The following is a 452,862-nucleotide window of genomic DNA, read 5'->3' on the forward strand; positions in this document are numbered from 1 at the left end:
AAACGGATGCGCCCGGCGATGTCCTTGTCGAGGTCGCCGAGCATCACCAACGGTTCTACCAGGAACACCGGTTTGGTGGATTTGTTCGGGCCGATCCGCAGGTTCTGCTTGATCCACTGGGCCGGGCTGTAGCCCTTGTCGGCCAGACGCCGATCCGCCGCGCGGTCTTCGTTGTTGAATTCGTTGAGGTAGAACTTGCGCGCGTTGTACACCAGCTCCGCGACGTCGAGGGCAATGTTCGAGCCGCAGCGACCGAGGCCGATCAGGCACACCGAAGGGAATTCCTGGTCGTTGTGCTGTTCGTTGTCGCCTTCCAGGTGCGGTGGGCGCGGGAACACCAGGTCGCGCAAGCCGTCGAGGTTGTCGAGGATGCGGTCGGTGTTGGTTTCGGTGAAGTACAGGTATTGCTGGGTCGACAGCGGGCGCGACGGGACCGCTGGCTTTGACGATGACGGGCTGTTGGCAGCGTGGCTCAACGTCAGATCGGAGACCGCAGTGGCAGGATTGTTTTTAGAAGTCATTGGGCGCCATATACCTGGACTGGTTTGGCCCGCTGACCGATGTCAGCGGGCCTCACGGAATAAGATCTCGCGTCTTTTGTGCGCGAATTGAGCCCGAGCGTCAGGCTTCTGGCCTGACTGTCGCTGGGGGGAATCCTTTCCTGATCGTTGATGAATCGGCCATTATTCGGCGATCTTTAATCGAAAAGAGGCAAAGTGATGTCAATGCTACCTTCGTTGGGGGTCGCCGGAATCGGTCTGATGGGGCTGCCCATGTGTCGGCGTCTGTTGGCGGCGGGTTACCCGCTGACCGTGTGGAATCGCAACCCGGACAAGTGCGCGCCATTGGTTGAAGCCGGTGCGCGACAGGTAGCGAGCCCCGCTGAACTGTGCGAACACGCCGACGTGGTGATGCTGTGTCTGGCGGATACGGCGGTGGTTCGCGCAGTGGTGTTTGGCCCGGCGGGTGTCGCCGAAGGCGCGAAAAAAGGCCAGTTGCTGGTGGACTTTTCCAGCCTTGAACCGACCGCCACGCGCGAGATGGCGGCAGAGCTGGTGGAGAAAACCGGCATGAGCTGGCTGGACTCACCGGTGTCCGGCGGCGTGGTCGGTGCCGAGGCGGGCAGCCTGGCGATCATGGTCGGTGGCGCTGCGGCCGATCTTCAGCGCGTACGCCCGGTGTTGCTCAACCTCGGTCAGCGGGTTACGCACATGGGTGGCATCGGTGCCGGGCAGGTGACCAAGGCCTGCAACCAGATGATTGTTGCCTGCAACGCGCTGGTGATTGCCGAAGTGGTGGCGCTCGCCGAACACGCGGGCGTCGATGCGAGCCTGATCGCTGAAGCGCTGGCCGGCGGTTTTGCCGATTCGAAACCGTTGCAGATCCTCGCCCCGCAAATGGCGGAAAGCCGTTTCGAACCGATCAAATGGCACGTGCGCACGCTGCTCAAGGATCTTGATACCGCCGTCAAATTCTCCCGCGAACAGGGTTCGGCGACGCCAATCAGCGGATTGGCCGCACAACTGATGCGCCTGCATGGGGCGCAAGGCTATTTGGCGCAGGATCCAGCGACACTGGTGCAAATGTACCGCGCGCCAGAATCAGCGGATTGACCGCGTGGGGCGGCGTGCGTTGATTGATTTCCTCGAGCACCGGACGTAATTCGTCCAGCGGCACCGGGCGGCTGAGCAGGTAACCCTGAATGAAATCGCAGCCCGAGCGTTCAAGGAATTCGTACTGCTCCAGGCTTTCCACGCCCTCGGTCACCACCTGCAAATGCAGGGTGTGCGCCATGACAATGATCGCCTGGACGATCTCCATGTCGGCGGTCGCCGTGGGAATGTCGAGGATGAACGAGCGGTCGATCTTCAGCGTGTTGAGCGGCAGGCGCTTGAGGTAGGCCAGCGAGGAGTAGCCGGTGCCGAAGTCGTCAATCGACAGTGAGACGCCAAGCGCGCGGATCTGCCTCAGCAATACCAGGGTGTTGGCAATGTTGCCCATCAGGGCGTTTTCGGTGACTTCCAGTTCCAGCCGTTCCGGCGCCACCCCGGCGGTGCGTAATGCACTTTCGATTTCCATGGCCAGTTCTTCACGGGCGAGGTTGAGCGGTGAGCAGTTCCAGGCAATTTTCAGTTCTTCGCAGCCATGCCGCGACAATTCACCCAGGTCCTTGCAGGCCCGGCGCAGCACCCAATTATCCAGCTCGGCAATCAGGCCGTTATTTTCAGCGATGGAGATAAAGCGATCCGGGGTCAGCAAGCCGTGCAGAGGATGTTGCCAGCGGATCAGCGCTTCCAGTTTGGTGACACGGCCGGTTTTCAGTTCGAAGATCGGTTGGTAATAGAGCGTCAGACCGTTTTCTTCGCGCAGGGCATGGCGCAGTTCTTCTTCCAGTTGCAGCTCGAAACTGGCGCGGGTCTTGAGGTTGGAACTGAAAAAGTGCAGGCCATTACGTCCCGCGCCTTTGGATTGATACAACGCCAGATCGGCGTGCTTGAGCAGTTCCTCGCAGGTGGTGCCATCCTCCGGAAACAGACTGATGCCAATGCTGGTGGTCATCACCATGCGGCGTCCAGCCAGTTCGATCGGCTCTTTCATCTTGAGCATGATGCGCTGGGCCATATTGCGGGCTTCTTCGCGATCACGAAGGCCGATCAGGATGCAGAACTCGTCGCCGCCAAAACGCGCGACCACGTCTTCATGGCTGCGCACCGAGCCTTTGATGTGCTGGGCGATAACCTTGAGCAGTTCGTCACCGGCGTCATGGCCGAGGCTGTCGTTGATCCGTTTGAAGTGGTCGATGTCGAGAAACATCACCGCGAGCATGCCGCCCTCAGTGGTTTTCTGGCAGAGCTTTTCGGCAAAGATCTGGTTGAAACCGCGACGGTTGATCAGGTTGGTCAGGGCATCGTAGTTGGCCGCTTGCTGCAGCGACATGCGCGCCTGATCGAGCTGGCTGAGCAGGGCGTTGAGCCGGCGCAGGTCCTCTTCCTTGTTCTGCAGTTTCTTGTCGGCCAGCGCCGCACTGATCGCACTGCCAAGGATCAGCAAGGTAATCAGCGCGACGGTGAGGCCCAGCTGCAGATGGTTGGTTTGGGCTGCCGGTATCGGCTGGCCGCTTTCGGGCAAGACCAGATTCAGCGCCGCCATGGCGGTGAAATGCATGCTGAAAATGCCGGCGCCGAGGAGCAGCGCGGCGCTGTACCTGAGCATCTGATGGAACAGGCCACTGCCTTCACGCAAATAACCGGCGACCCACAATGCGGCGAAACTGGCGCCGATGGCGATGGCGATCGACAACACGAACAGCGTCGGTTGGTAGTAGGCGGTGGCGTTCGATTTCATCGCCGCCATGCCGACGTAATGCATGCCGGCCATGCCCAGACCGATGAGGATGGCGGTTTTCAGATACCGCACCAGACTGGTCTGCGCTTCGCTCAACGTGTACATGGCCAGCCACGAGGCGAGCAGGGCGATCAGCAAGGAAAACAGGGTAATCGGCAGGTCGTAATGGATTTCGATCGGTGCCTGAAACGCCAGCATGCCGATGAAGTGCATGGCCCAGATGCCGCCGGCCAGGCACGTCGCGCCGATCCAGCGCCAAAGGCGTTGCGAGCGTGGATCTTCGGCATGGACGACGCGCTCGGCCATGTCGAGGGTGGCAAAACTCGCGGCGCTGGCGACCAGATAGGCCACCAGCACCAGCAGGGGATTATGTGTGCAATCGAGGATGACCTGCCCGCGATCCGGCAGCTCGGTAACAAACTGCAAACCAAGCCACTCCATAGCATGCCCCGTCTCTGAAGTCGTCCCGAGTAAGCGTTGAACGCAGCTGAATGTCAGGAGTATAGAGGCCGATTTCGGGGTGCAAGCGGTAGTGGCACATTGGCGCTAATGATTTTGGCATTAGCGTCATAGCGATTAGCGCTAAAAGCTTAAGCGATCTGTTCGAAAGGGATTTGCGCCCAGTCGGGTTGCAGGGGCGGCAAGCCGAAACGCGCGCGGGCCTTATCGCAATCGACATTCTGCTCGCCATTTTCCCATGACGACTCAAATTCGCGGCAGGGGCTGGAGCGCAGTTCATAAATCGAGCACTTCACCTCGCTGCCGACTTCACCGACCAACGCCGTGCAGCGCGGCGATTTGCAGTCGGTGCCGTTCATCGCCACCCGACTGGGGCTGATCTGTGTGACCAGCTCATCAGGCACCGTGCCACCTGAAGATGAGCACTCACCCCAAAAGAACGACACGCGAAAATGGGAACAGCAGGCACCGCAATTCAGACACGGACTGACTTCAGACATGGGCGAGGGTATCAAAGGGATTGATCGGGAGATCCGGACGGATCCGGCGGCCATTCTAGGCTTTGCCACAAACTTGGGAAGGGGGGTGCGAAAGTATTTTTTTGTGCCAGGATTTTGCCGCAAAAGCCCCGGTTTTCGGGGGATTGCAGGCTTATCAAGGGCTTACGTTTCGTTACAGTGCCATGGCCCGATATCAGGCAGACGAATGATCACAGACAGGCCAGTCCGCGCTGACTAGATTGCAGGTTCCGGGCTCGGATGCGGTGGCAGTGAAGCCCTATAACAATAAAGAGACGGACCCATGCAGAACTCGACCCAAGCGGCGAATGCCTGGCGCATTCTGTTCCTGCTGTTCCTGGCCAACCTGTTCAATTTCTTCGACCGCACCATTCCGGCGATCATCATCGAACCGATCCGCATGGAATGGCACCTCAGTGACTTTCAACTGGGCATTGTCGGTACCGCATTCACCATTGTTTACGCGATTGCCGGGCTGCCACTGGGGCGCATGGCGGACACCGGTTCGCGCAGCAAACTGATGGGCTGGGGCCTGGCGACCTGGAGCGCGCTGACCGCGGTCAACGGTCTGGTCGGCAGTTTCTGGAGTTTTCTGATCGTGCGCATGGGCATCGGCATTGGCGAGGCCAGTTATGCGCCGGCGGCCAACTCGCTGATCGGTGACCTGTTTCCGGCCCATCGTCGGGCGCGGGCGATGGGCATTTTCATGCTCGGTCTGCCGCTCGGCTTGCTCTTGGCGTTCTTCACCATCGGCGCGATGGTCAAGGCGTTCGACAGTTGGCGCGCGCCGTTCTTTATTGCCGCCGTACCGGGGCTGATCCTGGCGATTTTCATGTTCTTCATTAAAGAGCCGAAGCGCGGTGCGGCGGAAACCGTGCAAGTCTCGCAGGAGAAAGTCGACAAGCCGATCCGCCGGATTCTGGCGGTGCCGACTTTTCTCTGGCTGGTCATGGCCGGGTTGTGCTTCAACTTCGCGACGTACGCCTGCAACTCGTTTCTGGTGCCGATGCTGCAGCGCTATTTCCTCATGCCGTTGCAGGAAGCGGCGGTGGCCACCGGGATGATCGTTGGCGTCACCGGGTTAGTGGGGTTGACGCTGGGCGGCTGGATTGCCGACAAGATTCACCAGCGCGTGGCCAACGGGCGGCTGCTGTTTGCGGCGTTCAGCCTGATCATCTCGACCCTGTGCACGGCGTGGGCGCTGCATGCCGGGCGGATCGAGATTGGTGTGTTTGTCGCGGTGTTCAGTGTCGGTTGGCTGTTTGCCTACAACTTCTACACCTGCGTTTACACGGCGATTCAGGATGTGGTCGAGCCACGTCTGCGGGCGACGGCGATGGCATTGTTCTTTGCCGGGTTGTATCTGCTCGGCGGTGGTCTGGGGCCGGTGGTGGTCGGCGGGTTGTCGGATCATTTTGCGCATACCGCGATGTTGTCGGCGGGGGCGGAGCAGATGACCGAAGCGTTCAAGGCAGTCGGCCTGCATGATGCGATGTACCTGATTCCGGTGGCGCTGTTCTTGACCATGGTGTTTCTGTTTCTGGCGGCGCGGTGTTTTGTGCGGGATGCGAAGCGGATGAAGGAGGGGTTGGTGGCGGTGGTTGAGCCAGAGGTTGCAGCAGCGACTGCCTGACCGCTATCGCTGGCAAGCCAGCTCCCACAGGTTTTGTGGTGTTTACAGATTATGTGAACGACCCGATCACTGTGGGAGCTGGCTTGCCAGCGATGAAGCCATCAGCATCACCGGATAAATAACAGGCAAACAAAAAGGCCCGCATCGCTGCGGGCCTTCTTGTTTTCAGCAAGGAGGAGGGATTAACCCGCCACCAACACTCGGATCGCTTCCAGGCGCAACGCCGCTTTATCGAGCATCGCCAGACCCTGTTCACGCTGCTTGCGCAACGCATCCAGTTCGCTATCGCGCACGGACGGGTTGACCGCTTGCAACGCGGTCAGGCGCGCCAGTTCTTCATCGGTGTCGGCCGCCAGGCGGCGGCGGGCCTCGGCCACACGCTCGGCGTGACGCGGGGCGATCTTGTCTTCACCGGCGTTGATCCGTGGCGTCAGCTGATCGCGCTGGGCCTGGATGAACTTGTTGGCGCTGGCGCGTGGCACGCTTTCCAGCTGATCGTTCAGGGTTTCGAACGAGACCCGTGGCGACAGGTCGTTGCCGTTGGCGTCGAGCAGGCAGCGCAGGGCCGCTGGTGGCAGATAGCGGCCCAGTTGCAGCGAACGCGGGGCAACCACTTCGCTGACGTAAAGCAGCTCCAACAATACGGTGCCCGGTTTCAGCGCCTTGTTCTTGATCAGCGCGACGGCGGTATTGCCCATCGAACCGGACAGCACCAGGTCCATGCCGCCCTGCACCATCGGGTGTTCCCAGGTGATGAACTGCATGTCTTCACGCGACAGCGCCTGGTTGCGGTCGTAGGTGATGGTCACGCCTTCGTCGTCACCCAGCGGGAAACTGGCGTCGAGCATCTTTTCGCTCGGCTTGAGGATCAGGGCGTTTTCCGAATGGTCTTCGCTGTCGATGCCAAAGGCGTCGAACAGGGTTTCCATGTAGATCGGCAGGGCGAACTGATCGTCTTGCTCGAGGATCGCTTCGACCAGCGCATCACCTTCGCCAGCGCCACCGGAATTCAGCTCCAGCAGGCGGTCGCGACCGGTGTGCAGCTCTTCTTCCAGACGCTCGCGCTCGCTGCGCGCTTCGTCGATCAGCGCTTGCCACTCGCCGTCGTCGGCTTCTTCGAGCAGCGGCAGCAGGCGCGGGCCGAACTGATGCTGCAAGGCGTTGCCGGTCGGGCAGGTGTTGAGGAACGCGTTCAGCGCCTCGTTGTACCACTGGAACAGGCGCTCTTGCGGGCTGGTTTCCAGGTACGGCACGTGCAGTTCGATGATGTGCTTCTGGCCGATCCGGTCGAGACGACCGATCCGCTGCTCAAGCAGGTCCGGGTGCGACGGCAGATCGAACAGCACCAGGTGGTGCGCGAACTGGAAGTTGCGGCCTTCACTGCCGATTTCCGAACAGATCAGCACTTGCGCGCCAAACTCTTCGTCGGCGAAGTAGGCGGCGGCGCGGTCACGCTCGAGGATGTTCATGCCTTCATGGAACACCGTGGCCGGGATGCCGGAGCGCACGCGCAGGGCGTCTTCCAGGTCCATCGCGGTTTCGGCGTGGGCGCAGATCACCAGGACTTTGGTGCGCTTGAGCATTTTCAACTGATCGATCAGCCATTCGACGCGCGGGTCGAATTTCCACCAGCGTTCTTCTTCGCTGGCGTCCGGCTGGGCCTGGAAGCTGACTTCCGGGTACAGCTCGGCGTGATCGCCCAGCGGCAGTTCGAGGTATTCATCCGGGCATGGCAGCGGGTACGGGTGCAGTTTGCGCTCCGGGAACCCTTGCACGGCGGCGCGGGTGTTACGGAACAGCACGCGGCCGGTGCCGTGGCGGTCGAGCAATTCGCGCACGAGGCGGGCGCTGGCTTCGGTGTCGCCATCGTTGACGGCGGTCAGCAGGGCTTCACCCTCGTTGCCGAGGAAACCATGAATGGTCTTGTGCGCTTCTGGCGACAGGCGGCCCTTGTCGAGCAGTTCCTGGACGGCTTCGGCCACCGGGCGATAGTTGTCGCTCTCGGCGCGGAACGCGGCCAGGTCATGGAAACGGTTCGGGTCGAGCAGACGCAGGCGAGCGAAGTGGCTGTCCTGACCGAGCTGTTCCGGGGTTGCGGTCAACAGCAGCACGCCCGGAATGGTTTCTGCCAGTTGCTCGACCAGGGTGTATTCCGGGCTGGCCTTGTCTTCGTGCCAGACCAGGTGGTGGGCTTCGTCGACCACCAGCAGGTCCCAGCCGGCGGCGAACAGCGCGTCCTGGGCTTTCTCGTCTTCGACCAGCCACTCCAGCGCCACCAGCGCCAGTTGCGTGTCTTCGAACGGGTTGGAGGCATCGCTTTCGATGAAGCGCTCTTCGTCGAACAGCGCGACCTGCAGATTGAAGCGGCGGCGCATTTCCACCAGCCATTGGTGCTGGAGGTTTTCCGGCACCAGGATCAGTACACGGTTGGCACGGCCCGAGAGCAGTTGGCGATGGATCACCAGACCGGCTTCGATGGTTTTACCCAGGCCCACTTCGTCCGCCAGCAGAACGCGCGGGGCGATACGGTCGGCGACTTCACGGGCGATGTGCAACTGGTGCGCGATTGGCTGAGCACGAACGCCACCCAGGCCCCAGAGCGAGGACTGCAACTGGCGGCTGGTGTGTTCGAGGGTGTTGTAACGCAGGGAGAACCACGCCAACGGGTCGATCTGCCCGGCGAACAGACGGTCGCTGGCCAGACGGAACTGAATGAAGTTCGACAGCTGGGTTTCCGGCAGGGTAACTGCTTCGTTTTGCCCGTTGAGACCGTGATAGACCATCAACCCGTCGACGTCGTCGACTTGCTGTACGGTCATCTTCCAGCCTTCGAAGTGGGTGATGCTGTCACCCGGCGAGAACCGCACGCGGGTCAGGGGCGCATTCCGTAGCGCGTACTGGCGGGTTTCGCCAGTGGCCGGGTAAAGCACGGTCAACAAGCGGCCGTCCTGTGCCAGAACGGTGCCTAAACCAAGCTCTGCTTCGCTGTCACTGATCCAGCGTTGCCCCGGTTGATACTGCTGCGCCATGCTGCCTGACTCCCACCTTGAAAAAGCGGGCTATCTTAACGGAATGCGGGCTTAAGGGCCAAAGATTACTGGGTAGGCGCTGTGGCGGACGGCGATTTTTTAATCGTTGGGAACACTTGAGTTTTGTGGTGTCCGATTAAAAGATCGCAGCCTTCGGCAGCTCCTGCAGGTGCCAAGCGCGTCACAGATTTACGACGAGTGGCTCAAGGCGCCTTTGCCACAGCCGATAGCCTGCTGACAGGAGACCCTTTATATGTTGCCACCGATGCTCCCCCTGAGCGCCGTGCCGATCACTTCCCAGCAGGATCCGATCCGCCAGCGACCGGACATTCCGCCAGTGGTACCGGTGCAGGAAAGCTCCAACGAAAGCACGATTGATCTGCAAAAACGCGATCCGGAAGAGGATGGCTTGCTGTTGCGCGAAGAACAGCGCCGTCAGCAGGAGCGTGATCGCCGTCGTCGCGAGGCCGACGAAGATCCGGAAGCACATCTTGCGGTGCCAGGCACCGAACTCAATGCCGACAACACCGTACCGGTGGTGCCGCTGATGGAAGACCAGCCGCGTCAGGGTTTGTGGGTCGATATCGAGATCTGAATCCGTCCATTTACATGAAATGTCTTAGAGCGGTGGCTGGTCAGCGCTGGCGTCAGGCGGCATGATTGGCGCAGTCCTGCCGGCGATGCGGCAGTTGTGATTTCTTCAAGCGATGCGCCGAACGCCATGAGCCAAGACGATAAACTGATTGACCTCAGCACCGAGCGCGCCAAGCGCGTGCATGACCTCAACGAGAAGCGCCTGAATGAAGTGCGCAAGGCCTTCGAGCAGGCCATGCCGTTGGGAAAAACCCAGAAAAAGCCGAAAAAGAAACCGAAAAAGCGTTGATCTCCCTCCGCATCCTTTGATGCAGGTCAGTTATTTTCCCGCCTTTGCCCTCTGTGTTGACCGGACTTGATCCTGGTCAATTTCTGCGCCTGCGTGATTGGTTAACTTAGCTCCATCGCAGCAAAGCAGGGGCCGGGAGGCCACAGTCATGTTTTTCGATAACGTGGTGTTTGCCGGGGTTCTGACCGTTGGGCTCATGGTTCTGTTTTTTGCAGGGTTTGGATTTTTTATCTGGAAGGATGCGAATAAGCGCAAGAAGTAGGTCTTTCTGGGTTTGATGAGCACGCAAGGCATTTTGGGCAACTTCGGTTGCCCTTTTTTTTGTGCCGTGGCGGCCTTTGGGCCGACCAGGCTCTTGGGGTTCTGGTTGGATATCCGTTTTTGCGGGTGTTGCTGATTACGGTTCCGCCCTTACGGCGGGTCACCTTTTTCAAACGCCAAAAAGGTAACCGAAAAGGCTTGCTCCTACGTTCGGCCCTCGCAGGCTCGGGTTCCTTCGCTACGGGATCAATCCGGGCGCAGCGGCTCCGGTTTGCTTCGCTGCACCTCCTTCCGCTGTGTACGACTGCGTCGTACGGTCGCTGCGCTCCCACGCCCGAATCAATCCCTCCACTCAGCCTTCCGACGTCGCCTTACAGATCAAGATCAAAAGCAGGCGAGCTGACACTCGGCCTATTGAGTGGTGAAAAGCGGGTGTTCGGCTTTGGGTTTGTGCTGCTCTTGCCCCTCATCGGAACGCCGCCCGCCCAGCCCTCTCCAGAGGGAGAGGGAGCCGATGGTGGGCCTGTGAAATTTTGCGTTCAACTCGGACTTTCACGTCGGCGTAACTCTACCAAACACCTCGGTCAGTCCCCTCTCCCTCCGGGAGAGGGCTAGGGTGAGGGGCTTTTGATCTGGCTTCGGCTTTTGATCTTTTGCCCCATCGGCAGGCCGAGTGAAGGTGTTCATCAGGGGGTAGGCGCGCAGCGCCATGCGGCGCAGCCGCAAACATCGAGAGGAGGTGCAGCGAAGCAAACCGCAGGCGATGCCCCTTGATGGACACCGTAGCCAGGGAACACTGAGCCTCAGCGAAGTGCCGTACGCCGGGGCAAAGCCTTTTGGGTTATTTTTTCGCTGGGCCGGCATTCCGGCGTTTGGAAAAAGTGACTCGCTGTAAGCGCGAAACCGCCAGCAGCAACACCCACAGCAACGGATATGCTCACAAAACCAGACCCAAAAAAAAGACGCGATCCTCAAGAATCGCGTCTTTTCATCAAAGCTTGAAGCAGCCTATCAACTACCCAACGCCTTCGACGCCAGCCAGAACAAACCAGCCGACAGCGCCACCGTCGCCGGCAGGGTCAGGACCCAAGCCAGCAGGATGGTGCGAACCGTGCCACCTTGCAGGCCGCTTTTGTTGGCGACCATGGTGCCCGCCACGCCCGAGGACAGAACGTGAGTGGTGGATACCGGCAGGCTGAAGATGTTGGCCAGGCCGATCATGCTCGCGGCGGTGATCTGCGCCGACATGCCCTGGGCATAGGTCATGCCTTGCTTGCCGATTTTCTCGCCGATGGTCAGTACCACGCGTTTCCAGCCGATCATGGTGCCCAGACCCAGGGCCAGCGCGACCGCCAGAATTACCCAGAACGGGGCGTATTCGGTGGTGGTGGTCAGGTCTTTGCGCAACTTGTCGAGGTCAGCCTTTTCGCGGGCTTCAAGGCCTGGCAGCTTGGCGACTTTCTTCGCGGTGTCGTCCAGGCACAGCAGGTAGCGACGCACTTCGATGCGGCTTTCGGCCGGCAGCGAGTGGTAGTCCGCTACACCTTTGAGGGTGTGCAGCAGGGCGGAAATGGTCGGTTCGGTCTGCTGCGGGTTGCAGCGGAATTTCTCCGGCAGGTCGCCTTCCACGCTTTTGCCCAGGGCCAGGAACTCACCGAGGGTGGCGGAGTTGCGCTGGTAGAACTGGCTCAGGTGCAGGGTCGCGTCGCGGGTGCGTTCGATCTGGTAAGTGGTGCTGTTCAGGTCGAGCACGAACTGCGCCGGCACGATACCGATCAGCACCAGCATGATCAGGCCGATGCCTTTCTGACCGTCGTTGGAACCGTGCACGAAACTCATGGCCATCGCCGACATCACCAGCACCAGACGATTCCAGAATGGCGGGTGTTTCTTGTCGTCGATCTTGCGGCGCTGTTCCGGCGTCTTGTGCATCTTCGACAGTGGGCGCCACCATTTGAGGCCAATCAGCACCAGCGCCGCGACAAGGAAACCGGCCATTGGCGAGAACACCAGCGAGGCACCGATGTCGATCGCTTTCTGCCAGTTCACGCCGTCAGCCAGCGGAATGTCGTTGATCAGGGCGTTGGCCAGGCCGACACCGAGGATCGAACCGATCAGGGTGTGCGAGCTGGAGGCCGGGATACCGAAGTACCAGGTGCCCAGGTTCCAGGCGATTGCCGCGGCGAGCAACGAGAACACCATTGCCAGGCCATGGCCGGTGTTCACATTGATCAGCAGCTCTACCGGCAGCAGGTGGACAATGGCATACGCCACGCCAACGCCGCCCAGCAGCACGCCGAGGAAATTGAACACACCGGAGAAGAACACCGCCAGGTGAGGCGGCATGGCTTTGGTGTAGATAACAGTGGCTACCGCGTTAGCGGTGTCATGAAATCCATTGATGAACTCGAAGGCGAGGACAAACGTCAGGGCGAGCAAGAGGCTCACAAGCACCCAAGCATCCAGTCCGCTGAATAAATCGATCATGAAGGTTTTCTGACCCGGTCGTAAGGGGGCGCGATTATGCCAGAAAAGACTGGGAATCGATCCCCTACCTGCTCATTGGTAACAATGTTCTTCGATTTAATTTGTTGCAGCAGGTTAAAACCAAGCGCGGCGCAGGGTTTTTCAAGTCATTGATTTTGTTGCTAAAAGCTTTGCCTGGAAGGGGTTTTTCCAGGCGTGACAAAGCATCAAACGCTTGTCTGAAATATCTCTGAAACGTGTAGGAAGCTTCCTTCAGTCGGTCTGACTGAAAGAGAGCCGCTGCCCGCGGGTAGCGGGCGCGCAAGGCATCGTCGATACACCGCGTTGGTAACCGGTGCGCACGTTGACCTTCGAAATCGTCAAAACCCGTGGCTCATGGCTCTTCGGCTTTGAGTTCCTTTTCGATCTTTTCGATTTCCTGCTTGAAGACCTGATCCTGAACGGTAGGGCGTTTGCGCCATGCCTTGCGTTCCGGCTCGGGTTGAGCGGCGTAGGTGGTGACTTCCCCGCCGTAAACTTCCTTGTAACGTTGTTCCTGGCGCTCAAGTTCCGCGCGCAGTTCGTCTTTCGTCACAGTGCTACCTGTTTGAGTTGAGTTGAATGTCTGGTGAACACACTGCAACGAGTCGCTTGATCGGTCCCGTCGAGTGCTCAACGCCTGAACGGACATTGATATAAGAGCAGGGCGGGTCAAGGACTTCCATGTTACAGGCGGCTACGACACCAGATTAAAACTGACGCAGCATCAGTTTCCTGTTTCAGCGAGCGCTGGCGTTGCATGAGGCATTGGTGTCAGGCGCAGGCCGGGGCGTCGGCGATGGACATCGCATCAGCCAGTGGCGACCCCGGTGATTAAAAACGCGGTGCCACTGAGGTGCATTATAGCGGTCGATTCGGGAATGACTATCTTTGCCAAGTTAAAAACGGTTCTGGATGTGTGATCGTTTTGTTGCTCGCAACTTTATTGCTAGTTAACGTCTGGAAAATACGTTATTGGCCTGGCGATCTGTTTTTGGCGTCATTTAGTCGAACAACTAAAGCGCTGTTCAGTGCGCAGGCGAAGTTGAGGCCTGAGCAAAAAAGCACCGAACGAGGCCGCGCAGGTCGATTGCGATTATCGGTCGACGGTTCGATAATCGCCCAATGTTGGCAGTTCGACGCTTGTGCATCGGTTGCCAAGTCGTTTGTATAGCCGCTGAGCCGAGCACAAAAACAAGGACCCGACATGAACGATCAAATGCGCAACTCCTTTACCTCCGTGGCGCCGCCGATCGTTGCCTCGCCGGCCAAGCGCATTCAGGCCCTGACCGGCGATCCGGACTTCATGACCTCGCTGGCCCGGGGCCTGGCGGTGGTGCAGGCATTTCAGGAGCGCAAGCGGCACCTGACCATCGCCCAGATCAGCCACCGCACGGAAATTCCCCGCGCTGCCGTGCGTCGTTGCCTGCACACCCTGATCAAGCTCGGCTACGCCACCACCGACGGCCGTACCTATTCGCTGCTGCCCAAAGTGCTGACCCTCGGTCACGCCTATCTGTCTTCGACTCCGTTGGCGGTTTCGGCCCAGCCGTACCTCGACCGCATGAGCGAGCAATTGCACGAAGCCTGCAACATGGCCACGCTCGAAGGGGACGACATTCTCTACATCGCCCGCTCGGCGACCACGCAACGGCTGATTTCGGTGGACCTGTCGGTGGGCGGGCGCCTGCCGGCGTATTGCACGTCGATGGGGCGGATTCTGCTGGCGGCGCTGGACGACACATCCCTCGGTGAATACCTCGATCATGCCGAACTCGTGGCCAAGACCAGTCGCACGCTTCACACCCCGGAAGCCTTGCTCGAGTGTCTGCAAGAAGTGCGGCAGCAGGGCTGGTGCATTGTCGATCAGGAGCTGGAACAAGGCCTGCGCTCGATTGCCGTGCCGGTCTACGACGCTTCGGGGCAAGTGGTCGCTGCGCTCAACGTCAGCACCCACGCTGGCCGTGTCAGCCGTACCGAGCTGGAGCAACGCTTCCTGCCGGGCCTGCTCAGCGCCAGCCGCGACCTCAGTGCGCAACTGTTTGCCTGAGGAAGCTGTTCGATAAACGCACAGTGTTGCGTTTATCGAATTGACGCTAAAACCCTCGGATCATTAATGTCGCGGCAGCGTCATCCGGCGCTGATGTGAATGAGCTCGCCGGACTGCCGACTCCCATAATAATGACAAGAGGCAACTCCCCATGCGCACGTTCCCCGACTGTCGCCGCCGCTCCCCGTGTTGCCGGTTTCAACGCAACGCCTGATCCACACCTTCTATTCTTGTGACCGTGCCGCTCTCTGGCCGGTCGCCGTTCGACTGCGTTTTTTGCGTGGAATAAAAATAATGAACCAGCCTCAGTCCGCTGTGGGTAACTGCCTCGACGTGCAGACCTTCATCAATGCCCAACCGATCTCGCGCTATCAGTGGCGGGTGGTGATCCTGTGTTTCCTGATTGTGTTCCTCGATGGTCTTGATACCGCCGCGATGGGCTTCATTGCCCCGGCGCTGTCTCAGGACTGGGGCATCGACCGCGCCAGCCTCGGCCCGGTGATGAGCGCCGCGTTGATCGGCATGGTTTTCGGTGCTCTGGGTTCCGGCCCCCTGGCTGACCGCTTCGGGCGCAAAGTCGTGCTGGTCGGCGCAGTGGTGTTGTTTGGTGCCTTCAGCCTGGCGTCGGCGTACAGCACCAATGTCGAACAACTGCTGGTGCTGCGCTTTCTCACCGGCCTCGGTCTGGGCGCCGGCATGCCCAACGCCACTACGCTGCTGTCGGAATACACCCCGGAGCGCAAGAAGTCGCTGCTGGTGACCAGCATGTTCTGCGGCTTCAACCTCGGCATGGCCGGCGGCGGTTTCATTTCCGCCAAATTGATTCCTGCGTTCGGCTGGCACAGCCTGCTGCTGATTGGCGGGATTCTGCCGTTGATCCTCGCGGTGGTATTGCTGGTCTGGCTGCCGGAATCGGCGCGGTACCTGGTGGTGCGTAACCGCGGCACCGACAAGGTGCGCAAGACCTTGGCACCGATCGACCCGGTCACCGTTGCCCAGGCGTCGAGTTTCAGTGTGCCGGAACAGAAAACCGTCAAGGCGCGCAATGTGTTCGCGGTGATCTTCTCCGGCACCTACAGCACCGGCACTTTGCTGTTGTGGCTGACCTATTTCATGGGGCTGGTGATCGTGTACCTGCTGACCAGCTGGTTGCCGACGCTGATGCGTGACAGCGGCGCGAGCATGGAGCAGGCCGCGTTCATCGGTGCGCTGTTCCAGTTCGGCGGTGTGCTGAGCGCGGTCGCGGTGGGCTGGGCGATGGACCGCTTCAATCCGCACAAGGTCATCGGCACGTTCTATCTGTTGGCCGGGGTGTTTGCCTATGCGGTGGGGCAGAGCCTGGGCAACATTACCTTGCTTGCGACCTTGGTGCTGGTGGCGGGGATGTGCGTGAACGGTGCGCAATCGGCGATGCCGTCGCTGGCGGCGCGGTTTTATCCGACTCAGGGCCGGGCGACCGGTGTTTCCTGGATGCTGGGGATTGGTCGCTTCGGCGCGATTCTCGGAGCTTGGATGGGCGCGACGCTGTTGGGCCTGGGCTGGAACTTCGAACAGGTGTTGACGGCGCTGGTGATTCCGGCGGCGTTGGCGACGACGGCGGTGGTGATCAAAGGCATGGTGAGTCATGCGGATGCGACCTGAGTTTCACTTTCAGCATCGTCGGTGAATGTGATGGCCGCATCGCGAGCAGGCTCACTCCGACATTTGAGAATGCATTTCTCCTTTAGGAGTGAGCCTGCTCGCGATGCCTTTGGTTTTGATTGTTAGGGTGATAACAATCCGTTCGATAAACGAACACTCAGTCGATTATCGGATTGTTTGGTGATTTTCAGCGGCTTAATCTGCAGTGACTCCGGCGCTGAACCTCGCGCCTTTTTATCACTGGCGATTCATTACAAAAACGGGAGCCCGCTCCATGGCTGAGATCCTTTCGCTGCACGACGCGGTGAAGCAATTCGTCAACGACGGCGATACCGTCGCGCTCGAAGGCTTCACTCACCTGATCCCTACGGCAGCGGGTCATGAAATCATTCGGCAGGGCAAGAAAGACCTGACCCTGGTGCGGATGACGCCTGACCTGATCTACGACCAACTGATCGGTGCCGGTTGTGCCCGCAAGCTGATTTTCTCCTGGGGCGGCAACCCGGGCGTCGGTTCGCTGCACCGTCTGCGCGATGCGGTCGAGAAGCAATGGCCGCACGCTTTGGAAATCGAAGAACACAGCCACGCCGACCTGGCCAATGCCTATGTTGCCGGCGCTTCCGGCCTGCCGTTCGCCGTGTTGCGGGCTTACGCCGGTTCCGACCTGCCGAAGGTCAACCCGCTGATCAAATCGGTCACCTGCCCGTTCACCGGTGAAGTGCTGGCGGCGGTGCCGTCGGTGCGCCCCGACGTGACCGTGATCCACGCGCAGAAAGCCGACCGCCAGGGCAACGTGCTGCTGTGGGGCATTCTCGGTGTGCAGAAAGAAGCCGCACTGGCGGCCAAGCGCTGCATCGTCACCGTCGAGGAAATCGTCGACAACCTCAACGCCCCGATGAACGCCTGCGTGCTGCCGACCTGGGCCTTGAGCGCGGTCTGCCACGTACCCGGTGGCGCGCACCCGTCCTACGCCCACGGTTACACCGAACGCGACAACCGTTTCTATCAGGCGTGGGACCCGATCGCTCGCGACCGGGCGACGTTTACCGCGTGGATCAACGAATACATCCATGGCTGCGCTGACTTCAGCGAGTTCCAGGCCAAGTTGGCCGCTGCTTCGGAGGCCAAGTAATGACGTACACCACCAATGAAATGATGACCGTTGCCGCAGCCCGTCGCCTGAAAAACGGCTCGGTGTGCTTCGTCGGTATCGGCCTGCCGTCGAAAGCCGCGAACCTTGCGCGCCTGACCTCGTCACCGGACGTGGTACTGATCTACGAGTCGGGCCCGATTGGCGCCAAGCCAAGCGTGTTGCCGCTGTCGATCGGTGACGGCGAGCTGGCGGAAACCGCCGACACCGTGGTCCCGACCGGTGAGATTTTTCGCTACTGGCTGCAGGGCGGGCGCATCGACGTCGGATTCCTGGGCGCGGCGCAGGTCGACCGTTTCGGCAACATCAACACCACCGTGGTCGGTGATTACCATGCGCCGAAAGTGCGTCTGCCGGGTGCCGGTGGCGCGCCGGAAATCGCCGGTTCGGCGAAAAGCGTGCTGATCATCCTCAAGCAGTCGGCGCGTTCGTTCGTCGACAAGCTCGACTTCATCACCTCGGTCGGTCATGGCGAGGGCGGCGATTCGCGCAAGCGTCTGGGCCTGCCGGGTGCCGGCCCGGTCGGGATCATCACCGACCTGTGCATCATGGAGCCGGAAGCGGGCACTCATGAGTTCGTGGTCACCGCGCTGCACCCCGGTGTGACCCGCGAGCAAGTGGTCGCGGCCACCGGATGGGCGATTCGTTTTGCCGACCATGTCGCCATTACCGCCGAGCCGACCGACGTCGAACTGACTGCGCTGCGCGATCTCGAAGCACGCACCGCCGCCGCCCACGGCCAGGCACCGGGAGAAGCATGATGCGTGACGTGTATATCTGCGATGCGATTCGTACCCCCATCGGCCGTTTCGGCGGTGGTCTGGCCGGCGTGCGCGCCGACGATCTGGCCGCCGTGCCGATCAAGGCGCTGATGGAGCGCAATCCGTCGGTGGACTGGAACGCCATCGACGAAGTGTTCCTCGGTTGCGCCAACCAGGCCGGCGAAGACAACCGCAACGTCGCGCGCATGGCGCTGCTGCTGGCCGGCCTGCCGGAAACCGTGCCGGGCGTGACCCTCAACCGTCTCTGTGCATCGGGCATGGACGCGATCGGCACCGCGTTCCGCGCGATTGCCAGTGGCGAGATGGAGCTGGCGATTGCCGGTGGCGTCGAGTCGATGTCCCGTGCGCCATTCGTGATGGGCAAGGCTGACGCGGCGTTTTCGCGCAACATGAAACTGGAAGACACCACCATCGGCTGGCGCTTTATCAACCCGTTGATGAAGGCCCAGTATGGTGTCGACGCGATGCCGCAGACCGCCGACAACGTGGCCGATGACTATAAAGTCTCGCGCGCCGATCAGGACGCTTTTGCTTTGCGCAGTCAGCAACGCACCGCCGCCGCGCAGGCTGCCGGCTACTTCGCCGAGGAAATCGTCGAAGTCCGCATCGCCCACAAGAAGGGCGAAACCGTGGTCAGCCAGGACGAACATCCGCGCGCTGAGACCACCATTGAAGCGCTGAGCAAATTGAAACCGGTCAACGGCCCGGACAAAACCGTCACCGCCGGCAACGCGTCCGGCGTCAACGACGGTGCTGCAGCGCTGATTCTCGCGTCGGCTGAAGCGGTGAAGAAACACGGCCTGACCGCCCGCGCCAAAGTGCTCGGCATGGCCAGTGCCGGCGTCGCGCCACGGGTGATGGGCATCGGCCCGGTGCCAGCGGTGCGAAAATTGACCGAACGTCTCGGCGTGGCAGTCAGCGATTTCGATGTGATCGAACTCAATGAAGCCTTCGCCAGCCAGGGCCTGGCGGTGCTGCGTGAGTTGGGCCTGGCCGACGATGCGGCGCAGGTCAACCCGAACGGTGGCGCGATTGCCCTCGGTCACCCGTTGGGCATGAGCGGTGCGCGCCTGGTGCTGACCGCGCTGCATCAACTTGAAAAGACCGGCGGTCAGAAAGGTCTGGCGACCATGTGCGTCGGTGTCGGCCAGGGTCTGGCCCTGGCCATCGAACGCGTCTGACGCAGCGCGTCGACTGATAAGAACAGAGGAAAGCGAAATGACTGACAAGCCTGGCTACCGTCGTCCGCAGGAAGGCACCCAGCCCGAGTACCTGCACCCGACGTATCAATCCACCAACCTGCGCTCGCCGTCCAAGCCGTTGGTGTTTCTGCCGCATTCGTTGTCGGAGATCACCGGTCCGACCATCGGCGCCGAACGCGTCGCCGACAAGGACAACGACCTGACCGCCCAGCACGACGGCGAACCGTTGGGCGAGCGCATCATCATTCACGGTCGCGTGCTCGACGAAAACGGCCTGCCGGTGCCGGGGATTCTGGTGGAGATCTGGCAGGCCAACGCTGCCGGCCGCTACAACCACAAGCGCGATCTGCACGACGCGCCGCTGGACCCGAATTTTACCGGCACCGGCCGCACCGTGACCGATGCCGACGGCTGGTATCAGTTCCAGACTATCAAGCCCGGCGCCTATCCGTGGGGCAACCACCATAATGCGTGGCGCCCGGCGCACATCCACTTCTCGCTGTTCGGGCCGAGCATCCTCACCCGTCTGGTGACGCAAATGTACTTCCCCGGCGATCCGCTGCTGGCCTACGACCCGATCTACAACTGCGTGCCGGACACTTCTGCCAAGGAACGTCTGATCGCCGCTTTCGATCTGGAAAAAACCATTCCGTCCTACGCCCTCGGTTACCGCTGGGACATCGTGTTGCGCGGCCGTGAAGCCACGCCGATGGAGAAATAAGATGACGCTGACTGCGACCACGTCCCACACCGTCGGGCCGTACTACCACATCGGCCTGACCTGGCTGAACCGCGAGAACCTCGCGGTTGAACAAACCCTCGGCGAGCGCGTGGCGATCACCGGGCAAGTGATTGATGGCAATGGCGATGTCGTCAATGACGCCATGCTCGAAGTCTGGCAGGCCAACGCCGCCGGCAAGTACGCGCACCCGGAAGACGAGCAGGACAAACCGCTGGACCCGCATTTCGAAGGGTTCGGCCGGGTGCCGGTGGACGCCGAGGGGCGTTTCCGTTTCACCACGATCAAACCGGGCACGGTCGAAGGCCTGAAGGGCTCGACCCAGGCGCCGCACCTGGTGGTGCTGGTGTTTGCCCGTGGCCTGGTGAAGCATTTGCTGACACGGATCTACTTTGAAGGCGAGCCGGCGAACGTAGATGATCCGCTGCTGGAGTGTGTACCGGCCGAGCGTCGCGCGACGTTGCTGGCCAAGCCGGATGCGGCGGGGGTTTATCAGTGGAATGTGGTTTTGCAAGGCACTGAGGCGGAGACGGTGTTCTTCGATTACTGATCGAAATCCCATTCCAAGGGAGTGAGTTTGTGGTGAGGGGATTTATCCCCGACCGAGTGCGCAGCGCTCGCAAAACCGGTAAATGCACCAGGTCTGTTGCTTCGTGATTATCCGTTTTGGGGCTGCTTCGCAGCCCATCGGGAATAAATCCCCTCACCACATAGTTCACTCCTGCAAGGGAACTGTGTTGGATGTATCTGTGGAACGGGAGTGTTGCAAAGTGTGTCTAGACTCTCACCTGTCCCTTCAGAGTAAAAAACAATGACAACTACCACCGCTGATTACACTGGCGAGGAGCGCAGCAAGCGCATCTTCGCGATTGTCGGTGCCTCGTCCGGCAACCTCGTCGAATGGTTCGACTTCTATGTCTATGCCTTCTGTGCGATCTATTTCGCCCCGGCGTTTTTCCCCTCCGACAATCCCACGGTGCAACTGGTCAACACGGCCGGGGTGTTCGCCGCCGGGTTCCTGATGCGCCCGATTGGGGGCTGGATTTTCGGTCGGCTGGCGGACAAGAAGGGCCGCAAGACTTCGATGATGATCTCGGTGCTGATGATGTGCTTCGGCTCGTTGCTCATCGCCTGTTTGCCGACCTATTCCAGCATCGGCGTCTGGGCGCCGCTGCTGTTGCTGTTTGCCCGTCTGCTGCAAGGTTTGTCGGTGGGCGGGGAGTACGGCACCACCGCGACCTACATGAGTGAAGTCGCGCTCAAGGGCCAGCGCGGCTTCTTCGCCTCGTTCCAGTACGTGACCCTGATCGGCGGGCAATTGCTGGCGGTGTCGCTGGTGGTAATCCTGCAGCAGTTCCTCAGCGAAGACGAACTGCGTGCCTACGGCTGGCGGATTCCGTTTGTGGTCGGTGCGGTGGCGGCGGTGATTTCGTTGTTCCTGCGTCGCTCCCTGAAAGAAACCAGCAGCAAGGAAATGCGCGAGAACGAGGACGCCGGCAGCATCCGCGCACTGTTGCGCGATCACAAAGCCGCGTTCATCACTGTGCTCGGTTACACCGCCGGTGGCTCGCTGATTTTCTACACCTTCACCACCTACATGCAGAAGTACCTGGTGAATACCGCCGGTATGCATGCCAAGACCGCCAGCTACATCATGACCGGCGCGCTGTTCCTGTATATGTGCATGCAGCCGCTGTTCGGCATGCTTGCTGACAAGATCGGTCGACGTAATTCGATGCTCTGGTTCGGCGCGCTCGGTACGCTGTTCACGGTGCCGATTCTGTTGAGCCTGAAAAGCGTCAGCAGCCCGATTCTGGCGTTTGTGCTGATCACCGTGGCGCTGGCGATCGTCAGTTTCTACACCTCGATCAGCGGCCTGGTGAAAGCCGAAATGTTCCCGCCGCAAGTGCGCGCCCTCGGCGTCGGCCTGGCCTATGCCGTGGCCAACGCGGTTTTCGGCGGCTCGGCGGAATACGTTGCCCTGAGCCTGAAAGCCGGGGGCATGGAAAACGCGTTCTACTGGTACGTCACGGTGATGATGGCGGTGGCGTTTCTGTTCAGCCTGCGCTTGCCGAAACAGGCCGCGTATCTGCACCACGATCTTTAACCCGATGGGCGCGGGCCGCCACGGCCCGCGCCGGCAAGGATTTTTATGACTCAGCGACCGGGCAATCAATTGTTCGATGCCTACTTCACTGCCCGCGATATGCGTGAGGTGTTCTGCGATCAGGGCCGCGTGCAGGCGATGCTCGACTTCGAAGCTGCACTGGCGCGGGCCGAAGCACGGGTCGGGGTGATTCCGGCGTCCGCCGTTGCCCCGATTGGCGCTGCCTGTAACGCCGGTCTGTATGACTTCGCAGCACTGGGTGAGGCCATCGCCACGGCAGGGAATTCGGCGATTCCGCTGGTCAAGGCGTTGGGCAAGCAGATTGCTGCCACCGACGCTGCAGCAGAACGCTATGTGCACCTGGGTGCCACCAGTCAGGACGTGATGGATTCGGGGCTGGTGCTGCAAGTGCGTCAGGCGCTGGAGTTGATCGAAAGCGATCTGGCGCAACTGGCGGATGCGCTCGCGACCCAGGCACAGCGTTACGCCACCACGCCACTGGCCGGCCGTACCTGGTTGCAACACGCGACACCGGTGACCCTCGGCATGAAGATCGCCGGCTGGCTCGGGGCGGTGACTCGCAGCCGTCAGCGTCTGCGTGAACTCAAGCCGCGCTTGCTGGTGCTGCAATTCGGCGGTGCGTCGGGGACGCTCGCGGCGCTCGGCGAGCAAGCGTTGCCCATTGCGCAAGCCCTGGCCGAAGAACTGCAACTGACGCTGCCCGAGCAACCGTGGCACACCCAGCGTGATCGCATCGTCGAGTTTGGTGCGGTACTCGGCTTGATCGCCGGCAGCCTTGGCAAGTTCGGCCGCGACATCAGTCTGTTGATGCAGACCGAAGCGGCGGAAGTGTTCGAGCCGTCGGCGCCGGGCAAGGGCGGTTCTTCAACCATGCCGCACAAGCGCAATCCGGTGGGCGCGGCGGTGTTGATCGGCGCGGCGACCCGGGTGCCGGGGCTAGTCTCGACGCTGTTCAGCGCCATGCCTCAGGAGCACGAGCGCAGCCTCGGTCTCTGGCATGCCGAGTGGGAAACCCTGCCGGAGATCTGCTGCCTGGTGTCCGGCGCGTTACAACAAGCGCAATTGCTCGCCGCTGGCCTGGAAGTCGACGCCGCGCGCATGGCGCGCAACCTCGAATTGACCCAAGGGTTGGTGCTGGCCGAAGCGGTGAGCATCGTGCTCGCGCAACGGGTCGGTCGCGACACCGCGCACCACTTGCTCGAACAATGCTGCAAGCGGGCGGTGGCCGAACAACGGCATTTGCGTGCGGTATTGGGTGACGAACCCAAGGTGACTGCCGAGTTGAGCCACGCCGAACTCGATGATCTTTTGAATCCCGCCCATTACCTCGGCCAGGCGCAGGTCTGGGTCGAGCGTGCGGTGGCCGAACACAACGCTTTGACTGTCTGAAGGAGAGGGCTGTGGCTTTCGTTCAACTCGCCGATGGCGAACTGCACTATCAACTGGAGGGCCCGGCCGAGGCGCCGGTGCTGGTGCTGTCCAACTCACTGGGCACCGACCTGCACATGTGGGACGCGCAGATGCCGGCGTTCACCGAACACTTTCGCGTGCTGCGTTTTGATACGCGTGGCCACGGCCAGTCGCTGGTGACAGCGGGGCCTTACAGCATTGAACAACTGGGCCGCGACGTGCTGGGTCTGCTCGATGCATTGCACATCGAGCGTGCGCATTTCTGCGGGCTGTCGATGGGTGGTTTGATCGGCCAGTGGCTGGGGATCAACGCCGGGCATCGTCTGCACAAATTGATCGTGTGCAACACCGCGGCGAAAATCGGCGACCCGTCGGTGTGGAATCCGCGCATCGACACCGTGCTGCGCGACGGCCCGGCAGCGATGGTCGCCCTGCGTGATGCGTCGATTGCGCGCTGGTTTACCCCGGACTTTTCAGCGGCCGATCCGGCCGCGGCGAAGAAAATCACCGACATGCTCGCGGCCACCTCGCCTGAAGGTTACGCAGCCAACTGCGCGGCGGTGCGCGATGCCGACTTCCGTGAACAGTTGGCCTCGATCAACCTGCCGCTGCTGGTGATTGCCGGCACCGAAGATGCGGTGACACCGCCGTCCGGCGGGCATTTCATTCAGGCACATGTGCGCGGCGCCGAGTACGCCGAGTTCTATGCGGCGCATTTGTCCAACGTGCAGGCCGGTGCGGATTTCAGTGATCGCGTGCTGGCGTTTTTGCAGGCTCAGTGAGGAAGTGTTTGTGGACGAGAAACAACGTTACGACGAGGGCATGCAGGTTCGCCGTGCGGTGCTGGGCGATGCGCATGTCGATCGCAGCCTCACCACCCTGACCGAGTTCAACTCGGAGTTTCAGGAAATGATCACCCGCCACGCCTGGGGCGATATCTGGACGCGACCGGGGTTGCCGCGGCATACCCGCAGCCTGATCACCATCGCCATGCTGATTGGCATGAACCGCGAGGGCGAACTGAAACTGCACCTGCGGGCGGCGGCCAATAACGGCGTGAGCCGTAGCGAGATCAAGGAAGTGATCATGCAGAGTGCGATTTATTGCGGGATTCCGGCGGCCAATGCGACGTTCCATCTGGCCGAATCGGTTTGGGATGAGCTAGGCGTCGAATCCCGGGAATAATGGCGCCATCGCTGGCAAGCCGGCTCTCACAGGTTTTCGGGTGTACACAAAAATGGTGTTCACTGAACATTGCTGTGGGAGCTGGCTTGCCAGCGATAGCGTTAGGTGCCTTGATGAATTAAACCCTGGCCACAATGAAAATCCGCTTGAACGGAAACAGCGTATTGCCGTTTTTCTCCTGCGGATAATGCGCATGCACGCGCATCATGAAGTGGTAGATAAACCGCGCCTGTTCCTCTGAGTTCAGCGCCTGCATCACCGACCGCAGCGCCGACACCTTTACCCAGTCATAAATCGGCGACTTGCCGTCCACCACCTGCAGTTGTTCGGTTTCCCAGATATCCAGCGACGTGGTCAGTGGCGCCAGCAAGCGGTAGTAATCTTCCAGCGACAGCAACGGTCGCGCGGCCATGCGCTGGCGCAATTGCGCAGTGCCCAAGGGCGTGTGGCCTGGGCCCGAGTCCTCAAGCGTGTCGAGCATCAGGCGATACCACAACGCATCGCGCCAGTCCGGCATATGCGCCGCCAGACAGCCGCCGGGGCTGAGATGGCCCAGCAAACGGGGCAGCAACTGTTCGTGGTCACCGATCAAGTGCAACACCGCCGCCGCGAGCAGCAGGTCGGCCGGTTGTTCAGGTTGCCAGTCGAGCAGGTCGCATTGTTTCCACAGTGCGCTGATTGGCAGGCAACGCGCCTCTTCGAGCATCTGTGCGGAACTGTCGACGCCATGCAACTGCGCACTCGGCCAGCGTTCGGCCAGCAGTTGCGTGGCAATGCCGGTGCCGCAACCGAGGTCGTAAATGCATTTGGGGTCGTCCAGTTCGACACGGTCGAGCAATTCGTTGACCGGGCGTTGCCGGTGGCGGGAAAACTGCTGGTACGCCTTGGCGTCCCAGTCGGGCACGGTGTAGAAACGGGTGACCATGAGGTGGTCCTCCGATGATCAGCAGTGTCTTCCGATGACAATCTGGCCAAATCTTGAGGACCAACAACTATGGGTAGCGGAAGCGGGTGAGTGTGGCGCCTGAGTCCTTCAGGTTTTTCTTACTTTATCCGAGGCCTCGCGATGTGCCACAGATCCTGACGGATGGCACCGACCCTGTAGGAGTGAGCCTGCTCGCAAGGGCGGTAGATCAGTCACCAACAGTGTTGGCTGGTATGCCGCCTTCGTGCGCAGGTTCACTCCTGCAAGGGGTTAGAGCAGGCTGATCGGATAGCTGACGATCAGGCGATTCTCGTCGAACTCGTTGTTGCTGAAATCGCGACGCATGGTCGAGTTGCGCCACCGCACGTTCAGGTCCTTGAGCGTGCCGCTTTGCACGGTGTAACCGAGTTCCGATTCGCGCCCCCATTCCTTGCCGTCGGTGATGGTTCCGCTGTGTACGTTGTCGCCGCTGATATAGCGGTTCATCAGCGTCAGGCCGGGAATGCCCATGGCGGCGAAGTTGTAGTCATGGCGCAATTGCCAGGAGCGTTCCTGCGCGTTGTCGTAGCTGGCGTTGTAGCTGTCGTTGGCCAGGGTGCCGCCACTGGTGCCGTTGACGCGCATCCAGGCGCTGTCGCCGGTGAGTTTCTGCAGGCCGAGGTAAAAGGTGTTGCCGCCGTAGCGGGCCGAGAACATTCCGGACCAGGTTTTGTTATCGAGGTCACCGGCGCGGGCGCTGCCGTCATCCTTGCCATAGAAGAACCCGAGGTTGGCCCCCAGCGTCCAGTCGCCGAGTGGCTGGCTGTGAATCAGGTTGACGTATTGCTGGCTGTAGATGTCCTTGAGCTCGGCGTTCCACAGGCCGATCTGCGTGCGTTTGTCGTTGAAAACGTATTCACCACCCTGGAAGTTGAAGCGATCGGAAGTGAACGCCGCTTTGCCGGTCATCGACATGTCGCTCATGCTGCTGTCGTCGCGCGGACTGTTGGCGCGGAACTGCCCGCCGTAGAGGGTCAAGCCGTCGATTTCCTTCGAGGTGATCTGCCCGCCACGGAAGGTTTGCGGCAGCGAACGGCCGTCGTCGGAGCGCAGGATCGGCAGTACCGGCATCCATTCGCCGACCTTGATTTCGGTCTGCGACAGCTTGGCCTTGAACGCGACGTTGGTGCGACCGAAGTTGTCTGCCGGACGGCCGTCGTGATCCAGCGGCAGCAGTTGCGTGCCGCCGGTGCCTTTACCGCCATCGAGCTTCACCGAGTACAAACCGAGTACGTCCATGCCGAAGCCGACGGTGCCTTGGGTGAAGCCGGATTTGGCGTCGAGGATGAAGCTCTGCGTCCATTCTTCAGCCTTGCCCTGGGCCTTGGTCGGGTTGGTGAAGTTGCGGTTGATGTAGAAGTTGCGCAGGTTGAGGTTGACCTTTGCCCCTTCGATGAAACCGGCTTCTTCGGCCGCTACGGGCAGGGCCGCGCCAGCCAGTGTCAGGGCGATCAGGCCGGGAATTGCATACGGCGCAATGGGATGGGTCATCGCAGGGTCTCTTGTTATTTTTTGGGGTCGAACGAAATCCGTTGCCGCCGTTCTCGGGGCAGTTACGAAGTTGCATTTTTTTGGGGATGAAGCGGCGAGCGATCAGCCGGACGGAGCAGGGCGCGGGAGCATGGTATCGAACCTGTTGTTATTGGTTTTGTGGAGCGAATGGTGCGGGGCGCGAAGGGCGAGTTTCAATCGGGGAAAGCGGGTTTTGGGCGATTATCGAACGCAAGATTCTGCCGGGTTTTGTGGGGGTTGATAAGGCCCCATCGCTGGCAAGCCAGCTCCCACAAGGATCTTCAGTGAACACACATTTGCAGACCCCCAGATAAATCTGTGGGAGCTGGCTTGCCAGCGATGGGGCCGGGTCGGACACCACAGCGTTTTGACAGGCAACAAAAAGCCCACCAATCGGTGGGCTTCCTGTTTTCACCTGAAGATGATCAGAACAGCTTCATCTTCGGTGCTTCTTCTTTCAGCGCTTCGTTCTGCGCGGTCTGCGCATTCCAGCCGCCGCCCAAGGCCTTGTACAGGTTGACCGCACTGGTCAGCTGCGCGAGGCGGTCGGTGATCAGTGACTGTTGCGCACTGAACAGCTGACGCTGGGCATCGAGGAAGGTCAGGTTGCTGTCGACACCGATGCGGTAACGACGCTCGGCCAGGCGGTAGTAATCCTGGTTGGCCGCGACGAAGTCACGCTGCGCCTGCAACTGCTCGGTGTAGGTCTGGCGTGCCGCCAGGCCGTCGGCGACTTCCTGGAAGGCGGTCTGAATCGACTTCTCGTAGTTCGCCACGCCAATGTCCTTCTGGATCTTGGCGTAGTCGAGGCTGGCGCGCAGGCTGCCGGCGTTGAAGATCGGCAGGTTGATCTGCGGCTGGAACAGCCACGTCCCCGAACCACCCTTGAACAGACCGGACAGGTCCGGGCTCAAGCTACCCGCGTTGGCGGTCAGGCTGATGCTCGGGAAGAACGCGGCACGGGCCGCGCCGATGTTGGCGTTGGCCGCCTTCAGGTTGTACTCGGCTTGCAGGATGTCCGGACGACGTTGCAGCAAGTCCGATGGCAGACCGGCCGGTACGTCGCTGAGCAGGTCATCCGACAGCGGCTTCGCCCCTTGCAGGTTGGCCGGGATGCCGGTGCCGAGCAGCAGGGTCAGGCTGTTTTCGTCCTGCGCGACCTGGCGGGTATAACGCGCCAGTTGGGCCCGGGCGTTTTCCACGGAAGTACGCGACTGCGCCAGGTCGAGTGCCGAAGCCACGCCGACTTCGTTGCTGCGGCTGGTCAGCTTGTAGCTTTCCTCGAAGGCACCGAGGGTGTCCTGCGTCAGCTTGAGCAGTTCCTTGTCCGCTTGCCAGGTCAGGTAGGCGTTGGCCACGCTGGCCACCAGACTGATCTGGGTACTGCGCCGTGCTTCTTCGGTGGCGAAGTATTGTTGCAACGCTTGTTCGCTCAGGCTGCGAACGCGACCGAACAAGTCGAGTTCGTAGGCACTGATGCCGACGGTAGCGGAGTAGGAGCTGCTGATCGACGCTTCACCGGTCTGCGAGGCACGGGCCGGAACCCGCTGACGGCTGCCGTTGGCATTGGCCGACACCGCCGGAAACAGATCGGCACGCTGGATGCGGTATTGAGCCGCATAGGCGTCGATGTTCAGCGCCGCGACACGCAGGTCGCGGTTGTTTTCCAGGGCGACCTGGATCAGCTGTTGCAGGGCCGGGTCATGGAAAAACTGCTTCCAGCCTTGCTCGGCAGCCGCTTGCGCCGGAGCCTGGGCCGGCGAGTACGCCGGGCCCTGCGGGTACTGGCCCGCAACCGGTGCTTCAGGCTGCTGATAATCGGGGATCAGCGAGCAACCGCTCAGCACGAAGGCGGCGACTGCGATGGAGAGTAGCGACTTGCTCATTGGCCAGCCTCTTTAGGGGTTTCAGTCGTCTCGTCCTGGTCGGCGATTTTGCGCTGGCCGAGGGACGAAACCGTGACGAAGAACAGTGGGACCCAGAAGATCGCCAGGATCGTGGCGGTGATCATACCGCCGATTACCACAGTACCGATGGCATGCTGGCTACCCGAGCCGGCCCCGGTGGAGATGGCCAGTGGCACGACGCCCAGAATGAACGCCAGGGACGTCATGATGATCGGGCGAAGACGCATGCGGCACGCTTCGACTGCGGAGTCGATCAGGCTGTTACCCTGCTCGTGCAGCTCCTTGGCGAACTCGACGATCAGAATAGCGTTTTTCGCCGCCAGACCAATGGTGGTCAACAGACCCACCAAGAAGTACACGTCGTTGGACAGGCCGCGCAGGCTGGTGGCGAGCAATGCCCCGATAATCCCCAACGGCACTACGAGCACAACGGCGATCGGGATCGACCAGCTCTCGTACAGCGCCGCCAGACACAGGAATACCATCAGCAACGACAGCGCAAACAGCGCCGGAGCCTGCGAGCCTGCCAGACGTTCCTCATAGGACAGTCCGGTCCAGGAAATACCGACACCTTTAGGCAGCTTGGCAGCGATTGCCTCGACTTCAGCCATCGCTTCACCGGTGGAGTAGCCCGGTGCCGGGGCCCCGAGGATTTCCATCGCTTCCACGCCGTTGTAACGCGACAGCTTCGGCGACCCGTAGATCCACTCACCCTTGGCGAACGCCGAGAACGGAACCATGGTGCCGGAGGCATTGCGCACGTACCACTTCTTCAGGTCTTCCGGGCTCATCCGCGAATCCGGCTGGCCCTGGACATACACCTTCTTCACGCGACCGCGGTCGATGAAGTCGTTGACGTAGCTACTGCCCAGCGCAATCGACAGGGTGTTGTTGATGTCGCTGATGGTGATACCCAGTGCACTGGCCTTCTCGTCATCGATTTCGAGCTGGAACTGCGGCTCGTCGTTCAGACCGTTTGGACGCACCTGCGACAGCACTTTGCTTTGCGCTGCCATGCCGAGGAACTGGTTGCGAGCGGCCATCAGTTGATCATGGCCGATACCGGCACGGTCCTGCAGGAACACGTCGAATCCGGTGGCGTTACCCAATTCCAGAACCGCAGGCGGGGCGAAGGCAAACACCATTGCATCGCGGAAACTGAAGAAGTGCTGCTGGGCACGGGCGGCGAGTTTGAACACGCTGTTGTCGGCGTTCCGCTCGTGCCACGGCTTGAGCATGATGAACGCCATACCCGAACTCTGACCACGGCCGGCGAAGTTGAAGCCGGTGACGGTGAACACCGACGAGACCGCGTCACCTTCGCCGCCATCCTTGCTCGGACGCAGCAGGAACTCACGCATTTCATCCACGACCACCTGCGTGCGCTGGGCACTGGAACCGGCCGGTGTCTGCACCTGGGCAAACAGTACGCCTTGGTCTTCTTCCGGCAGGAAGGAGGACGGTATGCGCAGGAACAGCCAGATCATCCCTACGAAGATGATCACGTAAGCCAGCAGGTACGGGGCCTTGTGACGCAGGATATTGCCCACGCCTCGTTCGTAGCTTTTGACGCTGCGGTCGAATCCACGGTTGAACCAGCCGAAGAAGCCTTTTTTCGGTATGCCGTGCTCGCCATGGGGAATCGGCTTGAGCATGGTGGCGCACAGCGCAGGGGTAAAGATCAGGGCAACCAGTACCGACAACGCCATGGCCGAAACGATGGTGATGGAGAACTGCTTGTAGATCACCCCGGTTGAGCCGCCGAAGAACGCCATCGGCAACAGTACCGCCGACAGCACCAGGGCGATACCGACCAGGGCCCCCTGGATCTGGCCCATGGATTTTTTGGTCGCTTCCTTCGGTGACAGGCCTTCCTCGCTCATCACCCGTTCGACGTTTTCCACCACGACGATGGCGTCGTCCACCAGCAAGCCGATGGCCAGCACCATGCCGAACATGGTCAGGGTGTTGATGCTGAAACCGGCGGCGGCGAGGATGCCGAACGTACCGAGCAGTACCACCGGCACGGTCATTGTGGTGATGACCGTGGCGCGGAAATTTTGCAGGAACAGGAACATCACCAGGAACACCAGCACGATCGCTTCGACCAGGGTTTCAACCACACCCTTGATCGACTCGGTCACCACCGGCGTGGTGTCGTACGGGAACACCACTTCCATGCCTGGCGGGAAGAACGGCTTCAGGCTGTCGATGGTATTACGCAGGGCCTTGGCGGTGTCGAGGGCGTTGGCGCCGTTGGCCAGTTTGACTGCCAGGCCGGAAGCCGGGCTGCCGTTGAACTGGGCGCTGATCGCGTAGTTCTCACCACCGAGGCCGACGTCGGCGACGTCTTTGAGGCGAACCTGCGAGCCGTCCTTGTTGACCTTGAGCAGAATCTCTTTGAACTGCTCGGCCGTTTGCAGACGGGTTTTGCCGATGATCGTCGCGTTCAGTTGCTGACCCTGCACGGCAGGCAAGCCGCCGAGCTGGCCAGACGAGACCTGGACGTTCTGCGCCGCGATGGCAGTCTTCACGTCGATCGGGGTCAGGTTGAAGTTGTTCAACTTGGCCGGGTCGAGCCAGATGCGCATCGCGTACTGGGCACCGAAGACCTGGAAGTCACCGACACCGGCGGTCCGCGAGATCGGGTCCTGCATGTTCGACACGATGTAGTTGGACAAGTCGTCCTTGGTCATGCTGCCGTCACGCGACACCACGCCGATCACCAGGAGGAAGTTTTTCACTGCCTTGGTGACGCGGATACCTTGTTGCTGCACTTCCTGCGGCAGCAGCGGGGTGGCCAGGTTCAGCTTGTTCTGAACCTGAACCTGCGCGGTGTCGGAGTTGGTGCCTTGCTCGAAGGTCGCGGTGATGGTCATGCTGCCGTCGGAGTTACTTTCCGAGGACACATAACGCAGGTTGTCGATACCGTTGAGCTGCTGCTCGATCACCTGGACCACGGTGTCCTGCACGGTTTGCGCCGAAGCGCCCGGGTAGGTCACGGAGATCGCGATGGCCGGAGGCGCAATGCTCGGGTACTGGTTGATCGGCAGTTTCAGGATCGAGAGTGCCCCGACCAGCATGATCACCAGGGCGATTACCCAGGCGAAAATCGGACGGTCGATAAAAAATTTCGACATGAGTTACTCCCCTTTGCCGCCAGCGGCTTTGTCAGCTGCCTGAGCGGGGGCCGGGTTTTTGGTGCCGACGTTGGTCGCTTCGGTCGGTTTGACCTCGACGCCCGGTTTGACGAATTGCAGCCCTTCGGTGATGAGGCGATCGCCGGCCTTCAAACCGTCTTCGATCAGCCACTGGCTGCCGACAGTGCGGCTGGCCTTCAACTGACGCAACTCGACTTTGTTGTCCGGGCCGACGACCAGTGCGGTCGGCGTGCCTTTGAGGTCACGGGTCACGCCTTGCTGCGGAGCGAGGATAGCTGCGCTGTTCACACCTGCCTGCAACTGGGCGTGGACGAACATGCCTGGCAACAGGGTGTGATCCGGGTTCGGGAACACGGCGCGCAGGGTCACCGAACCGGTGGTCTGGTCGACCGACACTTCGGAGAATTCCAGCTTACCGTCGAGCTTGTATTGGCTGCCGTCTTCCAGGGTCAGTTTGACGGTGGCGGCGTTGTCGCCAGCCTTTTGCAGACGACCGCTTTCCAGTTCGCGGCGCAGCTCCAGCAGCTCCACCGAGGACTGGGTGACGTCAACGTAGATCGGGTCCAATTGCTGGATCACGGCCATGGCGTCGGTTTGACCATTGCTCACCAAGGCACCTTCGGTGACCGAAGAGCGGCCGATTCGCCCGGAGATCGGCGCGTACACCTTGGTGTAACGCACGTTGATCTGTGCGCTCTGCAACGCCGCTTCCGATTCCATACGGTTGGACACGGCGGTGTCGTATTCCTGACGGCTCACGGCCTGCTCATCGACCAGTTGCTTGTAGCGGTCGGAGATCGACTTGGTCGAACGCAGGCTGGCTTCGGCGCTTTTCAGGGTCGCTTCATAGACCGCCGGGTCAATCTGATACAGCTGCTGGCCGGCTTTGACGTCGCCGCCTTCCTTGAACAGACGCTTGAGGATGATGCCGTTGACCTGCGGTCGAACTTCAGCAATGCGGTACGCACTGGTGCGCCCCGGCAGTTCGGACGTGAGGGTGAACGCTTGTGGTTGCAGGGTGACGACGCCGACCTGAGGAGGCGGAGCGGCTGGAGCCGCTTCTTCCTTTTTACATCCGCTGAGCAGCGATGCCAGGGCGACGGCAGTGACCAGAGCGGTAACAGCTGGCTTGAATTGCATGAAAATCCTCGGGTCAGGCGCGCGAAAAACGCACAAGAAGTGTGGAAGGGTAAAAAACGGCTTCCGGGTGGATAAGTAGCTTGCTAAGGAATATACTTACGTTCATGGTTGTTTGTAAACACCTTGGCGTTGTACCCACCCTGTTACAAAACGCGTCGCAAGGTTTGAAATTGTAGGCCGGGGAGCCGATTCACGAGAGATCGCCCCCTCTTTATTCAGCGGATATTCAGCCATCCCTGAAACATCCTGTTTGAGGTTTTACTGCCATGGTCCGTCGTACCAAAGAGGAAGCTCAAGAAACCCGTAGCCAGATTCTGGAAGCGGCGGAGAAAGCTTTTTATGAAAGGGGCGTTGCGCGCACCACCCTGGCGGATATTGCGGCGTTGGCCGGCGTCACGCGCGGTGCTATTTATTGGCACTTCAGCAACAAGGCCGATCTGGTACAGGCCATGCTCGACTCCTTGCGGGAACCGCTGGATGAGCTGGCTCGGGCCAGTGAAAGTGAGGATGAGCTGGATCCGCTGGGCTGCATGCGCCAATTGCTGATTCATTTGTTTCATCAAGTTGCGCTGGACCCGAAAACCCGGCGTATCAACGAAATTCTGTTTCATAAGTGCGAGTTCACCGATGAAATGTGCGATCTGCGTCAGCAGCGCCGGGAAGTCAGTCTCGATTGCAATGAGCGCATCGCGCTGACCTTGCGTAATGCGGTCAATCGCGGCCAGTTGCCGGAAGATCTCGACACCGCCCGTGCGGCCATCAGTATTCATGGCTATATTGATGGCCTCCTGTATGGATGGCTTCTGGCGCCGGACAGCTTTGAGCTGCATGCCGAGGCCGAGCGTTGGGTCGATACAGGGTTGGATATGCTGCGCCTGAGCCCCAGCCTGCGCAAATGAAACAAAATGCGTAATTGGCACAGCCTATGTCAATTGGCCGGCTTTTATATACGTTCGCGGCAGGGAGTTTATACGTAGAGAGCTACGCATTTTGTAGGGAATTTGTGTCTTCTGTGTGAACAAGTGTTGGCTGCTGCCCTCACCCTAACCCTCTCCCAGAGGGAGAGGTGACTGACCGTGTTGTTCATTCGAGTTACACCGACCTGAGATATCAGGGCCGAACTCCAGATTTGAAAAGCACACAGATCTGCTCCCTCGCCCTTGGGAGAGGGGCGGGGGTGAGGGGCCACGTACTCAGCCACCCAATCAATCTTCAGGCGAACAAAAAAGCCCCCGGCTCTCACGAGTCGGGGGCTTTTGTCTTCCAACCTTACGGCTTACAGAGTCGGGTAGTCGATGTAGCCGATCGGGCCTTTGGCGTAGAACAGCTCTGGACGCGCCTCGTTCAACGGCGCATCCGCCTTCAGGCGTGCCGGCAGATCCGGGTTGGCGATGAACGGCACGCCGAAGGCCACGGCATCTGCCTTGCCAGCCGCCAGCCAGGCGTTGGCGCTGTCTTTGGTGAAACGTTCGTTGGCGATGTACGGGCCACCGAAGGCTTCCTTCAGTTGTGGGCCGAGGCTGTCGGCGCCTTCTTTCTCGCGGGAGCAGATGAACGCGATACCGCGTTTGCCCAGCTCACGGGCGACGTAGGTGAAGGTTTCCGCCAGGTTGTCATCGCCCATGTCGTGGGAATCGGCGCGCGGTGCCAGGTGCACACCGACGCGGCCAGCGCCCCAGACTTCGATCGCCGCGTCAGTCACTTCCAGCAGCAGACGGGCGCGGTTTTCCAGGGAGCCGCCGTAGAGGTCGGTACGCTGGTTGGTGCTGCTTTGCAGGAACTGGTCGAGCAGGTAACCGTTGGCACCGTGGATTTCCACGCCGTCGAAACCAGCAGCCTTGGCGTTTTCGGCACCGGTGCGGTAAGCGTCGACGATGTCGGCGATTTCAGCGGTTTCCAGAGCGCGCGGGGTTGGGTAGTCAGCCATTGGACGCACCAGGCTGACGTGACCTTTAGGCTGGATCGCGCTCGGCGCAACCGGGGTTTCACCGTTCAGGTACGACTCGTGGGAGATACGGCCAACGTGCCACAGTTGCAGGAAGATCTTGCCGCCGGCCGCGTGAATGGCCTTGGTCACGTTGGCCCAGCCACGCACCTGGTCATTGGACCAGATACCCGGGGTGTCCGGGTAACCGACGCCCATCGGTGTCACCGAGGTGGCTTCGGACAGGATCAGGCCGGCAGAGGCGCGTTGTACGTAGTACTCGGCCATCAGCGCGTTAGGCACACGGCCTTCGTCGGCGCGGCAGCGAGTCAGCGGGGCCATGATGATGCGGTTGGCCAGTTCGACGTCGCCGAGTTTGATCGGATCAAAAATAGTTGCCATGTCTACAACCCTCATAAGTAAAAGTTAATCAGTTGGTTGCCGGGGCCAGATCGGCGTTGCCGTTCTGACGGAAAGTAATCAGGGTCACCAGCAGGGCGAGCACTGCCAGCGCGGCGGCTGCGAGCGGCACGCTGGTCAGGCCGTAGCCGTGCGCGATGACGGTGCCGCCGACCCAGGCGCCAAGGGCATTGCCGACGTTGAACGCGCCGATGTTCAGGGTCGAAACCAGGTTCGGTGCCGCTTTGCCGAAGGTCACCACGTTGACTTGCAGTGCCGGCACGGCGGCGAAACAGGCGGTGGCCCAGAGGAACAGGGTGATTTCTGTCGGGATCAGCGCGACGCTGGTCCAGGTCAGCACGGTGGAGACCACGGCCATGGCGATGAATACGCCGATCAGCGTGGCGGCCATGCCTTTGTCGGCCAGCTTGCCGCCGATGATGTTGCCGACCGTCAGGCCCAGGCCGATCAGCATCAGCGTCCAGGTCACGCCACGGGGCGACACGCCGGTGACTTCGCCGAGCAGCGGCGCCACGTAAGTGAACAGGGTGAACACCGAGGCGGCGAACAGCGCGGTCATGCTCAGCGACAGCCAGATACCGGCGCCTTTGAGGGCGGCGAGTTCGGCGCGCATGTCGAGTTTTTCCTCGTCACGCTTGGCCGGCAGGAAGCGGATCAGGCCGATCAGTGCGATCACACCGATGACGGTCACGGCCCAGAAGGTCGAACGCCAGCCGGCTTCCTGACCCAGTGCGGTGCCCAGCGGCACGCCGAGGACGTTGGCCAGGGTCAGGCCGGTGAACATCAGGGCCACGGCCGAAGCGCGTTTGTTCGCCGGCACCAGATTGGCCGCCACCACCGAACCGATACCGAAGAAGGCACCGTGGCACAGCGCAGTGATCACGCGGGCAAACATCAGTACGTTGTAGTCACTGGCGATGGCGCAGAGCAGGTTGCCGACAATAAAGATGCCCATCAACGCGACCAGTGCAGCCTTGCGTGGCAGTTTTGCCGTGGCCAGGGCCATGAACGGTGCACCGATGGCCACGCCGAGGGCGTAGCCGGTCACCAGCCAGCCGGCGCCGGGGATCGACACACCGAGGTCGGCCGCCACATCGGGCAGCAGGCCCATGATGACGAACTCGGTGGTGCCGATGGCGAAGGCGCTCAAGGCGAGTATGAGTAGCGAGAGGGGCATGCAGGTTTCCTTGTCGGCTGGCTGACGTTAAGGGTCAGAGCTCTTTACTGAGGGTGCTGAGGAACGCCTGGATCACGTCCTCGTTACGTTTGAAAAAGTGCCATTGACCGGCCTTCTGGCTGCTGATCAGACCGGCGCGTTGCAACGTTGCCAGGTGTGCCGAGACAGTCGATTGCGACAGGCCGCAGCGCTGATCGATCTGCCCGGCGCAGATGCCGTACTCGTGGTTGTGCAACTGTTCCGGGAACTCGCCTTTCGGGTCTTTCAGCCAGTTGAGGATGTCTCGCCGTACTGGGTGCGCCAGGGCTTTTATTATTTCGTCGAGGTCAAGGTTCATGGCAGGGTGCTCGTGTGTGTACAACGCTATATCGCGATGAGGCGAACTTTAAATCGTTAGTTCGCGATACACCAATATGATTTTGATCTGAACTCAGCATAAATCGGTATATCGGGTTATAACGATACATGGGGTGTTGATTGCAGGACGCAGTGCTAAGCTGCGCCCATGAACTATCTCGCACATTTGCACCTCGGTGGCCAGCGTCCCGGCCAATTACTCGGCAGTCTCTATGGCGACTTCGTCAAAGGCCGGCTGCAAGGGCAGTTCGCTCCGGAGGTCGAGGCGGCCATTCAACTGCATCGACGGATTGACGTATTTACCGATCGTCATCCGTTGGTGGACACCGCCCTCGGGCGCTTTACCCAGACCCGCCGGCGTTATGCCGGGATCGTCCTCGATGTGTTTTTTGATCATTGCCTGGCGCGGGACTGGACGCTGTATGCCGATCAGCCGCTGGAGCACTTCACCGCAGATGTGTACCGGGTGCTGTCCCGTGAACCGCAATTGCCCGAGCGACTGGCGAAGATTGCCCCGCACATGGTCGCCAATGACTGGCTGGGCTCGTATCAGGAGTTTGAAGTGCTGGAGCAGGTATTGCGCGGGATCTCGCGGCGGTTGACTCGGCCGGAAGAACTGGCGGGGGCGATGCAGGAATTGCGGCGGTTGTATGAGCCATTGAGCGAAGACTTCCGGTTGTTCTACCCGCAACTTCAGGACTTCGCACGCTTCGACCAATAAACCTGGATCCCTGTGGGAGCGGGCAAGCCCGCTCCCACAGGGTCATTTGTCGATTTCGGGAAATGTGCTTCAGGCGGCGATCAGCTCGCCGGCACGACGTGGTTCAGCAGGTTTCGCCACCTCACCAAACAACGCCTTCTGCACCGCCTGCTGCGCTTCAAACGCCAATGCCGCACGCTCACGACCCTGGCAGGCAATCGGCTTGAGCAGGTGCACTTCTACGTCACCGCAATCGTGGCTGAACAGGCGCATCAGATGCGAGAGCAAATCGTCGTCACCAATGAACGGCGCCAGCGCGTCGATTTCGCCATCGCGCAGATAACGGATCGCCACCGGTTGCAGCATCACTTGCGAATCAATCGCCGCCGACAACAGGCGCCCATGGAAGGTCCGCAGCGAGCGGCCGTCGGTGGTGGTGCCTTCCGGGAACATCAGCAGCGCATGATCGGTTTGCAGGTGACGGGTCATCTGCTTGCGGATCAACTGGCTGTCGCCCGAACCGCGACGGATGAACAGACTGCCGGCCTTGGCCGCCAGCCAGCCGGCCACCGGCCAGGTGCGCACTTCGGCCTTGGACAGAAACGACAGCGGCGTCAGCATGCCCAGCAAGGGAATGTCGGTCCACGACACATGGTTGCTGACCCACAGCATCGGCTGCTTTGGCAGCTCGCCGTGCACGGTCACGCGAAAGGGCAGGGCATTGCTCAGACGCGCCATGAAAAAGCGCGACCAGCGCTGGCGACGCTCCATTGAATGCGCCAGGCCAATCCGTTCGAACACGCCAAAGACACTGGCCATGGTCAAGCCCAGAGCCACCACCAGCAACACTCGCGCGATTCGCGCGTACACCCGCAACCGGCTCATCACACCGCCGCCTTGAAGTGCTTGGCGTAGCGCGGGCAGAGTTCGTCGCGCTTGAGCAGGATAAACACGTCGGCAACCTGGAAGTCTTCGTCCCAGCACGGCTCGCCGCAGATCTTCGCGCCCAGACGCATATAAGCCTTGAGCAGGGGCGGCATTTCGGCGATCACGTTGGACGGGATGTCCAGCGTCGGCAGCGGGTTCTTCGGCTCGGCGCGCAGGTTTTCGGTGCACAGATAACGTTCGCGCAGGCGCTGCATGATCGCGTGGGCCTGGATACCGCCGTCCTGCATCGGAATGCTCGCGCAACCCATCAAGTAGCTGTAACCGCCCTGATTCAACACTTCCGCCAGTTCACCCCAGAGCACGGCGATGGTGCCGCCGTTGCGGTAGGCCGGGTCGACGCAGGTGCGGCCGATTTCCAGAATCGGGCCTTGCAGATGCGCCAGGCCATGCAGGCTGAATTCTTCTTCGCTGTAGAACTTGCCCAGGCTGCTGGCGGCGGTGTGATCGAGCAGGCGGGTGGTCGCGACCAAACGGCCGGTGTTCAAGTCACGCACACCGATGTGGCTGCAGTGAACATCATAGTCATCCATGTCCAGACCCAGTTCCGCGCCTTTCAGTTTGGCGTTGAACTCGCCGCTGAAGACGTTGAAGCGCAGGGCCTGGGCTTGCTGCAGAGCCTCGGCGCCGATCAGGCGTTCGGCTTGCAGGCGGCGTTCATTGCCGGTGTCGCTGATGCGGGCGATTTGAGTCATTGTGAATCTCCGTACGGGCCTTTAACCCGTCGTGGGTTGCAGCCGATCGACTTTCTTTATGCAGCCGTGTTGTGCAAAGTCAGGCTATGTAGCCCCGGTGTCATCGCCATGAACGTTCGGTGATGCTTATATGACAGCCCACAAGGAGCCTCTTATGCCCTGGCCCGCTCTGCTGCAAAACCGTGAACGATTGCCCGCCGCCCCTGACCTTGCGGAGGGTTTTGCGACGTTGTTGCATCAACTGGGCAACGTCACACCGTTTGAATTGGCGGTGGCCGGCGCACGGCGGATGGCGACGCCGGGGCTGGCGTTTCTGGTCGGTTATCAGGCGGCGCTGAGGATGTTGTGGCCGAGCGCGCCACTGAGCCTCGGTGCATTGTGTGCGACCGAACAGCGCAGCCTGCGCCCGGCAGACATGCAGACCCGGCTGACGGATTTGCGCCTGAGCGGGCGCAAGGATTTCGTCACTGCCGGCGATGCTGCCGACTGGTTGTTGATCGCGGCACGCAGTGAGGAACCCGGTGAAACGCCGCGTCTGAGTCTGGCCGTGGTCTATCCCGGTGAACCCGGCGTGAGCGTGGAAAAACTGCCGGCGCTACCGTTGATGCCCGACATCAGTCATGGCCGTTTGCAGCTGAATGGTGCGTTGTGCGAGTTGCTCGCGGGTGATGGCTGGGATGCTTACGTCAAACCGTTTCGTACCCTTGAAGATGTCTATGTCCTGAGCGCGATGACCGCGTGGCTGTACGGCGTCGGCCAGGACAGCGACTGGCCGCAGACCCTGCAATTGCGCTTGCTGGCGCTGTTGGCCGGGTGTGCCGAAGCGAGTCGGCAGCCGCCGAACAATCCCGCCGGGCATGTGTTGCTGGGCGGGTTGTTTGCGCAGTTTGATGCGCTCAAACCCGAGATCGATCAGGCGTTGGCCGAGGGCAATCCGGAGTGGGCGCAGATGTGGCAGCGCGATCAGGGGGTGATGCAATTGGCGGCGGGGGCTCGGGCCAAGCGCTTGGCCAAGGCTTTGGCGGTGTCCTGACTGGCCCCATCGCTGGCTTGCCAGCGATGGCGATCTCATGGACAGCAAAATCTCAAATTTGTCATGAGCCCCGACTAGTCTCAGCAGGTTATCCCCAAGAGCCCTCGTCATGTGCAAAGGCCTGTCGCTGTTTCTGCTGCTGATCTGCTTCACCGTTCAAGCCGAACCATGGCCCGGCGAACAATGGCCAATCGGCCCGAAGATCACCGGCCCGGCTGTCGAGGCCTTGGAGCGTTACGCCTTCCCGTCCCGCGATGACAGCACCCGCCAGGGCGTCCGCACCGATGCCTTGTTGATCGTCCGCGATGGCCAGATCATCTACGAACGCTACGCCGGCCCGACCACCGAACAAACTCCGCACCTGACCTGGTCGATCAGCAAAAGCCTGATGGCCACCGTCCTCGGCGTGGCGTACGGCGAAGGCCTGTTCAAACTCGAAAACCCGGCCGTGCAGTTTTACCCACCGCTGGAAAAACACCCGACGATCAAAATCGCCGACCTGCTGCACTGGGCCTCAGGCATCGACTGGCAGGAAGACTACGAGTACGCACCGCTGAAATCCTCGGTGGTGGCGATGCTCTACACCCGTGGTCATCAAGACATGGCGGCGTTCAGCGCCGATCACGCAGCCTATGCCGAACCGGGGCAGGCGTTCCGTTACTCCAGCGGCGACAGCAACCTGCTCGCCGCCGCCTTGAAAAACATCGTCGGCGCGCAACGTTATCCGGACTACCCGTGGACGGCGTTGTTCGAACCCCTGGACATCCGCCACGCCGTGTGGGAAACCGATGCCGCCGGCACGTTTGTCGCGTCGTCCTACGCTTATCTGACGGCGCGGGATCTGGCGCGGGTCGGTCTGTTGATGGCCCGCGATGGACGCTGGAAGGATCGGCAATTGCTGCCCAAGGATTGGCTGGCCTTCAACCGTCAACCCTTCAGCGGTTACAAGGCCCATCAGGACGAAGCCGTTCCCGGGGGCCAATGGTGGCTCAATCGCCCGGCCGATGGCGCCGCCTCGCCGTGGCCCGACGCCCCTCCCGACACCTTCGCCGCCCTCGGCCACTGGGGACAGGCGCTGTACGTGATTCCCAGTGAAAAACTGGTGATCGTGCGCTATGGCGATGATCGTGATGGCAGTTACCGCCACAACGAATTGCTCAAACGCGTGTTGAAGGCGGTGCAGCCATGAAGCGCTTGTTGCTGGTGCTGCTGATCGCGTTGCTTGGGTGGATCGGCTACGAGCGTGAAAATCTATGGGCGTTCCCGGACATCATCAGCGCCTACACCGCCAAGGAATATTGTTCGTGCCGTTATGTGATGAGCAACGACGTCGGGTATTGCCATGGCTATGTGAAACAGTGGCTGCCGACCGGCCACTTTAGCGATGACGCCGCCAGCAAAACCATCACTGTCAGCGGCCTGGGTCGCAGCAACAGCGCCCGCTGGCAGGGCGAGCGCCAGGGCTGTCGCCTCGATCCCTGAAACCCTCGATCCGCCAGGCAGTAGATAACCCTGTGGGAGCTGGCTTGCCAGCGATGACGGTGTTTCAGTCAACAGAGATATAGCCTGCCCTGGCGCTATCGCTGGCAAGCCAGCTCCCACAGGGATTTTCACCAATCGTTAGATTTGCTGCGATCAGTTTGCAATAACTGCGTGGGCGGTTAAGGTTCGTGCAGGTTTATTGCCCCCACGAGTCTTCAATGTTCAACCGCCCCCTCATTGCAACCGTGTCCAGCCTGTTGCTGGCCGCCGCCGCGTTGCCGGCGCAGGCCAATTGGTACCTGGATGGCGAGTCGTCGCGGCTCTCGTTCGTCAGCACGAAAAACGCCAGCGTCTCCGAAGTGCAGCGCTTTCTGGTGTTGCACGGCAAGGTCGATCCGGATGGCCGCGCCGAAGTCGAAGTCGAGCTGGACTCGATCAACAGCGGCGTCCCGCTGCGTGATGAACGCATGCGCAAAGAGTTGTTCCAGATCGAGCAATTCCCCGAAGCGACCATCACCACCCAGATCGACCTGCGGCCGATCAACGATCTGGCCCCCGGCGCGCAGCTGGAGTTGCGCTTGCCGCTAACCGTCAACCTGCACGGCAAACAACACGAATATCCCGCCGAACTGCTGGCAACGCGTCTCGATGACCGCCGGTTTCAAGTGGTCACGCTGGAGCCCTTGGTGATCAACGCCGAGGATTTCGATCTGGCGCCGGGGCTGGAGTCCTTGCGCAAACTGGCCGACCTGTCGGCCATCAGTCTGTCGGTGCCGGTGGGTGCGGTGCTGATCTTCACGGCGCGCTGACATGCGCGGCGGGGTGTTTCCGTGGCGTGACGGCAACCGGTTCGAGTTGTTGATCGACGGCCCGCAATTTTTCCCGCGCATGCTCGAGCAGATTGCCGGCGCTCAGGAGCAGATCGAGCTTGAGTTGTATCTGGTCGAGGCTGGTGCCTGTGCCGAAACCATCGTGCAAGCCCTGGTGCTGGCGGCCGAGCGCGGGGTGCGCGTGCGGTGCCTGTTCGATGATTACGGCAGCCTTGCGTTTACCCTGCATCTGCGTCAGCGCCTGATCCAGGCCGGCGTCGAGCTGCGTTTCTATAATCGCCTGAACTGGCGGCGCTGGGTCGGCAATTTCTACCGCGATCATCGCAAGCTGTTGCTGGTCGATCAGCGTCTGGCAGTGGTGGGGGGGACCGGTGTCACCGATGAATTCTGGACGCCGGGCCACGCCACCAGTGAATGGCATGAGGTGATGGTGGAAATCAGCGGCCCGCTGGTGATTGACTGGCAATTACTGTTCGACCGCCAATGGATCGCCAACCGCTATCGCCGCGCCTGGAGACCGGCCGCGCATTTCGGTCTGCCGCGTTTGCCACGAGTGCCGGACAAGGGCGAGGGCATGGGCCGCGTTGCGTATGCCGACGCCCGCCAGCATCGCGACATTCTGCAATCACTGTTCCGCGCCTTGAACAGCGGACAGCAACGCATCTGGATGGCCACGCCGTACTTCCTGCCCACCTGGAAAATTCGCCGCTCCCTGCGCAAAGCGGCCGCGCGTGGCGTCGATGTGCGCCTGCTGCTGACCGGCCCGCGCACCGATCACCCCTCTGTGCGCTACGCCGGGCATCGTTACTACCCGCGACTGCTCAAGGCCGGGGTGCAGATCTTCGAATACCAGCCGTGCTTTCTGCATTTGAAAATGGTGCTGGTGGACGATTGGGTGAGCATCGGCTCATGCAACTTCGATCACTGGAATTTACGCTTCAATCTGGAGGCGAACCTGGAAGCGCTGGATCCGGCGTTGACGGCAGCAGTGCAGGCGAGTTTCGTGAAGGACTTCGGGCTGAGCCAGCAGGTGAGTCTGGAAGAATGGCAGCGCCGACCGTTGTGGCGGCGGGTGAAGCAGCGGGTGTGGGGATGGGTGGATCGGGTGGTGGTCAATATCCTCGATAGACGCGGCTAGTTGCAACACCCCAAAACACTGTGGGAGCTGGCAAGCCAGCTCCCACAGGTTTTTTGTGTAGCTTCAGTTCTTACAGCAATTCGAAGCTCTGCTGCGTCACTTCCTGGGAATCCAGGCCGATCTGCACGTTGAACTTGCCAGGCTCGGCCGCGTATTTGAGCTGGGCGTTGTAGAACTTCAGGTCATCCTCGGTGATGGTGAAGTGCACGACTTTCTGTTCGCCGGCCTTGAGCATGATTTTCTGGAAGTTCTTCAGTTCTTTCACCGGGCGGATCATCGAGCCGGTGACGTCCTGAATGTACAGCTGCACCACGGTTTCGCCGTCACGTTTGCCGGTGTTCTTCAGCGTGACGCTGGCGTCGAGCTTGCCGGTGGCGTTCAGCGTTGTCGACGACAGCGCCATGTCGCTCAGGGCGAAGCTGGTGTAGCTCAGGCCATAACCGAACGGGAACAGCGGACCAGTGGTGTCATCGAAATACTGCGAGGTGTAGTTGCCCGGTTTGCCCGGTGTGAATGGCCGGCCAATGCTCAGGTGGTTGTAATAGGTCGGAATCTGGCCCACGGAGCGCGGGAAGGTCACCGGCAGTTTGCCCGACGGGTTGTAGTCGCCGAACAGCACGTCAGCGATGGCGTTGCCGCCCTCGGTGCCACTGAACCAGGTTTCCAGAATCGCGTCAGCCGACTGGTTCTCTTCGAGGATGGTCAGCGGCCGGCCGTTCATCAATACCAGCACCAGCGGCTTGCCGGTGGCTTTCAGTGCGCGGATCAGCTCGCGCTGGTTCTCCGGGATGTTCAGGTCGGTACGGCTCGAGGATTCGTGGGACATGCCACGGGACTCGCCCACCGCTGCGACGATCACGTCAGCGTCCTTGGCGGCTTTCACCGCTTCGTCGATCAGTACGTTGGCCGGACGCGGGTCATCGACCACTTCCGGCGCGTCGAAGTTGAGGAAGTTCAGGTAGTCCAGGACCTTCTTGTCGCTGGTGATGTTGGCGCCACGGGCGTAGATCAGGTTCGCCTTGTCGCCGATCACCGAACTCATGCCGTCGAACAGGGTCACCGACTGCGCAGGGCGCCCGGCGGCAGCCCAACTGCCCATCATGTCGATCGGCGCCTTGGCCAGCGGGCCGACCAGGGCGACTTTCGCGTCTTTCTTCAGCGGCAGGGTGTCGTTCTGGTTCTTCAGCAGCACCAGACTGCGGCGCGCCACGTCACGGGCCTCGGCGCGGTGCAGGCGGCTGTCGGCGTAGGTGTCGGCCGGATCATCTTCAGCCTTGCCGATGCGCAGGTACGGGTCTTTGAACAGGCCCATGTCGTACTTGGCGGCGAGCACTTCGCGCACCGCGTTGTCGATGTCTTTCTGTTCGATGTCGCCAGACTTGAGCAGCCCCGGCAGCTCTTTGCCGTACAGGGTGTCGTTCATGCTCATGTCGATGCCGGCCTTGATCGCCAGCTTCGCCGCTTCTCGACCGTCGCGTGCCACGCCGTGCTTGATCAGTTCGAAGATCGCGCCGTGGTCGCTGACCGCCAGGCCCTTGAAGCCCCAGTCCTTGCGCAGCAGATCGTTCATCAGCCAGGTGTTGGCCGTGGCCGGGATGCCGTTGATCGAGTTCAGCGCCACCATCACGCCGCCAGCGCCGGCATCAATCGCGGCGCGGTACGGTGGCAGGTAGTCCTGGTACATCTTCACCGGGCTCATGTCGACGGTGTTGTAGTCGCGACCACCCTCGACCGCACCGTAAAGGGCGAAGTGCTTGACGCTGGCCATGATGCTGTCGGCGGCGCTCGGGGTGTCGCCCTGATAGGCCTTGACCATGACTTTGGCGATGCGCGAGGTCAGGTAAGTGTCTTCACCGAAACCTTCGGAGCTGCGGCCCCAACGTGGGTCACGGGATATATCGACCATCGGCGCGAAGGTGATGTCGAGGCTGTCGGACGCGGCTTCCCTGGCGGCAACGCGCCCGGACTGGCCGATGGCGTCCATGTCCCAGCTCGAGGCGAGGGCCAGTGGAATCGGGAAAATCGTACGGTGACCGTGGATCACGTCGTACGCAAAAAACATCGGAATCTTCAGGCGACTGCGCATCGCCGCGTCCTGCATCGGACGGTTTTCCGGGCGGGTGATCGAATTGAACGTACCGCCGATGTTGCCGGCGGCGATCTCTTTGCGGATCAGCTCGCGAGGCATCTCCGGGCCGATGCTGATCAGGCGTAACTGGCCGATCTTCTCGTCGAGGGTCATTTGCTTCATCAGGTCGCTGATGAACGCGTCCTTGTTTTCCAGGGGTACCGGGGTCGTGGCGGCCAATACTTGATGACTGGCCAGGCTGACGAACAGACCCAGCAAACACAGCTTCTTCATGAATGTTTTTCTCTAGGGCCCAAACGGCAATGCAATGCCGGCCAGCCAAAATTTAGGGAGCGACTATTGTTGTTCGGGTGCAGGCTCGAAAAGTCAGAGCCGGAAAACGGCAGCCGACGGTTGGCAGCGTGAGCGCGCAGGGCACTTTTTAGCCCATTGGCCCGTCGCAATCCAGTGGCGCGGCCGATTATGCCCCAACAGCCGGCGAGAATGTTTCGCGCTCGGTTTTTAAATGAAATGTGCCAGGGAGCATCATTTTGATGAATGTCAGTCCGATCCACCGTTCGCGTTTGCAGGTTGTCACGTTACTGATATTGGCAACGCTGCTGACTGCGTGCGGCATCAACAATATTCCAACCCTCGACGAACAGGCCAAGGCCGCCTGGGGCCAGGTGCAGAACCAGTATCAGCGTCGCGCGGACCTGATTCCCAACCTGGTGGAAACCGTGAAGGGTTACGCCAAGCATGAAGAGGCAACCCTGACAGCGGTCGTCGAAGCCCGGGCCAAGGCGACGTCGATCCAGGTCGATGCCAGCACCCTCGACAATCCTGAGAAACTCAAGCAGTACCAGCAGGCGCAGGATCAACTGAGCGGCGCGTTGAGTCGCTTGATGGTGGTCTCCGAGCGTTATCCGGACCTGAAAGCCAACCAGAACTTCCTCGCCTTGCAATCGCAGCTCGAAGGCACGGAAAACCGTATTGCCGTGGCGCGGCGCGATTTCATTCTGGCGGTGCAGAAGTACAACACCGAGATCCGCACGTTTCCCGGTCGCCTCTGGCACAGCGTGATGTACAGCGATCTGCCGATTCGCGAAACCTTCGAAGCCACGACCCCCGGTGCGGAAAAGGCCCCGGAAGTGAAGTTCTGACCCGAGGTTATTCATGCGTGTGTTGAAGATAGGCCTGGTGCTGATCCTGTGGCTGTTCGCCGTCAGCGCCCGGGCCGAGTTGACGTTCCCGGCGCTGAGCGGACGCGTGGTCGACGAAGCGCAAATGATCGAGCCGTCGGTGCGTGCGCAACTGAGCCAGCAATTGCAGGCGCACGAGCAGACGACCGGCGAGCAACTGGTGGTGGTCACGGTGCCGGACCTGCAAGGCACCACCATCGAGGATTACGGCGTGCAACTGGGCCGGCACTGGGGCATCGGCCAGAAGGACAAGAACAACGGCGCGCTGCTGATCGTCGCCCGGGACGAGCGCAAGCTGCGCATCGAAGTCGGTTACGGGCTGGAGGATCGCCTGACTGACGCCCAGACATCGGTGATCATCCACCAGGTCATCACTCCGGCGTTCAAGGCCGGCAATTTCAGCAAGGGCATCAGCGACGGCGTGGCGGCGATGCTGGTGGTGCTCGGCGGCAATCCGCTGGACGAGCCGTCGACGGTGTATGAGTCGAGCGGTGACCCGCAAAACGATTTTGTCTCGCGCCATCCGCTGTTGTTCGTTTTTCTGGTGATGTTGTTCATCCTGACGGTGTTTGTCTGCCAGATGCTCGGTATCCTTCCCGCCGGCCGTGGCGGCTCCGGTGGCGGGGGCGGTTTCGGCGGCGGTGGATTTGGTGGCGGCGGCGGAGGCGGGGGCTTCAGCGGCGGCGGGGGCAGTTTCGGCGGCGGCGGTTCGTCCGGCGGCTGGTGACATTAAAAGAATAATGAGCAGGCACTTTCGACATGGCATTACTGACTGAACACGAACAGCGCAAAGTCGCCGAGGCGATCGCCCGGGTCGAACGCGACACTGACGCCGAACTGGTGACGGTGCTGGCAGCCCGCGCCGACGACTATGCGTACATCCCGTTGCTGTGGGCCAGTCTGCTGGCGTTGCTGGTGCCAGGCATCGTCCACTACCTGACGGGCTGGTTGACCATGCGCAGTCTGTTACTGGTGCAGTGGGGGCTGTTCATTGTCCTGTGCCTGCTGTTTCGCCTGCCGAAAGTCACCACTCACCTGATCCCGCGCCGCGTGCGCCACTGGCGTGCATCGAACCTGGCGCGGCGGCAATTTCTCGAACAGAACCTGCACCACACCGTCGGCAGCACCGGCATGCTGATCTTTGTCTGCGAGGCCGAGCGTTACGTGGAGATTCTGGTGGACGAGGGCATTTCCCGGCGGCTGGACAACAAGAGCTGGGACTCGATTGTTGCGGCGTTTACCGAGCAGGTCAGGCAAGGGCGCACGCTGGAGGGGTTTGTCACCTGTATCGAAGCGTGTGGGGAATTGCTGAAAGTGCATGTGCCGGTGACGCAGGTGAGGAATGAGTTGCCGAATCGGTTGATTGTGCTGGGGTGAGACAAACCCTCACCCCAGCCCTCTCCCGGAGGGAGAGGGGGCCGACCGAGGTGTCTTGCGCTCGACATCGACCTGAAAAACCGTGTCGATTATGGATTCAAGGCAAATCGTTCAAGTCGGTGTATCTCGTCAATATCCCCCAATCAGTCCCCTCTACCTCTGGGAGAGGGCTAGGGTGAGGGCCGCTTTAACCAACCGTTCGGCAAATAAGAGCGTGTCCCCAACCCCCATCCCCCCTAAAATACCCGCCATTCCCGATTTCGCCCGTCCGAGGCCGCTTTTTCATGTCTGTTACCGCCCCATCCATCAAGCCTGCGCCCGATCACCACGCCCAGTTCATCGAACTGCTGCAAACCAGCCTCGAACAGAACGGCTTCATCAAACTGGTGCTGGCCAAGTACGTGGGCGAAGAGGCGGATCTGCAGCGGATCATCATCAAAGCGGTGACGGTCAAGGCCCAGCCGAACCTGTCGTTCGTCTATCGCTACAAGACCCGTGACATCACCAAGAATCTGGCGCTGAGCGAAGGCGTGGCGGTGATTGCCGAGCTGCTGCCGGCCGCGTTCAAAAATGCGCATTTGCTGACCGTGACCGACGAAGCCCAGCTCGAATACAGCAAAAAGGGCAAGTCTTCGCTGTTCAAGAGCAAACCTCAGCAATTGCGTGAAGCGCCGTCCGCCGAGCACAACCGCGAGAAAAACCGTTTTCTGGAGCTCAGTCGACCGTTCCTCAAGGACCTCGGCGTGACCAACGCGCAACACGAGCTGATCCCGGCGATGTCGCGCAAGTGGAAGCAAATCAACAAGTTCATCGAAGTGTTCAGCCACGCCCTGACTTCGTCACCGCTGGCGCTGGACAAACCGGTGCGGGTGGCGGACTTCGGTTCGGGCAAGGGTTACCTGACGTTTGCCATCCACGATTACCTGCGCAACACGCTCAAGGCCGAAGGCGAAGTCACCGGCGTCGAATTGCGCGAGGAAATGGTCAACCTGTGTAACGCCGCCGCCGCGAAGCTGGAACACCCGGGGCTGGTGTTCAAGTGCGGTGACGTGCGCAGCGTGGCGCCGAGCGAGCTGGACGTGATGATCGCCCTGCATGCCTGCGACATCGCCACCGATTACGCGATCCACACCGGCATCCGTTCGGGGGCCTCGATCATCATGTGCTCGCCGTGCTGCCACAAGCAGATTCGTCTGCAGATCCAGAGCCCGGCACTGCTCAAACCGATGCTGCAATACGGTCTGCACCTCGGCCAGCAGGCGGAAATGGTCACTGACAGCTTGCGCGCGTTGTTCCTCGAAGCCTGTGGTTACGAGACCAAGGTGTTCGAGTTCATCTCGCTGGAACACACCAACAAGAACAAGATGATTCTGGCGGTGAAACGCGCCGAGCCGCTGGACCCGGCTCAGTTGTTGGTGAAGATTCAGGCGTTGAAAGACTTCTACAACATCAGCGAGCACTGCCTGGAAACCCTGCTGCGCGCAGACGGTTACCTGGCCTGACCTGGATCCTGTGGAAGCAAGCCTGCTCGCGACATCATTGTGACGGTCAGTCGGCCTTCGCGAGCACGCTCGCTCCCACATGGGGTTTGATGACGGTCTTGCGACCGAGCATCACCGTCGCAATTACCCCGCAGGCAAATACCCAGGTGATCGGCTCCACCTGTTCGCCAAAGAACAACGCCGAAAACGCGATGGTGAAGAAGATCTGCAGCAACTGGATCTGACTGACCCGCGCAATCCCGCCCATCGCCAGCCCGGCGTACCAGGCGAAGAACCCGAGAAACTGCGAGAACAGCGCGACGTAGCCAAAAGCCCACCAGGTCCTGGCCGACACTGCGCCATGATGTTGCAGCGCCAAGTACAGCACCGGCCCGATCAGCAGCGGCGTCGACAGCACCAGCGCCCAGCAGATCACCTGCCAGCCGCCCATCTCCTTCGCCAGTCGCCCACCCTCGGCATACCCCAGGCCACCCACGGCAATTGCGCCGAGCATCAACAGGTCCCCGGCCTGAATGCTGCCGGCACCGGTGTACAGCGCGTAACCGAGCACCAGCGCACTGCCCAGCGCGGCGCAGGCCCAGAAGGCTTTCGACGGCCGTTCATGGGACAGCCACGCCGCATACAGCGCCACGCACAGCGGCTGCAAACCATTGACCAGTGCGCCGTGGGACGCCGGCAAGGTCTGCATGGCCCACGCCGACAACACCGGGAAGCCGAGGATCACCCCGGCGATCACCAGGCTCAGGCCTTTGATCTGCTGCCAGGTCGGCCATTTTTCCCGGCGCCACAACAACAGCAACGCTGCCGGGATTGCCGCGAATAGCGCCCGCCCCAGGCCATTGAGCAATGGATGCAGTTCCTGCACCACGATCCGGGTGAAGGGCAGGGTGAGGCTGAAAATCACAACCCCGAGCAGGCCGAGGGCCATGCCGGTGTTTTCGCGCGAAGACATAGGAAGACCGAAATTGAGGGTGGCAGGGAACGAGCCTCATAAAGCCATAAACCGTGGACTTCTGGCTGTTACAGCTAGGCACAGACTTAGGCGTACAGTTCGAGTTTGCCATCGCTGGCAAGCCAGCTCCCACAGTGTCCGAGTTGAGCGCCAACAAATGCGTGATCGACACAGAGCCTGTGGGAGCTGGCTTGCCAGCGATGAAGTCAACTCGGTAGTAGCCGGTTGTTACCCGCCCGAACGGATAAGGTCTACCTTGAATACTCCCAGGCATTTCCCAGAGGAGTCCTCCCCATGGCCGCGAAAAAAATTCTGATGCTGGTCGGCGATTACGTCGAAGACTACGAAGTGATGGTGCCGTTCCAGGCCCTGCAAATGGTCGGGCATACCGTGCACGCCGTGTGCCCGGACAAAGCCGCCGGCAAAACTGTGCGCACCGCGATCCATGACTTCGAAGGCGATCAGACCTACAGCGAGAAACCCGGTCACCTGTTCGCCCTCAACTTCGACTTTGCCAAGGTCGCCGAAGCCGACTACGACGCCCTGCTGATCCCCGGCGGACGTGCGCCGGAATACCTGCGCCTGAACGAAAAAGTCCTCGAACTGGTGCGCGCCTTCGACAAGGCCGGCAAGCCGATTGCGGCGGTCTGCCACGGTGCGCAACTGCTGGCGGCGGCGGGCGTTCTCGAAGGGCGCGAGTGCAGCGCCTATCCGGCCTGTGCCCCGGAAGTGCGCCTGGCCGGTGGTACGTACATCGACATCCCGGTGACGGACGGCCACGTTCAAGGCAATCTGGCCACTGCACCGGCCTGGCCGGCGCATCCGAACTGGCTGGCCGGTTTCCTCGGCTTGCTTGGCACCAAAATTACCCTGTAACGAGGATTCGTCCATGTGCGAGCTCTACGTCAAGGCCGATCCGATTCTCTACGAATCCCGCTCGCGCTCGCTGCGCATCCGCGGCGTGGTGACGACGCTGCGCCTGGAAAACCAGTTCTGGGACATCCTCAGCGAAATCGCCGAAGTTGACGGCATGACCACCAATCAACTGATCGCCAAGCTGTATGAAGAGGTGATGGACTATCGCGGCGAAGTGGTGAATTTCGCCTCGTTCCTGCGGGTGAGTTGTACGCGGTATCTGAGTCAGCGGCGGGTGAGTGCGCCGGAGTTGTCGGTGGTGCGGGCGCTGGTGAAATAGCCCTGACCGAGTTGACCCCATCGCGGGCAAACCCCCACAGTTTTCTCTGGTGCTCACAAATTTTGTGTTCGCTGAAGAACCTTGTGGGAGCGAGCTTGCTCGCGAAGGCGCCGCTTCAGGCGACAGAAGTCTGAGGCTGGTCTTTACTTCGAAGCGCGGAACCTCTCAACCGCCAAGGAGAATCGAGCATGTCCGGATGGTACGAAGTGAGCAAAAGCAGCAACGGTCAGTTCAGGTTTGTGCTGAAGGCCGCCAACGCCGAAACCATTCTCACCAGCGAGCTCTACACCACCCGTGCGGCCGCCGATAACGGCATTGCTGCGGTGCAGGCCAACAGCCCGCTGGACGAGCGCTACGAGAAAAAGACCACCAGGGATGGCCATCCGTACTTCAACCTCAAGGCTGCCAACCATCAGATCATTGGCAGCAGCGAGTCGTACACCAATGACGCTGCGTGCGCCAAAGGCATCGCCAGCGTCAAGGCTAACGGGCCGAGCAAAACGGTCAAGGACAAGACCTTGCCGGTGCTCTGAATGCCCTCTCAAATTTCACACAGCTCCTGTGGGAGCGGGCTTGCCCGCGATGAGGGCCTATCATTCAGCATTGATGTTGACTGATACACCGCTATCGCTGGCAAGCCAGCTCCCACAGGTAATTGTGTGTGTGAGATCAACGCAGGGTCTCGAGGATCGCTTGCAGCTGACCTCGCCCAGCCTCGCTCAACGCAAACACCGGCAAGCGCGGATCGCCAACCTCCAGCCCTGTCTCGCGCAACCCGGCCTTGATCGTCGCCGGTAAACCACCCTTCAAGATGAAGTCCAGCAGCGGCAACTGGCGGTAGAACAACTCGCGTGCCCGTTCCAGATCACCGGCCAGCGACGCCGCGTATAAATCCAGATTGAGCTGGGGGATCAGGTTCGGTGCGGCGGTGCACCAGCCCTTGGCCCCAGCGGCAAACGCTTCCAGCGCCAGCGGATTGCAACCGTTGTAGAAGGGCACCTGAGCGTCGCCGAGCAGTTGCAGCTTGTGCATGCGCTGAATGTCGCCGGTGCTCTCCTTGACCATGGTTACGTTTTCCACCTCGTTGACGATGCGCAGAATCAGTTCCACCGACATGTCGGTGCCGCTGGTGGCCGGGTTGTTGTAGAGCATGATCGGCACGCCGATGCTGTCGCCGATGGCGCGGTAGTGCGCAAGGATTTCCGCTTCGCTGAGCTTCCAGTACGAGGCTGGCAGCACCATCACCACGTCGGCGCCGTGGGCTTCGGCGAAGCGTGCACGGCGTATGGCTTTGGCGGTGGTCAGGTCGGACACGCTGACGATTGTCGGCACCCGTTTGGCCACGTGTTTGATGCTGAACTCGGCAACCTGATCCCACTCGGCGTCGCTCAGGTAGGCGCCTTCGCCGGTGCTGCCCAGCGGGGCGATGGCGTGGACGCCGCTGTCGATCAGGCGATTGATAGACTGGCCGAGCGCCGGCAGGTCGAGGCCTTCACCGTTGGCGCCGAACGGGGTGATGGTGTAGCCGATGATGCCGTGAATGTTGGACATGATGAGTCTCCGGAAAAAGCTGAAATCAGTTCAGGCAATCGGCGTGCTGGCGCAGGTTCTGCCGGGCGTAGTAGTTGAAAGCGGCGGCGTGGCGTTTGGGTTTCGACACCCAGTCATGGGCCTCGCGGCCCAGCGCCGGAATGATCGGTTTGATGGTGCCGGCCGCCATCGCCAGCAGTTGCAGCCTGGCGGCGCGTTCGATCAGTTGGGCGATGACACAGGCCTCTTCGATCGTGGTGCCGGTCGACAACTGGCCGTGGTGCGAAAGCAGAATCGCGCGCTTGTCGCCCAGCGCGCCGGCAATCAGCTCACCTTCTTCATTGCCCACCGGCACGCCCGGCCAGCCTTCGAGAAACGCGCAGTCGTCGTACAGCGGGCACAGGTCCATGTGGGAAATCTGCAGCGGCACTTCCAGCATCGACAGCGCGGCAATGTGCGCCGGGTGGGTGTGGATGATGCAGTTCACGTCTGGCCGGGCGCGGTACACCCAGCTGTGGAAACGGTTGGCCGGGTTGGCCATGCCGTGCCCTTCGAGGACTTCCAGGTCTTCATTGACCAGCAGCAGATTGCTCGCGGTGATTTCATCGAACCCCAAGCCCAGTTGCTGAGTGTAATAGGTGCCGGGCTGCGGGCCACGGGCGGTGATTTGTCCGGCCAGACCGGAGTCGTGGCCATTCTCGAATAGAATCCGGCAGGTCAGTGCCAGCTTTTGCCGGTCAGTCCACGTATTATCCGCCAGGCTTTTTTGCATCTGGGTCAGCGCTTGCTTGACCAGTTGTTCTTTGGGTAGTGCTAATGTCTTGGCCATGTGTGTGTCCTTTGGGTGAGAGCAAATGACACTAAAGAGGCTATATGACACAAAGTGTCATTGGCAAGCATAAATCGTCGCTTCCTTGCTGGAATAACCGCTGCGCATGTCTATCCGTTTGAAATTATTGAGAAAAAAACTTGGGGTGACACTTGAGGCGCTGGCCGAAAAATCCGGCATGACCAAGAGTTACCTGTCAAAAGTCGAGCGCGGGTTGAACACGCCGTCGATCGCTGCCGCGCTGAAACTGGCGAAAGCGCTGAACGTGAAGGTCGAGGAATTGTTCTCCGAGGACAGCGTCAGCCTCGACAGCTACAGCCTGGTGCGCAGCCACGAACGCCAGTCCCTCGCGGCCAATGATCAGAGCCCCGGGTATGCGGTGCTGGCGCATCAGGTCAGCGAACGCAACCTGCTGCCGTTCATCATTTACCCGGCGAAGGAATTCACCGACAAGACCTTCAAGGAGCATGTGGGCGAGGAGTTTCTGTTCGTCCACGAAGGGCAGGTGGAAGTCGATTTCATGAACGAGAAGGTGCTGCTCGAGCGTGGCGATGCGCTGCACTTCAATGCACAGAAGCCACACCGGATCCGCTCGGTGGGCGAGGTGCAGGCGCAGTTGCTGGTGGTGGTGCACAGCAGCGAAGAATCAACGTGAGTTGGATGGACAGGGTAGTGGCGCATTAGTATCTTGCTTGGCAATGTGACCGCCCTACAGTTTGACGGTCATTTCTGAACCCACTGAAGGGTCGGTGAAAAACGGAAGGGACCTGGTGAAGCGGGTTGCTTATTAGACTAGACGACCAAGTAGCGTGATATGAGCAAGCAACCCATTGGCTTCATGAGTTACGTACGTTTTGACAATGAACATGATGAAGGGCAACTGACAGAGTTCTGTAAGCGTTTGGCCGGCGAAGTTCGAATCCAGACAGGCGAAAAATTCGAGATTTTTCAGGATCTGAAGGACATCACATGGGGGCAGCAATGGGCTGAGCGCTTGGATGAGTCGATCGACGGATCTACGTTCCTTATTCCGATTATCACACCTGGCCTCTTCAAGAGTGCAGCCTGCCGCAAGGAACTGGATCGCTTCCTCCTGCGGGAAAAGGCCAGAGGTCGTGCTGATTTGATCCTTCCTGTCTATTACGTCGATTGCCCTGCCATGAGTCGACCGAACAAAAAAGATCCGGATTCGCTCGCGCAAGTCATTGCCAGCCGAAATTATTATGATTGGCGAGAGCTGCGGTTCGAGCCTTTCACTAAACCGGAAATGCGCCGCGCGCTGGCCGACATGGCCAAACAGATTGTCCAGGCAATGGAGCGAGAGCCAGAGCAGTTAGAGAATGTCGTTGCACCTGCCAGCGAGATTGGTACGCAGGATCCTCCGGAGCCAAAGAATGATGCGGACGGAGCTCAAATCGTCCTGAAGAATCAAAAGCGATCATCACCTCCCAAGAGTCATGTCGTTGACTCATTCCATCGTGGTGACTTTCTGAGTATCAGCGAGGCTCTCTGCGCAGCATCACCTGGTGATCGTATCTTGGTTCGTCCTGGGCTGTATCGTGAGGGACTTGTCATTGATAAACCGATAGAGATTATCGGAGAAGGTGAGCTCGGTGAGGTTGTCATCGAGGCGGAAAACAAAAACGCCGTTCGCTTTATGGCGAGCATGGGGCGTATAGCAAATCTCACATTACGCCAAACCGGGGACAGTAGATTATTTTGTATTGATATCGGTCAAGGTCGTCTGGATATCGAGGACTGTGATATCTCAGGACATAATTTATCGTGCATTGGTATTCATGACGGTGCCGATCCTCGCCTGCGTCGCAACCGTATCCATAATAGCTTGCAAAGTGGAGTGCTTATTTATAAAAACGGCTTTGGAACGCTTGAAGACAATGAAATTTTTGATAATGCCGCCTCTGGTGTTGTTATGCGAGAGCAGGCTAATCCAACCTTGCGTCGCAACCGAATTCATGACTGTGGGCAATATGGGATTTATGGGCAGGAATGTCGTGGAGTGATCGAAGATAATGAGATTTTTTCCCACGGAAAATCGGCGTTACTCATTCGCTCGGGTGCCAATCCATTTGTCAGGCGTAATCGTATTTATGAGGCCAAGGGCAGTGGGATTTTCATCCATGACGGCGGTCTGGGTGTCATTGAAGACAATGAGATTTTCAAAAACGCTCTCGCTGGAATAGCCGTGGATAATCTCAGCAACCCGGTCGTGCGTCGTTGTAATGTACATAGCAACATAGAGGGTGGCATCATGGTTTATGACAAAGGGATAGGTGTTTACGAGGAAAATCTGATTGTTGGAAACGGTCTTGCGGGTCTCGAAGTTCGTAGTGGGGCCGCTCCATTATTTCGGCGTAATACCATCCGCGACGGGAAGCAGGGTGGTATCTATGTTCATAACCGTGGCAAGGGCCGACTGGAAGGAAATCATATTATCGGTAACGATCATTCCGGTATCCTCATCGCGGGCTTCAGTTCCCCGATCGTGTCCGGCAACGAAATTGTCAGTAATAAGATTTACGGCATAAAGGTCATGACCAAAGGACGCGGTGACTTTCAGAAAAATGATTTGCGCGGCAATGGCAAAGGCTCATGGGACATCCCTCAAGACTGCCTCGCCGCGGTGAAAAGGAAAGATAACCTTGTAGATTGATCCGCTTAGCCTAGCGCTCTACGAGGACCGATAACTTCGGATTGCCCAGTGCATGGCTCTTCGAGTCAAAAAAACGCAACGCAACCCCGGTCCCTTCAAACACCTTCGCGTAATGCCGCTTCTGATGCTGAATGAACGCCGCACTGCGCGGATAAACCGAGATCGCCACAGTCGCAGGTTTTGCCAGACGCAGGGCCCGCACGATGTGGCTGTCCTGCTCGCCCAAGGCATGGCCGAAGATGCACAGGCTGTCGCCGTGGCCCAATAACTGCGCGTAGCAGAACGACAGGTAATCGGAGCTGCGGATGGTCCTCAGTTTCTCCGCACTCGGCCCTTCGTTGATGAACAGCGGCACGTCATCCAGCGTCTTGAGCGTGTTGTTGATCGCAAAACTGCCGAGCAACGTGCCCTCGGTCGAGGTCAATTTACGCGCGGTACCGTCCTGATTACGTACCAGATGCAGGCCGCCGTGCAGGTACAGCAGACGTGGTTTGCCCGTGGCGGTTTCGCTCAAATCGAAACTAGCGTTGGGGCCATTGAACAGATCGTCGATGGCCTCGCTGCGGTGCTGGAGCGCCCAGTAGTTGAGCAAGTCGTAATTGGTGGTGAATACCGTGCGATAGCGCGCCAGTTCTTCATTCAGTGTCGTCAGCGTCGATGGCTGCACCAGTCGCCACGGAATGTGCACGGCGTGCACGGTGTTGATCAGCGCTTCCTTGATCGCGTAGTAGCGGTTGCGCGGTGCCGCCGAGCTGACGGCCAGCGCCTTGTTCACCCGACTGGTGGTTTTCAGCGCGCCGAGTACCTGCTCGAAGCTGCGCGTCTGCATCGCGTCGAACACGCTCAGTTCCGACGGGCTCAGCGGTTTCTCTTCCACGCTGCGGGCGTTTTCGAACAGCGAGTCGTAGCCGAAGTCGTCCCACACCGCGCGGCTGGCACCGTTGCCCACCAGCAAGCCTGTGAAGTCGGTCGTGGCGCGCAGGGCGTTCCAGTCTTCGAGGGTCGCGTCGACATCCAGAAAATCGCTCATTGCTTGGCACATCTCAAAACTTAGGGGCTGATGGGCGGCGACTTTATCACGAGCGGGCATTGAGCCAGATCAACATCGGCCGTGACCGATCGGTCGATCCTGTGCACATCCGCCGTATCGGAGCAGTCGATTCGGCCTCAGTCAGGAGACGCGCATGAGCAGCACATTTTTCATTCCGGCCGTAAACATCATGGGCAACGGATGCCTCGACGAGGCCATGATTGCGATTCGCAATTACGGTTTCCGCAAGGCGCTGATCGTCACTGACGCGGGGCTGGCCAAGGCCGGTGTGGCGACGATGGTCGCCGAGAAACTGGCGATGCAGGACATCGACTCGGTGATCTTCGACGGCGCCAAACCGAACCCGAGCATCGCTAACGTCGAGTCCGGGCTGGCGCTGCTCAAGGAAAGTCGCTGCGATTTCGTTGTATCGCTGGGCGGCGGTTCGCCGCACGACTGCGCCAAGGGCATTGCCCTGTGTGCGACCAACGGCGGGCAGATCCGCGACTACGAAGGCGTCGACCAATCGAGCAAGCCGCAACTGCCGCTGATCGCCATCAACACCACCGCCGGCACGGCCAGTGAGATGACCCGCTTTTGCATCATCACTGACGAATCGCGTCACGTGAAAATGGCCATCGTCGACCGTAACGTCACACCGCTGCTGTCGGTCAACGACCCTGAACTGATGGTCGCCATGCCCAAAGGCCTGACTGCCGCCACCGGCATGGACGCCTTGACCCACGCCATCGAAGCCTACGTGTCGACCGCCGCCAACCCGATCACCGACGCCTGCGCGCTGAAGGCCATGACCCTGATCAGCAACAATCTGCGCCTGGCCGTGCGCGACGGCAGTGACCTCGCCGCGCGGGAGAACATGGCGTATGCACAGTTCCTTGCCGGCATGGCCTTCAACAATGCGTCCCTCGGCTATGTGCACGCGATGGCGCATCAATTGGGCGGTTTCTACGACTTGCCTCACGGTGTGTGCAACGCCGTGCTGCTGCCCCACGTGCAGACGTTCAATGCGCTGGTGTGTGCCGATCGTCTGACCGATGTTGCCCATGCCATGGGCGCGGACATTCGCGGCTTCAGCCCGGAGGAGGGCGCGCAAGCGGCGATCAACGCGATCCGTTGCCTGGCCAGAGATGTCGATATTCCAGGTGGCCTGCGTGAGCTCGGCGCCAAACTCAACGACATTCCGGTGCTTGCCACCAATGCCTTGAAAGACGCTTGTGGCCTGACCAACCCGCGGGCGGCGGATCAGCGGCAGATCGAGGAAATTTTCCGCAACGCGTTTTGAGTCGGTGGCGTGCCGATCTTGATGAGCTGACCTGACTGCCCCCTTCGCGAGCAAGCCCGCACCCACATTGGATTTGTGTTGTTTGCAAATCCCCTGGAGAGCGGACTTGCTCGTGAAGACGGCTTCGCCAACACCACAAAATCAAGGATTCTCACATCGGCCAACAGCCACCACATTCCTCTCGCCCCCGCCAATCTGAATCAACACCCCCCTCCAGTGCAGCAACGTCTCCAACACGTGTGGCACGCGTGCGTGAGAGCGAGCGGTGGGCATGGATCCTGGTGCCGTCGCCGTTGGAGATATCGCCGTTCACGTTCGTGCTGACGTGGCACAAGCGTTGAACGGCTTGAATCGTAGGATTGAGGAGGGGATAGTGCGCGGCTGAAACATTATCAAGGAGCGGGAAGTGCCAGTGAAGTCTGGATGGATCGGCTGCTTAGCGCTGTGTGGAGGGTTGATCACGGAAGCTGCGTTGGCGGAATGTCTGCCTCCGCAGCAAGGGGATGTTGCAGGGTATTCGGTCTGTAAGGAATGGCCGGCGTATCCAGGCCAGATCCTGAACGCCGCGACGAAGCTTGAGTCGGATGGCACCGCCGGAAATGACGATACCAGCGGGACTTACGATCTTGTGGTCTCGATCAGGTCGAGTACAGATAACGAGATGCTGGCCGATTACTACAAGCGATCTGCTTTTGTCTCCGATGCCATTGCCTTGCAGGGGCTGGAACTCGACACGGCGCGCTACAAACTCAGCCCTGAGCTTCGGGCGTTTGGTGTGCGGGTCAGTTTCAAAGGTTCTTCGCGCGTCAATCCTATGGATGAAACGTGGCTGACCCTCTATGTCAAAGAGGGCAGGCATCTGCGCCCGGTGCTGGATCGGTTGGTCGTTTACGGTTTCAGTGGTGAGTGGGACGGCAACTGCGCCGGCGAGCGTGCAACCACGGTTCGCACCCTCGAAATGGCTAAAACCAGCTCTCACGGCTATGCCGACCTCATCGTCAAGTCCGTCACAACGGGCGTGGCTGGCGAGGGAACCGCCGAAACCTGCGAGCTGAAAACGACGACCAACAAGCCGGTGCTGACCACGCTTCGCTATGACGGCAAGGCTTACGTCATACCTGCAGATTTCAAGGGCATCTGACGCGCCCGCAACCCCTCTCTTTTCAAGGAAGAACCATGCTGACACCCACCAGACTTCTTATTGCCTTCAGTTTTCTGGCCGTTAGTGCTCAGGTCAACGCCGCCTGCACCACCAAGAGTTTCGACGGCACATCCATGTCGCGTTGCAACGTCTGGCCGGCCTTCCCGAGTCAGGCGATCTCGGTGAAATCCACCTACCTTGCCGATTCCGGCGGCGATGATGCCGGGGTATTCGACCTGGACCTGTCGATCGTCAATGCCAGTAACTACAACCCCATCGCCAGTTACCGTAAACCGGGCGCTTACAACTCCGATGCTGTGCGCTTGGATGATCTGCGTATCGACACCGCCCGTTATCGACTGGCGCCGCAGGTTCGGGCTTTTGGTCTGCGTTCAATGTTCGCGCACAGTTCCCGCGCCATTCCCTACGAGAAAACCGATCTGGCGCTGTACGTGCGCGAAGGCAATGAGTTGCGTCCGGTGCTGGAGGGCCTGGTGGTCGCCAAGAACAACGGCGAGTTCATCAATGATTGCGAAGGCTATACCAAGACCATTCGCCGAACCGTCGAGATCGGCCCTTCCAGCCATCATGGCCTGGCCGATTTGATCGTCACCACCAACGGCAGCAAGATGAAAAATACGCAGTCGGGTAAGGAGTGTCTTTCCAAGACCACCCGCCTGAAGCAAAAACGGATCACCCTGACCTACGACGGCCAGCAATACATCGTCCCCGAAGACCTCAGAGGTTACTGAACCGATGCTAAGCGGTCTCAACCACCTGACCCTGGCGGTCAGCGATGTGGATCGCAGCCTGGCGTTTTATCACGAGCTGCTGCAACTGCGCGTCGAAGCGACATGGGACGCTGGTGCCTACCTGTCGCTGCCGGGGCTGTGGTTGTGTCTGTCACTCGATCCGCAGCGCCTGTCAGCGCCCGCTGTCGATTACACCCATTACGCGTTCAGCCTCGGCGAGAAGGATTTTCCGCACTTCGTCCAGCGGCTAAAAGCGGCCAACGTGCAGCAATGGCGGGACAACCGCAGCGAAGGTGCATCGTTCTACTTTCTCGATCCTGATGGCCACAAGCTCGAAGTCCACGTCGGTGACCTGGCCTCGCGACTGGCAGCGTGTCGGTTCAAACCGTACTCCGGCATGCGTTTTTACGACGAGTCATGATCAGACACATTTGTCTGTTATAGACTGGCCACCACGTGTAATGGCCCCGTGCAGGTTTTCCATGACTCCATCGTTGTTACTGGCCGTGCTGGCCTCGGGTTTCATCTATGGCATCACGCCGGGTCCTGGCGTGCTGGCGGTGTTCGGCATTGGCGCGGCCCACGGACGGCGGGCCGGGGCCGGTTTTCTCTGCGGGCATCTGCTCGGCGATGTGGTCTGGTGCAGCACCGCGCTGATCGCCATTGTCGGCGCCCGGGAAATCGGCAGCACCGCGTTCGATGTGCTCGGCGTGCTCAGCGGTTTGTACCTGTTCTGGCTTGGCTGGCGTGCAGTGCGTGCTCAGCGTCGCAGCGGTGACGAACCGCAAGGCGCGGCACGCCAGCCGTTCTGGCACGGTATTGTGTTCGGTCTGACCAATCCCAAGGCGTACCCGGTGGCAGTCGCGACGTTCACCGCGCTGCTGTCGAGCCGCGCTGAATTGCTGAATTGGTCGATGCTGCCGGCGCTGATCGCCCTGAGCTTCCTCGGCGGACTGCTGGCCTACGCTATCCTGATTGGCGTGGTCGGCGCGCAGCGCGTGCGGAGGCTGTATCAGCGTCACGAATTGCTGATCACGCGGTTGTGTGGCGTGATGTTCATCGGTTTCGCCATCAACGCGCTGATGCATGCGCTGCCGGGGCTGATGCCGAACAAGGCTTGAAGGTGTGTGCAGGGATGCGCAATCAAGAGGTCACGGATGGTTGATCAGTGCTGAATTACCCGGACACCCACGCTGAACCATGGAAAGCCGAAATTCCGCGCCGTTGGCGAGTTTTATTGATTTATTGCTGGATGCCGTTTGCGCGGTCGACAAGCAGGGCCGTTTCGTTTTTGTCAGCGCTGCTTGCGAGCGTATCTTCGGTTACACGCCTGAAGAGCTGATCGGCCGGCAAATGATCGAACTGGTGCACCCGGCCGACCGTCAGCGCACCCTGGCCGCCGCCCATGAAATCATGGGTGGCGACCCCAAACACAACTTCGAAAACCGCTACGTGCGCAAGGATGGCAGCGTCGCCCATATCCTCTGGTCGGCACGCTGGTCGGAAGTCGATCAACTGCGCATTGCCGTGGCCCGCGACATCACCGAACGCAAGCAGGCCGAATCCCGGCAGGCGGCGTTGTATGCGATCTCGGAGGCGGCGCACGTGGCAGAGGATTTGCTGGCGCTGTTCAAGCGCATCCACCTGATCATTGGCGAATGGCTACCGGCGCTGAACTTCTCCGTGGCGCTGTACGACGAACATTGCGCCAAGCTGAATTTCCCTTACCACGTCGATGACCACGAATTGCAGCCCGAGCAACCGGGCACGGTCACCGGACGTCTGTGCACGCAAGTGATCCGCAGCGGTCAACCGATCCTGCTGACACCGGACAGTCCCGATGCCTCTCCCGAATTCGCCGCGCTGGTGGCCGGGCAGGATTCACCCTGCTGGCTCGGCGTGCCGTTGCACTCGAAAAACGGCACCATCGGCGCACTGATCGTAAAGAGCCTGCCCGGCGGCGAGCGCTACACCGAACAGGACAAGGAACTGCTGCAATACGTCTGTGCCCAGGTCGCGACTGCCATCGAGCGTCAGCAATTGCATGCACGGCTCAAGCGTATGGCGCAGTACGACCAACTGACGCAGTTGCCTAATCGCGAATTGCTCCGGGATCGCCTCAAATCTGCGCTGGCCAGTGCCCGGGAAGCGTCGGGCAACATGGCGCTGCTGTATGTCGATCTGGATCGCTTCAAGCAGGTCAATGACACCTTTGGTCACGCCGTTGGCGACATGCTGTTGCAAACCGTGGCCAACCGGTTGAAGGGGTGCGTGCGCGAGACTGATACCGTCGCCCGCATCGGTGGCGATGAGTTCATCGTGCTGCTGCACAGCGTTCACGTCGCGGAAGATGCCGACAGCGTGGCGCAGAAAATCCGCCAGGTGCTGGTGCAACCGATGCGTCTGGACGGTCACAACCTGCACATCGAGCCGAGCATCGGTGTCGCCCGTTACCCGGAACACGGCAGTGAAGAACAACAGCTGTTTCGCCACGCCGATCAGGCCATGTACACGGCGAAACGCTTGAACCATCGGGCGCTGGATATCTGATCGGCGGCGCGCCGTTCGTCGCGACATCGGCAACTTTTCTAAACCTTTGCCAGCCAGAAAATTCTCAATTCAGGTGGGCAGTTGCTCGCGACGATCAATACCAAGAGGTAGAGAATCATGCCTAATTCAAGAAACTCGAACTCGGGAAACTTCGCTAACGATCGAACGAAGGCGTCTGAAGCCGGTCGCAAAGGTGGGAAAACCACCACCACGACCGTCGATAAAGAGCCTGCGAAAACCGAAATGGGCCGCAAGCCCGCTCAAAAATCGAAGTAGTGAAGGTTGTTTTGATTGAGAGGCGGGGGCGTAAGCTCCCGCTTGAATTTCGAATGAAGGAGGGCGCGACCATGAGCCGGATGGCCACCCGTATACGTAACGCTGTTTTTGCACCTGTGTCGGGCCTGCTGTTGAGCGTGTGTGCCACTGGCGTTTTTGCCCAGTCGCCCACCGATTTCATCAACGATGCCTCAGCAAAAGGCATGGCCGACATCGAGGCCAGCCGTCTGGCCCACAGCAAGGCCGAATCGAAAGAGGTCAAGGACTACACCATCGTCGTCATCAACGACCGCACCACGGCCAATCAGCACCTGGCGAAAATCGCCAAGAAGCTTGATCTGCCGGTGGCGCCCCGTGAAGAACTCGCAGACAAGGCCAAGGAATTGATGCCGCAGGTGACCGACGGCGCTTCTTTCGATCAGGCCTATGCCGCCAGCCAGGTCAAAGCCACTGAAGAGGCCATCGAGCAGATTCAGCAGGAGGCACAAAACACTGACGTGCCGGAAATCAAAGCCTTCGCGGATGAAACGTTGCCCAAGCTGCAAAGCCATCTGGAAATGGCTCGCCAATTACAGGCCAGCCGTTGATCTAGATATGAAGATCGCAGCCTTCGGCAGCTCCTGCACTCTTCCTGCAGGAGCTGCCGAAGGCTGCGATCTTTTGCTTTTATCTGACCATCAGCACTCATTCAGATCCTGTTTCGACTTGCTCTTCTCGCCCAGCCCCTCAAGATTGAACACTTCCCCTTCGCCCAACGCACGGTAATGCCTGCGTAGCGCTTCCAGTTGCTTCAAATCCAGCGCCTCCAGCCCGAGCATTGCGTTCTGCGCCTCTTTGGTCACCAATAGCAATTCGTCGATCTTCAAATGCAGGATGTCGGTGTCGCGGTTTTGGGTGTTCTGGATCAGGAACACCATCAGAAAGGTGATGATGGTCGTCGAGGTATTGATGATCAGTTGCCAGGTGTCGTTGTAATGAAAAATCGGCCCACTCAAACCCCACAGTCCAATCAGGATCAGCGCCCCCATAAACGTCTTGGGGCTACCGGCCCACAGGGCGAGTTTCTGAGAGATTTTCGCGAATTTCATTGCCGTGTTCCTCATTGGGAATGCCTGAAATTCAGACAGTGACGGCGGGATGAAAATTCTACTTGCAGCCTTAGCTCTGAGATAAACGTTGTGAGTTCGTCAGCGTTTCGCTGCGCATGGAGGCGAAACTTTCATTGTGCTGGTTTGTGTCTAGTATCAAGTGGCAATCAAACTGCCATTAGCGCACAACACGGATAGACAACAACGCAAGAGGCCACTCATGGAATTCTTCGAAAAGTTAGCCAGCCTAGCCGCCAAAGTCCGGTTGCAAAGCGCTGCCATCCAGACGGAAGAAGCAACGAAAAATGCTTTTGTCATGCCTTTTATCAGCACTGTTCTGGGCTACGACGTTTTTGACCCGACTGAGGTGACCCCCGAGTTTGTCTGTGACATTGGTACGAAGAAAGGCGAAAAAATTGATTACGCCATCATGAAGGAAGGAGAGGTTCAGATTCTGATCGAGTGCAAAAAGATCGGTGAGCCACTGCATATCAATCATGCCTCTCAGCTGTTTCGCTACTTTCACGTGACCAGTGCCCGCATCTCCATCCTTACCAATGGTCAGGTCTACAAGTTTTTTACGGACTTGGATGCGCCTAACAAAATGGATGAAAAGCCATTCCTGGAGTTGGACCTTCTAGATATTGATGAATACTCGGTGCCCGAGTTGGTCAAATTGACGAAGTCGGCTTTTGATGTTGACTCAATCATCAACGCGGCTGGCGAATTGAAATATGTCAGCCAGATAAAGAAGGTGATCGCGGCGCAGGTCAGCAAGCCGGACGATGACTTCGTCAAGGTTTTCGCTTCTCGTGTGTACGACGGCGTGATTACGCAAAAGGTACGTGAACAGTTTCATGAGTTGACGAGGAAAGCCGTAGTGCAGTTTTTGAACGATCAGATAAACGATCGCCTAAAATCTGCAATGAGTGGTGCAATCCAGCCCGCGTTGGCGTCCTTGCCATCGGCTTCAACTGGAACTGACCCAGTTGATCCACGAGACGAATCAGACGATAAGGTGCTGACAACGCTGGAAGAGCTTGAGGGTTATCACATTGTCCGTGCCCTAGTCAGATCAGTGGTTGACGCCAAGCGAATTGTTCAACGTGATACTCAAAGTTATTTTGGCATCTTGCTGGATGACAATAATCGTAAGCCGATCTGTCGCTTACACTTCAATCGCTCTCAGAAATATATTGGTATCTTTGATGAAGAAAAGAACGAAACGCGACACCCGATTAGTTCGGTTGACGACATTTATGAGTATTCAGAGCATTTGAAGAAGACAGTCGGCTTTTACGATTGATTGAGAGAACCGGCCCAGGAGGCCGGTTTTTTTATAGGTCATTTTGTGATTTCTATTTTCGTCGACCAATCGAAATACCCCACGGCCTCACACTGTTGATTGACCAGCATGAAGCTCAAGTGGCAGTGGGCAGTGCCGCTGTTTTTCGGTGTGCAGATCCAGAGGTGATCATCGGCGTTCTTGCTGCCCGGTTCAGCCGGGTTGTCCGGATTGGGGGCGGGTACCGTCAGGTTGGTGTGGACCTCCAGGCGCGGATCGGACAAGGCGTCGCCATCAGCGGTCAGGGCGTACATGACAACGCTGTGTTCTGCGATCAGGCTGACGGATCTTGCGCGCACATGCAGGTCACGATCAATGTTCCCCGTAATCGTAAATTTGCTGTCATTTATGACTGTTTCTTTCGAGTTATTAGCCGTGACGAAAAAGATGAAACCGTCGGCAATGCTTGTCGGCGCAGTAGCGTCCAGACTGGGATTCGGATACCGGGAAAGCACGGATTCGGCATCGACGATCAGCAGCACATTTTGTGCGCTGGTGGCGCCGGAGGAGGGGGAAGGGATCGGTTCGCTGGTCATCATGGATTCCTTTCATGATGGTGGCTCAAGGCGACAGCCGCTTCGGTCAAGGCAACGCATCCTGTTCCGGCCGGGGCGGCGACGGATCGGCAAAGCCCCTCGTTGCCAAGGGGCTCGACGCATCATCAGTTGTGGATCGAGATGAACGGGTCCCACGAGCAGCAGCCGATGATCTGGCAGTTGCGGTCAACGATCAGGAAGTGGAAGTGATAGGTCACGCGACCGCAGTCCAGGGTCTCGGATGACCAGTAATGGTTATCGACTTTCTGGCAGCTCGGCACGGAGGGATTGCTGGTGTTCGGCACCGCCACACAGGCGCTGGCCTTGCGTGGCGAGGGTGGGGAGATCAGGTCGGCGCCGGCGTTGCCAATGAATTTGTAGAAAATCACCGCCTGTTCGAAGCTCTGCGACAGACTGGTTTCACGCCAGCGGATCAGGTCGCCGACCTGCGCCTTGAGATCCAGTTCGCCACCGGCCTGACCGCTGACGACGTTGTCCTGATTGGTAACCATGTACACATGTTTCCAATCGATCAGCGTCGGATTTTTCGGGTCCTTGCTGATGTTTGGATACTTTTTCAGAATGGTTTCGGTGTCGATGGAAACCAGAATATCCGTCACTCGAGACATGGTAATGCTCCTTTTTCATAGTGAACGCCGGCCCGCAGTCCAGGCACGACGACGCTTGCTTGCCGTATGGCATTTGCGAGCACACTACTGGGGGGAACCCACCGGTCACGAGAGGTGAGCAGGCCGTGCTCCTTGCACGAAATCGTCTGATCGGGTTCCTTCCGATTGCCGCCACTTGACTATAGGTTTGTTTTTTTAGCTGTCAAAATCGCTTTTATACGACTCGACGGACGGTCGCAGCATTCATAACGACCAATCGGTCGGCGATAAGTCGGTGCGGTGATCTGACATCGTTTGCAATCAGTCGCTGTGGAACTGCCCGCTGCGCTGCCTGTATCGTGACGAACCGCTGCCATGCCCCCGACAGGAGAACGCAATGAGTTGGTCCGCCAGACAATACGTCGCTTTCGAAGATGAACGCACCCGCCCGGCCCGCGATCTGCTGGCGGCGATTCCCACGGCACAGGCACGAACGGTGGTCGATATCGGCTGCGGTCCCGGTAACTCGACAGAACTGCTGGTGCAGCGTTTTGCGCAAGCCACGGTCAGCGGCCTGGACAGTTCCTCCGACATGATCGAGGCCGCGCGCAAGCGCTTGCCGCAGTTGCAGTTCGACGTCGCGCACATCGATAAATGGGCCGATGTCGGCCCGTACGATGTGATCTTTGCCAACGCCGTACTGCAGTGGCTGCCGGATCACGCGACATTGTTACCGGCACTCGCCGGCAAGTTGTCGGCCGGTGGCAGTCTGGCGATCCAGATGCCGGACAACCTCAACGAGCCGTCCCACCGCTTGATGCGTGAAGTCGCTGCGAATGGCCCGTGGGCGAGCAAGCTCAGCGGCGCAGCGGGGCAACGTACCGACATGGCGAGTGCGAGCGATTACTTCTCCATGCTGCGACCGCACTGTGCGCGGGTCGATGTGTGGCGCACAACCTATCACCATCAGCTGTCTGGCGGGGCGGCGGGGGTGGTGGAGTGGTTCAAGGGCAGCGGCTTGATTCCGTTTTTGAGTCCGCTGACCGAGGAGGAAAAGACGCAGTACCTGGAGCAGTATCTGGCGGAGGTTGAGCGGGCTTATCCGGCGTTGGCGGATGGCTCGGTGTTGTTGCCGTTTCCCAGGTTGTTTATCGTCGCGACCCGATAAAATCAATTCGGACTGTTGTCCGGCTTGAGATTTTGGCTGCACTTTCGGACAGGCCCCTCACCCCAGCGCTCTCCCGAGGGAGAGGGAGCCGAGTGGTGTTGTTTCCAAAACCTGGGTTCGGTTCGAAATTTCAGGTCGGCGTAATGCTAGAGAGCAACTCGGTCAGTTCCCTCTCCTAAGGAGGAGGGGGCCGACTAGTTGTTCCAAAACCTGAGTTCGCCTCGATTTCGCACGTCGGCGTAGCTCGTACTGGCACCGCGGTCAGTCCCCTCTCCCTTTGGGAGAGGGTTAGGGTGAGGGGGCTTCTCAAGTTGTAAACCCGCTCAGCGCTGCACCGCCACCAGCATCATCATCGGCCGCTCCCGCTCTTCCGCCAGCGCCGGTTGCGCCGCCACCTCCGCATCGCTCGGGCCCCATTCATTGACATGGCGAATGGCGAACCCTGCATCGATCAACGAATTCAGCAGCGTTCCTACCGTCCTATGCTGCTTGATCACTCCCTCGGCCAACCAGTTTGTCACCCGTTCACCCTCCAGCTGATAACTGTCCAGCGGCCAACGCTTGTTACCTTCAGCATCAATCAACCAGCCCGGATTACGCGGTGCCATAAAGATTGGATGCTCAATGGAAAATACAAAATGCGAACCCGGTTTCAGTGCCGCGTATAGATGCGCAAACAGCCCCGGCAAATCCTTGATGTAATGCAGCGCCAGTGAGCTGTAAGCCAGATCGAAACTGCAGGCGGGCAAGTCGAGCTGTTCCAGATCGGCGCGCTCATAGCGAATGTTCGCCGCCGCCGTGGTCGCACGCGCGCGCTCCAGCATCTTCTCCGAAACATCCAGCGCCAACACACTGGCCGCGCCATGCTCGACCGCCCAACGGCTGAACCAGCCATAGCCGCAGCCCAGATCCACCACGTTCAAACCATGCATGGAGGGCAGCAATGCCTTGAGCGCCGGCCACTCCGGCGCCGCGTCGAGGCCGCCGATGGAGCGATTCATCTGGCTGTAGCCCTGAAAGAATTCGGGATCGTCGTAAATGTTTTGCGTCATGGTGAAGTGCTCTTTTGAGTTCGATCGTCAGCGGCAAAGTGGCCGCGATTGGAATCCCTCGAAAGTGATGGCGCGTATTCGTCGATGGCCGCGCAGGGGGAGGGTGGTGGGTGATGGAGAAATGCTAGTTGGTTGGGCGGGAGGTGAAAACCGGTGGAGTGTTGTGGATCTGTAATGTGAAGCGCCAACCTCAATCCCCGGACACAAAAAATCGGTTCTTTATGCGCGTTTTTGCTGTGCCTTCATTCCCCGTCAAAAAATCACGACGTGAGACCAATGTTTGAGTGAAGCGGGTAGAGGGATGATTTCTGGCATCCAATCCATGTGCGAGTAATGGAATTTTGTCTGCTTTTGAACGGAGGGCAGGGCTACATTGAGATCAAACTAGCTAGGGGCCATCAAGCGATGTCTCAGTGGCTACCGGCTTAAATCAGAAGGCGTCGTTCATGAACGGCTGCTATCGGCCGAGGCTGTGTAAAAACGTTTTTCAGCGCGACAGGTACTCAAGCCCGGACTGAGAATCGCGCTTCTACGTAAAATCCGCACCTGCTGATGTGCCGATAAATTTCAGATTCGACGTAAACGCGCACACTCCAATTTTGGCGAAGCGTTTTTACACACTCTGGGCCGAACGCTGCCGTTCGCGAATGGTAACCAGTGGAATACGATAATCGGCAGATGAGAGATGGGGTTTTCGATGGAATGAAATAGCCCGGCAATCGGTCGGGCGTTTTTGAAATTCAATATCGTACTCAGGCCTGCTTTTCGCGCGCCGCCAACATCACTTCATTCTGTTTTTTGGAAGCTTCGGTCAGCACTTAACTGTAAACGCGCTTCTTTTCTTTCGATTTCGCATTTCGAATGAAGTCTGCGAATGGACTCCTGGAGTCCTTTGTGGATCCGAGTTTCATGGGGTTGCCTCGTCATTGATCCTAAGCATGGTCATCAGGTTGTGTCTTGCTTCTCGGGGATAGGGTGGTCAAAGCCCCTGGGTGCGGATCATTCCCTTGAACAGACTCCACTTGTTGTCATTAGAGAAACCGAAGCGTAGAGGGGACTGGCGAATCTGCAATCAACGGAGTGTTTCTGAAAGGTTCCGAACTGCCCAGTTGGCCAACCTCAAATCCCAGCCACAAAAAAACCGGCCCTGTAGGCCGGTTTTTTCTATTCCTGCATCCCTCGTCGAAAAACACAACGTGAGACCAAAATTCGAGTGGAGCGGGTAGAGGGAATCGAACCCTCGTCGGAAGCTTGGGAAGCTACTGTTCTACCATTAAACTATACCCGCTCAGAGCGGCTGACTTTGTACCAGACTCGGCCACGGATTTGAAGTTTTTCTTTTACTCATGAACGCTTTAAATCGCTGAAAACGGTCAATCGCGGGCGAGCACTGCGGTGCGCAAAGCAAAATCCCAACCCTGCAGCCTCGCTCGCGACGACGCTTTTTCAAATGGCCAGTGCATGTTGATCCTGAACAAACGAGTAACGCGTTCGGCTGCTCTGCTGCGCCGGTTTCAGAAAGCCGAGCAAGGCGTTCTGGCTATCGCGGCAGGCGGCCTTGTGTTCCATGTCGAGGAAGTGCCCGGTGGCTTGCAGCGTGGTGAAGGTGCTGTGTGCCACGTGGTTGCCGAACAGTCGAGCGTCTTCAGCGGCGGTGTATTCGTCCCATTCGCCGTTTAGAAACAGCACCGGCACGTTGATCTTTTTCGCTGCATTCAGATAGCACTGCCGGTCGCTGTGCAGCACGTCGCTGATGTGGAAGTGCATCTGTCCGTATTCGTGTTCCGCCAGGCTGCTGACGTGGCGATAGTTGAAGCGTTTGAACAGTGACGGCAGGTGTTTGCCGATGGTGTTGTTGACCAGGTGCCCGACGCGATCGCCGTCGCGCTGCCCGAGGTAATCGACGCCGCGCTCAAGGTAATCGAGCATGTGTGCGTTGATCACTGGCGAGAACGAACTGATCACCGCTCGTTCGATCCGCCGTGGCTGTTGCGCGAGGGCAACCAGCGTAGCTGCGCCGCCCCAGGAAAAAGAGAGCACGTGTTCGGCGGCGAAGTGGTCGATCAGCTCGAGCAGGATCTGCCCTTCGACTTCCTTCGTCAGATGTTTCTCGTGACGGTTGTGGGCTTTTGACCGGCCCGCGTAGGGCTGGTCGTAGCAAACCACGTTGAATTGCGGGTGCAGGTTTTTCACAGTCTGTGCAAACGACGCAGTCGTGGCCATCGAGCCGTTGACCAGGATGATGGTCTTTTCTGCGGCGTCTGCGCGATAGAACTCCGTGTAAACCCGATACTGACCCTGTATATCCAGCACAGCGATTTCTGGCCTCATGTCATAAGACTCCTGGCAAGCAAGCGGGTATGCGCGCAAATAGAGATTGCACGAGCTTTGTGACAGGTAGGCATACGCCTGGAATTTGCTTGGCCCATGTCGATCCATGACTACGGTCGACGGGTGTTGTTATTGGCGGGCAGTCTGCCGGCTGAGGCGGAGCCTTGAAGGCTCTCTACCGGCAAAAAGTTTCTTGGATGTATGTTGTGACTCATCGGTCACAATCTGGCCGACGTCCTGATTCAAGCAGGGGGATAGGGATCGCGCAAGTGCCGTTGGTAAATTGTTCGACAACTTCTGCTGAGCGGTCGCGGGCTTAGAACAAATGGATCTCTTCGGTGCGCAAAGCACGGTACTCGCCCGGTTTTAGCGCGTTATCGAGCAGTAGCGGGCCCATGGATTCGCGGTGCAGGCGCAGGACTTTGTTGTTGAAGAACCCAAACATGCGCTTCACCTGATGGTAACGACCCTCGACGATGCTTAACCGCGCCGAGCGTGGGCCGAGCCGTTCCAGATGCGCCGGTTGTGTGGTCAGGTCCTCGAAGGCGAAGTAGATGCCCTCGGCGAAGGTGATCGCGTATTCCGGCCCGATCGCCTCTTCGGTTTCGACGTAATAGACCTTCGGCAACTTGGTCTGTGGCTGGGTCAGGCGTCGCGACCAGGCGCCGTCGTTGGTGATCAGCATCAGGCCGGTGGTGTTGAAGTCCAGACGCCCGGCGATGTGCAGATCGTCTTTGTCGGGTTCGTCGATCAGGTCGAGCACGGTCGGGTGCTGCGGGTCGCGGGTGGCGCTGACGCAGCCCGGTGGTTTGTGCAGCATGAAGTAGCGCGCCGGTTTACCGACCTGCAACACCTCGTCGTCGACTTCGACTCGGCTGAAGTCGAGTACTTCGCTGTGGGGATCGCTGACGACTTTTCCGTCAATCCGCACGCGCTTTTCCACCAGCAACAGGCGAACCTGCTGACGGTTGTAGCGGGGCAGGTTGCTGAGGAAACGATCGACGCGCATGTTCAGAATTCGCAGGGTGAAAGGCCGCGCATCTTACGGGATCGACGGCCGGGTCGCTTGCAGTTGCGCCTCGACCTGCGCGCAACGCGGGCACAGGCAGGATTGGTTGCGCAGTTCTGGCGGCAGCGCTTGGAGCACGGCCGGGTCGATAGTCACGCCATAGCACCAGCATTCGCGGTCGGCGGTGCGCGGGTCGGCGAGGCTGCAGTCGTTGCGGGCGCCGCAGGCCGGGCAATGGTCGGGTTTAACGTCGGATTCAGGCATAAGTCGAGTGAGGCATTTCCACGCAGATTCGGTTGCGGCCGGTTTGTTTGGCCCGGTACATCGCATGATCGGCCCGCGACAGCAGGCTGTGCAAGGTGTCATCGCGTTGCAGGGTGGTGACACCGATGCTCACCGTCAGATTGAGGCTGTGGCCGTTGTAGGCATATTCATGCTGTTCGACATGTTGGCGGATCTTCTCGGCAATTTTCTGAGCGGTGTCGCCGTCGGTGTCCTTCAGCAAAACGATAAATTCCTCACCACCCCAACGGCAGACAATGTCGGCGTGGCGTAGGCAGCTTTGCAGATCGCGGGCAAAACCGATCAACACCTGATCGCCGGCCATGTGTCCGTAGGTGTCGTTCAACACCTTGAAGTGATCGAGGTCGAGCAGCAACGCGGTCAGTGGTTTGGTCTCGCGTTGCGCTTCGTGCAGGGCCTGTGCGGCGAGAATGTCGAAGCCCCGGCGGTTGGGCAGTTCGGTGAGGCTGTCGAGGGTGGCCTGGGCGTGGATTTTGCGCTGGAAACGTTTGATCACACGGTTGAGCAACGCCAGGACAATCAGCGTCACCAGCAGGCAGATCAGCAGATTCAAGTACAGCGACTGACGGATTTCACTCAGCGCGCCGTCCTCGCGTTTATCGACGAACAGGTACCAGTTCAACTCCGGAATAAACCGCACGTTGAGAAAATGCCCCTGACCATGGGTGGCATATTCGTAACTGCCGCTGTGCGGTTTGGGCAATTGACTGACCAGGCCTTTCAGGCTTTCGAGTTCACCGAGACGCTGGCCGATGTGCGCACCTTCCGGGCCGCCGTCGGCACCGGTCAACACCAGCCGGCCGAAGGTATCGACGAAATACACGCTGCGTTGATAGCGCTGTTGATACTTGTCGATCAGCTTGATCACCGCGTCCACGGTCAGGCCGACGCCCGCCGCGCCGATGAAGCGGTTGTGGTAGTCGTAGACCTTGTAGTTGATGAAGAACGTCAGGTTGTCCTTGTTGGCCAGATCCGGGTCGACGTTGATTTCGTACGGGTCTTTCATGTCGCGCACGCGGAAGTACCAGGTGTCGCGCGGCTCATCGACCTTGACCTGCTTGAGCACGCCTTTGGCGTGGTAATAGGTGTGGGTGCTGTCGGACACGAAAAACGCCGTGTAGGCGCCGTAATGGGTCATGACCTCGTCGAGGTAGCGGGTCATCTGCTCGGGGTTCTGTTCACCGTTGACCACCCAGTCGCGCATGAAAGTATCGCGGGACATCATCGAAGAAATCAGGATCGGCCGGACCAGGTCTTTCTGGATTTCCGAGTAGACCGTGTCGGAGGTCAGCGGCAGTTCGGTGTTGACGATGCTGTCGCGGATCGATGCGCGGGAGGCGTAGTAGCTCAGCAATGACGTGGCGAGGAACCCGGCGCCGAGGAGGGCGATCAGCGTCAGGACCAGCGAGCGTTGCGAGTACAGGGGAGAACGAAGCGGCATGGCGGTTCCGTTGGCAGTGGCCCGATGGCATGCATTCTAGTGGGATGGCCGGGAAAAGACTGCGGGATTTATGCCTGAAATGGCAGGGGATATGGCGCAGAGGGTGTGCCAGGAGGATCGCTCCCCTCACCCCAGCCCTCTCCCGGAGGGAGAGGGGGCTAAATTGTGATGATTTCAAAAGTTGTGTTCGACTCGGTATCACCGAATGGCAACCACCTCGGTCAGTCCCCCCTCTCTCCGGGAGGGCGAGGAGGCTAAATTGTGGTGATTTCAAAAGTTGTGTTCGGCTCGGCATCACCGCATGGCAAACACCTCGGTCAGTCCCCTCGCCCTCCTGAGAGGGGGCTAAATTGTGCTGAGTTCAAAACTTGAGTTCGACGGAGTATCACTGAATGACAACCCTCTTACAGACACCTCACCCTAGCCCTCTCCCTCCGGGAGAGGGCTAGGGTGAGGGTTGGTTTTTGGATCAGCTCCGAGTTTCAAGATACGCCCGCCACCCGCCCAAATGGCTGATGTCCAGCGCACCTTCCAGACCATACGGTTCGCAGATAAATCCGCTCTCCCAACGCCCATCCGCCAACTGCACCTTGCCCAGTCCAAGCGGCGCCGGAATTCCGGTCAGGAACGAGCCCAATTCGCTGCTCGGCAACTCCCACACTTCCACCGCAATCGCCACGCCGCCATGCTTGACTCGTACCATCCCCGGACGCAGTGGTGGGCCGCCGGCCAATGCGTACAGTTGATAGTCCGGCGAGCTCAATGTCGTTTCCAGCAAGCGCCCACCCCGCCGGGTCAGTTGCCAGTTCAACGCCAACCCCTGCAGATGCGCGCCACACACCACGATGCGTGCGCGATCATGGCGCGCAACGTTCACCGGTGTCGGCAGGTCGCAATCCAACTGACGCTGCAACGCATCGGCCACGCTCAGCAGGTATTGATCGGTAAACACCCGGCCAAACAACGTCACGCCCCACGGCAAACCGTTGGCCATGAACGCGCTCGGCACGGCGACGGCGGCGTAGTCGAGCAGGTTCATGAAGTTGGTGTAGTAACCCAGTTCGGAGTTGCGCAGCACCGGTTCTGCGTCCAGTTCGGCCAGTGTCACCGGGCGGCCGATGGTCGGGGTCAGTACGCAGTCGAGCCCTTCGAGTGCCTGGTCGCACAGGGCTTTCAGGGCTTGCAAGCGATACTGCGCGCGGAAGGTCTGCACGCCGGTCACCGCTGGCGCCTTGGCCAGCACGGCGCGGATCACCGGCAACACCGCTGCGGGATTCTGCTCCATCAGTTCACCGGCGACGCTGTAGCGCTCGGCGACCCACGGCCCTTCGTAGAGCAAACGTGCGGCTTCGAGGAACGGCGACAGATCCAGTTCAACCGCTTCGCCACCCAGCGCCTTGAGCCGGTCGATGGCATCGCCAAACAACAACGGGCCTTCGACGCAGCCGAAAAACTCAAGGTCCTGCGCGCGCGGCACACCGAAACGAAACGCCCGTGGCGCACCAAACGCCGAGCCGTCATTCCACGATGGATTGCGGCGGCTGTACTCATCACGCGGATCAAGTTTGGCGGTCAGCGCCAGCAATTGACTGGCCTCACGCGCAGTGGCGGTGAACGTGGTCACGCAATCCAGCGTGCGGCAAGCCGGCAGCACGCCGGCCGTGGAGATCAGCCCTTTGCTCGCCTTCAACCCGACCAGATTGTTCAGCGCCGCCGGCACCCGACCGGAGCCTGCGGTGTCGGTGCCCAGGGCAAAACTCGCCACCCCCAGCGCCACCGCCAGCGACGAACCGGCGCTGGAACCGCCGGACGGATACTCCGCCAACACGCTGTTGGGGCATGCGCCAAAAGGCGAGCGACTGCCATTGAGGCCGGTGGCGAACTGATCGAGATTGGTCTTGCCCAGCGGAATCGCCCCCAGCGCCAGCAATTGCTCGACGATGGTCGCCGAGCGCTCGGGCACGTAAGAAAAGTCCGGGCATGCGGCGGTGGTGGGAATGCCGGCCAGATCAATGTTGTCCTTGATCGCGAAGGGCACGCCGTACAGCGGCAGACTGTCGAGGTCACGACCGTCGAGGGCGGTGAGGTACGGCTCCAGTTCTTCGGCGCTGAGCAGATGAATGAACAGGTGATAATCCGGGTTCAGCGCGGCGGCTTTTTCCCGCAGCTTCGGCAGCAGCTGACGCGGTGTGGTGGCGCCGGAGCGATAGGCCTGGCGCAGAGCATCGAGTTGCAGATTCATGAGTTGATCCTTATCCAATTGGCTTCAGTCGAGTTCGAGTACCACGAGCCGTTGCCCGGCGCGCACCGCCGAACCGGGCTGCACGCGAATCTCGCGCACCACCCCGGCCATCGGCGCGAGTACCGGGATTTCCATCTTCATCGACTCGAGAATCACCAGCGCATCACCTGCCGCAACGCGGCTGCCGGCCTCGACCTGCACCTGCCAGAGGTTGCCGGCAATGTGGCTGTCGACGCTGTGTTCACCGTCGACCAACGGCGAATCCTCGCTGCACGGCGCCAGGGCTTCTTCGCTGTCGAAATGTGCCTGGCCACTGGTGATCCAGCGTTCGCGCTCGGCATTGAAGGCGCCCTGTTGCTGAGCCCGAAACGCGCTGATGCTCTCGGCTTCACGGTTGAGAAACGCCTGATAATCGGCAAGGTTGAGCTGGCTGTGTTCGATGTTGAGTTCGAAGCGCCCGAGCGGAAAATCCCGGCGGATACGCAGCAACTCGTCGGCGCTGACCGGGTAGAACCGGATCTGGTCGAAGAAGCGCAGCAGCCACGGTTTGCCATCGAACGCGGCGACTTCACGATAGCGATTCCACATCTGCAACGTGCGCCCGACAAACTGATAACCGCCGGGGCCCTCCATGCCGTACACGCACAGGTAGGCGCCGCCGATGCCCACCGAATTCTCCGCAGTCCAGGTGCGTGCCGGGTTGTATTTGGTGGTCACCAGACGATGGCGCGGGTCCAGCGGGGTCGCCACCGGGGCGCCGAGGTAAACGTCGCCAAGGCCCATCACCAGATAGCTTGCGTCGAACACTGTGCGCTGCACGTCGTCGAGGTTCGGCAGGTCGTTGATGCGGCGGATGAACTCCAGATTGCTCGGGCACCACGGCGCGTCCTTGCGCACGGTGGTCATGTATTTTTCGATGGCCAACTGGCAGGCCGGATCGTCCCAGGACAGCGGCAAATGCACGATGCGCGACGGCACTTGCAGATCGTTGGCCGCACACACCGCGTCCCATTCGCCGGCGATGATGCCGAGCAGATCGGCCAGTGGCAGTTGCTCGGGCTGGTAGTGGATTTGCAGCGAGCGAATGCCGGGCGTGAGGTCGATCACGCCGTGCAGGGTTTTGCTTTCCAGCGCTTGCATGAGCGCGTGGGCGCGGAAGCGCAGGACGAGATTGAGTTCAGGCTCGCCGATTTCCAGGAGTAAATGAGTGTCGCCAGAAACCCGCCCGACAAGCCGCCTGTCACCCTGACCCAACGTCAGCACCACAGGCGACACAATTCCCTGTGGGAGCTGGCTTGCCAGCGATGAAGTTGATGCGGTGTCTGGATGGGCCCCATCGCTGGCAAGCCAGCTCCCACAGGTATCCCACTGGCAGGCCAGGTTGCGGGCGTTTGAGAGAGAGACAGGGATGAACTGGATTTTATCGCCCGCCTTGAGCTGCCCCAGTTGCCAAAGGTCCGCCTCGATCACCGTCACCGGGCAGACAAACCCGCCAAGGCTCGGGCCGTCCGGGCCGAGGATCACCGGCATGTCACCGGTAAAGTCCACTGCACCGATTGCATACGGATTGTCGTGAATGTTCGATGGATGCAACCCGGCTTCACCGCCATCGGCGCGCACCCACTCCGGCTTCGGCCCGATCAGACGCACACCGGTGCGGCTGGAGTTGAAATGCACTTCCCACAAGGTGGTGAAGAACGTGCCGATGTAGTTTTCGGTGAAGTATTCCGGCGCGCCGTGCGGGCCGTAAATCACCCGGATCTGCCGCACCGCTGGCAACGTGGTGATGTGCTGTTCGGCCAGTTGTTGCCCGGCGCTGCGATCGGTCAGCGCAGGCAGGTGCAACACATCCCCGGCACGCAATGCCCGACCACCATGGCCACCAAACTGGCCGAGGGTGAAAGTGCTTTTGCTGCCCAGATAATCCGGCATCTGCAAGCCACCGCGCAGGCACAGGTAACTGCGTGCTCCGGCGCCGCTGATGCTGCCCAGATGCAGTGTCGCGCCCGCCGGGATCAGCAGGGCGGTATTCATTGGCGCGCTTTCCCCCTCAAGCGTCAGGCCAATCGGCGCACCGGTCACCGCGATCACCGCTTCACAGTTGAAGCGCAGCAGCGGCCCGCTCATGGTTATTTCCAGTGCAGCCGCGCCTTCAGCGTTGCCGAGCAGGCGATTGCCCAGGCGCAGGGCGCGACTGTCCATCGGCCCCGACGGCGGCACACCGACGGCCCAGTAACCGAGGCGACCGGGGTAGTCCTGCACGCTGGTTTGCGTGCCGGCGCCGAGCACTTCGAAAGTGTTGGCGCGGTAGACCAGATGCTCCAGGCAACGGGTCCACGGCTCACCGCTGGCAAACGGCGTATCGAGGAGAATCTGCCGCAGGTAATCGCGGTTGGTTTCCACGCCATACAACAGACTGTCGCCCAATGCTTGATGCAGCTCGGCACGCGCCTGTTCACGGGTCGGCGCCCAGGTGATGACTTTGGCAAGCATCGGATCGAAGTAGGGCGGGATCTCGCAGCCGGCTTCGACCCAGGTATCAATGCGCAGTTGGATGCCGTTGGCCGGCGGGAATGCCACTGCCGTCAGCAAGCCCGGACTCGGCTGGAAATCGCGCCCCGGATCTTCCGCATACAGCCGCGCCTGAATCGCATGGCCTTCGGGTTTCAGCGCGCCATACAACGTGCTCAGCGGCGGCAGATCACCGGCCGCCAGTTCGATCATCCAGCGTACCAGGTCGACGCCCCAGACCTGTTCGGTGACGCCATGCTCCACCTGCAGCCGTGTGTTCACTTCGAGAAAATAGAAGCGCTGCGCCTCGCTGTCGAAGACGAATTCCACGGTGCCGGCGCTGCGGTAGTTCACCGCTTGCGCCAGTTTGATCGCCGCCGCGCACAGCGCTTCGGCCATGCCGTCCGGCAGGTTCGGTGCCGGGGTTTCTTCAAGGACTTTCTGGTTGCGCCGTTGCACCGAGCAGTCGCGTACGCCGAGGGCGATGACCTCACCGCGACCGTCGCCGAACACCTGTACCTCCAAGTGCCGGGCGCGCTGGATGTACTTCTCGATGAACACTCCGGCGTCGCTGAAATTGTTCTGGCCGAGGCGTTTCACCGCTTCGAACGACTCGCTCAGTTCGCTGGCATTGCGACACACACGCATGCCGATGCCGCCACCGCCGGCGGTGCTTTTCAGCATCACCGGATAGCCCACCTGTTCGCCAGCGATCAGCGCGGCGTCGAGGCTGTCGAGCAGCTCGGTGCCTTCGAGCATCGGCACACCATGCTGTTTGGCCAGCGCGCGGGCGGTGTGCTTGAGACCGAACACCCGCAGTTGTTCGGCTGTAGGGCCGATGAACGCGATGCCGTGCGCTTCGCAGGCCTCGGCGAAGGCGGCGTTCTCGGACAGGAAGCCGTAACCGGGATGAATGGCAGTCGCGCCGCTGGCCGTGGCAATGGCGAGGATTTTGTCGACCGCCAGATAAGTGCCGGCGGCGGCCCCTTCACCGAGGCTGTGGGCTTCAGCGGCGTGCAGGATATGCAGGCTGGCGGCATCGGCTTCGGAATACACGGCGACGCCTTGCACTTGCAAGTCACGCAGCGTGCGCAGGATGCGGCAGGCGATGGCGCCCCGGTTGGCGATGAGGATTTTTTCGAACATGGCATAACCCCTGAAGGGGAAGCGGGCCGTCCCGCCGTTTTTCGACAGACATCCGGGCCGTCCCGGATGAAAAAAACATTTACTTCAAATCACTACAGGTCCCTGTGGGAGCTGGCTTGCCAGCGATGACGCCGGCACTACCAACATCAATGGTGACTGACACACCGCTATCGCTGGCAAGCCAGCTCCCACAAGGTTTAGGGGTGTTTGGGGGATTTCAGGCACTGCCCGGAACGCGCCTGGCACAGTGCGAAAAGCCAACGGCGCAATCGGCTCATGGTCAGTTCCATACCAGCAGCTGCGCAGGTGTCGGGTTGTAGGCGTTGCACGGGTTGTTCAATTGCGGGCAGTTGGAAATCAGCACGATCACATCCATCTCCGCACGCAAATCGACGTACTTGCCCGGTGCCGAAATCCCGTCCTCGAAGGTCAGCCCGCCATCCGCCGTCACCGGCACATTCATGAAGAAATTGATGTTCGGCCCGATGTCACCTTTGCCTAGCCGCCCGTCGTGGACGCAGGCGCGCAGGTAGTTGTCGCGGCAGCTGTGCATGTAGCGTTTTTCCAGGGCGTAGCGCACGGTGTTGCTCTCTTGTGCGCAGGCGCCGCCGAGGGTGTCGTGGCGCCCGCAGGTGTCGGCGACGATGGTCAGCATCGCGTGGCCGAGATTGGAATACAGCACGCTGCCGGTGCTCAGGTAGACGCTGTTTTGCCGACGCAAGGTGCGTTGCACGTCGTAGCGCTCCTTGGGATTGGCGAGGCTGTAGAACAAGGTGTCGATGGCCTGATTGCCTTCCAGGTCGAGGATGCGCAGGGTCTGGCCGGCCTTGACCTCCATCAGCCAGGGTTCACCGGCCGGGATCGTGGCGCGGTACACCGCTGTGTCGGGTTGTTTTTGCGAAGTGGCGATAGCAACGGACATGGCAGCGATCCTCAGGCGAACAAACGGTCGGTGTTGATAAAGCCGCGCTCGTTCTCCGGGCGCGAGGTGCGGCAGTGTTCGGCGACGCTGGCGTCGGCGTTCATCCAGCTCAGCTTCAAGGGTTTTGGCGCGTATTCCGGTGCCGGATCCATCGGGTGTTGCAGGGCGGTGAGCACCACCAGCGTGTCCATCGGCGCGTACAACTCGATGTAGTCGCCGGCCCTGGAGTTGCCCTCGACGAAGTGGAAGCGCCCGGCGTCATCGACGTTCACGCGGCTGAACAGGTTGAGGGTCATCAGCAGGTCGGACAGGCCCAGCCCCCACTTGCCCAGTTCCACCAGCAGGTTGTCGGTGCCGTTGCGGAAGAAGCCGTTGCGCAGTTCCTGGTAACGGCCCTGGCCGTATTTCTCGGCCACTTCCTCGGCGCAGAGCACGCCGCCGAGGCTGTCGCTCCAGCCGCAGGTGTCGGCGGTGATCGCGGCCAGTACGCGGCCCATGTCCGAATACAGGCAATGGCCGGCGGTCAGCTTGGCGGTGTGTTGGCATTTGAGGCTGTCGGGCAGGTTCAGCCGTTCGGTTTTTTCGTTGGCGTTAAGCAGGGTCAGGCTGACGTTGGCGCCGCCGCGCAGATCGGTCAGGCGCAGCAATTGGCCGCGCTTCAACACGAAGGAACGGTGGCCGCCACCGGGGAGCATTTCTTCGGCAAACGGTGGGAACAGTTGGGTCGAATCGGTCATCGGCTTATTCATTGAAGAAGTCCTCTCAAGCGGTGCGAAGGGCGCCTGCCAGTGGCAACGGCAGGGCGTCGACGGCGGCGCGTTGGGCGCGGCGGTCGCTGTTCAAAGGGATGTCGTAGGTGATGCGCGCGCCATAGGCGCCGGGGGCGTGCGGGTCGAGGCGAACCTTGTCGAACACCAGCAGCCGGGTGCCGAGGCTGAAACCTTCGGACAGGTCATGGGTGACCATGAACACCGTCAGTTTCGTCTCGCGCCACAACTCCAGCAGCAAGGCGTGCATGTCCTTGCGGATGCCCGGATCGAGCGCGCCAAACGGTTCGTCCAGCAGCAACACCCGCGGCTTCATGATCAGCGCCTGGGCAATTGCCAGCCGTTGCTGCATGCCGCCGGACAGCTGCGCCGGGTATTTGTCGAGCGCATGGCCGAGGCCGACTTTGTCGAGCAATGCCGCGGCCTGTTCGCGCGCCTCACGTTTGGCGCTGCCGAACAACCGACCGAACAACGGCGAGCAAGGCAGTTCAAGGCCGAGGGCGACGTTGTCGAGCACGCTCAAATGCGGGAACACCGAGTAGCGCTGGAACACCACACCACGGCTGGCATCCGGTTCGTTGGCCAGTGGCTGGCCGTCGAGCAGGATCGTGCCGCGACTGGCGGTTTCCTGCCCCAGCAGCAGGCGCAGGAAGGTCGATTTGCCGCAACCGGAGGCACCGACCAGGGTGCAGAATTCACCCTCGTTGACGCTCAGGTTCAAGCCTTCGAGCACGACCTGATCGGCGTATTGCTGCCAGACGTTTTTGACTGTGATGAAGCTCATTTGGCCGCCCCCTCATACCAAGGGAATGCGCGGCGGGTCAGGTATTTCAGGCCCCAATCCATCAGCCAGGCGAGGAGGGTGATCCACACCACGTACGGCAGGATCACGTCCATCGCCAGATAACGCCGGACCAGAAAGATCCGGTAGCCGAGACCGTCGGTGGAAGCGATCGCCTCGGCGGCAATCAGGAACAGCCACGCCGAGCCGAGCATCAGCCGCAGCGAGATCAGCAAACGCGGCAGCAGTTGCGGCAGCACCACGCGCAGCATCAGCGTCCAGGTCGAGGCGCCGAGGGTCTGCGCCTTGATCAGCAGTTCGACGGGGATTTCCCGGGCGCGCTGTTCCAGATCCCGGGCGAGGGCCGGAGTGATGCCGATCACGATCAGCATGACTTTCGACAACTCACCCAGACCGAAAACGATGAACAGGATCGGCAGGATCGCCAGCGGCGGCACCATCGACAGCACCGTCAGCAACGGCGACAACGGTGCGCCGAACAACGGCAAGGTGCCGGCAGCGATGCCCAGGCACAGCCCGGCCAGCGCAGCGATGCCGAGGCCGATGGCCAGACGCCGCAGGCTGGAGGCCGTGTCTTGCCACAACAGGTAATCACCGGTGCGGCTGTCGGCATTGAAGGCCAGACGCTTTACCGCGTCGCTCATCTGTACCGCGCTGGGCAGCAGTTTGTCGTTGGGGTTGTCGGCCAGGCGCTCGGCCGAGCCCATGAAGTAGGCGAACAGCACCAGGGCGAACGGCAGGATCACCAACAGCAGGCGACTCGGGCGATCCGGGTGGCGATTGATCAGGCGCATGGCCAAATCCTCCGTGGCTTACAGCTTGGCGTCGGCGGCCATCTGCACGTAGGTCGGATCGAAACGCAGCTTGAGGTTGCCGGTGTCGCCGCTGGTCACGCCGTTGGCGAAGGCCATGCCGACCGCGCTGGTGTCCTTCGCGCCTTCACCGAGCAGGCCGTGCTGGAACGAGAACTCGGCGACCTTGCGCATGGTTTCCGGCAGTTGTTTGCTGGTGGCGAAGCTCAGGGCTTCCTTCGGTGTGGCGAACAGTCGGGTGGTGTCCAGTTGTGCCTGGAATCCGCCCAGATCAGTGCCCGAGGCCTTGGCCATGTGCTCCAGCGCAGCCTTGCTAGCAGCGTTCTTGGCGTTCATCAACTCGACCACTTCGAACCACGCACCGGTCAGCGCTTTGCCCAGCGCCGGGTTGTCTTTGAGGGTGGCGCTATTGACCACCATCATGTCCATGATCTCGCCGGGGATCTGGCTGGAGTTGAACACTTCGGTCACGCCCGGCTTGGCCTTGATGTCCGAGAGCATCGGGTTCCAGGTGGTCACGGCTTTGACTTGCGCGGTGTTGAAGGCAGCGGAAATGTCGGCGTCGGAGGTGTTGACCACTTTCAGGTCTTTTTCGGTCAGGTCGACCGAGTCCAGCGCGCGGGCCAGCAGGTAGTGCGAGACCGACAGTTCGACCAGATTGACGTCCATGCCCTTGAGGTCGGCGACTGTCTTGCCTTCACCTTTGAGGACGATGCCGTCATTACCGTTGGAGAAGTCGCTGACGATCAGTGCGGTGCTGTCGACGCCGCCGGCGGCGGGAATGGTCAACGCATCCATGTTGGTCATGGTGCAGCCGTCGAACTGGCCGGCGGTGTACTGGTTGATCGATTCGACGTAGTCATTGAGTTGCACGACGTCGATCTTGATTCCGTATTTCTTCGCCCATTTGTCGACGATGCCCTGGCTGCCGGCGTATTCCCACGGCATCCAGCCGGCGTAGATCGTCCAGCACACGCTGAAGTGGTCTTTCTGGGCGGCGGGGGATTGCGTGCTGATGAGCGCGGCGAACGCAGCGGCGAGCAGGGCGGGCAAACGTAGTCGGGACATGGTGGGTTCTCCAGTTGATCAAGGGCGGACAGGAAGGCAACGCGGCACCGCGAACGGTGGCTTGTCTCCCGGGCTTTTGTCCCGCCGTGTAACCTCAACTGGAGGTCGCCAACTCTCGGACCAGCCACTCGCGAGTGCGAGCCGGAACCCTAGTCAGCCATTGCAAATTGTGGTGCCGCGAACCTGTGATGACTCCTGCACGGGTTTGCTAAAGCGAGAGGCGTGCCAAGTCGCGTCAGGCGCTCTGGCGCGGGCTCACGGCGTGGATCATCGCTGATGCGCAGCGGAGCGGCGCTTTGTGTTGGTGCGCGACTGCACCGTGATGCAGCGTGTCTGCCGCTGATCTGGTGCTGATGCACCGTTGGCACTCGGCCCTGATTTGTCAGTCAAACCAGATGTCAGCCGGTCTGTGCCGACTGCTGTCGCAGGTCTTTCAGGAGGCCGCCATGCTTATTCAGAAAACGTTGCGTCGGGTGCTGCTGGGAGCGGTGCTCGGTCTGGGCTTATCCGGCTGTTATTACTACGCCGGCCCTTACGATGCTTACCCTTCTACTTACTACTCTCCGGGCTATTACTCGCCTTATTACTACGGCGGTTATTACGGTCCGCGCTACTACGGCGGCGGGCGCTACTACTACGGTGGCCACGGCTATCGGGGCGGCTATGGACGGGGTTATCACGGCGGTGGGTACCACGGTGGTCACCATTGATCAGTCGCTGAATGACAGCGTTTTCCAAATGAACAGGATTTCATCAATCACTTGTTTCAACTTGTTGCAGGGACGCACCAGATGCCGAAAACGCTGTCTGATTTCTCGTCAGTCACCGAATAAACGACTGACGCCTGCCAGCGTCGCTGGCGAGGCTACCCGCGGTCCAGGAGGCCGCCATGTATAGACGAATTCTTCTGCTTGCTGCGTTGATGTTTTCCGTTGCCGGTTGCGTCCCGTACTCTTACGCGGACTCGTATTACAGCTCAGAGGTCTACACGTCACCCGCACCGGCCTACTACAACACGGGCGGCACCTATTACCGCGGTGGCAGCACGTATTACGCGCAGCCTCGCTACTACCAGCCAGCCCCGCGGTATTACCAGCAACCGCGTTATTACCAATCGGCGCCGCGCTACTACCAACCGGCACCACGTTATTACGAAAGTCGTCGCTGGCACGACAATGATCGCGGGCGCTGGGATGGCCACCGTCGCGGCGGTTGGGATAACGATCACCGCGGTCGTGGCAACTATGACCGACACAGTGGACGCGGTGACCACAACGGACGTGGCAATCGCTGGTAATCACCCGCAAATGAAAAGCGGCGCTTAAAGCGCCGCTTTTTTTGTACCCGGATTTTGTCCTGGACACTCAATACTGCGTCAGATCCGCCAACGGATGGCGCCCCTCCCAGACCTTGTGAAAGTGCGCCTCGACCACCGCATCCGGCACGCTGCTGACGTCCGGCCAATGCCAGTGCGGCTTCTGATCCTTGTCGATCAACCGCGCCCTGACGCCTTCGCTGAATTCCGGATGTCGGCAGCAATTGAGGCTCAGGGTGTATTCCATCTGAAAGACTTCCGCCAGCGACAGGTGCCGGGCGCGGCGGATCTGCTCCCAGACCAGATGCGCGGTCAGCGGTGAACCTTCGCTCAGGGTTTTCGCCGCTCGGGCGATCAGCGGATCGTGGCTGTCGCGTTGCAGGCTGATGGCTTTCCAGGCGCAGGTTACGTCGCTCACGTCCAGTAACTCATCAATCTGCTGCCGACGCGGCAACCACTGTGCTTCAGGCATTTGCGCCACGGCTTCCTGCTGCAAGGCCTTGAGCAGACTGTTGAGCTGCATGTCGGTCTGTTCCTGCCAATTCAGTTGCAGCAAGCCTTCGATCAGCTCCGGTTGCTGTTCGTCGAGCAGGAAGCGGTCGGCCAGATCCAGGTCAATCGCATCGCGGCCGTTCATCTGCGCGCCGGTCAGGCCGAGGAACAAACCGAGCTTGCCCGGCAGGCGCGCGAGAAACCAACTGGCGCCGACATCCGGATACAGACCGATGGTGATTTCCGGCATCGCCAGACGGCTGCTCGGCGTGACGATCCGCGTACTCGCGCCTTGCAGCAGGCCCATGCCGCCGCCCAGCACGTAACCGTGGCCCCAGCCGATCAACGGTTTCGGGTAGGTGTGCAGGCTGTAATCCAGGCGGTATTCCGCCGCGAAAAACTGTGCGGCCAGCGGCGGTACTTCGCCAGGGTGGGCGCGACAGGCTTCGACCAGACTGCGCACCTCGCCGCCGGCGCAGAATGCCTTTGCGCCATTGCCGCGCAGCAGTACGCAGACGATTTGCGGATCCTTGGCCCAGGCGTTCAATTTGTCGCTCAGGGCGTTGATCATCGGCAGCGACAGCGCGTTCAGGGATTTTTCAGCATCCAGGCTGGCGATACCGAGGCGGGCACCGTCGGTGCCGGTGAGTTCTTCGAAGTGCAGATTCATCGTGACCTCGATCGGGAATTTGAACGATCAGTATGATCGTTGTGTGGGAAAGTGCCGGATCTGCGTCAGATCAATTGACAAGCGTGGTCGGCTTTCCTAGGGTTCGCCCCATTGTTTTTGCCGGGTATGACCATGACTGCTGACGACCGTATCAAACTCGAACCGAGCTGGAAGGATGCACTGCGTGCTGAATTCGACCAGCCTTACATGGCAGAGTTGCGCAACTTTCTGCAGCAGGAGCGGGCGGCCGGCAAGGAGATCTATCCGCCGGGACCGCTGATTTTCAATGCGCTGAATTCGACGCCGCTGGATAAAGTCAAAGTGGTGATCCTCGGCCAGGACCCGTATCACGGCCCGGGTCAGGCCCACGGCTTGTGCTTCTCGGTGCAACCGGGCGTGCCGGCGCCACCGTCGCTGGTCAACATCTATAAAGAGTTGAAACGCGACCTGAACATCGACATCCCCAACCATGGTTACCTGCAGAGTTGGGCCGATCAGGGCGTGTTGATGCTCAATACCACCATGACCGTCGAGCGTGCCAACGCCAATGCGCACAAGGACAGGGGCTGGCAGTTTTTCACCGACCGGATCATTGAACTGGTCAGCGAGCGCCAGCCGCATCTGGTGTTCATGCTCTGGGGCGCCCATGCGCAGAGCAAGCAGAAGCTGATTGATGCAACCAAACATCTGGTACTGACGTCGGTGCATCCGTCGCCGTTGTCGGCGTATCGTGGCTTCCTGGGCTGCGGGCACTTCAGCCGGACCAACAAGTTTCTTGAGCAGAATGGCGAGACGCCGATCGAGTGGCGGCTTCCTCCGATCTGATGGCGGTCTGAAGGGCCCCATCGCTGGCAAGCCAGCTCCCACAGGTTTTTGGGGGGTGCCCATAGTCTGTGGCAGCCACAAGAACTTGTGGGAGCTGGCTTGCCAGCGATGAAGTCGACTCGGTGCTACTCGGGATTACGGTTCCAGTACTTGAACAACGGCTCCGCCAGAAACAGCACAAACAACAGCCGCATCACCTGCATTGCCGTCACCAGCGGCACCGACAATTGCAGGGTTTCCGCCGTCAGGCTCATCTCGGCAATGCCGCCGGGCATCATGCCCAGGGTCAGCGAGCGCAAATCCAGGTGGGTCAGCGCACTCAAGCCCAATGCGGCCAACGTGGCGATCAACATGGTCAGTGCCGTGCCGATCAAGGTACGGCCCATGAACGACGGTGCACGGCGGAAGAACTGCCGGTTGAAGTGGCAACCCAGACCGCTGCCGATCAGCCACTGGCCAATCTGACTGCCGCCATTGGGCAAACCGATGTGCAGGTCCCAGCCAATGCTCACCGCCGCACTCACCAGCAACGGCCCGAACAGCCACGGGTTGGGTTGACGCAGACGTTGCCAGAGCCACGCGAGCAGGGCGCCCGCCGGGAACAGAATCGCCAGCCAGCGCCAGTCGACGCTGCCGGCGTGAGCGATCGGCGTGCCATCGCCGAGCAGGTACTTGAACGCGGCCGGCACACACAGCACCACCACCAGTACCCGCAGACTCTGCCCCGCCGCGACATGGCTGAGCATCGCGCCATTGCGCGCGCCGAGGTTGACCATCTCTCCGGAACCGCCGGGCATGCTGGAGAAGAATGCCGTGGCGCGATCTTCGCCGGTGCGGCGCATCAGCCAGACGCCGACCACCGCCGACAGACTGGTGACCAGCGCACCGAAGAAGATCAGACCGAAATGACTGAGTACCTGCTCCATCACCACCGGGGTGAAGTGCAGGCCGATACCGATGCCGACGATCCATTGGCCGCATTTGCGGCCTCCGGGGATTTCCGTGAGCTGCCAGGGCGTCAGGCAGCGCACCAGGATGATCGCCAGCAACGAGCCGACCATCCAAGGTAGCGGCCAGCCGATCTGACTGGCGAGATAACCGCCGAGCAGACCGACCAGCGGGGTGCCCCACCAGGATTTGAGCGCGGAGCGATCAAACATCGGCAATGGCGCGTTGCGCAGCCGCGCGCTTGCGCCAGATACGGATGATCGGCATCAACAGCATGATCCCCGTCAACACCCAGCAGCCGACGGTGATCGGGCTCGACCAGAGGATTTCCAGCGCACCGTTGGAGATCGACAGGGCGCGACGCAGGTTCTGCTCCATCAGTTCGCCAAGGATGAACCCCAGCAGCAGCGGCGACAGCGGGAAGTCCAGCTTGCGCAGTATGTAGCCGAAGATGCCGATACCGATCATCAGGAACAGGTCGAACGTGGTGGCGTGCACCGCGTAGACGCCAATCCCGGTGATGATCGCGATGACCGGCACCAGAGCCCAGTTCGGCACGGCGAGAATGCGGGTGAAGATGCGGATCATCGGGATGTTGAGGATCACCAGCATGATGTTGGCAATGAACAGCGACGCGATCAGGCCCCAGACGATGTCCGGTTGTTGCTGGAACAGCAGCGGGCCCGGGGTGATGTTGTACAGCGACAGGGCGCCGATCATCACCGCCGTGGTACCTGAGCCGGGAACGCCGAGGGTCAGCATCGGTACCAGAGCGCCGCAGGCTGCGCCGCCGATCGCGGTTTCTGGCGCGGCGAGGCCACGGGCATCCCCTTCACCGAACTTGCCGCTGGCGCCGGCCAGACGTTTCTCGGTCATATAGGCCACGGCACTGGCGAGCGTCGCGCCGGCACCCGGCAACACGCCCATGATGAAGCCCAGTACGCCGCAACGGACGTTGACTGCGAACACCGACGCCGCTTCCTTGAAGTTGAACATCATCCGGCCGGTGGCTTTCACCGCTTCCTGGCCGTGGTGGGTTTTTTCCAGCAGCAGGAGAATTTCGCTGATCGAGAACAGGCCCAACACCAGCACCACGAACTGAATGCCGTCGGTCAGGTGAATGTTGTCGCCGGTAAAGCGGTACACACCGCTGTTGGCATCAATGCCGACCGTTGACAGGAACAGACCGATCAACGCCGCAATGAATGTTTTCAGCGGACGGTCACCGGCCATGCCGCCGAGACAGACGATCGCGAACACCATCAGCACAAAATATTCCGCCGGGCCAAAAGCAATCGCCCATTTCGCCAGCAACGGTGCGAAGAGGACCATGCCGCAGGTGGCGATGAACGCGCCAATGAACGAACTCCACGCCGACAGTGACAGCGCCACACCGGCCAGGCCTTTGCGGGCCATCGGGTAGCCGTCGAGGGTGGTCATCACGGTGGAGGCTTCGCCCGGAATGTTCAGCAGGATCGAACTGATCCGGCCGCCGTATTCGCAGCCCAGGTACACCGCCGCCAGCAGGATCAGTGCCGATTCCGGTGGCAGGCCGAGGGCAAATGCGATCGGGATCAGCAACGCCACGCCGTTGATCGGGCCCAGGCCCGGTAACAGGCCGACGACGGTGCCGATCAGCGTGCCGCACAGCGCGGTCACCAGGTTGTATGGGCTCAGCGCGACGCCGAAACCCTGACCCAAATAGCCAAGAGTATCCATATCAGTTCTCCAGAACGCTGAGCAGGCCAAGGGGCAGCGGAACGTCCATCAAACGGTCGAACAACAGGTAAAGACCGATGGCCATCAGGCTGATGATCACCACGCTCGGCAACCAGCGGCCGCCGTACAGGCGAGCCATCGGAACGCCGGTGATGATGCTGGCGATAATGAAACCCAGCGGTTCGAACGTGCCGGCGAACACCAGCAGCAGGACGACGCAGATCGCGATCTTGATCAGGGTTTCGCGATCCAGAGGCGGCTCGTCTTCACTGTGTTTGATCGGTGCCGGGCGGAACACCATGTACAGCAGCGCCAAGCCCATCAGGCCGAGCATCAGCAGAGGGAAGGCGCGCGGGCCGACCGGTTCGTAGGAAAAGGCCGCCTGGTACGGCCACGCCATCAGGGCCAGGCCGGCACAGACCAGCAACAGCACCGAGGCGAAAATGCGTTGAATAAGCATGGGAGCTCCTGTGCCGCGTCCCCGCAACAGGGAACGCAGCCGCTAGACAGAGGCGATCACTGGATCAGGCCGAACTCTTTGGCCAGCACTTTGTAGTCCGCGACCTGCTTCTTCACGTAGGTGTCCAGTTCCGGGCCGGTCATGGCGAACGGGAACAGTTCACGCTGATCGCGCAGCTTGGCGAAATCCTCGGAGGCCAGCAGTTTGTCGAACGCGTCTTTCCACCAGGCGTAGTCTTCGTCGCTGACTTTCGGCCCGAGGTAGAAACCGCGCACCACTGGCCAGACGATGTCGTAGCCTTGCTCGCGAGCGGTCGGAATGTCTTTCATTTCCGGCTCGTCGAGGCGCTTGTCGGCGAACACCGCGAGCAGGCGCATGTCGCCGCTCTGGATGTGCGGCATGGAGTCGGAGATGTCGGTACTGCCGACTTGAATGTGACCGCCGAGCAGGGCGGTGGCGATTTCGCCGCCGCCTTCGAGGGCCACGTAACGCAGGTCGCGCGGGTTGATGCCGGCAGCCTTGGCGATCAGTGCGGTTTGCATCCAGTCCTGGCTGCCGACGGTGCCGCCGGAACCGATCACCACCGAGCTTGGATCTTTCTTCAGGGCCTGAACGAGATCGTCGAGGGTCTTGTAGGGCGAATCGCTTTTGACCGCGATGGCGCCGTAGCTGGTGCCGACCGCTGCCAGCCAGCGCACGTTGGTTTCATCGAAACGACCGAACTTGCCCTGCGCCAGGTTGAGCAACGAGCCGCTGGACCACGCCACCAGTGTGCCGGCGTCGGCCGGACGCTGGGCGACCACGGCGTTGTACGCCACCGCGCCGACACCGCCGGGCATGTAGGTCACGCGCATCGGTTTGGTCAGCAGTTTTTCGTTGACCAGCGCGCTTTGCGCCAGTTTGCAGGTCAGGTCGAAACCACCGCCGGGGGAGGCCGGGGCGATGCATTCCGGACGTTTCGGTTCGGCCATGAGTTGGCCGGCGAACAGCATGACGCCAGCGGCTAGAGCAACTTTACGCAGTGATAAGTTCATCTATGTCTCCTTGGGAGTTGTTGTTATGGACGTACTGAATTACCAAAGGGCAACGCTATAGCTCACCAGCAAACGCACTTCGTCTGCATCGCGAGCGGAGTAGTTGGAGCGGTAGGTGGCATTCCTCAAACGCACGGCGACATCCTTCAAGGCGCCGCTTTGTACTACGTATTTGATCTCGGTATTGCGCTCCCACTCTTTGCCTTCTTCGCCGTTCTTGAGCTTGATGTTGTCACCGCTCAGGTAACGACTCATGAAGCTCAGGCCAGGAATGCCGAGTTTGGCGAAGTCAAAGTCGTAGCGCGCCTGCCAGGAGCGTTCTTCAGCGCCGGCGAAGTCGTTGATCTGCACGAAGTTGACCAGGTACGGGTCGCTGCCATCGACATACGGGAAAGCGCTGTCGCCGGACATGTGCTGGTAGCCGGCGCTGAGTTTGTGGCCACTCAGGGCGTAGCTGACCAGACCGTTGAGCGAGCGGTTGTCGATCTTGCCGCCACGGGCCGCGCCCTGATCATCGCTGACCGCAAAGCGCAGGTCGGTGGCAAACGTACCGGGGCCCATCGGACGCGAGGCGACCAGGCCGAAGAAGTGCTGGTTGTAGACTTCGTCGAGTTGGGCGAAATGGTAACTGCCGGTGATCTTGTCGGTGAACTTGTAATCGACGCCGCCAAAATCGAAATGCTTGCCGACCGCAGTGCCGGCGAAGCGGCTGTTCTTGTTGTTGAGGGCAATGTCCTCGAAGTCGGTGCTGTCACGGTCCTTGGCTTTTTCCAGGCGGCCACCGGTGAACGTCAGGTTCTTGATTTCTTTAGAGGTCAGCAGGCCGCCTTCAAAGGTCTGCGGCAGGATGCGCCCGTCGTTCGGCTTGAGGATCGGCAGCTCAGGAATCAGGCTGCCGACTTTCAGTTCAGTGGCAGAGATTTTCATTTTCCCGGTCAGGCCGACCTTGGAGTATTCGTTGGCGGCGCGCCCGTCATCGTGGGTCGGCAGCAGGCCGGTGCCGGTGCGGTCCGGGCTCGAATCGAGTTTGACGCCCAGCATGCCCAACACATCGACACCGAACCCCACGGTGCCGTCGGTGTAACCCGACTGCAGGTTGAGCATGAACCCTTGTGCCCATTCATCCCGCTTGCTTTGCTGGGCACTGGTGCCGTCGCGAAAGTCGCGGTTGAAGTACATGTTGCGGGTTTCGAAAGTGGCGGAACTGTCTTCGATAAAGTCGGCGTAGCTCAGCGGCGAAAAACCGGCGAGGGCGGCGGCACTGGCGAGGGTGGCGTGGCTGAAGCGGGAAGGGCGAACAGGCGTGGACGCCTGAGGCTGCACGGACTGCATGCGGGTGTACTCCGTTTATTGTTCTTATTGGTCGAAAACGCTTCGTGGCGTTTTTCTTTGCGCTGTGTGGCATCAGCGACGGCAGTCGGGACTGTCCGTAGCACGACTCTAACGGGCTAACCTTTCACTAACCTTTCAGCTGGCTTTCACGGTTTTCGGGCTTCACAGCGGCGGTGGCGGCTGTAAACTCCGCGGCAAAGCGTGGCGTCGGCCATCCCTGAACGAGGTAAAAAACCATGCGTGTTCTGCTCGTCGAAGACCATCTGCAACTGGCCGAAAGTGTCGCTCAGGCGCTCAAGAGCACCGGTCTGACCGTGGATGTGTTGCACGATGGCGTGGCCGCCGATCTGGCGCTGGGCAGCGAGGAATACGCGGTCGCGATCCTTGATGTCGGCCTGCCACGCATGGACGGTTTTGAAGTGCTGGCGCGTTTGCGGGCACGCGGGAAAAATCTCCCGGTGCTGATGCTGACGGCGCGCAGCGATGTGAAGGATCGCGTGCACGGGTTGAATCTAGGCGCTGACGATTACCTGGCCAAACCGTTCGAACTGACGGAACTGGAAGCACGGGTCAAAGCCCTGTTGCGGCGCAGTGTGCTCGGCGGCGAGCGGCAACAGCGCTGCGGTGTGCTGGCCTATGACCTCGACACCCGGCGGTTCACCCTCGGCGAAGAGTTGCTCACGCTGACCTCCCGCGAGCAGGCCGTGCTGGAGGCCCTGATCGCCCGGCCGGGCAGGGTGATGAGCAAGGAACAATTGGCCGCGCAGGTGTTTGGCCTTGATGAAGAGGCCAGCCCCGATGCCATCGAAATCTATGTGCACCGGTTGCGCAAGAAACTCGACGGCCAACCGGTGGCTATCGTGACCTTCCGTGGCCTCGGCTACTTGCTGGAAAGCCGCGATGCATAAGCCCAGCAGCCTGCGCTGGCGGTTACTGTGGAACCTCGCGTTGCTGCTGGTGGTGCTGATGCTCGCCAGCGGCTTGAGTGCTTACTGGAATGGTCGCGAAGCCGCCGACACAGCGTATGACCGCACATTGCTGGCTTCGGCGCGCACTATCGCGGCGGGCTTGTCGCAACGCGACGGCACCCTGAGTGCCGATGTGCCTTACGTGGCGCTCGACACGTTTGCTTACGACAGCGCCGGACGGATTTACTACCAGGTCAATGACATCCATCAGAAGCTGATTTCCGGTTATGAAAACCTGCCAGGCCCGCCGCCCGGCACCCCCAGAACCGATGATTATCCGGCTCTGGCGCGCTTCTATAACGCGACCTACCGCGGGCAGAACGTGCGTGTGGTCAGCCTGTTGAAAGCGGTCACCGAGCCGAACATGAATGGCATGGCGGAAATCCGCGTGGCCGAAACCGACGAAGCCCGGGTCAGCATGGCCCGCAGTCTGGCGGCCGACACTTTGTTGCGCCTGGGCATGCTGGCGATCGGTGCGTTGCTGTTGGTGTGGTTTGCGGTCAGTGCCGCGTTGCGTCCACTGGAGCGTTTGCGCACCGCGGTGGAGGAGCGCCAACCCGACGATTTGCGTCCTCTGCCATTGGTGGAAGTGCAGCATGAACTGTGGCCGCTGGTGCGCGGCCTCAATCATTTCACCGAGCGCCTGCGGGGCCAGTTCGAACGGCAGGCGCAGTTTATCGCCGATGCCGCCCACGAATTGCGCACGCCGCTGGCGGCGTTGAAGGCGCGGCTGGAACTGGGCCTGCGCTCGAATGATCCGCAAACCTGGCACAGCACGCTGGAGTCGTCAGCGCAAAGCACTGACCGTCTGACCCATCTGGCCAATCAATTGCTGTCGCTGGCGCGGGTCGAAAACGGCGCGCGGGCGATTGCCGAGGGCGGTGCGCAGTTGCTCGATCTGAGCCAGTTGGCCCGCGAGTTGGGCATGGCCATGGCACCGCTGGCGCACAAACGCGGGGTGGCGCTGGCGCTGGAGGCGGATGAACCGGTGTGGCTGCGCGGTGAGCCGACGCTGCTGAATGAATTGCTGAGCAATCTGGTGGACAACGCACTGGCCCACACGCCGCCGGGCGGTAATGTGATTTTGCGGGTGACGGCGCCAGCGGTGCTTGAGGTCGAGGATGACGGACCGGGGATCCCGCTGCAGGAGCGCGATCGAGTGTTCGAGCGCTTCTACCGGCGCAATCAGCAGGTGGCCGGTTCAGGGCTGGGGCTGGCGATTGTCGGGGAAATCTGTCGCGCGCACCTGGCGCAGATCACGCTACATGATGGCGAGCAGGCGGGGCTTAAAGTGCGGGTCAGTTTTATTGCCGGCTGAGTTGCCGTGGTTTGTCATGACTTCTTCGCGAACCAGCCGGCTCCCACAGACGAATGCTGTCTCCTGTGGGCGCGGGTTTGCTCGCGAAGGGGGCGTCTCGGTTTCGGATCAGTAAAACATCGTCCGCGATTCTTCCAGATCCGCGCACAGCGCCTCGTTCTCCGGATCAATCCCCAACTTGCGAAATGCCGGAACGCTGAGCGGATCAATCCGCCCAAACGGATGGTCGGTGTCCTTGTGGCAGTACAGGCTCGCCACTTGCACCAGATCGACATAGTCGATGGTCGTCGAATCGCGCTTGAAGTCCTGATAGCGCCCCGGCAATTCCACCAGCCGTTCCGGAAACTCCCAGACACGCAGCAACTTGTCGCCCAGCAGCGGGTGAATGTGATCAATCACATGGTTGAGGCTGACAGGATCTGACAGCAGTTCGTAATGGTCTTCGGCGTAGGTCAGAATCGGCAGTACGCCGATCTGATGCACCAGCCCGCCCAACGCGGCCTGATCGGGCTTGAGCTGGGTGTAGCGCCGACACAGCGCGTAGCTGACACCGGCGATCTCCAGACTCTTGCGCCAGACTTCACGCATCTTCTGTTCAACCACCTCAGAGCGGGCGTGGAAGATTTGCTCCATCACCAGCCCGATTGCCAGGTTGCTGCTGTAGTTGATACCCAGGCGGGTAATGGCGGTGTGCAGGTCGGTGACTTCCTGTGCAGCCCGCAGCAGGGGGCTGTTGACCACTTTGATCAGGCGCGCCGACAGCGCCGTGTCTCGGCCGATCACTTTGCTCAGGTCGCTGACGCTGATTTCCGGGTCTTCAGCGGCCTTGCGAATCTGCAGGGCCACTTCCGGCAACGTTGGCAGAACCAGGTCATCGTTATCGATGGCCTCAACCAAATCCTGTTGGACCTTTTCCGCCAGTTCGCTCATTTAAACTCTCTAGGGTGTTGCAACCAAACGCTGCGATCAGCGCTGGATTTCGCGGTCGCGATCCAGTTCGTAGGGCAAATCGAGCAAATGCAGGGCGGGCCCTTCGAGGCTGCCCACATGCAGGTCGCCCGCTTCGGCAGCTTCGGCCTGCAGCACCGCCAGTAGTTCAATGTTTTGCCCGGCGTGGGCAGCCAGCACCACTTCACCGATGGAGCTGTTGTGGCTCGGTGCGAACAGCGGGGTGCCAGGCTCTGGCAATTGGGCAGTGTCGAGGCTCAGTCGATACAGACGGCGCTTGAGTTTGCCCAGGTACTGCATGCGCGCGACGATTTCCTGGCCGGTGTAGCAGCCTTTCTTGAAACTTACGCCGCCGACGGCTTGCAGGTTGAGCATTTGCGGGATGAACAGCTCGCGGGTGGTCGACATGACCTGGCCGATACCGGCGCGGATCTGGCCCAGCAGCCATTGATTCAGCCCGGCTTCGGGCAGGGCTGCGGCCAGTCTGGCTTTGCTCGCATCGGCCTGATCGGCCGGCGCCCAGAGTTCGGCGCGCTGCGGCGAGACGCGAATGGCGATTAATCCTTCGTTGCGCACGACGCTGTCGGTTTCGGCTGGCAGATCGAGGCCGAGGCTGGTCAGGGCGGTATCGCCATGCTCCAGGCCAAAGCGCACCCAGGCCGCGCTTTCGTCGGTGAGTTTCGATTTGGAGAACACCGCGTACTTTTTCAGGTCCGCCAGTTGCGGCTCCAGCAGCTCGCTGGCCATCGCCAGCACCACGCCGTCACCCTCGAGCAGGATGCGGAAGCTCGACTGCATCCGGCCTTTCTGCGTGCAGCGGGCGCCGAGGCTGGCCCGGGTGTCGCTCAGGTAATTGATATTGCAGGTCAGTTGGCCTTGCAGGAATTTTCCGGCATCCGCGCCGCGAACCGCGAGAACGCCTTCATGAGACAGGGTGCAGAAAAAAGCAGAATCGGCCATGGGTCATCGCAGGGTAAATAGACTGGGGCACATCATAAGGGCGCGTTGTTGAAATGGGTAGTTGATAAAGGATTGGTGGTGCCCGACCAAAGCCGACTGTGCGGCCCGTGCCGGGCCTGTATACTTGCCGGCAAATTTGAGGAGGGCCCCATGGTAGAACAAGTTGAACTGAATCGCCTCTTTTGGCACAGCCGCCGCGGCATGCTTGAGCTAGACGTGTTGCTGGTGCCGTTCGTGAAAGAGGTTTATGCCGATCTGAACGAGGTCGATCGCGCATTGTACGTTCGCCTGCTGGAGTGTGAGGATCAGGACATGTTCGGCTGGTTCATGGAGCGCAGCGAGTCTGAAGATCCTGAGCTGCAGCGCATGGTTCGCATGATTCTGGACCGTGTTCAGCCCAAGTAACTCGTTCGAATGCCGCTGGCACGCCTCAAGGCAGTTGCTGGCGGTGTATCTGTTGGCCCAGGCGTTCGCACTGGGTACCTTGTTTCTGCTTTCGATTCCGCTCTGGGCAAGTGTGCTCGGGGCTTTCGCCTGTCTTGCGCACGCTTTTCGGGTACTGCCACGGCAAGTTCTGCTGAGCCATCCAAGGGCGTTTCGAGGGTTGCGTCGGGATGCCGATGGCTGGCAACTGTGGAATCAGGCCGATGGCTGGCAGGCTGTCCAACTGCGTCCGGACAGCCTGGCGCTGCCACTGATCGTGGTACTGCGCTTTCGTTTGCGTGGGGAATGGCGGGTCAGATCGGTCTGCGTACCGCGTGACTCGCAGGCGGCGGACTTGCACCGACGCCTGCGGGTCCGGCTCAAGTTCAGCCGACGTAGGTGGGCGGCACCAGAATAGTGTCGAGCGCCTCGGGCAGAAGGTCGGGATAGTCGAGGGTGTAATGCAGGCCGCGACTTTCCTTGCGCTCCATCGCTGAGCTGATCATCAGTTCGGCGACCTGGGCCAGGTTGCGCAGCTCGATCAGGTCGCGGCTGACTTTGTAATTGCTGTAGAACTCGTCGATTTCGTCCAGCAGCAGGCGCACACGGTGCTGAGCCCGTTGCAGGCGCTTGTTGGTGCGCACGATACCGACGTAGTCCCACATGAACCGCCGCAATTCGTCCCAGTTGTGCGCGATGATCACGTCCTCATCCGAATCGGTCACCTGGCTGGCGTCCCACACGGGCAGGGCGCTTGGCGCGGCGACATCATTCAGTTGCGCAACGATGTCGGCTGCAGCCGAGCGCGCATACACGAAACATTCGAGCAGCGAGTTGCTGGCCATGCGGTTGGCACCGTGCAAACCGGTGAAGCTGGTTTCGCCAATGGCGTACAGGCCCGTGACGTCGGTGCGGCCATTCTGGTCGACCATCACCCCGCCGCAGGTGTAGTGCGCGGCGGGTACGACGGGGATCGGCTGCTTCGTCATGTCGATGCCGAAGCCGAGGCAGCGCTCGTAGACGGTCGGGAAGTGGCTCTTGATGAAGGCCTCGGGCTTGTGGCTGATGTCGAGGTAGACGCAGTCGATACCCAGGCGCTTCATTTCATGGTCGATGGCCCGGGCGACGATGTCCCGTGGAGCCAGTTCGGCGCGCTTGTCGAAGCGGTGCATGAAGCGCTCGCCGTTCGGTAATTTCAAATGCGCGCCTTCGCCACGCAAGGCCTCGGTGATCAGAAAACTCTTGGCCTGCGGGTGATACAGGCAGGTGGGGTGGAACTGGTTGAATTCCAGGTTCGCCACCCGGCAGCCGGAACGCCAGGCCATGGCAATGCCATCCCCGCAGGCGCCATCGGGGTTGCTGGTATAGAGGTAGACCTTGGCGGCGCCCCCCGAGGCGAGGATCACGAAGCGGGCGCCGTAGGTATCGACCTCGCCGGTGGCCCGGTTGAGCACGTAGGCACCCAGGCAACGGTCGCCATCCAGTCCCAGACGGCGCTTGGTGATCAGATCGACGGCAACCCGCTGCTCGAGCAATTCGATGTTGGAACGTTCCCTCGCCTGGGCCAGCAGGGTTTTGAAAATGGCTGCACCGGTCGCGTCGGCCGCGTGGATGATGCGCCGATGGCTGTGGCCGCCTTCGCGGGTCAGGTGGAATTCGAATCCGCCGTCTTCGGTGCCGGACTGTTCATCGCGGGTGAACGGCACGCCTTGGTCGATCAGCCACTGGATCGCTTCACGGCTGTGCTCGACAGTGAACCGGACGGCATCTTCATGGCACAGACCGCCGCCGGCATTGAGGGTGTCATCAACGTGGGATTCGACAGTATCGGTATCGTCGAGCACGGCGGCGACGCCGCCCTGGGCCCAATAGGTTGAACCGTTGGCGAGATCGCCCTTGCTCAATACGGCAATGCGCAAATGACCCGGCAGGGTCAGCGCGAGACTCAAACCGGCAGCACCGCTGCCAATGACCAGAACATCGTGTTGGAACTGTTGGCTCATTTCAGGATTCCGCTCAAAGCGACCCGGATCGGGGTTGGCGCAAGACAGCTGGGTCGGCGAGTCAAGGCAGCCACACAGCCCACTAGTATATAGAGGGGTGGGGCGGCACAATAGCCGCGCCGATATGGCATTGTGAAACTACTGTGACGAAAAAAGCCGGGTGCTTCGTCGGAAGTTTTTTTCGCCGGGTTCGCGAAAAGACGACTGTATCGGCGTTGAAACAGGATTTTTCAGCGCAGGGTTGCCCAATGTCGGATCGGTCCGGCTATAAATAATTGGAACTTTTGCCAAAGGCCCAAGATCAATAGTCGGTGCCAGAAACAAGGGACGTGTCGGCTTCAGTGCGGAATCTGCAGTTAGATTCCTGCCGGCGAAACCGATGACAAGATTATTCGCGCAGCCGGTTTATCCCGAGCTGCGTTTTTCGTGCGTGCCAAATCAGAGCCCGCAGGAAACTTGCTTGGAGGGGGAGAACTTTTGCGAAAAGCCCGAGTCTATGTTTGCAAGTCTGGTCGTTTAGTTGTGCAAGCCTCCTCCGGGCTTATCGAGGAGTGTTCATGCTAACCCAGGAAGAGGATCAGCAGCTGGTCGAGCGCGTTCAGCGTGGCGACAAGCGAGCTTTCGATCTGCTGGTGCTGAAGTATCAGCACAAAATTCTCGGGTTGATCGTGCGTTTCGTGCACGACACCCATGAAGCCCAGGACGTGGCTCAGGAAGCCTTTATCAAGGCGTATCGAGCACTTGGAAACTTTCGCGGCGACAGTGCGTTTTATACGTGGCTGTACCGTATTGCCATTAACACGGCGAAGAATTACCTGGTTTCACGCGGCCGCCGGCCGCCGGATAGCGATGTCAGTTCCGAAGATGCAGAGTTCTACGATGGCGATCACGGCCTCAAGGATCTCGAATCACCAGAACGAGCACTGCTGCGGGATGAGATCGAAGGCACCGTCCATCGAACCATTCAGCAACTGCCAGAGGATTTGCGTACGGCTTTAACTTTACGTGAATTCGATGGTCTGAGTTACGAGGACATTGCGAGCGTCATGCAATGCCCGGTGGGTACCGTGCGCTCCCGGATTTTCCGCGCTCGGGAGGCCATCGATAAAGCCCTGCAGCCGTTGTTGCAGGAAAACTGAGACAGCGGCGACAGCCAAGAGAGGAACGCCATGAGTCGTGAAGCCCTGCAGGAATCGCTGTCCGCAGTGATGGATAACGAAGCGGACGAACTGGAATTGCGTCGAGTGCTCAATGCACTGGATGATGTGGATACCCGTGAGACCTGGGCTCGTTACCAGATCGCTCGGGCAGCCATGCATAAGGATTTGCTGCTTCCACGTCTGGATATCGCTGCGGCAGTGTCTGCTGCGCTGGAAGACGAAACGGCTCCGGCCAAAGTATCCCGCAGCCCATGGCGCAGCCTTGGTCGTCTGGCTGTTGCCGCCTCGGTGACCGTTGCCGTGCTGGCGGGTGTGCGTCTGTACAACCAGGACGAAATCGCTGGTGCCGAACTGGCTCAGCAATCCAATCAGCCAACCCTGGCCACTCCACAGGTCAAAGGCCCGGCTGTTCTGGCAGGCTACAGTGAGAGTTCCGAAGCGACTGGCCCAATGGCCAATGGCGTATTGCAAGGTCAGCCAGGCTGGCATGACCAGCGTCTGCCAGGCTATCTGCGTCAGCACGCTCAGCAGGCTGCACTGAAAGGTACTGAAAGCGCACTGCCTTATGCGCGTGCCGCAAGCCTGGAAAACCGTTAAGGAGGATCATGCGCGCCATACCTCTACTTTCGCTTCTGCTCAGTGGCTGGTTCATTGTTCCAGCCCACGCTGATGACGCCCAGGACTGGTTGACCCGGCTGGGCCAGGCCGAGCAGCGGCAAAGCTTTCACGGCACCTTCGTTTACGAGCGCAACGGTAGTTTTTCTACCCACAACATCTGGCATCGTGTCCAGAATGGCCAGGTCCGCGAGCGTTTGCTCCAGCTCGACGGTTCGGCACAGGAAGTCGTGCGCATTGATGGACATACTCAATGCGTCAGCGGCACCCTGATTGCGGGGCTGGGAGATTCTCCAAATTCTGCCGCTCGTTCTCTCGATCCCCAGAAGCTGAAAAACTGGTATGACCTTTCCGTCATTGGCAAATCGCGCGTGGCCGGGCGGGGCGCAGTGATCGTATCGCTGACGCCTCGCGATCAGCATCGCTACGGCTTCGAGCTGCATCTGGACAAACAGACCGGCCTGCCGCTCAAGTCGTTGCTGCTGAACGACAAAGGGCAGTTGCTGGAGCGATTCCAGTTCACCAGCCTCAATACCGACGAAGTTCCCTCGGACAAGGATTTGCTGGCTGACGCCGACTGCAAGCCAGTCACGCTGGACAGTGACAAGGCTTCAGCCATGAAGACCGCTCAGGTCTGGCATTCCGACTGGTTGCCACCGGGTTTCGAACTGATCAGCAGCACGTCGCACAAGGATCCGGAAACCAAGACCCAGGTCAACAGCTTGCTGTATGACGACGGTCTGGCGCGTTTCTCGGTTTTCCTCGAGCCTTTGAATGGCGCTACGGTCACCGATACCCGTACGCAATTGGGCCCGACCGTTGCCGTGTCCCGCCGCCTGACGACGCCACAAGGCGAAATGATGGTGACGGTGGTGGGCGAGATTCCTATTGGCACAGCCGAACGAATTGCGCTGTCGATGCGTAGCAATGATGGCACTGCAACCAGCAAGCAGTGAGCTGATTTCAGTCATTCCCACTTCGTCGCCGAGACGTAGAAATGTTTGCTGAGCATTTTCATTTGCAAAACACCTGAAAATTTTTTATAGGTCAGAGCCTCACGGCTCTGGCCTTGTTTGTTGTTCCCGGAACAAAAATGCCGGTCGGTGGTTTCCGGTGTTCCTTGCTCCATATCGCTTAACCCTGCTCGTCGTAACGGGAGCTGTATGTCGATACCAAGTTTGAAATCTTATCTCTCCATTTTCGCCACCGTGCTGTTGCTCGGTCAGGCTGTACCTGCTGCGCAAGCAGCCGATCTGCCTGACTTCACCCAATTGGTCGAACAAGCTTCGCCAGCTGTGGTGAACATCAGTACCACGCAGAAACTGCCGGATCGCAAGGTCAACCAGCAGATGCCAGACCTGGAAGGCTTGCCGCCGATGCTGCGCGAGTTCTTCGAACGTGGCATGCCGCCTCAACAGCGCTCGCCGCGTGGTGATCGTCAGCGTGAAGCGCAATCGTTGGGTTCGGGCTTCATCATCTCTCCGGATGGCTACATTCTGACCAACAACCACGTGATCGCCGATGCCGACGAAATCCTCGTCCGTCTCGCCGACCGCAGTGAAATGAAAGCCAAACTGATCGGCACCGACCCACGTTCCGACGTGGCGCTGCTGAAAATCGAAGGCAAGGATCTGCCAGTGCTGAAGCTTGGCAAATCCCAGGACCTGAAAGCCGGCCAGTGGGTCGTTGCTATCGGTTCGCCGTTCGGCTTTGACCACACCGTGACCCAAGGCATCGTCAGCGCCGTGGGCCGTAGCCTGCCGAACGAAAACTACGTGCCGTTCATCCAGACCGACGTGCCGATCAACCCGGGTAACTCCGGTGGTCCGCTGTTCAACCTGAATGGTGAAGTGGTCGGGATCAACTCGCAGATCTACACCCGTTCCGGTGGCTTCATGGGCGTGTCGTTCGCCATTCCGATCGACGTGGCGATGGATGTGTCCAACCAGTTGAAGAGCGGTGGCAAGGTCAGCCGCGGCTGGCTTGGTGTGGTCATTCAGGAAGTGAACAAGGATCTGGCCGAGTCGTTCGGTCTGGAAAAACCGGCCGGTGCGCTGGTGGCACAGATCCAGGATGACGGTCCGGCGGCCAAGGGCGGTCTGCAAGTCGGCGACGTGATTCTGAGCATGAACGGCCAGCCGATTGTCATGTCCGCTGACCTGCCGCATCTGGTCGGCGCACTGAAGGCGGGCGCGAAAGCCAATCTTGAAGTGATTCGTGAAGGCAAGCGCAAGAACGTCGAGCTGACGGTGGGTGCGATTCCGGACGAAGACAAGGCGCTGGACGCGCTGCCGAAGTCGGGCACTGAAAGCACCAGCAATCGCCTTGGTGTTTCGGTAGGCGAGCTGACCGCCGAGCAGAAGAAAACCTACGACCTTAAAGGTGGTGTGGTGATCAAGGAAGTGCAGGATGGTCCTGCGGCCCTGATCGGTCTGCAGCCGGGTGACGTGATCACTCACCTGAACAACCAGGCCATCGGCTCCACCAAGGAGTTCGCCGACATCGCCAAGGCACTGCCGAAGAACCGTTCGGTGTCGATGCGGGTTCTGCGTCAAGGTCGCGCGAGCTTCATCACCTTCAAGCTGGCTGAATAATCCAGCGCCGAAGGCAAAAACAAACCGCCTCGAAAGAGGCGGTTTTTTTTGCCTGAAGCTTTTTGCCGAAAGACAGAATCAGCCCATCATGTCCTTGATCATGCGCTCCTGCTCCATCAGCTCGCGCTGGCGGGCATCAATACGCGACGACAGCGGGAAGTTGCTGCCTGCCTTGCGCTTGGCAAAATCCAGTTGCTGGATCGCCTGACGGTAATCGCCGACCAGTGCAAAGTACTCGGCGCGCGCCTGATGCAAACCGATGATGTTGCCTGACAAGCCCCGGGTTTCAGCGACCTGATACCAGACGTCCGGATCATCCGGGCGCGACTTGAGCAAGCCTTCCAGGGCCTTCTCGGCATCGGCTGTGCGGTTCTGCTTGAGCAGTAGATCCACGCGCACCTGATTCAGTGGATAGTTGCCCGGATACTGCGTGAGCATCCGGTCCACCCGCGATTGCGCATCTGCCAGGCGATTATTGGTGATGTCCAGATCGACCTGCGCAAGGTTGTAGATGATTTCGTTCGGCGCCGCTGCCAGCAGTGGCTTGAGATTCTCCCGAGCCTCGTTCAACTGGCCGCCCTTGATCTGGGCGATTGCCAGACCGTAGCGTGCTACGTTGTTCTTCGGGTTCTCATCCAGTTGTGCACGGAAGCGTTTGGCACTCAGCCCCGGGGTTTCTTCGTAGATCAGTTGCACGCGCGCGCGGATCAGTTGATAGCGCAGGCTGTCTTCGATGCCGCCGGGTTTGGCCTGTTCGGCACGGTTGCGGGTGTCGGCGATACGCGATTCGGTGACCGGGTGAGTCAGCAGGAACTCCGGCGGCTTGGCGTCGAAGCGATACTGGCGCATCAGGCGTTCGAACATGGTCGGCATCGAGCGCGGGTCGTACCCGGCCTTTTCCAGATTGAGGATGCCGATGCGGTCGGCTTCCTGTTCGTTCTGACGGGAGAATGTGCGTTGTGACTGAATCGCCGCCGCCTGGGTGCCGGCGATGGTCGCGATGCCGGCGTCACCGCCGCCGGCTGCGGCGATGACGATCCCGGCCAGCAGGGCAGCCATCATCGGCACCTGCATCCGCTGGGATGCCTCGACGCCGCGGGCAAAGTGACGTTGCGACAAGTGAGCCAGTTCGTGGGCCAGTACCGAAGCGTATTCGCCTTCGGTCTGTGCATTGAGGAACAGGCCGCCGTTGACCCCGACCACGCCGCCCGGTGCCGCGAAGGCGTTGAGTTGCGGGCTGTTGATCAGAATGAATTCAAGGCGGCGGTCGGTGACCTGACTGGTTTCCACCAGCTTGTAGACGCTGGATTCGACGTAGTCCTTGAGCTGCGGATCGTTGAGCTGTGCAACCTGGCTGCGCAGCATGGCCAGCCAGGCCCGACCGAGCTGGTATTCCTGTTGCGGCGAGACAATGGCAGAACTGGCGTCGCCAAGTGACGGCAGATCGTCGGCAAAGCCCGGTGAGGCGAGCAGGCAAGCGAGCGTCAGCAGGGTAGGGCGCAGAAAAGTCATGCACAAAGCCTTAGAAGACAAAGACCTTACTGTAGCCGGACACCGGGCTTGCGACCAGATATTCTAGGCAGCTCGAATGACCTGATCCGGAGTGACGCAATGACTGACGCTGTAGCCCATGACGTGGAACTGGACGCCAGTGGCCTTAATTGTCCGTTGCCGTTACTCAAGGCAAAAATGGAACTCAACAAGCTCCCGAGCGGTGCGGTGCTCAAGGTGATCGCCACGGATGCGGGCTCGCAACGCGATTTCCGCACCTTCGCCCGCTTGGCCGGTCATGCGCTGCTGCGCGAAGAAGACGACGCCGGTGTTTACCGTTACTGGTTGAAGAAAGCCTGAAACCGACAGCGTAAAACCCCTGAGGATTATTGATGTTCAAAGTGTTACGCGACTGGATTCAGCGCTACTTTTCCGATGAAGAGGCGGTGGTGCTGGCGGTGCTGTTGATTCTCGCCTTCACGGCTGTGCTCACCCTCGGCGGAATGCTGGCCCCGGTGTTGGCCGGGATGGTGCTCGCTTATCTGATGCAGGGCCTGGTGGTGACGCTCGAGCGACTGCGGGTGCCGGGGGGTGCGGCGGTGGGGCTGGTGTTTGCGCTGTTCATGGGCGTGCTGATGCTGTTTATCGTCGTGGTGCTGCCGTTGCTCTGGCATCAGGTGATCACGCTGTTCAACGAACTGCCGGGCATGCTTGCCAAGTGGCAATCGTTGCTCCTGCTGCTGCCAGAGCGGTACCCGCATCTGGTCTCCGATGAGCAGGTGCTGCAGGCCATCGAAGCGGCGCGTGGCGAGATCGGCAAGTTCGGGCAATGGGCGCTGACGTTTTCGCTATCGAGCCTGCCGCTGCTGGTCAACATCATGATCTATCTGGTGCTGGTGCCGATCCTGGTGTTCTTCTTCCTCAAGGATCGGTCGATGATCGGTGAGTGGGTGCGCGGCTATTTGCCCCGCGAGCGCGCGCTGATCACCCGGGTCGCGCAGGAAATGAACCGGCAGATCGCCAACTACATTCGCGGCAAGGTGATCGAAATCGTGATTTGCGGTGGCGTGACTTACATCGCCTTCGTTGCGCTGGGGCTCAATTACGCGGCGCTGCTGGCGTTGTTGGTGGGTGTCTCGGTGGTGGTGCCTTATGTCGGCGCTGTGGTGGTGACGGTGCCCGTGCTGTTGATCGCCTTGTTCCAGTGGGGCTGGAGCGATCAGTTCATCTATCTGATGGCGGTCTACGGGATCATTCAGACGCTGGACGGCAACGTGCTGGTGCCGCTGCTGTTTTCGGAGGCGGTCAACCTGCATCCGGTGGCGATCATTTGTGCAGTGCTGTTGTTTGGCGGGCTGTGGGGCTTTTGGGGGGTGTTCTTTGCGATCCCGCTGGCGACGCTGTTCAAGGCTGTGCTTGATGCCTGGCCGCGCAAGGAACCGGTGGTGGCACCTTTGCTGTAATCGGGCTGAGGCTTGAGGTCTCATCGCTGGCAAGCCAGCTCCCACAGGGTTTCAGGCGCATACAAAACCTGTGGGGGCCGGCTTGCCAGCGATGGCGTCAGTGAGAGCGACGCCAAAACATCAGGCTTTATTCAAGTCCTGAGCCGCCGCCAGCACCGCATCCACATGCCCCGGCACCTTCACGCCGCGCCATTCCTGGCGCAGTACACCGTTCTTGTCGATCAGGAACGTGCTGCGATCAACGCCAAGGTATTCCTTGCCGTACAGCTTCTTCAACTTGATCACGTCGAACAGCTGGCAAACGGCTTCGTCCTTGTCGCTGATCAGCTCGAACGGAAACGCCTGCTTGCATTTGAAGTTTTCGTGGGACTTCAGGCTGTCGCGGGAGATACCGAAAATTTCCGTGTTGGCTGCCTGGAATGCCGCGTACTGATCACGAAAACCCTGGCCTTCAGTGGTGCAGCCCGGAGTGCTGTCTTTCGGGTAGAAGTAGATCACCACTTGTTTGCCTTTCAGGGCAGACAGGCTGACGGTCTGCCCGCTGGTGGCAGGGGCTTCGAAATCCGTAACCGGTTGGTCGATGACAACGGCCATGAAAGCTTCCTTACATTGGGTTTTGTGGGCGCCAGGGTTCGATCAGCGCATCCAGGTTCATCGCGTCGGCGAAGTCGAGGAACTGATCGCGCAGCCAGCTGATCTGTGTGCCGGCCGGCAGCGTCACGGTGAACGTGGCGTTGAGCATGGTACCGCCGGTCTGGGGTGCCTGATACGTGTCGCAGGTCAGGTTTTCCAGCTCGACGTTGTGATCCATGAAGAACTGGCACAGCTCATTGATGATGTCAGGGCGATACGCCGAGCTGACATAAGCCACGTACGGCAACGCTTGCGGGCGGTTTTCCAGCGCCGCACTGCGCACCACGTTGACGGTGAAAGCGTGCCGTTTGGCCAGCACCGGCAGGCTGCCTTCGAGGCGGGCCAGCGCGTCCCAGCTACCGGAAATCTCCAGCACCAGCGCACTGCATTCGCCGTGGCGGGTCAGGCGGGAGGTGACGACGGCGCAGCGATTTTCATGGCTGGCGCGGCACAGGACGTTAGTCAGCTCCATGGGGTTGGCGCCAAGGGCACTGATGACAAGGAATTGTTCGCGAACTGTGGGGGTGGACATGCAGCATTCCTAAAGCGATGAGCGGTCGGTAGGTTGACGGGCGTTGGTCGTCGGAGCGAGCCTGCGTGCCTGTTCAGGCTGTCCGTTCAAAAGGCCCGGCCAGCGCTCGCGGCTCGCTCCACTATAGCGGGAGCGCGTCGATGCGACGCAGGAACGGGGCCTGGGAGGCCGAAAAGGGAGGCTGGAACCCGGCGTACAAGCTGATCAGTACCGATCAAAGTCTGAAGGGTAGCGAAAAGCGACGCCAAGGGGAATGGCGGCAGCGCAGTACTTCGCTTGTGCAAGCATCTTGGCGCCAGTACCATTACCGCTCTCTTTTTCCGGCAGGAGCGGTTTCATGATTGCGGGCAGTATGGTGGCACTGGTCACTCCCATGGATGCACAAGGGCGTCTGGACTGGGACAGCCTCAGCAAACTCGTGGACTTCCATCTCAAGAACGGCACCCATGCCATTGTCGCGGTCGGTACTACCGGCGAGTCGGCAACCCTAGATGTAGAAGAACACATCGCCGTGATCAAAGCCGTGGTCAAACAGGTTGCCGGGCGCATTCCGGTCATCGCCGGTACTGGCGCCAACTCCACCCGCGAAGCCGTCGAACTGACCCGCAACGCCAAGGAAGCCGGCGCCGATGCCTGCCTGCTGGTTGTTCCTTACTACAACAAGCCGACTCAGGAAGGTCTGTACCAGCACTTCAAGCACATCGCTGAAGCGGTCGACATTCCGCAGATTCTCTACAACGTTCCCGGCCGCACCTCCTGCGATATGCAGGCCGAGACCGTGATTCGCCTGTCCAGCGTGCCGAACATCGTCGGCATCAAGGAAGCCACCGGCGACCTCAAGCGCGCCAAGGCCATCATCGACGGCGTGAGCAAGGACTTCATCGTGCTGTCCGGCGATGATCCGACCGCCGTCGAACTGATCCTGCTGGGCGGCAAAGGCAACATCTCGGTAACTGCCAACGTCGCTCCGCGCGAAATGGCCGACCTGTGTGAGGCCGCGCTCAAGGGCGACGCCGACACCGCACGGGCCATCAACGAAAAACTGATGCCGCTGCACAAAGACCTGTTCATCGAAGCCAACCCGATTCCGGTCAAGTGGGCTCTGGTTGAAATGGGCCTGATGCACGAAGGCATCCGCCTGCCGCTGACCTGGCTGAGCGCATCTTGTCATGAAACGCTTCGCTCGGCCCTGCGCCAGTGCGGCGTCCTGGTTTAATTGAGGAAGTACAACGCATGAAGCGAATGGCCGGACTTTCCGCACTTGCCTTGATTATCTCCAGCACCAGCGGCTGTGGATGGGTCTGGGGGCCGGAAGGTTATTTCCGCGACCGTGGAAGCGATTACCTGCAAGCGCAACAGACTGCACCGATGCAACTGCCACCGGATGTCAGCACCTCCAAACGTCTGGATCCGCTGTTGCCGATCCCGCGCAACGTCGCTGACGACACTGCCAAGGGTGAGTACATCGTTCCACGTCCTCAACCGTTGTCGGCCGTTGCCGATGCCAGCGATTACTCGCTGCAGAAGAGCGGTGACTCACGTTGGGTCGTGGCACAGCATCCGCCGGCCGAAGTCTGGCCAGTGGCTGTGCAGTTCTTCCAGGACAACGGTTTCCGTCTGGATGAACAGCGTCCGCAAACCGGTGAATTCACCACCACCTGGCAGCATTCCGATGAACTGTCCGCCTCCATGGCCAAGCGCCTGAGCGCGGCCGGTATCGCCAGCGACAGCGAAACCCGCGTTCGTGTGCGTATCGAGCCAGGTGTGCAGCGCAACACCAGTGAAATCTACGTGGTCAGCGCCGAGCGTCCTGCCGGCAGCACCGCCGACGTGGCCTTCACCAACCGTTCGGTCAACACTGGCCTGGACGCAGCGCTGGTCGACGACATGCTGGCGAGCATGAGCCGTATCTCCGAGAAGGGCGGTTCCGTGTCGATGCTTGCTTCCCGTGACTTCGATACGCCGAGCCGTGTGAGCCTCAGCGAAGACGGCAGCGGTAACCCGGTGTTGAACGTCGGTACCGATCTGGACCGTGCCTGGTCGAGCGTCGGCCGTGCACTGGAACAGGGTGAATGGCGCGTTGAAGACATCAACCGCAGCCTGGGCCTGTACTACATCAACCTGGCCGAAAAAGCCGAGAAGAAAGACGAAAAGCCTGGTTTCTTCAGCAGCCTGTTCGGCAGTGCGCCGAGCAAGGAAGAAGTGGAAGCTCGCGCCGAGCGCTATCAGGTTCGCCTGAGCAAGGTTGGCGAGAGCATTCAGGTGACCGTCGAGAAAAACATCAACACCGTCGCACCGGCTGACGTGGCGCGCAAAGTGTTGAGCGTGATTCAGGACAATCTGGGCTGATCACATGCGTTTTGCCGTTCTCGGCAGCGGTAGCCAAGGGAACGGCACGCTGATCGCCAGTGCTGATACGTATGTGCTGGTGGATTGTGGTTTTTCCCTGCGGGAAACCGAAAAACGCCTGTTGCGCCTGGGTGTGCACCCGGCGCAACTGAGCGCGATACTTGTGACCCACGAACATGCCGACCACGTGCATGGCGTGGGTTTACTGTCTCGGCGCTACAATCTGCCGGTCTACCTCAGTCGCGGCACACTGCGCGGGATGCGCAAACCGATTGAACCCGCAGGTTTTCTGGCCGGCGGCGAGCAACTGCAGATCGGTGCTCTGAACATCGGGGTCATTGCCGTGGCCCATGATGCGCAGGAACCGACCCAGTACGTCTTCAGTGATCAACAGCAGCGGCGCTTCGGCCTGCTGACCGACCTGGGTTCCTACTGCGAGCGGGTGCTGGAAGGTTATCGGGATCTCGATGCGTTGATGATCGAGTCCAATCATTGCCGCGACATGCTGGCCCGTGGTCACTATCCGTACTTTCTCAAGCAACGGGTGGGCGGCGAGCTGGGACATTTGAACAACCATCAGGCGGCATTCCTGGTGGCCGAGTTGGGCTGGCAGGGCCTGCAACACCTGGTCCTGGCCCATCTGAGCAGCAAGAACAACCTGCCGCAACTGGCCCGGCAATGTTTTGTCGACACCCTCGGGTGCGATCCGGACTGGCTGCAACTGGCCGATCAAGATTCAGGGCTCGACTGGCGCCACATCGCCTAGCCCACCTACTTAGCAAGCGGAGCCCATCATGGAAAAACGTGAAGAACTCTACCGCGGCAAAGCCAAATCGGTTTACAAAACCGACGACGCTGACCGCTTGATCCTGCTGTTTCGCAACGACACCTCGGCGTTCGACGGCAAGCGCATCGAGCAGCTCGACCGCAAAGGCATGGTGAACAACAAGTTCAACGCCTTCATCATGCAGAAACTCGAAGCGGCCGGCATTCCGACCCAATTCGACAAACTGCTGGGCGACAACGAGTGCCTGGTGAAGAAGCTCGACATGATTCCGGTCGAGTGCGTTGTGCGTAACTATGCCGCCGGCAGCCTGGTCAAGCGCCTGGGCGTTGAAGAGGGCATGAAGCTCAACCCTTACACCTTCGAACTGTTCCTGAAGGACGACGCCAAGGGCGACCCGTTCATCAACGAATCCCACGTCGTGGCATTCGGCTGGGGCACCACCGAACAACTGGCGCGCATGAAAGAACTGTCGCTCAAGGTCAACGAAGTCCTGAGCAAACTGTTCGATGACGCCGGCCTGCTGCTGGTCGACTTCAAGCTTGAATTCGGCGTGTTCAGCGACGGCTCGATCGTCCTGGGCGACGAGTTCAGCCCGGACGGCTGCCGTCTGTGGGACAAGGACACCAAGAAGAAGATGGACAAGGACCGCTTCCGTCAGGGCCTCGGTGACGTCATCGAAGCCTACGAAGAAGTCGCCAATCGTCTGGGTGTACCGCTTTAATCGACGCAAGCATCTGATAGCACGGAAAAAATTTCGTTTGGGGGGTTCGCAACCAGCGAAAGTGTTGTTATGATGCGCGCCGTTGGAGAGATGCCAGAGTGGCCGAATGGGACGGATTCGAAATCCGTTGTACCTTCACCGGTACCTAGGGTTCGAATCCCTATCTCTCCGCCATATTGAAAAAAGCCTCATAAATCAATGATTTACGAGGTAGCAAAAACGGTGATTTGTAGCAGTGCTATCTACCAAAATTTGTAGCGAATTTTGTCTAGATGCCTGATTTACAAGTCACCGTTTTTTTTCGTCTTAAATTCGGGTGTCAGCTTTCCAGCTAGGGAAGCTTTTGAGTCCCGACTGAGTTCCGTTCTGTCGTGTCTCAAAAATACTCCAGAAGCCTCAAAAGAGCCTCTCTAGGCTTATCGTAGCGACATGATGTGGGGCTACGGATTAATAGGTAGCACCTAAGGAGGGCTTCACATGGGTGATGCTGATGTGATATCACTCATGTGTATGCCATCCAGTTTGCGATGGTGAAAGTCCGAAGGACCAAGAAGCCTAACGGCATGCTAGCTATGGATGGAACGGATGAATTTTACATTCAATATAAAATTTGATACTGGCGTATCAGATTTTGACGGTTTGAATATGTATTACGGTGCTGATGCCTTGAGTGGCTTTGCTGAGGCACTGGCAATCACAACACATGCTATTGTCAATAATAACGTGGTTACTCAGACTCCAGCAGTTAAGGGGTTTAAGTTAGATTTTAAAGAAGCACACGACGGGTCGTATATTCAGAAGGTTAGTCTGGAGTTTACAGATGCCGAAGCCGTTCGGGTGGTTAATCATATAGGGGCTAGAGGTTTCATTGAGCTACTGACTTTTCACTTGGCATCTCCTCTAGGTTTAAATCCCCGAATTGAATCAGCTGCCGCGAAAAGATGGCACCGTTCTTCAATGGATGATTCAGAAAAGCTCTTAGATAGACTTGAAGGCCCGCTCAAGAGGATTCACCATCCCGTGTACGGGCAGGGTTATAAAGTAACCTTGTATAAAAGTCGAACCACAATGCTAAATTTTAATGAGGCTACATTCGATTACTTAACAGGGTCAACTGTAAGTGAGCAAGTAGAAACTATTGAGGCCGCAGTTAGTCGATTTAATGCTAGAACTTTTACGGGGCGAATTATCGAAGAGGAAGATTCAGATTCAATTAGTTTTTCACCTCTGAAAGCAGGTCTTGTCAGGCCTTCGAGAGTTATTTTGGTCAATAGCCTAAAGGACTTGACTGAAGGTAGATTTACCAAGGTCGGTTTGGAGGTTCGTCGCGTTTTGTCGCGTGATGGAAGAACTAAGCATTTGATTGTTCAGTCAGTTCATGAACTATAAACCTTTATTTGTTTCTATTGTCTTCCTTGCAGCAGTCTGGGGGGTATACTTTTGGCAGTTTAATAATGGGTTTTCTACTAGTCAGGGGGATTGGGGGACTTTTGGCGACTTTACAGGTGGAGTAGTTAACCCTCTTCTTAATTTTATTACAATATATGTACTGATTACTCAGTTTAAAACACTCAAGAGCGACCTTGATAAACAACGTTTTGATGAGGCAGTTAAAGCATTTGAAAGCTCCTTTTTTACGTTTACTACTATCGCTTTGAACGAATATAAGACCTTTGAGCTTAAGGTCGGAGACATAGTGTATAAAGGTGCAGGATCGATAGGTTATATTGAAGGCTATTTTGAACACCATTCCAAGCTGGGTGCTGATATGAATGTGAAATTCAATGAGATAGATCAATTGTCTCATGATGGAGTTTATTCGTTGGTGTCCAGTTTTTGTGTTGTGTTCAAATTAATTGATGAGACCTGTCCGGCAGAAGTGAAAGATAAATATATCAGCCTTTTCAGTATGTTGTTGCCGACAAAAATGACATATTTACTTTCTATGGCGGAGGTTTCTACTAAATGGAAGCTTTTGAAGTACCCGCGTGATCTTGGGTATTTTGATAAAGACTCTGTGTCAAAGGTTTGCACTCATTACAGAAAAATAGCTGGCATAAGCAGTTTGCAAGCTCCAGCCGATGCATCGGATGCTAGGGAATAGAATTATGTCAGTGATTCAGGTTCAGAATGCGTTGCAGCATTTCGCTAAGAACAAAGCGAGTCGGGCAGTTGTTCTGAAAGGGGAGTGGGGTACAGGCAAAACCTTTGTGTGGAATGAGGTGATAAAAAATCATCGTAAAGACTTTGCTCGTTCTAGTTATTCGTATGTTTCTTTGTTTGGTCTGTCCTCCTTAGCCGATTTGAAGCGAGCTATATTTACAAATATTGTGAAGAAAGACATTGCCGGTCATGTGGCGACGACTGAAAGCATCAAAGAAAACCTGATGCGGCTGGATTTTACAGATGCTAGAGCTTGGCTGAGAAAGGCTACAGGCCAGACTAAAGACGTGAAGCTTCCGTTGTTGGGGGGAATTGGAAGTATTGTTGATTCCATGCAGTTTGCTTCTATCTCAGATACGCTTGTCTGCATTGATGATTTTGAGCGTAAAAGCAATTCGCTGACCGCTCGGGACGTTCTGGGCTTAATATCGAATCTGGTAGAAGGGCGTCAATGCTCAGTGATCCTGATTCTGAATGATAATTCGCTGGATGAAGATGATGAGTTTTTCACCTTCAATGAAAAAGTGTTTGACTATGAGGTGGTGTACAAACCTGCGGTTGAGGAATGCGTCAATATAGTCTTCCCTGCTTGTAACTCCCAGTACGCTTTACTTTCCAAAAATATAAAAAAGCTCAAAATCAGCAATATTCGTCTGTTGAAGAAAATTGACCTCTTCTATGGACTGCTTCAGCCGCACCTGAAACACGCTCCTGATGAGATTATCGAAAAGGCTATGGTTATCCTGCCTTTGGCTATTTTTGCGTTGTATGGATCGAGTGTGTGCCCGGTGGATGTTGATTTCATCAGCCAACCTTCCGCCAGAATCGGGCTTATGCCTTTGTCCAAGGATGCGACACAAGAAGAGAGAAACGCTCAGAACGCTTTGATGGCGAAAGTTAAGTGGTTGAACGAGTATGGCTTCTATTATGCTGATGAGCTGGATTTGGCTGTCATTGCTTTGGTAAAGCGTGGCTATGCTGATGAGGAAGAGCTTGAATTGCTGCTGATAGCTCTTGAAGCTTCGATACAGCACAATAAGGATATGAAGCTACTCAGTGATGCTTGGGATGTCCTAAATGGCTCATTCAGTGACAATCAGGATGAAGTTATAGCGACGTTTGAGAAGGCGTTGGCCGTCTGCATGAGTAAGATGAATATTCGTGATGTGGATAGTGTTTGTTGGTTGTACGGGCACCTAGGACTGAATGAACGGGTAAACGAGATCATCGAGGCCCACTTTGAGGCGGCTAAGGCCAATGGTTGGTATAAGCACAAGAGGGAGGTCAGAGGATGGCCGGAAACGCCATTGCTGGCATCACGGCTTGATGCGTATTTTGATACTCAGGTTGCTGATATACCGATCAGTGAGCTGATGGACAAAGCCTACATGCATGAGGGTTTCGTACCTTCGGTGTTGCGTGAGTTCAAGAAAAAAACGCCTAATGAGTTCTACGAGTATTTCAAGACAGCCACCCACCAATACACAACGGAGTACGTCGGTAACTGCTTGGAAACTTCGAACACAACGTATAGCGATGACAACTCAAATGAGGCGAATCGTCATGTCTTTCTCTGCACCTACAGGGCTATCCAGCGGCTCGGTGCCGAAAGCACAATCAACAAAATTCGGTTCGGCCGATTCAAGAAGTATGACTCTGCATATCTCATGATACTGGAGGAGGTCAGAGACCCTGAAAAATGGTCGTGATACCAAAAGCCTGTGACGGTGGGTTTTCACGTTTTTTTGTAGCAGAGTTTTGTAGCAAAATACTCAAAACTGCCTGTGTTTGTTGGTTTTGGCGGGCTGCAGCGTTCGATTCTGAACGTCCCTATCTCTCCGCCATTACATAGAAAAAGCCCCGTAGCTGAGAAGCTGCGGGGCTTTTTTGTTTCCTGCGATCAATCTGGCAACGCGTGACCAGGTCTTGCCTGTTCCAATCTCTGCAGAGCCGGAACAAAGCCCCGCTGAATCAAACCAGCGGGGCTTTGTTGTTTTGCAGGCGTTAACTTACACCTGCATCAGACAGTCATGACCGCGAGGGCGCCTGTTCGCGTTTGATCAAGTCAGGCGTACCGTTGCGCGCTTAAATCTCCTTTATCGGTGTTTCCCCTCGCGCAGCTTTGATCAATTCGATCACATGCAAGCAATCCGCCTTGTTCACATACGACTCGCCACTGGCGATGGTCTCGTGGTTTCCCGCCCTTAGCCTCCAGCGCCATTGCCCTTTGCCGGTGCTCGGGGTGCCTCTGGATTGCCTGTAAATCTCGAAATACATTCAGTTCGCTCCATGCGATAGACGTGTGCGCCAGCCTGTGTGGCGCATCGACGCAAGCCTAGCGCAGGCGAGGTTTTTGGCTATTGGGCAATTGTTTCCAATGGTTGGCGTATGTTTCTGAAAGGTGCGACCCAGAAACCTCGAAGCGTTAGACAGTGAGCGGATCCATCGTGGCGATGGACGCCGCCCCCAAGGCCTTTCTACACTGCCGGCTATCTGGGGATCGGGGAGCAAGGGATGAATCGCAATGAACTACGCAAGGCCGACATCAACCTGATGGTGGTGTTCGAGACCCTGATGCTTGAGCGCAATGTGACGCGGGCGGCGGAGAAGCTGTTTCTCGGCCAGCCGACCATCAGTTCGGCGCTCAACCGGCTGCGTACGATGCTCAACGATCCGCTGTTCATCCGCGTGGGGCACCGCATGGAACCGACGGCCCGTGCCGAGGATATCTTTCGTCATCTGAAGCCTGCGCTGGATTCGCTGTCGGTGGCGCTGAGCCTGACGCGCAACTTCGATCCGGCCGTCAGCACCATGACCTTTCGCATCGGCCTGTCCGATGATGTCGAGTTCGGCCTGTTGCCGCCGCTGTTGCGCGCGCTGCGTCAGGAGGCGCCGAATGTGGTGTTTGTCGTGCAACATGTCGATTACTGGCGAATTCCCGATTTGCTGGCTGCCGGCGACATCACCGTCGGCATCAGTCAGACCCGTGGCCTGCCGGCCAACGCCAAGCGCAAATTGTTGCGACACATTCAGCCGAGCATTCTGCGGGCCGACGCCTCCGATACGCCGCTGACTCTCGATGAATATTGCGCCCGCCCGCACGTACTGGTGTCTCACACCGCCAACGTCAGCGGATTCGCGGACGAATGGCTGGCGGAGCTCGGGCGTACCCGGCAGGTGGTGTTGTCGGTGCCGCAGTACAGCGCTTTGCCGGCATTGCTGGCCGGCACCGACCTGATCGCCAGCCTGCCGGATTACACCGCCGAGGCCATGGCCGCGTCGGGGTTGCTGTTCAAGGAGCCGTTTCCGTTCAAGACGCCGACGCTGGACCTGTCGATGGTCTGGCTCAGTCACGTCGACAGCGACCCGGCAGAACGCTGGCTGCGCTCACGGCTGGAGGCCTTCATGAGCGAGCGGCCGCTCAGCGTGTCCTGAGGGCGAGCGCTTTTCCGCAGGAGCTGCCGAAGGCTGCAATCCTTGCCTTTTATGTTCAAAGCAAGATCAACAGATCGCGGCCTCCGGCGGCTCCTGCAAGGGTAGGGGCGACAGATTGACGAAAAGTCGCGCAGGAGAGCAGGACGCCGCTGTGGTATATGTACGACCTTTCTGTCGCCACACTGGAGTCTTGCGATGCCACACCTGCACATGGAATACACCGCCAATCTGCCGCAACTCAATGCCGACGTTGCATTGATCCGGCTCAACAATACATTGGTGGGGTCCGGTCAGTTCGCGGCGGAATTCGATATCAAGAGCCGGGCAGTCAAGGTCGAGACCTTCAAGGTCGGCACGGTCATGGGCGAGCGTGCGTTTGTGTATGTGAAACTGGCGATGCTCAGTGGCCGTTCGCCGGAGATCAAGAAACAGTTGTCCCAGAGCCTCCTGGCGGTGTTGCAGGACCTGTGCGAATGGCCGGCCGGGGTTGAGGTGCAGCTGTGTGTCGAGCTGCTCGACATTGATCGCGAGTCCTACAGCAAAACGGCCATCGGCGTGTAAGGCTCAGGCCACTTCCAGTTCGCTGCACACCTTGATCACCTGCTCGCGCAGCCAGACGTTGGCGCTGTCCTGATCGGCGTTCTGGCTCCACTGCATGTCGAGGGTGAAGCCCGGCAGACCATTCGGCGCCTCACAGTGTTTGAACACCGCGTCGTTGGTCAGCAGGCGTTGAATGCGGCGCGGCAGGGTGAGAATGAAGTCGGTGCCGGTGATCATCTTCAACGCCGCGCTATAGCTGTTCGAGCGCGCAACAATCTGACGTTTCTGCGCCTGGCGAGCGAGCCAGCCGTCGACCATGTTGGTGGTGGACGTCCACGGTGTCGGGAACACATGCCGGCGTTCGGTAAAGGCTTGCAGGCTCAGGCGTGGTTCCAGTGGCGTGGCGCGCTTGTCGAAGACACAGACCAGATCATCTTCCAGCAGCATCCGTGACTTGAGGTCGGCGTGAGAGCGATGGAAGTTGGGGCCGAAACTGATCACCAGGTCGAGGCTGCCGTCGCGTAACTCGTCGGCCGGTACGTCGGTCTCGAACTTGTGCATGTTGACCATCACCGGCAAATCATCGAAGTCGAAGCGCTTCAACAGTCGCGGCAGGATCAGTTGTTCGAAGTATTCCGGAGCGCAGATGTTGAAGGTGACCGCTTGCCGGGTCGGATCGAAGGCCGCTGCACCGGCATGGCACAGGTTGATGCTTTCGAGGATCTTCTGCACATGGCTGTACATGCTGCTGGCCTTGTAGGTCGGGCGCATGCCGGTGCGGGTATTAATGAACAGTTCGTCTTCGAAACTGGTGCGCAGTTTTTTCAGGCAGTAACTGACCGTGGACTGACTGACAAACAGCGTTTCCGAAACATCGGTGACGCTGCTTTGCTCATACACGGCGATAAACACCATGAGATCCTGCATGTCGAGCTTTCGAAGCAAGTTACTGTTCAGCATCCGTTCCGTCTCGCTGTGCTCCTTGCGCTGAATCCGCGCAAACGTGTGCGAATGATCCTAACGGAACGATGGTGCCAGGAGAAACCCCCGTGGGACAATTCACGGTCAGTTGTGGGACAGAAACTTTTAGCAATACGACGTCGTCCGGCAAACCGCGAAAAGATGGCCAGAAGCCTCTAGCTTGCTCAATGGAACTGGCGTGCGTAGTGGCGCGGATCGAAGCGCCGTGCCATCAGCCACATCTTGACCATGACTGCGGTCAGTGACCACCAACCGTGACACCACACCGAACTGGACAAGGAAGCCGGGCTGATCGCCTTCACCGATGTGCACTCCTGCGGCACGGAAACCGCCGTTTCAGTGCCATGCATGTTTTCCAACATGGGCCGCAAGGATTACGACGCCAGCAAGGCGAAGAACGAAGAAAGCCTGCTCGACTGTTCAAACATGCCGGGATCGACCTGATCTGGCACGACAACCAGTCCGGCTGTAAAGGCACTTGCGAGCGGGTCACCCTGCAAGACGTCAGCAATATGAAAGACCCTTCTTGGTGCGCCAACCGCGAATGCCGCGATGACATTCTCCTGCAAGGTCTGCAGGGTTTTATCGAACACCTGGACAAAGACACTGTGCTGGTGCTGTACCAAATGGGTAGCCACGGTCCGGAATACTTCAAGCGTTATCCGAAGGCGTACGAACACTTCACGCCGGTGTGCGAAAGTAATGCGCTGAACAATTGCAGCCGCGAAAGCATCGTCAACGGTTACGACAACACGCTGGTCTATACCGACCATGTGCTGTCTCTCTGTCAGACTATTCTTTTTCCTTGGCAGGACATTTCGTTACAGCTCTTGCCCTTCGCAGGCGCGTAAATCGCCGGTGGCGATATATACTGCGCGCCATTCTTCAAGGGAGAGCCGTGTGGCTATCGATATTCACTGGATTCGCGACAACGAAAGCCTCGCGCAGTTTTGCGCCGAGTGGCAGCAGCTGCCGTTCGTTGCCCTCGACACCGAATTCATGCGGGTCGACACCTTCTACCCGATTGCCGGTCTGTTGCAGGTCGGTGACGGCAAGCGCGCCTACCTGATTGATCCGCTGACCATCAACGCTTGGCAACCGCTGGCTGCGTTGCTGGAAAACCCGGCAGTGCTCAAGGTGCTGCACGCGTGCAGCGAAGACCTCGAAGTCCTGTTGCGCCTGACCGGCAGCCTGCCGGCACCGCTGTTCGACACCCAATTGGCTGCCGCATACCTAAACCTCGGTTTCTCGATGGGCTATTCGCGGCTGGTGCAGGAAGTGCTCGGCATCGAACTGCCCAAGGGCGAAACCCGTTCCGACTGGTTGCAGCGCCCGTTGTCCGACACGCAAATCAGCTACGCCGCCGAAGATGCCGTGCATCTGGCGGAGGTTTTCGTACAGCTGCGGCCAAAACTGTCTGACGATAAATTCGCCTGGGTGTTGGAGGACGGCGCGGAACTGGTCGCCAACCTGCGCCGCGAAACCGACCCTTACGAGGTTTATCGCGAGGCCAAACTGGCGTGGAAACTGTCCCGTGCGCAACTGGCGGTTCTGCGTGAGCTGTGTGCCTGGCGGGAAAAGGAAGCCCGCGCCCGTGATCTGCCGCGTAACCGCATCGTCCGCGAGCATTCGCTGTGGCCGCTGGCCCGCACGCAACCGGACAACCTCGCGGCGTTGGGCAAGATCGAAGACATGCACCCGCGTACCGTGCGTCAGGACGGCCAATTTCTGCTTGATCTGATCAAGCGCTCTGGCAGTGTGGGGCCTGATCAATGGCCGCCCGCCGTACCGGAGCCATTGCCGATCGAAGCCGCAGCATTGATCAAACAACTGCGCGCATTGGGCCAGGCCGAGGCCGAGCGTCTGGGCATCGCCCCGGAACTGATGCTGCGCAAGAAAACCCTCGAAGCACTGGTCAAAAGCGGCTACCCCGAGGGGCCTTACCAATTGCCTGATTCGCTGCGTGGCTGGCGCCGCGAATTGATGGGCCAGAAGCTGCTCGACAGCCTGGCCACCGCCGGAGAACAGCCTTGAAACGTATTTGCTCCATTTACCAAAGCTCCAAGCGCAGCGGCATGTACCTTTACGTGCTCAAGAGCGATGCGCTCGAGCGCGTGCCGGAAGCATTGATGCTGGCCTTCGGCAAACCGAAGCACGCCTTCGATCTGGTGCTGTCGCCCGAGCGCAAGCTGGCCAGCGAAGACATCGTCGTAGTGCTGGAAAACCTCGACAAGCAGGGCTATCACCTGCAGATGCCGCCGGCCGAGGACGAATACATCGAACACTTGCCCGAAGAGTTGCTGCGACGCAACGATCCGGTCTGATCTGCCAGGCCCTGTTCTGGGCCTCGGGTAACCCTGGAACTGTTTTTACCGCGATTGCCACCCTTACTCCGGTGGCCGTCTGCACGGTTTGCGAAAGGTTTGAAGATGCGCGTTCTGATTGCTGAACACGACCACGCGATATACGCCCGGCTGCTGCGTCAGGCAGCTCCGGAACTGGAAGTATTGACCAGCGGCGACTCCGCCGAACTGGCCCGACAGGCTGCCGATTGCCCGGTGTGGCTGGGGCAGCCGGATCTGCTCGCGACCCTGTTGCGCCAGGGGCATCAACCGCAGTGGCTGCAGTCGACCTGGGCCGGCATCACGCCGTTGCTGGCCGACGGTTTGCGCCGCGATTACCGCTTGACCCGTGCGGTGGGGATTTTCGGTCAGGTGATGGCTGAATACGTCCTGACCTACATGCTCGGTCATGAACGTGAAGTGCTGGCGCGTCTGGTCAGCCAGGTCGAGCGCAAGTGGGATAACCGCACCGGTCAGAGCCTGGTCGGGCGCAAGGTGCTGATCGTCGGCACCGGCGACATTGGCCAGAGCGTGGCGCAGTTCCTGCTGCCGTTTGGCGTCGAGTTGTACGGCATCGCCAGCAGCGCCCGCGAACAGGCGCCGTTCGTCGAAGTCGGGGCGCTGGCGGATTTGCCACGGCTGGTGGGCGAGGTGGATTACGTGGTCAATCTGCTGCCCAACACCGAGCACACCCACGATATCTACGACGCGGCACTGTTCAAGCAATTCAAGCCGACCGGGTTGTTCATCAACGTCGGGCGCGGTGTGGCTGTAGTGGATGCGGATCTGGTCGAAGCATTGAAAGAAGGCCATCTGGCCGGCGCGGTGATCGACGTCTGCCGCCAGGAACCGCTGCCACAACGCCATCCGTTCTGGACGGCCTGGGGTTTGTTGCTGACCGGCCACAGTTCGGCGCCGACTTCGCCTTCGTTGATGGTGCAGCTGTTTGTCGACAACCTGAAGGCGTATCAGGCCGGCGAGGCGTTGCGCGGCGAAGTGGATTTCAACCGCGGATATTAAATCCACCGCTCACTTGAATGATGCACAAAACCTGTGGGAGCTAGCCTGCTGGCGATCAGGGAGTGTCAGTCAACATTGATGTTGTTTGACACATCGCAATCGCTAGCAGGCGAGCTCCCACAGTGGTTTTTGCAGTATGGCTTAAAGGGTGAAGTCGCCTTCAGCCACCAACTCGCTCAGCGGACGACGCGGGCTCGGCTCTTCACGGGCCTGCAGGTACTCGGCCAGCGTTGCCTTGTCACCCAGCTTGCCAACCGCGACTGCTGCATGCAGCGCATAACCTTCCGGGATATTCAGCTCCTTGCGTGTGAGTTCCTGATCGAAACCGGCCATGCCGTGGGTGTGCCAGCCGCTGATGCTCGCTTGCAGTGCCAGATGGCCCCAGGCCGAACCGGTGTCGAACGTGCTCCACAGCGCCGGCGTCTCTTCACTGGCGCCGGGTGCGGTGAAGGTGGTTTTGGAAATCACGATCACCAGCGCCGAAGCGTGTTGCGCCCAGCTGCGGTTGAATTCATTGAGCAGACCCAGATAACGCGCCCAGTTCGGCGTATCGCGACGCGCGTAGAGAAAACGCCACGGCTGCGAGTTATAGGCCGATGGTGCCCAGCGTGCAGCCTCGAAGAAGCTCAGCAGGGTTTCTTCCGGGATCGCTTCGCCGGTAAACGCGCGCGGCGACCAGCGGTCGGTGAATTGCGGGTGAATGGCGTAATCGGCAACGCGAGGGTTGGCACTCATCAAAAGATTCCTTGCTGTGTTTGAGTCATGAATTCGTGACAGAACCCTACTGGGCGGTGATTTGCCTGACAAGCGGGATTTACCGACAGTCGCCAGCGCTTGGCCCGCAAGGCCGGGGGCACTAGACTGGCGGCCTTTTCACCACCTGATGTTGATGCTTGAGCCATGGCCGCCAAAGTCGAACCGTTCTGGAAACGCAAAACCCTCGATCAACTCGATCACGAGGAATGGGAATCGCTGTGCGACGGCTGTGGCCTGTGCTGCCTGCAAAAGCTCGAGGATGAAGAAGACAACAGCGTCTATTACACGCGCATCGCCTGCAAACTGCTGGACCTGAAAACCTGCCAGTGCAGCGATTACCCGAACCGCATCAAGTTTGTCCCGGACTGCATCCAGCTCACCCCGGGCCAGGCCGAAGAATTCAAGTGGTTACCGCCGACCTGTGGTTATCGGTTGGTCAGCGAAGGCAAGGACCTGCCGTTGTGGCACCACCTGGTGTGCGGCGATCGCGACGCGGTGCACCACGAACGGATTTCCCAGTCCGGGCGCATGCTCGCCGAAGGCAGCGTGCCGGAGGATGACTGGGAAGATCACCTGATTTTCCGGGCCGGTTGAGCGCCCGCAGATTCACCTTTCACCAAGGAGTGTGTATGGCTGGGGGATTGCGGCGGGCGCTCAGCGTGGGCTTGCTGGCGTTGAGCGCGCCAGTGTGGGCAGCGAAGAAAGTCGATCTGGACTACCACGTGCGCCTGTTGCCGCAAAGCGATCAGGCCGAAGTGCGCCTGACCCTGGCCAAAGGTGAAGCGGTGCGCAGCCTCGACTTCGACCTCGGTGATGGCAGCCATTACAGCGACTTCAAGGCCGACGGCCAGTGGCAGCTGACCCCGGGCAAACAGGCCCGGGGCGTCTGGCGTCCGACGGGCGACAAGGCCAGTCTGACCTACCGCGTCAGCGTCAGCCACGTTCGCAAGGGCGGCAGCTTCGACACGCGCATGACCCCGAGCTGGGCGCTGCTGCGCGGCGAGGATCTGGTGCCGCCGGCCAAGCTCGATCAGCAGGATGGCGTCGAGCTGGTGTCGCGTCTGCAATTCGAACTGCCCGGCGGCTGGCAAAGCGTCGAAACCGCCTGGCCGCGCATCGGCAAGTACAAATTCCGCATCGACAACCCTTCGCGCCTGTTCGACCGCCCGACGGGCTGGATGCTGGCCGGTCACCTCGGCAGCCGCCGCACGCGCCTGGGCGAAACCGAAGTTACTGTGGCCTCACCGCAAGGGCAGGGCATGCGCCGCATGGATGTACTGACCTTGCTGACGTTCGTCTGGCCGCAGGTGCAAGCGGTCTATCCCCGACATCCGAAAAAACTGTTGATCGTCGGCGCCAACGACCCGATGTGGCGCGGCAGTCTCGGCGCGCACGAATCCATCTATATGAACACGCGGCTGCCGCTGGTCAGCGAGAGCGGCAGCAGTGCACTGGTGCGTGAGTTGGCGCAGGTGTTCGGGCGGATCAACGACGCCCAGCGCAGCGACTGGATCAGTGAAGGATTGGCCGAGTATTACGCGATCGAACTGGTGCGCCGCGCGGGTGGCATGAGCGATGAGCGTTATCAGGCGTTGCAGGCGAAGTTGGCCAGGGACAGTCAGAAGGTGACGACCTTGCGCGGCGCGCAGATCAGCCCGGCGCAGCTTTCAAAAGCGGTGATGGTGCTGCAGGAGCTGGATCGCGAGATTCGCCTGAAGACGCGTAACAAGCGCTCGCTGGATGATGTACTGCGCGGGGCGATGCATCTGGGGACGGTGGATACCAAGGGTTTTGTGCAGCTGGCCGAGAGTGTTCTGGGCGAGTCCTCCAAGGTCCTCGATACCGCGTTATTGCAGTGACATCGCTATCGCTGGCAAGCCAGCTCCCACAGAATTCGGGATGTTCATCAAAATGGTGAACGACACAGAAACTGTGGGAGCTGGCTTGTCAGCGAGGAGGCCAGAAGCCTCACCGCAAATCCTTGATCAAACCCCGGCTTTCGGCGACTTCACCGAATCGTTGCCGGTCACGGTGGCGGTGCTGGTCGCCGCCTCGGCGTTGGCCTTGAGTTTGTTCAATTCTTCCCCGGCGCGCTCGATCTTGGCCCGTACATTGTTCATGTCCTGACGACTCTTCTCGATCAGGCTTTTCATCGAACTGTGCCCAGTGATCCCGCGAGCCATCGCCACGCCGCCAATTGCCACCTGAATCAGGCCGAACACGCCGCCACGGCGCAGCCCCTTGCCGACCATGATCACGCCACCGGCCAGCGAGCCGATGCGCTCCCAGCCTTCGACGTTCTGTTCGGAACGGCTCTGGAACGGGGTGGATTCGATACGTTCGACGCGTTTGAGCTCGGCCATGATCTTTCTCCAGGCAATGAGTAATGGATAAACAAGCTGACTGCCGCAGCGCTCAGCTCGTTCCATCGGATGTGCGACGTTTCAGCGGAATTTTGGTCCGGAGCGGGTATTCAGACCCTTGGCCATGCGGTCGTAGAGCACGACGTTGACCGTGGCGGCGAGGTTCATGCAGCCAGTGGTCGGGATGTACACGACGTCTTCGCACCAGTCGCGGATCTCTTTATCCAGCGAGCCGTCTTCGGGACCAAAGATGTACAGCGCGCGGTCCGGGTGGGTGTACTCCGGCAGCGGGCGGGCGCCTTCGACCAGTTCCACGGCAACGGGTACGCAGTTGAGCGGCAGGATTTTTTTCAGGTCGTCGATGCCGATCAGCGGTATGTCGTAGTGCACGCGCTTGGTGTCGGTGACGAAGTCGGCGGCGCGTTCATAACGCTTGCCGGTGTAGAACACCGATGCCACGCCGTAACAGCCTGCGGCGCGCATCACCGAACCGACGTTCTCTGGTGATTTGGGGTTATACAAACCAATGCAGCTGTAACGTTTGTCTGCCACGAGCGGGGTGCCTTCGGGAAAAAGAGGGCGATTATACGGGGATTGGGGGAGGGCGGGCAGATTCGAGATCTGCGGTGTCTGCTCTGGCCTCATCGCTGGCAAGCCAGCTCCCACAGGTATCTCGGGTGTTCACAAAATTTGTGAGCGACCAAAATCATTGTGGGAGCTGGCTTGCCAGCGATTGGGCCTGTTCAGGCGCTGAAGATCTTCAGTCTTCTTTTTTCATCAGGCCGGCCAATGCAGCAAACGGGTTGTGCGTGGCCTTGGCGATCTTCGGCGTGCTCAGCGAGCCTTCGCTGAAATACTGCTGATCGGTGTAGCGCGAGTGTTCGTTGTCGTGGCAATACAGGCACAACAATTCCCAGTTCGAACCGTCCTGCGGGTTGTTGTCGTGGTTGTGGTCGCGGTGATGCACGGTCAGTTCGCTCAGGCGCTTGCCGGAAAATTCACGGGTGCAGCGGCCACAGACGTGCGGGTACATCTTCAGGGCCTTGTCGCGGTAGCCCATTTCCTTGTCGCGCTGGTTGTCGGCAAGGATGCGATCGAGCTTCGACGTGTTGGTCGGGGTGGACGAACTCATGGGTTCACCTTTGTAAAAAGACTAATGACGGATATGTGCAGAGTTTAGCTCAGCCCTTGAGCTTCTCGGCAATCCAGATCGTGTGGCGGGTGCCCTTGTTGCCGTGGGCGAACACCTGGACTTCTTCGGCCTTGAAACCGGCCTTCTTCAATTTGTCGGAAAACTGCCGGTCGGCGCTGGCTGACCATACGGCGAGCACGCCTTTGGGGCGCAGGGCCTTGGCGCAGGCGTTAAGGCCGGCGGCGGAGTACAGCCAACTGTTGGCCTTCTGGGTCAGGCCTTCAGGACCGTTATCGACGTCGAGCATGATCGCGTCGAAGCCGTTCGGCTCGCTTTGCAGCACCTTGGCCACGTCGTCCTGACGGATCACCGTGCGCGGATCGAGCAGCGGCCGCCCGGACTTTTCCCCCAGCGGCCCACGGTTCCATTCGACGACGCCCGGCACCAGTTCGGCGACCACCACTTCGGCACTTTTGCCCAGATGCTTGAGCGCCGAGGCAAGGGTGAAGCCCATGCCCAGACCGCCGATCAACACCCGCGAGTGCGGCCGTCCGGCGACTTTGCGGCAAGGAATCTCGGCCAGCGCATCTTCGGAACCGTGCATGCGCGTGTTCATCAATTGCCCGCCGTCGCCGCCCTGGATCTTGATGACGAAATCCTCGCCATACTCGAACAGGCACAGGGCGCCACCGTTGTCAGGGATCGGCGTGGTGTCGAGCAGAACGAAACGTTTCATGGAAATCTCTACAAGGGGGAAGGCAAGCAGGCCCGTTGGGAGTAGCCTGAGCGCAGACTAGAGGCCAAACGGAGCCCTTGATGAAGCGCACCATTCTAACGGTCATTGCCCTGGCCGCGCTCTCGATTACTGCAGTGCAGGCGCAGCAGACCATTCCGGTCAGCCCGACGCCGTCACCCGGTTCGCCCGGAACTGCAACACCGACGCCGTATCCGCAAATCACCCCGATCAACATTCCCAAGTCGGGTGCCGGCAGTGGCAGCCCGCCGCTGGTACCGATCGAAATGCCCAGTCCGCCGGGCAAGGATCAACCGGTGCCGGGCATCGAACCGAGCGGCACCAAGGCGAAATCCCCTGGCGGTTAAACCTGTTGCGCCGCCAGTTGGCCGTCGGCCATGCGCAGGCGTTTCGACAGGGACACGGCGAGGGCGCGGATGATTTTTGCGGCGATCTTCGGCGCGTCGTTGAGCATTTTTTCCAGCGAGTCCTTGCCGAGGTTGAGCAATTGACAGTGGCTCGCGGCGATGCAGGTCGCCGAGCGTCGTTCACCATCGAGCACCGCCATTTCACCGAAGGCGCGGCCGCTGCGCAGGGTGGCCATGGTGATGACCTGGCCGTCGGCGCCGGTTTTCTGCACCGCGACCTGCCCGGTGTGAATGATGCACATGAAGCTGCCGGCATCGCCTTCGTGGAAAATCGCCTCGCCTTGCGCCACGGTGCTGATGCTGAAGTAGCCGGAGGCCGCGGCAAAGTCCGCCAGCTGCAATTGATCGAACAGGCCGCAGTCCATCAGCCAGTCACGGATTTCGTTGTTCAGTAGAGTGGGTTCTGACATGTCATTGCGGTCTTTTTGTTTTCACATTTCAAGGCCTCACACGGATCCCGTGTGAACACGCTTTTGTGGCGAGGGGATTTATCCCCGCTCGGCTGCGCAGCAGTCGCAAATCCTGCCAATACGGTACTTCAGGGATACCGGATTTGCAGTTCTTGGGGCTGCTTCGCAGACCAACGGGGATAAATCCCCTCGCCACAAGGGTCTGGAATTAAGACCCAAGTGACCGACGGAGTTCCTCAGGCCAACCCCAGAACCTTGAAAACAAATGCGTATTCGAGCGCTACGTCACGTAATCCCTGATAACGCCCGCTCATCCCGCCGTGCCCGGCGCCGAGTTCGGTCTTGAGCAGCAGCACGTTATCGTCGGTCTTGGTCGCCCGCAGTTTCGCCACCCATTTGGCCGCTTCCCAGTACTGCACGCGGCTGTCGTTGTAGCCGGCGATCACCAGTGTTGCCGGATAGGCCTGCGCGGTGACGTTTTCGTACGGCGCGTAGGCCTTGATCCGCTCATAGACGTCCGGCTCTTCGGGGTTACCCCATTCGTCGTATTCGGTGACGGTCAGCGGCAGCTCCGGGTCGAGCATGGTGTTGAGCACGTCGACGAACGGCACTTCGGCAATCGCCACGCCGAACAGGTCCGGGCGCTGATTGAGCACCGCGCCGATCAGCAGACCCCCGGCACTGCCGCCGCTGATCGCCAGTTTCTCGGCGGTGGTGATGCCGTTGAGGATCAGGAATTCGGCGCAGGCAATGAAATCGCTGAAGGTGTTGTGCTTGTGTTCCTGCTTGCCGGCGCGGTACCAGGCTTCGCCCAGCTCGCCGCCGCCACGCACGTGGGCGATGGCAAACGCCATGCCGCGATCAAGCAGACTCAGGCGCGCGTGGGAGAACCACGGGTCGAGGCTGGAGCCGTAGGCGCCATAACCGTAAAGGTACAGCGGCACCGCTTTGCCGACCATTTCGCGCTTCATCACTAGGCTGATCGGCACCTGCGTGCCGTCCGGCGCGGTGGCCCACAGGCGTTGGCTGACGTAGGCGTCGGCGTCGAACGGGCCGAGCACCGGGGTTTCCTTGAGGACGGTTTGCTCGCCGGTGGCCAGCAGCAACTGTCGCACCTGCGCCGGACGGTTCAACGCCTCGTAGCGCAGACGAATGCGATCGCTGTCGAACTCCAGGCTGTTTTGCACATAGAGGCTGTAGGCCGCATCCGGCAGTTGCACGCGATACGAGGGCAAACCCTGTGAGTGCACCTCGATGATCGGCAGGCCGCCTTCGCGCAGGCTCAGGGTCATGGCCTCGGCGTTGAGGGTGACGCCGTCGAGCATCACCGTGTCGCTGTGCGGGATCAGGTTCTGCCAGTCGGCTTCGCTCGGCGCGACCCCGGTGTCCGGCGCCTGATACAGGGCGAAGTTGATGCCGTCGCGGTTGGTGCGGATGAACCAGGTCCATGCGCCATCGAGCATGCCGTGGTCGACATCGTATTCGTGATCTTCGACCCGTGGCGCCAGGCAGGTGAAGGGCAGGTGCGGCTGATGCGCGTCCAGTGCCCAGACTTCAGTGGTGGTCTTGCTGCCCAAGGTCAGCAGTAATTGCTGTTCGGAGCTGGAGCGATAGCAATGCAGGAAGAAACGCCCGTCCGGCTCGTGGAACACCTCTTCGGCGGCGGTGCCGTCGAGGCGGTAGCGAAACAGTTTGTGCGGGCGGTGGGTGTCGTCGAGTACCCCGAAGAACAGGGTCAGGCTGTCGTTGGCCCAGGTCATGCTGCCGTCGCAGTCTTCGAATTCCAGTTCGCTGACCTTGTCATTGGCCAGTTCCTTGACGAACAGCGTGTAGATCTCGTCGCCCGACGCGTCGACGCTGTAGGCCAGGCGCTGGTGATCCGGGCTGATGCTGAACGCGCCGAGAGAGAAAAAGCCGCCATTGGCCAGCACGTTCGGGTCGAGCAGCAGTTGCTCGCGGCTTTCGTCGAGGGTCAGGCTGTCGTCCGCCGGACGCGGGCAGCGGTAATGCCGGGCGTATTCGTCGCCAGCGGTGGTGCGCGTGTAATACAGATACGGACCCCACGGCGAGGGCAGGGACAGGTCGGTCTCGAGAATCCGGCCCTTGATCTCTTCGAACAGGCTTTCGCGCAGTTCGGTCTGGTCGGCGGTTTGTGCTTCCTGATAAGCGTTTTCAGCCTTGAGGTAGTCGAGCACCGCGTCGGTGTCGCGCTCCTGCAGCCAGGCATACGGGTCGGCACCGGGCGCCTTGTGGGCAATCGGAGCAGTGATGGCATGGGCGGATTGGGGCATGGAAGGCTCTCGGACAATGTTCGGAAATAGGGGGCGCCGCTCTTGAGACCGCCACCGACCCCCTGTGGGAGCGAGCTTGCTCGCGAAGGCGTCGTGTCAGATGACATTTGTTTCACTGACCCACCGCTTTCGCGAGCAAGCTCGCTCCCACAGGTTGGCTGCTGGCCGTCTGGCATTGGGACAAGCCTGGCGGACGAAAAGTCGTTACTATAAGCGCCTCTTTGCCTGCCTTGCCATGGACACCATGACCGAGAACGACTATCTGATCGCCTGGGGCCTCTACGCCTTTGCCGCTGTAGGCTGCCTGTTGGTATGGATGCGCCTGACCCGCTGGATGTGGCGCTGGCTGCGCGAGCCGCTGCGGGTGCTGATGGCGGTGTTGCTGTTCAGCCCGACCATCATTGACCCGGTGAAAGCCAAGGTTGCACCGTCCATCGCCATCACTGCGCTGGATCTGGCCTTCAAGGTCGGCAACAACGCCTGGCGGGCGATTTCCGACCTGTTCATGTACGGCATGATCGCCTTTGGCATCTACCTGATTTTCGTGTTGATCCGCTTCCCGATCGAACGCGCCTCCCGCGCCCGTCGCGAGCAGGCCGAGGCCGCCAAAGCGGCGGCGCGTGCCGATGACCGTGACGACGATCAACCGTTCGGCGCTGCCGGTGATGACCGCTACGGTCGTCCGCCGGTGCCAAACAATCCGCAGCGTATGCGGGTCGAGCCGCGTCTGTAATCCCGAGAGTCCGCACATGTGTGAATTACTGGGCATGAGTGCCAACGTGCCGACCGATATCGTGTTCAGCTTCACCGGCCTGATGCAGCGCGGCGGGCGTACCGGCCCGCACCGCGACGGCTGGGGCATCGCCTTCTATGAAGGTCGCGGTTTGCGCCTGTTTCAGGACCCGGCCGCCAGCAGTGAGTCGGAAGTCGCCAATCTGGTACAGCGTTATCCGATCAAGAGCGAAGTGGTCATCGGCCATATCCGTCAGGCCAACGTGGGCAAGGTCTGCCTGTCCAACACCCACCCGTTCGTGCGTGAACTGTGGGGGCGCAACTGGTGTTTCGCGCACAACGGCCAGCTCGCCGATTTCACCCCGATCAAGAGTTTCTACCGCCCGGTGGGCGACACCGACAGCGAAGCGGCGTTCTGCGATTTGCTCAACCGCGTGCGTGCAGCCTTCCCGGAACCGGTCGATATAGAAGTGCTGTTGCCGGATCTGGTCGCCGCGTGCGCCGAATACCGCAGCAAAGGCGTGTTCAACTGCCTGCTCAGCGACGGCGACTGGCTGTTCTGCTATTGCTCGACCAAACTGGCACAGATCACCCGACGCGCGCCGTTCGGTCCGGCACGGCTCAAGGACGTCGATGTGATCGTCGATTTCCAGGCCGAAACCACGCCCAACGACGTGGTCACGGTGATCGCCACCGAACCTTTGACCGAAAATGAAACCTGGACCCGCTACGAACCGGGCCAATGGAGCCTGTGGCGACGCGGCGAATGCGTCAGCCAGGGCACGACCGAATAAGGATTGCACCCCATGTTGCTCAGTTATCTACGGCTGGTGTTGTTTGCGGCGGGCCTGTTGATCGGTGTCCAGGTGCCGGGGTTCATCAGCGATTACGCCAAACGCGTCGAGGCGCATCTGATCGAGGCGCAGACCGGTCTGCGTGGTTTCCAGGGTACTGCCGAGCAGTTCTTCAAGGGCGACTTGCAGGCGCTGGTCGCGCATTACCGTGCCAGTGAAGACCCGGTGTTTCGCAGCGATGCCGACAGCCTGAGCACCTTGCTCAACCGGCAGATCGCGCTCGACAAGCAATACCAGGCGATGCAAGGCCCGTGGTACATCCGCTTTCTGCAGGTGGTGCTGGCGGCAGATCCCGACATTCGCAAGGAAACCTGGAACGGTTACAGCTACCAGATCCTGCTGACGCCAGAGGCGATGATCTGGGGCATGAGCGGGGCGTTGTTGCTGTCGTTCGGCATCGAGTGCCTGATTCGTCTGATTGACTGGGTGGTGCTGGGCGGCCGGCGTTTGCGCCAGAGCCGGCCGATCGAAGACCGCGACGTGCGCGGCTTGTAAGTTCTGCACAATCCCTTGAGGTGAGGGGATTTTGTGGTGAGGGGATTTATCCCCGATGGGGCGCAAAGCGGCCCCCTTATGGTGTGTCAGATAAACCTGATGCTGCAGGTTTAAGGGCTGCTACGCAGCCCATCGGGGATAAATCCCCTCACCACAGGTGTGATCAGTCAGTGAGGGTGATGTAGTTCTCGCCCACCTTGCGCGCATAGTCCCCCAGCACCTGCTGACACAACGTCACGATTTCCTCGACCCACTCAACCCCCACCCGCCAAGACACCACCACCTGCAAATTTGGCGGTCGCTGATCAATGTCCAGCAAGGTCAATTCGCCCCGCGCCAACTCCTCGGCGACCAACACCGGTGGTAGCACGCCGATGCCAAATCCATCACGCAACAACCGCGTGATCGCCGACACCGAATTCACGCAATTCAAGCGTGGCGTCAGCACGCCGTTGGCCTGCATCAGCGCCAGGAGGTCCTGATGCGGCCGGGAGTTTTTCGAGTAGGTGATGATCCGTTCCTGCGCCAGTTCGGCCAGGTCGGCGTAGTCGCGGTTGTAGATTGAGTTACTGGCGACGATCCAGCCCAGCGGATGACTGGCCAGCTCCAGACTGCGCACGCTTTCATGGCGGATCAGGTCAGTTTGCAGGACGATATCGAGAAAGCCTTTTTGCAACTGATCGCAGAGGTTCAGCGACGTATCCGCCACCAGCTCGATTTCCACCCGTGGATACAGATCAGTCATCTGCGCCACCAACGGGCTGAGCCAGGTGTGGATCACCGTGTCCATCACCCCGATGCGCACCCGGCCGACCTTGCTCGAACGGGTCTCGATCGAGTGCTTCAGCGCCTGCATGGTGTCGAGCATCTGCTCGGCATAGTCCAGCACCTTCAGGCCTTCGGGCGTCAGGCTGACGCCGCGTGAATCACGCAAAAACAGCTTCACCCCCAGCTCGCCTTCGAGCACCGCGATGCGGCTGGAAATCGACGCCTGGGTGGTGAACAGCTTGTCGGCGGTCAGGCGAAAACTCTTCAGCCGGGCGACCCAGACAAAGGTCTCGAGAAACTTCAGATTCATGGCAACGGCTCGGGTGACAAATTTTTCTTATGCCTAAGGCGGGTTTTTATTCGTTGGACGCAGCCGGGCGACGCGCCCAAAAATCGGCGTATCCGGCCCCCACGATAGGCGTCGTCGGGGCTACGAACAAGACCAATAAAAAACCTGCGGAGATAAGCCATGAGTGCTCCCGACACCCTAGAAGCATCCACGGCAACGGCGCGTCCGGGGCCGTTCGACTGGTATCGCAACATCAATCAGCAAGAACGTCGCACGTTCTGGAGCTGCAAGATCGGCTATGGCCTCGACGGCATGGACACGCAGATGCTCAGCTTCGTGGTGCCGACACTGATCGCCATGTGGGGCATCAGCACCGGGCAGGCCGGGCTGATTCACACCAGCACCCTGATCGCCTCGGCCATCGGCGGCTGGGTGGCGGGGATTCTTTCCGACCGCATCGGCCGCGTGCGCACCCTGCAACTGACGGTGCTGTGGTTCGCCTTCTTCACCTTCCTCTGCGGCTTCGCCCAGAACTATGAGCAACTGCTGATCGCCCGCACCCTGATGGGCTTCGGTTTCGGCGGCGAGTGGACCGCCGGCGCGGTGCTGATCGGTGAAGTGATCCGCGCCAAGGACCGCGGCAAAGCGGTGGGCATGGTGCAATCCGGCTGGGCCCTGGGCTGGGGGCTGACGGCGATTCTGTATGCGCTGCTGTTCTCGGTATTGCCGCCGGAAGACGCCTGGCGCGCGCTGTTCATCCTCGGCATCGTGCCGGCGATTTTTGTGATTTTCGTCCGTCGCCTGGTGAAAGATCCGGAGATCTATCGCGAGGCCAAGGCTGCGCAAACCCCAGAGAATTCGGCAAAGTTCTACGAGATTTTCGCCCCCGGCATGCTCTTCACCACGTTCCGCGCTTCCCTGTTGACCACCGGCGCTTTGGGCGGCTACTACGCGATCACCTCCTGGCTACCGACATTCCTCAAGAATGAACGCGGTTTGAGCGTGCTCGGCACCGGCGGCTATCTGGCCATGGTGATCGTCGGTTCCTACGTCGGTTATGTGATCAGTGCTTATCTCACCGACCTGTTGGGGCGTAAAAAGAATTTCATCCTGTTTGCGGTCGGCTCGTTCACCATCGTCTTGCTATACACGCAGATGCCCGTCAGCAACGGCGTGATGCTGTGGCTGGGCTTTCCGCTGGGCTTTTTCGCTTCGGGAATTTTCAGCGGCATGGGCGCGTTTCTCACCGAGCTGTTTCCCACGCGGATTCGCGGTTCGGGCCAAGGGTTTTGCTACAACATCGGCCGGGCGCTGGCGGCGCTGTTTCCGCTGCTGATCGGCTTGCTCAGTCAGAAAGTCCCGCTGAGCGTGGGTATCGGCGCGTTCGCGGCGGTGTCCTACGGGGTGGTGATCCTGGCGGCGCTGAGCCTGCCGGAAACCCGCGGCAAGCAACTGGATGCGCAGTAACTGATAACCTGCGGGGGCAGTGCCCACCGGGCATTTGTCCTACGGATAGAAAGACAAAAAGCTACAGGAGTGTTGACCGTGAGCCGCCTGTTATTGAATTGCGACATTGGCGAGAGTTTCGGCAGCTGGACCATGGGTCTGGACGCCGAAGTCATGCCTTTCATTGATTGTGCCAATGTGGCCTGCGGTTTCCATGCCGGTGACCCGGGCATCATGCGCAAAACCGTCAGCCTCGCCTTGAGCCACGGCGTACAGATCGGTGCGCATCCGGCCTATCAGGATCTGGTCGGTTTCGGCCGCCGTTCGATGGCGTATTCGGCGCAAGAACTGCAAGACATCCTGCATTACCAGATCGGCGCCCTCGACGGCATTTGTCGGGCACAGGGCGGGCGAGTCAGCTACGTCAAACCCCACGGTGCGATGTACAACGACATGATGGCCAACCCGGCGCAATTGCGTGCAGTGATTCAAGCTGTCGCCGCTTACGATCGCAGCTTGCCGCTGATGCTGATGGCCACCCGCGACAACGCGTTGGCGCAACAGCTCGGTGACGAGTACGGCGTGACCCTGTGGTTCGAAGCCTTCGCCGACCGTGCCTACGACAGTGCCGGCAGACTGGTATCGCGGCAGCTGCCGGGCGCAGTGCATCACGATGCGCAAACCATCATCGAACAGGCCCTGACCATCGCCCGTGGCGGCGACCTCGTCGCCAGCGACGGCAGCGCGCTGCATCTGCAGGCCAACACCTTGTGCGTGCATGGCGACAACGCCAGTTCGGTGGCCGCCGTGCAACGCATTCGTGAGGCCCTGAACCAGCAGAGCGCGCCATGAACCCACGGATTGAAGTGGTGGCCCTGGACTGCCTGATGCTGCGCCTGTTCGATGAAATCGCCGAAGCCAACATGCCGTGGATGCTCGCCGCCAGTGAACGCCTGCGGGCCACGTTTGGCGCGCAGTTGATCGACCTGGTGCCGTCCTACACCACGTTGATGGTGCATTACGACCTGACCGCGCTGAGCCCGAATCAGGCCCGTGAATTGATCGCGCAAGCCCTGATCGAGCTGTCGCCGAATGCCCGAACGGCCGGCCAGTGTCATGTGCTGCCGGTCTGGTACGACCTCAGTGTCGGCCCCGAGTTGAGCCTGTTGGCGCAACGCAGCGGCTTGTCGGTGGAGGAGGTGATCCGGCGTCACTCTGGCCGGGAATATCAGGTCTTTGCGCTTGGGTTTGCCCCGGGGTTTGCCTTCATGGGGCTGGTGGAAGAGGTGCTGGCAGCGCCACGTCTGGACACCCCGCGCAAGAAAGTCGCCGCCGGCAGCGTCGGTATCGCCGAGCGCCAGACCGCCGCGTATCCCGTGGTGTCTCCCGGTGGCTGGAACCTGATCGGGCGCACCCCGGCCAAACTGTTCGACCGCCATCGCGACGGTTACAGCTTGATGCAGCCGGGGGACACGGTGCGATTCGAAGCGGTCAGTCACGCCGAGTTCATCAATCTTGGCGGCGACGACACCCCGCTGGAGGCGCTGACATGAGCCGACTGATGATAGAGGCGAGCACGCCCCTGTGCTTGTTGCAGGATGCCGGGCGTTTTGGCGTTCGCCATTTGGGCGTGACCCAGGGCGGCGCGGCGGATTGGTGTTCGATGAGCTGGGCTAACTGGCTACTGGGTAATCGACTGGACCTGCCGGTGATCGAAATCACCCTCGGCGGGTTTGCCGTGGTAGCGCAGGAGGATTGCTGGCTGGCCTTGGCCGGCGCTGATCTCGATGCACGAATCGACGGTCAGCCGTTGGCGCCATGGCGCAGTTTCAAACTGGGCAAAGGGCAGCAACTGCAGTTCACCCAACCGTTGCTCGGGGCCCGGGCTTATCTGGCAGCCCCCGGTGGTTTTGATGCGCCGAAGGTGCTGGGCAGCAGCGCCACCGTGGTGCGCGAAGAACTCGGTGGTCTCGAGGGGCTGGGATTGCCACTGGCCAAGGGCGCGACGCTGAGTTACCACGCAGACGTGCTGCCGGTGCGTGAAATGTCGCAGGAGCATCGGCCTGATTTGCGGCTGAATACGCCGCTGGACCTGGTGCTCGGCGCACAGATCGGCCAGTTCAGTGGGCAAAGTCTGTTTGATGTCTTCAACAGTCGTTGGACGCTCGACAGTCGCGCCGACCGCATGGGCATTCGGCTGCTGGGCAAAGCGTTGCAGTATCAGGGCCAGCCGATGATTTCCGAGGGGATTGCGTTGGGTGCGGTGCAGGTGCCGCCTGACGGGCAGCCGATTGTGCTGCTCAATGATCGGCAGACCATTGGCGGCTATCCGCGGTTGGGGGCGTTGACGCCGTTGGCGCTGGCGCGTCTGGCGCAATGTCTGCCGGGGGCGCAGGTGCGGTTGAGGCCGGTGGTGCAAGAACTCGCGCACCGGGAGCATGTCGAGTATTTGCAGCGCTTTTCGATTCGCTAAAAGCATCGCGGGCAAGCCCGGCTTCCACAGGGTTCAGCGGAGTTCACAAGATTTGTGTCCAACTCGAGAACTGTGGGAGCGGGCTTGCCCGCGATGGCGTCCGTCCAGACAGCAGCAATTATTTGGACAGAAACCGCATCCCTTCTTCCAACCCGCGCAGGGTCAGCGGATACATCTGATCCTCGATCAAATCACGCACGATATTGGTCGACGAGGTATAGCCCCACGTGTCCTTTGGATACGGATTGATCCAGATGAGCTTCTTGTACTTCTCCATGAAGCGCTGCATCCACACGTAGCCCGGCTCTTCGTTCCAGTGCTCGACGCTGCCGCCGGCCTGGGTGATTTCATACGGCGCCATCGCAGCGTCACCGATGAAGATCACTTTATAGTCGGCACCGTACTTGTGCAGCAGGTCCTGGGTCGAGGTGCGCTCAGAGGTGCGGCGCATGTTGTTCTTCCACACCGATTCATAAATGAAGTTGTGGAAGTAGAAGTACTCCAGATGCTTGAACTCGGTCTTGCAGGCCGAGAACAGTTCCTCGCAGATCTTTACGTGTGCATCCATCGAGCCGCCGATGTCGAACAGCAACAACAGCTTCACCGTGTTGCGCCGTTCCGGGCGCATCTGGATATTCAGCAGGCCGGCGTCCTTGGCGGTGTGGTCGATGGTGCCGTCGATGTCCAGCTCTTCCGCCGCGCCCTGGCGGGCGAACTTGCGCAGACGACGCAGGGCGACCTTGATGTTGCGCGTGCCCAGTTCCACCGAATCGTCGAGGTTCTTGTACTCGCGCTGATCCCAGACCTTCACCGCTTTGCCCTGACGCTTGCCGGCATCGCCGACTCGAATTCCCTCTGGGTTGAACCCACCGGAGCCGAACGGGCTGGTGCCGCCGGTGCCGATCCATTTGTTGCCGCCGGCGTGGCGTTCCTTCTGTTCTTCCAGACGCTTCTTGAACTCTTCGATCAGCTTGTCGAGGCCGCCGAGGGACTGGATCTGCGCGCGCTCTTCATCGGTCAGCGAACGCTCGAATTCCTTGCGCAACCAGTCTTCGGGAATCAGCGCCTGCAAGTGATCGTCGAGTTTTTCCAGGCCATTGAAGTAAGCGCCGAACGCGCGGTCGAACTTGTCGAAATGCCGTTCGTCCTTGACCAGGATCGCCCGCGACAAGTAGTAGAACTCGTCCATGTCGGCGAAGGTCACGCGCTGTTTCAGCGCGTTGATCAGGTCGAGCAGCTCGCGCACCGACACCGGCACCTTGGCTGCACGCATTTCATTGAACAGATTGAGCAGCATGACGATGCCCTTATCGAGAGCCGCGACGGCTCATGAACGCCAGACGCTCAAGCAGTTGCACGTCCTGCTCGTTCTTCACCAGCGCACCGGCCAGCGGCGGAATGGCTTTGGTCGGATCGCGCTCGCGCAGCACCGCTTCGCCGATGTTGTCAGCCATCAGCAGCTTCAGCCAGTCCACCAGTTCCGAGGTCGACGGCTTCTTCTTCAGGCCCGGCACCTTGCGCACGTCGAAGAACACGTCCAGCGCTTCGCTGACCAGATCCTTCTTGATGTCCGGGTAGTGCACGTCGACGATTTTCTGCAGGGTGGTGCGGTCCGGAAAGGCGATGTAATGGAAGAAGCAGCGGCGCAGGAAAGCGTCCGGCAGCTCTTTCTCGTTGTTGGAGGTAATGATGATGATCGGGCGCTTTTTGGCCTTGATCGTTTCGTCGATCTCGTAAACGTAGAACTCCATCTTGTCGAGTTCTTGCAGCAAGTCGTTAGGGAACTCGATGTCGGCCTTGTCGATTTCGTCGATCAGCAGAATGACCCGCTCTTCGGACTCGAACGCTTCCCACAGCTTGCCCTTCTTCAGGTAGTTGCGCACGTCGTGGACTTTTTCGTTGCCCAGTTGCGAGTCGCGCAGACGACTGACCGCATCGTACTCATACAGACCCTGATGGGCCTTGGTGGTGGACTTGATGTGCCAGGTGATCAGCTTGGCGCCGAACGATTCGGCCAGTTGCTCGGCGAGCATGGTCTTGCCGGTGCCCGGTTCGCCCTTGACCAGCAGCGGCCGCTCCAGGGTGATAGCGGCGTTGACCGCCAGCTTCAGGTCATCGGTGGCGACGTAGGCCTGGGTGCCTTCGAACTTCATCTGCTAATCCTCGAACGGTAACGCCGACCTGCACGGGCAGGGCGGGGGCGAATAATCGGATGCCCCGACTATAACGCGCAGCCCGGTCGACTGTGAACGCAGACGGCTTATTCAGTCTCTGAATGGGGCGTCACATGGTGACTCGGTTTCGGCGCGGGGCCAGTATTCAAGTATCGCCGATTTGGCGATAGCCGGTCGGGCATGACGACTCAATACCGATTTCGCGACAAATACCGCATTCAGTTGCGCGAGAAGGATCACCCTCCACCCCATGTCCACTTGATCGGTGGCGGGGTGGAAGTGATGCTGAGCCTTGAAACCGTTGAAGTCACGACGGGGAGGCACCACCGCTGATTATCAAGGACGCATTGGCTTGGAGTGCGGCTCAGCAAGCGCGACTGCTGGAGGACTGGAAACGATGTTATCCATGAAAAGGCCTCGTCTGTCGGCTGTGCAGGCACTGTCGGATTTTCGATTGAAGCTGACTTTTATTGATGGTCAGGATCTGACGCTTGATCTGCGCCGAGATATTCACGCTTATCCAGGTCTGCAACCATTGCTGGATCCCGAAGTGTTTGCGACTGCGACCCTGGACGACCATGGCTGGACTGTCGAATGGCTCGAGCCCGATATACAGATTGGCGCAGACACGCTTTATATGGATGCGCTGGCTCAAAACACTGCCGATGAAAACACCCGTATTTTCATCGGTTGGCGCGCACGTACCGGACTCTCTCTGAATCAGGCAGCCGAGCCGCTGGGTGTCAGTGCCCGCAGCATCAGCCGATACAGTAACGGGCGGGAGACGGTGCCAAGGTCTTTAGCCTTGGCTTGTCTCGGTTGGGACTCATTGCAGTAAAAGTCCACGCTGGCAGCTGAAGAGTCTGGTCGATATGTGGTCAATCGTAAGTCTTAGCCCGCATCCGGCTTCGGCCGTTCATACCGCGCATTGAAAGCCTGGATGAAACCATTGCGCAAAATCTGCAAGAACGCTTCGAATCCATTGATGTTTTGCTGATGCACGTTGCCACTGAGTTCGACCTTGGTGGCGAACTGGTTTTTGGCCTGGTTCTTCAGCACGGTTTCCGAGCCGCCGACGATGGCCTCCCAGACTGAGCGGAAGATGCTCTTGTCCTTGTTTTCCACGTCCTGTTGCCAGTTGAACACTTCGACGTCACGCAGCAGTGGCTTGATATAGCCGCTGACCTGAGCTTTTTTCGCCTGGGCTTCGATGACCACATCGCCGTGGCCGGCGTTGAAATCGAACTTGCCGTAGGCCGAGGCGAAGTCGTTCATGCGCTTGAGTTCGATGTCACGGGCACGCAGGCGGAACTGGAAGTCTTCGAAATTGCTCAGCGGGTCGAAGGTGGCGGTGGTTTCCAGTGGTGCATGCCCCAGCAGCAGGGCCTTGCCTTCGAAGCGGGCATCGCGCTTGCCCTGCTTGTCGACCACGTTGGTCAGGTTGTAGAGGCTGGCCTCGACCTGGGTGGCATTCATGTTCACCGGTGGGCTGGAGCTGAAGTTGCGGAAGCTGATCTTGCCGTCGTGGATCTGCACCTCGTCGAGGGTGATCGGCAGCAATTTACTGAGTTGCGCTTGCCAGTCGGTGCCTTTACCGGTCTGGGAGTTCTGCTTGTTGGCCCCGCCATCGACGAAGTTGACCTCGGGATTGAGGAACTGCACCTGCGCCACCACGGCATGGTCGTACCACAGCGAGTGCCAGCTGACCGCCAGATCAATCACGGGTGCGTTGACGAACGGCACCGGTACCTTGCCGTCGACCTTGACGATTTTCAGCCCGTTGATCGTGTATGCGCCGCGCCACAAGGCCAGATCAACGTCGGTAATCTGGCCCCGATAATCGCCCATGTCCGCCAGTTTGCCGTTCAGGTAGTCGCGCACCATGTAGGGCAGGGCGATGTGCAGCGCGATCAGCAACACAACGACGACGGCAAAAATCCCTAATGGCCAGCTGTAGCGACGCTTCATGACGGTAATTCCCAAACGATGTAAGCGATTGACTGTTGTGTGCCGCAGACGTTCGACCTGACTGGACTGCGCTGGGCAACAGGCTTACCTTGGGCGTTGAATTCAATGCTGCATAAGGACCCAGCCATGAGCCGTATTTTTGCTGACAACGCCCATTCCATCGGCAACACACCGCTGGTGCAGATCAACCGTATCGCGCCGCGCGGCGTCACCATTCTGGCCAAGATCGAGGGGCGTAACCCCGGTTATTCGGTCAAGTGCCGGATTGGCGCCAACATGATCTGGGACGCCGAAAGCAGCGGCAAACTCAAGCCGGGGATGACCATTGTCGAGCCGACTTCGGGCAACACCGGCATCGGCCTGGCCTTTGTCGCGGCCGCCCGAGGCTACAAGTTGATGCTGACCATGCCGGCCTCGATGAGCATCGAACGTCGTAAAGTACTCAAGGCGCTGGGCGCCGAGCTGGTGCTGACCGAACCGGCCAAGGGCATGAAAGGTGCGATCGAGAAGGCCGCCGAAATTGTTGCCAGTGATGCCGACAAGTACTTTATGCCGTCGCAGTTCGACAACCCGGCCAATCCGGCGATTCACGAGAAAACCACGGGGCCGGAAATCTGGAACGACACCGATGGCGCAGTCGACGTGTTGGTGGCTGGTGTCGGGACCGGCGGAACCATCACCGGCGTTTCGCGGTATATCAAGAATACCCAGGGCAAACCGATCCTGTCGGTGGCGGTGGAGCCGGTGTCCTCGCCAGTGATCAGTCAGGCGCTGGCGGGCGAAGAGATCAAGCCGAGCCCACACAAGATTCAGGGGATTGGTGCCGGTTTCGTGCCGAAAAACCTCGATTTGTCGATGGTTGATCGGGTGGAGCAGGTTACCGACGACGAGTCCAAGGCCATGGCGCTGCGATTGATGCAGGAAGAGGGGATTTTGTGCGGTATTTCGTGCGGCGCGGCCATGGCGGTAGCGGTACGCCTGGCAGAAACGCCGGAGATGCAGGGCAAGACCATCGTGGTGATTTTGCCTGACTCCGGCGAGCGCTATCTGTCGAGCATGTTGTTCAGCGATCTGTTCACCGAACAGGAGAATCAGCAGTAAACCCATTGATTCAGGTCAGCCGGGATTCAGGATCGTTATGCTAATAAATGCTTTGTTGCGCAATTCTTAACACTGAATCTTGGCTTGGGCGGGTTTTTCCCGAGGCCGGTAGTGTTTATCATGGCCGGCTGCCATGCCGAGTAAAGGGCCTTGCGCAGCGTTGTCTTTATTCAAGGAGTCGTTGATGACCTTTTCGTTAGCCGCCAAGGTGTTGGTGTTGCTGCTGTTCGTGGGCAGCATCCTCTACGTGCATTTGCGCGGTCGGGCGCGTTTGCCGGTCCTGCGTCAGTTCGTCAACCACTCGGCGCTGTTCGCTCCGTACAACGCCCTGATGTACCTGTTCTCCGGTGTGCCGTCCAAACCGTATCTGGATCGCAGCAAGTTCCCGGAGCTGGACGTGCTGCGCGACAACTGGGAAACCATTCGCGACGAAGCCATGCACCTGTTCGACGAGGGCTATATTCGTGCCGCCGAGAAGAACAACGATGCCGGTTTTGGTTCGTTCTTCAAGAAGGGCTGGAAACGTTTCTACCTCAAGTGGTACGACAAGCCGCTGCCATCGGCCGAGGCCCTGTGCCCGAAGACCGTGGCGCTGGTCAGTGCGATTCCCAATGTCAAAGGGGCAATGTTCGCGCTGTTGCCGGGTGGCAGCCACCTGAACCCGCACCGTGATCCGTTTGCCGGCTCCCTGCGGTATCACTTGGGCCTGTCGACACCAAACTCTGACGACTGCCGGATCTTCGTCGATGGTCAGGTCTACGCCTGGCGCGACGGGGAAGACGTGATGTTCGACGAGACCTATGTGCACTGGGTCAAGAACGAAACCGAGAAAACCCGAGTCATTCTGTTCTGCGACATCGAGCGTCCGTTGAGCAACCGTTTGATGACTCGCATCAACCGCTTCATCAGCGGCTGGCTGGGGCGCGCAACGGCACCGCAGAACCTTGACGACGAACGTGTCGGCGGGATCAACCAGGCTTATGCCTGGAGCAAGAGCTTCAGCGACAAGTTCAGCGGCGTGGTCAAACAGTGGAAACGACGCAATCCCAAGGCCTACCGCATCATGCGGCCGATTTTGGCGGTGGTGGTGCTGACATTGCTGGGGTATTGGCTGTTTGGTTGAGGCTGAACGCAATCACTAAAAAAACCGCTCCTTGTGAGCGGTTTTTTCATGAGGCGAAGGTGAATGAGGCGCCGGCGAGAACACCTCCCGGCTCCTCACTGGCGGGCTTTGCCAATGCTTCTGTAATTCGGCGCAACTCTTTTTCAGACAACTCCCCAGAACAGCGCTTGCTGTTGGTCGATTTGACGTCTGGCGCTTTGCTTTCTACGAGATTTTTCATGGCGCCTCCGAAATTGATCATTAAATGAGCAGTTGAGCTGATACTAGACGTAGTCGACAGGCATCACAAGCCGCCCCTCTGAGTCGAAATCGAAACCCAGTTGCCGGTAGAGAGGAATAACCCCTGCTAGAGGCTCCTGAATTTCGATCTGCTCACTGCCAATGATTCGCGCGAAGTGAGTAACAGCTGTCAGGGCAAACGTCGCGATCCGACTCTTGAGCGGGTGATCGTTGCCAGGCTTGCCTTCCAGTCGCACGATTTTCACGCGTAACCGACTCTGATTCGGGTTTGCAAAGCACAGCCCGCAGAGCTCATGGTCAAACCAGATAGCCAAATCAAAACCCATCGGTTCTCTGGATTTCCATCTGACAATTTCTTGCCATGAAAAATGAGGGTCGAGCCATTCTTCATAGGCATTCAGAGCCAGCGCATCGACAGCTTCAAATCGGACTCTGGAGTGGTCGACATCGACGATCCCCTTCTGCTGCAAATCTTTCTGTAGTTTTGCAAAAGTATTGGCCGCCTGCTTCCTCGCCTCTGACCGATACAACTGATACCGCAAATTCGTCCGTTCGCTTGGCATGTGATTTCGAGCATTCCCTGTCTCCCCATCAATGGGCCTATCCGTTGCTCATCAGCCTATGCGCCTGCCTTCGAGCTGTCCCTGCTGGCCCTTTGTCCTAATCATTGCAATCCATGTCCCGCGCTGGTTATAGTCGGCGCTCGTGAATCCCATGGCTCACGTCCAACCCTTCAAAAAAAGATCTGCCCAAATGCCTGCATCCCTCATCAACGCGGTAGTCGATTCAGCGGTCAACGCTGGCGTCGTGCCGTGCGGGAATCAGCCGCCTGTGCAGATCAGTCATTACCCTCCACCTGTCAGTAGCACGCCGGTGTGCGCAGTCGTATCACCGCCGGGCGTTGGCGTTTCGGGCTGATCGGCATTCTCTGCTGACCCCTGCGCCCGCCAGAAAAAACTACTGAACTTCAGCTTCGGCTGAGTTGGCTTCTTGCCTGACTACAGGTGGTATTCATGTTTGTCCTTTCGAAAAAAACCGCGCTCGCGGCGACGTCCACGAGCCTGTTCGTTCTGCTGTGGAGCAGCGGGGCGATCTTCTCCAAATGGGGCCTGGCCCATGCGTCACCCTTTGCCTTTCTGCTGATTCGCTTTGTGATTGCCCTGTGCGGGCTGTTACTGCTGGCGCCGTTGCTCAAGTTGAAGCTGCCCAAGGGCGGCAAGCCGATGCTCTATGCAATCGCCACCGGGGTGGTGCTGTTGGGGGCTTATCAGATTTTCTATCTGCTGGCCCTTAACACCCGAATCACTCCGGGAGTGATGGCGACCATCATGGGCGTGCAGCCGATTCTCACCGTTGTATTGATGGAGCGGCAGCGCTCGGCGAGCCGCCTGTTCGGGCTGGCGCTGGGGCTGGCAGGGCTGATCATGGTGGTGTTTCAAGGGATCGGTCTGGCCGGTATGTCCTGGGCCGGGATGCTCTTCGGTCTGCTGGCGCTGGCGAGCATGACACTGGGCTCGATCATGCAGAAAGGCATCACTGACAATCCCCTCGGCACGCTGCCGGTGCAATACCTGGCCGGGCTGTTGCTGTGCGGGATCTTCGTGCCGTTCCAGCCGTTTCATTTCGAACACAGCGCAGGGTTTATCGTGCCGGTGTTGTGGATGGGCCTGGTGGTGTCGGTGCTGGCGACGCTGTTGCTGTATCGGCTGATCGCGCGGGGCAATCTGGTGAATGTCACCAGCCTGTTTTATCTGGTGCCGGCGGTGACAGCGGTGATGGACTATCTGATCTTCGGTAATCGTCTGGCCGCGTTGAGCGTGCTGGGGATGCTGTTGATCATTGTCGGTCTGGCGTTTGTGTTCCGTAAATCCAGCTGATAGCCAGTTGAGGTGGCGGCTGTTCGGTCGCCATCGCGGGCAAGCCCGCTCCCACAGGGTTTTGTGTCGAGCCGCAGGATGTGGACGACATCAATCACTGTGGGAGCAGGCTTGCCCGCGAAGACTGAATCAGCGAGCCGCCACCTCGGCAGGCTTCACCACCGCAGGCTTCAACACCAGCCACAACGCCAAGGCAATCAACACCCCGCCATACAGATGCGCCATCGACAGCGGCTCATCCAGCAACAATGCGCCCCACAGCACGCCGAACGCCGGAATCATGAAGGTTACGGTCATCGACTTTACCGGGCCAATCGAGCTGAGCAGGCGGAAGTAAATGATGTAGGCGAATGCCGTGCAACCCAGGCCCAGGCCGAGCAGCGACAGCCAGACATTCCAGCCACCCCAGCTTGCCGGTGGCGCGGTGATGACGCTGTAGCCGAACAGCGGCAAGAGAAACAATGAGGCACCGAGCATGCTGCCCACGGCTGACAGTCGGCTGTCGAGCCCACCGGTATGGTCCAGCCAGCGACGGGTGAGGAATCCGGCAAAACCGTAGCAGGTGGTCGCGAGCAGGCAGGCGAGGGCGCCCATCAACAATTCCAGGTCGAAGGCCACGGGCCCTGCGCGGGTGAGCACGCCGACACCGAACAATCCCAGGAACACGCCCGTCAGTTTGGCGACGGTGAGCCTCTCGCTGAAGAACAAGCCGCCAATCAATACGCCCATCAGCGGCGTGGTGGCGTTGAAGATCGCCGAATAACCCGCCGGCAGCACTTGCGCCGCGACCGAATACAGGGTCGCCGGAATGCCCGAGTTGATCACCCCCAGCAACATCACGGTTTTCAGCTTGCCCTTGAAATCCCAGTTGATGCGCATCAGGCCGAGAATCACCAGCAGCCCGACAGCCGCAATCGACACCCGAAAGAATGCCGTCGGAATCGTGCCGATCACCGGCGCAATAATGCGCATGAACAGGAAGCTCGCACCCCAGATGGCGGCCAGCGACAGCATGCGGAAAATATCGACAGGGCTCACGACAACACTCCTTCCTTGATCGGGACGAGAGTGTTGCCGAGCGCCCCGGCGATGGCAACCGCTATCGGGGCATTTAATTTTTCCCTCAGATCACGAAGCGCGTGACCAGACCATTGAGGTCTACCGCAAGCCGCGACAGCTCCTGGCTGGCGGCCGACGTCTGGGTGGCGCCGGCCGCGGTTTGCGTCGAGAGATCGCGGATGCTGACCAGATTCTGGTCGACCTCGCGCGCCACCAGCGCCTGCTGCTCGGCGGCGCTGGCGATCACCAGATTGCGCTGGTTGATTTGCCCAATCGACGCGGTGATCTTCTCCAGTGCCTGCCCGGCGCTGTTGGCCCGACGCAGGGTGTGACTGGCCTGCTCGGCGCTGCTTTGCAACGCGCCGACCGTCGCGCCGGTGCCGTGCTGGATGCTGCTGATCATCAGCTCGATTTCTTCGGTGGAGTTCTGCGTACGCTGCGCCAGCGAGCGCACTTCATCGGCGACCACGGCAAAACCGCGCCCGGCCTCACCGGCCCGCGCAGCCTCGATGGCGGCGTTGAGCGCCAGCAGGTTGGTCTGCCCGGCGATCCCGCGAATCACCTCCAGCACCTTACTGATGTCCTGGGCCTGGGTGGCGAGGCCTTCGGCCTGTTCCGAGGCGCCGAGCACGGTGGTGACCAGTTCTTGAATCGAACGGATGGTTTCACTGACCTGGACGTGGCCATGCTTGCTGTCTTCGTTCGACGCTTCGGAAGCCTCGGCACTGGACACGGCGTTGGCGGCGACCTCATCCACAGCTGTGCTCATCTCGGTGACGGCGGTGGCGGCCTGTTCGATCTGGTCATTCTGCAGTTGCAGGCCGCGGGTGCTTTGTTCCATCACCGAGCTCATTTCTTCGGCGGCGGAGGCCAGTTGCTGCGCCGACTCGCTGATGCCGCGAATGGTCGAGCGCAGATTGCCCTGCATTTGCGCCAGAGCATCGAGCAATTGCGCGGCCTCATCGCGACCGCTGCTGACGATCTCGCCGCTGAGGTCGCCGGCGGCGATGCGCTGGGCCACCTTCAGCGCCTGATTGATCGGCGTGGTAATGCTGCGGGTCAGTTGCCACGCCAGCAACAGCGTGGCAATCAACGCGGTGACGATAATCGTCGCAACGATCCACAGCGCCCGCTGGTACATGTCGGCGGCGGCGTCGGCGGCGGCGTCGGCACCTTGCTGGTTGAGGCTGATCATCTGCTCCAGGGTCGTGTCGAGCACTCTGCCCTGTGGCGCCAGATCATTGTTCAAACGGGTGTAGGCCTGTTCGGTTTGCCCGGCGTCAATCTGGCTGATGATCTGGTCGAGGATGCTCATGTACTTGCCGATGTCGGCACTCAAGCCTGCGAGCATGCCCCGTTCCTGATCGCTGGTGAGCAAGGCTTCATGGTCTTTGAGACGCTTGAGCAATTCTTCGCGCTGCACCTTGATCAGGCCTTTGCTTCTGTCACGCACGGCTGGCTGGGTGCTGGTGATCAGGCGCAGGGATTCGAGGCGGATGCTGGCAATGTTCGCGGCGGCGTCATGAATGCTTTCGATGCCCGGCATCCACGACTCTTCGATGACCGCAGCGCTTTCACGCAGGGTTTTCATCTGACCCAGGCCAAACAGGCCGACGATCACCAACAGACTGGCCAGCACGGCAAAACTCAAACCGGCGCGCAAACCGATGCGCAGATTGCGGATAGACATCAATGTGCTCCTTGATCTTTGAGGGGGAGAGGTCGTCCCCGTCAGTCGAGGATCTTGTTGTGAAGAGGGTGATGGCGGCTTGTATATCAAAGTGCCACTATTTTGGTAAGACCAATCTGCGCACGTTATGCCGAGTGTTGCTGCAGCACGAGTAACAGAGGAAGAGATGCAGGCTAGAGCGCTGGGGCGGCTATTGGATCCGCAAGCCAATGAATACGCGGCTGCACATCACGCAGTGAGTGATCGCGATCGCCGACTGCCCGGTGGCTTTGCTGACCGAACGGTCGACTAAAAAAACTTTGATAAAAACTGTGTCGTTGTACAACCCTGCCGCGCATTTGGCAGAAATTGCACTTCTCCTGCCGGTGCATCCATGGCTAAGCTCAGGCACGGATTCCCACTTGCACGCCGAGGTCTCATCTATGCCGCAGCCATGGCCAGCCACCGACATCGCCCGGATGATTCTCGAAGGCTTTGACGATTACCGCGAGCATTTCCGGCGCATTACCGACGGCGCCCGGGAGCGTTTCGAACAGGCTCGCTGGCAGGAGACGCAAACCGCATCTGCGGCGCGAATCAACCTCTACGAAGAGAAAGTCGGCGAAACCATTGCCCGCCTGCGGGAGTACTTCGATGACGAAGCACTCATGAATGTCAGTTGCTGGCCACTGGTGAAAAGCGCCTACATCAGCGTCATCGACCTGCGCTTCGACGATGAATTGTCCGAGACCTGGTACAACTCGATCTTCTGCGGACTGTTCAGCCATGACCTGATCAGCGATGGCTGCATGTTCATCCACACCACGCGTCCGAGCCTGCGCCGCGCACGGGCCGCGCAGACCCGCACCTACAAGCCGCAAGGCCAGTTGAGCGCGATGCTGGCGAGCATTTTTGCCGATTACCGCTTCAGCGAAGATTACGCCGATTTGCCCGGCGACTTGCGCCGCCTCGAAGCGCAACTGCGCGAGAACCTGCCGGACTGGGTGTGCAAGGACCCGGAACTGAGCGTCGAGCTGTTTTCTTCGGTGCTCTACCGCAACAAGGGGGCCTACCTGGTCGGGCGCATCTACACCCGTGACGAACAGTGGCCGCTGGTGATTCCGCTGCTGCACCGTGAAGGACGCGGGATTCAGATTGACGCGTTGATCACCGACGAAGCCGACGTGTCGATCATCTTTTCCTTTACCCGCTCGTATTTCATGGTCGATGTGCCGGTGCCGGCGGAATTCATCGGTTTTTTGCGACGCATACTGCCGGGCAAGCACATCGCCGAGCTGTACACCTCAATCGGTTTCTACAAACACGGCAAGTCCGAGTTCTACCGCGCGTTGATCAACCACCTGGCCAATACCGATGACCAGTTCATCATGGCCCCGGGCGTGCGCGGCATGGTCATGAGCGTGTTTACCCTGCCGGGCTTCAACACCGTGTTCAAGATCATCAAGGACCGCTTCTCGCCGTCGAAAAACGTCGATCGCGCCACAGTGATCGAGAAATACCGGCTGGTGAAAAGCGTCGACCGGGTCGGGCGCATGGCCGATACCCAGGAGTTCGCCGATTTCCGTTTCCCGCTGAGCAAGTTCGATCCGGCGTGTCTGGAAGAACTGCTGGAGGTGGCGCCGTCCACCGTCTCGGTCGAAGGCGACACGGTGCTGATCCGCCACTGCTGGACCGAGCGCCGGATGACCCCGCTGAACCTCTATCTGGAAAACGCCAACGATGCACAGGTGCGCGAGGCGCTGGAAGACTATGGCCTGGCGATCAAGCAATTGGCGGCGGCCAACATCTTTCCCGGCGACATGCTGTTGAAAAACTTCGGCGTCACCCGGCACGGGCGGGTGGTGTTCTACGACTACGACGAGATCTGCTTCCTGACCGAAGCCAATTTCCGCCACATCCCCGCACCGCGCACGCCGGAGGACGAAATGGCCTCCGAGCCGTGGTATTCGATCGGGCCGCTGGATGTCTTTCCTGAGGAGTTTCCGCCGTTTCTGTTTGCCGATTCGGGGCAGCGCAAGTTGTTCGATCAGTTGCATGGCGAGTTGTATAACGCGGATTACTGGAAGAGCCTGCAGGAGGCGATTCGCGCCGGGAAAGTGATTGATGTCTTTCCTTATCGGCGTAAAGGGTTGGATAACGAATAGCCCTCTTAAAAACTCCCTCACCCCAGCCCTCTCCCGGAGGGAGAGGGCGCTGACGGAGCAAGCATCGACCTGAAAGGCCTTGGCGATTATGGATTCGGTGATGCACGTTCAGGTCGGTGAAGCTGGCAAAGTTGACTCGCTCGGTCCCCGCTCCTTTTGGGAGAGGGCCAGGGTGAGGGCCGCAATCCCCCAGACACGCCACAAATCCGCCAAATCTGCGACAATCCGCCCCCTGCATAAATAGACGACCGAATTGCGTACCCGATGACCGACGAATCGCCCTCCATCGACAAACTGCTGAAAAACCTCGATCACGCCATGCTCGCCGACCGTCACCGGCTGCGGCGGCAGTTGCTTGAGCTGCGCAAGAAACCCGACGAGGCCAAGCTGGCCCAGTGGGTGGCGCGGATGCAGGCGTCCTGCGATCAGGTGCTGGCGCGCAAGGCCAGCCTGCCGGTGATTCGTTATGACGACAGCCTGCCCATTGCGGCCAAGCGTGACGAAATCAAACAGGCCCTGGAAAAGCATCAGGTGCTGATCATCGCCGGCGAAACCGGCTCGGGCAAAACCACTCAGTTGCCGAAAATCTGTCTGGAAATCGGTCGTGGCCAGCATGGCTTGATCGGTCACACCCAGCCGCGCCGAATTGCAGCACGCAGCGTCGCAAGCCGGGTTGCCGAAGAACTCGGCACGCCGCTCGGCTCGCTGGTCGGTTATCAGGTGCGATTCGAGGATCAGAGCGATTCTAACACCCTGATCAAACTGATGACCGACGGCATCCTGCTGGCGGAAACCCAGAACGACCGCTACCTGGAACGCTACGACACGATCATCGTCGACGAAGCCCACGAACGCAGCCTGAACATCGACTTCCTGCTCGGTTACCTGAAAACCCTGCTGCCGCGTCGTCCGGATCTGAAAGTCATCATCACGTCGGCGACCATCGACCTGGAGCGTTTCTCCAAACATTTCGATGACGCACCGATTGTCGAAGTCTCCGGCCGCACCTTCCCGGTGGACACCTGGTATCGACCGCTGACCCTGGAGCAGGACGAAGAGGGCAACCGCGTCGAAGACGACCTGACCGTGGATCAGGCGATCCTCGCCACCCTCGACGAAATCGCCGCCTACGAGCGCAGCGAGCGCCGCAGTCCTGGCGATGTGCTGGTGTTCCTGCCCGGCGAACGCGAGATTCGCGACGCCGCCGACATGCTGCGCAAGGCTCAGCTTAAACACACCGAAATCCTGCCGCTGTACGCGCGCCTGTCGCCGGCCGAACAGCAGCGCATTTTCCAGTCGCACCCGGGGCGTCGCGTGGTGCTGGCGACCAACGTCGCCGAGACCTCGCTGACCGTGCCGGGCATCCGTTACGTGATCGACAGCGGCACCGCGCGCATCAGCCGTTACAGCTATCGCGCGAAGGTCCAGCGTCTGCCGATCGAGGCGATTTCCCAGGCCAGCGCCAACCAGCGTAAAGGTCGTTGCGGCCGGGTCGAGCCGGGCATTTGCGTGCGCTTGTACAGCGAGGAAGATTTCCTCGGTCGCCCGGAATTCACCGACCCCGAGATTCTGCGCACCAACCTTGCCGCGGTTATCTTGCAGATGCTGCACTTGCGCCTCGGCGAAATCACCGCGTTCCCGTTCATCGAGCCGCCGGATGGCAAAGCCATCAGCGACGGTTTCAATCTGCTGCAAGAGCTCTCGGCGGTGGATCGCAACAGTCAGTTGACCCCGCTGGGACGCCAGTTGGCACGCCTGCCGGTGGATCCACGCATGGGCCGCATGCTGCTCGAAGCGGCCAGGCTCGGCAGCCTGCAGGAAGTGCTGATCGTCGCCAGTGCGATGTCGATTCAGGACCCGCGCGAGCGTCCACCGGAGCGTCAGCAAGCCGCCGATCAGGCCCATGCGCAATGGAAAGACAGCGATTCGGACTTCGCCGGGCTGGTCAATCTGTGGCGTGGTTTTGAAGAACAGCGCCAGGCGCTGACGGCCAGCCCGCTGCGCAACTGGTGCCGCAAGAACTTCCTCAACTACCTGCGTCTGCGCGAGTGGCGTGATTCCCATCGCCAGTTGAGCCTGATCTGCCGTGACATGCAGCTGAGCCTCAATAAAGAGCCGGCGGATTACCCGAAACTGCACAAAGCGGTGCTGGTCGGTCTGCTCAGCCAGATCGGTCAGAAAACCGAGGACGGCGATTACCTTGGCGCCCGTCAGCGGCGTTTCTGGATTCACCCGTCGTCGGGGATCGGCAAGAAGCGTCCGCAATGGCTGATGACAGCCGAGCTGGTGGAAACCACCAAGCTTTACGCGCGCATGGTCGCCAAGATCGACGCCGACTGGATCGAACCGCTGGCCGGGCACCTGATCAAGAAGAACCACTTTGAACCGCACTGGGAGAAGAAGCGTGGCCAGGTCGTGGCTTACGAGCAGATCACCCTGTTCGGGCTGATCGTCGTTGGCCGTCGCCCGGTGCATTACGGTCCGGTGGATCCGGTGGTGTCCCGCGAGCTGTTTATCCGCGAAGGCCTGGTGCGCGGCGAGATTCAGTCGAAAGCCAAGTGCCTGACGGCCAACCAACAGTTGCTCGAACAGCTCGACGAGCTGGAGGCCAAGGCCCGGCGCCGTGACATCCTTGCCGACGAAGAAACCCTGTACGCCTTCTACGATGCGCGCTTGCCGGCAGAGATTCACCAGACCGCGACCTTCGACAGCTGGTATCGGGTCAACAGCCAGAAGAACCCGCAACTGCTGATCATGCGCGAAGAGGACGTGCTGGCCCGCGAGGCCAGTGAAGTCACCGCGCGCGACTACCCGGATACGCTGCACATCGGTGACCTGGAACTGGCGCTGACCTATCATTTCGAACCCAATCACCCGCGCGACGGCGTGACCTTGCGCGTGCCGGCGCCGCTGTTGCCGATGCTGCCGCCGGAACGCCTCGAATGGCTGGTGCCGGGGATGATCGAAGCCAAGTGCATCGCCCTCGTGCGCAACCTGCCGAAGGCGCTGCGCAAGAACTTCGTACCTGTGCCGGACTTCATCAAAGCGGCTTTGCAGCGCATGACCTTCGCCGAAGGTTCGTTGCCGCAAGCGCTCGGTCGCGAGTTGCTGCGCATGACCGGTGCGCGGGTCAGCGATGAGGCGTGGGCGGAAGCGGCGCAGCAGGTCGAAGGGCATTTGCGGATGAACCTGGAAATCGTCGACGGCCAGGGCAAGTTCCTCGGCGAAGGCCGCGATCTGGCCGAGTTGACCGCACGGTTTGCCGAAGCCAGTCAGGCTGCACTGGCGGTGCCGCAGAGTGCAAAAAGTCAGCAACCAGTGGAGGCGAAAGTCTTTGCACCAGTGGCGGAAAAGACTCAACAGAAGATCGCCGGGCTGTCGATGACGGTGTATCCGGCGCTGGTGGAAGAGGGCGGCGCGGTCAAGGAGGGGCGCTTCTCGACTCCGGCCGAAGCCGAGTTTCAACACCGCCGCGCGTTGCAGCGTCTGCTGATGCAGCAACTGGCGGAGCCGGCGAAGTTCCTGCGCAGCAAATTGCCGGGGCAGACTGAACTGGGCCTGCTCTATCGCGAGTTGGGTCGGGTCGATGCGCTGGTCGAAGACATTCTGCTGGCCAGCCTCGACAGCTGCATTCTGGAAGGCGAAGACCCGTTGCCCCGCGATGGCGCCGGGCTGGCAGCGTTGGCCGAGCGCAAGCGCGGCAGCTGGACCGAACACGCCGAACGCGTGGCGCGCCTGACGCTGGAGATCCTCAAGCTGTGGCACGGTCTGCAAAAGCGTTTCAAGGGCAAGATCGACCTTGCGCAAGCGGTGGCGCTGAATGACATCAAGCAGCAGATCAGCCAGTTGGTGTACCCCGGTTTCGTCCGGGAAACGCCGATGCAATGGCTCAAGGAATTGCCGCGTTATCTGAAAGCGGTCGAGCAGCGTTTCGAAAAGCTCGGGGCGCAGGTGCAGAAGGATCGCGTCTGGAGCGGCGAACTGGCCGGCCTCTGGGCGCAATACCAGACCCGCGCCGCCAAGCATGCCCAGGAAGGCAAGCGCGATCCGCAGCTGGAGTTGTACCGCTGGTGGCTGGAGGAATACCGGGTGTCACTGTTCGCCCAGCAGTTGGGCACCAAAGTCCCGATTTCCGACAAACGCCTGAACAAGCAGTGGACGCAGGTCGAACCTTGATTGCCAGGCCTGCACAACCCCCTGTAGGAGTGAGCCTGCTCGCGATAGCAGAGTGTCAGTCAACGCAATAGTGACTGATACGACGCAATTGCGAGCAGGCTCACTCCTGCAGGGAAGCAGCGTCGATCTTGAGAAAGGCGCCAAAACCTCGGGTTTATGGCAAACTTCGCGACCATAAACGCCCGTTTCGCGACCCAGAGCCTTCGGTAAGGTCGCGAACCGGAATAAAGCGATGCCAGGTCAGCGTCCCCCGGATGGGAATAGACCCTTTGTGTGTTGGTACGACGGTTCCAGCACTTTCTGCCTGAACAGATTAGAGAAACGACCATGCATAATGTCGTCATCAGCGGCACCGGCCTGTACACCCCGGCCAACAGCATCTCCAACGAAGAGCTGGTGCAGTCTTTCAACACCTACGTCGCCCAGTTCAACGCCGATAACGCCGAAGCCATCGCCAACGGTGAAGTCCAGGCCCTGACCGAATCCAGCGCCGCGTTCATCGAAAAGGCCTCGGGCATCAAGAGCCGCTTTGTCATGGACAAGGATGGCATCCTCGACCCGCTGCGCATGGCGCCGCGTCTGCCGGAGCGTTCCAACGACGAATGGTCGGTGCTGTGCCAGATGGCCATCGGCGCAGCCGAGCAAGCCTTGCAGCGCGCCGGTAAAACCGCCGCTGATATCGACGGCGTGATCGTTGCCTGTTCCAACCTGCAGCGCGCTTACCCGGCCATTGCCATCGAGGTCCAGGAAGCGCTGGGCATCCAGGGCTTCGGCTTCGACATGAACGTGGCCTGTTCCTCGGCTACCTTTGGCATCCAGGCGGCGGCCAACAGCGTGCAACTGGGTCAGGCCCGGGCGATCCTGATGGTCAACCCGGAAGTCTGCACCGGTCACCTGAACTTCCGTGACCGTGACAGCCACTTCATCTTCGGTGATGCCGCGACTGCAGTGATCATCGAGCGTGCCGATCTGGCGACGTCCAAATACCAGTTCGACGTGGTCAGCACCAAACTGTTGACCAAGTTCTCCAACAACATCCGCAACAATTTCGGCTTCCTCAACCGCGCCGCGGAAGAGGGCGTCGGCGCCCGCGACAAGCTGTTCGTGCAGGAAGGGCGCAAGGTGTTCAAGGATGTCTGCCCGATGGTCGCCGAACTGATTGGTGAGCATCTGCAAGAGAATCAGCTCAATGTCGGCGACGTAAAGCGCTTCTGGCTGCACCAGGCCAACCTGAGCATGAACCACCTGATCGTGCGCAAGCTGCTGGGCCGCGAAGCGACCGAAGAAGAGGCGCCGGTGATTCTCGACACCTACGCCAACACCAGCTCCGCCGGTTCCGTGATTGCCTTCCACAAGCACCAGGATGATCTGGCTGCCGGTTCGCTGGCTGTTTTGAGTTCGTTCGGTGCAGGCTATTCGATCGGCAGCGTGATTCTGCGCAAGCGTTGAAAAGAGGTTTAGTTTCCTCTTAAACACGTCGACTTTTCCTACATCCGAATCGGCTCAAACGCTGTAATTTTTCGGAAATGGCGGCAGGCGAAGTCCTGCCGCTATCATTTCGGAATCAGCACAAGGAGATTTTTGGATGGCTGACGACACCCAACTGCTTGAGCGCCTGCTGGCAGGTGAACAACGGGCTTTCAAGGAACTGGTGACTACGTATCAGAGCGCCATGCGGGCTGTGGCGTATGCGATTGTCGGCCAGCGTCATGTCGAAGAAGTGGTGCAGGACGCCTGGCTTTCCGTGGTGCGCCACATCGCCAGTTTCGAAGGTCGTTCCAGCCTCAAGACCTGGCTGCTGACCATCACCGCCAACTCGGCCAAAAGTCGTTACAAGCTGAATCGCCGCGAAGTGCTGATGGATGACTTGCCATCGCCCCACGGCACCATTGATGACGACCGCTTTTCTCCCGGCGACGGCCATTGGTTGATCGCCCCGTTCGCCTGGCACCAGGACACGCCCGAAGCCTTGCTGACCGAAAGTGAATTACGTGACTGCCTGGAGCATACGCTGCTCAGTCTGTCGGAATTGCAAAGCAGTGTTCTGCTGTTGCGAGAGCGTCAGGGCCTGGAGCTGGAAGAGATCTGTAATCTTCTGGAGATCTCGCTCTCCAATGTCCGTGTGCTGCTGCATCGTGCGCGGCTGAAAGTCTTCGCGACCGTGGAGCATTTTGAGGAGACCGGGGAATGCTGACCTGTAAGGAACAAGTGGCGCGCTCCAGCGATTATCTCGATGATCAGTTGAGCTTTCGCGAGAAGCTGATGGTGCGTCATCACCTGATGTTCTGCCCGAACTGTCGGCGTTTCATTCGGCAGATGCGTTTGATGCAGGCGACCTTGAAGGCGATGCCGGAGAAACCGGAGGAAGGGGTGGATGCCTTGGCGGAACGTTTGGCGGCGCAACGGCGGGACGATAGCCCGTGAAAAAACACAGCCCGGTGAAGCACCAGCGAACGGATGATGGGGATCGCTGTTGCTGCATCGAGCTGCAGGAAAATCAACTTCGATCGGCAAGTCGCAAGGGGAGCGGTGACTTGCAACTTGTCGCTCGAAGCTTGTCGCTGTTTTCTTAGAACTTCGCTTCCGCGTCCAGCTGCAGGGTGTTGGTGTCTGCATCACGCTGGGTACGGCTGGAGAAGTCTGCTTTGGTCAGGAAGTACGTCGCGCCGATGGCAAAGTTCTTGTCGATGTCGTAACCGACCTTGAACTTGTGACCACGCGAACCGGTGGTGCCGTTGGCGAAGTCGGAGTCGGTGAAGGCGCCGACCACGGCGTCACGCTGTACGTCACGATAGTTGTAGTCGAGGTTCAGACCGAACACTTTCGACTTGGCGCCGACCAGCCAGGCGGTGTCTGCATCGGTCACGGCATCGTTGTTCTTCACGTACTGACCGTAGAACGACAACGGCATTGGCAAGCCACCGATATCGATCTGGCTGAAGCCCTCGTACAGACGGAATTCGTTGTTGGCCGAGTTGCCGTTGACCGCCAGGGCGCACGGAGTGGAAGTCCCGGTGCAGCGGCTGTCTTTGTCGTTCTGGTAGGCGTAGACGCTGCCGCCCAGGGTCAGTTTCAGGTTGTCGGTGATCGCGAAGCGGCTACCCAACTGGCCAGAGGTCAGGCGCAGGTCGTGACGGAATTGCACGCCGTCGCCGTCGACGTTGTCCTTGAGGTTGTAGTTACCCAGGCTGCCGAACAGCTCGGCGCTGCTGCCCAACGGGTATTTGTAGGTCACGGCCAGACCTTCCGGGTTGATGTCGCTGTCCCAGATCACGTCACCCATGCTGACCCACGGTTGCAGCATTTTGCCGCCGATGACGTGCAGGTTCTTGATCTGATCGGGGTGGTAGTCGATGTAGCCCAGGTCGAGCCAGATCTGCTTCTTGTCGAAGTAGTTGTCCTGATCCTGGTTGGTCGAACGGGCGTCGTCGCCGCCGCCGGTGGCGATACGGATGCCGGTGTCGACTTGCGGGTTGATCTCGGTGTAGGCGCCCAGGCGGGCACGGATGCGCTGGCGATCCTTGTCGCGGCCGCCGTTGTTCGGTTCGCCGTCGATCTTGATGGTTTCCTGACGGATACGCACGTCACCCTTGAACTGGGTCTTGGCGGCCCAGGCCAGTTTCTGGTCGAAGGAGCTCAGCTCATTGGTTTTCTTCGCGGTTGCCGCGATTTGCTCGTTAGTCTCTTGCTGCGCCTGCTGCGCGATTTGCTGAGCCTTCTGATCCTTGGCCAGTTCAGTTTGCAGTTCAATGTACTGCGCCTGGGAAATCGAACCGTTAGCCTTGAGCATGTCGAGCAGTTTGGCGTCGACTGCAGCACTGGCCGGAACGCTCATGGCCAGTAACAGGCCACCGCACAGGGCCGCCGCAGTTTTCGTGGAAGCAAGACGCATAGCAATCTCCGAAGATGAGAGGGGATGGCTGAACCATCCTGGGCACAACCGACGTGAAGGTCGGAAAACAGTGTCCGGGTAGAACCCGGCGCTCTAAAAACAGGCGCCAGTATCGCGATGGTTTATGACAGAGCAGTGGCACGATGATGGCAGGTTGATGACGATCCAGATGCGTCGTGAACTATTGATCTAGAGCGCTGTCGCCCGATTGAACGTGTGCAATGGCCGGCGATAGGCGATACTCGCCGGGCGCTGAAACCCGCTTGTGGAGACTCTGTTGATGCCGTTGCAACGCCTGCAAAACCTGTCAGAAATCGCCCCGGCCACCTGGGACGCACTGGTGCCGGAGAATCAGCCGTTTCTGCGCCATGCCTTCCTCAGCGCCCTGGAAGACAGCGGCAGCGTCGGCCCTCACACGGGTTGGCAGCCGGAACATTTGTTGCACATCGAGGACGATCGACTGATAGCGGCACTGCCCAGTTACCGCAAGTGGCATTCCTACGGCGAGTATGTATTCGATCATGGCTGGGCCGACGCCTGTGCCCGCGCCGGAATCGACTATTACCCCAAGCTGTTGACGGCCGTGCCGTTCAGCCCGGTCAGCGGCCCACGCTTGTTGGCGGCGAAGGTCGAAGACGGCTTCGAGTTGCTCAAGAGCTTGCCGGGGTATCTGGAAATCGAAGGGCTTTCCAGCGCACATATCAATTTCACCGATCTCTTCACCGATACCGCCATGGCTGAACAACCAGGCTGGTTGCAGCGCATCGGCTGTCAGTATCACTGGCAGAATCGCGGCTACCGGGACTTTCAGGACTTTCTCGATGTGCTCAGTTCGCGCAAGCGCAAGCAGATGCGCAAAGAGCGCGAGCAAGTGGCGGGGCAGGGCTTCGAGTTTGAATGGTTGCAGGGGCGGGAGCTGGACGAGGCGCAATGGGATTTCGTTTACGCCTGTTACGCCAATACCTATGCGGTGCGACGTCAGGCGCCATACCTGACGCGCGAGTTCTTCAGCCTGCTTGCCGAACGCATGCCGGAGTCGATTCGCGTGGTGCTGGCCAGACAGGGTTCACGCCCGGTGGCGATGGCCTTCAGTCTCGTGGGTGGCGATAGCTTTTACGGACGCTATTGGGGTTGCCTGGCGGAGTTTGATCGGCTGCACTTCGAAACCTGTTTTTATCAGGGCATGGATTACGCGATTGCGCAGGGCTATCAACGTTTCGACGCTGGTGCCCAGGGCGAGCACAAGTTGATTCGTGGTTTCGAACCGGTGATCACTCATTCGTGGCATTACCTGCGCCATCCCGGGTTGAAAGCGGCGGTGAAGGATTTCCTGCAACAAGAGCGTGCCGGAGTCCTTGCGTATGCCGAAGAAGCGAAAACAGCCTTGCCCTACCGCCAAACCTGAATCCCCTGTAGGAGTGAGCCTGCTCGCGATAGCGGTCTGTCAGAGCCATTGATGTTGACTGACACACCGCTATCGCGAGCAGGCTCACTCCTACAAGGGGATTTGTACAGGCTTCAGGTTTCTTCTTTGCCCAGCCAGCGATAGACCCCGCCTCCGACCACCGCGCCTAACAGCGGCGCGACCCAGAACATCCACAACTGCGCGATCGCCCAGCCGCCGACCATCAGCGCCGGGCCCGTGCTGCGGGCCGGATTGACCGAGGTGTTGGTCACGGGGATCGAAATCAGGTGGATCAGTGTCAGGGCCAGGCCGATGGCAATCGGTGCGAGGCCCGCCGGAGCGCGTTTATCGGTGGCGCCGAGGATGATGATCACGAACATCGCGGTCATCACCAGTTCGCACACGAACCCGGCCGCCATTGAGTATTTGCCGGGCGAATGCTCGCCATAACCGTTGGAGGCCAGGCCGGCGGCGATATCAAATCCCTCCTTGCCGCTGGCGATGTGGGCGATCAGCGCGGCCGCGAGAATCGCGCCCAGCACCTGGGCGATGATATAGGCCGGTAGCTCTTTGGCCGGGAACCGGCCGCCAACGAACAGACCGACCGAGACGGCCGGGTTGAGATGACATCCGCTGATGTGGCCGATGGCAAACGCCATGGTCAGCACCGTCAGACCAAACGCCAGGGCGACCCCCAGCACCCCGATTCCCAACGGTGAAGACGCGGCGATCACCGCACTGCCACAACCGCCCAACACTAACCAGAACGTACCCAACAACTCAGTAACTGAACGTTTGAACAGAGACATGAGAGTGTCCTTGATAGGCGTGCTATCGAGACTGCATCGAGTGAGGCCTCCATGCCGATTTACGACAGGTTCCGTGCCGGAGCCTTGCCTGAGTACAGCAGGCTTTGAACGGATTTCCAGCAGGCGCAAAAAAACCGCCAGCGCCCGTGGTTAGCGGGCTGTGGCGGTTTTATCTGTCACAGATTTCACACATCTCCTGTAGGAGTGAGCCTGCAGAGTTTTGTGGTGACGGAAAAAGTCAGTCGATTCCGACAAACCCTCCGGTCTGATGCGCCCACAACCGCGCATACAAGCCACGATGGGCCAACAGTTCGGCATGGGTACCGCTCTCGGCGATCTTGCCGTTCTCCAGCACCACCAGCCGGTCCATGCGCGCGATGGTCGAGAGGCGGTGGGCGATGGCGATCACGGTCTTGCCCTGCATCAGGGTTTCCAGGCTTTCCTGAATGGCTGCTTCGACCTCCGAGTCCAGCGCCGAGGTCGCTTCGTCCATGATCAGGATCGGCGCGTCCTTGAGCAGCACGCGGGCGATGGCGATGCGCTGACGTTGACCGCCGGATAGTTTCACCCCGCGCTCGCCGACATGCGCGTCAAAACCGGTACGGCCTTCAGCGTCCGACAGCAAGGGAATGAACTCGTCGGCGCGGGCCTTGTGGGCCGCATCCCACAACTCTGCATCGGTGGCGTCGGGTTTGCCATACAACAAGTTGTCGCGGATCGAGCGGTGCAGCAGCGAGGTATCCTGAGTGATCATGCCGATCCGCGCGCGCAGGCTCTCCTGACCGACTTCGGCGATGTTCTGCCCATCGACCAGAATGCGCCCGCCCTCGACGTCATATAGACGCAGCAGCAGGTTGACCAGGGTCGACTTGCCGGCGCCGGACGGGCCGATCAGACCGATCTTTTCCCCGGGTTTGATGGTCAGATTGAGGTCGCCGATGATGCCGCGCTTCTTGCCGTAGTGAAAATCCACATGTTCGAAACGCACTTCGCCACGAGCCACGGCCAAGGGTTTGGCCTGCTCGCGATCGGTGACACTGACCGGTTGCGAGATGGTTTGCAGACCGTCCTGGACCATGCCGATGTTTTCGAAAATGCCGGTGACCACCCACATGATCCAGCCGGACATGTTGACGATGCGAATCACCAGACCGGTGGCGAGAGCGATAGCGCCGACCGTGATCAGCGATTGTGTCCATAACCACAGCGCCAGCGCCGTAGTACCGACGATCAGCAGGCCGTTCATGGTGGTGATCGCCACGTCCATGCTGGTGACCACACGGCCGGCCATTTGCGCCTTGACCGTCTGTTCCTCGATGGCTTCCCTGGCGTAGTGCTGTTCGAAGTTGGTGTGGGCGAACAGCTTCAGGGTGGCGATGTTGGTGTAGCCGTCGACGATCCGCCCCATCAGTTTCGAGCGTGCGTCGGAAGCTTCCACCGAGCGCTCTTTCACCCGTGGCACGAAGTAACACAGTGCGCCGATGTAGGCGGCGATCCACGTCAGCAGCGGGATCATCAGGCGCCAGTCGGCTTCGGCGAACAGCACCAGCGAACTGATCGCGTAGATCACCACGTGCCACAGCGCATCCACCGCCTGCACTGCCGAATCACGCAGCGAGTTGCCGGTCTGCATGATGCGCTGGGCGATGCGCCCGGCGAAATCGTTCTGGAAGAAATTCAGGCTCTGTTTGAGCACATAACTGTGGTTTTGCCAGCGGATCATGCTGGTCATCCCCGGGCTCAGGGTCTGGTGCACCAGCAGGTCGTGCAGGCCGAAAAAGATCGGTCGCAGCACCAGGGCGACCACCAGCATCCACGTCAATTCGAGGGCGTGATCGCTGAAGAAATTCGGGTTGGGCGTGCCTTGGGCCAGGTCAATGATGCGGCTCAGGTAACTGAACAGCGCCACTTCGATCAGCGCGGCAAACAGGCCGACCACCAGCAGGGCGGCAAAGCTCGGCCAGACCTGCTTGAGGTAATAGGTATAGAAGGGGAGAACGCGGTCCGGCGGAGACGCCGTCGGGGCGTCACGGAATATGTCGATCAGTTGTTCGAAACGGCGATAGAGCATCAGATAACCGCCCGGAGCCGGGCTCTCCTTTTATCGGTGTGAGCGGCGTGGGGTAGAACTCACGCCGCTCGATACGCCCTGTACAGCTTAGTTGATGACTTTGGCCGACTTGATGATCACAGGGTCGACGGGCACGTTTTGCATGCCTTGTTTGGTGGTGGTTTGCGAGTTGACGATGATGTCGACGACGTCCATGCCCTTGACCACTTTGGCGAACACCGCATAACCGGCGTCGCGGCCCGGATCGAGGAACGCGTTGTCAGCCACGTTGATGAAGAACTGGCTGGTGGCCGAGTCTGGATTGGAGGTGCGCGCCATCGACAAGGTACCGCGAACGTTATGCAGGCCGTTGCTGGCTTCGTTCTTGATCGGCGCTTTGGTGTCTTTCTGTTGCATCTGCTGGGTGAAACCACCGCCCTGCGCCATGAAGCCCGGGATCACCCGATGGAAAATGGTGTTGGTGTAAAAGCCGCTGTTGACGTAGTCGAGAAAGTTCTTGGTACTGATCGGCGCCTTGACCGGGTCCAGTTCGATTTCGATCTGACCGTTGGTGGTGTCCAGCAGCACGTGTGGCGCTTTGGCCGGGGTGGCAGCCATCAGGTTGGCAGCAAACAGCACAGTGCCGGCGGCGAGGGCGAGTTTTTTCAGCATGGGTCAGTGATCCTGAGATTGAGTATCGGCTGCGGCAAGAAAATCCAGCAGCGTTTGGTTGAAGCGTTCGGGTTGATCGAGCGGGGTGGCGTGGCGCGAATCGGCGATCACCACCAGCCGCGCATCGGGCAGCAGTTTTACATAGGTTTCTTTCAGCGAGACCGGCGTGTAGTCACGGTCGGCGCTGACGATGAGGGTTGGACAGGTCACCCGGGAAAGTCGTTCCTGAACGCCCCAGCCAACAATTGCATCGAAGCTGGCGAGATAAGCACGTTTGTCGTTTTTTGCCCAGCGTTCGGCCATTTTCTGCCTTAGACCGGCCTGTTCGGGTTTCGGAAAAAGCTTGCCGCCCAGCGCTTTACCGATGGTCGCGAGGCTGAGCAGGCGCATCAGGCTCCAGCGCTTGAACCACTGCCAGTAATCGTCGCGGCTGCGGATTTTGACTTCGGGCGCGCTGTTGACGATGGTCAGGCTTTTCAGCATTTGCGGTTGATCGACGGCGAACTGAAAACCGATCATCCCGCCCATCGACAGCCCGACGTAATGCACCGCGCCGAGGTTGAGGTGTTCGATCAGCGCCAGCAGGTCGGCGCTGAACCCGGCGATGCTGTAGCGCTCGCGGGGTTTGTCCGAGCGACCGTGACCGCGAACGTCCGGGACGATCACCCGGTAGTGCGCGGCCAGGGCCGGGATCTGCATTTCCCAGTCAAGGGTGCTCGAACCGAGCCCGTGAACCAGCAGCAACGGCGTGCCGTGGCCATATTCTTCGTAGTGCAGGTTGCAACCTTCATGTTCGAAATAGGCCATCGGTGAACTCCGTGTCAGGCTTGTTCGGGGGCGGCGTACGACGCATCCAGAGGCAACGTATCGAAGGTGCGCAGCAGTTCGATGAGAATTTGCGTGGCCGGGCCCAAGGGTTTGTCCTTGTTCGAGTACAGGTAAAAACTCGGGTTGCGGCTGCCGCCCTGATCCAACGGTAGCAGCTTGAGCGTGCCTTCCTTCAATTCCCGCTCGATCATGTGCCGGGGCAGCCAGGCAAACCCCAGACCGCTGCTGACGAAGGTGGCGGCGGTGGCGAGGCTGCCGACGGTCCAGCGCTGTTCGGCGCCGAGCCAGCCGACGTCGCGCGGCTGCTGCCGGCCGGAATCGCGGATCACCACCTGCATCTGGGTTTCCAGATCCTGAAAGCTCAGCTCGCGATTGAGCCGATGCAGGGCGTGGTCAGGGTGGGCGACGGCGACGAACTCGACGTCGCTCAACTCGGCGCCGAGGTAGCCGGGAATGCTCAGGCCGGTGATCGCCAGATCGGCGACGCCTTCGAGCAGCACTTCTTCGACCCCCGACAACACTTCTTCGCGCAGACGTACCCGGCAACCACGGCTCTGCGGCATGAACGCGGTCAGCGCGCGGACGATGCGGGCGCTCGGGTAGGCCGCATCGACCACCAGCCGCACCTCGGCTTCCCAACCTTGCTCCATGTGGTGGGCGAGGTCTTCCAGCTGGCTGGCCTGCTTTACCAGTTGGCGCGAGCGCCGCAGCAATACGCCGCCGGCTTCGGTGAGTACCGCCTTACGCCCGTCGATGCGTAACAGCGGTACGCCGAGTTGGTCCTGCATGCGGGCCACGGTGTAGCTCACCGACGATTGCGAACGGTGCAGGGCCTCGGCAGCCTGGGCGAATCCGCCGTGGTCGACCACAGCCTGCAGTGTTCGCCATTGATCCAGGGTCACGCGGGGCGCTTTCATCAATAGCTCCTCTTGTCCTAAGCTGGCTGTCCCTCATGGAGACTGCCGAATGAAAAAATTCTGTTGTGTGCTGCTGGCGCTGCTTCCGCTGACTGCTTTTGCTTATCCGATTGATGTGCAGAAAGATCTCAACGGCATGAAGATCGACTACGAGACTTTCGATACCGACAACGACATCGGCTCCATTCGGGTAGCCAACTACGGCGAAGTCGATGCCGTCTGCAAGGCTGTGTTTACCAATGGCCCGGAAGCACCGCGCACCCGTAACATCGAAGTGGCAGCCGGCAAACATAAAAACGCCACGGCCAAATTCACCCGCGAGATCATCAAGCTGCGTATCAAACTGACCTGCACCCCGAAATAACACCTGTTCCTGTAGGAGTGAGCCTGCTCGCGATAGCGGTGTGTCAGTCAATAATGATTGCTCTGACACACCGCTATCGCGAGCAGGCTCACTCCAGCAGGCTATGGATCAGCATCTAAACTAATTATTCGATGTTTTGCAGCAATTATTTGCGCTTTTTCATCGATTAGACACTGTTTAACCTTCACTCCATCGACCTACAACATTCTCGGATGGAGGCTACACACCATGTCCCGCGTTCTGATCATTGAAAGCAGCGCCCGCCAGCAAGACTCGGTATCCCGTCAGCTGACCCAGACCTTCATCAACCAGTGGAAAGCGGCGCATCCTGCTGATCAGATCACCGTGCGTGACCTTGCCGTGAACCCGGTGCCGCACCTGGACAGCAACCTGCTGGGTGGCTGGATGAAGCCTGCCGAGCAGCGTAACGACAGCGAACAAGCCTCGCTGGATCGCTCCAACCAATTGACCGATGAGCTGCTGGCAGCCGACGTGCTGGTGATGGCCGCGCCAATGTACAACTTCGCCATCCCGAGCACCCTCAAGGCCTGGCTCGACCATGTGCTGCGTGCCGGTGTGACCTTCAAGTACACCGAAACCGGCCCGCAAGGCCTGCTCAGCGGCAAGCGTGCCTACGTGCTGACCGCTCGCGGCGGTATCTACGCCGGCGGCCCGGCCGACCATCAGGAACCGTACCTGCGTCAGGTGATGGGCTTTATCGGCATCCACGACGTGACCTTCATCCACGCCGAAGGCATGAACCTGGGTGGCGACTTCCAGGAGAAGGGCCTGAATCAGGCCAACGCCAAACTGTCCCAGGTCGCTTGATATGTTAATCGCCAGATAATCGCCGATTGTTCTAGTGACCTGGCGCAACCCCTTCAAGGCTCTACGCGCATCGAACCTCCCTTTGCACTTGTTGCTCCTGAGTGCTGTAGCCCGATTGAACGCATTAGCGAGATCGGGCTTTTTTTTGCCCGCGATTTATCAGAGCACCAAAAATCCCCAGTGGGAGCGGGCGTGCCCGCGATGGCGGAGTGTCAGTAGACACACGTTCGCGGTCGGGCCAAAAAACCGCTATCGTCGCCGCCATTCGAAACAGAGGCGACCATGGGCTATCTACTTTTTGTCACGCTGATCCAGGCGTTTTCCTTCAGTCTGATCGGCGAATACCTGGCCGGTCACGTCGACAGTTACTTCGCGGTGTTGGTGCGCGTGGTGCTGGCCGGGCTGGTATTTATCCCGCTGACGCGCTGGCGCTCGGTGGAACCGGCGTTCATGCGCGGCATGCTGTTGATCGGCGCGTTGCAGTTCGGCGTGACCTACGTTTGCCTGTACCTGAGCTTCCGCGTGCTGACGGTGCCGGAGGTGTTGCTGTTCACCATTCTCACGCCGCTGCACGTGACCCTGATCGAAGACGCGCTGAACCGCCGCTTCAATCCATGGGCGCTGATCGCCGCGCTGGTCGCGGTAGGGGGCGCGGCAGTGATCCGCTTCGACCGGATCAACCCGGACTTCTTCATGGGTTTCCTGCTGTTGCAACTGGCCAACTTCACCTATGCCGCCGGGCAGGTGCTGTACAAGCATCTGGTGGCGAAACACCCCAGCGACCTGCCGCATTACCGGCGTTTCGGCTTCTTCTACCTCGGCGCACTGGCGGTGGTGTTACCGGCGTTCCTGCTGTTCGGCAAGGCCAACTTTCTGCCCGAAGCACCGCTGCAGTGGGGCGTGTTGCTGTTCCTTGGTCTGGTCTCGACCGCATTGGGCCTGTACTGGTGGAACAAGGGCGCGTGCATGGTCAACGGTGGCACGCTGGCAGTGATGAACAATCTGCATGTGCCGGTGGGGCTGCTGTTGAATTTGCTGATCTGGAACCAGCACGAAGAACTTGGGCGGTTGTTCCTCGGCGGCAGTGTGATCCTCGCCGCTGTATGGATTAGCCGGTTGGGGATCAAACGCACCGCATGACCCCCTGGGAATTTTGTTGTCAGCGCAGGGCCAGTTGCGTCACCAGAAACTCAATGAACGCCCGGGTCTTCTGCGGCACCCGCCGCGCCGAGGAATACACCGCGTTGATGCTGATCGCCGGTGCCTGCCATTCGCACAGCACCGGTACCAGCCGACCCGCCGCCAAGGCATCTTCGACGATGAAGTCCGGCAGCAGCGCAATCCCCATCCCGGCCTCGGCCGCCTGCGCGAGCAAGTCGCCATTGTTCGCGTGCAACGGCCCGGTGACGTTGACCCGCTGGGTCTCCTTGCCATTGCACAGTTGCAGACTCACACCGCTTTGCAGATAGCCGTAGTTCAGGCATTGGTGTGTGCGCAAATCCTGTGGCGTCTGCGGAATCCCGGCACGTTCGAGGTAGGCCGGGGAGGCGACCATGATTCGCGGTGCCGGCGCCAGTTGCCGGGCGATCATGGTCGAGTCGGGCATGCTCGCAATGCGGATCGTCATGTCGAACCCGCCCCTTACCGGATCGACCTGTTGATCGCTGAGCACCAGTTGCAGCTCGATGTTCGGGTGTTGCTCATGGAACAGCGGGATCAGTTTGCCCAAGCGCCGCAAGCCGAACGACATCGGCGCATTCACGCGCAATACGCCGCGTAATTCGCCAATCCCGTCACGTGCGCGCTGCTCGGCCTCGTCCAGGGCGGCAATGACCTCGCGCGCCGCTTCAAAATACTCGGCGCCGGCTTCGGTCAGGTGCAGGCTGCGCGTGGTGCGTTGCAGCAGTTGCACGCCGATGGCTTCTTCCAGCGCCTGGATCTGTTTGCTGACTTTCGAGCGCGGCACATCCATCGCGCGTGCCGCGGCGGCGAAGCCGTTTTCGCCGACTGTCACCACGAAGGCGCGCATGCATTCGATGCGATCCATGATTGTCCCTTTTTTAGAATCAATGATTCTCGATTTTAGGGAATTGTCCCTTTATCTGCCAGCCCCTAAAGTGACATCCAAGCCGACAACAACGCCGAACCCGGCAACGTCGACCAACCCTTACTGACCCGACATCATCGACATCAAAAGGAACGCGCCATGTCTATTCGTGAACTGCTCAACCCAACCAACTCCGCTCTGATCCTGATCGACCACCAGCCACAAATGGCCTTCGGCGTGCAGTCGATCGACCGTCAGACCCTGAAGAACAACACCGTGGGCCTGGCCAAGGCGGCGAAGATCTTCAACGTGCCGACGATCTACACCTCGGTGGAAACCGAGAGCTTCAGCGGTTACATCTGGCCTGAGCTGTTGGCGGTTCATCCTGAGCAGAAGCCGATCGAGCGCACCTCGATGAACTCCTGGGAAGACAAGGCGCTGGTCGACGCGGTCAAAGCCACCGGGCGCAAGAAGCTGATCATTGCCGCGCTGTGGACCGAGGTCTGCCTGACCTTCCCGGCCCTCGAAGCCCTGGCGGAAGGTTATGAGGTGTACATCGTGACCGACGCGTCCGGCGGCACCAGCAAAGAAGCCCACGACATGTCGGTGCAACGGATGATTCAGGCGGGCGCGGTGCCGGTCACCTGGCAGCAAGTGCTGCTCGAATTCCAGCGTGACTGGGCGCATAAAGAGACTTATGAAGCAGTGATGGAACTGGTACTGGAACACAGCGGCGCGTACGGCATGGGCGTCGATTACGCCTACACCATGGTGCACAAGGCGCCGCAACGGCAGGCCAAATAACCCTGGGCAGAAAAAAACGCAACTTCGGTTGCGTTTTTTTTCCTGCGGCAGCTCCTGCACGGATCGTGCGTTACATGAGGTGTTTTTCAGGCACGGGAATGTGCGCGGAACCCAACACCGCCGGCAACAACCCCGAGCGCAAATCCCCGCCACTCGGTTGCTGATACAGGCTCAAGCCAAACTCCGGCAGCACTGCCAGCAGGTAATCGAAAATATCCCCCTGAATCCGCTCGTAATCGGCCCACGCCGTGGTGCGGGTGAAGCAGTAGATTTCCAGCGGAATGCCCTGCGCCGTGGTCTGCATCTGGCGGACCATGCAGGTCATGTTCGGTTGAATCTCCGGATGACTCTTCAGATACGCCAATGCATACGCGCGAAAGGTGCCGATATTGGTCATCCGCCGACGATTCGCCGACATTGCCGCGACATTACCCTGCGCCTCGTTCCATGCCTTGAGCTCGGCTTTCTTGCGGCTCATGTAGTCGGTCAGCAGGTGCACCTGGGAGAGTTTTTCTTCTTCATCGTCGCGGATGAAGCGCACGCCGCTGGCGTCGATGAACAGGCTGCGCTTGATCCGCCGACCGCCGGACTGCTGCATGCCGCGCCAGTTCTTGAACGACTCGGACATCAGGCGCCAGGTCGGGATTGAAACGATGGTCTTGTCGAAGTTCTGCACCTTGACCGTGTGCAGGGTGATGTCGACCACGTCGCCATCAGCGCCGACCTGGGGCATTTCGATCCAGTCACCGACCCGCAGCATGTCGTTGCTGGTCAGTTGTACGCTGGCGACAAACGACAACAGGGTGTCCTTGTAGACCAACAGAATCACCGCCGACATCGCACCCAGACCGGAGAGCAGCAACAGTGGCGAACGGTCGATCAATGTGGCGACGATGATGATCGCGCCGAACACGTACAGCACCATTTTCGCCAGTTGCACATAGCCCTTGATCGAGCGGGTACGGGCATGTTCGGTGCGCGCGTAGATGTCCAGCAGCGCATTGAGCAGGGCACTCACCGACAGCAGCAGGAACAGAATGGTGAACGACAACGCCACGTTGCCGAGAAAGGTCATCGCGGTTTTGCTCAGTTCCGGCACCAGATGCAGGCCGAACTGGATCACCAGCGACGGTGTCATCTGCGCCAGGCGCTGAAACACCTTGTTGTGGCGAAAGTCGTTGATCCAGTGCAGTGCCGGTTGGCGTCCGAGCATGCGGCTGGCGTGCAGGATCAGATAACGCGCCACTCGTCCGAGGACCAGTGCGATCACCAATAGCAGCATCAGCGCCAGGCCGGATTGCAGGAACGGGTGCTGTTCGAGGACACCCCAGAGGTCTTGGGCTTTGAGCCAGAGCTGTTTGAAATCCATGTGAGCAACGATTCTTCTGTAAGACGCGATGGGCGATTAGAGCATTTAAGACGCCGTGTATTACCGTTGGAGACAAATCGAGCAACAAAAAAGCCACTGATTACGCCCGTTTGTATAAAGAAACTCGGCCTGAGCGCTCGAAACCGGTAACCTATGCAGCTGTTTTTTTGCATATCTTCGAGGTAGCACCCGTGTTTTCCCAATTCGCCCTGCACGAACGCCTGCTCAAAGCCGTGGCCGAGCTGAAATTTGTCGAGCCAACGCCTGTGCAAGCAGCGGCCATTCCGCTGGCGCTCCAGGGGCGTGACCTGCGGGTGACGGCGCAAACCGGTAGCGGCAAGACCGCCGCTTTTGTCCTGCCGATCCTCAACCGCCTGATCGGTCCGGCCAAGGTCCGCGTCAGCATCAAGACCCTGATCCTGCTGCCGACCCGCGAACTGGCGCAGCAGACCCTGAAGGAAGTCGAGCGCTTCTCGCAGTTCACCTTCATCAAGTCGGGCCTGATCACCGGCGGTGAAGACTTCAAGGTCCAGGCTGCCATGCTGCGCAAGGTGCCGGATATCCTCATCGGTACCCCGGGGCGGATGATCGAGCAACTCAACGCCGGCAACCTCGACCTCAAAGAAGTCGAAGTGCTGGTGCTCGATGAAGCCGACCGCATGCTCGACATGGGTTTCGCCGAAGACGTACAGCGTCTGGTCGACGAATGCCCGAACCGTCAGCAGACCATGCTGTTCTCCGCCACCACCGGCGGTTCCGGCCTGCGCGAGATGATCGCCAAGGTCTTGAACAACCCTGAGCACCTGCAGCTCAACGCGGTCAGCCAGCTGAACTCGACCACCCGTCAGCAAATCATCACGGCCGACCACAACCAGCACAAAGAACAGATCGTGAACTGGCTGCTGGCCAACGAGACCTATCAGAAGGCCATCGTCTTCACCAACACCCGTGCGATGGCCGACCGCATCTACGGTCGCCTCGTGGCTCAGGAATACAAGGCGTTCGTGCTGCACGGCGAAAAAGACCAGAAGGATCGCAAACTGGCGATCGACCGTCTGAAGCAGGGCGGTGTGAAGATCCTGGTGGCGACCGACGTCGCGGCCCGTGGTCTGGACGTTGATGGTCTGGACCTGGTGATCAACTTCGACATGCCACGCAGCGGCGACGAATACGTACACCGTATCGGTCGTACCGGCCGTGCCGGCAACGATGGTTTGGCGATCTCGCTGATCTGCCACGGCGACTGGAACCTGATGTCGAGCATCGAGCGCTACCTCAAGCAAAGCTTCGAGCGCCGCACGATCAAGGAAGTCAAAGGCACCTACGGTGGACCGAAAAAGGTCAAGGCCTCGGGTAAAGCCGTTGGCGTGAAGAAGAAAAAGACCGACGCCAAGGGCGACAAGAAAAAAACCGCCGCCAAGACGCCGACCAAGCGCAAGAGCGTCAACCGGCCGAAACCGGACTCGCTGGTGAGCAGCGATGGCATGGCCCCGCTCAAGCGCCGCAAGCCGGCCGCGCCTGCCGCTGAGTAAGGCTTTTCAGGCACGCAGAAAAAACCCGGAACGATGTCCGGGTTTTTTTTCGTCCAGCGTTTATCAGTTTCCTAACAGACCGCTGGTGTCGGCGTCGAAGCGGCGTTTTGCCTGATCTGCCGCCGGTTTCAGCGCGGCGAGCAGGGCGGCCTCGCTGTATAACCGGGTGCCGGCCAGGTCCTTGGGTGTCGGCTCGATCGGGATCAGCACGTCTTCGTCATCAGCGTGCAGCCAGATCGCCACAACGTTGAGTGCCGATACGAACAACACCCGCAGCTCAACGGTCTTGCCTTGCAGGTGCGGCGCTTGCTCCGCCAGTTTCAGCGCCCCTACCGTGGCGGCGGCGAGGTTGCCGTGGTTCAACGAAGCGAACTCGACGTGACCCCAGACTTCGGCCAACTGGGCATCGGCGATCGTTACGTCATCGGCGAACACCAGGTAGTGCCAGTCGCCGATCCGCGCGTTGCGCAGACCTTTGCCGGCGCTCAGGTCATCCAGGCTCAGCGAATAACCGCGGTAGGCCTCGCTGAGGCTGATCTTCGCCGCTGCGGCGTTGGCGAACTGGCGGTTGGCGCCAAAGCCCCGGGTTTGCAGCGCGGCTTGCAGCGCCGGGCGCAAAGTCTGTACGCCGTTGGAAGGCGCCTTTGGATACGTCAGTTGCATGATGTCGCCCTCCTCAGTTTTTCACGGTGAAATAAGTGTTGGTCCAGTTGCCGCCACCGTTGTACGAACGGGGGAAGGCATTCAGTGCACGAGTCGAGTAGCCGTAGATCGAATCCGCCACCAGCACGTAGTCGCCGTTGGTGCCATAGATCGTCAGGAAGTGCGCACCGCCGCCGTACCAGGCGCAGCGCAGGCCGACCGGGCGGCCCATGCTGATCTGGTTCCGAATGGCTGACATCTGCAACGAGCCCTGATTCATGCCGTTGAAACTGCGGGTGATCCGCAGCGCGGTGTCCAGATAGCCGTAGACGTTGCACGGGCCGGGTTGATTGCAGCAGTTGCGATCCAGCGCCGCGCTGGCCACCCCGCACTGGGTCCAGGACCCCGTGCCGTAATAGTTGCCGACCGAGGCGGAAACGGCGGCCCAGCACCAATTGGTCTGAGTTTGCTGCTGCATGTTGAAGTTGAGACCGGCGGCCAGGGCGCTGACCTGTTCAGCGGCTTCGGCTTCGACCAGTTGCGGGTCGAGCAAAGCGCCGATAAGGCACCTTGGCAGGGTTTCGCCGGTAAATCGGGTTGCTTCAGGGGTTAACATCTTTCAATCCTCCATGAGTGAAAACAAGCGTCCAGCTTGTGTGGTGTCGCGATGTTGCCGAGCGATCGGTGGCTAACGGTTTTCATCTTCGATGAACGGTGCCGATCTCCTTGCTCAATGTAACCTTAGTCTTGATATGCATTAATGCAAGAAAACAAATGCATTTATGCATTTTTAAAGACAAAAAATCGCAGCCTGTGACAACTCCCACGGTGATCGGGGTAGGTGCTGTTGCAGGCTGCGATCCTTGTTTTTCAGCTCTCGGCTTTTTTCTCGGCGGTGCCCAACTCTTTCAACCGCTGATCAATCAACTGGCACTTGTCAGGCAAATCCTTGCTGGCCGTACCCAGGTCCATCTTCTGCAACTCGGCGTTGATCTCCTTGGCCTTGGCCGGATTCTGCTCAGTGAGTTTGGCGACTTCCCTGGCCAGTTGTTCACGCTTGGCAGTGGCTTCTTCCGGCGTGCAGGCCCAGACGGGCAGGGCGCAGGCGAGGGTGGCGGCGAGGGTGAGCTTGATCAGGTTTTTCATGGGGGCGGGCCTCCGGTCCGGGTAAGGCGGGTTAACCGGTGGAGGCCTCGCTGCGATGAAAAGTTCAGTCTGCGCAGGCTTTCAGCTCGTATGGCAGCAACTTGAAGGGGGTTGTCCCTCATACCGATCATGATGCCGCACCCACTCCATGATCTCGTCTTCGTTCCTGCCCTTGGGCGTGAGGTCGAGGTAGTGATAGGCGCCGACCAACATGTCCAGCCCACGGGCATAGGTTGAATAGGTGTGGAAAATCTCTCCTGCCTGATCGCGATAGAACACACTCAGCCCGGGCATTTCTTCTTCGCAGCTGTCAGTTTTTTCGTAGTTGTACGTAGCTTTTCCGGCCTCGGCGTCTTCGGCCCGAGCGCAGACAGCAAAGTCGTAGTTGAAATCGGAGCCGTCTGACGACACCCAGGCGAATTTCCAGCCCATCCGCCGTTTAAAGTCTTGAAACTCGCTGAACGGTGCGTGTGAAACGGCGACCACGGCAATGTCGTGATGAGCCAGGTGCTGGTTGGCGCCGTCGATATGGTCGCTGAGGAACGAGCAGCCCTGGCAACCTTCTTCCCAGCCCTTGGCGAACATGAAGTGGTAAACCACCAGTTGACTGTGTTGGCCGAACAGGTCGGCCAGTTTCAGCTCGCCGTCCGTGCCCTGGAAACGGTAGTCCTTGTCGATTTTCACCCACGGCAATGCGCGGCGCTTGGCGCTGAGGCGATCGCGCTCCCGGGTGAAGGCCTTTTCGTCCGCCAGGTGCTGCTTGCGGGCGGCGAGCCATTCTTCGCGCGACACCACCGGATGATTCTCAACGTTCATGATGATTTCTCCTGCGGGGTTGAAACCGTGTGTTTCAGACTAGTCGTTTAACCCTGGGAGCAATCGACAGACCGCCGGTCGGTCGGCGCAGAAAATGCGGCTGAACGGCTGCGGACGGCCTCGGTCACAACCTATGAACGCGCCAATAATCACGCGCACCGGAGGTTGAATCAGGATGACGACTTATAACTGGGATTTGATTGAGCGCTTGCTGCATGAAGTGCAGAACAGCGCTGGCCACAGTTTTGCCCCGCGGGCCTATGCCGAAGACTATGCGGCGGAGAAAGCCGGCGCCGGCGAACCGATCGAGAATCTGGATCATCTGAAAACGCTGGCCTGCGAGTATGAAAGGTTGCTGCTGTTGCGTGGCTACATCGCACCGCGTCCGGATGAGGAGGGCAGCACGGGGAACAATTTTGTGCTGACGCCGCGCGGATCGAGCCTGTTGAGTCTGATCGACAGCAGCATTCCCGGTAATGACCATCCGCGCCAGGTGCTGGATGAGCAGGAAGATGCGCTGGCTGAGGCGACGTTCGATGTCATCGCGTCCAAGGCGCAGATCGCCTGAAGGTCTTGTGTGGGAGCGAGCGAGCCCGCTCCCACATTGGGTCTCTGTTTTTTCAGTTTCTCTGTGCGGCCTTGAGACACTTGAGGTCGTTGAAATCCTTGCGCACTCCCTCGATCTTCTTCAGCAACCGCTGGCGCTGTTGCGGCGTACTGTCGGCCATCAGATCCACAAACAACGCACGCGCCTGGGCTTCGGTATTGGCGTAAGCCTTCTGGTACTCCGGTGTCCATAAACGTTCGCGATTGACCAGAAGCGTTTCGATGCGCTGTGGGAATTCGGCACTGTTGCGCTGGGCCACGGCGGCGCTGAATTGCTGCTGCCAGTGCGCGCGGTTGGCGATCCACTGGGTGTTTTGATCGCCAAGTGCGGTCGACCAGGCCATCACCCGTTGTTCCTGGGTAACGCTCAGCGGGCCCAGCCAATCGGTCAAGCGCTTGTCCATGCGTGCGCCGCGTTCGGCAATCTGCTGGGCCAGCGGGGGTTTGACGTATTCCCGTTCCCGTTTGCGCAGGTCCTTGGCAAAGGCGTCGTTCATTTCCGCGACCTGTTTATCGTCCAGCCCTTGCAGCAGTTCAATGGCCGACGGCGTGATCTGGCGCGCGGTATCGGCGATGGCCTGTCTGGCTTCTGCGGTTCGCGCTTGCAGTGCCGCGTCGCTTACCTGATTGGTTTCAACCATGGTCTGCAAACGATCCAGCCAGTCGAGATAGCCGGGCAATTGCGTGGTGCAGTGCCAGCTCAGGTGTGTCTTGAGGCGTTCGTTGAACCAGTCTTTCTGCTCGCCGTTCATGTCCACGTAGTCGCTGAGCGACCATGGAATGATCACGTCGAGGTTGCGGTACGCGAGGCCGACGCGGCTGCAGGCGCCAAGGGCGAGGGTGAAGATCAACAGTGCGGTAATGTGCTTGAACCAGCGAGACATGGGCGAATCCTTGCGATGGCCAGCCTGGGAAATCTGATTCTTATGTGAACGCAGAATGAACCCGGCAGTTCAGCCGATCAATAGAACGCGCGCGCAGCCTTGAGGGTGACGAGGCCGTCGCACTGGCTGTTGTGCCCGGAATAAGCCGAGCAATCGCTGCCGCTGAGACTGGAGTTGCTGTAGATCAGGTCGAGATCGACGCCCATGAACGGCCGGGACAGTTTCACTGACCAGTCGGTAAAACTGCTGACATACCCACCGTCGACGGCGACCGGCGTGTTCAGTTGGTGGGTGGTGTATTTCATGCTGACACCAATGCCGAACGGTTGATTGCCGCCAAGATCGGCAAACAACGTGTTGTTCTGTTTATCCGGATCGTTGCTCAGGGCCACGCCGAAACGACTGCCGAGCAGCGTCAGGCCACCGAACAGCTCCTGGCTGTCGAGGGTGTCCACTTCGGGATAGCTGTAGTGAATCATCCCGACTTCGTAGCCGAGCGTCTGGTCGAAGGGTTGTTTAAAGCCGATGTAGGAATCGACTTCGAGGTCTTTGCCCGGGGTGATACCCATGCTGGGTGCATATTGGCCGAAATAGAGACCGCTGTTGTGGCTCAGGTCGAGGCCGCCGTGGAACGAGCCGACCGCCGCCGGTTTGACCAGGCCTTGCGCCATGCTGCGGGCGGGTGTGGTGCCCAGTTTAAGGTCGAAATCGCCGAGTTCCCGCTGGAAGATCTGCGCGTGCACGGTCGAGCAGACCAGCAGGCCTGCAAGCAATAAACGGGAAGATGTGCGCATGCGTCACTCCATGAACAGCGAGCGCAGGCGGCGGGCCTGCTGAAACGCTTGATCTAGACGCGTGCAAGGATACCGGCGAATGATCGGCATTGATGGCCGTTCGTCGATTTCTGAATATTTGTTGTGTGGTCTGTTTAAAGCGAGGAGGGTCTGATGCGGTGCCAGTCCAGGCGCTTCGAAGCTCAAAGCGCCTCTGGACGGGTGTAAAACCGGGTGTTACTTCTTGCCCAGGCTGATCTGCTTGGACGGGCCGAACGTCTGGCCACTGACGCCTTTGGCAATTTGCTGAATTTCGCCGCCGGACTTGAGGAACGCTGCGATCTGATCGTTGATCGATTCGCTGGTTTCAACGGCTGGAGCTGGCTTTGCTTTGCTGGTGGATGCTTTTACACGCATGGCGGCCATTAACCTGTAGAAAAGTAACTCGGCCAGGCATCGTACAGGAATAACTTGACAATTGCTTGGTAAATATCCCCCGGAATAACCCACTGGGGTACTGCATTATTGTCGATTAATTACTTGGAATATCTGCCTAACCTGCTGTTTTAAATAAGAACAGTGATGCTTTTGGGCACGCTGATATCACGCGGGCATGGACCGCACCCGACTGACGAGCGGCACCTGGCGTGTGCGCAGCCAAGGAAAATCAAGACTCCGCGCAGATTTTGCGCAACGTGCCGATCTGCCGCCCGACGTTGTCGGTAAAACCGGGTAGAATGCCGCCCACGCAATGAGGGTTCTGGAAATGGCTTTAGTCGGGCGATACAACAGTTTGCAAGTGGTTAAACACACTAACTTCGGTTTATATCTGGACGGCGGTGCCGACGGCGAAATTCTTTTGCCCAACCGTTATATCCCCAAAGATATTCCCAGCGAAGATGAAGACTGGCTCAACGTATTTATTTATCTGGACAGCGAAGACAAACTTCTCGCTACCACGGAAAAACCAAAAGTTCAGGTCGGTGAATTTGCCAGCCTGAAAGTTGTTGAAGTCAACAGCATCGGTGTGTTCCTCGATTGGGGCTTGCCGAAGGATCTGTTGCTGCCGTATTCCGAAGAAAAACGGCAGATGACGGCTGGCGAGTACTGCGTGGTGCACGTCTACCTCGACAAGCACACCCGGCGCATCACCGCCACCGCGCGCCTGGATCGTTACCTCGACAAAACCCCGGCCAACTACAGTGCCGGGCAGGAAGTCGATCTGCTGGTGGCCGAAGCCACCGACATGGGCTTCAAGGCGATCATCAACAACAAGCACTGGGGCTTGATCCACAAGAATGAAATCTTCAAGTTCATGCGTTCCGGCATGCGCGAGAAGGGCTTCATCAAGGAAGTGCGCGCCGACGGCAAAATCAGTCTCAGCCTGCAACCGGTGGGTCAGGAAGCGGCCAGCAGCCTGAGTTCGAAGATCCTCACCAAGTTGCGCGAAAACGACGGCACCCTGGCGGTCAGCGACAAGAGCGATCCGGCACTGATCAGCAGCCTGTTCGGCGTCAGCAAGGGCAACTTCAAGAAGGCCATCGGTTCGTTGTACAAGGATGGCAAGATCGTCATTCATGCCGATCGCATTGAACTAACCTGAGCCTTTCGGAGCCCATGTTGCATGGGCTCATTCGAGGTCGGGTAAATGAAAAAAACGCTGCTTGCTTATATCTCCACGCTGTTGGCATTTCTGCTGCTCGACGGTATCTGGCTCGGCTTGTTGATGGCGCCGACCTATCGCGAGTTGCTCGGTGCGCTGATGCTCGAAAAACCGTTGCTGGTTCCGGCAGCGGTTTTTTATTGCCTGTATGTTTTTGGCTGCGTGGTGTTTGCGGTGTTGCCGGCGGCGACGTGGCAATGGGCGGCGAAGCGCGGGGCTTTGCTGGGGCTGGTGGCGTATGGGACCTATGACCTGACCAATTGGGCGACGTTGCGCGGGTGGTCGGTGCAGGTGACCCTGATGGATTGGGCGTGGGGGACGTTTGCCACGGCTGTGGCTTGTACTGTCGGGTTTTTGCTGACCAGACGACTGCTCAATTCAGCTTCTTGAACTGGGTTGATTGAGCTGACGTCATCGCTGGCAAGCCAGACTCCCACAGGGTTTTGTGTCGAACAAAGGCTCAGTGAGCAACCCGGTCATTGTGGGAGCTGGCTTGCCAGCCCTTCGCGGCGCAGCCGACAACCATTCACCGCTGACGCAACAGACAAACTGAATGTCTTTTCCAGACGGCTTTTTCTGCCTGGCTGATTGATAATCCCCGACATTGATTTGTGACCATTGGATGGCCTGCCATGTTGTGTGTAATCGAGGTGTTGCCGTGAGTGTCGATCGGCGCAATGCCGATCGTTTTGCCCTGCAGGTGATGATCGGCCTGTGCCTGATCTGGGGCGTGCAGCAGGTGATGATCAAGTGGGCTGCAGCGGACATTGCCCCGGTGATGCAGGCGGCGGGGCGCTCGGGGATTTCCGCGCTGCTGGTGGGCTTGCTGATTTGCTGGAAGGGCGGTTGGGCGCAGGTCGGCAACACCTGGCGTGGCGGCTTGCTGGCCGGTGCACTGTTTGGTCTGGAGTTCTTCTTCATCGCCGAAGGCTTGCAGCTGACCACCGCGGCGCACATGTCGGTGTTCCTCTACACCGCGCCGATTTTCACCGCACTGGGCGTGCATTTTCTGTTGGCCAGCGAGCGCCTGCGGCCGTTGCAATGGTTGGGCATCCTGCTCGCGTTCATCGGTATTGCGATAGCCTTCGCCGGCGGCGTGTCGTGGGATAACCTCGACCACCGCATGCTGCTCGGCGATGCCTTGGGTGTGCTCGCGGGCGCCTGCTGGGGGGCGACCACTGTCGTGGTGCGTGCCTCGCGGCTGTCGGAAGCGCCGGTCACCCTGACCCTGTTCTATCAGTTGATCGTCGGCTTCCTCGGCCTGTTGTTGATCGCGCTGTTCAGCGGCCAGATCAGCCATGTCAGCCTGACACCCGTGGCAGTGGCCAGCGTGCTGTTCCAGGGCCTGGTGGTGTCGTTCTTCAGTTACCTGATCTGGTTCTGGCTGCTGCGCCGTTATCTGGCGGCCAACCTCGCGGTGTTCTCGTTCATGACGCCGCTGTTCGGCGTCACCTTCGGCGTGTTGTTGCTCGGCGAACCGCTGAGCGTGAACTTCGTCATCGGCGCCGTGCTGGTGTTGCTCGGCATCACCTTTGTCAGCGCTGAGCAGTGGGTGCGTCGGCGTTTGCGCAAAGCGCTCGGCCAGGGTTAGTCGAGTGCATGGCCAGCCCGCCGGCGATCAGCAAACCGCTGCCGGCGATCACCAGCGCGGGATGCAGGCTGGCGCTGAAATGTGTGCTCAACGCCGCCAGTAACGGACCGCTGAGTTGACCGACGGCAAAGCAGGCGGTCAGCAGGCCGGCGTTGCGCTGGGTCGCGTGGGGCGCCAGTTCCCGCGAGCGCTGCATGACCAGTTGCATGCACGCCAGAAACGGTGTGCCGCAAAGCATCACCCCGAGTGCAAGGCCGAGACCGCTGCCCAGCAGACAGGCAAACACCCCGGTGGCCTGCAGCCACAACGTCGCCATCAACCAGTGCCGCGTGGTCTGCGGATCGTGCCGGCGCAAGCTCACCAGTACCACGCCGATCGCGGCGCCGAGACCGAAGCACGGCCAGAACAGATCCGCCTGCCACTGTCCGTGAAACTGCGCGTTGGCCATCTGCGAAAGAAACGTCGCCGGGATGATGTAGCCGATGCCGTACAGGGCGTAGATCACGCCCAGACGCCCGATGCCGCGATGCGAGGCGCTACTGCTCGCCGCAGTGACCGCTTGCGCCGCGACCGGCTGCGGCAGAAGCCGCCAGACGCCCAGCATCATCAGCAGTGCGGCCGCTGCGTATATCAGCCACAACGTCGAAGATGTTTGCTGCAACAGATGTGAGATCAGTGCCAGCAATCCCGTCAGAAAAATCCCCAGACCCGGCCCGGCAAAAACCAGCGCTCCGAGACGTGGACGACCCGCTGCCGCCGCCAGGGGCTGACTCAGTGAAGTGATCATCACCAGCACCCAGGCACTGGCCACCCCGGTGCCAAAGCGCAACACCAGGTGTGACCAGAAACCATTGGCCCAGAACGATGCCAGGGTCAGCAACACGCACAACCACAAGCCGCCGTGCAGACGCCGCTGCACCTGTTGCGGGCGATGGGCGAACATCGCATCCACCGCACCCAGCAGGTAACCAAGGTAATTGGCCGCCGCAATCAGACTGGCGGCTGTCAGGTCGATCTGGCCTTCGCTGAGCAGGTGCGGCATTTGCGGGGTGAGGGCAAAACGGCCGATGCCCATGGCCATCATCAGGGCGACGAAGCAGGCGGATAAGCGAATCAGTGGCGACATGGTCGGGATTCCGTTGAAGGATCAATGACCGTCAGGCTAGGACTGATTGACTTTCTTTAAAATTGAATAATAGTGAGTAACTTGTTCAGTTAAGGAGAAGGCTTGTGGAGTTCAGCCAGCTGCGGATTTTTCAGGCGGTCGCCGAAGAAGGCTCGATCACCCGCGCCGCCGAACGTTTGCACCGAGTGCCGTCGAACCTGTCGACGCGCCTTAAACAGCTGGAAGAACAGCTGGGTGTCGAACTGTTCGTGCGTGAGCGTCAGCGTTTGCAGCTGTCACCTGCGGGAAAAGTCCTGCTGGACTACACCGGCAAGCTGTTTGCCCTGCGCGATCAGGCCAGTGCAGCGGTGATGGGCGGGCAACCGGCCGGCGACTTTGTCCTCGGTACCATGTACAGCACGGCGGCGATTCATCTGCCGGCCCTGTTGGCGCGTTATCACAAGCAATACCCGGCGGTGAACCTGCAGGTGCAATCGGCGCCGAGCGGCGAATTACTGGAAGGTTTGCTGACCGGGCGCCTCGACGCCGCGCTGGTGGACGGCCCGCTGGAACTGGCCGGGCTCGATGGCGTGCCGCTGTGCGAGGAACGTCTGGTGCTGATCACCGAAACCGATCACCCGCCGGTACGCAGCGCCAAGGATGTGGAAGGGCGCTCGGTGTTTACCTTTCGTCGTGGCTGTTCCTACCGCATGCGCCTGGAGGCGTGGTTTTCGCACTATCACGCGACGATGGGCCGCGCGATGGAGATCGAGTCCTACCAGGGCATGCTCGCCTGCGTGATTGCCGGCAGTGGGGTCGCGCTGATGTCGGAGTCGATGCTCGCCAGTCTGCCTGGGCGCGAGAGTGTCGCCGCGCACCTGTTGGCCGAGCCATTCGTGGGTGCGACAACATGGCTCATGTGGCGCAAGGGCATGGTCGGCGCCAACCTGAACGCGTGGGTCGAGGTGCAGCAGGCTGTCTATCCTGCGGCTCAGATTGAAGCGCGAGAAACGGCGTGAACCCATGCCCGCGAATTCTGTTCAATTCAGTAACAGATCATTGCGGATTTGCCCGAGCATTGCGTAGGACTTCGGACTATTATCAGTGCGAAGCGGCCTCAGAATTCCGGCCGCTCAGCACCACCCTGGAGGGGGCATGACGATGAAAGAGAAAATTCAAAACTGGCTGCACGACTTGGGTGTCGCCCTCGGCTTGATCGAACCGCCTCTGCAACCTGTACCGATTCGCACCGATGACGAGCAGCGCCGCCGTCAACAACGGCGCCGGTAGGTAAATCAGCCTGTGAGTGCCACTAGTTGTGGCGAGGGAGTTTGCTCGCGCTCGGCTGCGCAGCAGTCGTAAAGTCAGTGAGCAACGTCTGTCAGGCACAATTGGCGGCTGCTGCGCAGCTTGGTTGGATCCAGTTCCCTTGCCACAGGGTGTTATCTCAGCCCTGTGGACGTGTTTGGCAAATCCTCTCAATGCCTGCCAATCTCCAGCAAAAACCGGCTCAAGTCCTTCGCCGTTTTCGCGGTCTTGAGCATCCGGTCTTCCTCGGCGGTGAATGCCGTCAGTCCGAATTCATCCTCCAGATGAAAGATCAGATCTTCGATATCCGCCTTTTCCAGGCCCAATTGCACCAGGCTGGTGTTGTCGGTGAATTCACGCGACTCCAGCAGGCGCCGAATGTATCGGTGCACGGCGGCACGCACGGCAGCTTTTCTCATGACAGATATTTCTAGTTGTTTTCTTGCTTGAGTACAGCAGGCCTCACGCGTGGCCGCGCAACCATTCGTCAATCATCGAACGCAAATGCTCGCCGGAAAAACTGCCGAAATGTCCGCCATGAACGGTACGGACCGGTAATGCCTGCAAGCGGCGCAGGCTGGCGGCGTAATCGTGCAGATTGGAGTGGTAGGCGTCTTCGATCAACGGCCCGTTGTAGATGATGTCGCCGCTGAACAGGGTTTGCGTCGCGGCTTCGTACAGGCTGATTCCGCCCGGTGAATGCCCCGGTGTGTGCAGCACTTGCAGCGTGCGGTTGCCCAGGTCCAGCACGTCGCCGTCCTCGACCCATCCGGTGGCCGGCGCAGCCTTGACCCGGTATTCGGCGTAGCACAACGGACAATCGGGATGCGCCTCGAACATGTCATCGCCGACGAAGGCGCGGCTCAAGTCGTTCTCGCCATCCGGCGCGGCGAGAATATCCGCCTCGGCCGGATGCACCAGACGTTCGGCGAATTCGTGATGCCCGGCAATATGGTCGAAGTGGCAATGACTGGCCACTGCCACCAGCGGCCGCTCGGTGATCCACGGCAACTGCTCGCGCAGGCTGACCAGTCCCGAGCCGCTGTCCAGCAACAAGTCTTTGTCGCGGCCCTGAACGTGCCAAAGGTTGCAGCGATAGAACGGGCGAATGTACGGCTCATGAATCAGCCGGATGCCATCGCTCAACGTCTGCACTTCAAACCATTGATCGCGGGGAACGATCTTCATATTCACTGTTTCTCCAGACCCAAAAAAACGGGTGTGGCAACCGACGCCACACCCGTCGAAGAAAGCATCAAGTCGTTACATCAAAGCTTAGATCGCGCTCGCCGCGGTTGCCGGACGAGGGGAGACCAGGCTGACCACTACAAAACTCACCAGGCCGACCGCCAGGCTGTAGTAGATCGGCGTGTTGGCATCCAGACCGTCCTTGAACATGAACAGCAGCGCGGTGGCGAAACCCAGACCCATGCTGGCGATGGCGCCGGCAGTGGTCGCACGTTTCCAGAAAATCGCGCCGATCAGCGGGATCAGCATGCCGCCCACCAACAGGTTGTAGGCGAGGGTCAGGGCGCTGATCACATCGTTCACCACCAGGGCGATACCGAGAACCACGACACCGGTCAGCAAGGTGAACAGGCGGTTGATGCCCAGGCTCGATTGTTTGCCGCCACGCAGTTTCGGCAGCAGGTCTTCGGTCAGGGTGGTGGCCGCCGCGAGCAGGCCGGCACTGGCGGTGGACATCATGGCCGCCAGCGCAGCGGCGATCACCAGGCCCCGGATACCGTCCGGCAGCGACAGTTTGACGATGGCGGCGAAGGCGTTGTTGACGTTGTCCAGATCCGGGATCAGCACGTGAGCGGCCATGCCGATCAGCGCGCAGGCCAGACCGTAGAGGATGCAGTAGATACCGGCGAGGCTGCCGGCGTATTGGGCGACTTTGGCGGTCTTGACGGTGAACACCCGTTGCCAGATGTCCTGACCGATCAGGATGCCAAAGAAGTAGATCATGAAGTAGGTGATGATCGTGTCCCAGCCGATGGTGGTGAAGTTGAACGCCGCTGCCGGCAGCTTCAGCACCAGTTCGTCCCACCCGCCAACGCGGTACAGGCAGATCGGCAAGAGGATGAACATCAGGCCGACGGTCTTGATGATGAACTGGACGATGTCGGTCAGGGTCAGCGACCACATCCCGCCAATCGCCGAGTAGATCACCACCACACCACCGCCAAGCAGCACCGAGATCCAGAACGGCAGGCCGAACAGTACTTGCAGCACGGTGCCGATCGCCAGGATCGAGGTCACGCCGATCATCAGCGCGTAGGCCAGCATGATCGCCGCGCTCGCCGAGCGGGCCATCGGGTTGTAGCGTTTTTCCAGGACCTGGGTAACGGTGTAGATCTTCAGTTTCAGCAACGGTTTGGCGAGAAACAGGTTCAGCGCGACGATGCCGCAGCCCAGTGCCGCGCACAGCCAGAAACCGGAGATGCCGTGCACATAGCCCAGACGCACGGTGCCGACGGTGGATGCGCCACCGAGTACGGTCGCGGCCATGGTGCCCATGTACAGGCTTGGGCCGAGGTTACGCCCTGCGACCAGAAAGTCCTCGTTGGTCTTGGCCTTGCGCATGCCGTAGTAGCCGAGCAAGAGCATGCCGGCGGCGTAGATGAGGACGACGAATAAATCCAAAGCCATGATGGCGTGTCTCCGATTGTCTTTTTTATGTTGAGGCTGAATTCAGTCTCCTGTGGGAGCGAGCTTGCTCCGGGCGGCGATCCGACGAAGGCGTCGGCACATTCAAAAGTGATGTGACTGAAAGATCGCTTTCGCGAGCAAGCTCGCTCCCACAGGGGATAGGTGTTTACTCAGGCGGCTTGCGCTTTAGTCGACGGTTCCCCGACTTGGCTGCGGGCATCCTTCGGGCCGAACACTTCCCGTGGTTCCGGGAACAGGCTCAGCAGCGTCAGGTACACCACCGACGCCAGGCCCAGGGTCACCGGCAAGCTGATGTCGATGCCACCGGCCATCTCGCCCAGCGGGCCGACGAACTGCCCCGGCAGGTTGACGAAGCACAGGCCAACCGCCGCGCTCGGGATCCACGCGCCCAGACCACGCCAGTTCCAGCCGTGGTTGAACCAGTAGCGGCCGCCCTGTTCGCCACGGGTGAACACTTGCAGGTCGTCCGGGCAGTAGAAGCCGCGACGTACCAGCAGGCCGATGATCATGATCACCATCCACGGGGTGGTGCAGGTGATGATCAGCACAGCGAAGGTCGACACGCTTTGCACCAGGTTCGCCGCGAAGCGCCCGATGAAGATGAAGGCAATCGACAGCACGCCGATCAGCAGCGTCGCCTTGACCCGCGACAGCACGCGCGGGAACACACTGGACATGTCCAGCCCGGTGCCATACAGCGAAGTGGTGCCGGTGGACATGCCACCGATCACCGCAATCAGGCACACCGGCAGGAAGAACCAGCTCGGCGACACCGCCAGCAAACCGCCCACGTAGTTGTTCGCCGCGATGTAGTCCGGCGCCTTGATCGCGACAATGGTCGCGGTGGCCAGACCGAACAGGAACGGGATGAACGTGGCGATCTGCGACAGCACCACGGCGGCCATGATCCGCTGCTTGGAGGTGTCACGCGGGATGTAGCGCGACCAGTCGCCGAGGAACGCACCGAAGGAAATCGGGTTGCTCATCGCCACCAGCGCAGCGCCGATGAACGCCGCCCAGAAGCCCGGTTGACCGAGGCTCACCGTGCCGGCGTAATTGACGTCGAAAGGACCGGCAAAGGCGAAGATGCCCAGCAGGAACAACAGGCTGGCGCTCCACACCGCGATCTTGTTCACCCACAGCAGAAAGCGGAAGCCGTAGATGCACACGGTCAGCACCAGAATCGCGAACAGACCGTAGGCCAGGCCCAGGGTCAGGTCGGTTTCCGGCAAACCGATCAGGCGTTTCGCACCACCGATCAGCGCATCCCCCGAACTCCACACCGAGAGCGAGAAAAACGCGATAGCGGTCAACAGCGACAGGAATGAACCGACGATCCGCCCGTGCACGCCGAAGTGCGCACCGGAGGACACGGCATTGTTGGTACCGTTGATCGGGCCGAACAGGCCCATCGGTGCGAGGATCAGCGAACCCAGCAGCACGCCCAGCACAATCGCCCAGACGCCAGCCTGAAAAGACAGGCCGAACAGCACCGGGAAACTGCCGAGCACGGCGGTGGCAAAGGTGTTCGAACCACCGAAGATCATCCGGAACAAGTCCGTCGGGCCTGCGGTGCGTTCGTGGTCCGGGATCTGCTCGACCCCGTGGGTTTCGATTTGCGTAAGGCTTTGGTCGTTGTTGTTGTTATTCATGATCTGCTCCGATCATAAAGGCGCGCCTCATCGTGCGTGTGGCGTCACCTGTTTGGCTAAGGGGATGGCAGCCCTTCCGGCATTGCGGACAAATGTTCGTGGCAGGCCAGCCAATGGCCTTGTTGTTCTAGGCTCGACGCTTGTTTCCTGAAAACAATCGTCTCGCGCTCCTGGCTGAAGTGTTGCTCCCCTTGCATGCGCAGCTCGGTGGCCACGTCATGGATGAAAATCGCCACATCACCTTGCAGGCTGACGAAGGCGTTGCTCGACGTGCACGACAGCACTTCAAAGCCATCCTCGGTGCGCCAGCGGTCCCACAAGGCCTGATAGGCATCGCGCGACAGCAGGGGCTGTTCGAGGGTGTAGAACACGAAACTCGCATCGGCGCTGAACGCGCCGAAGTAAGCTTCGCGATCGTTGCGGGCGAAGGCGGACACCAGATCGGCAGCCGCTTTCAGAACCTGATCACGTTCGTTCATGGCCGAACCCTCAGCGGTGGACCACGCCAGGCAGTACGCAGAGCATTTCGTACAGCAGGTTGGCGGCCAGCAGCGAGGTGTTGCCGGTCGTGTCATAAGCCGGCGAGACTTCTACCAGATCGCAACCGATCAGGTCGAGGCCCTGGCAGCCACGGACGATTTCAATCGCCTGAATGGTCGTCAGGCCACCGATTTCCGGGGTGCCGGTGCCCGGTGCCCACGCCGGGTCGATGCCGTCGATGTCGAAACTCAGGTACACCGGACCGCCACCGACTTTCTCGCGCACTTCGGCCATCAGTGGCGCCAGCGACTTGTGCCAGCACTCTTCGGCTTGAACAACGCGGAAGCCCTGATCGCGGCTCCAGTTGAAGTCGTCAGCGGTGTAGCCCTGCGCGCGCAGACCAATCTGCACCACGCGGTCGCAGTCCAGAAGGCCTTCTTCGACGGCGCGACGGAAGGTCGTACCGTGGGCGATCTTCTCGCCGAACATGTGATCGTTGACGTCAGCGTGCGCATCAATGTGCACCAGACCGACCTTGCCGTGCTTCTTGTGAATCGCCCGCAGGATCGGCAGGGTGATGGTGTGGTCGCCACCCAGGGTCATCGGGATCACGTTGTGCTCGAGGATGTTGTCGTAGGCTTCTTCGATGATGCGCACGGCGTCGAGCAGGTTGAAGGTGTTGATCGCCACGTCACCGATGTCGGCGACCGACAGCGAGTCGAACGGGGCGGCGCCGGTGGCCATGTTGTACGGGCGGATCATCACCGATTCGGTGCGGATGTCGCGTGGCCCGAAGCGGGTGCCGGGGCGCAGCGACGTGCCGATGTCCAGGGGCACGCCAACGAAGGCCGCGTCCAGGCCGGCAGCAGTCGGTACATGGGGGAGTCGGAGCATGGTGGCGATGCCGCCGAAGCGCGGCATTTCGTTGCCGCCCAGTGGTTGGTGAAGAATCTTGTCCACGGGTAGGGCCTCATCGTCTTTGTTTTATTTATGTCGGCGCGCCGTGCAGGGGAGGTCCGGGCGCCGCTGTGGGACCGATTCTGCGAAATGTAGTGCGGCGGAAGAATCGCTACGGGCAAAAACTTAGTTCAGATTTTTCTAAACTAATGGCGACGCCGGGATTAGACTTTGCGGTCTCGGGATTCTGGCCAGGCTGAACATTGTTGCCCTCACCCCAGCCCTCTCCCGGAGGGAGAGGGAGCTGATCTCCATGGCTTTCAAATCCTGAGTTCGACTCGATTTTTCAGGTCGATGCAAATTCCGCTAACAACATGGTCGGCCTCCTTTCCCCCGGGAGAGGGGGCTGATCTCCATGGTGTTCAAATCCTGAGTTCGACTCGTTTTTTCAGGTGGATGCAGATTCCGCTAACAACATGTTCGGCTCCCTCTCCCTCCGGGAGAGGGCTGGGGTGAGGGAAGGTTCTATCAGGCGACACATCTCTAAAGCCCGGAGTAGACATGGCCAACGCTTTACCCGACCTGAAACTGTTGCGCATCTTCGTCAGCGTCGTGCGCCATCAAGGCTTCGCCAATGCGCAGCAGGAACTCAACCTGTCGACGTCGGCGATCAGCACTTACATGAGTCAGCTCGAAGCGGCGCTGGGGCTGGTGCTGTGTCATCGCGGACGCGGTGGGTTCAGCCTGACCAGCAAGGGTGAACTGTTCCATCAGGAAACCCTGCGCCTGCTGGCCGAGCTCGAAGGTTTCGAGCAATACGCCGCTGCGCTCAAGGGCGAACTGCGCGGTACGCTCAACCTTGGGGTGATCGACTCCACCGTCAGCGACAAGGCCTTGCCGTTCGCCGAAGCCATCGGCGCGTACAGCCAGGAACACCCGGCGGTGCATTTGCACCTGTCGGTGATGAGCCCGTACGAACTGCAGCTCGGCGTGCAGGACAACCGTCTCGATCTGGCCATCGGTGCGTTTTCCACGCGCATGAGCGGGCTGGTCTACATGCCGCTGTACCGCGAACAGCACTGGCTGTATTGCAGCAGCCGGCATCCGTTGTTCAACGAGCGGCGCATTCCCGAACAGGTCATCACCCAGCAGCGCATGGTCGGTCGCGGGTACTGGAGCCAGGCGGAACTGGCGCGCCACGGTTTCAAACACAGCGCCGCCACGGTGGAAAGTATGGAGGCGCAGCTGATTCTGGTGCTGTCCGGCGCCTACATCGGTTATTTGCCGGAACACTACGCTCAGGCCTGGGCCGACAAGGGCGACTTGCGCGTGTTGCTGCCGGCGACTTTCGGTTACCAGGCGCCATTCTCGATGATCATGCGCCGGGGCCGTAGTCGCGAGCCGCTGATCCAGACCTTTCGTGATTTGCTCAAAGCACAGCTCAATCAGGCTTAAGAATGTCCAGACCTCAATGCCCGCGCTGCCTGCGCCCCCAAACCCATTGCCTGTGCCCGTTGATCCCGTGCCTCGACAGCCGCACCCGGGTCTTGCTGTTGCAGCATCCGAGCGAGGTCAGTCACGCGCTCAACACCGCACGATTGGCGGCGCTGGGTTTGACCAATGCCGAACTGATTGTCGGTGAAGTTTTCGAGGATCTGTCGACACTGTTGAACCGGCCGGGGTATCAGGCGCGGTTGTTGTTTCCCGCCGACGATGCGCAGCCGATGCAGGCTTACCGCGAATCTGATCAACCGTTGTTGCTGGTGGTGCCGGATGGCACCTGGCGCAAGGCGCGCAAGATGCTCCATCTCAATCCGCTGCTGGCGGCGCTGCCCCGGGTGACGCTGGCCGAGGGCGGAGTGTCGCGTTATCGCTTGCGCAAGGCTCCGGGGCCGGGGGCGTTGTCGACCATCGAGGCGATTGTGCAGGCACTGGAAACCCTCGAAGCGCCGGCGACGTTCGCGCCGTTGCTCAAGCCGTTCGAAGCGTTGATCGAGGGGCAGATTGCGGCGATGGGGGAGGAGACCTTTCAGCGCAATCATGCTGAAAAATGATCGGTGCTTCTGCTGGCCTCATCGCTGGCAAGCCAGCTCCCACAGGTTTCTGTGGTATTCACAGGTTTGTGTTCGACACGGACACTGTGGAGCTGGCTTGCCAGCGATGAGGTCAGTCAATTCACCACAAAATCCAGACATCTCTAGCGCTCGCGCATCGCCTCGGTCCGCGCCTTCAGCACGGGTTTAAGCAGATAATCCAGCACGCTTTTCTCCCCGGTAATGATGTCCACCGTCGCCACCATCCCCGGAATGATCAGCAATGGCTTCGCATCCCCGCCCAAATGGTTTTTATCGGTGCGCACCTGAATCAGGTAGAAGCTGTTGCCTTTGTCATCGGTGATGGTGTCGGCGCCGATCAGTTCCAGTTTTGCGCTCAGCCCGCCGTAGATCGTGTAGTCGTAGGCGCTGAACTTGACCATGGCTTTCTGGCCCGGATGCAGGAACGCGACGTCTTGCGGACGAACCTTGGCCTCGATCAGCAGGTTGTCTTCCAGCGGCACGATTTCCACCATGTCGCTGCCAGGCTGCACCACGCCGCCGATGGTATTGACCTTGAGCTGCTTGATCACCCCGTGCACCGGCGAGGTCACGGTGGTGCGGCTGACGCGGTCGTCGATGGCGATGCTCGAGGCGGTGATTTTCGACAGGTCGGTGCGTTTCTGATTGAGGTCCTTGGCGGCGTCGGAGCGGAAGGTCTGTTCCGATTCGTCGATTTTGCTCTTGATCTCGTTGATCGCCGATTCGGCCCGGGGGATGGCCAGCGTCGTCGCGTTCAGCGAACCGCGAATCTCCACGGCGCTGCGCTTGAGCCGCAGGATTTCCACCGGCGATACCGCACCGGTGCCGACCAGCGGCGCCGACATGTTCATCTCTTGCTGCAGCAACGCCAGGCTGGAACTGTACTGGCCCTGTTTGGAACGGAACTCCGCCAGTTCCTGAGTCTTCTGCCGCAGTTGTTCGGTGAGGGTCCGTTGCTCACTGGCCAGCCGCCGTTGGCGCTGGTCGTACAGTGCCCGTTCGTCTTCGGCGACCTGTGGCGCCTTGGCGATCACCTCGTCAGACAGCTTGAACGGGCGCCCCTCGGCTTCGGCGGAAAGGCGTTCGACTTGCGCGGTCAGGGCGTAACGGTCGGCCTCGCTCTCACCCTTGTTCGACAGGAAGCGCGTGTCATCCAGGCGCAATAGCTTGTCGCCCTTGTTCACCATCTGCCCTTCACGCACGAAAATCTCGGTGACGATCCCGCCCTCAAGGTTCTGGATCACCTGGACCTTGCTCGATGGAATCGCCTTGCCTTCGCCCATGGTCACTTCTTCGAGCACCGCGAACTTGGCCCAGACCAACGCACTGATCAGCAGCGCTGCGGCCAGCCACACGGTAATCCGCGACCAGCGTGGCGAATCCTGCAAGGAGGCGCCGGCGGTTTCCGGCATGAACTCGGCTTCGGCGCTTTTGCCGAAACTGTCGAAGTAGCCGCGTGATTTGCCATCGGATGCAGCTGACATGGGTAACTCCTAGACCGCCGCCGAGCCGACGCGGCCCTTGCGCAGTGCATCAATGACCGCTTCTTTCGGACCGTCGGCAACGACCCGGCCGTTGTCCAGCACCAGCAGCCGGTCCACCAGACTGAGCATCGAGGTGCGATGGGTGACCAGCAGCAGCGTCTTGCCTTGCACCCAGCCGTGCAGCTTCTGGCGCAGCAGGTCTTCGCTGCTGTTGTCCATGGCGCTGGTGGGTTCGTCGAGCAGCATGATCGGCGGGTCGAGCAGCAACGCCCGGGCCAGCAGCACGGCCTGACGTTGGCCGCCGGAGAGCAATTGCCCACGCTCGCCCACGGGGCGGTCGAAACCTTGCGGGTGCTGGCGCGCCAGTTCGGTGACGCCGGTCAGTTCAGCGACTTCGAGCATGCGCGAATCGCTGATATAGCGCGCGCCCAGGGTCAGGTTGTCACGCAGGCTGCCGGCCAGCAGTGGCAGGTCGTGGGCGACGTAACCGATCTGCTGGCGCAGGTCGGCGACATCCAGTTGGCGCAGGTCGAGCCCGTCGAGCAGTAGCTGGCCTTCTTCCGGTTCGTAGAAGCCCATCAGCAATCGCGCCAGGGTGCTTTTGCCCGAGCCGCTGCGGCCGATGATGCCAACCCGTTCGCCGGGTTTGAGGCTGAAGCTGACGTTGCTCAGCGCCGGCGCGTTCTGGCCGTTGTAGTGAAAGGTCACGCCACTGACGTCCAGCGCACCTTGCAACTGGGTGCGCTCCAGTGGCCGTTGCTTGCCGTCGCGCTCCTGCGGCAGGCCCATCAGCGCATCGGTGCTTTTCATGGTCAGTTGCGCTTGCTGGTAGCGGGTGATCAGCCCGGCGATCTGCCCCAGTGGCGCGAGTACGCGGCTGCCGAGCATGTAACTGGCGACCAGTGCACCGACGCTGAGGTTGCCGGCGATGATGCTGTAGACCCCGGCGACAATCGTCGCCATCCCGGAAAACTGCTGAATGAACAGCGTGCCGTTGGTCGCCAGCGCCGAAAGGTTGCGCGCATGACTGTCGAGGCGGGTGAGGGCGCCATGGGTGCTTTCCCATTTGTGCTGGCGCTCGCTTTCGGCACTGCACGCCTTGAGGGTTTCCAGGCCGCCGAGGGTTTCGATCAGCAGCGCCTGGCGTTCGGCACCCAGGCTCAGGCTCTTCTGCACGGTGTCGCGCAGGCGCACCTGAATCGCTAGGGCAAAGATGATCGTGATCGGAAACGCCAGCAGCGGAATCACCACCAGCCAGCCGCCGAGCAGGCCGATCACCACCAGCATCAACACCACGAAAGGCAGGTCGATCAGGCTGGTCAGGGTTACCGCCGTGAGGAATTCGCGCAGGCCCTGAAAGTCATGAATGCTCTGGGCGAATCCGCCGATGGTCGCCGGGCGCGCCTTCATCGACATGCCGGTGATGCGTTCGAATAAAGTCGCAGAAAGGATCACATCGGTCTTCTTGCCGGCGGTGTCGAGCAGGTGCGCGCGCACTACCCGCAGGACCAGTTCGAACCCGGTGCCGATCAGCAAACCGATCGACAGCACCCACAAGGTCGAAGTGGCCTGGTTCGGCACCACGCGGTCGTAGGTCTGCATGACGAACAACGGCACCATCAGGCCTAAAAGATTGATCAGGAAACTGGCGAGAATCGCGTCGCTGTAGAGCCATTTCGACAGTTTCAGGGTGTCACGAAACCACGCATGCACCCGTGGCACCAGCGGCGAACGCAAGTCTTCCAGTTCGTGGCGCGGACGGGCGAACAAGGCCTGGCCGCTGTAGTGCTCGGCGAGTTCTTCGCGACTGACCCATTGTTCGCCGCCTTCGGCTTCGCTGGGTAAAATCAGCGCCTTGCCGTCATCGCCAAAGCGCCGCAGCACGGCGGTGCGCCCGTCGTTGAGCAGCAACAGGATCGGCAGGTTCAGCGAGGAAATATCTTTCAACTCTCGGCGCAACAGGCGCGCCTGCAGCCCGGCCCGGGCGGCGGCGCGAGGCAGCAGGTCGAGACTCAGGCGTTGCTTGTTCAGGGGCAGCCCGGCACTCAGGCTGGCGCGGCTGACGATTGCGCCGTGGAGTTTGCAGAGGATCAACAGACCGTCGAGTAACGGATCATCGAAGCTCAGCCGCGGATCGACCCCGGAGTGGCCGGGTTCCATGCTGGTCATATTGATCGCCCCTGTAATGACTGGTCCAACCTGTGGCGAGGGGATTTATCCCCGATGGCTGCGCAGCAGTCCCATGGATCTCATTGCTGCTCAAATCTTTGGGATTGCTGCGCAACCCAGCGGGAGCAAGCTCCCTCGCCACATGGTTTTTCGTTTATTTCAGCTCAGGCAGGCGTGCTTCGTTTTTGACTTCGGTCGCCGCAATCGCATCCGCCGGCAGCACCACCCGTTGTTTGCTCAGCAACTGGCCCATGTTTGCCAGCACGCGGTACATCGAAAATTCCTCGGTGTAGCGGATTTCGGTGTAGCGGCGGTTGGCGTTGTAGAGCTCGTTTTCACTGTCGAGCAAATCGAGCAGGGTGCGTTGGCCGAGGCCGAACTGATCCTGATACGCCGCGCGCACGCGTTTGGTGGTCTCGGCGTATTCGCGGGCGGTCGGGGTCTGCTTCTTCGCGTTTTCCATGGCGTTCCACGCCAGGCGGATGTTCTCGTTGAGCTGACGCAGGGCGTTATTGCGGATATCCATTGCTTGATTGATGTCGTGGGCATTGGCGGCCAGTCGCGCCTTGTCGCTGCCGCCACGGAACAGGTTGTAGTTCATCACCACGCCGACCCGCCATTCGTTGTCGTGGCCTTCATCGCCTTGCACGTTGTTATTCGCGCCGACGGCGGCTTCGGCATCGAAGCGTGGGTAGAACGGCGATTTGGCGACTTCGTACTGGCTCTCGGCCGACTGGACATCAGCCTGGGCGGATTTCAGATACGGGTTGTTGTCGACCATGCTCTGCTGGGCTTCACGCAATTCGGTCGGCAGTTCGCCACGGGTCGAGGCCGGCGTTTCCAGCTCGTCGGGCATGCGCCCGACCACGCTATAGAAGTTGGCTTCGGCGTCAGACAGATCGACTTCGGCGGTATCGAGGTTGTTCTGCGCCAACGCCTTACGCGCAACCGATTGATCGGAGTCGGCGGTGCTGCCGACGCCGCGTTCGGTGCGCAGGCCGATCTGATCGTTAACCCGCAAGTGCGCTTGCAGGTTGTTGCGGGCCAGTGTCACCAGCTCGCGGCGCTTGAGCACTTCGAGGTAGACCTCGATGGTGCGCAGGGCCAGATCCTGAGCGGTGCCTTGCGCGTAGTAAGCGCGCGAATTGGACACGCCTTTGGTGCGCTCGACTTCGTTGGCGGTGTTGAAGCCGTCGAACAGCATCTGCCGCAGGCGCAGCTCGGACTGGGTGTAATTGAGGATTTCGGTATTGTGATTACCGAAGGCCCGGGTGTTGGTGTTGTCGCTGTAGCCACGGCCATAGGCGGCGTTCAAATCGACGGACGGATAGAAGCCGCCCTTGGCGACTTTGACTTGCTCATCAGCAGACAGGCGGGCGTCCACGCGCGAGGCCAGTTCCGGGTGGGTGGCAATGGTGCTTTGGATCGCTTCGGTGAGGTTCATTGCCTGGGCTTGAGAAGTGCAAGCCATGGCCAGCAAAACCGCGCTGCAGAGGGGGGTTAGAACGCGCATGGGTGCATCTCCCTGAGTCCTGATGGTGTGTTACTGTCGCCAAATATTTGACGAACTTTTAAGGTGTAAGCGTTTCACTCTTGTAACAACAGAGCTAAGAACATCCTGAAGCGTAGCTAAGAAAAAATTTTCATAAGCCTTATGCCGAAAAAAACTTATGCGCTTGGCGAAAACCGGCACATTGTTCAGGACGAAAGCCTTTGTTTCATGCGCTTTAGGGAGCACAAAAAGGCTTGAGGAAAGTTCCATTCACTTTGCGACATACGGCGAAGTAATGCTGAAGGGGAGGGACGCGTAGCGGCAGATGAGCGACAGTTTTTTGTCACTCGGGTGATTCACCACCGTTACGTAGCGTTAGTGGGCGTATGGCTTTTGATCAGGATGCGGAAGTGCTTGATCGCACTGATGTTTCCGAAAAAAGCCACCTGCGAAACGAACTGTTGAAGGTGCGAGCGTCGCCTCCAACAACCCGATTGAGCCATGGGCTGCTTCGCTTACCAGTGCCGACGGTGGTCGGCAGCGGAGGATTTCACATGGCAACGCTCATTGGCACAGTCACTAAAGTCATTGGCCAGGTTTTCGCTCAGTCGGCCGACGGTACTAAGCGCGCACTGGTTGAGGGGGATCGCCTGTTTGTCGGCGATCAACTGATCACCGGCGCGGAAGGCGCTGTCGCCGTTCATCTGCAAAACGGCCAGGAACTGACCCTCGGACGCGGCAGCAGCATGACCATGACCGGTGAACTGCTGGCGGGTCAGGCGGCGCATGTAAATGCCGCGGAGGCTGTGACACCGAGCGACGCGCAATTGACCGACGTCGAGCAAATCCAGAAAGCCATCGCCGCCGGTGACGACCCGAGTAAAACCGCTGAAGCCACCGCGGCCGGTCCGAATGCCCCGGGGGGCGCACCGGGAGAGGCGGGCGGCGGTCACAGTTTTGTCTTGCTGACCGAAGTCGGCGGACGCGTCGACCCGATCATCGGTTTCCCCACTGCCGGGTTCGGCGGTATTCCTGAATTCCCCGAAGAACGCCGCAACGCGGTGATCGACAACGGTGACAACACCCCGGCAGTAGTGGTGCCGCCACCGGTGAACAATCCAGTGACCCTTACCGGCCTGAATGTGGCGGGCGGCGAACTGAACCTCAGTGAAGCCAATCTGCCTGACGGTTCGTCGGCCAACCCGGGCGCACTGACGCAAAGCGGCAGCTTCACGGTGTCGGCGCCGGACGGTTTGACCAGCCTGAGCATCGGCGGCATCAACCTGATCAATGGCGGCGTCGCGGTCGGGTTCCCGCAATCGGTCACGACGCAACTGGGCAACACCCTGACCATCACCGGTTACAACCCGGCGACGGGCGTGGTCAGTTACAGCTACACCCTCAACGGCAACGAAAGCCACGCGGCCGGCGACGGCGCGAACAACCTCAGCGAACAGTTCACGGTGATTGCCGGCGACAGCAACGGCGATACCGCGACAGGCACGCTCGACGTCAACATCACCGACGACGTGCCGAAAGCGTTCGATGACAGCGATGGCACGGCGTCAGAGACTCAACTGACGCTGACCGGCAACGTCCTGACCAACGACGTGCAAGGCGCGGACCGCGTACCGACCGGGCCGGTAACTCCGGGCACGTTCACCGGTACTTACGGCACCTTGGTGCTTAACGCCAACGGCACGTACACCTACACCCTGAACACCAGCGATGCTGATTTCAAAAACCTGCACGGTGGCGGCAACGGCACGGAAACCTTCGCCTACACCATCACCGATTCCGACGGTGATACCAGTACGGCGAATCTGGTTTTGCAGATCCACAACAACGACGATCCGGTAGTCATCAATGGCCTGAACGTCGAAGGCGGCGAGCTCACCGTCTACGAGAAAAACCTCACTGACGGCAGCGCACCGGATTCCACCGCACTGACCCAGAGCGGCACGTTCACCATCACCGCACTCGATGGCGTCACCACGCTGACCGTCGGCGGCATCGCTGTCGTCACCAACGGCGTGGCCGCAGGTTTCCCGCAATCGGTCACCACGCCGCTGGGCAGCACGTTGACCATCACCGGCTTCAACGCGGCGACCGGCGTGGTCAGCTACAGCTACACCCTGGTCGATACCGAAGCCCACCCAAGCGCCAACGGCGCGAACAATCTGCCTGAGCAGTTCGCCGTCACCGTAGTCGATGACAACGGCACCACCGCCAATGCCACCCTCGACGTGAACGTGATCGACGACCTGCCCAAAGCGGTCGATGACAGCAACACCGGCACCGCTGCCGAAACGAATCTGATCTTGACGGGCAACGTGCTGACCAACGACGTGCAAGGTGCCGACCGTGTGCCCACCGGTCCAGTCACTGCCGGGACTTTCACCGGCACCTACGGCACCCTGGAACTGCATACCGACGGCACGTACACCTACACCCTGAACACCAACGATGCCGACTTCAAAAACCTGCACGGTGGCGGCAACGGCACGGAAACCTTCGCCTACACCATCACCGATTCCGACGGCGATACCAGCACCGCGAACCTCGTCCTGAACATCCACAACAACGACGATCCGGTGATCATCAACGGCCTCGATGTGAATGGCGGCGAACTCACCGTTTACGAGAAAAACCTCACTGACGGCAGCGCACCGGATTCCACCGCGCTGACCCAAAACGGCACGTTCACCATCACCGCACTCGATGGCGTCACCACGCTGACCGTCGGCGGCATCGCCGTCGTCACCAACGGCGTGGCCGCAGGTTTCCCGCAATCGGTCACCACGCCGCTCGGCAGCACGTTGACCATCACCGGTTTCAACGCGGCGACCGGCGTGGTCAGCTACAGCTACACCCTGGTCGATAACGAAGCCCACCCAAGCGCCAACGGCGCGAACAATCTGCCAGAGCAGTTCGCCGTCACCGTTGTCGATGACAACGGCACCACTGCCAACGCCACCCTCGACGTAAACATCGTCGATGACCTGCCGAAAGCGGTCGATGACAGCAACGCCAGCACCGCGTCGGAAACCTTGCTGACCCTGACCGGCAACGTCCTGACCAACGACGTGCAAGGCGCCGACCGTGTGCCCACCGGTCCTGTCACTGCCGGGACTTTCACCGGCACCTACGGCACCTTGGAACTGCATACCGACGGCACGTACACCTACACCCTGAACACCACCGATGCCGACTTCAAAAACCTGCACGGTGGCGGCAACGGCACAGAAACCTTCGCCTACACCATCACCGATTCCGACGGCGATACCAGCACCGCGAACCTCGTCCTGAACATCCACAACAACGACGATCCGGTGATCATCAACGGCCTCGATGTGAATGGCGGCGAACTCACCGTTTACGAGAAAAACCTCACTGACGGCAGCGCACCGGATTCCACCGCGCTGACCCAAAACGGCACGTTCACCATCACCGCACTCGATGGCGTCACCACGCTGACCGTCGGCGGCATCGCCGTCGTCACCAACGGCGTGGCCGCAGGTTTCCCGCAATCGGTCACCACGCCGCTCGGCAGCACGTTGACCATCACCGGTTTCAACGCGGCGACCGGCGTGGTCAGCTACAGCTACACCCTGGTCGATAACGAAGCCCACCCAAGCGCCAACGGCGCGAACAATCTGCCAGAGCAGTTCGCCGTCACCGTTGTCGATGACAACGGCACCACTGCCAACGCCACCCTCGACGTAAACATCGTCGATGACCTGCCGAAAGCGGTCGATGACAGCAACGCCAGCACCGCGTCGGAAACCTTGCTGACCCTGACCGGCAACGTCCTGACCAACGACGTGCAAGGCGCCGACCGTGTGCCCACCGGTCCTGTCACTGCCGGGACTTTCACCGGCACCTACGGCACCTTGGAACTGCATACCGACGGCACGTACACCTACACCCTGAACACCACCGATGCCGACTTCAAAAACCTGCACGGTGGCGGCAACGGCACAGAAACCTTCGCCTACACCATCACCGATTCGGATGGCGATACCAGCACCGCCAACCTCGTCCTGCAGATCCACAACAACGACGATCCTGTGGTCATCAGCGGCCTCGACGTCAACGGCGGCGAACTCACCGTCTACGAGAAAAACCTCACTGACGGCAGCGCACCGGACGCCAACGCGCTGACCCAAAGCGGCACGTTCACCATCACCGCACTCGATGGCGTCACAACCCTGACCGTCGGCGGCATCGCTGTCGTCACCAACGGCGTGGCCGCCGGTTTCCCACAATCGGTCACCACGCCGTTGGGCAGCACGTTGACCATCACCGGTTTCAACGCGGCGACCGGTGTGGTCAGTTACAGCTACACCCTGGTCGATAACGAAGCCCACCCAAGCGCCAACGGTGCGAACAATCTGCCTGAGCAATTCGCCGTCACCGTGGTCGATGACAACGGCACCACCGCCAATGCCACCCTCGACGTGAACATCGTCGACGACCTGCCAAAAGCCGTGGATGACAGCAATACCGGCACCGCGTCGGAATCTTTGCTGACCCTGACCGGCAACGTCCTGACCAACGACGTGCAAGGCGCGGATCGCGTACCGACCGGGCCGGTAACTCCGGGCACTTTCACCGGGACGTACGGCACCTTGGTGCTTAACGCCAACGGCACGTACACCTACACCCTGAACACCAACGATGCCGACTTCAAAAACCTGCACGGCGGTGGCAACGGCACGGAAACCTTCGCCTACACCATCACCGACTCCGACGGCGATACCAGCACCGCCAACCTCGTCTTGCAGATCCACAACAATGACGATCCGGTGATCATCAACGGCCTCGACGTCAATGGTGGAGAACTCACCGTCTACGAGAAAAATCTCAGTGACGGCACCAGCCCCGACACTCCGGCGCTGACCCAGAGCGGCACCTTTACCGTGACCGCCCTCGATGGTCTGCAAACCCTGACCGTGGGCGGCATCAACGTGGTCACCGGTGGCGTGGCCGCCGGTTTCCCGCAATCGGTCACCACGCCGCTGGGCAGTACCTTGACCATCACCGGTTACAACCCGGCCACGGGTGTCGTGAGTTACAGCTACACCCTGGTCGACAACGAAACCCATCCGAACGCCAACGGTGCCAACAGCATCTCCGAGAACTTCAACGTGGTGGCGACGGACACCGATGGCAGCACGGCCAGCGGCCAGATCAACGTCAACATCGTCGATGATTTGCCCAGCGCCCATCCTGACGCCGCGTCTGTGGTGGAGGGCGGCACCGTCAGCGGTAACGTTCTGGACAACGACATCGGCGGCGCCGACGGCCCGGCCGTAACCGGTGCGGTGGTCGGCGTGCGTGCCGGCGCAGACACCTCGACTTCGGCCATCGGCGGCCTCAACAGCAACATCAACGGCACCTATGGCTACCTGACCCTGGACGCCAACGGCAACGCCGTCTACCACAGTAATCCGAATGCGGTGAATGGCCCGGGCGCGGTGGATGTGTTCACCTACACCGTGCGCGATTCCGACGGTGATGAAAGCACCACCACCATCACCATTGATGTCGCCAACAGCAAACTGTATGCAACCAGTGACACCGACGTCACTGTCTACGAAAAAGCGCTGGACCTGACCAAGGACGGCGCGGACCTGGCCGCCGGTACGGTCACCGGCAGCGATCCGGCCAGCACCGGCGAAACCGCGTCCGGTACCTTGGTCGGCTCGGTCACCGGTGCGGTCGGCGCGATCAGCTATGCCTTGGTCGGCAGCGCCACCGGCAACTACGGGCAGATCGTCCTCAACCCCAACGGCACGTACACCTACACACTGACCTCAGCGGCCACCACTACACCGCATGCCGACGACGGCGCCAACACCCTGACCGAAACCTTCACCTATCAGGCCACCGATTCGCTCGGCAACATCGTCAACAGCACCATCGTCGTCAGCATCGTCGATGACGTGCCGAAAGCCGTGAACGACAGCAACGCCAACAGCGCCTCGGAAACGCAACTGACCCTGACCGGCAATGTGCTGACCAACGATGTGCAAGGCGCCGATGTGGTCGCGACCGGCCCGAATGCCGGGCCGATCACTCCCGCTACTGTCGTCGGGACGTACGGCACCTTGGTACTCAACGCCAACGGCACGTACACCTACACGTTGAACCCCAACGATGCCGACTTCAAAAACCTGCATGGTGGCGGCAACGGCACCGAGACGTTCACCTATACCCTGACCGATGCCGACGGCGACACCAGCACCGCCAACCTGGTGCTGAACATCCACAACAACGACGATCCGGTGCTGCTCAACGGCCTCGACGTCAATGGCGGCGAACTCACCGTCTACGAGAAAAACCTCAGCGACGGCACCAGCCCCGACACCCCGGCGCTGACCCAGAGCGGCACCTTCACCGTCACCGCTCTCGATGGTCTGCAAACCCTCACCGTCGGTGGCATTGCCGTGGTGACCAATGGTGTCGCCGCAGGCTTCCCGCAATCGGTGGTTTCGCCACTGGGTAGCACCTTCACCGTCACCGGTTACAACCCGGCCACCGGTGTCGTCAGTTACAGCTACACCCTGGTCGACAACGAAGCCCACTCGACCGGCAGCGGTGCCAACAGCCTCACCGAAAACTTCAACGTGGTGGCGACGGATACCGATGGCAGCACCGCCAGCGGGCAGATCAACGTCAACATCATCGACGACTTGCCGACCGCCAAACCCGACACCGGTTCGGTGGCGGAGGGCGGTACGGTCAACGTCAGCGTGCTCGGCAATGACATCAGCGGGGCCGATGGCGCGGCCACGGTGGTCGGTGTGCGTGCCGGCAGCAATACCGGCACCTCGGCCATCGGCGGTCTCAACAGCAACATCAATGGCAACTTCGGTTACCTGACCCTCGATGCGGCCGGCAACGCCGTCTATCACAGCAACCCGAACTCGGTGAGCCCACCAGGCGCCACTGACACCTTCACTTACACCATCCGCGACAGCGATGGCGACGAAAGCACCACCACCATCACCATCAACGTCGCCGACAGCAAACTCGTGGCGTCGGTGGACCAGGACGTGACGGTCTACGAAAAAGCCCTTGACCTGACCAAGGACGGCCAGGATCTGGCCCCCGGTACGGTCACCGGCAGCGACCCGACCAATACCGGCGAAACCACCACCGGCACGCTGGTCGGTGCAGTCACCGGCGGCAGCGGCGCGATCACTTACACCCTGGTCGGCAGCGCCACCGGCACGTACGGTCAGATCCAGCTCAACGCCGATGGCACTTACACCTACACCCTGACCTCGGCACCGAAAACCACGCCGAACGCCAACGATGGTGCCAACACCCTGAGCGAAAGTTTTACCTACAAAGCCACCGATGCGCTGGGCAACAGCACCACCAGTACGATCGTGGTCAACATCGTCGACGACGTGCCCAAAGCCGTGGCCTCGGATCGCTCGGTGGCGGCGGTGGAGATAGACTCCAACATCCTTATCGTCCTCGACATCTCCGGCAGTATGGCCGACGCCTCTGGCGTACCGGGCCTGTCGCGGCTGGCCTTGGCCAAGCAGGCCATCAGCGCCTTGCTCGACAAGTACGACGACCTCGGCGATGTGAAAGTGCAGCTCGTCACCTTCAGCAGCAACGCCACCGACCGAACCACGGTATGGGTCGATGTGGCCACAGCGAAAACCATTCTCGCCGGACTCACCGCTGGCGGTGGCACCAACTACGACGCTGCCGTGGCGACCATGTACAACGCGTTCAACACCTCGGGCAAACTCACCGGGGCGCAGAACGTCGGTTACTTCTTCTCCGACGGCAAACCCAACGAGGGCGATATTGGTACTGCCGACGAAGCGACGCTCAAAGCCTTCCTCGATGCCAACAACATCAAGAACTACGCGATCGGCCTCGGCAGCGGCGTGAGCAACGCCAACCTCGACCCGCTGGCGTATGACGGCATCAGCCACACCAACACCAACGCGGTGGTGGTCACCGACCTCAATCAACTCAACTCGGTGCTGTCCGGCACCGTTGAAGGCGCGCCGGTCACCGGTTCGCTGCTGGGCGAGGGCGGGACGTTCGGCGCCGATGGCGGCTTCATCAAATCCATCGTGGTCGACGGCACCACCTACACCTATGACCCGCGCGCCAACAGCGGTCAGGGTTCGCTGACCGCAAGCGGCGGCACCAACCACGGCACGTTCAATACGGTGAACAACAGCCTGAGCATTGCCACCAATAACAGCGGCACGCTGGTGATCAACCTCGACACCGGTGACTACAGCTACACCTCACAGAAAACCACGACCACGGTGATCACCGAGAACATCGGCTTCACCCTCAGCGACAACGACGGCGACCTCGCCAGCTCGACCCTGACCGTGAAAGTGATCCCCAACGCGCCGCCAGTGGCGATGGACGACCACGTCATCACCAACGTGTTGTCTGGCAACATCGTGGTGCCCGGCGAGTTGCTGCTGGTCAACGACACCGATCCGAATGGCGATACCCTCAACGCCACGCCCACCAGTTTCAACACCGGCTGGGTCTCGAAAGCGGCGGACTTCACCGGCACCGGGGCGATCAACTTCACCGGCACCAACGTCAACACCGCCGCCAACCAGAACCTGGCCAACGTGCGCAATGCGTTCAGTGCCAATGCCGCGACCATGACCGCCGTGCTGGTGGTCAGTGGCTATCTCGGTGCAGTGACCAACAGCAACGCCAACGATGAAGACCGCATCACCGTCAATCTGCGCCAGGGCGAAACCCTCAACCTGGATCACAACCTGGCGGCCGGTTACGTCAGCATGGAGTACTCGATCAACGGTGGCGCCTACATCGCGCTGGCGGATGGGCAAACCCTCACCGCGACGTCGGACGGGGTCTACCAGATCCACATCACCAACATCTCCAACCCCAGCGGCGGCGGTAACCCCAACGCGGCAGAAAACTATCAACTGACCATGACCCTCAACTACGCCGGGGCCCACGACATCACCCCGGACTTCAACGGCACCTACACCGCCAACGACAACCACGGTGGCAGCGACACGGCCAATGTGACCATCAGCTATCAGGACGGCCACACCCTCACCGGCACCTCGGGGGATGACGTGCTGGTGGCCGGCACCGGCAACAACATCCTCAACGCGGGCGATGGCAACGACGTGCTCACCGCAGGCTCAGGCAACAACGAGCTGCACGGCGGCGCGGGTAACGATTTGCTCTACAGCGGCCCAGGCAATGATCTGCTCGACGGCGGCACCGGCATCGACACGGTCAGCTATGCCCACGCCACCGCCGGGGTTACGGTCAACCTCGGCCTGCTCGGTGCGCAAAACACCCTCGGCGCCGGCACCGACACCCTCAGCAACATCGAAAATCTGGTCGGCTCGAACTTCAACGACACCCTCACCGGCGACAACAATAACAACGTGATCAACGGCGGCCTGGGCAACGACATCCTCAACGGTGGCGGTGGCGATGACCTGCTGATCGGCGGCCTGGGCAACAACACCCTGACCGGCGGGCCGGGCGCGGACACCTTCCAGTACCTCAAGGGCAACAGTGGTCACGACACGATCACCGACTTCACCCCCGGCACCGACAAGCTCGACCTGTCGCAACTGCTGCAAGGTGAAAACGGCACCACCGCGTCGCTCGACGACTACCTGCACTTCACCGTCACCGGCAGCGGCGCCTCGGTGCTCACCAGTATCGACGTCAGCGCCCTGGCTGGCGCCACGCCGAACCAGACTATCGACCTGGCCGGTGTCAACCTCGCCAGCCATTACGGCGTAACGCCGGGGGCGGGCGGGGTGGTCGCTGGCGGACACGACACGGCGACGATCATCAGCGGGATGTTGAATGACCATTCGTTGAAGGTGGATACGGTGTAAGCAAAGTCCGAAACGACAAAACCCGCCGCTCCGATGATCGGGGCGGCGGGTTTTTCATGCTTTACGCCAGGGCGCTCGTCCTTGCTGACATCATGGCAGGTATCAAAAAACAGAATCTATGATTGCCCGCTATCAGAGGCCACTCCCGACGGCTGGGGCAACACGATTGTCTGCAGTGCTCCGGTGTAGGGTGGCAGTTCATTGAGGGTTTCCATCGCGCCATTCACATTTGTGCTTCCTTTGCTCAGGCCGATGGTGAAGATGCCAAAATCGTTACCGATGCCATTGTCCTGGTGATTGACGATATAGAGCCTGACAGATTGACGAGCGGCAACCGTGAACGTAAGCGAGAAGTCATATTTGGTGCCGTTTTTAGGAAGTTCACGAACGACTTGCGGGCTATTCGGCAAGCTGGTGGTGAGTGCCGGAATCGGATTGACCAGATTGGTGTTGGGAAACTCGCGGATGTGACAAGCCTTCATTGTGAACGTGTAGGTGCCGGGCGCCAGCACAAAGTCCTGGTAAAAAATGGCACCCGAATAGCCTGTGGAGGGGGCTACGTCAGTGAAGTTGAAGAACGCCCTCTCGCCTGCATGGACGCGAATTGATCCGCTTCGGGCTCCCGTGTAGAGGTCCCAGCCGTTGTAAGTGCTGTCCTGAAAGTCGGTCATGTGCGAGAGGGTCAGCGTTCTCGCCGAAGACTCTGGAGTCGAGCCATCTGCTGACCTGACCGTATAGCGATGGTCTCCAATATCCTGATCAGTCAGCGTACGGCTCCAGTCGCCTTGAGGGTTTACGTCGAATGTGACTATGGCAATACCATTGTCACGCAGCGTGATTGCCTGATTGGCAGTGCCCTTGCCCGTGAGCATGAGTGTGGTTGCGGTGGTAGTCGCACCGTCGGGGATCTCCGGGCCGCTGGCGGAATGACCTTTCACCGAGATGATGGTCGGATCCACCTGTTTGACGGTTCGGACGCTATAGCGGCGCACCGGAAACCCAACCGCCGTCGCCGCATTCGCCACCCCATCAAAATTAACCTTGAACGTCACCTTCAACTCGCTGCCATCTTTCAAGTCTTTCAACCAGTCCAGCGGCACCGTCCGGCTCAAGCCTGATGCACCCACGCCCACTTCACCGCGAAGGTCGTCGAAGGTCACGGTCTGGTCCTGATTGTCCTTGCCTTCGTACTGCAACCACAGCCGCTCACCTTCGACGTGCGGCCATGCCGCAACGGTAAGCTGGGCGGTGGGCTGTAACAGCAGGATGTCGAGTTCATTGCCGGTCTTGCCATCAATGGCCGGCGTCGGCAAACGTGTATCGCCCTCGGTAATTTTCGACACGCTCAGGTTCAAATCAGGCGACTTGCCTTTCTGTGCGTTATCGCGATTCAGGTTCCACCGCAACCGAATTTCCTTGCCATGCCTGGCTGCCAGGAACGCCGGACTTAATACAGTGTTTGTGCGTTTATTATTGTTGAACGGCACCAATGGAAACTGCGGTGCGCCTGCCGGTGGGTTGACCTCCACCAGCCGCGCTTTGTCGCCTGGCAGAGCGCCCAGATATTCGACCCGGATGGTCACGCCTTGCGGATAGGCCAGCGCGTCGATCGGGCTCACCGCCGGTTTCAGCAGCACCGGCGGCAACAACTCGATAACCTCTGAGCCGGTAACTTCGGCCACGGCATTTTTCGAAGTGGCGAAGACGTTGCCATTTCTCAGCAATTCGTACTTCGCCCGCACCACGCTGCTGGCGATTACTTTGGCGTTGGGTACCATCAGTTTGTAGGTGAACGGGATGCGTCCGACCTCTGCCTCCACCGTATGCGACACCACCGTTTCATTGGGTCTGCTAGCGGTATAGGTCACGCGGATTTTATCGTTGGGTTGCCACAACGGAGCAAAGGTGTGGACCAATACGGTCAGGTCCTTGCCGGCGAGTTTGTCCAGATCGATGGTGCTCGGGTCGTCGCTTGGGTCATCCGGATCCTCGGCCAGATCGGGGGCGACCAGGCGAGTTTCCTTCAGGTTCACATCGACCTCCACCGTGCCGGAGTAGGGCGAATCGGTGTCCGGCCCGTTGCCGAGCTGGTCGGTGACGGTGTAGGAAAAGATGAACTTCGGGTTGTCCCCGGCGCGCAGGAACACCGCTTCCTCGACCATCACGCAGACCCTGGTCGGCTCGGCCGAGGGAATGGGCGGGGCCTCGGCGGCGGTCACGGTGTGCGGGACATCCTGACCGTTGCAGTTCAATCGGATCTGGTCGTAGGCGCGGCAGTAAGGGTAGGCGAAACACACTTGCACGCCTTTTTTGGCGCGGTCGGCGTCGATGCCGTCATCGAGCACGTCCTGGGGCAGGATCAGTTGCAGTTCGGAATGGGCGCTATCGCCGGGCGAGCGGTCCTCGATGCCGGGGCGGATGGTGTTGTACAGCAGAGTCAGCTCCGGCGTGGAGGTGCCTTTGTTCTCGCTGATGCGGGTGATGGTGTAAACGAGGGTATTGACGCGATCAGTCAGCAGCAGGCCCTTGGGCAGATACAGGGTGTGACGGGAATTTTCTTCGCCAGCCAGGACGGTCTTTGTGGCTTCGGTATCGGCGCCGTTGAGCCGTAGCCGAATGACATCGCCTTCTTGCAGCGTGCCAGATTGCGGCGGGTCGACGACGATGGTCAGGCCCATGGGCTTGAGGTCGTAGACATGTTTGGGCACACCATAGACAGCACCGACCACCGGGGTGGTGGCGTCTGGAGCGTGGGGAGGGAATAGCGCCAATATGGTGTTGTCGCTGGATTTGGCTGTGGCCATGTTTACGGCTCCTGGACGGTGGGCGGGCAGGAGTTATCAGAGCGCTTTGTGGGGGAAAGCGCACCTGTCAGATCTGACAGGTGCGGAGCGTTTTTCGACGAGCGGTGGCCTTGGTGCTGTCTGTTGTATCTTCAGAGGTCGATCGAGTGGAGGGTATCAGGGCTTTTGCAGCGTCTTCTGCCGAAGAATATAAACCGTCACCAACACCGCACTGGTCAGCATGAACCCCCGTGCCCACGGCATCGGTACCAGGTAGCACGAGAACAGAATGCTCGCCCACATCAGCCCGATCGCGTAGACCTTGCCCTTGAGCGGAATGCCGTTGCCGTCGAGGTAGTCGCGAATCCACGGACCCAGTTTCGGGTGTTCGACCAGCCAGCGATAGAAACGCGGAGAGCTGCGGGCGAAACAGGCGGCCGCCAGCAGGAGGAAAGGAGTGGTAGGCAGTACGGGCAGGAAGATCCCGATCACCCCCAATGCCACGCTGAGCCAGCCGATGGCCAGCAGGATGTAGCGCAACATCAGGGGGCGGTTGCCTATGGGGTTGTCCATAGGCCGGAGCTTAGTGGTGACGTGGCTTGAGGATCGCCGGTTTTTCGTCAGGCGCCTGGCACAGCAGGTACAGCGCAGTCAGGGCTTCCGGAATTTGCACGATCATGTCGTCCATCAGGTTGGCGTCCTTGGCGATGTCTTCGAACTCTGGCTGTTCGTCGAACAGGCCCGAACCGACCATGATCGGCAGGAGCATTTCGCTGACCTCTTCTTCGGCGGTTTCGAACCAGGCCGCTTCACGCAGGAACACGCCTTCCATGAAACCGATGCACCAGCCGCGCAGTTCGGAGTCGTCCGGCTCGTCGCCCAGATCCAGTTCGCATGGCAGCTCGAATTCTTCGTCGGACGCCAGTTGACGGGCGATGTGTGCCTTGAGGCCGATCAGGGTGGCTTCGATCTCTTCGCGCTGGGCGTCGCTGCTGTAATGCGGCTCTTCAGCGAACAGGGCGTCGATCCACTCACGCTCCGGTACCTCTTCTGCGCAGATCGACAGCGCGGTCAGGTACCCGTGGGCGGCCACGTAATCCAGCGCCTCGTCATGCAGCTCGTCGGCATCGAGGAAAACTTGCAGGCGGGTCAGTTGCTCAGCGAAGGACATTACGGGGCTACCTTGGGGGAATAAACAATGCGGGAATTCTAGGCCTTCTTGCGCGCTCAAGCCAGCCGCACGGCAGATTTGCCGTAATTACAGGCAACACCAATAACCCTGTGGGATTTATGTGACAGGTTTGAGGGTGTCTTCTCAGCGGCACCCCCTGCCGGGGAGGGCTCGGGTATACTGCCGCGTTTTGCGCTCCCTGCTCGTATTGCGATTGTCTGGCAATGCGCTCTTACGTTTTGTTTAAGCAGCCTTGGCTGTCCTGAACCAGCCTGTGCAGGGATGTTTCGGTAGATTTTTGGAGTTTTTATGCTCGAACAGGCTCAACGCGTCCTCAAGGACATCTTCGGCTACGACAGTTTCCGTGGCCGTCAGGGTGCAATCATTGAGCGCGTGGCCAGCGGCGGTGATGCGCTGGTGCTGATGCCTACCGGTGGCGGCAAGTCCCTGTGCTTCCAGGTGCCGGCGCTGCTGCGCGAAGGCCTGGCAGTGGTGGTGTCGCCGTTGATCGCCTTGATGGACGATCAGGTCGCCACCCTCGAAGAACTGGGCGTAGCGGCCGCCGCATTGAACTCCACGCTCAGCGCCGAGCAACAGCGCGACCTCGCAGCCCGTATCAAGCGTGGCGAAGTGAAGATGCTCTATCTGGCGCCCGAGCGCCTGGTGCAGCCGCGCATGTTGTCGTTCCTGCAAGGGCTGAACATCGCGCTGTTCGCCATCGACGAAGCGCACTGCGTGTCGCAATGGGGCCACGATTTCCGTCCGGAATACCTGCAACTGGGCCAGTTGGCGGAAATGTTTCCCGACGTGCCGCGCATTGCCCTGACCGCCACCGCCGACAAGCGTACCCGCGAAGAAATCGTTACCCGCCTGCATCTGCAGAACGCCGAGCGTTTCCTGTCGAGCTTCGACCGGCCGAACATCTTCTATCGGATCGTGCCCAAGGAGCAGCCGCGCAAGCAGTTGCTGGCGTTCCTCGCCGAGCGGCGCAGCGATGCCGGCATTGTCTATTGCCTGTCGCGCAAGAAGGTCGAAGAAGTGGCGGCGTTCCTCAGCGAACAAGGCTTCCCGGCGCTGCCGTATCACGCCGGCCTGCCCAACGATCTGCGTGCCTATCACCAGAAGCGTTTCCTCAATGAGGAAGGCTTGATCATGGTCGCCACCGTCGCGTTCGGCATGGGTATCGACAAGCCCAACGTGCGCTTTGTCGCACACCTCGATCTGCCGAAATCCCTTGAGGCGTATTACCAGGAAACCGGGCGTGGTGGCCGTGACGGTCTGCCGGCGGATGCGTGGATGGCCTACGGTCTGCAAGACGTGGTGATGCTCAAGCAGATGCTGCAGAACTCCGAAGGCGATGAGCGGCACAAGCGTCTGGAGCAGCACAAGCTCGACGCCATGCTTTCGCTGTGTGAAGAAACCCGCTGCCGTCGCCAGACGCTGCTGGCCTACTTCGATGAAGACATGCCCGAGCCGTGCGGCCATTGCGACAACTGCGTCGATGGCGTGCAGACCTGGGACGCCACCGAGCCGGCACGTCAGGCGTTGTCGGCGATTTTCCGCACCGGCCAGCGTTATGGCGTAGGTCATCTGGTGGATGTTTTGCTGGGCAAGGACAACGAAAAGGTCCGCAGCTTCGGCCATCAGCATCTGTCGGTGTACGGCGTCGGCAAGGCGCTCAGCGAAAGCGAATGGCGTTCGCTGTTTCGCCAGTTGGTCGCGCGCGGGCTGGCCGATGTCGATCACGAAGGGTATGGCGGGCTGCGTTTGAACGACAGCTGCCGACCACTGCTCAAGGGTGAAGTGACCCTGGAATTGCGCCGCGATCTCAAGCCGCAAGTTACCGCCAAGACCACCAGCAAGAGCCCGGCCAGCCAATTGGTGCGCGGCGAGGAGCGCGAACAGTGGGAAGCGTTGCGCGCCCTGCGGCGCAAACTGGCGGAAGAGCACGGCGTGCCGCCGTACGTCATCTTTCCCGACTCGACCTTGCTGGAAATGCTGCGCAGCCAGCCGACGTCCCTGGCGGAGATGGCCCGGGTCAGCGGCGTCGGCGCGCGCAAGCTGGAACGCTATGGCGAGGCGTTCCTCGAAGTGCTCGGCGGCGAGGCCGAGGCACCCAAAGCGGTGGCCGACGTGCGCCACGAATTGATCACCCTGGCCCGCGCCGGCATGACGCCGTTGCAGATCGCCGGGCAGTTGCAGTGTTCGGAGAAGAACGTCTACGCCATGCTCGCTGAAGCCATCGGCAAGCAGCAGTTGTCGCTGGAGCAGGCGCTGGATTTGCCGGAAGACTTGATGGGCGAAGTGCAGGATGCCTTCCTTGATGGCGAGGGCGAGTTACCGTCGGTCGCCGAGGTGGCCGAGCTGTTTGCCGGGCGTGTGCCGGAGGGCGTGCTGTACTGCGTGCGGGCTGCGCTGCAATCTGAATTTGAAATGTGAGAGGGCGATTGCGCCAGACGCCAGACAGTTGTAACGATTCAGTACAGGTCGACTCTTGCCTATAACTGCAGGCCATGCTTAGCTGACTAATAATTAGTTTTTCTCTATTTGTCAGTCTAACCATGAGTGTTTTATGCCGTTAACCGATCAACACCGCTTTGGCATGCAACTGGCCCAGATGTCCCGTGGCTGGCGTGCCGAACTGGACCGCCGCCTCGCGGGTCTGGGCCTGTCCCAGGCACGCTGGCTGGTGCTGCTGCACCTGGCGCGCTTTGAAGACGCGCCGACGCAACGTGAGCTGGCGCAAAGCGTCGGTGTCGAAGGGCCGACCCTTGCACGCTTGCTCGATAGTCTGGAAAGCCAGGGCCTGGTGCAACGCCAGTCCGTGATGGAAGACCGTCGGGCGAAAAAAATCGTGCTCTGCGCGCCCGCCTTGCCGCTGATCGAACAAATCGAAACCATTGCCACGCAACTGCGCCACGAATTGTTCGAAGGCGTCGACGAAGCGGATCTGAAGGTGTGCATGCGCGTTCACGGGCACATTCTGGGCAATCTGGAAAAGTCTTGAGGCATAACCGCGTGCCGGTTTTTTGAGGGATCGCGCTGAGCAGACTATAAGAACTACTGGGCAATATCGTGTTCGTACCGGATGTGCGAACGCATAGAAACCGGTTTTGCTTATTTAAGGGATGCTCATGCTCGCAAGTTGGCACGTGGTACTGCGCGGTGGCGCCAAAAGGTTGCTGGTCGCTGGTGTATTCAGCTATTCGACCGCGTCGGTGGCCCTTGGGCTGGGTGACATCACGGTTCATTCAGCCCTCAATCAGCCGCTCAAGGCCGACATCGCGCTGGTGGATGTCGGCGCGCTCACCCAGAGCGATCTGTCGATCAGCCTGGCGACGGCGGATGAGTTCGGTCGCGCCGGGGTCGAGCGGGTGTTCTTCCTCAACGACCTCAAATTCACGCCGATTCTGCACGGCAGTCGCCAACTGGTCCGGGTGACCTCGAGTAAACCGGTCAACGAACCTTTTCTGAATTTTCTGGTGCAGCTCAATCAGCCCAATGGGCGCCTGCTGCGCGAGTACACCGTGTTGATCGACCCGCCGGGCTCGCCCGGTATCGTACCGGCCACCGATGAGCCGGATCCGCGCCCGCAATCCTCTGAATTCCCCACGGTCGAACCGACCACCGCGCCGACTCAGGCAGCCCAGGGCAAACGCGCAGTGGCGCCGGTGCCGCCACCGCCCGCCGCAGCGGCCAGCGATGCGCTTGCCGAACAGCTGGCCGCCAGCACCCTGCACAACCAGCAGTTGCAAAAAACCGTCGATGAATTGAACGCAAAACTGCAGGAACAGCAGGCGCTCATCGCCGATGGCAAGAAACAGTTGGGTGAACTGCAGACCCGACTGACCGAACTGCAGAAACCGCCACCGCCTGCGGTGGTCACGCCGACGCCGGCCCAGGTGGCTGCGCCGGTCGCCGCGGCTGACGACTCCCCGAATGGCTGGTGGCTGGGTGGTTTGTTGCTGTTGCTTGGCGGACTGATTGCCGGCGTGGTTATTCGCCGTCGTCGTCAGTCAAAACAGGATGAAACACCGCTGCCATTGTGGCCGTCCGGCAACGACACGCAAATCGAGGAAGTGGCCGACAGTCATCCCGTCAGGCCCCACGCTACAGCCGAGCATCGCGAAGAACCCGCGGCGGGCGATGTGCTGGAAGCGGTGGGGATTTATCTGGCGTACGGACGGCTGGGTGAAGCGGTTGGCCTGCTGCGCGAGGCTTTGCACAAAGAACCGCAACGCATCGACCTCGGCCTGAAACAGCTGGAAGTGCTCGGGCGTCAGGGTGATAGCGCAGCGTATGAGCAACAGGAACAGCACCTGCGTGAACTCGGTGTAGAGGCCGCAGAGCTGCAGGCGGTGCGCGAGCGTCATCCGAAACTGTCGAGTGCTGCGCCATTGGCGACTGTTGCGCCGGTGGCTGCCAGTGTCGCGCCGGTGGTTGTCGCTGAGCCTGAGCCGGCAGCGCCCGAAGATCATTTCGAGCTGAAGCTGGATGAATTGTCGACGGCCGCCAGTTGGGATCTGGAGGACAGCCGTGCGGCGCCGCCGCGATCAACGCTGGACGAAGCACCGCAGGGTAGCCGTCTGCAAGTGCTGCCGCAGGACTTTGAGCTTCCGGCGGCCAGCGAAGAAGCGGAGCTGGAATGGATCCCCGAGCCCGAGGCTCAGCCGCTGGACGATGACTTTCTCAACGAGTTTGCTGATCCGCCGCCGTCGCTGCCCCTGGAAACGCTGGAGCTGCAGATGCCGGAAGAGGAGGGCGATGCAGGTGCCGGCAAGCTCGAGCAGGCACAGAACTGCATTGATGACGGAGACATCGACAGTGCGATTGCGTTGCTCAATGAATTGCTCAAGGAGGGCGACGAACCCCTCAGGCAAACCGCTCGAACCTTGTTGGCGGGGATTCGTTGATTGTTGAGTCACCGGTATTTTCAGGGGCGCTGGATGATTGCTTTCGCGAGCGAGCCCGCTCCCACCGTTGAAAAGCATTCCAACTATGGGAGCGGGCTCGCTCGCGAACACGGCCTGTCAGACCTGATTGATCAGAAGGTCTGGCCGAGATTCAGGTACACCGCCTGCTCGTTGGCATCATTCAGCCCGTAACTGAAATTCAACGGCCCCAATGGTGTATCGAACCCGATAAATACACTGGCGGCGTTGATGTAGCCACTGTCGAATTCATTGTCGTTGTTCCATGCCCGACCACGCTCCAGCGAAGCACCGGCGTACAGCGGGAAGTCCAGCGGCAGGTAGGCGCGCGGGGTCAGGCGGCGGTAATACACCGCCCGCAACAGGCTGACGTTCTGTCCCGAAATCGCATCCTCACGGAAGCCCGACAACTGCCGCGCACCGCCGAGCAGGAAGCTGGAAGTGACCACGTTGGTGTCGTCGAGTGTGCGCCCGTAACGCCCGCCGAGTATCAGCGTGTCCGGCCCGCGGCTCATGGCTTTATCGAGTTTGAATTCCCATTGCCTGTAGCGTGTGTCTGACCCCAGGCTCGGTTCGAATTGCAGCAGTGTCAGACTGATGTCCTTGCCTTCGTGCGGGTAGTAGACGTTGTCCAGCGAGTCGTAGGAGTACTTCAGCGCATAGAAGCCTTCGTTGAAATGCTCGCTGGGCAGGTCCTGATCGCCAATGCGCACGTCAGCCTTGCCCCACGCCTCGCCGACGCCAAAGCGCACTTCACCGTTGTTGCCGATCTGCCGGCCGACATTCAGCGCCATGCCATAGCGTTCGACGCGGTACTGCGCGATCGGATCGTTATCGAGCACGGCATCGACGTTCTGCGCTTCGAACACCACCGACGGGGCGATGAAGTAGCGCGAGCCGACGTCCAGCGGCTGGTAGAACTCGCTGTACAGCTCCTGCTTATCGCCAATTTGCGCGCGGGTCAGCCATTCCGCGCCGAGCCGATTGATGCCGTTGACCCGGTAACTGGCACCGAGGTTGAAAGCGCTGTCGCCACGCATATCGTCCGACAGGTTGAGGCCGACCCGCAGGTAATCGGTGCCGCTGCGCTTGCCACGGGCACTGATGACCAAGGTGTGATCCTGCCCCTTGTGCACGACGCGGTATTGCACCTGCTCGAAGTAGTCGAGGCCATACAGGGTGCCCATGTCCGAGTGCAGGCGCCCCAGGTCCAGCGGTTCGCCGATGTGCTGGCGGATGTAGTAACGAATGACATCGTCATCGACTTTCGAATTGTTCTCGACCTTGATCGCGGTGATGATCGGTGTGCGCTGGCCCGGCGAGCGGGCAGCGTTGAGTTCGGCATCCTGGGATTCGGCGGATTTGAGCACGGCGAGGCGGGCGTCGAGAATTCGCGTCGCGCGGTAACCGGCGTCGATCATGTCCTGCGCCTTGCCGAAGTCGGTGACGCCGAACGCCGCCAGCGCCGGCTGGATAAGGACATCCGACGGTTTCAGGGCCGCGAGTTGCTCTTCGGAGTTGCGCCGGGTCATCAGGGTGATCGACTGGTTCAGTACGTCGACCACGGTGGTCAGCTGCTTGCTGTTGCGCAGGGGCGTTCCGATATCGACGACGATGGCGACGTCGACCCCCATTTCCCGCGCCACGTCGAGGGGGATGTTGTCGGTCATGCCGCCGTCCACCAGCAACCGGCCATCGAGTTCCACCGGGGCGAACACCGCCGGGATCGACATGCTGGCGCGAATCACCTGGGGCAGGTGACCCTTGCGGAACACCACTTTTTCGCCATTGGCGATGTCGGTGGCGACGGCGCGGAACGGGATCGGCAGCTTGTCGAAATCCCGTGTATCGCTGGTATGCGCCAGCAGGCTCTCCAGCAACAGTGCGAGGTTCTGCCCCTGAATCACCCCCAGCGGCAGGCCGAGGCTGCCGTCGTCGCGAAAGCTCAGCTTCTGTTTCACCAGGAAGTCGCGATCATCCTGCTTGCGCCGAAACGGTACGTCTTCCCGGGGCGGGGCGTCGGACAGCGCCTGTTGCCAGTCGATGTTCAGGGCGAGTTTTTCCAGCTCGTCGATCTTGTAGCCCGAGGCATACAGGCCGCCGACCACCGCGCCCATGCTGGTGCCGGCAATCGCGTCGATCTTGATACCTTGCTCTTCCAGCGCCTTGAGCACGCCGATGTGCGCCAGGCCACGCGCAGCGCCACCGGACAGCACCAGGCCGACTTTTGGCCGCGTAGCTTCGTTGGCAGGGGCGCTGGCGTGAACGAACAAGGGCAGGAAACCAAGCAGCAGGCAGAGCAGCAGACGGCGCATTGTGAGTCTCGGGGCAAACTGTAAAGCCGGCTATTATAGCGGCGCCCTCTGTCTCAGGAGTTTCAGCGAACATGACCGCCGCAAAAGCAGAAGTTGTCATCACCTATTGCACGCAATGCCAATGGCTGTTGCGCGCCGCATGGCTGGCCCAGGAGTTGCTCAGCACCTTTGCCGACGACCTCGGCAAAGTCTCGTTGGTGCCGGGCACCGGCGGGGTGTTTCACATCACCTGCGCTGGCGTGCAGATCTGGGAGCGCAAGGCCGACGGTGGCTTTCCCGAAGCCAAGGTGTTGAAGCAACGGGTGCGCGATCAGATCGACCCTGACCGCGACCTCGGCCACAACGACCGCACTCAGTGAGACGCGGCCTCGGCGGCGACGGTTTTCTTGTCCGCATGGCCTGACATCCGCGCCGACACGACGATCGCGACGATGATCAGTGCACCACCGAGCAACATCCGCAGTGTCGGGTTCTCATCAAACAGCAGCCAGGCAACGGTGATGCCGTAAACCGGTTCCATCGCAAACACCACCGCTGCCGTGCGCGCCTTGATCACCGCCAGACTGGCCACGAACAGGCTGTGGGCCACCCCGGTGCAGAACACCCCGAGCAGGCCGATCCACAGCCAGTCCAGTGCGCGCACTTCGCTGAGTTGCGGCGCCGCGACCGGCAGCAGGCACACGGCGACCACGACGTTCTGACACAGCGCCGCCTGCACCGCCGGGATGCGCCCGGAGCTGGCGCGATTGGTCAGTGACAGCAGGGAAAACAACAGGCCGGACAGCACCGCCCAAAGCAGGCCGGTGGTCGCGCCACTGGCCAGATCGAACGCCGGCGTCACCAGCACCAGACCGACCGTGACCAGCACCACCAGCACGATCTCGTTGGCGCGGATGCGTTCGCGGAAGATCAGCCCTTCGAGAATCACCGTGAACGCCGGGAAACTGGCAAAGCCCAGCGTCGCAATCGCCACCCCGGCGATTTTTACCGAAACGAAAAAGCTCACCCAATGCCCGGCCAGCAACACACCGCTGAGGGCGAGGCGTCGCCAGTCCACAGCCTGGAGTTTTTGCCAGCCGTTCTGGCTGGCGAAACGGGCAAAAAAAGCCAGGGCGAGCACGGCGAACGCGGCACGGCCGAACACGATCACGGCAGGTGATGCCGCAGCGAGTTTGCCGAACACACCGGTCAGGCCGAACATCAGGGCGCCAATATGCAGGGCGCCAAGGGCGGTACGCGGGGTCATCGCAATCCTTAATTCAGGCACATATTCAACGGTAGGCGCAGCCTTCGGCGGCGCCTGCACATTGAATCGTATGCAGGCTGATAAGTCTGTCGGCAGACTAGCGTCTTTTGTTGCAGGACTCGCGCCGAAGCTGGCCGGGTGATGAACCGAACTCACGCAGGACTGCGGCTGAAAAAGCACTTTGCGAGCTGTAGCCTACGCGGCTGCCTACTTCGCCGATCGGCAGTGCAGTGTCGCGTAACAGTCGCACCGCCAGATGCAGGCGCCGGCTGCGAATGTAGTCCATCGGCGTCTGTCCGCATTCGGCCATGAACCGCGCATGCAGGCGCGCGCTGGACAGGCCGGCGATGCGCGCCAGGTCGGCGACTTGCAGTGGATAGGCGGCGTATTGCTCGATGTGCGCGTCCAGCGCTGCGTAGGGCAGGCGGCGCGCGGCGAGTTCGGCCGGCCTGGCATGATTGAGGCTGGCCAGCAGCAACACGGCACCCTGGCGAGCGATCAGCGGATCACTGATGGGGCTGCTGGCCAGCCAGCTGACCAATTGGCTTTGCCCGGTATCCAGTGTCCGGCGCGCCGGATTGTCGAGCAGGCGGCGACTGGCCTCGGCATGCTCGCCCAATGACTCTGTTACCCACGGCCCCTCAGGGATGTCGAGCACCAGGCAGCGACTGCCATCAGGGCTGCCGCAGGCATGATGGGCGCCGGACGGGACGACCACGAAACTCTGCTGGCGCACCTGACTGCCCTGGCCCTCGACCTCGAAATCCAGCGCGCCCGATAACCCGAACACCAGTTGAGCGTGCTCGTGGCTGTGGACGATCAGATCATGGGTGTAGTCGCGCAGGGTGAGGATCGGTCGCATCGCAGTTCGTCTCCGAAGTGATCGCCAGTCTACACCGGCCCGCGCCGGATGCGTTGTCACAGGACTGACTCGCGCCTGTCATGGTCGATTAACCGGACGGGCGCACTCTGGCGAAAACATCGTAGAGGGTTGCCCATGACCAGCGCCGAGCTTGCCAAACCCAGCCGTAAACAGCGAGTGCGCACCTTGTGGATTTCAGACGTGCACCTGGGCACGCGGGATTGCCAGGCGGAACACTTGTCGACGTTTCTCAAGGGCTATCACGCCGACAAGATCTACCTGGTCGGCGACATCATCGACGGTTGGAAACTGCGTGGCGGCATGTATTGGCCACAAGCGCACACCAACGTGATCCGCCGCTTGCTGACCATGAGCAAGCGCGGCACCGAAGTGATTTACGTCACCGGCAACCACGACGAATTCCTGCGCCGCTATTCGAAGCTGATTCTGGGCAATATCCAGTTGGTCGACGAGGCGGTGCATGTCACGGCAGACGGGCGGCATTTGCTGGTGATTCACGGCGATCAGTTCGATGTGATCACCCGCTATCATCGCTGGCTGGCCTTCCTCGGCGATTCGGCCTACGAATTCACCCTGACCCTCAACCGCTGGCTCAATCACTGGCGTGCGCGGTATGGCTACGGGTACTGGTCGTTGTCGGCGTATCTCAAGCACAAGGTAAAAACCGCGGTGAGCTTCATCAGCGACTTCGAAGAAGCCATCGCCCATGAATGCGTGAAGCGCGAGCTGCATGGTGTGGTCTGCGGGCACATTCACCATGCCGAGATCCGCAAGGTTGGCGAGGTCGATTACCTCAATTGCGGCGACTGGGTGGAATCGTGCACGGCGTTGATCGAGCATTGGGACGGCACGATCGAGTTGTATCGCCTGGCGGATGCCCAGGCGCGCGAAGCGCAGCTCAAGGCGGCTAAAGTCGCGGAACTGGCCTGAGTCTCGGGTGGTTTAGAGGGCCTCATCGCTGGCTTGCCAGCGATGAGGCCAGTACAAACAACATCAAGCGGTGGTGGTGTGTTCTTCCATTGCGGCTTTGTAAATCGAGTTCTTCGGCTGCGCAAACAGCCTTTCCACCATCGGTTCGAAGAAACTCAGCGGCAGGGTGTCATAGGCTGGATCAAACGCCGCCGCATCGTACTTGGCACAAAATTCGGCGGTCGCCTGGAACTGCGGGTGCTCTTTGAACTGCTCGCGCAGATGCCGATCCATGCCCAGGTGATGGAAGAAATAGTAGCCCTGAAAGATGCCGTGCTTCTCGACCATCCACAGGTTCTCGGCACTGACGAACGGCTTGAGGATCGCTGCGGCAATGTCCGGGTGGTTGTAGGAGCCCAAGGTGTCGCCAATGTCGTGCAGCAGCGCGCACACCACATATTCCTCATCGCGCCCGTCGCGCAAGGCTCGGGTTGCGGTTTGCAGCGAGTGGGTCAGGCGGTCCACCGGGAAGCCGCCGAAATCCCCTTCGAGCAATTTCAGGTGGGTCATGATCCGCGCCGGCAATTGTCTGGCGTAGGCACTGAAATCCGCCGCAATGATTGCCCAGTCTTCCTGGGTGCCGTCTTTCATGTGGGTGAAACGGGCATTGGCGTTCATTGGCCATCCTCGTCGGGTTGTTCAGAACGCCACGCGACCCAGGATCATGTCGCGGTACATGACGAAGTCGCCGAGCAGGCTGTACAGCGGATGCTGAAACGTCGCCGGGCGGTTTTTCTCGAAAAAGAAATGCCCGATCCAGGCGAAGCTGTAGCCGGCCAGCGGCAAGGCCAACAATAGCAGCCAGGCGCCTTTGGCGAGAGTCAGGGCCAGAATAAGGATCACCAGTGTCGTGCCGATGAAATGCAGGCGCCGACAGGTGCTGTTGCTGTGCTCGCTGAGGTAATACGGATAGAACTCAGCGAAGCTGTTGAAATGCTTTATGTTTTCCACGACCGCGTTCTCTGTGGTTATTGTTCTGGCGACGAGTTGTTCTGCGGGTAGCCTATTTGAGTCTAGAGTGATCATGGGGGTGGGCCAGTGACAATCGGCGCCACTTTAGTATCCTTCGCAAATCGGGCCGTAGCATGCGGGCCATCATGTAAAAGAAAAACGCCATGAGCGAACGAACGACTTCTGCAAGCTGGGCGATGGGGATTGTCAAAGCATTGGAGATGGACGGCCTGGATTGCCGGGCTCTGTTCAAGCAGCTGGGGCTCGATTACGCGGCTCTGGATGATCCGGATGCACGTTTCCCGCAAGATTCCATGACCCGCCTGTGGCAACGGGCGGTCGAGTTGTCCGGTAACCCGGCGATCGGCCTGAACATGGGCAAAGTGGTGCGGCCGGCGTCGTTTCATGTCGCCGGCTACGCGTTGATGTCGAGCAACACGCTGGCCGAAGGCTTTCAACGTTTGGTGCGTTATCAACGGATCATTGCCGAAAGTGCCGACCTGAGTTTTCGCCTGCTCGATGAAGGTTATGCGCTGATTCTGACCGTGCACGGCGATCATCTGCCGCCGACCCGACAAAGCGCCGAAGCCTCGCTGGCCTGCGCGCTGGGCCTGTGCGGCTGGTTGACCGGGCGCACGCTGCACCCGGTCAAAGTGTTGGTGCAGGGCGATCAGCCCGACGATCTGGAGCCGTATAAACAAGCCTTTCACGCGCCCCTGGTGTTCAACGCACCGTATGACGCGCTGATCTTCGAACGCGCGGATATGGAAGCGCCGCTACCGACGGCCAATGAAGCGATGGCGCTGCTGCACGACCGGTTTGCCGGGGAATATCTGGCGCGCTTTTCCGAAAGCCGCGTGACCCACAAGGCGCGGCAGGTGTTGTGCCGGTTGTTGCCACAAGGCGAACCGAAGCGCGACACCGTGGCGCAGACCCTGCACCTGTCGCAACGGACCTTGCAGCGCCGCTTGCAGGAGGAGGGCACCAGTTTTCAGCAGTTGCTCGATGACACCCGCCGCGAACTGGCCGAACAGTATCTGGCGCAACCGAGCATGACCCTGCTGGAGATCGCTTATCTGCTGGGATTTGCCGATCCGAGTAATTTCTTCCGCGCCTTCCGCCGCTGGTTCGACACCACGCCCGGCGATTACCGGACGCGGTTGTTGCAGGCGCCGAACGCGGTCAGTGACGCCAAAAGGCCGGAATGCACAGCACAAACACCGTAATGATTTCCAGGCGGCCGAGCAGCATGCCGAACGACAGAATCCACTTGGCGGCATCCGGCAGGGTGGCGAAGTTGCCCGCCGGCCCGATGGTTTCACCCAGGCCCGGGCCGACGCCGGACACGGTGCTCGCGGCGCCGGTCAGCGCGGTCATCCAGTCGACACCGAGCAGCGACAGCAGCAGGGCAATCACGCAGATGGTGATGGCGAAGAAGAACGAGAAGGTCAGAATCGAGCGCACGATCTCTTCGTCGAGGCGGTGGCCGTTGTACTTCTGCTTGATCACCGCGCGTGGGTGAATCAGCTGGTTAAGGTTGGCCTTGAGCAGGATGTAGGCGACCTGGAAGCGGAAAATCTTGATCCCGCCCGCTGTCGAGCCGGAACAGCCACCAACAAAACCCAGATAGAAGAACAGCATCAACGAGAAGTTGCCCCACAGGCTGTAGTCGCCCAGGGCAAACCCGGTGGTGGTGACCACCGAGGTCACGTTCAGCGCGACATGCCGCAACGCCTCCAGCCAGTGCAGTTTGGTCGTCCACCAGTACCAGGTGCCGAGTACCAGCCAGGTCACCAGCAACATCGCCAACAAACCCTGCACCTGCTGATCCCTGATCAACGCCTTGCGGTTGCCGCGCAATGTCGCCACGTAGAGAGTGAACGGCAGGCTGCCGAGGATCATGATCACGATCGCGACCCAGTGCACGGCCGGTTGTGTCCACTTGGCCAGGGACTGGTCGGAGGTCGAGAACCCGCCCGTGGAGATCGCCGACATCGCATGGTTGATTGCATCGAACGGGCTCATCCCGGCCCACCAGAGCGCCAGGCTGCCGAGGATGGTGATGCCGACATACGCTGCCACAATCAGCCGCGCCACCATGTGCGAGCGCGGCATGACCTTTTCCGAACGGTCCGAGGATTCGGTCTGGAACAGGCGCATGCCGCCGATGCGCAGCAACGGCAAAATTGCCACCGCCATGCCGATGAAGCCGATGCCGCCGAGCCAGTGCAGCAGCGAGCGCCACATCAGAATCCCCGGGGACATGGTGTCGAGCCCGCTGAGCACGGTCGAACCGGTCGCGGTGATGCCGGACATGCTTTCGAAAAACGAGTCGGTGTAGCTGATGTGCTGGGTCAGCAGAAATGGCAGTGCGGCGAAAATACACACCACCAGCCAGCTGCTGACGGTCAGCAAATACATGTCGCGGGGGCGCAGATGAATGTGTTCCGGCCGGCCGGGAATCACCAGCGCGAGGCCGGCGACGAAGGTGATCATGCTCGCCCATAAGAACGACGGCAGGTCGCTGGTGCGCTCGAAAATCACCAGGGTGGCCATCGGCACGACCATGGCCACGGCCAGGGTGATCAGGAAGATGCCGATGATGAAACCAATGATCCGTAAGGTCGGCAACGCCATGAAGTCCGCTCGGGCTGATGTGGGAAGGGCGCCATTCTACCCGTGGGGGCAGGCATGTAAACCGGCACCCGGTTGGCAGATACCGCTAGAATAGCTGCACATTTTTCTCAGGAGGTGGCCGATGCAGGCTCTCGACGCTTTGCTCAACCGTGTTTCCGTTCCACGACTGGTCGAACCGGCCCCCACCGCCGCACAGCGCGAAGCGTTGTTCTCCGCGGCCCTGCGTGCGCCGGATCACGGGCACTTGCAGCCTTATCGTTTCCTGACCGTCGAAGGCTCGGCACGCGAGCAGATGGGCGAGTTGCTGGCCGAAGCCGCGCAAATGCAGGAAGGCGAAGTCACTGAAGCGATGATCGACAAGGCACGCAACGGTCCGCTGCGTGCTCCGTTGGTGGTTGTGGTGATTGCGAAGTTGCAGGATCACTCCAAATACCCGAAAGCCGAGCAGTTGCTGGCGGCCGGTTGTGCCGCCCACGGGATTTTGCTGGCGGCGTATGCGCAGGGGATTGGTGCGGTGTGGCGCACCGGTGATCTGGCGTATTCCAAGCATGTGGCCCAAGGGCTGGGGCTGGCGGAAGGGGAAGAGGTGATCGCGTTCCTGTACCTGGGCACCCCGCAGAAAGAGCCGCGTGTGGCGGAGAAGGTTGACCTGGCCGAGTTCGTCAGCGCCTGGCCGGGTAAAGCCTGAAGATCAAAAGCCCCTCACCCTGACCCTCTCCCGGAGGGAGAGGGGACTGATTGGGGGATGTTGTAGAGATACGCCGACCTGAACGTTCTTCGCTGAATCCATAATCGACTTCGGTTCAATTCGGATACAGAGTTGATTACGGATTCAGCATCCATAATCAACTCGGTTTGTCAGGTCGATGCAGGGCGCCAGACACCTCGTTCGGCCCCCTCTCCCTCCGGGAGAGGGCTGGGGTGAGGGTGGCCTTTAGGGTTGGACGACGGCGCCGGGTACAAGCGGCAATTCCAGACTCGCAATAAACCCGCCCTGCGGATGATTGGCCAGCGTCAAACTCCCACCATGGCGTTCCGCCGCTCGCCGGGCAATCGCCAGGCCCAGGCCATGTCCCGCCGCCGTCTGCCCCGGCGCCCGGTAAAACGGTTCGCCCAACTGGCTCAAATGCTCAGCCTGCACCCCCGGGCCATGGTCGCGCACGCTCACGACAATTTTTTCGCCCTGACGCGAGGCCTGCATTTCAATCGCTTGACCTTCCGGGTTGAAGCGCTGGGCATTGCGCAGCAGGTTATCGACGGCGCGCTCGATCATGGTCGGCCAGCCCTTCAGATTCAGCTGCGGTTCGGCATCAAGACGCACGATCTGTTCGGGCGATGCCAGTTTCGCGTCCTTCTGCAACGTGCCGAGCAACGTATTCAGATCCACCTCTTCAGCACTGGCGTTGTCGGCATCGACTCGCGCCAATACCAGAATTTCACTGATCAACGCTTCCAGCCGATCACACTCGCGTGTCAGTCGTGGCCAGAGTTTCTCGCGTTCCTCTGGGTTGGCCCGTTCCGCCAGCGCCAAGGCAATCCGCAACCGTGCCAGCGGTGAGCGCAGTTCGTGGGACACATCACGCAGCAATTGCCGCTGACTGCCGATCAGGCTTTGCAGGCGCGCACCCATGCGATTGAAGTCGGTGGCCAGCACGCCGAATTCGTCGCGGCGGTTGGCCAGTTTCGCCAGGCTGTTCTGCTGATAGGTGGTCTGTCCCAGGTCATGCACGGCGCCGCGCAAACGGCTGAGCGGGCGGGTGATGGAGAACGTGACCAAGAGGCTGAACAGGGTCAGTACCACCAGCGCAATACCCAGCGCACTGAGCGGCCAAAGCAGGCTATCGCGGTGCCAGGCGTCGAGTTCCGGGTGCGGGATGCGGAAGATGAACAGATAGGTGTCACCGGTTTTTTCGCTGGTGAACTCATCGGTCAGGCGCCGCCAGGGCAGGCGGCGGTCATCGTTGTTCTGGCGGGCTTCGAAGGCGGCGGCGCGGCGCGGGAAGGTGCCGCGGACCACCGGATCACCGCTTTCGTTGAGCACCTGAACGTCGATGTGGTACTGGCGTTTGCGTTGTTCGAGGATCGTCTGGGCGGCTTCTTCGCCCTGGGCTTCGTAGGTTTGCGTCCATTCACTGGCCAATGTGTTGAGGCCCGGGTGACGGCTGAGGATCCACGCGTCCTGGTTGAGCATGTGCCCGAGCAGAATGGACAACCCGGCCACCAGAGCGATGGCCAGCCAGAAGCTCGCGAGAATACGCCAGAACAATGAACGCACAGAAATTCCTCAGAACAAACACAAAACCCCTGTAGGAGTGAGCATGCTCGCGATAGCGGTGGGTCAGACACGATTCTGTCGACTGGCACACCGCTATCGCGAGCAGGCTCACTCCTGCATTTGGATCGGTAAAAACAGGCCCGACGGAATATACCGCCGGGCCTGTGATTAGAACATTATTGCGCTTTTTGCGGCTGTTGCGCTTTCCACGCCTTGAACTCGGCCCATTCGGCGCGGCGTTCAGCCTGTTTCTTCTGGATCTCGTCGAATTTCTTCTGTTGATCCGGCTTCAGCAGGTTGCGTACGTCGGCTTCGGCTTTCTTGTGGTTGGCCGCCATCTCGTCCTTCATGGCTTTCTGGTCAGCCGGCGAGAGTTTTTCCAGATACTTCTCGACCACTTGCTTACGCTCGTGCATCTGCTCGCCCATGATCTTGCGGATCTGTTCGCGCTGTTCGCGAGACAGGTCGAGTTGGCTGTACGGTCCTTTGCCGTGCATGCCGTGCATCTGACCGCCGTGGCGAGCGCCATCCATTGGGTCACCCATCGGGCCACCATCCTGCGGCATGGCCATGGCGACGGTTGGCAGAGCGGCAGCGAACATCAGAGCGATAAGAGTCTTGCGCATGGTGTATCTCCTTGTCTCGTTCCCGGTACGTTCCGGATGAGTACAGATTACGGAGATCAAGGTCAGCGGCGGTCAGCGCTGCGTAAAGCTTGGGTAAAGACGCTTTGTGTCCAACCTTACAAACACACCCCTATAGGCGTGAGCCTGCTCGCGATAGCGGTGTATCTGGCAAGAAAGTGTCGACTGACACACTGCCATCGCGAGCAGGCTCACGCCTACAGGGGGTGGCAGGTTCAGAGGCTATAGAAGTAACCGCGGCTACGCAGGGCGACGATCCGTGGACGACCGTCCGGGTGCGGGCCGATCTTCTTGCGCAGGTTGCTGACGTGCATGTCCAGGCTGCGGTCGTACAGGGTCAGCTTGCGGCCGAGGGCCAGTTGCGCCAGTTCCTGTTTATCCAGCGGCTCGCCGGGCTGCTTGAGCAGGGCTTCGAGCAGGCGGCTTTCGGACACGGTGAGGGTCAGTTCTTTCTCGTCGATGCTGACCACGCCACGCACCGGGCTGAAGCTCAGGTCGCCCAGTTCCAGTTGAGTCGACACCGCTGCCGGATGGCTGCGGCGCAACACGGCGCGCAGTCGGGCGGTCAGTTCACGGGGATCGCACGGCTTGGCCAGGTAATCATCGGCGCCGAGTTCCAGGCCGAGGATGCGGTCCAGCGGCTCGCCTCGGGCCGAAAGCATCAGCACCGGCAGATCGGCGTGATCGTTGCGCAGTTGCTTGAGCAGTTCCAGGCCGCTGCCGTCGGGCAGCATCACGTCCAGCACCACCGCCGCGGGCGACGATTCGGCCAACGCCTTGCGCGCACTCTGGCCATCGTGGCAGGCGCGCACCTGGAAGCCTTCCTGGCTCAGCCAGCTACTCAGGAGTTCGCACAACTCCTGGTCATCATCAATCAGTAACAGCTCGCTCATGACTCACTCAATTTAGCCATTGCCGACGTTTTCGGCTTGCTCCACTGGCAAAGATACCGCAGAGCAGCGCCAATAGCGCTACTCCGGCACCGGTGACGAACCACTGCTGCTGTTCGGTCAACAGACGCGGGAGCGGGCTGGCCTGGGCTTCCTTGAGTTGCAGCTTGAGACGCTGGTTCTCCTGGCGCAACCGGGCGAGCTGGGCGCTTTCGCGGGTGTTGTCGGCATTTTGCAATTGTTTGCTCAGTTCTTCCCGCTGCTGTTCGCTGACCTTGAGGCGCTGTTGCAACTCGGTGATCTGACTGCCGGCACTCAATGACAATGGCGTGGAGCTGCCGCCTTCGGTGGTTTCCTCACCATGGGCGGGCGCCATGATCGACAACGTGACCAACATCAGACACAACGGACCCTTGCGCATCGCGACACCTGCTTCCAAATGGATATTGGGCAGGTTGTCGGCAGACAAACGAGAATAATGAGCGATTGAGAGCAGCAAGAACCGAGAAGGTTCAGTGCCGGGGAAGACTGGTTTGTAGTGCAGGTGACTTTGTGGCGAGGGGATTTATCCCCGATGGACAGCGAAGCTGTCCCAATAACAGGGACTGCGGTGTGACAGGCACACCGCATTGGATGGCTTTGGGGCGGCTTCGCCACCCAACGGGGATAAATCCCCTCGCCACTGGGGCCTCTGGTCTTTTACGGGAGGACTTGTTTGAACGGTTTGACGATCACATTGGCATACACGCCAGCGGCGATGTACGGATCGGCATCGGCCCACGCTTGCGCGGCGCTCAGCGAATCGAACTCGGCGACGATCAGGCTGCCGGTGAAACCCGCTGCGCCCGGATCATTGCTGTCGACCGCCGGGTGCGGGCCGGCCAATACGATGCGACCTTCGCCCTTGAGCGCTTGCAGGCGTTCCAGGTGCGCAGGGCGCGCGGCCAGGCGGGCTTCCAGCGAGTTGGCGACGTCGGTGGCAATGATGGCGTAGAGCATGTCAGTCCTCGGTTTTTGGTGTTGTGGTATCGGCGTCGTGCAGGTGACGAGACAGGTAGATGCCCTGAGCGACCAGGAACAGCACGGTCATGCCCAGGCTGCCGAACACCTTGAAGTCCACCCAGATGCTCTGGAAGGTGAAGGCGACGAACAGGTTGGCGGCCCCGCAAAACAGGAAAAAGCCGATCCAGGCGATGTTCAGGCGGGTCCAGACCGGATCCGGCAGGGTCAGTGCGTGGCCCATGATGCGTTTGATCAGCAGGCGGTCACCGATGAAGTGACTGCCGATGAAGGCCACGGCGAACAGCCAGTTGACCACCGGCGCTTTCCACTTGAGGAAGGTCTCGCTGTGGAAGGCCAGCGTCAGGCTGCCGAATACCAGGCAGGCGATCAGGGTCAGCCATTGGCTCTTTTCCAGCTTGCGCTGTTTGATGAACAACGCACCGTACACCACGAGGGAGCTGATGATCAGCATCGCGGTGGCGCTGTAAATACCGCCTACAGTCACTTCATGGCCAGCGATGTCGACGACCCGTGGATCAAGTTTGTAAACGATGAAGAACAGCAGAAGCGGGATGAAATCGATGAATTGTTTCACAGTAAGAGCCAGAAGCTGGATGTGGCGGCATAATAACAAACATATGGGCGCGCGATAGCGTCAGCTGATTTGAGGTTACAACTCCCCGTGAATGTTGATTTGCACTGCCATAGCACGGCCTCCGATGGCGCCCTGGCGCCTGCGGTTCTGGTTGCGCGTGCGTTCGAAAACGGCGTGCGAGTCCTGGCGTTGACCGACCACGACACCCTTGAAGGCCTCGCCGAAGCGCGCGCGGCCGCCGATGAATTGGGCATGCAACTGGTCAACGGCGTCGAATTGTCCTGCACCTGGGGCGGCGCGACCATTCATGTGCTGGGCTACGGTTTCGACGTCAATGTCGCGCCGTTGGTCGAGGCAATTGCCAAATTGCACGATGGCCGCTGGCTGCGGTCGGAAGAAATAAGCCGCAAGCTCGCGCTCAAGGGCATGCCCGGCGCCCTCGATGGCGCCCGGCAGATTCAGCAGGAACTGGGCGATAGCGGCAACGCGCCGGCCCGTCCGCATTTCGCTGACTGGATGGTACGTGAAGGTTTTGTAAAGGATCGCGCCGAAGCCTTTCGCAAGTGGCTCGGCGCTGGCAAGTTGGGCGACGTCAAGTTGCACTGGCCGACACTGGAAGACACTGTCGACACGTTGCGCGCCGCCAATGCGTGGGTCAGCCTGGCGCATCCGTGGCACTACGATTTCACCCGCAGCAAGCGCCGAAAGCTGATTGCCGACTATATTCAAGCGGGCGGGCACGCGATTGAAGTGGTCAATGGCTTTCAGCCCGCAGAACAGGTGGGCAGCCTGGCGATCCTTGCCCGTGAGTTCGGTCTGCTGGTCAGCGCCGGCAGTGATTTCCATGGCCCTGGAGGCTGGTCCGAGATCGGCCAGTACCGGCCGGTTCCCGAGGACCTTCCACCCCTGTGGTGTCGGTTCAAACATGACACAGTTATTGCCGCCGTCTGAACAGGTAGAGAATGTGAGTCAATTTTTCCAGATTCATCCGGAAAACCCGCAAGCGCGCCTGATCAAACAGGCGGTCGAGATCATCCGTAAGGGCGGGGTGGTGATTTACCCTACCGACTCTTCCTACGCCATTGGTTGCCAGATCGGCGACAAGACCGCGATCGAGCGGGTTCGGCGCCTGCGTCAGCTGGATGAAAAGCACAACTTCGCGCTGATCTGCAGCGACCTGTCGCAACTGGGCAATTACGCCAAGATCGACACCGGCACGTTCCGCATTCTCAAGGCGCATTTGCCGGGGCCTTACACCTTTATTCTCAACGCTACCCGCGAAGTGCCTCGGCTGCTCCTGCATCCGAAGAAGCGCACCATCGGCCTGCGCGTGCCCAGCCATCCAATTGCCTTGGCGCTGTTGGCCGAACTCGGCGAGCCGCTAATGAGCGTGACCCTCATCATGCCCGGCGACGAAGACCCGCTGAGCGATCCCTATGAAATGCGTCAATTGCTTGAACACCAGGTGGACCTGATCATCGACGGCGGTTTCGGCGGGATCAAGGCGTCCACGGTGATCGACCTGACCGGCGATGACCCGGAAGTGATCCGCGTCGGTTGCGGCGACCCCGCGCCGTTCATGGTCGAGGCCTGAATGTCCGCAGTGGAAACCGTTGTCGATCCCCAGGCCGGCGCCCAGCAGGAACTGCCGTTTGCCATGGTCTATGGCCAGGCGGTCATGGAAATGCCGCTGGACCTGTACATTCCGCCGGATGCGCTGGAAGTCTTTCTCGAAGCCTTCGAAGGTCCGCTCGACCTGCTGCTGTACCTGATCCGCAAACAGAACATCAACATTCTCGACATCCCGGTGGCGGAAATCACCCGCCAGTACATGGGCTATGTCGAGTTGATGCAGTCGGTGCGTCTGGAGCTGGCAGCCGAGTACCTGGTGATGGCCGCGATGCTCGCCGAGATCAAGTCGCGCATGCTGCTGCCTCGGGCTGAAACCGTCGAAGACGAAGAAGACGACCCGCGTGCCGAACTGATCCGCCGCTTGCAGGAATACGAACGCTTCAAGGCCGCCGCCGAAGGCATCGACGGCTTGAGCCGGGTCGGCCGCGATGTGATCGTGCCCAAGCTCGACGCCCCGGAAGCCCGGGCGCGCAAGCTGTTGCCGGATGTCGCACTGGAAGAGATTTTGATGTGCATGGCCGAGGTGCTGCGCCGTGGCGATATGTTTGAAAGCCACCAGGTCAGCCGCGAGGCACTGTCCACCCGCGAGCGCATGAGCGATGTGCTGGAACGGCTCAAGGGCGGCGGTTTCGTGCCGTTCGTCGAGCTGTTCACCGCCGAAGAAGGCAGGTTGGGAGTGGTGGTGACCTTTATGGCGATCCTTGAACTGGTCAAGGAATCTTTGGTCGAGCTGGTGCAGAATGAGCCGTTCGCCGCGATCCACGTGCGAGCCCGAGCCGAATAACGAGTCGAAACATGAACCTGACTGAACCCCGCGAGCTGGCGCCCCTGCTTGAAGCCTTTCTGTTGGCCTCGGGAAAGCCGCAATCCCTCGAGCGCCTGTTTGAACTGTTCGAAGAAGGCGAACGCCCCGAACCTGCGGTTTTCAAGAAAGCCCTGACCCTGTTGGGCAAGTCTTGCGAAGGCCGCGCCTTCGAGCTCAAGGAAGTCTCCTCCGGCTATCGTCTGCAGATCCGCGAGAAGTTTTCGCCGTGGGTTGGCCGCTTGTGGGAAGAGCGCCCGCAGCGTTATTCCCGTGCCTTGCTGGAAACCATTGCGCTGATCGCCTATCGCCAGCCGATCACCCGTGGCGAGATCGAAGACGTGCGTGGCGTGGCGGTGAACAGCAACATCGTCAAGACCCTGCTGGAGCGCGAGTGGATCCGCGTCGTCGGTTACCGCGACGTGCCCGGCAAGCCGGCGATGTTCGCCACCACCAAGGCCTTTCTCGATCACTTCAACCTGAAGAACCTCGAAGACCTGCCGCCATTGGCCGAATTGCGCGAGATGGAAGCCGATCCGGTGCTCGATTTCGACGACGTGCCGGTACCGCAAGGTCTGCAGGAACTGGCCGACGCCAGTGCCGAGCCGGAGGAGGAGAAGGAGGAGACCAGCTTCCATACGCTGTTGCTGGAGCTGGACAGCATGGAGGAGGGGATCAAGACCGATTTCGACGACTTGCTGCGCGATGCGGCGGACGGTGAGACGTCGACGCCCGATGCAGTGACTCAGATCGAGCCTGAGCCTGAAACCGCGATCGCCGAACCGGCCATTGAAGTTGAACGTGAAGCCGAGCCAGAAGCCGAACCGGAGGAAGACATCCTCGGCGTCGCCGAAGCACGGGAAAAACTGTTGGCAGCCGTTGCCGCCCTTGAGCAACCCGCGCCAGCGCCAGAACCCGAACTGAGCGAAGAAGAAGCCGAAGCCCGCGCCCTGGCCGAAGCCATCGAAGCCGAGCGCCGCGAATTCGACGACTGACCGAAATCCGGAGAACAATGACGGCCCCTGTGGGAGCGAGCTTGCTCGCGAAAGCGGAGTGTCATTCAAAGATGATGTATCTGACATACCGCCTTCGCGAGCAAGCTCGCTCCCACAGGGTTTAGCGTAAGCCAGGAATATCAGATGAGTTCGACAAAAGACCCGTGTATCAGCCTCTGCAAGTTCTCCGACGACATCTGCCTCGGCTGCGGCCGCAGCAAGCGCGAAATCAAAGCCTGGAAGAAACTCGACAAGGATGACAAGCGCACAGTGCTGGCTGAAGCCGCGCTGCGTCTGATCAAACTCGGTGGCGCCGGTCGGCGGAAAAAGAAATAACTGTTGAACGATCAGCTAGTCTCTGATGCGCGATGGCGCACATCCGCGTATGATTCGCGACCCTTCGGCGATCCCTTCGCCCGAAAACCCAGATTTCAATGCTTCAGGCGCCGCCTGAACAGACCACACCGGGAGGTGCCCAGATGAGTGACATCAATCAGAAAGACGACCAGGAAATCGGCCCAGCAGGCGAAAAGCTGCAAAAAGTCCTCGCCCGTATCGGCGTCGGCTCGCGCCGTGACGTTGAAGCCTGGATCAGCCAGGGCCGGATCAAGGTCAATGGCAAAGACGCCACCCTCGGCCTGCGCGTCGACATGCACGACGCCATCACCATTGATGGCAAGGTCATCAAGCGCGAAGAGGCGGCCGAATCGGTGCGCCGCGTGATCATGTACAACAAGCCCGATGGCGAGATCTGCACCCGTGACGACCCGGAAGGCCGTCCGACCGTGTTCGACAAGCTGCCGCGTCCGAAAGAGGGGCGCTGGATCAACATCGGTCGTCTCGACATCAACACCACCGGTCTGCTGATGTTCACCACCGACGGTGAACTGGCCAACCGTTTGATGCACCCGTCCTACGAGATGGACCGTGAGTACGCCGTGCGTGTACGCGGTGAAGTCGACGACGAAATGATCGAACGCCTGAAGGCCGGCGTCGTGCTGGAAGACGGCCCGGCCAAGTTCACCGACATCAAGCAGGCGCCAGGTGGCGAAGGTTTCAACCACTGGTATCACTGCGTGGTGATGGAAGGTCGTAACCGTGAGGTTCGTCGTCTGTGGGAATCCCAGGGGCTGGTGGTCAGCCGTCTGAAGCGCGTGCGTTTCGGTCCGGTGTTCCTCAACTCCGACCTGCCGATGGGCCGCTGGCGCGAAATGAGTCAGTACGAAGTCGACATTCTCAGTGCTGAAGTCGGCCTGACGCCGGTAGCGATGCCGCAACTCAACGCCAAGAGCAAAGACAAGCTTGAGCGTATGCAGCGCAAATCGTCTCGACCAATGGCCAAGACCGAGCGCGTGCGCACGCTGCGTCCAGCCGCTGGCGCCCCGACCGGCCCACGTCCAAGCCGCGAGCCGCAGATCGAAGGCGAGCGTCCGGGTCGCAAGCCTGCAGCGCGCCCGGATGGCGAACGCGCGCCACGCGGTCGTACAGAGCGTGGCGAAGGTCGTGCACCGGCCGGTCGCGGTACGCCAGTGGCGGATCGTCCGGCGGACACCACCAATAAGCGTCCGGCCAAGCCAGCGCCGAAGCGTCCTGGTATCAAGCTGGTCGACGGTGACAAGCCATCGGGTAACCGTCGCGGTGCACCGAGTGGTTCGGGCCAGCGTCCGGGTTTTGGTCGCAAGAAACCTGAGTGAAGCAGCTGTGAGCTTTGAGCGATAAGCTTCAAGCTGAATGAAAAACGCCAACCGCAGGGTTGGCGTTTTTTTTCGTCTGGCGAAAGGTATGTAGTTTCTGACCCGGCCTCTTCGGAGCAAGCCCGCTCCCACAGATTTTTTGTCGTTAACAGAATTCGTGTACAACAATGAAACCTGTGGGAGCGGGCTTGCCCGCGATAGGGCGAGAGGCTTCACCCTCTATTTCAGCCTTAAAAGACGAAGCGCCCATCAAACACCGGCTTGTCATCCAGCGCCAACACCCCACCCGAGAAGATCAGGTCCAGGTGATGGCTACCCTTGGCGCCACCACCGAGGCCCAGGTGCAACCCGCAGTGCCGCTCCTCGAACCCGGCATTGCGCGCATACAGATCCTTCACGCCTTCGTTGGTGCCGATCCCCAATTCCTCGATCCGCCGGTTCGACGGGTTGGCGTCCAGGTATTTGTTGAAATCATGCTCCAGCCCCGGCACATCAGTGGCGATGCGGCTGATGGTCGAGTTCTCGATCCACAGTTCCAGTGGCGACTCCAGCACGCCGTACTTGCGCGCAAAGGGGATGGTGCTGAGGAAGGTGCCCTTGAATTTCACATGGCCGTTGATGGCTTCGCTGTGGGTGGCGATTTCGCCGGGGGCCAGGTCGAAGTTGCCGACGCCGTTGATGTCGGTCCACTTCTTGATGCTGCTCAGCGGCGTTTCGAACCATGAGCCGTGGTCGTCCCTGAAGCTCAGCGTGGTGGCCTGGGACATGCGCTGGATCAGATGACTGTTGAGCCCGGCGATGCGCTGCGGGGTGATGCTGAAGGTGTCGTAGAAATAGTCGCCATAATCCTTGAACAGCAGCGACTTCTTCCAGTTTTCCGCCATTACGCCTTGCAGCGCGCGGACAAACTCCGGGCCGTCGGGACGCGGGTTGGGCAAGGTGGAAGAGTCGTAGAAGAAAATGTACAGATCGCTATCGGCAATCGCTGCGGTCAGCGTTGCGGTGCTTTCCAGATCCAGGCGCCTTGCGCTGAAGGTGAAACGCGGGTGATCGCCGGCCTGTTCGGCGATGGCGCCGGTCAGGGCTTCGTAATCGGCGGTGTGGCCGAGCAATACCTTTGCCGACTCCAGGCCGGCAAGGGCGGGGTGATGTTCGAGGTAGTAAAGGAAATGCGAGATCGCACGGGGCTTATCCATGAGTACTCCCTGACTGACCGTGAAGGAAGCGGCAGGCACGACCGGCCGGACCGTGCCTGCCCGGGATGTCTTACAGAGGCCACATCGCCGTGCCGAACGGAACGACCGCGTCGGCTTGCATCATTTCCACAGCCGCCTCGTGGGTCGGTGCTTCAAACCATTCGTCCAGTTGCAGTTCGGTATCCAAGTCTTTTTCCAGTGCTTGCATGGTCGATCTCCTAGATGACTTTCACGGTTATGACTGGCCGGTCGAGGTGGCCGGCAAGACGTGAAAAACCTAGTTCAGGGTGTTTTGTAATGCAAAAAATTATTTATTTAAAATTTAAATAAACTTTTTATTCTGTTTTTTGCCAAGGGTTTTCTTATTTGAAAACAAAAAACTAAGCCGCCAACTTCATTAGCAAGCTTGCTACCGTCAATTTGTAGACATCCTTCGAAAATTTCTGAAATGGAAAATCTGCGTTACGCGACGTAAAGAAATGTTTACGAAAAGCGCGGCGTAACCCAGTGGAACCACGTCTCTCCAGAGGCTGTAAGGAAAACCTGCCGAAGCCCGGCTGCGAGCGCTCCATGCAAGGCTCTGGCGCGCTTGTTTCAGCGTCGTTTGAAGGGTGTGATGCGCCCCATGCCTGTCGTGCAGGTGCATAACAAGAAGGAGGCGCAATGAACGCCGTGACTGATCTCCACTTCTCTGCGTGGGACGGTTTTCTCCCCGTCCCCGTCGATGGCCTGCAAAGGCCTGACTCAATTATTGCTGCCGCCCGAGCGTCTCGAGGCGGACACACGCAATCCCGGCAACCGCCACGCTGATCCAGCGGGGTCTGGCAGCAGGGGGTTAGCGGTGTACAATGCGCCGCGTTTTAACTGTGACCCTCTGCGTAATCGCGCAAACCTCAAGGCTATCCGCCTTGTTCACTCCGCCGCGTCATAAGCGTGTCGGGTTCGATTTCGTCACAGATAAAAACAAACAGGTGACGCATGACCGTTGTAAATAAGCTGAACTCCTGGTGCCTGCGCTGGGGTTTGATCGGGGCTGCCTGAAATCGCAACCTTGCAGCAACGTCTACTGAACATCATCAAACCTTGCGTGAGACCTTTTTCATGAGTGGACAACCCTCGCAATCAGGCGAGCTGAAACGCGGCCTGAAAAATCGCCATATTCAACTGATCGCCCTCGGTGGCGCGATCGGTACCGGATTGTTCCTCGGCTCGGCCGGGGTGCTGAAATCCGCCGGCCCGTCGATGATCCTCGGCTACGCAATCTGCGGCTTCATCGCCTTCATGATCATGCGCCAGCTCGGCGAAATGATCGTCGAAGAGCCGGTGGCCGGTTCCTTCAGCCATTTCGCGCACAAGTACTGGGGCGGCTTCGCCGGCTTCCTGTCGGGCTGGAACTGCTGGATTCTGTATATCCTGGTGGGCATGTCGGAGCTGACCGCGGTCGGCAAATACATTCACTACTGGGCGCCGGAGATCCCGAGCTGGGTCACCGCAGCGGCGTTCTTCGTGCTGATCAATGCGATCAACCTGGCCAACGTCAAAGTCTTCGGTGAAGCCGAGTTCTGGTTCGCGATCATCAAGGTCGTGGCGATCGTCGGCATGATCGCCCTGGGCAGCTACCTGCTGGTCAGCGGTCATGGCGGCCCGCAGGCATCGGTGAGCAACCTGTGGTCGCACGGTGGTTTCTTCCCGAATGGCGTCAGCGGTCTGGTGATGGCCATGGCGATCATCATGTTCTCCTTTGGCGGTCTGGAAATGCTCGGTTTCACTGCCGCCGAAGCCGACAAGCCGAAAACCGTGATCCCGAAAGCGATCAACCAGGTGATCTACCGGATCCTGATTTTCTACATCGGTGCACTGGTGATCCTGCTGTCGCTGACCCCATGGGACAGCCTGCTGGAAACCCTCAACGCGTCCGGCGATTCGTACAGCGGTAGCCCGTTCGTGCAAGTGTTCTCGATGCTCGGCAGCAGCACCGCCGCACACATCCTCAACTTCGTGGTGTTGACCGCGGCCCTGTCGGTGTACAACAGCGGTACCTACTGCAACAGCCGCATGCTGCTGGGCATGGCCGAGCAGGGCGATGCGCCGAAAGGCCTGGCGAAGATCGACAAACGCGGTGTGCCGGTGCGTTCGATCCTGGCGTCGGCGGCGGTGACACTGGTGGCTGTATTGCTCAACTACCTGATTCCGCAGCACGCACTGGAACTGCTGATGTCGCTGGTGGTGGCGACCCTGGTGATCAACTGGGCGATGATCAGCTTCTCGCACTTCAAGTTCCGCCAGCACATGAACAAGACGAAGCAGACGCCGCTGTTCAAGGCCCTGTGGTATCCGTATGGCAACTACATCTGCCTGGCGTTCGTCGCGTTCATTCTGGGCGTGATGCTGCTGATCCCGGGCATCCAGATCTCGGTGTACGCGATTCCGGTGTGGGTCGTGTTCATGTGGGTCTGCTACGTGATCAAGAACAAGCGCGGTGCGCAACAGGCGCTGCACGCAGCGGGTGCTGCCAAGTAAGCGCTGACGCAGAAACACAAAACCCGGCCTGAGTGCCGGGTTTTTTATGGGTACAAATGCTGTGAGTCGGGTGCTATTGGTAGTCGGCGACAGGATAGTCCCTGCACAAGGTTTCGACCTCAGAACGAAACTGCGCAAGGAGCAGGGGTTCCAGTGTGTAGTCCTGCTCACCGAGCGGCGCCACGGTATTCAGAATCCGGACGATCAAATCGACGATCTGGCGGCTGCCGTGGACATCGACCCGGCGTTGCGCCAGAGCGCCCGTGCCGATGCGCAGCCCGCTGGTAACGAGTGCCGAGCGCTGATCGCCGGGGACGCGATGTTTGCTGACGATGATCCCGCAGTGCCCCAGCGCCGCCTCCGCGATCGCGCCCGTAACGCCGCCACGCAAGCGAACCAGCACCGTGTGGTTTTCACTGCAGCCGCCAACCACCTCATAATCCTTGGCCTGAAACGCTTTGGCCATTTCATCCGCCGTACTGCGGATCTGCGCCATGCAGGCATCGAACTCTGCGGACATTGCATAACCCAGCGCGGCAGCCTTCGCAGCGATCATGTTGGCGGCGGGCGCGCCCTGCATTCGCGGGTAAACGGCTTGCTCAAGCAGGCGACTGAAGGTGGTCCGCAAGCCGGGAATCTTGGTGTTCGCATCAGCACCGCTTAGGATCAGGCCACCGCGAGGCCCGGCGAGTTGCTTGTGCGTGCACGTGACGGTGACGTGTGCGGCGTCGATCGGACTCGGATGGCGCGCGGTAGCGACGAGCCCGGCGATATGCGACATATCGGCGAGCAGGATAGCGCCTGCTTCATCGGCAATGTCGCGAAACCGCTTGAAGTCCACCACGCGCGAATAGGCGGTGGCGCCGCAGAGGATGACGCGTGGGCGATGGGCGAGTGCGAGCAGACGTACCTTGTCGTAATCGATCAGGCCGTCGGATGTTGTGCCGTACTGGATCGCCTTGTAGTAGGCGCCGGAAAACGCGGCAAGGCTGCCATGCGTCAGATGACCACCGTGTTCCACCGCCATGCCCAGCAAGGTATCGCCAGGCTCAAGCAAGGCTGTGAGCACTTGGTAAACAGCGTTCGACGCCGAGTGTGGTTGCACGTTGGCGTATTGCGCGCCGAACATTTCCCGCGCCCGGCGAATGGCCAGCGACTCGACCAGTTCGACGTTCTCGCACCCCGCGCTGTGGCGCTTGCCGGGCATGCCTTCAGCGGTCACGTTGACCAGCACGGAAGCGGAGGCCGCCAAGGTTCGCGGCTGAACTGCGCAGGAGGAGGAGACCAATGAAAGGGTGTGCTGTTGACGCGTCACCTCAGCGTCGAGAATGGCCGCCAGTTCGGCATCTTCTGCGCGGAGATCCGCGAGGCCACGACGCAACACGTCAGCCTGGTTCTTGAGCGGTTCAGTAATGACTGCCATTGCTTTATTCCTTCCCTGGTTTTGCGTGATTTGCGCATGTCCTTGCTTGCCAGATCTGTACAGGCGAATCCGTGTTTTGACCGCGTGCGCGCAAAACTAAACCCTGTACAGGCCACCCGTTTTTTCGTTCTTTCACTCGCGAGAATGAGACGCCGGATTGACGCATCATAGATTTTTCAGTGAGGAACACCACAGAATTAATCAAAAAAATGAACATTCTTCAAAGAAAATGATTCTTTTTGTAGTCGTTGCGGGTGTAAAACAGGCATTACCCGGTGTCGCTTTTCAAGCGCCGGGTCGAAGGCAACAGGAACTGACGAGTCAGTACGGCAGCTGAAATGACCCCGCATGTTGGCGGAAGCAGCCTGTGAAAGCTGACTTTTTATACCGAACCCAGGGAGGGAGAATGCTATGATCCTGCGCGGCACTGACAGGGATATAACTGCAATTTCCTACCTCACTTGTGTATGTCCGGAATGATCATTCGGGACGTGACAATGATTGCAGTTAAAAATGGATGATAAGCATGTGATGCACAGAAGAGAAAGATCGGAGAATCTGAAGAACAACATCAAGTATCTGATAAAGAGTCGCGGGGAAACGCAGTTGTCCCTGTGCCACTCCAGTGGTCTGACCCGAACGACCATCTACAACATCCTTGAAGGCAAGGTGGTCAATGTCCAACAGTCCACTGTGCGCAAGATTTCTGATTTCTTCGGGGTGTCTTACGAAGAAATAGAGACTATTGATTTTGAAGAAAAAGAAATCATCGAAAGCAGTATTTCGCCACAGGGGAATATGAATCCCGCAGCTGTTCCGGTGATTAAAGAAAGTATGCTGCTGCAAAGTCTGGATAAAAGAATTGGTGAGTTGGCCACTATTTACCCGCTGACTTACTATTTTGGCGCGTCCTTTAACCTGATTGGCGTGCTTCTGGAAAATGAAATCAGTGGCATGAATGAACCCGGCGATCTATTGATCGTGCAGAAAGGAGCATCGACCAGCGACAGGGAAAAGCTGGTGTATGACAAAATCACAGCGAAGTTATCTATAAGCCATGAAGGCAACTTTGATACGGATCGTGTATGCGTGATCGGAGATGTAATCGAGGAACGATTTAATGGATTGCAGTGTTGAGTTGGAAAACAGCAAGTACAAGTTGCTGGGGTTCGAAAATGGAAAAAGCCTGGCCGTCATCATGGTCATCGCGACAGGCAAAATAATTAAAATAAAGCTAAGTGAAGTGTTGAATAGTGAGATTATGGATAATCTGAATAAAATCGAAGTGAAAAACCTCTACAAGAAGTTCTACTCCCAAGGCGGAGCACTCACCGCTTACGAAATAAATGACCGTCATGAGAGTTCCTGGATGATCTACATCATCCTGAACCTGATGCTGTTCACGCTGTACATTTTCACCAGTATTGCTGCGACAAAACCGATCTATCTGGAGTATTTCGATATTGTCGTCACGCCGGGTACTTTCCTCTATCCGCTGACGTTTCTGATCGTCGACTTGCTCAACGAAACGTTTGGCCTGAGGCTCGCGCGAAAAGCGATCCTGTTCGCGTTCATCAGCAATGCGGCGATTATCATTCTGCTGGCCATCACTACCCATCTTCCGGGCCTGCCGGGTTGGAAGCTCGATGGGGCTTACAATGACGTTATCAGTCAGTTGTCGGCAGTCCTTGTAGCGTCTTCTGTATCGTTTCTGGTTTCCGAGAACATAAACTCGTACCTGTTGTGCAAAATTAAAGAACTCACAAATTCCAGGTTTCTGTTTTTGCGAGTGTTTTTAAGTACGTTGTTTGCCGTGATCATCGACAGTTTTCTGTTCTGCTACATCGCTTTTTACGGAACGATGGAAAATAGCGCGATACTGGGCATGATCTACGTTCAGATCGCAATCAAGGTAGGTTTTGCATTCTTTAATATCTTGCCGGCCTACGGGGCAAGGTCTTTGTTCAAGAAATACCTGACGGGTGCGCAGACGCAATAAAGAGAGGAGGGCGCTCACTCAGCATGCTTGAGTGAGCGCATCTTGTTGCGGTTTTACTTTAAGCCAAGTTTATCTTTCAAGCTTTGAGTGACCTGAGCTTTATTATTCAGGAACTCATTCAAGCCCTTGGCGCGAAGATTACAGGCATCACAATCGGAACATCCAGTGCCTTTGATGCCGTTGTAGCAAGTTAGTGTTTCCTCGCGAACCAGATCCAGTTGATGGTGGTAATCAGCCAAGGCCCAGGTTTCTGCCTTGTTCAGCCACATCAACGGCGTCTCCAGTTGCAGCTTATAATCCATGCCTAATTCAAGGGCTTTATTCAAGGCCTTGACGAATTCATCCCGGCAATCGGGATAGCCCGAGAAGTCGGTTTCACAGACACCGGTAATGACCGTTTTCGCCTGGACTTGATAGGCATAGATAGAGGCCAGGGTCAGAAACAGAATGTTCCGCCCCGGAACGAAGGTGCTTGGCAGGCTCTCGCCAGAGCTGTTCACGGTCGGCACCGGAATGTTATCGCGGGTCAGGCTGCTGATGGCCAGCTCGTTGAGCAAGGACACATCCAGCGTTTTATGCACGGTCACACCGAGCTTTTTCGACAGCTGCTGCGCCACTTCAATTTCTGCGTGATGACGCTGACCATAGTCGAACGTGATGCAGTGGACTTCATCGTAGTGGGTCAGGGCGTGGATCAAACACGTGGTGGAGTCCTGCCCGCCGCTGAATACGATAACTGCTTTGTTGGTCATGGGTATGCTTCCTGCATTGAGGTCTTGAGGGCAAAGGTGGAGATGATACTCGAAATAGGGCTGGAGCTCGGTGCAGAGTCCAGAGGCGCTCGTGAGTCCGTGAGCGGCTATTTTAAGGTGGAGTGAGGCTTCAATCCCTGAATAATAGGCATGTTAAATAGGAACCGTTTTTAGACCGGTGCAAAAGCAGAGGGATTTAAACAACTGGCACGGCGTCCGGTGTGGCCAGCGCCACTTGCTCACCGCACTTGCGCCCAAACACTAGCTTTTCCATCGCCTCGACAAAAGTTCTGCCCTGCAGCCAGAACCCGTCATGAATGAAACTGAAGGCATAGCAGCGACCTTTTTCGTCCATCAACAGTGCAGCGTGGCCATGATGAATTTCGGCGATGCTCACCAAAGAGCTGCCCAAGCGTTGCTGCCAAGCCAAGAAGTCTTCATCTCCATGCAGGTGCTCAAACGTGCCAAACGCTACATCGCTCGTAGCGCAGTCTTCGCCTGTGCCACAGGTGCCGACGGTCAGACCAGCCAGTTGTTCGAGCAGAGCAGCGGCTGGATGCTCGCGCGGGACGAAATCCGGCAATGGCTCGATATGGGTGACAGGCCAACCGGCAGCCAGGAACAGTGGGTGGAGAGTCTCGGGAAGTTCGATCAACGGGTGCATTGGGAGCGTCCAGGCGTAGGCAGCGTTCTGCATTAACGGTCTTTTTTTCATTGCGCTGAATCGTTTGTCGACTTCTGGTGGTACTGGGATGCCACGATTCTGAGAGGTGTCTCCACTCCTCAACCCCAAGCGCTGGCCGGCCTGGAGTCTCTATTGGTTTACCGCATGTGCATGTCGAGCTAAAGCTTTTCAATCAAACGATTAAATGCACGTGAGCAGCCTCGTTGCTTTGCATCTCTGATCATCGAATCGTGAGTGGACGGTTCAAACGTTTCGCGAACCGCTTTCTTTGCTATTTCATTGAACTGCACATTATCAAAATCACACTCTACTGTTGAAACCATATAAGAATTGCGCTTGGACCACTGGTCAAACCTTATGACGATTTTTTCATCGAAAATCAGTGCTCCATCACTTTTATCCTCGAAGAAAAAGAACACCATACGATTCGTATCGACATGCCCCATTGATGTAGCAAATGGCTGTTTTCTCAAAAGCGATGTCAGCCTTACCCCACCTGCAATACCAAGACCTCCCCCCAAACTCTCACGCGCAAAAAAATACTGCTTGAACACTACCGTTATTTTTCTACGAAAATAAGGGACGTCGTATGCTTTCTCGAAAGAATGAAAACCATTCGGATCGCCGATCAGTTCAAAACCGGCGCTTATGAAAACTGACTCGGAAAAGCTGTCCAATTCAAAAATACTTGGCTGAAGATTACCCGATCCCTCTATGAACAACTCAACAAGCTGATGAAAATCAGTAGAAATCATATATTCCCTTATTTACGCTCTAACGGGTTCGTACCCGCGGCATGGTGCTCACTTAGAATGGTTCCCACCTGTTTCAATTGAGGCACACGCGAAGAATTTGGATTTGAATCGATGCCCACCTGTGCAGATTTCTTGAGCCGATCCACATTCATCGGTTTATCGAGGTATTTTAAAACACACTCACACGCCTTACCCCATTGGGATTTTGGCATTGCGCGCGTTGCCATGTCGGATGGTTCAAGTACCACATGGGTTCCTTGAGCGTTCGGTACGAGGGCGATGTGACCACCGGCTCGAGGCAAACCATCCCCTTTTACGTTAACGTGAACACCTCGATTCGTTACGTCTTGTCCAGCAGTATTCGCTTTTACTTGATGACCTGCGAGACCTAAAGGGTCGATGAGCAGGACAGGATTAGCCCCATAAAAATAAAGATTCAACCCACCTGCATAGCTAATCGGATCTTGACTAACAAACCGCCCAACCCCCGGATCATAGTACCGATGCCGATTGTAGTGCAGCCCCGTCTCATGATCGTGATACTGCCCCTGGAACCGTATCGGGTTCATCACGCCATGCTGCCGGGCCCATTCCGACCGCTGCTCCGTCACCTGCCCCCACGCCTTGTACTGCGCGGTCCACGCCATGTTGCCTTGTGAATCCGTCAGTTCCTGCGGCGTGCCCAGGTGATCACACTGGTACCAGGCCAACGCATCAAACGGTAATGCCGTTGCCTTGTGATTCCACACCGGATCTTCATCAAGGCTGTATTCACCGCTGTAATCCGGCAACCCGATCAGCTCGATTGGCGCATGCCGTACAGCCTGCGCTACAGGCACAAAAGTCCCCGGTTCGAAGACGTAGTGCACCGTGCGGCCGGGTTCGCCATCGCTTTGTGAAGGGCTGCTTTCAAAGGCGAGGTTGTCGCCGTCCCAGCCGTACAAGGTGAAGCCGCAGCCGAGTTCGCGCTGTTTGCGCGCGTGTTCATTTCTGTTCCAGAGAGAGCCTGCTTCAGGCCGCTGTTTGTAGTGCGCGCGGGAGTTTTTGTGCAGGCGGCGTCCCAGTGCGTCGTAGGCGAAATCCACGCTCAGGCGCGGGTCTTCGAAATGCACCAGGCGATCAAACAGGTCCCAGCGAAGATCGCTGCGTTGGCCGTTGTGCCAGCGCTGGATCTGGTTGCCGCGTTCGTCGTAGTCGTAGTGGGTGCCGGCGTATTCGCGCAGCAGGTTGTCGACCAGTTTGCTGCGCGGTGGGGTCAGGTCCAGTGGGCGGCGAACTTCTGTCGCCTTGTCGTCGAGCAGGTTGCCGGCCGGGTCGAAGGCGAAGGTTTCCATGCCTTGACGTGTGGTGGCGCTGAGCAGACGACCGACCGGATCGTAGCGATAGCCGAGCGGCCCGCGACGGCTGTCGTTGATGTCGGTCAGTTGGCCGGCGGCGTCGTAGCTGTACTCGCGTTTGAGCAGCGTGGATTTGTCGTCGCTGCGTCCCAGCAACTGTTCCTGCAAACGGCCGGCCGGGTCCCAGCTCTGGGTTTGCAGCAGGTGGTTGCCTTGATGGCGGGCGACTTCGCGGTGCAGGTCGTCGCGTTCGTAGCCGATCAGTTCGTGTTCATCGAGGCGCAGGCCGAGCAGGTGGCCGCTGCCGTAGGTCAGCCAACTGACACGGTGGCCGTCGGGACGCACGGTGGCGACGCGTTGGTTGAGCACGTCGTACTCGTGCTGCCAGATCGCGACGGTGGGTTTTTCCAGGCCGAGGTAGTGCTGGTGTTCGCGCAGCAGATTGCCGGCCGGGTCGTGGAACCATTGCAGGCGGCTGTCGGCGTTGTCGGCCAGCACCAGGTTGCCGTTGCCGTCATAGGCAAAGGTCTCGCTTTGCGACTGGTCGCCCAGAGTGGCACGACGCTCGGTCAAGCGGCCCATGGGTCGAAGCTCAATGAGATGACGCCTCTCAGAGGTGCGGATCAAAGTGAAAAAACGGGATTAGCTGACGACCGCGCCTTTCGGGCCACTGGCGATCAGTGCGGCCCCGCAGGCGGTTTTCATGCCGTCCAGTGCGATGGGTGTGCCATCGACGGTGTAGGTGCTGCTGCCCTCGGCAATCGGGAAAACCCCTTTGCACAGCGGGCAGCTGACCTTGTGACCGACCCCGGCAATCGGCTTGCCGTTGAGGTCGGTGCGGGAGAAGGCTTCGAGGACCTTGCCACCGTGCGTGGTGGAGTCGCCCAAGCGAATTGCGTCTTTCATTACGTCATTCCTTTGACCGAGGGTGGCTGGCTCGGCGAGCTACCCTGTCTTTCCTGCCTGCGTTCAGCACGCGTTAGTGCCGATTTGATATCAAAATCGTGCCAGCCACTATATGGCCATTACGCGGTAAGGGTTTGCGTCCTGTGCCTTAGAGATAAATCGTTTTTTGCTGTGGGAAACCGTCTCAAAGTGCGCAAGAAGTTGCGCAGTGCTGCGCAACTTCTTGCGCACTCGGCTACAGGGGCCGTGTAACAAGGGCTACAGGCGAGTGGCGGGCGTTTTTTCGAAGACAGGTGCGCAACAAGTTGCGCAGTTGGGCGGCTGATCGATTTCTGACAAAAACGATGTTGATTGCACTGACCTCATCGCGAACAGGCGAAGGCCGGCAGTGGATCTTCAGCAGGTTCGAGGTCTGTTTCGGAGTATCCTGCGCGTTCTGAATACGGACGCTTTTTCCATGCTGGTGATTTCCAACAACGTGCATCTGCCGGATGCCGAGATCGAACTGACAGCCATCCGCGCCCAGGGCGCCGGTGGGCAGAACGTCAACAAGGTCTCCAGTGCCGTGCACCTGCGCTTCGACATTCCGGCCTCGTCCCTGCCCGAGTTCTACAAGGAGCGGTTGCTGGCGTTGCGCGACAGTCGCATCACCAGCGATGGCGTGTTGATCATCAAGGCCCAGCAATACCGCACGCAGGAAGCCAACCGCGCCGATGCGCTGGAGCGTCTGGTCGAGCTGATTCTCAGCGCGACCAAAGTCGAAAAGAAACGCCGTCCAACCAAGCCGACCCTCGGTTCAAAAAAGCGTCGACTCGAATCGAAAACCAAGCGCGGCAGTATCAAGGCCGGACGCGGCAAGGTGGATTTTTAGTCTTCGCGGTACTTCGCCGTGTGTTTGTACAAATACACGCTAAGCGCCAAGCCACTTAGCGAGGCGAGGGCGGCGAAGAGGAAGATCGAGGCAAAACCGAACCCCGCCGCAATCGCCCCGGCCAATGGCCCGGTGATCCCCAGCGACAAGTCGATGAACAGCGAATACGCGCCAACCGCTGCGCCGCGACTGGAGGCCGGCACCAGATTCACTGCTTCCACACCCAGCGCCGGGAATACCAGCGAGAAACCGAAACCGCTCAGTGCCGCGCCGGCCAGCGCCCAATGCGCGTCCGGCGCCAGCCACAACAGCAGCAGCCCCAGGGTTTCTACCGACAGGCAGGCGATCGCTACGCGGAAGCCGCCGAGGCGATTGATCAGGTTGCCGAACAGCAGGCGCGCACCGATGAAGCTGGCGCCGAACAGGCTCAGGCACAGCACCGCGTTGTCCCAATGCTGTGTCGCGTAATACAGGGTGATGAAGGTGGCGATGGTGCCAAAGCCGATCGAGCCCAGCGCCAGTCCGCAACCGTGGGGGAAGACGCGGCCGAGCACGTGCATGAACGGCAGACGTTCGCCGGCGACAATCGGCGCGGCGGTTTTCGGCCACGCCAGCAGCAAGCCCAGTGCTGCCAGCAGAATGATGCTGACGCCCATGCTCCACAGCCCCAACTGGCCGACCAGCCACACCCCGAACGGCGCGCCAACCGCCAGTGCGCCGTAACTGGCGATGCCGTTCCACGAGATCACTTTGGCAGTGTTCGCCGCGCCGACCCGGCCGATGCCCCAGCCAATTGAACCGGAACCAACCAGGCTTTCCGCGCTGCCCAGCACCAGGCGGCCGATCAACAGGCTGATCAGGCTGAGCATGGGCAGGTTCGGGGTCCAGGCCGAAATCAGCATGAACACACCACTCAAGCCACAACCGGCCAGCCCGATCATCACCGCGCGCTTGCTGCCTTGGTTGTCGATGATCTTGCCGGCGTACGGGCGGCTGAGCAGGGTGGCCAGGTATTGCACGCTGATCACCAGGCCGGCGACCACCGCGCCAAAGCCCAAATCGCTGTGGACATAGCCCGGCAGCACTGCGAGCGGAATACCGATGTTCAGGTAGCCGATAAAGGTGAAGAGGACGATGGAAACGACTTGCAGGGTGACCGCCAGGGGGCGCTGGGGTTGTGGCATAGAGGGCGACATGGGAAACGATCCACGGCAAAGCAGGATTAGATAGGCTGCTTATGATAGCGGCGCGGACGACGCTGAGGTGGGCAACAGTAAAACTATTTGCAGGGTGCTGGCATCAGGACTTGGCCGGGGCGACCAGTTGCGTGGTGACCAAGGCGGCGAGGGCATTTTCTTCGCTGCCGAAACGGGCGAGGAGGGCGGCGCGTTTTTCCGGGGAGAGGCGGTTCCAGATCTCGATCATTTTCTCGGTCGCGCCGATCAGGACGGCGGCTTGGCTTTCGGAGAATTCGTCGGTCATGGCGGGCTCGGATTCAGGCAGTGTGGAAAGCGCATGTTAGCGCTTTCCACACGGTCTGTACGGCGGGTTTTACTCGTCGTTGTCGGCCGGGCGGCTGTCAACGGCTTCTTTCGGCTCAGGCTGTTGGGCTCCGGCTTGCTGCGTGGTCGTCTGCTCAGGTACGTGCAGGCTTGGGAAGGGGAGATTAGGAATCTCGTGCATGGTTGCGCTCCTCGCTAAGTCTGTTGATAGATCTGGTAGATCCGCGCTTCTTGAAAGCCTGCGCAGGATACAGCAGGAAAAATGACAATCAGACTTTTAATTCAAATTAATGCGACAGATGGCCGCAGGGGGAGGGCAAAAGCAAAAGGTCACCGCAAAAACAACGGTAGGAGTGAGCCTGCTCGCGATGGCGGTGTATCAGTCAACTTAAATGCTGGCTGACACACCGCCATCGCGAGCAGGCTCACTCCTACAGGGGGTTGCGGTATTACTTGCAGACGTTGGCAATGGCGTCGGCCAGCAAGGCGAGACGCGTAGCGTCGATGCCGGCGACGTTGGCCCGGCCCGAGCTGACCATGTACACGCTGTGCTGCTCACGCAATTGTTTCACTTGCTCCGGCGACAGGCCGGTGTAGGAAAACATCCCGCGCTGCACGCCAATGTGCGCAAAGCGCTCACGCAAGCCGTGTGGCTCCAGCGCTTCGACCAGACCGCTGCGCAACTGGGCGATGCGCAAACGCATGGCTTCCACTTCGTCGGCCCAGCGCGCTTTCAGCTCCGGGTCGGCGAGGATGGTCGCGACCACCGCCGCGCCGTGATCCGGTGGCGTCGACCACAGGTTGCGAGCGATGTTGGCCAACTGGCTGCGGATGTCGATGAGCTTGTCGGCGGTTTTCGCGCAGACGATCAGCGCACCGGTGCGGTCGCGGTACAGGCCGAAGTTCTTCGAGCATGAACTGGTGATCAGCAACTCGGGCACTTCGGCGGCGAACAGTCGGGTCGACCACGCATCCTGCTCCAGCCCGTCGCCAAAGCCCTGATAGGCGAAGTCGATCAGCGGCAGCAGATTGCGACTGCGCACCACGTCGAGCACGCGTTGCCAGTCGTCATGGCTCAGGTCGAAACCGGTCGGGTTGTGGCAGCACGCATGCAGCAGCACCACATCGCCTTTCGGTACTTCGTTGAGCACGGCGAGCATGGCGTCGACGTCGAGGCGATTGTCGCTGCCCACATACGGGTAGTGACTGACCTTGACCCCGGCGGTGGCGAAAATCGTTTCGTGGATCGGCCAGGTCGGGTTGCTCAGCCACACGCCCTTGCCCGGCAGGCATTGGGCGATGAAGTCGGCCGCCAGACGCAGGGCCCCGGTGCCGCCCGGCGTCTGGGTGGCGCCGGCACGTTGTGCGGCGATCAGCTTCGAGTCGGCGCCGAGCACCAGCTCATTGATGACCTTGCCGAACAACGGATTGCCGTGACCGCCGATGTAGGTCTTGGTGTCCTGGCTTTCGACCAGGCGCGCCTCGGCGATTTTCACCGCTTCGGGGATCGGCGTCAGGCCCTGGGCATCCTTGTAGACGCCAACGCCGAGGTCGAACTTGCGCGGATTGCTGTCCTGCGCATAGGCTTCCATCAAACCGAGGATCGGGTCGCCGGGTACCCGGCCGATGGCGTCGAAGTGCATTACTTGCGTCCTTCTGCGGTCTTGGCCACTTCGTCAGTGCGTGCAGCCATGATGAAGTCGTTGCGGTGCAGGCCCTTGATCGAGTGGCTCCACCAGGTCACGGTGACTTTGCCCCACTCGGTCAGCAGGCCCGGGTGGTGACCCTCGGCCTCGGAGATTTCGCCGACTGCGTTGGTGAACGCCAGTGCATGCTTGAAGTTCTTGAACAGGAAGACCTTCTCCAGTTGCATGATGCTGTCGCGCACTTCGATGTTCCAGTCAGGGATCTGCTTGATCAGGATCGGCAGTTCTTCATCGCTGACTTGTGGCGCATCGGCGCGGCAGGCTTCGCAGTGGGCTTGGTTCAAAGTGGACATGATGTATTCCTGAAATCGAGAGTGTTTTTTTTATTAAAGCTTTTGAGCTGTCAATGCCGTCACGCTAAACCAAAGTGGCGGCGACGGACAGGCTCAATTGTCAGCAAAAGTCGCGGTTCACGCGGCTTTCGGTTTCGGCGGAAATTTCGGCGCGTGCAGACCCAGCTGCATGCCTTGCTTGACCATGGCCATGATGTCTTCATGGGCCACGTCGAACAGGCGCTTGAGGTTCGGCAGGACAAAGTACAACGGCTGCAGGATGTCGATGCGATACGGCGTGCGCATGGCTTCCAGTGGATCGAACGACTGATGCTCAGGCTCGTCCGACAGGCAATAAACGGTCTCTTTCGGCGAGGACAGGATGCCGCCGCCGTAGATGCGTTTGCCTTGCGGGGTGTCGACCAGGCCAAACTCGATGGTCATCCAGTACAGGCGCGCCAGATACACGCGCTCTTCCTTGGTGGCCTGCAGGCCGAGCTTGCCGTAGGTGTGGGTGAATTCGGCGAACCACGGGTTGGTCAGCAGCGGGCAGTGGCCGAAAATCTCGTGGAAAATGTCTGGCTCTTGCAGGTAGTCCAGCTCTTCGCGGGTGCGAATGAAGGTGGCCACCGGAAACTGTTTGCTGGCGAGCAATTCGAAAAAGGTCTGGAAGGGGATCAGCGCCGGGACGCGGGCGACCTGCCAGCCGGTGGTCTCGCCGAGCACTTTGTTGATCTCGCCCAGTTGCGGAATGCGGTCGTGTGGCAGACCGAGTTTCTCGATACCGTCCAGGTACTCCTGGCAAGCACGCCCTTCGATCACTTTCAGCTGGCGAGTGATCAGCGTATTCCACACCGCGTGTTCTTCGGCGGGGTAGTCGATAAAACCTTGCGCATCGGGCTCGCGGGCCACGTATTGCGTCTGCTTCATACTGCTCTCCTGCTAGGGGAATTCGTTCTTGTTATGTCCAGCGATGGATTCAGGATTACCCGAGAGCGCATTGATGTGCAGCAGGTTGAAACGCCTCTGCGTAGGAAATTTCTCTTTAAATCGTAAAATAATCGTTACGCTTTGAAGGATAACTCGCGTTTACGGTCATTCGTGGGTTTGAAAAGGCCGATGGCTGTCACATAATCTTGACAACTATCTGCGCGCCTCGACAGAAAAGTCTGGCGCAGTCCCCCTGTAGGAGTGAGCCTGCTCGCGAAAGCGGTGTGTCATTCACCTTCAGTACAGCCTGATAAACCGCTATCGCGAGCAGGCTCACTCCTACAGGTTCTTTATCGTTTATTCGGACGATTTTTATGCGCATCAAAGTCCATTGCCAGAACCGCATCGGCATCCTGCGCGACATTCTCAACTTGCTGGTCGCCTACGGGATCAACGTGGCGCGCGGTGAAGTGGGTGGCGAGCATGGCAACGCGATCTATCTGCATTGCCCGAACCTGATCAACATCCAGTTTCAGGCGCTGCGGCCGAAGTTCGAGGCGATTGCCGGGGTGTTTGGTGTCAAGCGTGTCGGGTTGATGCCGAGCGAGCGTCGGCACATGGAATTGAATGCCTTGCTCGGTGCGCTGGAGTTTCCGGTGTTGTCGATCGACATGGGCGGCTCGATTGTCGCCGCCAACCGCGCGGCGGCGCAGTTGCTCGGGGTGCGCGTCGATGAGGTGCCGGGGATACCGCTGTCGCGTTATGCCGAAGATTTCGACCTGCCGGAACTGGTGCGCGCCAACAAGTCGCGCATCAATGGCATGCGGGTCAAGGTCAAGGGCGACATCTTCCTGGCCGATATCGCGCCGCTGCAATCGGAGCATGACGACAGCGAAGCGATGGCCGGCGCGGTGCTGACACTGCACCGTGCCGACCGGGTTGGCGAACGTATCTACAACGTACGCAAACAGGAGTTGCGCGGTTTCGACAGCATCTTCCAGAGCTCGAAAGTGATGGCGGCGGTGGTGCGTGAAGCCCGGCGCATGGCGCCGCTGGATGCGCCGCTGTTGATCGAAGGCGAGACCGGCACCGGCAAAGAGTTGCTGGCGCGTGCCTGCCACCTCGCCAGCCCGCGCGGGCAATCGCCGTTGATGGCGCTCAACTGCGCCGGCTTGCCGGAGTCCATGGCTGAGACCGAGCTGTTCGGTTACGGGCCGGGCGCGTTCGAAGGGGCGCGCGCCGAAGGCAAGCTCGGTCTGCTGGAACTGACGGCGGGCGGTACGCTGTTTCTCGATGGCGTTGGCGAGATGAGCCCGCGCCTTCAAGTGAAACTGCTGCGCTTTTTGCAGGACGGTTGCTTCCGGCGGGTCGGCAGCGATGAAGAGGTGTATCTGGATGTGCGGGTGATCTGCGCGACTCAGGTGGACTTGTCCGAACTGTGCGCACGCGGCGAGTTTCGCCAGGATCTGTATCACCGTTTGAATGTGCTGTCGCTGCACATCCCGCCCTTGCGCGAATGCCTTGACGGGTTGACGCCACTGGTGGAGCACTTCCTCGATCAGGCCAGTCGGCAGATCGGTTGCTCGCTGCCGAAACTGGCGCCGGCGGCGATGGATCGTCTCAGTCATTACCATTGGCCGGGTAACGTGCGGCAGTTGGAGAACGTGCTGTTCCAGGCGGTTTCGCTGTGCGAGGGCGGAACGGTGAAGGCTGAGCATATTCGCCTGCCGGATTACGGCGTGCGTCAGCCGCTTGGCGATTTCTCGCTTGAAGGTGGGCTGGACGAGATTGTCGGGCGTTTCGAAAAAGCGGTGCTGGAGCGGCTGTATTCCGAGCATCCGAGCAGCCGGCAGTTGGGCAAGCGGCTGGGGGTTTCGCACACCACGATTGCCAACAAACTGCGCGAATATGAAGTGGGCAAAGACCCCGAAAACTAACAGCAACGCTGTGGTATCAAGCGTTTTTGTGGCGAGGGGATTTATCCCCGATCGGCTGCGTAGCAGTCGCAAAACCTACGAATGAGGTCGTCCTGAAGGAAAAGCGGGGCGGCTTCGCCACCCATCGGGGGATAAATCCCCTCACCACAAGTTCTCCTTCAGCCGCAGAGATCGGGATTGCCGCCAAGCGGCATAACACCGCCGGTTTTTCGACTTCGATACATTTCAAGTTTCCCCTCTGATTCCCTCAAGTCCTTTGTTTATCGGGTCGCCAGCCGCCAGAAAAAAGTTGGTCTGCAAATTGCTTATGGCTCAGCAGTACAGCGGTGGGCGGCAAACGTCCGGCATGCAGAGGAAAGAGTGTGGACAAGTACCTTTATGTGGCAATGACCGGCGCCAGCCAGAACGCACTGGCGCAAAAGGCCCATGCCAACAACCTGGCGAACATCTCCACCAACGGTTTTCAGCGCGACCTGGAGCAGGCGCGTTCGATGCCGGTGTTCGGTGACAGCTTTCCGGCGCGTGCCTTTGCCATGAGCGAACGCCCGGCCACGGATTTCACCCCGGGCTCGCTGGTACAGACCGGCCGTGACCTCGATGTCGCCGTCACCGGCAACGGCTGGATCGCCGTGCAGAACCCGAACGGCGGCGAAAGCTACGTGCGCACCGGTAGCCTCAACGTCGACGCCCTCGGCGTGCTGCGCGCCGGCAACGGCATGCCGGTGATGGGCAATGGCGGTCCGATCGCCGTGCCGCCCGAGCAGCAGATCGAAGTCGGCGAAGACGGCACCATCAGTATTCGTGCGATGGGCGAAGGCCCGCGCGTCATGGCGGAAGTCGACCGGATCAAGCTGGTCAACCCGGACATCAAGAACATGAACAAGGGCCTCGACGGCTCGATTTACACCAAGGACGGCCAGCCTGCGCCGGCCGACGCCAACGTCAAACTGGTGTCGGGTTTCCTCGAGTCGAGCAACGTCAACGCCGTGGAAGAAATGACTTCGGTGCTGGCCCTGGCCAAGCAGTTCGAGTTGCACGTCAAGATGATGAACACCGCCAAAGACGACGACCAGGCCATGGCTCGGGTCTTGCAGATCAGCTAATTATCAGAACGTCGCGCCGTAAAACAGGCGCACGAGGAGAATCGAATGCTTCCGGCTCTATGGGTTGCCAAAACCGGTCTGTCCGCCCAGGACACCAACCTGACCACCATTTCCAACAACCTGGCGAACGTCTCGACCACGGGTTTCAAACGTGACCGCGCCGAGTTCCAGGACCTGCTGTATCAGATCAAGCGTCAGCCAGGCGCCCAGTCGACCCAGGACAGCGAACTGCCGTCCGGTCTGCAGGTGGGTACCGGTGTGCGCATCGTCGGCACGCAGAAAAACTTCACCGCCGGCAGCCTGCAAACCACCGAGCAGCCGCTGGACATGGCCATCGACGGTCGTGGTTTCTTCCAGATCCTGCAGCCGGACGGCACCACGTCCTACACCCGTGACGGTACGTTCCACCTCGATTCCAATGGCCAGATCGTCAACGCCAGCGGTTTCGCCCTGGAACCGGCCATCGTCATTCCGAACGATGCCCAGACCTTCACCGTAGGCCGCGACGGCACCGTGTCGATCACCATTGCCGGCAACCCGGCGTCCCAGGTGATCGGCAACCTGCAAACCGCCGACTTCATCAACCCGGCCGGTCTGCAGGCCGTGGGCAACAACCTGTTCCTGGAAACCGCCGCTTCCGGTGCGCCGCAAGTCGGTACCCCGGGCCTGAACGGTTTCGGCACCATGCTGCAGAACACTCTGGAAACCTCGAACGTCAGCACTGTTGAGGAGATGGTCAACATGATCACCACTCAGCGCGCCTACGAGATGAACTCCAAGGTGATCTCCACCGCCGACCAGATGCTCTCGTTCGTAACGCAGAATCTGTAATCCAGTCTATGAGGCGGCCATGAGGCCGCCAGCAACACCGTGAGGTAGGGTCATGAAACGCTTCGTATCTGTTCTGGCATTGGGTGGGGTCGTCTCGCTCGCGGGCTGCGTCGCGCCGACGCCCAAGCCCAATGACCCTTACTACGCCCCGGTGTTGCCGCGCACGCCATTGCCGGCTGCGGCCAACAACGGCTCGATCTATCAGGCCGGCTTCGAGCAGAACCTGTACAGCGACCGCAAGGCGTTCCGCGTCGGTGACATCATCACCATCACGCTGAACGAGAAGACTCAGGCGAGCAAGAACGCCAACTCGCAAGTGGCCAAGAACAGCAAGACCGGCATCGGCCTGACGTCGCTGTTCGGCGGCAGCGGTACCACCAACAACCCGTTGGGCGGTAACGACCTGAGCCTGGACGTCGGCTACAGCGGCGACCGTGCGACCAAAGGCGACAGCAAGGCGGCGCAGGGCAACACCCTGACCGGTTCGATTACCGTGACCGTGGCTGACGTGCTGCCCAACGGCATCATCGCCGTGCGCGGCGAGAAGTGGATGACCCTCAACACCGGCGACGAGTTGGTGCGGATCGCAGGTCTGGTGCGCGCTGATGACATTGCCACCGACAACACCGTGTCGTCGACCCGTGTCGCCGATGCGCGCATCACCTACTCGGGCACCGGTTCGTTTGCCGATGCGAGTCAGCCAGGCTGGTTCGACCGTTTCTTCCTCAGCCCGCTGTTCCCTTTCTAGGTGGCGACTTTGAATTTCAAGAGCCTCATGCTGGCTGCGGCCCTGTTGTCCGCAGCCTATGGTGCCCACGCCGAGCGGCTGAAAGATATCGCCAGCATTTCCGGCGTGCGTTCCAACCAGTTGATCGGTTACGGCCTGGTGGTCGGGCTTAACGGCACCGGCGACCAGACGACACAGACCCCGTTCACCCTGCAGACCTTCAACAACATGCTCTCGCAGTTCGGCATCAAGGTGCCGCCGGGATCGGGCAACGTGCAGTTGAAAAACGTTGCGGCGGTCTCGGTAAGTGCCGATCTGCCGGCGTTCGCCAAACCGGGTCAGCAGGTCGACATCACCGTGTCGTCCATCGGTAACTCCAAGAGCCTGCGCGGCGGCACCCTGTTGCTGACCCCGCTCAAGGGTATCGACGGTAACGTCTACGCCATCGCTCAGGGCAACCTGGTGGTCGGTGGTTTCGACGCCGAAGGGCGCGACGGTTCGAAGATCACCGTCAACGTTCCGTCGGCCGGTCGTATTCCCGGCGGTGCTTCGGTCGAGCGTTCGGTGCCGAGCGGTTTCAACCAGGGCAACAGCCTGACGCTGAACCTCAACCGTTCCGACTTCACCACCGCCAAGCGCATCGTCGACAAGATCAACGACATGCTCGGCCCTGGCGTGGCGCAAGCCATCGACGGCGGTTCGATCCGCGTCACTGCACCGCTTGATCCGAGCCAGCGCGTCGACTACCTGTCGATCCTGGAAAACCTTGAGGTCGATCCGGGCCAGGCCGTGGCGAAAGTCATCATCAACTCGCGTACTGGCACCATCGTCATCGGCCAGAACGTGAAGGTCTCGCCGGCCGCCGTGACCCACGGCAGCCTGACCGTGACCATCACCGAAGACCCGATCGTCAGCCAGCCAGGTCCATTGTCCAACGGCCAGACCGCCGTCGTGCCGCGTTCGCGGGTCAATGCCCAGCAAGAAGCCAAGCCGATGTTCAAGTTCGGTCCGGGTACCACCCTCGACGAGATCGTGCGGGCGGTGAACCAGGTCGGCGCGGCACCGGGTGACTTGATGGCCATTCTTGAAGCATTGAAACAGGCCGGCGCGTTGCAAGCCGACCTGATCGTGATCTGAGGCCGACACTCATGGATATGCGCAAGAGCGGTCTGGTCAGCAGCAACGATTCGGGTTCGTACTCGGACCTCAATCGCCTGAACCAGCTCAAGGTCGGTGACAAGAACAGCGATGCGAACATGCGCAAAGTGGCGCAGGAATTCGAATCGCTGTTCCTCGGTGAAATGCTCAAGTCGATGCGTTCGGCCACTGAAGCGCTGGGCCAGGACAACCCGCTCAACACGCCGGCAGCCAAGCAGTATCAGGAAATGTACGACCAGCAACTGGCAGTGTCGTTGTCGCGCGAGGGCGGTGGTATTGGCCTGGCCGACGTGTTGATGCGCCAGATGTCGAAGAACAAACCGATGGCGCCGGGTGAGGCTGCAGCGGCGTCCGCCGCCAAGCAGGAAGAAGCCAAAGCCAAGGCCGCCGCCGTGGTCACCCCGGTGGCCGCCGGCACTGTCGCCACCCACGGGCCGTTGTCGCGCCTCAATGGCGAACGTCCGTTGTGGGCATCGCGTTCGGTGAATGCGCCGAACACCGATATCTCCCACCGTAATGACATGGCGCTGATCAACCAGCGTCGTCTGGCCTTGCCGCCGAAACTGGCCGATCGGTTGCTGGCCGGTCTGGTGCCGTCGGCCACGCCGACCGCCGCCAGTCAATTGCCGCAACGCGCCGCGACCGCCGCCACGACCGGCGCCGGACCGCTGTACAACGGCGACTGGCTGGCACGTGCCGAAAACGAAAAAGCCTCCAGCGGGTCGATGCAGGTCTATGGCCGCGCAATGGCGCAGATTCCCTTGGCGCCGGCGAAAAAAGCCTTCAGTTCTGCCGACGAATTCGTCAACACCATGCTGCCGATGGCCAAGGAAGCCGCCGACCGTATCGGCGTCGATCCGCGCTATCTGGTGGCGCAGGCGGCACTGGAAACCGGTTGGGGCAAATCGGTCATGCGCGCCCAGGATGGCAGCAGCAGTCACAACCTGTTCGGTATCAAGGCCAGCAGTAACTGGAAGGGCGATTCGGCCCGGGCGATCACCAGCGAATTCCGCAACGGGGAGATGGTCAAGGAGACGGCCGAGTTCCGTTCCTACGCTTCGTACAAGGACAGCTTCCACGATCTGGTGACTTTGCTGCAGAGCAATAATCGCTATCAAGATGTGCTGAAGTCGGCCGATAACCCAGAACAGTTTGTACGCGAGTTGCAAAAGGCCGGTTACGCCACCGACCCGAACTACGCGAGCAAGATTTCGCAGATTGCCAAGCAGATGAACGTTAACCAGAACTACGCTGCGGCGGGCGTTTCGACAACGCCTCTATAAAACATACAGTAAGGTTTGAACCATGAGTTTGCTCAACATCGGGATGTCGGGTTTATCCGCTAGCCAATCTTCTTTGATGGTGACGGGCAACAACATTGCCAACGTCGATACGGCCGGGTACTCGCGCCAGCAAACCGTGCAGAATTCAAAAGGCTCGATTCAGAGTGGCAATCTCTGGATCGGCACCGGTACCACCCTGGCTGACGTGCGCCGGGTGTACAACAGCTACATTGATGCCCAGTTGCAGACCACCACTTCGCTCAACAGCGATGCCGCGGCGTACCTGGGTCAGGTCACCCCGCTGGACAAGTTGCTGTCCGACAGTGGCACCGGCCTCAATGGTGCACTGACCAAGTTCTTCGCCTCGGTGCAGAACGTCAACGCCAAGCCGGGTGACGATGCTTCGCGGCAGTTGCTGCTCAGCGATGCGCAGGCCCTGAGCGCTCGCTTCAACTCGGTTTCCAGTCAGTTGAACGCGCAGAACCAGGACATCAACGGCAACCTGTCGAGCATGGCCGATCAGGTCAACAAACTGGCGTCCACCGTGGCCCAGTTGAACCAGAAGATTTCCGAAATTTCCAACGCCGGCGGCCAGCCCAACGAGCTGCTCGACGCGCGCAACGAGACCATTCGCCAGCTGTCCACCTTCACCGGTGCGCAGGTGGTCGAGCGTGGCGGCAACATGGACATCTACCTGGGCAACGGTCAGCCGTTGGTCATGGGTGGCACCGCCAGCAAACTGGAAGTCACGCCAACCAAGGCCGACCCGTCGCGCATGGGCATCCAGATCAACAACGGTTCGACTTCCATCGACATCACCTCGGGCATTACCGGTGGTGAAATCGGCGGTCTGCTGCGTTATCGCAGCACCGTGCTGGACCCGGCGATGAACGAACTGGGCCGCGTCGCGCTGGTCGTTGCCGATCAGATGAACTCGATTCAGGGCCAGGGCATCGACAAGAACGGTGACTTCGGCGGCAACCTGTTCAACAGCATCAACACCGCGGCCAGCATGGCTTCGCGCAGCACCGCTACCATTGGCAACAGTGCCGGTTCCGGCAATTTCGATGTGAGCATCAAAGACTCCGGCAAGCTGACCATCAACGATTACAAGGTGACCTTCACCAGCGCCACGGACTACACCGTGCAGCGGCTGCCGGAAGGCACTGCGATGGGCGCGTTCAGCACCACCACCACCCCGGCTCCGGTGATCGACGGCTTCTCTCTGAATCTCACTGGCGGCACGGCAGCGGCGGGCGACACGTTCAAGATCACCCCGACCCGCAATGCCGCAGCCAACATCAAGACCGAGATGACCGACTCCAAGCGTCTGGCCATCGCCGCTCCGTTGGGCGCCGCCATTGCTCCGGGTGGCAGCGGCACGCTGACCATTCCGGCCAGCGGTCAGCCGACCCTGACCACCAAGTTCGACATCTACGACCCGACCACCACCACTGCGATGCAGAACGGCATGAAGTACTCGACGCCGGTCAAAGTGGTGTTTGGTGATCCGTCGGCAGATGGCACCAGCCAGGGCTATCAACTGCTGGACGCCAAGGGTGGCGTGCTCAGCAGTGGCACCATCAAGCCGGGCCAGACCAACACCCTGAGCCTGAGCATTCCGCTCAAGGACTCGACCGGTGCGGCGATTCCACCGGCGCCCGCCACTCAGTACACCGTCAATTTCGACATGACCGTTGCCGGTTCGCCAGGCAAGGGCACGGCGGTCAACGTCAGCCTCAGCCAGCCGGGCACGCTGGACAACCGCAACGGCGGTGTCCTCGCTGACCTGCAGACCAAACAAACCGTCGACACCGGCTCTGCCAGCAAAGGCATTTCGCTGACCGATGCTTACGGCAAACTGGTCGAAGGCGTCGGTGCCAAAGCCGCTCAGGGCAAGCTCGACAGTGCCGCCACCGATGCGATTCTGGCCAACGCCAAGGGCGCCCGTGACTCGCTGTCCGGTGTCGACCTCGACGAAGAGACCGGCAACCTGGTCAAGTTCCAGCAGTACTACACCGCGTCCTCGCAGATCATCAAGGCTGCGCAGGAAACCTTCAGCACACTGATCAACAGTCTTTAAGGAGTCGTAAACCATGCGCATTTCTACTGGCCAGTTTTACGAGTCCTCGGCAGCCAACTACCAGAAAAACTTCGCCAACGTGGTCAAGAGCAGCGAAGAGGCGAGCAGCCTGGTTCGCGTCAACACCGCGGCAGACGATCCGGTGGGTGCCTCGCGTCTGCTGCAATTGGGTCAGCAGGCTTCGATGCTCGATCAGTACGAAGCCAACGCCACCACGATCAAAGGCACTCTGGGTACCGCTGAAGCGGTGATGACCAGCATCAACAACGTGCTGCAGCGTGCCAAAGAGCTGGCCGTGAGTGCCGGCAACGCCGGTTACACGGACTCCGACCGCCAGGCGACTGCCTCCGAGCTCGGTCAGATCGAAGAGCAACTGCTCAGCCTGATGAACAGCAAGGACGAGAACGGCAAATACATTTTCGCCGGCTCCAAGGGCGACACCGTGCCGTTCACGCGCAATGACGATGGCACCTACGCCTACAACGGCGATCAGGTGACCCTCGACCTGGCCATTGGCGACAACATGAAAATGGCCACCAACACCACCGGCTGGGAAGCCTTCCAGCAAGCCGTCAATACCAGCCGCAGCCAGGTCACCATGACGGCGCCGGCGGTCAATGACAACCGTGTGGTGCTGTCCAACGGTCAGGTGTCGTCGAATGTCAGTTACAACAGCAAGTTCCGCAGTGGCGAACCGTATAGCGTGTCGTTCGTCAGCGGCACTCAACTGAAAATCACGGACTCGGCCGGTAACGATGTCACTGCCGAAGCCAGCCAGGGTGGCGCGTTTGAACCGGCAAGCACGGCTGGTCAAACGGTGAGCTTTCGCGGCGTAGACCTGACGCTGAACATCAACCTGCAAGCGGGCGACGTACCGGGCACCGTTCTGCCAGGTCATACGTTCACCCTCGCGGCCAAGCCTGACACCTTCACCGGTACCCGCAGCCCGGGTAACCCGTCGTCGGCGCAGATCACCGGCAGCAGCGTGACCAACTCCACGGACTACAAGGCCAGTTTCCCGACCGGTTCGGCGGTGATGAAATTTACCAGTGCTACTGCCTTCGATCTGTACGCAGCGCCGTTGACTGCCGACAGCAAACCGGTGTCGAGCGGCACCGTGGTCGCCGGCGTCGCCACTGCATCGGGTGTGAGCTTCAACATCAGCGGTACGCCGGCGGCCAACGATCAGTTCAGCATTGCCGTCAACACGCACGAAACCCAGAACATTCTGGACAGCGTGAACCAGTTGAAAAACGTGCTCAACACGCCAACCAACGGCAATGCCCTGGCGATCCAGCAGTTGCAGGCCGGTCTGGCTTCCGGTCTGGGCAACCTCGCCAGCGGTACCGATCAGCTGTCCAGCGCGATCAGTTCGGTCGGTGGTCGTGGCTCGTCGCTGATGACCCAGAGCGATACCAATCAGTCGCTGGTACTGGCCAACGCACAGACACAATCGTCGATCCGCGATTCCGATCCGGCCGAAGTCATGACCCGTCTGACTCTGCAACAAACCATGTTGCAGGCTTCGCAACTGGCCTTCAGCAAGATCGCGCAACTGGGCTTGTTCAACAAGATCTGAGTCTGTGCCTGTCGAGCTGCCAACCGTCTTTTCCTAAGCGGTTACGGGGTCTCTGCCTGAATAGGGCAGGGGCCCGCCGCTCGAGAGTTCCCCGCCGTGAATCAACACCCCCTCGTCAGTATCGTCATCCCCGCCTTCAACCCGCGCTTCTTCGATCAGGCGCTGCTGAGTGCGCTCGCGCAGACGTACGAAAACGTCGAGATCGTCATATGCGATGACTCGGCCGATGAGCAGATTCGCCAGATTGTCGAGTCGTTTGCCGAGCCGGCTCATCCGATCCGTTACCTGCGCAATCCGCAGCGACTTGGCTTGCAGAAGAACCTGCTGCGCTGCGTCGAAGCGGCGCGGGGCGAGTTCATCAAGGTGTTGTGCGATGACGATCGGCTGTTTGCACCAAGCATCGCATTACAGGCGCAGGCACTGATCGAGCATGCCGATGCCAATCTGGTGTTCGCCCTGCGCATGCTCAGCGACGCCGGCAACTTCCTTTTGCCGCCGCGGGTCGAGAACTGCCGTTTCAGCCCGAACGATGCCTTGTTCAAAGGCGATGACATGCTGGCGATCTTCGAATCGACGCCGCTGAACTTCGTCGGTAATTTCAGTGCGGCACTGATGCGTCGCGCCGATGTGCTGGAACTGCTGCCGGCCTTGATTCAGGAGGGCGCCGGTTTCGTCGCCACGCTCGATTTTGCCTTGTTCGTGTGCTTGATGCGTCGTGGCAATTTTGTCTCGCTCAGCACTGTGCTGAGCACCGAGCGCCTGTATCCGGAGCGTCTGAGCAAGACCCCGGAAATGCTCAAGGCCGCCAAGGTGGAATGGGACTGGCTCAAGCAAATGCTCGCCGCCCGCAGTGGTGAAGCGGCGCCCGCCGCCGGCTGGGTGCGTTACATTGATCTGGCCAATACCGGTGACTTGCCGCACGCCTGGCAGGAGTTGTGCGTAACGCGCATCCTCGGCAACCGCAACACGGTGGTCAGTGGTCGTGTCGGTGCCGAAAGCGAAAGTTACGCCGACTTCTATCGTGAGTGGTTGTCGATTCGCCGCTTCAGCGAGGTCGAGCAACGGCTGATGCCGCAACGCATTGCCAGTTGGCCGATGCGTCCGCAGATCGTGCCGATTGTGATCGACAACGCTGGCGACAGTGCTGCGCTGGCCACGACGTTGCAGAGCATCAAGGCGCAACTCTATCCGGCGCAGGCGGTGGTGGTGCTGTCGGATGCGCAGTGCGAGGCTGATGAGCGCACGCTGCAGTTGCCGTTTCAGGCCGATTGGGCACAACAGCTCAACGCGGTGATCCCGCAACTGGAAGGCACCCACTGGTTTTACCTGTTGCAGGCCGGCGACACCCTGCGTGATTCGGCGCTGCTGATTCTGGCCGAGCGTATCGCCGGCACGCCGGGCTTGTTGTGCGCCTACAGCGACGAAGGCGCGCAAGTCGACGGCGAATCGACCGAACCAGTGTTCAAGCCTGACTTCAACCTCGATCTGATGCGCGCCTATCCGTATGTGGGGCGAGCGCTGGCGTTCGAGCGTCAGCGTTTCATGGCGCTGGGCGGATTTGATCCGGTCCATGGCGAACTGGCGCCGCATGATTTGCTCTGGCGCCTGGTGGAAGAGGCCGGTCCGCAAACCATCGAGCACATTGCCGAGGTCCAGGTGGAATCGAGCCTGACCTACGCGCAATGGCTGTCGCTGCCGCCAGTCATCGACTACAACGCGGCCGTCGTGACGGCGCACCTGCAGCGGATCGGGGTCGATCACCGCATGCGTCATGACGAATTGCCCCTGATCAACCGCATCGACTATCAGCATGCGACGCGCCCGCAGGTGTCGATCATCATTCAGGCCGGTGATTCGCTGCACGCCTTGCAGCGCTGCACCGAGAGCCTGATCGAGCGCACGGCTTATACCCTTTACGAAATTCTCATCGTCGATGCCGGTGTCACTGATTCGCAGATGCTCGAATGGCTGAGCGCCATGGCCCAGCTCGGGGCGTCGATGTTGCGGGTGTTGCGTTACGCCGGTGACAACAATCCTGCCGCGATCCGCAACTTCGCCGCCGAGCAGTCCCGTGGCGAATATCTGCTGTTGCTTGACGCGCAAGCGGTCATCTGTGAACGCGACTGGCTCGATGAGTTACTCAATCATGCCCAGCGTCCGGAAGTCGCCGTGGTCGGTGCGCGGTTGCTCAGCCCCGAGGGGGCTATCGTCAGCGCGGGCCTGATTCTGGGCCTGGCCGGGCCGGTCGGTGCGCCCTTTGCCGGCGAGGCGGCCAGCAGTCGCGGTTACATGCAGCGTTTACATGTGACGCAGAACTGGAGCGCGGTCAGCAGTCAGTGCCTGATGCTGCGCAAGCAGGTTTTCGAGGAGCTTGGCCAGTTCGATGAGGTGACTTACACCCATGGCTTGAGTGACGTCGACCTGTGTCTGCGTGCAGGCAAGGAAGGCTATCTGGTGGTCTGGACGCCTTACGCCAGTGTGGTGATAGCGCCGCAGACGGAGGCCGCGCCGTTGATCCTGCCTGAACAGGAGGAAGAGGCGTTCCATCGGCAGTGGATGAGTAAAATCATCAAGGATCCGGCGTACAGCCCGTCGCTCAGTCTCGGCGTGTCGAGCTTCAGTCTGGAACCGTCCCTGCGCAATAACTGGAACCCGTTTTGCAGTCGGGCGTTGCCGCTGATCCTCGGCTTGCCGGTAAACAGTTCGGCCGTCGGCCACTATCGCGTGACCGGACCCTTGGCCGAGCTGGAAAGCAGTGGTCGGGCACTCGGACGCTGGGCCTACGAGTCGCCGTCGACGGTCGAGATCGAGCGTCTGGCGCCTGACTCGATCATCCTGCAATGCCGTTACAGCGAAGGTGCGGTCAGCGACATTCTGCGCATTAAAAAGTACTCCAGTGCGCTGCGGATTTTCGAGCTCGACGACTACGTGGTCAGTGCGCCGAAGAAAAATACCCATGCCCGCAACAAGCCGGTCAACACCGAGCAGATGCTGCGCGAGGGCATTGCCCTGTGCGATCGCGTGGTGGTGACGACGCAGCCGCTGGCGGATGCGTTATCGAGCATGCACAGCGACATCCGCATTGTGCCGAACATGCTGTCACCGGAACCGTGGGCAACGCTGACCAGCCGTCGACGCACCTCCAGCAAACCTCGAGTCGGCTGGGGTGGCGGCACCAGCCACACCGGTGATCTGGAGATCATTGCCGATGTGGTGCGTGAACTGGCGAACGAAGTGGAGTGGGTATTCTTTGGCATGTGCCCGGAGGAATTGCGTCCCTATATCCACGAATTCCACTCGGCCATCAGCTTGCAAAGCTACCCGTTCAAACTGGCCAGCCTGAACCTCGACCTGGCCCTTGCACCGCTGGAGTTCCACATCTTCAATGACTGCAAGAGTAACCTGCGTCTGCTCGAATACGGCGCCTGCGGCTACCCGGTGATCTGCACCGACACCGAGGCCTATCGTGGCCATCTGCCGTGCACCAAGGTCTACAGCAACAGCACCGCAGAATGGCTGCAGGCGATCCGCATGCATCTCGCCGACCCGGACGCCAGCTATCGCATGGGCGATGAATTGAAAGAGGCGGTGCACCGCGATTTCATGTTGCGTGGCGATAACCTCAATCACTGGTTGTGGGGTTGGTTGCCGGATTGATCCGAGTTCACAGGACTTGGGCGCGGGTTTCGCCGCGGGTGGCAGTTATTGCGATAACCAGACTGTTCGCGGAAGTGATTTCGCCGACAGGTACTACTTGCCGCAAGCGTGTGTTTGCACAGCGTCAATGACACGGGGAGCGGCGTGCCCGACAACGGTGTGCAGTTCAATGACTGGTATGCCGGTTTCAACACCGTCGGGCACGTAGGTGTCATGAATGGCGTGATCGATCTTCCGGTGACGGGCGATGCGTTTGCCATGTTCGGTTGATGTGTTGACACCCTGACAGGCGATGAAGGGATGAATCCACTGTCGGATTCATCCCTTTTTTTTGCGCCTGAAGCTCGGCGACGCAACGTCTGCGGAGCTGGCGCGTTTCCTGCAAGACCCTCGCAAATCGCCATAAAACGAGCGCTCGCAGCTATTTTGCCGCGCCCAGTCAGGCAAAGGTTTAGCCAGAAGGCCTGCAAACGCGGGTCGAACCCGGTGAAGAACAAGAGGGGAGACGATGAAGGCAGTTATTTTGGCGGGTGGCCTCGGCACGCGCATCAGTGAAGAGTCGCACCTCAAGCCCAAGCCGATGATCGAGATCGGCGGCAAGCCAATTCTCTGGCACATCATGAAGCAGTATTCCGCCCACGGAATCCACGACTTCGTGATCTGCCTGGGCTACAAGGGCTATGCGATCAAGGACTTCTTCGCCAACTACTTCCTGCACACCTCCGACGTCACCTTCAACATGCGCGAAAACCGCATGGACGTGCACCAGAACTACAGCGAGCCGTGGAGCGTCACGCTGATCGACACCGGCGAGGAAACCATGACCGGTGGCCGTCTGCTGCGTGCTGCGCGTTATCTGCAAGATGAAGAGGCGTTCTGCTTCACCTACGGCGACGGCGTTTCCGACATCAACATCGCTCAGCTCGTCGATTACCACAAAGCCCACGGTCGTCTGGCGACCGTCACCGCCGTGCAGCCGCCCGGCCGTTACGGTGCCCTCGAGCGGCAAGGCGATCAGGTGCTTGGTTTCACCGAAAAGCCGCGCGGTGACGGTGGCTGGATCAATGGCGGGTTCTTCGTGCTGTCGCCGAAAGTGCTGCCGTACATTGCCGATGATTCCACCACCTGGGAAGCCGAGCCGTTGGCGCGGCTGGCTGCGGACGAACAGTTGAAAGCCTTCGAGCACGAAGGGTTCTGGCATCCGATGGACACCCTGCGCGACAAGAACCATCTCGAAGCGCTGTGGCAGAACGGGGAGGCCCCATGGAAGCAATGGGCCTGAGTGCGGATTTCTGGCGCGGCAAGCGCGTACTGGTTACCGGTCACACCGGTTTCAAGGGCAGTTGGCTGACCCTGTGGCTGCAAAGCCTCGGCGCACAAGTCAGCGGTTTTGCCCTTGATCCGTCGACCGAACCGAGCCTGTTCGAACTGGCGCGCGTCCACGAAGGCATCAACGATCAGCGCGGCGATCTGCGTGATCTTGGCGCCTTGCTGGAAATCATCGCCGACACCGAGCCGGAGATCGTTCTGCACCTGGCCGCGCAGCCACTGGTGCGCGAAGGTTATCGCGACCCGCTCGGCACCTATTCCAGCAACGTCATGGGCACGTTGAACCTGCTCGAAGCGATTCGTCAGGTCGGTTGCGTGCGCGCCTGCGTGCTGGTGACCACCGACAAGGTCTACGCCAACAAGGAATGGTTGTGGCCATACCGCGAAGACGAAGCCCTCGGCGGGCATGATCCTTACAGCAGCAGCAAGGCTTGCTGCGAACTGTTGGCGCAGTCTTACGCGGCCTCGTTTTTCCCGGCCGACAAGTACGCCGAGCACGGTCTGGCCCTGGCCACCGCGCGCGCCGGCAACGTCCTCGGTGGCGGTGATTTCGCCCCTGAACGCCTGATTCCCGATGTGCTCAGAGCCTGGACGGCAGACGAGCCGGTGACCCTGCGTTATCCGCAAGCCGTGCGCCCGTGGCAGCACGCGCTGGAGCCGCTGGCCGGTTACCTGCAACTGGCTGCCGGCCTCTACGAACAAGGCCCGGAATACGCCGGGGCATGGAACTTCGGCCCGGGCGAGGCGGACATGTGCAGCGTCGGCGAAGTGGTCGAATTGCTCGCCAACCGCTGGCCGCAGGCGCGCGGTCTGCGCATCGAAAAAAGCGAATTGCACGAAGCCGGCCTGCTGCGCCTGGACAGCAGCCGCGCCCGCCAAGTACTGGGCTGGCAGCCGCGCTGGACGTTGCAGCAATGCCTGACCCAGACCCTCGACTGGCATCTGGCATGGCAGAACGGTGATGACATGCGCGCCGTGACCCTTGGCCAACTGAACCTGTACCGAGGCGCGCTGTGAGCGAGTTTTCCCTGAAGGCATTGCCGCTGGCCGGACTGTTCAGCGTCCAGCACAAGCGTTTCGAAGATCAGCGCGGGCACTTCGCCCGGCTGTTCTGCGAGGGTAGCCTGAGCGCGTTCGGCCGCGAATTTCACATCCGCCAGATCAACCATTCCTGCACCCGCGAGCAGGGCAGTGTGCGCGGTCTGCATTATCAGAATGCCAATGCGCCGGAAGCCAAACTGATCACCTGTCTGCGCGGTGAAGTGTGGGACGTGGCGGTGGATCTGCGCCCGGACTCCGAGACTTTTCTGCACTGGCACGCCGAGCACCTCAAGGCTGGCGACGGTCGCAGCCTGCTGATTCCGGCCGGGTTCGCCCACGGTTTCCAGACCCTGACAGCCGACGCCGAACTGCTTTACCTGCACAGCGCTGATTACGCGCCGGAGCACGAGGGCGGCTTGTCGGTGAACGATCCACGGCTGGCGATCGCCTGGCCGTTGCCTGTCAATAATTTGTCAGCGCGTGATTCCAGCCATCCCGCGCTCGATCAACACTTTGCTGGAGTGCGTCTATGAACTGCCGTGGGTGCGCCGCACCGCTGAGCCTGCCGCTGATCGACCTCGGCACCTCGCCACCGTCCAACGCCTACGTGCACGCCGATCGCCTGGAACAGGCCGAGCAATGGGTGCCGTTGAAGGTTGCCGTGTGCCAGCAATGCTGGCTGGTGCAGACCGAGGATTACACCCGCGCCGACAGTCTGTTCGACGCCGAGTACGCCTACTTCAGTTCGTTCTCCAGCACTTGGCTGGCCCACGCCGAGCGTTATGTCGCCGAGATGGTCGAGCGCTTTGGCCTGACGGGCGACAGTCGCGTGGTTGAAGTCGCGGCCAACGACGGTTACCTGCTGCAGTACGTCGCGGGTCGTGGCATCCCGTGCCTCGGCGTCGAGCCGACCCGCAGCACCGCGCAAGCAGCCAGGGAAAAGGGCCTGGAGATTCGTGAACTGTTCTTCGGTCGTGAGACGGCTGCACAGCTGCGCAGCGAAGGTTGGGGCGCCGACCTGATGGCCGCCAATAACGTGCTCGCCCATGTGCCGGATATCAACGATTTCCTCGGCGGTTTCGCGACGCTGCTCAAGCCAACCGGCGTAGCGACGTTCGAATTCCCGCAACTGCTGACGCTGATGGCTGGCGCGCAGTTCGACACGCTGTATCACGAACACTATTCGTACCTGTCGCTGACCGCCGTGCAGACCCTGTGTGAACGCAATGGCCTGGAAGTGTTCGACGTCAGTCAGTTGAGCACGCACGGCGGATCGCTGCGGGTGTTCGTGCAGCGCAAGGACGGCCAGCGTCGTGCGGTGCAGCCGGCGGTGCAACAACAGCTGCAAGCCGAGCTGGAGGCCGGGGTGAAAACCGCCGGCTACTACGCGACCCTCGCCCCCGCCGCTGAACGCATCAAGCATGACTTGCTGCGCTTTCTGTTGCAGGCCAGGGCCGACGGCAAACGTGTGGTCGGCTATGGCGCCGCCGCCAAGGGCAACACCTTGCTCAACTACGCCGGGGTCAAACCCGACCTGCTGGCCTGGGTCGCCGATGCCAACCCGCACAAGCAGGGCAAGTTCCTGCCGGGTAGCCGCATCCCGATTGTCGCGCCGGCACAGATCGACATCGAGAAACCGGATTACGTGCTGGTGCTGCCATGGAACCTGTTGCACGAAGTCAGTCAGCAACTGGCTCAGGTGCGGCAATGGGACGGGCGCTTCGTGATCGCCGTGCCTGAGTTGAAAGTCCTGTGAAAGTCCTGGTAACCGGGGCTACGGGCTTCGTCGGCCGGCATCTGGTGGCGGCGTTGCTTGCTCGTGGCGACGCCGTTCGTGCCGTGGCGCGCAACGTAGAAACCGCACAAGGCATGCCGTGGATCAATGACGTCGAGTTCGTTGCGGCGGATATTCACGCCGCCGAACTCGATGTCGCCGCGCTGACCGAGGGCATCGACGTACTCGCGCATCTGGCCTGGCCGGGCCTGCCGAACTATCGGGCGCTGTTCCACTTCGAGCACAACCTGATGGCCGACTACCGTTTTATCAAAGGCGCGGTCGAGGCGGGTGTGCGGCAAGTGTTGGTCACCGGCACCTGCTTCGAGTACGGCCTGCAAAGCGGCCCGCTCAGCGAAAGCGTCGAGCCCCAGCCGAGCAATCCTTACGGTCTGGCCAAACACACGCTGCACCTGTTTTTGCAAAACCTGCAGCAGGAAATGCCGTTCACCCTACAGTGGGCGCGCCTGTTTTATCTGCATGGCGAAGGGCAGAACCCCAACAGTTTGCTCGCAGCGCTGGACCGGGCGATTGATGCCGCAGACGCGTCGTTCAACATGTCTGGCGGTGAGCAATTACGTGACTTTTTGCCGATTGCCACCGCAACCGCTTACCTCGCCGCGATCCTGCAGCAGCGCGACTTCGACGGTGTGATCAATTGCGCCAGTGGCCAGCCGGTGTCGGTGCGTTCATTGGTCGAAGAACGCCTGCGCGAACGCGGCGCGGCACTGAATCTGAACCTCGGTCACTACCCTTACCCGACCCACGAACCGATGGCGTTCTGGGCGGTGACCGAGCGTTTGCAACAGCTACTGGGAGAGCCGCAATGAGGCACGAGTTGTATCGGGTCACCGACCTGCCGGTGTTGCAGAACCGCACCTTCGCCGACCCGGATTCGGCGAAAGCCTCGGCCAGCGCCGACATGCTGCTGGTGCAGGATGAGCGCAGCGGTCTGATCTTCAACGCTGCGTTCGATGCCGACAAGCTCAGCTATGACGCCGACTACCAGAACGAGCAGGCGCATTCCGGCCAGTTCCAGCAGCACCTGCGCGATGTCGAAGGCATCATCGCTAAACACTTCAAGGGCCAGGAACTGATCGAAGTCGGCTGTGGCAAAGGCTACTTTCTGGAGTTGCTCAAGGGCCTCGGCTATTCGATCACCGGCATCGACCCGGCCTACGAAGGCGACAACGCCGACGTGATCAAGGCGCCGTTCACCCGTGGCCTTGGCCTGGCGGCGGACGCCATCGTGCTGCGCCATGTGCTGGAACACATCGAAGACCCGGTGAGCTTTCTGTCGGTGATCGCCGAAGCCAATCAGGGCGGGCAGATCTACATCGAAGTGCCGTGCTTTGACTGGATCCTCGAGCACAAGGCCTGGTTCGACCTGTTCTACGAACACGTCAATTATTTCCGCCTCGATGACCTGCGCCGGATGTTCGGCACCGTGCACGAGGCCGGCCACCTGTTCGGTGGCCAGTACCTGTACATCGTTGCCGACCTGTCGACGTTACGCCTGACCCCGGAACAACCGGTGCCACGCCTGACGCTGCCGGACGGGTTCACCGCCAGCCTCGATCGCGCCGTGCAGATCATTCAGTCTGCCCCCGAGCAGGGTTCGGCGATCTGGGGCGCCTCTTCCAAGGGCGTGATCTATTCGCTGTTCCTGCAGCGCGCCGGTGTGGCCGTAGACCGTGTGGTGGATATCAACCCGGCCAAACAGGGGCGTTATCTGCCACTGAGCGGCGCGCGGGTGTCCTCGCCCCAAGAAGCGATGGACGCGCTGCCCGAAGGCGCCCACCTGTTTGTGATGAATTCCAATTACCTCGAAGAGATCAAGCGGATGACCGGTGGACGCTACGTCTATCACGCCGTCGACAGCGCTTCGTTTCAGTGACCCTTGAGATTATTAAAATGACCGACAACAGCATCAACAAAGCCTTCGAAGCCGAGTGCCGCGAGCAGATCGCCCAACAGGGTGACGACCAGAAGCTGACGGGCCTGGCCCGTGATTTCTTCAACGAATCGGCCAAACACAAGTACAGCTACCACTTCTCGTGGATGGGTCGCCCGATCATCCAGTTGCCGCAAGACATGATGGCGATGCAGGAGATCATCTGGCAGGTCAAGCCGGATCTGGTCATCGAGTGCGGCATCGCCCACGGCGGTTCGATCATCTACTACGCCTCGTTGCTGGAGCTGCAAGGCCACGGCGAAGTGCTGGGCATCGACCTCGACATTCGCCCGCACAACCGTGAAGCGATCGAAAGCCACCCGATGGCCAAGCGCATCAAGATGATCGAAGGTTCGAGCATCGACCCGGCCATCGCTGCACAGGTTCAAGCCGCCGCCAAGGGCAAGAAAGTCATTCTGGTCCTCGACTCCAACCACACCCACGATCATGTGCTGGAAGAGCTGCGTTTGTACGCACCGCTGGTGTCGGTCGACAGCTACTGTGTGGTCATGGACACCGTGGTTGAAGACATGCCGGCCGATTTCTTCCCGGACCGTCCATGGGGCCCGGGCGACAACCCGAAAACCGCGGTGTGGAAATACCTGGAAGAGAACCAGGATTTCGAGATCGACCAGCAGCTGCAAAACAAACTGCTGATCACCGTGGCGCCGGACGGCTATCTGCGTCGCGTTCGTTAATCAAAAACAGTTTCAGACTTCAGGCGACTGGCCGGTTGTGGGGATAGGAAAATGCAGGTTCAAAGCAGTACTCAAGCCAATGTGACACCGCTGGACGAGCTGTTCACGGTGGTGGTCATCACCCACAACCGCAGTGCCTTCCTGCGTCGTACCTTGCAGTACTACAGCAGTTACCCGGCCAGGGTGCTGGTGCTGGATTCGTCCGTGCAGTGCGACGACCGCATCGCTGTGGATTTTCCGTCGGTCGACTACCGGCATTTGCCGCAGTACACCTACAAGGGCTTGCAGGACAAATTGACCTGGGGTGTCGCGCAGGTCACGACGCCTTATATGGTGTTCGCTGCCGACGATGACTTCCTGATTCACGACGCGCTGACTGCGTCGGTCGAATTCCTGCACGCCAACACCGATTACGGTGTGTGCCATGGCTACGGGATGATGTACCTGACCCGTGCCAACGAAGTCACCTATTACCGCCGCGACAAGCGCGTGCAGGAAGACTACGACTCGCCAGACGCTGAAACCCGGATCATGGACTTCATGGGGCAGTTTCTGCCGCCGTTCTATGCCGTGACCCGCACTGATCTGCTGCAACAGTGGTACAGCCAGTTACCGCCAGGTACCAGCTTCGAGTGGCAGGAAATCGGTCACTCGTTCTATCTGCTGGCCTGTGCCAAGGCGCGCATTCTTCCGATTCCGTTTGCCGTGCGTGAAGTGAACTATGGCAATTCGGATCACAACACCAACGTGCTGACCGTCCTTGCTTATCAGGACGCGAAAACCGTGGCAGAGCGTGAGCAGTTCGCTGAGTTTCTGGCAACGATCAAGACCCCGCTCAGCGACCAGGATCCGGCCGCGATCAAGCAGATTGCGCTGAACACCTTTGCCCAGATGGCCAATTGTTTGCTCAAGGGTGTTTCGCTGGCGGGCGCACCGATTTTCCGTTCGGCGTGGATTGAATGCGATAAGGAACCGGTACGGTCTTTCGCTCCCGAGCAGTTTGTGGAAATGCCGTTCTACAACAAGCCGATGTTCGATTTACTGACCGAATTCGAATTCCTGCTACACGCCATGCCGGCCGGTCGCGTGCAGTTGCAGGAGCTCGAAGGCGTGCTGCTGCGTCAGCATGAGCTGATGCGCCTGCACCCTAACGACGACGAGCGCACGATTCGCGCACGGCTCTGGGAAGCGCTGACCCTCAACCTGTTCAACCGTGAAGTGGTCAAGCGTCTTGCCGAGTCGTTGCTGGGCAGCGATGAGCATGAAGAAGGGCTGAAGCTGCAAGCGTGGCTGCAGCGTCTGAACTCGGTGCCGGGGCAGGCCGACCGCAAGTTGTTCGAGAACATGCCGAGCGGGCGGCTGCTGCAATGGCTGGAGGCACGCAATCCGCACGCGGCGCAATTGCCGACCATCGCCCGCCATCTGGCCAAGCACAATGGCGGACCGCAGGTAGGCATTCTGTTGCTGGACCTGGACGCCGACATGGTCAAGCTTCAGGCAACGTTCGACAGCCTGGTCGGCGGTCAATACAAGGCTTTCAAAGTGGTGGTGTTCACCACTGGCGAACTGCCGGCCACGACCACCGTGCGCGACACCGTGCACTTCGTCAAAGTCAGCGCCTCCAACTATGTGGAGCGGATCAATCAGGTCATCGCGCAAATGAGCAGCGACTGGCTGTTGCTGGCCGAGGCGGGCGACCAGTTCACCGTCAGCGGCCTGTTGCGGGCCAGCCTGGAACTCATCGGTGCCGAAGGCGTGCGGGCCGTGGCCATGGATGAAATCCATCGCCAGCCGGGCGGCGAACTGACGCACGCGTTCCGCCCGGGCGTGAATCTCGACCTGCTGCAAACCGTGCCGTCGCTGATGGCGCGTCACTGGTTGATCCAGCGTGATGCGCTGGTGCAAGCCAAAGGTTTTGCCAGCGAGTACACCGAAGCGCTGGAACTGGACCTGTTGCTGCGGCTGATCGAAGACGGCGGCCTCGCCGGTCTGGCGCATCTGGCCGAGCCTTTGCTGATCTGCAACGCACCGAAGGCTGAAGAAAATGCCCATGAACGCCAGACCCTGACGCGGCATCTGAGTCAGCGCGGTTACCGTGGTCAGGTCAGTTCGAAGTTGCCGTCAACCTGGCAGATCGACTACCAGCACAGCGAGCGACCGATGGTGTCGATCATCCTGCACAGCCAGGACAATCTCGAACACCTGCAAACAGCACTGGTCAGCCTGTTGCAGCGAACCCGCTACCAGCGCCACGAAATCCTGCTGGTCGACAACCATAGTCAATCGCCGCAATTGCTTGAGTGGCTGGACAGTCTGCAGGGCAAGGGCGATCGCATTCGCGTGTTGCGCAGCGGCGAGCGGCTTAGCGAGTCGGCGTTGTACAACCTCGCCAGTGGCGAAGCCAAAGGTGAGTACCTGGTGCTGTTTTCGGCCGAGGCCGAGGTGGTCAACGCCAACTGGCTCGATGCATTGCTCAATCAGGCTCAGCGTCCGGAAGTCGGTATCGTGGGCGCCAAACTGGTGGACGGCCGTGGTGCCACGACCCAGGGCGGTCTGGTGCTGGGCAGTGATGGTCAGGTCAATGCGGTGTTTATCGGTGAAAGCAAAGACGCTGCCGGTTACCTGTTCGGCAATCAGGTCGAGCAGAGCTATTCGGCGGTGTCCGGCGCCTGCCTGATGATTCGCAAGGCGCTGTTCGACGCCGTGGGTGGCCTGGACGAGGAGCATTTCGACAGCGCCTTCGCCGACATCGACTTGTGCCTGAAAGTCGCGGATGCCGGTTACCTTACCGTGTGGTGCCCGCAGGCACAGATTCAACATCCGGGCCTGTTGCCGCCAGTCACGCAAACCGCCGCCGCGCTGCATGACAAATGGTCGGCACGTTTCGCTCAGGATGCGGCGCGCAACCCGAACCCTTCCCTGACCGGCAAGGGTTTTACCCTCGGCCAGGCCTCCAGCATCGACTGGGCGCAGTTGCTCGCCTAAGCCTGACGATCAGGAAACAGGACTCAAGACATGTTCAACGGTAAATCGATTTTCATCTCCGGCGGCACCGGCTCGTTCGGGCGCAATTTCATCCGCCGCCTGCTGGAGCAATACCAGCCCAAGCGCGTGGTGGTGTTCTCCCGGGATGAACTCAAGCAATACGAAATGCAGCAGACGTTCAACGCGCCGTGCATGCGCTATTTCCTTGGCGATGTGCGCGATGCTGACCGTTTGCGTCAGGCCATGCGCGGCATCGACTACGTCGTGCATGCCGCCGCGCTCAAGCAAGTGCCGGCAGCGGAATACAACCCGACCGAGTGCATTCGCACCAACGTCAACGGCGCGGAAAACATCATCGCCGCAGCCATCGACAATGGCGTGAAGAAAGTCGTTGCGCTGTCCACCGACAAGGCCGCCAGCCCGATCAACCTCTACGGCGCAACCAAGTTACTGTCGGACAAACTGTTCGTCGCCGCCAATAACATTGCCGGCGAACAGCAGACCCGGTTTGCCGTGGTGCGCTACGGCAACGTCGCCGGCTCCCGTGGCTCGGTGGTGCCGTTCTTCAGCAAACTGATCGCCGAGGGCGCTGAAGAGCTGCCGATCACCGACGAACGCATGACACGTTTCTGGATCACCCTCGATCACGGTGTGCAGTTCGTCCTCGACAGCTTTGCACGCATGCACGGCGGTGAAGTGTTTGTGCCGAAGATCCCGTCGATTCGCATCGTCGATCTGGCCCGGGGCATGGCCGAGCACCTGCCACACAAGCACGTCGGCATTCGTCCGGGCGAGAAGCTGCACGAGTTGATGGTGCCGCTGGACGATGCGCGGATGACCCTGGAGTTTGCCGATCACTACACCATCCAGCCGTCGATCCGCTTTACCAGCGTTGACGTCGATTTCGCCGAAGACAAGCTCGGTGAGCGCGGCCGGCCGGTCAGCGAAGACTTCGAATACCGTTCCGACACTAATCCGCATTTCCTCTCGGTGGGGCAGATCGCCGACCTGCACGCGAAGCTCTCGGTATGATTCCGTACGGTCGGCAAAGCCTCGATCAGGCAGATATCGACGCCGTGGTCGAGGTGTTGAAGTCTGACTGGCTCACACAAGGGCCGACCATCGAGCGCTTCGAGCAGGCCATGGCCGAGCGCTGTCAGGCCGATTATGCGGTGGCGGTGTGCAATGCCACGGCGGCGCTGCACATTGCCTGCCTGGCCGCCGGGCTCGGGCCGGGCGATCGCTTGTGGACGACGCCGAATACTTTTCTGGCGTCGGCCAACTGCGGGCGTTATTGCGGCGCCGACGTGGATTTTGTCGATATCGACCCGCTGACCTGGAACCTCGATGCTGAAGTCCTGGCCGGTAAGCTCGACGCTGCCAAGCGCGATGGCGTGCTGCCCAAAGTGCTTGTGGCGGTGGCGTTTTCCGGGCAGAGCTGCGATATGCGCAGAATTGCCCAACTGGCCGAGCGCTACAACTTCACGGTGATCGAAGACGCCTCTCATGCCGTCGGTGCGTCCTACGCGGGGCGGCCGGTCGGGTGCGGCGAATTCGCCGCGATGACCGTGTTCAGCTTCCACCCGGTGAAGATCATCACCAGTGCCGAGGGCGGCATGGTCTTGACCAATCGCCCAGAACTGGCCGAGCGCTTGCAACGCCTGCGCAGCCATGGCATGACCCGCGATCCGCAGCAGATGACTGAAGCCAGCCACGGCCCGTGGTATTACCAGCAAGTGGAATTGGGCTTCAATTATCGGATCACCGACTTGCAAGCCGCGCTCGGGTTGTCGCAACTGAGCAAACTGGACGGTTTCATCGCCCGTCGACGCGAGCTGGCCGCACGTTACGCGAATTTGCTGACATATTTGCCTGTGACCTTGCCGAGCGCCCAACCGCTCGCTGAATCCGCCTGGCATCTGTATGTGATCCGCTTGCAGACCGATCGGATCAATCTCAGCCACCGCCAGGTCTTCGAAGGCTTGCGCGCGGCCGGAGTCGGGGTGAATCTGCACTATATTCCACTGCATTTGCAGCCGTACTATCGCGACCTGGGTTTTGCCGAGGGAAACTTCCCCGAAGCGGAGCGCTATTACGCCGAAGCGATCAGCCTGCCGCTGTTTCCTTTGCTGAGCGATCAGCAGCAGGATTATGTGGTCGAGCAATTGCGACGGTTGACTGAGTGAACACCGCTGTGGCGGTGGATGGGAAATGGCAATGCGCAATCTGAGTGAACAGGAACAATTCTGGCAGGGTGACTTCGGCAACGAGTACGTTGCGCGCAACGTCGGACAATCGCTGGTGGCGGCCAATCTGGCGTTGTTTGCCAAGGCGCTGGCGAGAACGGGGCGGATCGACAGCCTGTTGGAACTCGGTACCAATGTCGGGAACAACTTGCAGGCGCTGCATCAACTGTTGCCGCAATGCGAGTTGTCCGGCGTCGAGATCAACGCCAATGCCTGTGCACAGGCCAAAGCACTGGACATCGCAAAGATCTGGCACGGTTCGCTGTTCGACTTTCCCTGCGAACGCTCCTACGATCTGACGCTGAGCAAAGGCGTGTTGATTCATCTTGCCCCGGAACTGTTGCCGAAGGCCTACGCGCAGCTGTACGAGCTCAGCCAGCGCTATATCCTGATCGCGGAGTACTACAATCCGGCGCCGGTGGAAGTGTCCTATCGCGGCAACAGCGGCAAACTGTTCAAACGCGATTTCGCCGGTGAAATGCTCGATCGCTACGCTGATCTGCACCTGCTGGATTACGGCTTTGTGTATCACCGTGACCCACAATTTCCTGCTGACGACGTCACCTGGTTCCTTCTGGAAAAACGCCCTTGAGCAACGTTGCAATCATCCCGGCCCGCGGGGGCAGCAAACGCATCCCGCGCAAGAATCTTGCGCCGTTCGATGGCGTGCCGATGATTGTCCGTTCGATTCGCACGGTGCTGGACTCGGGGTTGTTCGACGAGGTTGTGGTCAGTACTGACGACGAAGAAATCGCCGAGCTCGCGCGGGTTCATGGCGCCACGGTGCCATTTTTGCGTCCTGCGCATCTGGCCGATGATTTCACCGGCACGGCAGCGGTGATCGTGCATGCCTTGCAGCAACTGCCAGCGTTTGATTACGCCTGTTGCGTCTATGCCACGGCCCCGTTGTTGCAGGCGCGGTTTCTGCGTGAGGGCTTCGAATTGCTGGAGCAGCAGTGCGACAAGTCCTTCGCGTTTTCTGTTTGCAGCTTTGGTTTTCCCGTGCAGCGCGCGTTGACGCTGGACGGGCAGGGGGCGCTGACGGCGTTGTATCCGGAGTTTCGTAATACCCGCTCGCAGGATCTGCCTGAAGCATTCCAGGATGCCGGTCAGTTCTACTGGGGCCGACGCGAGGCATGGATGCGCGGTGAGGTCTTGTATTCGCCTGCCAGTCTGCCGGTAATCCTGCCTCGGCATCTGGTGCAGGACATCGACACCGTCGAAGACTGGAAACGCGCCGAATACCTGTACGCCGCGCTCAAGGCTGGCGGGGAAGTGCAATGAGAGTGCTGATCCGTGCGGACGCGTCGCCGACCATCGGCAGCGGTCACATTGCCCGTTGCCTGACGCTGGCCCGGGTGTTGCGCAAGCAGGGCAGTCACGTCGCATTTGCCTGTCGGCGCTTGCCGGGGCATCGGCTTGATGCGTTGCAGGAAGAAGGTTTCGAGACGTTCGCATTACCCGAACGCTATGCCGAAGAAGATCCACAGCAGGCCATCGAATCGATGCTGCCGTGGCAAGCGGACATTGATGCACTGGATGTATTGCTCGACGGCCATGAAGGGTTCGACTGGATCATTGCCGACCACTATGGCCTCGATCATCACTGGCAAACGGCGGCCCGGCGTTGGGCGTCACGGATTGCAGCAGTGGATGATCTGGCCACTCGGCGCTATAGCGTTGACCTGCTGCTTAATCAGAATCTCTCCGGCCTGAGCGAGCATTACGCGCCGCTGTTGCCTGACGGTTGTCGCACATTGCTTGGTCCGCGTTTTGCCATGCTGCGCGAGGAGTTCATTTGCCCGGCCATCGAGATCAAGTCCAAGGCTCGGCGGGTATTGGTGAATTTCGGCGGCTTCGACGCGGCGATGCAGACTCATCACGCGATGCTGGCGCTGGCGGATTTTCCCGAGCTTGAAGTGGATTTCGTTGCCGGCGCCGACAACCCGGCATGGGCACAGATGCAGGCCCTGGCCGAGACACGGCCGAATTGGCGATTGCACAGTTTTGTCAGCGATTTCCATCAACGCATGACCGAGGCCGATTTGTTTGTCGGCGCCGGCGGTGGCACCAGTTGGGAGCGCGCGGCACTGGGGCTGCCAACGATCTGCATAGCTGTGTCGAATAATCAGTATGCCAACGGCGAAGTCATGGCGGCGGCTGGCGCGCATGTGTTCTTGGGTGCCCGCGAGCAGGTCAGCGTCGAGCAATTGCGCCAAGCCATCGGCTTGGTCGTCGACAATGTTTATCTGCGTCAAAGCCTGGCCGAGCGTTCGCGGCAATTGGTCGACGGGCGCGGCGCGCTGCGGGTCGCGGTGGCGTTGGCGGGCGCGGTGCTCAAGGTGCGCCCGGCCACGCTGGACGACGCGCAGTTGTTGTTTGACGGACGCAATGCCGAGGCGGTACGCCGCTGGTCACTGGACGCTGGCGTTATCGACTGGAAGCAACATCTGGACTGGCTGACTGCGAGCTTGCGTAACCCTCAGCGGCTGCTGTTGGTCGCTGAAGGCGATGACGGCCCGGTCGGCGTTCTGCGCTATGACTTGCGTGGTTTTGACGCGGAGGTCTCGCTGTATTTGCTGCAAGGGCGTTTTGGTCTCGGCTGGGGCGGTGCACTGTTGGCGCGGGGCGAAGCGTTCGCCTCTGCACATTGGCCGCAGATGAGCGCGATCACCGCTCAAGTGTTGCCGGCCAACCAGGCCTCACTGAATGTTTTTCGCGACGCCGGGTTCACTCAAAGTGCCTGCGCGTTCACCCGTGTTTTGAAGGATCACCGCACATGAGCAGTTTCAAGATTGGCAATCGCCTGATCGGCGCCGACGCGCCGCCGTTCATCATTGCCGAGATGAGCGGCAACCATAACCAGTCGCTGGACGTTGCTCTGCAAATCGTCGAGGCCGCCGCCAAGGCCGGGGCGCATGCGCTGAAACTGCAAACCTACACCGCCGAGACCATGACCCTGGATCTGGCCGAGGGCGAGTTCTTCATCAAGGACCCGGGCAGCCTGTGGGCGGGCACTTCGCTCTACGATTTGTATGAAAAGGCCCATACGCCGTGGGGGTGGCATGCGCCGATCTTTGCCCGCGCGAAAGAACTGGGGATGCTCGCGTTCTCGACGCCGTTCGATGACACCGCCGTGGATTTTCTCGAAAGCCTCGATGTGCCGGCCTACAAGATTGCCAGTTTCGAAAATACCGATCTGCCGTTGATTCGTCGTGTCGCCGCCACTGGCAAGCCGCTGATTATTTCTACCGGCATGGCCAGCATCGCAGAGCTCGATGAAACCGTGCGCGCCGCCCGCGAAGCCGGCTGCAAGGATCTGGTGTTGCTCAAGTGCACCAGCACTTATCCGGCGACACCGCTTAACAGCAACGTGCGCACGATCCCGCATCTGCGTGAGCTGTTTGGATGCGAGGTCGGGCTGTCTGACCACTCGATGGGCGTCGGCGTGTCGGTGGCGGCCGTGGCGCTCGGTGCAACGGTGGTGGAAAAACACTTCACCCTCGACCGTTCGGCAGGTGGGGTGGATGCCAGTTTCTCGCTGGAACCTGCGGAAATGGCCAGTCTGGTGCTCGAGACCGAGCGTGCCTGGCAGGCCATGGGCCAGGTGCAATACGGTCCCACCGAGGCCGAGCGCAAGTCGCTGGTCTACCGCCGCTCGCTGTACGTCACCACCGACATGGTCGCCGGTGAGGCCTTCACCGCTGCCAATGTGCGCGCCATTCGCCCCGGTCTCGGTCTGCCGCCCAAGCACACCGAGGCGGTTCTTGGTCGTTGCGCTCGCACGGCCATCAAGCGCGGTACGCCGCTGGATTGGTCGTTGGTCGAATAACCCGATCTGCAACCGATTCGGCAAAATAGCGTGACCTGCGAGTCATAACGCGCATCTTCACTGTATTGTATTGATCGGGGAGATGGCGCCTGGCCCTTTATCGGTTCCAGTGATAGCCCTTTGCGCTCCCCGTGGCTGCCCGTCGTGGCGGCCGTTTTCTGTTTGTCGGCGCCCCTCGAATCCTTGCGAGCGGTGGTTTTGGGCTGTTTTTTATTGGGAAGCCGTAATGATTGGCATAAAAAGCATTGCGAGCTACGTTCCTGTAGCCGGCGTGGACAATTACGCACAAGGTGCAAAATTCGAGAAGGATGAAGAATTCATCCTTGGCAAGATCGGCTCGGCATTCCTGCCGCGCAAAGACGCTGAACAAGAAACCTCTGATCTGTGCGTGGAAGCGGCCAATGCGCTGTTTGCCAGCAATCCTGAGCTGAAACGTGAGTCGATCGACGCGCTGATCGTCGTCACTCAGAACGGTGACGAAGAAGGCTTGCCGCACACCGCTGCGATCGTGCAGGACAAACTCGGTCTGCCGACCAATGTCGCGGCGTTCGATATTTCCTTGGGCTGCTCCGGTTACGTCTACGGCATCTATGCGATCAAGGGCTTCATGGAAGCCGCAGGCCTGAAGAACGGCTTGCTGATCACCGCTGACCCTTATTCGAAGATCGTCGACCCGGAAGATCGCAACACCACCATGCTGTTCGGCGATGCCGCCACCGCCACCTGGATGGGCGAAGATCCGACCTGGGCGTTGGGTAAAGCCAAGTTCGGTACTGACGGCTCCGGCGCTCCGCACCTTAAGGTCAGCAATGGTGTGTTCTTCATGAACGGTCGTCAGGTGTTCAACTTCGCGCTGCTCAAAGTCCCGGCGCACTTGCACGAGTTGCTCGACGATTCCGGCCTCAAGGCCGACGACATTGATGCGTTCTGCATCCACCAGGGCAGTGCGGCGATTGTCGATGCCGTGGCGCGGCGTTTCGAAGGCGAGCCAGAGAAGTTCATCAAGGACATGGTCGAGACCGGTAATACCGTGTCGTCGAGTGTTCCGTTGCTGCTGGAAAAACACGTGCTCGATTCTGACTGGAGTCGCGTTGCGATCAGCGGTTTCGGTGTCGGTTTGTCTTGGGGTTCGGCGATCATCTATCGTCCCTGAGTCACCTGTTTTTCTATAAAACGCGGCACAAAAAAGCGCTCAAGGTGTAACCTTGAGCGCTATTTTTTTGCCCGGATGTCAGGCGAGGCGCCATGAGCGAGTTTTTTCAATCCAATACCCAGATCATCGAAAAGCGCTGGCCTGCGGTGGCTGCGCGTCTGCTGAGCGAAGACCCGAGCTCGTTGCAGGCCGATCTGGTGGAAGGACTGGGCTCGACCTTGAGCGTCAATGGCATTCAGTTGACCAGTCGGCATGATCGTATGCGTGAAGCGCAGGTACAGGCCGCAAGCCTGGCAGCCGACAGCCCGGTGTTACACGTCTACGGTGCCGGTTTGGGCGATCTGCAACACGAGTTGCTGCTACGTCCGGCACTCGCGCAATTGCACGTGCACATCCTCAATGGCGCCGTGTTTTCGCTGGTGCTGCAACTGCTTGATCAAACACCGTGGCTCGGCGATTCACGCGTCCAGTTGCACTACGCCGGTGATCGCGAGGAAATCTGCCTGCCTTTCTTTGCCTTGCCGTCCGAGCTGGTGCTGGCAGACGACTACAACGCGAAAATCCGCGACCGACTGATCAGCGAGACGCACCTTACGTTCAATAATCGCGAGTTTGATCCGCACGCTGCGCACATTGTCGAACGCTTGCATGCCAGTCAGACGCTGATGCAGGTCGATGCGGATGTCGCCGAGCTGTTCGGCACGTGCGCGGGCATGCCGGTGTTTGTGATTGCGACAGGGCCGAGCCTGGAAATGCACTTCCAGCGATTGCGGACGATCCGCGAGCAGCAGGCACGGCCGCTGTTTATCTGTGTCGACACCGCGTATAGACCGTTGCTTGAACAGGGGATTCGCCCCGACATCGTGGTTACGATCGATCAGCGCATTGCCGAGCGCCACTTGCCGCCGGCCGGCACGAGCGCCATTCGTCTGGTGTATATGCCCATGGTCGATCCGTCAGTGTTGAGTGCCTGGCAAGGCCCGCGCTATGTAGCCTATTCACCTAGCCCGATCTATCAGGCATTGCGCCAGCAATTCCCCAGAGGTGAATTGCATGGGGGCGGCAGTGTGATCCATCCGGCAGTGGATCTGGCGGTGAAAATGGGTGCCGGGGAAATCACCCTGTTCGGTGCCGACTTTGCCTTCCCGGGCGACAAGACCCATGCCGGCTGGAATGACGGTGAACTGGGGCCACAACTCGGTGCGGCGAAACACTGGGTGCTCGATGGCCACGGCCAACGCATCAAGACTCAACTCAACTTCCGTAGCTATCTGTGCGAACTGGAGCGCTTTATCGCCGGGCATCCCCAGGTGCGCTTTTACAACAGCAGTCGGGCCGGGGCGATCATTGCCGGGACCGCCTTTCATCCGGAGTTGGCGCTATGAGTGCAATGTTTGTCGAGCAGGCACAGCAGTGTGCGACGTTGTTCCGGCTGGGGCGTGACGTTGAGGCAGGGTTGGCGATGATTGATCTGGCCGCTGCGCTGCAACCATCCTTCGATCAAGCGGATGCGGATAATCAACACCAATGGCTGCAGGTTCTCAGTCTGATGCTGGAGTGTCAGGAGGTGCAAAACTGGCTGGCACTGGCGGACTACCTCGAATACGAATTGACTCAACTGATCACGGACAGTCTGTCCGTTTAGACAATTTCTCCCCACTCGTCGGTTCTGGCTCCCGATCTTGAGCTTCCGGCGTATTCCTGACGCCATTTTTTCGTTTGTCGACGGCCGCCAAGTCCTTGATTTACGAGGGGTGGCCGTCTGATGGCAATTTTTTTCGAAAATCCCCTAAAGCAAGTTCCAATCCCGACGATAACTATTACGAAGGTTCTCTAGGCCATACCCGGCGGTTGCCAGGGCCGGAAGCCGCAGTACCCAACCAACGAGGAATTCGTCATGGCTTTAACAGTAAACACTAACGTCACATCGTTGAACGTTCAGAAAAACCTGAACCGTGCTTCCGACGCTCTGTCCACTTCGATGACTCGCCTGTCTTCCGGCCTGAAAATCAACAGCGCTAAAGACGACGCCGCCGGCCTGCAAATCGCTACCCGTATGACTTCGCAGATCCGTGGTCAGACCATGGCGATCAAAAACGCCAACGACGGTATCTCGATCGCTCAGACCGCTGAAGGCGCGATGCAAGAATCGACCAACATTCTGCAGCGTATGCGTGAACTGGCTGTTCAAGCACGAAACGACTCGAACGGCACCGACGACCGTGCTGCTCTGAACAAAGAATTCGCGACCATGTCGGACGAGCTGACTCGTATCGCCAAGTCGACCAACCTGAACGGCAAAAACCTGATCGACGGTACTGCTGGCACCATGACCTTCCAGGTTGGTTCCAACACTGGCGCTACCAACCAGATCACCATCACTCTGAACAGCGGCTTCGACGCTGCAACTCTGAGCGTTGGTTCGGCTACTATCGCTGTTACCGGTACCGACAGCACCACTGCTGAAGCAAGCACCAAAGCTGCAATCGACGCGATCGACAAAGCTCTGAAAACCATCAACACCAGCCGTGCGGACCTCGGTGCTGCTCAGAACCGTCTGACCAGCACTATCTCCAACCTGCAAAACATCAACGAAAACGCCAGTGCTGCACTGGGTCGCGTACAAGATACCGACTTCGCTGCTGAAACTGCACAGCTGACCAAGCAACAAACTCTGCAACAAGCTTCGACCGCAGTTCTGGCTCAGGCCAACCAACTGCCATCCGCTGTACTGAAACTGCTTCAGTAATAGCTGATGAGTTTTGGCGGGGGAGTGCGCTTGTCGCGCTCTCTCGCTTTTTACTTTTTTAAGAGGTGATGGACATGGATATGAGCGCCAAGCTGAACTTGTCTTATCCTGCGGCCAAGCAGGCGACGACTGTTGCCGACAAGCCTGCGGAGAAGCCTCGCCCGGTGGTTGCTCCAGTAGCTGCCGTCAAGGAAGAAAGTAAAAACGAGCAGACCGATCAAGACAAGCTGAAGATGGCCGTTCAGGAAATCGAAAAGTTTGTGCAGTCGGTCAAGCGTAACCTGGAGTTCTCGATAGATGAGCCTTCAGGCAAAGTTGTAGTCAAAGTGATTGCCAGTGAATCCGGTGAGGTGATCCGTCAGATCCCTAACGAAGAGGTTCTGAAGCTGGCGAACAGTTTGAATGATGCAAGCAGCCTGTTGTTCAGCGCAAAAGTCTGACAACTGGCACGAATTTTGTTGCTATGTTCTTTTGGGCGTTGTAGTGGTCAAAAGGCCGGCGACACACTGAAGGGAGTTCCACATGGCAAGTCCAATTCTACCGGGCACGGGTTTAGGCTCCGGCCTTGATACCGGTGCTATCGTCAAAGCTCTGGTAAACGCTGACAAAGCGGCCAAGCAAGGTCAGATCGACCGTGGGACTGCGACCAACACCGCAAGCATTTCCGGTATTGGTACCTTGAAGTCGCTGATGACGGCTTTCACCCAGACCTTGACGGATCTGGGCAGTCTCTCCAATCCGCAGTTTCCGGGTTTTGCTGCAACCTCTTCTGATCCAAAGATCCTCGGCGCCACTGCCGGCAACACGGCGGTCAATGGTAACTACGTTGTGACCGTCGGCAAGCTGGCCACCTCCTCGAAGGTCGCCAGTGCCGCTTTTGCAGGTGGTAACACCAGTCCGATTACGGCTGGCACGCTGACCATCAAGCAGGGTACTGGCACATACAACCTCGACATCAAGGCTGGGGCGACACTGCAATCGGTGCGCGACTCGATCAACGGTGACGACAAGCTCAAGAGCGCAGGCATCAGTGCCAACATCGTCACTGACTCCTTTGGTTCGCGTCTGGTACTGGGTTCTACTACCACGGGTGCGGGTTCCGACATTTCCGTCAGCGGCATTTCCGAGCTGGCCATCAATGGTGGCACGGTAATCGGTACCAGCGGTTCGCCGATGACGGCGACGTCCGCCGGTTCCATTGGTGCTCTGGCGATCGATGCCGAATTCACCATCGACGGCATGGCCCTGACCAGCAAGAGCAATACCGTCGACAAGGCTGTTTCCGGCCTGACCTTGAATCTGGTAGCGACCGGTACCTCCACTGTCACCGTCGCCAGCAATAACGATGGCTTGAAGGCTTCCATTCAGAAGTTCGTCGATGCCTACAATGCTCTGGCCAACGGCATTACTGCGCTGACCAAGCCTTCCCTGGACGATGATGGCAAGCCGACCGTTGCGGCGGCTCTGACTGGCGACGCCTTGCCGCGTTCGATCCTGTCGGCCATCCGTGAGCCGCTGTCGCAAACCGGTTCGGGCGACAAGCTGACCGTTCTGGCGCAACTGGGCATTACCACCGATCAGAAAACCGGTGCGCTCACTTTTGACAGCACCAAGTTCACCGCTGCCATGAATGACAAGAAGCTGGGTGGCGAAGTCCAGAAGATGTTCGTTGGCGAGTTGGGTTCTGACAACGGTCTGCTCAAGCGCATGCAAAAAGCGATTACGCCGTTCTCCACTACTGGTGGGATTCTGGATCAGCGCACCACCAGTCTGAACAAGACCAAGACCAAACTGACCAATGATCAGGCTGCGCTCGATCGTCGTATCGAAACCCTGACCGCTGTACTGACCAAAAAGTACAACGACATGGACACCCTTGTCGGCAAGCTGAAGGCCACCGCCAGCAACATCACGTCGATGTTCGAGGCGTTGACCGCTCAACAGAAAGGCTAAGGCCTGAAACGCCAAAAGCCCGGCAGCGTTTTTCTACGCTCCGGGCTTTTTGCATTTGAATCTAAAGTTTTTTGACGTGTCGTCGATACCCTTGATATGCGTACCATAGAAATTTTGATGAGGTAGAACATGAATCCGATGTTAGCCCTTCGCCAATACCAGAAGATTGGCGCTCAGGCCCAGACTTCCGAAGCCAGCCCACACCGCCTGGTGCAGATGCTGATGGAGGGCGGTCTTGATCGTATCGCTCAGGCCAAAGGCGCCATGGAGCGCAAGGACATCCCGAACAAGGGCATCCTGATCGGCAAAGCCATCGGCATCATCGGTGGTCTGCTTGAAGGGCTTGATCTGGAGAATCGGTCGGAACAGGTTGGCGAATTGGCTAATCTCTACGAATACATGATGAAGCGTCTGACCGAAGCCAACGCCAAGACCGATCCAAAGATCCTCGACGAAGTCGCTGACCTGCTGCGTACGGTCAAGGACGGCTGGGATGCCATCGGCACGCCGGCTCCACAGTTTTAAGGAGATCACCATGAGTCTTGTATTGCAGCGAATCGAAGAAACCCGCGAGGCTCTGGTCGGTGCTCTGGCCGAGCGCAACTGGGAAGCCATCAGCGAGCTGGACATGGCTTGCCGTTCCTGCATGGAAGACGTCTTGAGTGAAGCTTCGGTGGACGAGGCCGCGTTGCGCGACAACCTTGAGGAGTTGCTCGGGGTTTACAAGCGGTTGCTGGATGCAGCGACCGGTGAGCGGCAGGCGATAGTCGATGAGATGTCGCAGATCACCCAAGCGCAGAACGCGGCAAAGGTTTACCATCTGTTTGGTTAATTAACCCCCAGTTAATCCAGACATGTGCGCCATAAATTTGACTGTGCACGGTTTTTTGACTTAACTAGTGGCTGTTTTCAGATTTCAGGCGTCTACAGGCACATGGTGTCCTGCAAGCGTCTCGCTTGCCCCATTTTTCGGGCATTGAGTTGACTAGGGAAGTTGCTATTGCATGTGGCGTGAAACCAAAATTCTGCTGATTGATGACGATAGCGTCCGCCGCCGCGACCTGGCGGTGATCTTGAATTTTCTTGGCGAAGAAAATTTGCCCTGCGGCAGCCATGACTGGCAGCAGGCTGTCGGCTCTTTGTCATCAAGTCGTGAAGTCATTTGCGTACTGATCGGGACGGTGAATGCTCCTGGTGCGCTTTTGGGCTTGTTAAAGACACTCTCGACATGGGATGAGTTCCTTCCGGTTTTGTTAATGGGTGATAATTCTTCCGTTGACCTGCCTGAAGACCAGCGTCGCCGCGTGCTGTCGACCCTCGAAATGCCGCCCAGCTACAGCAAGTTGCTCGACTCCCTGCACCGCGCCCAGGTCTATCGCGAAATGTACGACCAGGCCCGCGAGCGCGGCCGGCATCGCGAACCCAATCTGTTCCGCAGCCTCGTCGGCACCAGCCGGGCGATTCAACACGTCCGGCAGATGATGCAGCAAGTGGCTGACACCGACGCCAGCGTGCTGATCCTGGGCGAGTCCGGTACCGGCAAGGAAGTGGTCGCGCGCAACCTGCATTACCATTCCAAGCGCCGCGACGCGCCGTTCGTCCCGGTCAACTGCGGGGCGATCCCGGCAGAGCTGCTGGAAAGCGAACTGTTCGGTCATGAGAAGGGCGCCTTCACCGGCGCGATCACCAGCCGTGCGGGGCGTTTCGAGCTGGCCAACGGCGGTACGCTGTTCCTCGACGAAATCGGCGACATGCCGTTGCCGATGCAGGTCAAGCTGCTGCGCGTGCTGCAGGAGCGTACCTTCGAGCGCGTGGGCAGCAACAAGACCCAGAGTGTCGACGTGCGCATCATCGCGGCGACCCACAAGAATCTCGAAAGCATGATCGAGATCGGCACCTTCCGCGAAGACCTCTACTATCGCCTCAACGTGTTCCCGATCGAGATGGCGCCGCTGCGTGAGCGCGTCGAAGACATCCCGTTGCTGATGAACGAACTGATCTCGCGCATGGAGCACGAGAAGCGCGGTTCGATCCGCTTCAACTCGGCGGCGATCATGTCGCTGTGCCGTCACGGCTGGCCGGGCAACGTCCGCGAACTGGCCAACCTGGTCGAGCGCATGGCGATCATGCATCCCTACGGGGTGATCGGCGTGGTCGAGTTGCCGAAGAAATTCCGCTACGTCGATGACGAAGACGAGCAGATGGTCGACAGCCTGCGCAGCGATCTCGAAGAGCGCGTGGCCATCAACGGCCATACCCCGGACTTCACCGCCAATGCCATGTTGCCGCCGGAAGGCCTGGACCTGAAGGACTACCTCGGTGGTCTGGAACAGGGCCTGATCCAGCAGGCGCTGGACGATGCCAACGGCATTGTGGCGCGTGCGGCCGAACGCCTGCGCATTCGTCGTACCACGCTGGTGGAAAAGATGCGCAAGTACGGCATGAGCCGGCGGGAAGGCGATGAACAGGCAGATGATTGACGCCTGTTTTTCAAGCACCTCATTTATAAGCAGTTTTTTTTAGGCACGGGTATTGCTACATCCCTCGCAACGTTCCGTTTAACTGACGGTCAGCCAAGCGAGAGAGCACAATGCCCCAAGCCGCCCAGATGTCTTCTGCCTCCAGCTCCGAGGGGCTGCCGTCCTCCGTAGAGCAGGCCAGCCGACAGGGTCTTGAGCAGGCGTTCGCCTTGTTCAATCAGATGTCCAGCCAACTGACCGATTCCTACAGCATGCTCGAAGCGCGGGTCACCGAGCTCAAGGGTGAACTGGCCGTGGTCAGTGCCCAGCGCATGCAGGAACTGGCGGAAAAAGAGCGTCTGGCCAACCGCCTGCAACACCTTCTTGATCTGTTGCCGGGTGGCGTTATCGTGATTGACGGCCATGGCATCGTCCGTGAGGCCAACCCGGCGGCCATCGACCTGCTCGGGCTTCCGCTGGAAGGCGAGTTGTGGCGTCACGTCATCACCCGTTGCTTCGCTCCGCGTGAAGACGACGGTCATGAAATTTCCCTGAAAAACGGTCGACGCCTGTCGATTGCCACCCGCTCCCTGGATGCCGAGCCGGGGCAGTTGGTGCTGCTCAATGACCTGACAGAAACCCGTCACTTGCAAGATCAACTGGCGCGTCACGAGCGCCTGTCCTCGCTGGGGCGCATGGTCGCCTCGCTGGCCCATCAGATCCGCACACCGCTTTCCGCAGCGTTGCTCTACGCCAGTCATTTGACCGAACAGGAACTGCCGGTCGCCACCCAGCAGCGCTTTGCCGGGCGTCTCAAGGAGCGCTTGCATGAGCTGGAGCATCAGGTGCGCGACATGCTGGTGTTCGCCCGTGGCGAGCTGCCGCTGACCGATCGCATCACCCCCAATGCCTTGATGCAGTCGCTGCAAGCCGCGGCGTTGACCCATGTGCAGGACTTGCCCGTTCGCTGGCAATGCGACAGCCATGTCGGCGAGTTGCTGTGCAACCGCGACACGCTGGTCGGGTCCATTTTGAACCTGATTGAAAACGCGATTCAGGCCAGTGACGGCAACGTGCGCCTGAAAGTGCACTGCTACACCCGCGACAACACCCTGCGTTTGTGCGTCAGCGACAGTGGCAGCGGTATTGATCCGGTTGTGCTCGAGCGGCTTGGCGAGCCGTTTTTCACGACCAAAGTCACCGGCACCGGCCTCGGCCTGAGCGTGGTCAAGGCAGTCGCCCGGGCACATCAGGGAGAATTGCAGATGCGTTCGCGGGTCGGGCGCGGCACGTGCGCGCAGGTGATTCTGCCGCTGTTTTCCGCTGGACAGGGAGCTGAGTGAAGGTCATGGGCATCAAGGTTTTGCTGGTCGAGGATGACCGCTCGTTGCGCGAGGCGCTGGCCGATACGCTGTTGCTGGCCGGCCATGATTACCAGGCCGTCGGCGGCGCTGAAGAAGCGTTGACGGCGGTGGCGCGTGAAGCGTTCAGCCTGGTGCTCAGCGACGTCAACATGCCCGGCATGGATGGCCATCAATTGCTCGCACTGTTGCGGGCCCGGCAGCCGCAACTGCCGGTGTTGCTGATGACCGCCCACGGCGCTGTCGAGCGTGCGGTGGATGCAATGCGCCAGGGCGCGGCGGATTATCTGGTCAAGCCGTTCGAGCCCAAGGCCTTGCTTGACCTGGTCGCCCGGCATGCTTTGGGCAACCTCGGCGCCAGCGATGCTGAAGGTCCGATCGCGGTCGAACCTGCCAGCGCGCAGTTGCTGGAGCTGGCCGCGCGGGTGGCGCGCAGCGATTCCACGGTGCTGATCTCTGGCGAGTCCGGCACTGGCAAGGAGGTGCTGGCGCGCTACATTCACCAGCAATCCCATCGCGCCAGTCAGCCCTTCATTGCGATCAATTGCGCGGCCATCCCGGACAACATGCTCGAAGCGACATTATTCGGTCATGAGAAGGGGTCGTTCACCGGCGCCATCGCAGCGCAAGCGGGCAAGTTCGAGCAGGCCGATGGCGGCACGCTGTTGCTCGACGAAATCTCTGAAATGCCCCTTGGCCTGCAAGCCAAGTTGCTGCGCGTGTTGCAGGAGCGCGAAGTGGAGCGGGTCGGTGCGCGCAAACCGATCAGTCTCGACATCCGTGTGGTCGCCACCACCAACCGCGATCTGGCGGGCGAAGTGGCGGCGGGGCGGTTCCGTGAAGACCTTTATTACCGTCTGTCGGTTTTCCCGTTGGCCTGGCGTCCACTTCGCGAGCGTACTGCCGATATCTTGCCGCTGGCGGAGCGCTTGCTGGCCAAACACGTCAATAAAATGAAGCATGCTGCGGCGAAACTTTCGCCCGCGGCGCAGGCGTGCCTGACGGGCTACGCGTGGCCGGGCAACGTGCGCGAACTGGATAACGCCATTCAGCGTGCGCTGATCCTGCAACAGGGCGGCCTGATTCAGCCGCAGGATTTCTGTCTGGCAGGGCCGGTGACATTCGCCGCGTTGCCGGTATCGGCGCCTACGCCAGGCGTGGTGCGTGAAGTTGAAATCGAAGCGGATTCGGCCGGCGCGCTGGGTGATGACCTGCGTCGCCGCGAGTTCCAGATGATCATCGACACCCTGCGCAGCGAGCGCGGGCGGCGCAAGGAAGCGGCGGAAAAGCTCGGCATCAGTCCGCGCACCCTGCGCTACAAACTGGCGCAAATGCGCGATGCCGGGATGGACGTCGAAGGTTATCTGTTCGCCACCTGAAAGTTGACGCTGGCAAATGTGGGAGGGGGCTTGTTCCCGAAAGCGCTGGGTCATTCACGGATGATGTGATTGACCTGCCAGCTTCGGGACCAAGTCGCCTCCCACGGTCGTTACGGTGATTCAGCGCTGGCCGGGAGCCCGGAACGGCTTTTATGAAACAGGTCAGCCGAGCTGGCACCCTTGTTGCTAACACCTGTGTACCCGCCGAGTGAGTGTCAAAAAATTGCGGGCCGCCCAAGAGAGTAGACCATGAGCCAAGGTATTGAATTTAATCGGTTGATGATGGACATGAAGGCCATGCAAATGGATGCCATGTCTGCGCCGAAATCGACTGCCGCCGTCCCTGAACTGGCAGGTAGCAGCTTTTCCGACATGCTCGGTCAGGCCATCAACAAAGTGAACGATACCCAGCAGGCGTCGACCCAGTTGGCCAACGCATTTGAAATCGGCAAAAGCGGCGTCGATCTGACGGACGTGATGATTTCTTCGCAGAAAGCCAGCGTGTCGTTCCAGGCTCTGACCCAGGTGCGTAACAAACTGGTTCAAGCCTATCAAGACATCATGCAGATGCCGGTTTAAGGACGAGATTGAGTCATGGCAGAAGCAGTCGCCGATAACGTTCCGGCCAAGGCCACCCCGATAGACGGCAAACCGCCGCTGTTCGGCCTGTCCTTCCTGGAAAACCTCTCCGAGATGACCATGCTGCGTCAGGTGGGCCTGTTGGTCGGCCTGGCTGCGAGCGTGGCGATTGGCTTTGCCGTGGTGCTGTGGTCGCAGCAGCCGGATTACCGTCCGTTGTACGGCAGCCTTGCCGGCATGGACGCCAAGCAGGTCATGGACACCCTGGCCTCCGCCGATATTCCCTACACCGTCGAGCCGAACTCCGGCGCCTTGCTGGTCAAGGCTGACGACCTGTCCCGTGCGCGGATGAAACTCGCGGCCGCTGGTGTCACTCCCAGCGACGGCAACATCGGTTTCGAAATCCTCGACAAGGAACAGGGTCTGGGCACCAGCCAGTTCATGGAAGCCACCCGCTACCGTCGCGGCCTCGAAGGCGAATTGGCGCGCACCATTTCCAGTCTGAACAACGTCAAGGGTGCCCGCGTGCACCTGGCGATTCCGAAGAGCTCGGTGTTCGTGCGTGATGAGCGCAAGCCAAGTGCTTCGGTTCTGGTTGAACTGTACAGCGGCCGTTCGCTGGAGCCGGGGCAGGTGGTCGCGATCATCAACCTGGTGGCTACGTCCGTCCCTGAACTGAGCAAATCGCAGATCACCGTCGTCGATCAGAAGGGCAACCTGCTCTCCGATCAGGCGGAAAACTCCGAAATGACCATGGCCGGCAAGCAGTTCGATTACAGCCGCCGCATGGAAAGCATGCTCACCCAGCGCGTGCACAACATCCTGCAACCGGTACTGGGCAACGATCGCTACAAGGCTGAAGTGTCGGCCGATGTCGATTTCAGTGCCGTCGAGTCGACCGCCGAACAGTTCAACCCGGATCAGCCGGCGTTGCGCAGCGAGCAGTCGGTCAACGAACAACGCACCGCCAGCAATGGCCCGCAAGGTGTGCCGGGTGCCCTGAGCAACCAGCCGCCGTCGCCAGCCTCGGCGCCGCAAACCACCGGTGGCACCGCAGCGCCGGCCGGCATGATTCAACCCGGTCAGCCATTGGTCGATGCCAACGGTCAGCAAATCATGGACCCGGCCACCGGCCAGCCTATGCTTGCACCGTACCCGGCGGACAAGCGTCAACAATCCACCAAGAACTTCGAGCTTGATCGTTCCATCAGCCACACCAAACAGCAGCAGGGTCGCCTGAATCGTCTGTCGGTGTCGGTGGTGGTCGACGATCAGGTCAAGGTCAACCCGGCCAACGGTGAAACCAGCCGTGCGCCGTGGAGCGCCGACGAATTGGCGCGCTTCACCCGTCTGGTGCAGGACGCCGTCGGTTTCGATGCCAGCCGTGGTGACAGCGTCAGCGTGATCAACATGCCGTTCTCCGCCGAGCGCGGCGAAGTGGTCGCCGATATTCCGTTCTACTCCCAGCCATGGTTCTGGGACATCGTCAAACAAGTGCTGGGCGTGTTGTTCATCCTGGTGCTGGTGTTTGGTGTGCTGCGTCCGGTGTTGAACAACATCACTGGCGGTGGCAAAGGCAAGGAGCTGGCCGGTCTGGGCAGCGACGTGGAACTCGGTGGCATGGGCGGCCTGGACGGCGAACTGGCCAACGACCGCGTGAGCCTCGGTGGTCCGCAGAGCATTCTGTTGCCGAGCCCGAGCGAGGGTTATGACGCGCAGCTGAATGCAATCAAGAGTCTGGTGGCCGAAGATCCGGGTCGCGTGGCTCAGGTCGTGAAAGAGTGGATTAACGCAGATGAGTGATAACCGAGCCGCTACCGTCAAACTGAACAAGGTCGACAAAGCCGCGATTCTGCTGCTGTCCCTGGGTTCGACCGATGCCGCACAAGTGCTGCGTCACATGGGCCCGAAAGAGGTTCAGCGCGTCGGCGTGGCCATGGCGCAGATGGGCAACGTCCATCGCGAGCAGGTCGAGCAGGTCATGAGCGAGTTCGTCGACATCGTCGGCGACCAGACCAGCCTCGGCGTCGGCTCCGACGATTACGTGCGCAAAATGCTCACCCAGGCCCTGGGTGAAGACAAGGCCAACGGCCTGATCGACCGCATCCTGCTCGGTGGCAACACCAGCGGCCTCGACAGCCTGAAATGGATGGAACCACGCGCTGTTGCCGACGTGATCCGCTACGAGCACCCGCAGATCCAGGCCATCGTGGTTGCGTACCTCGACCCGGATCAGGCCGGTGAAGTGCTCGGCAACTTCGACCACAAAGTGCGTCTGGACATCATCCTGCGCGTCTCGTCGTTGAACACCGTGCAGCCAGCCGCGCTGAAAGAGCTGAACCAGATTCTCGAGAAGCAGTTCTCCGGCAACTCGAATGCCTCGCGCACCACCCTGGGTGGCATCAAGCGTGCGGCAGACATCATGAACTTCCTCGACAGCTCGATCGAAGGCCAGCTCATGGATTCGATCCGCGAAGTCGACGAAGACCTGTCCGGTCAGATCGAAGACCTCATGTTCGTGTTCAACAACCTCGCCGACGTCGACGATCGCGGCATTCAGGCGCTGTTGCGCGAAGTCTCTTCCGATGTCCTGGTGCTGGCCCTCAAGGGTTCCGACGAAGGCGTCAAAGAGAAGATCTTCAAGAACATGTCCAAGCGTGCGGCCGAACTGTTGCGCGACGACCTCGAGGCCAAAGGCCCGGTGCGCGTCAGCGACGTGGAAACCGCGCAGAAAGAAATCCTCACCATTGCCCGTCGTATGGCCGAAGCCGGCGAGATCGTGCTCGGTGGCAAGGGCGGCGAGGAAATGATCTAAGCCCATGGACAAGCATGACGATGTAACGGATCTGATCCGTGCCCGGGATGTTCGCGGTTTCGAATCCTGGACCATGCCCAGCTTCGATCCGCCGGCACCGGAACCCGAGCCGGAGCCAGAGCCCGAACCGCCGGAAATGGAAGAAGTGCCGCTGGAAGAAGTCCAGCCACTGACCCTGGAAGAACTCGAGAGCATCCGTCAGGAGGCTTACAACGAGGGCTTCGCCATCGGCGAAAAAGAAGGTTTTCACAGCACCACGCTGAAGGTGCGTCAGGAAGCTGAAGTCGCGCTGGCGGCGAAAATCGCCAGCCTCGAGCAACTGATGAGCCACCTGTTCGAACCGATTGCCGAGCAGGACACGCAGATCGAAAAGTCTCTGGTCGACCTCGTTCAGCACATCACCCGACAAGTGATCAGGCGCGAGCTGGCCATCGACTCGAGCCAGATCGAACACGTCATGCGCGATGCCCTCAAGCTGTTGCCGCTGGGCGTGGAAAACGTGCGCCTGTACGTCAACCCGCAGGACTTCGCCCAGGTCAAAGCCCTGCGCGAACGCCATGAAGAAACCTGGCGCATCGTCGAAGACGAAACGCTGCTGCCGGGCGGCTGCCGGGTCGAAACCGAGCACAGTCGCATCGACGCAAGCATCGAGTCGCGGGTCAGTCAGGTCATGGCCAAACTGTTTGATCAGTTGCACGAACAGGCCCTGCACCCGGCCGCTGCCGATTTGAGTCTGGATATTCCCGAGGACGCCAAACCGGCCGTCAGCCCTGACGCGCCGCTCGCGGACACCGCCGATGCGCCTTGAACGCACCAGTTTCGCCAAGCGCCTGAGCACCTACGCCGAAGCCACTGAAATTGCCGGTGCGCCGATCCTTGAAGGCCGCCTGCTGCGCATGGTCGGCCTGACGCTGGAGGCCGAAGGCCTGCGCGCTGCAATGGGCACCCGCTGCATGGTGATCAATGACGACACTTACCACCCGTCCCAGGTGGAAGCGGAAGTCATGGGGTTCTCCGGCAACAAAGTCTTCCTGATGCCGGTCGGCAGTGTTGCCGGTATTGCCCCGGGCGCCCGCGTGGTGCCACTGGCCGACGCCGGGCGTTTGCCGATGGGCATGAGCATGCTCGGCCGCGTACTCGACGGCGCCGGTCGTGCGCTGGACGGCAAGGGCAGCATGAAGGCCGAAGACTGGGTGCCGATGGATGGCCCGACGATCAACCCGCTCAACCGTGATCCGATCAGCGTGCCGCTGGACGTCGGCATCCGTTGCATCAACGGTTTGTTGACGGTCGGTCGGGGCCAGCGTCTGGGCCTGTTCGCCGGTACCGGTGTCGGTAAATCCGTGCTGCTGGGCATGATGACCCGCTTCACCGAGGCCGACATCATCGTCGTCGGGCTGATCGGTGAGCGGGGTCGAGAAGTTAAAGAATTCATCGAGCACATTCTCGGTGAAGAAGGTCTCAAGCGCTCCGTGGTCGTCGCATCCCCTGCGGACGATGCGCCGTTGATGCGTCTGCGTGCGGCGATGTACTGCACGCGAATCGCCGAGTATTTCCGCGACAAGGGCAAGAACGTCCTGTTGCTGATGGACTCGCTGACCCGTTTCGCCCAGGCCCAGCGGGAAATCGCCCTGGCCATTGGCGAGCCGCCGGCGACCAAGGGCTATCCGCCCTCGGTGTTCGCCAAACTGCCGAAACTGGTGGAGCGTGCCGGTAATGCGGAGAAGGGTGGCGGCTCGATCACCGCGTTCTACACCGTACTGTCCGAGGGCGATGACCAGCAGGACCCGATTGCCGACTCGGCGCGGGGTGTGCTCGACGGCCACATCGTGCTGTCCCGGCGTCTGGCCGAAGAAGGTCATTACCCGGCCATCGACATTGAAGCGTCGATCAGCCGGGTAATGCCGGCGGTGGTCGGCATCAAGCACATGAACCATGCGCAGATGTTCAAGCAATACTGGTCGCGCTATCAGCAGAGTCGCGACCTGATCAGCGTCGGCGCTTACGTGGCCGGGGGTGACCGCGAAACCGACACGGCGATCAATCTGCATCCGGCCATGACGATGTACTTGCGCCAGGGGCTCAACGACAACGTTAACCTGGGCTCCAGTGAAAACCATCTGGCCTCGCTCTTCGCCCCGGCTCCCGGCGGTTAACCGATCATGGCCCTGAGTCGAGCCGCGCGACTGGCGCCGGTGGTGGACATGGCCGAGAAGGCCGAGAAAGCCGCCGTGCAGCGCCTGGGGTATTTCCAGGGGCAGGTGAAAGTGGCGCAAAGCAAGCTCGCCGACCTCCACGCCTTTCGTCTGGATTATTCCGAGCAATGGATCGTGCGCGGCAGCACCGGGGTAACCGGGCAATGGCTGCTGGGCTTTCAAGGCTTTCTCGCGCAACTCGACACCGCCGTCGATCAGCAGCGCCAGAGCCTGGTCTGGCACCAGAACAACCTCGAGAAGGCCCGTGAGGCCTGGCAACAGGCCTTCGCCCGCGTCGAAGGTTTGCGCAAGCTGGTGCAGCGTTATCGCGAAGAGGCGCAGCGGGCCGAGGACAAGCGCGAGCAGAAGCTGCTGGACGAACTGGCCCAGCGCTTGCCGCGCCATGATTCGTTTTAAATCGCTCCCCCATTTGATCCGGCCTCCAGCCTTGCCCCAAACCTGTCCAAGTGCTAAACCTTGTACACGTTCGTCAATGACAAGGAAGCCAGTCAATGTCAGTCGTTACAGAAGTCTCTGCGGATGGAAAAAAACTGACGATCTCGGTCAGGGGGCGTTTCGATTTCGGCCGGCACCAGGAGTTTCGCGAAGCCTACGAGAGGGTTGAAAAAAAACCCGGGTCCATTGTGGTTGACCTCAAAGAGGCCACCTATCTCGACAGCTCGGCGCTGGGCATGCTGCTTTTGCTGCGCGATCACGCCGGCGGCGATCACTCTGATGTACGGGTCGTCAACAGCAACTCCGACGTGCGCAAGATCCTCGCTATCTCCAATTTCGACAAACTGTTCGACATCAGTTGACCGTCATGCAGGCGCAAGAGCCGCTGACCATCCTGATCGCCGAAGACAGTGCTGCCGATCGCTTGCTGTTGTCGACCATCGTTCGCCGTCAGGGTCATGAAGTGCTGACGGCAGCCAACGGCGCCGAAGCGGTTGAAGTATTCCGTCAGCAGCAACCGCACCTGGTGCTGATGGACGCGATGATGCCGGTGATGGATGGGTTTCAGGCGGCACAGCAGATCAAGGTGCTGGCCGGGGAAACCCTGGTGCCGATCATCTTTCTGACCTCGCTCACCGAAAGCGAGGCGCTGGCGCGTTGTCTGGAGGCCGGTGGCGACGATTTTCTGGCGAAGCCTTACAACCAGGTGATTCTTGCCGCCAAAATCAAGGCGATGGATCGCTTGCGCCGCTTGCAGGCTACGGTCCTGCAACAGCGCGACCTGATCGCCCGACACCACGATTACCTGCTTAACGAACAGCGCGTGGCCAAAGCGGTGTTCGACAAGGTCGCGCATTCCGGCTGCCTGAGTGCACCGAACATCCGCTACCTGCAATCGCCTTATGCGCTGTTCAATGGCGATCTGTTGCTGGCCGCGTACACGCCGGCCGGGGACATGCACGTCCTGCTCGGCGATTTTACCGGCCACGGTCTGCCGGCGGCGGTGGGCGCGATGCCTCTGGCCGAAGTGTTCTACGGCATGACCGCCAAAGGCTATGGCCTGGCCGAAACCCTGCGCGAAATGAATGCCAAGCTCAAACGCATCCTGCCGGTGGACATGTTCTGCTGCGCGACATTGTTGTGCCTGAGTTTTCAGCGTCGCTCGGTGGAGGTGTGGAACGGCGGCATGCCCGACGGGTATCTGCACCGGATTGCCACGGGCGAGCGTGAGCCGCTGGCTGCGCGTCATTTGCCGTTGGGGGTGCTGAGTCCGCAGGCGTTTGACGATCGTACGGAAGTGCACTCGATGGCGGTCGGTGATCGGGTGTTTCTGCTCTCCGATGGAGTCATCGACACCAGTGATGCCAACGATCAGTTGTTCGGCGTTGAACGCTTGCAGCGGGTGTTCGCCGCCAGTCGTGAGCCTGATCGGCTGTTTGACGATATCGAGCAGGCGCTGCGCGATTTTCGTGGTGAGGCACGTGACGATGTGAGCATGGTCGAGGTCAGTCTGCTGGCGCCGGCACAGGTTCGTCTGCCGGCTCCGGTGTATTCCGACAGCGGCCAATCCTGCCCGCTGGACTGGTCGGTGAGCTTCGAGTTTCGCGGCGCCACGCTCCAGCGCTTCAATCCTTTGCCCTATCTTTTGCAACTGCTTCTGGAGGTGCATGGCTTGCGGGCGCAAAGCGGTGCGCTGTACAGCGTGCTTGCCGAACTGTATTCCAATGCGCTGGAACACGGTGTGCTCGGGCTCGATTCCAGCCTCAAGCGCGACGCCGAGGGTTTTGCTCGTTATTACCAGCAGCGCAACGCGAGGCTGGAGGCGTTGCAGGAAGGCTTCGTGCGCGTACATTTGCAGGTGTTGCCGCACGGCGAGGGTGGGCGTCTGATCATTCGGGTCGAAGACAGTGGCAAGGGTTTCGATGTGGCCCGGATCATGGAGCGCCCCCTCGACGGCGTCCGTCTGTCGGGGCGAGGTGTCAGCCTGGTCCGGCAATTGGGGCATAACGCCAGTTGGTCGGACGAAGGTCGTAGTGCCCGCGTGGAGTTTTTCTGGGAGGTTCAGGCATAATCGGCGCAATTCTTGATCAAGGAGTGAACAAGTGACTGACAAACATGTGGATCGCGAGGCCTTGAGCCTCTTGCGCGAAGTCATGGAGGACGGCTATCCGGAACTGCTGGATACCTTTCTGGCCGATTCCGAAAGTCGCTTGCATGAGCTGCAAAAGACCGCTGATGCCAAGGTGTTGTCCGAGGTTGCCCATAGTTTCAAGGGCAGCGCCAGCAACATGGGCGCTGTGCGCCTGGCAGAACTCTGTCATGAGCTGGAGGCCGAGGCCAAAGACAAGAGCCCCTCGGAAATTGCCAGGCTGGTCGCTGATATCAGCAGCGAGTTCTGCGAAGTACGCCCGGTTTATGAAGACGAGCGGCAACACGCACTGACCCACTGAAAGCCGCCGTCCGGCGCTTTTATCGAGTGTCGGGTGAAACTGGCCCGGCACTTGCAGTTATCTCTTCCAACTGTACCTACGATCCCAGTGCAGCGGAGACCGTGTTATGCCTGCGACCCCCAATATTCTTCTTCAGACCGCCGCTCAGGCCAAGGCGCAAGCCGCCTCGTCCAAAGCGCCGGCGACGGCCGCAGACGCCGGGGACAAGGCTTCGAGCTTCGCTCAGGTATTCGCCGATCAGGCCCCTGCCAAGCCCGCCGTGAGCGCCGACAACCCGGCGAAACCAGCGCGTGACAAGACGGCCGATAACAGCGGCAAAAAGGACGTCGGCCAAGACCAGTCTGCCGCCCCGCAACCGCCGGTTGCCGATAGCGGCAAAGCGTTGCCTGCCGACAAGCCGGCGGCGAGTGACGACCAGAGCGCCAGCGACGACACCCGCGATACTGCGCAAACGCCGGTGGCCGATACCGCGCCAGTAGATCCGACACTGGATCCGGCGCTGGCCGTCGCCGTGCAGCCGGCGGTGACGCCGCCCGTCGTGCAGGCGCCAGTGGTTGCAACGCCGGCACCGGCAGCCAGCGAAGCGCCGGCGGTGGCGGTCTTGCCGAATGCGGTCAAAGACCCGGCGCCCGACAGTGCTTTCGACCCAGAAGCCGATCCGCTCGATGCATTGCCCGTCGTACGCATGGCGATGGAGCAGGGCGGGCACATTTCCGCCGCCAGCCAGGCCCAGCCGAAAGCCACGCCTGCGCAGGCGCAGGCTGATGGCGAGCTGACTTCGGCGCAGAACTTCGCCGCCGGCATGGCCAGCATGCTCGACGTGCAGGCCGACAAGGACAGCACCAGCCAGGGTGGCGAAAAAGCATTCAGCGGGCTGATCGAAGATGGCCTCAAAGACCTGAAAGCCGCCACCAGCGATACTCGTGTCGATGACTTCGCCAACCGTCTGGCGGCGCTGACCCAAGCGGCGACGCCGAAGACCGCGAACGCCGTTCCGGTGAACCAGCCGATCGCCATGCATCAGAGCGGCTGGACCGAAGAAGTGGTCAACCGCGTCATGTACCTGTCGAGCGCCAACCTGAAGGCGGCGGACATTCAATTGCAGCCCGCGGAACTGGGGCGTCTGGATATCCGCGTGAACATGGTGCCGGATCAGCAGACGCAAGTGACGTTCATGAGCGCGCACCCAAGTGTGCGTGAAGCGCTGGACGGGCAGATGCATCGCCTGCGCGACATGTTCACCCAGCAGGGCATGGGTCAGGTCGACGTCAACGTGTCCGATCAGGGGCGTGGCTGGCAGGGTCAAGGCCAGGAGCAGGCGCAGCAGGGCCAGACTGGGCGCACCAGCGCTGCGGGTGGTCGTCTGGACTCGGCTGAAGAAGAATTGACGCCGGCGGCAGTGGCGGAAGCGGCTGCTCAAACCACCAGCGTGATTGGCTCCAGCGCCGTCGACTATTACGCCTGATACACCCTCCCTGAAATCTGTGGGGGCTGGCAAGCCAGCTCCCACAGGCGCTTGCATCGATTCACCATTCCCTCTCGTCCTGTGCTCCGACACTTCTGGCATAACACTTGCTCTTGCCTTGCGGTGCGACTGTGAAAACCCGATTAGTGACGGATTATTGGCATGGCGAAGAGCGAAGCAGCAGCTGTAAAAGACCCCGCGACCAAAGGCAAACTCAAGATGATCATCCTGATCGTGGTGGCTCTGCTGCTGGCGATCGGTGTGTCCGTGGGCGCAACCTGGTACTTCATGCACAGTGCTCAGAGCAAACCTGCCGCAGCGGCCGAAGCCGCGCCGGTCGGCAAGCAGCCGGCGATCTTCGAGCCGATGGCGCCGGCGTTTGTCGCCAACTTCAACCAGAACGGCCGTCAGCGCTACATGCAGGTGAGCATCACCATGCTGGCGCGTAATCAGGCTGATCTCGAAGCGCTCAAAGTGCACATGCCGGTGATCCGCAACAACCTGGTAATGCTCTTCTCCGGTCAGGATTTCGCCACACTGGCGACCCCGGTCGGCCAGGAGATGCTGCGCCAGAAGGCCACAGCCAGCGTCCAGGAAGTGGCGCAGAAAGAGCTGGGCAAAGTGGTGATCGAACAGTTGCTTTTCACTAATTTCGTACTGCAGTAGGAACACGACATGGCCGTGCAGGATCTGCTGTCCCAGGATGAAATCGACGCGCTGTTGCATGGTGTCGACGATGGTCTGGTACAGACCGATAACGCTGCCGAACCCGGCAGTGTCAAAAGCTACGACCTGACCAGCCAGGATCGCATCGTCCGTGGACGCATGCCGACTCTGGAAATGATCAACGAGCGTTTTGCCCGTTACACCCGCATCAGCATGTTCAACATGCTGCGCCGCTCGGCAGACGTTGCCGTCGGTGGCGTCCAGGTGATGAAGTTCGGCGAATACGTGCACTCGCTGTACGTGCCGACCAGCCTCAACCTGGTCAAGATCAAACCGCTGCGCGGCACCGCACTGTTCATCCTCGACGCCAAACTGGTGTTCAAGCTGGTGGACAACTTCTTCGGCGGCGACGGCCGTCACGCCAAGATCGAAGGGCGTGAATTCACCCCGACCGAACTGCGCGTAGTACGCATGGTGCTGGAGCAGGCGTTCGTCGACTTGAAAGAAGCCTGGCAGGCGATCATGGAAGTCAACTTCGAGTACATCAACTCGGAAGTGAACCCGGCCATGGCCAACATCGTCGGCCCGAGCGAAGCGATTGTGGTCTCCACCTTCCACATCGAACTCGATGGCGGCGGCGGTGACCTGCACGTGACCATGCCGTACTCGATGATCGAGCCGGTGCGCGAAATGCTCGACGCCGGTTTCCAGTCGGACCTCGACGATCAGGACGAGCGCTGGGTCAACGCCCTGCGTCAGGACGTGCTCGATGTCGACGTACCGATCGGCGCCACCGTGGCCCGCCGTCAGTTGAAGCTGCGCGACATCCTGCACATGCAGCCGGGGGATGTGATCCCGGTGGAAATGCCGGAAGACATGATCATGCGCGCCAACGGCGTACCGGCCTTCAAGGTCAAGATGGGCTCGCACAAAGGCAACCTCGCGTTGCAGGTGATCGAGCCGATCGAGCGTCGCTGAAGCGCCGCTCTTATTCCCACGCATTTAACTGAATTGTTGCCCGCCGAGGACAAATGATGAACGACGATATGAACGCCCAGGACGATCAGGCACTGGCTGATGAATGGGCTGCGGCCCTGGAAGAGACCGGTGATGGCAGCCAGGCTGACATCGACGCACTGCTGGCCGCTGACGCCGGTACGGCCAGCTCCAACCGTCTGCCGATGGAAGAGTTCGGCAGCGTGCCGAAGAACAACGATCCAGTGACGCTGGACGGTCCGAACCTGGACGTGATCCTCGACATTCCGGTGTCGATCTCGATGGAAGTCGGCAGCACCGACATCAACATCCGCAACCTGCTGCAACTGAACCAGGGTTCGGTGATCGAGCTCGATCGTCTGGCCGGTGAGCCATTGGACGTACTGGTCAACGGTACGCTGATCGCGCACGGCGAAGTGGTGGTGGTCAACGAGAAGTTCGGCATCCGCCTGACCGACGTGATCAGCCCAAGCGAACGCATCAAGAAGCTGCGCTGAGTGAAACGGTTTCTCTGGGCGTTGCTGGCGTTGCCATTGAGCGTGCTGGCGGCGGAACCGGCCGCCGCACCTGCCGCCGCAGCCGCCGCACCGGCGGTCAACAGCGGTGTGGCCGGGCAACTGACGCAACTGGTGTTCGGCTTGTTGTTGGTGCTGGGGCTGATCTTTTTCCTCGCCTGGCTGTTGCGCCGTGTGCAGCAGGCCGGTCCTGCCGGCAAGGGCCAGGTGATCGAACTGATCGGTTCGCGCGCCCTCGGGCCGCGTGACCGGCTGATGCTGGTGCAGGTCGGCAACGAACAGATTCTGCTCGGCCTGAGCCCCGGTACCATCACCGCGCTGCACGTGCTCAAGGAGCCAGTGCCGGTGCCGGCGACCAGCGAGAAAGCCACTCCGGAGTTTGCCCAGCATCTGTTGAAGATGCTCGGCAAGGATCAGAAGGATAAGAAGTAATGGGTGCGCTACGCATCGTCTTGACGCTGGCCCTGTTGCTGGCCGCGCCGCTGGCGTTCGCCGCCGATCCGTTGTCGATCCCGGCGATCACGCTGGGCACCAACGCCGACGGCGCGCAGGAGTATTCGGTCAGCCTGCAGATCCTGCTGATCATGACCGCGCTGAGCTTCATTCCGGCGTTCGTCATGCTGATGACCAGTTTCACCCGGATCATCATTGTCTTCTCGATCCTGCGTCAGGCCCTTGGCCTGCAACAGACGCCGTCGAACCAGATCCTCACCGGCATGGCGCTGTTTCTGACGCTGTTCATCATGGCCCCGGTGTTCGATCGGGTGAACAACGATGCGCTGCAGCCGTACCTGGCGGAAAAACTCACCGCGCAACAGGCAGTGGAAAAGGCCCAGGTGCCGATCAAGGACTTCATGCTCGCCCAGACCCGCAGCAGCGATCTGGAGCTGTTCATGCGCTTGTCCAAGCGCACGGACATCGCCACGCCGGATCAGGCGCCGCTGACTATTCTGGTGCCGGCCTTCGTCACCTCGGAGCTTAAAACCGCGTTCCAGATCGGCTTCATGATCTTCATTCCGTTCCTGATCATCGACCTGGTCGTGGCCAGTGTGCTGATGGCGATGGGGATGATGATGCTCTCGCCGCTGATCATTTCCCTGCCGTTCAAGATCATGCTGTTTGTCCTGGTGGATGGTTGGGCGCTGATTATCGGCACCCTGGCGAGCAGCTTCGGCGGTGTCTCGCCATGACCCCTGAAGTTGCGGTCGACATTTTCCGCGAAGCATTGTGGCTGACCACGCTGATGGTCGCGGTGCTGGTGATTCCGAGCCTGTTGGTCGGCCTGCTGGTGGCAATGTTCCAGGCCGCCACGCAGATCAACGAACAGACCCTGAGTTTCCTGCCGCGACTGCTGGTGATGCTGGTGACGCTGATCGTCGCCGGCCCGTGGCTGGTGCAGACTTTCATGGAATACATCATCCAGCTGTACCACAACATCCCGATGGTCATTGGCTAAGCCATGCAATCGCTGCTTCAGCTGACCGACACCCAGATCAGTACCTGGGTGGCGACATTCATGTTGCCGCTGTTTCGCGTCGGCGCGGTGCTGATGGTCATGCCGGTGTTCGGTACGACCCTGGTGCCGAAGCGCATTCGGCTGTACTTCGCCATGGCCATTACTGTGGTGATCGCGCCCAACCTGCCGCCGATGCCGGCGGTCAATGCGCTGGACCTGAGCGGCTTGCTGCTGATTGCCGAGCAGATTCTGATCGGCGCGATTCTCGGCTTTTCCCTGCAACTGTTTTTCCAGGCCTTTGTGGTGGCCGGGCAGATTGTCGCGATCCAGATGGGCATGGGGTTCGCCTCGATGGTCGACCCCACCAACGGCGTGTCGGTGGCGGTGATCGGGCAGTTCTTCACCATGCTGGTGACCTTGCTGTTCCTGTCGATGAACGGCCACCTGGTGGTGTTCGAAGTCCTCACCGAGAGTTTCACCACGCTGCCGGTCGGCAGCGGTCTGATGACCGCACATTACTGGGAGCTGGCCGGCAAACTCGGCTGGGTCCTGGGTGCGGCGCTGTTGCTGGTCTTGCCGGCGATCACGGCGCTGCTGGTGGTCAACATCGCCTTTGGCGTCATGACCCGCGCGGCGCCGCAACTGAACATCTTCTCCATCGGTTTCCCGCTGACCCTGGTGCTCGGCCTGTTCATCGTCTGGGTCGGTCTGGCGGACATTCTCAATCAGTATCAACCGCTGGCCGCCGAGGCTCTGCAGTTTTTACGCGAACTGGCACAGGCGCGCTGAGTCATGGCTGAGAGCGAAAGCGGTCAGGACAAAACAGAAGACCCCACGGAGAAACGCAAAAAGGATTCCCGTGAAAAGGGTGAGGTTGCGCGCTCCAAAGAGCTCAACACCCTCGCGGTGATGCTGGCCGGCGCCGGTGGCCTGCTGATTTTCGGCGGCATGCTCGCGCAGGAACTGATGGAGCTGATGCGCATGAACTTCTCGCTGTCGCGGGAAGTGATCATGGATCAACGCTCGATGGGCACCTTTCTCCTGCATTCAGGGAAGATCGCCCTGGTGGCGATTCAGCCGATCATGATCACCTTGCTGCTCGCTGCATTGCTGGGGCCGATCGCCCTCGGTGGCTGGCTGTTTGCCGCCGGTTCCATGGCGCCCAAGTTCAGCCGGATGAACCCCGGCGCCGGTCTCAAGCGCATGTTTTCGATGAAGGCGATTGTCGAGCTGCTCAAGGCGCTGGCGAAGTTTTTCATCGTGCTGGCGGTGGCGCTCGTGGTGTTGTCGGCGGACGTCGACGACCTGCTGCGCATTGCCCATGAGCCGCTGGACCAGGCGATCATTCACAGCGTCTTGCTGGTTGGCTGGAGCACATTGTGGATGGCCTGCGGGTTGATCCTGATCGCGGCGGTGGACGTGCCGGTGCAGATCTGGGAGAGCATGAAAAAGCTCAAGATGACCAAGCAGGAAGTGCGCGACGAGCACAAGGATCAGGAAGGCCGGCCCGAGGTCAAGCAGCGGATCCGTCAGGTGCAGCGCGAGATGTCCCAGCGGCGGATGATGGCGGCGATTCCCGATGCCGACGTGGTCATCACCAACCCGACCCACTACGCTGTGGCGCTCAAGTACGACTCGGAGAAGGGCGGGGCACCGGTGCTGCTGGCCAAGGGCAGCGACTTCCTCGCACTGAAAATCCGCGAAATCGCCGTGGCCAACAACGTCATGCTCCTCGAATCGCCGGCCCTGGCGCGTTCGATCTACTACTCCACCGAGCTGGAGCAGGAAATCCCCGGCGGGCTGTATCTGGCCGTCGCTCAGGTGTTGGCCTACGTCTACCAGATCCGTCAGTACCGTGCGGGCAAGGGCAAACGCCCGGACCCGCTCAAGGACGACTTGCCGATTCCGCCCGATCTGCGGCGTGATTCCTGACTCTGCCGTGATGAAACAAAAAAACCGCCGTCCCGATTGAACCGGGCGGCGGTTTTTTTATGCATTAAGACTTGTGCTGGCTGTGAGGCCGCCTTCGCGGGCAAGCCCGCTCCCACAGGTTGTGCGTGTAAACACAGGTTTGTGAGCAACATCGTCCCCTGTGGGAGCGGGCTTGCCCGCGAAGGCGTCAGCGGCCACAACGCCTTGCTCGGTGCTTGTCACAGATCCCTGCTATTGAGGCAATTGCAGATTATCCAGCGCGCGGTTCACCGCCAGCTCGCTCAGCATTATCAATTGCGCAATCCCCAACAGCGTCCGGCGCTGCGCTACCGGCAACAGGGCGGCGGCGTCATGGGCGATGGTTCTGGCTGAAGCGAGTGTGTCGCTGGCATCGACCAGCAGTTCCTCGTTTTTGAAGTCGGCGGTGACGGCGTACATCCCGCGGCTTCTGCGTGGCAGTGGGGTGGAGCCGGGCGGGCAGAGGTAGTGATCGAGGGCGCGGTCGGCGGCTTCGTGGAGTTTTTTTGAGTCGAGGGATTCGTAGGGGGAGGTGGCGTCGGTTTCGGGCGGGTTGGGTGTTGGTTTGATCATGGTAAAGCTCCTTTGAGGTGGAGCCGCCAAATCCTGTCGCTAAACAGGAGGGGTGGCGGCTGTACGCAGGTTAGCGAACCGGTCAAAGGCAACCGGTAGACCCGAAGGTCTCCCGCATACAGCCACCATGACGAAATCGCGAAAATACAGATCCGCAACGAAGCCTGGAACGCTGATGCACCTTTGACTTGAGTTCGAGTCGCTAAACCCGATCGCTGATTCGTCAGCGACCGATCCACAATAGAACCCGACCCCAAAGCGCACAAGCCGGCGGATTCTGGCGTAGCTGTAGGCAATGGCGCAAGAATTTGTAGCCTGTAAGACGTGTCTGAAGGTGTCTTTTAAACATATTCGTTTAATGAAGAAATTTGCGCCGAACATAAGGGCCCCTTCGCGAGCAAGCTCGCTCCCACATTTGGATTGCATTTCAATCTGACATCTGGAATGCGGTCCCCTGTAGGCCTTCGCCTGCTCGCGATAGCGGTCTGTCTGGTTTGAATGTATTGACTGGAAAAATCCTCATCGCGAGCAGGCAAAGGCCTACAGGGGTCGCGTACACCTCCCTCTCTGTTTCAATCCTTGGCAAAAGTTGGAAAGCTTCTTGCAGTACCCGCCGTGAGCCCGCTCTGGGCGTCAAAAGTTTGCTTTAAAGGAACGGGGAAAACCGGTGGATCGCTCTCAGTTATTCAACACTGCTCGCTCGAATGTTGCCGACCTCAGTCGAGGCAATCTGGGCGTGCCATTGTTGCTGCTGGTCATGCTGGCGATGATGATGTTGCCGGTGCCGCCGTTCCTGCTCGACGTGTTCTTCACCTTCAACATTGCCCTGTCGATCGTCGTCCTGCTGGTCTGCGTCTATGCATTGCGGCCGCTGGATTTCGCGGTGTTCCCGACCATTCTGCTGGTGGCGACGCTGCTGCGGCTGGCGCTGAACGTGGCCTCGACGCGGGTGGTGATGCTCCACGGTCAGGACGGCCACGCCGCTGCCGGCAAGGTGATCCAGGCCTTCGGTGAGGTGGTGATCGGCGGTAACTACGTGGTCGGTATCGTGGTGTTCGCGATCCTCATGATCATCAACTTCGTCGTGGTGACGAAGGGTGCCGGGCGGATTTCCGAGGTGAGCGCACGCTTCACCCTCGACGCAATGCCCGGCAAACAAATGGCGATCGACGCCGACCTCAACGCCGGCCTGATCGACCAGAACCAGGCCAAGGCCCGGCGTTCCGAAGTTGCTCAGGAAGCCGAGTTCTACGGTTCGATGGACGGTGCCAGCAAGTTCGTCCGGGGTGACGCCATCGCCGGCCTGCTGATTCTGTTCATCAACCTGATCGGCGGCATGGCCGTTGGTATCTTCCAGCACAACATGAGTTTTGCCGACGCCGGCAAGGTTTACGCCTTGCTGACCATCGGTGACGGTTTGGTGGCGCAATTGCCATCACTGTTGTTATCGACAGCGGCGGCGATCATGGTGACCCGTGCTTCCGGTTCGGAAGACATGGGCAAGCAGATCAATCGTCAGATGTTCGCCTCGCCCAAAGCGCTGGCGGTGGCGGCGGGCCTGATGGCGGTCATGGGCCTGGTGCCGGGCATGCCGCATTTCTCGTTCCTGAGCATGGCCGCGCTGGCTGCCGGTGGCGCGTACCTGTTCTGGAAGAAGCAGAACGTCGCCAAGGTGCAGGCTCTGCAAGAGGTCAAGCGCCAGCAGGAACTGCTGCCGTCGCCGGCCCGCGCCATGGAAACCAAAGAGCTGGGCTGGGACGACGTGACACCGATCGACATGATCGGCCTGGAAGTCGGCTATCGTCTGATTCCGCTGGTCGACCGCAATCAGGGTGGGCAATTGCTGGCGCGAATCAAGGGCGTGCGCAAGAAGCTCTCGCAGGATCTGGGCTTCCTGATGCCGACCGTGCACATTCGCGACAACCTCGACCTGGCCCCGAGCGCTTATCGCCTGACCCTGATGGGTGTGATCCTCGCCGAAGCCGAGATCTATCCCGATCGCGAACTGGCGATCAACCCGGGGCAGGTCTACGGCACGCTCAACGGGATCAACGCCAAAGATCCGGCTTTTGGCCTGGAGGCGGTGTGGATCGAGATCAGCCAGCGTGCGCAGGCACAATCGCTCGGTTACACCGTGGTCGATGCCAGTACCGTGGTCGCGACTCACTTGAACCAGATTCTGTACAAGCACTCCAGTGAGCTGATCGGCCACGAAGAAGTGCAGCAACTCATGCAATTGCTGGCCAAAAGCTCGCCGAAACTGGCTGAGGAGCTGGTGCCGGGTGTGGTGTCGCTGTCGCAACTGCTCAAGGTGCTGCAGGCGCTGTTGGCCGAACACGTGCCGGTGCGCGATATCCGCAGCATCGCCGAAGCCATCGCCAACAACGCTGCCAAGAGTCAAGATACCGCCGCATTGGTGGCTGCGGTCCGGGTTGGCGTTTCTCGCGCCATCGTCCAAAGCATTGTAGGCACTGAGTCCGAGCTGCCTGTGATCACCCTGGAGCCAAGGTTGGAACAAATATTGCTCAATAGTCTGCAGAAGGCAGGACAAGGCTCGGAAGAGGGCGTTCTGCTGGAGCCGAGCATGGCCGAGAAGCTGCAGCGTTCGTTGATCGAAGCGGCGCAGCGTCAGGAAATGCAAGGTCAGCCGGTGATCCTCTTGGTAGCCGGCCCGATACGCGCGATGCTCTCGCGCTTTGGTCGCCTGGCAGTCCCTGGATTGCACGTGCTGGCCTACCAGGAAATTCCGGACAACAAGCAAGTGACCATCGTTGCGACAGTAGGGCCCAACGGCTGAGGTAGTGGTTTATGCAAGTTAAGCGTTTTTTCGCCGCCGATATGCGTCAGGCCATGAAGCTGGTTCGTGATGAGCTGGGCGCTGATGCCGCCATCATTGGCAACCGCCGCATTGCCGGCGGCGTCGAGCTGACGGCGGCGCTGGATTACAAATTGTCGGCGCTGGCGCCTCGGGTTCCGAACATGGAACTCGAAGACGAGCTGCGCAAGACCCAATCGCGCATCGTCACCGCCCAGGCCGAACTGAGCCTGCGTGGCGAAGCCGACGGCAATACCAATCGCCAGTTGTTCGCCGGGCTGCCGTTGACGGCCGGCCTGCCGCTGACTGCTGCCGAACCGTTGAGCGAGCCGGCCTACGCCGCTCCGGCGCGTCCGGCTCCGGCACCTGCGCAGTCCTCCGGCGGTGTCGACCCGCGTGCACTGGACTCGATGCGCTTCGAATTGAACAGCCTGCGCGAACTGATGGAAGTGCAGCTTGGCACCCTGGCCTGGAATCAGCTGCAAGGCAGCCGCCCGGCGCAGGCCAATCTGTATCGCCGTCTGCAGCGCATCGGCCTGTCCGGCCCGCTGTCGCGCGATCTGCTGTCGATGATCACCGATATCGAAGAGCCGCGTCAGGCCTGGCGCATGTTGCTCGCGCATCTGGCGCGGATGATTGCCGTGCCGGAAGTCGAGCCGCTGGAAGAGGGCGGGGTGATTGCCATGGTCGGCCCGGCCGGCATGGGCAAGACCACCACTCTGGCCAAACTGGCCGCGCGTTATGTGCTCAAATACGGCGCGCACAACGTGGCGCTGGTGAGCATGGACAGCTTCCGCATCGGTGCACAGGAACAGCTCAAGACCCTCGGGCGGATTCTCAATGTGCCGGTGACGCACGTTGATCCGGGCCAGTCGCTGGTGCAGGCGCTGGATCCGTTGCTGCGCAAACGCGTGGTGCTGATTGATACTGCCGGCCTGCAAGCCAGTGATCCGGCCCTGCGCATGCAGCTGGAAAGTCTGGCCGGGCGCGGCATCCGTTCAAAAAATTATCTGGTGCTGGCAACCACCAGCCAGAAACAGGTTCTAACCGCCGCTTATCACAGTTACAAGCGTTGCGGGCTTGCCGGGTGCATCCTGACTAAACTGGATGAAACGGCCAGCCTTGGCGAAGTGTTGAGCCTGGCGATCAGTCATGAATTGCCGGTCGCGTACCTGACCGATGGCCCACGGATTCCGGATGATCTGCATCTGCCGCGCCGTCATCAACTGGTCAGCCGCGCCGTCAGCGTGCAAATGCAGGAAGAACCCAGCGAAGAAGCCATGGCTGACATGTTCGCTGATATCTATCACAGCCCGACCAAGCAGGTAGGCTGAGGTATTCATGAACAGTTTTTGTACCTACATCGATGGCCTGCCATGCATTGTTCCGGTTGTGAACGCGCAGCCAGTAATGTGGCCTCCGTCTATGCAAGACAAGGTAAAGAAATAACATGGGCAGCATGCATCCCGTACAGGTGATCGCGGTGACCGGCGGCAAAGGTGGCGTCGGCAAGACTAACGTGTCAGTGAACTTGTCTCTGGCGCTGGCAGAGCTTGGCCGTCGGGTCATGCTGCTGGACGCCGACCTGGGGCTGGCGAACGTCGACGTTCTGCTGGGACTGACCCCCAAACGTACTTTGGCCGACGTGATCGAAGGCCGCTGCGAGCTGCGCGACGTCCTGTTACAGGGCCCCGGCGGGATCCGCATCGTGCCGGCCGCTTCCGGCACCCAGAGCATGGTGCACCTGAGCCCGGCGCAGCACGCCGGCCTGATTCAGGCGTTCAGCGACATCGGCGACAATCTCGACGTGCTGGTGATCGACACCGCTGCGGGTATTGGTGACTCGGTAGTCAGTTTTGTACGCGCCGCGCAGGAAGTGTTGCTGGTGGTCTGCGACGAGCCGACGTCCATTACCGACGCCTACGCGCTGATCAAACTGCTCAACCGCGATTACGGCATGAACCGCTTCCGCGTGCTGGCCAACATGGCCCAGAGCCCGCAGGAAGGGCGCAACCTGTTCGCCAAGTTGACCAAGGTCACGGATCGCTTCCTTGACGTGGCCCTACAATACGTCGGCGCCGTGCCTTACGACGAAAGCGTGCGTAAGGCGGTGCAGAAGCAGCGTGCGGTCTATGAAGCCTTTCCGCGTTCCAAGTGCGCCCTGGCGTTCAAGGCCATCGCCCAGAAAGTCGACACCTGGCCGCTGCCGGCGAACCCGCGCGGCCACCTGGAATTTTTCGTCGAGCGCCTCGTGCAGCAAACGGCAGGGCCTGTGCTATGACCGCCAGCGGTATGAATTACTACAAGAAGTCGGCACGCGACGCGCAATACGAGTTGATCGAGCGTTACGCGCCACTGGTCAAACGCATTGCCTACCACTTGCTGGCCCGCTTGCCGGCCAGTGTGCAGGTCGAAGACCTGATTCAGGCCGGCATGATCGGTCTGCTCGAAGTCTCGACCAAATACGACGCCAGCAAAGGCGCCAGTTTCGAAACGTACGCGGGCATTCGAATCCGCGGCGCGATGCTCGATGAAGTCCGTAAAGGGGACTGGGCGCCACGCTCGGTTCACCGCAACACCCGTATGGTCAGCGACGCAATTCGGGCAATTGAAGCTAAAACCGGCCGTGATGCTAAAGATCACGAGGTTGCGGCCGAACTCCAATTGAGTCTCGACGATTACTACGGGATTTTGAATGACACCCTGGGCAGCCGCCTGTTCAGTTTCGACGACCTGTTGCAGGACGGCGAACACGAAGGGCTGCACGAGGATGGCGCCAGTGCTCATCTTGAGCCGTCACGCGATCTGGAAGATGAACGTTTCCAGGCCGCACTGGCGGACGCGATTGCCAATTTGCCGGAGCGTGAGCGACTGGTGTTGGCGCTGTACTACGACGAAGAGCTGAACCTCAAGGAAATCGGTGAAGTCCTTGGCGTCAGTGAGTCGCGGGTCAGCCAGTTACACAGCCAGTGCGCGGCCCGCTTGCGGGGGCGTTTGGGGGAGTGGCGAGCGCGCTGAAGGCAGTGTGGGGACACTGCGAACGAGGCTGGTGCGGTGATGAACGGCACCGGTCTTGCTCTGTTGTGCTCCAGACAGTCTTCGAGTGCTACGCCGGATTGATTGAAATGGCGCGTCCAGGTGCTGGGCGCGTTTAAGACTGCTTGGAGGTCGAATTGGACAAGAACATGAAAATCCTCATCGTTGATGACTTCTCAACGATGCGGCGGATCATCAAGAACCTGCTGCGTGATCTGGGGTTCACCAACACCGTCGAGGCCGACGATGGCACCACTGCCATTCCGGTGCTCAACAGCGGAAGCATCGACTTTCTGGTAACGGACTGGAACATGCCGGGCATGACCGGTATCGACCTGCTGCGCCACGTGCGTGCCGATGAAAAACTCAAGCACCTGCCCGTGCTGATGGTGACGGCAGAAGCCAAGCGTGAGCAGATCATCGAAGCGGCCCAGGCCGGTGTGAACGGCTACGTGGTCAAACCTTTCACGGCTCAGGCGCTGAAAGAAAAAATCGAGAAGATTTTCGAACGCATCGGCTGATGAACGCGCGGGGGAGCTATGGAGCATAACGAATCTTCACAGGGCGATTTCGAGTCGACCCTGAAAAAACACGCGGTCGAACTGGTCGAAAGCCTTGAAAAAGGCAGGTTCGGCGACGCTGTGCAACTGATCCATGAGCTCAATCAGACCCGTGACCGCGGCCTGTATCAGGAAGTGGGCAAGCTCACGCGCGAACTGCACAGTGCGATCGTCAACTTCCAGATTGATCCGCACATGCCGCAGGCCGAGGAAGTGTCGCAAATCACCGACGCCACCGAACGCCTGGGCTATGTGGTCAAGCTGACTGAAGCCGCGGCCAACCGCACCATGGATCTGGTGGAAAGCGCCACCCCGGTGGTCAATGGCCTGGCTGACGAAGCCCAGGCCCTGAGCACCGATTGGGGTCGCTTCATGCGTCGTGAGGTCGGGGCTGAAGAGTTCCGCGAACTGGCGCGTCGGGTCGACGGTTTTCTGTCGCGCAGCAGCACGGACAACCGTGCGGTGTCGAGCAACCTCAACGACATCCTGCTGGCCCAGGATTACCAGGACCTGACCGGTCAGGTGATCAAGCGCGTGACCCAACTGGTCACCGAAGTCGAAAGCAATTTGCTCAAACTCGTGCTCATGGCCAGTCAGGTGGACCGCTTTGCGGGCATCGAACATGACCGCGCCGCGATGCTTGCAGAAAAAGATCCACAAAAACATCTCTCGCAGGGTGAAGGTCCGCAGATTCATGCCGATAAACGAGAAGACGTTGTGTCCGGTCAGGACGATGTGGACGATTTGCTATCCAGCCTTGGATTTTGAGTTTTAGGTTTTTAGACCTGTAGGAGCACCCCATTAATGAGCTTCGGCGCCGATGAAGAGATCCTTCAGGATTTCCTGGTTGAGGCCGGCGAGATTCTTGAGCAACTGTCCGAACAACTGGTTGAGCTGGAAAGCCGCCCGGATGATGCAGATCTGCTCAACGCAATTTTTCGCGGTTTCCATACTGTAAAAGGGGGCGCCGGCTTCCTTCAGCTCAACGAGCTGGTGGAGTGCTGTCACATCGCCGAAAACGTGTTCGACATCCTGCGCAAGGGTGAACGCCGCGTTGATGCAGAACTGATGGACGTGGTGCTCGAAGCACTGGACGCGGTGAACAGCATGTTCAGCGAAGTCCGTGAACGTGCCCCGATCACCGCCGCCACCCCGGAACTGCTGGCCGCGCTGGCGCGTCTGGCCGAGCCGCAAACGGCCGATGAAGCCCCGGCTTCACCGGTGGCCGAGATGATCGAAGAACTGGTCGTCGAAGGCGATTCCGGCGATTCGGGCGACATCACCGATAACGAATTCGAACAGCTGCTGGACTCGCTGAACGCCGTCAAGGCCGAAGCCGAAGCCCCGGTCGTTGCTGCACCGGTGCAAACTGCCGAAGCGGCCGCCAGCGATGAAATCACCGATGCCGAGTTCGAGTCGCTGCTCGATCAGTTGCACGGCAAAGGCCAGTTCGCACCCGACGCCGTTGCACCGACGGCGGCGCCTGCGGCCCCGGCGGCGGGCGACAGCTCGGACATCACCGACGACGAATTCGAAGCACTGCTTGATCAGTTGCACGGCAAGGGCAACTTCGCCGTGGAAGCGCTGGAGTCGGCGATCGCCTCGGCACCGGCAGCACCTGCCGCACCGGTAGCCGCTGCTGCCGGCAGCGACCTGATCAGCGATCACGAGTTCGAATCGCTGCTCGACGAGCTGCACGGCAAAGGCAAGTTCGATGCAAGCGCTGCGACGGCCGGCTCCGCGTCGACAGTCGCCGCGCCTGCCGCCAAGGCTGCAGCGGCTCCGGCCGCCGCGCCGAAGGCCGCTGCCAAGCCTGAGCCAAAAGCTGAAACGCCAAAACCGGCTGCCGCTGCTGCACCGGCGCCGGCTCGTGCTCCAGCAACTCCGCCACCGGAAAAACCGGCGAGCGAAGCCGAGACCACCGTGCGAGTCGACACCGCGCGTCTCGACGAAATCATGAACATGGTCGGCGAACTGGTGCTGGTGCGTAACCGCCTGGTGCGCCTGGGTCTCAACAGCGGCGACGAAGCCATGTCCAAGGCCGTGTCGAACCTCGACGTGGTCACGGCTGACTTGCAGACCGCGGTGATGAAGACCCGGATGCAGCCGATCAAGAAGGTCTTCGGGCGCTTCCCGCGTCTGGTTCGCGACCTCGCGCGTCAGCTCAAGAAAGAGATCAACCTGGAACTGGTGGGTGAAGAAACCGACCTCGACAAAAACCTTGTCGAGGCCCTGGCCGACCCGCTGGTCCACTTGGTGCGCAACGCTGTCGACCACGGCATCGAGTCGCCGGAAGAACGCGAAGCGTCGGGCAAGGCCCGTGGCGGTCGCGTGGTGCTGGCGGCCGAGCAGGAAGGCGACCACATCCTGTTGTCGATCTCCGACGACGGCAAGGGCATGGACCCGAACGTCCTGCGTTCGATCGCGGTAAAACGCGGCGTGATGGACAAGGACGCGGCCGATCGCCTGAGCGATACCGAGTGCTACAACCTGATCTTCGCCCCGGGTTTCTCGACCAAGACCGAGATCTCCGACGTGTCCGGCCGCGGTGTCGGCATGGACGTGGTGAAGACCAAGATTTCCCAGCTCAACGGTTCGATCAACATCTACTCGACCAAGGGCCAGGGTTCGAAGATCGTCATCAAGGTGCCGCTGACCCTGGCGATCATGCCGACGCTGATGGTGATGCTTGGCAATCAGGCGTTCGCGTTCCCGCTGGTCAACGTCAACGAAATCTTCCACCTCGACCTGTCGACCACCAACGTGGTGGACGGCCAGGAAGTGGTGATCGTGCGGGACAAGGCGTTGCCGTTGTTCTACCTCAAGCGCTGGCTGGTCAGCTCCGCCGCTCACGAAGAGCAGCGCGAAGGCCATGTGGTGATCCTTTCGGTGGGCACCCAGCGGATCGGCTTCGTCGTCGATCAACTGGTCGGCCAGGAAGAAGTGGTCATCAAGCCATTGGGCAAAATGCTGCAGGGCACTCCGGGCATGTCCGGCGCCACCATCACCGGTGACGGCCGCATCGCGCTGATCCTCGATGTTCCTAGCATGCTCAAGCGTTACGCCGCACGGCGTATTTGAATCCGGGGCAGCGGGGCGACAACGTCCCGCTGCACCTAATGGAGTGTTTATGGCAGTCAAAGTCCTGGTGGTGGACGATTCGGGTTTTTTCCGCCGCCGCGTCTCGGAAATTCTTTCAGCGGATCCGAGCATTCAGGTGATCGGCACCGCAACCAACGGTAAAGAGGCGATTGATCAGGCCCTGGCGCTCAAGCCGGACGTGATCACCATGGACTACGAGATGCCGATGATGGATGGCATCACGGCAGTGCGGCACATCATGCAGCGCTGCCCGACCCCGGTGTTGATGTTCTCCTCGCTGACCCACGAAGGCGCCCGGGTAACCCTGGATGCGCTGGACGCCGGCGCGGTGGATTTCCTGCCGAAGAATTTTGAAGACATCTCGCGTAACCCGGAGAAGGTCAAGCAACTGCTGTGCGAGAAGGTCCACAGCATCTCGCGCAGTAATCGTCGTTTCAGTGCCTACAGTGCGCCGGCTCCGGCCGCTGCACCGACGCCTGCGCCAGCTCCGGCGGCATCGAGCTTCAGCAGCCACAGCACCAGTGCTCCGGCTCGCCCGGCACCGGCGCCTGCTCCGGCGCGCGCTCCGGCCGCCAGCGCTTCGTCGCCGGCACCGAAACGCAAAGCCTACAAACTGGTCGCCATCGGTACCTCGACCGGTGGCCCGGTTGCCCTGCAACGGGTGCTGACCCAGTTGCCGGCGAACTTCCCGGCACCGATCGTGCTGATCCAGCACATGCCGGCGGCGTTCACCAAGGCGTTTGCCGAGCGTCTGGACAAGCTGTGCCGCATCAGCGTCAAGGAAGCCGAGGATGGCGACATCCTGCGTCCGGGCCTGGCGCTGCTGGCGCCGGGTGGCAAGCAGATGATGATCGACGGCCGTGGTGCGGTGAAAATCCTCCCGGGTGACGAGCGTCTGAACTACAAGCCGTGCGTGGACATCACCTTCGGTTCCGCGGCCAAGTCCTACGGTGACAAAGTTCTGGCGGTCGTCTTGACCGGCATGGGCGCCGACGGCCGTGAAGGCGCGCGCCTGCTCAAGCAAGGCGGCAGCTCGGTCTGGGCGCAAGATGAGGCAAGCTGCGTGATCTACGGCATGCCGATGGCCATCGTCAAAGCCGACCTGGCTGACGCGGTCTACGGCCTGGACGACATCGGCAAGCACATCGTCGAGGCGTGTATCTGATGGATGTTCTAAGCCTTATCGGGATCATCATGGCGTTCGTCGCCATCATCGGCGGCAACTACCTGGAAGGCGGTCACCTCGGCGCGCTGGCCAACGGCCCGGCGGCGCTGATCGTCCTCGGTGGCACCATCGGTGCCGCGTTGCTGCAATCGCCGATGAGCGCCTTCAAGCGCGCCATGCAGATCCTGGCGTGGATTCTGTTTCCGCCACGCGTGGACCTGGCCGGCGGCATCGACCGCGTGGTCAACTGGAGCCTCACTGCGCGCAAGGAAGGCCTGCTCGGCCTGGAAGGCGTGGCCGATGCCGAACCGGACAACTACTCGCGCAAGGGCTTGCAACTGCTGGTCGACGGCGCCGAGCCGGAAGCCATCCGCAGCATTCTTGAAGTGGATTTCTACACCCAGGAAGCCCGCGATATCGAAGCGGCGAAAGTCTTTGAGAGCATGGGCGGCTATGCGCCGACCATCGGTATCATCGGCGCGGTGATGGGCCTGATTCACGTGATGGGCAACCTCGCCGATCCGACGCAGCTGGGCAGCGGCATCGCCGTGGCCTTCGTCGCGACCATCTACGGTGTGGCCAGTGCCAACCTGGTGTTGCTGCCGGTGGCGGCCAAGCTCAAGTCAATCGCATTGCGGCAGTCGCGTTATCGCGAAATGTTGCTGGAAGGAATTCTGTCGATCGCCGAAGGTGAAAACCCACGCTCTATCGAGCTGAAGCTTCAGGGCTTCATGGATTGATGGGGGTAATGGACTATGGCTCGCCGCAGGCATCAGGAAGAACACGTTAACCACGAGCGCTGGCTCGTGTCCTACGCGGATTTCATCACGCTGCTGTTCGCTTTCTTCGTGGTGATGTACTCGATCTCGTCGATCAACGAAGGCAAATACAAGGTCATTTCCGAGGCGCTGATCGGGGTCTTCACCGACTCCGACCGCTCGCTCAAGCCGATCCCGATCGGTGACGAACGACCGAAAACCGTGACCCCGGCCAAGCCGCTGGTCAAGGACGCCGAGCAAGTCGACGCCGGGATCGCCGGGGCCAGTGATCCGCTGAAAAGCATCGCCGATGATATCAGCGCCGCATTCGGCGACCTGATCGCTTCCAACCAGATGACCGTGCGCGGCAACGAGTTGTGGGTCGAGATCGAACTCAACTCCAGCCTGTTGTTTGGCAGCGGCGACGCGATGCCGAGCGACATCGCGTTCAACATCATCGACAAGGTCGCGGCGATCCTCAAGCCGTTCGACAACCCGATCCACGTCGAAGGCTTCACCGACGATCAGCCGATCCGCACCGCGCAGTACCCGACCAACTGGGAACTGTCCTCGGCGCGTTCGGCGAGCATCGTGCGCATGCTGGCGATGCAGGGGGTGAACCCCGGGCGTCTGGCATCGGTGGGGTATGGCGAGTTCCAGCCGGTGGCCAATAACGCCACCGCCGAAGGCCGCGCAAAGAACCGGCGCGTGGTGTTGGTGGTGTCGCGCAATCTGGATGTGCGCCGCAGTCTGACCGGCACCGGCACCGCCAATGCACAACCGGACGCGGCGTTGAAGCGCGCTGGCACACAAACTGCACCGACCCCGGTCAAGACGCCGGGACGCGAGAGTGCCGTCAATTCTCCGTCACCCGCATTAATACGCTGAGCTATGTCTCGGTCGAGCATCTCGGCCGGGAGGAACGAACCGAATGAGAGTCTGGGCAGTCGCCAATCAAAAGGGTGGTGTCGGTAAAACCACATCTTCCATCGCTTTAGCCGGATTGCTGGCGGAGGCGGGCAAGCGCGTGGTTGTGGTCGACCTCGACCCGCACGGCTCGATGACCAGCTATTTCGGCTACGACCCCGACAGCCTGGAACACAGCAATTACGACCTGTTTCTGCACAAGGGCAGCGTGCCGCAAGGCCTGCCGGGGCAGTTGCTGTTGTCGACCAGTGACGAGCGCATTTCCCTGCTGCCATCGAGCACCGCACTCGCGACCCTTGAGCGTCAGTCGCCGGGGCAGAGTGGTCTGGGCCTGGTGATCGCCAAGAGTCTGGCGCAGTTGTGGCAGGACTTTGATTACGCAGTGATCGACAGCCCGCCGTTGCTCGGCGTGCTGATGGTCAACGCCTTGGCCGCGAGCCAGCAACTGGTGATCCCGGTGCAGACCGAACACCTGGCCGTCAAAGGTCTGGAGCGCATGGTCAACACCCTGGCGATGATCAACCGCTCACGCAAACAGGCGCTGCCGTTCAGCATCGTGCCGACCCTGTTCGACCGCCGTACGCAAGCCTCGATGCACACCTTGCGCGTGCTGCGCGACAAATTCCCCGACGAGATCTGGCAGGGTTATATCCCGGTCGATACCCGTCTGCGCGACGCCAGCCGGGCCGGTGTCACGCCTTCGCAATTCGACGGCAAGAGCCGTGGCGTGCTGGCTTACCGCGCGCTGCTCAAGCATCTGTTGGCGCAACAACTTGTTCCGCAGGTGGCTTGAGCATGAATCGGCCGATCAAATTGACGTCGCGTCCGCAACTGGCGTTGCAATCCTATCTGGATGGCTTGCTGCAGGAGATTCCTGACGAGTTGCTGCCAGTTGAGGCGCCGGTCGAGGTGATCGAAAGCACCGAGGCACTGGACGAGTTCCAGGCCGCGGTACTGGAAGAACAGGCGCGTGATGCCCTGAAAGCGGCCAAGCCTGCCGCACCGCTTGCTGCGCCTGCCGCCGCCCCGGTGGCCAAGGCCCCCGTCACGTTGCTTGAAGAGGCTGAGCCGGTGCGCGCAGCGGTTTCGACGCTCGCGCCCCTGCTGCAAACCCAATTGCTGAAAACCACGCCGGAACCGGCGGTGGTCGAGCCGGCTCCGGCTCCAGTTGCGCGTACGCCGGTCGAGCAGACCCTGGTCCCGCCGCTGGTAGAAGTGCATCTGCCGCCGAGCAATACGCCGCCACCGGTGGAAACCGATGGCCGCCCGGCCTGGGCTTCGGAAGCGTTCGAATGCCTGCTGTTCGACGTTGCCGGGTTGACCCTGGCCGTGCCGCTGGTGTGCCTCGGCTCGATTTATTCGCTGGCCGGCCACGAGCTGACGCCACTGTTCGGCCAGCCGGAATGGTTCCTCGGGATTCTGCCGAGCCAGGCCGGCAACCTGAAAGTGTTGGACACCGCACGCTGGGTCATGCCGGATCGCTATCGCGATGACTTCCGTCAGGGCCTGCAGTACGTGATTTCGGTACAAGGTTACGAGTGGGGGCTGGCGGTGCATCAGGTCAGCCGCTCGTTGCGTCTGGACCCGAATGAAATCAAATGGAGAAGTCACCGGGGTCAGCGGCCTTGGCTCGCCGGCACCGTGATTGAGCACATGTGTGCATTGCTTGACGTTTCCGCACTGGCCGAGTTGATCGCCAGCGGTGGGGCAAAGCACCTCGGCGGCCACAAGCCGCTACATAAACCGACGTAGCAGCCGACATAACAATCAGGCGACGGCATTGTTGAATGCCGCCACACAGAACACACACCGCCCAGAGCGGTTTTTTCGAGGGGTCAGGGTATGAGTAGTCAGGCGACGAATGCAAAAGGTTCTGAAGATCCGATCCTGCAATGGGTGACCTTCAAACTGGACAACGAAACCTACGGCATCAACGTGATGCGCGTTCAGGAAGTGTTGCGCTACACCGAGATCGCTCCGGTGCCGGGCGCGCCGAGCTACGTGCTGGGCATCATCAACCTGCGCGGTAACGTGGTCACCGTGATCGACACCCGTCAGCGCTTCGGCCTGAACAGCGGCGAGATCAGCGACAACACCCGTATCGTCATCATCGAAGCCGACAAGCAAGTCGTCGGCATCATGGTCGACAGCGTTGCTGAAGTGGTTTACCTGCGTCAGTCGGAAATCGAGACCGCACCGAACGTCGGTAACGAAGAGTCGGCCAAGTTCATCCAGGGCGTGTGCAACAAGAACAACGAACTCCTCATCCTCGTCGAACTCGACAAGATGATGAGCGAAGAAGAATGGTCGGATCTGGAGAACATCTGATTGATTCTTGAGGTTGCAGTCATTGTCCTGTTCCTCTTCTGGGCAGGCACGCTGGCGATGTTTCTGGCGTACATCAAGGCGCAGCGGGTGATCGCTGCGCAACAGGCCCAGGGCGATGCGCTGCGTGATCAGCGCATCAAGGAACTGGCCAAACGTGTCGACGATTACCAGAACGGCAACGTGCGCATGGGCGACGCCCTGCATGAGTTGCGCTCGGTGGTCGGTCCTTTGCCGGACAAAATCGTTGCGCTTGAGCAGCGCGATCCGTCGAGCTTGTCATTCGCCCAAGCGGCGAAACTGGTGGGCATGGGCGCGAGCGTCGATGAACTGACTCAGTCCTGCGGGTTGACCCAGGCTGAGGCGGAGTTGATGCGCAAATTACATAAGGGCAGCTAAGAGCTTCAAGCTTATAGCGGCAAGCAATATCAAAAGATCGCAGCGTTCGGCAGCGCCTACAGGGGAAACGCTAATCCTGATGTAGGAGCGGTCGAAGGCTGCGATCTTTTGCTTTCAGGGCTTAATAATCATCCCCGCGCTCGGTAACATCCTTCTCGACCATCGGCGCATTCGGGTCCTGTCCCTCGGGGAATTTCCCCTTCAGATTCCACGCAAACGCGATGATCTCGGCAATGGTCCGGTAGAGCTCTTCGGGAATGCTGTCGCCCAATTCCATTCGTGCCAACAAGCGCACCAGTTCGGCGTTCTCGTAGATCGGCACTTCGTAGTCGCGAGCAATGCGCAGGATTTCTTCGGCCAGCTCTTCGTCACCCTTGGCGGTGAGGGTCGGGGCGTGGTTGCCGTCGTATTTGAGGGCGATGGCCTGGCGTGGTGCGGTGGAATCGTTCATGCGGTTTCGTCGACCCAGCGGTGTTCGAGACGGGTTTGGTTGCCTTGCGGCGGGGCGCCGAGGTGGCAGTCGAGGTCGCCGACATTCAGCCCGCAATCGAGCAGACGCTGACGCAGGGCGAACAAGTTGTTTTCGATCAGGTCGGCGGTGTACGGCCGCTCGACCCAGAGCTGGCTCGACAGGCTGCCGCTGATCAATTGCGCCTGAATCTGCATTGGCCCGAGCGGTTCCATGTCGAACGCCAGATCAACGCGCCACAGTTGTTGCCGGGGTTCGCGCTCATCGCGACGTTCGTTCGGTTGCGATTCTCTTTCCGGCGCTTCTTCACGCTGAAACTTGACCTGCAACGGCACGATGTCTTGCAGGTTGCGCATGGGAATTTCCAGTTGCCAGGTGCTGAGCAGGCGCCCGTCGTCGGTAACGCCGGTCTGCTCCAGGCTCGACAACTGATGGCTTTGCAGGCGCGAAACGGCGGCAGCGGCGAGGCGCAGCAACTGTTCCAGATCGCCTTCGCCTTCCAGGCTTTGCAGCAAACGCTCGGGTAGCGGGAAGCTGCTTGGCACCGGTTTCGCGCTGACCTGGCCAAGCATGCCGAGGGCGTTGCGAACGAAACTCGGCAGCGCTTGCGCCAGGGTGTTGGCGGCGATGATCGCGTTGAAACTGCTGTTGCCCGGCAGGCCCGGGGTCAGTTGTGCGATCAGCTTGAGCAGGTCGGCTTTCATGTCCGGTGCCAGCGTCGGGTTCTGCCCGGTCAGCAGTTTGCCTTCGAGGAACACGCCGCTGTTGGCCAAGGCCAGTGCCACGCCTTTGGCGGTACTCAGTTGTTGTACATCGGGGAGGCTGGCGAGCAGTTTGTCGACCACTGCGCGCAGATCCTGTGATGTTTGATCGGTATCGCTCGGCAGATTTTGCAAGGCGTTCAGCAACCCCGTCAGGGAGGCCTGACGGCTTTGCTGGCCGAGCAGTTGCTGACTCACGGCCAGTTGTTCCTGACGGCTGCTCATCGGCAGGAATTTCAGGGTGTGTGAGTCTTCGACCAATGCCGACAGCAAAGTGCCGATGCGCAGCGGCTGCGGGCTGTCGATGGTCAGGGTGCTGCCGCTCTGTGCGGTGTTGAGCAAACTGACCAAGGAGCGAAACACCGCCACTTGCCCCGGCGTTTGCGGCAGCGCCTGCGAGGTCAGCACTTTGCCTTGCAGCAGCGTGCCGACCGGCAATTGCGCGGTGTCGATGCGGGTGAGGGCGGCGACGCTGCTGGCAATGGCTTGTTGCACAGTAATCGCCAGATTGCCCGCCGAGGGCTGAGTGATCGCCAGACTGGTGCCTTGGGGCAGCGGCAGATTGCTGGTCGCTTGCACGGTGGTCTGACGGCCGCTGTCCAGCGTCACCTTGAGCAGCAACTGAAAGGTCTGGTCCGCTTGCTTGAGCGACAACACCTCGGCCTTGGCGCTTTGCCCGGCGCCGATCAGGCCTTCGACCGGGGTCAGCAGCTTGAGCAGCTCACCGACCTGCGGGCGAACGGTCGCCGGGGTGGCGGGCGGGAGCGGGAGGATGTTCATTTCGCCTGTCATACGCGGACACAACCTGAGGAAAATGCACTCTTGAGAGTAAGGCACGGCATGTATAATGCCGCCCGTCTTGCGCTTCGTTCAAAAAACATAGCAATTGTTTGACCCAGCTCTCTAGATCGAGCCGTCAATGCATCTATGCTGCACCTCTTTAACGGCCGCGCCAGAGCCGACTTGAACCGTATAAGGCCCGTGATCCCTTGACCAGTCCTGTCCTGCAAACCGTTGCCCTCGCGTGTGAACGCGATCTCAGGCTGCTCTTCGAAAATCTCGAATTGAGACTGGCCAGTGGCGATATGGTGCAGATCAGCGGGCCCAACGGCAGCGGTAAAACCAGTCTGTTGCGTTTGCTCGCCGGGCTGATGCAGCCGACCGACGGTCAGGTCCTGCTCAATGGTCAGCCGCTGACCGAACAACGCGGCGAACTGGCGCGCAACCTGCTGTGGATCGGCCATGCCGCCGGGATCAAGGATTTGCTCACCCCGGAAGAAAACCTCTCGTGGCTCTGTGCCCTGCATCATCCCGCCGAGCGCGACGCGATCTGGCAAGCGCTGGCAGCCGTAGGATTGCGCGGTTTCGAAGATGTTCCCTGCCACACGTTGTCCGCCGGTCAGCAACGTCGCGTGGCGTTGGCGCGGCTGTATCTGGACAGCCCGCCACTGTGGATTCTCGATGAGCCGTTCACCGCCCTCGACAAGCAGGGCGTGGCGCAGCTCGAAGAACATCTGGCCGGGCACTGCGAACGCGGCGGCCTCGTGGTCCTGACCACGCACCACACGCTGAGCCGGATGCCGGCCGGCTATCGTGATCTCGATCTGGGGAACTGGGCAGTATGAGTGTGTTCGGCCTGCTGGTTGCCCGTGAATCGCGCCTGCTGTTCCGCCGTCCGGCGGAGCTGGCCAATCCGCTGATTTTCTTCGCCATCGTCATCGCGCTGTTCCCGCTGGCCGTCGGCCCGGAAACTCAAGTGTTGCAAAACCTGTCCCCCGGGTTAGTCTGGGTGGCCGCGCTGTTATCGGTGCTGCTCTCGCTGGACGGGCTGTTCCGCAGTGATTTCGAAGACGGGTCCCTTGAGCAGTGGGTCCTTTCGTCGCACCCGCTGCCTCTTCTGGTACTGGCCAAGGTGCTGGCACACTGGCTTTTTTCGGGGTTGGCACTGGTTCTGCTTTCGCCGTTGCTGGCGTTGATGCTCGGTTTGCCGGTCGCCTGCCTGCCGGTGTTGCTGTTGTCGTTGCTGCTGGGTACACCGGTGCTGAGCCTGCTCGGCGCGGTGGGCGCAGCGCTGACGGTCGGTTTGAAACGCGGCGGCCTGTTGCTGGCGCTGTTGATTCTGCCGCTGTACATCCCGGTGTTGATCCTTGGCAGTGGCGCCTTGCAGGCCGCGCTGCAAGGCATGCCGGCGACCGGGTATCTGCTCTGGCTGGGTAGCCTGACCGCCCTGGCGATCACCCTGACACCCTTTGCAATAGCTGCTGGCCTGAAGATCAGCGTCGGCGAATAATAATGAGGTCTGGTCAAAAATTGACCACTTTTTTTAAAGAATGACCCTTGCCAGCTCACACCGATGAGCGGCACCCGTGATGGAAACAGTATGAACTGGACCTGGTTTCACAAGCTCGGCTCGCCCAAGTGGTTCTACGGCATCAGCAGCAAGTTCCTGCCTTGGTTGAGCATTGCAGCGTTGCTGCTGATCGGCGTCGGCGTCGTCTGGGGCCTGGCCTTCGCGCCGCCGGACTATCAGCAGGGCAACAGCTTTCGCATCATCTACATCCACGTGCCTGCGGCGATGCTCGCGCAGTCGATCTACGTGATGCTGGCGGTGTGCGGTGTGGTGGGGCTGGTGTGGAAGATGAAACTGGCCGACGTCGCCCTGCAATGCGCCGCGCCGATCGGCGCGTGGATGACCGCTGTGGCGCTGGTCACCGGGGCGATCTGGGGCAAACCGACGTGGGGGTCGTGGTGGGTGTGGGACGCGCGCCTGACTTCGATGCTGATTCTGCTGTTCCTGTACTTCGGGGTGATCGCGCTGGGCAATGCCATCAGCAACCGCGACAGCGCCGCCAAGGCCTGCGCGGTGTTGGCCATCGTCGGCGTGATCAATATCCCGATCATCAAATACTCGGTGGAGTGGTGGAACACCCTGCACCAGGGCGCGACCTTCACCCTCACCGAAAAACCGGCGATGCCGGCAGAGATGTGGCTGCCGCTGTTGCTGACCGTGCTGGGTTTCTACTGTTTCTTCGGCGCCGTGCTGTTGTTGCGCATGCGCCTTGAAGTGCTCAAGCGCGAAGCCCGCGCCAGTTGGGTGAAAGAAGAAGTGCAGAACAGTCTGGAGGCCGCGCGATGAGTTTTGCTTCATTCGGCGACTTCCTCGCCATGGGCCATCATGGCCTGTATGTCTGGTCGGCCTATGGCATCTGTCTGGTGGTGCTGGCCTTCAACGTGGCGGCGCCGGTCCTGGCCCGCAAGCGGTATCTGCAACAAGAGGCGCGTCGTCTGCGCCGGGAGAACGGCAAGTGAATCCGCTGCGCAAAAAACGTCTGATCATCATTCTGGCGATCCTGGTCGGGGTCGGCGCTGCCGTCGGCCTGGCCCTGAGCGCCCTGCAGGAAAACATCAACCTGTTTTACACGCCGACCCAGATCGCCAACGGCGAAGCGCCGCATGACACGCGCATCCGCGCCGGCGGCATGGTCGAGAAGGGCTCGCTGCAACGTTCGCCGGACTCGCTGGACGTCAAATTCGTCGTCACCGACTTCAACAAAGCCGTGACCATCACCTACCGCGGGATCCTCCCGGACCTGTTCCGCGAAGGGCAGGGCATCGTCGCCCTCGGCAAGCTCAATGCCGACGGTGTAGTGGTGGCCGATGAAGTGCTGGCCAAGCACGACGAGAAGTACATGCCGCCGGAAGTGACCAAAGCGTTGAAAGACAGTGGTCAATCCGCGCCGACCCCAGCGAAGGAGGGTTGATCGATGACGTCCGCACTGTTTATTCCCGAGCTCGGCCATCTGGCGATGATTCTGGCGCTGTGTTTTGCGCTGGTGCAGGCCGTGGTGCCATTGGTCGGTGCCTGGCGTGGTGACCGTTTCTGGATGAGCCTGGCCCAGCCGGCGGCGTGGGGCCAGTTTGCGTTTTTGCTGTTTGCGTTTGGCATTCTGACCTACGCGTTCATGACCGATGACTTCTCCGTCGCCTATGTCGCCAACAACTCCAATACCGCTTTACCGTGGTATTACAAATTCAGCGCAGTGTGGGGCGCCCACGAAGGTTCGTTGCTGTTGTGGGCGTTGATCCTCGGCGGCTGGACCTTTGCCGTGTCGGTGTTCTCGCGGCAGTTGCCGCAAGTCATGCTCGCCCGCGTTCTGGCGGTGATGGGCATGATCAGCACCGGCTTCCTGCTGTTCCTCATCCTCACGTCCAACCCGTTCAAACGCATCCTGCCGCAAATGCCGAGCAATGGCGCTGACCTCAATCCACTGTTGCAAGACATTGGCCTGATCGTTCACCCGCCGATGTTGTACATGGGGTATGTCGGCTTTTCGGTGGCGTTCGCTTTTGCCATCGCGGCGTTGATGGGCGGTCGCCTTGATGCGGCGTGGGCGCGTTGGTCGCGTCCGTGGACCATCGTCGCGTGGGCCTTCCTCGGCATCGGTATCACCCTTGGTTCGTGGTGGGCTTACTACGAACTCGGCTGGGGCGGCTGGTGGTTCTGGGACCCGGTGGAAAACGCTTCCTTCATGCCATGGCTGGTCGGTACGGCGCTGATCCACTCGCTGGCAGTCACGGAAAAACGTGGCGTGTTCAAGAGCTGGACGGTGTTGCTGGCGATTGCCGCGTTCTCCCTCAGTCTGCTCGGCACCTTCCTTGTCCGCTCGGGCGTGCTGACCTCGGTGCACGCGTTCGCTTCCGATCCGGAGCGCGGCGTATTCATCCTGATTTTCCTGCTGTTCGTGGTCGGTGGTTCGCTGACGCTGTTCGCGTTGCGCGCCCCGGTGGTGAAGAGTCAGGTCGGTTTCAACCTGTGGTCGCGGGAAACCCTGTTGCTGGGCAACAACCTGGTGTTGGTGGTAGCGGCGTCGATGATCCTGCTTGGCACCCTGTATCCGCTGATTCTCGATGCCCTGAGCGGTGCCAAGCTGTCGGTCGGCCCACCGTACTTCAATGCGTTGTTTATCCCGCTGATGGCGTTGCTGATGGTGGTGATGGCCGTCGGTGTGATCGTCCGCTGGAAAGACACTCCGGTGAAATGGCTGGCGAACATGCTGACCCCGGTGTTGCTCGGCAGCGTCGCGTTGGCCGTGGTGGCCGGTATCGCTTACGGCGATTTCAACTGGGCGGTGATCGCGACCTTCCTGCTCGCCGCGTGGGTGCTGCTGGCCGGCGTGCGCGACATCTTCGACAAGACCCGCCATAAAGGCCTGATCAAAGGCCTGCCAGCCCTGACCCGCAGCTACTGGGGCATGCAGATCGCTCACCTCGGCATCGCCGTATGCGCCCTCGGTGTGGTGTTGTCGAGCCAGAACAGTGCTGAACGCGACCTGCGTCTGGCGCCGGGCGAGTCGATGGACCTGGCCGGTTATCACTTTATCTTCGAAGGCGCCAAACACTTCGAAGGGCCGAATTTCACCTCCGACAGAGGCACCATCCGGATCATCCGCGACGGTAAGGAAGTCAGCGTGCTGCACCCGGAAAAACGCCTGTACACGGTGCAGAGCTCGATGATGACCGAGGCCGGGATCGACGCCGGTTTCACACGCGATCTCTACGTCGCACTCGGCGAACCGCTGGAAAACGGCGCGTGGGCGGTGCGGGTTCACGTCAAACCGTTCGTGCGCTGGATCTGGTTCGGTGGCCTGCTCACCGGTCTGGGCGGATTGCTGGCGGCGCTGGATCGGCGTTATCGGGTCAAGGTGAAAGCCAAGGTGCGTGAAGCACTGGGCATGACGGGAGCGGCTGCATGAGACGTTGGTTGATGCTGGTGCCACTGGCGATTTTCCTGCTGGTGGCGGTGTTTCTGTATCGCGGTCTGTACCTCGATCCGGCGGAGTTGCCGTCGGCGATGATCAACAAGCCATTCCCGGAATTCAGCCTGCCGAACGTGCAGGGCGACAAGATCCTGACCAAGGCTGACATTCTCGGCAAACCTGCCCTGGTCAACGTCTGGGGCACTTGGTGCATTTCCTGCCGGGTCGAGCACCCGGTGTTGAATAAACTCGCCGAGCGCGGCGTGGTGATCTACGGCATCAACTACAAGGACACCAACGCCGATGCCTTGAAGTGGCTGGCCGAATTCCACAACCCGTACGTGCTGGACATCCGTGACGACGAAGGCTCGCTGGGTCTGAACCTCGGCGTCTACGGCGCCCCGGAAACCTTCTTCATCGACGCCAAGGGCATCATCCGCGACAAGTACGTCGGCGTGATCGACGAGCAGGTCTGGCGCGAAAAACTCGCCGCCAAGTATCAGGCGCTGGTCGATGAGGCCAAGCCATGAAGCGCTTTTTAGCCGCCGTGGTACTGGGCCTGAGTCTGGCCGGCATGGCTCACGCCGCGATCGACACGTATGAGTTCGCCAAGGAAGGTGATCGCGAGCGTTTCCGTGAGTTGACCAAGGAGCTGCGCTGCCCCAAGTGCCAGAACCAGGACATTGCCGACTCCAACGCACCGATTGCCGCCGACCTGCGCAAAGAGATTTTCCGCATGCTCGGCGAGGGCAAGGACAACCAGCAGATCATCGACTTCATGGTCGACCGCTACGGTGATTTCGTCCGTTACAAACCGGCACTCAACGCCAAGACCGCACTGCTGTGGTTCGGCCCGGCCGGGCTGCTGCTTGGCGGTTTCGTGGTGATCGCGGTGATTGTCCGGCGTCGTCGCGGCCAGCGCGCCGAGACCCCGACATCGCTGTCCACCGAAGAGCGTCAGCGTCTCGACCAACTGTTGGATAAAAACCAAGAATGATTGATTTCTGGCTTGCCGCAGGGCTGTTGCTTCTGGTCGCCCTGAGTTTTCTGTTGATCCCGGTTCTGCGTGAGCGTCGCGCCCAGCGTGAAGAGGATCGCACTGCCCTGAACGTCGCGTTGTATCAGGAACGCGTGGCCGAGTTGCAATCGCAGCAGGCCGAAGGCGTACTCGATGCCGGGCAAATGGACAGCGGGCGCGCCGAGGCTGCCCGTGAACTGCTCGCCGATACCGAAGGCGTTGCCGCGCCACGTGTGTCGAAACTGGGCAAACCGTTGCCGCTGCTGGCCGCCGTCCTGGTGCCGGTACTGGGCCTGGGTCTGTACCTGCATTTCGGCGCCGCCGACAAGGTCGAACTGACCCGCGAGTTCGCCCAGGCGCCGCAGTCGATGGAAGAAATGACCCAGCGTCTGGAGCGTGCTGTCGCGGCGCAACCGGATTCTGCCGAGGGCCTGTATTTCCTCGGTCGTACCTACATGGCTCAGGAGCGTCCGGCGGACGCGGCGAAGATGTTCGAGCGCGCCGCCAACCTCGCCGGGCGTCAGCCGGAACTGCTCGGCCAGTGGGCCCAGGCGCAATATTTCGCTGACGGCAAAAAGTGGTCGGCGAAGATCCAGGCACTGACGGACGAAGCACTGAAGGCCGATCCGAAAGAGGTCACCAGCCTTGGCCTGCTCGGTATTGCCGCGTTCGAGGGCGAGCGTTATCAGGAGGCAATCGACTACTGGAATCGTCTGCTGGCGCAACTGCCGCCGGACGACAACTCCCGCGCCGCGCTGCAAGGCGGGATCAAACGTGCCGCCGAGCGTCTGGAAGCCAGCGGCGGCAAAGTCGCTCAGGCACCGGTAGCCGCGAAAGCCGCACTGTTGAAAGTCAGCGTCGATCTTTCCAGCGAACTCAGAAGCAAAGTGCAACCGGGCGACAGCGTGTTCATCTTTGCCCGCGCCACCTCCGGCCCGCCGGCACCGCTGGCGGCCAAACGCCTGACTGTGGCGGATCTGCCGGTGACTGTCGAACTGGGCGATGCCGACGCGATGATGCCGCAGTTGAAACTGTCGAACTTCCCTGAAGTCCAACTGGTTGCGCGCATCTCCCGCGCCGGCCAGCCAACGGCTGGTGAGTGGGTCGGTCGCAGCGGGCCTCTGGCCAGCAGCACCACCGCGCTACAAAAACTGATCATCGACAGCCCGGACAAATAGCCGGACACAACAGGAAAGCACCGCCATGCACACCATCGCCCGAATCACAGTCCTCACACTGGCCCTGGGCTTGAGTGCATGTGCGGTGCAACGACCGGAACCGACCACCAATCTGCCGCCGATTCCGCCGTCCCAGCCGAGCCCGACCCCGTCCACCTCGCCAACCCCTGGCAAAAGCATCCCGGCCAAACCGTCCAAACCGGTGCCACGCACCTCGGCCAGCTTCGCCCCGCCACCGGGTGGCAATAGCCACTGGGACCAGAAGCTCGGCGTCTATGTCCTCGACGACCAGCCCAACACTTTCTACCGCCAGCGCACCTACTACCGCTGGAACAATGGCTGGAGCCGCTCGATCAGCCCCAACGGTCCGTGGGAAGACACCAACATCCACGGCGTGCCGCCGGGATTGGGCAAACAGTTCGGGCAGTAATGAAAAAACGGCGATCTTTGGATCGCCGTTTTTTTTGTCCGCGTTTCGGGGGCGAGTCTTCAGAGCATTGCGCCGAACTTGCGCAATGCCTGCACCGATTGAATCAGGCCTTGGCGCTGTAGCAGATTGAGAAAAGGTTCGACGTCCAGCGCTGGAAATTTCAAGTGTGGTCGTTGCTGTTGAGCGGCAGCGTTGGCCGTAGCCGAATCCGCGGATGGGTGATGATCGACACGGGGTGTTCCGGCATTCGCAAAGGACGGATGTCGGGACCTTATTCGAATAAACGAAAATCGCAATAAACGAAACGCTGGGCGCTAGTGTTCGCTAGCCAGCAACCCTTGCACGTACTCGACAAACGCCCGCGCCTTGGCGCTCGCCATCCTTCCCGTCGCAAACACCACCCATAAATCCATGTCGGGCAGGGTCCAGTCGGGCATGACGGTCTTCACCGCGCCGCTGGCCAGTTCCGGGGCGAACATCCATTCGGAGGCGAGCGTCAGGCCCTGATCGGCCAGCACGGCTTCGCGCACGCCCTCGGCCGCGCTGACGCGCAGGCGACCACTGATAATGACCGATTGTCGTTCCGCGCCTTTGGCGAACTGCCAGGTGTTGCCGCCGCCGAGGTTGTAGACGACGGCCTGGTGTTTACTCAAATCGGCAGGGCAGTTCGGCTCGCCGTGTCTGGCGAAGTACGTCGGGGTGCCGAGCACCACGCGGCGGCAATCGGCGATCTTGCGCGCGGTCAGGCCCGAATCGGTCAATGCGCCCATGCGCAGGGCGACATCGATGCCTTCCTCGACGAGGTTGATGTTGCGATCGTCGAGCATCAGGTCGATGTTCAGTTGCGGGTGCTGATCGAGAAACGCCCCCAGGTGCGGAACGATGTGCAGACGGCCGAAGGTCACCGCCGCGCTGATGCGCAAGTTGCCGCTCAAACCGCCTGCACTGCCACGGGCGGCGTTGTCGGCCTCGTCGGCTTCGTCGATGGCACGTTTGGCCCGCTCGAAATAGGCCAGCCCGGCTTCGGTCGGGGTCAGGCCGCGGGTCGAGCGCAGCAACAGGCTGACGGCCAGGCGCTTTTCCAGCAGAGCGATGGTCTTCGACACAGCCGGCTGGCCGATATTCAAGCGCCGGGCAGCGGCGGAAAACGAGCCGGTTTCAACGACGTAGACGAAGGTTTCCATGGCGGCGAGACGGTCCATCGGTATTCCTGTGCAAGTCTGAAAGTTGTCGTAACCCCACCGGGCAATAAGGTGTTGCTCAGAACGCGGTTTTGCCCACAGAGGCGCCGCCATCGACAAACAATGTCTGCCCGGTGATGAACCCGCTTTGCTCGGACAACAGAAACGCGATCGCCGCGGCGATCTCCTCCGGCTGCCCCAGGCGGCCCATCGGCACCCCGGCCAGATAGCGTGCTTCGCCTTCGCTGCCGGGCGGATTGTTGGCGCGGAACAGCTCGGTCTCGGTCGGTCCGGGCGCGACGGCGTTCACGGTGATGCCGGTCTGCGCCAGTTCCAGCGCCCACGAACGGGTAAAGCTGACCAGCGCTGCTTTCGCTGCGGCATAGGCTGTACGCTGAGTAATGCCCAGCACCGTCAGGCTGGAGATGTTCACCACCCGACCCCAGCCCCGCGTGCGCATCCCCGGCAACAGCGCCTGAGTCGCCTGCAACGCCGAATGCAGATTGAGCCGCATGACCTCGTCGAACGCGTCCAGATCAATGTCGCCCAAGGCCTGCGGTCGTACCAGCCCGACGTTGTTCACCAGCCCGTCGAATTCATAGGTGCGCGCCAGTTCCGCCAGTACCTCACCGGTCAGCTTGCGATCACTCAGATCCAGTGGAAACAGGATGCCCGGAAAGCTCAGGTCAGGCTGGCGGGCAATCCCCACCACCCGATGGCCGGCACGGTCCAGATGCTCGGCCAGCGCCCGGCCTATGCCTTTGCTGGCGCCGGTGATGAGGAAGGTACGTCGGGTCATGGCAACTCCTGGGCACAGGGGATCGGATCAGCCGCGCAATGCATCCAGCATCGCTTCAGGCTCGGGACGCTGAGTGTAATCCGGGTTGACCTCGGCGTAACGAATCACGCCATTCTGACCGATCACAAAACGGGCCGGCATCGGCAATGTCCACGCTGGATCATCGTTGAAGGTCGGCAGATCGTTGCGCAGGTTCTTGTACAGCTCGATCAGGTAGTCCGGTAATTCGAAACGCAGGCCGAACGCCGCCGCCACGTCATTGCGCGGGTCGCTGAGGATCGGGAATTGCAATTGGTTGATGCGTTGCGACTTGCGGCTGTTGGCCGCGATCTGCGGCGAAATGGCCAGCAGACTGGCGCCGGCGTGCTGAATCGACGGGAAAAAGGCCTGCAACGCCTGCAATTCCAGGTTGCAGTACGGGCACCAGACACCGCGATAGAACGTCAACACCAACGGCCCTTGCGCCAGTAGATCCGCCGACGATACGGGATGGCCTTCGGGGTCTTTCAGGGTGAACAGCGGCGCCATGTCACCGACTTTCAAGGCACGGTTTGCCGTGCCGGAGGCGATCAGCTCGGCGGTGGCGCGCTCCATCACCGGGTGAATGTCGGCGGGGGCGTTGTAAGGAGGCTTGCCGGCCTTGAAGTCGGCTTTGAACGCGTCGAGTCTTGCTTGCAGGGTCATGGTCGAAGTCCCAAGGAGCGCCGGTAGTGGCTGGATTCAAGATTGACCGTGAGGCGAGGGCGGCGGAACACAGGCGCGTGGCATAGCACTCATGCCTGGGGGGAATGGGGCCGATCATCACATTCGGTAAAACAACCGGACGTCACTCCGTAGATTTCTGGGCTTGAGTAAAGATAACTCCAGGGTTGCTTTTAGCAGGCCGAGGCAAGGAGGCGGTGGGTGCAGAGCAGGCTATTGATCAAGGAGCTGGAGGAGGCAGGCTGGACGCTGGATCGGGTTACCGGCAGTCATCACATCTTCAGGCACCGATACAACCCGCCAGTTGGTTCGGTATTAAGCGTCATCGCTCCCACAGGTCCAGTGAGCAACCTGTGGGAGCGAGCCTGCTCGCGATGCGTTGACGTCTTACGCCGTTGCCAATGCACCACGCTGCGAGACACTCAGAAACCGCAACAGCGCCAGCAGCGGGAACACGCTGCCGACAATCACGATCCACAACCAGCCGCCATGTTCGTACACCGCACTGGCGACCGAGGAGCCGAAGGCGCCGCCGATGAAGATGCTGGTCATGTACAGGGCGTTCAGGCGACCGCGGCTTTTGGCGTCCAGCGAATAGACAGCGCGCTGGCCGAGGACCATGTTCATCTGCACACAGAAGTCGAGTACCACGCCGGTGACGGCCAGGCCGATCACACTGTAGGCCGGGTGAATGAAGGCCGGCAGAAAGCTCAGGCTGGCGAACAGCATGGCCAGCAGCGAGGCGATGCGAGTGTGTCCAGCATCCGCGAGACGCCCGCTGATGGGGGCGGCGATGGCCCCGATGGCACCGACCAGGGCGAAGATCGCGATTTCGCTTTGCGACAGACCATGGTTGCGCGCCAGTTCCAGCGGCACCGCCGTCCAGAACAGGCTGAACGTGGCGAACATGCAGCCCTGATAAAACGCGCGCTGACGCAACACCGGTTGCTGGCGCAGCAGGGTCCACAACGAACCGATCAACTGGCCATAAGAAGCGCTGTGATCCGGCTGACGCTTGGGTACGGTCAACGCCAGCACCACGCTGATCGCCGCCATCAACGCGGCAGCAATCATGAACATCGCGCGCCAGCCGAAATGGTCAGCCACGACGCTCGACACCGGCCGCGCCAGCAGGATACCCAGCAGCAGCCCCCCCATGATCCCGCCGACCACCCGGCCACGGGATTCTTCCGGCGCCAGATGCGCGGCGAGGGGAATCAGGATCTGCACCGACACCGAACTGAAGCCCACCAGCAATGAAATCAGCAGGAACACATTCGGCTGACTGGTGAATGCCGCGCCGAGCAGGCTGGCAATCGCCACCACGGTGGTGAGGATCATCAACCGGCGGTTTTCCAGCAGGTCGCCGAGCGGCACCAGAAAGAACAGGCCCAGCGCATAACCGATCTGCGTGAGCGAGACGATGAAGCTGGCCATGGTGTCGGACAGGCCGATGTCCGGGGCGATCAGGCCGATGATTGGCTGTGCGTAGTAGATGTTGGCGACGATGGCGCCGCAGCAGAAGGCGAACAGCAGCACCATGCCTCGGGTCATTGCGTGTGTAGTGGCGGTCATAAGATTTCTCGATCCGGCGAAAGGGGATGCGGTGAGGCTAAGGGACAAACCGGGTGCGCAGAAGAAGCCTTCGGTTGATATCAATTATTCCGTTGCGGAATGACTGGCTTCTGTCAGGGGGCATCCATCGGTGGACTTTGCGTCCGACCGTTGAAAGGCGATGATACATTCACTTACATCTTCTTCGATAGCGTGCTTATGTTTGCAGCGGCTTGTTCAACATTCATGACCGGAGGATTGCAATGTTTCGTCAGAGGCTTCGCCACACCGTAACCATTGCCTTGATCAGCCTGCTTGGCACGGCCAGCGTACAGGCCGCGGACGCACCGGGGATGCGCATCGGTGTGCGCGGCGAGATCACCGGGGTCAGCGCCGAGGCGCTGAAAGTCCACGTCAACAGCGGCGAAAACGTGGTCATCCAGTTGACCGCCGACACCAAGGTCCGCGCCGTCACGCTGGCAAATATCGAAGACATCAAACCCGGCAGCTACATCGGTTCGGCGGCCATGCCCCAGGAGGATGGCACGCTCAAGGCCCTTGAAGTGCACGTATTCCCGCCGGAACTGGCCGGCAGTGGTGACGGCCATCGGCCGTTCGACCTGGCCAGCGGCAGCAGCATGATCAATGGCAGCGTCGGTGATCTGGTGTTGAGTAATGGGCGGGTGCTGACCGTCAATTACAAGGGCGGGCAGCAGAAGATCCTGGTGCCGGAGGATGTGCCGATCGTCAATCTGACGCCGGGGGATCGCAGTTTGCTCAAGGTCGGGGTGAAGATTGTCACCTTCGTGACCCAGGGCGCGGATGGCACGCTGACCGCGCAATCGATTTCCGCCGGCAAGGATGGCGTCACTCCGCCGATGTAAAAGCCCCTCACCCTAACCCTCTCCCAGAGGGAGAGGGGACTGATTGGGGGATGCTTGAGAGGTACACCGACCTGAAACTGATTGGGGGATGCTTGAGAGGTACACCGACCTGAAACTGATTGGGGGATGCTTGAGAGGTACACCGACCTGAAACTGATTGGGGGATGCTTGAGAGGTGCACCGAGCTGAAACTGCTTGGGCGACCGCATAATCGACTCGATATTTCAGGTCGATGTCTGACGCCAGACACCTCGGTCGGCCCCCTCTCCCTCCGGGAGAGGGCTGGGGTGAGGGGCAGGCTTCCACAAAAAAAGGCGACCGCAGAGGATCGCCTTTTTCGTTGTCACTCAAGCCTTACTGGCCGGTATAAATCTGGTCAAAAACCCCACCATCATTGAAGTGGGTCTTCTGCACCGATCGCCAGTCACCGAAGGTCTTCTCGACCGAGAGGAAATCGACTTTCGGGAAGCGGTCAGTGTATTTCGCCAGCACCGCCGGGTCCCGTGGGCGCAGGTAGTTGGCGGCGGCAATTTCCTGGCCTTCCGGCGACCACAGGTACTTCAGGTATTCATCCGCCGCAGCGCGGGTGCCTTTCTTGTCGACCACTTTGTCGACCACCGACACGGGTGGTTCGGCTTCGGCAGAGACGCTCGGGTAGATCACTTCGAACTGATCGCGACCAAACTCGCGGGCGATCATTTCCGCTTCGTTCTCGAAGGTCACCAGCACGTCGCCGATCTGGTTGGTCATGAACGTCGTGGTCGCGGCGCGGCCACCGGTGTCGAGCACCGGCGCCTGTTTGAACAGCTTGCCGACGAAGTCCTTGGCCTTGTTCTCGTCTCCGCCGTTCTTCAGCACGTAGCCCCAGGCCGACAGGTAGGTGTAGCGGCCATTACCGGAGGTTTTCGGGTTCGGCACGATTACCTGCACGCCGTCCTTGAGCAGGTCCGGCCAGTCTTTCAGGGCTTTCGGGTTACCTTTGCGCACGATAAACACGGTGGCCGAAGTGAACGGCGCACTGTTGTTCGGCAGGCGGGTGACCCAGTTTTCCGGGACCAGTTTGCCGTTGTCGGCGAGGGCGTTGATGTCGGTCGCCATGTTCATGGTGATGACGTCAGCCGGCAAGCCATCAATCACCGAACGTGCCTGTTTGCTCGAGCCACCGAAAGACATCTGCACGGTGATGTTCTCGTTGTGCTCGGCTTGCCAGTGTTTCTGGAAGGCAGTGTTGTAGTCCTTGTAGAAATCGCGCATCACGTCATAGGAGACGTTGAGCAGGGGCGGTGCGGCTTGCGCCACACTGCCAAAGGCAAGACCGGCGGCGAGAAGTGAGGCGCCAAAGAGTTTTTTCACTGCGCATTCCTTGTTGTGTCGGTGATAGCGGTCGGGGGTGATACCGTTTTGCCAGCGACTATAACGGGGCACGCATAGTCGCTTAAAGATTAAAAAGCTCTGTGCTTATTCCATTTTCTTGAATAGTGCATTGCCGCAACGGGAGCAGAACGCCGCGCCATGTTCATGGCTGTTTTTCTTGCACACCGGGCAGTCGTGTTGCAGCTGTTCGCCGCGCATGGCGTTGGCCAGCTCTGCGGTGAAAATCCCGGTCGGCACGGCGATGATCGAGTAACCGGTGATCATCACCAGCGACGAAATCACTTGGCCCAACGGGGTCTTCGGCACAATGTCGCCGAAGCCGACGGTGGTCAGGGTCACGATAGCCCAATAGATGCCCTTGGGGATGCTGGTGAAGCCGTGTTCCGGGCCTTCGATCACGTACATCAGGGTGCCGAACACTGTCACCAGGGTGCAGACGCTGACCAGAAACACCACGATCTTCTGCTTGCTGCCACGCAGCGCCGACATCAGGTAGTTGGCTTGCTTGAGGTACGGGCTGAGTTTGAGCACGCGGAAGATCCGCAGCATGCGAATGATCCGGATGATCAGCAGGTACTGCGCATCGCTGTAGTACAGCGCGAGAATCCCCGGCACGATCGCCAGCAGATCCACCAGTCCGTAGAAACTGAAGGCGTAGCGCAACGGTTTCGGTGAGCAGTACAACCGCAGGATGTACTCCCCGAGAAAAATGATGGTGAAGCCCCACTCGATGTAGGCCAGCACATCGGCGTAGTTCTGGTGAATGCTGTCGATACTGTCGAGCATCACCACCACCAGGCTGGCGAGGATGATCAACAGCAAGGTGCCGTCGAAGCGCCGTCCGGCGAGGGTGTCACTCTGGAAAATCATGACGTAAAGCCGTTCACGCCAACCGTTGTTGCTGTCCATGGATAACGCCTGAATTAAAGATCAGCGCAGCCTAGGTTGATTCTCCCCCTGTACGCAAGGCGTGCCGTCCACGGCCGCTTTGCCGAGCACCTGGATCCCGGCGCGGATCAGCCAGCCGGCGAGGATGAACGGCGCCGTCAGCGTCGCCAGGCCGATGGCGGCGAACAGCGGCGTCACCAGCAATGCCAGCACGATACCGAGCAGCGGCAACCACGGCTGTTGGCGCTGACCACTGAAGGCGAGGGCGGCGAGCACGGCGTTGTAGCTGCCGAGGCCGAGCAACGCCGCGTGGGTTTCATGGTGCAGCAGACTGGAACCGAGGCCGATGGCTGAGGCCAATAGCGCCCAGGCAAACGCACGGCGATCCGCGACCAGCAGACCGGCGGCGACCAATGCGCCGGCCAGCGGATGGCCGAGGAACATCACCTGACCCAATCCACGCAGTTCAGCGGCGAGCAGGTTCAGCGTGTTCATCTCGATGTGTGCCATTGGCGCGGACGGTTCGGCGAACAGGAGCAACATCCAGCTCATCGCCACGAACGGCGAGGTGTAGGCCGGTATCGACCGGCTGCGGTACACGTGTTTGAGCCACTGCTGAGTGAGCATCGCGCTCAGGCCGCCAGCCGCCAGAATCAGTGGCGGCAGCAGCGGCGACCAGGGGAAATACAGGCTCAGCAACAAACCGAGCAGCACGCCGTTGTAACTGAACAATCCGGCCTGGCGATCCGCCTTGGCGTAGTTGCGCCGCTGTGCAGTGAGCAACCCGGCGACGGCACCGAGCAGCGCGCCGGCGAACAGCACCGGTGCCGTCAGCAGGATCGCCAACAGGCACAACAGGCCGCACAGCGGATGGCGCTGGAGGAATATCTGACTGAAACCGTTGAGCAAAGCCTCGGCCCAGTCGGGGCAGTGGGTGTTGAAATGATTGGCAGGCATGTCGAGAAAATCTGGGCAGTTGGAAAATCAAAAGGTCTTGCAAGTCACTGTGGCGAGGGGATTTATCCCCGTTGGGCTGCGAAGCGGCCCCCATCGGAGAATGCGGTTTCTCTGTGGAAACCGTCACACCCCTAAAAGCGACGACTGCTGCGCAGCCGAACGGGGATAAATCCCCTCGCCACAGGTTGTGTAGCTTTCTTTAGATCAAGGTTTCGATACGCAGCGAGTTAGTCGACCCCGGCTGCCCGAATGGCACACCAGCGGTGATCAGCAGCGTGTCGCCGCGCTCGGCCATGCCTTGGGCCTGGGCGATTTCCAGCGCGGTCGAGCAGACTTCGTCGACCTGACGCAGGCGATCGTTGACCACCGAGTGAATCCCCCACGCGACACTCAAGCGGCGTGCGGTCTGCAGGTTTGGCGTCAGGTTGAGGATCGGCGCTTTCGGCCGTTCCCGCGCCGCACGCAGGGTCGATGCGCCTGACTCGCTGTAGTTGACCAGCACCGCCACCGGCAGCACGTTGCTGATGCGGCGGATCGCACAGCTGATCGCGTCGGATACGGTCGCTTCAGCCTTTGGTCGGCTGACGTCGAGCTGCGTCTGATAGTCCGGGCCGTTTTCCACCTGACGGATGATCTTGCTCATCATCTGCACGGCTTCCAGCGGGTATTCACCGGACGCGGTTTCCGCCGACAACATCACCGCATCGGCACCCTCGGCCACGGCGTTGGCGACGTCGGTGACCTCGGCGCGGGTCGGCGCTGGGGAGAAGCGCATCGACTCCAGCATCTGCGTCGCCACCACTACCGGTTTACCCAGTTCGCGGCAGGTGCTGATGATGTTTTTCTGGATCTGCGGCACGCTTTCCGCCGGCACTTCCACGCCAAGGTCACCACGGGCGACCATGATCGCGTCGCTCAGCTCGGCGATTTCACGCAGTTGCTCAACCGCCGACGGCTTCTCGATTTTCGCCATCAAAAAGGCCTTGTCACCGATCAGTTCGCGGGCTTCGAGCATGTCCTGCGGACGTTGCACGAACGACAGCGCCACCCAGTCCACCCCCAGCTCGAGGCCGAAGCTCAGGTCGCGGCGATCCTTGGCGGTCAGCGGGCTCAGGTCGAGCACCGCTTGCGGCACGTTCACGCCTTTGCGGTCGGAGAGCTCACCGCCGTTGAGCACGGTGGTGTCGATCGCGTCGGTGTATTTGCTGACCACCCGCAGGCGCAGTTTGCCGTCATCGAGCAGCAGATCCATACCGGCTTCGAGCGCGGCGATGATCTCCGGGTGCGGCAGATTCACTCGGCGTTCGTCACCGGGCGTGGCGTCCAGATCGAGGCGGAACGCCTGGCCGCGATGCAGCTGCACCTTGCCGTCGGCGAACTTGCCGACGCGCAGTTTTGGCCCTTGCAGGTCCATCAGAATACCCAGCGGGTAGTTGAGCTGGCGCTCGACTTCGCGGATCCACTGATAGCGCTTGGCGTGGTCGGCATGATCGCCGTGGCTGAAGTTCAGGCGGAAGATATTGACCCCGGCCTCGACCAGCTCACGGATGTCTTCGATGCCATCGACGGCAGGGCCGAGGGTGGCGAGGATTTTGACCTTTTTATCAGGCGTCATGATTTAGAGCTCTCGAGGATCAGAATGGCGCGGAAGTCGTTGACGTTGGTGCGGGTCGGCTCGGTGACAATCAGCGCATCGAGCGCCTCGAAGTAGCCGTAACCGTTGTTATTATCCAGCTCGTCGCTGGCGCTCAAACCGAGGGCGGCGGCGCGGGCGTAGCTGTCCGGGGTCATGATCGCGCCAGCGTTGTCTTCCGAGCCGTCGATGCCGTCGGTGTCTCCGGCCAGGGCGTAGACGCCGGGCTGGCCCTTGAGGCTGTCGGTGAGGCTGAGGAGGAATTCGGCGTTGCGTCCGCCACGGCCATTGCCGCGCACGGTCACGGTGGTTTCGCCGCCGGAGAGAATCACGCACGGCGCCGCCAATGGCTGGCCGTGGTTGATGATCTGGCGGGCGATGCCGGCGTGGACCTTGGCCACTTCGCGCGACTCGCCTTCGAGGTCGCCGAGGATCAGCGTACTGAAACCGGCCTGGCGGCATTTCACCGCAGCGGCATCCAGCGATTGCTGAGGGCGGGCAATCAACTGGAAGTGGCTGCGCGCCAGACTCGGATCGCCGGGTTTGACCGTTTCCGACTCAGGGCTTTGCAGCCAGTTACGCACGGAAGCGGGAATCTCGATGCCGTAGCGTTTGATGATCGCCAGTGCTTCGGCAGACGTGCTTGGATCGGCCACGGTCGGGCCGGACGCGATGACCGTGGCGAGGTCGCCCGGCACATCGGAAATCGCATAGGTATACACCGTGGCTGGCCAGCAGGCCTTGCCCAGACGCCCGCCCTTGATCGCCGAGAGGTGCTTGCGCACGCAGTTCATCTCGCCGATGGTTGCGCCGGATTTGAGCAGGGCTTTGTTGATCGACTGCTTGTCGGCGAGGGTGATGCCTTCGGCCGGCAAGGCGAGCAGGGCAGAGCCGCCACCGGAGAGCAGGAAGATCACACGGTCGTCTTCGGTCAGGTTACTGACCAGTTCCAGCACGCGTTTGGCCACGGCCAGACCGGCAGCGTCCGGCACCGGATGCGCGGCTTCGACCACTTCGATTTTTTCGCACGGGGTGCCGTGACCGTAACGGGTCACCACGAGGCCCGAGACGTCACCCTGCCAGCAGCGCTCGACCACTTGCGCCATCGCGGCGGCCGCTTTGCCGGCGCCGATGACGATGACTCGGCCAGTGCGATCGGCAGGCAGATGAGCTTCAAGGACCTGGTTCGGATGGGCCGCGTCGATGGCTGTGGCAAACAGCTCGCGCAGCAGTTGTTGCGGATCGACCGACATGGCGGGCTCCCGGAATTCTTGTTATTGGAGTGGAGCGACAACGGTGCAGCAACCCGGTCTCTGTGGGAGCTGGCTTGCCAGCGATTCAGGCGCTGCGGTCCTTCAGAAAAACCGAGTCGATGCCATCGCGGGCAAGCCCGCTCCCACAGGGAGCGAGCCAGAAGTGAAGATTATTTGTTGTCGCGAATCGAGAAGTTGGCCATGTGTTCCAGACCCTTGATCAGCGCCGAGTGGTCCCAGTTGCTGCCACCGATGGCCGCACAGGTGCTGAACACTTGCTGGGCGTTGGCGGTGTTCGGCAGGTTGATGTTCAGTTCCTTGGCACCTTGCAGGGCCAGGTTCAGGTCCTTCTGGTGCAGGCTGATGCGGAAGCCCGGATCGAAGGTGCCCTTGATCATGCGCTCGCCGTGCACTTCGAGGATCTTCGACGAAGCGAAACCGCCCATCAGTGCTTCACGCACCTTGGCCGGATCGGCACCGTTTTTCGAGGCGAACAACAGCGCTTCGGCCACGGCCTGAATGTTCAGCGCGACGATGATCTGGTTAGCGACCTTGGCGGTCTGACCGTCGCCATTGCCACCGACCAGGGTGATGTTCTTGCCCATGGCCTGGAACAGCGGCAGTGCGCGTTCGAACGCATCGGCGTCGCCACCGACCATGATGCTCAGGGTCGCCGCCTTGGCGCCGACTTCACCGCCGGATACCGGGGCGTCGAGGTACTGCGCGCCTTTTTCATTGATCTTCTTGGCGAAGGCCTTGGTGGCGGTCGGCGAGATCGAGCTCATGTCGATCACCACTTTGCCTTTGCCGATACCGGCGGCAACGCCGTCGGCGCGGAACAGCACGTCGTCGACCTGCGGGGTGTCCGGGACCATGACGATGATGAATTCAGCTTCCTGCGCCACTTCGCGCGGGTTGGCCAAGGCGACGGCGCCCGCAGCCACCAGGTCGGCAGGCGCGGCGTCGTGGTGCGCCGACAGGAACAGGCTGTGACCGGCTTTCTGCAGGTTTGCCGCCATTGGGTGGCCCATGATGCCGGTGCCGATAAATCCGATTTTAGCCATGAGAAAATCCTCTTGTTTTTGTCTTGCTCCCAACACCGAGTCGGTGAGCTTTTGTGGCGAGGGGATTTATCCCCGATGGGCAGCGAAGCTGCCCCAGATTTTTTGCAATGCGCGGGTGTAGCTATTACGACTGCTGCGCAGCCGAACGGGGCGGTGCGACGATTCGCTAAATCCCCTCGCCACACGGGCTATGCGTGGTCAATCAGATTGCGTTGTGGGTTTTCAGCCAGCCGAGGCCCGCTTCAGTGGTGGTCAGCGGCTTGTACTCGCAACCCACCCAACCCTGATAGCCGATGCGATCGAGGTGTTCGAACAGGAAGCGGTAGTTGATCTCGCCAGTGCCCGGCTCGTTGCGCCCCGGGTTGTCCGCGAGCTGCACGTGGTTGATCTCGCCCAGGTGCGATTGCAGGGTGCGGGCCAGATCGCCCTCCATGATTTGCATGTGGTAGATGTCGTATTGCAGGAACAGGTTGGCGCTGCCGACCTGCTCGCGGATCGACAGGGCTTGCGCCGTGTTGTTCAGGTAGAAGCCCGGAATGTCGCGGGTGTTGATCGCTTCCATCACCAGTTTGATGCCCACTGCCTGCAGCTTTTCGGCAGCGTATTTCAGGTTGGCGACGAAGGTTCTTTCGACGGTGGCATCGTCGACGCCTTGCGGGCGGATACCGGCCAGGCAGTTGACCTGAGTGTTGCCCAGCACTTGCGCATAGGCGATCGCCAGATCGACACCGGCGCGGAATTCTTCAACCCGGTCCGGCAGGCAGGCGATACCGCGCTCGCCCTTGGCCCAGTCACCGGCCGGCAGGTTGAACAGCACTTGGGTCAGACCGTTGGCGTCGAGCCTGGCCTTGATTTCGGCGGAGCTGAAGTCGTACGGGAACAGGTATTCCACACCACTGAAACCGGCCTTGGCGGCGGCGTCGAAACGGGCAAGGAAATCCTGTTCGGTGAACAGCATGGACAGGTTGGCTGCGAAACGCGGCATGGTGGTCTCCTAAAAACGCATGTGACACGGTTGATCAGACTGAACGCGATCAAGTCCCCTCTCCCGGAGGAAGAGGGGGCCAATTACGTTTAGTCGAGCAGCGAAATCGCCGTTGGCGCATCGTTGCCGACCAGCGCCAGGTCTTCGAATTCATTGACGGCGTTGATCTCGGTCCCCATGGAGATGTTGGTCACACGCTCCAGGATGATTTCGACGATCACCGGCACCTTGAACTCTTCGATCATCTGTTCGGCCTTGCGCAGGGCAGGGGCGATTTCCGAGGGTTCGAACACACGCAGCGCCTTGCAGCCCAGGCCTTCGGCGACTGCGATGTGGTCAACCCCGTAACCGTTGAGTTCCGGCGCGTTCAGGTTATCGAAGGACAGCTGCACGCAGTAGTCCATTTCGAACCCGCGCTGTGCCTGGCGGATCAGGCCCAGGTACGAGTTGTTCACTACAACGTGGATGTAAGGCAGTTTGAACTGAGCGCCGACCGCCAGCTCCTCGATCATGAACTGGAAGTCATAGTCCCCCGACAGGGCCACGACTTTACGGCTCGGATCGGCCTTGACCACGCCCAGCGCTGCCGGAATGGTCCAGCCCAACGGGCCGGCCTGACCGCAGTTGATCCAGTGACGCGGCTTGTAGACGTGCAGGAACTGCGCGCCGGCAATCTGCGACAGACCAATGGTGCTGACGTAGCAGGTGTCTTTGCCGAACACCTGGTTCATCTCTTCGTAAACGCGCTGCGGCTTGACCGGCACGTTGTCGAAGTGGGTCTTGCGGTGCAAGCTGGACTTGCGCTGCTGGCAATCCTGCAACCAGGCAGAGCGGTTTTTCAGCTTGCCGGCGGCTTGCCATTCACGCGCCACTTCGATGAACACGGTCAGCGCGGCAGCAGCGTCGGACACGATGCCCAGGTCCGGGGTGAACACGCGGCCGATCTGCGTGCCTTCGATGTCGACGTGAATGAACTTGCGACCTTCGGTGTACACATCAACCGAACCGGTGTGACGGTTGGCCCAGCGGTTACCGATGCCCAGTACCACGTCGGATTTCAGCATCGTCGCGTTGCCGTAACGGTGTGACGTCTGCAGACCGACCATGCCGACCATCAGCGGGTGATCGTCCGGGATGGTGCCCCAGCCCATCAGGGTCGGGATCACCGGGATGCCGGTCAGTTCAGCGAATTCAACCAGCAGATCGCTGGCATCGGCGTTGATGATGCCGCCACCGGCCACCAGCAATGGACGCTCGGCCTGATCCAGCAACGCCAAAGCTTTTTCAACCTGAACGCGGGTCGCAGTCGGCTTGGCCAGCGGCAGCGGCTGGTAAGCGTCGATGTCGAATTCGATCTCGGCCATCTGCACGTCGAACGGCAGGTCGATCAGCACTGGGCCTGGACGGCCGGAGCGCATTTCATAGAAAGCTTTCTGGAACGCGTAAGGCACCTGGCCCGGCTCCAGAACGGTGGTCGCCCACTTGGTGACGGGCTTGACGATGCTGGTGATGTCGACCGCCTGGAAGTCTTCCTTGTGCATACGGGCGCGGGGTGCCTGGCCGGTAATGCAGAGGATGGGGATCGAGTCGGCCGAGGCGCTGTAGAGCCCGGTGACCATGTCGGTACCGGCAGGGCCGGAAGTACCGATGCACACGCCGATGTTGCCGGCCTTGGTGCGGGTGTAACCCTCGGCCATGTGCGACGCGCCTTCGACGTGGCGAGCGAGGACGTGATCGATGCCACCGACTTTCTGCAAGGCGGAGTACAGCGGGTTGATCGCAGCGCCGGGAATGCCAAAGGCGGTATCAACCCCTTCACGGCGCATCACCAGAACGGCGGCTTCGATTGCTCTCATTTTGCTCATGGTTTTGTGCCTCTTTACGTTTTGTAATTGTATACAAGTGGCTTTGCGCAGAGTGTATTCACGGCGGACGGCGCAGGTCAATCCATTTTCTCAAGCGTCTGTTTCATTCGTCGGAAGCCGTATCTACTGTGGCTTTTCGTCGCATGTGGCGCTTTTCGAGAATTATTGTATACAAAAAAATAACTCATTGTGTTCTATTTGTTGCATCGAGCTGCGGCACAAAACCGCAGCTCCCCGACTTTCCCAATAACAAAATGAGGACGGCACCATGAGCGCTTTAACCTTGAAAGTCGCAGTCAACCTGGTCAACGAAGCCATCAGCGCCGGGCGCGCTATCAACGCTGCGCCGCTGACCATTGCGGTACTCGATACCGGCGGCCACCTGATCACCCTGCAACGCGAAGACGGCGCCAGTCTGCTGCGCCCGCAGATCGCCATCGGCAAAGCCTGGGGCGCTATCGCCTTGGGCAAGGGCTCACGCCTGCTGGCGCTGGACGCCCAACAACGCCCGGCGTTTATCGCCGCACTCAACAGCATGGGCCAGGGCAGCGTCGTCCCGGCCCCGGGCGGGGTGTTGGTTCGCGATCAGGCGGGGAACGTGCTGGGAGCGATCGGCATCAGCGGCGATCTGTCGGATATTGATGAGCAAGTGGCGATCAGGGCAGTGGAGGCGCTGGAGTTGAAGGCGGATGCTGGGGTGGCGGCTTGATCAGTAGCGTCTGAAGTAAAGCAATCGCTGGCAAGCCAGCTCCCACAAGGTTTTGTGTCGTTCACAAATTTTGTATTCAACATAAAAACTGTGGGAGCTGGCTTGCCAGCGATGGCGGCCTGACTGACATATCAAGATAAAAGACGGCTGAGCCAGATGGGGCGCTGCGGTCTAGCCTTCTGGTGAACTCATCATCAAGGGGCAAAGGATTGCCTGATCTTCCGGCTTCACATCGTCTGCGAACCGGCCGCTATGCCGAGCCCAATCAAATCTATCTACTGACAACCAACACACTTGGTCGCGAACCTATCTTTGCCAATTTCGCTTTGGGTCGATTGGTGGTTCATCAACTTCGCCGGGCACAGGAGCTTGGATTGGCTAATTCACTGGCGTGGGTGGTCATGCCTGACCATTTTCATTGGCTCGTTGAGCTGGAAAATTGTTCGCTCAGAAGGCTGATGGGAGAAACCAAGTCGCTGATTACCCGTGAAGTGAATCTATCCAGCGATCGTAGCGGGCCGCTTTGGCAGCAGGGTTTTCATGATCGAGCATTGAGGCGGGAAGATGATCTGGTGAAGATGGCGCGTTATGTGGTCGCCAACCCGTTGCGGGCAGGATTGGTAGAAAGGCTGGGTGATTATCCGCTGTGGGATGCCATCTGGGTTTGATCTGATACCGAGTTGCCGCCATCGCTGGCAAGCCAGCTCCCACAGGTTTGCTTGTTGAATGCAGATTTTGCAAACGACAAAAAACCTTGGGGGAGCTGGCTTGCCAGCGATAGGGTCACCGCAGTCTTACTGATCCGGCTCACACCCCTTCAACACCAATCGGATAATCGTCTGTGCTGCCGCTTCATAATCCGCCTCGTCGAGCTTGTCCTTGCCGGTGACCGCAGAGATCTGCCAGTCGAAGTCGGCGTAGGTCTGGGTCGCGGCCCAGATGCTGAACATCAGGTGGTTGGGGTCGATCGGGGCGATCTGGCCGCGGTCGATCCAGGTCTGGATGCAGTCGATGTTGTGCTTGGCCTGGCCGTTGAGTTGCTCGACCAGGTCGGCGCTCAGGTGCGGGGCGCCGTGCATGATTTCGCTGGCGAACACTTTCGAGGCAAAGGGCAGGTCGCGGGAGATGCGGATCTTCGAGCGGATGTAGCCGCTGAGCACTTCGCTCGGCACGCCGTCCGGGTTGAACGGGGTCGAAGCCTGCAGGATCGGCACGATGATGCTTTCCAGCACCTCACGGTAGAGGTTTTCCTTGGACTTGAAGTAGTAGTAGACGTTGGGTTTGGGCAATCCTGCCTTGGCGGCGATGTCGCTGGTTTTGGTCGCCGCGAAGCCCTTGTCGGCGAATTCCTCGCTGGCGGCACGCAGGATCAGTTCTTTGTTGCGCTCGCGGATTGTGCTCATAAACCCGGTGGTTCCTTGCCTGTTCTGGCGGTTGCGCATGGTAGCACCGGCCTCGCGCGTGGCTCAAGAATGCCCGTGTGGCCTGCAGTCGCGGTATGCTGCACGGCATTATCCACATAAGGAAACAAGATTCATGGCAGGAAGCAGTTTGCTGGTGCTGATCGACGATATTGCCACCGTTCTGGATGACGTGGCGTTGATGAGCAAGATGGCCGCGAAGAAGACCGCCGGGGTGCTCGGCGACGATCTGGCGCTCAATGCCCAGCAGGTCTCCGGGGTGCGCGCCGAGCGGGAAATTCCGGTGGTCTGGGCGGTGGCCAAGGGTTCGTTCCTCAACAAGTTGATTCTGGTGCCGTCGGCGCTGGCGATCAGTGCGTTCGTGCCGTGGCTGGTGACGCCGCTGCTGATGGTTGGCGGCGCCTATCTGTGTTTTGAGGGTTTTGAAAAGCTCGCGCACAAGTTCCTGCACAGCAAGGCCGAAGATGACGCCGAGCATGCGCAACTCACCGAGGCGGTCGCTGACCCGACCACCGATCTGGTGGCCTACGAGAAGGACAAGATCAAAGGCGCGATCCGCACCGACTTCATCCTCTCGGCGGAAATCATCGCCATCACCCTCGGTACCGTGGCCGATGCCTCGTTGACCCAGCAAGTGATCGTGATGTCCGGCATCGCGATTGTCATGACCGTTGGCGTTTACGGTCTGGTGGCCGGCATCGTCAAACTCGACGACCTGGGCCTGTGGCTGACGCAGAAATCCGGCTCGGCAGCAAAAAGCATCGGCAACGCGATCCTGCGCGCCGCGCCGTACATGATGAAAGGCCTGTCGGTGATCGGTACGGCGGCGATGTTTCTGGTCGGCGGTGGCATCCTCACCCACGGCATTCCTGTGGTGCATCACTGGATTGAAGGCGTTGGCGCAGCGGCGGGCGGTGCCGGGTTTGCGGTGCCGGTGCTGCTCAACGGTGTGGCGGGGATCATCGCGGGCGCGGTGGTGCTGGCGGTGGTTTCTGTCGTCGGCAAAATCTGGCGCGCCTTGAAGAGCTAACCAGCGACACAAAACAAATGTGGGAGCGAGCTTGCTCGCGAAAGCGGAGTATCAGTCGACTTAAACGTTGACTGGACTACCGCATTCGCGAGCAAGCTCGCTCCCACACTGTTTTGTGGCAGCCGTTTTTACTCGGCAATCTGCAACTTGCGTGACTCGGTGTACACGTAGCGCACTTTCTCGTACTCGAACGGCGAGTTCATCTGGCCGTAGCGGAAGTTGGTCTGGTAGCGCTTGTCGACGGCGCGCAGGGCCCAGACCTCAGGATGGTTGGAGCTGACTTCCGAGACGTTCAGATAGTTGATCGCCGATTCGGCGGTGTAGTCCACCGCGAGCCCGGCGGTATCGCGGATGTTCGACGGGCCGAGAATTGGCAGCACGAAGTAGGCGCCGCCCGGTACACCGTAGAAGCCCAGGGTCTGGCCGAAGTCTTCGCTCTGGCGCGGCAGGCCCATGGCGGTCGCCGGGTCCCACAGGCCGGCAATGCCGATGGTGGTGTTGAGCAACAGGCGTGCGGTGGTTTCCATCGAACGCTTGCCCTTGAACTGCAGCAGGCTGTTGACCAGGTTCGGTACGTCGCCGAGGTTGTTGAAGAAGTTGCTGACCCCGGTGCGCAGGAAGCCAGGGGTCACGTAACGGTAACCGTCGACCACCGGCAGGAACACCCATTGGTCGAAGCGGTAGTTGAAGTGGTAGACGCGACGGTTCCACGACTCCAGCGGGTCATACACGTTGAGCGCGTTGAGCGTCGAGCGCTCGAACTCACGCTGGTCCAGACCCGGGTTGAACTTGAGTTTGGACAACGGCTCCTTGAAGCCGTCGCTGTCGACCACCACCGGCGCGTTGGCTTTGCTGTTGTCGGCCTGGGCCACGCCTGCGCTGAGGAGCGCTGCAATCAGCAGGAGATATTTAGCCACGGAAAAACTCCAGCATGGCGTCGCTGTTGACGCGGTAGTTAAGGTTGCCGCAATGGCCGCCCAGTGGATAAACGGTCAGGCGATCACCGAACGTCTTGCGCAGGAAGCCCAGGTCGCCCGGGCCGAGGATCACGTCGTCGGCGTTGTGCATCACGGCGATTTTCGGGCTGTCGTGCAGGTAATCCTTGAGCGCATACAGGCTGACCTGGTCGATCAGTTGCAGCAGGCTGCCGCCGTCGGTGCGCGCGCGCCACATTGGAATCACCTGTTCAGTCAGGTAGCAATCGAAGTCGCATTGCAGCGCACGCTTGAGGAACGGCGTGAGGCTGGTGCCTTCGGTGATCGGGAATTTCGGCGGGGTGATCAGGCCGCGACGGTTGATCAGGTCCGAAGTAAAGGCGATGTCGGCGGCCGAGAAGCGGAAGGACGTGCCGATCAGCATCGCCATCTGCTCGTTGGTCAGGTGCTGCTTGGACTGCTGGAAGTCATAGAGCAGGGCGTCGTTGAGGTCGATGTAGCCTTTCTGCTGGAAGTAACGGGTCAGCTTGCCCAGTACCAGTTCATAGAAGGTGGTGCTGTTGTTGATGCCTTTCACTTCGGTCTGAACCAGCTTGTCGAGGTTGCTGATCGAGGTGTAGAGGTTGACTGGCGGGTTGAGCAGCAGGACTTTCTTGAAGTTGAAGCTGCGCCGGGTTTCGTCCAGGTGCGCGACAAACGCGGCATCGAGGGCGCCGAGGCTGTAGCCGGTCAGGTAATACTCGGTGACCGGCAGTTTCGGGTGCTGCGCCCGTACGGCCTGCATCACCCGGTACATGTCTTCGGCGTCTTCCTTGGTGATACCGGGCGTGGCGAAGCGTGAAGCGGCACTGATGAAATCGAAACTGGTCGGCGAGGACAGCTGCACGACGTGATAACCGGCCTTGTAGTAGAGCTTCTTCAGGTATTCGTTGAGCGTGCTGTCATAGCGTGCGCCGGTGCCGGCGATCAGGAAGATCAGCGGCGCCGGTTTGTCCTGCTCGGCGATGCGGTAGGTGAGCTTTTTCACCGCCCAGAAGTTGTCCGGGAGGATGAAGGCCCGCTCCGGGCGCAAGGTGATGCTGTGGTCGGACTGGTTGATGTCGTCGTTGGACGGCAATTCCGGGCGCAGGTCCGGTGGCGTCGTGGCGATGGTTGCCTCGAACGGGTTGGTCAGGGGATAGCCATAACTGGCGGCATCGATATCCACCGCCAGTGCGGACGCACTCAGAATAAGGCCGCTGAACAGCGCGGCGAAGCGCAAGGAACGGAGCATGACTGGATCCCTTAAAGGAAGGTGCCGAATGAAGTTCGCAGGCTATGACCACCGGGCTTGCGCCAAAGTGCCATGCCTCGGCACCAAACAGGCAGAATTCGGAGTAATAGTAGCTGGACGATACACTTTGCAGCGGTCGAATGAACAGTTAACAGTTGTTAGTACTTGCCAACGGTACAAGTCCGATTAAGCTGGCCGCCGATTTCCGTAGATTGGAGTGATTCATGTCTCGCCGCTTGCCTGTGGTGCTGTTGCTCGTCCTGTTGCCGTTGTGGCTGGCTGCCAGCTATGGCGCGCGTTACGGCTTCATGGAGGATGGACGGTGGGTCGGCATCTGCGTCGACGAGGCAAGCCGCTGGGAATGCACGGTGCGCTCGAACCTGGGGCTGATGATTCACTTCAAGGTGTTGGGCTGGACCGCGCTGGTTGCAGCGTTGCTGGGGTTTGTGTTGCCCGGGCGGGCAGGGTGGTGGCTGGCGGTGCTGGCGCTGGCGTTCGGCCTGCCGGCGCTGGCGTTGTACAACACCACGTTGGCGGTGTTTGCGCTGGTGATTGCCGGGTTGCGCCTGGTCCGGGCGTCCCGTAGCGCCTGACAGTCAGTCATCGCGGGCAAGCCCGCTCCCACAAGGGCGTGGGTGAACACAGCATGTGTGTACGCCCCGAAAACCTGTGGGAGCTGGCTTGCCAGCGATGAGGCCGGTTCAGACGCTGAAGATCAGCACTTGCGAACCCGCAGGCAACGCCAAAGCGCCGCCACCATCAAGCCACTGACCAGCGCCCAGCCCCACGCCTGCTGATTCAACAATCCCTCTTCATACAGCTGCGGGGCAATCCCTGCGCCGATGATGAAGGTCAGCAGGGCGATTTCCCGGCGCGGCACACTGACCGGGCGGCACACGTACACCAGCGCCGGCAGAATGAACGCCATGCTGGCGAAGCTGCGATAACGTGCGTCGAACACCATCTCCAGCATCATCACCGCAGCGGCAAAACCGGCCACAGCGACCAGCCACCCGGCGCGGCGCTCCAGCCAATTGAACGCGCGTTCACGCCAACCCTGGCGGGCGCTCAAGGTCAGCGCAGCGTGCACCAGCACTGACAGATTCAACACGGTCAGCAAGCCGACCCACAGCCATTCGCTGGCAAACCGCGTGGTCACCCGCGCCAGATCGCCCCAGGCGCCGATCGAGCAGGCAGCCACCGCACCGAGCAGCGGCAGGATCAATGCCGATTGTGTGCTGCGCACCCGGCCGCCGAGCAGCAGCGTACCGAGGAAGATCAGCCCGCCGAGGCCCAGCCATTCCTTCCAGTACGGCACATTGGTCACCGGCCCGGCGAGTATGCCTTTGTCCTGACGATCCGCGTCGAACAGGCCCCAGTAACCGCCAACCGCGCCTTCGCTGCCACGCTTCCATGGCTGGTCGAACGCTTCGATCAGGTTGTAGTGCCAGCCTTCCTTTTCGGCCATCGCGACAAAACCACGAATGAACTTGGCTTCATTGACTCGGCTCGGCAGGGCGGTCTCGCGCTGGCGGCCTTCGCTGGGCCAGCCGGTCTCGCCGATCATCACGTCCTTGGGCGCAAACTTGTTGCCGAACACCTGACGCACATCCGCCACGTGTTGCAGGGCGACGTCGATGTTCGACGGGTCGTCTTCCCAGTACGGCAGCAGGTGAATGGTCAGGAAATCCACCGCTGGCGCGACTTCCGGGTGCTTGAGCCAGAACTCCCAGACATCGGCATACGTGACCGGTTGCTTGACCTGGCTTTTGACTTTGTTGATCAGTTTGGCCAGTTGTGCGCCGGTGACTTCCTTGCGCAGCAAGGCTTCGTTGCCGACGATCACCGCGTTGACCACGTCCGGGTTGGCGTTGGCCGACTTGATCAGCAGATCGACTTCTTTTTCGGTGTCCACCGGGTTGCTGTTGACCCAGGCGCCGATCATCAACTTCAAACCGTGCTTGCGCGCCAGTTCCGGCAGGGCTTCGAGGCCGGTCATCGAATAGGTGCGGATGCATTCGAAGCGCGTCGCCAGCAGGGCAAGGTCGGCATCCATGCGTTCCGGACGCAGTTTGAACGGCACGTCGAACGGCGACTGATCCTTGTCGAAAGGCGTGTAGGAGGCGCATTGCAATTTATGCGTCGGGGTCGCGGCGTCCGGGAGGATCACCGGCTTGCCGAGGTCGTACCAGAAGCCGCCAAGGGCCAGCAGGCCGAGCAGGCAAGCGAAGAGATAAGGAATAAACGGGAAGCGGGACGTCGCGGACATGGTCAGGCCGAGTGGCTGCAAAGCGACGCATGTTACCTGCATTTATCCACGCGTTGGTGGCCGGCATGATTTGCCATGCAAAGTTCGGGCGGATTATCTGGCGTCATTTATTCAGCTGCAATTAATGGCTTTCTGATGTCGTTTCTCGGTGTATTGAGGTCGCTGACAGAGCAGGTCGCTGCGGGCGTCAGGCCGATGATCGAAAGCGTCAGTACTCCACTGACGGTCGGGCGAGTTTGCGGTCAGGCGTGATGGGGGCGCTGTGCACCATAACAATACGTTGACGATGCCCGGCATCCGTCGGGCGCAGCATTTCGGGGAAGTAACGATGAAGATGCGACGACTTTTAGGCGCAGGTGCCGCTCTGGTGCTTGCGATGAGTTCCACATTCGCCAGCGCTGAAAAACAGACCCTTAACATCGGTTACGTTGACGGTTGGTCCGACAGCGTCGCGACCACCCACGTGGCGGCCGAAGTGATCAAGCAGAAACTCGGCTACGACGTGAAACTGCAAGCCGTCGCCACCGGGATCATGTGGCAAGGCGTGGCCACCGGCAAACTCGACGCCATGCTCTCGGCCTGGCTGCCAGTGACCCACGGTGAATACTGGACGAAGAACAAGGACCAGGTGGTCGATTACGGCCCGAACTTCAAGGACGCGAAAATCGGCCTGATCGTGCCGGAATACGTGAAAGCCAAATCCATCGAAGACCTGAAAACCGACGACAGCTTCAAAAAACGTATTGTTGGCATCGACGCCGGTTCCGGCGTGATGCTCAAGACGGATCAGGCGATCAAGGATTACGACCTGACCGGTTACACCCTCAAGGCCAGTTCCGGCGCCGGCATGATTGCCGAGCTGACCCGTGCCGAGAAGAAGAACGAGTCGATTGCGGTTACCGGTTGGGTGCCGCACTGGATGTTCGCCAAGTGGAAACTGCGCTTCCTCGACGACCCGAAAGGCGTGTACGGCGCGGCTGAAACCGTGAACAGCATCGGCAGCAAGGAACTCGCCACCAAAGCTCCGGAAGTGGCCAAGTTCCTGAAAAACTTTCAGTGGGCGTCGAAAGACGAGATCGGCGAAGTGATGCTGGCAATTCAGGACGGTGCGAAGCCTGACGCCGCGGCCAAGGAATGGGTCGCCAAACACCCTGATCGCGTGGCTGACTGGACTAAATAACCCGAAATAGCATCTTTCACCACGAACCCTGTGGGAGCGGGCTTGCCCGCGATAGCGGTCTGTCAGTTGACTAATAGTTGGCTGACACGACGCCATCGCTGGCAAGCCAGCTCCCACAGTTTTTTATGTGTGCTCAAGAATGGCGATTACGTCATGGCGTTCTACTACTAAGGTCGTCTGTTACCGCGCTCGCAGCCGCATACATTAGCTACGTTCCAACAATAATTTGTGCTGCGAGGATAAAAACAATGAACGACAGCATTTACCTCTCGATTCAAAACAGTCCCCGATTCAAGGAGCTGGTGCGAAAAAGGGAAAAGTTCGCCTGGATACTCTCGGCGATCATGCTCGGGCTTTACTCTGGCTTCATCCTGTTGATCGCTTACGGGCCGCATGTTCTGGGCGCGAAACTCAGTCCGGAATCCTCGATTACTTGGGGAATTCCAATCGGTGTCGGACTCATTCTTTCTGCATTCATCCTCACCGCTATCTACGTGCGCCGCGCCAATGGCGAGTTCGATGACCTGAACAATGCGATTCTCAAGGAGGCTCAGCAATGATCCGGCGTCTACTGGCTCTTTTGAGCGTTGCTGCGGTCGCACCGAGTGTCTGGGCGGCTGACGCGTTGACCGGTGAAGTGGCCAAACAACCACTGAACATTCCTGCGATCCTGATGTTCGTCGCGTTCGTTGGCGCGACCCTGTACATCACCTACTGGGCCTCGAAGAAAAACAACTCGGCGGCCGACTACTATGCCGCTGGCGGCAAGATCACCGGTTTCCAGAACGGTCTGGCGATTGCCGGTGACTACATGTCGGCGGCATCCTTCCTGGGGATTTCCGCGCTGGTGTTCACCTCCGGCTACGATGGCCTGATCTACTCGATCGGCTTTCTGGTGGGCTGGCCGATCATTCTGTTCCTGATCGCCGAGCGCTTGCGTAACCTGGGCAAATACACCTTTGCCGACGTAGCGTCCTACCGCCTCGGGCAAACCCAGATCCGCACGCTGTCCGCTTGCGGTTCGCTGGTGGTGGTGGCGTTCTACCTGATCGCGCAAATGGTCGGTGCCGGCAAGTTGATCCAGCTGTTGTTCGGTCTGGACTACCACGTTGCGGTGATTCTGGTCGGTGTGCTGATGTGCATGTACGTGCTGTTCGGCGGCATGCTGGCGACCACTTGGGTGCAGATCATCAAGGCTGTGCTGTTGCTGTCCGGTGCCTCGTTCATGGCACTGATGGTAATGAAGCACGTAGGCTTCGACTTCAACACGCTGTTCTCCGAAGCGATCAAGGTTCACGCCAAAGGCGAAGCGATCATGAGCCCGGGCGGTCTGGTCAAGGATCCGATTTCGGCCTTCTCGCTGGGTCTGGCGCTGATGTTCGGTACGGCTGGTCTGCCACACATTCTGATGCGCTTCTTCACCGTGAGTGATGCAAAAGAAGCCCGCAAGAGCGTGCTCTACGCAACTGGTTTCATTGGCTACTTCTACATCCTGACTTTCATCATCGGCTTCGGCGCGATCCTGCTGGTCAGCACTAACCCGGCCTTCAAAGATGCTGCTGGCGCGCTGTTGGGCGGCAACAACATGGCGGCGGTGCACCTGGCCAACGCGGTCGGCGGCAGTATCTTCCTCGGCTTTATCTCGGCGGTGGCGTTCGCGACCATTCTGGCGGTTGTGGCAGGTCTGACTCTGGCCGGTGCTTCGGCTGTGTCTCACGACCTGTATGCCAGTGTGATCAAAAAGGGCAAGGCGAACGAGAAGGACGAGATTCGTGTCTCGAAGATCACCACCATTGCCTTGGCGTTGCTGGCGATTGGCTTGGGCATCCTGTTCGAAAGCCAGAACATTGCGTTCATGGTTGGCCTGGCGTTCTCCATCGCGGCGAGCTGCAACTTCCCGGTGCTGCTGCTTTCGATGTACTGGAAGAAGCTGACCACCCGCGGTGCGATGATTGGCGGCTGGCTGGGGCTGATCAGTGCGGTAGGCCTGATGGTGCTTGGCCCGACCATCTGGGTGCAGATTCTGCATCACGAGAAGGCGATTTTCCCTTACGAGTATCCGGCGCTGTTTTCGATGATCATTGCTTTCATCGGGATCTGGTTCTTCTCGATTACTGACAAGTCGGCGGCTGCTGATAACGAGCGGGCGCTGTTCTTCCCGCAGTTTGTGCGTTCGCAGACTGGGTTGGGGGCGAGTGGGGCGGTTTCGCATTGATGGTTTGATGGTTTTGTAAATGTTGTGCTGAATGCCCCGGTTGAGAGATCGGGGCATTTTTTGTGGGCGGTTATCGGCTCGAGCTGTGTACATGTCCGTTGCTGCGGTAACGGCGGCTTAGGGTTTCGCCCTTACGGCGACTCACTTTTTTCAAACGCCAAAAAAAGTAAGCAAAAAACGCTTGCTCCTACGTACGGCCCGCTCGCTGGGGCTCGGGGTTCCTTCCGACGTCGCCTTACAGATCAAGAGCTGCAGCCGAGCTAACGCTCATCCTGTTGAGTGGTGAGGAGCGCAGCGTGCTCGGCTTTGGATTTGTGTTGGAACTGCCCCTCACCCCAGCCCTCTCCCGGAGGGAGAGGGAGCCGATTTTTGGGCTTGTCAGAATCTGAGTTCGACTCGGTATTTCACATCGAAGTAGTTCTCCCAAACACCTCGGTCAGTCTCCTTTTCCTCATGGGAGGGGGCTGATTTGTTTGCTTTTTAGAACCTGAGTTCAACGCGGTATCGCACGTCGGCGCAGCTCCCCCAAACACCACGGTCAGTCCCCTCTCCCTCCGGGAGAGGGCTAGGGTGAGGGGTTCTTGATCCGGCTTTTGATCTGGCTTTGGCTTTTGATTTTTTGCCCCATCGGCAGGCCGAGCGCAGGTGTTCATCCGGGGGTAGGCGCGCAGCGCCGTGCGGCGCAGCCGCATACATCGAGAGGAGGTGCGGCGAAGCAAACCGTAGGCGATGCCCCCGGATGGACACCGTAGCGAGGGAACACTGAGCCTCAGCGAGGTGCCGTACGCCGGGGCAAAGCCTTTTGGGTTACTTTTTCGCTGGGCCGGCACTCCGGCGTTTGAAAAAGGGACTCGCTGTAAGAGCGAAACCGCCAGCGGCAGCTCCCGCAGCAACGGATATGCCCCCAATCCCAAAACCCAAAAAGCCAAATCCCAGACAAACAAAAACGGCCCCTATATAAATAGAGGCCGTTCCCGGTACAACTTCAAGACGTTATCGCAAGACAAGCCTTATTTGCGGTCTTCCAGCTTGGTAATGTCACGCGACTCGTAGCCGGTGTACAGCTGGCGCGGACGGCCAATCTTGTACGGGCTGGAGAGCATTTCTTTCCAGTGGGAGATCCAGCCGACAGTACGTGCCAGCGCAAAGATCACGGTGAACATGCTGGTCGGAATGCCGATCGCCTTGAGGATGATCCCCGAGTAGAAGTCGACGTTCGGATACAGCGAGCGTTCGATGAAGTACGGGTCGGTCAGCGCGATCTCTTCCAGGCGCATGGCCAGTTCGAGTTGCGGATCGTTGTTGATGCCCAGTTCCTTCAGTACTTCGTCGCAGGTCTGCTTCATTACAGTCGCGCGAGGGTCGCGGTTCTTGTAAACGCGGTGACCGAAGCCCATCAGCTTGAACGGATCGTTCTTGTCCTTGGCCTTGGCGATGAACTTGTCGATGTTGGACACATCACCAATTTCGTCGAGCATGGTCAATACGGCTTCGTTCGCACCACCGTGGGCAGGGCCCCACAGTGCGGCGATACCGGCGGCGATACAGGCGAACGGGTTGGCACCCGAGGAGCCGGCCAGACGCACGGTGGAAGTCGAGGCGTTCTGCTCGTGGTCGGCGTGGAGGATGAAGATCCGGTCCATGGCCTTGGCGAGTACCGGGCTGATCGGTTTGATCTCGCACGGGGTGTTGAACATCATGTGCAGGAAGTTTTCCGCGTACGTCAGGTCGTTGCGCGGGTACATCATGGGTTGCCCCATGGAGTACTTGTAAACCATCGCTGCCAGGGTCGGCATCTTGGCAACCAGACGGATCGCGGAGATTTCGCGATGCTGCGGGTTATTGATGTCCAGGGAGTCGTGGTAGAAGGCCGAGAGGGCGCCGACTACACCGCACATGACGGCCATCGGGTGGGCGTCGCGACGGAAACCGTTGAAGAAGGTTTTCAACTGCTCGTGAACCATGGTGTGGTTTTTCACGGTGCTGACGAACTGGGCCTTCTGTTCTGCGGTTGGCAGTTCGCCATTGAGCAGCAGGTAGCAGGTTTCCAGGTAGTCCGACTTTTCAGCCAGTTGTTCGATCGGGTAGCCGCGGTGCAACAGAATGCCGTTGTCGCCGTCGATATAGGTGATCTTCGACTCGCACGAGGCGGTCGACATGAAGCCTGGGTCGAAAGTGAAGCGGCCCGTGGCCGTCAGGCCCCGAACATCGATTACATCGGGACCAACGGTGCCGGTTAAAATGGGCAGCTCGACGGGGGCTGCGCCCTCGATGATCAACTGCGCTTTTTTGTCAGCCATGTGGCCTCCTATTTATGCTTGAACCATCAGACAGACCCCCCACGCAGGGCCCGCACCACTATAGTGAGATAAATTCGAATGTCAATTTGCCTAAAGTCTTGCTCCAGAAGGCTTTAAGCGTACTTTTTCCTCGAAATTGACTGCCATTTACGCCTTTTATACGACTTGTGCAATCAGCTATTTGGGGTAGGTGATTGCGTTGTCATTAGTAGCCTAACTGTCTATACTCGGCCACCGACCGCCAAGGGCTTTTGGGCCTGCTTTATTGGGGGTCGCATCCCTGGGTGGTGGTTACCTGACCAGTGCACTCCCCAACAACTTTGCCCTGATTGTTAGGGGCTCTTCAGTGTGAAAAAAAAGCCGTGAAAAGCCAACGACCTGTAAACCTAGACCTAAGGACCATCAAACTCCCCATCACCGGCGTTACGTCGTTTCTTCACCGTGTTTCCGGCATCATCCTCTTCCTGGGCCTCGGCTTCATGCTTTATGCATTGGGCAAATCCCTGGGTTCCGAGGAAGGTTTTGCCGAAGTGAAGGCATGCTTGACCAGCCCGCTGGCCAAGTTCGTAGCATGGGGCCTCCTGTCCGCTCTGCTGTATCACCTGGTAGCCGGTGTGCGCCACTTGATCATGGATATGGGCATCGGTGAGACGCTGGAAGGCGGCCGCCTGGGCTCGAAAATCATCATCGCCATTTCCGTGGTGCTGATCGTTCTGGCAGGAGTTTGGATATGGTAACCAGCGTTACGAACCTTTCGCGTTCGGGCCTCTATGACTGGATGGCGCAACGTGTGTCTGCGGTTGTTCTCGCGGCTTATTTCATTTTCCTGATCGGATACCTTGCAGCGAATCCGGGCATTGGCTACGACCAGTGGCACGGCCTGTTCGCTCACAACGGGATGCGTATCTTCAGTCTGCTGGCCCTCGTTGCCCTGGGCGCTCACGCCTGGGTCGGCATGTGGACCATCGCGACCGACTACCTGACGCCAATGGCGCTGGGCAAGTCCGCGACCGCAGTACGTTTCCTTTTCCAGGCAGTTTGCGGCATCGCGATGTTCGCTTACTTCGTCTGGGGTGTGCAGATTCTCTGGGGTATCTGATTCATGGCTAACATTCCAACGATTTCTTTCGACGCCATCATTATTGGTGGTGGCGGTGCCGGCATGCGCGCTGCGCTGCAACTGGCACAGGGTGGTCACAAGACTGCCGTGATCACCAAGGTTTTCCCGACCCGTTCGCACACTGTGTCCGCCCAGGGCGGCATCACCTGCGCCATCGCGTCGGCTGACCCGAACGATGACTGGCGCTGGCACATGTACGATACCGTCAAGGGATCCGACTACATCGGTGACCAGGACGCTATCGAATACATGTGTCAGGAAGGCCCGGCCGCGGTTTTCGAGCTGGACCACATGGGTCTGCCGTTTTCGCGTACCGAGCAAGGCCGTATCTACCAGCGTCCGTTCGGTGGTCAGTCCAAGGACTACGGTAAAGGTGGCCAGGCTGCCCGTACTTGCGCAGCCTCCGACCGTACCGGTCACGCGCTGCTGCACACCCTTTATCAAGGCAACCTGAAAGCCGGTACCACGTTCCTGAACGAGTACTACGCTGTCGACCTGGTGAAAAACCAGGAAGGCGAATTCGTCGGTGTGATCGCGATCTGCATCGAAACCGGCGAGACCACCTACATCCGCGCCAAGGCCACCGTACTGGCTACCGGCGGTGCAGGTCGTATCTACGCTTCCACCACCAACGCCCTGATCAACACCGGTGACGGCGTCGGCATGGCACTGCGTGCTGGCGTGCCGGTACAAGACATCGAAATGTGGCAGTTCCACCCGACCGGCATCGCCGGCGCCGGTGTACTGGTGACCGAAGGTTGCCGTGGTGAAGGTGGTTACCTGATCAACAAGCACGGCGAGCGTTTCATGGAGCGTTATGCTCCGAACGCGAAAGACCTTGCTGGTCGTGACGTGGTTGCTCGTTCGATGGTTAAAGAAATCATCGCCGGCAACGGTTGCGGTCCGAATGGCGACCACGTAATGCTCAAGCTCGACCACCTGGGCGAGGAAGTGCTGCACAGCCGTCTGCCAGGCATCTGCGAATTGTCGAAGACGTTTGCACACGTTGACCCGGTGGTTGCGCCGGTTCCGGTTGTTCCGACTTGCCACTATATGATGGGCGGCGTTGCCACCAACATTCACGGCCAGGCGATCACCCAGGACGCTGAAGGCGTGGACCAGATCATTCCTGGTCTGTTCGCGGTAGGTGAAGTGGCTTGCGTATCGGTTCACGGTGCCAACCGTCTGGGCGGCAACTCGCTGCTCGACCTGGTGGTATTCGGCCGCGCTGCCGGCCTGCACCTGGAAAAGGCGCTGACCGACGGCATCGAATACGACGACGCTACCGAAGCCGATATCGAAGCAGCCCTGTCGCGTCTGAACGCGCTGAACAGCCGTACCGATGGCGAAGACGTCGCCACCCTGCGTCGCGAGCTGCAAAGCTGCATGCAGAACTACTTCGGTGTATTCCGTACCGGCGAATACATGCAGAAGGGTATCGCTCAGCTGGCCGATCTGCGCAAGCGTATCGCCAACGTGAAGATCAACGATAAGTCGCAGGCGTTCAACACTGCACGTATCGAAGCGCTGGAACTGCAAAACCTGCTGGAAGTGGCTGAAGCTACCGCCATCGCGGCCGAAGTACGTAAAGAGTCCCGCGGCGCTCACGCCCGTGAAGACTTTGAAGACCGTGACGACGAAAACTGGCTGTGCCACACCCTGTACTTCCCGGGTGACAAGCGCGTCACCAAGCGTGCCGTTAACTTCTCGCCGAAGACTGTTCCGACTTTCGAACCTAAAGTCCGGACTTATTAAGGGTGACCGCCATGTTGCAAGTCAGTGTTTATCGTTACAACCCTGATCAGGACGCTGCGCCGTTCATGCAGGAATTCCAGGTCGATACCGGTGGTAAAGACCTGATGGTGCTGGACGTGCTGGCCCTGATCAAAGAGCAGGACGAGGGTTTCTCCTATCGTCGCTCTTGCCGTGAAGGTGTCTGCGGCTCCGACGGCATGAACATCAACGGCAAAAACGGTCTGGCGTGCATCACGCCGCTGTCCGCTGTCGTAAAAGGCAACAAGCTGATCGTTCGTCCGCTGCCAGGTTTGCCGGTTATTCGTGACCTGGTCGTCGATATGAGCATCTTCTACAAGCAATACGAGAAGGTGAAGCCTTACCTGCAGAACGACACGCCGGCTCCGGCCATCGAGCGTCTGCAGTCCCCTGAAGAGCGTGAAAAGCTCGACGGTCTGTACGAGTGCATCCTGTGCGCTTGCTGCTCGACCTCGTGCCCGTCCTTCTGGTGGAACCCGGACAAGTTCCTGGGTCCAGCTGCGCTGCTGCAAGCCTACCGCTTCCTGGCAGACAGCCGTGACACCAAGACCAACGAGCGTCTGGCTTCGCTCGATGACCCGTTCAGCGTTTTCCGCTGCCGGGGCATCATGAACTGCGTCAACGTATGTCCGAAAGGCCTGAACCCGACTAAGGCCATCGGTCACATCCGTAACATGTTGCTCTCGAGCGGCGTGTGATTCAGCTGCTGTAACCGTAGAACCGCTGTACCGAAGAGGCTGTGGCGCGGGCTTCAACCCGCGTCATGGCTATAACCAGAGCCGTAGTCACAAGCTGCAGCTCTTATTTTGAAGAAATGAGACAAGCAGGGGCATCCGGGCTGGTACCCGGACTATCAGCGTGATCCTAAGTGGCTTGTTTTGGTCGCTGCATTCGGACTTCTGCAAGTTTGCTCGGTGTCGACGCCGATGGTGTTCCCCTAACCGAGGGTGACCAAGCATGCAAGAAAGCGTGATGCAGCGCATGTGGAACAGCGCCTACCTTTCAGGTGGAAACGCTGCCTATGTGGAAGAGCTTTATGAGCTCTACCTGCACGACCCTAACGCTGTGCCAGAAGAGTGGCGCACCTACTTTCAGAAGTTGCCTGCCGACGGCAACTCTGCCACTGATGTTTCGCACTCCACAATTCGCGATCATTTCGTGCTGCTGGCAAAGAACCAGCGCCGCGCCCAACCGGTTTCCGCCGGCAGCGTGAGCAGTGAGCACGAGAAGAAGCAAGTTGAAGTGCTGCGATTGATCCAGGCCTACCGTATGCGTGGCCACCAGGCAGCCCAGCTTGACCCGCTGGGACTGTGGCAGCGTCCTGCACCTGCAGACCTGTCGATCAATCATTACGGCTTGACCAATGCCGATCTTGATACGACCTTCCGTGCCGGCGACCTGTTCATCGGCAAAGAGGAAGCGAGCCTACGCGAAATTCACGAAGCGTTGCAGCAGACATATTGCCGCACCATCGGCGCTGAATTTACGCATATCACCGATTCCGAGCAGCGCCAGTGGTTCCAGCAGCGTCTGGAAAGCGTGCGTGGTCGTCCGACGTACTCCGCCGACATCAAGAGCCACCTGCTTGAGCGCGTGACCGCCGGTGAAGGCCTGGAGAAATACCTGGGTACCAAATACCCGGGCACCAAGCGTTTCGGTCTGGAAGGCGGCGAAAGCCTGATTCCGATGCTCGACGAACTGATCCAGCGTTCCGGTTCCTACGGCACCAAGGAAGTCGTCATCGGCATGGCTCACCGTGGCCGTCTGAACGTCCTGGTCAACACCTTCGGCAAGAACCCGCGCGAGCTGTTCGACGAGTTCGAAGGCAAGAAGAAGGTCGAGCTGGGTTCCGGTGACGTTAAATACCACCAGGGCTTCTCGTCCAACGTGATGACCGCCGGCGGTGAAGTTCACCTGGCCATGGCGTTCAACCCGTCCCACCTGGAAATCGTTTCTCCGGTGGTTGAAGGTTCGGTTCGTGCCCGTCAGGATCGTCGTAACGACGCTACCGGTGAGAAGGTGCTGCCGATCTCCATCCACGGCGACGCTGCGTTCGCAGGTCAGGGCGTGGTCATGGAAACCTTCCAGATGTCGCAGACCCGCGGTTTCAAGACCGGCGGTACCGTGCACATCGTGATCAACAACCAGGTCGGTTTCACCATCAGCAACCCGCTGGACTCGCGTTCCACCGAGTACGCCACCGACGTTGCGAAGATGATCCAGGCGCCGATTCTCCATGTGAATGGCGATGATCCGGAAGCCGTGTTGTTCGTGACCCAGCTGGCCATCGACTACCGCATGCAGTTCAAGCGTGACGTGGTGATCGACCTGGTCTGCTACCGTCGTCGCGGCCACAACGAGGCCGACGAGCCAAGCGGCACCCAGCCGCTGATGTACCAGCAGATCACCAAGCAGCGCACCACCCGTGAGCTGTACGCTGATCGCCTGACCCAGGCCGGTGTGCTGGACGCTGATCGCGTTCAGGCCAAGGTCGACGAGTACCGCAACGCGCTGGACAACGGTCTGCACGTGGTGAAGTCGCTGGTCAAAGAGCCGAACAAAGAGCTGTTCGTGGACTGGCGTCCGTATCTGGGCCATGCCTGGACTGCGCGTCACGACACGCGCTTCGATCTGAAGACCCTGCAAGAACTGTCCGCCAAGCTGCTGGAGATTCCGGAAGGCTTCGTGGTTCAGCGTCAGGTCGCGAAGATCTACGAAGACCGTCAGAAGATGCAAGCCGGCGGCCTGCCGATCAACTGGGGTTACGCCGAAACCATGGCGTACGCGACCCTGGCGTTCGAAGGTCACCCGATTCGCATGACCGGTCAGGACATCGGCCGCGGTACGTTCTCGCACCGTCACGCTGTGTTGCACAACCAGAAAGACGCGGGCACCTACATTCCGCTGCAGAACCTGTACGACGGTCAGCCACGTTTTGACCTGTACGACTCGTTCCTGTCGGAAGAAGCGGTACTGGCATTCGAATACGGTTACTCGACCACCACGCCGAACGCGCTGGTGATCTGGGAAGCCCAGTTCGGCGACTTCGCCAACGGTGCACAGGTTGTCATCGACCAGTTCATCACCAGCGGCGAGCACAAGTGGGGCCGTCTCTGCGGTCTGACCATGCTGTTGCCACACGGTTACGAAGGTCAGGGTCCTGAGCACAGCTCGGCACGTCTTGAGCGTTACCTGCAGCTGTGCGCCGAGCACAACATTCAGGTGTGCATGCCGACTACCCCGGCGCAGATCTACCACTTGCTGCGTCGTCAGGTGATTCGCCCGCTGCGCAAACCATTGGTTGTTCTGACACCTAAGTCGCTGCTGCGCCACAAACTGGCCATCTCGACCCTGGAAGATCTGGCTGAAGGTTCGTTCCAGACCGTTATCCCGGAAATCGATGCCCTGGATCCGAAAAAGGTCGAGCGCGTTGTTCTGTGTAGCGGCAAGGTCTACTACGACCTGCTGGAAAAACGCCGTGCCGAAGGCCGTGAAGATATCGCCATCGTGCGTATCGAGCAGCTGTATCCATTCCCTGAGGACGACTTGAAAGAAGTCCTGGCGCCTTACACCAACGTCAAAAATGCCGTTTGGTGTCAGGAAGAGCCGATGAACCAGGGTGCCTGGTACTGCAGCCAGCATCACTTGCGCCGTAGCATCAGCAACCTCGACAAGTCTCTCGTACTTGAGTACGCGGGCCGTGAGGCTTCTGCTGCCCCAGCCTGTGGTTACGCTTCGATGCACGCCGAGCAGCAGGAAAAACTGCTGCAAGACGCGTTTACCGTTTAACGCCTTCGCGCACCTGAAACCGAATTTAAGGAACTACAGATAATGGCTATCGAGATCAAAGCCCCCACTTTCCCGGAATCGGTTGCCGATGGCACCGTTGCCACCTGGCACAAGCAACCGGGCGACGCCGTCAAGCGCGACGAACTGATCGTCGACATCGAAACTGACAAAGTCGTACTGGAAGTTCTGGCTACTGCTGATGGCGTGCTGGGCGCAATCGTCAAGGGCGAGGGCGAAACCGTCCTGTCCGACGAAGTACTGGGCTCCATCGTTGAAGGCGGCGCTGCTGCCGCTGCTCCAGCCGCTGCTGCTCCGGCCGCCGCTGCCGCTGCCCCGGCCGCTGCTGAAGGCGAAGACGATCCTGTTGCTGCTCCTGCCGCGCGCAAGCTGGCTGAAGAAAACGGCATCAACATCGCTTCCGTTGCCGGCACCGGCAAAGGCGGGCGTGTGACCAAGGAAGACGTGGTGGCTGCTGTTGCCGCCAAGAAAGCCGCTCCGGCTGCCGCGCCTGCCAAGGCTGCTGCTCCAGCTGCCGCCGCTCCTGTGTTCGCCGCTGGCGACCGCATCGAGAAGCGCGTGCCGATGACCCGCGTGCGTGCCACCGTGGCCAAGCGTCTGGTTGAAGCTCAGTCGAACATGGCGATGCTGACCACCTTCAACGAAGTCGACATGACCGAAGTCATGGCCCTGCGTTCGAAGTACAAGGATCTGTTCGAGAAGTCCCACAACGGCGTACGCCTGGGCTTCATGTCGTTCTTCGTCAAGGCCGCCACCGAAGCGCTGAAACGCTTCCCGGCTGTCAACGCGTCGATCGACGGCGGCGACATCGTTTACCACGGCTACGCCGACATCGGTGTTGCTGTTTCCAGCGATCGTGGTCTGGTGGTACCGGTTCTGCGTAACGCCGAGCTGATGAGCCTGGCTGAAATCGAAGGCGGCATCGCAACATTCGGCAAAAAAGCCCGCGACGGCAAACTGTCGATGGACGAGATGACCGGTGGTACCTTCACCATCACCAACGGTGGTACCTTCGGTTCGATGATGTCGACCCCGATCGTCAACCCGCCGCAGGCAGCGATTCTGGGCATGCACAACATCATCCAGCGTCCGATGGCCATCAACGGTCAGGTCGTGATCCGTCCGATGATGTACTTGGCACTGTCCTACGATCACCGTCTGATCGATGGCAAAGAAGCTGTGACCTTCCTGGTGACCATCAAGAACCTGCTGGAAGATCCGGCTCGTCTGTTGCTGGATATCTAAAAAGCAGCTGCAAGCGTCAAGCTACAAGCCTCAAGCTCAATACGAGCGGATTGGCTTGTAGCTTTTGGCTTGCGGCTTGTAGCTTTATTGCTAAAGAGGATTTTTTGAATGTCGCAGAAATTTGACGTAGTAGTGATCGGTGCCGGCCCTGGCGGTTACGTAGCTGCCATCAAGGCCGCGCAGCTGGGTCTGACCACTGCCTGCATCGAGAAGTACACCGACGCCGAAGGCAAGCAAGCCCTGGGCGGTACCTGCCTGAACGTGGGCTGCATTCCTTCCAAGGCGCTGCTGGACAGCTCCTGGAAATACAAGGAAGCAAAAGAAAGCTTCAACGTTCACGGTATCTCGACCGGCGAAGTCAAAATGGACGTCGCTGCGATGGTTGGCCGCAAGGCTGGCATCGTCAAGAACCTGACCGGCGGCGTTGCCACGCTGTTCAAGGCCAACGGCGTTACTTCGATTCAGGGCCACGGCAAACTGCTGGCCGGCAAGAAAGTCGAAGTCACCAAGCCAGACGGTTCGGTTGAAGTCATCGAAGCTGAAAACGTCATCCTGGCACCAGGCTCGCGTCCGATCGACATTCCACCGGCTCCGGTCGACCAGAAAGTCATCGTTGATTCGACTGGTGCTCTGGAATTCCAATCCGTACCGAAGCGTCTGGGCGTGATCGGCGCTGGCGTGATCGGTCTGGAACTGGGTTCGGTCTGGTCGCGTCTGGGTGCAGAAGTGACTGTCCTGGAAGCCTTGGACACCTTCCTGATGGCAGCGGACACCGCTGTTTCCAAGGAAGCGCTGAAAACCCTGACCAAACAGGGTCTGGACATCAAGCTGGGCGCTCGCGTAACCGGTTCCAAAGTGAACGGCGACGAAGTCGTGGTGAACTACACCGATGCCAACGGCGAACAGACCATCACGTTTGACAAGCTGATCGTAGCCGTTGGTCGCCGTCCGGTGACCACTGATCTGCTGGCAGCCGACAGCGGTGTGACCCTGGACGAGCGCGGTTTCGTGCACGTTGACGATCACTGCGCTACCACCGTACCGGGCGTTTTCGCCATCGGTGACGTGGTTCGCGGCATGATGCTGGCGCACAAGGCATCCGAAGAAGGCATCATGGTTGTCGAGCGCATCAAGGGCCACAAAGCCCAGATGAACTATGACCTGATCCCTTCGGTTATTTATACTCACCCGGAAATCGCGTGGGTTGGCAAAACCGAGCAGGCCTTGAAAGCTGAAGGCGTTGAAGTTAACGTCGGCACCTTCCCGTTCGCCGCTTCCGGCCGTGCCATGGCCGCCAACGATACCGGTGGTTTCGTCAAGGTCATCGCTGATGCCAAGACTGACCGCGTATTGGGCGTGCACGTGATTGGTCCGAGCGCTGCAGAACTGGTTCAGCAGGGCGCGATCGGTATGGAATTCGGCACCAGCGCTGAAGACCTGGGCATGATGGTTTTCTCCCATCCGACCCTGTCTGAAGCCTTGCACGAAGCTGCTCTGGCTGTGAATGGCGGCGCCATCCACATTGCCAACCGCAAGAAGCGTTAAGACACACAATAAGAAACCACGGCGGTAACGGCCCGTCGTGAGCCTTGCGAGCAAGTCTCACCGCGGAATGTCCGCTGGACGCAGTCTTGCGTAGCTGCACCGGGTACCCGGAAAAGCTACGCAAGCAGCAGTCACAGGTGGCGCGGCACTCATCAAGAGCGCAGCGCCGAATGCGCAGTACCTAACGAAGACGGTAAAAAGCATGAATCTTCACGAGTATCAGGGTAAGCAGCTGTTCGCTGAATACGGCCTGCCAGTATCCACTGGTTACGCAGTAGACACCCCGGAAGCAGCAGCAGAAGCTTGCGACAAAATCGGCGGCAACGAGTGGGTTGTCAAAGCCCAGGTTCACGCCGGTGGTCGCGGTAAAGCGGGCGGCGTCAAGCTGGTTCGCAGCAAAGAAGACGCCAAAGCCTTCGCACAGCAGTGGCTGGGCAAGCGTCTGGTGACTTACCAGACTGACGCCAATGGTCAGCCTGTCACCAAGATCCTGGTTGAATCGTGCACTGATATCGCTAAAGAGCTGTACCTGGGCGCTGTCGTTGACCGTTCGAGCCGTCGCATCGTGTTCATGGCTTCCACCGAAGGTGGCGTGGACATCGAGAAAATCGCTCACGACACTCCAGAAAAAATTCTGAAAGCCACTATCGATCCACTGGTTGGCGCTCAGCCATTCCAGGGTCGCGAGCTGGCATTCCAGCTGGGTCTGGAAGGCAAGCAGGTTGCTCAGTTCGCCAAGATCTTCGTAGGTCTGGCCAAGCTGTTCAAGGATCACGACCTGGCTCTGCTGGAAGTGAACCCGCTGGTGATCAAGGCTGACGGCGATCTGCACTGCCTGGACGCCAAGATCAACATCGACGCCAACGCCATGTACCGTCAGCCTAAGCTGAAGACTTTCCACGATCCGTCGCAAGACGATCCGCGCGAAGCGCACGCTGCCAAGTTCGAACTGAACTACGTAGCCCTGGAAGGCAACATCGGCTGCATGGTCAACGGTGCCGGTCTGGCCATGGGTACCATGGACATCGTCAACCTGCACGGCGGCAAGCCAGCCAACTTCCTCGACGTAGGTGGTGGTGCTACCAAGGAACGCGTTACTGAAGCGTTCAAGATCATTCTGTCCGACACCAACGTCGCTGCAGTACTGGTCAACATCTTCGGCGGCATCGTTCGCTGCGACATGATTGCCGAAGGCATCATCGGCGCCGTGAAAGAAGTCGGCGTGAAAATCCCGGTTGTTGTTCGCCTTGAAGGCAACAACGCTGAGCTGGGCGCTAAAGTACTGGCAGAAAGCGGTTTGAACATCATCGCTGCTACCAGCCTGACCGACGCTGCTCAACAAGTTGTCAAAGCTGCGGAGGGCAAATAATGAGCGTCCTGATCAATAAAGACACCAAAGTTATCTGCCAGGGTATTACCGGTTCGCAAGGTAGTTTCCACACCCAGCAAGCCATCGAATACGGCACCAAGATGGTTGGCGGCGTAACTCCGGGCAAAGGCGGCACCGAGCACTTGGGTCTGCCAGTGTTCAACACCGTTAAAGACGCAGTCGCGGCCACTGGCGCTACCGCCAGCGTGATCTACGTTCCGGCTCCTTTCTGCAAGGACTCGATCCTGGAAGCGGCATTCGGCGGCATCAAGCTGATCGTCTGCATCACCGAAGGCATTCCTACCCTGGACATGCTGGACGCTAAAGTTAAGTGCGACGAGCTGGGCGTAGTCCTGATCGGCCCTAACTGCCCAGGCGTGATCACCCCAGGCGAATGCAAGATCGGCATCATGCCAGGTCACATTCACTTGCCAGGCAAGGTCGGTATCGTTTCGCGTTCCGGCACCCTGACCTACGAAGCTGTTAAGCAAACTACTGACGCCGGTTTCGGTCAGTCGACTTGCGTCGGCATCGGTGGTGACCCGATCCCGGGTTCGAACTTCATCGACATCCTGAAGCTGTTCCAGGAAGACCCGAAGACCGAAGCGATCGTGATGATCGGTGAGATCGGCGGTTCGGCTGAAGAAGAAGCGGCTGCCTACATCAAGGCACACGTGACCAAGCCGGTTGTTTCCTACATCGCTGGTGTGACTGCTCCTCCGGGCAAGCGCATGGGCCATGCTGGCGCAATCATCTCTGGCGGCAAAGGCACTGCAGACGAGAAGTTCGCTGCACTGCAAGACGCCGGTGTAAAAACCGTGCGTTCGCTGGCAGACATCGGCAAGGCCCTGGCCGAGCTGACCGGTTGGGCTGTCAAGTAAGCCTCGTGCTTAGCTGACGCTTCACCAGGCAAAGGCCACCTTCGGGTGGCCTTTGTCGTTTTTGGCACCTGCGTCATCAGTGATATCGCCTTCGCGAGCAAGCTCGCTCCCACATTTGTACGCATTCCCAAGTGGGAGCGAGCTTGCTCGCGAAGGCGATTTATAGACATCTACCCAATTACATGCAAAAACGCGACACGGAAACGTCGCGTATCGGATAGTTCGCCCTCAAACAGTGCGTTTGTCAGACAAATTCGTTAGGCTAGCAGCCATTTTTGCGTCTGCCGCCCACAAGGCATGCAACGCGCTAAACGGGTCAGTCTTATACGGACTGACAGCATTTCCCTAACCCCACAGGGAAATCCCCCTCTAAATTCCGATTCAGTAGTGTGGTATTTCCTTAATGAAAGTTTTGAAAGGTCAGGACATCCTGGCACTTGGTTTTATGACATTTGCCCTGTTCGTCGGGGCCGGCAACATCATCTTCCCGCCTATCGTCGGTTTGCAGGCCGGGCCTCACGTCTGGATGGCGGCGCTGGGCTTTCTGGTCACTGCAGTCGGTCTGCCGGTCATCACCGTCGTTGCGCTGGCGAAGGTCGGCGGGGCGATGGACGCACTGAGCAGCCCGATCGGCAAGGTCGCTGGCGGCATCCTCGCGGCGGCGTGCTACCTGGCAGTTGGCCCGTTGTTCGCCACGCCGCGTACCGCGACCGTGTCCTTCGAAGTCGGCCTGGCGCCGCTGACCGGCGAGAGCCCGCTGGCGCTGTTCCTTTACAGCTCGGTGTACTTCCTGCTGGTGTTCTTCATCTCGTTGTATCCGGGCCGTTTGCTCGACACTGTCGGCCGTTTCCTCGCGCCGTTGAAGATCATTGCACTGGCCGTTCTCGGCATCGCTGCCTTCGCCTTGCCGGCCGGTGATATCGGTCAAGGCACGCCAGAGTACGTCGCCGCGCCGTTCTCCCAGGGCTTCATCAATGGTTACCTGACCATGGATACCCTGGGTGCGCTGGTATTCGGCATCGTCATCGTGAATGCCATCCGCTCTCGCGGCGTTGAATCGCCAGCGTTGATCACCCGTTACGCGATCATCGCCGGGCTGATTGCCGGCGTGGGTCTGGCGCTGGTGTATGTCAGCCTGTTCCGTCTCGGTTCCGGCAGCCACGAAGTGGCTGTTGGCGCCACCAACGGCGCAGCGGTCTTGCACGCTTATGTGCAACACACTTTCGGTTCGCTGGGCAGCGGTTTCCTCGCCGTACTGATTTCGCTGGCGTGTCTGGTCACGGCGGTCGGTCTGACCTGCGCCTGTGCTGAATACTTCAGCCGTGTGCTGCCACTGTCCTACAAGACCCTGGTGATCATTCTGGCGGCGTTCTCGCTGTTGGTGTCCAACCTGGGCCTGACCAAGCTGATCGCCTTCTCGATCCCGGTCCTGACCGCGATCTACCCGCCGTGCATCGTGCTGGTGGCGCTGAGCTTCTGCAAAGACTTCTGGCATGAGCATGGCCGCATCATCGGTCCGGTGATGCTGGTGTCGTTCGTGTTCGGCATGATCGACGCGCTGAAAGGTGCCGGCCTGGCCGACTGGATGCCGTCGCAACTGTCCCACCTGCCGCTGAGCGAGCAGGGCCTGGCGTGGCTGGTGCCGTGCGTGATGACGCTGGTGGTCGCGGTGGTTTGCGATCGCCTGCTGGGCAAGCGCAGCGAAGCCGTTGCCTGACGTTCCCTGACCCGCCACAAGCGGGGCTTGAACGCTTGAACAGAAATGCCTCGTATCAAACGATACGGGGCATTTTTTATGCGCGTAAGGCAGTGTCTTTTTCCCTGAGCTAACGTCGAAGCACTGCACAGAATTAACGTAGGAGTGAGCCTGCTTGCGATCACGCTGTGTCAGTCACCATTGAAGTTGGCTGACAAACCGCTATCGCCAGCAGGCTCACTGCTACAGGTACCGTGTTCACACTCCACAGGGAATTGCATGTCGTTCATCCAAGCCAACCTGATCCACCTGCTCGCCGCGCTCTGGTTTGTCACCTGCTGGGGCGGTTACACCCGCTATGCCAGCTGGAAGGCCCGCGACACCGCGTGCCTGGCCAGCGTACTGCACCTGTACCGCGAAGACTGGATGCGCCGCATGTTGCTACGTGACAACCGCATTGCCGATGCCAGCGTGATCGGCAATCTGGAGCGAAACGCCTCGTTCTTCGCCTCCAGCACCCTGATCATCCTGGCCGGCATTCTGACCGTGCTGGGCGCGTCGGAGCGGGCGGTGTCCTTGCTGGCGGATATTCCGATGGTGCAGCAAGCCTCCCAAGGCATGTCGGAGATCAAGTTGTTGTGCCTGGCGCTGGTGTTCGTCTATGCCTTCTTTACGTTCAGCTGGTGCATGCGCCAATACAACTTTGCCGCTGTGCTGGTGGGTTCGGCACCGATGATCGGCGAGCGTCAGGTATCCGAGCAGGAGCGCAAGGCGTTCGCATTACGGGCGGCGCGAGTTATTTCGATGGCGGCCAACCAGTTCAACTTCGGCCTGCGTTCTTACTACTTCGGCATGAGCATGCTGGCGTGGTTTGTCAGCCCGTGGCTGTTCATGTTGATGAGTGCCGGCGTCGTGCTGGTTTTGTATCGTCGCGAATTTCATTCCGACGTTCTCGACGTGATGGTCTATACCCCTACTGAGGCGCCGTTGCCCGAAGCGACTAAAGAGGCTGCTTGATGAGTATTCCGTTCTGGTGCGTGTTTATCAGTGCCTTGTTGATTTACATCGCCCGCATGCCGGTCGGCAAAGCCATGAAAGAGCAGGGCGGTTACAACAATCACCTGCCGCGCCAGCAACAGGCGCAACTTACCGGTTACGGTGCACGGGCACTGGCGGCGCATCAGAACAGCATCGAAGCGTTCATCCTGTTTGCCGTCGGCGTGCTGATGGCGCACACCACGCAAACCCAGGGATGGTTGATTGATGCCCTGGCGATCATCTTTGTCATCGCGCGGATTCTCTACATCTGGTTGTACCTGGCTGATAAACCGTCCCTGCGCAGTCTGACGTGGCTGGTCGGCCTCATTTGCTCTTTGTTGCTGATGATTAGTCCGACTTTTAGAACTGTTTTGCTCTAACGCGGATGACCGCTAAATCACAGGCAAAAGAAAACCCGCACTTGGCGGGTTTTCTTTTTCTGCATCAAGTCGCAATTATTGCTTCTTGGCAGCTTCGTCTTGTGCAGCCTGATTCGATTCAGCCTGAGCTTTGGCAGCTTCGGCGTTTTCTTTTGCTGCGTCGTTCACTTTATCCTGAGCTTTGTTCATGTCTTGCTGAGCTTGTTCAGCATGTTGGTTGGCATCTTGAGCTTTGTCCTCGGATTTTTTATCGCAGGCAGCGAGACCGAGGGAAGCGGTCAACATCAAGGCAATAGCTAAAGTCTTACGCATGGGGTGTTTCTCCTTATGGAAAATAACTACTGGCCTTAAGAACTCGGTCGTGAGGGTTAAGTTCCTCATTTCTTTCAGATATATAAGTTTGTTTTGCAGCGGAACTTTTGCGCTGTTTCCTACTACTGGCAAAAGGCTCCAGCGAGGGTAATTATCCAATGGCCGAAAACCCCGTTTTTGAGCGCGCGACACGATTTCTTTCCGCCTTGCGCCACTGTCAGGTCCTAGGCTTGAAGGTGCACAGCGCCTCCAGCGAAGGGCTCACCGTTATCCTGCCGTACAGCCAGCAAATCGTCGGCAATCCACAGACCGGAGTGATTCATGGCGGCGCCATTACCTCGTTGATGGACACGGCTTGTGGCATGTCAACGTTGTGCGTACTGCCGGAGTTTGAAGTCTGCCCGACCCTCGATCTGCGTATCGACTACATGCACGCCGCTGAACCGCACAAGGATGTCTACGGTTTCGCCCAATGCTATCGGGTGACCACCGATGTGATCTTCGCTCGCGGTTTTGCCTATCAGGACGATCCCGACACACCCATTGCCCACGTGGTCGGCACGTTTATGCGCATGGGCAAGGGCATCAAGGGCGCTCAAGGCTTTGGCGGCAAAATAAAAGGAGAGGGGCAGTGAGTGACGACCTGAAACAACAGTTGCAAGCCGCTCACGCTCAGGGTGATTACGCACCGTTACTGAAGCTGATCCCGTATGCCGGCCTGATCGGCATCGAATGCTCGCGGGTCGGCGATGAGCTGCTGTTCAAGCTGCCAGCGAACAAGGACAACATTGGTAACCCTTTACTGCCGGCGATCCACGGCGGGGTGATTGCCGGGTTCATGGAGCTGGCTGCCGCCCTGCATCTGTTGATCTTCACCGGCGCACCGGGTGTACCGAAGATTATCGACTTCTCCCTTGATTATCTGCGGGCCGGGCAGTTTCGCGACACCTGGGCCAAGTGTCAGGTCTGCCGCCAGGGGCGACGCGTCGCCAACGTTGCCGTGACCGCCTGGCAAAGTACCGAAAGCGAGCCGATTGCCACCGCCCGCGCGCACTTCAAAATCGATGAGCCCTTGAAATCCTGAACGCTGCCCCCAACTCAGTGAACAACCCGCCGCCGACCATTCGGGTCGCGGCCAATGCCATCTGATTGGAGTTTGATGACCATGAGTGTGGAAACTCAAAAGGAAACCCTGGGCTTCCAGACCGAGGTAAAGCAGCTGCTGCACCTCATGATCCATTCGCTGTATTCCAACAAGGAAATCTTCCTTCGCGAATTGATCTCGAACGCCTCTGACGCTGTCGACAAGCTGCGCTTCGAAGCCCTGGCCAAGCCTGAGTTGCTCGAAGGTGGCGCTGACTTGAAAATCCGTGTGAGCTTCGACAAGGACGCCAAGACCGTCACGCTCGAAGACAACGGTATCGGCATGAACCGTGACGATGTGATCACCCACCTGGGGACCATCGCCAAATCGGGCACCGCCGATTTCATGAAGAATCTCTCGGGCGATCAGAAGAAGGATTCGCACCTGATCGGCCAGTTCGGTGTCGGCTTCTACTCCGCCTTCATCGTTGCCGACAAAGTTGACGTGTACAGCCGTCGCGCCGGCACCCCGGCCAGCGAAGGTGTGCACTGGTCGTCAAAAGGCGAGGGCGAGTTCGAAGTCGCCACTGTCGACAAGCCAGAGCGCGGTACCCGCATCGTCCTGCACCTGAAATCCGGTGAAGACGAGTTCGCCGATGGCTGGCGTCTGCGCAATATCATCAAGAAGTACTCCGACCACATCGCGCTGCCGATCGAGCTGCCGAAAGAAGTGGCTGCTGCCGAAGGCGAAGAGAAGCCTGAAGTTGAATGGGAAACCGTCAACCGCGCCAGCGCCCTGTGGACCCGTCCGCGCACTGAGGTGAAGGACGAGGAATACCAGGAGTTCTACAAGCACATCGCCCACGACTTCGAAAACCCGCTGGCCTGGAGCCACAACAAGGTCGAAGGCAAGCTCGAATACAGCTCGCTGCTGTACGTGCCGGCCCGTGCACCGTTCGACCTGTACCAGCGTGAAGCGCCGAAAGGCCTGAAGCTGTACGTGCAGCGTGTGTTCGTCATGGATCAGGCCGAGTCCTTCCTGCCGCTGTACCTGCGCTTCATCAAGGGTGTGGTCGATTCCAACGACCTGTCGCTGAACGTGTCGCGGGAAATCCTGCAGAAAGACCCGATCATCGACTCGATGAAAACCGCGCTGACCAAGCGCGTACTGGACATGCTGGAAAAACTGGCGAAAAACGAGCCTGAGCAATACAAGGGCTTCTGGAAGAACTTCGGTCAGGTCATGAAAGAAGGCCCGGCAGAAGATTTCGCCAACAAGGAAAAAATTGCCGGTTTGCTGCGTTTCGCATCGACCAATGGCGACGACGGCGAGCAGATCGTCGGTCTGGCCGACTACCTGGCCCGCGCCAAGGAAGGTCAGGACAAGATCTACTACCTCACCGGCGAAACCTACGCGCAGGTCAAGAACAGCCCGCACCTGGAAGTCTTCCGCAAGAAAGGCATCGAAGTGCTGCTGCTGACCGACCGCATCGACGAGTGGCTGATGAGCTACCTCAGCGAATTCGACGGCAAGACCTTCGTTGACGTGGCACGCGGTGATCTCGATCTGGGCAACCTGGACTCGGAAGAGGACAAGAAGGCCGCAGAAGAAGTCGCCAAGTCCAAAGAAGGTCTGGTCGAGCGCCTGAAAACCGCGCTGGGCGATTCCGTTGCCGAGGTTCGCGTGTCCCACCGTCTGACCGATTCGCCAGCCATTCTGGCCATCGGCGAACAGGACCTGGGCCTGCAAATGCGCCAGATCCTTGAAGCCAGCGGCCAGAAAGTGCCGGATTCGAAGCCGATCTTCGAATTCAACCCGAGCCACCCGCTGATCGAGAAACTCGACGGCGAGCAGAACGAAGGGCGTTTTGGCGACCTGTCGCACATCCTCTTCGATCAGGCCGCTCTGGCGGCTGGCGAGAGCTTGAAAGACCCGGCCGCTTACGTGACCCGTCTGAACAAGCTGCTGGTTGAGCTGTCAGCTTAATCACGTTGTAGAAAAACCCGCTTCGGCGGGTTTTTTCATTCTGGTGTTTAACATTCAGGAGTCAGAAATGAGCCAAGTCACTGTACGTTCTGTGGTCTATCAGCTTGATGGCCAGCCTTTTGAAGGTCGTCTGGCGTTTGACGCCGAGCACAAGGGCGCACGCCCGGGCCTGTTGATGGCGCCAAACTGGATGGGCGTCAGCGCTGGCGCGGAAGAAATCGCCAAGTCAGTTGCGGCCAAGGGCTACGTGGTGTTGATTGCCGACGTGTACGGTCAGGCCGTGCGTCCGCAAAATGCGGATCAGGCAGGCGCCGCGATGATGCCGTTGAAGGACGACCGCGCACTGCTGCGCAAGCGCATGCAGGCGGCGTTCGAGCAGTTGAAAAAGCAGGGCGAGGCGGCGGTCGATACCTCGAAACTGGCGGTGTTCGGTTTCTGCTTCGGCGGTTGCTGCGCACTGGATCTGGCGCGCACGGGCGTGCCGGTGAGGGCGGCGGTGTCGTTCCACGGTACGCTGGATTCGCCGAACCCGGCAGACGCGAAGAACATCAAGGGCTCGGTGCTGGTGCTGCACGGCGCTGCCGATCCGTTGGTGCCGAAAGAGCAATTGCCGGCATTTGAAGACGAGATGAACGCAGCGAACGTGGATTGGCAGTTGCTGAGCTATGGCGGTGCGGTGCACTCGTTCACCGATCCGCATGCCAATGTGCCGGGCAAGATGATGTACGACGCAAAGACCGCCAAGCGCGCGTTCAAGTCGATGCATGATTTGCTGGATGAAGTGTTCAAGGACTGAAAAGCGAAAAGCCCCTCATCGGAACGCCGCCCACCTGACCCTCTCCCGGAGGTAGAGGGGACTGAATGGGGGATGTTGATGAGTTACCCCGACCTGAAAGTGTGTTGGTGAATCCATAATCGCCAAGACTTTTCAGGTCGGTGTATGACCCTCACCCCAGCCCTCTCCCTCTGGGAGAGGGCTGGGGTGAGGGTCAAGGCTTAACGCGGCAATTCAATTCGCTCGATTTCTCCCGGCACCGTCGGCCAATCCCCGGCCGCCCACTTGCGCCGCGCCTCATCAATCGCCGCCGGATCGCTCGCGACAAAATTCCAGTTGATCCGCCGCGGGCCGTCCAGCGCCGCGCCACCGAACACCACCGCATGTACATTGCTGTCGGCAAACAGACTCATCTCTTCGCCTGTCGGCAACACCACCAGCGCATGCGGTTCGATCACTTCACCGTTCAACTGCGCATCACCACTTAACACATACACCGCCCGCTCCTCATGCTCGGCGGGAATCAGCAGCGTGGTCGCGGTTTGCATCTGCACTTCGGCGTACAGCGTAGGAGAAAGCACCGGCACCGGCGATTCCAGGCAAAAGCCTGACCCGGCAATCATGCGGATCTGTACGCCAAGGTTATCGCTGACCGGCAAAGTTGCCGCCGGATAGTGGCTGTAATGCCCCGGACCTTGTTCGTGTTCCTTGGGCGAGGCCAACCAGATCTGCAAGCCGTGCATCGTGAAGCTTTGTTCCCACAACGCTTCCGGTGTGCGCTCGACGTGTGCGATCGCACTGCCGGCGGTCATCCAGCTGACATCACCGGCCTGGACCACCTGGTCGGAACCAAGGCTGTCCTTGTGCTGGATCTGCCCTTCAAACAAATAGGTGAGTGTCGACAGACCAATGTGCGGATGCTGTCGGATGTTCATGCCTTTGCCCGTCGGATAAACCGTTTCAAGCATGTGGTCGAAAAACACGAAAGGCCCGACGCTGCGGCATTTGGCTGACGGCAACGGGCGCAGAATCGGCTGGCCTTCGACGTCTTCGGCGCGCGGGCGGATGATCAGAGGTTGCGTGTCCATGGTGCATTCCAGGCTGAGCGGGTGATGCCAGAAGCATAACCCGCCGCTGGCAAGAGGGTGATTACTGGCTGTCGAAGCCCTGTGGGGCGTGGGTTTCGATGGTCACTTCGCTGGTGGTCATCAGCTTGTGGATCGGGCAGCGATCCGCTACGCGCAGCAACTCCTCACGCTGGGCATCGGTGAGGACGCCCTTAAGGGTGAGCGTCACGTGCAGCACATATTTGCCTTTTTGCTCTTCGCTGTTGTCGCGTTTGACCTCGACACCGACGCCGGTCAGCGGGATGTCTTTCTTCTTCGCGTACATCTTCAGGGTCAAGGCTTTGCAGGCACCGAGTGCGGCATCGAAATAATCGTGTGGCTCGGGCGCCGAGCCTTCGCCACCGGCAGACTTCGGTACGTCGGCAAACAATTCGTGGTCGTCGATCTGTACGGTGTGACGAAAACCTTCGGCGGAGACGGTATTGACGGTAACGGTCATGGCAACCTCACTGGCAGTAGGAAAAGTCATTCGATCAAAAAAGACCTTGCAGTTATAGAGCATTCCTACAGAGGCGCGTTCCACTTTCCTGCAGGATGAACCCTTGTCGCCGGCTCGGGGTCTAGGCTATGTCTACCTGCCGGAGATTACTTGTGCCCTTGTTTCGTTTGAGTCTTGCCTGCTTGCTGGTATTTGCCGGCGCCGCCAGTGCCCGCGATTACACCTACAGCGATGCGCACCTGCACTACGTGGATTTTTTCCAGGAGACCGCGGGTATGGCGAAACTGCTGACAGCGATGAAGGACAACTCCGTCGAGCACGTGATGATTTCCGGTATTCCGGTGGCGAAGAAGTGGCATGAAGACGAACCCAAGCGCCCGCGCTATTACGCCGGTGATGACGCTGATGCCTATTGGTACAGCGCCACCGATGTGATCATCGCCGATGCGGTGCAAAAACTCGCCCCGGAGCAGCGCCCGTACTTTCACCCATTCCTCTCGGGGTTCAATCCCAACGACAAGAACTCTGCTGCGCACATCCAGCGCATGCTCGATCTGTATCCGGGGCTGTGGCAGGGCATTGGCGAGGTGTTTACGCGTCACGACGATCTCACGGCGCTGACCTCCGGTGACACGCCGCGTGCTAACAATGAGGCGATGACGAAGATCTATCACCTGGCGGCGGAAAACGATCTGCCGGTGATGCTGCATTCGAACATCACCTCAAAGCGTGAGAAAAATCCGCTGTACCTGAAGGAAATCGAAGAGCCGCTGCGCAATCATCCGCATACGCGCTTTATCTGGGCGCACGCGGGGACGAGCGCGGAAATTCATCGGCACCAGACGCAACTGAAATTTCTTCTGCCCACCGTCAGCCGGTTGCTTGAGGCTTATCCGAATCTGTTCGTCGATCTGTCGTGGAGCATGCTCACGCCGTATCTGCTGGATGAACAGGGCAGGCCACGTGCGGAGTGGCTGGCCTTGGTGGAGAAATACCCGGAGCGCTTCATGCTCGGCTCTGACGTCGTCGGCCGATTCAACAAGCTCGGCCGGGAGATGCACAGTTTCACGCCCTTTCTTGATGCCTTGCCCGAAGACGTTGCCCGTAAAGTCGCCCGGGATAACTTCCTGGCTATATTGCCGCGAACAGCGGCTAAGTCCGGGAAAACCTCGCTGAAACGTTAATGCCAAAGGTTCGAAGTATTAAGGCCTTTTGATATCACCTTTTGGTCTTACGCAAATTTTCGCCGGGCCGATACCTTCTAAAGCAACCAGCTGCAGGGTTGATGCAGCGCTTTTGGAAGGAACCAGCGTAATGAGTATCCGAAGTCTCAATATTGCCCCGCGCGCCGGGCTGGGGTTTGGCTTGCTGGGTTTGATGGTGTTTGCCTTGGGGGCTTTCGCCTTGCTGCAAATGTCGAACATGCGGGCGCAATCCGATGAAGTCGATAACAACTGGCTGCCGAGCGTCATGGCAGTGGGCGAGATGAGTCAGGACATACTGCGCTTGCGGGCCCTGACCATGCGGCTGCTGCTCAATCGCGATCCGCAAGCGATTTCGCAGAATGTCGCCAAGCTTGATGATCTGCGGGGGGTACTCAGCGAGGCCCAGCAGCGTTATGACGTGCTGATCGTGCTGCCCGAGGAGCGCAAGCTGTTTGACCGCTTCAAGGTTGCCGAGCACAAGTACCTGGAGCTGCAGGCGCAGGTCATGCAGTTGTCCGCGCAAAACCGCGTGGAGGAAGCCGCTGCGATTCTCAACGGCGAGATGAGTCCCTTGGCCGATGAGATGGCGGTGACCCTCAAAGAACTGGTCGAGCTGAACAAACACAATGCCAGTCTCGCCACCGAGGCGGCGCGACTGGTGTTTATCAATTCGCGGTTGTGGGTCGGGGTCATGATCGGTGTCACGGCGCTGATTACGATCGGACTGGCGCTGCTGCTGACCCGTAGCATTGTGCTGCCGCTGGCGCAGTCGCTGGGTGTTGCCGAAGTGGTGGCGGGCGGCGATCTGACCGGCGACATCAACATCTCCGGAAAGGACGAGCCGGCGCGGCTGCTGCATGCGCTGAAAAGCATGCAACACAACCTGCGCGACACCATTCGCAAGATCTCCGAGTCGTCCAGTCAACTGGCGTCGGCGTCGGAGGAGCTCAGCTGCGTCACGGAAGACGCGACGCGCGGCTTGCATCAGCAGAGCCTGGAGATTGAGCAGGCCGCCACGGCGGTGAATCAGATGACCGCTGCCGTGGAAGAGGTGGCGAGCAATGCGGTGGCGACTTCCGAGGCGTCGCGCGAGTCTGACCGCATTGCCCAGCATGGTCGCGAACAAGTGCAGCAAACCGTTTCGTCGATTGAGCTACTCGCCGAAGACGTGACCAACAATGCGTCGCAGGTCGAAGATCTGGCGCAGAAGGTTCATGGCATCAGCAAAGTGCTGGATGTGATTCGTTCAATCGCCGAGCAGACCAATCTGCTCGCATTGAACGCCGCGATTGAAGCTGCGCGGGCCGGTGATGCCGGACGCGGATTCGCGGTAGTGGCCGATGAGGTGCGGGCGTTGGCTCATCGCACCCAGCAGTCAACGCAGGAGATTGAACAGATGATTGGTGGCATCCAACAGGGCACCGATTCGGCGGTCAATTCGATGCAGCAAAGCAATGTGCGTGCGCGTTCGACGCTCGAGTTGGCCAAGGCCGCCGGGACTGCACTTGAAGAGATCGCCTCGGCGTTCACGCTGATCAACGAGCGTAACCTGGTGATTGCCAGTGCGTCCGAAGAGCAGGCGGCGGTGGCGCGAGAGGTGGATCGCAACCTGATGAATATTCGCGATCTGGCGATGCAGACCTCGGCGGGGGCCAATCAGACGAGTGCGGCGAGTCAGGAGTTGTCGCGGTTGGCGGTGGATTTGAACAGCATGGTGGCGAAATTTTCGGTTTGAGTTTCGCCTTCAAAAGCCCCTCACCCTAGCCCTCTCCCGGAGGGAGAGGGGACCGACCGTGCGATGCTTTGTACATCCGTCGACCTGAAACTGCCTGGGTGAATCCATAATCGACTCGATCTTTCAGGTCGATACATAGCCTCAGACATCTCGGTCAGATCCCTCTCCCTCGGGAGAGGGCTGGGGTGAGGGGCAAAGGTGGCACAAAAAGCCGGGTTAAACGCAGGCGAAAAAAAGCCCCGCATTTCGCGGGGCTCTTTGCTGTAGCGGCGGATCAGCTGCCTTTGACAGCCTTGCCGTTGACCGTGCCGTCCTGGAGCATGATGTTGTACTCCTTGCCGTCGGTTTCAACCTGTTGCAGACGAACCAGCAGGTAATCCCAGTCCTTGGCGAACCACAGCACGGTGATGCGCTTGCTTTGTGTCGGATCGCGTACGCGCTCGACCTTGATCGCATCGATCTGGCCGGCCTTGGTCTCGACTTTTTCCGAACCGAGCACGCGGAAGTCATAGGTATCGACTTCACCGTCATCGACCACCTGATAGCTCATGGTCTTCTTGCCGGCGGCGACATCGTGCTGCAGCGCCAGTTGATAGGTGGACTTGTCGACCATGCCACGGTTCAACGGGATCTTCACCGCGTCACCACGGTCGGTGCCGGTGACGAGCTTGTTGGTCCAGTCGAAGTCCAGATCGGCCTTTTTCGCTTTGCCCAGGCCGCCGCGTTCGAAGTGGTAGGACTGTGGCAGCAGGGTGTCCTTGTCCAGGGTCAGGGTGCTTTCTTCAGTCAGGCTGGCGATCATCATCGAGGCCTTGAAGCTGAGCTTCCAGGTGCCGTTGGCTTCTTTGACCAGGCTGCGCTCGGCTGTGCCGCTCATGGGCAGCTGCTTCCAGTCGGCGGTGTAGCTGGCGGAGAACGGTTGAAGGTCCGCAGCCTGCGCGAAGGGCAGGGCGAGCAGAGCGCAAGCGAAGAGCAGGGCGCGACGCATAATATCTCCTAGTTTCGAATCAAGTGGCCGCTGGCCGCGAGTAACTGGCCATCCAGTAAAGCACCGTGTTCACCGAGTGCCAGCCTGCCTTCGGCAAACCAGCGTACTGCCATCGGGTAGATCAGGTGTTCCTGAACGTGGACTCGCTGCGCGAGACTCTGCGGCGTGTCGTGCAACTCTACCGGTAATACTGCCTGTACGACCAGTGGTCCGCCATCGAGTTCCTCGGTGACGAAGTGCACGGAGCAGCCGTGCTCCGTGTCGCCGGCCTCCAGCGCGCGCTGATGAGTGTGTAACCCTTTGTATTTGGGCAACAACGAGGGGTGGATGTTGAGCAGGCGACCCTGGTAGTGGCGCACGAAATCGGCGCTGAGAATGCGCATGAAACCGGCCAGTACCACGAGTTTTGGGTTGAATTCGTCGATCAGTTTGATCAGGGCAGCATCGAAGGCCTCGCGACCTTCGAAAGCCTTGTGATCCAGCGAGCGGGTGGCGATACCCGCGTCGCTGGCACGTTGCAGGCCGTAGGCGTCGGCGCGGTTGGAAATCACCGCAGCGATGCGGACCGGGCTGTCGCCGGTCCGCGTGCTGTCGATCAGAGCCTGCAAGTTACTGCCGGTGCCGGACAACAGCACCACAACATCACAGGTCTTGGACATCAGTGAGCCTTGAGGTTCTTCAGCTCAACCTGAGCGGCGCCTTCGGCGGCCACGGCGATCTGGCCGATGACCCAAGGCTGTTCGCCGGCGTCACGCAGGGTGTTCAGGGCGACTTCAACGTGCTCCTGAGCCACGCAGATCACCATGCCAACGCCGCAGTTCAGCACGCGGTGCATCTCGGTCTCGTCGACGTTGCCTTTCTCTTGCAGCCAGTCGAACACGGCAGGGCGAGTCCAGCTTGCTACGTCGACCACGGCCTGAGCGCCTTTTGGCAGAACGCGCGGGATGTTGTCCAGCAGGCCGCCACCGGTGATGTGGGCCATGGCTTTGACGGCGCCGGTGTCTTTGATCAGCTTGAGCAGCGGCTTCACGTAGATGCGGGTCGGGGCCATCAGCAGGTCGGTCAGCGGTTTGCCGTCGAGCTGGATGCTTTCGATGTCGGCGCCGGATACCTCAATGATCTTGCGGATCAGCGAGTAGCCGTTGGAGTGCGGGCCGGACGATGGCAGGGCGATCAGGGCGTCACCGGTGGCGACTTTCGAGCCGTCGATGATTTCCGATTTTTCCACGACGCCGACGCAGAAGCCGGCCAGGTCGTAGTCTTCGCCTTCGTACATGCCAGGCATTTCAGCGGTTTCGCCGCCCACCAGCGAGCAACCGGACAGTTCGCAGCCGGCGCCGATGCCAGTCACAACCTGGGCAGCGGTGTCGACATTCAGTTTGCCGGTGGCGTAGTAGTCGAGGAAGAACAGTGGCTCAGCGCCGCACACCACCAGATCGTTGACGCACATGGCGACCAGGTCGATGCCGATGCTGTCGTGCTTGTTCAGGTTCAGCGCCAGACGCAGCTTGGTGCCGACACCGTCAGTGCCGGAAACCAGTACAGGCTGCTTGTAGCCGGCCGGGATTTCGCAGAGGGCGCCGAAACCGCCCAGGCCGCCCATGACTTCCGGGCGCGCAGTGCGCTTGGCGACGCTCTTGATGCGTTCGACCAATGCTTCACCGGCGTCGATGTCTACACCGGCGTCCTTGTAGCTCAGGGAGGGTTGCTTGCTCATGATCCAGGCCTTTAGGGGAGGGGATTCAGGGGTAACGACCGAGTTCAGCGGGAACACCGAATCCGACAGGGGCGATTGCCTCACGCGAAGTTCGGGGTGCCCGGCTGTTGCCGGTCTGCGAAGGCGCGCGATTTTATCAGGCTTGAGGGGCAGCGGCCATCCTCGCACCGACGGGCAGAGCCATATAGGCGGAAATTTTTTGCAATTGAGGCGTGCGGGTGCCTGTATAAGGTGGCTCAATTAACCGTCTATCGTTATCACTGTGCAAAAACTTACCGCCGCCGTGTGAATGTTTTGCGATGGCAGATTGTCACAGCCTTGCTCAACCGGTTCACGCGGCCTGTTCCAGCCGCTCCTGTCGACGGGAATTTTCCATGCGTTTTTGTAAATTGTTGTTTGTGGGTTGTTTGTCTCTGGTCAGCCTGGCGAGTCATGCCGAAAACCTCAAAGGCCTTTATCAGGTGCGTGAGCCGGTCCACGGTCAGGCGCCGGAAGAGCGTGATCGCGCCACGCAAGCCGCGCTGGACACGTTGGTGCTGCGCCTGACCGGCGACCCGAAGGCAGTGCAAAATCCGGGGCTGGCGGCCATTCGCAAGGATCCGCAGCAGATCATCAGTCAGTTCGGTTTCGATGCCGGGCCGCCGGAGGTGCTGAAAGTCGATTTCGATCCGGCCACCACCGAGCAGGCGCTGCGCCGTGCCGGGTTGTCTTTGTGGGGGGCCAGTCGTCCCTCGATTCTGAGCTGGTGGCTGAACGATTCGGCTGAAGGCTCGAGCCTGGTCGGAGACGGTCAGGCCGCAGCTGCACCGTTGCGCACGGCTGCCCAGCATCGCGGATTACCGCTGCGTTTGCCGCTGGCGGATCTGAGCGAGCAACTGGTGGCTACCGCACCCGCGCTGGAAGGCACCGATCCGGCACCACTGCGTGGCGCTTCGGAACGTTACAGCGCTGACGCCTTGCTGGCGGTGCATGCGCGTGAAGAGGGCGGGCAGTGGCAGGCCAAATGGCATCTGTGGCTGGGCGATCAGAAAGAGGCCGGCAGCGTGCAGGGCGCCGACCAGGCGGCGGTGGCCGACGCGGTGATGCTGGCGGTGGCCGAGCGTCTGGCACCGCGGTTTGTTGCCAAGCCTGGGGTGTCGGGTCAACAGACCCTGGAAGTGCAGGGGATGAATCTGGAGCACTACGCCGCGTTGCTGCGGTTACTCGAGCCGTTCGGTGTGCGTCTGCAAAGTGTCGAGGGTGATCGCATCGTGTATCGGGTCAACGGCAGTGCCGATCAGTTGCGTGCGCAATTGTCATTGGCGAAGTTGCAGGAATTGCCGGCTGAAGCGCCGGCACCGGCGGCGGCGCCACAACCGACGGTTGCCGGTGCCGCGCCGGTTGTCGCTGCGGCTACGGCACCTGTGGCGCCATCGTTGCGGTTTCGCTGGTAAGTCTTTCCTTATATAGAAGCAACAGGAGTGGGTACATGGCCGATTCGCGGCGTTGGTTCTGGCTCGGTGGGGTAGTCCTGCTTTGCGCGTTTGTCTGGTTGCTGCATCCGATCCTCACGCCGTTTCTGGTGGCCTTGCTGCTGGCCTATCTGTTCGATCCGCTGGTGGATCGTCTTGAGCGGCTCGGCCTGTCGCGGACCTGGGGCGTAATCGCGGTGTTTGCCTTGTTCACGCTGATCGTCACAACCCTGTTGCTGGTGTTGGTGCCCATGCTCGCCAAGCAGTTGCTGCGTTTGTATGAACTGGCGCCGCAGATGCTCGACTGGCTGCAACACACGGCGTTGCCGTGGGCGCAGTCGAAACTGGGGCTGGCAGACGGCTTCTGGAAGTTCGACAAGGTCAAGGCGGCGATCAGCGAGCACATGGGGCAGACCACTGACATTGTCGGTGTGGTGCTGAGTCAGGCCACGGCTTCCAGCCTGGCGCTGATCGGCTGGCTGGCGAATCTGGTGCTGATTCCGGTCGTGAGCTTTTACCTGCTGCGCGACTGGGACGTGATGATGGCCAAGATCCGCAGCCTGTTGCCGCGTGATCGTGAGGAGACCATCGTCTCGCTGGCCGGTGAATGCCATGAGGTGCTCGGCGCGTTTGTGCGCGGGCAATTGCTGGTAATGCTGGCGCTGGGCGTGATCTATGCCGCGGGGTTGATGATCGTCGGCCTGGAACTGGGTCTGTTGATTGGCTTGATTGCGGGGCTGGCGGCGATCGTGCCGTACATGGGGTTCGTGATCGGGATTGGCGCGGCGCTGATTGCCGGGTTGTTCCAGTTCGGTGGCGACCTGTATCCGATGATCGGGATTGTCGCGGTGTTTATGGTCGGTCAGGCGCTCGAGGGTATGGTGCTGACGCCGCTGCTGGTCGGCGATCGCATCGGTCTGCACCCGGTTGCGGTGATCTTTGCCATCCTCGCCGGTGGCGAGTTGTTCGGCTTCACCGGTGTGCTGCTGGCGCTGCCGGTGGCGGCGGTGATCATGGTGCTGGTGCGCCATGTGCACGACCTGTACAAGGATTCCGACATCTATAGTGGCGTGGATGAGCCAGAGCTGTAGAGGAGAGGGTCAACCCGGCGAAGCGTCGGGTTGGCCCGTGTCCTGCAGGCCCTGGCGCCAAAGAATCTGTCATAAAACCAGCGTGTTAACGCAAACCTTTGATTTTGCTTGGACTCTGTCGCATTGTGCGCTCAGCTTCACGGGTATAAACTTCGCAAACTTTACACAGAGGCCACTAACGGTTCCTTGAGAACTGTTCAGTCAGCATGAAACCGATTCAGCTGCCCCTAGGTGTGCGTCTGCGTGACGACGCCACCTTCATCAACTACTACCCAGGCGCCAATGCCGCTGCACTCGGCTATGTCGAGCGCCTATGCGAAGCCGACGCCGGCTGGACAGAAAGCCTGATCTATCTGTGGGGCAAACACGGCGTAGGGCGTACGCATCTGTTGCAGGCGGCCTGCCTGCGTTTCGAGCAGATGGGCGAGCCGGCGGTGTACCTGCCACTGGCCGAGTTGATGGATCGCGGCGTTGAAATCCTCGACAACCTGGAGCAGTACGAGCTGGTTTGCCTGGATGATCTGCAGGTGATCGCCGGCAAGGCTGACTGGGAAGAGGCGATGTTTCATCTGTTCAACCGCTTGCGTGACAGCGGACGGCGCCTGCTGATCGCCGCGTCTACTTCGCCGCGTGAGTTGCCCGTCAAACTGGCGGACTTGAAATCGCGCCTGACCCTGGCGTTGATTTTCCAGATGCGTCCTCTTTCCGATGAAGACAAATTGCGTGCGCTGCAATTGCGCGCATCCCGTCGCGGTCTGCACCTGACCGATGAAGTCGGTCATTTTATTTTGACGCGCGGTACCCGCAGCATGAGTGCATTGTTCGATCTGCTCGAACAACTCGATCAGGCCTCTTTGCAGGCCCAGCGCAAGCTGACTATTCCTTTCCTCAAAGAAACCCTGGGCTGGTAGCCAAACCCGCTGAAACTGCGGCTTGCAGCGGGTTTTGCCATATTTCAGGCGTCAGAAAATCCGCTTTCCTGCACGGTTGGCAGGCTGCGTATCGGTTCAAATGGGCTTAAGCGCTTAGATGTAAACGAGAAACCGAGAAGTCACAAAAAGGTCGATTGAATTTGCAAATGAGGTCGATAGCGGGCATAGTCTCGGCTTCTTTACAACTATCAGCCACGGTCGTGCCCATGCTAAATCGCTTCGCACCCCTCGTGCCTCTCGCACTCGTCACCCTGTTGTTCGGTTGCGCTGCTCATTCTCCAGTTCAAGAGCAGCCTCAACAGGTTAAAAGTTCTGCCACTGCCCAGTCTTCCGTTATTTTCCAGGAAGAGCTGGACACCGAAAAAGAGCTGTCGGACTTCAACAAGAAGCCGTATGAGCTGCCTGTTCTGGCCGACAGCATTCTCGAACGCGGCATGTCCCTGATCGGTACCCGTTACCGTTTCGGCGGCACCTCTGAAGCCGGTTTCGATTGCAGCGGTTTCATCGGCTATCTGTTCCGCGAAGAAGCCGGCATGAACCTGCCGCGCTCCACTCGCGAAATGATCAACGTGGATGCCCCGCTGGTCTCGCGAAGCAATCTCGAACCGGGCGATCTGCTGTTCTTCGCCACCAATGGTCGTCGCGGTCGTGTGAGTCACGCCGGGATCTACCTGGGTGACAACCAGTTCATTCACTCCAGCAGTCGTCGCAGCGGCGGTGTTCGCATCGACAGCCTGGGTGACAGCTACTGGAGCAAAACCTTCATTGAAGCCAAGCGCGCCCTGGCGATGGCTCCGACCGTGGTCACCGCTCGCAAGTAATTCCCCGTTGTCGCCACGTCCGTGGCGACCAAAACGGCGCCGGCAGCCGAGTAGACCCAGACTTTACAAGGTGAAGTTAAAGTCTTACTTGAAGTTTGTCGTATAGCCGCTAGAATCCTGTATCTATATTGATGGCAAACCGCCTGCGTGCTCCGCAGGCGGTTTTGTTTTCTGTCCATCCGGCAGAGAAAGCCGCAGCCAGATCAGGATGTTCTGCTTATGACGATGTCGGCCCGCCTTGCTTTGATCTTCTGCGCAGCGCTGCTCAGCGCCTGCGCCAGTCGCACACCACCGCCCGCGCCTGTGGTGCGCGCCCCGGTAGTGTTCGGACCCTCCCAGTCATTCTCGCCCGCTGCTGAAGACGTGCTGTTTCGCGCCCTGGGCCTGGTTGGCACGCCTTATCGCTGGGGCGGCAATACACCAGACTCCGGGTTTGATTGCAGTGGTCTGATCGGTTTCGTCTACCGTGATGCGGCGGGTATCAGCTTGCCGCGTTCCACGCGAGAGATGATCGTGATGCAGGCGCCGAATGTCGGCAAGGAAGGCTTGCAGACCGGTGATCTGATCTTCTTTGCCACCAATGGCGGTTCGCAGGTCAGCCATGCGGGGATTTATGTCGGGGAAGGGCGCTTCGTGCATGCGCCGGCAACCGGCGGTACGGTGAAGCTGGACAGCCTGTCGAAGGCGTATTGGCAGAAAGCGTATCTGAGTGCCAAGCGCGTGTTGCAACCTGAGCACCTGGCGCGTAACCCTTAGTTCAATGACTCACCCTCCAATGCAGGAGTGAGCCTGCTCGCGATAGCGGTCAATCAACAGTGATGTTGAAGATGACGCTGTCATCGCGAGCAGGCTCACTCCTGCAGTTGTTTTGGTTCAGGCAAAAGTTATTTGGCGGACGATACTCGCCACACTTTGTTGCCCACATCATCGGCCACCAGCAAGTCCCCTTGCTGGTCGATCACCACGCCCACCGGGCGACCTAGCGCATTCTCATCCTTGTCGAGGAAACCGGTCAGCACATCCACCGGTGTTCCGTTCGGTTTGCCAGCGCTGAACGGGACAAAAATCACTTTATAGCCACTGTGCGGCTTGCGGTTCCATGAGCCGTGCTGCCCGATGAACGCGCCTTCCTTGAACTGCGCCGGCAGGCTATTGCCCTCGGCGAACGTCAGGCCCAGCGAAGCGGTGTGCGGGCCTACGGCATAGTCCGGGGCGATGGCCTTGGCCACCAGATCAAGGTTTTGCGGTTTCACGCGCTCATCCACATGCTGCCCGTAATAGCTGAATGGCCAGCCATAGAAACCACCGTCCTTGACCGAAGTGATGTAGTCCGGCACCAGGTCGCTACCGATTTCGTCACGCTCGTTGACCGCCGTCCACAGTGCGCCCGTGGTGGGTTCCCAGGCCAGGCCGTTGGGGTTGCGGATGCCCGAGGCGAAGATCCGGTGATTGCCAGTGGCGCGATCCACCTCCCAGATCGCTGCGCGTCCTTCTTCTTTATCCAGACCGTTTTCGCCGACGTTGCTGTTCGAGCCGACGGTGACGTACAGCTTGCTGCCGTCCTTGCTGGCGATGACGTTTTTGGTCCAGTGGTGATTCAGCGTGCCGCCCGGAAGATCGGTGACCTTGATCGGCTGCGTCTTGATCTCGGTCGCGCCGGGTTCGTAGTGAAAGCGCAGCAGGCGATCGGTGTCGGCGACATACAGGTCATTGCCCACCAGTGTCATGCCGAACGGCGAGTTGAGGTTTTGCAAAAATACTGTGCGGGTCTCCGCTACGCCGTCGTGATCGGCATCGCGCAGCAGGGTGATACGGTTCGGGCTCGGCACGCCGGCACCGGCCTTGCCCATGACTTTTTTCATGACCCAGCCACGAATGCCGCTGCTGTCGTCCGGTTTCGGCGGCGCGTTGGTTTCCGCTACCAGCACGTCACCGTTGGGTAGTACGTAGAGCCAGCGCGGATGATCGAGGCCTTCGGCAAACGCTGCCACTTGGGTGCCGGCCGCAGCGGTTGGTTTGCCGCCGGCGGGCCAGCCGACCGCCGGAGCGATGTTCACTGTCGGGATCAGGGTCTTGTTCGGTTCGGGCAGTTTCGGTGACGGGCCGGTGCCGTCGGAGACTTGCAGGCTGGAGGATTCACCGCAGGCGGTGAGCCCTCCGGCGAGGGCGATGACGAAAGCGAGTCGGGTTTTGCGCATTACTGATCTTCCCTATGAATGCATTCCTAATCATAGAGGAGCTGACGCGCCCGATGGTTCAACCGCTTAGCCACGGGCCTCTTTGAACAGCACGGCGATGCCCGGGTGATAGTTGCCGGCTTCGCTGCGCAGTTTTCGGTAGGCGTAAGGGAAGTACCAGGCGACTGCGCAGGTGTGTTCCTTTTGCAGATCGTCGACCATGTCCTGCAATTCTTCAGGGCTGGCGCTGTGCTGGGCCTTTTGCGGGGCGACGAACAGGCAGCCAAGCCGCATATCACTGGCGTAGCTGATGCGTTTGGCGTCGCTGGTGATGTCCTGCAGGGCCTGGGTCAGGTTGAGGTTGTTGACCCGGGGCCAGCGCTGCGTGGCCTGAATGAAGGCGCGGTCGTCAGTCCCGGCGATAAACAGATCGGCGCGGGCGTTGCGCTCGCCATCCTCGTTCTGTTTGCGGCTGGGCGTCTGGCTGAGGGTCACCAGCTCGGCCATCCAGGCTGCCGCCGAGAGCAATCCGAGATTGGCGTTCTCGTCATGCCAGTAAGGCGTGTCGCTGTCGCCGCGCACGGCGTTGTAACGGTCGATACAGTCAAACCAGCGTTCAAGCACCGGGCGCAGGAATTCCAGGCGCGGGTTGCTGATGATCATGCCTTGCATCGTCATCATCCTTATTGTTGTGATGGGCTTTTCCGAGAAAAGCATGGCTCTTTGATATCACTTGTATCAGTGTGGCACAAGATTGGCGTCAGATAATTGATCGACGGCAGTTATTCGACCGATGTCCCCCTCTTTAATTGACGCTCCACCCCCAACCCTCTAACCTTCGCGGCTTGTTTCAGGTGCTCTGTGACACCCCGTCGACAGAGTGAAACAGGGAAGCCGGTGAGGGTTGTCTTCGCGCGAAGAACCACCACAATCCCGGCGCTGCCCCCGCAACGGTAAATGAGTAAAAGCTGCGCCTTGAGCCACTGCCTCGACAGAAGCGGGAAGGCGCGCAGCCAGGCGCATCGCCGCTCATGAGCCCGGAGACCGGCCTGATCCATCCAGCGGCATCACGGTGGGCGATGCCAGGCTTTTTGCCGTCTATTCTTGTGCCTGCCCGCCGTTATTCAGCCTCAACGGAGAGCTCCCCCATGACTGATTCCCCCGAGCGTGATGAACGCCATCTGGCGCGTATGCAGCGCAAAAAAGCCGTGATCGACGAGCGCATCGCCAACTCGCCCGATGAGTGCGGTCTGGTGCTGGTGCTGACCGGCAACGGCAAAGGCAAAAGCAGTTCGGCGTTCGGCATGCTTGCCCGCGCGATGGGCCACGGCATGCAGTGCGGCGTGGTGCAGTTCATCAAGGGCCGTAACAGCACCGGCGAAGAGCTGTTTTTCCGCCGCTTCCCGGAGCAAGTGCGCTTTCATGTGATGGGCGAGGGCTTCACCTGGGAAACCCAGGATCGTCAGCGCGATATCGCCGCCGCCGAAGCGGCGTGGGAAGTGTCCCGCGAACTGTTGCGCGATCCGTCGATCGGCCTGGTGGTGCTGGATGAATTGAACATCGCCCTCAAGCACGGCTACCTCGACCTCGATCGGGTACTGAGCGACTTGCAGGCGCGTCCGCCGATGCAGCACGTGGTCGTCACCGGTCGCGCAGCCAAGCCGGAAATGATCGAGATGGGTGACACCGTCACCGAAATGGGCATGCTCAAACATGCCTTCCAGGCCGGCATCAAAGCGCAGAAAGGCGTCGAACTTTGAATCAGCCACGTCACTGCCCGGCGGTGTTGATCGCCGCGCCGGCCTCCGGTCAGGGCAAGACTACCGTCACCGCTGCGCTGGCGCGTTTGCATCGCAATCAGGGGCGCAAGGTACGCGTCTTCAAGTGCGGCCCGGACTTTCTCGACCCGATGATTCTCGAGCGCGCCAGCGGTGCGCCGGTGTATCAACTGGACATGTGGATGGTCGGCGAGCAGGACAGTCGGCGTTTGCTGTGGGAAGCGGCCGCCGAGGCCGATCTGATCCTGATCGAAGGTGTGATGGGCCTGTTCGACGGCACGCCATCAAGCGCCGATCTGGCGCGGCATTTTGGCGTGCCGGTACTTGGCGTGATCGACGGCACCGCGATGGCGCAGACTTTCGGTGCGTTGGCGCTGGGCCTGGCGAAGTATCAACCGGATCTACCGTTCGCCGGCGTGCTGGCTAACCGCGTCGGCACCTTGCGTCACGCGCAATTGCTCGAAGGCAGCCTCACTGAAGGCCTGCGCTGGTACGGTGCATTGTCCCGCGAAACCGGAATCGAGTTGCCGAGCCGGCACCTCGGTCTGGTGCAGGCCAGTGAACTCAATGACCTGGATCTGCGTCTCGACGCGGCCGCCGAAGCATTGGCCAGCAGTTGCGAGGTAGCGCTGCCACCGGCCGTGGAATTTGCCGCGCCTGAAGTCATCACCGCCGAACCATTGCTCGAAGGCGTGCGCATTGCCGTCGCCCGCGATGAAGCCTTTGCCTTTATCTACGGCGCCAGCCTCGACCTGTTGCGGGCGATGGGCGCCGAGTTGAGTTTCTTCTCGCCGATCCGCGACACGCAATTGCCCGAGGCCGACAGCCTGTATCTGCCCGGCGGGTACCCGGAACTGCACCACGCGGCGTTGTCGCAAAACACCGCAATGCTCGACGCGATCCGCGCGCACCATGCGGCCGGCAAGCCGTTGCTCGCCGAATGTGGCGGCATGCTCTATCTGCTTGATTCGTTGACCGATGTCGAAGGCCGCCGTGCCGAACTGCTCGGGCTGCTGCGCGGTGATGCGGTGATGCAAAAACGTCTGGCGGCACTGGCGCTGCAAGCGGTGGACCTGCCGGAAGGTTCGTTGCGCGGCCACACCTATCATCATTCGCTGACCACCACTGAGCTGACACCGATTGCCCGTGGCTTGAGCCCGAATGGCGGACGCGGGGCCGAGGCGGTTTATCGCGAGGGGCGGATGACGGCTTCGTATGTGCACTTTTATTTTCCGTCGAATCCTGCTGCGATTGCCGCATTGTTTGCGCCAGATCGTGACGCCGCCTTCGCGAGCAAGCTCGCTCCCACAGGGGATCGCGTTTCTTGAGCAAACACCCCGTCCAATGTGGGAGCGAGCTTGCTCGCGAAGAGGCCATGACAGACAACGCATTTACCGAGGCCGAGCGCCAAGCCGTCTATCGAGCCATCGCCGAACGCCGCGACATGCGCCACTTTGCTGGCGGCACGGTCGAACCGGAGCTGTTGCGCCGTCTATTGGAGGCTGCCCATCAGGCGCCGAGCGTCGGTCTGATGCAGCCGTGGCGCTTCATCCGCATCAGTGATCGCACCTTGCGCGGGCAGATCCAGAACCTCGTGGAAGAAGAACGCATCCGCACTGCCGAAGCCCTTGGCGAGCGCAGCGATGAGTTCATGAAGCTCAAGGTCGAAGGCATCAACGACTGCGCCGAGGTGTTGGTCGCGGCGCTGATGGATGATCGCGAAAAACATATTTTCGGTCGCCGCACGTTGCCGGAAATGGACATGGCCTCGTTGTCCTGTGCGATCCAGAACCTGTGGCTGGCCGCTCGCGCCGAAGGCCTGGGCATGGGCTGGGTGTCGCTGTTCGAACCGCAGGCGCTGGCCGATCTGCTGCAACTGCCGGCCGGGGCCAAGCCGCTGGCTGTGTTGTGTCTGGGGCCGGTCAAGGCATTTTATCCGGCACCGATGCTGGTCCTCGAAGGGTGGGCGCAGGCGCGTCCGCTGAATGAGTTGCTGTTTGAAAATTTTTGGGGAGTGAGTCAATGAGTGTGGCGTTGTTGAGTGTCGCCGCCGTGGCGCTGGATGCGCTGCTGGGTGAACCGAAACGCTGGCATCCGCTGGTGGCGTTCGGCAATTTCGCCGGGCGCATCGAGCAACGTTTCAATGCGGGCGGGCGCGGCTGGCGCAGCCATGGGGTCACCGCGTGGGTGATCGCCGTGCTGCCGCTGACGCTGCTCGCCACCGCGTTTTCCTGGGCGCCGTACGTGGGCTGGATCGTCGAGATTCTCGCGCTGTATTGCGCCCTCGGCATGCGCAGTCTTGGCGAACACGTCGAGCCCGTAGCCAAAGCCCTGCGCAGCGATGATCTGGAAGAGGCGCGCAAGCGCGTCGGCTATCTGGTCAGCCGCCAGACCTGTGAACTGGACAGCACCGCCGTCGCTCGCGCCGCCACCGAATCGGTGCTGGAAAACGGCAGCGACGCGGTGTTCGCCGCGCTGTTCTGGTTTATCGTCGCCGGTGCGCCGGGCGTGGTGCTCTATCGTTTGAGCAATACGCTCGACGCGATGTGGGGCTATCGCAACGAACGCTTCGAGCGCTTCGGTTGGGCAGCGGCGAAAATCGACGACGTCCTCAACTACATTCCTGCGCGTCTGGTGGCGTTGACCTACGCGTTGCTCGGCAATACCCGACTGGCCTGGAAGTGCTGGCGCAGCCAGGCGCCCAAGTGGGACAGCCCCAACGCTGGCCCGGTCATGGCGGCCGGCGCTGGCGCGCTGGGTGTGGAGCTGGGCGGCCCGGCGATCTACCACGGCGAACTGCACGAGCGTCCACAACTTGGTGAAGGTGTGCCGGCCGATGCCGATTCCATTGATCGCGGCTGGCAATTGGTCCAGCGCGGGGTATGGTTATGGCTGCTGATTCTCTGCGTGGGGGCTGAATTCTATGCTTGAGCACGGTGGCCGGCTGCGCAAGGCTGCACTCGATTACGGTATCGCCGAGGCCGACTGGCTCGATCTGTCCAGCGGTCTCGCGCCGTGGCCGTTTCCGGTCCCGGTGATTCCGCTGCGCGCCTGGGCGCGCCTGCCGGAAACCGATGACGGTCTGGAGCAGGCCGCGTGTGACTACTATGGCGCACCGCAGGTATTGCCAGTGGCCGGTTCGCAGATGGCCATCCAGTTGTTGCCGCGTTTGCGCCGTGCCGGCAAGGTCGGTGTGTTGTCGCCGTGTTATGCCGAACACGCCGAAGCGTGGCGGCGCAGCGGCTATATCGTGCGCGAAGTGCTGGAACAGGAAGTCGAGTTTTTTCTCGACAGCCTCGATGTGCTGGTGGTGGTCAATCCGAACAACCCGACCGGCCTGAGCCTGACCCCGGCGCGTCTGCTCGACTGGCACGCGCGGCTCGCCCAGCGTGGCGGCTGGCTGGTGGTCGATGAGGCGTTCATGGACAACACGCCGCAGCTGAGTCTGGCTGCGCACACTCATCTGGTCGGTCTGATTGTCTTGCGTTCGTTCGGCAAATTTTTTGGTCTGGCCGGCGTTCGCCTCGGCTTTGTCCTGGCCGAACGCCGGCTGCTCCGATTGCTCGCCGAACAGGTCGGGCCGTGGGCTGTCAGCGGACCGACGCGGGTGCTCGGGCAGACCTGTCTGCAAGACACTGAAGGTCATACACGTCAACGCATTCGCAGCGACGAAGCCAGCGAGCGTCTGGCCTCGTTGCTTGAGCGTTATGGTTTCAAGCCGCAGGGTGGTTGTGCACTGTTCCAGTGGCTGAGCACCGAGCATGCGGCGACGTTGCATGAATTCATGGCCCGCCGCGGCATTCTCCTGCGTCTCTTCACCCACAACAGCAGTCTGCGTTTCGGCCTGCCCGCCGACGCGGCTGAAGAGGCGCGGCTCGAAAAAGCGCTGCAAGCCTTTACCAAGGAATCGAAATGACCACCCTGATGGTGCAGGGCACCACTTCCGACGCCGGCAAAAGCACGCTGGTGACAGCACTGTGCCGCTGGGCGACCCGTCAGGGCGTGGCGGTCGTGCCGTTCAAACCGCAGAACATGGCGCTCAACAGCGCGGTGACCGCCGACGGCGGCGAGATCGGCCGTGCGCAAGCGGTGCAGGCGCAGGCGGCGTTTCTTGAGCCGCACACCGACATGAACCCGGTGCTGCTCAAACCCAACAGCGATACCGGCGCGCAAGTGATCATCCACGGCCGCGCCGTCACCAGCATGAACGCCGTGGCGTATCACGACTACAAAGCCATCGCCATGCAGGCGGTGCTCGCTTCGCACCAACGCCTCACTGCAGCGTATCCGCTGGTGATGGTCGAAGGTGCAGGCTCGCCGGCGGAGATCAATCTGCGTGCCGGTGACATTGCCAACATGGGTTTTGCCGAGGCGGTGGATTGCCCGGTGTTGCTGATTGCCGACATTAATCGCGGCGGGGTGTTTGCGCATCTGGTCGGCACGCTGGAGTTGCTCTCGCCGAGCGAGCAGGCGCGAGTCAAAGGCTTCATCATCAACCGCTTTCGCGGCGATATCGCCTTGCTGCAACCAGGCCTCGACTGGCTGGAACAACGCACCGGAAAACCGGTGGTTGGCGTCTTGCCCTATGTGATGGATCTGCATCTGGAGGCCGAGGACGGCATCGATCAGCGCCAGACCGACAAGGCCGAGCAAGTGCTGAAAGTGGTGGTACCGGTGTTGCCGCGCATCAGCAACCACACCGATTTCGATCCGCTGCGTTTGCACCCGCAAGTGGACCTGCAATTCATCGGCCCGGGGCAGGCGATTCCTGCCGCCGATCTGATCATTCTGCCGGGGTCGAAAAGTGTGCGCAGCGATCTCGCGTATCTACGCGCCAATGGCTGGGAAGCAGCCATCAACCGGCATTTGCGCTACGGCGGCAAAGTGCTGGGAATTTGCGGCGGTCTGCAAATGCTGGGCGAGCAGGTGCACGATCCGCTGGGGCTGGAAGGGGCCGCAGGTTCCAGCGCCGGATTGGGCTTGCTGGCGTTCGACACGACGCTGGAAGCCGAAAAACAATTACGCAACGTGCGCGGGCGGCTGGCGCTGGAAGACGCCGAGGTCAGCGGCTATGAAATCCATGCAGGCGTGACGGTGGGGCCGGCGCTGGAAAACGCGGCGGTGCATCTGGATGACGGTCGTTGCGACGGTGCGCAGAGTCTGGACGGGCAGGTGTTCGGCACCTATTTGCACGGTCTGTTCGAATCGCCGCAAGCCTGTGCGGCGCTGTTGCGTTGGGCCGGTTTGAGCGATGTGCAAGAGGTGGATTACCACGGATTGCGCGAGCGCGATATCGAACGGCTGGCGGATCTGGTGGAAAAGCATCTGGATACCGGGCTATTGCGTCAGCTCTGTGGGATTTGAGTGGCCTGTCCAGGCCCCATCGCTGGCAAGCCAGCTCCCACAGGGTTTGATGTCGGATACATATTTTGTGAACACCACTGAAACCTGCGGAAGCGGGCTTGCCCGCGATGAGGCCGGTGATCTCACTAAACCTTTTCTGGATAAAAAAATGCTCCAACTGATCCTCGGCGGCGCCCGCTCCGGCAAAAGTCGCCTGGCGGAAAAACTCGCCAGCGACAGCCAGTTGCAGGTCACTTATATCGCCACCAGCCAACCGCTGGACGGCGAAATGAGCGACCGCGTCGCCCATCACCGCGCCCGCCGTCCTGTCGAATGGGCCCTGATCGAGGAGCCGCTCGAACTGGCCCGCGTGCTGCGCGAGTCTGCCAGTGCCGAGCGCTGCCTGTTGGTCGATTGCCTGACTCTGTGGCTGACCAATCTGCTGATGCTCGATGACGCAGAGCGTCTGGCCGCTGAGCGTGACGCCCTGCTGGACGGCCTGGCGTCATTGCCGGGGGAAATCATTTTTGTCAGCAACGAGACCGGAATGGGTGTCGTGCCGCTGGGCGAATTGACTCGCCGCTACGTCGATGAAGCCGGTTGGCTGCATCAAGCTCTGGCTGAGCGCTGTCAGCGTGTCGTCCTGACCGTCGCCGGCCTGCCCCTGACTCTGAAAGGACCTGCGTTATGACTCAAACCTGGTGGCTCAATCCGTGCAAACCGGTGAATGCCGAGGTTGTCGCCCAAGCGGCGGCGCGGCAACAGCAATTGACCAAGCCGGCCGGCTCCCTCGGTCGCCTGGAAACCGTGGCGGTACAACTGGCGGGCCTGCAAGGGCAGGTCAAGCCGACGCTTAAGCAGATCTGGATCGCGATTTTTGCCGGCGATCACGGCGTGGTCGCCGAAGGAGTGTCTGCGTTCCCGCAGGAAGTCACCGGGCAGATGCTGCTCAATTTCGTCAGTGGTGGCGCAGCGATCAGTGTGCTGGCGCGCCAACTCGGTGCGCAATTGGAAGTGGTAGACCTGGGCACCGTGACGCCGTCGTTGAACCTGCCGGGCGTATTGCACCTGAATGTCGGTCCGGGCACGGCGAACTTCGTCAAGGGCGCGGCGATGACTCCAGCGCAGGGCGAACTCGCCTTGCAGGCCGGTCGCGACAGCGTGTTGCGGGCGAAAGCGGTGGGTGCGCAGCTGTTCATCGGTGGCGAAATGGGCATCGGCAACACCACCGCTGCCAGTGCGCTGGCCTGCGCCTTGCTCGATTGCCCGGTGGCCCACTTGACCGGTCCCGGTACCGGTTTGAATGCCGAAGGTGTCAGCCATAAGGCCCAAGTCATCGAGCGCGCGTTGGCCCTGCACGCTGCGCAGCGTGGCGATGCGCTGCAAACCCTGTTCAACCTCGGCGGTTTCGAGATTGCGGCGCTGGTCGGTGCGTACCTGGCGGCAGCCCAGGAAGGCGTTGCAGTGTTGGTCGACGGCTTTATCTGCACCGTCGCCGCGCTGGTTGCCGTGCGTTTGAATCCCGCCTGCCGCGAATGGTTGCTGTTCGGTCATCGTGGTGCCGAACCGGGCCATCGCCATGTGCTGGAAACCCTCGGCGCCGAACCGCTACTGGAACTCGGCTTGCGTCTGGGCGAGGGTAGCGGGGCAGCGCTGGCGGTGCCGTTGTTGCGTCTGGCGTGCGACCTGCACGGACAGATGGCGACCTTCGCCGAGGCGGCGGTGGCGGATCGTCCGGCATGACCTTGCGTCTGGATCTGCTGCGTCACGGTGAGACTGAACTGGGCGGTGGTTTGCGCGGCAGTCTCGATGATGCGCTGACCGAACAAGGCTGGGCGCAGATGCGCGCGGCAGTGGTCGCAGGCGGGCCGTGGGATCGGCTGGTCAGCTCGCCGCTGCAGCGTTGTGCACGGTTCGCTGCAGAATTGGGTGAGCAACTGAATCTGCCGGTGCAACTGGACAAGGATCTGCAGGAACTGCATTTCGGCGCCTGGGAAGGGCAAAGTGCCGCAGCGCTCATGGAGTCCGATGCCGAGGCGCTGGGGCTGTTCTGGGCGGACCCGTATGCGTTTACCCCGCCACAGGGTGAGGCGGTCAGCGATTTTGCGGCTCGCGTGCTCGGCGCGATTACGCGCCTGCATCAGGCCTATGCTGGCGAGCGCGTCTTGCTGATCAGTCACGGCGGCGTGATGCGCCTGTTGCTGGCGCAGGCGCGGGGGCTGCCCCGTGAGCAGTTGCTGAGTGTCGAGGTCGCGCATGCATCAGTGTTTTCCCTGACGGTCGAAGCCAATGGTTCGCTCAAGGAAGGTCACTGACATGTTGCCACTGTGGATCGCCCTGCAATTTCTCAGCAGTCTGCCGATTCGTCTGCCGGGGATGCCGCAGCCGGAGCAGCTCGGCCGTTCGTTGCTGTGTTATCCGCTGGTGGGGTTGCTGTTCGGGGTGATGCTCTGGGGGTTGAACCTGGCGTTGGCCGGCGCACCATTGTTGTTGCATGCGGCGCTGTTGCTGACCGTGTGGGTGCTGCTCAGCGGCGCGCTGCACCTCGACGGACTGGCCGACAGCGCTGACGCCTGGCTTGGTGGCTTCGGTGATCGGGAGCGCACCCTGACAATCATGAAGGATCCGCGCAGCGGGCCGATTGCGGTGGTCACGCTGGTGTTGGTGTTGCTGCTCAAGTTTGCCGCATTGCTGGCGCTGATCGAGCAACAGCAGGGCGTGGTGTTGCTCATCGTGCCGATGCTGGGGCGTGCGGCGCTGTTGGGGTTGTTTCTGACCACGCCGTATGTGCGGGCGGGAGGATTGGGGCAGGCGTTGGCCGATCATCTGCCGCGCAGGGCAGGATGGTGGGTGCTTGGCGCAAGTATGCTGGGCTCTTTGCTGATCGCCGGGGTTGAAGCGGTTGTTGCGCTGGTTGTTGCGTTCGGGATGTTTGTCTGGCTGCGGCAGGTGATGATGCGGCGGTTGGGCGGGACTACGGGCGATACGGCGGGGGCGTTGCTGGAATTGCTGGAGATGGCGGTGCTGGTGGGGTTGGCGTTGGTCTGACCGGTTTATGGTGAATGTTCAGGCCTCTTCGCTGGTAAGCCAGCGCCCTCAGGTATTGAGGGCGTTTACAGATTTTGTGACGACTTGCAAAAACTGTGGGACCAGCGATGGCGGTGGGGCAGACGCAACAAATCTTATTGATAAACTCATGTGTAACTTGATTTAACACAGTCGCGGGTATATACACGCATCATGCTTCCTTCTCAGTGTTTGTGCACCAACCTGCGTCGCGCCGCGCGTGGCGTCAGCAGGCATTACGACGGCGCCCTCGACGGCTTCGGGATCAACGTTGCCCAGTATTCTTTGCTGTGTAACCTGCAGCGTCTGGATCAGCCGAGCATCTCGGAACTGGCCGAAGCCATGGGCCTGGATCGCAGCACCCTGGGCCGCAATCTGCGGGTGCTGGAAGGCGACGGTCTGGTGGCGCTGGCCGAGGGCGAAGACATGCGCAACCGCATCGTCCGGCTCACCGAAACCGGCGCGCAACGCCTGGCCGCTGCACTGCCAGCCTGGGAAGCGGCGCAGCAACGGTTGATCGACCGTCTGGGTGCCGAGAAGCGTGAAACCTTGCTGAAATTGCTGGACGAACTGGCCTGATGCCGGTTTTTTCGGGTTCAAGCGGGTATATACCCGCGACTGGAGAATAACAATGACAACGATGTGGCGTACGTGCGGTTGGGTGTTGCTGGGGAGTGCGCTGATTCTGGCGTTGTCATTGGGCGTGCGACACGGCTTCGGGTTGTTTCTGTCACCGATGAGCGCGCAGTTCGGCTGGGGGCGCGAAGTGTTTGCCTTCGCCATTGCCTTGCAGAATCTGATCTGGGGTCTGGCGCAGCCGTTTACCGGCGCGTTGGCCGATCGTTTCGGTGCGGCGAAAGTGGTACTGATCGGCGGCGTGCTCTACGCCTTGGGCCTGGTATGCATGGGGTTGTCCGATTCGGCGTTGACCCTGTCCTTGAGTGCCGGTCTGTTGATCGGCATCGGTCTGTCCGGCACTTCGTTCTCGGTGATCCTCGGTGTGGTCGGCCGTGCCGTACCGCCGGAAAAACGCAGCATGGGCATGGGCATCGCCAGTGCGGCGGGGTCCTTTGGCCAGTTTGCCATGTTACCGGGCACGCTCGGCCTGATCGGCTGGCTCGGCTGGTCGGCGGCGTTGCTGGTACTCGGCCTGCTGGTGGCGCTGATCGTGCCGCTGGTGAGCATGCTCAAGGACAAGCCGCTGCCAGTGTCGGGGCATGAACAGACCCTGTCCGAAGCGTTGCGCGAAGCCTGTTCGCATTCCGGTTTCTGGCTGCTGGCGTTCGGGTTTTTCGTCTGCGGTTTTCAAGTGGTGTTCATTGGTGTGCACCTGCCGGCGTATCTGGTCGATCAACATTTGCCGGCCACCGTTGGCACCACTGTGCTGGCGCTGATCGGTCTGTTCAATATCTTCGGCACGTATACGGCCGGGTGGCTGGGCGGGCGCATGTCCAAGCCGCGTCTGCTCACCGCTCTGTATTTGCTGCGTGCGGTGGTGATCGTGCTGTTCCTCTGGCTGCCGGTGACGACCACCTCGGCCTATCTGTTTGGTATGGCCATGGGCTTCCTGTGGCTGTCGACCGTACCGTTGACCAACGGTACGGTGGCGACCTTGTTCGGTGTGCGCAATCTGTCCATGCTTGGCGGCATCGTGTTCCTGTTCCACCAGCTCGGCTCGTTTCTGGGCGGCTGGCTGGGCGGGGTGGTCTATGACCGTACCGGGAGTTATGACTTGATCTGGCAAGTGGCAATTCTTCTGAGCCTGTTGGCCGCCGCGTTGAACTGGCCGGTGCGCGAGCGACCTGTCGCGCGTCTGCAACCCCGTGCGCACGCCGCATGAGCCGACTCTGGCCGCGTTTCGTCTTCGCTGCCCTCGGCGCTGCTCTGCTGGCGTTGGTGTGGTGGGGCTGGCATCAGGGCGGCCTGGCCTTGATGCAGTTGGGCATGAGCATTTGCTAGAACGGGGCGTGGCGAGTAACTTCGAAGCCTGATGACTGCTTAAGGATGCTCGACATGCTGATGCGCTGGTGTGCTGTTCCCGCGTTGCTGATGGCGTTGACTGGCCTGGCCCAGGCCGCTGACTGTCCCGATCTGCTGCAAGGTTCGCTGCCCAAATTGCGGGCCAAGGAGTCCATTGACCTGTGCCAGCAGTACGCCGATAAACCGCTGGTGGTGATCAACACTGCCAGCTTCTGCGGTTTTGCCCCGCAGTTCGAAGGCCTGGAGGCGCTCAATCAGCGCTACAAGGCGCAAGGGCTGCAAATGCTCGGGGTTCCTTCAAATGACTTCAAGCAAGAGTCCAAGGACAGCGCAGAGACCGCCAAGGTCTGCTACGCCAACTACGGCGTGACCTTCGCCATGACCGAACCTCAAAAAGTTCGGGGGGATGACGCTACGCATCTGTTTCAGGTACTCGCTGCGCAGAGTAGCGCGCCGAAGTGGAACTTCTACAAATACGTGGTCGATCGCCAGGGCAAGGTGATCGCCAGTTTTTCAAGCCTGACCAAGCCGGATGATCCGGAGTTTATTGCGGCGATCGAGAAGGCCATCGCTTCGAAACCGCTGAAGCCCTGATGCGTTGAGTGTTTTGGTGGGAGCCTTGTGTATTTCAACATGAGTCTCAAGTCATTAAAAAAGCCCCGCCTCTGTACAAGAGAGCGGGGCTTTTTAGTGGGCGAGGGGTTAACCCCGCCCGGCAGCATCAGAAGCGGTAGGTCGCGCCGACACCGAAACCGTTTGCCGAGTTTTCATACTTGGCGTCGTAGGTCTGGCCACGTGCGTTTTCGTTGCGGATCTTGACCGACTCTTCCTTCAGGTACGAGTAAGCGACGTCGATGGTCAGGTCTTCGGTCGGGCTCCAGCCAGCGCCGATGCTGAAGATGGTCCGGTCACCCGTCGGGATGCGTGGCGAACGGTCGACGTTGTTGGTCGGCGACTGGTCGAAGGTCAGGCCGGTACGCAGTACCCATTCCTTGTTCAACTGGTACGACGTACCCAAGGCGTAAGCCCAGGAATCGTGCCAGTTCTGGTCTTCGGTGATCTCGCCAAACTGACCGGCCAGCAGCGGTTGTACACCGGAGTTCTTGACGGTGATTTTTTCCAGCTGGCTCCAGCGGGTCCAAGTGGTACCGGCATAGACGTTCCAGCGATCGTTGATTGCCTGGGTGACCGAGAAGTCGATGGATTCAGGCGTGGTGATCTTCAGCGAAGCGTCGTACTTCTGGTTGGCGCCCAGGCCGACTGCGCCGAGCAGACCATAGTTGACCTTGGTGTCGCCTTCGAGCTTGTAGTCGACTTTCGAGTGGTACGTCAGACCCAGGCGCGTGGTGTCGGTGGCTTGCACCAGTACGCCGACGTTGTAGCCCAGTGCGGTGTCGTCACCCTTGATCTTGACCTTGCCGTCCGGGAACGCCGGAGAGATCGACAGATTGGACTCCAGCGAGCCGTCGATGCGGTTGATGGTCGGACCGAAACCGATCGATACCTTGTCGTTGAAGGCGTAGCTGACAGTTGGCTGGAATGTGATCACTTGTACTTCGGACTTGCTGCCGAAGTAGCGGCCGGCAAAGCCTTTTTCGTAGTCGGTAATCAGACCGAACGGCACGTACACGCCCAGGCCGAATGCCCAGTGCTCATCAATTGGTTTGACGTAGAAGCCCATAGGTACAGCGGTGAAGGGCACCATGTCGCCTTTGTTGCTGCCGCCATTGGGGCTGGAACTGGCATTGCTGATATCGGTATGAGCATCGACAACGGCTACACCACCGGTAACTTGTTCACGCTTGAGGCGCGACATGCCGGCAGGGTTGCCAAAAACAGTGCTTGCGTCGTCGGCAGCAGAAGATCGCCCGGCAAAACCAGTCCCCATCCCACTGATGCTTTGTTCGTTTAGGGCAAAGCCGGCCGCGAAAATTTGAGTGGAAGCAAGGGTAACGGCGAGGCTAAGGGTGGTTTTGAGCATGACTTTTTTCATTATTAGAACTCCTGATGATCACCGGGGCGAAAATTACCAACATTTTCGTCCCAGCGCTATAGTCCGTATGCCTTGAGTTAGAGCGGTTTTGTAGGACAATCAGACCAGATTCGCGACCTGTTGGCCGATCTTCTGAAACCGGGCGGTCAGCAAGCGACCTGATTCACCGTTGAAACACAGGTGTGCCAGGCGTAAGTGAAGTCGCGCAGACGACCTTGGGGTTGAAAGGTCTGACGCCAGATGCGCGCCATTCCCAGCAAGTCGTTCGGGTCGGGGAGGGTGGGGTTTTGTTCTTCGACCAGCAGCCAGGCAATGGCAGTGGCGTAACGCAGATTAACGGTCAATTCCAAGTGCGGGCCGCTGAGGAAAGCATGCTGGCTGGCGAGGCCGCGCACCAGGCTGGCGCGCTCCGGGTCGAGGGCCAGATAGTCATCCCAAAGGGCCTGATGGCGATGCTCGGCAATACGGTAGAGGCCGTGGCCACGGCGGTCATGCAGGGCGGATCCGAGGGCGGACTGGCTGGCGGCGATGCCCAGCAGCAGGGATTCGGCGGTCGCGCAGTGGCGTCCCAGGTAAATCAATGTAGGACGGATCACATAGCGGCACAGTTCGCTGGCAGCGATACCCATAAAACCCTCGGATCTTGTAATGGTTCGGCGAGTCCTGAAGGGGGCCTTGGCAGCGGTGGATCGACTCAGGCTCGCCGCAAGCGGATCAAGCCGCTTGAGTTGAAGTGTAGTGTCATATTCGCGATGTAAAGGTCTGTTTTTAAAATATTTCCGGCTTCGAGTTATAACCGTTATATCCGAAGGTGCTTAGGCGCGACGGGCGAAAACTGAAATATCAGGCAATAAAAAGCCCCGCGTTTCAGGCGGGGCTTTTGCTTTTTGCAGCCTTTTCGGCTTTCAGGCAACCAGGGCCTGACGTGTACGATCGATCACGGCCTGCAGCGGTTCGGCGCTGGAGTACTGATCGGGGTACAGACGCTCGCTGTGGCGGGCGATCCCGTGTTCATTGACTACGGTGAAGCTGAAGCAGCCTTTGCGAGCGGCCATGATCAGGCAGTTCATCGGTGCGAAGGCGTTGGTTAGGGTGCGAATGGCATCCTGAGTCTGGATTTGAGTAGACATAGTTATTAGGTGTTCCTACAAATGACACGGATAAGAACCGTGCAACGTTAAAACGTTCCAGTAACGTCGACCACCGTTGGTCGAACGAAGAACCCGACTGGAACAAAGCAGCCAGTTTGAAGCGCTGAATAAGTTGGCGCGCTTGGGCTGGCAGGTAGGTACTTAGGAGGACAGGCATCACAACGAGGGCAAAGGTTCTGGGCCCGGGGTGAAGATCCTGATCAATTTGCAGGTTGGTTCGGTCAGAGTAAGTGTTCTTCGCAACACCCTTTGTATTCATTCAAAGGCGTGTCGTCGCAAGATTTACCTGGAAACCATCGAGGGGTCGTTTCCCGCTTTTTTCGGTAGAGGCTTCTTGGGAGAAGGTTGACCGTGGGGATGTGTTCGACCGGAATTGACTTTCAGCTTGGTACTAACGCCGCGGATACTAACCAATCGTTGCGGGTTATGCAAACCCATCGTTAAAAAGATGACGTGCGGTCGCGCGGATCACGGGTGACAGGACAGGCCTCTTCGCCAGCAGGCTCGCTTCCAGTGCGATCGCGGTCTGGTGGGGGAGCGAGTCTGCTGGCGAAGGAGTCTCTGCCGATCAACCGTCGGTCGCCACAAAAGCGTGCAGCCATTACCGGCGCCAGGCCGCTTATCTCCCGTTCGGGATGCAAAACGACCCGAAAAAGCGCACCGATATAACCGGGTAACAGGTACTTGTGCACATTAGTTGCGCAGCCTGTAACGGCGCTGTCATAACAATCCTGACCCCGGTCACTGCCTGTATCGAAAGTTTAAGTCAATGAAAACCATCGCTTTTTTTTGTTGGTGAAAAAATCGTCAGTTTGACTGCGAGCCCCATTCCATAAGGCTTTGCGCGGGTTGGAGGGCGGTTGTCCACTGAGTTATCCACAGCTTCTGTGGATTGTCCCGAGCGCTTGCTCTAGCACGGGCGTGCCGGGTTATTTTTCGACTTTACCTGTAGGAAAAAGAGAGTAGAGTGGCGCGCCTTCCGATCTGTCCCACAGTGTTTTATGAAGTTTCGCTCAGTACCAGACTCTGTTACCTCACAACCACTTCCTGTTACCCCGCCCAAGCGATTTTCCGTGCGTGTGGCCGAGTGGCTGCTCGACAGCCCGCGCCTGAGCGCCAGCCACAATGCCAAGCACCTGGCCGGTCGCCTGCTCAAGCAGCCGGCGCGTGAAGGTGTGGTTGCAGCGCAAAGCCGTCTCGGCCAGTTGATGTGCCGTGAATGCGGCAATGCCCGGGACCGGCGTATCGGTCAGGATCTTTTGCGTCAGGCCGCCCGCGCCGGCGACCGTCGTGCGCAAGAGGAACTCGGGCTCATCGCAGACTGAGCTGTCCAAGACCTGACGCCTTGGTTAACCTTCAGGCTTTATAAGATTGGCAGGAGTCGCTATGGCTATGGACTTGACCAGCGTATTGCTCGGTCTCGCAGCGGCGGGGTTGCCGCTGCTCGCACTGGCCTGGCAGCTGCAGCGCCGGGCCAGTGACAGGCAGGCCGAGGTCGCCTTGCTCGAAGAGCGGCTGGCCATGGCGCAGCTATCGCAGGACGGGCTCAACGCACAACTGGATGCCAGCCGCGACGAAATCGCCGACCTCGGGCAGGCCAACGCCGCCAAGCAAGCCGAACTGGCCGCCCTGCGCCGCGAAGTCGAGTTGCTGCAAATCGAACGCGATGACGCCCGCGACGCTTCCCACGCCTGGAACCTTGAACGCGCCAACAAGGAAGCCGAACTGCGTCGCCTCGATGCACAGGCCGCTTCGCTGAATGCCGAACTGCGTGAGCAGCAGGAAAGCCATCAACAGCGCCTCAACGACCTGCAAGGTTCGCGGGATGAGCTGCGTGCACAGTTCGCCGAACTGGCGGGCAAGATCTTCGATGAGCGCGAACAGCGCTTCGCCGAAACCAGCCAGCAGCGGCTCGGGCAGTTACTCGATCCGTTGAAAGAGCGCATTCAGTCCTTCGAAAAGCGCGTGGAAGAAAGCTACCAGGCCGAAGCCCGCGAGCGCTTCTCGCTGGCCAAGGAACTGGAACGCTTGCAGGCGCTCAACCTGCGCCTGAGCGACGAAGCGACCAACCTGACCCGCGCCCTCAAAGGCCAGAAAACCCAGGGCAACTGGGGCGAACTGATTCTTGAGCGGGTGCTCGAACACGCCGGGCTGGAGAAGGGCCGCGAGTACCAGACCCAGGTCAACCTCAAGGGGCCGGATGGCGAGCGTTTCCAGCCGGATGTGGTGATTTATCTGCCGGGCGACAAGCAGGTGGTGGTCGACTCCAAGGTCAGCCTCACGGCGTATCAACAATACGTGGCCGCTGAAGACGACACCCTGGGGCAGATCGCGATCAAGCAGCACGTGCTGTCCCTGCGCAATCACGTCAAGGGCTTGGCGGGCAAGGATTACAAGCGTCTGGAGGGGTTGCACAGCCTTGATTTCGTGCTGCTCTTCGTGCCGATCGAAGCGGCATTTTCCGCCGCGTTGCAAGCCGAGCCGACCCTGTTTCAGGAGGCTTTCGACCGCAATATCGTTATCGTCAGCCCGACCACATTGCTGGCCACGTTGCGGGTGATCGACAGCCTGTGGAAGCAGGAGCGCCAGAGTCAGAACGCCCGGGAAATCGCCGAGCGCGCGGGCTGGCTGTATGACAAGTTCGTGCTGTTCATTCAGGATCTGGACGAGGTCGGCAATCGCTTGCAGCAGTTGGACAAAGCCTACAGCTCGGCGCGCAACAAGCTGACCGAGGGACGCGGCAATCTGGTCAGTCGCAGTGAGCAGCTCAAATTGCTGGGCGCGCGGGCGAGCAAGAGCTTGCCGGCTGATCTGCTGGAGCGGGCGATGACCGATGTCGATGGGCTGGTGGAACTGCCAGAGTAACCCGGACTTCTGTGGCAAGGGCGCTTGCTCCCGCTCGGCTGCGCAGCAGTCGCCAATCCATTCAACGAGAGCTTTCAGAACATCCGGGTTTGCAGGTCATCGGGGCGCTGCGGGAGCAAGCGCCCTCGCCACAGGGCTCATGAGTGCGCTTAAAGCGGCACATACCGGCTCAGCAACGCCCGCAACGCCGCCGGTTTCACCGGTTTGGCCAGGTAATCCAGCCCTGCCGCATGCACCTGCGCCACAGTTTCCGGCCGGCCATCGGCACTGATCACCACTCCCGGCACCGGCTCTCCCAGCGTGGTGCGTAACCATGCCATCAACTCGGTGCCGGTATCGCCGTGATCGAGGTGATAGTCCACCAGCGCCAATTGCGGGCGCACCCCCTCGCTCAACAACGCCGCACATTCCTCGCGATTGCGTGCAGTCCAGACCTGGCAGCCCCAGCGAGTCAACAAACTGTTCATGCCGATCAGAATGCTGTCTTCATTGTCGATGCACAGCACCTGCGCACCGCCCAGCAACTTGCCATTCAATTCGGTAGTGGTGCTGGCCGGCACGGTTTGCGTGCGGGCCAACGGTACACTGACGCTGAACACGCTGCCGCGCCCCGGCCACGATCGCACACGCAACGTATGCCCCAGTACCCGGCACAGACCATCGGCAATCGCCAAACCCAGCCCGAGGCCCTTTTCGGCGCGGGTCTGGTGGCTGTCGAGGCGCTTGAACTCCTCGAAAATCACCTGCTGTTTGTCTTCCGGAATGCCCGGTCCGCGATCCCACACCTCCAGACACAATTCGTCGCCACGGCGCCGCACACCCAGCAAAACCGGACCTTTGGCGTAACGGAAGGCGTTGGTGAGGAAGTTCTGCAGAATCCGCCGCAGCAACTTGATGTCGCTGTCGATGCGCAAATGGCTGCCGCGCACGCGGAAGCTCAGGCCTTGTTCCTGCGCCAGCGCCTTGAACTCTGCGCCGAGGGTGTCGAACAGTTCGTTGATGGCAAACGGCTTGCGATCGGGATTGATCTTGCCGTTTTCCAGGCGGGAAATGTCCAGCAGGTCGCTGATCAGGTCCTCGGCCGAACGCAGCGAACTGTCGAGGTGCTGCACCAGTTTCTGCGCCTCGCTGCTCAGCCCGTCGTCCTGATGGGAGAGGGCCGCGGAGAACAGGCGCGCGGCGTTCAGCGGTTGCATCAGGTCGTGGCTGACGGCGGCCAGAAAGCGCGTTTTCGACTGGTTGGCGGCCTCGGCGGTGCCCTTGGCCTCGGTCAGGGCGACGTTGAGTTGCGACAGTTCCTGAGTCCGCTCGGTGACCCGTTGCTCCAGGCCTTCGTTGGCCTCGGTCAGCGCCTGTTCGGCTTCGCGGAACGCAGTGATGTCGGTGAAACTCATGACGAAACCGCCGCCGGGCATCGGGTTGCCGATCAGCTCGATCACCCGGCCATTGGGGAACAGACGTTCCGAGGTGTGCGCACGGCCCTGACGCATCCAGTGCAGGCGCCGGGCGACATGCACTTCCGCTTCGCCGGGGCCACACAAGCCGCGCTCGGCGTTGTAGCGAATGATGTCGGCGATCGGCCTGCCGACGCTGATCAAGCCGTCCGGGTAGTTGAACAGCTCCAGATAGCGACGGTTCCAGGCCACCAGTTTCAGCGACTGGTCGACCACGCTGATGCCCTGGGTAATGTTCTCGATCGCGCCTTGCAGCAGGGCGCGGTTGAATTGCAGCACTTCCGAGGCTTCGTCGGCGATCCGGACGACGTCCTCAAGCTGCATTTCCCGGCCTTCAATGGCGGCTTTTACCACCGCACGGGTCGAAGACGCTCCGAGCACCCCGGCCAGCAACCGTTCGGTATGGGCAATCCATTCGCTGTCGGCATTCTGGTTCGGGTTGAAGCCTTTGCCCTGGCGATAAGCAAAACGGATAAAGCTTTGCCGCGCACGTTCTTCACCGACAAAGCGTGCGGCCAGTTGCAGCAGATCGTCGATTTGCACCGCAAGCATCGAGCGCGCACTCGGCCGGGCGCTGATTTCCTGTCCGATAAAACGCCCGGCCTGCCAGTGCTCCGATACTCGCGTGCGCGACAGCACCGAGACCCAGGCGAACAAAGTGAAGTTACCGGCCAGCGACAGCACCACGCCTTGGGTCAGTGGCGTAATCGGCAGGTTCAGCGGATTACCGTGCAGCCATGCCAGCCCCGGAAAACTGCTCAGGGACCAGCCGAGGCTGTGCGCAGCAATCGGCAGAACCAGTGTGTAGAACCACAGAAAGGTCCCGGCTGCGAGTCCGGCGAAAACGCCACGACGGTTGGCCTGTTTCCAGTACAGCGCGCCCAGCATCGCCGGTGCCAGTTGCGTCACCGCGGCAAAGGCGATCTGGCCGATGGTTGCCAGGCTCGCGGTCGACCCGAGCAGGCGGTAGCTGACATAGGCCAGCAACAGAATCACCACGATGCTCACCCGGCGCACAGAGAGCATCCACTGGCGGAACACCTCAAACGGCCGCTCGGCATTATTGCGCCGCAGCAACCACGGCAACAGCATGTCGTTGGACACCATGGTCGACAGCGCCACGCTGGCGACAATCACCATGCCGGTGGCAGCCGACGCACCGCCGATAAATGCCAGCATCGCCAGTGCCGGATGGGCCTGGGCCAGCGGCAGGCTGATCACGAATGAGTCGGGCAATACGTCGCCGGGCAGCAGCATCTGCCCGGCGAGGGCGATCGGCACGACAAACAGCGCGGCGAGGGCGAGGTACGCCGGAAATACCCATTTGGCCAGGCGCAGATCCTGCGGGTCGATGTTCTCCACCACGGTGACGTGGAATTGCCGCGGCAAACAGATGATCGCCATCATCGCCACGCCGGTCTGTACCACCATCGACGGCCAGTTGATGGTCTCTTTCCAGTATTCCTCCAGGCGCGGGGCGAGCATCGCCTGATTGAACAGATCGTCGAAGCCGTCGTACAGACCGTACGTCACGAAGGCTCCGACGGCGAGAAAGGCGAACAGCTTGACCAGCGATTCGAAGGCAATCGCCAGCACCATGCCACGGTGGTGTTCCGTGGCGTCGAGGTTGCGCGTGCCGAAGACAATGGTGAACAGCGCCAGCACCAGCGAGACGATCAGCGCGGTGTCCTGGGCGCGAGTGCCCATGGCATCGGCACCGGCGCCGATCAACAGGTTCACGCCGAGGACAATACCTTTGAGTTGCAGGGCGATGTAGGGCAGAACGCCGACCAGGCAGATCAGCGCGACTACCACCGCCAGCGATTGCGATTTGCCGTAGCGCGCGGCAATGAAGTCAGCGATGGAGGTGATGTTCTCCTGTTTGCTGATCATCACCATTTTTTGCAGGACCCACGGCGCGCCGACCAATAGCAGGATCGGCCCGAGGTAAATCGGCAGGAACGACCACAGTTGTTCGGCGGCCTGACCGACGGCGCCGAAGAACGTCCAGCTGGTGCAGTAAACCGCCAGCGACAGGCTGTACACCCACGCGCGCATCCGCGGCGGCAACGGCGCACTGCGACGGTCGCCGTAGAAGGCGATGGCGAACATGATGGCCATATAGGCCAGGGCGACGGCGGCGATCAGCCCGGTGGACAACGACATGCAACACTCCCGACAGAAGACTCCCTGGCATTCCTGCCCGGGCGGACAGTCTCGCATGTGCGCGGCGGTTAGTCAGTGTCGACCAAGGTCGTGGCGTGGCGGGGTGTCGCAGCGCAAGAACCGGGTGGTTTTTGCAGTGACCGTTCAGGCCTCATCGCTGGCAAGCCAGCTCCCACAAAAATCTCCAGTGGCACAGACGCTGTGACCTCACAGATCCTGTGGGCGCTGGCTTGCCAGCGATGGCGTCAGTCCTGACGCAACGCGATATCAATCAGGCGATGCAACTCTTCAACCTCCAGCGCCGCCGCTGAAAACAGAATCCGGAACACCACTGGCGCCACCACCAGATTGATCAACCGATCAATACTCGGCGCCGCTTCATCCGGGTGGCGCTCAATGATGGTCTGCAGCTGCGCGCCGAGGATTGTCACGCAGTACCCCGGCGTGGCACTGGCCTGCACGTCGCGCATCATGTTGCGCCCGGGCTCGGAACTCATCTCGTCGAGGTATTGCTCGGCCCAGGCGCGGATATCGCTGCGCAGACTGCCGGTTTGTGCCGGTTCGCTGTCAGGGCGCATGCGGGCAAGCGCGACGTCCGCCAGCAACGCCGCCAGATCACCCCAGCGTCGATAAATCGTCGATGGCGTGACCCCGGCGCGCGCGGCGATCTGCGGCACGGTCACGCTCGAACGCTCCTGTTCCTGCAGCAGTGCACGGACCGCCGAATGAATTGCATCTTGCACCCGGGCGCTGCGGCCACCGGGGCGTAAACCTTCTTTAATAGCCATGGGGCAGACCTTAACACAAAGAATTTGCTTTAAGCGTGAGGCGGTAGCACACTCCGCAAAAGCAAAAAATTAGCTTTTGCGGAGTGTGCACATGACCAGCCCTTTTAATAACGGCGCTTCCAACCGTTCCAGCCTGTGGTTTCTGGCGATCACCTTACTCAGTTTTCTCGCCGCTTCCACCGCGCCGACGCCGTTGTATCACCTGTACCAGGACCAGTTGCACTTCTCGGCAGCGGTGCTGACCCTGATTTTCGGCGTTTACGCCCTCAGTCTGCTGGCGGCGTTACTGACCGTCGGTTCGCTGTCCGATCACCTCGGACGCAAACCGGTGATTTTTACTGCCGTGCTGCTCAACGCTTTGGCGATGGTGTTGTTTATCGGGGCCGACAGCGTGACCTGGCTGATCAGCGCACGGGTGCTGCAAGGCTTCGCCACTGGCATGGCTACCGCCGTTTTAAGCGCAACACTGCTCGATACGGATCGTCAGCAAGGGCCATTGATCAACAGCGTCGCGCCATTATTGGGCATGGCGTTGGGTGGCATGGGCTGCGGTTTGCTCGCCGAGTTCGCCCCGGCGCCGCTGCAGTTGACCTACTGGTTATTGCTTGCGCTGTTTGTGTTGCAGGCGCTGTATGTCTGGCGCCTGCCGGAAACGGTCACCCGCCAAGCGGGGGCGTGGGCGTCGCTGCGACCGACGCTGCATGTGCCGGTGCAGGCGCGCCCGACCCTGTGGCGAGTGCTGCCGCTGAACACCGCGACCTGGGCGCTCGGCGGTTTTTACGCGTCGTTGGCCCCGTCGCTGGTGCGCACCGCCACCGGTTCGACCTCCAACCTGATCGGTGGCGCGACCGTGGCGGCCCTGACTGTGACCGGAGCGCTGATGATTTTCACCATGCGCAATCGACCCGCCACCCGCGCGCTGCAATGGGGCGCGAGTCTGCTGCCGATCGGCCTGGTGCTGATTCTGCTCGGCGTGCACAGCGCCAGTCTGTCGCTGTTTTTCCTCGGCACGCTGGTGGCCGGTTGTGGGTTCGGTGCGGGATTCCTCGGCGCCGTGCGCAGCCTGGTACCGCTGGCCTTGCCCCATGAGCGGGCCGGCCTGATGTCGGCATATTACGTGCTGAGTTACCTGGCGTTCTGTTTGCCGGCGTTGTTGGCCGGGCACCTGACCCGCAGCCTGGGGTTGTTGGTGACCACCGATGGTTATGGCGCGGTGTTGATTGTGCTGGCCGTGGCGGCATTGTTGCTCAGCTTGCGTCCGGCACCGGCCAAGGTGTGTCGCGCGCCATAAGCGCAGCGCTTTCGGTTAGCCTTGCGTAGTCAATCTGCTCACGGAACGATTCATGAAGATCATTCGCAGCAAGTCCTTCACCGCCGACCGCGCCTGGGGCGCGCTGGACATCGCCAACATGAACGGCATCACCACGCGCCTGCACTGGACGGATCAGCCGTACAAATGGCACGTCAACGACGGTGAGGAAGTGTTTGTGGTGCTCGATGGCCGGGTGCAGATGCGCTATCGCGAGGGAAGTGAAGAAAAGCAGGTGCTGCTGGAGGTCGGTGATATTTTTTATGCCTCGGTTGGCACTGAGCATGTGGCGCATCCGCAGGGCGCGGCGCGGATTCTGGTGATGGAAAGCGAAGGCAGTGTCTGACGGCTTATCCATAAAACAGATAACAGTTAGAGATATTACCCGTTATATAGATATTCGATTCAGATCTACCATGGACTCAACCTCACCAGAGGACAGGAGTTCATGATGATTTGCCCCAACAGCGTCAAAACCGGCCTCAAGCCATTCAGCCAGCTTCAGCATCCGCGTGAAGTGATCCGCCAGTTCACCCCTAACTGGTTCGCCGCAACCATGGGCACCGGTGTGCTGGCGTTGGCGCTGGCGCAATTGCCGCTGGCTATTCCCGGATTACACACCGTTGCCGAAGGGCTGTGGCTGTTCAACATCCTGTTGTTCACCCTGTTTACCTTCGCCTACGCCGCGCGCTGGATCCTGTTCTTTGACGAGGCGCGGCGGATTTTCGGTCATTCCACCGTGTCGATGTTCTTCGGCACCATTCCCATGGGCCTGGCGACGATCATCAACGGCGTTCTGCTGTTCGGCCTGCCACGCTGGGGGGAAGGTGTGATTCACCTTGCCGAAGTGCTGTGGTGGCTCGATGTGGGCATGTCGCTGGCCTGCGGCGTGTTGATTCCCTACATGATGTTTACCCGTCAGGAGCACAGCATCGACCAGATGACCGCTGTGTGGTTGTTGCCCGTGGTGGCCGCAGAAGTGTCAGCGGCCAGTGGCGGCTTGCTCGCACCGCATCTCGCCGATGCCCATGCGCAACTGGTGGTGTTGACCACCAGCTACGTGCTCTGGGCCTTTTCCCTGCCGGTGGCGTTCAGCATCCTGACGATCCTGTTGCTGCGTATGGCCCTGCACAAGCTGCCCCACGAAAACATGGCCGCGTCGAGCTGGCTGGCGCTCGGTCCGATTGGCACGGGAGCGTTGGGCATGTTGTTGCTGGGGGGCGACGCGCCGGCAATCTTTGCCGCCAACGGTCTGCCGGGTGTCGGTGAAATTGCTTCGGGCCTGGGCCTGGTGGCAGGTATCACGCTGTGGGGCTTCGGCTTGTGGTGGATGTTGATGGCATTACTGATTACCGCGCGTTATTTGCGCGACGGTATCCCGTTCAACCTCGGCTGGTGGGGCTTCACCTTTCCGTTGGGCGTGTATTCGCTGGCGACGCTGAAACTGGCCAGCGTTCTCAATCTGGCGTTTTTCAATGTCGTCGGCACGGTGTTGGTGACTTTACTGGCAGTGATGTGGCTGATTGTCGGCAAACGTACCGTGCAAGGCGCATGGCGCGGCGAGCTGTTTGTCTCGCCCTGCATTGCAGGTTTGAAGAAATAACCTGGAAAGTTTAGGTAAGGTGTGGCCTGGATCGCGGTTCGAGATTCCAATAAGCAGTACCCAGGCCTCTCTACCTTAAACATCAGGGACACACGGAAGATGAGTCACCCCTCACAGTTCAACCTGCTGCGCACCCGGCGCTTCTTGCCGTTTTTCATCACCCAGTCGCTCGGTGCGTTCAACGACAACGTTTTTAAACAGTCGTTGATCCTCGCCATTCTTTACCGCCTGACCATCGAAGGTGACCGCTCGATCTGGGTCAACCTGTGTGCGCTGCTGTTTATTCTGCCGTTTTTCCTGTTCTCGGCACTGGCCGGGCAGTTTGGCGAAAAATTCGCCAAGGACGCGCTGATCCGTCTGATCAAACTCGCGGAAATCGCGATCATGGCCGTAGGATCGGTCGGATTTCTCTTTGATCACTTGTCGCTGATGCTGGTGGCGCTGTTCGCCATGGGCACGCACTCGGCGCTGTTCGGGCCGGTGAAATATTCGATCCTGCCGCAGGCGCTGCGTGAGGATGAGTTGGTAGGCGGTAACGGCCTGGTGGAAATGGGCACGTTTCTGGCGATCCTCGCCGGGACGATTGGCGCCGGGGTCATCATGTCATCGACCCATTACGCGCCGCTGGTCTCGACCGCCATTGTCGGGATTGCCGTGCTGGGTTATCTGGCCAGCCGCAGCATCCCGCGCGCCGCAGCTGCGTCCCCGGAAATGCGCCTGAACTGGAACATCTTCAGCCAGTCCTGGGCCACGTTGAAACTCGGTCTGGGGCAGACGCCAGCGGTGTCGCGCTCGATTGTCGGCAACTCGTGGTTCTGGTTTGTCGGGGCGATTTATCTGACGCAGATCCCGGCGTACGCCAAGGAGTGGATGCACGGCGACGAAACCGTGGTCACCCTGATTCTTACCGTATTTTCGGTCGGTATCGCACTGGGTTCGATGCTGTGCGAGAAGCTCTCCGGGCGTAAGGTCGAGATCGGTCTGGTGCCGTTCGGCTCGTTCGGTCTGACCGTGTTTGGTCTGTTGTTGTGGTGGCATTCCGGCGGTATCCCGGAAAGCGTCACGGGCCACAGCTGGATTGAAGTGCTGGGCTTCGTGCACACCTGGGCGGTGTTGGTCGACATTCTCGGCCTCGGCATTTTTGGCGGTTTCTATATTGTGCCGCTGTATGCGTTGATCCAGTCGCGCACCGCGGAGAACGAGCGGGCGCGGGTGATCGCTGCCAACAACATTCTCAATGCGCTGTTTATGGTGGTCTCGGCGATCGTTTCGATTGTGTTGCTCAGTGTGGCCAAGCTGTCGATTCCGCAGCTGTTTCTTGTGGTGTCGCTGCTGAACATCGGCGTCAACGCCTACATCTTCAAGATCGTTCCCGAATTCAGCATGCGTTTCCTGATCTGGCTGCTCAGCCATTCCATGTACCGGGTTGAGCATCGCAACCTGGAGGCGATTCCCGACGAAGGTGCGGCACTGCTGGTGTGCAACCACGTGTCGTTTGTCGACGCCTTGCTGATTGGTGGCGCGGTGCGTCGGCCGATTCGCTTTGTCATGTACTACAAGATCTACAACCTGCCGGTGCTGAACTTTATCTTTCGCACCGCAGGGACGATTCCGATCGCCGGGCGCAACGAAGACATCCAGATCTATGAAAAGGCCTTCACCCGGATTGCCCAGTATCTGAAGGACGGTGAGCTGGTGTGCATCTTCCCGGAAGGCAAGTTGACCACTGACGGCGAGATCAATGAGTTCAAGGGGGGGCTGACGCGGATTCTCGAGGAGACCCCGGTGCCGGTGATTCCGCTGGCGTTGCAAGGGTTGTGGGGCAGTTTCTTCAGCCGTGATCCGAACAAGGGCCTGTTCAAGCGGTTGTGGTCGCGCGTGACCTTGGTGGCAGGTTCGGCGGTAGCGGTTGAGGCGGCGGAGCCGGCGAAGTTGCAGGGGGTGGTGGGGGCGTTGCGCGGCAGCGTTCGATAGTTGCCAACTGATCTGGGCTCATCGCGAGCAGGCTCACTCTTACATTTGAAATGCGTCCTCCTGCAGGAGTGAGCCTGCTCGCGATAGCGGTAGAGGCTTAGGCGCTGATTTTGAGGCCGATCAACCCGGTAACGATCAACGCCACACTGGCCAGCCGAATCAACGCCATCGACTCGCCAAACAGAATGATCCCGGCAATCACCGTGCCCACGGCACCGACCCCGGTCCAGATCGCATAGGCCGTGCCCAGCGGCAGTTCCTTCATCGCCAGGCCGAGCAGGCCAAGGCTGATGGCCATCGCCGCAACGGTCAGTGCAGTGGGGAGCGGACGACTGAAGCCGTCGGTGTATTTCAGGCCGACGGCCCAGCCGACTTCGAACAGACCGGCGAAAAACAGAATGATCCAGGACATGAAAGACCTCCATCGTTTGACGGGGTCGTCCCCAGATTAAGCACTCAAGCGAGTCGCAGGGTCGTCCCCGCGTAGCGCACTAGTCTGACGAGCATTAACCCGGGGATCAAGTTTCGCAGTCAGTCGGCCGCTTGCCCGGCCAGCGTCTCGCGATCTTCTTTCTCGCTCATGCGCCGGAAGTAGGTGGAAAGCAAAGCCCCGGAAATGTTGTGCCAGACACTGAACAGCGCACTGGGCACCGCCGCCAATGGCGAAAAGTGCGCGCTGGCCAGCGCGGCGCCCAACCCTGAATTCTGCATGCCCACTTCCAGTGCCAGCGACTTGCGCTGGGCCAATGGCAGGTTGAACAGGCGGCCGGTGAAGTAACCGAGCAGGTAGCCAAAGCTGTTGTGCAGCATCACCACCGCCATGATCAACAAGCCGGACTCGGCGATTTTCGCCTGACTGGCAGCCACCACCGCAGTGACGATGATCACAATGCTGACCACCGACACCAGCGGCAACACCTCCACCGCATGACGCACCTTGTTACCGAGCAAGCGCTGTGCAACCACGCCGAGGATGATCGGCAGCAACACCACTTGCAGGATCGACCAGAACAACTCCATGAACGACACTGGCAACCATGCCGAAGCCAGCAGCCAGATCAGGGCCGGGGTCAGCAGCGGAGCGAGGAGGGTGGTGACGGCGGCAATCGCCACTGACAGCGCCAGGTCACCGCGGGCCAGCCAGGTCATGACGTTGGAAGACGTGCCACTCGGGCAGCAGCCGACCAGAATCACCCCGACGGCGATTTCCGGCGGCAGGTGGAAAATCTGGCAGAGCAACCACGCCATGCCGGGCATGATCACGAAGTGCGCAACCACGCCCAGCGCCACGCGCCACGGATGGCGGGCGACGGCCGCGAAGTCGTCGAGCTTGAGGGTCAGGCCCATGCCGAACATGACCAGGCCAAGCAGCGGCACGATGGCGCCCTTGAGACCGAGAAACCACGCCGGTTGCAGAAATGCGATCACGGCGAAAATCAGAACCCAGTAAGCGAAGGTATTACCGACAAAGCGGCTGAGTGCAGCCAGTGCGCGCATGGCTTGATCCTTATTATTAAATGAACACCCTAAAACATGCGGGAGCTGGGTTGCCAGCGATGGCGGTGTGTCAGACGCCACTATAGTCATCTGTTACACCGCTACCGCTGGCAAGCCAGCTCCCACAGTTGATCCTGTTCCTTCAGTGGGAACAGGTTTTCGTCAGATCCCCTGCGGCGTCTCTTCACCGCCCAACGCTTCAACCAGCGCCGGCAGGAAGTCGCCGAAGGTCAGCATCATCAGGGTGAAGCTCGCATCCAGCTGGCCCAGCGCTTCGTCGCCGCCGTCCTGTTCCGCCTGATCCTGCAACAGATCTTCGAACTTCAGGCGCTTGACGGTCATTTTGTCGTCGAGCATGAACGACAGTTTGTCCTGCCAGGCCAGCGACAGTTGAGTCACGACTTTGCCTGTGCTCAGGTGCAACTGGATTTCTTCACTGGTCAGGTCCTGACGCTTGCAGCGCACGATGCCACCGTCTTCGTGGGTGTCGCGCAGTTCGCACTCGTCCAGTACGAAGAAGTCCGGGGCGGCTTGCTGGGTGGTGACCCATTCGGTCATCACGGCGGTCGGCGCGGTTTTCACGGTCAGCGGACGGACGGGCAGGGTGCCGAGCACTTCACGCAGGGTGGAGAGCAGGTCTTCGGCGCGCTTCGGGCTGGCCGAGTTGACCAGGATCAGGCCCTGTTTCGGCGCGATGGCAGCGAAGGTCGACGAGCGACGAATGAACGCGCGCGGCAGGAAGGCCTGGATGATTTCATCCTTGATCTGATCGCGTTCCTTCTTATAGACCTTGCGCATCTGCTCGGCTTCGATCTCTTCAACCTTTTCCTTGACGGCGTCACGCACGACGCTGCCCGGCAGAATACGTTCTTCTTTACGTGCAGCGACCAGCAGGAAATCACCGCTGACGTGCGCCAGTGGAGCATCTTCGCCTTTGCCGAATGGCGCGACGAAACCGTAGGTGGTCAACTCCTGGCTTGCACATGGACGCGCCAGTTTGGTGGCCAGTGCAGTTTCCAGCGCCTCGGCATCGACAGGCAGGTCTTGGGTCAGGCGATAGATAAGCAGGTTTTTGAACCACATGGGGTGAGTCTCTCCTTTATACAAAGGGGGGCATTATTGTCTTCGCCGTGCCGTAGGCCAACCCTTCTCTAAGCCTTTGGAAGGCCTGAGAAAATTATTTAAAAAAGTGCTTGCCAGAGGTTGGGTCGCTCCGTAGAATGCGCGCCACACCGAAGCGAAGGGTGATTAGCTCAGCTGGGAGAGCGTCTGCCTTACAAGCAGAATGTCGGCGGTTCGATCCCGTCATCACCCACCATTCGTTTCAAGTGTTTAGCGCAGCGGTAGTTCAGTCGGTTAGAATACCGGCCTGTCACGCCGGGGGTCGCGGGTTCGAGTCCCGTCCGCTGCGCCATATTCGGTAACCTGGACCACTGAACGCCAGGTCACCACGGAAAAACCCGCTGAGGCGGGTTTTTTTCTGTCTCACGTTTGTACCTTGTTCCATCGGGTTGTGTCGTTTCACCGGTTTTCAGATTTATTTGAAAAAAAATTCAATTAAATCAACACTTTACGAAAACTTGTGGCATAATGCGCCCCGTAACGAAGCAAAGGGTGATTAGCTCAGCTGGGAGAGCGTCTGCCTTACAAGCAGAATGTCGGCGGTTCGATCCCGTCATCACCCACCATTCGTTTCAAGCGTTTCGCGCAGCGGTAGTTCAGTCGGTTAGAATACCGGCCTGTCACGCCGGGGGTCGCGGGTTCGAGTCCCGTCCGCTGCGCCATATTCGGTTATCTGGAACACTGAACGCCAGATGACCACACAAAGCCCGCCTTGTGCGGGCTTTGTGCTATCTGCGATTCGACAATTTCTGCATTGCTTCTGTGGCATTTATCCCCGTGGGTTACGAAGCCGGCCCGACTTTTAAAACCGAGGCCTGTTGCGCAAGCCACCGGGGATAAATCCCCTCGCCACAGGCCGCTGCTTACTGCGTGGCGTTCTGGCTATGCCGATAATCGCTCACTGCCTCATACACCGCCTTGCGCAGGCGGTTGATCCCGCCAATCGGCCGATGGGCCTCGATACCAAACCACGGATTGAACGACAGGTTATCGCAGGCCAGATTCAGCGCCGGGGTATCGAAATCCTGTGGCGGCAGGGTGATCCGCGCCACGGTTTCGAAGGGTGAATCCTGCTCGCGCCATTCGATGCTGGTGTCCTCGATCGGCATGTACTTGTTCGCATCCTGACGCTGAATCTGCAAGACGAAGCAGGCCGGCACGCGATCCGTCGATAACTGCTGATTCAACGCGCTGCGCAGGAAGTTCGGCAGGTCGTGGTTCTGTTTTGGCAGGGTGTAAGCCGGACAATTGTCCGGGGCCGGTGCCACGCGAAACTTCGCATTCGCCTCACCGAACTTGTAGGGCGAAACCGAAAAGTAAGTCGTCCCTGTCGGACTGTCCGGTGGCGGCGACAGCGTCGCCAGCGCGATAAGCAGATGGCGGACCTGCCAGGTGCGCGGATCCCAACCGGGGAAAAACGCCAGGATCTTCTTGCCGTCAGCCTGCGCCGCCACATTCTGACGGTACTCGGCGACATCGCTGACAAAGAAATTGGGGTGGCTGAACATCACGAAGTCTTGCTCGTGCTGTTCCTGGCGATTTCCCAACAACTGCTTGCCGGGTACGTCGAGCAGCTTGATCGCCATGCCCCGTGCGTCGCGAATGCTGTCGAACTGCGGGTAAGCATTGCCGTTGGACAGGCGAATTATCGCCTGCCAGGTGTGTCCCGGTTCGCTGAAGACCCCTTGGCGCAGCGATTGCGCCAGTTGCGGCAATACCTGCACTTCAGCCTTCACGCAGCCGTGAGCCTTGGCATGCGCGTCGCGCAGGAAACGCGTGTTTTCACGGTGTTGATCGACGATGCGCACGGCCGTCTGGATCACGCCTTGTGTCATCCCGGCTTCACCGGAGGGAATCTGTTCCAGAGCCGACACCGGCCCGCGATGCTGCCAGGCCCACCACGCCGTGCCGATGGCCCAGCCAATCAGGCCAATAACGAGCAAAAGCAGCAAGGTTCTGCCCAGCAGGCGGCCCAGCCACAACCAGATCCGCGCCAGCAATGACAGGCGCTTATTGAAGGTCGATAACATCATGGCAGTTGCGCCTCCAGAGGGCCGCCGAGGACTTTCAGGTATTCGAGCAGCGCCCAGCGTTCTTCCGGCAGCAGCAGGCGGCCGATCACGCCATTGCCGCGTTCGCCGGCACGGAACTCGTGACCACTGTTGTGATTGCCGCTGATCCGCGTGTCGAACAGGAAGCCATTGGTGAAGGCTTCGGTGCGATAGCCCAGGTGCCGTGGGTCGTATTCGAAGGTGCCTTTATAGAAGGTGGTGGCGCGTTCATCCTGCGGTGACAGCAGTTGATAAAGGCTCGGCACCGAACCGTTATGCAGAAATGGCCCGGTGGCCCAGACGCCGGCCAGCGGTCGCGCCTTGTACGCGACTTTTTCGCGAACACCGATCGGCAGGCCGAATCCGTCGAGGCGCGGCTTCTCCTCGGGCGTGACCTGAGCCTCGCGATAGGCACGGCCTTCGACGAAGGCGGTCACGTATGCCAGGCCCTTGGCCACCGACAACTGACTCAGATCCAGCGGCTCCTCGGGCGTCGGGTGCAGTTTGACGTCCATTTTTTCCAGTTCTTTCAGGTCCCATTGCAGGGCCGTCAGGTCGAAGCGGTGGCTGGCAATGTTGTTGGCGGCGTTTGGGTCGGTACCGATGACGTCCACCGGCAACAGGGGTAAGCGCTGCACCCAGCGCTCGCCTTCCTGAGTCTTGCGTGGCACATGGCAGCCGGCGCAATTTTCCGCGAACAGCGCGCGTCCTTTGGCCGCGAGAGGTTTATCGACTGCACCGAACAAGGCCTCCGGCCAGGCAGGTGGCCGCAGTTTCTGCAGGGTTTCCTCGATCTTGTGCAGATCGCGCACGCGCACGCTGGAGGCATAGCGCGCATCGCCTTGCAGCGGCTGGCCGTTGGCATCGAAGAAATTCAGGGTGGCGCCAACGCCCAACGCTTCGCCGATATTGCGGGCCATCGGCTGTTGCGCCGAACCGTTCCACTGCACCCAGTCGAATGTCCACATGTCCCACAGTTGCGGGTAATCCACCGGAGCGTCGGCGATGCGGTAATTGGCAGGGGAGATCGCATCACCGAACGTCGCATTGGCGATCCGCCCAAATGCGTCGGCGCGCCCCGGGCCTTCCTCGGTCGGATAGAGGCCGCGATGGGTGTCGTTCCACGCCACTTTGAGAAACGTATCCAGCGATTGTTTGAAATCCTTGCGCAGTTGCGCATGGCGCGCGTCGTATTCATCGCCCAGTACGTGGCGGGCGAAGCGTTCGAATTTCCACGGGTTGTAGTAAGTCGAGGTCAGACTTGCCACCAATGCCTGTCCGAAACTGCCGCCGCGCAGTGTAGGAACACTCGAAGGCAATACATGCTGCGCCGTGCCACCGTCGATGCGCACGGCCTGGCCTTTAAAGTGCAATTCGCCGGTGTGGCAAGCGGCACAGGTGATGTCCAGATATTGCTCGGTGCTGCCGGCGTTCTGATGTCGGGCAAAACCGACGGGCAAATTGCCGGGGTTGTCCGGTGTGGCTGTTTGCTGCGGGTCGATCAGAAAACCAAAGCGCGCGAGGTAGTCGGGGGCCGCGAAGCGTTGCTCTGAGAAAGGCAACTCCAGCGCCTGGAACCACTCGTAGCGCAGGCCTTTGACCTGGGTGCCCTGAGGGGTGAAGTAATAGGTTTGCCGCTCTTGTTCCGTCCACTGATCCAGGTAATGCACCTGCTGCACGGGTGTGTAGAAAGGCAATTTCGGGTTGGCGACGTAGTACAGAACCACTGTCAGGACCAGTCCCGACAGCACGATGATCAGGGTCAGCACGCGGAGTAAGAGGCGCAAGATAAACATCCTTGTCGAGTTGTTGTGTTGTTATGCCTGAGCCTGACCCTGTGCGGCAAGTGGCCATTACGCCAGATGTTGTGGGAAGAGGAGGCTACGGTTGTCAGCAGCAGATGACAGAAGCTTCATCGTGTCTTCGCCCAAATGCGTTTTAATCCCTGAACTTATCGTCGCTTTACTGCTCTCATGCCGGTAGCCATTGGTCGTGGCGGCCTGATAAGCTCGCGGCTTTACTCGATTGCCCTATTCGGCGCATGAACAAGGAAATAGCATGAAACAGCATCGGTTGGCGGCGGCGGTAGCCCTGGTTAGCCTGGTCCTCGCGGGTTGTGATTCGCAGACCAGCGTAGAGCTGAAAACCCCGGCGCAAAAAGCTTCCTACGGTATCGGCCTGAACATGGGCAAGAGCCTGGCTCAGGAAGGCATGGATGATCTGGACTCCAAAGCGGTAGCCCAGGGCATCGAAGATGCCGTCGGCAAGAAAGAACAGAAGCTGAAAGATGAAGAACTGGTCGAAGCCTTCGCCGCGCTGCAAAAGCGTGCTGAAGAGCGCATGGCCAAAATGAGCGAAGAGTCGGCAGCTGCCGGCAAGAAATTCCTCGAAGAAAACGGCAAGAAAGCGGGTGTCACCACCACCGCTTCCGGCCTGCAGTACGAAGTGATCAAGAAAGCCGACGGCCCACAGCCCAAGCCGACTGACGTAGTGACCGTTCACTACACCGGCAAGCTGACCAACGGCACCGTATTCGACAGCTCCGTCGAGCGCGGCAGCCCGATTGATCTGCCGGTAAGCGGCGTGATTCCGGGTTGGGTCGAAGGCCTGCAACTGATGCACGTTGGCGAGAAGTACAAACTGTACATCCCTAGCGATCTGGCTTACGGCGCGCAATCGCCAAGCCCGGCAATCCCGGCCAACTCGGTTCTGGTCTTCGACCTGGAACTGCTGGCCATCAAGGATCCAGCCAAAGAAGACGCCGCTGCCAAGTAATCGGCTCCGGTTTCAACAACAACGCCTCGCTTATGCGGGGCGTTGTTGCATCTGGCGGATGGCAAGGGTAAACAGAGCGAACCGATGCCGGTCAGCACAGTCATACCTTTGAGGCTGCCCGTACTAGACGCCCTGAGCCGCCAAGTCAATGAAATATTGGGCTTTTTTATGTGAGTAAAAAACGCCCGATCTGAGCGCAGCCCTTATAAAACGGGGCTCCCAGCGCTGAAATGCAGCTCTGTTCACAAGGTTATCCACAATTTGTGTGGATAACATTTCAATGGGAGGAATAGATGAAAGCTCCGTGGAATTTCGCTCGATTCCTGCCCCTGGCCGGCCGTCTGCTGGCGCGTGGACGCTTGCCGACCCTGTTGTTTGCCGTCGCCAGCAAAGGCGCGGCACAGGGCAATCGCCTCGGCAAACTCAAGGACGACCTGCGTTTGTTGCAGGCATTGTGCCTGGCCTACTGGCGCGGCGAATACCGTGCGATCAGCCCGAAAGCGTTGATCTCCGTGGTCGCTGGCCTGATGTACTTCCTGAGCCCGGTAGATGCCATTCCCGATTTCATTCCCATGTTCGGCATGCTCGACGATATCGCCGTTCTCGCCTGGTTGATGAAAACCCTCGATGATGAACTCAGTGCCTTTCGTCTCTGGCGCAATCGCCAGCAGCCGGAAAAACTGGCGGTGGTTGAACGCCTGCCTGATACCCCCGAGCAATTGCAGCTTCAGGGGCCGAAAAAGCCCTGATTGACGAAGTCGCTCTGCAGATAGATACCCCCCGCGACCTTGGCCGCTGTTAGGATTACACTTCTAGGGAAAAGTGCCGACTCGCTAAGTGTTGTTGTCCTACGGGGTAGTCATGGATATTCAGATAATTGCACGCGATGGCGAGCCCGAATACGCAGTTCTGCCTTGGGCTCACTATCAGGCTCTACTGAAAGCAGCAGGGATCAACGAAACACCGTCGCAGCAGGCTCAAGCGCCGCTCGCGACCACACTGGACCCGATTCTTCCAGGTCTGGATCAACTACGCAGTTTGCGCGAAGGGAAGGGCATCGCCATCGAGGCGCTGGCCCGCACGGTAGGCATCAGCCCGTCTTATCTGGCCATGATCGAAAGCGGCGAGCGTCAGCCTGACGCCGCGATTCGTCGCAGCCTGGCCTGGGAACTGACGGTGCCAGGTTGGAGGGATGAATCGTGAGCGTACGCATCAGTCGTCAACATTGGGACGGATTGCTGGGAGAACTGGATCAGGCGCGCCGGCAGCGCCATCTTCTGACCTACCGAGCCTTGCTCGAACGTTTGCAGTTGCCGACGCCGGCGATGCAAACCCTGACCGCTGCACTGGAACATCTGGCGGCACTGGACGCCAAGGCCGAACAACCGTTGCGCAGTTCGCTGGTGATCAGTCAGGGCGCCAGTCGCCTGCCGCGCACCGGTTTTTTTGAATGCGTTGAACGTCTGGGGCGTTTTTCGGGGCCGTCCGATGGTGTTGCCGCTGCCTCTTGGCATGCATCGGAAGTGGTCAGAGTCTTCGAATACGAATACCCGGAATCGGCGGAGGCCTGAGTGTTTTTGCGACTCAAGGCGCGTGCCGCTTATTGGCTGGCCCGCAGGCTGTTTCATTGGTCGTGGTTTGTCCGTCAGCCGCGGGGCTGGCGCTGGCTCGAAGGCCAGTTCGCGCGCATGGCCAATCTTGGCGACGTCGGTGCGCAAAGCTTTTACGGGCACATCCTGACCTTCCGTGGTGTTGGCCTCGGCGCACGTGAAGAAGGCGTGCGTTTGTTGCGTCTCGCGGCATTGGCCGGGGATGGCAAAGCGGCCTATCAGGTTGGTGTGATCAGTCTCGCAGGCACCCCGAGCAAAGCACCGGACCCGGCGGACGCAGCCCGCTGGTGGGGCATGGCCGCCAAGGCCGGACACCCACTGGCCGAGCTCAAATTGAAAGAGCTGAACGCGCGGGATTCAACGCAGTAAATCCATTTGTGTCGATCAGATAAACGTGGCGTGAGGGAAACCTCTCGCCACGTTTTCGTTTTTGTCTGTACGTTTTGTAGTAAACGGTTTATTGCAGATTAGTCCTACAGCAAGTGCCTACTTGCCTGACTTCTTTCCAGATTGATCCCCCGCACAGTTCCCGCGCCTAACTTTTTGCGCGAGGGAACGCCAATGTTTGACCCGGTTTTTCAGTTCGTCCTGCACGCCGACGTGCGTTGATGCAAGCCGTCACTCGTATCGAGCAGGAACTCGACAGCTTTCCCGACACCCTCAGGCTCTATCGCCAGCAGCTTGAGCACTGGTTGAGCAGCACGGCTGATCAGGTCAGTCATGCGGCCGATCTGCCGTCGCTGATGGGCATGGAGAGGATTATCCGCTTCGGTGATCGCAGCACCGCCGTCAGCACTGGCGACAGCGAATTCGTCTCCGGCGTCGTCCAGTGCCCCCAGGGCGGATTGATGCTGATCGAGAGCAAGTTTGAATCCGTCTATGACATTCCACTGGGCAACATCGTGGTCGATGTGGTGGCGGTGGATGGCGGGGCCGTCACGCCTGTCACGCTTGATGCGCGCGGCGAGGGCGCATTTCGTGGCGAGCCCGGTAATTTCTACCGGGTGCAAGTGCACGGTGGCGTCAGTCCGAAACAGGTCGAACAGCTTTTTGCATCCTACGACGGTCTGGCTCTTGAGCTGGAGGACTGGCTGCGCAGCGAGTGGCAGGGCTTCAAGCCGCAGTGGTCGCAGTCGGTCGCCACCGCAGCGGGGAACGGCACGCTGGCCGGGAGCTGGGCAGCCATTGAAGGGGTATGGGACAGCATTGGAATGCTGTCGGAGATTCTCAAGAACCCCGGCGCTTTTGTGGATCGACTGGGTAGTGGCGCGACCGATCTGATGAACCTGGCCGCGACGGCTCCCGAGGTCATGCAACAGTTGCAGTTGCTGGTCAGTGATGAGGCGGCGCTGTGTTTGCTGCTGCGTACGGCCAGTCTTTGGCTGGAGATGCTGCCGCCCAGTGAAATTGCCGGCAAGACCGCTGAAGCGGCGTCGATGATGATCGTGCAACTGCTGCTCGATGTGCTGATCAGTATCGTCCTGACCTTCGCCAGTGGTGGTGCCGGGATCGCCTATCTGACGCTGCGGCTCGCGGATCGTGCGGTGCAACTGCTGTCGGCGGTGATGCGATTGGTCAAGGCGCTGTTCGGCATCGTCGGCGGGTTCATCAAGTACGTCGATCAATACAAAACCGTCGCCGCACGCGGCATCGTCGCAGGGGTGAAAAAGGGTCGCATGCAACTGCGCTGGAATGCCCGGCGCAATACCTCGCTGAAGAAAGGCGAGCACCACGACGATAAGCCGGATCAAGCGAAAAACCCCAACGGCGACAGCGCCGATTGCGTGCCGCGCACCTGCACCAATGGTTGTCCGGTGTCGATGGTCACCGGCGAAGAACTGCTGACCCTGACCGATGGCACGCTCGACGGGCTGTTGCCCTTCACTTTTACCCGTCTGTATCGCACCAGCGCAGTCGAGATCGACCTCGGCCTGGGGTTTGGCTGGAGTCATTCGCTGGCGCATCGGCTGGAGTTTGATGGCGATGTGGTGGTCTGGGTCGATCACGAAAACCGCCGCACACGCTTTCCGTTGCCCAGCGTTGAACGGCCGGCGATTCACAACAGCCTGTCGCGGGCGGCGATTTTTCTCGGCGAAGAGCCGGAGGAGCTGATTCTTGCGCTGGCGGGGGAAACGGCGCGGTTTTATCACTTTCGGGCGGGGCGTCTGACGGCGGTCAGCGATTCGTACGACAACCGGCTGCGTGTTTTACGGGATCGGTCTGACAGGGTTCAGCGACTGGATAACGGCGCGGGCCGTTCGCTGCTGTTGCGCTATGAGCGTGCGCATCTGATCGGTGTCGAGTACCAGATTTTTCGCGAAGGTGACTGGCACATCGAACAGCCCCTGGTCAGTTACCGCTACGACGCCCAACAGCGACTGATCGAGGCAACCAACGCCGCCGGCGACAGCGAGCGTTACGACTACGACGATCAACACGTCATCCTGCAACGGCAATTGACCGGTGGCGCCAGTTTCTTCTGGGAATGGGAGCGGTCCGGCAAGGCGGCCCGCTGCGTGCGCCACTGGGCGTCGTTTTCGCAGGTGGACACACGTTATGTCTGGAACGACGACGGCAGCGTGGCGGTGCATTACGTCGATGGCACCGAGGAAACCTACGTCCACGATGACCGCGCACGCCTGGTGCGCAAGGTCGAGGCCAACGGTGGCGAACAGCTCAAGGCCTACGACTCCTCGGGGCGCTTGATCGCCGAGCAAGATGCGTTAGGCGCGATCACCGAATACCGCTACGACGAGGCCGGACGGCTGGTGGCGCTGCTTGCGCCGGATGATGAGCCGACGTCCTACGAATACCGTAACGGTTTCCTGCACAGCCGTGCACGGGGCGAGGCGGTGTGGACCTGGCGGCGCAATGCCCAGGGCGATGTCACCGAGGCGGTCGATCCTGACGGCCATGTCACCCATTACCACTACGACGCCCGTGGGCGGTTACTGTCGATCCGTTACCCGGACAGCAGCCGCCATGTGCGGGTCTGGAACGACCTCGGCCAGCTCGTTGAAGAGACCTTGCCCGACGGTGGCGTGCGGCGCTTTTCCTACGATGCGCTGGGGCGACGGACCACCACGTGCGACGAACATGGCGCTGTCACGCGCCAGCAGTGGGATGCACTGGGCCGGCTGGTTCAGACGACGGCGCCTACCGGTGCCACCCGCGCCTACAGCTACGGTGCCTACGGTCAGGTCACCGCCGAGCGTGACGAACTCGGGCGCATCACCCGCTACGAGTATGACGATGACCTGCACCTGGTCTCGCGCAAGATCAACCCCGACGGTACGCGGGTGCAGTACCGCTACGACCATGCGCAGTTGTTGCTCACCGAGATCGAGAACGAGTCTGGGGAAACATACCGCCTGGACTACACGTCCACCGGATTGATCCGACAGGAAACCGGCTTCGACGGCCGCCGTACGGCGTATGCCTATGACCTCAACGGGCATCTGCTGGAAAAGACCGAGTTCGGCGATGACGGCTCAACGCGGGTCACCGCTTACGAGCGCGATACCGCCGGCCGCCTGCTGATCAAGACCCTGCCCGACGGGGTCAAGGTCGAATACCGCTACGACCGCCTCGGGCGTCTGGTAGGCGTCGATGACGGGCAAAAACATCCGCTGGCCTTTGAATACGACCTGCAGGATCGGCTGATCACCGAGCATCAGGGCTGGGGTACCCTGCGTTACGCCTACGACGCCTGCGGTCAGCTCAAGCGCCAGCGCCTGCCGGACAACAGCAAGCTCGACTATCACTATGCCAAGGGCGGCGCGCTCACCGCCATCGACCTCAACGGCGCATCGCTGACCCGCCACGTCTACCAGTCCGGTCGCGAACAACAACGTCAGCAAGGCCTGCTGCTCAGCGAATATGCCTACGACGACCAGGGCCGTTTACTCGCCCACGCTGTAGGCCATCAGCACGCTTCGCTGTACCGCCGCGATTATGCCTACAGCGCCAACGGTAACCTCGAGCACATTGCCGACAGCCGCCACGGCCAGCGCACCTACGGTTACGACGCCCTCGACCGGCTGATCCGCGTGCGCCACTCGCGCGACGAACTGCCGGAAACCTTCGCCCACGACCCGGCCGGCAACCTGCTGATGCAGGACCGCCCCGGCCCGACACAAATCAGGGGCAACCGCCTGCTGATGCAGGGCGACCGCCATTACGACTACGACGCCTTCGGCAACCTGATCCGCGAACGCCGTGGCCGCGACCAGCAATTGGTCACCGAATACCGCTACGACAGCCAGCACCGCCTGATCGGCCTGACCCGCCCCGACGGCAAAACCGCCAGTTATCGCTACGACGCCTTCGGCCGGCGCATCCGCAAAACCGTCGACGGCGTCAGCACCGAGTACTTCTGGCAAGGCGACCACCTCGTCGCCGAAAGCAGCAAAACCCAGCACCGCAGCTACGTCTACGAACCCGGCACCTTCCGCCCGCTGGCGCTGCTCGACGGCAAAGGCCCGAAAAAGGCCTGCCCGTTCTACTACCAGCTCGACCACCTCGGCACGCCGCAGGAACTGACCGACTACAGCGGCGAAATCGTCTGGTCGGCGCAATACGACGCCTACGGCAAAGTCGCGGCGATCACCCTGGCCGGCGAGGACTACCTGGACCAGCCGCTGCGGTTTCAGGGGCAGTATTTCGATGCAGAGAGCGGACTGCATTACAACCGCCACCGGTATTACGACCCGCGGCTGGGGCGGTACCTGACGCCCGATCCGGTGAAGCTGGCCGGAGGGTTGAATCAGTACCAGTACGTGCCGAATCCGACGGGGTGGTTGGATCCGTTGGGGTTGAGCTGCAGTTGCCCGCCGCCGGAGCCACGACGTCCAATGCGGTACGAGGCCGGTCGCGTCGTCGTCGAAGAGGGAGCGCCTTCGCTGCCAAAGATGACGGCGCAGGAGCGGCGGGCGAGGCTTGATGAGGTGGCAGAAGAAAATGCTCATCGGCGTTTGGTTGAAATGGAGAAAGCCACACAAGACGCGCACTTCTTAGAGAAACATGGCAAACAGACCACGTTAGCTTCTCAGCAAGAACGCTCAATGACGGGAAGAAATCCCACAACTGGCGTTATTGAGGTTTATAGCAATGGGAGACGAGCAGGGCAGCCCAAAATACCCAGTGCCGCTACTCACTTTTTTAGTTATCGAGATCAACTTAATGCCATACATCGTGCTCAGCTTGTTTTCAGACGAAATGGCCAACTTGCCTCCAAAGAACCTATAAATATGGGTAAGGTTGTTGGCGAGGGGTACAAGAGGGGAGGAGTCGTTTATGGACAGCAAACACATGCGGTAGTAATTCTCAATAAGGCAGCTGAGCCTATAACCTCTTATACGGAGTTTGTGAATTGAAACGTAAGCCTGAATATTTTGTTTTGCGTGGTCTGCTTTTTCTATTTGATATAGAAAATACTCATGATGATGCTCGTGAAAAAATCATCGTCTCGAAGAACGTCAATGACAAGCAAGAGCTTGCTGAGCTGTTTGATATTCTTATGAAGCCTGAGTTTCTATCCTATAGTGTTGGTGAGCGCGAGTGGTGTATCGACACACTGAAGTACTACTTGGAAGCTGGTGATAGCTTTGATGAGGTCTTTACAAGGATCACAACTTATTTTGATGATGACGTAGAGGATCGACGTCAGTTCATGCAGGTTTTGTTGAGTTGTTTATTGAAATATCACGTCGATGATTCAGATATGGGGTAAGGCCGAAAAATTGGGCTAATTCAACTGACCCCTTCGCGGGCAAGCCCGCTCCCACAGGGAGTTCTGTTGTTTGGGGAATCAGCGCTGACCGATTAGTTGTGGGGGATGGAGGTCGGTGGAAGTTAGGCTATCAATCACATGCACGCTATACCCAGGAACATTCTTCGCATGATGCTTCGCCTGCGAAGCCATTTCCGCGAGTTGACTGGCGTCCAGCTGTGCGCAGGCTTCGGGATGCAGGTGCACCACGCCGATGGACAATGACAACAGCGGAAACTCCAGCCGTATTCCCTGGCGATTCGGGGCGATGAAGCAGCCGGCATCGAGGTGTTCGGGGCGATAGAAGCGGCGGCATTGGCTCTGGAAGTCGTCGAGCAACTGGTTGAGGCGTTTGCGCCAGTCTTCCGGGCCGAGGACGAGGAGGAAGTCGTCGCCGCCGATGTGGCCGACGAAGTCGCGGGACGGGTCGACGCGTTCGTTCAGGCATTGCGCCAGGCATAGCAGGACTTCGTCGCCGCGGCCGTAGCCGTAGATGTCGTTGAAGGGTTTGAAGCTGTCGATGTCGACGTAGCAGATGACCGATTCGCGGCCCTGTTGCAGCAGACGGGTCAGGCATTGCTGGATCGGTACATTGCCGGGCAGCAGGGTCAGCGGGTTGGCGTAGCGGGCCTGCTGGATCTTCAGTTCGGTGATCAGTTTGAGCACGTCGATCACCCGACCGAGGCCGAGGTAGCTGCCGTTGAGGGTAATGATGAAGTCTTCTTCGATGCGCTGGCGAGCACGGCTGGTGATCAGGCGGCTGACCTGTTGCAGCGACTGGCTCATTTCCACGGCGAGGAAGTCGTCGTTCATCAAGCGGCTGATCGGTTTACGCGCGAACAGGTCGGTGGCGAAGGGTTTGAGCAGGGCATCGGACAAGGAATGGCGGTGGACGATGCCGCACGGCTGGCCTTGTTCGTCGAGCACGGCCAGCGAGTTCAGATTGGCCTGACGGCGAAACGCTTCCAGTACCGTAGCGGTTGGCGTGTCGCGCCCCACAGCCGGTTGGTCGTTGAGCAGGGCACTGAGGTCGCTGCCTTCGTCGTTCAGCGCGACGGTGCTGCTGTCATGTTTGGGCATCATCGCACGGGCGTCCCGGGGCGGGTGCTCTTGTGGGCGACCAAGCAAGTATCCCTGCACCAGATCCACGCCCATTTCGGTCAACACTGCCAACTCCTCTGGCAGTTCGATGCCTTCAGCAATCACCTGCGCGCGTGAGGCTTTGGCGATCTGCAGGATCGAACCGACGAACTCCCGTTTCAACGCATCCTGATGAATGCCGTCGATGAAATGGCGGTCGATCTTCACGTAATCCGGACGCAGCTCCGACCACAGGCGCAGGCTAGAGTAGCCGGCACCGAGATCATCCAGCGCAATCGAAAAGCCCATCGCCCGGTAGTGATGCAGCGCGGTTTGCAGTAACTGGAAGTCATCGATTGGTGTCTGCTCGGTCAGTTCGATCACAACCTGGCTCGGCGGAATACCGAAGTCTTGTAGCAACTGCAGGGTGCGCCCCGGTTGATGGGCAGCTTCGAGCAGGGACTCTGGCGAGACGTTGAGAAACAGTTTGCCCGGCAGTTGCTGCTCATTGAAACGGCGGCAGGCCGATTGTCGGCAGGCAATCTCCAATTCGCTCAGGCGCCCGGCCTGACGCGCCACGGCGAACAGGGCAATGGGTGAGTGTAGCGGACTGTTGGACGGGCCACGGGTGAGGGCTTCGTAACCGAGTATGCGTCGCTCAGAGAGGCAGATGATTGGCTGGAACAGGCTGTGTAAGCCGCTTTGACTCAAGATCGAGCTCAAGGCACTCAGCTGTTCGGTCGTGGTCATGGCAATCTCTGGCGATAAAAAAAGGACTGGGAGCGCTCTCGATGAAGAGAGTGGCTCCCAGTCCTTTATTGCACGACAGAATGATGACTGTTTGATGACGATCCCGGGATCATCACCATTAAATTGCCATCACCTTACTTCTTGGCCACCTGATTGCTCAGCTTCAGGTAATCCAGCAGCACGCGCCCGGTTTCGCTCAGGTAAGCATCGTCTTCCGGTTTGACCTTGTCCGGGTCGGCAGCCGCGATGAGGTCTTCATCTTCTTTTTTCAGCTCTTTGAGCGGTTCTTCGCCTTTGGCCTTGCGACGGATGTTTTCCATGGCCAGTTGTTTGGCGTCGATGTCGGTGTGCTGGGCACGACGCTCGGCTTCGTTGAGACTGACGGTTTTCTCTTCCATCAGTTTCTGCGCCAGCGCCAGCTTGTCACGGATGAACACGAACTCGGCATCCTTGGCGGTGCGGGTGTCATGCTCGGACTTGAGCTGGGCCAGGAACGGTTTGAACGGATCGGCCGCCGGTTTGATCGCCGCGCGGATGGTGTCCCACGGCATGGCTTCCGGCAGGGCGCTCTCGCCGATTTCCTTGGTGTCGATCAGCGACGGGTAGTCGATGTCTGGCAGGACGCCCTGATGCTGGGTGCTTTGACCGGACACCCGGTAGAACTTGGCCAGGGTCAGTTTCAGCTCGCCATGGTTCAGCGGCTGGATGGTCTGCACGGTGCCCTTGCCGAAGGTCTGGCCACCGATGATCAGCGCACGATGGTAGTCCTGCATGGCGCCGGCGAAGATCTCCGAAGCCGAGGCAGACAGGCGGTTGACCAGCAATGCCATCGGGCCTTTGTAGAACGCGCCCGGGTTTTCATCTTCGAGCACATCGACACGGCCATCGGCGTTACGCACGAGCACGGTCGGGCCCTTGTCGATGAACAGGCTGGTCAGTTCGGTGGCTTCCTGCAGTGAGCCGCCGCCGTTATTGCGCAGGTCGATGACCACGCCGTCGACTTTGTCTTTCTGCAGTTCGGTCAGCAGTTTCTTGACGTCACGGGTGGTGCTCTTGTAATCCGGGTCACCGGCACGGAACGCCTTGAAGTCGAGGTAGAAGGCCGGGATCTCGATGACGCCGAGTTTGTAGTCCTTGCCGTCCTGTTTCAGGTTGAGGATGGACTTCTTCACCGCCTGATCTTCGAGCTTCACCGCTTCACGGGTGATCGACACGATCTTGGTGGTCTGGTCGTTCGGCGCATTGCTCGCCGGAATCACTTCCAGGCGGACCACAGTGCCTTTCGGACCACGGATCAGTTTGACCACTTCGTCCAGACGCCAGCCGACCACGTCGACCATTTCTTTGTTGCCCTGGGCAACGCCGATGATCTTGTCGGCCGGGGCAACCTGTTTGGTCTTGTCGGCCGGGCCTGCCGGCACCAGACGCACGACTTTCACCTGGTCGTTGTCGCTCTGCAACACGGCACCGATGCCCTCGAGGGACAAGCTCATGTTGATGTCGAAGTTTTCCGCGTTATCCGGCGACAGATAGTTTGTGTGCGGATCGTACGACATGGCGAAGGTGTTGATGTACGCCTGGAAGATGTCTTCCGGACGGGTCTGGTCCAGGCGCGCCAACTGGTTCTTGTAGCGCTTGGTCAGGGTTTCCTGGATCTGTTTCGGCTCTTTGCCGGCGATCTTCATCCGCAGGACTTCGTCCTTGACGCGTTTGCGCCACAGGTCGTCGAGTTCGGCGGTGGATTTGAGCCAAGGGGCGTCCTTGCGATCGATCAGCAAGGTTTCCTTGCTGGTGAAGTCCATCTTGTCGACGCCTTTGTTCAGCTCGGCAAGGGCGAAGTCCAGACGCGCCTTGACGCGGTCCAGATAGCGCTTGTAGATGGTGAACCCGGCGTTGAGGTCGCCGCTTTTCAGGAAGTCGTCGAACTGGGTCTTCCACTTGTCGAATTCGGCGATGTCGCTGGCCATGAAGTAGCTGCGCGACGGATCCAGCAGCTTGATGTAGCTGTCGTAGATGATCACCGAGCGCGCATCGTCAAGCGGCGGCTTGCTGTAGTGGTGACGCTTGAGCAACTCGACGACGTTCAGGCTGGCGATGACTTCATCGCGATCAGGCTGCAACTTGTCCCAGCTGTTGGCTGCGAATGTGGTGCCCGACACCGGCAACAAACCGATACCGATGAAAAGAGCGAGGGCGGTGCTGGGGAGCAAATGCTTCATGCTGATTCGACGCGGGGACAATTGATAACGCATATTAGGCCGTCTTTGAAGTCGCCGGTTCTACGAGAGCCGGTCGCATAATGCAAAAAGCCCGGCGCTACAGCTTCGGGCTCAGTCCAGACTCACTATGGAGGCACTGTGAAGGCATTGCAAGGCGTTGAAGGTCAAGTGGCATGGGTTGAAGAGCCGAGTCCTACATGTGATGTAGGACAAGTCCGCATCCGCGTGGCGGCAGCCGGCCTCAATCGCGCCGATTTATTACAAAAAGCCGGGCTCTATCCGCCACCGCCTGGCGCCAGCCAAGTGCTCGGTCTTGAGTGCTCGGGGGTGATCAGCGAGGTCGGCGCGGGCAGTTCGTGGCAGGTCGGCGATCGGGTTTGCGCCTTGTTGGCCGGGGGCGGGATGGCCGAAGAGGTGGTCGTCGACGGACGGCATGTGCTGCCCGTGCCCGAAGGCGTGTCGTTGATCGAGGCTGCCGCATTGCCTGAGGTTTATGCAACAGTCTGGCTGAATGTGTTTCAACTTGCGGCGCTCAAGCCGGGTGAGAAGGTTCTCTTGCACGCTGGCGCCAGTGGAATCGGTTCAGCCGCCATTCAGCTGTGCAAAGCCTTTGGCAATCCGTGCTGGGTCAGCGTCGGTTCTGCCGAGCGGCTGGCTTACTGTGAGGCGCTGGGGGCCCAGGGCGGGGTCGTGCGTACCGACGATCTGGAAAGCCTGCGCGATTTCGGCCCGTTCGATGTGATTCTCGATCCGGTAGGAGGCAACTACTCGGCGCTCAACCTCAAGCTGATGGCGCTGGATGGACGCTGGGTATTGATCGGTTTGATGGGCGGCCGTGAGGCAAAACTGGATCTGGCGCAGGTCTTGGCCAAGCGTGTGCAACTGCTGGGCTCGACGTTGCGCAGTCGCGATGATCAGTTCAAGGCGGATTTGTTGAGTGATCTGGGCCAGCAGGTGTGGCCGTTGTTTGCAGAGGGGCGCTTGAGTCCGCAGTTGGCCAAGGCTTTCCCGGTGAAGGATGCCGAGGCGGCGTTTGCGGAGTTAGCGAGTAATACGGTTTCCGGGAAATTGGTGTTGGTGATTGACGAAAGTCTGAGCTGACAGCAGGGAAAAGCCCCTCACCCTAACCCTCTCCCATAGGAGAGGGGACTGACCGGGTTGTTCTGCTGGGCTACATCGACCTGATGCATCGGGTCGAACTCAGGTTTGGAATATCAGCCTGCCTGTGCAGATTAAATCTTTGTCATTTCCACAGATGGATCGGCCAACCGGCCTTTTCGGCATGCTCCAGCAACACCGGATCCGGATTGACCACGTGCGGGAAATCCACCTTCAGCAGCAACGGCAGATCATTGCGTGAGTCGGAATAGAAGCTTGCGCCCTCGAGGTTCTCTTCCTCGGCATCCAGCCATTCCAGCAAGCGGGTGATCTTGCCTTCGCGGTAGGTCAGGGTGCCGACGGTCTGACCGCTGTAAACGCCATGGGCGACGTCCAGTTCGATGCCCAGAATCTCGTCGATGCCCAGACGTTCGGCAATCGGTTTGACCAGGTGCGTGCCCGAGGCCGAGATCACCAGGATCCGGTCGCCGGCCTTGCGATGGGCGGCAATGGTTTTGGTCGCGTCGCTGAAGATGATTGGTTCGATGAAGTCTTCCACCCACGGACCGACCAGATGCTCGACCTCTTCCGGGGTACGACCGATCAGCGGCTCGAGGCTGAACGCCATGTACTCTTCCATGCGCAATTTGCCATGACTGTAGGCGTCCATCAGTTCGTTGTTCTTGCGCATGAACGATTCGGGATCGACCCAGCCCAGGCGACCCATCTGTTCGCTCCAGAGGGTGGCGCAGTCGCCGTGGATCAGGGTTTCGTCCAGATCAAAAATTGCCAAAGCCATCAGTGCAGTTCTCTCTTCAACGTCAGCAAAGTCATCAGGCTACCTCACACAGGGCTGTCGGATCGCTGGAAAGCGCCAGGCGCTGACCGTCGGGGTGCAGATCCGCCGCCGAGCGGTTGAGCACGTCCACCACCAGTTCCACGCCGCGCGCCTCGACCCGGTAGCGGATGACGTTGCCGAGGAGGCTGTGGCTGCGGATCTGCGCATCCAGTTCGCCGTTGAGGCTCAATTCGATGGCTTCCGGGCGAATCGCTATGCGGTGGTTGATCGGCCGTTGCAGCAGTTTCGAGGCACTGTCGGCGTCGAGCAGGTTGTAGTTGCCGATGAAACCGGCGGCGAACAGATCGACCGGCGCGGTGTACAGGGTTTCGGCGTCGCCGCTCTGGACGATTTTCCCTTGGTTCATCAGGAAAATCCGGTCAGACATGGTCAGCGCTTCTTCCTGATCGTGGGTGACGAAGATTGTGGTCAGGCCGAGTTCGCGCTGGATCTGGCGGATCTGTTCGCGCAGGTGTTTGCGAATCCGCGCGTCCAGCGCCGACAGCGGTTCATCCAGCAGCAACAGACGCGGGCGCGTGACCAGCGAGCGGGCGAGGGCGACACGTTGGCACTGACCGCCGGAGAGCTGGTGCGGATAGCGACTGGCGAAGTCGTGCAGTTCAACCAGTTTCAACACTTCGGCAACGCGTTTATGGCTGTCGTCGGCATTGACCTTCTGCATGCGCAGACCGAAGGCAACGTTCTGCTCGACGGTCATGTTGGGGAATAGCGCGTAGCTCTGGAACACCATGCCGATCCCGCGTTTTTGCGGGCTCAGTGGCACGATGTCGACGTTATCAAGGAGGATCTTGCCGCCATCCACCGGCGTCAGGCCGGCAATGCAGCGCAGCAGCGTGGACTTGCCGCAACCCGACGGGCCGAGCAGGGTGACGAATTCGCCCTTGTTGATTTCGCAATTGATGTCGCTGAACACCGTGGTGCCCGCGTAGTTTTTCTTCAGGTTCTGGACGCTGACATAGCTCATTCGCTTTTGTCCTTGTTCAAGATGTTGGCGATCCAGGTCAGGACCAGCACGAAAAAGAAATACGAGATCACCAGCGCACTGGTGAAGTGACCGCTGCTGTTGCGCATGTTGTTCAGGTACACCTGCAGGGTTTCGTAGCGTGTGCCGACGAGGATGTTGGCGAACACGAATTCACCGAACAGGAACGAGAACGACAACAGCAACGCGACCATCAGACCTTTGCGCAGGTTCGGCAGCACCACCAGGAAGGCCGCCTGAAAGGTGCTGGCGCCGAGCAGTTGCGCGGCGTCCATCAGGTCGCGCAGATTGATCGCCTGCAGGTTGTTGGTGATTGCGCGGTACATGAACGGCAGCGCCACGGTGAAGTAGCAACCGATCAGGATCCATGGCGTGCCGACCATCGCCAGCGGTCCGGAACCGTAGAGCTGCAACAGCCCCACCGACGACACCACCGGCGGCACTGCGAAGGGCAGCAGGATCAGGATGTTCATCAGCGCATCGAGTTTCGGGAAGTGGTAATGCACCACGAACAATAGCGGCAGAATCAGCACCACCGACAGCACCAGCGCGCCGACGCACACCAGCAACGATTGGCCGAAAGCGTGCAGGAAGCGTGGGTCGCTCCACAACTGCAGATACCACTTGAAGGTGAAGCCGCTGGGCAGGATGGTCGCCGACCAGCTGCTGGCGATCGAGTAGATCAGCGTGCCTACCAGCGGCAGCAACAGGATCGCGAACAGCAGATAAACCACGACGCGGTGGTAGACGCCGGCCGGGCCGGATTCAGCGCGAGACATGGTAGCTCCTCTTCAACAGCAGTTGATGCACGACGGTGACGATGGTCATCAGCGCTACCAGCACCACGGCCAGCGCGCTGGCCAGGTTCGGGTCCAGCGAAATGTCGCCGGAGACCATCGCCGCGATGCGGATCGGCAGCACGTTGAAGTTGCCGGTGGTCAACGCGTACACCGTGGCGTAGGCGCCGAGGGCGTTGGCCAGCAGGATCACGAAGGTGCCGAGCAGGGCCGGGGTCAGTACCGGCAGGCCGATGTGGCGCCAGAATTGCCAGCCATTGGCGCCGAGCAGCGCGGCGGATTCGCGCCAGTCTTCACGCAGGGCGTCGAAGGCCGGGTAGAGCAGCAGCACGCCGAGCGGGATCTGGAAGTAGGTGTAGAGGATGATCAGGCCGGTTTTCGAGTACAGGTTGAAATCCTCGATGATTCCGGCCTGCTTGAGCATGAGGGTGATGCTGCCGTTGAACCCGAGCAGAATGATGAACGCAAAGGCCAGGGGCACGCCGGCGAAGTTGCTGGTCATGTTGGCGAAGGCATTCACGAAGTTGCGCAGTTTCGAGTCGACCCGGCGCAGGGAATACGCACCGAGCACGGCGATGATGATGCCGAACACGCTCGACCAGAAGCTGATCTCGAGGCTGTACTGGATCGCCTGCAAATAGAACTTCGAGCTGAAGATCTTGCTGAAGTTGGCGAAGCCCCAGCCGAACTCTTCCGACTGCAGGCTGTTGATCATCACCCAGACCAGCGGGGCGATTTCGAACACGATAAAGAACAGGGCGAAGGGCACCAGGCACAGGGCCGCGACCCATTTGCCGCGAGTCATGGCATTCACTTGAGCAGCTCCCGGCACACAGGTTTGTCGTGGGGCACGCCGAGCAGTTCGCAGGCCGTGCCGCAAATGTCGATCTGTTTCGGTGCGGCGTCAGTGTTGAGACTGAAGGCGTCACCAAGGACGAACAGCGGCACTTGGCGTTCTTCCGGCAGCAGGCCGTTGTGCGAGCGGTCGTTGTTCATGCCGTGGTCGGCAGTCACCAGCACTTGATAGCCGGCATCGAGCCAGCCTTGCAGGTAGTCGGCCAGGATGATGTCGGCGAAGCGGGCGCTGTTGCGGTATTGCGGGGTGTCGAGGCCGTGCTTGTGGCCGGCATCGTCGATGTTCATCGGGTGGATCAGCAGGAAGTTCGGCGCATGGCGCAGGCGCAGGTTTTCCGCGTCAGCGAACAGGTGTGAATCCGGATAGTGGTCATTCCAGTAGAAATGTCCGTGCTGGATCGGCAGCGCCGGATCGTCGGTGTGACGGTCGCGGGCGGCCACGAATGGCGAGCGGTTGTACAGCTCGCTGACCCAGTGATAGGCCGCAGCGGCGGTTTTCAGGCCAGCGTCGCGGGCGTAGTGGTAGATGCTGCGCTGGTTGGACAGGCGCGAGACATCGTTGTGGACAATACCGCTGTCGATTGGCGGTACGCCGGTGAGGATGCATTCGTAAAGCGGTCGGGACAGGGCCGGCAGCTCGCACTCCAACTGGTAGAGCGCGGCGCGTCCTGCGCCTACATAAGCTTGCAGATGCCCCATGGCGTGACGTGCGACCTCGTAGTTGAGGCCGTCGAGCACGACAAGGATGACGTTGTGTTTCATAGGGGCAACAACTCCGCGAAATTCAAATATTCCGAAATCAACTCAATCCCTTGTGGGAGCGAGCTTGCTCGCGAAGGCGTCATGTCAGCCAACATCAATGCTGAATGAATAACCGCATTCGCGAGCAAGCTCGCTCCCACAGGGATCTTTGTCGGATCAAACAGTGGGTCAAGCCATCACTTCATCTCGACGATGACTTCTTCGTTCCACTTCTGCGGCAGGGCCTTGGAGGTTTTTTCCCACGCGTCGGCGTCCTTGATCGGCGTGACCTTCTTGTACTGCTCGTTCGGCAGCAGCTTGGCTTTCACGTCTTCCGGCAGTTGCAGGTGCTCGGCGCGGATCGGACGGGCGTTGCCGCGCGCCAGGTTGGTCTGGCCGGCGTCGCTGAAGATGTATTCGCGGGTCAGCTTGGCGGCGTTCGGGTTTTTCGCGTACTTGTTGATGATGGTGGTGTAGCCGGAGATCACCGAGCCGTCGGACGGGATCAGCACCACGTAGTCATCCGGGTTGGCCATCTTGGCCTTGTAGCTCAGGCCGTTGAAGTCCCAGACCACACCGACTTCGATCTCGCCTTTTTCCATGGTGGCGATGGTCGGGTTGGCCATCGACAGGCGACCCTGCTTGGCGATGTCTGCAAACAGCAGCAGGGCCGGCTGGAGGTTCTTCTCGTCGCCGCCGTTGGCCAGGGCCGCGGCCAGTACACCGTTGGCGGCTTGCGCGGCGGTGCTCACGTCACCGATCGAAACCTTGTATTTGCCGCCCTTGAGGTCAGCCCATTTGGTCGGTACTTCGGAGCCGTGCAGCAGCTTTTTGTTGACGATGAAGGCGATGGTGCCGGTGTAGGCCAGCGCCCAGTTGCCGTCCTTGTCCTTGGCCCATGCCGGAATCTGCTCCCAGGTGCTTGGCTTGTACGGTTGCACCACGCCTTGCTTGACCGCGATCGGGCCGAAGGCGGCACCGACGTCGCCGATGTCGGCGGTGGCGTTGTCCTTTTCAGCGGCGAACTTGGCGATTTCCTGGGCCGAGCTCATGTCGGTGTCGATGTGTTTCAGGCCGTAGGTCTTGGCCAGGTCTTCCCAGGTGCCTTTCCAGTTGGCCCAGTCATCAGGCATACCGACGCTGTTGACGGCGCCTTCCGCTTTCGCAGCGGCTTCGAGGGTTTTGAGGTCGGTGTCGGCCGCCATGGCGGCGGTGCACATTGCAATGGTCGAGCCTAACAGTGTTGCCAGGAAAAGCTGTTTCATTCCGAAGCTCCTTGGTCGTGTTCAACGCTGCGATTGCGGTTTGTGTTGGTCTAGGTCAGCAATACCTGAGCCAATTTAAGGGGGCTGGATGACACTTTGATGTCGGCGGCCCTGCTTCAGGCGTTTTAATTGCGCCGGATCGGTGACTGCCCCGTAAGCGTAGACCAGGCTCAAAGGCCCGGCCGGCAAGGGACTTGGCCGATGTATTGCAAGCCGTGAGTACGACCGTTCGGCAGCTTTGTCATCTTTCGGTCATCTGCACTGCCTAGGCTTTCCACACGCGGAAACGGTTCATTGGCCGCCAGGTTTTGCCCCGAAACAGTGCTGGTCTAGTCCAGATAGGTAACGTTGATGCGCGATGAGGCAACAAAAGCGGTGACAGCCATTGGCCAGGTGTTGCAGGAGCAACTCGACCACGGACTTCTCGCGCCCGGCAGCAAGTTGCCGGCCGAGCGCAAGCTCAGTGAGTTGTTTGGTACGACGCGGATTACGGTGCGCGAGGCGTTGTTGCAACTGGAGGCGCAAGGGCAGATTTATCGTGAGGAGCGGCGTGGCTGGTTCGTTTCGCCGCCGCGCCTGGCGTACAACCTGATGCAGCGCAGTCACTTTCACGCGATGGTCAGTGCGCAGGGGCGGGTGCCGTCGACCGAGGTGATTTCGGCGCGCCTGCAACCGGCGTCGGCGGCGGTGTGTGAGTGGTTGCAGTTGCCGGCGCTGTCCAGCGTGATTCAGATTTGCCGGTCACGGCGGATTGACGGGCGGCTGGTGTTGTATGTGGAGCACTATCTGAATCCGCAGTTTTTTCCGGGGATTCTGGGGTTTGATTTGAATCAGTCGATCACCGAGTTGTATGCGCGGCATTACGATTTGCACTATGGGCGGGTGCGGTTCGAGATTGTGCCGACTTCATTGTCGGTGGATGCAGCGGCGGCGTTGCGTGTTTCTGTCGGGAGCCCGGGGTTGAGGATTGCTCGGGTCAATTATGATCAGCATGAGCGGTTGATTGATTGTGATCTGGAGTTTTGGCGGCATGATGCGATTCACGTATCGGTTGATGTGGTTTGATCGTTTTGGGGGCATATCCGTTGCTTCGGGTGTTGCTGATTAGGGTTCCGCCCTTACGGCGGGTCACTTTTTCCAGACGCCGAAAAAGTAACCAAAAAGGCTTGCTCCTACGTCCGGCCCGCTCGCTAAAGCTCGGGGTTCCTTCGCTCCGGGATCGATCCGGGCGCAGCGCCTACGGTTTGCTTCGCTGCACCTCCTCTCGCTGTGTTTGGCTGCGCCAAACGGTCGCTGCGCTCCCACCCCCCGGATCAATCCCTCCACTCAGCCTTACGACGTCGCCCGTGGATCAAGATCAAAAGCGGTACTCGAGCTAACGCTCATTGTGTTGAGTGGTGAGAAGCCGAAGCGATACGAATATCTAACGGTGAACTCAATCCCTGTGGGAGCTGGCTTGCCAGCGATGGCGGCCTGACAGCCGACCAATTTCTGGCAGGCTGCACACGGTCCAAATGTGGGAGCGAGCCTGCTCGCGAAAGCGCCCCCACAGTCATCTCAAACCTACTTGCCTGCCCCCGCATTGGCATACAAATAATCCGTCGCCAACGACGCCATCGTCCTCACGCCCACCACCAGCGCCGACTCATCCACAAAGAACCCCGGATTGTGATTCGGCGCAGCCTTGCTCATGTCCTGATCCCGCGGTGTCACCCCGAGAAACACGAACAGCCCCGGCACTTCCTTGGCGAAGAACGAGAAGTCTTCTGCGCCCCCCACCAGCGGTGCATTCACCACGTCATCCTTGGCTGCCCATTTCAACGTCGGCAGCATTTTCTCCGTCAGTGCGGGGTTGTTGATGGTCGGGTCGTATTTTTCGATGATGGTCACGTCGGCTTTCGCGCCGCCGCTTTCGGCGATTTTTTCGATGGTCTGGCGCACGTCTGCGTGCAGTTTCTGGCGGATGCCGTAGTCGTACGAGCGAATGGTGCCGCTCATGTCGACAGATTCGGGAATGATGTTGTAGCGGGTGCCGCCGTTGATGGTGCCGATGCTCACGACTGACGGATAGGACGAGATGTCGGTGCGGCGGCTGACCACGGTTTGCAGGCCGACGATGGTTTGCGCGCCGACGGTGATCGGGTCGATGCCGTCCCAGGGGCGGCCGGCGTGGGTTTGTTTGCCGAGGATTTTGATGCGCAGGTCGTCGGAGCTGGCGAGGGTGGCGCCCGGGCGGTAGGCGATCTGGCCGGCGGGGACGCCGGCCCAGACGTGCAGGCCGAACACGGCGTCGGGTTTCGGTGATTTCATCACGCCTTCCTCGACCATCATTTTCGCGCCCCAGGTGTTTTTGCCGTCGGGGATGAAGTCGCTCGGGCCCTCTTCGGCGGGCTGGAAATAGAACACCACGGTGCCGGGCAAGGTGTCGCGCATGCCTGTAAGAATTTTCGCTGTACTCAGCAGGATCGCGGTGTGGGCGTCGTGGCCGCAGGCGTGCATCACGTCGACTTGTTTGTCGAGGTACGTACCTTTGGCTTGCGAGGCGAACGGCAGGTCGGCGACTTCCTTGACCGGCAGTGCGTCCATATCGGCGCGCAGGGCCACGGTCGGGCCGGGCAGGGCGCCTTTGAGGACGGCGACCACGCCGGTGCGGGCGACGTTGGTTTTGACTTCCAGGCCCAGCGCCTTGAGCTGTTTGGCGACCAGCGCCGAGGTGCGTTTTTCGCTGTTGCCGAGTTCCGGGTGGGCGTGGAGGTCGCGGCGGGTTTCCAGCAGTTCCGGTTCAAGGGCCTTGGCCTGCGCGGCGATGTGTTCGCGGCTGCTGTCCAGGGTGGCGGCAGCGGCGTGGCCGGCGACAAGGCTGAGTAGAAGGGCTTGGGTCAGGCGGGTGAGCTGCATCGGGTTTCTCCTTGGTTATTGTTGTTCTGGCTTCCATGCCTGTGACCCGCACCTCGCGCCCAAGTGCTATTCCTTGGGCTGGCCACCGCCGGCGGTGATCACTTGCACGCTCATGCGCGGCGTTGCCAGGTCCAGGCCGGCCTCGTCGAGGTGGCGTTTGAGTGACAGGTTGAACGCCCGGGAAACTTCCCATTGTTTGATCGGCGCGGTCTTGAAGCGGGCGCGCAGGATCGCGCTGCCGGACTCGAAGCTTTCCACGCCCTGGATTTCCAGTGGCGACCAGATGTTGCGCCGCTGCAGGGGATCGGTGCGCATTTTCTGGCCGACTTCGCGCATCAGTTTGATCGCGTCGTCGATTTCCATGTTGTACGGCACCGCCACGCGGAAAATCGCGTAGCCGAATTCCCGGGAGTAGTTCTTGATGCTTTTGATTTCGCTGAACGGGATGGTGTGGACGATGCCGTCGATGTCGCGCAGGCGCACGGTGCGAATGGTCAGGCCTTCGACGGTGCCGAGGTGGCCGCCGACGTCGACGTAGTCGTCGATCGCCAGCGAGTCTTCAATGATGATGAACAGACCGGTGATCAGGTCGGCGACCAGCGACTGTGCACCGAAGCCGATGGCCAGACCGATCACACCGGCACCGGCCAGCAGTGGCGTAACGTTCATGCCCATGTTCGCCAGGGCGACGATCAGCGCAATGATGAAAATCGCCACGAACAGCACGTTGCGGATCAGCGGCATCATCGTCTGTGCGCGGGCATTCGCCAGGCCTTTGCGCGAGCGGGTGAGGGCGTGGTGCACGGCGGTGTCGGCGAGGATCCAGAT

General features: G+C 60.1%; 422 protein-coding genes, 6 tRNA genes, 5 pseudogenes and 2 riboswitches (2 of these 435 running past the window's edge). Of the genes and pseudogenes, 264 read left to right on the forward strand and 169 right to left on the reverse strand.

The features are described 5' to 3' along the window. On the reverse strand, positions 1–521 hold the 5' end (the start) of the coding sequence (locus tag PseuLF5_RS08325; RefSeq protein WP_340133341.1) for a hypothetical protein. It extends 1,678 nt beyond the left edge of the window; 521 of the gene's 2,199 nt are visible here — the first part of the coding sequence; its start codon is at positions 519–521; the stop codon falls past the left edge of the window. A 198-nt stretch (positions 522–719) separates the two neighbouring features. On the opposite strand from PseuLF5_RS08325, the gene PseuLF5_RS08330 reads away from it, so the two are divergent. Then, on the forward strand, positions 720–1,613 hold the full coding sequence (locus tag PseuLF5_RS08330) for an NAD(P)-dependent oxidoreductase (RefSeq protein ID WP_429541336.1): 894 nt from the start codon (positions 720–722) through the stop codon (positions 1,611–1,613). Here the strand turns inward: PseuLF5_RS08330 and PseuLF5_RS08335 are convergent. Both PseuLF5_RS08335 and PseuLF5_RS08340 read right to left on the reverse strand, forming a co-directional pair. Next, entirely contained in the window at positions 1,504–3,786 is a 2,283-nt protein-coding gene (locus PseuLF5_RS08335) for a putative bifunctional diguanylate cyclase/phosphodiesterase (RefSeq protein ID WP_340133343.1), read from the reverse strand. The two genes, PseuLF5_RS08330 and PseuLF5_RS08335, sit on opposite strands and share 110 nt — an antisense overlap. A 149-nt stretch (positions 3,787–3,935) precedes the next feature. Next, positions 3,936–4,304, reverse strand: coding sequence for a YkgJ family cysteine cluster protein (locus PseuLF5_RS08340; RefSeq protein WP_007918504.1), 369 nt, complete (start codon positions 4,302–4,304; stop codon positions 3,936–3,938). A gap of 301 nt (positions 4,305–4,605) precedes the next feature. On the opposite strand from PseuLF5_RS08340, the gene PseuLF5_RS08345 reads away from it, so the two are divergent. Beyond that, positions 4,606–5,955: a spinster family MFS transporter gene (locus PseuLF5_RS08345; RefSeq protein ID WP_123465312.1), complete on the forward strand. Its 1,350-nt coding sequence runs from the start codon at positions 4,606–4,608 to the stop codon at positions 5,953–5,955. A gap of 182 nt (positions 5,956–6,137) precedes the next feature. Here PseuLF5_RS08345 and rapA read toward each other — a convergent pair whose 3' ends face one another. Then, positions 6,138–8,984: an RNA polymerase-associated protein RapA gene (gene rapA, locus PseuLF5_RS08350; protein WP_123465313.1), complete on the reverse strand. Its 2,847-nt coding sequence runs from the start codon at positions 8,982–8,984 to the stop codon at positions 6,138–6,140. A gap of 253 nt (positions 8,985–9,237) precedes the next feature. Between rapA and PseuLF5_RS08355 the strand changes: the two genes are divergently transcribed. The 3 genes from PseuLF5_RS08355 (at position 9,238) to ccoM (ending at position 10,129) form a co-directional block, all read left to right on the forward strand. Beyond that, positions 9,238–9,579 (forward strand): aspartate-semialdehyde dehydrogenase, encoded by a 342-nt coding sequence (locus tag PseuLF5_RS08355; RefSeq protein ID WP_340133344.1) that lies wholly within the window; start codon positions 9,238–9,240, stop codon positions 9,577–9,579. 126 nt (positions 9,580–9,705) lie between these two features. Beyond that, positions 9,706–9,867 (forward strand): hypothetical protein, encoded by a 162-nt coding sequence (locus PseuLF5_RS08360; protein WP_164747860.1) that lies wholly within the window; start codon positions 9,706–9,708, stop codon positions 9,865–9,867. A 148-nt stretch (positions 9,868–10,015) separates the two neighbouring features. Beyond that, a complete protein-coding gene (ccoM, locus tag PseuLF5_RS08365; RefSeq protein WP_003222396.1) occupies positions 10,016–10,129 on the forward strand; it encodes a cytochrome c oxidase subunit CcoM in 114 nt (37 codons plus the stop codon). Positions 10,130–11,139: 1,010 nt separating this feature from the next. Here the strand turns inward: ccoM and PseuLF5_RS08370 are convergent. Further along, a complete protein-coding gene (locus PseuLF5_RS08370; protein ID WP_123465315.1) occupies positions 11,140–12,615 on the reverse strand; it encodes an inorganic phosphate transporter in 1,476 nt (491 codons plus the stop codon). Between the two features lie 373 nt (positions 12,616–12,988). After that, positions 12,989–13,189 carry a hypothetical protein gene (locus tag PseuLF5_RS08375; RefSeq protein ID WP_008080067.1) on the reverse strand — a complete coding sequence of 67 codons (201 nt, stop codon included), beginning with the start codon at positions 13,187–13,189 and terminating at the stop codon, positions 12,989–12,991. 651 nt (positions 13,190–13,840) lie between these two features. Here PseuLF5_RS08375 and pcaR point away from each other — a divergent pair. From pcaR to pcaC, 11 genes are all read left to right on the forward strand, one after another. Continuing rightward, a complete protein-coding gene (pcaR, locus tag PseuLF5_RS08380) occupies positions 13,841–14,683 on the forward strand; it encodes a pca regulon transcriptional regulator PcaR (RefSeq protein ID WP_123465317.1) in 843 nt (280 codons plus the stop codon). Positions 14,684–14,977: 294 nt separating this feature from the next. After that, positions 14,978–16,324, forward strand: a complete 1,347-nt coding sequence (locus tag PseuLF5_RS08385; RefSeq protein WP_123465319.1) for an MFS transporter — start codon at positions 14,978–14,980, stop codon at positions 16,322–16,324. 274 nt (positions 16,325–16,598) lie between these two features. After that, positions 16,599–17,456, forward strand: coding sequence for a CoA transferase subunit A (locus tag PseuLF5_RS08390; protein ID WP_123465321.1), 858 nt, complete (start codon positions 16,599–16,601; stop codon positions 17,454–17,456). Next, positions 17,456–18,235 carry a CoA-transferase subunit beta gene (locus PseuLF5_RS08395; RefSeq protein WP_128616245.1) on the forward strand — a complete coding sequence of 260 codons (780 nt, stop codon included), beginning with the start codon at positions 17,456–17,458 and terminating at the stop codon, positions 18,233–18,235. Before PseuLF5_RS08390 ends, PseuLF5_RS08395 begins: the two co-directional genes overlap by 1 nt. Then, positions 18,232–19,437: a 3-oxoadipyl-CoA thiolase gene (pcaF, locus tag PseuLF5_RS08400; RefSeq protein ID WP_185015789.1), complete on the forward strand. Its 1,206-nt coding sequence runs from the start codon at positions 18,232–18,234 to the stop codon at positions 19,435–19,437. Before PseuLF5_RS08395 ends, pcaF begins: the two co-directional genes overlap by 4 nt. Before the next feature lie 37 nt (positions 19,438–19,474). After that, positions 19,475–20,179 (forward strand): protocatechuate 3,4-dioxygenase subunit beta, encoded by a 705-nt coding sequence (gene pcaH / locus PseuLF5_RS08405; protein WP_123465327.1) that lies wholly within the window; start codon positions 19,475–19,477, stop codon positions 20,177–20,179. Position 20,180: 1 nt separating this feature from the next. After that, the gene (gene pcaG / locus PseuLF5_RS08410; protein ID WP_340133345.1) at positions 20,181–20,747 is read left to right on the forward strand and encodes a protocatechuate 3,4-dioxygenase subunit alpha; all 567 of its coding nucleotides are present in this window, start codon (positions 20,181–20,183) and stop codon (positions 20,745–20,747) included. A gap of 261 nt (positions 20,748–21,008) precedes the next feature. Then, positions 21,009–22,304, forward strand: a complete 1,296-nt coding sequence (locus PseuLF5_RS08415; protein ID WP_222833516.1) for an MFS family transporter — start codon at positions 21,009–21,011, stop codon at positions 22,302–22,304. 45 nt (positions 22,305–22,349) lie between these two features. Then, positions 22,350–23,714, forward strand: coding sequence for a 3-carboxy-cis,cis-muconate cycloisomerase (locus PseuLF5_RS08420; RefSeq protein ID WP_340133346.1), 1,365 nt, complete (start codon positions 22,350–22,352; stop codon positions 23,712–23,714). Positions 23,715–23,725: 11 nt separating this feature from the next. After that, positions 23,726–24,517 (forward strand): 3-oxoadipate enol-lactonase, encoded by a 792-nt coding sequence (gene pcaD, locus PseuLF5_RS08425; protein ID WP_336347004.1) that lies wholly within the window; start codon positions 23,726–23,728, stop codon positions 24,515–24,517. A gap of 10 nt (positions 24,518–24,527) precedes the next feature. After that, positions 24,528–24,920 (forward strand): 4-carboxymuconolactone decarboxylase, encoded by a 393-nt coding sequence (pcaC, locus tag PseuLF5_RS08430; protein WP_095113833.1) that lies wholly within the window; start codon positions 24,528–24,530, stop codon positions 24,918–24,920. A gap of 118 nt (positions 24,921–25,038) precedes the next feature. Here the strand turns inward: pcaC and PseuLF5_RS08435 are convergent, their stop codons facing one another. From PseuLF5_RS08435 to emhA, 5 genes are all read right to left on the reverse strand, one after another. Next, entirely contained in the window at positions 25,039–25,845 is an 807-nt protein-coding gene (locus PseuLF5_RS08435) for a methyltransferase domain-containing protein (protein ID WP_340133347.1), read from the reverse strand. Positions 25,846–26,115: 270 nt separating this feature from the next. Beyond that, entirely contained in the window at positions 26,116–27,375 is a 1,260-nt protein-coding gene (locus tag PseuLF5_RS08440) for an OprD family porin (protein WP_336347002.1), read from the reverse strand. A gap of 446 nt (positions 27,376–27,821) precedes the next feature. Further along, on the reverse strand, positions 27,822–29,282 hold the full coding sequence (gene emhC / locus PseuLF5_RS08445) for an efflux RND transporter outer membrane subunit EmhC (protein ID WP_123465341.1): 1,461 nt from the start codon (positions 29,280–29,282) through the stop codon (positions 27,822–27,824). Then, a complete protein-coding gene (gene emhB / locus PseuLF5_RS08450) occupies positions 29,279–32,443 on the reverse strand; it encodes an efflux RND transporter permease subunit EmhB (protein WP_123465343.1) in 3,165 nt (1,054 codons plus the stop codon). The genes emhC and emhB overlap by 4 nt, the downstream gene beginning before the upstream one ends. A 3-nt stretch (positions 32,444–32,446) precedes the next feature. Continuing rightward, complete coding sequence (gene emhA, locus PseuLF5_RS08455; protein WP_340133348.1) at positions 32,447–33,604, reverse strand: efflux RND transporter periplasmic adaptor subunit EmhA; 1,158 nt, start codon at positions 33,602–33,604, stop codon at positions 32,447–32,449. 266 nt (positions 33,605–33,870) lie between these two features. Between emhA and emhR the strand changes: the two genes are divergently transcribed. Next, positions 33,871–34,503 (forward strand): efflux system transcriptional repressor EmhR, encoded by a 633-nt coding sequence (emhR, locus tag PseuLF5_RS08460; protein ID WP_123465348.1) that lies wholly within the window; start codon positions 33,871–33,873, stop codon positions 34,501–34,503. A 377-nt stretch (positions 34,504–34,880) separates the two neighbouring features. Here emhR and PseuLF5_RS08465 read toward each other — a convergent pair whose 3' ends face one another. The 3 genes from PseuLF5_RS08465 to PseuLF5_RS08475 are packed head-to-tail and all read right to left on the reverse strand — an operon-like array spanning position 34,881 to position 37,462. Beyond that, positions 34,881–35,930, reverse strand: coding sequence for an alkene reductase (locus tag PseuLF5_RS08465; protein ID WP_123465350.1), 1,050 nt, complete (start codon positions 35,928–35,930; stop codon positions 34,881–34,883). Positions 35,931–35,958: 28 nt separating this feature from the next. Beyond that, positions 35,959–37,125: an MFS transporter gene (locus PseuLF5_RS08470; RefSeq protein ID WP_123465352.1), complete on the reverse strand. Its 1,167-nt coding sequence runs from the start codon at positions 37,123–37,125 to the stop codon at positions 35,959–35,961. A 34-nt stretch (positions 37,126–37,159) separates the two neighbouring features. Next, entirely contained in the window at positions 37,160–37,462 is a 303-nt protein-coding gene (locus PseuLF5_RS08475; protein ID WP_016771327.1) for an ArsR/SmtB family transcription factor, read from the reverse strand. A 168-nt stretch (positions 37,463–37,630) separates the two neighbouring features. On the opposite strand from PseuLF5_RS08475, the gene PseuLF5_RS08480 reads away from it, so the two are divergent. Continuing rightward, positions 37,631–38,203 carry an acyl carrier protein phosphodiesterase gene (locus tag PseuLF5_RS08480; RefSeq protein ID WP_123465354.1) on the forward strand — a complete coding sequence of 191 codons (573 nt, stop codon included), beginning with the start codon at positions 37,631–37,633 and terminating at the stop codon, positions 38,201–38,203. Positions 38,204–38,272: 69 nt separating this feature from the next. On the opposite strand, the gene PseuLF5_RS08485 is transcribed toward PseuLF5_RS08480, so the two are convergent. Both PseuLF5_RS08485 and olsB read right to left on the reverse strand, forming a co-directional pair. Further along, positions 38,273–39,067, reverse strand: a complete 795-nt coding sequence (locus PseuLF5_RS08485) for a lysophospholipid acyltransferase family protein (protein WP_123465356.1) — start codon at positions 39,065–39,067, stop codon at positions 38,273–38,275. Beyond that, the gene (gene olsB, locus PseuLF5_RS08490; protein WP_016982801.1) at positions 39,067–39,822 is read right to left on the reverse strand and encodes an L-ornithine N(alpha)-acyltransferase; all 756 of its coding nucleotides are present in this window, start codon (positions 39,820–39,822) and stop codon (positions 39,067–39,069) included. The genes PseuLF5_RS08485 and olsB overlap by 1 nt, the downstream gene beginning before the upstream one ends. Before the next feature lie 154 nt (positions 39,823–39,976). Between olsB and PseuLF5_RS08495 the strand changes: the two genes are divergently transcribed. The 5 genes from PseuLF5_RS08495 to PseuLF5_RS08515 all read left to right on the forward strand — a co-directional run bounded on the left by PseuLF5_RS08495 (position 39,977) and on the right by PseuLF5_RS08515 (position 44,305). Then, a complete protein-coding gene (locus PseuLF5_RS08495; protein WP_340133349.1) occupies positions 39,977–40,855 on the forward strand; it encodes an acyl-CoA dehydrogenase family protein in 879 nt (292 codons plus the stop codon). 109 nt (positions 40,856–40,964) lie between these two features. Further along, positions 40,965–42,044, forward strand: a complete 1,080-nt coding sequence (locus PseuLF5_RS08500; protein ID WP_340133350.1) for a serine hydrolase domain-containing protein — start codon at positions 40,965–40,967, stop codon at positions 42,042–42,044. Continuing rightward, complete coding sequence (locus PseuLF5_RS08505; RefSeq protein ID WP_340133351.1) at positions 42,041–42,337, forward strand: amidase; 297 nt, start codon at positions 42,041–42,043, stop codon at positions 42,335–42,337. The genes PseuLF5_RS08500 and PseuLF5_RS08505 overlap by 4 nt, the downstream gene beginning before the upstream one ends. Before the next feature lie 218 nt (positions 42,338–42,555). After that, positions 42,556–43,146: a YceI family protein gene (locus PseuLF5_RS08510; protein WP_123465364.1), complete on the forward strand. Its 591-nt coding sequence runs from the start codon at positions 42,556–42,558 to the stop codon at positions 43,144–43,146. 1 nt (position 43,147) lies between these two features. Beyond that, the gene (locus PseuLF5_RS08515) at positions 43,148–44,305 is read left to right on the forward strand and encodes a phospholipase D-like domain-containing protein (RefSeq protein ID WP_123465366.1); all 1,158 of its coding nucleotides are present in this window, start codon (positions 43,148–43,150) and stop codon (positions 44,303–44,305) included. A gap of 70 nt (positions 44,306–44,375) precedes the next feature. Here PseuLF5_RS08515 and bglX read toward each other — a convergent pair whose 3' ends face one another. After that, positions 44,376–46,667, reverse strand: coding sequence for a beta-glucosidase BglX (gene bglX / locus PseuLF5_RS08520; protein WP_340133352.1), 2,292 nt, complete (start codon positions 46,665–46,667; stop codon positions 44,376–44,378). A gap of 260 nt (positions 46,668–46,927) precedes the next feature. On the opposite strand from bglX, the gene PseuLF5_RS08525 reads away from it, so the two are divergent. From PseuLF5_RS08525 to PseuLF5_RS08540, 4 genes are all read left to right on the forward strand, one after another. Further along, a complete protein-coding gene (locus tag PseuLF5_RS08525) occupies positions 46,928–47,536 on the forward strand; it encodes a LemA family protein (protein WP_123465370.1) in 609 nt (202 codons plus the stop codon). 13 nt (positions 47,537–47,549) lie between these two features. Continuing rightward, the gene (locus PseuLF5_RS08530) at positions 47,550–48,302 is read left to right on the forward strand and encodes a TPM domain-containing protein (protein WP_186744521.1); all 753 of its coding nucleotides are present in this window, start codon (positions 47,550–47,552) and stop codon (positions 48,300–48,302) included. 32 nt (positions 48,303–48,334) lie between these two features. After that, positions 48,335–48,952, forward strand: coding sequence for a TPM domain-containing protein (locus tag PseuLF5_RS08535; protein WP_340133353.1), 618 nt, complete (start codon positions 48,335–48,337; stop codon positions 48,950–48,952). 284 nt (positions 48,953–49,236) lie between these two features. Further along, entirely contained in the window at positions 49,237–50,454 is a 1,218-nt protein-coding gene (locus PseuLF5_RS08540; RefSeq protein WP_222833505.1) for a class I SAM-dependent methyltransferase, read from the forward strand. Between the two features lie 46 nt (positions 50,455–50,500). Here the strand turns inward: PseuLF5_RS08540 and PseuLF5_RS08545 are convergent, their stop codons facing one another. After that, entirely contained in the window at positions 50,501–51,406 is a 906-nt protein-coding gene (locus tag PseuLF5_RS08545; RefSeq protein WP_340133354.1) for a DMT family transporter, read from the reverse strand. 294 nt (positions 51,407–51,700) lie between these two features. On the opposite strand from PseuLF5_RS08545, the gene PseuLF5_RS08550 reads away from it, so the two are divergent. From PseuLF5_RS08550 to PseuLF5_RS08560, 3 genes are all read left to right on the forward strand, one after another. Further along, positions 51,701–52,282 (forward strand): DJ-1/PfpI family protein, encoded by a 582-nt coding sequence (locus PseuLF5_RS08550; protein ID WP_123465380.1) that lies wholly within the window; start codon positions 51,701–51,703, stop codon positions 52,280–52,282. 13 nt (positions 52,283–52,295) lie between these two features. Further along, positions 52,296–52,601 carry a ribbon-helix-helix domain-containing protein gene (locus tag PseuLF5_RS08555; protein WP_186744530.1) on the forward strand — a complete coding sequence of 102 codons (306 nt, stop codon included), beginning with the start codon at positions 52,296–52,298 and terminating at the stop codon, positions 52,599–52,601. A 188-nt stretch (positions 52,602–52,789) separates the two neighbouring features. Continuing rightward, positions 52,790–53,134, forward strand: a complete 345-nt coding sequence (locus PseuLF5_RS08560) for a YegP family protein (RefSeq protein WP_123465384.1) — start codon at positions 52,790–52,792, stop codon at positions 53,132–53,134. A gap of 136 nt (positions 53,135–53,270) precedes the next feature. On the opposite strand, the gene PseuLF5_RS08565 is transcribed toward PseuLF5_RS08560, so the two are convergent. Together PseuLF5_RS08565 and PseuLF5_RS08570 are read right to left on the reverse strand one after the other, a co-directional pair. After that, the gene (locus PseuLF5_RS08565) at positions 53,271–54,155 is read right to left on the reverse strand and encodes a dihydrodipicolinate synthase family protein (protein WP_340133601.1); all 885 of its coding nucleotides are present in this window, start codon (positions 54,153–54,155) and stop codon (positions 53,271–53,273) included. Between the two features lie 22 nt (positions 54,156–54,177). Beyond that, positions 54,178–54,960: an aldolase gene (locus tag PseuLF5_RS08570; RefSeq protein WP_128615973.1), complete on the reverse strand. Its 783-nt coding sequence runs from the start codon at positions 54,958–54,960 to the stop codon at positions 54,178–54,180. Positions 54,961–55,066: 106 nt separating this feature from the next. Between PseuLF5_RS08570 and PseuLF5_RS08575 the strand changes: the two genes are divergently transcribed. Further along, entirely contained in the window at positions 55,067–55,615 is a 549-nt protein-coding gene (locus tag PseuLF5_RS08575) for a helix-turn-helix domain-containing protein (protein WP_222833502.1), read from the forward strand. A 159-nt stretch (positions 55,616–55,774) separates the two neighbouring features. Further along, entirely contained in the window at positions 55,775–57,634 is a 1,860-nt protein-coding gene (locus tag PseuLF5_RS08580) for a right-handed parallel beta-helix repeat-containing protein (protein ID WP_222833501.1), read from the forward strand. Between the two features lie 10 nt (positions 57,635–57,644). Here PseuLF5_RS08580 and PseuLF5_RS08585 read toward each other — a convergent pair whose 3' ends face one another. After that, entirely contained in the window at positions 57,645–58,664 is a 1,020-nt protein-coding gene (locus PseuLF5_RS08585) for a DUF4917 family protein (RefSeq protein ID WP_340133355.1), read from the reverse strand. Positions 58,665–58,818: 154 nt separating this feature from the next. Here PseuLF5_RS08585 and yiaY point away from each other — a divergent pair, with 154 nt between their 5' ends. The 8 genes from yiaY to PseuLF5_RS08625 all read left to right on the forward strand — a co-directional run bounded on the left by yiaY (position 58,819) and on the right by PseuLF5_RS08625 (position 65,273). Further along, the gene (gene yiaY / locus PseuLF5_RS08590) at positions 58,819–59,967 is read left to right on the forward strand and encodes an L-threonine dehydrogenase (protein WP_123465394.1); all 1,149 of its coding nucleotides are present in this window, start codon (positions 58,819–58,821) and stop codon (positions 59,965–59,967) included. Positions 59,968–60,373: 406 nt separating this feature from the next. Beyond that, positions 60,374–61,108 carry a hypothetical protein gene (locus PseuLF5_RS08595; RefSeq protein ID WP_340133356.1) on the forward strand — a complete coding sequence of 245 codons (735 nt, stop codon included), beginning with the start codon at positions 60,374–60,376 and terminating at the stop codon, positions 61,106–61,108. 35 nt (positions 61,109–61,143) lie between these two features. Next, entirely contained in the window at positions 61,144–61,860 is a 717-nt protein-coding gene (locus PseuLF5_RS08600) for a hypothetical protein (protein WP_340133357.1), read from the forward strand. A gap of 4 nt (positions 61,861–61,864) precedes the next feature. After that, the gene (gene fos, locus PseuLF5_RS08605; protein ID WP_340133358.1) at positions 61,865–62,281 is read left to right on the forward strand and encodes a fosfomycin resistance glutathione transferase; all 417 of its coding nucleotides are present in this window, start codon (positions 61,865–61,867) and stop codon (positions 62,279–62,281) included. Between the two features lie 61 nt (positions 62,282–62,342). Continuing rightward, positions 62,343–62,981 carry a LysE family translocator gene (locus PseuLF5_RS08610; RefSeq protein WP_222833498.1) on the forward strand — a complete coding sequence of 213 codons (639 nt, stop codon included), beginning with the start codon at positions 62,343–62,345 and terminating at the stop codon, positions 62,979–62,981. A gap of 79 nt (positions 62,982–63,060) precedes the next feature. Further along, positions 63,061–64,410, forward strand: coding sequence for a sensor domain-containing protein (locus PseuLF5_RS08615; RefSeq protein ID WP_322373925.1), 1,350 nt, complete (start codon positions 63,061–63,063; stop codon positions 64,408–64,410). A gap of 117 nt (positions 64,411–64,527) precedes the next feature. Beyond that, on the forward strand, positions 64,528–64,686 hold the full coding sequence (locus PseuLF5_RS08620; RefSeq protein WP_003222499.1) for a KGG domain-containing protein: 159 nt from the start codon (positions 64,528–64,530) through the stop codon (positions 64,684–64,686). Positions 64,687–64,757: 71 nt separating this feature from the next. Continuing rightward, on the forward strand, positions 64,758–65,273 hold the full coding sequence (locus tag PseuLF5_RS08625; RefSeq protein ID WP_340133359.1) for a DUF4142 domain-containing protein: 516 nt from the start codon (positions 64,758–64,760) through the stop codon (positions 65,271–65,273). 90 nt (positions 65,274–65,363) lie between these two features. Here the strand turns inward: PseuLF5_RS08625 and PseuLF5_RS08630 are convergent, their stop codons facing one another. Further along, positions 65,364–65,774, reverse strand: a complete 411-nt coding sequence (locus PseuLF5_RS08630; protein WP_123465408.1) for a low affinity iron permease family protein — start codon at positions 65,772–65,774, stop codon at positions 65,364–65,366. 220 nt (positions 65,775–65,994) lie between these two features. Between PseuLF5_RS08630 and PseuLF5_RS08635 the strand changes: the two genes are divergently transcribed. Continuing rightward, on the forward strand, positions 65,995–67,080 hold the full coding sequence (locus PseuLF5_RS08635) for a type I restriction endonuclease (RefSeq protein ID WP_186744554.1): 1,086 nt from the start codon (positions 65,995–65,997) through the stop codon (positions 67,078–67,080). Positions 67,081–67,118: 38 nt separating this feature from the next. Here the strand turns inward: PseuLF5_RS08635 and PseuLF5_RS08640 are convergent, their stop codons facing one another. Continuing rightward, positions 67,119–67,655 carry an AidA/PixA family protein gene (locus PseuLF5_RS08640; RefSeq protein WP_336346990.1) on the reverse strand — a complete coding sequence of 179 codons (537 nt, stop codon included), beginning with the start codon at positions 67,653–67,655 and terminating at the stop codon, positions 67,119–67,121. A 125-nt stretch (positions 67,656–67,780) separates the two neighbouring features. Further along, positions 67,781–68,284: an inclusion body family protein gene (locus tag PseuLF5_RS08645; protein WP_123465412.1), complete on the reverse strand. Its 504-nt coding sequence runs from the start codon at positions 68,282–68,284 to the stop codon at positions 67,781–67,783. Between the two features lie 376 nt (positions 68,285–68,660). Between PseuLF5_RS08645 and tam the strand changes: the two genes are divergently transcribed. Continuing rightward, a complete protein-coding gene (tam, locus tag PseuLF5_RS08650; protein WP_123465414.1) occupies positions 68,661–69,431 on the forward strand; it encodes a trans-aconitate 2-methyltransferase in 771 nt (256 codons plus the stop codon). Positions 69,432–69,754: 323 nt separating this feature from the next. On the opposite strand, the gene PseuLF5_RS08655 is transcribed toward tam, so the two are convergent. The 13 genes from PseuLF5_RS08655 to PseuLF5_RS08715 form a co-directional block, all read right to left on the reverse strand. After that, positions 69,755–70,483: a class I SAM-dependent methyltransferase gene (locus PseuLF5_RS08655; protein WP_123465416.1), complete on the reverse strand. Its 729-nt coding sequence runs from the start codon at positions 70,481–70,483 to the stop codon at positions 69,755–69,757. A gap of 1,214 nt (positions 70,484–71,697) precedes the next feature. Beyond that, positions 71,698–71,771 (reverse strand) — tRNA-Gly (locus PseuLF5_RS08660). Between the two features lie 158 nt (positions 71,772–71,929). Further along, the gene (locus PseuLF5_RS08665) at positions 71,930–72,814 is read right to left on the reverse strand and encodes an alpha/beta fold hydrolase (RefSeq protein WP_340133360.1); all 885 of its coding nucleotides are present in this window, start codon (positions 72,812–72,814) and stop codon (positions 71,930–71,932) included. A 316-nt stretch (positions 72,815–73,130) separates the two neighbouring features. Continuing rightward, positions 73,131–73,823: a pseudouridine synthase gene (locus tag PseuLF5_RS08670; RefSeq protein WP_128615945.1), complete on the reverse strand. Its 693-nt coding sequence runs from the start codon at positions 73,821–73,823 to the stop codon at positions 73,131–73,133. 33 nt (positions 73,824–73,856) lie between these two features. Continuing rightward, positions 73,857–74,087, reverse strand: coding sequence for a cysteine-rich CWC family protein (locus PseuLF5_RS08675; protein ID WP_123465427.1), 231 nt, complete (start codon positions 74,085–74,087; stop codon positions 73,857–73,859). Continuing rightward, entirely contained in the window at positions 74,080–75,567 is a 1,488-nt protein-coding gene (locus PseuLF5_RS08680) for a sensor domain-containing diguanylate cyclase (protein ID WP_123465429.1), read from the reverse strand. The genes PseuLF5_RS08675 and PseuLF5_RS08680 overlap by 8 nt, the downstream gene beginning before the upstream one ends. A gap of 469 nt (positions 75,568–76,036) precedes the next feature. After that, positions 76,037–77,809 (reverse strand): allophanate hydrolase, encoded by a 1,773-nt coding sequence (atzF, locus tag PseuLF5_RS08685; RefSeq protein ID WP_340133361.1) that lies wholly within the window; start codon positions 77,807–77,809, stop codon positions 76,037–76,039. 24 nt (positions 77,810–77,833) lie between these two features. Continuing rightward, positions 77,834–81,466 (reverse strand): urea carboxylase, encoded by a 3,633-nt coding sequence (uca, locus tag PseuLF5_RS08690; RefSeq protein WP_340133362.1) that lies wholly within the window; start codon positions 81,464–81,466, stop codon positions 77,834–77,836. Between the two features lie 280 nt (positions 81,467–81,746). Next, on the reverse strand, positions 81,747–82,388 hold the full coding sequence (locus PseuLF5_RS08695; protein WP_123465435.1) for an urea amidolyase associated protein UAAP2: 642 nt from the start codon (positions 82,386–82,388) through the stop codon (positions 81,747–81,749). 11 nt (positions 82,389–82,399) lie between these two features. Then, positions 82,400–83,125, reverse strand: coding sequence for an urea amidolyase associated protein UAAP1 (locus PseuLF5_RS08700; RefSeq protein WP_322374972.1), 726 nt, complete (start codon positions 83,123–83,125; stop codon positions 82,400–82,402). 25 nt (positions 83,126–83,150) lie between these two features. Next, a complete protein-coding gene (locus PseuLF5_RS08705; protein ID WP_340133363.1) occupies positions 83,151–83,939 on the reverse strand; it encodes an ABC transporter ATP-binding protein in 789 nt (262 codons plus the stop codon). Beyond that, positions 83,936–84,751 (reverse strand): ABC transporter permease, encoded by an 816-nt coding sequence (locus tag PseuLF5_RS08710; protein WP_007911459.1) that lies wholly within the window; start codon positions 84,749–84,751, stop codon positions 83,936–83,938. The genes PseuLF5_RS08705 and PseuLF5_RS08710 overlap by 4 nt, the downstream gene beginning before the upstream one ends. A gap of 18 nt (positions 84,752–84,769) precedes the next feature. Continuing rightward, entirely contained in the window at positions 84,770–85,837 is a 1,068-nt protein-coding gene (locus PseuLF5_RS08715; protein ID WP_340133364.1) for a putative urea ABC transporter substrate-binding protein, read from the reverse strand. Between the two features lie 63 nt (positions 85,838–85,900). Next, positions 85,901–86,001: riboswitch (guanidine-I (ykkC/yxkD leader) on the reverse strand. 282 nt (positions 86,002–86,283) lie between these two features. Here PseuLF5_RS08715 and PseuLF5_RS08720 point away from each other — a divergent pair. Both PseuLF5_RS08720 and PseuLF5_RS08725 read left to right on the forward strand, forming a co-directional pair. Then, the gene (locus tag PseuLF5_RS08720; RefSeq protein ID WP_123465994.1) at positions 86,284–86,547 is read left to right on the forward strand and encodes a hypothetical protein; all 264 of its coding nucleotides are present in this window, start codon (positions 86,284–86,286) and stop codon (positions 86,545–86,547) included. A 179-nt stretch (positions 86,548–86,726) separates the two neighbouring features. Continuing rightward, positions 86,727–87,134 (forward strand): hypothetical protein, encoded by a 408-nt coding sequence (locus tag PseuLF5_RS08725; RefSeq protein ID WP_186744573.1) that lies wholly within the window; start codon positions 86,727–86,729, stop codon positions 87,132–87,134. Positions 87,135–87,201: 67 nt separating this feature from the next. On the opposite strand, the gene PseuLF5_RS08730 is transcribed toward PseuLF5_RS08725, so the two are convergent. Beyond that, entirely contained in the window at positions 87,202–88,314 is a 1,113-nt protein-coding gene (locus tag PseuLF5_RS08730) for an enoyl-CoA hydratase/isomerase family protein (RefSeq protein ID WP_336346980.1), read from the reverse strand. A gap of 132 nt (positions 88,315–88,446) precedes the next feature. Between PseuLF5_RS08730 and ung the strand changes: the two genes are divergently transcribed. Next, positions 88,447–89,139, forward strand: a complete 693-nt coding sequence (gene ung, locus PseuLF5_RS08735) for a uracil-DNA glycosylase (RefSeq protein WP_340133365.1) — start codon at positions 88,447–88,449, stop codon at positions 89,137–89,139. Positions 89,140–89,264: 125 nt separating this feature from the next. Here ung and PseuLF5_RS08740 read toward each other — a convergent pair whose 3' ends face one another. From PseuLF5_RS08740 to PseuLF5_RS08760, 5 genes are read right to left on the reverse strand one after another with little or no spacing between them, the layout of a single operon-like run. Continuing rightward, positions 89,265–90,299, reverse strand: a complete 1,035-nt coding sequence (locus tag PseuLF5_RS08740) for an AbrB family transcriptional regulator (RefSeq protein ID WP_186744582.1) — start codon at positions 90,297–90,299, stop codon at positions 89,265–89,267. Beyond that, positions 90,292–91,806 (reverse strand): tripartite tricarboxylate transporter permease, encoded by a 1,515-nt coding sequence (locus PseuLF5_RS08745; protein WP_186744584.1) that lies wholly within the window; start codon positions 91,804–91,806, stop codon positions 90,292–90,294. The genes PseuLF5_RS08740 and PseuLF5_RS08745 overlap by 8 nt, the downstream gene beginning before the upstream one ends. A gap of 1 nt (position 91,807) precedes the next feature. Beyond that, entirely contained in the window at positions 91,808–92,266 is a 459-nt protein-coding gene (locus PseuLF5_RS08750) for a tripartite tricarboxylate transporter TctB family protein (protein WP_340133366.1), read from the reverse strand. Positions 92,267–92,322: 56 nt separating this feature from the next. Next, the gene (locus PseuLF5_RS08755) at positions 92,323–93,300 is read right to left on the reverse strand and encodes a Bug family tripartite tricarboxylate transporter substrate binding protein (RefSeq protein WP_128615220.1); all 978 of its coding nucleotides are present in this window, start codon (positions 93,298–93,300) and stop codon (positions 92,323–92,325) included. Positions 93,301–93,339: 39 nt separating this feature from the next. Continuing rightward, positions 93,340–94,632 carry an OprD family porin gene (locus PseuLF5_RS08760; protein WP_340133367.1) on the reverse strand — a complete coding sequence of 431 codons (1,293 nt, stop codon included), beginning with the start codon at positions 94,630–94,632 and terminating at the stop codon, positions 93,340–93,342. A 236-nt stretch (positions 94,633–94,868) separates the two neighbouring features. Here PseuLF5_RS08760 and PseuLF5_RS08765 point away from each other — a divergent pair, with 236 nt between their 5' ends. Both PseuLF5_RS08765 and PseuLF5_RS08770 read left to right on the forward strand, forming a co-directional pair. After that, the gene (locus PseuLF5_RS08765) at positions 94,869–95,540 is read left to right on the forward strand and encodes a response regulator (RefSeq protein ID WP_034153139.1); all 672 of its coding nucleotides are present in this window, start codon (positions 94,869–94,871) and stop codon (positions 95,538–95,540) included. Next, positions 95,533–96,918, forward strand: coding sequence for a sensor histidine kinase (locus PseuLF5_RS08770; protein ID WP_123465455.1), 1,386 nt, complete (start codon positions 95,533–95,535; stop codon positions 96,916–96,918). Before PseuLF5_RS08765 ends, PseuLF5_RS08770 begins: the two co-directional genes overlap by 8 nt. A gap of 108 nt (positions 96,919–97,026) precedes the next feature. Here PseuLF5_RS08770 and PseuLF5_RS08775 read toward each other — a convergent pair whose 3' ends face one another. Together PseuLF5_RS08775 and ygfZ are read right to left on the reverse strand one after the other, a co-directional pair. After that, a complete protein-coding gene (locus PseuLF5_RS08775; protein WP_123465457.1) occupies positions 97,027–97,848 on the reverse strand; it encodes an HDOD domain-containing protein in 822 nt (273 codons plus the stop codon). Positions 97,849–97,884: 36 nt separating this feature from the next. Further along, positions 97,885–98,826 carry a CAF17-like 4Fe-4S cluster assembly/insertion protein YgfZ gene (gene ygfZ / locus PseuLF5_RS08780; RefSeq protein ID WP_267804418.1) on the reverse strand — a complete coding sequence of 314 codons (942 nt, stop codon included), beginning with the start codon at positions 98,824–98,826 and terminating at the stop codon, positions 97,885–97,887. Positions 98,827–98,976: 150 nt separating this feature from the next. On the opposite strand from ygfZ, the gene PseuLF5_RS08785 reads away from it, so the two are divergent. Further along, positions 98,977–99,231 carry an FAD assembly factor SdhE gene (locus PseuLF5_RS08785; protein ID WP_095049216.1) on the forward strand — a complete coding sequence of 85 codons (255 nt, stop codon included), beginning with the start codon at positions 98,977–98,979 and terminating at the stop codon, positions 99,229–99,231. After that, a complete protein-coding gene (locus PseuLF5_RS08790; protein WP_340133368.1) occupies positions 99,215–99,667 on the forward strand; it encodes a protein YgfX in 453 nt (150 codons plus the stop codon). The genes PseuLF5_RS08785 and PseuLF5_RS08790 overlap by 17 nt, the downstream gene beginning before the upstream one ends. Here the strand turns inward: PseuLF5_RS08790 and nadB are convergent. Then, positions 99,636–101,252, reverse strand: coding sequence for an L-aspartate oxidase (gene nadB / locus PseuLF5_RS08795; RefSeq protein WP_340133369.1), 1,617 nt, complete (start codon positions 101,250–101,252; stop codon positions 99,636–99,638). The two genes, PseuLF5_RS08790 and nadB, sit on opposite strands and share 32 nt — an antisense overlap. A gap of 557 nt (positions 101,253–101,809) precedes the next feature. On the opposite strand from nadB, the gene rpoE reads away from it, so the two are divergent. From rpoE to PseuLF5_RS08810, 3 genes are read left to right on the forward strand one after another with little or no spacing between them, the layout of a single operon-like run. Further along, positions 101,810–102,391: an RNA polymerase sigma factor RpoE gene (gene rpoE, locus PseuLF5_RS08800; RefSeq protein ID WP_003172477.1), complete on the forward strand. Its 582-nt coding sequence runs from the start codon at positions 101,810–101,812 to the stop codon at positions 102,389–102,391. A 30-nt stretch (positions 102,392–102,421) separates the two neighbouring features. Next, on the forward strand, positions 102,422–103,009 hold the full coding sequence (locus PseuLF5_RS08805) for a sigma-E factor negative regulatory protein (RefSeq protein WP_128615223.1): 588 nt from the start codon (positions 102,422–102,424) through the stop codon (positions 103,007–103,009). Between the two features lie 8 nt (positions 103,010–103,017). Next, the gene (locus PseuLF5_RS08810) at positions 103,018–103,983 is read left to right on the forward strand and encodes a MucB/RseB C-terminal domain-containing protein (RefSeq protein WP_340133370.1); all 966 of its coding nucleotides are present in this window, start codon (positions 103,018–103,020) and stop codon (positions 103,981–103,983) included. An 11-nt stretch (positions 103,984–103,994) separates the two neighbouring features. Here PseuLF5_RS08810 and PseuLF5_RS08815 read toward each other — a convergent pair whose 3' ends face one another. Beyond that, complete coding sequence (locus PseuLF5_RS08815; protein WP_177490577.1) at positions 103,995–104,156, reverse strand: hypothetical protein; 162 nt, start codon at positions 104,154–104,156, stop codon at positions 103,995–103,997. Positions 104,157–104,190: 34 nt separating this feature from the next. Here PseuLF5_RS08815 and PseuLF5_RS08820 point away from each other — a divergent pair, with 34 nt between their 5' ends. Further along, positions 104,191–105,621, forward strand: coding sequence for a DegQ family serine endoprotease (locus PseuLF5_RS08820; RefSeq protein WP_123465468.1), 1,431 nt, complete (start codon positions 104,191–104,193; stop codon positions 105,619–105,621). Between the two features lie 78 nt (positions 105,622–105,699). Here PseuLF5_RS08820 and PseuLF5_RS08825 read toward each other — a convergent pair whose 3' ends face one another. Beyond that, a complete protein-coding gene (locus PseuLF5_RS08825) occupies positions 105,700–107,133 on the reverse strand; it encodes a M48 family metalloprotease (protein ID WP_123465470.1) in 1,434 nt (477 codons plus the stop codon). 99 nt (positions 107,134–107,232) lie between these two features. Here PseuLF5_RS08825 and PseuLF5_RS08830 point away from each other — a divergent pair, with 99 nt between their 5' ends. Beyond that, the gene (locus PseuLF5_RS08830; protein WP_123465472.1) at positions 107,233–107,472 is read left to right on the forward strand and encodes a sulfurtransferase TusA family protein; all 240 of its coding nucleotides are present in this window, start codon (positions 107,233–107,235) and stop codon (positions 107,470–107,472) included. A 32-nt stretch (positions 107,473–107,504) separates the two neighbouring features. Beyond that, positions 107,505–108,575, forward strand: a complete 1,071-nt coding sequence (locus PseuLF5_RS08835) for an AI-2E family transporter (protein WP_123465473.1) — start codon at positions 107,505–107,507, stop codon at positions 108,573–108,575. A 120-nt stretch (positions 108,576–108,695) separates the two neighbouring features. On the opposite strand, the gene PseuLF5_RS08840 is transcribed toward PseuLF5_RS08835, so the two are convergent. Beyond that, complete coding sequence (locus tag PseuLF5_RS08840; protein ID WP_123465475.1) at positions 108,696–109,169, reverse strand: peroxiredoxin; 474 nt, start codon at positions 109,167–109,169, stop codon at positions 108,696–108,698. 10 nt (positions 109,170–109,179) lie between these two features. Next, positions 109,180–109,740, reverse strand: a complete 561-nt coding sequence (locus PseuLF5_RS08845; RefSeq protein WP_123465477.1) for a glycine cleavage system protein R — start codon at positions 109,738–109,740, stop codon at positions 109,180–109,182. Between the two features lie 337 nt (positions 109,741–110,077). On the opposite strand from PseuLF5_RS08845, the gene dapA reads away from it, so the two are divergent. From dapA to PseuLF5_RS08885, 8 genes are all read left to right on the forward strand, one after another. Next, a complete protein-coding gene (gene dapA / locus PseuLF5_RS08850) occupies positions 110,078–110,956 on the forward strand; it encodes a 4-hydroxy-tetrahydrodipicolinate synthase (protein WP_340133371.1) in 879 nt (292 codons plus the stop codon). A 17-nt stretch (positions 110,957–110,973) separates the two neighbouring features. Beyond that, positions 110,974–112,089: an outer membrane protein assembly factor BamC gene (gene bamC, locus PseuLF5_RS08855; RefSeq protein WP_128614644.1), complete on the forward strand. Its 1,116-nt coding sequence runs from the start codon at positions 110,974–110,976 to the stop codon at positions 112,087–112,089. A 4-nt stretch (positions 112,090–112,093) separates the two neighbouring features. Further along, positions 112,094–112,855, forward strand: a complete 762-nt coding sequence (locus PseuLF5_RS08860; RefSeq protein ID WP_340133372.1) for an MBL fold metallo-hydrolase — start codon at positions 112,094–112,096, stop codon at positions 112,853–112,855. Between the two features lie 28 nt (positions 112,856–112,883). Beyond that, a complete protein-coding gene (gene purC, locus PseuLF5_RS08865; RefSeq protein WP_123465488.1) occupies positions 112,884–113,597 on the forward strand; it encodes a phosphoribosylaminoimidazolesuccinocarboxamide synthase in 714 nt (237 codons plus the stop codon). Between the two features lie 84 nt (positions 113,598–113,681). After that, positions 113,682–113,771, forward strand: a tRNA-Ser gene (locus tag PseuLF5_RS08870). 411 nt (positions 113,772–114,182) lie between these two features. Further along, positions 114,183–114,986, forward strand: coding sequence for a DUF7946 domain-containing protein (locus PseuLF5_RS08875; RefSeq protein WP_095008729.1), 804 nt, complete (start codon positions 114,183–114,185; stop codon positions 114,984–114,986). Beyond that, complete coding sequence (locus PseuLF5_RS08880; protein ID WP_146383843.1) at positions 114,976–115,701, forward strand: hypothetical protein; 726 nt, start codon at positions 114,976–114,978, stop codon at positions 115,699–115,701. The genes PseuLF5_RS08875 and PseuLF5_RS08880 overlap by 11 nt, the downstream gene beginning before the upstream one ends. Positions 115,702–115,705: 4 nt before the next feature. Continuing rightward, on the forward strand, positions 115,706–117,469 hold the full coding sequence (locus tag PseuLF5_RS08885) for a P-loop NTPase fold protein (RefSeq protein WP_158637847.1): 1,764 nt from the start codon (positions 115,706–115,708) through the stop codon (positions 117,467–117,469). A 376-nt stretch (positions 117,470–117,845) separates the two neighbouring features. Here the strand turns inward: PseuLF5_RS08885 and PseuLF5_RS08890 are convergent, their stop codons facing one another. Further along, positions 117,846–118,037, reverse strand: a complete 192-nt coding sequence (locus PseuLF5_RS08890) for a YegP family protein (RefSeq protein ID WP_123465490.1) — start codon at positions 118,035–118,037, stop codon at positions 117,846–117,848. A 237-nt stretch (positions 118,038–118,274) separates the two neighbouring features. Here PseuLF5_RS08890 and PseuLF5_RS08895 point away from each other — a divergent pair, with 237 nt between their 5' ends. Beyond that, positions 118,275–119,195 (forward strand): LysR family transcriptional regulator, encoded by a 921-nt coding sequence (locus PseuLF5_RS08895; protein ID WP_123465491.1) that lies wholly within the window; start codon positions 118,275–118,277, stop codon positions 119,193–119,195. 195 nt (positions 119,196–119,390) lie between these two features. Beyond that, entirely contained in the window at positions 119,391–119,756 is a 366-nt protein-coding gene (locus tag PseuLF5_RS08900) for a 5-carboxymethyl-2-hydroxymuconate Delta-isomerase (RefSeq protein WP_123465492.1), read from the forward strand. A gap of 3 nt (positions 119,757–119,759) precedes the next feature. Here PseuLF5_RS08900 and PseuLF5_RS08905 read toward each other — a convergent pair whose 3' ends face one another. Continuing rightward, the gene (locus PseuLF5_RS08905; RefSeq protein ID WP_123465494.1) at positions 119,760–120,695 is read right to left on the reverse strand and encodes a LysR family transcriptional regulator; all 936 of its coding nucleotides are present in this window, start codon (positions 120,693–120,695) and stop codon (positions 119,760–119,762) included. Between the two features lie 271 nt (positions 120,696–120,966). On the opposite strand from PseuLF5_RS08905, the pseudogene PseuLF5_RS08910 reads away from it, so the two are divergent. From PseuLF5_RS08910 to PseuLF5_RS08925, 4 genes and pseudogenes are all read left to right on the forward strand, one after another. After that, positions 120,967–121,531: pseudogene (locus PseuLF5_RS08910) on the forward strand (phosphoethanolamine transferase); the annotation flags it as partial. 85 nt (positions 121,532–121,616) lie between these two features. Beyond that, positions 121,617–122,750, forward strand: coding sequence for a ribonuclease D (gene rnd / locus PseuLF5_RS08915; RefSeq protein ID WP_322373941.1), 1,134 nt, complete (start codon positions 121,617–121,619; stop codon positions 122,748–122,750). Further along, a complete protein-coding gene (locus PseuLF5_RS08920) occupies positions 122,747–123,040 on the forward strand; it encodes a YcgL domain-containing protein (protein ID WP_122608866.1) in 294 nt (97 codons plus the stop codon). Before rnd ends, PseuLF5_RS08920 begins: the two co-directional genes overlap by 4 nt. Positions 123,041–123,145: 105 nt before the next feature. Continuing rightward, positions 123,146–124,078, forward strand: a complete 933-nt coding sequence (locus PseuLF5_RS08925; protein WP_123465498.1) for a D-2-hydroxyacid dehydrogenase — start codon at positions 123,146–123,148, stop codon at positions 124,076–124,078. 141 nt (positions 124,079–124,219) lie between these two features. Here the strand turns inward: PseuLF5_RS08925 and PseuLF5_RS08930 are convergent, their stop codons facing one another. Continuing rightward, positions 124,220–124,813 carry a nitroreductase family protein gene (locus tag PseuLF5_RS08930; RefSeq protein ID WP_123465500.1) on the reverse strand — a complete coding sequence of 198 codons (594 nt, stop codon included), beginning with the start codon at positions 124,811–124,813 and terminating at the stop codon, positions 124,220–124,222. A 165-nt stretch (positions 124,814–124,978) separates the two neighbouring features. Between PseuLF5_RS08930 and PseuLF5_RS08935 the strand changes: the two genes are divergently transcribed. Together PseuLF5_RS08935 and PseuLF5_RS08940 are read left to right on the forward strand one after the other, a co-directional pair. Continuing rightward, positions 124,979–125,428: a YcgN family cysteine cluster protein gene (locus PseuLF5_RS08935; RefSeq protein ID WP_003222605.1), complete on the forward strand. Its 450-nt coding sequence runs from the start codon at positions 124,979–124,981 to the stop codon at positions 125,426–125,428. Positions 125,429–125,463: 35 nt separating this feature from the next. After that, entirely contained in the window at positions 125,464–126,693 is a 1,230-nt protein-coding gene (locus tag PseuLF5_RS08940) for a hypothetical protein (RefSeq protein WP_340133373.1), read from the forward strand. 126 nt (positions 126,694–126,819) lie between these two features. Here PseuLF5_RS08940 and PseuLF5_RS08945 read toward each other — a convergent pair whose 3' ends face one another. The 4 genes from PseuLF5_RS08945 to PseuLF5_RS08960 all read right to left on the reverse strand — a co-directional run bounded on the left by PseuLF5_RS08945 (position 126,820) and on the right by PseuLF5_RS08960 (position 129,065). Continuing rightward, positions 126,820–127,197 (reverse strand): YgaP family membrane protein, encoded by a 378-nt coding sequence (locus tag PseuLF5_RS08945; protein WP_123465504.1) that lies wholly within the window; start codon positions 127,195–127,197, stop codon positions 126,820–126,822. An 81-nt stretch (positions 127,198–127,278) separates the two neighbouring features. After that, positions 127,279–127,749 carry an RNA methyltransferase gene (locus PseuLF5_RS08950; protein WP_007911337.1) on the reverse strand — a complete coding sequence of 157 codons (471 nt, stop codon included), beginning with the start codon at positions 127,747–127,749 and terminating at the stop codon, positions 127,279–127,281. A 208-nt stretch (positions 127,750–127,957) separates the two neighbouring features. After that, on the reverse strand, positions 127,958–128,329 hold the full coding sequence (locus tag PseuLF5_RS08955) for a YajD family HNH nuclease (protein ID WP_007911336.1): 372 nt from the start codon (positions 128,327–128,329) through the stop codon (positions 127,958–127,960). Between the two features lie 49 nt (positions 128,330–128,378). Further along, positions 128,379–129,065 carry a spermidine synthase gene (locus tag PseuLF5_RS08960; RefSeq protein ID WP_123465506.1) on the reverse strand — a complete coding sequence of 229 codons (687 nt, stop codon included), beginning with the start codon at positions 129,063–129,065 and terminating at the stop codon, positions 128,379–128,381. Between the two features lie 80 nt (positions 129,066–129,145). Here PseuLF5_RS08960 and PseuLF5_RS08965 point away from each other — a divergent pair, with 80 nt between their 5' ends. Beyond that, positions 129,146–129,430: a hypothetical protein gene (locus tag PseuLF5_RS08965; RefSeq protein ID WP_123465508.1), complete on the forward strand. Its 285-nt coding sequence runs from the start codon at positions 129,146–129,148 to the stop codon at positions 129,428–129,430. On the opposite strand, the gene PseuLF5_RS08970 is transcribed toward PseuLF5_RS08965, so the two are convergent. Together PseuLF5_RS08970 and PseuLF5_RS08975 are read right to left on the reverse strand one after the other, a co-directional pair. Beyond that, positions 129,427–129,900, reverse strand: coding sequence for a cyclic nucleotide-binding domain-containing protein (locus tag PseuLF5_RS08970; protein ID WP_123465510.1), 474 nt, complete (start codon positions 129,898–129,900; stop codon positions 129,427–129,429). The two genes, PseuLF5_RS08965 and PseuLF5_RS08970, sit on opposite strands and share 4 nt — an antisense overlap. Before the next feature lie 236 nt (positions 129,901–130,136). Next, positions 130,137–132,191: a S9 family peptidase gene (locus PseuLF5_RS08975; protein WP_340133374.1), complete on the reverse strand. Its 2,055-nt coding sequence runs from the start codon at positions 132,189–132,191 to the stop codon at positions 130,137–130,139. A 235-nt stretch (positions 132,192–132,426) separates the two neighbouring features. On the opposite strand from PseuLF5_RS08975, the gene PseuLF5_RS08980 reads away from it, so the two are divergent. From PseuLF5_RS08980 to PseuLF5_RS08990, 3 genes are read left to right on the forward strand one after another with little or no spacing between them, the layout of a single operon-like run. Next, the gene (locus PseuLF5_RS08980) at positions 132,427–132,924 is read left to right on the forward strand and encodes a hypothetical protein (protein ID WP_064586450.1); all 498 of its coding nucleotides are present in this window, start codon (positions 132,427–132,429) and stop codon (positions 132,922–132,924) included. Positions 132,925–132,940: 16 nt separating this feature from the next. Beyond that, the gene (locus PseuLF5_RS08985; RefSeq protein ID WP_025110635.1) at positions 132,941–133,717 is read left to right on the forward strand and encodes a class II glutamine amidotransferase; all 777 of its coding nucleotides are present in this window, start codon (positions 132,941–132,943) and stop codon (positions 133,715–133,717) included. 12 nt (positions 133,718–133,729) lie between these two features. Next, positions 133,730–134,272, forward strand: a complete 543-nt coding sequence (locus PseuLF5_RS08990; RefSeq protein WP_128616348.1) for a DUF2937 family protein — start codon at positions 133,730–133,732, stop codon at positions 134,270–134,272. 163 nt (positions 134,273–134,435) lie between these two features. Here PseuLF5_RS08990 and PseuLF5_RS08995 read toward each other — a convergent pair whose 3' ends face one another. Next, on the reverse strand, positions 134,436–135,350 hold the full coding sequence (locus PseuLF5_RS08995; protein WP_340133375.1) for a LysR family transcriptional regulator: 915 nt from the start codon (positions 135,348–135,350) through the stop codon (positions 134,436–134,438). Positions 135,351–135,509: 159 nt separating this feature from the next. On the opposite strand from PseuLF5_RS08995, the gene PseuLF5_RS09000 reads away from it, so the two are divergent. The 4 genes from PseuLF5_RS09000 (at position 135,510) to PseuLF5_RS09015 (ending at position 139,248) form a co-directional block, all read left to right on the forward strand. Continuing rightward, complete coding sequence (locus PseuLF5_RS09000) at positions 135,510–136,796, forward strand: MFS transporter (protein ID WP_123465518.1); 1,287 nt, start codon at positions 135,510–135,512, stop codon at positions 136,794–136,796. 78 nt (positions 136,797–136,874) lie between these two features. Then, positions 136,875–137,627: a 5-oxoprolinase subunit PxpA gene (locus tag PseuLF5_RS09005; RefSeq protein WP_322373946.1), complete on the forward strand. Its 753-nt coding sequence runs from the start codon at positions 136,875–136,877 to the stop codon at positions 137,625–137,627. Further along, positions 137,624–138,328 (forward strand): 5-oxoprolinase subunit PxpB, encoded by a 705-nt coding sequence (gene pxpB, locus PseuLF5_RS09010; RefSeq protein WP_123465522.1) that lies wholly within the window; start codon positions 137,624–137,626, stop codon positions 138,326–138,328. Before PseuLF5_RS09005 ends, pxpB begins: the two co-directional genes overlap by 4 nt. Then, positions 138,325–139,248 (forward strand): 5-oxoprolinase subunit C family protein, encoded by a 924-nt coding sequence (locus PseuLF5_RS09015; RefSeq protein ID WP_340133376.1) that lies wholly within the window; start codon positions 138,325–138,327, stop codon positions 139,246–139,248. The genes pxpB and PseuLF5_RS09015 overlap by 4 nt, the downstream gene beginning before the upstream one ends. A 118-nt stretch (positions 139,249–139,366) precedes the next feature. Here PseuLF5_RS09015 and PseuLF5_RS09020 read toward each other — a convergent pair whose 3' ends face one another. Beyond that, the gene (locus PseuLF5_RS09020; RefSeq protein WP_007956512.1) at positions 139,367–140,545 is read right to left on the reverse strand and encodes a vWA domain-containing protein; all 1,179 of its coding nucleotides are present in this window, start codon (positions 140,543–140,545) and stop codon (positions 139,367–139,369) included. A 10-nt stretch (positions 140,546–140,555) separates the two neighbouring features. Continuing rightward, positions 140,556–141,401, reverse strand: coding sequence for an AAA family ATPase (locus tag PseuLF5_RS09025; RefSeq protein ID WP_025110627.1), 846 nt, complete (start codon positions 141,399–141,401; stop codon positions 140,556–140,558). Positions 141,402–141,602: 201 nt separating this feature from the next. On the opposite strand from PseuLF5_RS09025, the pseudogene PseuLF5_RS09030 reads away from it, so the two are divergent. Both PseuLF5_RS09030 and PseuLF5_RS09035 read left to right on the forward strand, forming a co-directional pair. Continuing rightward, positions 141,603–141,832: pseudogene (locus PseuLF5_RS09030) on the forward strand (DUF4160 domain-containing protein). Further along, positions 141,820–142,260 carry a DUF2442 domain-containing protein gene (locus tag PseuLF5_RS09035; protein ID WP_340133377.1) on the forward strand — a complete coding sequence of 147 codons (441 nt, stop codon included), beginning with the start codon at positions 141,820–141,822 and terminating at the stop codon, positions 142,258–142,260. Before PseuLF5_RS09030 ends, PseuLF5_RS09035 begins: the two are co-directional and overlap by 13 nt. Positions 142,261–142,313: 53 nt before the next feature. On the opposite strand, the gene PseuLF5_RS09040 is transcribed toward PseuLF5_RS09035, so the two are convergent. Next, positions 142,314–143,390: a DUF748 domain-containing protein gene (locus tag PseuLF5_RS09040; protein ID WP_340133378.1), complete on the reverse strand. Its 1,077-nt coding sequence runs from the start codon at positions 143,388–143,390 to the stop codon at positions 142,314–142,316. A gap of 126 nt (positions 143,391–143,516) precedes the next feature. Here PseuLF5_RS09040 and cysK point away from each other — a divergent pair, with 126 nt between their 5' ends. Both cysK and PseuLF5_RS09050 read left to right on the forward strand, forming a co-directional pair. Further along, the gene (gene cysK / locus PseuLF5_RS09045; protein WP_123465531.1) at positions 143,517–144,491 is read left to right on the forward strand and encodes a cysteine synthase A; all 975 of its coding nucleotides are present in this window, start codon (positions 143,517–143,519) and stop codon (positions 144,489–144,491) included. Between the two features lie 184 nt (positions 144,492–144,675). Further along, positions 144,676–145,614, forward strand: coding sequence for an aspartyl/asparaginyl beta-hydroxylase domain-containing protein (locus tag PseuLF5_RS09050; RefSeq protein ID WP_222833467.1), 939 nt, complete (start codon positions 144,676–144,678; stop codon positions 145,612–145,614). Positions 145,615–145,660: 46 nt separating this feature from the next. On the opposite strand, the gene PseuLF5_RS09055 is transcribed toward PseuLF5_RS09050, so the two are convergent. Together PseuLF5_RS09055 and PseuLF5_RS09060 are read right to left on the reverse strand one after the other, a co-directional pair. Beyond that, on the reverse strand, positions 145,661–145,834 hold the full coding sequence (locus PseuLF5_RS09055) for a hypothetical protein (RefSeq protein ID WP_185015791.1): 174 nt from the start codon (positions 145,832–145,834) through the stop codon (positions 145,661–145,663). Between the two features lie 43 nt (positions 145,835–145,877). Next, a complete protein-coding gene (locus tag PseuLF5_RS09060) occupies positions 145,878–146,417 on the reverse strand; it encodes a hypothetical protein (protein ID WP_340133379.1) in 540 nt (179 codons plus the stop codon). 450 nt (positions 146,418–146,867) lie between these two features. Here PseuLF5_RS09060 and PseuLF5_RS09065 point away from each other — a divergent pair, with 450 nt between their 5' ends. Continuing rightward, positions 146,868–147,731, forward strand: a complete 864-nt coding sequence (locus PseuLF5_RS09065) for a DMT family transporter (RefSeq protein WP_123465537.1) — start codon at positions 146,868–146,870, stop codon at positions 147,729–147,731. A gap of 129 nt (positions 147,732–147,860) precedes the next feature. Here PseuLF5_RS09065 and PseuLF5_RS09070 read toward each other — a convergent pair whose 3' ends face one another. Both PseuLF5_RS09070 and PseuLF5_RS09075 read right to left on the reverse strand, forming a co-directional pair. After that, positions 147,861–148,769, reverse strand: a complete 909-nt coding sequence (locus PseuLF5_RS09070) for a DMT family transporter (RefSeq protein WP_123465539.1) — start codon at positions 148,767–148,769, stop codon at positions 147,861–147,863. Positions 148,770–148,854: 85 nt separating this feature from the next. Beyond that, complete coding sequence (locus PseuLF5_RS09075) at positions 148,855–150,480, reverse strand: methyl-accepting chemotaxis protein (protein WP_340133380.1); 1,626 nt, start codon at positions 150,478–150,480, stop codon at positions 148,855–148,857. Positions 150,481–150,902: 422 nt separating this feature from the next. Here PseuLF5_RS09075 and aceK point away from each other — a divergent pair, with 422 nt between their 5' ends. The 5 genes from aceK to PseuLF5_RS09100 all read left to right on the forward strand — a co-directional run bounded on the left by aceK (position 150,903) and on the right by PseuLF5_RS09100 (position 159,224). Further along, positions 150,903–152,624 carry a bifunctional isocitrate dehydrogenase kinase/phosphatase gene (aceK, locus tag PseuLF5_RS09080; RefSeq protein ID WP_123465542.1) on the forward strand — a complete coding sequence of 574 codons (1,722 nt, stop codon included), beginning with the start codon at positions 150,903–150,905 and terminating at the stop codon, positions 152,622–152,624. Positions 152,625–152,888: 264 nt separating this feature from the next. Beyond that, on the forward strand, positions 152,889–156,800 hold the full coding sequence (hrpA, locus tag PseuLF5_RS09085) for an ATP-dependent RNA helicase HrpA (protein ID WP_128616357.1): 3,912 nt from the start codon (positions 152,889–152,891) through the stop codon (positions 156,798–156,800). A 327-nt stretch (positions 156,801–157,127) separates the two neighbouring features. Continuing rightward, positions 157,128–158,249 (forward strand): beta-ketoacyl-ACP synthase III, encoded by a 1,122-nt coding sequence (locus PseuLF5_RS09090; protein WP_123465546.1) that lies wholly within the window; start codon positions 157,128–157,130, stop codon positions 158,247–158,249. 136 nt (positions 158,250–158,385) lie between these two features. Continuing rightward, a complete protein-coding gene (locus PseuLF5_RS09095) occupies positions 158,386–158,994 on the forward strand; it encodes an RNA polymerase sigma factor (RefSeq protein ID WP_123465548.1) in 609 nt (202 codons plus the stop codon). Beyond that, positions 158,988–159,224, forward strand: a complete 237-nt coding sequence (locus tag PseuLF5_RS09100) for an anti-sigma factor family protein (protein WP_123465550.1) — start codon at positions 158,988–158,990, stop codon at positions 159,222–159,224. Before PseuLF5_RS09095 ends, PseuLF5_RS09100 begins: the two co-directional genes overlap by 7 nt. A 145-nt stretch (positions 159,225–159,369) precedes the next feature. Here PseuLF5_RS09100 and PseuLF5_RS09105 read toward each other — a convergent pair whose 3' ends face one another. After that, positions 159,370–160,692: a putative porin gene (locus tag PseuLF5_RS09105; RefSeq protein WP_123465552.1), complete on the reverse strand. Its 1,323-nt coding sequence runs from the start codon at positions 160,690–160,692 to the stop codon at positions 159,370–159,372. Between the two features lie 280 nt (positions 160,693–160,972). On the opposite strand from PseuLF5_RS09105, the gene PseuLF5_RS09110 reads away from it, so the two are divergent. Beyond that, complete coding sequence (locus PseuLF5_RS09110; RefSeq protein WP_336346958.1) at positions 160,973–162,097, forward strand: GNAT family N-acetyltransferase; 1,125 nt, start codon at positions 160,973–160,975, stop codon at positions 162,095–162,097. Positions 162,098–162,210: 113 nt separating this feature from the next. Here PseuLF5_RS09110 and aqpZ read toward each other — a convergent pair whose 3' ends face one another. The 5 genes from aqpZ to PseuLF5_RS09135 form a co-directional block, all read right to left on the reverse strand. After that, positions 162,211–162,906, reverse strand: a complete 696-nt coding sequence (gene aqpZ / locus PseuLF5_RS09115; protein WP_128616360.1) for an aquaporin Z — start codon at positions 162,904–162,906, stop codon at positions 162,211–162,213. A 238-nt stretch (positions 162,907–163,144) separates the two neighbouring features. After that, a complete protein-coding gene (locus tag PseuLF5_RS09120) occupies positions 163,145–164,977 on the reverse strand; it encodes an ABC transporter ATP-binding protein (protein ID WP_123465557.1) in 1,833 nt (610 codons plus the stop codon). Positions 164,978–165,064: 87 nt separating this feature from the next. Continuing rightward, positions 165,065–165,628 carry a peptidylprolyl isomerase gene (locus PseuLF5_RS09125; RefSeq protein WP_123465559.1) on the reverse strand — a complete coding sequence of 188 codons (564 nt, stop codon included), beginning with the start codon at positions 165,626–165,628 and terminating at the stop codon, positions 165,065–165,067. Positions 165,629–165,631: 3 nt separating this feature from the next. Then, on the reverse strand, positions 165,632–166,435 hold the full coding sequence (locus PseuLF5_RS09130; RefSeq protein ID WP_123465561.1) for an alpha/beta fold hydrolase: 804 nt from the start codon (positions 166,433–166,435) through the stop codon (positions 165,632–165,634). Between the two features lie 14 nt (positions 166,436–166,449). After that, positions 166,450–167,373, reverse strand: coding sequence for a LysR family transcriptional regulator (locus tag PseuLF5_RS09135; RefSeq protein WP_123465563.1), 924 nt, complete (start codon positions 167,371–167,373; stop codon positions 166,450–166,452). A 49-nt stretch (positions 167,374–167,422) separates the two neighbouring features. Here PseuLF5_RS09135 and PseuLF5_RS09140 point away from each other — a divergent pair, with 49 nt between their 5' ends. The 3 genes from PseuLF5_RS09140 (at position 167,423) to PseuLF5_RS09150 (ending at position 169,705) form a co-directional block, all read left to right on the forward strand. Then, positions 167,423–167,737, forward strand: coding sequence for a 3-phosphoglycerate kinase (locus tag PseuLF5_RS09140; protein WP_340133381.1), 315 nt, complete (start codon positions 167,423–167,425; stop codon positions 167,735–167,737). Positions 167,738–167,965: 228 nt separating this feature from the next. After that, positions 167,966–168,565 carry an FMN-dependent NADH-azoreductase gene (locus PseuLF5_RS09145; RefSeq protein ID WP_123465565.1) on the forward strand — a complete coding sequence of 200 codons (600 nt, stop codon included), beginning with the start codon at positions 167,966–167,968 and terminating at the stop codon, positions 168,563–168,565. A gap of 282 nt (positions 168,566–168,847) precedes the next feature. Next, positions 168,848–169,705, forward strand: coding sequence for a carboxylate/amino acid/amine transporter (locus PseuLF5_RS09150; protein WP_123465567.1), 858 nt, complete (start codon positions 168,848–168,850; stop codon positions 169,703–169,705). A gap of 19 nt (positions 169,706–169,724) precedes the next feature. On the opposite strand, the gene PseuLF5_RS09155 is transcribed toward PseuLF5_RS09150, so the two are convergent. Further along, on the reverse strand, positions 169,725–170,612 hold the full coding sequence (locus tag PseuLF5_RS09155; protein ID WP_340133382.1) for a LysR family transcriptional regulator: 888 nt from the start codon (positions 170,610–170,612) through the stop codon (positions 169,725–169,727). Between the two features lie 159 nt (positions 170,613–170,771). Here PseuLF5_RS09155 and PseuLF5_RS09160 point away from each other — a divergent pair, with 159 nt between their 5' ends. After that, complete coding sequence (locus PseuLF5_RS09160; protein ID WP_123465571.1) at positions 170,772–171,416, forward strand: hydrolase; 645 nt, start codon at positions 170,772–170,774, stop codon at positions 171,414–171,416. Positions 171,417–171,486: 70 nt separating this feature from the next. On the opposite strand, the gene PseuLF5_RS09165 is transcribed toward PseuLF5_RS09160, so the two are convergent. Then, positions 171,487–172,785, reverse strand: a complete 1,299-nt coding sequence (locus PseuLF5_RS09165; protein ID WP_123465573.1) for a mechanosensitive ion channel family protein — start codon at positions 172,783–172,785, stop codon at positions 171,487–171,489. A gap of 191 nt (positions 172,786–172,976) precedes the next feature. On the opposite strand from PseuLF5_RS09165, the gene PseuLF5_RS09170 reads away from it, so the two are divergent. Continuing rightward, a complete protein-coding gene (locus PseuLF5_RS09170; RefSeq protein WP_123465575.1) occupies positions 172,977–174,317 on the forward strand; it encodes a DEAD/DEAH box helicase in 1,341 nt (446 codons plus the stop codon). Positions 174,318–174,380: 63 nt separating this feature from the next. Here PseuLF5_RS09170 and PseuLF5_RS09175 read toward each other — a convergent pair whose 3' ends face one another. The 4 genes from PseuLF5_RS09175 to PseuLF5_RS09190 form a co-directional block, all read right to left on the reverse strand. After that, a complete protein-coding gene (locus tag PseuLF5_RS09175) occupies positions 174,381–174,980 on the reverse strand; it encodes a hypothetical protein (RefSeq protein ID WP_340133383.1) in 600 nt (199 codons plus the stop codon). Between the two features lie 13 nt (positions 174,981–174,993). Then, positions 174,994–175,575 carry a papain-like cysteine protease family protein gene (locus PseuLF5_RS09180; protein ID WP_340133384.1) on the reverse strand — a complete coding sequence of 194 codons (582 nt, stop codon included), beginning with the start codon at positions 175,573–175,575 and terminating at the stop codon, positions 174,994–174,996. A 254-nt stretch (positions 175,576–175,829) separates the two neighbouring features. After that, positions 175,830–176,105 carry a hypothetical protein gene (locus PseuLF5_RS09185; RefSeq protein WP_123465581.1) on the reverse strand — a complete coding sequence of 92 codons (276 nt, stop codon included), beginning with the start codon at positions 176,103–176,105 and terminating at the stop codon, positions 175,830–175,832. Between the two features lie 81 nt (positions 176,106–176,186). Next, positions 176,187–176,921 carry a DUF899 domain-containing protein gene (locus PseuLF5_RS09190; RefSeq protein WP_340133385.1) on the reverse strand — a complete coding sequence of 245 codons (735 nt, stop codon included), beginning with the start codon at positions 176,919–176,921 and terminating at the stop codon, positions 176,187–176,189. A 175-nt stretch (positions 176,922–177,096) separates the two neighbouring features. On the opposite strand from PseuLF5_RS09190, the gene PseuLF5_RS09195 reads away from it, so the two are divergent. Next, a complete protein-coding gene (locus PseuLF5_RS09195) occupies positions 177,097–177,489 on the forward strand; it encodes a transcriptional regulator (RefSeq protein WP_340133386.1) in 393 nt (130 codons plus the stop codon). Between the two features lie 52 nt (positions 177,490–177,541). On the opposite strand, the gene PseuLF5_RS09200 is transcribed toward PseuLF5_RS09195, so the two are convergent. The 3 genes from PseuLF5_RS09200 to PseuLF5_RS09210 form a co-directional block, all read right to left on the reverse strand. Further along, positions 177,542–178,411 (reverse strand): DUF6279 family lipoprotein, encoded by an 870-nt coding sequence (locus PseuLF5_RS09200; RefSeq protein ID WP_322373958.1) that lies wholly within the window; start codon positions 178,409–178,411, stop codon positions 177,542–177,544. A gap of 77 nt (positions 178,412–178,488) precedes the next feature. Then, positions 178,489–179,205 carry a TorF family putative porin gene (locus PseuLF5_RS09205; protein ID WP_123465589.1) on the reverse strand — a complete coding sequence of 239 codons (717 nt, stop codon included), beginning with the start codon at positions 179,203–179,205 and terminating at the stop codon, positions 178,489–178,491. A gap of 216 nt (positions 179,206–179,421) precedes the next feature. Continuing rightward, on the reverse strand, positions 179,422–179,610 hold the full coding sequence (locus tag PseuLF5_RS09210) for a hypothetical protein (RefSeq protein ID WP_016985943.1): 189 nt from the start codon (positions 179,608–179,610) through the stop codon (positions 179,422–179,424). A gap of 340 nt (positions 179,611–179,950) precedes the next feature. On the opposite strand from PseuLF5_RS09210, the gene PseuLF5_RS09215 reads away from it, so the two are divergent. From PseuLF5_RS09215 to PseuLF5_RS09225, 3 genes are all read left to right on the forward strand, one after another. Further along, positions 179,951–180,787, forward strand: coding sequence for a CvfB family protein (locus tag PseuLF5_RS09215; protein WP_123465591.1), 837 nt, complete (start codon positions 179,951–179,953; stop codon positions 180,785–180,787). Positions 180,788–180,832: 45 nt separating this feature from the next. Continuing rightward, the gene (locus PseuLF5_RS09220) at positions 180,833–181,237 is read left to right on the forward strand and encodes a DUF2177 family protein (protein WP_123465593.1); all 405 of its coding nucleotides are present in this window, start codon (positions 180,833–180,835) and stop codon (positions 181,235–181,237) included. Positions 181,238–181,505: 268 nt separating this feature from the next. Further along, on the forward strand, positions 181,506–182,438 hold the full coding sequence (locus tag PseuLF5_RS09225) for a DMT family transporter (RefSeq protein ID WP_123465595.1): 933 nt from the start codon (positions 181,506–181,508) through the stop codon (positions 182,436–182,438). Here PseuLF5_RS09225 and PseuLF5_RS09230 read toward each other — a convergent pair. Further along, a complete protein-coding gene (locus tag PseuLF5_RS09230) occupies positions 182,383–183,564 on the reverse strand; it encodes an MFS transporter (protein ID WP_340133387.1) in 1,182 nt (393 codons plus the stop codon). The genes PseuLF5_RS09225 and PseuLF5_RS09230 overlap by 56 nt on opposite strands. Positions 183,565–183,668: 104 nt before the next feature. On the opposite strand from PseuLF5_RS09230, the gene ptrR reads away from it, so the two are divergent. Both ptrR and PseuLF5_RS09240 read left to right on the forward strand, forming a co-directional pair. Next, a complete protein-coding gene (gene ptrR / locus PseuLF5_RS09235) occupies positions 183,669–184,562 on the forward strand; it encodes a putrescine utilization regulator PtrR (RefSeq protein ID WP_123465599.1) in 894 nt (297 codons plus the stop codon). Between the two features lie 142 nt (positions 184,563–184,704). Then, on the forward strand, positions 184,705–184,833 hold the full coding sequence (locus PseuLF5_RS09240) for a PA1414 family protein (RefSeq protein WP_007914492.1): 129 nt from the start codon (positions 184,705–184,707) through the stop codon (positions 184,831–184,833). 188 nt (positions 184,834–185,021) lie between these two features. Here the strand turns inward: PseuLF5_RS09240 and PseuLF5_RS09245 are convergent, their stop codons facing one another. From PseuLF5_RS09245 to speB, 6 genes are all read right to left on the reverse strand, one after another. Next, entirely contained in the window at positions 185,022–185,270 is a 249-nt protein-coding gene (locus tag PseuLF5_RS09245) for an acyl carrier protein (protein ID WP_123465601.1), read from the reverse strand. A 43-nt stretch (positions 185,271–185,313) separates the two neighbouring features. Continuing rightward, entirely contained in the window at positions 185,314–186,039 is a 726-nt protein-coding gene (locus PseuLF5_RS09250) for an MBL fold metallo-hydrolase (protein WP_128615125.1), read from the reverse strand. A gap of 87 nt (positions 186,040–186,126) precedes the next feature. Continuing rightward, complete coding sequence (locus PseuLF5_RS09255; RefSeq protein ID WP_123465604.1) at positions 186,127–187,506, reverse strand: sodium:solute symporter; 1,380 nt, start codon at positions 187,504–187,506, stop codon at positions 186,127–186,129. Positions 187,507–187,676: 170 nt separating this feature from the next. Beyond that, on the reverse strand, positions 187,677–189,179 hold the full coding sequence (locus PseuLF5_RS09260; protein ID WP_123465607.1) for a purine-cytosine permease family protein: 1,503 nt from the start codon (positions 189,177–189,179) through the stop codon (positions 187,677–187,679). Positions 189,180–189,235: 56 nt separating this feature from the next. After that, the gene (locus PseuLF5_RS09265; protein WP_123465609.1) at positions 189,236–189,658 is read right to left on the reverse strand and encodes a YybH family protein; all 423 of its coding nucleotides are present in this window, start codon (positions 189,656–189,658) and stop codon (positions 189,236–189,238) included. A gap of 10 nt (positions 189,659–189,668) precedes the next feature. Continuing rightward, a complete protein-coding gene (gene speB, locus PseuLF5_RS09270) occupies positions 189,669–190,619 on the reverse strand; it encodes an agmatinase (RefSeq protein ID WP_003222717.1) in 951 nt (316 codons plus the stop codon). 498 nt (positions 190,620–191,117) lie between these two features. On the opposite strand from speB, the gene PseuLF5_RS09275 reads away from it, so the two are divergent. Further along, on the forward strand, positions 191,118–192,011 hold the full coding sequence (locus tag PseuLF5_RS09275) for a LysR family transcriptional regulator (protein ID WP_007956593.1): 894 nt from the start codon (positions 191,118–191,120) through the stop codon (positions 192,009–192,011). 2 nt (positions 192,012–192,013) lie between these two features. Beyond that, a complete protein-coding gene (locus PseuLF5_RS09280; RefSeq protein WP_340133388.1) occupies positions 192,014–192,610 on the forward strand; it encodes a tRNA-uridine aminocarboxypropyltransferase in 597 nt (198 codons plus the stop codon). Positions 192,611–192,753: 143 nt separating this feature from the next. On the opposite strand, the gene PseuLF5_RS09285 is transcribed toward PseuLF5_RS09280, so the two are convergent. The 3 genes from PseuLF5_RS09285 to PseuLF5_RS09295 form a co-directional block, all read right to left on the reverse strand. Continuing rightward, positions 192,754–194,115, reverse strand: a complete 1,362-nt coding sequence (locus tag PseuLF5_RS09285) for an HlyD family type I secretion periplasmic adaptor subunit (protein WP_128615231.1) — start codon at positions 194,113–194,115, stop codon at positions 192,754–192,756. Between the two features lie 9 nt (positions 194,116–194,124). Then, positions 194,125–196,284 carry a type I secretion system permease/ATPase gene (locus tag PseuLF5_RS09290; RefSeq protein WP_267805952.1) on the reverse strand — a complete coding sequence of 720 codons (2,160 nt, stop codon included), beginning with the start codon at positions 196,282–196,284 and terminating at the stop codon, positions 194,125–194,127. Between the two features lie 154 nt (positions 196,285–196,438). Continuing rightward, entirely contained in the window at positions 196,439–197,797 is a 1,359-nt protein-coding gene (locus PseuLF5_RS09295) for a TolC family outer membrane protein (RefSeq protein ID WP_340133389.1), read from the reverse strand. A gap of 533 nt (positions 197,798–198,330) precedes the next feature. Here PseuLF5_RS09295 and PseuLF5_RS09300 point away from each other — a divergent pair. After that, positions 198,331–207,675: a retention module-containing protein gene (locus tag PseuLF5_RS09300; protein ID WP_340133390.1), complete on the forward strand. Its 9,345-nt coding sequence runs from the start codon at positions 198,331–198,333 to the stop codon at positions 207,673–207,675. A 116-nt stretch (positions 207,676–207,791) separates the two neighbouring features. Here PseuLF5_RS09300 and PseuLF5_RS09305 read toward each other — a convergent pair whose 3' ends face one another. The 3 genes from PseuLF5_RS09305 to PseuLF5_RS09315 all read right to left on the reverse strand — a co-directional run bounded on the left by PseuLF5_RS09305 (position 207,792) and on the right by PseuLF5_RS09315 (position 211,629). Next, the gene (locus PseuLF5_RS09305) at positions 207,792–210,479 is read right to left on the reverse strand and encodes a hypothetical protein (RefSeq protein ID WP_340133391.1); all 2,688 of its coding nucleotides are present in this window, start codon (positions 210,477–210,479) and stop codon (positions 207,792–207,794) included. Positions 210,480–210,635: 156 nt separating this feature from the next. Next, positions 210,636–211,031 carry a YbaN family protein gene (locus PseuLF5_RS09310; protein ID WP_123465627.1) on the reverse strand — a complete coding sequence of 132 codons (396 nt, stop codon included), beginning with the start codon at positions 211,029–211,031 and terminating at the stop codon, positions 210,636–210,638. Positions 211,032–211,041: 10 nt separating this feature from the next. Beyond that, positions 211,042–211,629, reverse strand: coding sequence for a UPF0149 family protein (locus PseuLF5_RS09315; protein ID WP_123465629.1), 588 nt, complete (start codon positions 211,627–211,629; stop codon positions 211,042–211,044). A gap of 309 nt (positions 211,630–211,938) precedes the next feature. Between PseuLF5_RS09315 and recQ the strand changes: the two genes are divergently transcribed. From recQ to PseuLF5_RS09330, 3 genes are all read left to right on the forward strand, one after another. Further along, the gene (gene recQ / locus PseuLF5_RS09320; protein ID WP_322373964.1) at positions 211,939–214,068 is read left to right on the forward strand and encodes a DNA helicase RecQ; all 2,130 of its coding nucleotides are present in this window, start codon (positions 211,939–211,941) and stop codon (positions 214,066–214,068) included. Between the two features lie 133 nt (positions 214,069–214,201). Beyond that, positions 214,202–214,636 carry a MarR family transcriptional regulator gene (locus PseuLF5_RS09325; RefSeq protein WP_027613988.1) on the forward strand — a complete coding sequence of 145 codons (435 nt, stop codon included), beginning with the start codon at positions 214,202–214,204 and terminating at the stop codon, positions 214,634–214,636. A gap of 127 nt (positions 214,637–214,763) precedes the next feature. After that, a complete protein-coding gene (locus PseuLF5_RS09330) occupies positions 214,764–216,542 on the forward strand; it encodes a FimV/HubP family polar landmark protein (RefSeq protein WP_340133392.1) in 1,779 nt (592 codons plus the stop codon). A 131-nt stretch (positions 216,543–216,673) separates the two neighbouring features. On the opposite strand, the gene PseuLF5_RS09335 is transcribed toward PseuLF5_RS09330, so the two are convergent. Continuing rightward, positions 216,674–218,875 (reverse strand): patatin-like phospholipase family protein, encoded by a 2,202-nt coding sequence (locus PseuLF5_RS09335; protein ID WP_340133393.1) that lies wholly within the window; start codon positions 218,873–218,875, stop codon positions 216,674–216,676. A gap of 71 nt (positions 218,876–218,946) precedes the next feature. Here PseuLF5_RS09335 and PseuLF5_RS09340 point away from each other — a divergent pair, with 71 nt between their 5' ends. After that, the gene (locus PseuLF5_RS09340) at positions 218,947–219,234 is read left to right on the forward strand and encodes a SelT/SelW/SelH family protein (protein WP_128616252.1); all 288 of its coding nucleotides are present in this window, start codon (positions 218,947–218,949) and stop codon (positions 219,232–219,234) included. Here the strand turns inward: PseuLF5_RS09340 and PseuLF5_RS09345 are convergent. After that, positions 219,228–220,121, reverse strand: coding sequence for a DMT family transporter (locus PseuLF5_RS09345; protein WP_128616253.1), 894 nt, complete (start codon positions 220,119–220,121; stop codon positions 219,228–219,230). The two genes, PseuLF5_RS09340 and PseuLF5_RS09345, sit on opposite strands and share 7 nt — an antisense overlap. Before the next feature lie 97 nt (positions 220,122–220,218). Beyond that, a complete protein-coding gene (locus PseuLF5_RS09350; RefSeq protein ID WP_222833441.1) occupies positions 220,219–220,983 on the reverse strand; it encodes an AraC family transcriptional regulator in 765 nt (254 codons plus the stop codon). Positions 220,984–221,118: 135 nt separating this feature from the next. Here PseuLF5_RS09350 and PseuLF5_RS09355 point away from each other — a divergent pair, with 135 nt between their 5' ends. Then, on the forward strand, positions 221,119–221,934 hold the full coding sequence (locus PseuLF5_RS09355) for a UDP-2,3-diacylglucosamine diphosphatase (RefSeq protein ID WP_123465641.1): 816 nt from the start codon (positions 221,119–221,121) through the stop codon (positions 221,932–221,934). Positions 221,935–221,997: 63 nt separating this feature from the next. On the opposite strand, the gene PseuLF5_RS09360 is transcribed toward PseuLF5_RS09355, so the two are convergent. Further along, positions 221,998–222,591, reverse strand: coding sequence for an HD domain-containing protein (locus tag PseuLF5_RS09360; protein WP_222833440.1), 594 nt, complete (start codon positions 222,589–222,591; stop codon positions 221,998–222,000). A 21-nt stretch (positions 222,592–222,612) separates the two neighbouring features. After that, positions 222,613–222,924, reverse strand: coding sequence for a DUF962 domain-containing protein (locus PseuLF5_RS09365; RefSeq protein WP_123465645.1), 312 nt, complete (start codon positions 222,922–222,924; stop codon positions 222,613–222,615). Between the two features lie 164 nt (positions 222,925–223,088). Between PseuLF5_RS09365 and PseuLF5_RS09370 the strand changes: the two genes are divergently transcribed. Further along, positions 223,089–224,150 carry an AraC family transcriptional regulator gene (locus PseuLF5_RS09370; protein ID WP_267804733.1) on the forward strand — a complete coding sequence of 354 codons (1,062 nt, stop codon included), beginning with the start codon at positions 223,089–223,091 and terminating at the stop codon, positions 224,148–224,150. Here PseuLF5_RS09370 and PseuLF5_RS09375 read toward each other — a convergent pair. Beyond that, positions 224,107–225,561: a TrkH family potassium uptake protein gene (locus tag PseuLF5_RS09375; protein WP_123465649.1), complete on the reverse strand. Its 1,455-nt coding sequence runs from the start codon at positions 225,559–225,561 to the stop codon at positions 224,107–224,109. The two genes, PseuLF5_RS09370 and PseuLF5_RS09375, sit on opposite strands and share 44 nt — an antisense overlap. A gap of 121 nt (positions 225,562–225,682) precedes the next feature. Here PseuLF5_RS09375 and PseuLF5_RS09380 point away from each other — a divergent pair, with 121 nt between their 5' ends. Then, on the forward strand, positions 225,683–226,249 hold the full coding sequence (locus PseuLF5_RS09380) for a nitroreductase family protein (RefSeq protein WP_340133394.1): 567 nt from the start codon (positions 225,683–225,685) through the stop codon (positions 226,247–226,249). 246 nt (positions 226,250–226,495) lie between these two features. Here PseuLF5_RS09380 and PseuLF5_RS09385 read toward each other — a convergent pair whose 3' ends face one another. From PseuLF5_RS09385 to PseuLF5_RS09410, 6 genes are all read right to left on the reverse strand, one after another. Further along, complete coding sequence (locus tag PseuLF5_RS09385) at positions 226,496–227,836, reverse strand: sensor histidine kinase (RefSeq protein WP_128616257.1); 1,341 nt, start codon at positions 227,834–227,836, stop codon at positions 226,496–226,498. Positions 227,837–228,012: 176 nt separating this feature from the next. After that, positions 228,013–228,462, reverse strand: a complete 450-nt coding sequence (locus PseuLF5_RS09390) for a Spy/CpxP family protein refolding chaperone (RefSeq protein WP_123465655.1) — start codon at positions 228,460–228,462, stop codon at positions 228,013–228,015. A 233-nt stretch (positions 228,463–228,695) separates the two neighbouring features. Beyond that, entirely contained in the window at positions 228,696–229,373 is a 678-nt protein-coding gene (locus tag PseuLF5_RS09395; protein ID WP_123465657.1) for a response regulator transcription factor, read from the reverse strand. Between the two features lie 7 nt (positions 229,374–229,380). Further along, positions 229,381–229,791 carry a translation initiation factor 2 gene (locus tag PseuLF5_RS09400; protein ID WP_123465659.1) on the reverse strand — a complete coding sequence of 137 codons (411 nt, stop codon included), beginning with the start codon at positions 229,789–229,791 and terminating at the stop codon, positions 229,381–229,383. Between the two features lie 278 nt (positions 229,792–230,069). After that, positions 230,070–230,369, reverse strand: a complete 300-nt coding sequence (locus PseuLF5_RS09405; protein WP_016987935.1) for a YciI family protein — start codon at positions 230,367–230,369, stop codon at positions 230,070–230,072. Between the two features lies 1 nt (position 230,370). Next, positions 230,371–230,967 carry a septation protein A gene (locus PseuLF5_RS09410; RefSeq protein WP_123452630.1) on the reverse strand — a complete coding sequence of 199 codons (597 nt, stop codon included), beginning with the start codon at positions 230,965–230,967 and terminating at the stop codon, positions 230,371–230,373. A gap of 87 nt (positions 230,968–231,054) precedes the next feature. On the opposite strand from PseuLF5_RS09410, the gene PseuLF5_RS09415 reads away from it, so the two are divergent. From PseuLF5_RS09415 to rluB, 6 genes are all read left to right on the forward strand, one after another. Next, positions 231,055–231,918 carry a PHP domain-containing protein gene (locus PseuLF5_RS09415; RefSeq protein ID WP_340133395.1) on the forward strand — a complete coding sequence of 288 codons (864 nt, stop codon included), beginning with the start codon at positions 231,055–231,057 and terminating at the stop codon, positions 231,916–231,918. Between the two features lie 13 nt (positions 231,919–231,931). Then, positions 231,932–232,561 carry an L-threonylcarbamoyladenylate synthase gene (locus tag PseuLF5_RS09420; RefSeq protein ID WP_007966016.1) on the forward strand — a complete coding sequence of 210 codons (630 nt, stop codon included), beginning with the start codon at positions 231,932–231,934 and terminating at the stop codon, positions 232,559–232,561. A gap of 123 nt (positions 232,562–232,684) precedes the next feature. Then, complete coding sequence (locus PseuLF5_RS09425; RefSeq protein WP_172828192.1) at positions 232,685–233,383, forward strand: segregation and condensation protein A; 699 nt, start codon at positions 232,685–232,687, stop codon at positions 233,381–233,383. An 11-nt stretch (positions 233,384–233,394) separates the two neighbouring features. Then, complete coding sequence (scpB, locus tag PseuLF5_RS09430; RefSeq protein ID WP_340133396.1) at positions 233,395–234,396, forward strand: SMC-Scp complex subunit ScpB; 1,002 nt, start codon at positions 233,395–233,397, stop codon at positions 234,394–234,396. Between the two features lie 144 nt (positions 234,397–234,540). Next, complete coding sequence (locus tag PseuLF5_RS09435; RefSeq protein ID WP_016771121.1) at positions 234,541–234,732, forward strand: DUF1289 domain-containing protein; 192 nt, start codon at positions 234,541–234,543, stop codon at positions 234,730–234,732. 143 nt (positions 234,733–234,875) lie between these two features. Continuing rightward, positions 234,876–236,090 carry a 23S rRNA pseudouridine(2605) synthase RluB gene (gene rluB / locus PseuLF5_RS09440; RefSeq protein WP_123465667.1) on the forward strand — a complete coding sequence of 405 codons (1,215 nt, stop codon included), beginning with the start codon at positions 234,876–234,878 and terminating at the stop codon, positions 236,088–236,090. A 230-nt stretch (positions 236,091–236,320) separates the two neighbouring features. Here rluB and PseuLF5_RS09445 read toward each other — a convergent pair whose 3' ends face one another. Together PseuLF5_RS09445 and PseuLF5_RS09450 are read right to left on the reverse strand one after the other, a co-directional pair. Continuing rightward, positions 236,321–237,286, reverse strand: a complete 966-nt coding sequence (locus PseuLF5_RS09445) for a leucyl aminopeptidase (RefSeq protein ID WP_123465669.1) — start codon at positions 237,284–237,286, stop codon at positions 236,321–236,323. Positions 237,287–237,356: 70 nt separating this feature from the next. Then, positions 237,357–237,494 carry a hypothetical protein gene (locus PseuLF5_RS09450; RefSeq protein WP_003222780.1) on the reverse strand — a complete coding sequence of 46 codons (138 nt, stop codon included), beginning with the start codon at positions 237,492–237,494 and terminating at the stop codon, positions 237,357–237,359. 893 nt (positions 237,495–238,387) lie between these two features. Between PseuLF5_RS09450 and PseuLF5_RS09455 the strand changes: the two genes are divergently transcribed. Further along, complete coding sequence (locus PseuLF5_RS09455; protein ID WP_123465671.1) at positions 238,388–239,806, forward strand: amino acid permease; 1,419 nt, start codon at positions 238,388–238,390, stop codon at positions 239,804–239,806. A 73-nt stretch (positions 239,807–239,879) separates the two neighbouring features. Here PseuLF5_RS09455 and glyA read toward each other — a convergent pair whose 3' ends face one another. Continuing rightward, a complete protein-coding gene (gene glyA, locus PseuLF5_RS09460; RefSeq protein WP_336346939.1) occupies positions 239,880–241,229 on the reverse strand; it encodes a serine hydroxymethyltransferase in 1,350 nt (449 codons plus the stop codon). A 531-nt stretch (positions 241,230–241,760) separates the two neighbouring features. Between glyA and PseuLF5_RS09465 the strand changes: the two genes are divergently transcribed. After that, positions 241,761–242,366 (forward strand): helix-turn-helix transcriptional regulator, encoded by a 606-nt coding sequence (locus tag PseuLF5_RS09465; RefSeq protein ID WP_128613656.1) that lies wholly within the window; start codon positions 241,761–241,763, stop codon positions 242,364–242,366. Beyond that, entirely contained in the window at positions 242,350–243,228 is an 879-nt protein-coding gene (locus PseuLF5_RS09470) for a queuosine precursor transporter (protein ID WP_064119579.1), read from the forward strand. The genes PseuLF5_RS09465 and PseuLF5_RS09470 overlap by 17 nt, the downstream gene beginning before the upstream one ends. Before the next feature lie 53 nt (positions 243,229–243,281). On the opposite strand, the gene queC is transcribed toward PseuLF5_RS09470, so the two are convergent. From queC to PseuLF5_RS09495, 5 genes and pseudogenes are all read right to left on the reverse strand, one after another. After that, positions 243,282–243,980 (reverse strand): 7-cyano-7-deazaguanine synthase QueC, encoded by a 699-nt coding sequence (queC, locus tag PseuLF5_RS09475; RefSeq protein ID WP_267804769.1) that lies wholly within the window; start codon positions 243,978–243,980, stop codon positions 243,282–243,284. Positions 243,981–244,176: 196 nt separating this feature from the next. Beyond that, entirely contained in the window at positions 244,177–244,644 is a 468-nt protein-coding gene (locus tag PseuLF5_RS09480; protein WP_128613654.1) for an SUKH-3 domain-containing protein, read from the reverse strand. Positions 244,645–244,823: 179 nt separating this feature from the next. Next, a complete protein-coding gene (locus tag PseuLF5_RS09485) occupies positions 244,824–245,420 on the reverse strand; it encodes a hypothetical protein (protein WP_128613655.1) in 597 nt (198 codons plus the stop codon). A gap of 8 nt (positions 245,421–245,428) precedes the next feature. Next, positions 245,429–247,345 (reverse strand): annotated as a pseudogene (locus PseuLF5_RS09490) (RHS repeat-associated core domain-containing protein); the annotation flags it as partial. 54 nt (positions 247,346–247,399) lie between these two features. After that, positions 247,400–247,663 (reverse strand): PAAR domain-containing protein, encoded by a 264-nt coding sequence (locus PseuLF5_RS09495; protein WP_007920142.1) that lies wholly within the window; start codon positions 247,661–247,663, stop codon positions 247,400–247,402. 457 nt (positions 247,664–248,120) lie between these two features. Between PseuLF5_RS09495 and arfB the strand changes: the two genes are divergently transcribed. Further along, a complete protein-coding gene (arfB, locus tag PseuLF5_RS09500) occupies positions 248,121–248,534 on the forward strand; it encodes an alternative ribosome rescue aminoacyl-tRNA hydrolase ArfB (RefSeq protein WP_095050152.1) in 414 nt (137 codons plus the stop codon). Here the strand turns inward: arfB and PseuLF5_RS09505 are convergent. From PseuLF5_RS09505 to phhA, 6 genes are all read right to left on the reverse strand, one after another. Continuing rightward, entirely contained in the window at positions 248,531–249,718 is a 1,188-nt protein-coding gene (locus PseuLF5_RS09505; protein WP_186748333.1) for an MFS transporter, read from the reverse strand. The genes arfB and PseuLF5_RS09505 overlap by 4 nt on opposite strands. 115 nt (positions 249,719–249,833) lie before the next feature. Then, positions 249,834–250,016 (reverse strand): hypothetical protein, encoded by a 183-nt coding sequence (locus PseuLF5_RS09510; RefSeq protein WP_123465685.1) that lies wholly within the window; start codon positions 250,014–250,016, stop codon positions 249,834–249,836. A gap of 69 nt (positions 250,017–250,085) precedes the next feature. Beyond that, positions 250,086–250,217, reverse strand: coding sequence for a hypothetical protein (locus PseuLF5_RS09515; RefSeq protein ID WP_261991227.1), 132 nt, complete (start codon positions 250,215–250,217; stop codon positions 250,086–250,088). A gap of 268 nt (positions 250,218–250,485) precedes the next feature. Next, positions 250,486–251,679: an amino acid aminotransferase gene (locus PseuLF5_RS09520; protein ID WP_123465687.1), complete on the reverse strand. Its 1,194-nt coding sequence runs from the start codon at positions 251,677–251,679 to the stop codon at positions 250,486–250,488. Further along, entirely contained in the window at positions 251,679–252,035 is a 357-nt protein-coding gene (locus tag PseuLF5_RS09525) for a 4a-hydroxytetrahydrobiopterin dehydratase (RefSeq protein WP_003222798.1), read from the reverse strand. The genes PseuLF5_RS09520 and PseuLF5_RS09525 overlap by 1 nt, the downstream gene beginning before the upstream one ends. Positions 252,036–252,152: 117 nt before the next feature. Next, on the reverse strand, positions 252,153–252,944 hold the full coding sequence (gene phhA / locus PseuLF5_RS09530) for a phenylalanine 4-monooxygenase (protein WP_322373973.1): 792 nt from the start codon (positions 252,942–252,944) through the stop codon (positions 252,153–252,155). Between the two features lie 374 nt (positions 252,945–253,318). On the opposite strand from phhA, the gene PseuLF5_RS09535 reads away from it, so the two are divergent. The 53 genes from PseuLF5_RS09535 to flhB all read left to right on the forward strand — a co-directional run bounded on the left by PseuLF5_RS09535 (position 253,319) and on the right by flhB (position 309,740). Further along, positions 253,319–254,881: a sigma-54-dependent transcriptional regulator gene (locus tag PseuLF5_RS09535; RefSeq protein ID WP_123465691.1), complete on the forward strand. Its 1,563-nt coding sequence runs from the start codon at positions 253,319–253,321 to the stop codon at positions 254,879–254,881. Positions 254,882–255,243: 362 nt separating this feature from the next. Beyond that, entirely contained in the window at positions 255,244–255,984 is a 741-nt protein-coding gene (locus tag PseuLF5_RS09540) for a flagellar basal body rod protein FlgF (RefSeq protein WP_093439577.1), read from the forward strand. A 45-nt stretch (positions 255,985–256,029) separates the two neighbouring features. Further along, a complete protein-coding gene (gene flgG / locus PseuLF5_RS09545) occupies positions 256,030–256,815 on the forward strand; it encodes a flagellar basal-body rod protein FlgG (protein WP_123465693.1) in 786 nt (261 codons plus the stop codon). Between the two features lie 52 nt (positions 256,816–256,867). Further along, positions 256,868–257,563 (forward strand): flagellar basal body L-ring protein FlgH, encoded by a 696-nt coding sequence (gene flgH, locus PseuLF5_RS09550; protein ID WP_007965503.1) that lies wholly within the window; start codon positions 256,868–256,870, stop codon positions 257,561–257,563. A 27-nt stretch (positions 257,564–257,590) separates the two neighbouring features. Next, positions 257,591–258,679 carry a flagellar basal body P-ring protein FlgI gene (locus PseuLF5_RS09555; RefSeq protein ID WP_340133397.1) on the forward strand — a complete coding sequence of 363 codons (1,089 nt, stop codon included), beginning with the start codon at positions 257,591–257,593 and terminating at the stop codon, positions 258,677–258,679. 11 nt (positions 258,680–258,690) lie between these two features. After that, positions 258,691–259,983, forward strand: coding sequence for a flagellar assembly peptidoglycan hydrolase FlgJ (gene flgJ / locus PseuLF5_RS09560; RefSeq protein ID WP_340133398.1), 1,293 nt, complete (start codon positions 258,691–258,693; stop codon positions 259,981–259,983). A gap of 22 nt (positions 259,984–260,005) precedes the next feature. After that, positions 260,006–262,066 (forward strand): flagellar hook-associated protein FlgK, encoded by a 2,061-nt coding sequence (flgK, locus tag PseuLF5_RS09565; protein WP_123465698.1) that lies wholly within the window; start codon positions 260,006–260,008, stop codon positions 262,064–262,066. Positions 262,067–262,079: 13 nt separating this feature from the next. Further along, positions 262,080–263,645 (forward strand): flagellar hook-associated protein 3, encoded by a 1,566-nt coding sequence (locus tag PseuLF5_RS09570; protein WP_340133399.1) that lies wholly within the window; start codon positions 262,080–262,082, stop codon positions 263,643–263,645. 96 nt (positions 263,646–263,741) lie between these two features. After that, positions 263,742–267,302: a glycosyltransferase gene (locus PseuLF5_RS09575; RefSeq protein WP_340133400.1), complete on the forward strand. Its 3,561-nt coding sequence runs from the start codon at positions 263,742–263,744 to the stop codon at positions 267,300–267,302. Positions 267,303–267,446: 144 nt separating this feature from the next. Beyond that, positions 267,447–267,572, forward strand: coding sequence for a hypothetical protein (locus PseuLF5_RS09580; protein ID WP_259741327.1), 126 nt, complete (start codon positions 267,447–267,449; stop codon positions 267,570–267,572). A gap of 238 nt (positions 267,573–267,810) precedes the next feature. After that, complete coding sequence (gene rfbF / locus PseuLF5_RS09585; RefSeq protein ID WP_123465704.1) at positions 267,811–268,584, forward strand: glucose-1-phosphate cytidylyltransferase; 774 nt, start codon at positions 267,811–267,813, stop codon at positions 268,582–268,584. After that, positions 268,566–269,648 (forward strand): CDP-glucose 4,6-dehydratase, encoded by a 1,083-nt coding sequence (rfbG, locus tag PseuLF5_RS09590; RefSeq protein WP_222833428.1) that lies wholly within the window; start codon positions 268,566–268,568, stop codon positions 269,646–269,648. Before rfbF ends, rfbG begins: the two co-directional genes overlap by 19 nt. Then, positions 269,645–270,205, forward strand: a complete 561-nt coding sequence (locus PseuLF5_RS09595) for a dTDP-4-dehydrorhamnose 3,5-epimerase family protein (RefSeq protein WP_186748313.1) — start codon at positions 269,645–269,647, stop codon at positions 270,203–270,205. Before rfbG ends, PseuLF5_RS09595 begins: the two co-directional genes overlap by 4 nt. Then, on the forward strand, positions 270,202–271,428 hold the full coding sequence (locus PseuLF5_RS09600; protein ID WP_267804798.1) for a class I SAM-dependent methyltransferase: 1,227 nt from the start codon (positions 270,202–270,204) through the stop codon (positions 271,426–271,428). Before PseuLF5_RS09595 ends, PseuLF5_RS09600 begins: the two co-directional genes overlap by 4 nt. Further along, positions 271,425–272,276 (forward strand): NAD-dependent epimerase/dehydratase family protein, encoded by an 852-nt coding sequence (locus PseuLF5_RS09605; RefSeq protein WP_186748315.1) that lies wholly within the window; start codon positions 271,425–271,427, stop codon positions 272,274–272,276. The genes PseuLF5_RS09600 and PseuLF5_RS09605 overlap by 4 nt, the downstream gene beginning before the upstream one ends. Beyond that, positions 272,273–273,343: a class I SAM-dependent methyltransferase gene (locus PseuLF5_RS09610; RefSeq protein ID WP_340133401.1), complete on the forward strand. Its 1,071-nt coding sequence runs from the start codon at positions 272,273–272,275 to the stop codon at positions 273,341–273,343. Before PseuLF5_RS09605 ends, PseuLF5_RS09610 begins: the two co-directional genes overlap by 4 nt. A gap of 17 nt (positions 273,344–273,360) precedes the next feature. After that, positions 273,361–274,098: a cephalosporin hydroxylase family protein gene (locus tag PseuLF5_RS09615; RefSeq protein WP_047292500.1), complete on the forward strand. Its 738-nt coding sequence runs from the start codon at positions 273,361–273,363 to the stop codon at positions 274,096–274,098. 51 nt (positions 274,099–274,149) lie between these two features. Then, the gene (locus PseuLF5_RS09620) at positions 274,150–277,083 is read left to right on the forward strand and encodes a TIGR00180 family glycosyltransferase (RefSeq protein WP_340133402.1); all 2,934 of its coding nucleotides are present in this window, start codon (positions 274,150–274,152) and stop codon (positions 277,081–277,083) included. Positions 277,084–277,113: 30 nt separating this feature from the next. Beyond that, entirely contained in the window at positions 277,114–278,115 is a 1,002-nt protein-coding gene (gene pseB, locus PseuLF5_RS09625; RefSeq protein WP_123465717.1) for a UDP-N-acetylglucosamine 4,6-dehydratase (inverting), read from the forward strand. Then, positions 278,112–279,269, forward strand: a complete 1,158-nt coding sequence (pseC, locus tag PseuLF5_RS09630; RefSeq protein ID WP_340133403.1) for a UDP-4-amino-4,6-dideoxy-N-acetyl-beta-L-altrosamine transaminase — start codon at positions 278,112–278,114, stop codon at positions 279,267–279,269. The genes pseB and pseC overlap by 4 nt, the downstream gene beginning before the upstream one ends. A 31-nt stretch (positions 279,270–279,300) precedes the next feature. After that, positions 279,301–279,921 (forward strand): pseudaminic acid biosynthesis-associated methylase, encoded by a 621-nt coding sequence (locus tag PseuLF5_RS09635; protein ID WP_123465721.1) that lies wholly within the window; start codon positions 279,301–279,303, stop codon positions 279,919–279,921. Further along, a complete protein-coding gene (gene pseF, locus PseuLF5_RS09640; protein WP_123465723.1) occupies positions 279,918–280,613 on the forward strand; it encodes a pseudaminic acid cytidylyltransferase in 696 nt (231 codons plus the stop codon). The genes PseuLF5_RS09635 and pseF overlap by 4 nt, the downstream gene beginning before the upstream one ends. Then, positions 280,610–282,112 carry a UDP-2,4-diacetamido-2,4,6-trideoxy-beta-L-altropyranose hydrolase gene (pseG, locus tag PseuLF5_RS09645; protein WP_340133404.1) on the forward strand — a complete coding sequence of 501 codons (1,503 nt, stop codon included), beginning with the start codon at positions 280,610–280,612 and terminating at the stop codon, positions 282,110–282,112. Before pseF ends, pseG begins: the two co-directional genes overlap by 4 nt. Further along, on the forward strand, positions 282,109–283,161 hold the full coding sequence (pseI, locus tag PseuLF5_RS09650) for a pseudaminic acid synthase (RefSeq protein ID WP_123465727.1): 1,053 nt from the start codon (positions 282,109–282,111) through the stop codon (positions 283,159–283,161). The genes pseG and pseI overlap by 4 nt, the downstream gene beginning before the upstream one ends. A gap of 226 nt (positions 283,162–283,387) precedes the next feature. Then, positions 283,388–284,314: a ketoacyl-ACP synthase III gene (locus tag PseuLF5_RS09655; RefSeq protein ID WP_123465729.1), complete on the forward strand. Its 927-nt coding sequence runs from the start codon at positions 283,388–283,390 to the stop codon at positions 284,312–284,314. Positions 284,315–284,406: 92 nt separating this feature from the next. After that, a complete protein-coding gene (locus tag PseuLF5_RS09660; protein ID WP_340133405.1) occupies positions 284,407–285,699 on the forward strand; it encodes a motility associated factor glycosyltransferase family protein in 1,293 nt (430 codons plus the stop codon). Beyond that, on the forward strand, positions 285,696–285,959 hold the full coding sequence (locus tag PseuLF5_RS09665; RefSeq protein ID WP_340133406.1) for a hypothetical protein: 264 nt from the start codon (positions 285,696–285,698) through the stop codon (positions 285,957–285,959). The genes PseuLF5_RS09660 and PseuLF5_RS09665 overlap by 4 nt, the downstream gene beginning before the upstream one ends. Before the next feature lie 252 nt (positions 285,960–286,211). Then, the gene (locus tag PseuLF5_RS09670; protein WP_123465735.1) at positions 286,212–287,063 is read left to right on the forward strand and encodes a flagellin domain-containing protein; all 852 of its coding nucleotides are present in this window, start codon (positions 286,212–286,214) and stop codon (positions 287,061–287,063) included. Positions 287,064–287,137: 74 nt separating this feature from the next. Next, positions 287,138–287,503, forward strand: coding sequence for a flagellar protein FlaG (locus PseuLF5_RS09675; protein ID WP_123465737.1), 366 nt, complete (start codon positions 287,138–287,140; stop codon positions 287,501–287,503). Between the two features lie 82 nt (positions 287,504–287,585). Beyond that, positions 287,586–289,016, forward strand: coding sequence for a flagellar filament capping protein FliD (fliD, locus tag PseuLF5_RS09680; RefSeq protein ID WP_123465739.1), 1,431 nt, complete (start codon positions 287,586–287,588; stop codon positions 289,014–289,016). 129 nt (positions 289,017–289,145) lie between these two features. Then, the gene (gene fliS, locus PseuLF5_RS09685; protein WP_123465741.1) at positions 289,146–289,541 is read left to right on the forward strand and encodes a flagellar export chaperone FliS; all 396 of its coding nucleotides are present in this window, start codon (positions 289,146–289,148) and stop codon (positions 289,539–289,541) included. A 10-nt stretch (positions 289,542–289,551) separates the two neighbouring features. Further along, the gene (locus tag PseuLF5_RS09690; RefSeq protein WP_123465743.1) at positions 289,552–289,848 is read left to right on the forward strand and encodes a flagellar protein FliT; all 297 of its coding nucleotides are present in this window, start codon (positions 289,552–289,554) and stop codon (positions 289,846–289,848) included. Positions 289,849–290,020: 172 nt separating this feature from the next. Further along, the gene (locus tag PseuLF5_RS09695; protein WP_003222863.1) at positions 290,021–291,496 is read left to right on the forward strand and encodes a sigma-54 dependent transcriptional regulator; all 1,476 of its coding nucleotides are present in this window, start codon (positions 290,021–290,023) and stop codon (positions 291,494–291,496) included. 128 nt (positions 291,497–291,624) lie between these two features. Then, the gene (locus PseuLF5_RS09700; RefSeq protein WP_340133603.1) at positions 291,625–292,818 is read left to right on the forward strand and encodes a sensor histidine kinase; all 1,194 of its coding nucleotides are present in this window, start codon (positions 291,625–291,627) and stop codon (positions 292,816–292,818) included. Positions 292,819–292,823: 5 nt separating this feature from the next. Further along, a complete protein-coding gene (locus PseuLF5_RS09705; RefSeq protein WP_340133407.1) occupies positions 292,824–294,215 on the forward strand; it encodes a sigma-54-dependent transcriptional regulator in 1,392 nt (463 codons plus the stop codon). A 249-nt stretch (positions 294,216–294,464) separates the two neighbouring features. After that, the gene (gene fliE / locus PseuLF5_RS09710) at positions 294,465–294,794 is read left to right on the forward strand and encodes a flagellar hook-basal body complex protein FliE (RefSeq protein ID WP_123465749.1); all 330 of its coding nucleotides are present in this window, start codon (positions 294,465–294,467) and stop codon (positions 294,792–294,794) included. A 15-nt stretch (positions 294,795–294,809) separates the two neighbouring features. Then, positions 294,810–296,597: a flagellar basal-body MS-ring/collar protein FliF gene (gene fliF, locus PseuLF5_RS09715; protein ID WP_123465751.1), complete on the forward strand. Its 1,788-nt coding sequence runs from the start codon at positions 294,810–294,812 to the stop codon at positions 296,595–296,597. Then, a complete protein-coding gene (gene fliG, locus PseuLF5_RS09720) occupies positions 296,590–297,609 on the forward strand; it encodes a flagellar motor switch protein FliG (protein ID WP_007920042.1) in 1,020 nt (339 codons plus the stop codon). The genes fliF and fliG overlap by 8 nt, the downstream gene beginning before the upstream one ends. Positions 297,610–297,613: 4 nt before the next feature. Then, on the forward strand, positions 297,614–298,417 hold the full coding sequence (gene fliH, locus PseuLF5_RS09725; protein WP_123465753.1) for a flagellar assembly protein FliH: 804 nt from the start codon (positions 297,614–297,616) through the stop codon (positions 298,415–298,417). Continuing rightward, the gene (fliI, locus tag PseuLF5_RS09730) at positions 298,407–299,765 is read left to right on the forward strand and encodes a flagellar protein export ATPase FliI (RefSeq protein ID WP_123465755.1); all 1,359 of its coding nucleotides are present in this window, start codon (positions 298,407–298,409) and stop codon (positions 299,763–299,765) included. The genes fliH and fliI overlap by 11 nt, the downstream gene beginning before the upstream one ends. Before the next feature lie 6 nt (positions 299,766–299,771). After that, positions 299,772–300,221, forward strand: a complete 450-nt coding sequence (gene fliJ / locus PseuLF5_RS09735) for a flagellar export protein FliJ (RefSeq protein WP_123465757.1) — start codon at positions 299,772–299,774, stop codon at positions 300,219–300,221. 95 nt (positions 300,222–300,316) lie between these two features. Beyond that, on the forward strand, positions 300,317–300,622 hold the full coding sequence (locus PseuLF5_RS09740; protein ID WP_128615729.1) for an STAS domain-containing protein: 306 nt from the start codon (positions 300,317–300,319) through the stop codon (positions 300,620–300,622). A gap of 5 nt (positions 300,623–300,627) precedes the next feature. Further along, entirely contained in the window at positions 300,628–302,331 is a 1,704-nt protein-coding gene (locus PseuLF5_RS09745; protein ID WP_222833416.1) for an ATP-binding SpoIIE family protein phosphatase, read from the forward strand. A gap of 31 nt (positions 302,332–302,362) precedes the next feature. Next, a complete protein-coding gene (locus PseuLF5_RS09750) occupies positions 302,363–302,710 on the forward strand; it encodes an Hpt domain-containing protein (RefSeq protein WP_123465763.1) in 348 nt (115 codons plus the stop codon). Between the two features lie 106 nt (positions 302,711–302,816). Next, entirely contained in the window at positions 302,817–304,175 is a 1,359-nt protein-coding gene (locus PseuLF5_RS09755; RefSeq protein WP_128615726.1) for a flagellar hook-length control protein FliK, read from the forward strand. Between the two features lie 162 nt (positions 304,176–304,337). Then, positions 304,338–304,841, forward strand: coding sequence for a flagellar basal body-associated protein FliL (gene fliL / locus PseuLF5_RS09760; protein ID WP_123465767.1), 504 nt, complete (start codon positions 304,338–304,340; stop codon positions 304,839–304,841). Between the two features lie 9 nt (positions 304,842–304,850). Next, entirely contained in the window at positions 304,851–305,819 is a 969-nt protein-coding gene (gene fliM / locus PseuLF5_RS09765) for a flagellar motor switch protein FliM (RefSeq protein WP_003222890.1), read from the forward strand. A gap of 56 nt (positions 305,820–305,875) precedes the next feature. After that, positions 305,876–306,334: a flagellar motor switch protein FliN gene (gene fliN, locus PseuLF5_RS09770; protein WP_123465769.1), complete on the forward strand. Its 459-nt coding sequence runs from the start codon at positions 305,876–305,878 to the stop codon at positions 306,332–306,334. Then, positions 306,335–306,784, forward strand: a complete 450-nt coding sequence (gene fliO / locus PseuLF5_RS09775; protein ID WP_186748329.1) for a flagellar biosynthetic protein FliO — start codon at positions 306,335–306,337, stop codon at positions 306,782–306,784. Then, positions 306,784–307,542: a flagellar type III secretion system pore protein FliP gene (fliP, locus tag PseuLF5_RS09780; RefSeq protein ID WP_123465773.1), complete on the forward strand. Its 759-nt coding sequence runs from the start codon at positions 306,784–306,786 to the stop codon at positions 307,540–307,542. The genes fliO and fliP overlap by 1 nt, the downstream gene beginning before the upstream one ends. Then, complete coding sequence (gene fliQ, locus PseuLF5_RS09785) at positions 307,539–307,808, forward strand: flagellar biosynthesis protein FliQ (protein ID WP_123465775.1); 270 nt, start codon at positions 307,539–307,541, stop codon at positions 307,806–307,808. Before fliP ends, fliQ begins: the two co-directional genes overlap by 4 nt. Before the next feature lie 3 nt (positions 307,809–307,811). Beyond that, positions 307,812–308,597, forward strand: a complete 786-nt coding sequence (gene fliR, locus PseuLF5_RS09790; protein ID WP_267804817.1) for a flagellar biosynthetic protein FliR — start codon at positions 307,812–307,814, stop codon at positions 308,595–308,597. 3 nt (positions 308,598–308,600) lie between these two features. Further along, on the forward strand, positions 308,601–309,740 hold the full coding sequence (gene flhB, locus PseuLF5_RS09795; protein ID WP_267804819.1) for a flagellar biosynthesis protein FlhB: 1,140 nt from the start codon (positions 308,601–308,603) through the stop codon (positions 309,738–309,740). A gap of 231 nt (positions 309,741–309,971) precedes the next feature. Here flhB and PseuLF5_RS09800 read toward each other — a convergent pair whose 3' ends face one another. Next, a complete protein-coding gene (locus PseuLF5_RS09800; protein ID WP_186748458.1) occupies positions 309,972–310,331 on the reverse strand; it encodes a DUF6124 family protein in 360 nt (119 codons plus the stop codon). Between the two features lie 667 nt (positions 310,332–310,998). On the opposite strand from PseuLF5_RS09800, the gene flhA reads away from it, so the two are divergent. The 14 genes from flhA to PseuLF5_RS09870 all read left to right on the forward strand — a co-directional run bounded on the left by flhA (position 310,999) and on the right by PseuLF5_RS09870 (position 325,418). Next, a complete protein-coding gene (gene flhA, locus PseuLF5_RS09805; RefSeq protein WP_123465785.1) occupies positions 310,999–313,128 on the forward strand; it encodes a flagellar biosynthesis protein FlhA in 2,130 nt (709 codons plus the stop codon). A gap of 11 nt (positions 313,129–313,139) precedes the next feature. Then, positions 313,140–314,480, forward strand: a complete 1,341-nt coding sequence (gene flhF / locus PseuLF5_RS09810) for a flagellar biosynthesis protein FlhF (RefSeq protein WP_123465787.1) — start codon at positions 313,140–313,142, stop codon at positions 314,478–314,480. Positions 314,481–314,596: 116 nt separating this feature from the next. Next, positions 314,597–315,427, forward strand: a complete 831-nt coding sequence (fleN, locus tag PseuLF5_RS09815) for a flagellar synthesis regulator FleN (RefSeq protein ID WP_003222917.1) — start codon at positions 314,597–314,599, stop codon at positions 315,425–315,427. Next, positions 315,424–316,164, forward strand: coding sequence for an RNA polymerase sigma factor FliA (fliA, locus tag PseuLF5_RS09820; RefSeq protein WP_003222919.1), 741 nt, complete (start codon positions 315,424–315,426; stop codon positions 316,162–316,164). Before fleN ends, fliA begins: the two co-directional genes overlap by 4 nt. Positions 316,165–316,331: 167 nt before the next feature. Next, entirely contained in the window at positions 316,332–316,703 is a 372-nt protein-coding gene (locus PseuLF5_RS09825; protein ID WP_003183998.1) for a chemotaxis response regulator CheY, read from the forward strand. 18 nt (positions 316,704–316,721) lie between these two features. Then, positions 316,722–317,510, forward strand: coding sequence for a protein phosphatase CheZ (locus tag PseuLF5_RS09830; RefSeq protein WP_095190695.1), 789 nt, complete (start codon positions 316,722–316,724; stop codon positions 317,508–317,510). A 36-nt stretch (positions 317,511–317,546) separates the two neighbouring features. Further along, positions 317,547–319,823: a chemotaxis protein CheA gene (locus tag PseuLF5_RS09835; protein WP_222833409.1), complete on the forward strand. Its 2,277-nt coding sequence runs from the start codon at positions 317,547–317,549 to the stop codon at positions 319,821–319,823. 49 nt (positions 319,824–319,872) lie between these two features. Further along, the gene (locus tag PseuLF5_RS09840; protein WP_340133408.1) at positions 319,873–321,009 is read left to right on the forward strand and encodes a protein-glutamate methylesterase/protein-glutamine glutaminase; all 1,137 of its coding nucleotides are present in this window, start codon (positions 319,873–319,875) and stop codon (positions 321,007–321,009) included. Further along, a complete protein-coding gene (locus PseuLF5_RS09845; RefSeq protein ID WP_003222929.1) occupies positions 321,009–321,749 on the forward strand; it encodes a flagellar motor protein in 741 nt (246 codons plus the stop codon). Before PseuLF5_RS09840 ends, PseuLF5_RS09845 begins: the two co-directional genes overlap by 1 nt. 15 nt (positions 321,750–321,764) lie before the next feature. Then, positions 321,765–322,655 (forward strand): flagellar motor protein MotD, encoded by an 891-nt coding sequence (gene motD, locus PseuLF5_RS09850; RefSeq protein ID WP_064586597.1) that lies wholly within the window; start codon positions 321,765–321,767, stop codon positions 322,653–322,655. A 43-nt stretch (positions 322,656–322,698) separates the two neighbouring features. Continuing rightward, on the forward strand, positions 322,699–323,487 hold the full coding sequence (locus PseuLF5_RS09855; RefSeq protein ID WP_008077691.1) for a ParA family protein: 789 nt from the start codon (positions 322,699–322,701) through the stop codon (positions 323,485–323,487). Between the two features lie 2 nt (positions 323,488–323,489). Beyond that, positions 323,490–324,446 carry a CheW domain-containing protein gene (locus PseuLF5_RS09860; protein WP_123465793.1) on the forward strand — a complete coding sequence of 319 codons (957 nt, stop codon included), beginning with the start codon at positions 323,490–323,492 and terminating at the stop codon, positions 324,444–324,446. Positions 324,447–324,536: 90 nt separating this feature from the next. Next, entirely contained in the window at positions 324,537–325,022 is a 486-nt protein-coding gene (locus PseuLF5_RS09865; RefSeq protein ID WP_007919980.1) for a chemotaxis protein CheW, read from the forward strand. Next, positions 325,023–325,418 carry a DUF2802 domain-containing protein gene (locus PseuLF5_RS09870; protein WP_123465795.1) on the forward strand — a complete coding sequence of 132 codons (396 nt, stop codon included), beginning with the start codon at positions 325,023–325,025 and terminating at the stop codon, positions 325,416–325,418. It abuts the gene before it with no gap. 121 nt (positions 325,419–325,539) lie between these two features. On the opposite strand, the gene PseuLF5_RS09875 is transcribed toward PseuLF5_RS09870, so the two are convergent. Both PseuLF5_RS09875 and fliK read right to left on the reverse strand, forming a co-directional pair. Beyond that, complete coding sequence (locus PseuLF5_RS09875) at positions 325,540–325,869, reverse strand: EscU/YscU/HrcU family type III secretion system export apparatus switch protein (RefSeq protein WP_123465797.1); 330 nt, start codon at positions 325,867–325,869, stop codon at positions 325,540–325,542. Next, entirely contained in the window at positions 325,866–327,440 is a 1,575-nt protein-coding gene (fliK, locus tag PseuLF5_RS09880; protein WP_340133409.1) for a flagellar hook-length control protein FliK, read from the reverse strand. Before fliK ends, PseuLF5_RS09875 begins: the two co-directional genes overlap by 4 nt. 197 nt (positions 327,441–327,637) lie before the next feature. Here fliK and ccmA point away from each other — a divergent pair, with 197 nt between their 5' ends. From ccmA to PseuLF5_RS09930, 10 genes are all read left to right on the forward strand, one after another. Beyond that, positions 327,638–328,273: a cytochrome c biogenesis heme-transporting ATPase CcmA gene (gene ccmA / locus PseuLF5_RS09885; RefSeq protein WP_123465801.1), complete on the forward strand. Its 636-nt coding sequence runs from the start codon at positions 327,638–327,640 to the stop codon at positions 328,271–328,273. After that, the gene (gene ccmB / locus PseuLF5_RS09890; RefSeq protein WP_034151525.1) at positions 328,270–328,938 is read left to right on the forward strand and encodes a heme exporter protein CcmB; all 669 of its coding nucleotides are present in this window, start codon (positions 328,270–328,272) and stop codon (positions 328,936–328,938) included. The genes ccmA and ccmB overlap by 4 nt, the downstream gene beginning before the upstream one ends. Before the next feature lie 90 nt (positions 328,939–329,028). Then, entirely contained in the window at positions 329,029–329,784 is a 756-nt protein-coding gene (locus tag PseuLF5_RS09895; protein WP_123465803.1) for a heme ABC transporter permease, read from the forward strand. Continuing rightward, the gene (gene ccmD / locus PseuLF5_RS09900) at positions 329,781–329,957 is read left to right on the forward strand and encodes a heme exporter protein CcmD (protein ID WP_123465805.1); all 177 of its coding nucleotides are present in this window, start codon (positions 329,781–329,783) and stop codon (positions 329,955–329,957) included. Before PseuLF5_RS09895 ends, ccmD begins: the two co-directional genes overlap by 4 nt. Beyond that, entirely contained in the window at positions 329,954–330,409 is a 456-nt protein-coding gene (gene ccmE / locus PseuLF5_RS09905; RefSeq protein ID WP_064586605.1) for a cytochrome c maturation protein CcmE, read from the forward strand. The genes ccmD and ccmE overlap by 4 nt, the downstream gene beginning before the upstream one ends. 3 nt (positions 330,410–330,412) lie before the next feature. Beyond that, positions 330,413–332,401: a heme lyase CcmF/NrfE family subunit gene (locus PseuLF5_RS09910; protein ID WP_123465807.1), complete on the forward strand. Its 1,989-nt coding sequence runs from the start codon at positions 330,413–330,415 to the stop codon at positions 332,399–332,401. Next, positions 332,398–332,934, forward strand: a complete 537-nt coding sequence (locus tag PseuLF5_RS09915; RefSeq protein ID WP_340133410.1) for a DsbE family thiol:disulfide interchange protein — start codon at positions 332,398–332,400, stop codon at positions 332,932–332,934. The genes PseuLF5_RS09910 and PseuLF5_RS09915 overlap by 4 nt, the downstream gene beginning before the upstream one ends. Continuing rightward, the gene (locus PseuLF5_RS09920) at positions 332,931–333,401 is read left to right on the forward strand and encodes a cytochrome c-type biogenesis protein (RefSeq protein WP_123465809.1); all 471 of its coding nucleotides are present in this window, start codon (positions 332,931–332,933) and stop codon (positions 333,399–333,401) included. The genes PseuLF5_RS09915 and PseuLF5_RS09920 overlap by 4 nt, the downstream gene beginning before the upstream one ends. Beyond that, the gene (ccmI, locus tag PseuLF5_RS09925; protein ID WP_123465811.1) at positions 333,398–334,600 is read left to right on the forward strand and encodes a c-type cytochrome biogenesis protein CcmI; all 1,203 of its coding nucleotides are present in this window, start codon (positions 333,398–333,400) and stop codon (positions 334,598–334,600) included. The genes PseuLF5_RS09920 and ccmI overlap by 4 nt, the downstream gene beginning before the upstream one ends. A 25-nt stretch (positions 334,601–334,625) precedes the next feature. Beyond that, on the forward strand, positions 334,626–335,030 hold the full coding sequence (locus PseuLF5_RS09930) for a hypothetical protein (RefSeq protein WP_128615814.1): 405 nt from the start codon (positions 334,626–334,628) through the stop codon (positions 335,028–335,030). 314 nt (positions 335,031–335,344) lie between these two features. Here the strand turns inward: PseuLF5_RS09930 and PseuLF5_RS09935 are convergent, their stop codons facing one another. Genes PseuLF5_RS09935 through PseuLF5_RS09945 form a run of 3 tightly spaced genes read right to left on the reverse strand, consistent with a single transcriptional unit; the run spans position 335,345 to position 337,694 of the window. Beyond that, the gene (locus tag PseuLF5_RS09935; protein ID WP_340133411.1) at positions 335,345–336,232 is read right to left on the reverse strand and encodes a LysR family transcriptional regulator; all 888 of its coding nucleotides are present in this window, start codon (positions 336,230–336,232) and stop codon (positions 335,345–335,347) included. A gap of 58 nt (positions 336,233–336,290) precedes the next feature. Continuing rightward, complete coding sequence (locus PseuLF5_RS09940) at positions 336,291–337,010, reverse strand: SDR family oxidoreductase (RefSeq protein ID WP_336347665.1); 720 nt, start codon at positions 337,008–337,010, stop codon at positions 336,291–336,293. A gap of 27 nt (positions 337,011–337,037) precedes the next feature. Further along, positions 337,038–337,694: a peroxiredoxin-like family protein gene (locus PseuLF5_RS09945; protein ID WP_340133412.1), complete on the reverse strand. Its 657-nt coding sequence runs from the start codon at positions 337,692–337,694 to the stop codon at positions 337,038–337,040. A 219-nt stretch (positions 337,695–337,913) separates the two neighbouring features. Between PseuLF5_RS09945 and PseuLF5_RS09950 the strand changes: the two are divergent. Next, positions 337,914–338,036, forward strand: a pseudogene (locus tag PseuLF5_RS09950) (type II toxin-antitoxin system HicA family toxin); the annotation flags it as partial. A gap of 63 nt (positions 338,037–338,099) precedes the next feature. Here the strand turns inward: PseuLF5_RS09950 and PseuLF5_RS09955 are convergent. Next, complete coding sequence (locus tag PseuLF5_RS09955) at positions 338,100–339,287, reverse strand: MFS transporter (RefSeq protein ID WP_340133413.1); 1,188 nt, start codon at positions 339,285–339,287, stop codon at positions 338,100–338,102. 242 nt (positions 339,288–339,529) lie between these two features. Here PseuLF5_RS09955 and PseuLF5_RS09960 point away from each other — a divergent pair, with 242 nt between their 5' ends. Beyond that, a complete protein-coding gene (locus tag PseuLF5_RS09960; RefSeq protein ID WP_340133414.1) occupies positions 339,530–340,150 on the forward strand; it encodes a hypothetical protein in 621 nt (206 codons plus the stop codon). A 354-nt stretch (positions 340,151–340,504) separates the two neighbouring features. Here PseuLF5_RS09960 and PseuLF5_RS09965 read toward each other — a convergent pair whose 3' ends face one another. The 8 genes from PseuLF5_RS09965 to gcl all read right to left on the reverse strand — a co-directional run bounded on the left by PseuLF5_RS09965 (position 340,505) and on the right by gcl (position 350,169). Continuing rightward, entirely contained in the window at positions 340,505–341,503 is a 999-nt protein-coding gene (locus tag PseuLF5_RS09965) for a sulfate ABC transporter substrate-binding protein (RefSeq protein WP_123465824.1), read from the reverse strand. Positions 341,504–341,608: 105 nt separating this feature from the next. Further along, the gene (locus PseuLF5_RS09970; RefSeq protein WP_123465825.1) at positions 341,609–342,433 is read right to left on the reverse strand and encodes an ion transporter; all 825 of its coding nucleotides are present in this window, start codon (positions 342,431–342,433) and stop codon (positions 341,609–341,611) included. A gap of 21 nt (positions 342,434–342,454) precedes the next feature. After that, on the reverse strand, positions 342,455–343,369 hold the full coding sequence (locus tag PseuLF5_RS09975; RefSeq protein ID WP_186748451.1) for an urea transporter: 915 nt from the start codon (positions 343,367–343,369) through the stop codon (positions 342,455–342,457). Positions 343,370–343,568: 199 nt separating this feature from the next. Continuing rightward, positions 343,569–344,984: a pyruvate kinase gene (gene pyk / locus PseuLF5_RS09980; protein WP_340133415.1), complete on the reverse strand. Its 1,416-nt coding sequence runs from the start codon at positions 344,982–344,984 to the stop codon at positions 343,569–343,571. Then, a complete protein-coding gene (locus PseuLF5_RS09985) occupies positions 344,981–346,255 on the reverse strand; it encodes a glycerate kinase type-2 family protein (protein ID WP_340133416.1) in 1,275 nt (424 codons plus the stop codon). Before PseuLF5_RS09985 ends, pyk begins: the two co-directional genes overlap by 4 nt. A gap of 170 nt (positions 346,256–346,425) precedes the next feature. After that, positions 346,426–347,319, reverse strand: a complete 894-nt coding sequence (locus PseuLF5_RS09990; RefSeq protein WP_123465835.1) for a 2-hydroxy-3-oxopropionate reductase — start codon at positions 347,317–347,319, stop codon at positions 346,426–346,428. A gap of 202 nt (positions 347,320–347,521) precedes the next feature. Further along, entirely contained in the window at positions 347,522–348,304 is a 783-nt protein-coding gene (gene hyi / locus PseuLF5_RS09995) for a hydroxypyruvate isomerase (protein ID WP_340133417.1), read from the reverse strand. An 89-nt stretch (positions 348,305–348,393) separates the two neighbouring features. Further along, positions 348,394–350,169, reverse strand: coding sequence for a glyoxylate carboligase (gene gcl, locus PseuLF5_RS10000; RefSeq protein WP_123465839.1), 1,776 nt, complete (start codon positions 350,167–350,169; stop codon positions 348,394–348,396). A gap of 268 nt (positions 350,170–350,437) precedes the next feature. On the opposite strand from gcl, the gene PseuLF5_RS10005 reads away from it, so the two are divergent. Both PseuLF5_RS10005 and PseuLF5_RS10010 read left to right on the forward strand, forming a co-directional pair. After that, positions 350,438–350,878 carry a GlcG/HbpS family heme-binding protein gene (locus PseuLF5_RS10005; protein WP_267805793.1) on the forward strand — a complete coding sequence of 147 codons (441 nt, stop codon included), beginning with the start codon at positions 350,438–350,440 and terminating at the stop codon, positions 350,876–350,878. A gap of 209 nt (positions 350,879–351,087) precedes the next feature. Beyond that, positions 351,088–351,546: an REP-associated tyrosine transposase gene (locus PseuLF5_RS10010; protein WP_340133418.1), complete on the forward strand. Its 459-nt coding sequence runs from the start codon at positions 351,088–351,090 to the stop codon at positions 351,544–351,546. Positions 351,547–351,672: 126 nt separating this feature from the next. Here the strand turns inward: PseuLF5_RS10010 and PseuLF5_RS10015 are convergent, their stop codons facing one another. Next, complete coding sequence (locus tag PseuLF5_RS10015; RefSeq protein WP_128614997.1) at positions 351,673–352,281, reverse strand: TetR/AcrR family transcriptional regulator; 609 nt, start codon at positions 352,279–352,281, stop codon at positions 351,673–351,675. Positions 352,282–352,414: 133 nt separating this feature from the next. Between PseuLF5_RS10015 and PseuLF5_RS10020 the strand changes: the two genes are divergently transcribed. After that, positions 352,415–353,329 (forward strand): DUF808 domain-containing protein, encoded by a 915-nt coding sequence (locus PseuLF5_RS10020; RefSeq protein WP_128614998.1) that lies wholly within the window; start codon positions 352,415–352,417, stop codon positions 353,327–353,329. Between the two features lie 128 nt (positions 353,330–353,457). Here PseuLF5_RS10020 and PseuLF5_RS10025 read toward each other — a convergent pair whose 3' ends face one another. Further along, complete coding sequence (locus PseuLF5_RS10025; RefSeq protein WP_123465849.1) at positions 353,458–354,246, reverse strand: MlaA family lipoprotein; 789 nt, start codon at positions 354,244–354,246, stop codon at positions 353,458–353,460. Next, a complete protein-coding gene (locus PseuLF5_RS10030) occupies positions 354,239–355,537 on the reverse strand; it encodes a serine/threonine protein kinase (protein ID WP_186748447.1) in 1,299 nt (432 codons plus the stop codon). Before PseuLF5_RS10030 ends, PseuLF5_RS10025 begins: the two co-directional genes overlap by 8 nt. Before the next feature lie 224 nt (positions 355,538–355,761). Between PseuLF5_RS10030 and PseuLF5_RS10035 the strand changes: the two genes are divergently transcribed. After that, the gene (locus tag PseuLF5_RS10035) at positions 355,762–356,130 is read left to right on the forward strand and encodes a hypothetical protein (protein ID WP_123465853.1); all 369 of its coding nucleotides are present in this window, start codon (positions 355,762–355,764) and stop codon (positions 356,128–356,130) included. Between the two features lie 122 nt (positions 356,131–356,252). Here the strand turns inward: PseuLF5_RS10035 and PseuLF5_RS10040 are convergent, their stop codons facing one another. Next, positions 356,253–357,848 carry a glycoside hydrolase family 17 protein gene (locus PseuLF5_RS10040; RefSeq protein ID WP_340133419.1) on the reverse strand — a complete coding sequence of 532 codons (1,596 nt, stop codon included), beginning with the start codon at positions 357,846–357,848 and terminating at the stop codon, positions 356,253–356,255. Positions 357,849–358,134: 286 nt separating this feature from the next. Here PseuLF5_RS10040 and PseuLF5_RS10045 point away from each other — a divergent pair, with 286 nt between their 5' ends. The 3 genes from PseuLF5_RS10045 to PseuLF5_RS10055 all read left to right on the forward strand — a co-directional run bounded on the left by PseuLF5_RS10045 (position 358,135) and on the right by PseuLF5_RS10055 (position 361,201). Further along, positions 358,135–358,986 (forward strand): glycine betaine ABC transporter substrate-binding protein, encoded by an 852-nt coding sequence (locus PseuLF5_RS10045; protein WP_123465857.1) that lies wholly within the window; start codon positions 358,135–358,137, stop codon positions 358,984–358,986. Positions 358,987–359,234: 248 nt separating this feature from the next. Further along, on the forward strand, positions 359,235–359,546 hold the full coding sequence (locus tag PseuLF5_RS10050) for a DUF485 domain-containing protein (RefSeq protein ID WP_123465858.1): 312 nt from the start codon (positions 359,235–359,237) through the stop codon (positions 359,544–359,546). After that, positions 359,543–361,201, forward strand: coding sequence for a cation acetate symporter (locus tag PseuLF5_RS10055; RefSeq protein WP_322373995.1), 1,659 nt, complete (start codon positions 359,543–359,545; stop codon positions 361,199–361,201). Before PseuLF5_RS10050 ends, PseuLF5_RS10055 begins: the two co-directional genes overlap by 4 nt. Before the next feature lie 1,010 nt (positions 361,202–362,211). Here the strand turns inward: PseuLF5_RS10055 and gltA are convergent. Beyond that, positions 362,212–363,501, reverse strand: coding sequence for a citrate synthase (gltA, locus tag PseuLF5_RS10060; RefSeq protein WP_003222994.1), 1,290 nt, complete (start codon positions 363,499–363,501; stop codon positions 362,212–362,214). A gap of 362 nt (positions 363,502–363,863) precedes the next feature. Here gltA and sdhC point away from each other — a divergent pair, with 362 nt between their 5' ends. The 12 genes from sdhC (at position 363,864) to PseuLF5_RS10120 (ending at position 378,355) form a co-directional block, all read left to right on the forward strand. Further along, the gene (gene sdhC, locus PseuLF5_RS10065; RefSeq protein WP_045122948.1) at positions 363,864–364,238 is read left to right on the forward strand and encodes a succinate dehydrogenase, cytochrome b556 subunit; all 375 of its coding nucleotides are present in this window, start codon (positions 363,864–363,866) and stop codon (positions 364,236–364,238) included. Further along, on the forward strand, positions 364,232–364,600 hold the full coding sequence (gene sdhD, locus PseuLF5_RS10070; protein ID WP_007919900.1) for a succinate dehydrogenase, hydrophobic membrane anchor protein: 369 nt from the start codon (positions 364,232–364,234) through the stop codon (positions 364,598–364,600). The genes sdhC and sdhD overlap by 7 nt, the downstream gene beginning before the upstream one ends. Positions 364,601–364,603: 3 nt before the next feature. After that, entirely contained in the window at positions 364,604–366,376 is a 1,773-nt protein-coding gene (sdhA, locus tag PseuLF5_RS10075; protein ID WP_123465862.1) for a succinate dehydrogenase flavoprotein subunit, read from the forward strand. Positions 366,377–366,387: 11 nt separating this feature from the next. Next, a complete protein-coding gene (locus PseuLF5_RS10080) occupies positions 366,388–367,092 on the forward strand; it encodes a succinate dehydrogenase iron-sulfur subunit (RefSeq protein ID WP_038364054.1) in 705 nt (234 codons plus the stop codon). Positions 367,093–367,351: 259 nt separating this feature from the next. Further along, positions 367,352–370,183 (forward strand): 2-oxoglutarate dehydrogenase E1 component, encoded by a 2,832-nt coding sequence (locus PseuLF5_RS10085; protein WP_123465864.1) that lies wholly within the window; start codon positions 367,352–367,354, stop codon positions 370,181–370,183. 42 nt (positions 370,184–370,225) lie between these two features. Continuing rightward, positions 370,226–371,446, forward strand: coding sequence for a 2-oxoglutarate dehydrogenase complex dihydrolipoyllysine-residue succinyltransferase (odhB, locus tag PseuLF5_RS10090; protein WP_340133420.1), 1,221 nt, complete (start codon positions 370,226–370,228; stop codon positions 371,444–371,446). 108 nt (positions 371,447–371,554) lie between these two features. Further along, a complete protein-coding gene (gene lpdA / locus PseuLF5_RS10095) occupies positions 371,555–372,991 on the forward strand; it encodes a dihydrolipoyl dehydrogenase (RefSeq protein WP_123465866.1) in 1,437 nt (478 codons plus the stop codon). Between the two features lie 202 nt (positions 372,992–373,193). After that, on the forward strand, positions 373,194–374,360 hold the full coding sequence (gene sucC / locus PseuLF5_RS10100) for an ADP-forming succinate--CoA ligase subunit beta (protein ID WP_085732277.1): 1,167 nt from the start codon (positions 373,194–373,196) through the stop codon (positions 374,358–374,360). Beyond that, on the forward strand, positions 374,360–375,241 hold the full coding sequence (gene sucD, locus PseuLF5_RS10105) for a succinate--CoA ligase subunit alpha (protein ID WP_007919877.1): 882 nt from the start codon (positions 374,360–374,362) through the stop codon (positions 375,239–375,241). The genes sucC and sucD overlap by 1 nt, the downstream gene beginning before the upstream one ends. 403 nt (positions 375,242–375,644) lie before the next feature. After that, positions 375,645–376,958 carry a branched-chain amino acid transport system II carrier protein gene (brnQ, locus tag PseuLF5_RS10110; RefSeq protein ID WP_123465867.1) on the forward strand — a complete coding sequence of 438 codons (1,314 nt, stop codon included), beginning with the start codon at positions 375,645–375,647 and terminating at the stop codon, positions 376,956–376,958. Between the two features lie 258 nt (positions 376,959–377,216). Further along, complete coding sequence (locus PseuLF5_RS10115; RefSeq protein WP_123465868.1) at positions 377,217–377,954, forward strand: DUF599 domain-containing protein; 738 nt, start codon at positions 377,217–377,219, stop codon at positions 377,952–377,954. Further along, the gene (locus PseuLF5_RS10120; RefSeq protein WP_128614442.1) at positions 377,954–378,355 is read left to right on the forward strand and encodes an MAPEG family protein; all 402 of its coding nucleotides are present in this window, start codon (positions 377,954–377,956) and stop codon (positions 378,353–378,355) included. The genes PseuLF5_RS10115 and PseuLF5_RS10120 overlap by 1 nt, the downstream gene beginning before the upstream one ends. A 75-nt stretch (positions 378,356–378,430) precedes the next feature. Here PseuLF5_RS10120 and PseuLF5_RS10125 read toward each other — a convergent pair whose 3' ends face one another. Continuing rightward, on the reverse strand, positions 378,431–378,667 hold the full coding sequence (locus PseuLF5_RS10125; RefSeq protein ID WP_123465870.1) for a hypothetical protein: 237 nt from the start codon (positions 378,665–378,667) through the stop codon (positions 378,431–378,433). Between the two features lie 158 nt (positions 378,668–378,825). Here PseuLF5_RS10125 and PseuLF5_RS10130 point away from each other — a divergent pair, with 158 nt between their 5' ends. From PseuLF5_RS10130 to PseuLF5_RS10145, 4 genes are all read left to right on the forward strand, one after another. After that, entirely contained in the window at positions 378,826–379,302 is a 477-nt protein-coding gene (locus PseuLF5_RS10130) for a PaaI family thioesterase (RefSeq protein ID WP_123465871.1), read from the forward strand. Then, complete coding sequence (locus PseuLF5_RS10135; protein ID WP_123465872.1) at positions 379,299–379,751, forward strand: PaaI family thioesterase; 453 nt, start codon at positions 379,299–379,301, stop codon at positions 379,749–379,751. Before PseuLF5_RS10130 ends, PseuLF5_RS10135 begins: the two co-directional genes overlap by 4 nt. 81 nt (positions 379,752–379,832) lie before the next feature. Beyond that, positions 379,833–381,737, forward strand: coding sequence for a molecular chaperone HtpG (gene htpG, locus PseuLF5_RS10140; protein WP_123466006.1), 1,905 nt, complete (start codon positions 379,833–379,835; stop codon positions 381,735–381,737). Between the two features lie 67 nt (positions 381,738–381,804). Beyond that, positions 381,805–382,533, forward strand: a complete 729-nt coding sequence (locus PseuLF5_RS10145) for a dienelactone hydrolase family protein (protein WP_340133421.1) — start codon at positions 381,805–381,807, stop codon at positions 382,531–382,533. A gap of 200 nt (positions 382,534–382,733) precedes the next feature. Here the strand turns inward: PseuLF5_RS10145 and PseuLF5_RS10150 are convergent, their stop codons facing one another. Together PseuLF5_RS10150 and PseuLF5_RS10155 are read right to left on the reverse strand one after the other, a co-directional pair. Continuing rightward, positions 382,734–383,600, reverse strand: a complete 867-nt coding sequence (locus tag PseuLF5_RS10150; protein ID WP_222833388.1) for a pirin family protein — start codon at positions 383,598–383,600, stop codon at positions 382,734–382,736. 61 nt (positions 383,601–383,661) lie between these two features. Beyond that, positions 383,662–384,078 carry an OsmC family protein gene (locus PseuLF5_RS10155; protein ID WP_123465878.1) on the reverse strand — a complete coding sequence of 139 codons (417 nt, stop codon included), beginning with the start codon at positions 384,076–384,078 and terminating at the stop codon, positions 383,662–383,664. A gap of 128 nt (positions 384,079–384,206) precedes the next feature. On the opposite strand from PseuLF5_RS10155, the gene PseuLF5_RS10160 reads away from it, so the two are divergent. The 3 genes and pseudogenes from PseuLF5_RS10160 to PseuLF5_RS28165 all read left to right on the forward strand — a co-directional run bounded on the left by PseuLF5_RS10160 (position 384,207) and on the right by PseuLF5_RS28165 (position 387,018). Beyond that, complete coding sequence (locus tag PseuLF5_RS10160; RefSeq protein WP_123465880.1) at positions 384,207–385,262, forward strand: amidohydrolase family protein; 1,056 nt, start codon at positions 384,207–384,209, stop codon at positions 385,260–385,262. 130 nt (positions 385,263–385,392) lie between these two features. Continuing rightward, a pseudogene (locus PseuLF5_RS28160) lies at positions 385,393–386,163 on the forward strand (MCP four helix bundle domain-containing protein); the annotation flags it as partial. Further along, positions 386,155–387,018 (forward strand): methyl-accepting chemotaxis protein, encoded by an 864-nt coding sequence (locus tag PseuLF5_RS28165; protein ID WP_418951570.1) that lies wholly within the window; start codon positions 386,155–386,157, stop codon positions 387,016–387,018. The pseudogene PseuLF5_RS28160 and the gene PseuLF5_RS28165, both read left to right, overlap by 9 nt. A gap of 274 nt (positions 387,019–387,292) precedes the next feature. Here PseuLF5_RS28165 and PseuLF5_RS10170 read toward each other — a convergent pair whose 3' ends face one another. From PseuLF5_RS10170 to purM, 3 genes are read right to left on the reverse strand one after another with little or no spacing between them, the layout of a single operon-like run. Further along, positions 387,293–388,006, reverse strand: coding sequence for a DUF3108 domain-containing protein (locus PseuLF5_RS10170; RefSeq protein WP_336347673.1), 714 nt, complete (start codon positions 388,004–388,006; stop codon positions 387,293–387,295). An 8-nt stretch (positions 388,007–388,014) separates the two neighbouring features. Further along, positions 388,015–388,665 (reverse strand): phosphoribosylglycinamide formyltransferase, encoded by a 651-nt coding sequence (gene purN, locus PseuLF5_RS10175; RefSeq protein ID WP_340133422.1) that lies wholly within the window; start codon positions 388,663–388,665, stop codon positions 388,015–388,017. Beyond that, positions 388,665–389,723, reverse strand: coding sequence for a phosphoribosylformylglycinamidine cyclo-ligase (gene purM / locus PseuLF5_RS10180; protein WP_222833384.1), 1,059 nt, complete (start codon positions 389,721–389,723; stop codon positions 388,665–388,667). Before purM ends, purN begins: the two co-directional genes overlap by 1 nt. Positions 389,724–390,097: 374 nt before the next feature. Here purM and PseuLF5_RS10185 point away from each other — a divergent pair, with 374 nt between their 5' ends. The 5 genes from PseuLF5_RS10185 to PseuLF5_RS10205 all read left to right on the forward strand — a co-directional run bounded on the left by PseuLF5_RS10185 (position 390,098) and on the right by PseuLF5_RS10205 (position 394,774). Further along, a complete protein-coding gene (locus tag PseuLF5_RS10185; protein WP_340133423.1) occupies positions 390,098–391,156 on the forward strand; it encodes a DUF2066 domain-containing protein in 1,059 nt (352 codons plus the stop codon). A gap of 35 nt (positions 391,157–391,191) precedes the next feature. Further along, complete coding sequence (locus PseuLF5_RS10190; RefSeq protein ID WP_340133424.1) at positions 391,192–392,265, forward strand: AI-2E family transporter; 1,074 nt, start codon at positions 391,192–391,194, stop codon at positions 392,263–392,265. 206 nt (positions 392,266–392,471) lie between these two features. After that, entirely contained in the window at positions 392,472–393,176 is a 705-nt protein-coding gene (gene hda / locus PseuLF5_RS10195; protein WP_007919828.1) for a DnaA regulatory inactivator Hda, read from the forward strand. Positions 393,177–393,403: 227 nt separating this feature from the next. Further along, on the forward strand, positions 393,404–394,018 hold the full coding sequence (locus PseuLF5_RS10200) for a C40 family peptidase (protein WP_340133425.1): 615 nt from the start codon (positions 393,404–393,406) through the stop codon (positions 394,016–394,018). A 219-nt stretch (positions 394,019–394,237) separates the two neighbouring features. After that, the gene (locus PseuLF5_RS10205; protein ID WP_123465896.1) at positions 394,238–394,774 is read left to right on the forward strand and encodes a C40 family peptidase; all 537 of its coding nucleotides are present in this window, start codon (positions 394,238–394,240) and stop codon (positions 394,772–394,774) included. 128 nt (positions 394,775–394,902) lie between these two features. On the opposite strand, the gene PseuLF5_RS10210 is transcribed toward PseuLF5_RS10205, so the two are convergent. Further along, entirely contained in the window at positions 394,903–396,216 is a 1,314-nt protein-coding gene (locus PseuLF5_RS10210) for a PQQ-dependent sugar dehydrogenase (protein WP_186748371.1), read from the reverse strand. Positions 396,217–396,282: 66 nt separating this feature from the next. Continuing rightward, a complete protein-coding gene (locus PseuLF5_RS10215; RefSeq protein ID WP_340133426.1) occupies positions 396,283–396,867 on the reverse strand; it encodes a hypothetical protein in 585 nt (194 codons plus the stop codon). Positions 396,868–397,030: 163 nt separating this feature from the next. Further along, positions 397,031–397,262: riboswitch (cobalamin riboswitch) on the forward strand. Positions 397,263–397,343: 81 nt separating this feature from the next. Here PseuLF5_RS10215 and cobO point away from each other — a divergent pair. From cobO to PseuLF5_RS10285, 14 genes are all read left to right on the forward strand, one after another. Further along, positions 397,344–397,955: a cob(I)yrinic acid a,c-diamide adenosyltransferase gene (cobO, locus tag PseuLF5_RS10220; RefSeq protein WP_123465901.1), complete on the forward strand. Its 612-nt coding sequence runs from the start codon at positions 397,344–397,346 to the stop codon at positions 397,953–397,955. Next, positions 397,952–399,301: a cobyrinate a,c-diamide synthase gene (locus PseuLF5_RS10225; protein WP_222833382.1), complete on the forward strand. Its 1,350-nt coding sequence runs from the start codon at positions 397,952–397,954 to the stop codon at positions 399,299–399,301. Before cobO ends, PseuLF5_RS10225 begins: the two co-directional genes overlap by 4 nt. 47 nt (positions 399,302–399,348) lie before the next feature. Next, the gene (bluB, locus tag PseuLF5_RS10230; RefSeq protein ID WP_186748367.1) at positions 399,349–399,999 is read left to right on the forward strand and encodes a 5,6-dimethylbenzimidazole synthase; all 651 of its coding nucleotides are present in this window, start codon (positions 399,349–399,351) and stop codon (positions 399,997–399,999) included. Continuing rightward, positions 399,996–400,904 carry an adenosylcobinamide-phosphate synthase CbiB gene (gene cbiB, locus PseuLF5_RS10235; RefSeq protein ID WP_186748361.1) on the forward strand — a complete coding sequence of 303 codons (909 nt, stop codon included), beginning with the start codon at positions 399,996–399,998 and terminating at the stop codon, positions 400,902–400,904. Before bluB ends, cbiB begins: the two co-directional genes overlap by 4 nt. After that, positions 400,897–401,889 carry a threonine-phosphate decarboxylase CobD gene (gene cobD / locus PseuLF5_RS10240; RefSeq protein WP_340133427.1) on the forward strand — a complete coding sequence of 331 codons (993 nt, stop codon included), beginning with the start codon at positions 400,897–400,899 and terminating at the stop codon, positions 401,887–401,889. The genes cbiB and cobD overlap by 8 nt, the downstream gene beginning before the upstream one ends. Then, entirely contained in the window at positions 401,886–403,337 is a 1,452-nt protein-coding gene (locus PseuLF5_RS10245) for a cobyric acid synthase (RefSeq protein ID WP_123465912.1), read from the forward strand. The genes cobD and PseuLF5_RS10245 overlap by 4 nt, the downstream gene beginning before the upstream one ends. Positions 403,338–403,485: 148 nt before the next feature. Beyond that, a complete protein-coding gene (cobU, locus tag PseuLF5_RS10250; protein ID WP_340133428.1) occupies positions 403,486–404,007 on the forward strand; it encodes a bifunctional adenosylcobinamide kinase/adenosylcobinamide-phosphate guanylyltransferase in 522 nt (173 codons plus the stop codon). Continuing rightward, positions 404,004–405,059 carry a nicotinate-nucleotide--dimethylbenzimidazole phosphoribosyltransferase gene (gene cobT, locus PseuLF5_RS10255; RefSeq protein WP_340133429.1) on the forward strand — a complete coding sequence of 352 codons (1,056 nt, stop codon included), beginning with the start codon at positions 404,004–404,006 and terminating at the stop codon, positions 405,057–405,059. The genes cobU and cobT overlap by 4 nt, the downstream gene beginning before the upstream one ends. Beyond that, a complete protein-coding gene (gene cobC, locus PseuLF5_RS10260) occupies positions 405,056–405,631 on the forward strand; it encodes an alpha-ribazole phosphatase family protein (RefSeq protein ID WP_222833378.1) in 576 nt (191 codons plus the stop codon). Before cobT ends, cobC begins: the two co-directional genes overlap by 4 nt. Before the next feature lies 1 nt (position 405,632). Beyond that, positions 405,633–406,364, forward strand: coding sequence for an adenosylcobinamide-GDP ribazoletransferase (locus PseuLF5_RS10265; protein ID WP_123465920.1), 732 nt, complete (start codon positions 405,633–405,635; stop codon positions 406,362–406,364). A gap of 192 nt (positions 406,365–406,556) precedes the next feature. Next, the gene (locus PseuLF5_RS10270) at positions 406,557–406,961 is read left to right on the forward strand and encodes a MarR family winged helix-turn-helix transcriptional regulator (protein ID WP_123465922.1); all 405 of its coding nucleotides are present in this window, start codon (positions 406,557–406,559) and stop codon (positions 406,959–406,961) included. A 52-nt stretch (positions 406,962–407,013) separates the two neighbouring features. Then, positions 407,014–408,222 (forward strand): MFS transporter, encoded by a 1,209-nt coding sequence (locus PseuLF5_RS10275; RefSeq protein WP_123465924.1) that lies wholly within the window; start codon positions 407,014–407,016, stop codon positions 408,220–408,222. After that, the gene (locus tag PseuLF5_RS10280; protein ID WP_256591474.1) at positions 408,219–408,341 is read left to right on the forward strand and encodes a hypothetical protein; all 123 of its coding nucleotides are present in this window, start codon (positions 408,219–408,221) and stop codon (positions 408,339–408,341) included. The genes PseuLF5_RS10275 and PseuLF5_RS10280 overlap by 4 nt, the downstream gene beginning before the upstream one ends. Positions 408,342–408,395: 54 nt before the next feature. Continuing rightward, the gene (locus tag PseuLF5_RS10285) at positions 408,396–408,956 is read left to right on the forward strand and encodes a glutathione peroxidase (RefSeq protein ID WP_186748353.1); all 561 of its coding nucleotides are present in this window, start codon (positions 408,396–408,398) and stop codon (positions 408,954–408,956) included. A 127-nt stretch (positions 408,957–409,083) separates the two neighbouring features. Here PseuLF5_RS10285 and PseuLF5_RS10290 read toward each other — a convergent pair whose 3' ends face one another. From PseuLF5_RS10290 to PseuLF5_RS10300, 3 genes are all read right to left on the reverse strand, one after another. Beyond that, positions 409,084–410,355, reverse strand: a complete 1,272-nt coding sequence (locus PseuLF5_RS10290; protein WP_123465928.1) for an OmpP1/FadL family transporter — start codon at positions 410,353–410,355, stop codon at positions 409,084–409,086. Between the two features lie 146 nt (positions 410,356–410,501). Continuing rightward, positions 410,502–410,984 (reverse strand): hypothetical protein, encoded by a 483-nt coding sequence (locus PseuLF5_RS10295; protein WP_123465930.1) that lies wholly within the window; start codon positions 410,982–410,984, stop codon positions 410,502–410,504. Positions 410,985–411,260: 276 nt separating this feature from the next. Next, complete coding sequence (locus tag PseuLF5_RS10300) at positions 411,261–411,485, reverse strand: hypothetical protein (protein WP_108589715.1); 225 nt, start codon at positions 411,483–411,485, stop codon at positions 411,261–411,263. Positions 411,486–412,507: 1,022 nt separating this feature from the next. Here PseuLF5_RS10300 and PseuLF5_RS10305 point away from each other — a divergent pair. Both PseuLF5_RS10305 and rmuC read left to right on the forward strand, forming a co-directional pair. Then, positions 412,508–412,831 (forward strand): sel1 repeat family protein, encoded by a 324-nt coding sequence (locus PseuLF5_RS10305; protein WP_123465932.1) that lies wholly within the window; start codon positions 412,508–412,510, stop codon positions 412,829–412,831. Positions 412,832–413,006: 175 nt separating this feature from the next. After that, positions 413,007–414,371: a DNA recombination protein RmuC gene (gene rmuC, locus PseuLF5_RS10310; RefSeq protein ID WP_177490419.1), complete on the forward strand. Its 1,365-nt coding sequence runs from the start codon at positions 413,007–413,009 to the stop codon at positions 414,369–414,371. Between the two features lie 149 nt (positions 414,372–414,520). Here the strand turns inward: rmuC and PseuLF5_RS10315 are convergent, their stop codons facing one another. Further along, positions 414,521–417,991 (reverse strand): hybrid sensor histidine kinase/response regulator, encoded by a 3,471-nt coding sequence (locus PseuLF5_RS10315; RefSeq protein WP_123465936.1) that lies wholly within the window; start codon positions 417,989–417,991, stop codon positions 414,521–414,523. Between the two features lie 245 nt (positions 417,992–418,236). Then, positions 418,237–418,779 (reverse strand): TetR/AcrR family transcriptional regulator, encoded by a 543-nt coding sequence (locus tag PseuLF5_RS10320; protein WP_123465938.1) that lies wholly within the window; start codon positions 418,777–418,779, stop codon positions 418,237–418,239. A 91-nt stretch (positions 418,780–418,870) separates the two neighbouring features. On the opposite strand from PseuLF5_RS10320, the gene PseuLF5_RS10325 reads away from it, so the two are divergent. From PseuLF5_RS10325 to PseuLF5_RS10340, 4 genes are all read left to right on the forward strand, one after another. Continuing rightward, positions 418,871–420,070 (forward strand): MFS transporter, encoded by a 1,200-nt coding sequence (locus PseuLF5_RS10325; protein ID WP_340133432.1) that lies wholly within the window; start codon positions 418,871–418,873, stop codon positions 420,068–420,070. 52 nt (positions 420,071–420,122) lie between these two features. Beyond that, complete coding sequence (locus tag PseuLF5_RS10330) at positions 420,123–420,434, forward strand: cupin domain-containing protein (protein WP_340133433.1); 312 nt, start codon at positions 420,123–420,125, stop codon at positions 420,432–420,434. Between the two features lie 105 nt (positions 420,435–420,539). After that, positions 420,540–421,691, forward strand: a complete 1,152-nt coding sequence (locus tag PseuLF5_RS10335; RefSeq protein ID WP_123465944.1) for a TDT family transporter — start codon at positions 420,540–420,542, stop codon at positions 421,689–421,691. A 99-nt stretch (positions 421,692–421,790) separates the two neighbouring features. Further along, complete coding sequence (locus PseuLF5_RS10340) at positions 421,791–423,665, forward strand: MFS transporter (protein WP_336347683.1); 1,875 nt, start codon at positions 421,791–421,793, stop codon at positions 423,663–423,665. A 97-nt stretch (positions 423,666–423,762) separates the two neighbouring features. Here PseuLF5_RS10340 and sugE read toward each other — a convergent pair whose 3' ends face one another. The 3 genes from sugE to rdgC all read right to left on the reverse strand — a co-directional run bounded on the left by sugE (position 423,763) and on the right by rdgC (position 426,245). Further along, entirely contained in the window at positions 423,763–424,077 is a 315-nt protein-coding gene (sugE, locus tag PseuLF5_RS10345) for a quaternary ammonium compound efflux SMR transporter SugE (RefSeq protein ID WP_123465948.1), read from the reverse strand. Between the two features lie 119 nt (positions 424,078–424,196). Continuing rightward, positions 424,197–425,162: a bile acid:sodium symporter family protein gene (locus PseuLF5_RS10350; RefSeq protein WP_222833372.1), complete on the reverse strand. Its 966-nt coding sequence runs from the start codon at positions 425,160–425,162 to the stop codon at positions 424,197–424,199. Between the two features lie 162 nt (positions 425,163–425,324). Continuing rightward, the gene (rdgC, locus tag PseuLF5_RS10355) at positions 425,325–426,245 is read right to left on the reverse strand and encodes a recombination-associated protein RdgC (protein ID WP_340133434.1); all 921 of its coding nucleotides are present in this window, start codon (positions 426,243–426,245) and stop codon (positions 425,325–425,327) included. A 159-nt stretch (positions 426,246–426,404) separates the two neighbouring features. Here rdgC and PseuLF5_RS10360 point away from each other — a divergent pair. The 4 genes from PseuLF5_RS10360 to PseuLF5_RS10375 all read left to right on the forward strand — a co-directional run bounded on the left by PseuLF5_RS10360 (position 426,405) and on the right by PseuLF5_RS10375 (position 426,946). Continuing rightward, positions 426,405–426,480, forward strand: a tRNA-Val gene (locus PseuLF5_RS10360). A 19-nt stretch (positions 426,481–426,499) separates the two neighbouring features. Further along, positions 426,500–426,576, forward strand: a tRNA-Asp gene (locus tag PseuLF5_RS10365). Positions 426,577–426,774: 198 nt separating this feature from the next. Continuing rightward, positions 426,775–426,850 (forward strand) — tRNA-Val (locus tag PseuLF5_RS10370). A 19-nt stretch (positions 426,851–426,869) separates the two neighbouring features. Continuing rightward, a tRNA-Asp gene (locus PseuLF5_RS10375) sits at positions 426,870–426,946 on the forward strand. Between the two features lie 201 nt (positions 426,947–427,147). On the opposite strand, the gene PseuLF5_RS10380 is transcribed toward PseuLF5_RS10375, so the two are convergent. Beyond that, the gene (locus PseuLF5_RS10380; RefSeq protein WP_186748753.1) at positions 427,148–428,317 is read right to left on the reverse strand and encodes a catalase family protein; all 1,170 of its coding nucleotides are present in this window, start codon (positions 428,315–428,317) and stop codon (positions 427,148–427,150) included. After that, on the reverse strand, positions 428,314–430,122 hold the full coding sequence (locus tag PseuLF5_RS10385) for a di-heme-cytochrome C peroxidase (RefSeq protein ID WP_128616549.1): 1,809 nt from the start codon (positions 430,120–430,122) through the stop codon (positions 428,314–428,316). Before PseuLF5_RS10385 ends, PseuLF5_RS10380 begins: the two co-directional genes overlap by 4 nt. 271 nt (positions 430,123–430,393) lie before the next feature. Between PseuLF5_RS10385 and PseuLF5_RS10390 the strand changes: the two genes are divergently transcribed. The 7 genes from PseuLF5_RS10390 (at position 430,394) to PseuLF5_RS10420 (ending at position 438,451) form a co-directional block, all read left to right on the forward strand. Then, positions 430,394–431,110, forward strand: coding sequence for an FKBP-type peptidyl-prolyl cis-trans isomerase (locus PseuLF5_RS10390; RefSeq protein ID WP_123465956.1), 717 nt, complete (start codon positions 430,394–430,396; stop codon positions 431,108–431,110). Positions 431,111–431,403: 293 nt separating this feature from the next. Beyond that, positions 431,404–431,859 carry a YkvA family protein gene (locus tag PseuLF5_RS10395; protein ID WP_123465958.1) on the forward strand — a complete coding sequence of 152 codons (456 nt, stop codon included), beginning with the start codon at positions 431,404–431,406 and terminating at the stop codon, positions 431,857–431,859. A 112-nt stretch (positions 431,860–431,971) separates the two neighbouring features. Continuing rightward, positions 431,972–432,313 (forward strand): helix-turn-helix domain-containing protein, encoded by a 342-nt coding sequence (locus tag PseuLF5_RS10400; RefSeq protein WP_123465960.1) that lies wholly within the window; start codon positions 431,972–431,974, stop codon positions 432,311–432,313. Further along, complete coding sequence (locus PseuLF5_RS10405; RefSeq protein ID WP_003223109.1) at positions 432,310–432,681, forward strand: hypothetical protein; 372 nt, start codon at positions 432,310–432,312, stop codon at positions 432,679–432,681. The genes PseuLF5_RS10400 and PseuLF5_RS10405 overlap by 4 nt, the downstream gene beginning before the upstream one ends. Continuing rightward, positions 432,682–433,089: a sel1 repeat family protein gene (locus tag PseuLF5_RS10410; RefSeq protein WP_128616548.1), complete on the forward strand. Its 408-nt coding sequence runs from the start codon at positions 432,682–432,684 to the stop codon at positions 433,087–433,089. Between the two features lie 239 nt (positions 433,090–433,328). Beyond that, complete coding sequence (locus PseuLF5_RS10415; protein ID WP_340133436.1) at positions 433,329–438,095, forward strand: RHS repeat-associated core domain-containing protein; 4,767 nt, start codon at positions 433,329–433,331, stop codon at positions 438,093–438,095. Continuing rightward, positions 438,092–438,451: a hypothetical protein gene (locus tag PseuLF5_RS10420; protein WP_340133438.1), complete on the forward strand. Its 360-nt coding sequence runs from the start codon at positions 438,092–438,094 to the stop codon at positions 438,449–438,451. The genes PseuLF5_RS10415 and PseuLF5_RS10420 overlap by 4 nt, the downstream gene beginning before the upstream one ends. Before the next feature lie 78 nt (positions 438,452–438,529). Here PseuLF5_RS10420 and PseuLF5_RS10425 read toward each other — a convergent pair whose 3' ends face one another. Together PseuLF5_RS10425 and PseuLF5_RS10430 are read right to left on the reverse strand one after the other, a co-directional pair. Next, positions 438,530–440,320 (reverse strand): bifunctional diguanylate cyclase/phosphodiesterase, encoded by a 1,791-nt coding sequence (locus tag PseuLF5_RS10425; protein ID WP_340133440.1) that lies wholly within the window; start codon positions 440,318–440,320, stop codon positions 438,530–438,532. A 134-nt stretch (positions 440,321–440,454) separates the two neighbouring features. Continuing rightward, positions 440,455–442,539: a carboxy terminal-processing peptidase gene (locus PseuLF5_RS10430; RefSeq protein WP_185015818.1), complete on the reverse strand. Its 2,085-nt coding sequence runs from the start codon at positions 442,537–442,539 to the stop codon at positions 440,455–440,457. A 138-nt stretch (positions 442,540–442,677) separates the two neighbouring features. Here PseuLF5_RS10430 and PseuLF5_RS10435 point away from each other — a divergent pair, with 138 nt between their 5' ends. Continuing rightward, positions 442,678–443,640: a zinc-binding dehydrogenase gene (locus PseuLF5_RS10435; RefSeq protein WP_123467439.1), complete on the forward strand. Its 963-nt coding sequence runs from the start codon at positions 442,678–442,680 to the stop codon at positions 443,638–443,640. Between the two features lie 142 nt (positions 443,641–443,782). Here PseuLF5_RS10435 and PseuLF5_RS10440 read toward each other — a convergent pair whose 3' ends face one another. The 6 genes from PseuLF5_RS10440 to PseuLF5_RS10465 form a co-directional block, all read right to left on the reverse strand. After that, positions 443,783–444,436, reverse strand: coding sequence for an HAD family hydrolase (locus tag PseuLF5_RS10440; protein ID WP_123467437.1), 654 nt, complete (start codon positions 444,434–444,436; stop codon positions 443,783–443,785). A gap of 34 nt (positions 444,437–444,470) precedes the next feature. Continuing rightward, positions 444,471–445,460 carry an ABC transporter ATP-binding protein gene (locus PseuLF5_RS10445; RefSeq protein WP_340133441.1) on the reverse strand — a complete coding sequence of 330 codons (990 nt, stop codon included), beginning with the start codon at positions 445,458–445,460 and terminating at the stop codon, positions 444,471–444,473. Further along, positions 445,457–446,257 carry an ABC transporter permease gene (locus PseuLF5_RS10450; protein WP_007965346.1) on the reverse strand — a complete coding sequence of 267 codons (801 nt, stop codon included), beginning with the start codon at positions 446,255–446,257 and terminating at the stop codon, positions 445,457–445,459. The genes PseuLF5_RS10445 and PseuLF5_RS10450 overlap by 4 nt, the downstream gene beginning before the upstream one ends. After that, positions 446,244–447,080 (reverse strand): ABC transporter permease, encoded by an 837-nt coding sequence (locus tag PseuLF5_RS10455; protein ID WP_340133604.1) that lies wholly within the window; start codon positions 447,078–447,080, stop codon positions 446,244–446,246. The genes PseuLF5_RS10450 and PseuLF5_RS10455 overlap by 14 nt, the downstream gene beginning before the upstream one ends. A 5-nt stretch (positions 447,081–447,085) precedes the next feature. Then, positions 447,086–447,892 (reverse strand): alkaline phosphatase family protein, encoded by an 807-nt coding sequence (locus PseuLF5_RS10460; RefSeq protein ID WP_340133443.1) that lies wholly within the window; start codon positions 447,890–447,892, stop codon positions 447,086–447,088. Between the two features lie 176 nt (positions 447,893–448,068). Next, on the reverse strand, positions 448,069–449,136 hold the full coding sequence (locus tag PseuLF5_RS10465) for an ABC transporter substrate-binding protein (RefSeq protein ID WP_123467429.1): 1,068 nt from the start codon (positions 449,134–449,136) through the stop codon (positions 448,069–448,071). Positions 449,137–449,487: 351 nt separating this feature from the next. Between PseuLF5_RS10465 and PseuLF5_RS10470 the strand changes: the two genes are divergently transcribed. Next, complete coding sequence (locus PseuLF5_RS10470) at positions 449,488–450,201, forward strand: UTRA domain-containing protein (RefSeq protein WP_123467427.1); 714 nt, start codon at positions 449,488–449,490, stop codon at positions 450,199–450,201. Positions 450,202–450,699: 498 nt separating this feature from the next. On the opposite strand, the gene PseuLF5_RS10475 is transcribed toward PseuLF5_RS10470, so the two are convergent. Together PseuLF5_RS10475 and PseuLF5_RS10480 are read right to left on the reverse strand one after the other, a co-directional pair. Beyond that, positions 450,700–452,034: an amidohydrolase gene (locus PseuLF5_RS10475; protein ID WP_340133444.1), complete on the reverse strand. Its 1,335-nt coding sequence runs from the start codon at positions 452,032–452,034 to the stop codon at positions 450,700–450,702. A gap of 66 nt (positions 452,035–452,100) precedes the next feature. Beyond that, on the reverse strand, positions 452,101–452,862 hold the 3' end of the coding sequence (locus PseuLF5_RS10480) for a mechanosensitive ion channel family protein (RefSeq protein WP_123467423.1). The gene runs 1,392 nt beyond the window's last position; only the last 762 of its 2,154 coding nucleotides appear in the window; its start codon lies beyond the right edge, outside the window — the gene reads right to left on this strand; the stop codon is at positions 452,101–452,103.

Origin of the sequence: Pseudomonas sp. LF-5 (assembly GCF_037626295.1) — a bacterium.
GTDB lineage: Bacteria > Pseudomonadota > Gammaproteobacteria > Pseudomonadales > Pseudomonadaceae > Aquipseudomonas > Aquipseudomonas monsensis.

Bases quoted from the DNA above. Each gene is read 5' to 3' on its own strand.
- PseuLF5_RS09140 (WP_340133381.1), top strand. From the start codon at position 167,423: ATGAAAAAATTCTGTTGTGTGCTGCTGGCGCTGCTTCCGCTGACTGCT.
- PseuLF5_RS08575 (WP_222833502.1), top strand. From the start codon at position 55,067: ATGTCTATCCGTTTGAAATTATTGAGAAAAAAACTTGGGGTGACACTT.
- PseuLF5_RS08360 (WP_164747860.1), top strand. From the start codon at position 9,706: ATGAGCCAAGACGATAAACTGATTGACCTCAGCACCGAGCGCGCCAAG.
- PseuLF5_RS09190 (WP_340133385.1), bottom strand. From the start codon at position 176,921: ATGAACGTTGAGAATCATCCGGTGGTGTCGCGCGAAGAATGGCTCGCC.
- fliS (WP_123465741.1), top strand. From the start codon at position 289,146: ATGAATCCGATGTTAGCCCTTCGCCAATACCAGAAGATTGGCGCTCAG.
- PseuLF5_RS09325 (WP_027613988.1), top strand. From the start codon at position 214,202: ATGCCGTTAACCGATCAACACCGCTTTGGCATGCAACTGGCCCAGATG.
- fliI (WP_123465755.1), top strand. From the start codon at position 298,407: ATGCGCCTTGAACGCACCAGTTTCGCCAAGCGCCTGAGCACCTACGCC.
- PseuLF5_RS08775 (WP_123465457.1), bottom strand. From the start codon at position 97,848: ATGAGCGAACTGGCGGAAAAGGTCCAACAGGATTTGGTTGAGGCCATC.
- PseuLF5_RS10170 (WP_336347673.1), bottom strand. From the start codon at position 388,006: ATGCGTCGCGCCCTGCTCTTCGCTTGCGCTCTGCTCGCCCTGCCCTTC.
- PseuLF5_RS08805 (WP_128615223.1), top strand. From the start codon at position 102,422: ATGAGTCGTGAAGCCCTGCAGGAATCGCTGTCCGCAGTGATGGATAAC.
- PseuLF5_RS10205 (WP_123465896.1), top strand. From the start codon at position 394,238: ATGACGATGTCGGCCCGCCTTGCTTTGATCTTCTGCGCAGCGCTGCTC.
- PseuLF5_RS09655 (WP_123465729.1), top strand. From the start codon at position 283,388: ATGATTGGCATAAAAAGCATTGCGAGCTACGTTCCTGTAGCCGGCGTG.
- PseuLF5_RS08645 (WP_123465412.1), bottom strand. From the start codon at position 68,284: ATGTCTCGAGTGACGGATATTCTGGTTTCCATCGACACCGAAACCATT.
- PseuLF5_RS10340 (WP_336347683.1), top strand. From the start codon at position 421,791: ATGAGTCACCCCTCACAGTTCAACCTGCTGCGCACCCGGCGCTTCTTG.
- PseuLF5_RS08770 (WP_123465455.1), top strand. From the start codon at position 95,533: ATGCATAAGCCCAGCAGCCTGCGCTGGCGGTTACTGTGGAACCTCGCG.
- PseuLF5_RS08840 (WP_123465475.1), bottom strand. From the start codon at position 109,169: ATGGCCGTTGTCATCGACCAACCGGTTACGGATTTCGAAGCCCCTGCC.
- PseuLF5_RS09195 (WP_340133386.1), top strand. From the start codon at position 177,097: ATGACGACTTATAACTGGGATTTGATTGAGCGCTTGCTGCATGAAGTG.
- flgJ (WP_340133398.1), top strand. From the start codon at position 258,691: ATGGATATGCGCAAGAGCGGTCTGGTCAGCAGCAACGATTCGGGTTCG.
- PseuLF5_RS09060 (WP_340133379.1), bottom strand. From the start codon at position 146,417: ATGCCAAGCGAACGGACGAATTTGCGGTATCAGTTGTATCGGTCAGAG.
- PseuLF5_RS10465 (WP_123467429.1), bottom strand. From the start codon at position 449,136: ATGAAACAGCTTTTCCTGGCAACACTGTTAGGCTCGACCATTGCAATG.
- PseuLF5_RS09335 (WP_340133393.1), bottom strand. From the start codon at position 218,875: ATGCGCCGTCTGCTGCTCTGCCTGCTGCTTGGTTTCCTGCCCTTGTTC.
- PseuLF5_RS08515 (WP_123465366.1), top strand. From the start codon at position 43,148: ATGCGCGGCGGGGTGTTTCCGTGGCGTGACGGCAACCGGTTCGAGTTG.
- sdhA (WP_123465862.1), top strand. From the start codon at position 364,604: ATGGCTAACATTCCAACGATTTCTTTCGACGCCATCATTATTGGTGGT.
- PseuLF5_RS08620 (WP_003222499.1), top strand. From the start codon at position 64,528: ATGCCTAATTCAAGAAACTCGAACTCGGGAAACTTCGCTAACGATCGA.
- uca (WP_340133362.1), bottom strand. From the start codon at position 81,466: ATGTTCGAAAAAATCCTCATCGCCAACCGGGGCGCCATCGCCTGCCGC.
- PseuLF5_RS09610 (WP_340133401.1), top strand. From the start codon at position 272,273: ATGAGGCACGAGTTGTATCGGGTCACCGACCTGCCGGTGTTGCAGAAC.
- sucD (WP_007919877.1), top strand. From the start codon at position 374,360: ATGAGCGTCCTGATCAATAAAGACACCAAAGTTATCTGCCAGGGTATT.
- aqpZ (WP_128616360.1), bottom strand. From the start codon at position 162,906: ATGTCTCTGTTCAAACGTTCAGTTACTGAGTTGTTGGGTACGTTCTGG.
- PseuLF5_RS09955 (WP_340133413.1), bottom strand. From the start codon at position 339,287: ATGACCGCCACTACACACGCAATGACCCGAGGCATGGTGCTGCTGTTC.
- PseuLF5_RS09230 (WP_340133387.1), bottom strand. From the start codon at position 183,564: ATGTCGCCACTGATTCGCTTATCCGCCTGCTTCGTCGCCCTGATGATG.
- PseuLF5_RS08535 (WP_340133353.1), top strand. From the start codon at position 48,335: ATGGCATTACTGACTGAACACGAACAGCGCAAAGTCGCCGAGGCGATC.
- PseuLF5_RS08965 (WP_123465508.1), top strand. From the start codon at position 129,146: ATGAAGCGCACCATTCTAACGGTCATTGCCCTGGCCGCGCTCTCGATT.
- fliJ (WP_123465757.1), top strand. From the start codon at position 299,772: ATGGCCCTGAGTCGAGCCGCGCGACTGGCGCCGGTGGTGGACATGGCC.
- emhR (WP_123465348.1), top strand. From the start codon at position 33,871: ATGGTCCGTCGTACCAAAGAGGAAGCTCAAGAAACCCGTAGCCAGATT.
- PseuLF5_RS09095 (WP_123465548.1), top strand. From the start codon at position 158,386: ATGGCTGACGACACCCAACTGCTTGAGCGCCTGCTGGCAGGTGAACAA.
- PseuLF5_RS09515 (WP_261991227.1), bottom strand. From the start codon at position 250,217: ATGCACGAGATTCCTAATCTCCCCTTCCCAAGCCTGCACGTACCTGAG.
- PseuLF5_RS08700 (WP_322374972.1), bottom strand. From the start codon at position 83,125: ATGACCGATTCGACCCAACTGTTCCCACCGTTTGCCGAAGAAATGCTC.
- fliD (WP_123465739.1), top strand. From the start codon at position 287,586: ATGGCAAGTCCAATTCTACCGGGCACGGGTTTAGGCTCCGGCCTTGAT.
- PseuLF5_RS09390 (WP_123465655.1), bottom strand. From the start codon at position 228,462: ATGCGCAAGACTCTTATCGCTCTGATGTTCGCTGCCGCTCTGCCAACC.
- gltA (WP_003222994.1), bottom strand. From the start codon at position 363,501: ATGGCTGACAAAAAAGCGCAGTTGATCATCGAGGGCGCAGCCCCCGTC.
- PseuLF5_RS09675 (WP_123465737.1), top strand. From the start codon at position 287,138: ATGGATATGAGCGCCAAGCTGAACTTGTCTTATCCTGCGGCCAAGCAG.
- PseuLF5_RS08655 (WP_123465416.1), bottom strand. From the start codon at position 70,483: ATGACGCAAAACATTTACGACGATCCCGAATTCTTTCAGGGCTACAGC.
- pyk (WP_340133415.1), bottom strand. From the start codon at position 344,984: ATGACGCCTGATAAAAAGGTCAAAATCCTCGCCACCCTCGGCCCTGCC.
- PseuLF5_RS10050 (WP_123465858.1), top strand. From the start codon at position 359,235: ATGAACGACAGCATTTACCTCTCGATTCAAAACAGTCCCCGATTCAAG.
- PseuLF5_RS10055 (WP_322373995.1), top strand. From the start codon at position 359,543: ATGATCCGGCGTCTACTGGCTCTTTTGAGCGTTGCTGCGGTCGCACCG.
- PseuLF5_RS09930 (WP_128615814.1), top strand. From the start codon at position 334,626: ATGCACACCATCGCCCGAATCACAGTCCTCACACTGGCCCTGGGCTTG.
- cobD (WP_340133427.1), top strand. From the start codon at position 400,897: ATGCTTGAGCACGGTGGCCGGCTGCGCAAGGCTGCACTCGATTACGGT.
- PseuLF5_RS10475 (WP_340133444.1), bottom strand. From the start codon at position 452,034: ATGCAGCTCACCCGCCTGACCCAAGCCCTTCTACTCAGCCTTGTCGCC.
- PseuLF5_RS09120 (WP_123465557.1), bottom strand. From the start codon at position 164,977: ATGCTCTATCGCCGTTTCGAACAACTGATCGACATATTCCGTGACGCC.
- PseuLF5_RS10325 (WP_340133432.1), top strand. From the start codon at position 418,871: ATGACCAGCCCTTTTAATAACGGCGCTTCCAACCGTTCCAGCCTGTGG.
- PseuLF5_RS10440 (WP_123467437.1), bottom strand. From the start codon at position 444,436: ATGGCTTTGGCAATTTTTGATCTGGACGAAACCCTGATCCACGGCGAC.
- pcaF (WP_185015789.1), top strand. From the start codon at position 18,232: ATGATGCGTGACGTGTATATCTGCGATGCGATTCGTACCCCCATCGGC.
- PseuLF5_RS09280 (WP_340133388.1), top strand. From the start codon at position 192,014: ATGTCCAGACCTCAATGCCCGCGCTGCCTGCGCCCCCAAACCCATTGC.
- PseuLF5_RS09445 (WP_123465669.1), bottom strand. From the start codon at position 237,286: ATGGATAAGCCCCGTGCGATCTCGCATTTCCTTTACTACCTCGAACAT.
- PseuLF5_RS09110 (WP_336346958.1), top strand. From the start codon at position 160,973: ATGCCGTTGCAACGCCTGCAAAACCTGTCAGAAATCGCCCCGGCCACC.
- emhC (WP_123465341.1), bottom strand. From the start codon at position 29,282: ATGAGCAAGTCGCTACTCTCCATCGCAGTCGCCGCCTTCGTGCTGAGC.
- PseuLF5_RS08835 (WP_123465473.1), top strand. From the start codon at position 107,505: ATGTTCAAAGTGTTACGCGACTGGATTCAGCGCTACTTTTCCGATGAA.
- PseuLF5_RS09075 (WP_340133380.1), bottom strand. From the start codon at position 150,480: ATGTCTATCCGCAATCTGCGCATCGGTTTGCGCGCCGGTTTGAGTTTT.
- PseuLF5_RS08475 (WP_016771327.1), bottom strand. From the start codon at position 37,462: ATGAACCTTGACCTCGACGAAATAATAAAAGCCCTGGCGCACCCAGTA.
- recQ (WP_322373964.1), top strand. From the start codon at position 211,939: ATGCTCGAACAGGCTCAACGCGTCCTCAAGGACATCTTCGGCTACGAC.
- PseuLF5_RS08875 (WP_095008729.1), top strand. From the start codon at position 114,183: ATGAATTTTACATTCAATATAAAATTTGATACTGGCGTATCAGATTTT.
- PseuLF5_RS09800 (WP_186748458.1), bottom strand. From the start codon at position 310,331: ATGATCAAACCAACACCCAACCCGCCCGAAACCGACGCCACCTCCCCC.
- PseuLF5_RS09695 (WP_003222863.1), top strand. From the start codon at position 290,021: ATGTGGCGTGAAACCAAAATTCTGCTGATTGATGACGATAGCGTCCGC.
- PseuLF5_RS08470 (WP_123465352.1), bottom strand. From the start codon at position 37,125: ATGCCCCTCTCGCTACTCATACTCGCCTTGAGCGCCTTCGCCATCGGC.
- PseuLF5_RS09350 (WP_222833441.1), bottom strand. From the start codon at position 220,983: ATGCGACCGATCCTCACCCTGCGCGACTACACCCATGATCTGATCGTC.
- PseuLF5_RS09220 (WP_123465593.1), top strand. From the start codon at position 180,833: ATGAAAAAAACGCTGCTTGCTTATATCTCCACGCTGTTGGCATTTCTG.
- PseuLF5_RS09660 (WP_340133405.1), top strand. From the start codon at position 284,407: ATGAGCGAGTTTTTTCAATCCAATACCCAGATCATCGAAAAGCGCTGG.
- PseuLF5_RS10215 (WP_340133426.1), bottom strand. From the start codon at position 396,867: ATGCAAGGCATGATCATCAGCAACCCGCGCCTGGAATTCCTGCGCCCG.
- PseuLF5_RS09535 (WP_123465691.1), top strand. From the start codon at position 253,319: ATGCGCATCAAAGTCCATTGCCAGAACCGCATCGGCATCCTGCGCGAC.
- PseuLF5_RS09470 (WP_064119579.1), top strand. From the start codon at position 242,350: ATGGATTGCAGTGTTGAGTTGGAAAACAGCAAGTACAAGTTGCTGGGG.
- PseuLF5_RS09300 (WP_340133390.1), top strand. From the start codon at position 198,331: ATGGCAACGCTCATTGGCACAGTCACTAAAGTCATTGGCCAGGTTTTC.
- PseuLF5_RS09935 (WP_340133411.1), bottom strand. From the start codon at position 336,232: ATGGACCGTCTCGCCGCCATGGAAACCTTCGTCTACGTCGTTGAAACC.
- fliR (WP_267804817.1), top strand. From the start codon at position 307,812: ATGCAATCGCTGCTTCAGCTGACCGACACCCAGATCAGTACCTGGGTG.
- PseuLF5_RS08755 (WP_128615220.1), bottom strand. From the start codon at position 93,300: ATGAACTTATCACTGCGTAAAGTTGCTCTAGCCGCTGGCGTCATGCTG.
- cobC (WP_222833378.1), top strand. From the start codon at position 405,056: ATGACCTTGCGTCTGGATCTGCTGCGTCACGGTGAGACTGAACTGGGC.
- PseuLF5_RS10020 (WP_128614998.1), top strand. From the start codon at position 352,415: ATGGCAGGAAGCAGTTTGCTGGTGCTGATCGACGATATTGCCACCGTT.
- PseuLF5_RS08940 (WP_340133373.1), top strand. From the start codon at position 125,464: ATGGCTGGGGGATTGCGGCGGGCGCTCAGCGTGGGCTTGCTGGCGTTG.
- PseuLF5_RS10280 (WP_256591474.1), top strand. From the start codon at position 408,219: ATGAGCCGACTCTGGCCGCGTTTCGTCTTCGCTGCCCTCGGCGCTGCT.
- PseuLF5_RS09265 (WP_123465609.1), bottom strand. From the start codon at position 189,658: ATGAACGAACGTGATCAGGTTCTGAAAGCGGCTGCCGATCTGGTGTCC.
- PseuLF5_RS09525 (WP_003222798.1), bottom strand. From the start codon at position 252,035: ATGTCCACTTTGAACCAAGCCCACTGCGAAGCCTGCCGCGCCGATGCG.
- PseuLF5_RS09455 (WP_123465671.1), top strand. From the start codon at position 238,388: ATGAGTGGACAACCCTCGCAATCAGGCGAGCTGAAACGCGGCCTGAAA.
- PseuLF5_RS08615 (WP_322373925.1), top strand. From the start codon at position 63,061: ATGGAAAGCCGAAATTCCGCGCCGTTGGCGAGTTTTATTGATTTATTG.
- PseuLF5_RS08725 (WP_186744573.1), top strand. From the start codon at position 86,727: ATGTATAGACGAATTCTTCTGCTTGCTGCGTTGATGTTTTCCGTTGCC.
- PseuLF5_RS08990 (WP_128616348.1), top strand. From the start codon at position 133,730: ATGTTGCTCAGTTATCTACGGCTGGTGTTGTTTGCGGCGGGCCTGTTG.
- PseuLF5_RS08635 (WP_186744554.1), top strand. From the start codon at position 65,995: ATGGAATTCTTCGAAAAGTTAGCCAGCCTAGCCGCCAAAGTCCGGTTG.
- PseuLF5_RS09370 (WP_267804733.1), top strand. From the start codon at position 223,089: ATGAGCGAACGAACGACTTCTGCAAGCTGGGCGATGGGGATTGTCAAA.
- PseuLF5_RS08985 (WP_025110635.1), top strand. From the start codon at position 132,941: ATGTGTGAATTACTGGGCATGAGTGCCAACGTGCCGACCGATATCGTG.
- PseuLF5_RS09360 (WP_222833440.1), bottom strand. From the start codon at position 222,591: ATGAACGCCAATGCCCGTTTCACCCACATGAAAGACGGCACCCAGGAA.
- PseuLF5_RS09135 (WP_123465563.1), bottom strand. From the start codon at position 167,373: ATGAAAGCGCCCCGCGTGACCCTGGATCAATGGCGAACACTGCAGGCT.
- emhA (WP_340133348.1), bottom strand. From the start codon at position 33,604: ATGCAATTCAAGCCAGCTGTTACCGCTCTGGTCACTGCCGTCGCCCTG.
- PseuLF5_RS09040 (WP_340133378.1), bottom strand. From the start codon at position 143,390: ATGAAGCGTCGCTACAGCTGGCCATTAGGGATTTTTGCCGTCGTCGTT.
- pcaR (WP_123465317.1), top strand. From the start codon at position 13,841: ATGAACGATCAAATGCGCAACTCCTTTACCTCCGTGGCGCCGCCGATC.
- PseuLF5_RS08815 (WP_177490577.1), bottom strand. From the start codon at position 104,156: ATGGAGCAAGGAACACCGGAAACCACCGACCGGCATTTTTGTTCCGGG.
- PseuLF5_RS09015 (WP_340133376.1), top strand. From the start codon at position 138,325: ATGAGCCGACTGATGATAGAGGCGAGCACGCCCCTGTGCTTGTTGCAG.
- fliG (WP_007920042.1), top strand. From the start codon at position 296,590: ATGAGTGATAACCGAGCCGCTACCGTCAAACTGAACAAGGTCGACAAA.
- PseuLF5_RS08355 (WP_340133344.1), top strand. From the start codon at position 9,238: ATGTTGCCACCGATGCTCCCCCTGAGCGCCGTGCCGATCACTTCCCAG.
- PseuLF5_RS09400 (WP_123465659.1), bottom strand. From the start codon at position 229,791: ATGCGCAAGGGTCCGTTGTGTCTGATGTTGGTCACGTTGTCGATCATG.
- flgH (WP_007965503.1), top strand. From the start codon at position 256,868: ATGAAACGCTTCGTATCTGTTCTGGCATTGGGTGGGGTCGTCTCGCTC.
- PseuLF5_RS08420 (WP_340133346.1), top strand. From the start codon at position 22,350: ATGACTCAGCGACCGGGCAATCAATTGTTCGATGCCTACTTCACTGCC.
- gcl (WP_123465839.1), bottom strand. From the start codon at position 350,169: ATGAGCAAAATGAGAGCAATCGAAGCCGCCGTTCTGGTGATGCGCCGT.
- fliQ (WP_123465775.1), top strand. From the start codon at position 307,539: ATGACCCCTGAAGTTGCGGTCGACATTTTCCGCGAAGCATTGTGGCTG.
- PseuLF5_RS10315 (WP_123465936.1), bottom strand. From the start codon at position 417,991: ATGTCGTTGTCCACCGGGCTGATCGCCGCCGTCGCCCTGGCCTATATG.
- PseuLF5_RS09465 (WP_128613656.1), top strand. From the start codon at position 241,761: ATGCACAGAAGAGAAAGATCGGAGAATCTGAAGAACAACATCAAGTAT.
- PseuLF5_RS10200 (WP_340133425.1), top strand. From the start codon at position 393,404: ATGCTAAATCGCTTCGCACCCCTCGTGCCTCTCGCACTCGTCACCCTG.
- PseuLF5_RS09020 (WP_007956512.1), bottom strand. From the start codon at position 140,545: ATGCTGCTCAATCTGTTCAATGAAATGCGTGCAGCCAAGGTGCCGGTG.
- PseuLF5_RS09290 (WP_267805952.1), bottom strand. From the start codon at position 196,284: ATGACCAGCATGGAACCCGGCCACTCCGGGGTCGATCCGCGGCTGAGC.
- PseuLF5_RS09875 (WP_123465797.1), bottom strand. From the start codon at position 325,869: ATGAACGATTCCACCGCACCACGCCAGGCCATCGCCCTCAAATACGAC.
- PseuLF5_RS08960 (WP_123465506.1), bottom strand. From the start codon at position 129,065: ATGAAACGTTTCGTTCTGCTCGACACCACGCCGATCCCTGACAACGGT.
- PseuLF5_RS08930 (WP_123465500.1), bottom strand. From the start codon at position 124,813: ATGAGTGCCAACCCTCGCGTTGCCGATTACGCCATTCACCCGCAATTC.
- PseuLF5_RS09450 (WP_003222780.1), bottom strand. From the start codon at position 237,494: ATGCAAGCACTGGAAAAAGACTTGGATACCGAACTGCAACTGGACGAA.
- tam (WP_123465414.1), top strand. From the start codon at position 68,661: ATGAGTTGGTCCGCCAGACAATACGTCGCTTTCGAAGATGAACGCACC.
- PseuLF5_RS09940 (WP_336347665.1), bottom strand. From the start codon at position 337,010: ATGACCCGACGTACCTTCCTCATCACCGGCGCCAGCAAAGGCATAGGC.
- flhF (WP_123465787.1), top strand. From the start codon at position 313,140: ATGCAAGTTAAGCGTTTTTTCGCCGCCGATATGCGTCAGGCCATGAAG.
- flhB (WP_267804819.1), top strand. From the start codon at position 308,601: ATGGCTGAGAGCGAAAGCGGTCAGGACAAAACAGAAGACCCCACGGAG.
- PseuLF5_RS08630 (WP_123465408.1), bottom strand. From the start codon at position 65,774: ATGAAATTCGCGAAAATCTCTCAGAAACTCGCCCTGTGGGCCGGTAGC.
- PseuLF5_RS08510 (WP_123465364.1), top strand. From the start codon at position 42,556: ATGTTCAACCGCCCCCTCATTGCAACCGTGTCCAGCCTGTTGCTGGCC.
- PseuLF5_RS08680 (WP_123465429.1), bottom strand. From the start codon at position 75,567: ATGCCGCTTCGTTCTCCCCTGTACTCGCAACGCTCGCTGGTCCTGACG.
- PseuLF5_RS09860 (WP_123465793.1), top strand. From the start codon at position 323,490: ATGAATCGGCCGATCAAATTGACGTCGCGTCCGCAACTGGCGTTGCAA.
- PseuLF5_RS08555 (WP_186744530.1), top strand. From the start codon at position 52,296: ATGTGCGAGCTCTACGTCAAGGCCGATCCGATTCTCTACGAATCCCGC.
- PseuLF5_RS08610 (WP_222833498.1), top strand. From the start codon at position 62,343: ATGACTCCATCGTTGTTACTGGCCGTGCTGGCCTCGGGTTTCATCTAT.
- pseG (WP_340133404.1), top strand. From the start codon at position 280,610: ATGAGAGTGCTGATCCGTGCGGACGCGTCGCCGACCATCGGCAGCGGT.
- PseuLF5_RS10470 (WP_123467427.1), top strand. From the start codon at position 449,488: ATGCGCGATGAGGCAACAAAAGCGGTGACAGCCATTGGCCAGGTGTTG.
- PseuLF5_RS09200 (WP_322373958.1), bottom strand. From the start codon at position 178,411: ATGTCTCGCTGGTTCAAGCACATTACCGCACTGTTGATCTTCACCCTC.
- PseuLF5_RS09755 (WP_128615726.1), top strand. From the start codon at position 302,817: ATGCCTGCGACCCCCAATATTCTTCTTCAGACCGCCGCTCAGGCCAAG.
- purC (WP_123465488.1), top strand. From the start codon at position 112,884: ATGGAAAAACGTGAAGAACTCTACCGCGGCAAAGCCAAATCGGTTTAC.
- PseuLF5_RS08385 (WP_123465319.1), top strand. From the start codon at position 14,978: ATGAACCAGCCTCAGTCCGCTGTGGGTAACTGCCTCGACGTGCAGACC.
- PseuLF5_RS08925 (WP_123465498.1), top strand. From the start codon at position 123,146: ATGCGCGTTCTGATTGCTGAACACGACCACGCGATATACGCCCGGCTG.
- PseuLF5_RS09690 (WP_123465743.1), top strand. From the start codon at position 289,552: ATGAGTCTTGTATTGCAGCGAATCGAAGAAACCCGCGAGGCTCTGGTC.
- PseuLF5_RS08890 (WP_123465490.1), bottom strand. From the start codon at position 118,037: ATGTATTTCGAGATTTACAGGCAATCCAGAGGCACCCCGAGCACCGGC.
- PseuLF5_RS08540 (WP_222833505.1), top strand. From the start codon at position 49,237: ATGTCTGTTACCGCCCCATCCATCAAGCCTGCGCCCGATCACCACGCC.
- flgG (WP_123465693.1), top strand. From the start codon at position 256,030: ATGCTTCCGGCTCTATGGGTTGCCAAAACCGGTCTGTCCGCCCAGGAC.
- PseuLF5_RS09865 (WP_007919980.1), top strand. From the start codon at position 324,537: ATGAGTAGTCAGGCGACGAATGCAAAAGGTTCTGAAGATCCGATCCTG.
- ccmD (WP_123465805.1), top strand. From the start codon at position 329,781: ATGAGTTTTGCTTCATTCGGCGACTTCCTCGCCATGGGCCATCATGGC.
- PseuLF5_RS09600 (WP_267804798.1), top strand. From the start codon at position 270,202: ATGAACTGCCGTGGGTGCGCCGCACCGCTGAGCCTGCCGCTGATCGAC.
- PseuLF5_RS10270 (WP_123465922.1), top strand. From the start codon at position 406,557: ATGCTTCCTTCTCAGTGTTTGTGCACCAACCTGCGTCGCGCCGCGCGT.
- PseuLF5_RS09340 (WP_128616252.1), top strand. From the start codon at position 218,947: ATGACCGCCGCAAAAGCAGAAGTTGTCATCACCTATTGCACGCAATGC.
- PseuLF5_RS09845 (WP_003222929.1), top strand. From the start codon at position 321,009: ATGGATGTTCTAAGCCTTATCGGGATCATCATGGCGTTCGTCGCCATC.
- hrpA (WP_128616357.1), top strand. From the start codon at position 152,889: ATGACCGACGAATCGCCCTCCATCGACAAACTGCTGAAAAACCTCGAT.
- PseuLF5_RS10275 (WP_123465924.1), top strand. From the start codon at position 407,014: ATGACAACGATGTGGCGTACGTGCGGTTGGGTGTTGCTGGGGAGTGCG.
- PseuLF5_RS09105 (WP_123465552.1), bottom strand. From the start codon at position 160,692: ATGCGTCTTGCTTCCACGAAAACTGCGGCGGCCCTGTGCGGTGGCCTG.
- fliM (WP_003222890.1), top strand. From the start codon at position 304,851: ATGGCCGTGCAGGATCTGCTGTCCCAGGATGAAATCGACGCGCTGTTG.
- PseuLF5_RS08760 (WP_340133367.1), bottom strand. From the start codon at position 94,632: ATGCAGTCCGTGCAGCCTCAGGCGTCCACGCCTGTTCGCCCTTCCCGC.
- PseuLF5_RS09670 (WP_123465735.1), top strand. From the start codon at position 286,212: ATGGCTTTAACAGTAAACACTAACGTCACATCGTTGAACGTTCAGAAA.
- PseuLF5_RS08730 (WP_336346980.1), bottom strand. From the start codon at position 88,314: ATGAATCTGCACTTCGAAGAACTCACCGGCACCGACGGTGCCCGCCTC.
- PseuLF5_RS09305 (WP_340133391.1), bottom strand. From the start codon at position 210,479: ATGGCCACAGCCAAATCCAGCGACAACACCATATTGGCGCTATTCCCT.
- bluB (WP_186748367.1), top strand. From the start codon at position 399,349: ATGACAGACAACGCATTTACCGAGGCCGAGCGCCAAGCCGTCTATCGA.
- PseuLF5_RS08560 (WP_123465384.1), top strand. From the start codon at position 52,790: ATGTCCGGATGGTACGAAGTGAGCAAAAGCAGCAACGGTCAGTTCAGG.
- PseuLF5_RS08885 (WP_158637847.1), top strand. From the start codon at position 115,706: ATGTCAGTGATTCAGGTTCAGAATGCGTTGCAGCATTTCGCTAAGAAC.
- aceK (WP_123465542.1), top strand. From the start codon at position 150,903: ATGCCGCAGCCATGGCCAGCCACCGACATCGCCCGGATGATTCTCGAA.
- PseuLF5_RS10305 (WP_123465932.1), top strand. From the start codon at position 412,508: ATGAAGTTTCGCTCAGTACCAGACTCTGTTACCTCACAACCACTTCCT.
- PseuLF5_RS10290 (WP_123465928.1), bottom strand. From the start codon at position 410,355: ATGAAAAAAGTCATGCTCAAAACCACCCTTAGCCTCGCCGTTACCCTT.
- PseuLF5_RS08740 (WP_186744582.1), bottom strand. From the start codon at position 90,299: ATGTTTGATCGCTCCGCGCTCAAATCCTGGTGGGGCACCCCGCTGGTC.
- rfbG (WP_222833428.1), top strand. From the start codon at position 268,566: ATGGAAGCAATGGGCCTGAGTGCGGATTTCTGGCGCGGCAAGCGCGTA.
- PseuLF5_RS08715 (WP_340133364.1), bottom strand. From the start codon at position 85,837: ATGTCCCGACTACGTTTGCCCGCCCTGCTCGCCGCTGCGTTCGCCGCG.
- dapA (WP_340133371.1), top strand. From the start codon at position 110,078: ATGATTGCGGGCAGTATGGTGGCACTGGTCACTCCCATGGATGCACAA.
- lpdA (WP_123465866.1), top strand. From the start codon at position 371,555: ATGTCGCAGAAATTTGACGTAGTAGTGATCGGTGCCGGCCCTGGCGGT.
- PseuLF5_RS08995 (WP_340133375.1), bottom strand. From the start codon at position 135,350: ATGAATCTGAAGTTTCTCGAGACCTTTGTCTGGGTCGCCCGGCTGAAG.
- sdhD (WP_007919900.1), top strand. From the start codon at position 364,232: ATGGTAACCAGCGTTACGAACCTTTCGCGTTCGGGCCTCTATGACTGG.
- PseuLF5_RS09835 (WP_222833409.1), top strand. From the start codon at position 317,547: ATGAGCTTCGGCGCCGATGAAGAGATCCTTCAGGATTTCCTGGTTGAG.
- PseuLF5_RS10400 (WP_123465960.1), top strand. From the start codon at position 431,972: ATGGATATTCAGATAATTGCACGCGATGGCGAGCCCGAATACGCAGTT.
- PseuLF5_RS09035 (WP_340133377.1), top strand. From the start codon at position 141,820: ATGTTATCCATGAAAAGGCCTCGTCTGTCGGCTGTGCAGGCACTGTCG.
- cbiB (WP_186748361.1), top strand. From the start codon at position 399,996: ATGAGTGTGGCGTTGTTGAGTGTCGCCGCCGTGGCGCTGGATGCGCTG.
- PseuLF5_RS08525 (WP_123465370.1), top strand. From the start codon at position 46,928: ATGAATGTCAGTCCGATCCACCGTTCGCGTTTGCAGGTTGTCACGTTA.
- PseuLF5_RS10005 (WP_267805793.1), top strand. From the start codon at position 350,438: ATGAGCGCTTTAACCTTGAAAGTCGCAGTCAACCTGGTCAACGAAGCC.
- PseuLF5_RS09240 (WP_007914492.1), top strand. From the start codon at position 184,705: ATGAAAGAGAAAATTCAAAACTGGCTGCACGACTTGGGTGTCGCCCTC.
- PseuLF5_RS09250 (WP_128615125.1), bottom strand. From the start codon at position 186,039: ATGAAGATCGTTCCCCGCGATCAATGGTTTGAAGTGCAGACGTTGAGC.
- PseuLF5_RS09620 (WP_340133402.1), top strand. From the start codon at position 274,150: ATGCAGGTTCAAAGCAGTACTCAAGCCAATGTGACACCGCTGGACGAG.
- PseuLF5_RS09395 (WP_123465657.1), bottom strand. From the start codon at position 229,373: ATGAGCGAGCTGTTACTGATTGATGATGACCAGGAGTTGTGCGAACTC.
- PseuLF5_RS09160 (WP_123465571.1), top strand. From the start codon at position 170,772: ATGTCTATTCGTGAACTGCTCAACCCAACCAACTCCGCTCTGATCCTG.
- PseuLF5_RS09100 (WP_123465550.1), top strand. From the start codon at position 158,988: ATGCTGACCTGTAAGGAACAAGTGGCGCGCTCCAGCGATTATCTCGAT.
- PseuLF5_RS09705 (WP_340133407.1), top strand. From the start codon at position 292,824: ATGGGCATCAAGGTTTTGCTGGTCGAGGATGACCGCTCGTTGCGCGAG.
- PseuLF5_RS09505 (WP_186748333.1), bottom strand. From the start codon at position 249,718: ATGCCACAACCCCAGCGCCCCCTGGCGGTCACCCTGCAAGTCGTTTCC.
- PseuLF5_RS08530 (WP_186744521.1), top strand. From the start codon at position 47,550: ATGCGTGTGTTGAAGATAGGCCTGGTGCTGATCCTGTGGCTGTTCGCC.
- PseuLF5_RS09150 (WP_123465567.1), top strand. From the start codon at position 168,848: ATGGGCTATCTACTTTTTGTCACGCTGATCCAGGCGTTTTCCTTCAGT.
- PseuLF5_RS10120 (WP_128614442.1), top strand. From the start codon at position 377,954: ATGAGTATTCCGTTCTGGTGCGTGTTTATCAGTGCCTTGTTGATTTAC.
- PseuLF5_RS08880 (WP_146383843.1), top strand. From the start codon at position 114,976: ATGAACTATAAACCTTTATTTGTTTCTATTGTCTTCCTTGCAGCAGTC.
- PseuLF5_RS08900 (WP_123465492.1), top strand. From the start codon at position 119,391: ATGCCACACCTGCACATGGAATACACCGCCAATCTGCCGCAACTCAAT.
- PseuLF5_RS09915 (WP_340133410.1), top strand. From the start codon at position 332,398: ATGAGACGTTGGTTGATGCTGGTGCCACTGGCGATTTTCCTGCTGGTG.
- PseuLF5_RS10295 (WP_123465930.1), bottom strand. From the start codon at position 410,984: ATGGGTATCGCTGCCAGCGAACTGTGCCGCTATGTGATCCGTCCTACA.
- PseuLF5_RS09205 (WP_123465589.1), bottom strand. From the start codon at position 179,205: ATGCGCACATCTTCCCGTTTATTGCTTGCAGGCCTGCTGGTCTGCTCG.
- PseuLF5_RS08845 (WP_123465477.1), bottom strand. From the start codon at position 109,740: ATGTCCACCCCCACAGTTCGCGAACAATTCCTTGTCATCAGTGCCCTT.
- ccmI (WP_123465811.1), top strand. From the start codon at position 333,398: ATGATTGATTTCTGGCTTGCCGCAGGGCTGTTGCTTCTGGTCGCCCTG.
- PseuLF5_RS09260 (WP_123465607.1), bottom strand. From the start codon at position 189,179: ATGAATAACAACAACAACGACCAAAGCCTTACGCAAATCGAAACCCAC.
- PseuLF5_RS08625 (WP_340133359.1), top strand. From the start codon at position 64,758: ATGAGCCGGATGGCCACCCGTATACGTAACGCTGTTTTTGCACCTGTG.
- PseuLF5_RS10425 (WP_340133440.1), bottom strand. From the start codon at position 440,320: ATGACCACGACCGAACAGCTGAGTGCCTTGAGCTCGATCTTGAGTCAA.
- PseuLF5_RS09700 (WP_340133603.1), top strand. From the start codon at position 291,625: ATGTCTTCTGCCTCCAGCTCCGAGGGGCTGCCGTCCTCCGTAGAGCAG.
- PseuLF5_RS10085 (WP_123465864.1), top strand. From the start codon at position 367,352: ATGCAAGAAAGCGTGATGCAGCGCATGTGGAACAGCGCCTACCTTTCA.
- PseuLF5_RS09635 (WP_123465721.1), top strand. From the start codon at position 279,301: ATGCGCAATCTGAGTGAACAGGAACAATTCTGGCAGGGTGACTTCGGC.
- yiaY (WP_123465394.1), top strand. From the start codon at position 58,819: ATGAGCAGCACATTTTTCATTCCGGCCGTAAACATCATGGGCAACGGA.
- arfB (WP_095050152.1), top strand. From the start codon at position 248,121: ATGCTGGTGATTTCCAACAACGTGCATCTGCCGGATGCCGAGATCGAA.
- PseuLF5_RS08465 (WP_123465350.1), bottom strand. From the start codon at position 35,930: ATGGCAACTATTTTTGATCCGATCAAACTCGGCGACGTCGAACTGGCC.
- PseuLF5_RS09480 (WP_128613654.1), bottom strand. From the start codon at position 244,644: ATGCACCCGTTGATCGAACTTCCCGAGACTCTCCACCCACTGTTCCTG.
- PseuLF5_RS10395 (WP_123465958.1), top strand. From the start codon at position 431,404: ATGAAAGCTCCGTGGAATTTCGCTCGATTCCTGCCCCTGGCCGGCCGT.
- fliP (WP_123465773.1), top strand. From the start codon at position 306,784: ATGGGTGCGCTACGCATCGTCTTGACGCTGGCCCTGTTGCTGGCCGCG.
- PseuLF5_RS09275 (WP_007956593.1), top strand. From the start codon at position 191,118: ATGGCCAACGCTTTACCCGACCTGAAACTGTTGCGCATCTTCGTCAGC.
- PseuLF5_RS10380 (WP_186748753.1), bottom strand. From the start codon at position 428,317: ATGATGTTATCGACCTTCAATAAGCGCCTGTCATTGCTGGCGCGGATC.
- PseuLF5_RS09740 (WP_128615729.1), top strand. From the start codon at position 300,317: ATGTCAGTCGTTACAGAAGTCTCTGCGGATGGAAAAAAACTGACGATC.
- PseuLF5_RS10450 (WP_007965346.1), bottom strand. From the start codon at position 446,257: ATGTCTCGCGCTGAATCCGGCCCGGCCGGCGTCTACCACCGCGTCGTG.
- PseuLF5_RS09895 (WP_123465803.1), top strand. From the start codon at position 329,029: ATGAACTGGACCTGGTTTCACAAGCTCGGCTCGCCCAAGTGGTTCTAC.
- fliA (WP_003222919.1), top strand. From the start codon at position 315,424: ATGACCGCCAGCGGTATGAATTACTACAAGAAGTCGGCACGCGACGCG.
- brnQ (WP_123465867.1), top strand. From the start codon at position 375,645: ATGAAAGTTTTGAAAGGTCAGGACATCCTGGCACTTGGTTTTATGACA.
- PseuLF5_RS10190 (WP_340133424.1), top strand. From the start codon at position 391,192: ATGGCCGATTCGCGGCGTTGGTTCTGGCTCGGTGGGGTAGTCCTGCTT.
- PseuLF5_RS09910 (WP_123465807.1), top strand. From the start codon at position 330,413: ATGACGTCCGCACTGTTTATTCCCGAGCTCGGCCATCTGGCGATGATT.
- PseuLF5_RS08480 (WP_123465354.1), top strand. From the start codon at position 37,631: ATGAACTATCTCGCACATTTGCACCTCGGTGGCCAGCGTCCCGGCCAA.
- PseuLF5_RS08485 (WP_123465356.1), bottom strand. From the start codon at position 39,067: ATGAGCCGGTTGCGGGTGTACGCGCGAATCGCGCGAGTGTTGCTGGTG.
- htpG (WP_123466006.1), top strand. From the start codon at position 379,833: ATGAGTGTGGAAACTCAAAAGGAAACCCTGGGCTTCCAGACCGAGGTA.
- PseuLF5_RS10330 (WP_340133433.1), top strand. From the start codon at position 420,123: ATGAAGATCATTCGCAGCAAGTCCTTCACCGCCGACCGCGCCTGGGGC.
- phhA (WP_322373973.1), bottom strand. From the start codon at position 252,944: ATGAAGCAGACGCAATACGTGGCCCGCGAGCCCGATGCGCAAGGTTTT.
- bglX (WP_340133352.1), bottom strand. From the start codon at position 46,667: ATGAAGAAGCTGTGTTTGCTGGGTCTGTTCGTCAGCCTGGCCAGTCAT.
- PseuLF5_RS09185 (WP_123465581.1), bottom strand. From the start codon at position 176,105: ATGAAAAACCTGATCAAGCTCACCCTCGCCGCCACCCTCGCCTGCGCC.
- PseuLF5_RS08820 (WP_123465468.1), top strand. From the start codon at position 104,191: ATGTCGATACCAAGTTTGAAATCTTATCTCTCCATTTTCGCCACCGTG.
- PseuLF5_RS09375 (WP_123465649.1), bottom strand. From the start codon at position 225,561: ATGGCGTTGCCGACCTTACGGATCATTGGTTTCATCATCGGCATCTTC.
- rluB (WP_123465667.1), top strand. From the start codon at position 234,876: ATGAGTGACATCAATCAGAAAGACGACCAGGAAATCGGCCCAGCAGGC.
- PseuLF5_RS09315 (WP_123465629.1), bottom strand. From the start codon at position 211,629: ATGTCCTTCGCTGAGCAACTGACCCGCCTGCAAGTTTTCCTCGATGCC.
- PseuLF5_RS10045 (WP_123465857.1), top strand. From the start codon at position 358,135: ATGAAGATGCGACGACTTTTAGGCGCAGGTGCCGCTCTGGTGCTTGCG.
- PseuLF5_RS09050 (WP_222833467.1), top strand. From the start codon at position 144,676: ATGACCTTTTCGTTAGCCGCCAAGGTGTTGGTGTTGCTGCTGTTCGTG.
- ccmB (WP_034151525.1), top strand. From the start codon at position 328,270: ATGAGTGTGTTCGGCCTGCTGGTTGCCCGTGAATCGCGCCTGCTGTTC.
- PseuLF5_RS28165 (WP_418951570.1), top strand. From the start codon at position 386,155: ATGCAACACAACCTGCGCGACACCATTCGCAAGATCTCCGAGTCGTCC.
- fleN (WP_003222917.1), top strand. From the start codon at position 314,597: ATGGGCAGCATGCATCCCGTACAGGTGATCGCGGTGACCGGCGGCAAA.
- PseuLF5_RS08415 (WP_222833516.1), top strand. From the start codon at position 21,009: ATGACAACTACCACCGCTGATTACACTGGCGAGGAGCGCAGCAAGCGC.
- PseuLF5_RS09065 (WP_123465537.1), top strand. From the start codon at position 146,868: ATGTTTGTCCTTTCGAAAAAAACCGCGCTCGCGGCGACGTCCACGAGC.
- PseuLF5_RS08955 (WP_007911336.1), bottom strand. From the start codon at position 128,329: ATGAGTTCGTCCACCCCGACCAACACGTCGAAGCTCGATCGCATCCTT.
- hda (WP_007919828.1), top strand. From the start codon at position 392,472: ATGAAACCGATTCAGCTGCCCCTAGGTGTGCGTCTGCGTGACGACGCC.
- PseuLF5_RS10130 (WP_123465871.1), top strand. From the start codon at position 378,826: ATGGCCGAAAACCCCGTTTTTGAGCGCGCGACACGATTTCTTTCCGCC.
- PseuLF5_RS08395 (WP_128616245.1), top strand. From the start codon at position 17,456: ATGACGTACACCACCAATGAAATGATGACCGTTGCCGCAGCCCGTCGC.
- rfbF (WP_123465704.1), top strand. From the start codon at position 267,811: ATGAAGGCAGTTATTTTGGCGGGTGGCCTCGGCACGCGCATCAGTGAA.
- PseuLF5_RS08600 (WP_340133357.1), top strand. From the start codon at position 61,144: ATGCTGACACCCACCAGACTTCTTATTGCCTTCAGTTTTCTGGCCGTT.
- pcaG (WP_340133345.1), top strand. From the start codon at position 20,181: ATGACGCTGACTGCGACCACGTCCCACACCGTCGGGCCGTACTACCAC.
- PseuLF5_RS10320 (WP_123465938.1), bottom strand. From the start codon at position 418,779: ATGGCTATTAAAGAAGGTTTACGCCCCGGTGGCCGCAGCGCCCGGGTG.
- PseuLF5_RS08905 (WP_123465494.1), bottom strand. From the start codon at position 120,695: ATGCTGAACAGTAACTTGCTTCGAAAGCTCGACATGCAGGATCTCATG.
- ung (WP_340133365.1), top strand. From the start codon at position 88,447: ATGACTGCTGACGACCGTATCAAACTCGAACCGAGCTGGAAGGATGCA.
- PseuLF5_RS10455 (WP_340133604.1), bottom strand. From the start codon at position 447,080: ATGACTCGCGGCAAATGGGTCGCGGCCCTGTGCCTGGTGCCCTTCGCC.
- PseuLF5_RS09285 (WP_128615231.1), bottom strand. From the start codon at position 194,115: ATGTCAGCTGCATCCGATGGCAAATCACGCGGCTACTTCGACAGTTTC.
- PseuLF5_RS08330 (WP_429541336.1), top strand. From the start codon at position 720: ATGTCAATGCTACCTTCGTTGGGGGTCGCCGGAATCGGTCTGATGGGG.
- PseuLF5_RS09510 (WP_123465685.1), bottom strand. From the start codon at position 250,016: ATGACCGACGAATTCTCCGAAAGCCAAGCCGCCGTCCTGATCGGCGCG.
- PseuLF5_RS09145 (WP_123465565.1), top strand. From the start codon at position 167,966: ATGTCCCGCGTTCTGATCATTGAAAGCAGCGCCCGCCAGCAAGACTCG.
- PseuLF5_RS09435 (WP_016771121.1), top strand. From the start codon at position 234,541: ATGAGTTCGACAAAAGACCCGTGTATCAGCCTCTGCAAGTTCTCCGAC.
- olsB (WP_016982801.1), bottom strand. From the start codon at position 39,822: ATGACTCAAATCGCCCGCATCAGCGACACCGGCAATGAACGCCGCCTG.
- nadB (WP_340133369.1), bottom strand. From the start codon at position 101,252: ATGAGCCAACAGTTCCAACACGATGTTCTGGTCATTGGCAGCGGTGCT.
- PseuLF5_RS10350 (WP_222833372.1), bottom strand. From the start codon at position 425,162: ATGCGCGCACTGGCTGCACTCAGCCGCTTTGTCGGTAATACCTTCGCT.
- PseuLF5_RS10285 (WP_186748353.1), top strand. From the start codon at position 408,396: ATGCTGATGCGCTGGTGTGCTGTTCCCGCGTTGCTGATGGCGTTGACT.
- PseuLF5_RS09945 (WP_340133412.1), bottom strand. From the start codon at position 337,694: ATGACCCTGCAAGCAAGACTCGACGCGTTCAAAGCCGACTTCAAGGCC.
- PseuLF5_RS10415 (WP_340133436.1), top strand. From the start codon at position 433,329: ATGCAAGCCGTCACTCGTATCGAGCAGGAACTCGACAGCTTTCCCGAC.
- PseuLF5_RS08545 (WP_340133354.1), bottom strand. From the start codon at position 51,406: ATGTCTTCGCGCGAAAACACCGGCATGGCCCTCGGCCTGCTCGGGGTT.
- PseuLF5_RS09295 (WP_340133389.1), bottom strand. From the start codon at position 197,797: ATGCGCGTTCTAACCCCCCTCTGCAGCGCGGTTTTGCTGGCCATGGCT.
- pxpB (WP_123465522.1), top strand. From the start codon at position 137,624: ATGAACCCACGGATTGAAGTGGTGGCCCTGGACTGCCTGATGCTGCGC.
- PseuLF5_RS09495 (WP_007920142.1), bottom strand. From the start codon at position 247,663: ATGAAAGACGCAATTCGCTTGGGCGACTCCACCACGCACGGTGGCAAG.
- PseuLF5_RS09485 (WP_128613655.1), bottom strand. From the start codon at position 245,420: ATGATTTCTACTGATTTTCATCAGCTTGTTGAGTTGTTCATAGAGGGA.
- PseuLF5_RS08440 (WP_336347002.1), bottom strand. From the start codon at position 27,375: ATGACCCATCCCATTGCGCCGTATGCAATTCCCGGCCTGATCGCCCTG.
- PseuLF5_RS09255 (WP_123465604.1), bottom strand. From the start codon at position 187,506: ATGGCTTTGGATTTATTCGTCGTCCTCATCTACGCCGCCGGCATGCTC.
- PseuLF5_RS09960 (WP_340133414.1), top strand. From the start codon at position 339,530: ATGTTTCGTCAGAGGCTTCGCCACACCGTAACCATTGCCTTGATCAGC.
- PseuLF5_RS10160 (WP_123465880.1), top strand. From the start codon at position 384,207: ATGTCTACCTGCCGGAGATTACTTGTGCCCTTGTTTCGTTTGAGTCTT.
- PseuLF5_RS09615 (WP_047292500.1), top strand. From the start codon at position 273,361: ATGACCGACAACAGCATCAACAAAGCCTTCGAAGCCGAGTGCCGCGAG.
- PseuLF5_RS10155 (WP_123465878.1), bottom strand. From the start codon at position 384,078: ATGACCGTTACCGTCAATACCGTCTCCGCCGAAGGTTTTCGTCACACC.
- PseuLF5_RS09180 (WP_340133384.1), bottom strand. From the start codon at position 175,575: ATGTTAACCCCTGAAGCAACCCGATTTACCGGCGAAACCCTGCCAAGG.
- PseuLF5_RS09245 (WP_123465601.1), bottom strand. From the start codon at position 185,270: ATGAGAAAAGCTGCCGTGCGTGCCGCCGTGCACCGATACATTCGGCGC.
- PseuLF5_RS09840 (WP_340133408.1), top strand. From the start codon at position 319,873: ATGGCAGTCAAAGTCCTGGTGGTGGACGATTCGGGTTTTTTCCGCCGC.
- PseuLF5_RS09405 (WP_016987935.1), bottom strand. From the start codon at position 230,369: ATGCTCTACGCCATCATTGCCACCGACGTCGCCAACTCGCTGGAAGCC.
- ccoM (WP_003222396.1), top strand. From the start codon at position 10,016: ATGTTTTTCGATAACGTGGTGTTTGCCGGGGTTCTGACCGTTGGGCTC.
- PseuLF5_RS08665 (WP_340133360.1), bottom strand. From the start codon at position 72,814: ATGAGGCCAGAAATCGCTGTGCTGGATATACAGGGTCAGTATCGGGTT.
- PseuLF5_RS10430 (WP_185015818.1), bottom strand. From the start codon at position 442,539: ATGAAGCATTTGCTCCCCAGCACCGCCCTCGCTCTTTTCATCGGTATC.
- pcaH (WP_123465327.1), top strand. From the start codon at position 19,475: ATGACTGACAAGCCTGGCTACCGTCGTCCGCAGGAAGGCACCCAGCCC.
- PseuLF5_RS09555 (WP_340133397.1), top strand. From the start codon at position 257,591: ATGCTGGCTGCGGCCCTGTTGTCCGCAGCCTATGGTGCCCACGCCGAG.
- PseuLF5_RS08670 (WP_128615945.1), bottom strand. From the start codon at position 73,823: ATGCGCGTCGATCGTTTCCTCAGCAACCTGCCCCGCTACAACCGTCAG.
- PseuLF5_RS09990 (WP_123465835.1), bottom strand. From the start codon at position 347,319: ATGGCTAAAATCGGATTTATCGGCACCGGCATCATGGGCCACCCAATG.
- PseuLF5_RS09310 (WP_123465627.1), bottom strand. From the start codon at position 211,031: ATGGACAACCCCATAGGCAACCGCCCCCTGATGTTGCGCTACATCCTG.
- cobT (WP_340133429.1), top strand. From the start codon at position 404,004: ATGACTCAAACCTGGTGGCTCAATCCGTGCAAACCGGTGAATGCCGAG.
- PseuLF5_RS08705 (WP_340133363.1), bottom strand. From the start codon at position 83,939: ATGAGCTTCATCACAGTCAAAAACGTCTGGCAGCAATACGCCGATCAG.
- PseuLF5_RS10335 (WP_123465944.1), top strand. From the start codon at position 420,540: ATGATTTGCCCCAACAGCGTCAAAACCGGCCTCAAGCCATTCAGCCAG.
- rapA (WP_123465313.1), bottom strand. From the start codon at position 8,984: ATGGCGCAGCAGTATCAACCGGGGCAACGCTGGATCAGTGACAGCGAA.
- PseuLF5_RS09125 (WP_123465559.1), bottom strand. From the start codon at position 165,628: ATGCTGAAAAAACTCGCCCTCGCCGCCGGCACTGTGCTGTTTGCTGCC.
- PseuLF5_RS09520 (WP_123465687.1), bottom strand. From the start codon at position 251,679: ATGCACTTCGACGCCATCGGCCGGGTACCCGGCGACCCGATCCTCGGT.
- PseuLF5_RS08765 (WP_034153139.1), top strand. From the start codon at position 94,869: ATGCGTGTTCTGCTCGTCGAAGACCATCTGCAACTGGCCGAAAGTGTC.
- PseuLF5_RS10150 (WP_222833388.1), bottom strand. From the start codon at position 383,600: ATGGACACGCAACCTCTGATCATCCGCCCGCGCGCCGAAGACGTCGAA.
- PseuLF5_RS09665 (WP_340133406.1), top strand. From the start codon at position 285,696: ATGAGTGCAATGTTTGTCGAGCAGGCACAGCAGTGTGCGACGTTGTTC.
- PseuLF5_RS08505 (WP_340133351.1), top strand. From the start codon at position 42,041: ATGAAGCGCTTGTTGCTGGTGCTGCTGATCGCGTTGCTTGGGTGGATC.
- odhB (WP_340133420.1), top strand. From the start codon at position 370,226: ATGGCTATCGAGATCAAAGCCCCCACTTTCCCGGAATCGGTTGCCGAT.
- PseuLF5_RS08390 (WP_123465321.1), top strand. From the start codon at position 16,599: ATGGCTGAGATCCTTTCGCTGCACGACGCGGTGAAGCAATTCGTCAAC.
- PseuLF5_RS10125 (WP_123465870.1), bottom strand. From the start codon at position 378,667: ATGCGTAAGACTTTAGCTATTGCCTTGATGTTGACCGCTTCCCTCGGT.
- rpoE (WP_003172477.1), top strand. From the start codon at position 101,810: ATGCTAACCCAGGAAGAGGATCAGCAGCTGGTCGAGCGCGTTCAGCGT.
- PseuLF5_RS08825 (WP_123465470.1), bottom strand. From the start codon at position 107,133: ATGACTTTTCTGCGCCCTACCCTGCTGACGCTCGCTTGCCTGCTCGCC.
- fliE (WP_123465749.1), top strand. From the start codon at position 294,465: ATGAGCCAAGGTATTGAATTTAATCGGTTGATGATGGACATGAAGGCC.
- flgK (WP_123465698.1), top strand. From the start codon at position 260,006: ATGAGTTTGCTCAACATCGGGATGTCGGGTTTATCCGCTAGCCAATCT.
- PseuLF5_RS08580 (WP_222833501.1), top strand. From the start codon at position 55,775: ATGAGCAAGCAACCCATTGGCTTCATGAGTTACGTACGTTTTGACAAT.
- fliH (WP_123465753.1), top strand. From the start codon at position 297,614: ATGGACAAGCATGACGATGTAACGGATCTGATCCGTGCCCGGGATGTT.
- queC (WP_267804769.1), bottom strand. From the start codon at position 243,980: ATGACCAACAAAGCAGTTATCGTATTCAGCGGCGGGCAGGACTCCACC.
- PseuLF5_RS10210 (WP_186748371.1), bottom strand. From the start codon at position 396,216: ATGCGCAAAACCCGACTCGCTTTCGTCATCGCCCTCGCCGGAGGGCTC.
- PseuLF5_RS09175 (WP_340133383.1), bottom strand. From the start codon at position 174,980: ATGCAACTGACGTATCCAAAGGCGCCTTCCAACGGCGTACAGACTTTG.
- PseuLF5_RS08945 (WP_123465504.1), bottom strand. From the start codon at position 127,197: ATGGCCGAGCTCAAACGCGTCGAACGTATCGAATCCACCCCGTTCCAG.
- PseuLF5_RS09345 (WP_128616253.1), bottom strand. From the start codon at position 220,121: ATGACCCCGCGTACCGCCCTTGGCGCCCTGCATATTGGCGCCCTGATG.
- PseuLF5_RS10445 (WP_340133441.1), bottom strand. From the start codon at position 445,460: ATGAGCTATGTCAGCGTCCAGAACCTGAAGAAAAACTACGCGGGCACC.
- PseuLF5_RS08340 (WP_007918504.1), bottom strand. From the start codon at position 4,304: ATGTCTGAAGTCAGTCCGTGTCTGAATTGCGGTGCCTGCTGTTCCCAT.
- PseuLF5_RS09330 (WP_340133392.1), top strand. From the start codon at position 214,764: ATGCTCGCAAGTTGGCACGTGGTACTGCGCGGTGGCGCCAAAAGGTTG.
- PseuLF5_RS10080 (WP_038364054.1), top strand. From the start codon at position 366,388: ATGTTGCAAGTCAGTGTTTATCGTTACAACCCTGATCAGGACGCTGCG.
- PseuLF5_RS08675 (WP_123465427.1), bottom strand. From the start codon at position 74,087: ATGCCTGAATCCGACGTTAAACCCGACCATTGCCCGGCCTGCGGCGCC.
- PseuLF5_RS09355 (WP_123465641.1), top strand. From the start codon at position 221,119: ATGACCAGCGCCGAGCTTGCCAAACCCAGCCGTAAACAGCGAGTGCGC.
- cysK (WP_123465531.1), top strand. From the start codon at position 143,517: ATGAGCCGTATTTTTGCTGACAACGCCCATTCCATCGGCAACACACCG.
- rdgC (WP_340133434.1), bottom strand. From the start codon at position 426,245: ATGTGGTTCAAAAACCTGCTTATCTATCGCCTGACCCAAGACCTGCCT.
- PseuLF5_RS08495 (WP_340133349.1), top strand. From the start codon at position 39,977: ATGCCCTGGCCCGCTCTGCTGCAAAACCGTGAACGATTGCCCGCCGCC.
- PseuLF5_RS08585 (WP_340133355.1), bottom strand. From the start codon at position 58,664: ATGAGCGATTTTCTGGATGTCGACGCGACCCTCGAAGACTGGAACGCC.
- PseuLF5_RS08345 (WP_123465312.1), top strand. From the start codon at position 4,606: ATGCAGAACTCGACCCAAGCGGCGAATGCCTGGCGCATTCTGTTCCTG.
- PseuLF5_RS10040 (WP_340133419.1), bottom strand. From the start codon at position 357,848: ATGCAGGTAACATGCGTCGCTTTGCAGCCACTCGGCCTGACCATGTCC.
- emhB (WP_123465343.1), bottom strand. From the start codon at position 32,443: ATGTCGAAATTTTTTATCGACCGTCCGATTTTCGCCTGGGTAATCGCC.
- PseuLF5_RS09380 (WP_340133394.1), top strand. From the start codon at position 225,683: ATGCAGGCTCTCGACGCTTTGCTCAACCGTGTTTCCGTTCCACGACTG.
- PseuLF5_RS09825 (WP_003183998.1), top strand. From the start codon at position 316,332: ATGAAAATCCTCATCGTTGATGACTTCTCAACGATGCGGCGGATCATC.
- PseuLF5_RS10460 (WP_340133443.1), bottom strand. From the start codon at position 447,892: ATGAAACACAACGTCATCCTTGTCGTGCTCGACGGCCTCAACTACGAG.
- PseuLF5_RS09130 (WP_123465561.1), bottom strand. From the start codon at position 166,435: ATGGCCTATTTCGAACATGAAGGTTGCAACCTGCACTACGAAGAATAT.
- PseuLF5_RS08970 (WP_123465510.1), bottom strand. From the start codon at position 129,900: ATGTCAGAACCCACTCTACTGAACAACGAAATCCGTGACTGGCTGATG.
- PseuLF5_RS10145 (WP_340133421.1), top strand. From the start codon at position 381,805: ATGAGCCAAGTCACTGTACGTTCTGTGGTCTATCAGCTTGATGGCCAG.
- atzF (WP_340133361.1), bottom strand. From the start codon at position 77,809: ATGAATCTGCAACTCGATGCTCTGCGCCAGGCCTATCGCTCCGGCGCC.
- PseuLF5_RS10030 (WP_186748447.1), bottom strand. From the start codon at position 355,537: ATGCTCCGTTCCTTGCGCTTCGCCGCGCTGTTCAGCGGCCTTATTCTG.
- PseuLF5_RS09970 (WP_123465825.1), bottom strand. From the start codon at position 342,433: ATGGACAGCAACAACGGTTGGCGTGAACGGCTTTACGTCATGATTTTC.
- PseuLF5_RS08500 (WP_340133350.1), top strand. From the start codon at position 40,965: ATGTGCAAAGGCCTGTCGCTGTTTCTGCTGCTGATCTGCTTCACCGTT.
- pseI (WP_123465727.1), top strand. From the start codon at position 282,109: ATGAGCAGTTTCAAGATTGGCAATCGCCTGATCGGCGCCGACGCGCCG.
- purN (WP_340133422.1), bottom strand. From the start codon at position 388,665: ATGTCCAAGACCTGTGATGTTGTGGTGCTGTTGTCCGGCACCGGCAGT.
- PseuLF5_RS09855 (WP_008077691.1), top strand. From the start codon at position 322,699: ATGAGAGTCTGGGCAGTCGCCAATCAAAAGGGTGGTGTCGGTAAAACC.
- PseuLF5_RS08640 (WP_336346990.1), bottom strand. From the start codon at position 67,655: ATGACCAGCGAACCGATCCCTTCCCCCTCCTCCGGCGCCACCAGCGCA.
- PseuLF5_RS09215 (WP_123465591.1), top strand. From the start codon at position 179,951: ATGGCTTTAGTCGGGCGATACAACAGTTTGCAAGTGGTTAAACACACT.
- PseuLF5_RS09975 (WP_186748451.1), bottom strand. From the start codon at position 343,369: ATGCCTGCCAATCATTTCAACACCCACTGCCCCGACTGGGCCGAGGCT.
- PseuLF5_RS08370 (WP_123465315.1), bottom strand. From the start codon at position 12,615: ATGATCGATTTATTCAGCGGACTGGATGCTTGGGTGCTTGTGAGCCTC.
- PseuLF5_RS09055 (WP_185015791.1), bottom strand. From the start codon at position 145,834: ATGAAAAATCTCGTAGAAAGCAAAGCGCCAGACGTCAAATCGACCAAC.
- ygfZ (WP_267804418.1), bottom strand. From the start codon at position 98,826: ATGGCCGATTCTGCTTTTTTCTGCACCCTGTCTCATGAAGGCGTTCTC.
- bamC (WP_128614644.1), top strand. From the start codon at position 110,974: ATGAAGCGAATGGCCGGACTTTCCGCACTTGCCTTGATTATCTCCAGC.
- fliN (WP_123465769.1), top strand. From the start codon at position 305,876: ATGAACGACGATATGAACGCCCAGGACGATCAGGCACTGGCTGATGAA.
- fliK (WP_340133409.1), bottom strand. From the start codon at position 327,440: ATGACAGGCGAAATGAACATCCTCCCGCTCCCGCCCGCCACCCCGGCG.
- cobU (WP_340133428.1), top strand. From the start codon at position 403,486: ATGCTCCAACTGATCCTCGGCGGCGCCCGCTCCGGCAAAAGTCGCCTG.
- PseuLF5_RS10115 (WP_123465868.1), top strand. From the start codon at position 377,217: ATGTCGTTCATCCAAGCCAACCTGATCCACCTGCTCGCCGCGCTCTGG.
- PseuLF5_RS08895 (WP_123465491.1), top strand. From the start codon at position 118,275: ATGAATCGCAATGAACTACGCAAGGCCGACATCAACCTGATGGTGGTG.
- PseuLF5_RS10015 (WP_128614997.1), bottom strand. From the start codon at position 352,281: ATGAGCACAATCCGCGAGCGCAACAAAGAACTGATCCTGCGTGCCGCC.
- PseuLF5_RS10265 (WP_123465920.1), top strand. From the start codon at position 405,633: ATGTTGCCACTGTGGATCGCCCTGCAATTTCTCAGCAGTCTGCCGATT.
- sucC (WP_085732277.1), top strand. From the start codon at position 373,194: ATGAATCTTCACGAGTATCAGGGTAAGCAGCTGTTCGCTGAATACGGC.
- PseuLF5_RS09830 (WP_095190695.1), top strand. From the start codon at position 316,722: ATGGAGCATAACGAATCTTCACAGGGCGATTTCGAGTCGACCCTGAAA.
- PseuLF5_RS08980 (WP_064586450.1), top strand. From the start codon at position 132,427: ATGGACACCATGACCGAGAACGACTATCTGATCGCCTGGGGCCTCTAC.
- PseuLF5_RS09090 (WP_123465546.1), top strand. From the start codon at position 157,128: ATGCATAATGTCGTCATCAGCGGCACCGGCCTGTACACCCCGGCCAAC.
- PseuLF5_RS08550 (WP_123465380.1), top strand. From the start codon at position 51,701: ATGGCCGCGAAAAAAATTCTGATGCTGGTCGGCGATTACGTCGAAGAC.
- PseuLF5_RS08335 (WP_340133343.1), bottom strand. From the start codon at position 3,786: ATGGAGTGGCTTGGTTTGCAGTTTGTTACCGAGCTGCCGGATCGCGGG.
- PseuLF5_RS09210 (WP_016985943.1), bottom strand. From the start codon at position 179,610: ATGGCCGCCATGCGTGTAAAAGCATCCACCAGCAAAGCAAAGCCAGCT.
- PseuLF5_RS08435 (WP_340133347.1), bottom strand. From the start codon at position 25,845: ATGGTCACCCGTTTCTACACCGTGCCCGACTGGGACGCCAAGGCGTAC.
- PseuLF5_RS08810 (WP_340133370.1), top strand. From the start codon at position 103,018: ATGCGCGCCATACCTCTACTTTCGCTTCTGCTCAGTGGCTGGTTCATT.
- fliL (WP_123465767.1), top strand. From the start codon at position 304,338: ATGGCGAAGAGCGAAGCAGCAGCTGTAAAAGACCCCGCGACCAAAGGC.
- PseuLF5_RS10185 (WP_340133423.1), top strand. From the start codon at position 390,098: ATGCGTTTTTGTAAATTGTTGTTTGTGGGTTGTTTGTCTCTGGTCAGC.
- fos (WP_340133358.1), top strand. From the start codon at position 61,865: ATGCTAAGCGGTCTCAACCACCTGACCCTGGCGGTCAGCGATGTGGAT.
- PseuLF5_RS08860 (WP_340133372.1), top strand. From the start codon at position 112,094: ATGCGTTTTGCCGTTCTCGGCAGCGGTAGCCAAGGGAACGGCACGCTG.
- motD (WP_064586597.1), top strand. From the start codon at position 321,765: ATGGCTCGCCGCAGGCATCAGGAAGAACACGTTAACCACGAGCGCTGG.
- PseuLF5_RS09165 (WP_123465573.1), bottom strand. From the start codon at position 172,785: ATGGATTTCAAACAGCTCTGGCTCAAAGCCCAAGACCTCTGGGGTGTC.
- sugE (WP_123465948.1), bottom strand. From the start codon at position 424,077: ATGTCCTGGATCATTCTGTTTTTCGCCGGTCTGTTCGAAGTCGGCTGG.
- PseuLF5_RS09920 (WP_123465809.1), top strand. From the start codon at position 332,931: ATGAAGCGCTTTTTAGCCGCCGTGGTACTGGGCCTGAGTCTGGCCGGC.
- PseuLF5_RS08785 (WP_095049216.1), top strand. From the start codon at position 98,977: ATGGTAGAACAAGTTGAACTGAATCGCCTCTTTTGGCACAGCCGCCGC.
- PseuLF5_RS08710 (WP_007911459.1), bottom strand. From the start codon at position 84,751: ATGCGCCTGATCAATCGCCACCCGGATCGCCCGAGTCGCCTGCTGTTG.
- cobO (WP_123465901.1), top strand. From the start codon at position 397,344: ATGACTGATTCCCCCGAGCGTGATGAACGCCATCTGGCGCGTATGCAG.
- pseB (WP_123465717.1), top strand. From the start codon at position 277,114: ATGTTCAACGGTAAATCGATTTTCATCTCCGGCGGCACCGGCTCGTTC.
- PseuLF5_RS08570 (WP_128615973.1), bottom strand. From the start codon at position 54,960: ATGGCCAAGACATTAGCACTACCCAAAGAACAACTGGTCAAGCAAGCG.
- PseuLF5_RS08830 (WP_123465472.1), top strand. From the start codon at position 107,233: ATGACTGACGCTGTAGCCCATGACGTGGAACTGGACGCCAGTGGCCTT.
- PseuLF5_RS08720 (WP_123465994.1), top strand. From the start codon at position 86,284: ATGCTTATTCAGAAAACGTTGCGTCGGGTGCTGCTGGGAGCGGTGCTC.
- PseuLF5_RS09570 (WP_340133399.1), top strand. From the start codon at position 262,080: ATGCGCATTTCTACTGGCCAGTTTTACGAGTCCTCGGCAGCCAACTAC.
- PseuLF5_RS10390 (WP_123465956.1), top strand. From the start codon at position 430,394: ATGAAACAGCATCGGTTGGCGGCGGCGGTAGCCCTGGTTAGCCTGGTC.
- pseC (WP_340133403.1), top strand. From the start codon at position 278,112: ATGATTCCGTACGGTCGGCAAAGCCTCGATCAGGCAGATATCGACGCC.
- PseuLF5_RS08935 (WP_003222605.1), top strand. From the start codon at position 124,979: ATGGCCGCCAAAGTCGAACCGTTCTGGAAACGCAAAACCCTCGATCAA.
- PseuLF5_RS10035 (WP_123465853.1), top strand. From the start codon at position 355,762: ATGTCTCGCCGCTTGCCTGTGGTGCTGTTGCTCGTCCTGTTGCCGTTG.
- PseuLF5_RS09745 (WP_222833416.1), top strand. From the start codon at position 300,628: ATGCAGGCGCAAGAGCCGCTGACCATCCTGATCGCCGAAGACAGTGCT.
- fliF (WP_123465751.1), top strand. From the start codon at position 294,810: ATGGCAGAAGCAGTCGCCGATAACGTTCCGGCCAAGGCCACCCCGATA.
- PseuLF5_RS08745 (WP_186744584.1), bottom strand. From the start codon at position 91,806: ATGGATACTCTTGGCTATTTGGGTCAGGGTTTCGGCGTCGCGCTGAGC.
- PseuLF5_RS08975 (WP_340133374.1), bottom strand. From the start codon at position 132,191: ATGCCCCAATCCGCCCATGCCATCACTGCTCCGATTGCCCACAAGGCG.
- PseuLF5_RS08695 (WP_123465435.1), bottom strand. From the start codon at position 82,388: ATGTCCGTTGCTATCGCCACTTCGCAAAAACAACCCGACACAGCGGTG.
- hyi (WP_340133417.1), bottom strand. From the start codon at position 348,304: ATGCCGCGTTTCGCAGCCAACCTGTCCATGCTGTTCACCGAACAGGAT.
- PseuLF5_RS09000 (WP_123465518.1), top strand. From the start codon at position 135,510: ATGAGTGCTCCCGACACCCTAGAAGCATCCACGGCAACGGCGCGTCCG.
- PseuLF5_RS09155 (WP_340133382.1), bottom strand. From the start codon at position 170,612: ATGGATCGCATCGAATGCATGCGCGCCTTCGTGGTGACAGTCGGCGAA.
- PseuLF5_RS08750 (WP_340133366.1), bottom strand. From the start codon at position 92,266: ATGCTTATTCAACGCATTTTCGCCTCGGTGCTGTTGCTGGTCTGTGCC.
- scpB (WP_340133396.1), top strand. From the start codon at position 233,395: ATGAACCTGACTGAACCCCGCGAGCTGGCGCCCCTGCTTGAAGCCTTT.
- PseuLF5_RS10300 (WP_108589715.1), bottom strand. From the start codon at position 411,485: ATGTCTACTCAAATCCAGACTCAGGATGCCATTCGCACCCTAACCAAC.
- PseuLF5_RS09985 (WP_340133416.1), bottom strand. From the start codon at position 346,255: ATGTCGGTCGATCCGCAACAACTGCTGCGCGAGCTGTTTGCCACAGCC.
- purM (WP_222833384.1), bottom strand. From the start codon at position 389,723: ATGAGCAAGCAACCCTCCCTGAGCTACAAGGACGCCGGTGTAGACATC.
- PseuLF5_RS10245 (WP_123465912.1), top strand. From the start codon at position 401,886: ATGACCACCCTGATGGTGCAGGGCACCACTTCCGACGCCGGCAAAAGC.
- glyA (WP_336346939.1), bottom strand. From the start codon at position 241,229: ATGGCAGTCATTACTGAACCGCTCAAGAACCAGGCTGACGTGTTGCGT.
- PseuLF5_RS09025 (WP_025110627.1), bottom strand. From the start codon at position 141,401: ATGAAGTTCGAAGGCACCCAGGCCTACGTCGCCACCGATGACCTGAAG.